Source organism: Pseudomonas asplenii (assembly GCF_900105475.1).
Classification (GTDB): domain Bacteria; phylum Pseudomonadota; class Gammaproteobacteria; order Pseudomonadales; family Pseudomonadaceae; genus Aquipseudomonas; species Aquipseudomonas asplenii.
In genome coordinates this window covers 1027478-1488850 of sequence record NZ_LT629777.1, presented here as the reverse complement: position 1 = coordinate 1488850, position 461373 = coordinate 1027478, and the positions used below count along the sequence as shown (strand labels likewise).

384 protein-coding genes, 5 tRNA genes, 4 rRNA genes, 6 pseudogenes and 1 riboswitch (2 of these 400 only partly in view) are annotated in these 461373 nt (G+C 61.6%); of the genes and pseudogenes, 231 read left to right on the top strand and 168 right to left on the bottom strand.

Annotated elements, in window-relative coordinates; translation table 11 throughout:
- The 6 genes from BLU37_RS06690 to rrf (BLU37_RS06665) form a co-directional block, all read left to right on the top strand.
- A 16S ribosomal RNA gene (locus BLU37_RS06690) occupies nt 1–686 on the top strand (it extends 851 nt beyond the left edge of the window).
- Nucleotides 687–767: 81 nt separating this feature from the next.
- Nucleotides 768–844, top strand: a tRNA-Ile gene (locus BLU37_RS06685).
- A 36-nt stretch (nt 845–880) separates the two neighbouring features.
- Nucleotides 881–956: transfer RNA gene (locus tag BLU37_RS06680), tRNA-Ala, on the top strand.
- A 242-nt stretch (nt 957–1198) separates the two neighbouring features.
- Nucleotides 1199–4089, top strand: a 23S ribosomal RNA gene (locus BLU37_RS06675).
- 148 nt (nt 4090–4237) lie between these two features.
- Nucleotides 4238–4353, top strand: a 5S ribosomal RNA gene (gene rrf / locus BLU37_RS06670).
- A gap of 109 nt (nt 4354–4462) precedes the next feature.
- Nucleotides 4463–4578: ribosomal RNA gene (rrf, locus tag BLU37_RS06665) — 5S ribosomal RNA — on the top strand.
- The 16S, 23S and 5S rRNA genes sit together here with 2 tRNA genes alongside, the layout of an rRNA operon.
- Before the next feature lie 210 nt (nt 4579–4788).
- Here the strand turns inward: rrf (BLU37_RS06665) and BLU37_RS06660 are convergent.
- The 4 genes from BLU37_RS06660 to BLU37_RS06645 all read right to left on the bottom strand — a co-directional run bounded on the left by BLU37_RS06660 (nt 4789) and on the right by BLU37_RS06645 (nt 10151).
- Nucleotides 4789–5994, bottom strand: coding sequence for a PepSY-associated TM helix domain-containing protein (locus BLU37_RS06660; RefSeq protein WP_090203398.1), 1206 nt, complete (start codon nt 5992–5994; stop codon nt 4789–4791).
- A 71-nt stretch (nt 5995–6065) separates the two neighbouring features.
- Entirely contained in the window at nt 6066–8552 is a 2487-nt protein-coding gene (locus BLU37_RS06655; RefSeq protein ID WP_090203396.1) for a TonB-dependent siderophore receptor, read from the bottom strand.
- Nucleotides 8553–8644: 92 nt separating this feature from the next.
- Nucleotides 8645–9646 (bottom strand): FecR domain-containing protein, encoded by a 1002-nt coding sequence (locus tag BLU37_RS06650; protein ID WP_090203393.1) that lies wholly within the window; start codon nt 9644–9646, stop codon nt 8645–8647.
- Between the two features lie 4 nt (nt 9647–9650).
- Nucleotides 9651–10151, bottom strand: coding sequence for a sigma-70 family RNA polymerase sigma factor (locus tag BLU37_RS06645; RefSeq protein WP_010447430.1), 501 nt, complete (start codon nt 10149–10151; stop codon nt 9651–9653).
- A gap of 157 nt (nt 10152–10308) precedes the next feature.
- On the opposite strand from BLU37_RS06645, the pseudogene BLU37_RS29855 reads away from it, so the two are divergent.
- The 6 genes and pseudogenes from BLU37_RS29855 to BLU37_RS06620 all read left to right on the top strand — a co-directional run.
- A pseudogene (locus tag BLU37_RS29855) lies at nt 10309–11445 on the top strand (cache domain-containing protein); the annotation flags it as partial.
- Between the two features lie 69 nt (nt 11446–11514).
- Nucleotides 11515–12300, top strand: coding sequence for a methyl-accepting chemotaxis protein (locus tag BLU37_RS29850; RefSeq protein ID WP_406822883.1), 786 nt, complete (start codon nt 11515–11517; stop codon nt 12298–12300).
- 281 nt (nt 12301–12581) lie between these two features.
- The gene (locus BLU37_RS06635) at nt 12582–13478 is read left to right on the top strand and encodes a TauD/TfdA dioxygenase family protein (protein WP_090203391.1); all 897 of its coding nucleotides are present in this window, start codon (nt 12582–12584) and stop codon (nt 13476–13478) included.
- 26 nt (nt 13479–13504) lie between these two features.
- Nucleotides 13505–14542, top strand: coding sequence for an ABC transporter substrate-binding protein (locus tag BLU37_RS06630; RefSeq protein ID WP_090203389.1), 1038 nt, complete (start codon nt 13505–13507; stop codon nt 14540–14542).
- Nucleotides 14543–14547: 5 nt separating this feature from the next.
- The gene (locus BLU37_RS06625) at nt 14548–15402 is read left to right on the top strand and encodes an ABC transporter ATP-binding protein (protein WP_090203386.1); all 855 of its coding nucleotides are present in this window, start codon (nt 14548–14550) and stop codon (nt 15400–15402) included.
- A gap of 18 nt (nt 15403–15420) precedes the next feature.
- Nucleotides 15421–16287, top strand: a complete 867-nt coding sequence (locus tag BLU37_RS06620) for an ABC transporter permease (protein ID WP_090203384.1) — start codon at nt 15421–15423, stop codon at nt 16285–16287.
- 137 nt (nt 16288–16424) lie between these two features.
- Here BLU37_RS06620 and BLU37_RS06615 read toward each other — a convergent pair whose 3' ends face one another.
- Nucleotides 16425–17129: a DUF3142 domain-containing protein gene (locus BLU37_RS06615; protein ID WP_090203381.1), complete on the bottom strand. Its 705-nt coding sequence runs from the start codon at nt 17127–17129 to the stop codon at nt 16425–16427.
- A 6-nt stretch (nt 17130–17135) separates the two neighbouring features.
- Nucleotides 17136–19310 carry a tol-pal system YbgF family protein gene (locus tag BLU37_RS06610; RefSeq protein ID WP_090203378.1) on the bottom strand — a complete coding sequence of 725 codons (2175 nt, stop codon included), beginning with the start codon at nt 19308–19310 and terminating at the stop codon, nt 17136–17138.
- 212 nt (nt 19311–19522) lie between these two features.
- Here BLU37_RS06610 and BLU37_RS06605 point away from each other — a divergent pair, with 212 nt between their 5' ends.
- The 4 genes from BLU37_RS06605 to BLU37_RS06590 are packed head-to-tail and all read left to right on the top strand — an operon-like array spanning nt 19523 to nt 24241.
- Entirely contained in the window at nt 19523–20302 is a 780-nt protein-coding gene (locus BLU37_RS06605; RefSeq protein ID WP_090203375.1) for an efflux RND transporter periplasmic adaptor subunit, read from the top strand.
- Complete coding sequence (locus tag BLU37_RS06600) at nt 20299–21621, top strand: efflux RND transporter periplasmic adaptor subunit (protein WP_090203372.1); 1323 nt, start codon at nt 20299–20301, stop codon at nt 21619–21621. The genes BLU37_RS06605 and BLU37_RS06600 overlap by 4 nt, the downstream gene beginning before the upstream one ends.
- The gene (locus BLU37_RS06595; protein ID WP_090203369.1) at nt 21621–23717 is read left to right on the top strand and encodes a biotin/lipoyl-binding protein; all 2097 of its coding nucleotides are present in this window, start codon (nt 21621–21623) and stop codon (nt 23715–23717) included. Before BLU37_RS06600 ends, BLU37_RS06595 begins: the two co-directional genes overlap by 1 nt.
- Before the next feature lie 29 nt (nt 23718–23746).
- Complete coding sequence (locus BLU37_RS06590; protein ID WP_019362957.1) at nt 23747–24241, top strand: GNAT family N-acetyltransferase; 495 nt, start codon at nt 23747–23749, stop codon at nt 24239–24241.
- Here the strand turns inward: BLU37_RS06590 and BLU37_RS06585 are convergent.
- On the bottom strand, nt 24234–24545 hold the full coding sequence (locus BLU37_RS06585) for a DUF6916 family protein (protein ID WP_090203366.1): 312 nt from the start codon (nt 24543–24545) through the stop codon (nt 24234–24236). The two genes, BLU37_RS06590 and BLU37_RS06585, sit on opposite strands and share 8 nt — an antisense overlap.
- A gap of 99 nt (nt 24546–24644) precedes the next feature.
- Nucleotides 24645–25238: a phage tail protein gene (locus BLU37_RS06580; protein ID WP_090203363.1), complete on the bottom strand. Its 594-nt coding sequence runs from the start codon at nt 25236–25238 to the stop codon at nt 24645–24647.
- A gap of 221 nt (nt 25239–25459) precedes the next feature.
- Here BLU37_RS06580 and BLU37_RS06575 point away from each other — a divergent pair, with 221 nt between their 5' ends.
- The 34 genes from BLU37_RS06575 (at nt 25460) to BLU37_RS06405 (ending at nt 72008) form a co-directional block, all read left to right on the top strand.
- Nucleotides 25460–27049, top strand: coding sequence for a glycosyltransferase family 39 protein (locus tag BLU37_RS06575; protein WP_090203360.1), 1590 nt, complete (start codon nt 25460–25462; stop codon nt 27047–27049).
- 175 nt (nt 27050–27224) lie between these two features.
- The gene (locus tag BLU37_RS06570) at nt 27225–28061 is read left to right on the top strand and encodes a sulfotransferase family protein (protein WP_090203356.1); all 837 of its coding nucleotides are present in this window, start codon (nt 27225–27227) and stop codon (nt 28059–28061) included.
- Nucleotides 28062–28182: 121 nt separating this feature from the next.
- Complete coding sequence (locus BLU37_RS06565; protein WP_232000475.1) at nt 28183–34143, top strand: Ig-like domain-containing protein; 5961 nt, start codon at nt 28183–28185, stop codon at nt 34141–34143.
- A gap of 75 nt (nt 34144–34218) precedes the next feature.
- Nucleotides 34219–35736 (top strand): TolC family protein, encoded by a 1518-nt coding sequence (locus tag BLU37_RS06560; RefSeq protein WP_090203349.1) that lies wholly within the window; start codon nt 34219–34221, stop codon nt 35734–35736.
- Between the two features lie 84 nt (nt 35737–35820).
- A complete protein-coding gene (locus BLU37_RS06555) occupies nt 35821–36609 on the top strand; it encodes an aspartyl/asparaginyl beta-hydroxylase domain-containing protein (RefSeq protein WP_090210908.1) in 789 nt (262 codons plus the stop codon).
- Nucleotides 36597–37529 (top strand): sulfotransferase family protein, encoded by a 933-nt coding sequence (locus BLU37_RS06550; RefSeq protein WP_090203346.1) that lies wholly within the window; start codon nt 36597–36599, stop codon nt 37527–37529. The genes BLU37_RS06555 and BLU37_RS06550 overlap by 13 nt, the downstream gene beginning before the upstream one ends.
- Nucleotides 37530–37852: 323 nt before the next feature.
- The gene (locus BLU37_RS06545; RefSeq protein ID WP_090203344.1) at nt 37853–38098 is read left to right on the top strand and encodes a DUF2789 domain-containing protein; all 246 of its coding nucleotides are present in this window, start codon (nt 37853–37855) and stop codon (nt 38096–38098) included.
- Nucleotides 38099–38230: 132 nt separating this feature from the next.
- Nucleotides 38231–38644 (top strand): MarR family winged helix-turn-helix transcriptional regulator, encoded by a 414-nt coding sequence (locus BLU37_RS06540; protein WP_036988227.1) that lies wholly within the window; start codon nt 38231–38233, stop codon nt 38642–38644.
- A complete protein-coding gene (locus BLU37_RS06535; protein WP_010447387.1) occupies nt 38641–40725 on the top strand; it encodes an FUSC family protein in 2085 nt (694 codons plus the stop codon). The genes BLU37_RS06540 and BLU37_RS06535 overlap by 4 nt, the downstream gene beginning before the upstream one ends.
- The gene (locus BLU37_RS06530) at nt 40722–40931 is read left to right on the top strand and encodes a DUF1656 domain-containing protein (protein ID WP_010447385.1); all 210 of its coding nucleotides are present in this window, start codon (nt 40722–40724) and stop codon (nt 40929–40931) included. Before BLU37_RS06535 ends, BLU37_RS06530 begins: the two co-directional genes overlap by 4 nt.
- Nucleotides 40928–41839: an efflux RND transporter periplasmic adaptor subunit gene (locus tag BLU37_RS06525; RefSeq protein ID WP_026007900.1), complete on the top strand. Its 912-nt coding sequence runs from the start codon at nt 40928–40930 to the stop codon at nt 41837–41839. Before BLU37_RS06530 ends, BLU37_RS06525 begins: the two co-directional genes overlap by 4 nt.
- Nucleotides 41836–43272 carry an efflux transporter outer membrane subunit gene (locus BLU37_RS06520; protein ID WP_090203342.1) on the top strand — a complete coding sequence of 479 codons (1437 nt, stop codon included), beginning with the start codon at nt 41836–41838 and terminating at the stop codon, nt 43270–43272. The genes BLU37_RS06525 and BLU37_RS06520 overlap by 4 nt, the downstream gene beginning before the upstream one ends.
- 69 nt (nt 43273–43341) lie before the next feature.
- A complete protein-coding gene (locus BLU37_RS06515; protein ID WP_090203339.1) occupies nt 43342–43992 on the top strand; it encodes a hypothetical protein in 651 nt (216 codons plus the stop codon).
- Nucleotides 43993–44155: 163 nt separating this feature from the next.
- Nucleotides 44156–44791, top strand: coding sequence for a hypothetical protein (locus BLU37_RS06510; RefSeq protein WP_029530817.1), 636 nt, complete (start codon nt 44156–44158; stop codon nt 44789–44791).
- 254 nt (nt 44792–45045) lie between these two features.
- Nucleotides 45046–46557 carry a YdgA family protein gene (locus BLU37_RS06505; RefSeq protein WP_090203335.1) on the top strand — a complete coding sequence of 504 codons (1512 nt, stop codon included), beginning with the start codon at nt 45046–45048 and terminating at the stop codon, nt 46555–46557.
- 985 nt (nt 46558–47542) lie between these two features.
- Nucleotides 47543–48553, top strand: coding sequence for a glycosyltransferase family 10 domain-containing protein (locus BLU37_RS06495; protein WP_090203329.1), 1011 nt, complete (start codon nt 47543–47545; stop codon nt 48551–48553).
- Complete coding sequence (locus BLU37_RS06490) at nt 48543–50003, top strand: oligosaccharide flippase family protein (protein ID WP_090203327.1); 1461 nt, start codon at nt 48543–48545, stop codon at nt 50001–50003. Before BLU37_RS06495 ends, BLU37_RS06490 begins: the two co-directional genes overlap by 11 nt.
- Before the next feature lie 173 nt (nt 50004–50176).
- Nucleotides 50177–51409 (top strand): glycosyltransferase family 4 protein, encoded by a 1233-nt coding sequence (locus BLU37_RS06485; RefSeq protein ID WP_232000474.1) that lies wholly within the window; start codon nt 50177–50179, stop codon nt 51407–51409.
- 2 nt (nt 51410–51411) lie between these two features.
- Nucleotides 51412–52641 (top strand): glycosyltransferase family 4 protein, encoded by a 1230-nt coding sequence (locus tag BLU37_RS06480; RefSeq protein ID WP_090203324.1) that lies wholly within the window; start codon nt 51412–51414, stop codon nt 52639–52641.
- Between the two features lies 1 nt (nt 52642).
- A complete protein-coding gene (locus BLU37_RS06475; protein ID WP_090203321.1) occupies nt 52643–53509 on the top strand; it encodes a dTDP-4-dehydrorhamnose reductase family protein in 867 nt (288 codons plus the stop codon).
- 64 nt (nt 53510–53573) lie between these two features.
- A complete protein-coding gene (locus tag BLU37_RS06470) occupies nt 53574–54584 on the top strand; it encodes a polysaccharide biosynthesis protein (RefSeq protein ID WP_090203318.1) in 1011 nt (336 codons plus the stop codon).
- The gene (gene wecB / locus BLU37_RS06465) at nt 54577–55704 is read left to right on the top strand and encodes a non-hydrolyzing UDP-N-acetylglucosamine 2-epimerase (RefSeq protein WP_090203315.1); all 1128 of its coding nucleotides are present in this window, start codon (nt 54577–54579) and stop codon (nt 55702–55704) included. The genes BLU37_RS06470 and wecB overlap by 8 nt, the downstream gene beginning before the upstream one ends.
- Nucleotide 55705: 1 nt before the next feature.
- Nucleotides 55706–56665: a UDP-glucose 4-epimerase family protein gene (locus BLU37_RS06460; protein WP_090203313.1), complete on the top strand. Its 960-nt coding sequence runs from the start codon at nt 55706–55708 to the stop codon at nt 56663–56665.
- 268 nt (nt 56666–56933) lie between these two features.
- Nucleotides 56934–58364 (top strand): mannose-1-phosphate guanylyltransferase/mannose-6-phosphate isomerase, encoded by a 1431-nt coding sequence (locus tag BLU37_RS06455; RefSeq protein WP_090203311.1) that lies wholly within the window; start codon nt 56934–56936, stop codon nt 58362–58364.
- Nucleotides 58357–59442, top strand: a complete 1086-nt coding sequence (gene gmd, locus BLU37_RS06450) for a GDP-mannose 4,6-dehydratase (protein WP_090203308.1) — start codon at nt 58357–58359, stop codon at nt 59440–59442. The genes BLU37_RS06455 and gmd overlap by 8 nt, the downstream gene beginning before the upstream one ends.
- Before the next feature lie 17 nt (nt 59443–59459).
- Nucleotides 59460–60389 (top strand): GDP-L-fucose synthase family protein, encoded by a 930-nt coding sequence (locus BLU37_RS06445; protein WP_090203305.1) that lies wholly within the window; start codon nt 59460–59462, stop codon nt 60387–60389.
- A complete protein-coding gene (locus BLU37_RS06440; RefSeq protein WP_090203303.1) occupies nt 60386–61555 on the top strand; it encodes a DegT/DnrJ/EryC1/StrS family aminotransferase in 1170 nt (389 codons plus the stop codon). Before BLU37_RS06445 ends, BLU37_RS06440 begins: the two co-directional genes overlap by 4 nt.
- Nucleotides 61556–61565: 10 nt before the next feature.
- The gene (locus BLU37_RS06435) at nt 61566–62252 is read left to right on the top strand and encodes an FkbM family methyltransferase (protein ID WP_090203300.1); all 687 of its coding nucleotides are present in this window, start codon (nt 61566–61568) and stop codon (nt 62250–62252) included.
- A 243-nt stretch (nt 62253–62495) separates the two neighbouring features.
- On the top strand, nt 62496–63362 hold the full coding sequence (locus BLU37_RS06430) for an alpha-1,2-fucosyltransferase (protein WP_090203298.1): 867 nt from the start codon (nt 62496–62498) through the stop codon (nt 63360–63362).
- On the top strand, nt 63359–64315 hold the full coding sequence (locus BLU37_RS06425; protein ID WP_090203295.1) for an NAD-dependent epimerase/dehydratase family protein: 957 nt from the start codon (nt 63359–63361) through the stop codon (nt 64313–64315). Before BLU37_RS06430 ends, BLU37_RS06425 begins: the two co-directional genes overlap by 4 nt.
- On the top strand, nt 64305–65384 hold the full coding sequence (locus BLU37_RS06420; RefSeq protein WP_090203292.1) for a glycosyltransferase family 2 protein: 1080 nt from the start codon (nt 64305–64307) through the stop codon (nt 65382–65384). Before BLU37_RS06425 ends, BLU37_RS06420 begins: the two co-directional genes overlap by 11 nt.
- Nucleotides 65385–65532: 148 nt before the next feature.
- Nucleotides 65533–70764, top strand: coding sequence for a dermonecrotic toxin domain-containing protein (locus BLU37_RS06415; protein ID WP_090203289.1), 5232 nt, complete (start codon nt 65533–65535; stop codon nt 70762–70764).
- A 237-nt stretch (nt 70765–71001) separates the two neighbouring features.
- Nucleotides 71002–71346 carry a hypothetical protein gene (locus BLU37_RS06410; RefSeq protein ID WP_090203286.1) on the top strand — a complete coding sequence of 115 codons (345 nt, stop codon included), beginning with the start codon at nt 71002–71004 and terminating at the stop codon, nt 71344–71346.
- 143 nt (nt 71347–71489) lie between these two features.
- The gene (locus BLU37_RS06405; protein WP_019362788.1) at nt 71490–72008 is read left to right on the top strand and encodes a hypothetical protein; all 519 of its coding nucleotides are present in this window, start codon (nt 71490–71492) and stop codon (nt 72006–72008) included.
- Between the two features lie 69 nt (nt 72009–72077).
- On the opposite strand, the gene BLU37_RS06400 is transcribed toward BLU37_RS06405, so the two are convergent.
- A tRNA-Arg gene (locus BLU37_RS06400) sits at nt 72078–72154 on the bottom strand.
- A 488-nt stretch (nt 72155–72642) separates the two neighbouring features.
- Here BLU37_RS06400 and gabD point away from each other — a divergent pair.
- The 3 genes from gabD to BLU37_RS06385 all read left to right on the top strand — a co-directional run bounded on the left by gabD (nt 72643) and on the right by BLU37_RS06385 (nt 76887).
- Complete coding sequence (gabD, locus tag BLU37_RS06395) at nt 72643–74085, top strand: NADP-dependent succinate-semialdehyde dehydrogenase (protein WP_010447367.1); 1443 nt, start codon at nt 72643–72645, stop codon at nt 74083–74085.
- Between the two features lie 176 nt (nt 74086–74261).
- The gene (gene gabT, locus BLU37_RS06390; RefSeq protein ID WP_090203283.1) at nt 74262–75542 is read left to right on the top strand and encodes a 4-aminobutyrate--2-oxoglutarate transaminase; all 1281 of its coding nucleotides are present in this window, start codon (nt 74262–74264) and stop codon (nt 75540–75542) included.
- A gap of 133 nt (nt 75543–75675) precedes the next feature.
- Nucleotides 75676–76887 (top strand): response regulator, encoded by a 1212-nt coding sequence (locus BLU37_RS06385; protein ID WP_090203280.1) that lies wholly within the window; start codon nt 75676–75678, stop codon nt 76885–76887.
- Nucleotides 76888–77031: 144 nt separating this feature from the next.
- On the opposite strand, the gene BLU37_RS06380 is transcribed toward BLU37_RS06385, so the two are convergent.
- Together BLU37_RS06380 and desA are read right to left on the bottom strand one after the other, a co-directional pair.
- Nucleotides 77032–78021: a GGDEF domain-containing protein gene (locus tag BLU37_RS06380; RefSeq protein ID WP_029379447.1), complete on the bottom strand. Its 990-nt coding sequence runs from the start codon at nt 78019–78021 to the stop codon at nt 77032–77034.
- Nucleotides 78022–78170: 149 nt separating this feature from the next.
- Nucleotides 78171–79355, bottom strand: a complete 1185-nt coding sequence (gene desA, locus BLU37_RS06375) for a delta-9 fatty acid desaturase DesA (RefSeq protein ID WP_172833004.1) — start codon at nt 79353–79355, stop codon at nt 78171–78173.
- Between the two features lie 167 nt (nt 79356–79522).
- On the opposite strand from desA, the gene dibA reads away from it, so the two are divergent.
- The 6 genes from dibA to BLU37_RS06345 all read left to right on the top strand — a co-directional run bounded on the left by dibA (nt 79523) and on the right by BLU37_RS06345 (nt 85866).
- Nucleotides 79523–81457 (top strand): phosphodiesterase DibA, encoded by a 1935-nt coding sequence (gene dibA, locus BLU37_RS06370; protein ID WP_090203274.1) that lies wholly within the window; start codon nt 79523–79525, stop codon nt 81455–81457.
- A gap of 277 nt (nt 81458–81734) precedes the next feature.
- The gene (gene oscA / locus BLU37_RS06365) at nt 81735–81917 is read left to right on the top strand and encodes a sulfur starvation response protein OscA (protein ID WP_007945260.1); all 183 of its coding nucleotides are present in this window, start codon (nt 81735–81737) and stop codon (nt 81915–81917) included.
- A 159-nt stretch (nt 81918–82076) separates the two neighbouring features.
- Nucleotides 82077–83087: a sulfate ABC transporter substrate-binding protein gene (locus BLU37_RS06360; protein WP_010447345.1), complete on the top strand. Its 1011-nt coding sequence runs from the start codon at nt 82077–82079 to the stop codon at nt 83085–83087.
- Nucleotides 83088–83169: 82 nt separating this feature from the next.
- Nucleotides 83170–83988 carry a sulfate ABC transporter permease subunit CysT gene (gene cysT, locus BLU37_RS06355; RefSeq protein WP_010447344.1) on the top strand — a complete coding sequence of 273 codons (819 nt, stop codon included), beginning with the start codon at nt 83170–83172 and terminating at the stop codon, nt 83986–83988.
- 12 nt (nt 83989–84000) lie between these two features.
- Entirely contained in the window at nt 84001–84873 is an 873-nt protein-coding gene (gene cysW / locus BLU37_RS06350; RefSeq protein ID WP_010447343.1) for a sulfate ABC transporter permease subunit CysW, read from the top strand.
- Nucleotides 84874–84876: 3 nt separating this feature from the next.
- Nucleotides 84877–85866 carry a sulfate/molybdate ABC transporter ATP-binding protein gene (locus BLU37_RS06345; protein WP_010447342.1) on the top strand — a complete coding sequence of 330 codons (990 nt, stop codon included), beginning with the start codon at nt 84877–84879 and terminating at the stop codon, nt 85864–85866.
- A 147-nt stretch (nt 85867–86013) separates the two neighbouring features.
- Here BLU37_RS06345 and BLU37_RS06340 read toward each other — a convergent pair whose 3' ends face one another.
- A complete protein-coding gene (locus BLU37_RS06340) occupies nt 86014–86538 on the bottom strand; it encodes an Mpo1 family 2-hydroxy fatty acid dioxygenase (protein WP_090203271.1) in 525 nt (174 codons plus the stop codon).
- An 86-nt stretch (nt 86539–86624) separates the two neighbouring features.
- Between BLU37_RS06340 and BLU37_RS06335 the strand changes: the two genes are divergently transcribed.
- Nucleotides 86625–87311, top strand: a complete 687-nt coding sequence (locus BLU37_RS06335; protein ID WP_010447338.1) for a Crp/Fnr family transcriptional regulator — start codon at nt 86625–86627, stop codon at nt 87309–87311.
- A gap of 41 nt (nt 87312–87352) precedes the next feature.
- Here BLU37_RS06335 and BLU37_RS06330 read toward each other — a convergent pair whose 3' ends face one another.
- Entirely contained in the window at nt 87353–88357 is a 1005-nt protein-coding gene (locus BLU37_RS06330) for an AraC family transcriptional regulator (RefSeq protein WP_090203269.1), read from the bottom strand.
- Nucleotides 88358–88454: 97 nt separating this feature from the next.
- Here BLU37_RS06330 and BLU37_RS06325 point away from each other — a divergent pair, with 97 nt between their 5' ends.
- Entirely contained in the window at nt 88455–89543 is a 1089-nt protein-coding gene (locus BLU37_RS06325) for a fatty acid desaturase (protein ID WP_090203266.1), read from the top strand.
- A 104-nt stretch (nt 89544–89647) separates the two neighbouring features.
- On the opposite strand, the gene BLU37_RS06320 is transcribed toward BLU37_RS06325, so the two are convergent.
- Together BLU37_RS06320 and BLU37_RS06315 are read right to left on the bottom strand one after the other, a co-directional pair.
- Entirely contained in the window at nt 89648–90463 is an 816-nt protein-coding gene (locus tag BLU37_RS06320; RefSeq protein WP_090203264.1) for an ABC transporter ATP-binding protein, read from the bottom strand.
- Nucleotides 90460–92017, bottom strand: a pseudogene (locus BLU37_RS06315) (ABC transporter permease); the annotation flags it as partial. The pseudogene BLU37_RS06315 and the gene BLU37_RS06320, both read right to left, overlap by 4 nt.
- Nucleotides 92018–92366: 349 nt before the next feature.
- Between BLU37_RS06315 and BLU37_RS06310 the strand changes: the two are divergent.
- Complete coding sequence (locus BLU37_RS06310; protein ID WP_090203258.1) at nt 92367–93392, top strand: ABC transporter substrate-binding protein; 1026 nt, start codon at nt 92367–92369, stop codon at nt 93390–93392.
- A gap of 52 nt (nt 93393–93444) precedes the next feature.
- Here the strand turns inward: BLU37_RS06310 and BLU37_RS06305 are convergent, their stop codons facing one another.
- Nucleotides 93445–94365: a LysR family transcriptional regulator gene (locus BLU37_RS06305; protein ID WP_029532928.1), complete on the bottom strand. Its 921-nt coding sequence runs from the start codon at nt 94363–94365 to the stop codon at nt 93445–93447.
- A gap of 182 nt (nt 94366–94547) precedes the next feature.
- On the opposite strand from BLU37_RS06305, the gene BLU37_RS06300 reads away from it, so the two are divergent.
- A complete protein-coding gene (locus BLU37_RS06300) occupies nt 94548–95453 on the top strand; it encodes a TauD/TfdA dioxygenase family protein (protein WP_090203253.1) in 906 nt (301 codons plus the stop codon).
- Between the two features lie 112 nt (nt 95454–95565).
- On the opposite strand, the gene BLU37_RS06295 is transcribed toward BLU37_RS06300, so the two are convergent.
- Nucleotides 95566–97170, bottom strand: a complete 1605-nt coding sequence (locus tag BLU37_RS06295; protein ID WP_090203250.1) for an alkaline phosphatase family protein — start codon at nt 97168–97170, stop codon at nt 95566–95568.
- 138 nt (nt 97171–97308) lie between these two features.
- On the bottom strand, nt 97309–98256 hold the full coding sequence (locus BLU37_RS06290) for a LysR family transcriptional regulator (RefSeq protein ID WP_090203246.1): 948 nt from the start codon (nt 98254–98256) through the stop codon (nt 97309–97311).
- Between the two features lie 152 nt (nt 98257–98408).
- Here BLU37_RS06290 and BLU37_RS06285 point away from each other — a divergent pair, with 152 nt between their 5' ends.
- The 7 genes from BLU37_RS06285 (at nt 98409) to BLU37_RS06255 (ending at nt 106096) form a co-directional block, all read left to right on the top strand.
- The gene (locus BLU37_RS06285; protein WP_090203243.1) at nt 98409–100781 is read left to right on the top strand and encodes a TonB-dependent receptor; all 2373 of its coding nucleotides are present in this window, start codon (nt 98409–98411) and stop codon (nt 100779–100781) included.
- A gap of 246 nt (nt 100782–101027) precedes the next feature.
- The gene (locus tag BLU37_RS06280) at nt 101028–101843 is read left to right on the top strand and encodes an energy transducer TonB (RefSeq protein ID WP_090203240.1); all 816 of its coding nucleotides are present in this window, start codon (nt 101028–101030) and stop codon (nt 101841–101843) included.
- A gap of 42 nt (nt 101844–101885) precedes the next feature.
- On the top strand, nt 101886–102611 hold the full coding sequence (locus tag BLU37_RS06275) for a MotA/TolQ/ExbB proton channel family protein (RefSeq protein ID WP_029532925.1): 726 nt from the start codon (nt 101886–101888) through the stop codon (nt 102609–102611).
- 1 nt (nt 102612) lies between these two features.
- Entirely contained in the window at nt 102613–103014 is a 402-nt protein-coding gene (locus tag BLU37_RS06270) for an ExbD/TolR family protein (RefSeq protein ID WP_090203239.1), read from the top strand.
- Between the two features lie 342 nt (nt 103015–103356).
- A complete protein-coding gene (locus BLU37_RS06265; RefSeq protein WP_010447312.1) occupies nt 103357–103938 on the top strand; it encodes an alpha/beta hydrolase in 582 nt (193 codons plus the stop codon).
- Nucleotides 103939–103994: 56 nt separating this feature from the next.
- On the top strand, nt 103995–104891 hold the full coding sequence (locus tag BLU37_RS06260; RefSeq protein WP_090203238.1) for a sigma 54-interacting transcriptional regulator: 897 nt from the start codon (nt 103995–103997) through the stop codon (nt 104889–104891).
- A gap of 422 nt (nt 104892–105313) precedes the next feature.
- Complete coding sequence (locus tag BLU37_RS06255) at nt 105314–106096, top strand: MetQ/NlpA family ABC transporter substrate-binding protein (RefSeq protein ID WP_010447308.1); 783 nt, start codon at nt 105314–105316, stop codon at nt 106094–106096.
- A gap of 312 nt (nt 106097–106408) precedes the next feature.
- Here BLU37_RS06255 and BLU37_RS06250 read toward each other — a convergent pair whose 3' ends face one another.
- The gene (locus BLU37_RS06250; protein WP_090203235.1) at nt 106409–107569 is read right to left on the bottom strand and encodes an AAA family ATPase; all 1161 of its coding nucleotides are present in this window, start codon (nt 107567–107569) and stop codon (nt 106409–106411) included.
- 157 nt (nt 107570–107726) lie between these two features.
- Here BLU37_RS06250 and BLU37_RS06245 point away from each other — a divergent pair, with 157 nt between their 5' ends.
- From BLU37_RS06245 to BLU37_RS06235, 3 genes are read left to right on the top strand one after another with little or no spacing between them, the layout of a single operon-like run.
- Entirely contained in the window at nt 107727–108827 is a 1101-nt protein-coding gene (locus tag BLU37_RS06245; RefSeq protein WP_051026193.1) for an efflux RND transporter periplasmic adaptor subunit, read from the top strand.
- Entirely contained in the window at nt 108824–109894 is a 1071-nt protein-coding gene (locus BLU37_RS06240; RefSeq protein WP_090203233.1) for an efflux RND transporter periplasmic adaptor subunit, read from the top strand. The genes BLU37_RS06245 and BLU37_RS06240 overlap by 4 nt, the downstream gene beginning before the upstream one ends.
- On the top strand, nt 109891–112944 hold the full coding sequence (locus tag BLU37_RS06235; RefSeq protein WP_090203230.1) for an efflux RND transporter permease subunit: 3054 nt from the start codon (nt 109891–109893) through the stop codon (nt 112942–112944). The genes BLU37_RS06240 and BLU37_RS06235 overlap by 4 nt, the downstream gene beginning before the upstream one ends.
- A gap of 74 nt (nt 112945–113018) precedes the next feature.
- On the opposite strand, the gene mgrA is transcribed toward BLU37_RS06235, so the two are convergent.
- The 3 genes from mgrA to BLU37_RS06220 form a co-directional block, all read right to left on the bottom strand.
- Complete coding sequence (gene mgrA / locus BLU37_RS06230) at nt 113019–114056, bottom strand: L-glyceraldehyde 3-phosphate reductase (RefSeq protein ID WP_090203228.1); 1038 nt, start codon at nt 114054–114056, stop codon at nt 113019–113021.
- 395 nt (nt 114057–114451) lie between these two features.
- Nucleotides 114452–115831, bottom strand: a complete 1380-nt coding sequence (locus BLU37_RS06225) for an LLM class flavin-dependent oxidoreductase (protein ID WP_090203225.1) — start codon at nt 115829–115831, stop codon at nt 114452–114454.
- 143 nt (nt 115832–115974) lie between these two features.
- Nucleotides 115975–118224, bottom strand: a complete 2250-nt coding sequence (locus BLU37_RS06220; protein ID WP_090203222.1) for a TonB-dependent receptor — start codon at nt 118222–118224, stop codon at nt 115975–115977.
- Nucleotides 118225–118432: 208 nt separating this feature from the next.
- Here BLU37_RS06220 and BLU37_RS06215 point away from each other — a divergent pair, with 208 nt between their 5' ends.
- A complete protein-coding gene (locus tag BLU37_RS06215; protein ID WP_090203219.1) occupies nt 118433–119476 on the top strand; it encodes a LacI family DNA-binding transcriptional regulator in 1044 nt (347 codons plus the stop codon).
- Between the two features lie 9 nt (nt 119477–119485).
- Here BLU37_RS06215 and BLU37_RS06210 read toward each other — a convergent pair whose 3' ends face one another.
- Nucleotides 119486–120376: a LysR family transcriptional regulator gene (locus BLU37_RS06210; protein ID WP_090203217.1), complete on the bottom strand. Its 891-nt coding sequence runs from the start codon at nt 120374–120376 to the stop codon at nt 119486–119488.
- Between the two features lie 151 nt (nt 120377–120527).
- Here BLU37_RS06210 and BLU37_RS06205 point away from each other — a divergent pair, with 151 nt between their 5' ends.
- Nucleotides 120528–121241 carry an SDR family oxidoreductase gene (locus tag BLU37_RS06205; RefSeq protein ID WP_090203214.1) on the top strand — a complete coding sequence of 238 codons (714 nt, stop codon included), beginning with the start codon at nt 120528–120530 and terminating at the stop codon, nt 121239–121241.
- Nucleotides 121242–121383: 142 nt separating this feature from the next.
- On the opposite strand, the gene betT is transcribed toward BLU37_RS06205, so the two are convergent.
- The 3 genes from betT to epsC all read right to left on the bottom strand — a co-directional run bounded on the left by betT (nt 121384) and on the right by epsC (nt 125596).
- Nucleotides 121384–123357 (bottom strand): choline transporter BetT, encoded by a 1974-nt coding sequence (betT, locus tag BLU37_RS06200; RefSeq protein ID WP_172833091.1) that lies wholly within the window; start codon nt 123355–123357, stop codon nt 121384–121386.
- Nucleotides 123358–123825: 468 nt separating this feature from the next.
- Entirely contained in the window at nt 123826–124452 is a 627-nt protein-coding gene (ycaC, locus tag BLU37_RS06195) for an isochorismate family cysteine hydrolase YcaC (RefSeq protein ID WP_019362430.1), read from the bottom strand.
- A 214-nt stretch (nt 124453–124666) separates the two neighbouring features.
- Nucleotides 124667–125596 (bottom strand): serine O-acetyltransferase EpsC, encoded by a 930-nt coding sequence (gene epsC / locus BLU37_RS06190; RefSeq protein ID WP_029379661.1) that lies wholly within the window; start codon nt 125594–125596, stop codon nt 124667–124669.
- A 190-nt stretch (nt 125597–125786) separates the two neighbouring features.
- Between epsC and BLU37_RS06185 the strand changes: the two genes are divergently transcribed.
- From BLU37_RS06185 to ycaC (BLU37_RS06125), 13 genes are all read left to right on the top strand, one after another.
- Nucleotides 125787–126782 carry a D-cysteine desulfhydrase gene (locus tag BLU37_RS06185; RefSeq protein WP_090203207.1) on the top strand — a complete coding sequence of 332 codons (996 nt, stop codon included), beginning with the start codon at nt 125787–125789 and terminating at the stop codon, nt 126780–126782.
- A gap of 297 nt (nt 126783–127079) precedes the next feature.
- A complete protein-coding gene (gene tcyJ, locus BLU37_RS06180) occupies nt 127080–127874 on the top strand; it encodes a cystine ABC transporter substrate-binding protein (protein WP_090203205.1) in 795 nt (264 codons plus the stop codon).
- Nucleotides 127874–128539: a cystine ABC transporter permease gene (tcyL, locus tag BLU37_RS06175; protein WP_010453275.1), complete on the top strand. Its 666-nt coding sequence runs from the start codon at nt 127874–127876 to the stop codon at nt 128537–128539. Before tcyJ ends, tcyL begins: the two co-directional genes overlap by 1 nt.
- 3 nt (nt 128540–128542) lie before the next feature.
- A complete protein-coding gene (gene tcyN / locus BLU37_RS06170) occupies nt 128543–129292 on the top strand; it encodes an L-cystine ABC transporter ATP-binding protein TcyN (RefSeq protein ID WP_019362434.1) in 750 nt (249 codons plus the stop codon).
- 473 nt (nt 129293–129765) lie between these two features.
- Entirely contained in the window at nt 129766–130521 is a 756-nt protein-coding gene (locus tag BLU37_RS06165) for a hypothetical protein (RefSeq protein WP_090203202.1), read from the top strand.
- Between the two features lie 207 nt (nt 130522–130728).
- Entirely contained in the window at nt 130729–131970 is a 1242-nt protein-coding gene (locus tag BLU37_RS06160; protein ID WP_090203200.1) for an SfnB family sulfur acquisition oxidoreductase, read from the top strand.
- 20 nt (nt 131971–131990) lie between these two features.
- On the top strand, nt 131991–133187 hold the full coding sequence (locus BLU37_RS06155; RefSeq protein ID WP_010453267.1) for an SfnB family sulfur acquisition oxidoreductase: 1197 nt from the start codon (nt 131991–131993) through the stop codon (nt 133185–133187).
- Nucleotides 133187–134608, top strand: coding sequence for an LLM class flavin-dependent oxidoreductase (locus BLU37_RS06150; protein ID WP_090203197.1), 1422 nt, complete (start codon nt 133187–133189; stop codon nt 134606–134608). Before BLU37_RS06155 ends, BLU37_RS06150 begins: the two co-directional genes overlap by 1 nt.
- Nucleotides 134609–134653: 45 nt before the next feature.
- Complete coding sequence (locus BLU37_RS06145) at nt 134654–135463, top strand: MetQ/NlpA family ABC transporter substrate-binding protein (RefSeq protein ID WP_090203195.1); 810 nt, start codon at nt 134654–134656, stop codon at nt 135461–135463.
- A 1-nt stretch (nt 135464) separates the two neighbouring features.
- On the top strand, nt 135465–136586 hold the full coding sequence (locus BLU37_RS06140; RefSeq protein WP_090203192.1) for a methionine ABC transporter ATP-binding protein: 1122 nt from the start codon (nt 135465–135467) through the stop codon (nt 136584–136586).
- The gene (locus tag BLU37_RS06135) at nt 136576–137220 is read left to right on the top strand and encodes a methionine ABC transporter permease (RefSeq protein WP_090203189.1); all 645 of its coding nucleotides are present in this window, start codon (nt 136576–136578) and stop codon (nt 137218–137220) included. Before BLU37_RS06140 ends, BLU37_RS06135 begins: the two co-directional genes overlap by 11 nt.
- Nucleotides 137221–137397: 177 nt before the next feature.
- Complete coding sequence (locus tag BLU37_RS06130) at nt 137398–138027, top strand: class I SAM-dependent methyltransferase (protein WP_090203186.1); 630 nt, start codon at nt 137398–137400, stop codon at nt 138025–138027.
- A gap of 290 nt (nt 138028–138317) precedes the next feature.
- Nucleotides 138318–138944 (top strand): isochorismate family cysteine hydrolase YcaC, encoded by a 627-nt coding sequence (ycaC, locus tag BLU37_RS06125; RefSeq protein ID WP_019362430.1) that lies wholly within the window; start codon nt 138318–138320, stop codon nt 138942–138944.
- A 259-nt stretch (nt 138945–139203) separates the two neighbouring features.
- Here ycaC (BLU37_RS06125) and BLU37_RS06120 read toward each other — a convergent pair whose 3' ends face one another.
- The gene (locus BLU37_RS06120) at nt 139204–139491 is read right to left on the bottom strand and encodes a DUF6124 family protein (RefSeq protein ID WP_090203183.1); all 288 of its coding nucleotides are present in this window, start codon (nt 139489–139491) and stop codon (nt 139204–139206) included.
- 507 nt (nt 139492–139998) lie between these two features.
- On the opposite strand from BLU37_RS06120, the gene BLU37_RS06115 reads away from it, so the two are divergent.
- Entirely contained in the window at nt 139999–140688 is a 690-nt protein-coding gene (locus BLU37_RS06115; RefSeq protein ID WP_090203180.1) for an NYN domain-containing protein, read from the top strand.
- Between the two features lie 65 nt (nt 140689–140753).
- On the opposite strand, the gene BLU37_RS06110 is transcribed toward BLU37_RS06115, so the two are convergent.
- The 8 genes from BLU37_RS06110 to BLU37_RS06070 form a co-directional block, all read right to left on the bottom strand.
- Nucleotides 140754–140969: a TOBE domain-containing protein gene (locus BLU37_RS06110; protein WP_010453296.1), complete on the bottom strand. Its 216-nt coding sequence runs from the start codon at nt 140967–140969 to the stop codon at nt 140754–140756.
- A 40-nt stretch (nt 140970–141009) separates the two neighbouring features.
- On the bottom strand, nt 141010–141816 hold the full coding sequence (gene ssuB, locus BLU37_RS06105; RefSeq protein WP_010453298.1) for an aliphatic sulfonates ABC transporter ATP-binding protein: 807 nt from the start codon (nt 141814–141816) through the stop codon (nt 141010–141012).
- Complete coding sequence (ssuC, locus tag BLU37_RS06100; protein WP_090203177.1) at nt 141813–142601, bottom strand: aliphatic sulfonate ABC transporter permease SsuC; 789 nt, start codon at nt 142599–142601, stop codon at nt 141813–141815. The genes ssuB and ssuC overlap by 4 nt, the downstream gene beginning before the upstream one ends.
- Nucleotides 142602–142610: 9 nt before the next feature.
- The gene (gene ssuD / locus BLU37_RS06095) at nt 142611–143759 is read right to left on the bottom strand and encodes an FMNH2-dependent alkanesulfonate monooxygenase (RefSeq protein WP_090203173.1); all 1149 of its coding nucleotides are present in this window, start codon (nt 143757–143759) and stop codon (nt 142611–142613) included.
- 25 nt (nt 143760–143784) lie between these two features.
- Nucleotides 143785–144750: a sulfonate ABC transporter substrate-binding protein gene (locus tag BLU37_RS06090; RefSeq protein WP_010453304.1), complete on the bottom strand. Its 966-nt coding sequence runs from the start codon at nt 144748–144750 to the stop codon at nt 143785–143787.
- Nucleotides 144751–144843: 93 nt separating this feature from the next.
- A complete protein-coding gene (gene ssuE, locus BLU37_RS06085; protein ID WP_010453306.1) occupies nt 144844–145437 on the bottom strand; it encodes an NADPH-dependent FMN reductase in 594 nt (197 codons plus the stop codon).
- Between the two features lie 387 nt (nt 145438–145824).
- Nucleotides 145825–146463, bottom strand: a complete 639-nt coding sequence (locus tag BLU37_RS06075; protein WP_090203166.1) for a peroxiredoxin — start codon at nt 146461–146463, stop codon at nt 145825–145827.
- Between the two features lie 319 nt (nt 146464–146782).
- Entirely contained in the window at nt 146783–148147 is a 1365-nt protein-coding gene (locus BLU37_RS06070) for an OprD family porin (protein ID WP_090203164.1), read from the bottom strand.
- 683 nt (nt 148148–148830) lie between these two features.
- Here BLU37_RS06070 and tauA point away from each other — a divergent pair.
- From tauA to tauD, 4 genes are read left to right on the top strand one after another with little or no spacing between them, the layout of a single operon-like run.
- The gene (tauA, locus tag BLU37_RS06065; protein ID WP_010453314.1) at nt 148831–149808 is read left to right on the top strand and encodes a taurine ABC transporter substrate-binding protein; all 978 of its coding nucleotides are present in this window, start codon (nt 148831–148833) and stop codon (nt 149806–149808) included.
- Between the two features lie 47 nt (nt 149809–149855).
- On the top strand, nt 149856–150650 hold the full coding sequence (gene tauB, locus BLU37_RS06060; protein WP_029531097.1) for a taurine ABC transporter ATP-binding subunit: 795 nt from the start codon (nt 149856–149858) through the stop codon (nt 150648–150650).
- The gene (gene tauC / locus BLU37_RS06055; protein ID WP_090203162.1) at nt 150647–151477 is read left to right on the top strand and encodes a taurine ABC transporter permease TauC; all 831 of its coding nucleotides are present in this window, start codon (nt 150647–150649) and stop codon (nt 151475–151477) included. Before tauB ends, tauC begins: the two co-directional genes overlap by 4 nt.
- A 49-nt stretch (nt 151478–151526) precedes the next feature.
- Nucleotides 151527–152360: a taurine dioxygenase gene (gene tauD, locus BLU37_RS06050; protein WP_090203160.1), complete on the top strand. Its 834-nt coding sequence runs from the start codon at nt 151527–151529 to the stop codon at nt 152358–152360.
- Nucleotides 152361–152390: 30 nt separating this feature from the next.
- On the opposite strand, the gene BLU37_RS06045 is transcribed toward tauD, so the two are convergent.
- Both BLU37_RS06045 and BLU37_RS06040 read right to left on the bottom strand, forming a co-directional pair.
- A complete protein-coding gene (locus tag BLU37_RS06045) occupies nt 152391–153029 on the bottom strand; it encodes a TetR/AcrR family transcriptional regulator (protein ID WP_090203158.1) in 639 nt (212 codons plus the stop codon).
- Between the two features lie 245 nt (nt 153030–153274).
- Nucleotides 153275–154651, bottom strand: a complete 1377-nt coding sequence (locus BLU37_RS06040; protein ID WP_010453319.1) for a glutamine synthetase family protein — start codon at nt 154649–154651, stop codon at nt 153275–153277.
- A gap of 278 nt (nt 154652–154929) precedes the next feature.
- Here BLU37_RS06040 and BLU37_RS06035 point away from each other — a divergent pair, with 278 nt between their 5' ends.
- From BLU37_RS06035 to BLU37_RS06000, 8 genes are all read left to right on the top strand, one after another.
- A complete protein-coding gene (locus tag BLU37_RS06035; RefSeq protein WP_090203155.1) occupies nt 154930–155325 on the top strand; it encodes a gamma-glutamyl-gamma-aminobutyrate hydrolase family protein in 396 nt (131 codons plus the stop codon).
- 41 nt (nt 155326–155366) lie between these two features.
- Nucleotides 155367–156725, top strand: coding sequence for a glutamine synthetase family protein (locus tag BLU37_RS06030; protein WP_010453321.1), 1359 nt, complete (start codon nt 155367–155369; stop codon nt 156723–156725).
- A gap of 55 nt (nt 156726–156780) precedes the next feature.
- Nucleotides 156781–158145, top strand: coding sequence for an aspartate aminotransferase family protein (locus tag BLU37_RS06025; protein WP_090203152.1), 1365 nt, complete (start codon nt 156781–156783; stop codon nt 158143–158145).
- Between the two features lie 187 nt (nt 158146–158332).
- The gene (locus tag BLU37_RS06020; RefSeq protein ID WP_019361063.1) at nt 158333–159427 is read left to right on the top strand and encodes a polyamine ABC transporter substrate-binding protein; all 1095 of its coding nucleotides are present in this window, start codon (nt 158333–158335) and stop codon (nt 159425–159427) included.
- A gap of 198 nt (nt 159428–159625) precedes the next feature.
- Entirely contained in the window at nt 159626–160720 is a 1095-nt protein-coding gene (locus tag BLU37_RS06015) for a polyamine ABC transporter substrate-binding protein (RefSeq protein WP_010453324.1), read from the top strand.
- Between the two features lie 78 nt (nt 160721–160798).
- A complete protein-coding gene (locus tag BLU37_RS06010; protein ID WP_090203149.1) occupies nt 160799–161941 on the top strand; it encodes an ABC transporter ATP-binding protein in 1143 nt (380 codons plus the stop codon).
- A 35-nt stretch (nt 161942–161976) separates the two neighbouring features.
- On the top strand, nt 161977–162858 hold the full coding sequence (locus tag BLU37_RS06005; RefSeq protein ID WP_172833090.1) for an ABC transporter permease subunit: 882 nt from the start codon (nt 161977–161979) through the stop codon (nt 162856–162858).
- Entirely contained in the window at nt 162855–163748 is an 894-nt protein-coding gene (locus BLU37_RS06000) for an ABC transporter permease subunit (RefSeq protein ID WP_090203146.1), read from the top strand. The genes BLU37_RS06005 and BLU37_RS06000 overlap by 4 nt, the downstream gene beginning before the upstream one ends.
- Before the next feature lie 131 nt (nt 163749–163879).
- Here the strand turns inward: BLU37_RS06000 and BLU37_RS05995 are convergent, their stop codons facing one another.
- The gene (locus tag BLU37_RS05995; RefSeq protein ID WP_010453328.1) at nt 163880–164521 is read right to left on the bottom strand and encodes an HD domain-containing protein; all 642 of its coding nucleotides are present in this window, start codon (nt 164519–164521) and stop codon (nt 163880–163882) included.
- A gap of 212 nt (nt 164522–164733) precedes the next feature.
- Between BLU37_RS05995 and BLU37_RS05990 the strand changes: the two genes are divergently transcribed.
- Nucleotides 164734–165699, top strand: coding sequence for a GlxA family transcriptional regulator (locus BLU37_RS05990; RefSeq protein WP_090203142.1), 966 nt, complete (start codon nt 164734–164736; stop codon nt 165697–165699).
- A 123-nt stretch (nt 165700–165822) separates the two neighbouring features.
- Here BLU37_RS05990 and BLU37_RS05985 read toward each other — a convergent pair whose 3' ends face one another.
- Together BLU37_RS05985 and BLU37_RS05980 are read right to left on the bottom strand one after the other, a co-directional pair.
- Entirely contained in the window at nt 165823–168192 is a 2370-nt protein-coding gene (locus BLU37_RS05985) for a penicillin acylase family protein (RefSeq protein WP_090203139.1), read from the bottom strand.
- Nucleotides 168193–168311: 119 nt separating this feature from the next.
- Complete coding sequence (locus tag BLU37_RS05980; protein WP_090203136.1) at nt 168312–168926, bottom strand: DUF6436 domain-containing protein; 615 nt, start codon at nt 168924–168926, stop codon at nt 168312–168314.
- Nucleotides 168927–169001: 75 nt separating this feature from the next.
- Between BLU37_RS05980 and BLU37_RS05975 the strand changes: the two genes are divergently transcribed.
- Complete coding sequence (locus tag BLU37_RS05975) at nt 169002–169940, top strand: phospholipase BipL (protein ID WP_090203134.1); 939 nt, start codon at nt 169002–169004, stop codon at nt 169938–169940.
- 11 nt (nt 169941–169951) lie between these two features.
- On the top strand, nt 169952–170380 hold the full coding sequence (locus tag BLU37_RS05970) for an acyl-CoA thioesterase (RefSeq protein ID WP_090203131.1): 429 nt from the start codon (nt 169952–169954) through the stop codon (nt 170378–170380).
- Here BLU37_RS05970 and BLU37_RS05965 read toward each other — a convergent pair.
- From BLU37_RS05965 to BLU37_RS05885, 17 genes are all read right to left on the bottom strand, one after another.
- Nucleotides 170365–171021 carry a response regulator transcription factor gene (locus BLU37_RS05965; RefSeq protein WP_090203128.1) on the bottom strand — a complete coding sequence of 219 codons (657 nt, stop codon included), beginning with the start codon at nt 171019–171021 and terminating at the stop codon, nt 170365–170367. The genes BLU37_RS05970 and BLU37_RS05965 overlap by 16 nt on opposite strands.
- A 145-nt stretch (nt 171022–171166) precedes the next feature.
- On the bottom strand, nt 171167–172213 hold the full coding sequence (locus BLU37_RS05960; RefSeq protein WP_090203126.1) for a protein-glutamate methylesterase/protein-glutamine glutaminase: 1047 nt from the start codon (nt 172211–172213) through the stop codon (nt 171167–171169).
- Nucleotides 172210–172701 carry a chemotaxis protein CheD gene (locus BLU37_RS05955; protein ID WP_090203123.1) on the bottom strand — a complete coding sequence of 164 codons (492 nt, stop codon included), beginning with the start codon at nt 172699–172701 and terminating at the stop codon, nt 172210–172212. The genes BLU37_RS05960 and BLU37_RS05955 overlap by 4 nt, the downstream gene beginning before the upstream one ends.
- Nucleotides 172698–173510 (bottom strand): CheR family methyltransferase, encoded by an 813-nt coding sequence (locus BLU37_RS05950; RefSeq protein ID WP_010453344.1) that lies wholly within the window; start codon nt 173508–173510, stop codon nt 172698–172700. Before BLU37_RS05950 ends, BLU37_RS05955 begins: the two co-directional genes overlap by 4 nt.
- A gap of 1 nt (nt 173511) precedes the next feature.
- Nucleotides 173512–174039, bottom strand: coding sequence for a chemotaxis protein CheW (locus BLU37_RS05945; RefSeq protein ID WP_090203120.1), 528 nt, complete (start codon nt 174037–174039; stop codon nt 173512–173514).
- Nucleotides 174040–174049: 10 nt separating this feature from the next.
- Nucleotides 174050–175687: a methyl-accepting chemotaxis protein gene (locus tag BLU37_RS05940; RefSeq protein WP_090203117.1), complete on the bottom strand. Its 1638-nt coding sequence runs from the start codon at nt 175685–175687 to the stop codon at nt 174050–174052.
- Between the two features lie 2 nt (nt 175688–175689).
- A complete protein-coding gene (locus tag BLU37_RS05935; protein WP_090203114.1) occupies nt 175690–177720 on the bottom strand; it encodes a chemotaxis protein CheA in 2031 nt (676 codons plus the stop codon).
- Nucleotides 177721–177724: 4 nt separating this feature from the next.
- On the bottom strand, nt 177725–178042 hold the full coding sequence (locus BLU37_RS05930; RefSeq protein WP_090203112.1) for an STAS domain-containing protein: 318 nt from the start codon (nt 178040–178042) through the stop codon (nt 177725–177727).
- Between the two features lie 6 nt (nt 178043–178048).
- Nucleotides 178049–178414, bottom strand: a complete 366-nt coding sequence (locus BLU37_RS05925) for a response regulator (protein WP_019361076.1) — start codon at nt 178412–178414, stop codon at nt 178049–178051.
- A gap of 36 nt (nt 178415–178450) precedes the next feature.
- Nucleotides 178451–179539 (bottom strand): methyl-accepting chemotaxis protein, encoded by a 1089-nt coding sequence (locus BLU37_RS05920; protein WP_090203110.1) that lies wholly within the window; start codon nt 179537–179539, stop codon nt 178451–178453.
- Nucleotides 179540–180021: 482 nt separating this feature from the next.
- A complete protein-coding gene (locus BLU37_RS05915) occupies nt 180022–180924 on the bottom strand; it encodes a hypothetical protein (protein ID WP_090203107.1) in 903 nt (300 codons plus the stop codon).
- A gap of 227 nt (nt 180925–181151) precedes the next feature.
- Entirely contained in the window at nt 181152–181601 is a 450-nt protein-coding gene (locus BLU37_RS05910; RefSeq protein ID WP_019361079.1) for a glycine zipper domain-containing protein, read from the bottom strand.
- A gap of 177 nt (nt 181602–181778) precedes the next feature.
- Nucleotides 181779–182882 carry a tryptophan 7-halogenase gene (locus tag BLU37_RS05905; protein ID WP_090203104.1) on the bottom strand — a complete coding sequence of 368 codons (1104 nt, stop codon included), beginning with the start codon at nt 182880–182882 and terminating at the stop codon, nt 181779–181781.
- Nucleotides 182883–184898, bottom strand: coding sequence for a LodA/GoxA family CTQ-dependent oxidase (locus tag BLU37_RS05900; protein ID WP_090203101.1), 2016 nt, complete (start codon nt 184896–184898; stop codon nt 182883–182885).
- A gap of 208 nt (nt 184899–185106) precedes the next feature.
- Nucleotides 185107–187455, bottom strand: coding sequence for an FdhF/YdeP family oxidoreductase (locus tag BLU37_RS05895; protein WP_090203097.1), 2349 nt, complete (start codon nt 187453–187455; stop codon nt 185107–185109).
- Entirely contained in the window at nt 187452–188291 is an 840-nt protein-coding gene (fdhD, locus tag BLU37_RS05890; RefSeq protein WP_090203094.1) for a formate dehydrogenase accessory sulfurtransferase FdhD, read from the bottom strand. The genes BLU37_RS05895 and fdhD overlap by 4 nt, the downstream gene beginning before the upstream one ends.
- A 94-nt stretch (nt 188292–188385) precedes the next feature.
- Nucleotides 188386–189273: a LysR family transcriptional regulator gene (locus BLU37_RS05885; RefSeq protein ID WP_010453366.1), complete on the bottom strand. Its 888-nt coding sequence runs from the start codon at nt 189271–189273 to the stop codon at nt 188386–188388.
- Nucleotides 189274–189411: 138 nt separating this feature from the next.
- Between BLU37_RS05885 and lysM the strand changes: the two genes are divergently transcribed.
- The gene (gene lysM, locus BLU37_RS05880; protein ID WP_010453368.1) at nt 189412–189852 is read left to right on the top strand and encodes a peptidoglycan-binding protein LysM; all 441 of its coding nucleotides are present in this window, start codon (nt 189412–189414) and stop codon (nt 189850–189852) included.
- A gap of 95 nt (nt 189853–189947) precedes the next feature.
- On the opposite strand, the gene yrfG is transcribed toward lysM, so the two are convergent.
- Complete coding sequence (gene yrfG / locus BLU37_RS05875) at nt 189948–190610, bottom strand: GMP/IMP nucleotidase (protein ID WP_010453371.1); 663 nt, start codon at nt 190608–190610, stop codon at nt 189948–189950.
- Between the two features lie 88 nt (nt 190611–190698).
- On the opposite strand from yrfG, the gene nudE reads away from it, so the two are divergent.
- Together nudE and cysQ are read left to right on the top strand one after the other, a co-directional pair.
- On the top strand, nt 190699–191265 hold the full coding sequence (nudE, locus tag BLU37_RS05870) for an ADP compounds hydrolase NudE (protein WP_010453373.1): 567 nt from the start codon (nt 190699–190701) through the stop codon (nt 191263–191265).
- A gap of 11 nt (nt 191266–191276) precedes the next feature.
- Entirely contained in the window at nt 191277–192104 is an 828-nt protein-coding gene (gene cysQ, locus BLU37_RS05865; protein ID WP_408003673.1) for a 3'(2'),5'-bisphosphate nucleotidase CysQ, read from the top strand.
- A gap of 19 nt (nt 192105–192123) precedes the next feature.
- On the opposite strand, the gene BLU37_RS05860 is transcribed toward cysQ, so the two are convergent.
- The 7 genes from BLU37_RS05860 to rfbB all read right to left on the bottom strand — a co-directional run bounded on the left by BLU37_RS05860 (nt 192124) and on the right by rfbB (nt 199253).
- Entirely contained in the window at nt 192124–192579 is a 456-nt protein-coding gene (locus tag BLU37_RS05860) for a YiiD C-terminal domain-containing protein (protein ID WP_090203089.1), read from the bottom strand.
- Nucleotides 192580–192601: 22 nt separating this feature from the next.
- On the bottom strand, nt 192602–193990 hold the full coding sequence (locus BLU37_RS05855; RefSeq protein ID WP_010453378.1) for a sigma-54-dependent transcriptional regulator: 1389 nt from the start codon (nt 193988–193990) through the stop codon (nt 192602–192604).
- Nucleotides 193987–195801 carry a sensor histidine kinase gene (locus BLU37_RS05850; protein WP_081354665.1) on the bottom strand — a complete coding sequence of 605 codons (1815 nt, stop codon included), beginning with the start codon at nt 195799–195801 and terminating at the stop codon, nt 193987–193989. The genes BLU37_RS05855 and BLU37_RS05850 overlap by 4 nt, the downstream gene beginning before the upstream one ends.
- Nucleotides 195802–195875: 74 nt before the next feature.
- Entirely contained in the window at nt 195876–196760 is an 885-nt protein-coding gene (gene rfbD, locus BLU37_RS05845) for a dTDP-4-dehydrorhamnose reductase (protein WP_090203087.1), read from the bottom strand.
- On the bottom strand, nt 196757–197302 hold the full coding sequence (rfbC, locus tag BLU37_RS05840; RefSeq protein WP_090203086.1) for a dTDP-4-dehydrorhamnose 3,5-epimerase: 546 nt from the start codon (nt 197300–197302) through the stop codon (nt 196757–196759). The genes rfbD and rfbC overlap by 4 nt, the downstream gene beginning before the upstream one ends.
- A complete protein-coding gene (gene rfbA / locus BLU37_RS05835; protein WP_029379663.1) occupies nt 197299–198174 on the bottom strand; it encodes a glucose-1-phosphate thymidylyltransferase RfbA in 876 nt (291 codons plus the stop codon). Before rfbA ends, rfbC begins: the two co-directional genes overlap by 4 nt.
- Complete coding sequence (rfbB, locus tag BLU37_RS05830; RefSeq protein ID WP_090203083.1) at nt 198171–199253, bottom strand: dTDP-glucose 4,6-dehydratase; 1083 nt, start codon at nt 199251–199253, stop codon at nt 198171–198173. Before rfbB ends, rfbA begins: the two co-directional genes overlap by 4 nt.
- Before the next feature lie 184 nt (nt 199254–199437).
- Here rfbB and BLU37_RS05825 point away from each other — a divergent pair, with 184 nt between their 5' ends.
- From BLU37_RS05825 to BLU37_RS05815, 3 genes are all read left to right on the top strand, one after another.
- Complete coding sequence (locus tag BLU37_RS05825) at nt 199438–202350, top strand: aminotransferase (RefSeq protein WP_090203080.1); 2913 nt, start codon at nt 199438–199440, stop codon at nt 202348–202350.
- Nucleotides 202351–202496: 146 nt separating this feature from the next.
- A complete protein-coding gene (aguA, locus tag BLU37_RS05820) occupies nt 202497–203603 on the top strand; it encodes an agmatine deiminase (RefSeq protein WP_010453393.1) in 1107 nt (368 codons plus the stop codon).
- Nucleotides 203604–203849: 246 nt separating this feature from the next.
- Entirely contained in the window at nt 203850–204050 is a 201-nt protein-coding gene (locus tag BLU37_RS05815) for a hypothetical protein (RefSeq protein ID WP_019361089.1), read from the top strand.
- A gap of 77 nt (nt 204051–204127) precedes the next feature.
- Here BLU37_RS05815 and BLU37_RS05810 read toward each other — a convergent pair whose 3' ends face one another.
- Nucleotides 204128–206218, bottom strand: a complete 2091-nt coding sequence (locus tag BLU37_RS05810) for a TonB-dependent receptor (protein ID WP_090203077.1) — start codon at nt 206216–206218, stop codon at nt 204128–204130.
- A 252-nt stretch (nt 206219–206470) separates the two neighbouring features.
- Between BLU37_RS05810 and BLU37_RS05805 the strand changes: the two genes are divergently transcribed.
- The 4 genes from BLU37_RS05805 to BLU37_RS05790 all read left to right on the top strand — a co-directional run bounded on the left by BLU37_RS05805 (nt 206471) and on the right by BLU37_RS05790 (nt 212037).
- A complete protein-coding gene (locus BLU37_RS05805; protein ID WP_090203074.1) occupies nt 206471–207163 on the top strand; it encodes a DsbA family protein in 693 nt (230 codons plus the stop codon).
- Nucleotides 207164–207452: 289 nt separating this feature from the next.
- Nucleotides 207453–208739 (top strand): OprD family porin, encoded by a 1287-nt coding sequence (locus tag BLU37_RS05800; protein WP_090203071.1) that lies wholly within the window; start codon nt 207453–207455, stop codon nt 208737–208739.
- 142 nt (nt 208740–208881) lie between these two features.
- Complete coding sequence (locus BLU37_RS05795; protein WP_090203067.1) at nt 208882–209817, top strand: alpha/beta hydrolase; 936 nt, start codon at nt 208882–208884, stop codon at nt 209815–209817.
- 141 nt (nt 209818–209958) lie between these two features.
- Nucleotides 209959–212037, top strand: coding sequence for a multicopper oxidase family protein (locus BLU37_RS05790; protein WP_090203064.1), 2079 nt, complete (start codon nt 209959–209961; stop codon nt 212035–212037).
- A 39-nt stretch (nt 212038–212076) separates the two neighbouring features.
- Here BLU37_RS05790 and BLU37_RS05785 read toward each other — a convergent pair whose 3' ends face one another.
- Together BLU37_RS05785 and BLU37_RS05780 are read right to left on the bottom strand one after the other, a co-directional pair.
- On the bottom strand, nt 212077–213585 hold the full coding sequence (locus tag BLU37_RS05785; protein WP_090203061.1) for a hypothetical protein: 1509 nt from the start codon (nt 213583–213585) through the stop codon (nt 212077–212079).
- Nucleotides 213586–213851: 266 nt separating this feature from the next.
- Nucleotides 213852–214820, bottom strand: a complete 969-nt coding sequence (locus BLU37_RS05780) for an OmpA family protein (protein ID WP_090203058.1) — start codon at nt 214818–214820, stop codon at nt 213852–213854.
- Nucleotides 214821–215076: 256 nt separating this feature from the next.
- Between BLU37_RS05780 and BLU37_RS05775 the strand changes: the two genes are divergently transcribed.
- A complete protein-coding gene (locus tag BLU37_RS05775) occupies nt 215077–215787 on the top strand; it encodes a DUF3108 domain-containing protein (RefSeq protein WP_090203055.1) in 711 nt (236 codons plus the stop codon).
- A gap of 230 nt (nt 215788–216017) precedes the next feature.
- A complete protein-coding gene (locus tag BLU37_RS05770; RefSeq protein ID WP_090203051.1) occupies nt 216018–216638 on the top strand; it encodes a LuxR C-terminal-related transcriptional regulator in 621 nt (206 codons plus the stop codon).
- 13 nt (nt 216639–216651) lie between these two features.
- Here the strand turns inward: BLU37_RS05770 and BLU37_RS05765 are convergent, their stop codons facing one another.
- Both BLU37_RS05765 and BLU37_RS05760 read right to left on the bottom strand, forming a co-directional pair.
- Complete coding sequence (locus BLU37_RS05765; RefSeq protein WP_090203048.1) at nt 216652–218262, bottom strand: ATP-binding response regulator; 1611 nt, start codon at nt 218260–218262, stop codon at nt 216652–216654.
- Nucleotides 218263–218396: 134 nt separating this feature from the next.
- Complete coding sequence (locus tag BLU37_RS05760; RefSeq protein WP_090203045.1) at nt 218397–218792, bottom strand: hypothetical protein; 396 nt, start codon at nt 218790–218792, stop codon at nt 218397–218399.
- Between the two features lie 457 nt (nt 218793–219249).
- On the opposite strand from BLU37_RS05760, the gene BLU37_RS05755 reads away from it, so the two are divergent.
- The gene (locus BLU37_RS05755; RefSeq protein ID WP_090203042.1) at nt 219250–219657 is read left to right on the top strand and encodes a hypothetical protein; all 408 of its coding nucleotides are present in this window, start codon (nt 219250–219252) and stop codon (nt 219655–219657) included.
- A 56-nt stretch (nt 219658–219713) separates the two neighbouring features.
- Here BLU37_RS05755 and BLU37_RS05750 read toward each other — a convergent pair whose 3' ends face one another.
- A complete protein-coding gene (locus BLU37_RS05750) occupies nt 219714–220352 on the bottom strand; it encodes a LuxR C-terminal-related transcriptional regulator (protein ID WP_010453419.1) in 639 nt (212 codons plus the stop codon).
- A 97-nt stretch (nt 220353–220449) separates the two neighbouring features.
- On the opposite strand from BLU37_RS05750, the gene BLU37_RS05745 reads away from it, so the two are divergent.
- Nucleotides 220450–222066, top strand: a complete 1617-nt coding sequence (locus tag BLU37_RS05745; RefSeq protein WP_408003657.1) for an ATP-binding response regulator — start codon at nt 220450–220452, stop codon at nt 222064–222066.
- A gap of 349 nt (nt 222067–222415) precedes the next feature.
- A complete protein-coding gene (locus BLU37_RS05740; RefSeq protein WP_029531235.1) occupies nt 222416–222598 on the top strand; it encodes a hypothetical protein in 183 nt (60 codons plus the stop codon).
- Nucleotides 222599–223219: 621 nt separating this feature from the next.
- Here the strand turns inward: BLU37_RS05740 and BLU37_RS05735 are convergent.
- Both BLU37_RS05735 and pdxR read right to left on the bottom strand, forming a co-directional pair.
- Nucleotides 223220–223295: transfer RNA gene (locus BLU37_RS05735), tRNA-Thr, on the bottom strand.
- Nucleotides 223296–223390: 95 nt separating this feature from the next.
- Nucleotides 223391–224794 (bottom strand): MocR-like pyridoxine biosynthesis transcription factor PdxR, encoded by a 1404-nt coding sequence (pdxR, locus tag BLU37_RS05730; RefSeq protein ID WP_090203039.1) that lies wholly within the window; start codon nt 224792–224794, stop codon nt 223391–223393.
- Between the two features lie 160 nt (nt 224795–224954).
- Here pdxR and BLU37_RS05725 point away from each other — a divergent pair, with 160 nt between their 5' ends.
- The 3 genes from BLU37_RS05725 to BLU37_RS05715 are packed head-to-tail and all read left to right on the top strand — an operon-like array spanning nt 224955 to nt 226466.
- Nucleotides 224955–225431 carry a carboxymuconolactone decarboxylase family protein gene (locus BLU37_RS05725; RefSeq protein WP_090203036.1) on the top strand — a complete coding sequence of 159 codons (477 nt, stop codon included), beginning with the start codon at nt 224955–224957 and terminating at the stop codon, nt 225429–225431.
- Nucleotides 225421–225867, top strand: coding sequence for a GNAT family N-acetyltransferase (locus BLU37_RS05720; protein ID WP_029533453.1), 447 nt, complete (start codon nt 225421–225423; stop codon nt 225865–225867). The genes BLU37_RS05725 and BLU37_RS05720 overlap by 11 nt, the downstream gene beginning before the upstream one ends.
- Nucleotides 225864–226466, top strand: coding sequence for an FMN-dependent NADH-azoreductase (locus tag BLU37_RS05715; protein WP_090203033.1), 603 nt, complete (start codon nt 225864–225866; stop codon nt 226464–226466). Before BLU37_RS05720 ends, BLU37_RS05715 begins: the two co-directional genes overlap by 4 nt.
- A 304-nt stretch (nt 226467–226770) precedes the next feature.
- Here the strand turns inward: BLU37_RS05715 and BLU37_RS05710 are convergent, their stop codons facing one another.
- The 5 genes from BLU37_RS05710 to BLU37_RS05690 form a co-directional block, all read right to left on the bottom strand.
- Nucleotides 226771–227982 (bottom strand): methyltransferase, encoded by a 1212-nt coding sequence (locus tag BLU37_RS05710; RefSeq protein WP_090203030.1) that lies wholly within the window; start codon nt 227980–227982, stop codon nt 226771–226773.
- A 186-nt stretch (nt 227983–228168) separates the two neighbouring features.
- On the bottom strand, nt 228169–228858 hold the full coding sequence (locus BLU37_RS05705; protein ID WP_090203027.1) for an ABC transporter permease: 690 nt from the start codon (nt 228856–228858) through the stop codon (nt 228169–228171).
- Nucleotides 228858–229550, bottom strand: a complete 693-nt coding sequence (locus BLU37_RS05700; protein WP_010453459.1) for an ABC transporter permease — start codon at nt 229548–229550, stop codon at nt 228858–228860. The genes BLU37_RS05705 and BLU37_RS05700 overlap by 1 nt, the downstream gene beginning before the upstream one ends.
- Before the next feature lie 80 nt (nt 229551–229630).
- A complete protein-coding gene (locus tag BLU37_RS05695; protein WP_010453461.1) occupies nt 229631–230386 on the bottom strand; it encodes an ABC transporter substrate-binding protein in 756 nt (251 codons plus the stop codon).
- A gap of 13 nt (nt 230387–230399) precedes the next feature.
- The gene (locus tag BLU37_RS05690; protein ID WP_010453463.1) at nt 230400–231173 is read right to left on the bottom strand and encodes an ABC transporter ATP-binding protein; all 774 of its coding nucleotides are present in this window, start codon (nt 231171–231173) and stop codon (nt 230400–230402) included.
- Nucleotides 231174–231706: 533 nt separating this feature from the next.
- On the opposite strand from BLU37_RS05690, the gene gabP reads away from it, so the two are divergent.
- The gene (gene gabP / locus BLU37_RS05685) at nt 231707–233098 is read left to right on the top strand and encodes a GABA permease (RefSeq protein WP_010453465.1); all 1392 of its coding nucleotides are present in this window, start codon (nt 231707–231709) and stop codon (nt 233096–233098) included.
- Nucleotides 233099–233240: 142 nt separating this feature from the next.
- On the opposite strand, the gene BLU37_RS05680 is transcribed toward gabP, so the two are convergent.
- The 7 genes and pseudogenes from BLU37_RS05680 to BLU37_RS05650 all read right to left on the bottom strand — a co-directional run bounded on the left by BLU37_RS05680 (nt 233241) and on the right by BLU37_RS05650 (nt 239110).
- Nucleotides 233241–233648: a hypothetical protein gene (locus BLU37_RS05680; RefSeq protein WP_010453467.1), complete on the bottom strand. Its 408-nt coding sequence runs from the start codon at nt 233646–233648 to the stop codon at nt 233241–233243.
- Nucleotides 233649–233735: 87 nt separating this feature from the next.
- Nucleotides 233736–234794, bottom strand: coding sequence for a PDDEXK nuclease domain-containing protein (locus BLU37_RS05675; protein ID WP_090203024.1), 1059 nt, complete (start codon nt 234792–234794; stop codon nt 233736–233738).
- A 109-nt stretch (nt 234795–234903) separates the two neighbouring features.
- Nucleotides 234904–235288: pseudogene (locus tag BLU37_RS29415) on the bottom strand (hypothetical protein); the annotation flags it as partial.
- A gap of 87 nt (nt 235289–235375) precedes the next feature.
- Nucleotides 235376–235451, bottom strand: a tRNA-Phe gene (locus BLU37_RS05665).
- A 103-nt stretch (nt 235452–235554) separates the two neighbouring features.
- Nucleotides 235555–235827 carry an oxidative damage protection protein gene (locus tag BLU37_RS05660; RefSeq protein ID WP_010453472.1) on the bottom strand — a complete coding sequence of 91 codons (273 nt, stop codon included), beginning with the start codon at nt 235825–235827 and terminating at the stop codon, nt 235555–235557.
- Nucleotides 235824–236891 (bottom strand): A/G-specific adenine glycosylase, encoded by a 1068-nt coding sequence (mutY, locus tag BLU37_RS05655; RefSeq protein ID WP_029530658.1) that lies wholly within the window; start codon nt 236889–236891, stop codon nt 235824–235826. Before mutY ends, BLU37_RS05660 begins: the two co-directional genes overlap by 4 nt.
- Nucleotides 236888–239110, bottom strand: a complete 2223-nt coding sequence (locus BLU37_RS05650) for an AsmA family protein (protein WP_090203018.1) — start codon at nt 239108–239110, stop codon at nt 236888–236890. Before BLU37_RS05650 ends, mutY begins: the two co-directional genes overlap by 4 nt.
- A gap of 371 nt (nt 239111–239481) precedes the next feature.
- On the opposite strand from BLU37_RS05650, the gene BLU37_RS05645 reads away from it, so the two are divergent.
- The 7 genes from BLU37_RS05645 to BLU37_RS05615 all read left to right on the top strand — a co-directional run bounded on the left by BLU37_RS05645 (nt 239482) and on the right by BLU37_RS05615 (nt 245156).
- A complete protein-coding gene (locus tag BLU37_RS05645) occupies nt 239482–241143 on the top strand; it encodes an OFA family MFS transporter (protein ID WP_019360408.1) in 1662 nt (553 codons plus the stop codon).
- A 135-nt stretch (nt 241144–241278) separates the two neighbouring features.
- The gene (gene hisB, locus BLU37_RS05640; protein WP_010453482.1) at nt 241279–241872 is read left to right on the top strand and encodes an imidazoleglycerol-phosphate dehydratase HisB; all 594 of its coding nucleotides are present in this window, start codon (nt 241279–241281) and stop codon (nt 241870–241872) included.
- The gene (gene hisH / locus BLU37_RS05635; RefSeq protein ID WP_029533460.1) at nt 241872–242510 is read left to right on the top strand and encodes an imidazole glycerol phosphate synthase subunit HisH; all 639 of its coding nucleotides are present in this window, start codon (nt 241872–241874) and stop codon (nt 242508–242510) included. Before hisB ends, hisH begins: the two co-directional genes overlap by 1 nt.
- Nucleotides 242510–242770, top strand: coding sequence for a DUF2164 domain-containing protein (locus BLU37_RS05630; RefSeq protein WP_010453485.1), 261 nt, complete (start codon nt 242510–242512; stop codon nt 242768–242770). Before hisH ends, BLU37_RS05630 begins: the two co-directional genes overlap by 1 nt.
- Before the next feature lie 41 nt (nt 242771–242811).
- Entirely contained in the window at nt 242812–243549 is a 738-nt protein-coding gene (gene hisA, locus BLU37_RS05625) for a 1-(5-phosphoribosyl)-5-[(5-phosphoribosylamino)methylideneamino]imidazole-4-carboxamide isomerase (protein ID WP_010453488.1), read from the top strand.
- A gap of 9 nt (nt 243550–243558) precedes the next feature.
- Entirely contained in the window at nt 243559–244329 is a 771-nt protein-coding gene (gene hisF / locus BLU37_RS05620; RefSeq protein ID WP_090203015.1) for an imidazole glycerol phosphate synthase subunit HisF, read from the top strand.
- A 71-nt stretch (nt 244330–244400) separates the two neighbouring features.
- Nucleotides 244401–245156: a substrate-binding periplasmic protein gene (locus tag BLU37_RS05615; RefSeq protein ID WP_090203012.1), complete on the top strand. Its 756-nt coding sequence runs from the start codon at nt 244401–244403 to the stop codon at nt 245154–245156.
- Nucleotides 245157–245185: 29 nt separating this feature from the next.
- On the opposite strand, the gene BLU37_RS05610 is transcribed toward BLU37_RS05615, so the two are convergent.
- From BLU37_RS05610 to gpmI, 4 genes are all read right to left on the bottom strand, one after another.
- Nucleotides 245186–245965: a divergent polysaccharide deacetylase family protein gene (locus BLU37_RS05610; protein WP_090203009.1), complete on the bottom strand. Its 780-nt coding sequence runs from the start codon at nt 245963–245965 to the stop codon at nt 245186–245188.
- A gap of 1 nt (nt 245966) precedes the next feature.
- Nucleotides 245967–247289: a S41 family peptidase gene (locus tag BLU37_RS05605; RefSeq protein WP_010453497.1), complete on the bottom strand. Its 1323-nt coding sequence runs from the start codon at nt 247287–247289 to the stop codon at nt 245967–245969.
- Nucleotides 247290–247320: 31 nt separating this feature from the next.
- Entirely contained in the window at nt 247321–248616 is a 1296-nt protein-coding gene (locus tag BLU37_RS05600) for a murein hydrolase activator EnvC family protein (protein ID WP_090203007.1), read from the bottom strand.
- A 139-nt stretch (nt 248617–248755) separates the two neighbouring features.
- Nucleotides 248756–250291, bottom strand: coding sequence for a 2,3-bisphosphoglycerate-independent phosphoglycerate mutase (gpmI, locus tag BLU37_RS05595; RefSeq protein ID WP_010453500.1), 1536 nt, complete (start codon nt 250289–250291; stop codon nt 248756–248758).
- A 147-nt stretch (nt 250292–250438) separates the two neighbouring features.
- Between gpmI and BLU37_RS05590 the strand changes: the two genes are divergently transcribed.
- Genes BLU37_RS05590 through secB form a run of 3 tightly spaced genes read left to right on the top strand, consistent with a single transcriptional unit; the run spans nt 250439 to nt 251633 of the window.
- On the top strand, nt 250439–250852 hold the full coding sequence (locus BLU37_RS05590) for a rhodanese-like domain-containing protein (RefSeq protein WP_010453503.1): 414 nt from the start codon (nt 250439–250441) through the stop codon (nt 250850–250852).
- Between the two features lies 1 nt (nt 250853).
- The gene (gene grxC / locus BLU37_RS05585; RefSeq protein WP_010453505.1) at nt 250854–251108 is read left to right on the top strand and encodes a glutaredoxin 3; all 255 of its coding nucleotides are present in this window, start codon (nt 250854–250856) and stop codon (nt 251106–251108) included.
- Nucleotides 251109–251150: 42 nt separating this feature from the next.
- The gene (gene secB, locus BLU37_RS05580) at nt 251151–251633 is read left to right on the top strand and encodes a protein-export chaperone SecB (protein ID WP_010453507.1); all 483 of its coding nucleotides are present in this window, start codon (nt 251151–251153) and stop codon (nt 251631–251633) included.
- A 75-nt stretch (nt 251634–251708) separates the two neighbouring features.
- On the opposite strand, the gene BLU37_RS05575 is transcribed toward secB, so the two are convergent.
- Nucleotides 251709–252164 carry a tRNA (cytidine(34)-2'-O)-methyltransferase gene (locus BLU37_RS05575; RefSeq protein WP_010453509.1) on the bottom strand — a complete coding sequence of 152 codons (456 nt, stop codon included), beginning with the start codon at nt 252162–252164 and terminating at the stop codon, nt 251709–251711.
- Here BLU37_RS05575 and BLU37_RS05570 point away from each other — a divergent pair.
- Nucleotides 252163–252612: a hypothetical protein gene (locus BLU37_RS05570; protein ID WP_090203004.1), complete on the top strand. Its 450-nt coding sequence runs from the start codon at nt 252163–252165 to the stop codon at nt 252610–252612. The genes BLU37_RS05575 and BLU37_RS05570 overlap by 2 nt on opposite strands.
- 773 nt (nt 252613–253385) lie before the next feature.
- Here the strand turns inward: BLU37_RS05570 and ntrC are convergent.
- From ntrC to glnA, 6 genes are all read right to left on the bottom strand, one after another.
- Nucleotides 253386–254822: a nitrogen regulation protein NR(I) gene (gene ntrC / locus BLU37_RS05565; protein WP_010453514.1), complete on the bottom strand. Its 1437-nt coding sequence runs from the start codon at nt 254820–254822 to the stop codon at nt 253386–253388.
- Nucleotides 254819–255904 carry a nitrogen regulation protein NR(II) gene (gene glnL, locus BLU37_RS05560; RefSeq protein WP_090203001.1) on the bottom strand — a complete coding sequence of 362 codons (1086 nt, stop codon included), beginning with the start codon at nt 255902–255904 and terminating at the stop codon, nt 254819–254821. Before glnL ends, ntrC begins: the two co-directional genes overlap by 4 nt.
- 246 nt (nt 255905–256150) lie before the next feature.
- Nucleotides 256151–256783 (bottom strand): DUF4124 domain-containing protein, encoded by a 633-nt coding sequence (locus tag BLU37_RS05555; protein ID WP_090202998.1) that lies wholly within the window; start codon nt 256781–256783, stop codon nt 256151–256153.
- 7 nt (nt 256784–256790) lie between these two features.
- Nucleotides 256791–257318 (bottom strand): DUF4124 domain-containing protein, encoded by a 528-nt coding sequence (locus tag BLU37_RS05550; RefSeq protein WP_090202994.1) that lies wholly within the window; start codon nt 257316–257318, stop codon nt 256791–256793.
- 65 nt (nt 257319–257383) lie between these two features.
- Nucleotides 257384–257944 (bottom strand): chorismate mutase, encoded by a 561-nt coding sequence (locus BLU37_RS05545; RefSeq protein WP_090202990.1) that lies wholly within the window; start codon nt 257942–257944, stop codon nt 257384–257386.
- Nucleotides 257945–258136: 192 nt separating this feature from the next.
- A complete protein-coding gene (gene glnA / locus BLU37_RS05540; protein ID WP_010453524.1) occupies nt 258137–259543 on the bottom strand; it encodes a type I glutamate--ammonia ligase in 1407 nt (468 codons plus the stop codon).
- 330 nt (nt 259544–259873) lie between these two features.
- Between glnA and thiI the strand changes: the two genes are divergently transcribed.
- Both thiI and typA read left to right on the top strand, forming a co-directional pair.
- Nucleotides 259874–261328: a tRNA uracil 4-sulfurtransferase ThiI gene (gene thiI, locus BLU37_RS05530; protein WP_029379666.1), complete on the top strand. Its 1455-nt coding sequence runs from the start codon at nt 259874–259876 to the stop codon at nt 261326–261328.
- 139 nt (nt 261329–261467) lie between these two features.
- Nucleotides 261468–263288 (top strand): translational GTPase TypA, encoded by a 1821-nt coding sequence (gene typA, locus BLU37_RS05525; protein ID WP_010453528.1) that lies wholly within the window; start codon nt 261468–261470, stop codon nt 263286–263288.
- 332 nt (nt 263289–263620) lie between these two features.
- Here typA and BLU37_RS05520 read toward each other — a convergent pair whose 3' ends face one another.
- Complete coding sequence (locus BLU37_RS05520) at nt 263621–264055, bottom strand: YkgJ family cysteine cluster protein (RefSeq protein ID WP_010453530.1); 435 nt, start codon at nt 264053–264055, stop codon at nt 263621–263623.
- A 263-nt stretch (nt 264056–264318) separates the two neighbouring features.
- On the opposite strand from BLU37_RS05520, the gene BLU37_RS05515 reads away from it, so the two are divergent.
- The 5 genes and pseudogenes from BLU37_RS05515 to BLU37_RS29410 form a co-directional block, all read left to right on the top strand.
- On the top strand, nt 264319–266769 hold the full coding sequence (locus tag BLU37_RS05515) for a glycogen/starch/alpha-glucan phosphorylase (RefSeq protein WP_010453533.1): 2451 nt from the start codon (nt 264319–264321) through the stop codon (nt 266767–266769).
- 251 nt (nt 266770–267020) lie between these two features.
- Complete coding sequence (locus tag BLU37_RS05510; RefSeq protein WP_090202983.1) at nt 267021–270656, top strand: DUF2339 domain-containing protein; 3636 nt, start codon at nt 267021–267023, stop codon at nt 270654–270656.
- Nucleotides 270653–272017 carry a DUF3999 domain-containing protein gene (locus BLU37_RS05505; protein WP_090202980.1) on the top strand — a complete coding sequence of 455 codons (1365 nt, stop codon included), beginning with the start codon at nt 270653–270655 and terminating at the stop codon, nt 272015–272017. The genes BLU37_RS05510 and BLU37_RS05505 overlap by 4 nt, the downstream gene beginning before the upstream one ends.
- 202 nt (nt 272018–272219) lie before the next feature.
- The gene (locus BLU37_RS05500) at nt 272220–273230 is read left to right on the top strand and encodes a class 1 fructose-bisphosphatase (RefSeq protein WP_010453539.1); all 1011 of its coding nucleotides are present in this window, start codon (nt 272220–272222) and stop codon (nt 273228–273230) included.
- Nucleotides 273231–273234: 4 nt separating this feature from the next.
- Nucleotides 273235–273354: pseudogene (locus BLU37_RS29410) on the top strand (DUF924 family protein); the annotation flags it as partial.
- A gap of 74 nt (nt 273355–273428) precedes the next feature.
- Here BLU37_RS29410 and BLU37_RS29845 read toward each other — a convergent pair.
- Both BLU37_RS29845 and BLU37_RS29840 read right to left on the bottom strand, forming a co-directional pair.
- Nucleotides 273429–274193: a methyl-accepting chemotaxis protein gene (locus BLU37_RS29845; RefSeq protein ID WP_408003672.1), complete on the bottom strand. Its 765-nt coding sequence runs from the start codon at nt 274191–274193 to the stop codon at nt 273429–273431.
- 93 nt (nt 274194–274286) lie between these two features.
- Nucleotides 274287–275321, bottom strand: a pseudogene (locus BLU37_RS29840) (HAMP domain-containing protein); the annotation flags it as partial.
- Between the two features lie 310 nt (nt 275322–275631).
- Between BLU37_RS29840 and BLU37_RS05485 the strand changes: the two are divergent.
- Together BLU37_RS05485 and BLU37_RS05480 are read left to right on the top strand one after the other, a co-directional pair.
- Nucleotides 275632–275886: a hypothetical protein gene (locus BLU37_RS05485; protein WP_010453541.1), complete on the top strand. Its 255-nt coding sequence runs from the start codon at nt 275632–275634 to the stop codon at nt 275884–275886.
- Between the two features lie 30 nt (nt 275887–275916).
- Entirely contained in the window at nt 275917–276474 is a 558-nt protein-coding gene (locus BLU37_RS05480) for a lipocalin family protein (RefSeq protein WP_010453542.1), read from the top strand.
- Nucleotides 276475–276558: 84 nt separating this feature from the next.
- Here BLU37_RS05480 and BLU37_RS05475 read toward each other — a convergent pair whose 3' ends face one another.
- A complete protein-coding gene (locus BLU37_RS05475) occupies nt 276559–277923 on the bottom strand; it encodes a formimidoylglutamate deiminase (protein WP_090202973.1) in 1365 nt (454 codons plus the stop codon).
- 248 nt (nt 277924–278171) lie between these two features.
- Between BLU37_RS05475 and hutC the strand changes: the two genes are divergently transcribed.
- From hutC to hutG, 14 genes are all read left to right on the top strand, one after another.
- Entirely contained in the window at nt 278172–278882 is a 711-nt protein-coding gene (gene hutC, locus BLU37_RS05470) for a histidine utilization repressor (protein ID WP_172833089.1), read from the top strand.
- Complete coding sequence (locus BLU37_RS05465) at nt 278879–279457, top strand: HutD/Ves family protein (RefSeq protein ID WP_090202971.1); 579 nt, start codon at nt 278879–278881, stop codon at nt 279455–279457. The genes hutC and BLU37_RS05465 overlap by 4 nt, the downstream gene beginning before the upstream one ends.
- A 218-nt stretch (nt 279458–279675) precedes the next feature.
- Nucleotides 279676–279963: a hypothetical protein gene (locus BLU37_RS29405; RefSeq protein WP_090202967.1), complete on the top strand. Its 288-nt coding sequence runs from the start codon at nt 279676–279678 to the stop codon at nt 279961–279963.
- A gap of 207 nt (nt 279964–280170) precedes the next feature.
- Nucleotides 280171–281169 (top strand): Abi family protein, encoded by a 999-nt coding sequence (locus tag BLU37_RS05455; protein ID WP_090202964.1) that lies wholly within the window; start codon nt 280171–280173, stop codon nt 281167–281169.
- Nucleotides 281170–281548: 379 nt separating this feature from the next.
- The gene (gene hutU / locus BLU37_RS05450) at nt 281549–283249 is read left to right on the top strand and encodes a urocanate hydratase (protein WP_090202962.1); all 1701 of its coding nucleotides are present in this window, start codon (nt 281549–281551) and stop codon (nt 283247–283249) included.
- 41 nt (nt 283250–283290) lie between these two features.
- Nucleotides 283291–284763 carry a purine-cytosine permease family protein gene (locus BLU37_RS05445; protein WP_090202960.1) on the top strand — a complete coding sequence of 491 codons (1473 nt, stop codon included), beginning with the start codon at nt 283291–283293 and terminating at the stop codon, nt 284761–284763.
- A gap of 104 nt (nt 284764–284867) precedes the next feature.
- Nucleotides 284868–285836: an ABC transporter substrate-binding protein gene (locus BLU37_RS05440; RefSeq protein WP_010453553.1), complete on the top strand. Its 969-nt coding sequence runs from the start codon at nt 284868–284870 to the stop codon at nt 285834–285836.
- A gap of 66 nt (nt 285837–285902) precedes the next feature.
- Entirely contained in the window at nt 285903–286754 is an 852-nt protein-coding gene (locus BLU37_RS05435) for an ABC transporter permease (protein ID WP_010453555.1), read from the top strand.
- Nucleotides 286751–287581, top strand: coding sequence for a quaternary amine ABC transporter ATP-binding protein (locus BLU37_RS05430; protein ID WP_010453557.1), 831 nt, complete (start codon nt 286751–286753; stop codon nt 287579–287581). Before BLU37_RS05435 ends, BLU37_RS05430 begins: the two co-directional genes overlap by 4 nt.
- Nucleotides 287582–287699: 118 nt before the next feature.
- Complete coding sequence (locus tag BLU37_RS05425; protein ID WP_090202957.1) at nt 287700–289223, top strand: HAL/PAL/TAL family ammonia-lyase; 1524 nt, start codon at nt 287700–287702, stop codon at nt 289221–289223.
- Nucleotides 289224–289340: 117 nt separating this feature from the next.
- A complete protein-coding gene (gene hutH / locus BLU37_RS05420) occupies nt 289341–290879 on the top strand; it encodes a histidine ammonia-lyase (RefSeq protein WP_085984935.1) in 1539 nt (512 codons plus the stop codon).
- Between the two features lie 215 nt (nt 290880–291094).
- Nucleotides 291095–292504 carry an amino acid permease gene (locus tag BLU37_RS05415; RefSeq protein WP_090202955.1) on the top strand — a complete coding sequence of 470 codons (1410 nt, stop codon included), beginning with the start codon at nt 291095–291097 and terminating at the stop codon, nt 292502–292504.
- A gap of 16 nt (nt 292505–292520) precedes the next feature.
- On the top strand, nt 292521–293726 hold the full coding sequence (gene hutI / locus BLU37_RS05410) for an imidazolonepropionase (protein ID WP_090202952.1): 1206 nt from the start codon (nt 292521–292523) through the stop codon (nt 293724–293726).
- Nucleotides 293727–293736: 10 nt separating this feature from the next.
- Nucleotides 293737–294540: an N-formylglutamate deformylase gene (hutG, locus tag BLU37_RS05405; protein ID WP_090202949.1), complete on the top strand. Its 804-nt coding sequence runs from the start codon at nt 293737–293739 to the stop codon at nt 294538–294540.
- Between the two features lie 34 nt (nt 294541–294574).
- Here the strand turns inward: hutG and BLU37_RS05400 are convergent, their stop codons facing one another.
- Nucleotides 294575–295495: a M29 family metallopeptidase gene (locus BLU37_RS05400; RefSeq protein WP_090202947.1), complete on the bottom strand. Its 921-nt coding sequence runs from the start codon at nt 295493–295495 to the stop codon at nt 294575–294577.
- A gap of 271 nt (nt 295496–295766) precedes the next feature.
- Here BLU37_RS05400 and pip point away from each other — a divergent pair, with 271 nt between their 5' ends.
- The 5 genes from pip (at nt 295767) to BLU37_RS05375 (ending at nt 302813) form a co-directional block, all read left to right on the top strand.
- Nucleotides 295767–296738, top strand: a complete 972-nt coding sequence (gene pip, locus BLU37_RS05395; protein WP_010453572.1) for a prolyl aminopeptidase — start codon at nt 295767–295769, stop codon at nt 296736–296738.
- Nucleotides 296735–297172 carry a D-aminoacyl-tRNA deacylase gene (gene dtd, locus BLU37_RS05390; protein ID WP_090202945.1) on the top strand — a complete coding sequence of 146 codons (438 nt, stop codon included), beginning with the start codon at nt 296735–296737 and terminating at the stop codon, nt 297170–297172. The genes pip and dtd overlap by 4 nt, the downstream gene beginning before the upstream one ends.
- 323 nt (nt 297173–297495) lie before the next feature.
- Nucleotides 297496–299238 (top strand): glucan biosynthesis protein G, encoded by a 1743-nt coding sequence (locus BLU37_RS05385; protein ID WP_172833088.1) that lies wholly within the window; start codon nt 297496–297498, stop codon nt 299236–299238.
- Complete coding sequence (gene mdoH / locus BLU37_RS05380) at nt 299231–301801, top strand: glucans biosynthesis glucosyltransferase MdoH (protein ID WP_090202942.1); 2571 nt, start codon at nt 299231–299233, stop codon at nt 301799–301801. The genes BLU37_RS05385 and mdoH overlap by 8 nt, the downstream gene beginning before the upstream one ends.
- A gap of 214 nt (nt 301802–302015) precedes the next feature.
- A complete protein-coding gene (locus BLU37_RS05375; RefSeq protein ID WP_090202939.1) occupies nt 302016–302813 on the top strand; it encodes a transporter substrate-binding domain-containing protein in 798 nt (265 codons plus the stop codon).
- 13 nt (nt 302814–302826) lie between these two features.
- Here the strand turns inward: BLU37_RS05375 and BLU37_RS05370 are convergent, their stop codons facing one another.
- The 12 genes and pseudogenes from BLU37_RS05370 to ubiE form a co-directional block, all read right to left on the bottom strand.
- A complete protein-coding gene (locus BLU37_RS05370) occupies nt 302827–304404 on the bottom strand; it encodes a methyl-accepting chemotaxis protein (protein WP_090202935.1) in 1578 nt (525 codons plus the stop codon).
- Between the two features lie 184 nt (nt 304405–304588).
- The gene (locus BLU37_RS29835; RefSeq protein ID WP_397428742.1) at nt 304589–305452 is read right to left on the bottom strand and encodes a methyl-accepting chemotaxis protein; all 864 of its coding nucleotides are present in this window, start codon (nt 305450–305452) and stop codon (nt 304589–304591) included.
- Nucleotides 305447–306505: pseudogene (locus BLU37_RS29830) on the bottom strand (methyl-accepting chemotaxis protein); the annotation flags it as partial. The gene BLU37_RS29835 and the pseudogene BLU37_RS29830, both read right to left, overlap by 6 nt.
- A gap of 156 nt (nt 306506–306661) precedes the next feature.
- Nucleotides 306662–307369, bottom strand: a complete 708-nt coding sequence (locus BLU37_RS05360; RefSeq protein WP_090202930.1) for a 16S rRNA (uracil(1498)-N(3))-methyltransferase — start codon at nt 307367–307369, stop codon at nt 306662–306664.
- On the bottom strand, nt 307366–308157 hold the full coding sequence (tatC, locus tag BLU37_RS05355) for a twin-arginine translocase subunit TatC (protein ID WP_010453587.1): 792 nt from the start codon (nt 308155–308157) through the stop codon (nt 307366–307368). The genes BLU37_RS05360 and tatC overlap by 4 nt, the downstream gene beginning before the upstream one ends.
- Complete coding sequence (tatB, locus tag BLU37_RS05350; protein ID WP_090202927.1) at nt 308154–308630, bottom strand: Sec-independent protein translocase protein TatB; 477 nt, start codon at nt 308628–308630, stop codon at nt 308154–308156. The genes tatC and tatB overlap by 4 nt, the downstream gene beginning before the upstream one ends.
- A 10-nt stretch (nt 308631–308640) precedes the next feature.
- A complete protein-coding gene (locus tag BLU37_RS05345) occupies nt 308641–308910 on the bottom strand; it encodes a twin-arginine translocase TatA/TatE family subunit (protein WP_090202923.1) in 270 nt (89 codons plus the stop codon).
- 25 nt (nt 308911–308935) lie between these two features.
- Nucleotides 308936–309268, bottom strand: a complete 333-nt coding sequence (locus BLU37_RS05340; RefSeq protein ID WP_010453594.1) for a phosphoribosyl-ATP diphosphatase — start codon at nt 309266–309268, stop codon at nt 308936–308938.
- Nucleotides 309269–309270: 2 nt separating this feature from the next.
- Complete coding sequence (hisI, locus tag BLU37_RS05335) at nt 309271–309663, bottom strand: phosphoribosyl-AMP cyclohydrolase (protein WP_010453595.1); 393 nt, start codon at nt 309661–309663, stop codon at nt 309271–309273.
- An 80-nt stretch (nt 309664–309743) separates the two neighbouring features.
- Nucleotides 309744–311348 (bottom strand): ubiquinone biosynthesis regulatory protein kinase UbiB, encoded by a 1605-nt coding sequence (gene ubiB / locus BLU37_RS05330; RefSeq protein ID WP_090202922.1) that lies wholly within the window; start codon nt 311346–311348, stop codon nt 309744–309746.
- A complete protein-coding gene (locus BLU37_RS05325; protein WP_090202918.1) occupies nt 311345–311962 on the bottom strand; it encodes a ubiquinone biosynthesis accessory factor UbiJ in 618 nt (205 codons plus the stop codon). Before BLU37_RS05325 ends, ubiB begins: the two co-directional genes overlap by 4 nt.
- A complete protein-coding gene (gene ubiE, locus BLU37_RS05320) occupies nt 311962–312732 on the bottom strand; it encodes a bifunctional demethylmenaquinone methyltransferase/2-methoxy-6-polyprenyl-1,4-benzoquinol methylase UbiE (protein ID WP_090202915.1) in 771 nt (256 codons plus the stop codon). Before ubiE ends, BLU37_RS05325 begins: the two co-directional genes overlap by 1 nt.
- Before the next feature lie 158 nt (nt 312733–312890).
- On the opposite strand from ubiE, the gene BLU37_RS05315 reads away from it, so the two are divergent.
- The 3 genes from BLU37_RS05315 to BLU37_RS05305 all read left to right on the top strand — a co-directional run bounded on the left by BLU37_RS05315 (nt 312891) and on the right by BLU37_RS05305 (nt 314565).
- Nucleotides 312891–313166: a polyhydroxyalkanoic acid system family protein gene (locus tag BLU37_RS05315; RefSeq protein WP_019360377.1), complete on the top strand. Its 276-nt coding sequence runs from the start codon at nt 312891–312893 to the stop codon at nt 313164–313166.
- A gap of 117 nt (nt 313167–313283) precedes the next feature.
- Nucleotides 313284–313706, top strand: a complete 423-nt coding sequence (locus BLU37_RS05310) for a phasin family protein (protein WP_010453606.1) — start codon at nt 313284–313286, stop codon at nt 313704–313706.
- A 10-nt stretch (nt 313707–313716) separates the two neighbouring features.
- Nucleotides 313717–314565, top strand: a complete 849-nt coding sequence (locus BLU37_RS05305) for a phasin family protein (RefSeq protein ID WP_090202912.1) — start codon at nt 313717–313719, stop codon at nt 314563–314565.
- A 97-nt stretch (nt 314566–314662) separates the two neighbouring features.
- Here the strand turns inward: BLU37_RS05305 and BLU37_RS05300 are convergent, their stop codons facing one another.
- The 12 genes from BLU37_RS05300 to BLU37_RS05245 form a co-directional block, all read right to left on the bottom strand.
- Complete coding sequence (locus BLU37_RS05300; protein WP_090202908.1) at nt 314663–315283, bottom strand: TetR/AcrR family transcriptional regulator; 621 nt, start codon at nt 315281–315283, stop codon at nt 314663–314665.
- A 63-nt stretch (nt 315284–315346) separates the two neighbouring features.
- Nucleotides 315347–317029: a class II poly(R)-hydroxyalkanoic acid synthase gene (gene phaC / locus BLU37_RS05295; protein WP_090202905.1), complete on the bottom strand. Its 1683-nt coding sequence runs from the start codon at nt 317027–317029 to the stop codon at nt 315347–315349.
- A 128-nt stretch (nt 317030–317157) separates the two neighbouring features.
- Nucleotides 317158–318015, bottom strand: coding sequence for a poly(3-hydroxyalkanoate) depolymerase (phaZ, locus tag BLU37_RS05290; protein ID WP_090202902.1), 858 nt, complete (start codon nt 318013–318015; stop codon nt 317158–317160).
- Between the two features lie 114 nt (nt 318016–318129).
- A complete protein-coding gene (gene phaC / locus BLU37_RS05285; RefSeq protein WP_090202900.1) occupies nt 318130–319809 on the bottom strand; it encodes a class II poly(R)-hydroxyalkanoic acid synthase in 1680 nt (559 codons plus the stop codon).
- A gap of 242 nt (nt 319810–320051) precedes the next feature.
- The gene (locus BLU37_RS05280; protein ID WP_019362115.1) at nt 320052–320432 is read right to left on the bottom strand and encodes a gamma-butyrobetaine hydroxylase-like domain-containing protein; all 381 of its coding nucleotides are present in this window, start codon (nt 320430–320432) and stop codon (nt 320052–320054) included.
- Nucleotides 320433–320556: 124 nt separating this feature from the next.
- Nucleotides 320557–321894 (bottom strand): ATP-dependent protease ATPase subunit HslU, encoded by a 1338-nt coding sequence (hslU, locus tag BLU37_RS05275; RefSeq protein WP_010453620.1) that lies wholly within the window; start codon nt 321892–321894, stop codon nt 320557–320559.
- A 54-nt stretch (nt 321895–321948) separates the two neighbouring features.
- Nucleotides 321949–322479, bottom strand: a complete 531-nt coding sequence (hslV, locus tag BLU37_RS05270; protein ID WP_010453621.1) for an ATP-dependent protease subunit HslV — start codon at nt 322477–322479, stop codon at nt 321949–321951.
- A 295-nt stretch (nt 322480–322774) separates the two neighbouring features.
- Complete coding sequence (locus tag BLU37_RS05265) at nt 322775–323545, bottom strand: sulfite exporter TauE/SafE family protein (protein WP_090202897.1); 771 nt, start codon at nt 323543–323545, stop codon at nt 322775–322777.
- A gap of 312 nt (nt 323546–323857) precedes the next feature.
- Nucleotides 323858–324613 carry a hypothetical protein gene (locus tag BLU37_RS05260; protein ID WP_232000471.1) on the bottom strand — a complete coding sequence of 252 codons (756 nt, stop codon included), beginning with the start codon at nt 324611–324613 and terminating at the stop codon, nt 323858–323860.
- A 610-nt stretch (nt 324614–325223) separates the two neighbouring features.
- On the bottom strand, nt 325224–325934 hold the full coding sequence (locus BLU37_RS05255) for an SPOR domain-containing protein (protein ID WP_010453626.1): 711 nt from the start codon (nt 325932–325934) through the stop codon (nt 325224–325226).
- Between the two features lies 1 nt (nt 325935).
- Nucleotides 325936–327672, bottom strand: coding sequence for an arginine--tRNA ligase (gene argS, locus BLU37_RS05250; RefSeq protein WP_090202893.1), 1737 nt, complete (start codon nt 327670–327672; stop codon nt 325936–325938).
- 228 nt (nt 327673–327900) lie between these two features.
- Nucleotides 327901–330120, bottom strand: a complete 2220-nt coding sequence (locus BLU37_RS05245; protein WP_090202890.1) for a primosomal protein N' — start codon at nt 330118–330120, stop codon at nt 327901–327903.
- Between the two features lie 166 nt (nt 330121–330286).
- Here BLU37_RS05245 and rpmE point away from each other — a divergent pair, with 166 nt between their 5' ends.
- The 3 genes from rpmE (at nt 330287) to BLU37_RS05230 (ending at nt 332780) form a co-directional block, all read left to right on the top strand.
- Nucleotides 330287–330505 carry a 50S ribosomal protein L31 gene (gene rpmE, locus BLU37_RS05240; protein ID WP_007925855.1) on the top strand — a complete coding sequence of 73 codons (219 nt, stop codon included), beginning with the start codon at nt 330287–330289 and terminating at the stop codon, nt 330503–330505.
- Nucleotides 330489–331331, top strand: a complete 843-nt coding sequence (locus BLU37_RS05235; protein ID WP_456239032.1) for a thermonuclease family protein — start codon at nt 330489–330491, stop codon at nt 331329–331331. Before rpmE ends, BLU37_RS05235 begins: the two co-directional genes overlap by 17 nt.
- Before the next feature lie 180 nt (nt 331332–331511).
- Nucleotides 331512–332780, top strand: coding sequence for a malic enzyme-like NAD(P)-binding protein (locus tag BLU37_RS05230; protein WP_010453637.1), 1269 nt, complete (start codon nt 331512–331514; stop codon nt 332778–332780).
- Nucleotides 332781–332975: 195 nt separating this feature from the next.
- Here BLU37_RS05230 and BLU37_RS05225 read toward each other — a convergent pair whose 3' ends face one another.
- Nucleotides 332976–335408 carry a penicillin-binding protein 1A gene (locus tag BLU37_RS05225; protein WP_408003671.1) on the bottom strand — a complete coding sequence of 811 codons (2433 nt, stop codon included), beginning with the start codon at nt 335406–335408 and terminating at the stop codon, nt 332976–332978.
- Nucleotides 335409–335613: 205 nt separating this feature from the next.
- Between BLU37_RS05225 and BLU37_RS05220 the strand changes: the two genes are divergently transcribed.
- From BLU37_RS05220 to gspM, 23 genes are all read left to right on the top strand, one after another.
- Nucleotides 335614–336678 carry a pilus assembly protein PilM gene (locus BLU37_RS05220; RefSeq protein WP_090202885.1) on the top strand — a complete coding sequence of 355 codons (1065 nt, stop codon included), beginning with the start codon at nt 335614–335616 and terminating at the stop codon, nt 336676–336678.
- Entirely contained in the window at nt 336678–337244 is a 567-nt protein-coding gene (locus BLU37_RS05215; RefSeq protein ID WP_090202882.1) for a PilN domain-containing protein, read from the top strand. The genes BLU37_RS05220 and BLU37_RS05215 overlap by 1 nt, the downstream gene beginning before the upstream one ends.
- Nucleotides 337241–337864, top strand: a complete 624-nt coding sequence (gene pilO, locus BLU37_RS05210) for a type 4a pilus biogenesis protein PilO (protein WP_010453643.1) — start codon at nt 337241–337243, stop codon at nt 337862–337864. Before BLU37_RS05215 ends, pilO begins: the two co-directional genes overlap by 4 nt.
- Nucleotides 337861–338388 carry a type 4a pilus biogenesis lipoprotein PilP gene (pilP, locus tag BLU37_RS05205; RefSeq protein ID WP_010453644.1) on the top strand — a complete coding sequence of 176 codons (528 nt, stop codon included), beginning with the start codon at nt 337861–337863 and terminating at the stop codon, nt 338386–338388. The genes pilO and pilP overlap by 4 nt, the downstream gene beginning before the upstream one ends.
- Nucleotides 338389–338399: 11 nt before the next feature.
- Nucleotides 338400–340475, top strand: a complete 2076-nt coding sequence (pilQ, locus tag BLU37_RS05200; protein ID WP_090210904.1) for a type IV pilus secretin PilQ family protein — start codon at nt 338400–338402, stop codon at nt 340473–340475.
- Between the two features lie 4 nt (nt 340476–340479).
- Nucleotides 340480–340998, top strand: a complete 519-nt coding sequence (aroK, locus tag BLU37_RS05195) for a shikimate kinase AroK (protein ID WP_010453648.1) — start codon at nt 340480–340482, stop codon at nt 340996–340998.
- A 149-nt stretch (nt 340999–341147) separates the two neighbouring features.
- Complete coding sequence (gene aroB, locus BLU37_RS05190; protein WP_010453651.1) at nt 341148–342248, top strand: 3-dehydroquinate synthase; 1101 nt, start codon at nt 341148–341150, stop codon at nt 342246–342248.
- Between the two features lie 10 nt (nt 342249–342258).
- Entirely contained in the window at nt 342259–343842 is a 1584-nt protein-coding gene (locus tag BLU37_RS05185; protein WP_090202879.1) for an AAA family ATPase, read from the top strand.
- A gap of 348 nt (nt 343843–344190) precedes the next feature.
- Complete coding sequence (gene gltB / locus BLU37_RS05175; RefSeq protein ID WP_090202875.1) at nt 344191–348639, top strand: glutamate synthase large subunit; 4449 nt, start codon at nt 344191–344193, stop codon at nt 348637–348639.
- Nucleotides 348640–348670: 31 nt separating this feature from the next.
- Nucleotides 348671–350089 (top strand): FAD-dependent oxidoreductase, encoded by a 1419-nt coding sequence (locus BLU37_RS05170; RefSeq protein WP_010453656.1) that lies wholly within the window; start codon nt 348671–348673, stop codon nt 350087–350089.
- Nucleotides 350090–350197: 108 nt separating this feature from the next.
- Nucleotides 350198–351265, top strand: a complete 1068-nt coding sequence (gene hemE, locus BLU37_RS05165) for a uroporphyrinogen decarboxylase (RefSeq protein ID WP_019362106.1) — start codon at nt 350198–350200, stop codon at nt 351263–351265.
- 523 nt (nt 351266–351788) lie between these two features.
- On the top strand, nt 351789–353234 hold the full coding sequence (locus BLU37_RS05160) for a lytic polysaccharide monooxygenase (RefSeq protein ID WP_090210903.1): 1446 nt from the start codon (nt 351789–351791) through the stop codon (nt 353232–353234).
- A 358-nt stretch (nt 353235–353592) separates the two neighbouring features.
- Nucleotides 353593–354090, top strand: coding sequence for a type II secretion system protein N (locus BLU37_RS05155; protein WP_090202873.1), 498 nt, complete (start codon nt 353593–353595; stop codon nt 354088–354090).
- Entirely contained in the window at nt 354087–355994 is a 1908-nt protein-coding gene (gene gspD, locus BLU37_RS05150) for a type II secretion system secretin GspD (RefSeq protein WP_090202870.1), read from the top strand. Before BLU37_RS05155 ends, gspD begins: the two co-directional genes overlap by 4 nt.
- Complete coding sequence (gspE, locus tag BLU37_RS05145) at nt 355991–357454, top strand: type II secretion system ATPase GspE (RefSeq protein WP_090202867.1); 1464 nt, start codon at nt 355991–355993, stop codon at nt 357452–357454. The genes gspD and gspE overlap by 4 nt, the downstream gene beginning before the upstream one ends.
- A gap of 2 nt (nt 357455–357456) precedes the next feature.
- Nucleotides 357457–358668: a type II secretion system inner membrane protein GspF gene (gene gspF / locus BLU37_RS05140; RefSeq protein WP_090202865.1), complete on the top strand. Its 1212-nt coding sequence runs from the start codon at nt 357457–357459 to the stop codon at nt 358666–358668.
- A gap of 18 nt (nt 358669–358686) precedes the next feature.
- Nucleotides 358687–359112, top strand: a complete 426-nt coding sequence (gene gspG, locus BLU37_RS05135) for a type II secretion system major pseudopilin GspG (RefSeq protein WP_090202862.1) — start codon at nt 358687–358689, stop codon at nt 359110–359112.
- Between the two features lie 3 nt (nt 359113–359115).
- Complete coding sequence (gene gspH, locus BLU37_RS05130; protein WP_026007465.1) at nt 359116–359586, top strand: type II secretion system minor pseudopilin GspH; 471 nt, start codon at nt 359116–359118, stop codon at nt 359584–359586.
- On the top strand, nt 359576–359956 hold the full coding sequence (gspI, locus tag BLU37_RS05125; RefSeq protein ID WP_090202859.1) for a type II secretion system minor pseudopilin GspI: 381 nt from the start codon (nt 359576–359578) through the stop codon (nt 359954–359956). The genes gspH and gspI overlap by 11 nt, the downstream gene beginning before the upstream one ends.
- Nucleotides 359949–360494, top strand: a complete 546-nt coding sequence (gspJ, locus tag BLU37_RS05120; protein WP_090202856.1) for a type II secretion system minor pseudopilin GspJ — start codon at nt 359949–359951, stop codon at nt 360492–360494. Before gspI ends, gspJ begins: the two co-directional genes overlap by 8 nt.
- A complete protein-coding gene (locus tag BLU37_RS05115) occupies nt 360494–361351 on the top strand; it encodes a type II secretion system protein GspK (protein WP_090202853.1) in 858 nt (285 codons plus the stop codon). The genes gspJ and BLU37_RS05115 overlap by 1 nt, the downstream gene beginning before the upstream one ends.
- Nucleotides 361348–362448 (top strand): type II secretion system protein GspL, encoded by a 1101-nt coding sequence (gspL, locus tag BLU37_RS05110; protein WP_090202850.1) that lies wholly within the window; start codon nt 361348–361350, stop codon nt 362446–362448. Before BLU37_RS05115 ends, gspL begins: the two co-directional genes overlap by 4 nt.
- Complete coding sequence (gene gspM, locus BLU37_RS05105) at nt 362445–362903, top strand: type II secretion system protein GspM (protein ID WP_090202848.1); 459 nt, start codon at nt 362445–362447, stop codon at nt 362901–362903. The genes gspL and gspM overlap by 4 nt, the downstream gene beginning before the upstream one ends.
- A gap of 1 nt (nt 362904) precedes the next feature.
- Here the strand turns inward: gspM and BLU37_RS05100 are convergent, their stop codons facing one another.
- Complete coding sequence (locus BLU37_RS05100; RefSeq protein ID WP_456239031.1) at nt 362905–364149, bottom strand: MFS transporter; 1245 nt, start codon at nt 364147–364149, stop codon at nt 362905–362907.
- 151 nt (nt 364150–364300) lie between these two features.
- Between BLU37_RS05100 and BLU37_RS05095 the strand changes: the two genes are divergently transcribed.
- Nucleotides 364301–365203, top strand: a complete 903-nt coding sequence (locus tag BLU37_RS05095; protein WP_010453688.1) for a LysR family transcriptional regulator — start codon at nt 364301–364303, stop codon at nt 365201–365203.
- Nucleotides 365204–365291: 88 nt separating this feature from the next.
- Here the strand turns inward: BLU37_RS05095 and BLU37_RS05090 are convergent, their stop codons facing one another.
- Genes BLU37_RS05090 through BLU37_RS04985 form a run of 22 tightly spaced genes read right to left on the bottom strand, consistent with a single transcriptional unit; the run spans nt 365292 to nt 384299 of the window.
- A complete protein-coding gene (locus tag BLU37_RS05090) occupies nt 365292–365738 on the bottom strand; it encodes an excinuclease (protein WP_090202841.1) in 447 nt (148 codons plus the stop codon).
- Nucleotides 365739–365776: 38 nt separating this feature from the next.
- Nucleotides 365777–366217, bottom strand: a complete 441-nt coding sequence (locus BLU37_RS05085; RefSeq protein ID WP_090202838.1) for a hypothetical protein — start codon at nt 366215–366217, stop codon at nt 365777–365779.
- Nucleotides 366218–366239: 22 nt separating this feature from the next.
- Nucleotides 366240–367466 (bottom strand): beta-ketoacyl-ACP synthase, encoded by a 1227-nt coding sequence (locus BLU37_RS05080; RefSeq protein WP_090202836.1) that lies wholly within the window; start codon nt 367464–367466, stop codon nt 366240–366242.
- A complete protein-coding gene (gene fabG, locus BLU37_RS05075) occupies nt 367466–368194 on the bottom strand; it encodes a 3-oxoacyl-ACP reductase FabG (RefSeq protein ID WP_090202833.1) in 729 nt (242 codons plus the stop codon). Before fabG ends, BLU37_RS05080 begins: the two co-directional genes overlap by 1 nt.
- Complete coding sequence (locus BLU37_RS05070) at nt 368187–368651, bottom strand: ApeP family dehydratase (RefSeq protein WP_010453699.1); 465 nt, start codon at nt 368649–368651, stop codon at nt 368187–368189. The genes fabG and BLU37_RS05070 overlap by 8 nt, the downstream gene beginning before the upstream one ends.
- On the bottom strand, nt 368648–369844 hold the full coding sequence (locus BLU37_RS05065) for a beta-ketoacyl-[acyl-carrier-protein] synthase family protein (protein WP_090202830.1): 1197 nt from the start codon (nt 369842–369844) through the stop codon (nt 368648–368650). Before BLU37_RS05065 ends, BLU37_RS05070 begins: the two co-directional genes overlap by 4 nt.
- Nucleotides 369841–370323, bottom strand: coding sequence for a hypothetical protein (locus tag BLU37_RS05060; protein ID WP_090202828.1), 483 nt, complete (start codon nt 370321–370323; stop codon nt 369841–369843). The genes BLU37_RS05065 and BLU37_RS05060 overlap by 4 nt, the downstream gene beginning before the upstream one ends.
- Nucleotides 370320–371054 (bottom strand): class I SAM-dependent methyltransferase, encoded by a 735-nt coding sequence (locus BLU37_RS05055; protein WP_090202825.1) that lies wholly within the window; start codon nt 371052–371054, stop codon nt 370320–370322. Before BLU37_RS05055 ends, BLU37_RS05060 begins: the two co-directional genes overlap by 4 nt.
- Nucleotides 371051–372298: an NAD(P)/FAD-dependent oxidoreductase gene (locus BLU37_RS05050; RefSeq protein WP_172833002.1), complete on the bottom strand. Its 1248-nt coding sequence runs from the start codon at nt 372296–372298 to the stop codon at nt 371051–371053. The genes BLU37_RS05055 and BLU37_RS05050 overlap by 4 nt, the downstream gene beginning before the upstream one ends.
- A complete protein-coding gene (locus BLU37_RS05045; protein WP_090202819.1) occupies nt 372289–373446 on the bottom strand; it encodes a cation:proton antiporter in 1158 nt (385 codons plus the stop codon). The genes BLU37_RS05050 and BLU37_RS05045 overlap by 10 nt, the downstream gene beginning before the upstream one ends.
- A complete protein-coding gene (locus BLU37_RS05040; protein ID WP_090202816.1) occupies nt 373443–375782 on the bottom strand; it encodes an MMPL family transporter in 2340 nt (779 codons plus the stop codon). The genes BLU37_RS05045 and BLU37_RS05040 overlap by 4 nt, the downstream gene beginning before the upstream one ends.
- Entirely contained in the window at nt 375766–376470 is a 705-nt protein-coding gene (locus tag BLU37_RS05035; protein WP_090202814.1) for an outer membrane lipoprotein carrier protein LolA, read from the bottom strand. The genes BLU37_RS05040 and BLU37_RS05035 overlap by 17 nt, the downstream gene beginning before the upstream one ends.
- Nucleotides 376467–376892: an acyl-CoA thioesterase gene (locus BLU37_RS05030; protein WP_010453716.1), complete on the bottom strand. Its 426-nt coding sequence runs from the start codon at nt 376890–376892 to the stop codon at nt 376467–376469. Before BLU37_RS05030 ends, BLU37_RS05035 begins: the two co-directional genes overlap by 4 nt.
- A complete protein-coding gene (locus BLU37_RS05025) occupies nt 376885–378429 on the bottom strand; it encodes an HAL/PAL/TAL family ammonia-lyase (protein ID WP_090202811.1) in 1545 nt (514 codons plus the stop codon). Before BLU37_RS05025 ends, BLU37_RS05030 begins: the two co-directional genes overlap by 8 nt.
- Entirely contained in the window at nt 378410–379348 is a 939-nt protein-coding gene (locus BLU37_RS05020; RefSeq protein WP_010453719.1) for an LpxL/LpxP family acyltransferase, read from the bottom strand. Before BLU37_RS05020 ends, BLU37_RS05025 begins: the two co-directional genes overlap by 20 nt.
- On the bottom strand, nt 379345–380079 hold the full coding sequence (locus BLU37_RS05015) for a glycosyltransferase family 2 protein (protein ID WP_090202807.1): 735 nt from the start codon (nt 380077–380079) through the stop codon (nt 379345–379347). Before BLU37_RS05015 ends, BLU37_RS05020 begins: the two co-directional genes overlap by 4 nt.
- A complete protein-coding gene (locus BLU37_RS05010) occupies nt 380072–381742 on the bottom strand; it encodes an AMP-binding protein (RefSeq protein ID WP_090202804.1) in 1671 nt (556 codons plus the stop codon). The genes BLU37_RS05015 and BLU37_RS05010 overlap by 8 nt, the downstream gene beginning before the upstream one ends.
- The gene (locus BLU37_RS05005; protein WP_090202801.1) at nt 381739–382284 is read right to left on the bottom strand and encodes a COG4648 family protein; all 546 of its coding nucleotides are present in this window, start codon (nt 382282–382284) and stop codon (nt 381739–381741) included. The genes BLU37_RS05010 and BLU37_RS05005 overlap by 4 nt, the downstream gene beginning before the upstream one ends.
- On the bottom strand, nt 382281–382535 hold the full coding sequence (locus BLU37_RS05000) for an acyl carrier protein (protein ID WP_010453727.1): 255 nt from the start codon (nt 382533–382535) through the stop codon (nt 382281–382283). The genes BLU37_RS05005 and BLU37_RS05000 overlap by 4 nt, the downstream gene beginning before the upstream one ends.
- A 9-nt stretch (nt 382536–382544) precedes the next feature.
- Entirely contained in the window at nt 382545–382817 is a 273-nt protein-coding gene (locus BLU37_RS04995) for a phosphopantetheine-binding protein (protein ID WP_010453729.1), read from the bottom strand.
- Entirely contained in the window at nt 382786–383604 is an 819-nt protein-coding gene (locus BLU37_RS04990; RefSeq protein WP_090202798.1) for a lysophospholipid acyltransferase family protein, read from the bottom strand. Before BLU37_RS04990 ends, BLU37_RS04995 begins: the two co-directional genes overlap by 32 nt.
- On the bottom strand, nt 383580–384299 hold the full coding sequence (locus BLU37_RS04985) for a beta-ketoacyl synthase chain length factor (RefSeq protein ID WP_010453733.1): 720 nt from the start codon (nt 384297–384299) through the stop codon (nt 383580–383582). Before BLU37_RS04985 ends, BLU37_RS04990 begins: the two co-directional genes overlap by 25 nt.
- A gap of 365 nt (nt 384300–384664) precedes the next feature.
- Here BLU37_RS04985 and BLU37_RS04980 point away from each other — a divergent pair, with 365 nt between their 5' ends.
- Nucleotides 384665–385438, top strand: coding sequence for a ParA family protein (locus BLU37_RS04980; RefSeq protein WP_010453735.1), 774 nt, complete (start codon nt 384665–384667; stop codon nt 385436–385438).
- On the opposite strand, the gene trxC is transcribed toward BLU37_RS04980, so the two are convergent.
- Nucleotides 385435–385875: a thioredoxin TrxC gene (gene trxC, locus BLU37_RS04975; protein WP_090202794.1), complete on the bottom strand. Its 441-nt coding sequence runs from the start codon at nt 385873–385875 to the stop codon at nt 385435–385437. The genes BLU37_RS04980 and trxC overlap by 4 nt on opposite strands.
- Nucleotides 385876–386101: 226 nt before the next feature.
- Here trxC and BLU37_RS04970 point away from each other — a divergent pair, with 226 nt between their 5' ends.
- On the top strand, nt 386102–386398 hold the full coding sequence (locus BLU37_RS04970; protein ID WP_090202791.1) for a type II toxin-antitoxin system HigB family toxin: 297 nt from the start codon (nt 386102–386104) through the stop codon (nt 386396–386398).
- Nucleotides 386395–386796: a helix-turn-helix domain-containing protein gene (locus BLU37_RS04965; RefSeq protein ID WP_090202788.1), complete on the top strand. Its 402-nt coding sequence runs from the start codon at nt 386395–386397 to the stop codon at nt 386794–386796. Before BLU37_RS04970 ends, BLU37_RS04965 begins: the two co-directional genes overlap by 4 nt.
- 21 nt (nt 386797–386817) lie before the next feature.
- Here BLU37_RS04965 and selO read toward each other — a convergent pair whose 3' ends face one another.
- The 4 genes from selO to BLU37_RS04945 form a co-directional block, all read right to left on the bottom strand.
- Nucleotides 386818–388281, bottom strand: a complete 1464-nt coding sequence (gene selO / locus BLU37_RS04960) for a protein adenylyltransferase SelO (RefSeq protein ID WP_090202785.1) — start codon at nt 388279–388281, stop codon at nt 386818–386820.
- 53 nt (nt 388282–388334) lie between these two features.
- On the bottom strand, nt 388335–391676 hold the full coding sequence (gene mscK, locus BLU37_RS04955) for a mechanosensitive channel MscK (protein WP_010453742.1): 3342 nt from the start codon (nt 391674–391676) through the stop codon (nt 388335–388337).
- A 39-nt stretch (nt 391677–391715) separates the two neighbouring features.
- A complete protein-coding gene (locus BLU37_RS04950) occupies nt 391716–393458 on the bottom strand; it encodes a potassium/proton antiporter (RefSeq protein ID WP_010453743.1) in 1743 nt (580 codons plus the stop codon).
- A gap of 101 nt (nt 393459–393559) precedes the next feature.
- On the bottom strand, nt 393560–395362 hold the full coding sequence (locus tag BLU37_RS04945; RefSeq protein ID WP_090202781.1) for an acyl-CoA dehydrogenase: 1803 nt from the start codon (nt 395360–395362) through the stop codon (nt 393560–393562).
- A 75-nt stretch (nt 395363–395437) separates the two neighbouring features.
- Between BLU37_RS04945 and BLU37_RS04940 the strand changes: the two genes are divergently transcribed.
- Nucleotides 395438–396682 (top strand): CyaA/EF/ExoY family adenylyl cyclase toxin, encoded by a 1245-nt coding sequence (locus BLU37_RS04940; protein ID WP_232000464.1) that lies wholly within the window; start codon nt 395438–395440, stop codon nt 396680–396682.
- Nucleotides 396683–396723: 41 nt separating this feature from the next.
- Here BLU37_RS04940 and putA read toward each other — a convergent pair whose 3' ends face one another.
- The gene (gene putA / locus BLU37_RS04935) at nt 396724–400677 is read right to left on the bottom strand and encodes a trifunctional transcriptional regulator/proline dehydrogenase/L-glutamate gamma-semialdehyde dehydrogenase (RefSeq protein WP_090202778.1); all 3954 of its coding nucleotides are present in this window, start codon (nt 400675–400677) and stop codon (nt 396724–396726) included.
- 456 nt (nt 400678–401133) lie between these two features.
- Here putA and putP point away from each other — a divergent pair, with 456 nt between their 5' ends.
- On the top strand, nt 401134–402618 hold the full coding sequence (gene putP, locus BLU37_RS04930; RefSeq protein WP_019360969.1) for a sodium/proline symporter PutP: 1485 nt from the start codon (nt 401134–401136) through the stop codon (nt 402616–402618).
- Between the two features lie 71 nt (nt 402619–402689).
- On the opposite strand, the gene BLU37_RS04925 is transcribed toward putP, so the two are convergent.
- Nucleotides 402690–403958 carry an O-acetylhomoserine aminocarboxypropyltransferase/cysteine synthase family protein gene (locus BLU37_RS04925; RefSeq protein ID WP_090202775.1) on the bottom strand — a complete coding sequence of 423 codons (1269 nt, stop codon included), beginning with the start codon at nt 403956–403958 and terminating at the stop codon, nt 402690–402692.
- Nucleotides 403959–404120: 162 nt separating this feature from the next.
- Nucleotides 404121–404624 (bottom strand): DUF2165 family protein, encoded by a 504-nt coding sequence (locus BLU37_RS04920; protein WP_090202772.1) that lies wholly within the window; start codon nt 404622–404624, stop codon nt 404121–404123.
- 146 nt (nt 404625–404770) lie between these two features.
- Here BLU37_RS04920 and BLU37_RS04915 point away from each other — a divergent pair, with 146 nt between their 5' ends.
- Entirely contained in the window at nt 404771–405607 is an 837-nt protein-coding gene (locus BLU37_RS04915; RefSeq protein ID WP_010453750.1) for a 23S rRNA (adenine(2030)-N(6))-methyltransferase RlmJ, read from the top strand.
- 65 nt (nt 405608–405672) lie between these two features.
- Here the strand turns inward: BLU37_RS04915 and msrA are convergent, their stop codons facing one another.
- The 4 genes from msrA to aceE form a co-directional block, all read right to left on the bottom strand.
- Nucleotides 405673–406320: a peptide-methionine (S)-S-oxide reductase MsrA gene (msrA, locus tag BLU37_RS04910; RefSeq protein WP_010453751.1), complete on the bottom strand. Its 648-nt coding sequence runs from the start codon at nt 406318–406320 to the stop codon at nt 405673–405675.
- Between the two features lie 79 nt (nt 406321–406399).
- Complete coding sequence (locus BLU37_RS04905) at nt 406400–409102, bottom strand: putative bifunctional diguanylate cyclase/phosphodiesterase (RefSeq protein ID WP_090202769.1); 2703 nt, start codon at nt 409100–409102, stop codon at nt 406400–406402.
- 316 nt (nt 409103–409418) lie between these two features.
- The gene (aceF, locus tag BLU37_RS04900) at nt 409419–411371 is read right to left on the bottom strand and encodes a dihydrolipoyllysine-residue acetyltransferase (RefSeq protein WP_090202766.1); all 1953 of its coding nucleotides are present in this window, start codon (nt 411369–411371) and stop codon (nt 409419–409421) included.
- 11 nt (nt 411372–411382) lie between these two features.
- Entirely contained in the window at nt 411383–414028 is a 2646-nt protein-coding gene (gene aceE / locus BLU37_RS04895) for a pyruvate dehydrogenase (acetyl-transferring), homodimeric type (protein ID WP_010450375.1), read from the bottom strand.
- Between the two features lie 383 nt (nt 414029–414411).
- On the opposite strand from aceE, the gene glnE reads away from it, so the two are divergent.
- The 16 genes from glnE to BLU37_RS04815 all read left to right on the top strand — a co-directional run bounded on the left by glnE (nt 414412) and on the right by BLU37_RS04815 (nt 433386).
- Nucleotides 414412–417351, top strand: coding sequence for a bifunctional [glutamate--ammonia ligase]-adenylyl-L-tyrosine phosphorylase/[glutamate--ammonia-ligase] adenylyltransferase (glnE, locus tag BLU37_RS04890; protein WP_090202763.1), 2940 nt, complete (start codon nt 414412–414414; stop codon nt 417349–417351).
- Between the two features lie 106 nt (nt 417352–417457).
- Nucleotides 417458–418492 carry a lipopolysaccharide heptosyltransferase II gene (gene waaF / locus BLU37_RS04885; RefSeq protein ID WP_090202760.1) on the top strand — a complete coding sequence of 345 codons (1035 nt, stop codon included), beginning with the start codon at nt 417458–417460 and terminating at the stop codon, nt 418490–418492.
- A 1-nt stretch (nt 418493) separates the two neighbouring features.
- Entirely contained in the window at nt 418494–419555 is a 1062-nt protein-coding gene (rfaC, locus tag BLU37_RS04880) for a lipopolysaccharide heptosyltransferase RfaC (RefSeq protein WP_090202757.1), read from the top strand.
- Complete coding sequence (locus BLU37_RS04875; protein ID WP_090202754.1) at nt 419555–420679, top strand: glycosyltransferase family 4 protein; 1125 nt, start codon at nt 419555–419557, stop codon at nt 420677–420679. The genes rfaC and BLU37_RS04875 overlap by 1 nt, the downstream gene beginning before the upstream one ends.
- Nucleotides 420676–421482 carry a lipopolysaccharide core heptose(I) kinase RfaP gene (gene rfaP, locus BLU37_RS04870; RefSeq protein WP_090202751.1) on the top strand — a complete coding sequence of 269 codons (807 nt, stop codon included), beginning with the start codon at nt 420676–420678 and terminating at the stop codon, nt 421480–421482. Before BLU37_RS04875 ends, rfaP begins: the two co-directional genes overlap by 4 nt.
- Complete coding sequence (locus tag BLU37_RS04865) at nt 421482–422216, top strand: lipopolysaccharide kinase InaA family protein (protein WP_010450389.1); 735 nt, start codon at nt 421482–421484, stop codon at nt 422214–422216. Before rfaP ends, BLU37_RS04865 begins: the two co-directional genes overlap by 1 nt.
- The gene (locus BLU37_RS04860) at nt 422213–422965 is read left to right on the top strand and encodes a lipopolysaccharide kinase InaA family protein (RefSeq protein WP_090202749.1); all 753 of its coding nucleotides are present in this window, start codon (nt 422213–422215) and stop codon (nt 422963–422965) included. The genes BLU37_RS04865 and BLU37_RS04860 overlap by 4 nt, the downstream gene beginning before the upstream one ends.
- Nucleotides 422965–424419: a lipopolysaccharide kinase InaA family protein gene (locus tag BLU37_RS04855; RefSeq protein WP_090202746.1), complete on the top strand. Its 1455-nt coding sequence runs from the start codon at nt 422965–422967 to the stop codon at nt 424417–424419. Before BLU37_RS04860 ends, BLU37_RS04855 begins: the two co-directional genes overlap by 1 nt.
- Before the next feature lie 170 nt (nt 424420–424589).
- Complete coding sequence (locus tag BLU37_RS04850) at nt 424590–426347, top strand: carbamoyltransferase family protein (RefSeq protein ID WP_019360957.1); 1758 nt, start codon at nt 424590–424592, stop codon at nt 426345–426347.
- Complete coding sequence (locus tag BLU37_RS04845; RefSeq protein ID WP_090202743.1) at nt 426331–427461, top strand: glycosyltransferase; 1131 nt, start codon at nt 426331–426333, stop codon at nt 427459–427461. Before BLU37_RS04850 ends, BLU37_RS04845 begins: the two co-directional genes overlap by 17 nt.
- Complete coding sequence (locus BLU37_RS04840; protein WP_090202739.1) at nt 427461–428357, top strand: antimicrobial resistance protein Mig-14; 897 nt, start codon at nt 427461–427463, stop codon at nt 428355–428357. The genes BLU37_RS04845 and BLU37_RS04840 overlap by 1 nt, the downstream gene beginning before the upstream one ends.
- 10 nt (nt 428358–428367) lie before the next feature.
- Nucleotides 428368–429777: a PIG-L deacetylase family protein gene (locus BLU37_RS04835; protein ID WP_090202736.1), complete on the top strand. Its 1410-nt coding sequence runs from the start codon at nt 428368–428370 to the stop codon at nt 429775–429777.
- 57 nt (nt 429778–429834) lie between these two features.
- Nucleotides 429835–430719, top strand: coding sequence for a DUF6625 family protein (locus BLU37_RS04830; RefSeq protein WP_090202734.1), 885 nt, complete (start codon nt 429835–429837; stop codon nt 430717–430719).
- Nucleotides 430716–431870 (top strand): glycosyltransferase, encoded by a 1155-nt coding sequence (locus BLU37_RS04825; protein ID WP_090202731.1) that lies wholly within the window; start codon nt 430716–430718, stop codon nt 431868–431870. The genes BLU37_RS04830 and BLU37_RS04825 overlap by 4 nt, the downstream gene beginning before the upstream one ends.
- On the top strand, nt 431867–432751 hold the full coding sequence (locus BLU37_RS04820) for a glycosyltransferase (protein ID WP_090202728.1): 885 nt from the start codon (nt 431867–431869) through the stop codon (nt 432749–432751). Before BLU37_RS04825 ends, BLU37_RS04820 begins: the two co-directional genes overlap by 4 nt.
- Nucleotides 432752–432765: 14 nt before the next feature.
- Nucleotides 432766–433386: a CatB-related O-acetyltransferase gene (locus tag BLU37_RS04815; protein WP_090202725.1), complete on the top strand. Its 621-nt coding sequence runs from the start codon at nt 432766–432768 to the stop codon at nt 433384–433386.
- A 49-nt stretch (nt 433387–433435) separates the two neighbouring features.
- Here the strand turns inward: BLU37_RS04815 and BLU37_RS04810 are convergent, their stop codons facing one another.
- Nucleotides 433436–435295 (bottom strand): bifunctional O-antigen ligase/aminoglycoside phosphotransferase family protein, encoded by a 1860-nt coding sequence (locus BLU37_RS04810; protein ID WP_090202722.1) that lies wholly within the window; start codon nt 435293–435295, stop codon nt 433436–433438.
- Nucleotides 435296–435450: 155 nt separating this feature from the next.
- Here BLU37_RS04810 and msbA point away from each other — a divergent pair, with 155 nt between their 5' ends.
- From msbA to hldE, 4 genes are all read left to right on the top strand, one after another.
- The gene (gene msbA, locus BLU37_RS04805) at nt 435451–437256 is read left to right on the top strand and encodes a lipid A export permease/ATP-binding protein MsbA (protein WP_090202719.1); all 1806 of its coding nucleotides are present in this window, start codon (nt 435451–435453) and stop codon (nt 437254–437256) included.
- A 186-nt stretch (nt 437257–437442) separates the two neighbouring features.
- A complete protein-coding gene (locus BLU37_RS04800; RefSeq protein WP_090202716.1) occupies nt 437443–438147 on the top strand; it encodes a sulfotransferase family 2 domain-containing protein in 705 nt (234 codons plus the stop codon).
- Nucleotides 438140–438790, top strand: a complete 651-nt coding sequence (gene cysC, locus BLU37_RS04795; RefSeq protein ID WP_090202713.1) for an adenylyl-sulfate kinase — start codon at nt 438140–438142, stop codon at nt 438788–438790. Before BLU37_RS04800 ends, cysC begins: the two co-directional genes overlap by 8 nt.
- Before the next feature lie 63 nt (nt 438791–438853).
- Nucleotides 438854–440275: a bifunctional D-glycero-beta-D-manno-heptose-7-phosphate kinase/D-glycero-beta-D-manno-heptose 1-phosphate adenylyltransferase HldE gene (hldE, locus tag BLU37_RS04790; protein ID WP_010450406.1), complete on the top strand. Its 1422-nt coding sequence runs from the start codon at nt 438854–438856 to the stop codon at nt 440273–440275.
- 48 nt (nt 440276–440323) lie between these two features.
- On the opposite strand, the gene BLU37_RS04785 is transcribed toward hldE, so the two are convergent.
- The 4 genes from BLU37_RS04785 to BLU37_RS04770 form a co-directional block, all read right to left on the bottom strand.
- Nucleotides 440324–441289, bottom strand: coding sequence for a hypothetical protein (locus BLU37_RS04785; RefSeq protein ID WP_010450407.1), 966 nt, complete (start codon nt 441287–441289; stop codon nt 440324–440326).
- 41 nt (nt 441290–441330) lie between these two features.
- Nucleotides 441331–442143 (bottom strand): aldo/keto reductase, encoded by an 813-nt coding sequence (locus BLU37_RS04780; RefSeq protein WP_090202710.1) that lies wholly within the window; start codon nt 442141–442143, stop codon nt 441331–441333.
- A complete protein-coding gene (locus BLU37_RS04775) occupies nt 442140–443315 on the bottom strand; it encodes an NAD(P)/FAD-dependent oxidoreductase (protein ID WP_090202707.1) in 1176 nt (391 codons plus the stop codon). The genes BLU37_RS04780 and BLU37_RS04775 overlap by 4 nt, the downstream gene beginning before the upstream one ends.
- A 69-nt stretch (nt 443316–443384) precedes the next feature.
- A complete protein-coding gene (locus BLU37_RS04770) occupies nt 443385–443717 on the bottom strand; it encodes a DMT family transporter (RefSeq protein ID WP_090202705.1) in 333 nt (110 codons plus the stop codon).
- Nucleotides 443718–443828: 111 nt separating this feature from the next.
- Here BLU37_RS04770 and BLU37_RS04765 point away from each other — a divergent pair, with 111 nt between their 5' ends.
- Entirely contained in the window at nt 443829–444713 is an 885-nt protein-coding gene (locus tag BLU37_RS04765; protein ID WP_172833001.1) for a LysR family transcriptional regulator, read from the top strand.
- A gap of 22 nt (nt 444714–444735) precedes the next feature.
- Nucleotides 444736–446019, top strand: a complete 1284-nt coding sequence (gene waaA, locus BLU37_RS04760) for a lipid IV(A) 3-deoxy-D-manno-octulosonic acid transferase (RefSeq protein ID WP_090202701.1) — start codon at nt 444736–444738, stop codon at nt 446017–446019.
- Between the two features lie 190 nt (nt 446020–446209).
- Here waaA and BLU37_RS04755 read toward each other — a convergent pair whose 3' ends face one another.
- Nucleotides 446210–447649, bottom strand: a complete 1440-nt coding sequence (locus tag BLU37_RS04755) for a TolC family outer membrane protein (protein ID WP_090202696.1) — start codon at nt 447647–447649, stop codon at nt 446210–446212.
- A 188-nt stretch (nt 447650–447837) separates the two neighbouring features.
- Nucleotides 447838–447943, top strand: a riboswitch (TPP riboswitch).
- Between the two features lie 147 nt (nt 447944–448090).
- On the opposite strand from BLU37_RS04755, the gene thiC reads away from it, so the two are divergent.
- Complete coding sequence (gene thiC, locus BLU37_RS04750; protein ID WP_090202693.1) at nt 448091–449980, top strand: phosphomethylpyrimidine synthase ThiC; 1890 nt, start codon at nt 448091–448093, stop codon at nt 449978–449980.
- 108 nt (nt 449981–450088) lie between these two features.
- Nucleotides 450089–451378, top strand: coding sequence for a putative hydroxymethylpyrimidine transporter CytX (cytX, locus tag BLU37_RS04745; protein WP_090210900.1), 1290 nt, complete (start codon nt 450089–450091; stop codon nt 451376–451378).
- On the opposite strand, the gene BLU37_RS04740 is transcribed toward cytX, so the two are convergent.
- Nucleotides 451347–452087 (bottom strand): RsiV family protein, encoded by a 741-nt coding sequence (locus BLU37_RS04740; protein ID WP_090202690.1) that lies wholly within the window; start codon nt 452085–452087, stop codon nt 451347–451349. The two genes, cytX and BLU37_RS04740, sit on opposite strands and share 32 nt — an antisense overlap.
- 207 nt (nt 452088–452294) lie before the next feature.
- Here BLU37_RS04740 and BLU37_RS04735 point away from each other — a divergent pair, with 207 nt between their 5' ends.
- The 9 genes from BLU37_RS04735 to BLU37_RS04695 all read left to right on the top strand — a co-directional run.
- On the top strand, nt 452295–452912 hold the full coding sequence (locus tag BLU37_RS04735; RefSeq protein WP_010450426.1) for an NUDIX domain-containing protein: 618 nt from the start codon (nt 452295–452297) through the stop codon (nt 452910–452912).
- A complete protein-coding gene (locus BLU37_RS04730; protein ID WP_010450427.1) occupies nt 452903–453355 on the top strand; it encodes a DUF1249 domain-containing protein in 453 nt (150 codons plus the stop codon). The genes BLU37_RS04735 and BLU37_RS04730 overlap by 10 nt, the downstream gene beginning before the upstream one ends.
- A 140-nt stretch (nt 453356–453495) precedes the next feature.
- Nucleotides 453496–454314 carry a 3',5'-cyclic-AMP phosphodiesterase gene (gene cpdA / locus BLU37_RS04725; RefSeq protein WP_026007770.1) on the top strand — a complete coding sequence of 273 codons (819 nt, stop codon included), beginning with the start codon at nt 453496–453498 and terminating at the stop codon, nt 454312–454314.
- 185 nt (nt 454315–454499) lie between these two features.
- Nucleotides 454500–455108 (top strand): YqiA/YcfP family alpha/beta fold hydrolase, encoded by a 609-nt coding sequence (locus BLU37_RS04720; RefSeq protein WP_010450432.1) that lies wholly within the window; start codon nt 454500–454502, stop codon nt 455106–455108.
- A gap of 39 nt (nt 455109–455147) precedes the next feature.
- The gene (gene parE / locus BLU37_RS04715) at nt 455148–457052 is read left to right on the top strand and encodes a DNA topoisomerase IV subunit B (RefSeq protein ID WP_010450434.1); all 1905 of its coding nucleotides are present in this window, start codon (nt 455148–455150) and stop codon (nt 457050–457052) included.
- A complete protein-coding gene (locus BLU37_RS04710; RefSeq protein ID WP_090202687.1) occupies nt 457052–458035 on the top strand; it encodes an esterase-like activity of phytase family protein in 984 nt (327 codons plus the stop codon). Before parE ends, BLU37_RS04710 begins: the two co-directional genes overlap by 1 nt.
- Nucleotides 458032–458553, top strand: a complete 522-nt coding sequence (locus BLU37_RS04705) for a retropepsin-like aspartic protease family protein (RefSeq protein WP_090202684.1) — start codon at nt 458032–458034, stop codon at nt 458551–458553. The genes BLU37_RS04710 and BLU37_RS04705 overlap by 4 nt, the downstream gene beginning before the upstream one ends.
- 10 nt (nt 458554–458563) lie before the next feature.
- Entirely contained in the window at nt 458564–460822 is a 2259-nt protein-coding gene (gene parC, locus BLU37_RS04700; protein WP_010450440.1) for a DNA topoisomerase IV subunit A, read from the top strand.
- A gap of 173 nt (nt 460823–460995) precedes the next feature.
- Nucleotides 460996–461373, top strand: partial view of a PqiC family protein gene (locus tag BLU37_RS04695; protein ID WP_172832999.1) — the 5' portion only. It continues 336 nt past the right edge of the window; the window shows 378 of its 714 coding nt (coding positions 1–378); it begins with the start codon at nt 460996–460998; the stop codon falls past the right edge of the window.

Sequence of the window (461373 nt, the reverse complement as noted above, 5' to 3'; positions counted from 1 at the left end):
GCAGCTAACGCATTAAGTTGACCGCCTGGGGAGTACGGCCGCAAGGTTAAAACTCAAATGAATTGACGGGGGCCCGCACAAGCGGTGGAGCATGTGGTTTAATTCGAAGCAACGCGAAGAACCTTACCAGGCCTTGACATGCAGAGAACTTTCCAGAGATGGATTGGTGCCTTCGGGAACTCTGACACAGGTGCTGCATGGCTGTCGTCAGCTCGTGTCGTGAGATGTTGGGTTAAGTCCCGTAACGAGCGCAACCCTTGTCCTTAGTTACCAGCACGTCATGGTGGGCACTCTAAGGAGACTGCCGGTGACAAACCGGAGGAAGGTGGGGATGACGTCAAGTCATCATGGCCCTTACGGCCTGGGCTACACACGTGCTACAATGGTCGGTACAGAGGGTTGCCAAGCCGCGAGGTGGAGCTAATCCCACAAAACCGATCGTAGTCCGGATCGCAGTCTGCAACTCGACTGCGTGAAGTCGGAATCGCTAGTAATCGCGAATCAGAATGTCGCGGTGAATACGTTCCCGGGCCTTGTACACACCGCCCGTCACACCATGGGAGTGGGTTGCACCAGAAGTAGCTAGTCTAACCTTCGGGAGGACGGTTACCACGGTGTGATTCATGACTGGGGTGAAGTCGTAACAAGGTAGCCGTAGGGGAACCTGCGGCTGGATCACCTCCTTAATCGACGACATCAGCTGCACCATAAGTTCCCACACGAATTGCTTGATTCATTGAAGAAGACGATAGAAGCAGCCCGATATTGGGTCTGTAGCTCAGTTGGTTAGAGCGCACCCCTGATAAGGGTGAGGTCGGCAGTTCGAATCTGCCCAGACCCACCAGTTTAGGTGGGAAGTTGTAGGAACCTGTAGCGATACGGGGCCATAGCTCAGCTGGGAGAGCGCCTGCCTTGCACGCAGGAGGTCAACGGTTCGATCCCGTTTGGCTCCACCATTTACTGCGGTTAACTGTTTCTGTGTTAAAGCTTAGAAATGAGCATTCCATCCTTGTGATGGTGAATGTTGATTTCTAGTCTTTGATTAGATCGTTCTTTAAAAATTTGGGTATGTGATAGAAAGATAGACTGAACGTTACTTTCACTGGTAACGGATCAGGCTAAGGTAAAATTTGTGAGTAATTGCAAATTTTCGGCGAATGTCGTCTTCATAGTATAACCAGATTGCTTGGGGTTATATGGTCAAGTGAAGAAGCGCATACGGTGGATGCCTTGGCAGTCAGAGGCGATGAAAGACGTGGTAGCCTGCGAAAAGCTTCGGGGAGTCGGCAAACAGACTTTGATCCGGAGATGTCTGAATGGGGGAACCCAGCCATCATAAGATGGTTATCTTGTACTGAATACATAGGTGCAAGAGGCGAACCAGGGGAACTGAAACATCTAAGTACCCTGAGGAAAAGAAATCAACCGAGATTCCCTTAGTAGTGGCGAGCGAACGGGGACCAGCCCTTAAGTGGCTTTGAGATTAGCGGAACGCTCTGGAAAGTGCGGCCATAGTGGGTGATAGCCCTGTACGCGAAAGTCTCTTAGTCATGAAATCGAGTAGGACGGGGCACGAGAAACCTTGTCTGAATATGGGGGGACCATCCTCCAAGGCTAAATACTACTGACTGACCGATAGTGAACTAGTACCGTGAGGGAAAGGCGAAAAGAACCCCGGAGAGGGGAGTGAAATAGATCCTGAAACCGTATGCGTACAAGCAGTGGGAGCAGACTTTGTTCTGTGACTGCGTACCTTTTGTATAATGGGTCAGCGACTTATATTCAGTGGCGAGCTTAACCGAATAGGGGAGGCGTAGCGAAAGCGAGTCTTAATAGGGCGTTTAGTCGCTGGGTATAGACCCGAAACCGGGCGATCTATCCATGGGCAGGTTGAAGGTTAGGTAACACTGACTGGAGGACCGAACCGACTACCGTTGAAAAGTTAGCGGATGACCTGTGGATCGGAGTGAAAGGCTAATCAAGCTCGGAGATAGCTGGTTCTCCTCGAAAGCTATTTAGGTAGCGCCTCATGTATCACTGTAGGGGGTAGAGCACTGTTTCGGCTAGGGGGTCATCCCGACTTACCAAACCGATGCAAACTCCGAATACCTACAAGTGCCGAGCATGGGAGACACACGGCGGGTGCTAACGTCCGTCGTGAAAAGGGAAACAACCCAGACCGTCAGCTAAGGTCCCAAAGTCATGGTTAAGTGGGAAACGATGTGGGAAGGCTTAGACAGCTAGGAGGTTGGCTTAGAAGCAGCCACCCTTTAAAGAAAGCGTAATAGCTCACTAGTCGAGTCGGCCTGCGCGGAAGATGTAACGGGGCTCAAACCATGCACCGAAGCTACGGGTATCACGTAAGTGATGCGGTAGAGGAGCGTTCTGTAAGCCTGTGAAGGTGAGTTGAGAAGCTTGCTGGAGGTATCAGAAGTGCGAATGCTGACATGAGTAACGACAATGGGTGTGAAAAACACCCACGCCGAAAGACCAAGGTTTCCTGCGCAACGTTAATCGACGCAGGGTTAGTCGGTCCCTAAGGCGAGGCTGAAAAGCGTAGTCGATGGAAAACAGGTTAATATTCCTGTACTTCTGGTTATTGCGATGGAGGGACGGAGAAGGCTAGGCCAGCTTGGCGTTGGTTGTCCAAGTTTAAGGTGGTAGGCTGAGATCTTAGGTAAATCCGGGATCTTAAGGCCGAGAGCTGATGACGAGTGTCCTTTAGGACGCGAAGTGGTTGATGCCATGCTTCCAAGAAAAGCTTCTAAGCTTCAGATAATCAGGAACCGTACCCCAAACCGACACAGGTGGTTAGGTAGAGAATACCAAGGCGCTTGAGAGAACTCGGGTGAAGGAACTAGGCAAAATGGCACCGTAACTTCGGGAGAAGGTGCGCCGGTGAGGGTGAAGGACTTGCTCCGTAAGCCCATGCCGGTCGAAGATACCAGGCCGCTGCGACTGTTTATTAAAAACACAGCACTCTGCAAACACGAAAGTGGACGTATAGGGTGTGACGCCTGCCCGGTGCCGGAAGGTTAATTGATGGGGTTAGCTAACGCGAAGCTCTTGATCGAAGCCCCGGTAAACGGCGGCCGTAACTATAACGGTCCTAAGGTAGCGAAATTCCTTGTCGGGTAAGTTCCGACCTGCACGAATGGCGTAACGATGGCGGCGCTGTCTCCACCCGAGACTCAGTGAAATTGAAATCGCTGTGAAGATGCAGTGTATCCGCGGCTAGACGGAAAGACCCCGTGAACCTTTACTATAGCTTTGCACTGGACTTTGAATTTGCTTGTGTAGGATAGGTGGGAGGCTTTGAAGCGTGGACGCCAGTCTGCGTGGAGCCATCCTTGAAATACCACCCTGGCAACTTTGAGGTTCTAACTCAGGTCCGTTATCCGGATCGAGGACAGTGTATGGTGGGTAGTTTGACTGGGGCGGTCTCCTCCTAAAGAGTAACGGAGGAGTACGAAGGTGCGCTCAGACCGGTCGGAAATCGGTCGTAGAGTATAAAGGCAAAAGCGCGCTTGACTGCGAGACAGACACGTCGAGCAGGTACGAAAGTAGGTCTTAGTGATCCGGTGGTTCTGTATGGAAGGGCCATCGCTCAACGGATAAAAGGTACTCCGGGGATAACAGGCTGATACCGCCCAAGAGTTCATATCGACGGCGGTGTTTGGCACCTCGATGTCGGCTCATCACATCCTGGGGCTGAAGCCGGTCCCAAGGGTATGGCTGTTCGCCATTTAAAGTGGTACGCGAGCTGGGTTTAGAACGTCGTGAGACAGTTCGGTCCCTATCTGCCGTGGACGTTTGAGATTTGAGAGGGGCTGCTCCTAGTACGAGAGGACCGGAGTGGACGAACCTCTGGTGTTCCGGTTGTCACGCCAGTGGCATTGCCGGGTAGCTATGTTCGGAATAGATAACCGCTGAAAGCATCTAAGCGGGAAACTAGCCTCAAGATGAGATCTCACTGGAACCTTGAGTTCCCTGAAGGGCCGTCGAAGACTACGACGTTGATAGGTGGGGTGTGTAAGCGCTGTGAGGCGTTGAGCTAACCCATACTAATTGCCCGTGAGGCTTGACCATATAACACCCAAGCAATTTGAGTCGAAAGGCCAGATTGCGGTGTATGAAGACGAAGTGAACCGAAAGTTTGCGACTCACCACACCGAAAGCTGTCACATACCCAATTTGCTGAAGCGCGGCCAATGGCCTCGGTTCGGTACCCGAATTTCTTGACGACCATAGAGCATTGGAACCACCTGATCCCATCCCGAACTCAGCAGTGAAACGATGCATCGCCGATGGTAGTGTGGGGTTTCCCCATGTGAGAGTAGGTCATCGTCAAGATTAAATTCCGAAACCCCTATCTGCTTATGCAGGTAGGGGTTTTGTCTTTATGTAGAAGTTCCTCATTTTGCTGGAGCGTTGCACAGGCAACGAACTGGCCACAGAATTTCTTGACGACCATAGAGCATTGGAACCACCTGATCCCATCCCGAACTCAGCAGTGAAACGATGCATCGCCGATGGTAGTGTGGGGTTTCCCCATGTGAGAGTAGGTCATCGTCAAGATTGAATTCCGAAACCCCATCTGCGAAAGCGGATGGGGTTTTGTTTTTGCGCGGTAAAAAGGCCGGAAGCGGTGCGTCCCCAAGGTGGACGCTCCCCACCGGATACCGTGTTGCGGCGCGTACGTGCCCCCAAACGAATACCGAGTTGCCACAACCGCCCCTGTAGGCGCTTGGCTTTCCAGCGAAGGCATCCTCAAGCACGCCTCAAGACTCAGCGGCCAGCCGGCTCCTGCGCTCGGTACCCGTCCGCCCGTCCACCGCCCTTGCGCCGAGCTTCCAGTTTGCGCCACCAGATATAGATCCCGGTGGCCGAAAATCCGGCAATCAGAAGCCCCAGCACCGCGATAATCGATTGCCCTACCACCCCAATGATCCTGCCGCCATGTATCGGTAGCTGCAGGCGATAGAAGCGCTCTCCCAACGTCCCCTGCCCGGCGATCTCCTGACCCAGCAAGCGGCCATCGGTACCATGGAAGAACAACCAGGACTTTCCATGAGCCTCGGTATCGTGCTGGCCGAACCCCGCACCATAGAAATTGTATTCAAAGCTGTAGTACAACTCGCCGATAGGGGCTGTCAGCCCCAGGCGTTGGCCTTCCTGCAAGGCCCGTTCATAGGCCTGCCGGTAGTCCAGGCGAGTCTCGCCCAACTGCTCCGCCGGCATCCTGCCACGGGCCTCGTAGACGCTCGGCTCGATCGTGGAAAACCACGAAACCGCCGGCTTGAATACCTGGCTGGGCAGGTTCATCGCCACACTGCTGACGGCGATCGGCAACAACAACAGCCAGAGCCACAGTCCGCCGGCGCGGTGCAGGTCTATGTTCAATCGATACACATGCCCGCCCTTGATCTTCCAGGCCTTGGCCCACTTCCGCCAGAACGGCCGGCCCCGGGGAAAGGTCAGCCATAGGCCGAAGAAGCAGTCCACCACCCAGAACACCGCAACCAGCCCCATCAGCCATAACCCCCAGTTGCCCGGCAGCGTAAGGTTGTAGTGAAACTCCAGCAGGAAGGGGATCAGGTTCTCCCGCTGGAAACAGCACTCACCCCAATACCGCTGGCCCATGGATGCACCGCTGACCGGATCGACATAGAACACCTGGTTCTTCTCGGCAAAGGGCTTGCCGGTCGCCGGGTCCTTGCGCGGTACGGTCGCCAGCATCGCGTTGTGCCCAGGTTCCTGCGGGTACTCCAGGTACCAGACCTGCAGCTTCGGATGCTCGCTCTGTAAACGCTCCACCAGGCTTGCGGGAGGCAGCCGCGGCCCTTCTGCCCGGGCCTGGTAGAACCCCGGGTTGAGCCATTCGTCCAACTCGTGGTTGAACGCCAGGATGCTGCCGGTCAATCCGGCCAGCAGCAAGAAAAGAGCTGTCGCCAGCCCGATATAACGATGCAGGAAGACCACAATCGGTCGCATGGAAGTTTCCCCTGGAAACGACGAAGCCAGCACCTGTCCGGGCGCTGGCTTCAAGAAGACGTTGCATTGATTCAGAACTGGTAGCTGACCGTTGCGCTGACGTTGCGCTCCTCGCCCAGGTAGCAGAAGCTCAGGCTGGCACAGGAAGCCACGTAGGATTCGTTGGTCAGGTTATTGGCATTGAGGCGCACATCGACGCCCTTGAGGCCGAGCTTGCCCAGGTCATAACCCATGGATGCATCGAACAGCGTGTAGGCCGGCACCTTCAGGGTGTTTTCCGCATCGGCCCAGCTGTAGCCGACGTAACGCACGCCGCCGCCCAGGCGCAGGCCGTCCAGGACGCCACCGGCAAACCTGTAGTCGGCCCACAGCGAAGCCATGTGGCGCGGGGCCTGGGTTGGCGAATTACCCTGGTTCTCGATCAGGTTGCCCGGGGTGCTGAGGGTGCTGACCATCGACTTGGAGTATTTGATATCGGTGAAGGTGTAGCTGCCCAGCACCTTCAATTGCTCAGTCAGTTGCAGGTGGCCTTCAAGCTCCAGGCCCTGGGAACGTACCGCCCCGACGGCACGATAGAAGTTCTCCTGTGGCAGCTTGGAAGCCAGGTTCTCCTGGTCGATGCGGAACACCGACGCGGTGAACAGATTGTCCGTGCCCGGCGGCTGGTACTTGAGCCCCGCTTCCCACTGCGTGCCATCGGTCGGTGGCAATGGATTGCCCGCGGCGTCGGAATACGAGTTCGGGTTGAACGACTCGGAGTAGCTGATGTACGGCGCGATGCCGCTATCGAACAGATACAGCGCACCGGCCCGCCCGGTCAGCTTGGTACGGCGGTCGCTGATTTGCGTGCCCAGCGGGCGGGCGGCCTCGGCGATGCGGTTCTCGTCGGACGTCTCGACCCAGTCCTGGCGCAGGCCCAGGGAGAAGCGCCACTTGTCCATTTCCACCAGGTCCTGCAGGTAGACGCCGGTCTGTTCCAGGCGACGCAGGTAGCTGGTCGGGCTGTAGTAGCTGATGGCCGAGTTGCCGTAGACCGGGTTGAAGGCATTGATCGGCGCCAGCGCACCCTGGCTCCAGTCCACCACGGTTTTGCGCCGTTGGTAGTCGGTGCCCATCAGCACGGTATGCCGGGTTTCGCCGAGCTGGAGCTCGGCCTGCAGCATGTTATCGATGATAAAGGCATGCAGCTGTTCATTGCCGCCGGAGTAGTAGCGGTTGAGTTCGTTGCTGGTCGGGCTGGTCCAGCCATAGGCATAGACCTGGTCGAGCTTCACCTTCGAATCCAGGTAGCGGAAGTTCTGCCGGGCGGTGAAGACATCGTTGAAGCGGTGCTCGAACTGATAGCCGAACGACTGCTGGTTGCGGCTGTAGCCGTCGATGCCGGGTTCGCCTTCGAAGAAATGTTCGGAGATACGCTGGCCATTGCGCTGGTGCAAGGTGCCGTCGGCCGGCATGCCGCCATGATAGCCGCCATCGGGATCGTTCTGCAGATAAGCCTGCAGGGTCAGCGAGGTGTCCTCGCTGAAGTCGATGCTCAGGCTCGGTGCCAGGGCGTAGCGTTTTTCCCGGGTGTGCTCGAACTGGGTGTCCGACTGGTCCGTCAGGCCCGTCAGGCGATAGGCAATATGCTTGTCATCATCGAGCGGGCCGCTGAAGTCGAAACCTACCCCACGCTTGTTCTGGCTGCCCACCGTCGCCTGGATCTCGTGATAGGGCGTGAACAGCGGCTTCTTGCTGGTCAGGGCCACCAGGCCGCCTGGCGAGCTGCGACCATAGAGCACCGAGGACGGCCCCTTGAGAATATCCACGCGTTCGAGGAAGTACGGGTCTACCTGCATGGTGCTGTAGGTACCGCTGTCGCCCATGGACTTGAGGCCGTCGAGGTAGATATTGTCCACCGAGCCGTCGTTGAAGCCACGCATGGCCACGTAGTCATAGCGGTGGGTCGCGCCATAGGGGTTGGTCAGCACGCCGGGGGTGTAGCGCATCGCCTGGGCGACCGTCTGAGAGCCCTGGTCGTCCATCTGTTCACGGGTGACCACCGAGACCGTCTGCGAGGTTTCCAGCAGCGCGGTGCTGGTCTTGGTGGCGATCTGGCTGTGGGTCGCGTTGTAGCCGTCCATGCTCCCCAGCGCGTTGCCCAGGGCGAAGCCCTTGACCTCGGTGCTCGGCAACTCCAGGGCAGCGCCCTCGGCGGCACGTTGCAGGACGTAGCTGCGACCATCCTCGCTGGTCGCCTGCAGGCCGGTGCCGTCCAGCAGCCTGCGCAGCCCTTGCTCGGTGCCGTAGTCGCCCTGTAATCCTGGCGACTGTTTGCCCTGGGTCTGTTCCGGGGTCGTCGCGAGACTGATCCCGGCCTGACGGGCGAACTGGTTGAGGACGTCGCCCAGGGACCCCGGCGCAATCTGGTACACCGTGACCGGCTCGGCGGCCATGCTTGGCAGCGGTAGGGTACTGATGCTCAGGGCGGTGGATAACAGGGTGATGCGCGCGGCCTGGCCAAGGGTGGTTCGGGCCGTGGCGGCAGGAGAGGCTGGAAGCAGGGTGCACCGGGTCATTGCGGGTTTCCGTAAGGGTCGAGTAAGGCTGAATGAAGGGCTTACTGACTAAGCCGGACCCGAACGCAAAACCCGCCAGAAATAATTTCGAATCAGGCCTGGCGCTCCAGCGTGACCCACCAGCCGGTGCGATAACGCACCCGTACCGGCAGGGTGCGTGGCAGCAGCACCAGCAGCTTGTCGGTGTCTTCCAGGCGAAAGACTCCGGACAGGCGCAGGTCGGCGATGTCCGCCGCGCAGCCCAGGTAGCCACGGCGATAACGCCCGACTTCATCGAGAAAGTCGGCCAGGCGCATATTGCGCGTGACGATCAGGCCATCGGCCCAGGCGCCGATATCCATGTCCGGTGGCGCGATACGCTGCGCCCCCCGGGCGCTGACCCGATAGCTCTGGCCGGCCGGGACCTCGATCGTGCTCCCACTGGCCGGCGAGAGGATCAGCACATTGCCGCTGGCCACGCTCAGGCGTGTGCAGCCGGGCTCTTCACGCAGCACGAACCGCGCCTCCCGCCCCTCGAACAGGCCATGGCGACTCTCGACCCGCAACGGTCGCGACACCGGGACTGCGTGCTCGGCGCCGCACGTGACCATGATCTCGCCGCGATTGAGACTGATCAGCCGCTGCCCGGCGTTGAAGTGCAGGTCGACGGCACTGTCGGTATCGAGTTGCAGGCGGGTGCCGTCGGGCAGGTAGAAGCTGCGGCGCTCGCCCGTGGCGGTGGCGAAATCGGCGGTCCATTGCTGCCAGGCCAGACTATCCCTGGCCAGCCACGCGGCCGAGCCCAGCATCAACACGCCGGACAACAGCTTGAGGGCCTGGCGGCGACCCAGTTGGCGACTGCTGTTCTCCAGGGTTTCGAACGCCACCCCGGCACCGGGCACCCGGCTCAACTGGCTGCTCAGCTCCCGTTGCAGGCCATGCACCCGCTGCCAGGCCAGTTCATGATCCTGGTGGGCCGCGCGCCAATGCCGGCATTGTTGCTGCAGGTGCGGGTTGGGCGCTTCGTTACGCAATCGCAACATCCATTGGATCGCCTGCTTGACGACCTGCGGTTGCGGCGCGGGACGAGTGTCCAGGTTAAGCGGGCCGTCCACGGGCTCAGGCCTCATAACGCAGGAGGTAGCAGTGGTAGAGCGCTTCGGCGACATAACGCTCGACGGTACGCAGCGACAGCTCCATGCGTTCGGCAATCTGCTTGTGGGTCAGGCCTTCGCACTGGGCCAGCAGGAACGCCTTGCGCACCTTGGGCTTGAGACCTTCGAGCAGACGCGCGATGTTTTCCAGCAATTCGAGGATCAGTGCCCGTGACTCTTCGCTGGGGGCTTCGGCTTCCGGCAGCAGGGCGAGGGTGTCGCGGTAGGCGCGTTCGATTTCCTCGCGGCGCCAGTGATCGATCACCAGCCCGCGGGCCACCGTGCGCAGGAATGCCCGGGGCGCCTTGAGTTCCAGGCGCTCGGTGCGCTGTAACAGGCGGACGAAGGTGTCCTGGGCCAGGTCGGCGGCATCGGCGGCATTGCCCAGGCGTACACGCAACCAGCCATGCAGCCAGCCGTGATGATTGCTATAAAGGATATGCAGCGCAGTGTCGGGAGAGGACATGAGGCCTGATGGCGGGTAAATGATAATAAGTCGCATTGTCTTGAAGCGAGATTGTTTTTGCAACCACGAATCAGCGCGTGACGATGCTCCTTTCATCAGGTAATCAGGACCTCTCCGAAAACTCGCTAAGTTTTCTTTGCGTGGTGCCGACAAGAAGATGAATCGTGCGTGCTCCAAAATGGAGCATCCATGGAGCGCTGCCTGCGACGCTACAAGGAATGTTGTCTCCCGTACGCACCCCATTTCCGGCATAAAGAAGTCCTATGAAATGAATCTTAAATTCAGCCATAAAATCCTTTTGGCCGCCTCCGGTGTCGTGGTTCTGGCGTTTGCGTTGTTCACTCTCTACAACGACTACCTGCAACGCAGCACCATCCGGCAGAACCTCGAGTCATCAGTCGAGCAAGCGGGCGACCTGACCGCCAGCAGTGTGCAGAACTGGCTGAGTGGGCGAATCCTGGTTCTGGAGAACCTCTCGCAGAACCTCGCGCACCAGGGCAGCAAGGCCGATTACCCAGGCCTGGTGGATCAACCTGCCTTCACCTCGAACTTCCAGTTCACCTATGTCGGCCAGACTGACGGCACCTTCACCCAGCGTCCCGATGCGAAGATGCCGGATGGCTACGACCCACGTCAGCGTCCCTGGTACAAAGCCGCCGTGACGGCGGACAAACCCATGCTCACGCCTCCTTACATGGCCTCGGTCGGTGGTTTGGTGGTGACCATCGCCATGCCGGTGAAGAGCGGCGGGCAACTGCTCGGCGTGGTGGGCGGCGACCTGAGCCTGGAAACCCTGGTGAAAATCATCAACTCGGTGGATTTTGGCGGGATCGGCCATGCCTTCCTGGTCAGCGGTGACGGTCAGGTGATCGTCAGCCCCGACAAGGACCAGGTGATGAAGAACCTCAAGGACATCTACCCGGGGTCGTCGGTGCGTATCGCCAAGGGCATCCAGGAGGTCACCCTGAATGGCCAGCAGCGGATCCTGTCTTTTACCCCGGTAGTGGGGCTGCCATCGGCGGACTGGTATATCGGCCTGTCGATCGACAGGGACAAGGCCTATGCGCCACTGAGCAAGTTCCGCACTTCGGCACTGATTGCGATGGTCATCGCCGTGGTCACCATCGCGGTGCTGCTGACCTTGCTGATCCAGGTGCTGATGCGTCCGTTGCTCACCATGGGCCGTGCCATGCAGGATATCGCCCAGGGCGAGGGTGACCTCACCCGTCGTCTGAACATTGTCCACAAGGACGAATTTGGCGAGCTGGCCGGCTCCTTCAACCAGTTCGTCGAGCGGATTCATGCCTCGATCGCCGAAGTGTCTTCGGCCACGCGTCAGGTACACGATCTGTCCCAGCGGGTGATGAACTCATCGAACGCCTCGATCATCGGTTCCGATGAGCAGAGTGCCCGCACCACCAGTGTTGCGGCTGCGATCAATCAGTTGGGTGCGGCGACACAGGAGATCGCCCGAAATGCCGCCGATACCTCGCAACACGCCAGCGGTGCGAGCGAGCAGGCCGATGACGGTCGTCAGGTGGTGGAGCGCACCATCCAGGCGATGACCGAGTTGTCGCAGAAGATCAGCCAGTCCTGCATCCAGATCGAAACGCTGAACTCCAGCACCGACAACATCGGCCACATCCTCGATGTGATCAAGGGTATTTCCCAGCAGACCAACCTGCTGGCCCTCAACGCCGCCATCGAGGCGGCGCGTGCAGGCGAGGCTGGTCGCGGTTTTGCGGTGGTGGCCGACGAGGTGCGCAACCTGGCCCACCGTACCCAGGAATCGGCGGAGGAGATCCACAAGATGATCACCGCATTGCAGGTCGGCTCCCGTGAGGCAGTGACGACCATGAATGCCAGCCAGACCTCCAGTCAGGAAAGCGTCGAAGTCGCCAACCAGGCCGGTGCCCGGCTGGTCAGCGTGGCTCAGCGGATCGGCGAGATCGATGGCATGAGCCAGTCGGTGGCGGCGGCGACCGAAGAGCAGACGGCGGTGGTGGAGACCCTCAACATCGACATCAGCCAGATCAACCTGCTGAACCAGCAGGGCGTGGCCAACCTCAATGAAACCCTGAAGGATTGCGATGCCCTGGCGAAGCAGGCCGGTCGCCTGAAACAGTTGGTCGATAGCTTCAAGATCTGACCCTGGTCGATACCCTGCTCCTCGCAGTGCCAGGAGCAGGGCGTGTCGGGACGCCGCACGGCAGTCGCCCGTCGCTGCCAGGCCCCGAGCGGGATGGAATCTCTCGGCGGCCTATGTATATTCCCAAATAGTATTTAAAATATTTCTCTTATGACTATATTGTCATTCTCCTGCGTACCCACCGACCAATCGGCGCGCCGCACGAACTGAACCAACACGGGACCACCGTGAGTTTCTGATCGGGGCGCGCTATGGGGCGTGCTCTGCGTGGGAGTGAATATATGTCTTTGGTTTCTGCGGTTTCCCTGGCGCCCGTGGCGGTGCCCCAATCCTTCGAGATCCGCCCTTTCGTCGGCACGACAGGTGCCGAAATCATCGGCCTGGACCTGCGCCAGCCGGTCAATGAGCAGGATTTTGCCCGCATTCATCGTGCGCACCTGGATCACCACGTGCTGGTGTTTCGCGATCAGCGCATCAGCCCGCAGCAGCAGATCGATTTCAGCCGGCGCTTCGGCGTGTTGCAGATTCATGTGCTCAAACAGTTCCTCCTGGCCGGGCACCCGGAAATCCTGATCGTTTCCAACATCATCGAGAACGGTCAAAACATCGGCCTGGGCGATGCCGGTAAATTCTGGCACTCGGACCTTTCCTATAAGGAACTGCCAAGCCTCGGTTCGATGCTGCATGCCCAGGAATTGCCGACCGAAGGTGGCGACACGCTGTTCGCCGATCAGCACAAGGCCTGGGACAGCCTGCCCGAAGCGCTGCGCAAGGCGGTCGAAGGCCGCTCGGCGGCGCATTCCTATACTGCCCGCTACAGCGAAACCAAATTCGAAGGTAACTGGCGTCCGACCCTGACCCCGGAACAATTGGCCCAGGTTGCCGAAGTGGTGCATCCCATCGTCCGTACCCACCCGGAGACCGGACGCAAGGGGCTGTTCGTCAGCGAAGGTTTCACCACCCGGATCGTCGGTCTGCCGGAAGACGAAAGCCGGCAGGTCCTCAGCGAGCTGTACGCCCACAGCGTGCTCGCGGACAACGTCTACCGCCATCAATGGCAGGCCCACGACCTGGTGTTCTGGGATAACCGCTCGCTGATCCACCTGGCTGCCGGTTGCCCGAACCATTTGCGCCGCAAGCTCTACCGCACCACCATCCAGGGCGATGCCCCGTTCTGATTCGATCGCTGGTAAGGAGCATCCTCATGCCTGCACCCTTTGCGCGGTTGCCGAAACTCGGCCGCCTCACCACCACCCTCGGCCTGAGTTTGAGTCTGCTGGCCGGCGCCCTGCTGGCACCGGCGACGGCCCACGCCGAGGGCGAAATCCGCATCGCCGAACAGTTCGGCATCGTCTACCTGCTGCTCAACGTGGTCCGCGACCAGCACCTGATCGAAAAGCACGGCAAGGCCGAAGGCATCGATATCAAGGTCGACTGGACCCAGCTGTCGGGAGGCTCTGCGGTCAACGACGCACTGCTCTCCGGTTCGGTGGACATCGCCGGTGCCGGCGTCGGCCCGCTGCTGACCATCTGGGACCGCACCTACGGTCGGCAGAACGTCAAGGCTGTGGCTTCGCTGGGCAACTTTCCCTACTACCTGGTGAGCAACAATCCGAAGGTCAAGACCATTGCCGACTTCACCGAGCAGGACCGCATTGCCCTGCCGGCAGTGGGCGTCTCGGTGCAGTCGCGCTACCTGCAATACGCAGCGGCCAAGTTATGGGGCGACAAGGAATTCAATCGCCTGGACAAGTACACCGTTGCCGTTCCACACCCGGACGCCACTGCGGCCTTGCTGGCCGGCGGCACGGAACTGAGCGGACACTTCTCCAACCCGCCGTTCCAGGAACAGGCGCTGGAAAATCCCAACGTGCACGTGGTGCTCAACAGCTACGATCTGTTCGGACCGAACTCGCCGACCGTGCTGTTCGCCACCGAGAAATTTCGCAACGACAATCCCAAGACCTACAAGGCCTTTGTCGACGCCCTGGCTGAAGCGGCCGATTTCGCCCAGAAGGATAAGGGCGCAGCGGCGGACACCTACCTGCGGGTGACCAAGGCCAAGATCGACCGTGCGGCGTTGCTGAAGATCATCGACAACCCGCAGTTCGAATTCACCGTGACGCCGAAGAACACCTACCCGCTGGCCGAATTCCTCTATCGTGTGGGCGCCATCAAGCACAAACCCGAGTCGTGGAAGGACTACTTCTTCCAGGACGCCAAGCCGCTGCAAGGGAGCTGATCGTCATGAATGCTGCCTTGCCAGGCCACACGGCCAGCAAACCGATCGCTGCGGCGCCTGCGCTGCTGACGGTCGACCGGGTCAGCCTGGAGTACCGCACCCCGGAGCGGGTGGTGCGGGCCACGCACCGGGTCAGTTTCGACGTCGACCCGCAGGATCGTTTCGTCCTGCTCGGACCCTCGGGTTGCGGCAAGTCGACCTTGCTCAAGGCCGCCGCCGGGTTCATTCGGCCCTGTGAGGGCGAGATCCGCCTGCAGGGCCAGGTGGTCACCGAGCCGGGCCCGGATCGTATCGTGGTATTCCAGGAGTTCGACCAGTTGCCGCCGTGGAAGACGGTCAAGCAGAACGTCATGTTCCCGCTGCTCGCCTCCGGCACCCTCAAGCGTCGCGAAGCCGAGGAACGGGCGCTGCAATATCTGGAGAAGGTTGGCCTGGCGGCTTTTGCCGATGCCTACCCGCACACCTTGTCCGGCGGGATGAAAGCCCGGGTGTCGATCGCCCGGGCCCTGGCGATGCAACCCAAGATCCTGCTGATGGACGAACCGTTCGCCGCCCTCGATGCGCTGACCCGGCGCAAGATGCAGGAAGAGCTGCTGCAACTCTGGGAGGAGGTGCGTTTCACGCTGCTGTTCGTCACCCACTCGATTGAAGAGGCGCTGGTGGTGGGCAACCGCATCCTGTTGCTGTCACCCCATCCGGGGCGGGTACGGGCAGAGATCCACAGCCATCAGTACGACCTGCAGAGCCTGGGCGGCACGGCCTTCCAGGAATCGGCGCGGCGCATCCACCGGCTGCTGTTCGACGAAACCCCGCAGGCCGAAACCGAACTGGATTTCGCCGATATCCGCATTGCCTATTGAGTGGCTGGAGAGTCCCCGATGAGTCTTTCACCTCCCGTGCGGGAAGAATATGAAGTCACCCTGGAGCCGGTGCTCGAAGTACCGCTGGAGCGCGATCTGTCGCTGGCGCAACGGCTGTGGCAACAGGGCTGGCTGCGCAAGAGCCTGATCCTGGTGTTGCTGGCGCTGCTCTGGGAAGCCGTGGCGCGTTACCAGGACAACGACCTGCTGTTGCCGAGCTTTCTGCAGACCGCCAGCGCCTTTTATGACGGTCTGCTCAGTGGTGAACTACTGAGCAAGGTGTGGATTTCCCTGGTGGTGCTGCTCAAGGGCTACGTGGTTGGTGTGCTCCTGGCATTTGCCTTGACCACGCTGGCGGTGTCGAGCCGTTTCGGCCGCGACCTGCTCGGCACCCTGACCTCAATGTTCAACCCGTTGCCGGCCATTGCTCTACTGCCGCTGGCGCTGTTGTGGTTCGGGTTGGGACAGAACAGCCTGATCTTCGTGCTGGTGCACTCGGTGCTCTGGGCATTGGCGCTGAACACCTACGCGGGTTTTCTCGGGGTCTCGGAAACCCTGCGCATGGCGGGGCGCAACTATGGCCTCAAGGGGCTGCGCTTCGTGCTGTTCATCCTGATCCCGGCGGCGCTGCCATCGATCCTCGCCGGGCTGAAGATCGGTTGGGCCTTCGCCTGGCGTACCCTGATCGCGGCAGAACTGGTGTTCGGCGCCACCAGCGGCAAGGGTGGGTTGGGCTGGTACATCTTCCAGAACCGCAACGAGTTGTACACCGACAAGGTGTTTGCCGGCTTGGCAGTGGTGATCCTGATCGGCTTGCTGGTGGAGAACCTGGTCTTCGACAGCCTGGAGCGGGTGACGGTGAAGCGCTGGGGCATGCAGCGGTAATCTCTGTTGTCCGGGCCGACGCCTTCGCGGGCAAGCCCAGCTCCTGCAAGGCGGTGTCGATCACGGACTTTGCGTACGACATGATCCTGTAGGAGCCGGGCTTGCCCGCGAAAGCGTCGACCCAGACACCGCCAGACTCAAGGATTCTGCAAAAACACCACATACCCACGAAACCACTCACTTACCTTCAAATACGCGGGCTCCTGCCATTCCCCACCCTGGATCAGCCCGATCTTGAACGGTAATCCCAGCCGGTTCATCCGTGGCAGGTACGCGGCATAATCGGGAATGCTGTGGCGTCCCTGGTAGGTCTGCACCACCACCTCATCCACCACCCCCTTGAGTTGGGCAATGGCCGCCGGATCGGCGTTGCTGCTCCAGTCCATCAGCCCGGTGATGCTCAGGCGCAGATCCGCCGGCAGTCGTCTGCGCAGGTCGCGCAGGAAATTGGCGTATTCGTCGAGGTAGCGGGTGCGGGCATCGAAGTCGATCTGGATGCCCACCACCGGGTTGCCCGCCTGCTGCCAGCGTTTGACCTGGCCGAGCAGTTGGCGATAGACCGATTCCGGCCAGCGCAGGGTTTGGGCGCGATAGACCACCCAGACCTCGCCTCGGTTCAGGCGCGGAATCGCGATGCCCTGGGCGATGAAGTTGATCGCGCCCTGGCGTGACTGGCTGATCTGCCCCTGCAACACATACAGGCTGCGCGCCTGGGCCAGCACCGGCTGTGGCGCGACACCGCTCCACAGCCAGAACGCGTCATGCTCGCGGGCATCGACCGCTGCCAGCGCGCTGCCGCTGCTCAGCCAACTGGCCAGCAGCAGCCAACACCAACGAGCCATCGGCGCTTACCAGTAGTACTGCAGTGACTCGCCCCATTGGGTGTCGGCATACTTGCTCTTCAACTGCTTGAACCAGGCCTTGCGCTGCGCCGGCTCGACTTCCTTGCCGCCGCAACTGTTGTAGCCCGCCGGGGCGTAGCAGTTGATCGCCCGGAACAGCGCGTAGGCCTTGTCCGTGTGCGCTGCCTTGGGATCGGCCAGGACCTGCTGGTAGCCGTCGAGACGCGAGTACAGCGGCCCCTTGAACAGCGACGGGGTGCCGCCCAGTTCGTCCTTGCTGCGCTGGCTGTCCAGCGGCATGCCGTCCAGGCCATTGCGCAGGATGAACTCGCCCAGGCAGTTCAGCGCGGCCGGGGCCTTGGCGTCGGCCTGCAGGCTGGCGACGGTCTCGGCGATGGCCGGGCACGCGTAGCCGGACTCGGCCTTGGCGCCATTCCAGCGGAACAGCCTGAGCGACTGGCCACCACTGTAGACGTAGCCCAGGCTGGTACCCAGCTTGGTGTCGGCCGGTTCGGCAGGCAGTTGCTTCAAGTCTTCGCTGAAGTCCGGGTAGTGGCCCAGGCGCAGATCCTTGTAGAGCAGCACGAACAGGGCGCTGTCGCGCTCAGTGGCATCCGGGCCCTGCTTGACCTGCTGGCGCAGCAGTTCGGCATCGGCCACGTGGCGCAGCAGGATAGCGCGCACCTGGGCGGTCTTGATCGGCGAGTCGGCGGCGAACACCTTGGCCAGTCGCGCGCTGCGCTCGTAGTTGTTGGCCAGTGCCAGTTCCAGCTGCTCGCGTTGCAGCGGCTGCTTGACCTGGGCCAGCAACTGCAGCCACAGCGTTTCCGCGGCCGGCCAGTCCTGTTTGGCTTCCAGTGCCAGCCCACGCAGCATCTGCTGGCTGAAGGCGAAGTAGTCCAGCTTCGACGGGATCTCGGTCGGCAGGCTCTTGAGCGTCAGGTCCGGGTTCTTCTCGACATACAGGTGGAACGCTGCCAGCAGGTAATCATGCATCGCCGGTTGGGCGGCGAAGATCGACTTGTGGGCTTGCAGGGTTTCCAGGGTCAGTTGTTTCCTCGACTCGTAGTCGCCTATGGTGCGCATCGCCATCAGGTCGTTGACCAGCTGGAACAGTGGCTGGTTGATCTCGCCCACGCCGAACACCAGCTTGCTGTCGATTTCCTGCACCAGGTTGTCCGGGGAGACGTTGCGTGGAGCGTTTTCGGGCAGGTTGAACTGCCAGAGATACTCGGCCGCCTGCTTGTCGACAGCGCCCGCCTGCCAATAGACCCGGCGCAGCAGACCACGGGCGGATACCGCATAAGGACCTTGCGGATAGGCCTTGAGGTAGGCGTTGAAGCCGTCCTCGGCCTGTTTCAGTTGGGCCGGGTCGGCTTCCTTGCCGGTGGGCATGCCATCGCTATCGAAGGTGTTCTGCTGGGCCATATTCAGAGCGGTACGCGCCTGCATGTACAGCGCGGTTTCCTTCAACCAGGGCTGGTTGCTCTGGGCCAGGCTGGCGAAACCGCTGGCGGCTTCGCTGAAGCGGCCGCTGTAGAAATCGCTGGCGGCCCGCAGATAAGTGACAAACGCCTGGCCTGGCGCAGATTGCACGTCGGTGGGCAACAGCGCCGCCTGCTGCGCCGGGTCCCAGTTGCAAGTTCCGAGCATCTGCACCCGCGAGCGGGCCAGCGCCTTGCGCTCGCCCTCGGACAACTCGCCGGTGCCGACCAGCGCCTCGACGAATGCGCCAGCGCTTTCTTCCGAGTTGCTGCGGCAGCGGCTGCCCTCGCCGGAGAGGAACGCGTCGCCGGCCGGGGCTTCGCTGTCGCGCTTGATCCCGAGTTTTTCCAGGGCCTCGTCCAGCTCGACGCTCTCGGCGTTGCTCACTTCGCCGCTGCCATCGGGCGCACTCGATTGCACGCGGGTATTGGCGAACGGCACCGGGCCGTAGCCTTCGGAGAGTTCTTCTTCGTTCAACTCGTTGGGAGCCAGGGGCAGCTTGTCCTGGTCCGCCAGCAGCAGGCGCAGGTTGACCCGGCTGTCGTTGCTCGGGCTGAGGAACGCCAGGTTGCTGCAGCGGTCCAGGCCGTACTGCATCATCGACCAGCGCGGGTAGCAGAAATTATCGGAACTGGCCTGGGCCAGGGACGAGAAGGCAACGCCCAGCGCCAGGGATGTCAGAAGAGCGATACGCATGAATTTTCCTTAATCCTTAAACGTGCGGCGCCGTGGCCGGGAGGGAGCCAATCATACCGAAGCCCGGGATCTACACCTATGCTTGTACCGGGCGAGGCATCGCAGGCTGTGACCTGCCGCACATCGGCGAGCCGGGGGGCGATACTGGCAATTTGCTTGACGCTCACCCTGGCTACCGTAGACTCGCGCTTGTCCGACAAGGAGTCACGGTTATGCAACGTTTTCGCGGTTTGGTTTTCGGGTTGTCCTGTGTGGTGTACGTGGCTCAGAGCCAGGCTGCCGAGACCGATCCGCTGTTGGACACGACCGCACCAGCGGCCCATGCGACCACCGCCAGCGAAGCCCGTGGCGTGTTGCGCGCGCGCGACCAGGCGTTGCTCGCCAGTGAGCTGTCCGGGCGCATCGTCGAGCTGCCGTTCAGCGAGGGCGAGACCTTCAAGCAGGGTGAAACCCTGGCGCGTTTCGACTGCTCGGCCTACCAGGCCCAGCTCAACGCCGCCCAGGCCGCCGGCCGCGGCGCCAACGAAGAACTGGCGCATAACCGCCAGCTCGCCTCACTGAATTCGGTTGGCCGTTTCGAGGTGGCCCGGGCTGAGGCCAAGGTTGCCGAAGCGCAGGCCCAGGCCCAGGTCTACCAGGTTCAGGTCAAGCGTTGCAGCGTGATCGCGCCCTATGACGGGCAGGTCGTACAACGCAAGGTTCAGCGCTACGAAAGCGTCTCGGTCGGTTCGCCGATGCTGGAGATCGTCGACAACCGTACCCTGGAAATCCACCTGCTGGTGCCGTCGCGCTGGATGAGCAAGCTCAAGCCCGGGCAGACCTTCAGTTTCGTCCCGGATGAAACCGGCCAGCCGTTGACCGCCACCATCAAGCGCCTCGGTGCGCGTATCGACGAAGGCAGCCAGACCCTGCTGCTGGTGGCCAGTCTGCCCAAGGCCGACGGCCTGCTGGCGGGCATGAGCGGCACGGCGCATTTCGCGGAGCTGAAATGAACGCACCGGTCGCGGGCGCGGCGGAGCGGGTCTTTGCCCAGTTTCTCGATCTGGAACGGCTGACCCGCGCGGCCCGTACTACCGAACAACTGGCCTACAGCCTGGTCAACGACGGCCAGGCGCTGTTCGGCTTTCGCCATGCCGCGCTGCTGATCGCCGGCAAGGTGCGGGCGGTGACCGGAGTCAGCGCGGTGGAACCGAATGCGCCGTTCGTGGCCTTCGTCGAACACGCGGTGGCGCAGTTGTTCAAGCTGGAGCGGGCCAAGCCTGCCACGGTGGTGCCAATGGAGGCCTTCAGTGCCTCGGTCCGTGAGGACTGGCAAAGCCTGTCGGCATCGCAGGTGTTCTGGCTGCCGCTGCTCGACCATCAGGGCGAGGTGTTCGGCGGCTTGTGGCTGGCTCGCGACAATCCCTGGAGCCCTTCCGAACAAGTCTTGCTGGCGCAACTGGGCGATACCTACAGCCATGCCTGGCTGGCCTTGCAGCCACGTCGGCCGTGGCGCCTGCGGTTGACCCGCAAGCGCCAGGTGCTGCTGGTGGTACTGGCGTTGGCCAGCCTGCTGATTCCGGTGCGCCAGTCGGTGCTGGCGCCGGCCGAGGTCGTGCCACTGGCCGGCCGGGTGGTGGCGGCGCCGCTGGACGGGGTGGTGGCCGAGTTCCTGGTCAAGCCCAACCAGACGGTGAAGAGTGGCGACTTGCTGGTGCGTTTCGAAAGCACCACCCTCAAGGCCCAGGCCGATGTGGCCCAGCGGGCTCTGGGCGTGGCCGAGGCCGAGTTGAAGGCCAACTCCCAACGGGCCTTTGCCGACGCCGAATCGAGTTCGAAGCTTGATCTGCTGGCCGCCCGGGTCGAGCAGAAGCGCGCCGAGCGCGACTACGCCGCCGAATTGCTCAAGCGCAGTGAAGTGCGCGCCGAGCGCGACGGCATCGCGGTGTTCGCCGATGCCGAACGCTGGACCGGCAAGCCGGTGCAGACCGGCGAACGGCTGATGGAAATCGCCGACCCGAGCCAGGCCGAACTGCGCATCGAGCTGGCGGTGGGCGATGCCATCGCCCTGGAACCGGACGCCGAAGTGGCGTTGTTCCTCGACAGCGACCCGTTGCAGCGCCACTCGGCCAAGCTCGAGCGCGTGGCCTATGAGGCGCAGGCGACACCGGCCGGGCAGTTGGCCTATCGCCTCGATGCCGGGTTCACCGACTCGCCGCCACCGCGTATCGGCTTGCGCGGCACGGCGAAGATCTTCGGTCAGCGTGCACCGCTGGCCTTGTACCTGCTGCGCCGGCCACTGGCCGGGCTGCGCCAGAGTGTCGGCCTGTAATGAACCTGCCCAGCCTGCGTGCGGACCTGCAACTGACGCCCGCCTCGACAGCCCTGGACGGTTCGCCACGCTGGACCCTGGCCGACCCGGTGCGCGGGCGTTACTTCAAGCTGGGGGCCCAGGCCATCCGCCTGCTGCAACATTGGTCGCTGGGCGATCCGCAACGGGTGCTGCAGGCGGCGAACCGGGAGCCTGGCTTGCCCCTGGGCGAACCCGAGCTGGAGCAGATGCTGGCCTTCCTGCGCAGCCATGACCTGATCGCCGCGCTCGATCCGCAGCAGCGCGCCAGCTATGCCTGGAAAGCCGCCGCCTCGCGCCAGAGTCTGTGGCAGATGGCGCTGCATCAGTACCTGTTTTTCCGCATTCCGCTGTGGCGGCCGGATGCCTTTCTCAATCGGGCCTGGCCGTGGATGGCGCGCTTCGGGCCACGGCTGTTGCGCTACGGCCTGCCGCTGACCCTGGGCCTCGGCGTGTTCCTGGTCTCGCGGGATTGGCAGCGTTTTCTCGCGACCTTTCCCCACCTGTTCAGCCTCGGCGGGGCGATGGCCTTTGGCGTGGCGCTGTTCTTTGCCAAGCTCTGCCACGAATTCGGCCACGCCTTCATGGCCAAGCGTGCCGGCTGCCGGGTGCAGAGCATGGGCGTGGCGTTCATGGTCATGCTGCCGTTGTTCTATACCGATGTCAGCGATGCCTGGCGGGTCAACGACCGCAAGGCGCGGTTGCTGATCGGTGCCGGCGGGGTGTTGGCCGAGATGCTGCTGGCCTGCATCGCGCTGCTGGCCTGGTCGCTGCTGCCGGATGGCGCCGCGCGCACGGCGGCGTTCATGCTCGCCAGTGCCACCTGGCTGACGACTCTGGCGGTCAACCTCAACCCGTTCATGCGTTTCGATGGCTATTTTCTGCTCAGTGATTTCTGGGAGGTCGACAACCTCCAGGGCCGGGCCTTCGCCCTGTGTCGCTGGCGCCTGCGCGAAGCGCTGTTCGGTTATGGTGAACCGGCCCCGGAGCCCTGGTCGGCGAGCATGCGCCGACGGCTGCTGGGCTGGGGCTTCATGTCCTGGTTGTGGCGGGCGGCGCTGTTCTTCGGTATCGCCCTGGCGGTCTATCACCTGTTCTTCAAGTTACTGGGTATCTTCCTGATGCTGGTGGAATTGGGTTGGTTCATTTTCCTGCCGATTTTCAAGGAAACCCGCGAGTGGTGGGCGCGCCGCGAACAGGCGCACACCCCGCGGGTGCTGCTTAGCGGCCTGGGGTTGCTGGGCCTGCTGTTACTGGTGGCGGTGCCCTGGCGAAGCAGCGTGGAAGTGCCGGCGATGCTTGAGGCCGGGCGGGTCACGGCGATGCATGCGCCGGCGGCGGCGCGGGTCCGCCAGGTCAATGTGCAGGATGGCCAGCGGGTTGAACAGGGCACGGTGTTGGTGGAACTGGAGTCACCGGACATCGACTCGCGCTCGGTCATCGTCCGGCGCGAGATCGATATCCTGCAGTTGCAACTGCGTCGTCAGGCCGGCCGTAGCGAAACCGCCGCGGACGTGGGCATTCTCGAACAGCGGCTGGCCGAGTCGGTGGCCGAGTACCGTGGCCTGCAAGCCCGGCGCGAACGCCTGCTGCTGCGGGCAACCCAGGCCGGCCAGGTGCGTGACCTGATGCCGAACTTGCGCGCCGGACGCTGGGTTTCTACCCATGAGCCGCTGGCACGGATCGTCGAGGAGGGCACGCGTCTGCGCGGCTACCTGGCCGAGGAGGACCTGTGGCGGGTTGCCCCGGGCGCGAGCGGGCGCTTCGTCGCCGATGATCCGATGCGCCCCGCCTGGCCGGTGGAACTGCTGGATATCGACGCCAACGGTGTGTCCGTGATCGACCAGGAAGCGCTGACCTCCGACCACCACGGGCCGATTGCCGTGCGCCGTGACGAGAATCGCCGGCCAGAGCCGGTGCAGGCACAATATGGCGTGCGGCTCAAACTGCTCGAAGAGGTGCCGACGCCGAGCCACCCGCTGCGTGGCGTGGCCGTGTTGCAGGGCCGCAGTGAGTCGCTGCTGGGCATCGCCTGGCGCCGAATCGCGGCGCTGGGCGTGCGTGAAAGCGGTTTTTAGTCATCACCCAAGTACAGGGAGTGCAAGCGATGTTGAACAATTCCTCGGCCGACGGCTTGTCCATGCGGCCGTCACGGCCCGCCGACGGTCCGTTCCTGCAGAGCCTCTACCAGTCGGCGCGACCGGAGTTGCAGTGGATCGATGCCGATCCGGAGGTGATCGAGCAGGTGGTCGCCCAGCAGCTCGAGGTCCAGAACCAGGGGATCGGCGAGCATTTCCCCAATGCCATGCATTACGTGGTGGAGAAGCTCGACACCCCCATCGGCGTGCTCAGTGCCGACTTCGGCCCCAACGAAATCCGCGTGTTGTACCTGGCGTTCGTTCCGGCGGCGCGCGGCAAGGGCTTTGGTCGCAGCGTGCTGCAAGGGGTACAGAGGGCCGCCCAGCAGGTACGCTGCCCGGTGACGACGGTGGTCTGGGCCAGCAACCCCCAGGCTCGCCAGCATTACCTGGCGCTGGGGTTCGGGGTTGAGGAGCGCTCGCCGGGGGCCGAGCGGCTGGTGTGGTATCCGGGCATCAGTTGAAGACGATGTTGAAGTAACCCCGGGCCGGGTCCCGTCCCAGTGACGGCTCGCGCGAGACGAAGATATCCTCCACCCGGCCCATCTGCGGCAGTTCCAGGCCGCACAGGCCATCGATGAAATCCGTCGGTTGCAGGCTGTGCAACTGCACGCTGAAAGGCATGCGCGAGTTCTCCGGCAGCCGCGATTGCGGGTGCAGCGCTACAGCCTCGACCTGGACCGGCAGCACGCTGCCGTCCGGCAGGTGCAGTGGGCAGGTCTGGTCCAGCAGCCACTGGAAGTGTTCGCTTGAAACTTGTTGCAGCATTGATGTTCTCCATATACGCGGTAGGTGGGAGCCCTTGCAGGTACCGGTTTGCGGGCGATGAAGCCCGACAAGCCGGCTTTTGCAGGTTTTGCAGCAGACTCAGTTGCGCGATGGAAAGATCCCTTGCAGGGCGATGCTGAAGTTCACCGCGAGGAACGGGTTCATCAGGCTGATCGGCTGGCCGCCGCCGGGTATTACCAGGTCACTCTTGAGGGTGGTGGTGACGCCGTTGAGAGGCACCGGGGTGCCCGTGCCCAGGGCGTCGGAAAAGATACCGGCCGAGGGCGGTCCGGACGGCGCTGACGCACCGATATAGGAGTTGAGAGTGGTCGGTGCCGTGACCGCATTGCTCGGGGCGCTCGCCAGATTGATGGTGGTGGTGATGGGCAGGCTGCTACTCGGGATCTTCTGCGGGGGCAAGTTGGTGGTCGTGATCAATACGCTCTCGGTGCCGCTGGCCTCGCCCATGACCCGTGGCGTCAGTCCCAGACCTGTGCCCTGGCCGACGGGTAGCCGGCTCTGCAGGTTGGGTATGCCGAAGGTCGTCTGGCCGTTACCGCCAAAGTAGGTGCCCAGCAGTGAGAACAGTGCCGAGTTCTGTGAGACGGACATCATCTGCCCGTTGCACAGTGCCCAGCCCCTTGGGGCAAAGTTGAAGCCGAACATCTGAATGGTGCCGATAAATACTTCCATGGATCCCTTTCCTTTAGTTGTATTGAGTGAGGCGCTTCGCCTGGTTGTCCCAAGTCTGTTGTGCACCGAATGACAGCGTAGTATCAGTCTTTGACAATCAGGTTTTTTTTGTAGGGCAAAGGTCGGAAATGGAACAGCCAGGCAAGTCCATGTCGTTCTAGCCTACAATCAGCACGTCGTGCAGCCCGAGCGGGGGCATCGTTGATTTTCAGAGGGTGGTGATGGGCGTTCCAGGCAGTAACGAGGCGATAAAGCGGCTGTATGATCAGCCGGTCACCCTCCCGCAATCGCTTGCACAACTGCTTCGCGAACCCTGGTTGCTGCCGATCCTGGCCGTGGCCGTGGCCGTACGTCTGTATCAACTGACCGCTGCGGCCATCTGGGGCGACGAAGGTTCCAGCCTGTTGCTGGCGCAGTATCCGCTGGCCGAGCTGTGGACCCATGCGGCCCGCGACGTTCACCCTCCCCTGTACTTCGCGCTGCTGCGTGGCTGGATCGGCCTGTTCGGCGACTCGATTTTCTCGATCCGCCTGGCCAGCGCCCTGCCCGGGATGGTGGTGGTGTTCCTCGGCATCTGGCTGACGCACCTGGTCGGCGCCCGGCGCCGAGTGACGCTGCTGGCTGGTCTGCTGCTGGCGCTGCTGCCCACGGCGGTGCGCTACAGCCAGGAAATCCGCATGTATTCGCTGATGGGCGTGTGGTTGCTGGGGGCAACCCTGGCCCTGGTCTACTGGGTTCACCATCCGCAGCGCAAGCGCTACCTGGTGGTCTACGTGCTGCTGATGGCCGCCGGGTTCTACACCCACTACTTCACCGCGCTGTGCGTGCTGTCGCACTGGTGCTGGCTGCTGTTGCTGCGCCGCCATCCCGACAGCGGACAACGCCCCATCGCCTGCCGGGACTGGTGGTTGGCCAACGTGGCGATTGTGGTGCTGTTCCTGCCCTGGTTGCCGGGTCTGATCGACCTGGTGCTGCACATGGATGAGCTCAAGGTCGGCGGCGATGTCGGCTGGGAGCCGCCGGTGACGCTGCATTCGCTGCCGTCGATGATCTGGCAGGTGTTGGCCCAGGAGGACGGTGAAGGCATGTCAGGGTGGTTGTTCGCCAGCCTGCCGAGCGTTATTGCGCTGGTGATGGTGTTCATCGCCTGGACCGACCGCAGCCGCTTCCACCTGGAAACCCTGCTGGTGATCTACAGCGCCGTGCCGCTGTTGCTGGTGTTCGCCGTGTCGTTCGTTTCGCCGGTTTTCATCGAACGCTACCTGACTGTGCCGGTACTGGGGCTGCCGATCATCCTGGCCCTGGCTATCGACCGCCTGGCGCAACAGCGCAAGGTCCTGGCCGGACTGTTGCTGGCGGTGGTACTGAGCGCCGAAGGCGTGGGCTTGAAGAACAACTACGCGGTGGATGCCGGTGACCAGTTCAACAACCTGGTCGAGTACATGAACCGGCACAAGCAGGCGGGCGACCAGGTGGTCCTGGGTGACATGTTCTGGTACCTGACCTGGGGTTACTACGACCAGAGCGCCACGGCCCCGCGGCTGTATACCCCGCCAACCGCCAAGGGGGTGTCGACCCGACCGAATCGTTACGGTTTCGGGACCCTGACCGATGAAAAGGCCGGGGTCTATCTGGATCATCTGGAGGACTTGCCCCTGGGCAATGGACGGGTCTGGTTGGTGATGAGCCGGGTGGCACCGGATGAATTTCCGTCGATTCCGACCGGCTGGCGGAAAATCGACCAGCATGCGGGGGGGGATACCCAGGCGGTTTTATATGAGACCTGCCATCTTTCATGTAGTGGACACTAACCGCCAAGTCCTTGATATAGAGCGATAGGGCCATTCGCCGAGTCCATGAGTCGCGGTGCCTATGTGTCCGTTCTGATTTAAAATCGCTAAAATTGATATCAAAACACTACTAGTCCGAAACACTTCCTTACGCTACGCTCCGTCCATAGAAGGGACTTATGCTTAGGGTGAAGGGATGCGCCGTTTCCATTTTATTTCCGGTTTACCGCGCTCAGGCTCGACCCTGCTGTCCGCCATTCTCCTGCAGAACCCGCGTTTTCACGCCGGCATGAGCAGCCCGGTCGGCATGCTGTTCAATGGCGTGCTGGAAAACTGCAGTGCCGGCAACGAGTTCGGCGCAATGATCGACACCGATACCCGCCGTCGGCTGTTGCGTGGTCTGTTCGAGTCCTATTACGGCGACAAGACTCCCCAGCCGGTCATCTTCGATACCAATCGCCAATGGTCCGCGCGCCTGCCGGCACTGCAGGATCTGTTTCCGCGCTCCAAGGTCATCGTCTGCGTGCGCAACGTCGCCTGGGTCATGGACAGCCTGGAACGGCTGTACCGCGCCAATCCCTTCGAGAACACCAAGCTGTTCAACGACGACGTCGAGCGCAACACCGTCTACAGCCGTTGCGAAACCCTGGCCCAGCGCAACCGCCTGGTGGGGTATGCCTGGACCGCGCTGAAGGAAGCCTATTACGGCGAACACGCCGAATCCCTGCTGCTGGTCGACTACGACCTGCTGTCCCAGGCCCCGGAGCGGGTGCTGCGGCTGGTCTATGAGTTCGTCGACGAGCCCTGGTTCGAGCACGATTTCGACAACCTGGCGTATGACGCGCCGGCGTTCGACCAGGCTCTGGGTGTTGCCGGCCTGCACAAGGTCAAGCCCAAGGTGGCGCTGGAGTCGCGGCATACCATCCTGCCGCCGGATCTGTTCGAAAAATATGCGCAATTGTCGTTCTGGAATGACGGAACCGCCAGCGCGGCGAATGTCATTCGCATGAAAACCAACACCGCGGTCAGTTGATCGCGGTTTTTAATCACACTAGAAAAATTCTTTGAGCGTCTGTGCGCTCAAGTGCAGGTGAAACATGTGGTGGAGCAAACCGAAAGCGCGGAATGAAGGCGTGAGAACACTGGTTTCACCCATGATCATCCCTCTTGAGCCGCGCATGCTGTTCGATGGTGCCGTGGCGGCGACCGTGGCCGAGGCTGCGCAGCCGACCGATCACGCCAGCGCCGATACGGCGAAGGCGCCGACCAGCGATCATGCGCCGGCCAGCAGCGATACCCACGCGCAGGCCGATGCCACGCCGGCCGCATCGCCGACGGCGGTGCCCGGCCAATCGGTGGTGTTCGTCGACTCGCGGGTCAAGGATTTCGACAGCCTGCTCAAGGGCGTTGCCCCTGGTAGCCAGGTGGTGGTGCTCGATGCCAGCAAGGACGGCCTGCAGCAGATCGCCGACTACCTGGACACCCATCAGGGTGTGAGCACCGTGGAAATCATCGCCCACGGCAACTCCGGCGATCTGTGGCTGGGCAACACCTATCTGTCGGCCGACAACGTTTCGGCGCGGGCCGACGTGCTGGCGCGTATCGGCAACGACATGAACGTCGGCGGCGACATTCTGATCTACGCCTGCAACACCGCCGCCGGCGACAAAGGCCTCAGCTTCGTTGACTCCTTGGCGCAGTACACCGGGCGCGACATCGCCGCGTCCACCAACCGCACCGGCTTGGGCGGCGACTGGACCCTGGAAGTCGCCACCGGCAGTATCGAAAGCCGCAACCTGCTCTCAGCCGACTCCATGGCGGCCTACCAGTACGGCCTGGCGACCATTACCGTAAGCAACAACAACGACGCGGGTGCCGGTTCCCTGCGCCAGGCGCTGCTCGATGCGGTGTCTGGCGATACCGTCACCTTCAACGCCAACATGATAGTGAACCTGAACAGCCAGTTGGTTATCACCAAGAACCTCACCGTCGATGGTGACCTGAACAACGACGGGGTCGCCGACGTGACCCTGAGTGGGCAGTACAAGACCCAGGTGCTCAAGGTGAACGCTGGGGTCACTGCGGCCCTGGATGGCCTGGTCATCACCCAGGGTCTGGCGGCCGGCCAGGGCGCCAACGGCGGTGCGGATGGCACCGCAGCGATGGGGGGTGGTATTACCAACGCCGGTACCCTGACCCTCAACAACGTCACGGTGACCGGCAATGCTGCGTCTGGCGGTGGCGGTGGCGGTGGGGTCTCCGCGGGGGCCGTTGGCGGTGGCGGCGGTGGCGGCGGCGCCCTGGGTGGGCAGGTCGGTGGTCGTGGCGGCAATGCGGGGGGCTACATTGGTACAGCTGGCACGGCCAACACGGGTGGCAATGGCGGTGGCTATACCCCGACCACCATGGGTGGCCGTGGCGGTAGCAGCGTAGGTGGCGCAGGCGGTCAGGGCACCTTTGGTTACAGTAATGGTGGCGATGGGGGCAGGGCGAACAATGGCACCCTTTCCATCGGTGGCGGTGGTGGTGGTTCCGGTTGGGACAAAGTCGGACGTGCCGGCGCTGCGGCCACTGGCGGTATCTTCAACGACACCACGGGTACACTGACCATCATCGGCAACTCGGTCATCTCCAACAACCTCGGGGCCGGCGGCGGCGGCGGCGGTGGCGGCGGTAATGGCCAAGGCGCCTCTGCCGACCCGGGTGGTGCTGGCGGCAAGGGCGTCGGAGCGATCTGGAACAAGGGCACCCTGCTGATCAGTGCGGCCAACATAACCGCGCTGACCAACGGCAACAACAAGGGTGGCAGCGGTCTCGGCGGTAAGGGCGCAGGTGGGACGGGAAGCAGTCCGGCGTCGGTGGACGAGATCTACAACGAAGGTGTCATGAACCCGCCGCCTACCGCGACCATCGTGGTCAGCAATACTTCCCAGCGCATCGGCAGCACCTCGCAGGTGACCATTACCTTCAGCCAGGCGGTGACCGGGTTCACCAACAGCGACCTGACGGTGCCCAATGGCACACTCAGCGCGGTGAGCACCAGCGACGGCGGCGTCACGTGGGTCGCGACGTTCACGCCGAGTGCGAACAGGAACAGCGCCAGCAACGTCATCACGCTGGACAATACCGGTATCAGCAGCACCTTGCTCGGTACGCCGGGCACCGGTACTACCACGTCCAACAACTACAGCGTCGATACCACGCGCCCCACCCTGTCTATCGTGGTCAACAGCTCCACCCTGACCACCAACGGTCCGGCGACGGTTAATTTCACGTTCAGCGAAGCGGTGAGCGGCTTTAGTCTGAGTGGTATTGGCGTGAGTAATGGAACCCTGAGCAACCTGACCACCAGCGACAATATTCACTGGACTGCCGACCTGACCCCGGACGCGGACAAAACCAACAGCGGCAATATCATTGCCGTCAATAATGCGCTCTTCTCCGATGTCGCCGGCAACACTGGCCAGAGTATATCTGTTTCGAACACTTTTTCCGTCGACACCCAGCGGCCGACCGCCACCATCGTGGTCGGTACGCCTTCGCTGAGCATCGGCGGCAGCTCCCAGGTGACCATCACCTTCAGCGAGGCCGTGAGCGGTTTTGCCCTGGGCGACATCGTCGCCCAGGATGGCGTCCTGAGCAACCTGACCACCAGCGACAATATTAACTGGACCGCGACCCTGACCCCGAACAACGGCGTCACCCAGGGCAACGATGTCGTGACGTTGACGAATTCCGGAATCGCCGACCTGGCGGGCAACGCCGGAACCGGCAGCACCCTCTCCAACACCTATTCGGTCGACACTCAGCGGCCCACCGCGACCATCGTGTTCGCCAACCCGACCCTCGGTATCGGCCAGACCTCACAGGTGACCATTACCTTCAGCGAAGCCGTGACCGGTTTCACCAACAATGACCTGACGGTGACCAACGGCAGCCTGAGCGCGGTGAGCAGCGGTGACGGCGGCGTCACCTGGACCGCCACCTTCACGCCGAACGCGGGCATCGTCAGCGCGAGCAACAACATCGTCCTGGACACAAGCCTCGTGATGGACGCTGCGGGCAACGTCGGCAATGGCTCCACTACCTCCAACAACTTTGCCATCGATGGCGTGCGGCCAACCTCCACGGTGGTCATCGACAAGAGTTCGCTGATCGTCGGCGAGACCGCGCAGGTGACCATTACCTTCAGCGAAGCGGTGACCGGTTTCACCAACACTGACCTGACCGTGGCGGGCGGCACCCTGAGCTCGGTGAGTAGCAGTGATGGCGGTATCACCTGGAACGCCACTTTCACCCCGACGTCGAACATCACCAATGCCGGCAACGCCATTACCCTGGACAATACCGGCTACACCGACAGCGCCGGCAATATCGGGACCGGCACCAGCACGTCCAACAACTACGCCATCGACACTCAGCGTCCGACCGCCACCATCGTCCTGGCGCATCCAAACCTCACCGCCGGTGAAACCACGCAAGTGACCATCACCTTCAGCGAAGCAGTGAGTGGTTTCACCCTGGCCGACCTGAGCGCCAGTCACGGGACCCTGAGCAACCTGAGCAGCAGCGACGGCGGTATCACCTGGACCGCCACCTTCGCCCCGGATGGCAATACCAACAGCATCAGCAACGCCATTACCCTGACCAACACCGGTGTGGCCGATCTCGCGGGCAACAGCGGCGCGGGCACGACCCAGTCGGCCAACTTCACCATCGATACCGTACGCCCGACCGCGACTATCGTCGTCGCCAACCCTGCGCTGGCGATCAACGGTACTTCGCAGGTGACCATCACTTTCGATCAGGCGGTGATCGGCTTCAACAACGCCGACCTGACCGTGGTGGGCGGTACGCTGAGTACGGTGAGTAGCTCCGACGGCGGTGTCACCTGGACCGCCACGTTCACCCCGGCCAGCAATATCAGCAGCGCGGTCAACCACATCACCCTGGATAACAGCGGCGTCAAGGCGGCCGCTTCGCAGAACGACGGGGCTGGCATCAGTACATCCAACAACTATCTGATCGACACTCAGCGGCCGACGGCGACCATCGTGGTGGCGAACGATCACCTGGGCATCGGTGGCAGCTCGCAGGTGACCATTACCTTCAGTGAAGCGGTGACCGGTTTTAGCCTGTCCGACCTGTCAGTGGACAACGGCACCCTGACCGGGCTGTCCACCTCCGACAACATCACCTGGACCGCCACCCTGGTTCCGGCGACGGCTATCACGGTGAACAACAACCAGATCACCCTGAATAACAGCGGGGTGTTCGACGTCGTCGGTAACGCGGGTGCCGGCACCACCGCTTCGAACGTCTATGCGGTTGACAGCGTGCGGCCGACGGCGACCATCGTGGTGAACGACCCGGTCCTGGCGGCGGGCGAGAGCAGCCTGGTGACCATCACCTTCAGCGAAGCGGTGATCGGTCTCGACAATGGCGACCTGAGCGTACCCAACGGTGCCTTGAGCGCACTCAGCTCCAGCGATGGCGGGATTACCTGGACGGCGACCTACACCCCGAACGTCAACGTGCGTGATACCAGCAACCTGATCACCCTGGACAACACCGGCTATACCGACCTGGCCGGCAACGTCGGTATCGGGGTGACCAACTCGGCCAACTTCACCATCGACACGGTGCGCCCGACCGCGACAATCGTGGTGTCCAACCCGACGTTGAATGTCGGTTCCAGCTCGCTGGTGACCATCAGCTTCAGCGAGGCGGTGAGCGGTTTCACCAACGCTGACCTTTCGGTAGCCAGCGGCACGCTGAGTACGGTGAGCACCAGCGACGGGGGCGTCACCTGGACCGCCACGTTCACGCCGAACAACAACATTGCCGACACCACCAACATCATCACGCTCGACAACAGCGGCGTGCAGAACGCCTCGGGCAATAGCGGTGCCGGTACCACCACGTCGAACAACTATGCGATCGACACCCAGCGGCCCACCGCGACCATCAGCGTCGATAACAACAACCTGGGCATCGGCCAGACCTCCACCGTGACCATCGCCTTCAGCGAGGTGGTCAGCGGTTTTGATCTATCGGACCTGAGCGTGGCCAATGGCGTCCTGTCCAACCTCGCCACCAGCGACGGTGGCAAGACCTGGACTGCGACCCTGACGCCCACTGCCGCCATCACCGACGCGACCAACCTGATCGTGCTCGACACCGCGCTGGTCAGCGACGGTGCCGGCAACACCGGCTCAGGGGTTTCCATCTCCAACAACTACGTGATCGACGGCGACCGGCCGACCGCGACCATCACAGTCGGCAACTCGAACCTGGCTGCCGGCCAGACCACTACGGTGACCTTCACCTTCAGCGAGAAAGTCAGCGGTTTCGACCTGTCGGACCTGAGCGTGGCCAACGGCGTGCTGTCCAACCTGGCGAGCAGCGACGGTGGCAAGACCTGGACCGCGACCCTGACGCCGACGGCGAACCTTACCGATCCGAGCAACTTCATCACTCTGGATGTCAGCCAGGTCGCCGACCTGGCGGGTAATGCCGGCACAGGATTCGCCAACTCCAACAACTACGCGATTGCCACGTTAGCCACGGGCGGTGACCCGCAGTTCCGCATCAGCGGCCCAACCGGCCCGGTCCTCAGCCAGCCGAACCAACCGTTGCAACCGATCGTCTTCGGGCCGCCTTCGGGCAACCTCGGTTCACCCCTGGGCTTCCCACCCTTGTTCGAACAGCGTGACATGGGCGCGGGGCTGCCGCCGACCGGGAGCATTTTCATCAACAAGGGTGCCCTGGCGCCGAGCTTCATCGCCCAGGTCTTCAGCTCCAGCGATAGCGGTGGCAACGCTAACAGCCAGGGCTTCCTCGGCTTTGGCGGTGGCGATGGCGGGGTCTTCGGCAGCAGCACCGTGGCGGGCCTGTTCAGCCGCGAGTCGTCGAGCAGTGATAACGGTGCTGCCAAGGCATTCGACCGCCAGGGCAGCAAGAGCCTGGGTGATGCCTCCCAGGGTCTGCGTGGCATTTTCGGCGCGCCGACCCTCGGCCAGCAGTTGCAGCAACTCAAGGACAACGAGCAGAAACAACTGCATCAGTTGGCATGGGCGTTGAACGAGGTGGGTATCAGCGAAATACCGGCCTGAAATCTATGGGCAATCTGCGCCGACATGAGTCGGCGCCTATAAAAAAGAAAACAGCAGTCAGGGGCGATGCTAGGGATGAAAAGAAGTCAGAAGTTGTTCAGCGTCAGCCTGCTGGCGCTGGTAATCAGCGGTTGTGCCGTCACCAGCCAACCGATCGATCGTGGTGTCAGCGAGCAACGGGCCAAAACCGATCTGCAGAACATGTACAAGGACCAGGAGCCGCTGCGCGGTCCGCTGACCTTGCACGACGCCATGGCCCGTGCGGTGAAATACAACCTCGAAGGCCGCCTGAAGATTATGGAGGAGGCCCTGGCCAAACGTCAGTTGGACCTCGCCAGCTTCGACATGCTGCCGCGCATGGCGCTGTCGGCCGGCTACGCCGGGCGTAACAACGTCAGTGGTTCGAGCAGCGAGAGTGTGCAAACCCATACCCAGTCTCTGGAGCCATCGACCTCCCAGGATAAAGACCGTCGAGTTGCCGACCTGACCATGGTCTGGAACGTACTCGACTTCGGCGTCAGTTATATCAACGCCAAGCAGCAGGGTGACCAGCGCCTGATTGTCCAGGAGCGCCGGCGCAAGGTGGTCAACACCATCGTCCAGGACGTGCGTTCGGCCTACTGGCGGGCGGTCGCGGCCGAGCGTCTGCTCAAGCAGATCGACAGCCTGATGGCGCGGGTCGATTCGGCGCAGAACAACAGCCAGAAGATGAGCGACCAGCGTATCGGCGACCCAATCCAGGCCCTGGGCTACCAGCGCGCGCTGATCGAGGCGACCCGTCAGTTGGAAGAGCAGCGCAGGGCGCTGACCCTGGCCAAGACCGAACTGGCGACGCTGATCAACCTGCCGCTGGGAACCGAGCTGACCCTGGCGACCCCGGATGACTATGCGATTCCCGAGCTCAAGGTCGACATGGCCAAGCTCGAACAGGAAGCCCTGGCCAGCCGTCCCGAGCTGCGCGAGCAGGACTACCAGACCCGCATCAGCGCCAACGAAACCCGCAAGGCCATGCTGCGGTTGCTGCCTGGGCTGGAGTTCTCGGCCGGTGGGCATTACGACAGCAACTCGTTCCTGGTCAACGACAAGTGGGCCGACTACGGCGTCAAGGTCACCTGGAACCTGTTCAACGTGATCTCTGCCCCGGCTGCCATCGACGTGGCCAAGGCCGGTGAGGAAGTCGCCAGCGCCCGGCGTCAGGCGATGTCCATCGCCGTACTGGCCCAGCTCTATGTGGCCAACGCCAACTACCGCGAAGCGCTGCGCCAGTTCAAGACCAGCCAGAAGCTGTCGGACATCGACGGGCAGATCGTCGGTCAACTGCGTAACCGTCACCAGGCAGCGGGCATCGGCGAACTGGATCTGATCCAGGGTGAGCTGAACAACCTGCAGGCCGACCTGCGTCGTGACCTGGCCTATGCCGATTTGCGCAATGCCTACGGCCAGATCTTCGCCAGTGCGGGCCTGGACCCGTTGCCAGCGGAAGTGGCCTCGACCAAGGTCGAAGCGATTGCCGGGGCCCTGGCAACACGCGAGTCTCAGTGGGCGGCGGGCAACATCAGTGCGTCTGAAAACCATGCCAAACAGCAGCAGTAACCGCTTGGCGAGCAGTGTTCGTACCTGGCATGAGCCATGCCGCCTTGGCCATCGTGCCGGGGCGGTGATCGTCAGGGTGATTTCCTGAGTCTGCCGGTCTTCTCCCGCCTGCCTGTCACGGTGGCCTTGCCCCTGTTGCTGCAGGCGCTTTCGCGTATTCCCGAACAAGCCTGGAAGGCCCACTTCAATACCGGTTACTACGACGGCGACTGGAGTGGGGTGGCGTTGATTTCGCCCGCCGATGCGTTGAGCGAACTGGCCCACGGGAGCAGTGTGGCGGTCGAACGTGATCCGTGGCGGCGGGATGCGGCCTGGGCGAGCGCGCTCGATCTGCCGTGGCTGATTCGTTCGGCGCGGCTGCTGCGTCTTGGGCCGGGCGGGCGTATCCATGAGCATCTCGACTACGATCTGGGCGCGCCGCAGGCGGATCTAAGGCTACATGTTCCCCTGCTCAGCCCGCCGGATGTGGATTTCATGCTCGATGGGCAACGTATTCCCATGAGTGCCGGTGAGTGCTGGTTTCTTGATCTGGCCCGGCCCCACAGTGTCGATAACTGGGGGGAGCGTGAGCGCATTCACCTGGTGCTCGATTGTCGGCCCGATGCCTGGCTGCTGCAGCAGATCGCCGCTGGTCTCCCGACCACGCCGGCCGCCGGTATTGGCCGTGCTGCGGGCGATCTTGCACGGTTTCGTGCCTTGCTGGAGAGCGAGCCGGCGCTGTGTGATGCCTTGCAGAGCCTGCACGACAGCGACGCCTTCATTGCTCGCACGTTGGCCTTGGCGGCCGAGCGCGGTTTGCATTTCGGTCGTGAGGATCTGCGTGCGGCGATGCGCCAGGGGCGCCATGCCTGGAGCCAACAATGGAGCTTTTGAGGAACTGGCTGCCGATCCGCGTCTGGCAGCAGGCCGGCGACTGGCGGGTGGATTGGTGTTGGTTCGGTGAGCGCAAGCTGGTGCAGCCGTTCTTTCGCGATGCGGTCGACGAAGCATTGCGGTTGCCGTTCAACCAGGCGTTTCGCCGGGAAACCCCGTTGGCGGTGCTCAGCGAATGGCGAACGCCGGCGGTCGCACCGACGGCCTTTATCTACCATGCCTCGCGCTGCGGTTCGACCTTGCTCAGCCAGATGCTGGCGCAGCTTGACGATCACATCGTCATCAGCGAACCGCCCGCGCTGGACAGCCTGCTGCGCAGCGGGCTCGCGCCCGAGGAGCGCCGGGCCGCACTACGAGGGCTGCTGGCGGCCTACGGTCAACGCCGGTGTGGCGATGAGCGGGCGCTGGTGATCAAGCTTGATGCCTGGAACATCGGTGAGCTGGTGCTGCTGCGCGAGTGTTTCCCCGAGACGCCGTGGTTGTTCGTGTACCGCGATCCGTTGGAGATCGCCGTTTCCCACTGGCGCCGGGCGGGCATGCACATGGTGCCGGGCATGATTGGCGAAACCTGCCTGGACACACCCGGCCAGGAAGACTCACGGGAAGACTACATCGCCGCGCGCCTGGGGCGGCTGTTCGAGTTGGCGGCGCAGCATTGCCAGGCCTTGGGTGGGCTGCCGGTCAACTACCGGGAACTGCCGCTGGCGTTGGGAGGACACCTGGGTGAGTTCTTCGGGCTTGATGCCCAGGAGCGTCAACAGACGTTTGCCGCGACAGGGCAACATGCCAAGCAGCCTGACCAGGCCTTTGTGCCCGACAGTCAGGACAAGCACCGCGACGCTCCCGAGCGGCTCAAGGTGCGCGTTTCATTCTGGGCCGAGGCCCCGTACCAGGCCTTGGAACATCTGCGTCTGGCTTGATTGCCTGCTTGGCGATGCTCAGTGTCGGGCGGACTTGTCGGGACGCCGCACCGCCGTGCTCGCCATCCACCCAGTTCACTGTTCGCTCCCAGGCAAGACCCATGGAAAGTCCGCGCAAGGGCACAAGCGCGCAAACACCATTCTGGTTTCAGATGCAGCCGATTTCGGACGGCCTGGACGCTTACCCATGGCTGACCACAGTGTCATCGCCCCGGATGCTCCAGGCATGGCGCTGAACCTTTGTGCCTTTGATCCCCTCAACTGAAGGCGCGGGCATACCGGAACGCCGCGCTCCGATCGTTCACTGATAACTGGAGATTTCCATGGATTCCCCGACCCACAGTCTCACCGCTCTGTTCGAACAACTGGGCTTGCCCAGCGACCCGGTGAGCATCGACCAATTCATCGCCACCCATTCCCCGCTCAAACCGGAACTGCATCTGGCTGATGCGTTTTTCTGGAACAGGGCCCAGGCCGACTTCCTGCGCAACGAAACCCTGAAGGACGCCGATTGGGTCGAAGTGATCGACCAACTGAATGTGCTGCTGAGGAAAGGGCGTAGCGGCTGAGATCGCAAATTTGTTTCAAGACTTGACGAAATCCTGATCGATGCGCGATATTGATAGTTAGCAAACTAACATTATGCGAATCCTCCCGTGCCCCAGTATCTCGAACAGCTCCAGCAGAGTATCTGCACCGGCATGGTGCTCGCCTCGCGCCACTGGCGGCGGGTCTGTCAGACCACGCTGGCCAACTATGGCATCTCCGAGGCCTGTGCCATGCCGTTGCTGATCATCGGCCGCATGGGGCCGGGTGTGCGCCAGGTGACGGTGGCGCAGATCGCCGGGATGGAGAGTCCGTCGCTGGTGCGCCTGCTCGATCAACTGTGCAACGCCGGTTATGTGCAGCGCACCGAAGACCCCAGCGATCGCCGGGCCAAGACCCTTGGCCTGACCGAGACCGGCCAGGACCTGTTTCACGACATCGAAAAGCAACTGGTTCACCTGCGCCATGAGGTGCTCGGCGGACTTCCCCTGGCCGACCTGGAAGCTTCGCTGCGGGTGATCCGCGCCTTCGAGGCCGCCGTGCACATGCCGGGAGTGGCGGATTCTTGAAAGGCTTCTGGACAGGCATGCCGCCGGCCCGCGACTGGTTCTATGGGGTGCGGACCTTCGCAGCGTCGATGATCGCGCTGTATATCGCGCTGATCATGGAAATGCCGCGGCCCTATTGGGCGATGGCGACGGTGTACATCGTCTCCAGCCCCTTCGTCGGCCCCACCAGTTCCAAGGCGCTGTACCGCGCGGTCGGCACCTTCCTCGGCGCGGCGGCGGCGGTGCTGTTCGTGCCGCTGTTCGTGCAGACCCCGTTCCTGCTGGCGGTGGTGGTCGCGCTCTGGACCGGCACCCTGCTGTTCCTGTCGTTGCACCTGCGCACCGCCAACAGCTACGCGCTGATGCTGGCCGGCTACACGATGCCGATGATTGCCCTGCCGGTGGTGGACAACCCGCTGAACGTGTTCGATATCGCCGTGTCGCGGACCGAGGAGATCTTTCTCGGCATCGTTGTCGCGGCGGTGGTCGGCAGTCTGTTCTGGCCGCGCCGGTTGGCGCCGGTACTGCTCGATGCCGCCGGCAAATGGTTTGTCTCGGCGTCCAGCTACAGCCAGAAATTCCTTTCGCGCAACGTGCAGACCGATGAAGTGAGCGCCCTGCGCTCGGCCATGGTCGCGACCTTCAACAGCCTGGAACTGATGATCGGCCAATTGAGCCATGAAGGTGCCCGGCCACAGACCGTGCGCAATGCCAAGGAACTGCGCGGGCGGATGATCCACCTGCTGCCGGTGGTCGACGCCCTGGATGATGCGCTTTACGCCCTGGAGCGGCGCACGCCGGAGTTGGTCGCGCGCTTCCAGCCGTTGCTGGCGGCGACCCAGTCCTGGCTGGAAAGCACCGCCCAGAGCGCGCCGCACGAACACTGGCAAGCCCTGCGCGCCCAGATCGACAGCCTGCAGCCAGGCCCCGTCGAACTCGATGACCGCCGGCAACTGCTGTTCTCCAACGCCCTCTATCGCCTCGGCGAGTGGGTCGACCTGTGGCAGGACCTGCGCAGCCTGCAGGAGGCCATCCAGTGCGACAGCCAGGACAGCTGGCGCGCGGTCTATCGCCATTGGCGGCTGGCGCGCCTGTCGCCGTTCATCGACCGTGGCCTGATGCTCTATTCGGCCGGCACCGCGGTGCTGGCCATTGCCGTGGCCTCGGTGCTGTGGATCCTCACCGGCTGGGCTGACGGTGCCAGTGCGGTGATCCTTGCCGCCGTGGCCTGCAGCTTTTTCGCCGCCATGGACGACCCCGCGCCGCAGATCTACCGGTTCTTCTTCTGGACCGCGCTGTCGGTGATCTTCGCCAGCCTTTACCTGTTCGTGGTGCTGCCCAACCTGCACGATTTCCCGATGCTGGTGCTCGCGTTCGCCGTGCCGTTCATCTGCGTCGGTACCCTGACGCTGCAGCCGGCGTTCTACCTCGGCACGTTGCTGACCATCGTCAACACCTCCTCCTTCATCAGCATTTCCAGCGCCTACGACGCGGACTTCCTGAATTTTGCCAACGCCAACCTGGCGGGGCCGGTGGGCCTGCTGTTCGCCTTCGTCTGGACCCTGGTAGTCCGGCCTTTCGGTACCGAACTGGCAGCCAAGCGCCTGACCCGTTTCAGTTGGCGCGACATCGTCCGCCTGACCGAGCCGGCCACCCTGGCCGAACACCGGCAGATGGGGGTGCGGATGCTCGACCGGCTGATGCAGCACCTGCCGCGCCTGGCCATGACCGGCCAGGACACCGGTGCCGCGCTGCGCGAGTTGCGCGTGGCGCTGAACCTGCTTGACCTGCTGGCCTATACCCCACGTGTTTTGGGTGTGGGCAACGTGTTGCTCAAGCAGGTGGTGGAAGAGGTCGGCGAATATTTCCGCGCCTGTCTCAAGGCTCGCGAACGCCTGCCGGCACCCGCGCCCCTGTTGATGACCCTGGACCGCACGCGTCGGGCCCTGAGTTCCCAGGGGCTGGACGACGGCGAGACCCGCCGACACCTGCTGCACGCGCTGAGCGGACTGCGCCTGGCATTGCTGCCCGGCGTGGAGTTCGTCGACAGCGGCGATCAGTCGGACAACGTGCCCTATGGGATCAATGGAGTGCCGTTATGATCGGTGACGTGGATATCAGCGGGGTGTTCCTGCCCACGCTGCTGGTGCTGATGGGCATCACCTATGGCTTGTACCTTGTGGTGCACGGGTTGTTGACGCGCATCCACTTCTATCGCCTGGTCTGGCACCGGGCATTGTTCAACGTCGGTCTCTACGCTTTGTTGCTGGGCGTTGTGGATTCGTTCAGTCGATACCTGATGACATGAAAAAACCTCTATTGACCATTGGCCGCGTGGTCCTGACCTTGCTCGTGGTGGCCTTCGCCTGTCTCGTGATCTGGCGCATGGTGATGTACTACATGTTCGCGCCCTGGACCCGTGACGGGCATATCCGTGCCGATATCGTGCAGATCGCCCCGGACGTCTCGGGCCTGATCCAGCAGGTCCAGGTGCGTGACAACCAGCCGGTCAAGCGTGGCCAGGTGCTGTTCAGCATCGACCAGGACCGCTTCAAGCTGGCGCTGCGCCAAGCCCAGGCGGCGGCCGCCGATCGCCAGGAAACCCTGGCCCAGGCCCAGCGCGAGTACAAGCGCAACCGTGGTTTGGGCAACCTGGTGCCGGGCGAGCAGTTGGAAGAAAGCCAGTCGAAGGTGGCGCGCGCCGAGTCGGCCCTGGCCGAAGCCCGGGTGGCGGTGGACGCTGCGCAACTGAACCTCGATCGTTCGGTGATCCGCAGCCCGGTGGACGGCTATGTCAACGACCGCGCCCCGCGTGATCGGGAATTCGTCACTGCCGGCCGCCCGGTGCTGTCGGTGGTGGACAGCGCCTCGTTCCATATCGACGGCTACTTCGAGGAAACCAAGCTCGACGGCATTCATGTCGGCCAGCGCGTGGATATTCGTGTGATCGGCGACAACGCCCGCTTGCGTGGTCATGTCGAAAGCATCGTTGCCGGTATCGAGGACCGTGACCGCACCAGCGGCTCGAACTTGCTGCCCAACGTCAACCCGGCCTTCAGTTGGGTGCGCCTGGCCCAGCGCATTCCGGTGCGGATTGCCTTCGACGAGGTGCCGGAGAACTTCCGCATGATTGCCGGGCGTACGGCGACCGTCTCGATCATCGACGACGCGAAGGACTCGACCAAGTCGCCAGCCAAGCCTGAGGCCGTGCAATGAAACCGCTGGCGAAAGTCACCACCCTGGGTCTGGGCCTGTTGCTGTCGGCATGCTCGATGGTCGGTCCGGATTATCACCTGCCGAGGGATTCGGCCATGCAGCGCAAGGACCTGCAGGGCTCGATCGCTGGCGAGAGCGATAACGTCGTTTCGGCTCCGGTGCCGGCCGACTGGTGGCGTCTTTACCAGGATCCCCAACTGAATGAACTGGTGCGCCAGGCCCTGGCTTCCAACACCGACCTGCGCGTGGCCGCAGCCAGTCTGGCGCGGGCCCGTGCCCAGGTGGAAGAGGCCGAAGCCGCCGGTGGTTTCAGCGCCGGGATGAAGGCTGGCGCGCAGCGTTTGCAGGAGTCCGGCCAGGCCTTCCTGTTGGCCGAGAAGGTACCGGTGGCGAACGTCGCCGACATCTCGCTTTCCGCGTCCTACCAGTTTGACCTGTGGGGCACCCTGCAGCGGGGCATCGAGGCGGCCAAGGCCAATGCCGATGCTACCCAGGCGGCGGGCGATGTGGCGCGGATCACCCTGGTTGCCGATGTGGTGCGCTCCTACACCCAGGTTTGCGCCGCCAACGAAGAACGTGAGATTGCTGAGCATTCCCTCGACCTGCAAGCCGAGAGCACCGAGCTGACCAAGCGCCTGCGCGATGCCGGGCGTGGCGACGAAACCCAGGTCACCCGCTCGCAAACCCAGTTCAAATCCCTGCGCGCCGAGCTGCCGCGCTACACGGCGGCGCGCCAGGCCGGCCTGTATCGGCTGTCGATGTTGCTGGCCAAGCCGGTCGACCAACTGCCGGCCGGTGTCGCCGATTGCGCGGCGCTGCCGCATATCGCTCAACTGCTGCCAGTGGGCGACGGCGCCGAACTGCTCAAGCGCCGTCCGGATATCCGCCAGGCCGAACGCCGGCTCGCGGCGGCGACTGCCGGGATCGGCGTCGCTACCGGCGAGCTGTACCCGAACATCAGCATCGGCGCGACGGTGGGCACGGTCGGCTTCGCCAAAGACCTCGGCGAGCCGTCGACCAACCGTTGGGGCTTCGGCCCGGCGATCAGTTGGACGGTACCGACCAACGGCGCTCGCGCGCGTATCCGCGAAGCCGAAGCCACCACCCAGGGCGTGCTGGCGCATTTCGACGGCGTGGTGCTCAACGCCATCCGCGAGACCCAGACCAGCCTGGCCCAGTACACCGCGCAACTCGACCGCCGCGATGCCCTGGCCGATGCCGAGCAGTCGGCCAAGTTGGCCGCAGAGCAGACGCACCGCTTCTTCGCCGCCGGCCGAGCCTCGTTCCTCGCCGACCTGCAGGCCACCCGTACCTACACCGATGTGCGGGCGCAGTTGGCTTCGGCCAACACCCAGGTGGCGATGAGCCAGATCGAGCTGTTCCTGGCATTGGGCGGTGGTTGGGAAAGCACGTCCGCAACAGCTGGCAAGTGAATCGGGAACCGGTCAGACGGCAACGTATAATCGTTGCCTTGTCAGCCACTGTCAGGAAATCAGCAGAACATGGATTCCGATACTCTTTCGGTAGTTTGTACGGTCATCAGCATCGTTGCCTCCGGTGTTATCGCCTGGTGCGTCTATGTCGTCCAGAGGCGTGACGCAGAAATGAAGGAGGTGATCTCTGCGCTGGACAGCCAGCGTATCGAGCGGAGCCTGGAACTCCAGGAAATGAACTCTTTGCGCACTGCGTTGCTGAGAAATCAGCAGGACATGCAAACCCGAATGCTCGAAATGCAAGACTGGCTGGGGCATCACATCAAGGAGCAGGTGGAAGACCTGCTGATGACGGAGCGTCATCCAGGATTTTTTGCTTCTGAAAATATGCTGGATCTGACGCCACCACGACCTTCTGTCTCATCGGACATCCCACGGCTGGGCGAGCTACGTCTCGATTCGCGTGTGATCAAGGCCGGCCAGGCAGTTGAAGTGCTGTTCCGAGTCGATGATGACGGGATCAACTTCCCGGTCCCTCACGGAGCGCTTGTCCGGTCGGGTGGGCAGGTAATTCCGGTTGTGCGTACATCTGCCAAGTACATGCGTTGCCAGGTATTGATACCTGCCGATTCCGGTTATGAACATGAACTGGAGTTTGTCATGAAAGACGCGGCGAATAACGAGAATACGCAGAGCGTTCTCATTCCCGTGCGCGGTTGAGCTGCTCCTTGCTGGTCGGCAGAACTTCGGACGAACGAGCTTCGGTCTTACGCCGTCCCCCCAAGTCCATTGCTATGCTCTGAATATCGGCTGGCCGCCGTCGTTTCGGGGCTTCGGGTGAATCTCCCCATGCGGCCTGCGTGGCCTGATGGGGATTCTAATAATGAAAAACCCTTATGCTCCCGGTTTCTGGTGTGCGGTGGTCGTCCTGGTGCTGCTGTCGGCGGCGTACTTCTATGGCGTGATGCTTGCCCACCAGATCGACAAGGCGCTGGTGTTCCTCGACAGCGTCAGTGCGCTGATCGCGGTGATGTCCATCGTGGTGGTGGCCTGGGCCAGTTACCAAAGCCAGCAGATCAAGAAGCGACAGCTGTCACAGAGCAAGACCCTGGTCCTGGTCTGGGACACCAAGGTCGCCCTGCGTCGGGTCGAAACCGTATTTGACCGCTATTTCTGGGGCAGTTACTGGCAGCCCGGGCGGACCTTCCAGGAAGTCATGGGCGAGCTGACCGGCACGCCGCTGGAGAAAAGCCTGGAAACCCTGAAAAGCCAATGTCTGAAACTCGACCGCGAGGTGGCCCGTGACGAGCGCCACTGGCTGAACAATGCCCGTGAGCTGGCCGATGTCGCCAGTGCCATGGCCCGCGAGCGTTATCTGCTGGACGTCTGCGATCCGCGCAACGACTCGGCGGACGGTGTGGTGATCAATCGCGACTTCGAGGTCATGGTGTACACCTGGACCGTGCGGCTGAAGACCTTCGACCACCAGTTGGACGATATGGAAACACAATTCTCCTGAGTGTATACCGGCCTGGAACCGGGGCTTCGGCCTGAGGTCCATCCTACCGCTGCCCGGCGAACCGTTCGGGCGGCGCGTGTCTTTCCGCTTATTTTGCTTTCTGCGTCACAGGCCGGTGCCGGAACGGCAGGTGCACCCGTCTTGGTGCAAATGCTACTCTGCGCGCTTTCGGGGCGCCGTCGAGCCGAACCCGGTCAAGGGTTCAGGGAAGACCAGCACTGTTCAACACAACGGATATCTGATCGGGTCAATTCATGAATAAATCAGCAGGCGTACTGTTAGGGTTTGTCGTCGTGGTCGGTGCCTTGAGCACTGCCGGGGCGTGGTACACCGGCAATCAGCTGGAAGGGGTACTCAATTCCTCGATCCAGGACGCCAACGCCCAGCTCAAGACTTCCATGAGCAGTGGCGGCGCCAGCGCGAGCATCGAGTTGGTATCGCTGGAGCGCAATCTGTTCACCAGCACCGCACATTACCGGCTCAAGCTGCAGAATCTGCAGCTCAGCGAAGGGAACAAGGACGTCGAGCTGCTGTTCGTCGACCATATCGAGCACGGCCCGCTGCCGTGGTCGCGGCTCAAGTCGTTCAAGCTGATGCCTGTGTTGCTCAACAGCAACTATGAGCTGGAAAAGAACGACCTGACCGCCAAGTGGTTTGACGCCGCCAAGGGCGCCGCGCCGCTCAAGGGCACGGTCGCGCTGAGTTACGACCGTTCGATCGATGGCAACCTCGAACTGATCCCACTGGATTTCGCCCCGGACGACAAGAGTTCGGTGAAGTTTTCCGGGCTTAACCTGAACCTGGCCGGCACCGAAAAGGCAGCGAAAATCAAGGTCAATGGCTACATGAACAGCCTGAAGATTTCCGCGCAGTCCGAAGAGAACGGCCCGGTATCGGTCGAATTGGGTGGCCTGACCCTGGCCAGCGACCTGAGCAAGAGCGACTTCGGTTTCTACCTGGGCGGCAACACCCTGGAACTGAGCAACGCCAAGATCACCTACGGTGAGCAACCTGCGGTGGTGACGGTCAAGGACTTCGAACAGAAAGACGCCCTGGAAGCCACCGGTAACGTCCTGGCTGGTCGTCTGGACTACACCGTTGGCGACATCGGCTACAACGGCAAGTCGGTGGGTAGCGCGAAAATGAACCTGAGCGCGAAGAACCTGGATATTCCGGCGATCCGTTCCCTGACTGAAATGTACCAGGCCGAACTGAAGGCCATGCAACACGCCACCGCCGAGGGTGAGGATGTGCCGCCGGTACCTGAGCTGAGCGCCGAGCAGCAGATCAAGGCCCAGGCCGACATCAAGCAACTGCTGGCCGGCAAGCCGCAGATCGCACTGGAAAACTTCTCGTTCAAGACCGCCAATGGCGAGAGCCGTTTCAACCTGCTGGTGAACCTGGACAACCCGTCGTCCACGCAATTGCCGCCACTGGAACTGGGCAAGCAATTGGTGTCGCAACTGGACGCCAAGCTGTCGCTGTCCAAACCGATGATCGCCGACCTGGCCGGTGTGCAGGCGCAGCTCGAAGGCCAGACCGATCCCAAGCAGATCGCCCAGCAGGCGTCGATGGCCAGTGAAATGGCCGGTACCATGGCGGTCTCCACCGAGATGGCAACCATCGAGGGTACGGATATCGTTTCCAAGCTGCACTACGCTGCGGGCCAGGTGGAATTCAACGGGCAGAAAATGCCGGTCGAAGATTTCATCGTCCTGATCATGTCCAAGGCCGGTGGCCTGGGCGGTGCGGAAGCGGCCGAGTAACGCTGCGAACCTGGCATCGGTCGTCCTGACCGGTGCCAGCCCACTTTGGATCTTGATCTGTCTTTTTTCGTCGACCCGCTGAAAGACAGCTGAGCTGGGCGTTGCGCTGTGCAGCCAATTACTGTGGCCGCTCGCCGCCTTCGCCGATACCTCCTACGACTCACTGATCCGCCAGGCTCGTGCCTATCGTAACCTGAAGCGCTGGGACGATGCCGAGCATCTGTACTGTCAGGCGCTGGAGCGCGAGCCGGGCAATATCGACCTGTAGTCGGGCCTGGCGCTCACCTTCGTGTTGTCGATCATCGTCTGTTGCTTGGGCCTGTCCGTCGAACTCCCCGAGGCGATCAACGAGCAACGCATCTTGCCCTCCGGCCTTTACCGGGCTGCTGTTGGCGGTGGTCTGTCTGGACCATTTACCGGGTCGAGCCGTGCGAGTAGCTACCGCCGCTGGCGCCGTCATTGCATCTGCAGGTGATTTTTCTGCTGTCGGAAGCGAATGGTAAACCACAGGATTAGCCGGTTCGGTGGTATATGTGGAGGCAAGCAGTTTGCTGATCTATTAGTCAGAACCATATGCACCAGTACAATTGGATTTTGTCTCATTAACGTCTCAGGCCTCTTGCACCTGCATTGACCGAGTAAAACTTAATGCCTACCACAGTATGTCGGGTTGGTTGGCCCTGTGGCAGGGTGCAGGCCAAGGCACCACAGGTTACAATTTCATCTGCAACGAGCACGGCTGCGTGAGAGGATTGTAAGAAACGCGGGTGGGATGATGCTGAATTGGCTATCAGCGGTATTTACAGAGTGTAATCCTATCCCGTTTCCTCAAGGCCGTGCATGGGGCTTCTCTTCGGTAATGGTTCTGGGGTCATGGTGCGGGATAGGGCTTTTCAGGGCATGGTGTTGAGTCATTGAGCCCATTATTTCATCGGTATGGTTTTTATATTTATTTTATGAAGCTGTATAAAAGTAAGGGTAAGGAATGAAAAAGGCGTCATTCGGTATTGATGGATTTTATCAGCAGAATCGTATTTTCGATCTCGATGACGCTATTGCCAATAGAGATGATTTTCTTCACGCTTTTTTTTCCTTGAAAGCGGAGCTGTTTTCTCTAGGGTATGATTTGGCGACTTCGGATATAAATAAGATCGAGGACTCTGAGTTTGTGATATATCTTGATATGCCTACAGTGCTGCCTGATATTGAGGCGCGCAGTAAATCATATTTGTTGATTTTTGAAAGTGAGATTATACGGCCCGATAACTGGGATTTGGAAAAGCATAAGTATTTTAGCAAAATATTTACCTGGCATGACGAATTTGTCGATGGAATTAAGTATTTCAAGATGAATTTTTCACATAAGTTCCCTGAAGTGATTGGTGGGGGCGGGGGGAACAAAAGGAAACTCTGCGCACTCATCGCAGGCAATAAAAAAGTCTCCCATCCGCTTGAGCTGTATAGTGAGCGAGTCAATGCAATTAACTGGTTTGAGAAGAATCATGTAAATGATTTCGACTTGTATGGGGTCGGTTGGGATCACTATCGATTTTCTGGAGTGAAATTAGTCAGGGCGCTAAATAGGATTAAGCCACTTACGAGATGGCTTGCGCCAAAATTGCGCTCATACCAAGGTATGGTGGTTAGGAAAAAGGATGTTCTGGAGAATTATAGATTTGCCATTTGTTACGAAAATGGACGAGATATCCCTGGGTACATAACCGAAAAGATATTTGACTGTTTCTTTGCCGGGTGTGTTCCTGTATATTGGGGGGCTAACAATGTACGTGAACACATTCCTGGCAGTTGCTTTATCGATAGAACTCAGTTTTCTTCCTATGAAGATCTATATGATTTTATGGTAAATATGTCGGGCGACCAATATTCGGAATATCAGCGTGCTATCGAAAAATTTCTGAAATCTGAAAGCGCCGATCAGTTTCGTAGTGGTACCTTTGCAAGGGTGGTGTCAAGGATTGTTTCAAATGATAGGTAGCCTGGACAGAAACTTTTTTTCTCTTGCGCTGGGACGACTGCTTCAGGTTGCAGTAATGCTCGCAAGTATCAAGGTGTCAACAGCATTTCTCAGTACTTCAGAAATAGGTAATCTTTATATTATTGTGACGCTTACCGGATTTTTTGGGCTTTTTCTAATAAATCCAGTAGGGCAATATATTAACAGGAAGACGCATGAGTGGTATGCCTCAGGTGTTATACTGAATAAGTTAGTTGTTTATTTTATGTATGTATTGCTTGCGACGTTGCTCTCTCTATTCTTGGTTCTCGTGCTACCGTTTTTTGGCGTGGCGCGCTCAATGAATTATATTCTTTTGGCGTTGGCTATTCCGGGCTTTGTTTTTTTTAATACCTGGAATCAAACTGTCATACCAATGATAAATTTATTGGGTAGGCATGTAGTGTTCTCTGTGCTGACGGTGTTGTCATCTTTTTGTGCGTTATTGTTTTCTTCGGCTCTGGTTCTCTTGGGGCATGTGAGTGCAATTTTCTGGTTTTTTGGCCAGGTTTTAGGTGTCGGTCTGCTTGCTATTGTTGGCATGCTTTATTTTTTAAAAAGAATAGAACATCGATTTGATTTTAAGGCGGTCGTGGAATATGTTCGATTCAAGAATATAAAAGCGATTTCGTTGTTTTCCTTTCCGCTGGCCTTGAGCGTTCTTTTTTTGTGGTTGCAGGGGCAATCCTATCGGCTCCTGATCGAGAACTATATAAATCTCGAGTTTCTGGGTTTTTTCGGTGTGGGGATGTCGATAGCGACATCGATATCGAGTTCTTTTGAAAGTATTGTCATGCAGTGGCTGTACCCGGCGCTTTATAGGAATATGAACGATGACAAAATTTTTGAAAATGCCTTGTCGGGTATGATAAGCGTTTTGCTACCGGTATACTTCTTTTTGGCGCTGTTTGTTTCTTTTTTAGCTCTCTATCTGGTCGAGATACTTGTTGGCTCCGAGTATTCGCGCTCATCAATATTTGTCGTTTTTGGGATATGGGTCGAGTTTTTTCGTATGTCTGCAAATCTGCTATCGATGGCAGCACATTCAAAAATGAATACTCGTTCGCTATTCGTTCCCTATGCGATAGGTGGTGTGGGTGTTTTTGTAGGTGTATTTTTTGCGGCCCAATTTGAATGTTATAGAGTTGCTATTCCGCTGGTGCTGTTGATAGTAGGTGGGCTCTCCTGTGCAGTGATGTTCTTCAGAATGAATCGTCTTGTGCGGATTGATTTCAGGCCTCAAGGTTTGTTGTTCCTAGGTGTTTGTAGCGCATTTTTTCCAAGCGCGATGTTTTTTTCTGAGAGCGCAAGTAACAAGATTGTGTCAATGGTGATTTTATTGGCATATGGTATTTTGTTCTTGGCTGGGTTGCTGAAGTTTTTTTTCGTGAAGGGGAATCGTGAGGCTCTTCTGATGGGACAGAGAAATTGATTTTCTTGTGGCTGCTCTGGCTCTATGGCTTGAGTTTTCAGTTTCTTAAAGATGGTACCATTATCAATGTTAATAACCCGATTTCTTGATGTTTGTGACGGATATTGGCTGGAGGCTCATGTTTTCTCCTCTGGCTGTGCGCAGGAGTATTAAATTTCGTACGGTGCCTTTAGTTGCACGTACAGGGTGTATGGGGTGGTGTTGTGAGGGCTGAAACAGGTCGGAAAGTCAAGGTGCTGACTTTTGTTGGGTATTATATACCGGGATATAAGGCTGGCGGTCCGTTGCGGACGCTTTTGAATATGGCCGACAGTCTTCATGAATCAATTGAGTTTTTGATTATAACGCGTGACCGTGATCAGGATGAGCCTGAAAGCTATCCATCTATTGCTGTCAATGTATGGCAAAAAGTTGGCAATGCTCAGGTTTACTATACGACGCCTGATAAGTGTACGATCAAGGATATGGCCAGGGTTGTTTCGTCTACATCACATGATCTCGTATACCTTAATAGTTTCTTTGATCCGATTTTTACTTTGAAGCCATTGCTTGGACGTTTGTTGCTTCGCTCAACAGATAAACCTGTAGTGCTGGCACCCAGAGGGGAATTTTCCAAGGGTGCTTTGGATATAAAAAGACTCAAGAAGAGAGTTTATAAATTTGTTTTTTCTCGTCTGTATCGAGGGCTGAAGTTTCAAGCTTCCAGTGAGTACGAGAAAGAGGATTTTTTAAATAAGCTATCCTGGCTTAAACGAGATGATGTTTCGGTGGCAATGGACTTGCCAAGCCCAGTAGGTGCAAAGCCCTCGCGTGACTCGACAGTGGCTAGCGAAGAAAATTCGAAGAAAGGATCTCTGAGGATAATTTTTCTTTCACGTATTGTTCGTATCAAAAACTTGAGCTATGCATTGGCTGTATTGATGAACGTGAAAGAGAGTGTGGTATTTGATATATATGGCCCCAAGGAAGACCCTGAGTATTGGGCTGAGTGTGAAACGCTCATTGCTCGATTGCCATCGAATATAAAAGTTGATTACTGTGGCAATGTTCTCCCTGAAGATGTAAAAAATAAATTTGCGGCGTACGATTTATTTATTCTTCCGACTCAGGGAGAAAATTACGGTCATGTTATCGCGGAGTCTATCAGTGTGGGCACTCCTGTTCTTATCAGCGATCAGACCCCATGGCGAAACCTTGAGGAGGAAGGGCTGGGGTGGGATTTTCCACTGGAAAAATCTCAGGCATTTTCCGATAAAATTGATCAGCTTGCACGAATGGGGAGTGAGGAACGCAACCATTTTTGTGAGTTAGTGTATGAAAAGGCCGTCGAGAAGCTCACCGATCAGGTTTCTATCGATGCCAACAAGGAGCTATTTTTTTCCGTGTTGAAAAATAAAGAGCTTTAAAGATGCGGATATTAATGCTCAGTCAGTACTTTTATCCGGAAAGTTTCATCATAAATGACATAGTTTCAAAGTTGGTGGAGCAAGGGCATGAGGTCACTGTAGCCACCGGAAAGCCAAACTATCCAGATGGCAAGATTCTGGATGGTTATACCGCTGGTGGGGTACAGCGCGAGAAGTATCTCGGCGTCGTTGATGTCGTACGGGTGCCACTATGGCCGCGCGGTCATGGGGGCGCCAGAAACCTTATTCTCAACTACCTGTCATTTCTGCTCGCTGGCCTTGTGTATTTCCCCTGGCAGCTACGCAAGCACAAGTTCGACGCTATCCTGGTGTTCGCGCCTTCGCCCATCACCCAGGCCATTCCAGCCATTGTGCTCAAATGGCTCAAGGGCGCCAGGCTGGCCTTGTGGGTGCAGGATCTGTGGCCTGAAAGTCTTGCTGCGACAGGGTTCGTCAAGAGTCGGTACGCTCTCGGTGCCGTGGGCTGGATGGTCAAGGCTATCTACCGTTGCTGTGATGTGCTGCTGGTACAGTCACGCGCATTTTTCGAGCCGGTGGCGCGCTATGCCGATAGGCGCAAGATTGTCTATCATCCCAACTCCTACAACGCGGATATCGAAAGCAACACGCCGGTCGAACAAGGATTGCTTGACGTGTTGGATAATCACTTCTGCGTCGTATTCGCGGGTAATCTGGGGATGGCCCAGAGTCTGGATACCCTGGTTCAGGCCGCTATCGAGCTACGCGATGACCCGTCTATTCGCCTGGTGCTCATCGGGAGTGGGAGTCGGTTTCGATGGCTTGAGTCGCAACAGTCATCCCATGGATTGGATAATCTGATATTACCCGGACGTTATCCCATGAGCGCCATGCCGCAGATTTTTGAGCGGGCGTCGGCGTTGCTGGTTTCGCTTACCGATGAGGCTATTTTTGCCCAAACCGTTCCGAGTAAAATTCAGGCTTACCTGGCCTCTGGGCGTCCTGTTATCGCCAGTGTCAGTGGCGAAGGGGCGCGCGTGATCCTGGAGGCCGGAGCAGGGTTTGCATCCGACGCTGAGCAGGTAGAACCACTGGTCGCCAATATTCGACGGATGAAAGCTCTACAGACATCCGAGCGTGAAGCCATGGGTCGTTCGGGGCGTACTTATTTTGACGAGCATTTCGATATGAATCGCCAGGTTGAAGTCCTGGTGCAATTGCTCGGCCATGAATCAAAAGACAGGGCAATCTGAGATGAAAGTGCTGGTACTTGGCGTTACAGGCATGCTGGGTCATGCCGTGTTTCGTGTGTTCGGTGATGATGCCCAGCATGAGGTCTGGGGAACGATGCGTAATGCGTCCGCGCTGCAGCATTTTCCCAAGACTGACCATTCCCGTTTGCTGACGGGGGTCGACGTATTGGATCAGGATGCGCTTGCTGCTGCGCTCTCGACAGTTCGTCCGGATGTCGTGATCAATTGTGTCGGTTTGATCAAGCAATTGGCGGATGCGCAGGATCCTCTGACCGCGCTGCCTATCAATGCGATGCTGCCGCACCGTCTTGCGCGCTTCTGCGAACTGATGGGGGCCCGGTTGATCCATGTCAGCACCGACTGCGTTTTCTCCGGCCGGAAGGGGGCTTACCTGGAGTCAGACGTATCCGATGCCGAGGACTTGTACGGCAAGTCCAAATATATTGGCGAACTCTCTGGTCTGCCTCATGCAATTACCCTGCGTACATCGATCATCGGTCATGAGTTGGGCTCCAATTATGCGTTGATCGACTGGTTCCTCTCCCAGACGGGAAGCGTCAAGGGGTTCTCCAGGGCGATTTTCTCCGGATTGCCCACGGTGGAACTGGCACGCGTGATGAAGGATTATGTCCTGCCCAACCCTGAACTGTACGGGTTGTATCATGTGGCAGCCGAGCCGGTTAACAAGCTGGAGTTGTTGCGCATGGTCGCCAATGAGTACGACAGGAACATCGAGATTCAGCCGGATGACGCGCTGGTGATTGACCGCTCCCTTGATGGTCGGTGTTTTCGTGAAGCGACGGGTTATAGTGCAGATTCCTGGCCGGCGTTGATCAAGCGCATGCATGCCAGCCGTCCGGGCGGTTGAACGGCAGGGGATTTGGTCGATATTTTCCTGACCCTTCGGGGTTGTATACGATTTGGAAGGTTCTATGTTCAACGACAAGGTATTGATGATCACCGGTGGCACCGGCTCATTTGGTCATACGGTGTTGCGGCGGTTTCTCAATACTGATGTGCGTGAAATTCGCATTTTCTCTCGTGATGAGAAGAAGCAGGAGGACATGCGCATCGCCTTGGCCAATGACAAGGTCAAGTTCTACATCGGAGACGTACGTGACTACGATAGCCTGAAGCAGGCCATGGTGGGTGTGGACTATGTCTTCCATGCCGCCGCGCTCAAGCAGGTGCCTTCCTGTGAGTTCTACCCCATGGAAGCGGTGCGAACCAACGTGCAGGGGACCGAGAATGTCATGAATGCCGCTGTCGATCGCGGAGTCAAGCGCGTGGTGGTGCTCAGCACCGACAAGGCGGTGTATCCGATCAATGCCATGGGTATCTCCAAGGCGATGGCGGAAAAGCTGATGGTTGCCAAGTCCCGCATGATTCCTGATGGCGGCACCGTCATCTGTGCTACCCGCTATGGCAACGTAATGGCCTCTCGTGGTTCCGTGATTCCGCTGTTTGTCGACCAGCTTCGGACCAACGAGCCGCTGACGGTCACCGATCCGAACATGACCCGCTTCCTGATGTCGCTGGAAGACTCTGTGGACCTCGTGCTGCATGCCTTTGAGCATGGACAGCAGGGTGACCTTTTTGTCCAGAAAGCGCCGGCTTCGACTGTCGGTGAGCTGGCTCAGGCGCTCAAGGAGCTGTTCGACCGGGAAAACCCTGTCCGGGTGATCGGTACCCGTCATGGCGAAAAACTCTACGAGTCGCTGGTATCACGTGAGGAGATGGCCAAGGCTGAGGACATGGGGCGCTACTACCGTATTCCTGCCGACAACCGTGACCTGAACTACAAGAAATATTTCGTTGAAGGTGAAGAGAAAATCTCCAACTTTGATGACTACACCTCTCACAACACCGAGCGTCTGGATGTTCCGGGCATCAAGCAATTGTTGCTCAAGCTCGATTACATCAAGGAGCAGCTCGATGCTTAAGGTCATGACCCTGCTAGGAACTCGCCCCGAACTGATCAAGATGAGCAGGGTGATTGCGGAGCTGGACAAGCAGGTCAATCACGTTTTGGTGCATTCGGGGCAGAATTACGACTATGAGCTGAACCAGGTGTTTTTCGATGACCTGGAAATCCGCAAACCCGACCATTTCCTGGGGGCCGCAGGCGAGACGCCTGCGCAGACCATAGCCGAAGTGATCGCCAAGGCTGACGCGGTGTTCGAGCAGGAGCAGCCAGATGCCCTGTTGCTGTATGGCGACACCAATACCTGTCTGGCAGTGATTGCAGCCAAACGGCGCAAGATTCCCGTGTTTCATATGGAGGCAGGCAATCGCTGCTTCGATCAGCGGGTGCCTGAAGAACTCAATCGCAAGGTTCTGGATCACCTGTCGGACATCAATATGGTGTTGACCGAGCATGCCCGGCGTTACCTGATTGCCGAGGGCATTCGTCCGGAAACCATCATCAAGACCGGTTCGCACATGCAGGAGGTGCTGGACTACTACATGCCCAAGATTCGTCAGTCCGACGTACTCGAGCGCAGTGGTCTGGAGTCCGGCAAGTTCTTTATCGTCAGTGCCCATCGTGAGGAGAACGTCGACTCTCCCGACAATCTGCGCGATCTGTTGGTGAGTCTGCGGGCATTGGCAGATGAATACGGCTATCCGCTGATCGTCTCGACCCATCCGCGGACACGCAAGCGTCTTGAGGCCTTGGGAGAGTCCCTGGATCATCCGCTGATTCGTTTCGTCAAGCCTTTTGGTCTGCTGGATTACATCAAGCTGCAGATGGAGGCGTTCTGCGTGCTTTCTGACAGTGGAACCATCACCGAAGAGGCTTCGCTGCTCAATCTGCCTGCAGTGACGTTGCGTAATGCCCATGAGCGTCCGGAGGGAATGGACGAAGGCACTCTGATCATGAGTGGGCTGGACAAGGCGTCGATGATGGCGGCAGTAAAGGTCATCACCAGCCAGCATGATCGCCAGCATCGGATGATTCCATTGGTCCCGGATTATCAGGGCGGTCCGGTGTCGATGCAGGTGGTGCGTGTGGTGCTCAGTTACACCGGCTACATCAATCGCACCGTATGGCGCAAAGTCTGATATGAATCTGTTGTTGACGGGGGCCAGTGGTTTTGTCGGGCGGGAATTGCTGGCTCGCTTACTGGCGGATGGCAATCATCGACCCAGGGGGGCTTACCGACGCTTGCCTAATTCGATTGCTCCCGGTGCAGAAGCCTGTGTGGTGAGCGATCTTGGGCCGGGTGTCGATTGGCGGGAAGCTCTGCTCGACATCGATACGATCGTGCATTGCTCTGCCCGAGTGCATGTAATGCAGGAGAAGGCTGGCGATCCTTTGGCTGAGTTTCGGCGCGCCAATGTTGAAGGCACGCTTCATCTGGCTCGCCAGGCAGCTGAAACCGGGGTAAGGCGCTTTGTCTTTCTCAGCTCCATCAAGGTCAATGGCGAGGGGACCGAGCCTGGTAAACCCTATACGGCGGATGATGTGCCTGCGCCATCCGATCCTTACGGCGTTTCCAAACTGGAGGCTGAGCGGGGGTTGTGGTCAATAGCGGCTGAAACCGGGATGGAGATCGTGATCATACGCCCTGTCCTCGTTTATGGGCCGGGAGTGAAAGCCAACTTCCGAAACATGATGAAATGGTTGAGCAAGGGCATTCCTTTGCCGCTTGGCGCAATCCATAACCAGCGCAGCCTGGTTGCATTGGGCACGTTGGTCGATCTGATCGTGACTTGTCTGGAGCATCCCGACGCTGCGGATCAGGTCTTCCTGGTCAGTGATGGAGAGGATCTGTCGACGACCCAATTACTTCGACGGATGGCACGGGCGCTGGGCAAATCTGCATTCCTGTTACCTGTTCCTCAAGCTTGTCTGAGCGGCGTGGCGCGTATGTTGGGCCGTGATGCTCTGGCGCAGCGTCTGTGCGGATCGTTGCAGGTGGATATTCAAAAGACCCGTCAGGTCCTTGGGTGGGAGCCGCCGTTGACGGTTGATGATGCGTTGGGGCTGGCTGCTCGCCACTTCCAGACAAACAGGTCGTGAATATATGGTTTTTGTCTGGTGCAGATAAAAGCTAGATAGATAGCGAACATGCCGCCTGCCTCTCAGGGGGGGGCGGCACCCGGACTGTGCTCGAAATTGCAGCGCATACGAAATCACCGGGAGTGGCCATTAGTCTCGTGCTCACTTTTTTGCGGCCTTCAGAGGACCGGACAAAAGGACATTCTGTTAAAATGGCTCCTTTGTCTTGCGACAACTGACTTGGGGAGCGTCCCCTGGCGAATTATCAAGGTTTTCAAGCAGACCACCCATGACCTTCAACTCAATTACGCCCGTTGTTTTATGCGGTGGTTCGGGATCCCGGCTATGGCCCCTATCGCGCAAAAGCTTTCCCAAGCAGTTTGTTCCGCTGATTGACGGTAAAAGCCTCTTGCAATTGACGCTTGATCGCGTGGCGGGGCTCGCAGACCATGTGATGATGGTGACTGCCGATGAACATCGTTTCCTGGTGTCTGAGTCGCTGCAGTCCGGCAGTGCAAATGGTTCCATACTGCTTGAGCCTTGTGGCCGCAACACTGCCCCGGCGATGGCTCTGGCCGCGCTCCAGTGCGAGCGCGAGGGGCGTAATCTGCTGCTGTTCTGTCCGGCTGATCATCACATACCGGACGCTCGGTATTTTGCAGAAACCGTAGCCACCGGTATCCGCGAGGCTGAGGCGGGCGCTATTGTCACATTTGGAATAGTGCCGAGCTTCCCTTCGACCGCCTATGGTTATATCGAACAAGGTGCCAGCAATTCTGGTCCCGCCAGGAATGTCGAGAAGTTCATCGAAAAGCCCGATCTGGGTAGCGCACAGCGTCTGTTGCTTGCCGGTAATGTGTTGTGGAACGCCGGTATCTTTCTGTGCAAGACCAGCACGCTGATTCAGGCGCTGGAGGACTACGCACCGGACATCCTGGCGCAGTGCCGGACCAGTCTGGAAGCGGCTACAAGTGAAACCATCTCGGGCTCGACGACGTTCATTCGCCCGCAAGCCGATGCATTCTCCGCGTGCCGGGCACAGAGTATCGATTATGCGGTGATGGAGCATCATCACAATGTCTCCGTCATCCCATTCAATAGTCAATGGAGCGATGTTGGCAGCTGGAACTCTCTGGCGGAGCTGACAGAGGCTGATGAGGCCGGTAATCGGGTTCATGGAAAGGGAACCGTGCACAATTCGAGCAACACTTTTGTGCATGCACCCTATCGTCCGGTTGTAGCGCTGGGTACCGATAACCTTTTGATTATCGACACGCCTGATGCCGTGCTGATTACGCATAAAAACAACGTGGAGCAGGTCAAGGACGTTGTTGCGCAGTTGGACAAAGAGAAATGCAGTGAGGCTGTGTCCCATCGCAAGGTACTGCGGCCTTGGGGGTGGTATGACAGCATCGACCGGGGCGAGCGTTTCCAGGTCAAGCGTATTGGTGTGAAACCGGGTGCGTCGTTATCGCTGCAAAAACACCATCATCGTGCAGAGCACTGGATCGTGGTCAAGGGCACTGCCGAAGTCAGTCGAGGTAATGAAACATTCCTCCTGAGTGAAAACCAATCTACTTACATCCCGATCGGGGAGATGCATCGTCTGAAGAATCCCGGCATGGTTGAGCTTGAAATTATCGAAGTTCAGTCAGGCAGTTATTTAGGTGAAGATGATATCGTCCGATTTGAAGACAATTATGGAAGAGCAAATGACTAAAATAGCACTCATAACCGGCGTCACCGGTCAGGACGGAGCCTATCTGGCCGAGCTACTCTTGAACAAAGGTTACGAAGTTCACGGCATCAAGCGCCGTAGTTCGCTCTTCAATACGGCTCGAATCGATCACCTGTTCCACGATGTGCATGAAAAGGGCCTGCCTTTCTTCCTGCACCATGGAGATATGACCGATTCCTCCAGTTTGACGCGCATCATCCAGAAGGTGCAGCCCGACGAGATCTACAACCTGGCAGCACAGAGCCACGTTGCCGTTTCGTTTGAGGAGCCGGAATACACGGCCAACTCTGATGCCTTGGGTGCGTTGCGAATCCTGGAGGCCATCAGAATTCTGGGTCTGGAGAAGAAGACTCGCTTCTATCAGGCTTCTACTTCCGAACTGTACGGTCTGGTTCAGGAAACCCCGCAAAAGGAGACGACTCCTTTCTATCCGCGTAGTCCTTATGCGGTTGCCAAGCTGTATGCCTACTGGATCACGGTCAACTACCGGGAGGCTTATGGAATCTATGCGTGCAACGGGATTCTGTTCAACCACGAAAGCCCGATGCGTGGCGAAACTTTCGTGACCCGGAAAATCACCCGTGCCCTGGCTCGCATAAAGCTGGGACTGCAGGACTGCCTCTACCTTGGCAACATGGACTCGCTACGTGACTGGGGACATGCCAAAGACTATGTCGAGATGCAGTGGCTGATGCTCCAGCAAGAAAACCCTGAAGACTTCGTGATCGCGACGGGTGTTCAGTATAGCGTTCGTGACTTTGTGAATGCTGCTGCTCAGGAACTGGGTATACACATCACTTGGAAGGGCAAGGGCGAAGAAGAGAAGGGCTATGACGACGAGGGCAAGTGCATTGTTGCCGTCGATCCTCGCTACTTCCGTCCGACAGAGGTTGAAACGCTGCTGGGCGATGCCTCGAAAGCGAAAACCAAACTGGGCTGGACTCCGAAAATCAGTTTCAGCGAGCTCGTCAGCGAAATGGTGCGCGAAGATCTGAAGAGTGCTGAGCGTGATGAGCTGATCAAAAAACATGGTTACACCACGTTCAGTTATAACGAATAAGATATGGCCTGCTACCCATGAGCAAAATGCGAATATTGTTGACTGGCGGGGGCGGAATGGTAGGGCGCAATGTGCTCGACCACCCCAGGGTTTGCGCCTTTGAAGTGCTGGCACCGCGTAGCACCGAGCTGGATCTTCGAGATTTTTCAGCAGTACAGGCGTATCTCGAAAAATACAAGCCGGACATGGTTATCCACGCCGCTGGCAAAGTAGGTGGGATCCAGGCGAACATCAGGGAGCCGGTTTCCTTCCTTCTGGATAACCTGGATATGGGGCGAAACATCGTTTGGGCAGCTCGTAAGGCGGGTATCAAGCGCTTGATCAATCTCGGCAGTTCCTGCATGTATCCGCGTAACCATTCGGAGCCATTGGCCGAGGAAATGGTGCTCAAGGGCGAATTGGAACCTACCAACGAAGGGTACGCGCTTGCCAAGGTGGCTACCGCACGCTTGTGCGAGTACATCATGAAAGAAGATGCGGCTTTTCAATACAAGACATTGATTCCCTGCAATATCTACGGCTGTTTTGACAAATTTGACCCACAGCACTCCCATCTTCTGCCGGCCATTATCCACAAGATTCACACTGCAAAATCAAATGGGGATGAGTCGGTAGAAATATGGGGGGATGGCAATGCGCGGCGTGAGTTCATGTATGGCGGTGATCTGGCCGATGCCATTGTTCATGCTGTCGAACACTTCGAATCGCTGCCTGCCTACATGAACGTTGGCCTGGGACATGATTACTCGATTAATGAGTACTATCAGGCCGTGGCGGCAGTCATGGACTATCACGGCCAATTTGAGCATGACCTCAGCAAGCCTGTCGGAATGGCCCGCAAGCTGGTGAGTATCGAGCGTCAGGAGCAGTGGGGATGGCAACCATCCCATAGTTTGCAAGAAGGCGTTGAAAAGACGTATCGCTATTATCTGGAGCACGTTCAATGAGCATCAAGTTTCCGCTGGCCACTTCTTCCTGGGAAAAGGAAGAGCTTGAAGCAATGCAACGTGTCATTGCCTCGGGCATGTTCACCATGGGCGAGCATGTTAAAACCTTTGAGCGTGACTTTGCACAGTATGTAGGGAGTAACCACTGCGTCATGGTGAACTCCGGATCTTCAGCCAACCTGCTGATGGTCGCTGCGTTGTTTTATACAAAAAATGCCTCTCTCAAGCTCAAGCGCGGTGATGAAGTTATCGTCCCGGCTGTATCCTGGAGCACCACCTACTATCCACTGTATCAATACGGCTTGAAGATCAAGTTTGTTGATATCGATCTTGAAACGCTGAACTACGATCTGGATGCGTTGGAATCTGCGGTCACTGACAAGACTCGGGCCATCATGGCGGTGAATTTGTTGGGTAACCCGAATGACTTTGGGCGTATACAGCAGATTATCGGTGAGCGCAGCATCGTCCTGATCGAGGATAACTGCGAATCCATGGGCGCGACCTACGAGGGCAAACAGGCGGGCACCTTTGGCGTGATGGGCAGCTTCAGTTCCTTCTTCAGCCATCACATCTCCACTATGGAAGGTGGGCTTATCGTCACTGATGATGAAGAGCTTTATCAGATTCTGCTTTCGTTGCGTGCTCACGGCTGGACCCGTAATTTGCCCAAGGAGAATCTGGTCTGTAGCGAGAAGAGTGACGACCCATTTGAAGAGTCGTTTCGCTTCGTGTTACCGGGCTACAACGTTCGTCCCCTGGAGTTGGAGGGGGTGTTGGGTATTGAGCAGGTCAAACGCTTGCCAAGTATTATCGACGAGCGTCGTAAGAATGGTGCGCTTTTACAAAATGTCTTGAAAGATCATCCCGACGTTCTTATCCAGCGAGAGATCGGTGCGTCGAGCTGGTTCGGTTTTAGTCTGGTTATTCGTCCTGGGAGCAAGCTGACTCGCAAGGTGCTTGTTTCGAAGCTGACTGCGTTTGGTTTTGAGTGCCGTCCTATTGTTGCCGGAAACTTTGCCAAGAATGAAGTGGTTAAATATTTTGACTCTGAAGTTCATGGGGTTTTGAAGAACTCGGAGCACATTGATCAATTTGGGCTTTTTATTGGTAATCATCATTACGCCACCCCGGAAGCTTTTGAAATCCTGGCAAAAAATCTATAATGAGGAAGAAATGAGTTTTCTTAAGAAAGTAGTTGCAAGGCTCATCCTTCTTTATAAAGTTCATATTAAGAAGGATAGTTTTCTCCTGGAAGCGAAAAGATGGTTCAGGGATGAAGGTGATAAAACCCTCAGACTGAATTACCCGCTTGATGAAAATAGCGTTGTTTTTGATCTGGGTGGGTACCAGGGAGATTTTGCCGCCGATATTTATGAAAAATATAATTGCAATATCTATATTTTTGAACCGGTCAAGGCGTTTTACGATAAATGTGTCTTGCGTTTCTCAGATATCCCCAAGGTGAAATGCTTTAACTATGGCCTTTCTTCGTCCGATGGTTGGCTTGATATTTCCCTTGCGGAAAACGCCTCAAGCTTTTCATCGCCACTGGCCAAGGGTAATACAGAACGTGTTGAGGTTCGCTCTATTGCTCCGTGCATCAAAGCATTGGATGTAGATAAAATCAACCTCATCAAAATAAATATTGAAGGGGGTGAGTATGATGTGTTACCAGCACTTATTGCCTCTGGTGATATTAGTAAAATCGAAAATATTCAAGTCCAGTTTCATAACTTCGTTGCGGGTGCTGAGAGTAAGAGGGAAACCCTGCGTGAGGCTTTAGAAGAAACTCATGATGAAACATGGTGCTATGAGTTTGTTTGGGAAAATTGGAAGAAAAAAAATAAATCGGTTGTCTAAGAATTCTTCTTTGCGTAGCAGTGCTGGCGGTTTGATCTAGCCAGTGTCAGTAATGTAATGATTGCTCCTGAAAACTACCGCTCAGGCGGTAGTCATGAAATTGGAATTTAAGCGTAATTTTTGGGTGGCCTATTAAGGGTGGTTGATTCAGGTTTGCATGATAATACACACAACTTATTCAAGGTTGACATTTTTTGCCGCTGGTTTCAAGGGTGCTCGATGTGAAAAAAAGGAAAAGCTAACATGATTATTTCCAATATCATTGGCGGCCTTGGGAACCAAATGTTCCAATATGCCATGGCTCGTTCCCTGTCTCTTGAACTTAAGTCCGACTTGTTGCTCGATATTTCATCATATGACTCCTACCCTCTGCATCAGGGATATGAACTGGATCGGGTATTCAAAGTTAGAAGCTCCTTGGCAAAAGTTGAAGATGTAAAAAGTGTGTTGGGTTGGCAACAAAATCTTTTTATCCATCGAGTCTTGAGGCGACCACAATTTTCCTGGTTGCGAAAAAAAAGCCTGGCCATTGAGCCTTTTTTTCAGTACTGGGAGGGTGTTAATTTTCTTCCGAAGAATTGTTATCTGTTTGGTTATTGGCAGAGCGAAAAATATTTCAATAAATTTTCTGAAGTTATTCGTCAAGACTTTTCCTTCGACTCGAATATGTCAGAAGAGAACTCCTTCTATTCTGAAAGAATTCGTAAGTCGAATTCTGTAAGTGTCCACATAAGGCGCGGGGATTATTTAAATAATTCTGTTTATGCCTCTTGCTCTTTGGAGTATTACAGGTCGGCGATTGCACATGTCTCGGCGAGGTCTGGTAATCCTGTATTTTTTGTCTTCTCTGATGATATCGAGTGGGTGAAAGATAATTTGGAGTTTGAGGCAGAGTCTTATTTTGTTGCTCATAATAAAGCTGGCGAAAGCTATAATGACATGCGCCTCATGAGTTACTGTAAACACCATGTCATTGCCAACAGTTCATTTAGCTGGTGGGGCGCCTGGCTAAACCCCTCTCCTGAAAAAATAGTGATCGCTCCCAAGCAGTGGTTTACTGACGGTACTAATACCAAAGATCTGATCCCCTCCGAGTGGATGGTTTTATGAGCACTCGAAATGCCTCTGAAAAAAGCACCCTGGTGATCGGTGGAGGAGGCTATATCGGCGCCTACCTCGTTCCTCAGCTTCTGGCCACGGGCAGGCGAGTCACTGTTCTCGGGAGAAGTGCTTCGCCACGATTTGCGCTTCCGGAAGAGGCTGTCTACGTGTGTGGTGACTTTGGTCAGCCAGCTCTGATAGGCGACCTGCTCGATGCCCACCAGGAAGTCATACACTTGGCATATGCCACGGTGCCAAACACATCTTTTGAAAATCCTCTGGCGGATCTTCTGCAGAATTTGCCACCGACCGTACAACTCTTTGCCGAGGCGGCAAGGCGCTCCATCAAGCTTGTGCTGATTTCATCGGGAGGGACGGTATACGGAGAGGCGCAGTCTGTTCCGATTATGGAGGGACATCCGGCCAACCCGATTTCACCCTATGGCGTGACAAAGCTGACACTGGAAAACTACGCTTATCTGTACGCGAAGACGCATGGTCTGCAGTTTATTTGTGTTCGCCCCGCCAATGCCTATGGTGTGGGGCAACGGCCGTTCATTGGCCAAGGTTTTATTTCTACTGCAATAGCTTCCGCGATCAAGGGGTTACCAATAAAGGTATTTGGTGATACAGGCTCTGTCCGAGATTACTTGTACATCTCCGATGCTGCTTCAGGCATAGTAAGTGCCCTTGAGTTTGGAAAGGTTTCAGAGTGCTATAATCTGGGCTCTTCTATTGGCTCGACTAATATGGACATTGTCAATCATATCCGACCCTTGATGCGGCAACTTAACTGCGAGGTTGATGTTGAGCACCAGGCCGAGCGTGTCTTTGATGTGAAAAAAAATGTGCTTGATAGTTCTAAGTTGACACGCGATACCGGCTGGAAGGCAAAGATAGATCTTCTTGACGGCCTTGTTGCTACACGTGATTGGTTGTGGAGTGGTAGAAATGGATTCTAGCTTTCAGGCGGACGTCCTGAGCGGCAGGATAAAGCCTCTGATTTCTGTAGTGCTTCCAGTTTACAACGGGCAGCCTTTTCTTGTTGAGGCTATCGATTCCATACTGGCTCAATCAGTCACGGATTTTGAGCTCATTGTCATCGACGATGGTTCCAGCGATGGTTCACTGGGAATACTCAGGGAGTATGAGCGAAAAGATCCCAGGGTCAGAGTTTTTACTCAGAAAAACCAGGGGTTGACCAGTACCCTGAATAAGGCACTGGAGCTCGCAGAAGGTCAATGGGTTGCGAGAATGGATCAGGATGATATTGCGCTACCCTTCAGGTTCGAAAGACAACTCGACTACTTGGTGCATTCCAATGTTGATCTTGTCGGTAGCTGGGTGAAGCGCTTCGGTTCTTCTGATCAACGTACGGTCAGACTGCCGGAGTCGGAGGCAGCAATAAAAATGGAAATGCTATTTGGCTCCCCGTTCGCACACCCAACCGTCATGATGTCCGCAGATTTGGCAAGACAGCTTCGCTATGATCCTTCCTGTGACAAGGCCGAGGACTATGATCTGTGGGTTCGGGCAGCTATCGCGGGATGGAAGATGGCTAATGTCCCAGAGGTGCTACTACTGTACAGGGTCCATCCTGCGCAAATTTCCACAGCGGCTTCGAACCGTCAGGCGCTCCTGTCACAGGGAATAAAGCAGCGATATTGGGAGCACGTATTTGAGCGCTTGGGTAAGGATAAATCCTGTATCCAGTCGATAGTTGCAGTACGCAGTCCTGGCTCGAAGGTTGACATCGAGGCAATAGACACAGCTCTGAGAGAGGTATTGCAGAGCTGCGATGAGGATGCGAGGTCTATTGTGCTCAGTCACGCATTGCGCATTTACTTCAGGGTCGCGGCTGATTGCCCTGATATCGTTTCTCGCTGGAAAAACCTGAGTAACGACCCTCTAAACAAGGCCTCATTCAGAACTTTGTTGACCTTACGCTTGCTGCGCCTGTTCAGAGTGCGACCGGATGGTAGGCTTTTCAACAGTTTGAGACATTGGCTGATAGCGTTGTTTTATCGCTAAACGACAATTGCTTTCCAGAGCAGGTTCAAACCTCAATCATTATCCTCTGGTAGTCTGATTTCGCTTGGCAGGGCTAACTATCTAACGCCTGCACCCGGCGGGTCGCGCTTTAGGCTTTTACCTTTTTCCATGGAAAGAGGGAAAGCTCATGGAGCGTGTTCCGCAGGGTACGGCCAGTGCCGATCGAGCGGCGATTTTGCCCGCGCCCGACGCCGTGCTGCTCAAGCATTTCGACGAGAAACTGCTCGCCTATCTCGCTGCATCGCCGCATCCCAGCCTGTCGCTCAATCGGCTGCAGGCGGCACTGGCGCGTGGCCTCGACAGCCAGCGCCAACTCAGCAAGCTGCTGGAGCGTGCGCCACGGATCGCCGTGGTCCTCGAGCAGATCCTCAACGAAACCTTCGGGCATGATCCGCATCGGCTGCTGTTCACCCCACCGCCAGGCGACACTCGCCAGGGGCCGCGCACCTTGGTGCAGGTCGCCCTGTCGCTGTTGCGCAATCCGTTCCTGGTCCTGGAAACGGGCGTGGAACTGAGCCTGTCCGATGTGTCGGACAGCCCGCTGGCCTGGACCTCAGCCCAGCTGTTGCAGCGCCTCAAGCGCTTGGGGCTGGCTTCCCGGATCGCGATGGCCCTGGATGACTACTGGCAACTGCCGGCCGATGGCAGCCACCTCTCGCGCCGCGATCGCCTGGTCGAACTGCACAGGTTGCTGTTTCACGACAAGGTCTTGCTGGCCCACGGCCTCGGTGTGTTGTCTTCTGCGGCGAGCGGAATGCTGATGGGGCTACTGGAGGCGCCGACGGCCCAGGCCCGGGCGTGGGCCGGTGGGCGCTGGGCCCAGTTGGCGGTGTCCGGGCTGGTCTGGCCCGGGCTCGGTCAGGTCGCGCCGGTGGTCAGTGGTGCCCTGCATGTGTGGCGCGCCGACAATGACACGCGGGGCCGCCAGGTGGTTTTTGTGCCGGGATTTGCCGAGGAATTCTTCGAGTTCGCCAGCCTGGCCGAATTGCAACGCGAACTGCCACGGCACCTCAATGCGCCGGGAAACTATCGACTCTGGCAACTGCTGCCGTTGCAGGAGCGTCATCACCTGTTCGGTCAGACCGACACGGCGGCCCTGGCCTACGGCTTCCAGGCATGCGCGAGCCTCACCGACGACGCCCTGGCCCACAGCGCCCTCGGCCGGCTGGATACGCAACTGGCCAATGAATGGGCCGGCGCCTTGCTGCTCAATGCGGCGTACATGCTGCCGGAACGCTTGACCGACGCCGAGCGCCTGACCCCATCGCAGGCAGTGGAGGCGATGCAGGCCGGGCGCTCCGCGTTGACCTACCTGCCGGCCCTCAAGCCGCTGCTCGCGCGATGGTTGCGTCGCGATGAGCAGTATCGGATGTTGGAGATCACCTTTGGCAGCCTGGCCGCCGATATTCCCCAGCGCATGCGTCAGAGCAAGGTTCGGCGTCAGGAGCGGGGGTTGCTCAAGCTGCTCGAACAACGGACGGCGCAGGTCGGGGCGTCGCAGCAGAGCGTCCTGCTGGATGATCATGAACCGTGGCTGAAGCAGGCGGCCCTCGTCCGTGAAATGCTTCAGGGCCGCGACGACTATTCCCGAGCGGACTTCTGGAGCACCCAGGACGAGCAGGGCTTCGAGCTTGCCGAGCGGTTGTTCAAGGGGCGCTGCCAGGCCCTGCTGTACGAGGCGCGCATGCAACGTCAGCTCGGGTTGATCGAGCAGCCCGAGCTGGAGCGTCTGCTCGAGGTATTGCCGGCGCCGTCGTCGGTGGCACCACGCCGCGCGCCCGATACCCGCATAGCCAGCCTCTGCGTCGGGCCAGAGGCGTCGTCCTGGACGCTGACCGGCGCCTGTGTCATCACCACTCGCCAGGCGCTGGTGGATCGAACGTTGAATACCCCGGCTTTGCTGTTCGTGCCGGGACGGCTGGGTGGCCTTGAGGCGTTCAGCAACCTCGAAAGCCTGTCGCAGCAGGTGGGCTTTACCTTGCTCGCCCCGGAAGGCGAAACCCTCTGGCCGCTGGTGGCCCGCGATCAGCGTGCTGCACTGCGCGACTGGCTGCGCCAGTTACCGGCGGAGGGGCGAGTGGCGGTGCATTATCGGCCCGTCACGGCCGATGCTCTGCGAGAGGGAGTGCAACAGCAGATTCAGCAGCACCTGCGCATCTGTCGGGCGATCGAGGGCGGCTTGCGACCTTTCTCGGAGATCGCCGATGTCCGTGGTTCCCTGCAAATGCTCGCCCATGAGTTGGAGCAGAGCCTGGTCGTCCCCGGGCACGATGCCCGCGAGCAGGCGTTGGACAACCTCGCGGCCCTGCAATTCGCTACCGCGCAGGCCCGCGAACTGCCTGCTTGGTTATCCGACGCGGCGCTGGCGGTGCGTCGGCAGTATGCGCGTCTGCTCGGTCGCCACCAGCAAAGCCTGCAGGCCCTGGAGCGTCGGCTGGAGCGGCAGTTGCCGGACCTGGACGATTTCGCCCGGGGAAAAATCATCGAGCGGCTCAAGCAGGACGGCCTTTATCCGGGACTGGATGTCGATAGCCCGCTGTTCGACCTGCCCGACAGCGTCGAGCGGGTATGGAGCCCGCACCCCGAGCAGCCGGTGGGCGGCTCGGGGCCGAAGACGGTGGTCAGCGAACGGCACCGGAACTACAGCTTCCTGCAACTGGCCCTGGAGAACCTCGACCCGCAACTCCCGGGAACCCGTCGCCGGTTGGAATATGGGCGGATCCTGGACAGCACCTGGGAGTCGCGCCTGACGCCCGATTATCTGATCTCGACGATTTTCGCGTTGGACCTGGGCGGGCAGTACGACACGCTGATTCAGCGAGCCTTCTACGGCGTCGACGATCCCCGACGCGAAGCGCTGCCGCTTCTGGAACGGGCGCTGCTGTATCGATTGGTCCGGCAACGTGCCCGGTTGGAGTTGTTCAGCGCCCGGCAACAGGGGCTCGGCGAGCGGGCGGCGCAGCTGTTCGAGCGGGCCCTGGGTGGCGAGTCCGCCACGCTGTCGCCTGGTGAGCGCATGGCGATCGAACTGTACTTCGTCACTTTCGCCGGTCGGGCCTTCGCCCGCGCCCGGCATGTGGGCAATGCGGTGGCGATCCACGACAAGGTCTCCGGGCTGACGCTGCTCTATCTGCCTGGTGCGCCCCATGCCCAGGTCCTGACGCAATACCCGGACCTGCAGGCGGCGCAGCGGGCGCTGGTCGATCGCGAACGGGCGTCGCAGCGGGTGACGGATATCGTGCAGCGGTTGGCGGCGGGCTGGGCCGAGGAGGTCATCGAGGAGTACCCCGCCGAACTGTCATCGGCGCAGGACTGCCCGCAGTCAGGCCATGTTGCGACAGCGGTTTCCTCGTCGATGAGTCCGCTGTTGGCGGTCAGCTCCGGCTGGCTGTTCAAGGTGGTCAGAAGCTGGTGGACCAGCGAACCGGAGCAGGCCGTGCCAAGTCCGCAGGCATTGGAAAAGGAAGTCCGCCGCGAGATCGCGCAGAACCCCGAGCAGTGGCTGCACCTGGAAAAGACCACGCGCACGGACCTGTCGCTGATCCTCGCTCATGCCTTTGTGCTGCGGGCGCAACTGCGGGCCAGGGCTGTCTCGAATTCCGCGCGACAGTTGTCGCAACAGCGCGAGGTCCTCGCGCGGGAACAACGTACCGCCTTCTGGCTGAGGGTGCTGTCGGTGGTGCCGGTCGCCAGTATTGGTGTCAATGTCCATGAAACGGCGGTGGCCTTGCGTCAGTTCCATCGCAGCGGCGATCTGCGTGATGCGTTCGAACTGTTCAAGGCCGCGCACATGACCCTGGCCGACATCGCCCTGACCCTCTACCCGGCGGGCTGGGCCGCGCGGCCGGCACGAGTGGCCAGTGGTGCCGGGGCGCGTGCGGTGCTCAGGAGCATCAGCCGACGACGCACGCTGTATCACAAGGGCGCGGCGGCGTTGAAAAAGCGCGATCCGCCAACCCGGCCCGAGCCCTTGCTGCAGGGGTACGCAACGACCCTCGCCGACGACGACGCGGTGGCCCTGCGTGGGCCGATCAACGCCGGCAGTCAGGTGAAAAACGGCGTGCAGTTCATCAGCGATGGTCGCCAGCACTACGAGGTCTATCGGCCAAAGGGCGAAAGCGCCTTGCGCCTGAAGAAAACCGCCGAGCAGGAGAATGAACTGATCCTGCATATTCGCGAGCCTGGCGAGCACCTGTTGCGTGCCGATGCACCCGAGCCGCAGCCCGGCCCCAGTCGTGCGGCCTATCACCGTCCCTGGGTGCAGGCTGCCGAGCCGGCGCCCACGGTGGCTCCGGTATCAAGGTTGGCGTGGATGAGCCGCCGACCGGCAACGGCGCGTACGCACTGGAAGGCCTGGGGCCTGGCTCTGGAGGACAGCGACGTTATCGAGTTGTCGGCGGACAAGGGCCTGTATCGCTACCGCGACAGCGACGTTCGTCTGCTGAAACTCGATGGGCATTATTTCGAACTGCTTGCCGAGGGTTCCGACATCGATCCCGAGATCGTGTTCATCCGGCGTCCCGGTGCCTTGGCCGAGCTGGCGCTGAGTGATTTCGAGCGCTGGTGGTCGCACCTGGACCAGCAACCGCTGCCGGCCACCTTCGACCCGCAGACTCGGCTGTGGACGCCGCGCGAGCCGTTGTTCGATGTGCCCGCGGAGCGCTCGCTCGCCGCGATTGCACCGGGAATGACCGCTGACAGCCGGACACTCACGCTCAATCGGCTGGTCGAGCGTGCCGACACAGCAGGCACCGCCACCACCGCCAGCCGCATGGTCGCGCTCAGGCGCACGCTGGAAACCTGGGAAACCCGAGGCCTGGACCTGCACGTGCTGTTCCGGGAACTCGACGACCGGCCCATTCGGAATCCGTTTCGCATCGGTGCCCCGGGCAGCGCGGGCTTTTCCCGACTGGATTTCGACCCTGGCCACGTGATCAATCCGCGCTTCTTCGACATCGAGGGGCGGCACCGTATCCAGGACCTGTCGCTGCATACCGAGCGTGCCGTCAAAGACATCCTGCGGCGTCACGGTTTTGTCGTGACCGAGATCCCCAAGGCCCGCTCCTACCTCTCGGTCAACCTCGACTGCGTGCATCCGGGGTCCGAGCATCACTACTTCATCCATCTCAAGTGGACCAAGGGCAACTCGGTGGTGCTGTTCAGCTCCCCGCGAGCGCCGTTGCAACTGACGGATGACTGGCTGCGGCGGTTGGTCGATACCCGCTCGACCAGCCACAGCGCGCTGCTGCAACCGGCCAGGGTGGCGCTCGAAGAGGGGCGATTGGTGAAGTTGGTGGCGGGCCTGCAGCGGGTGCCGGGGTCGCAGCGGATCGTGGTGTTTTTTATCCGTGTAGCGTGAGTGTCGGTCGCCCTGGTCCGGTTGCTCGATTGTGCGCAGCAGTGGATCAAGGCGGCTGCGCCCCTCTCGATGGAGCGCGATACCGTGAACAGACTGATGCGGTGCTCACGCGTTTCTACTGCATGAAGGACTCCGGGTTTTCTTGCCAGTTAACAGGGAACTCTGCAAGGTTGGCCGTATCAATGAGTCAGCGGTTTGCGAAGGTCGTCGATAAAAACTCAGGGATGGAGAACAGCAATGAACAACCGGAACAACGTCAATCAGGCACGTCATGGCCATCGGGTTGCGACCGCACTGTTCGCGACCCTGGGGCTTGGTGGCTGTGCCTCGTCAATGTCCACCACCGGCGAGCCGGGGGTGAAGATGGGCGATAGTTATCCACAGGTGCTCGCGGTGGTGAGCCGTAACACTACCGTGACCAAGGAGGTCAAGGGGGAGGGGTTCAGGGCCGAGGGCTATTCGCCGACGTTCAAGGATTGTCGCATCAAGTACTTCATCTTTCAGGGCGCCAATGGCTTGCAGCGCGTGAGCTTCGAACCGGCACCGCAACTGTCCGTCACCCAGAACTGCCGTCAGCCCTGACAGGCCTGTCTTTCTCAAGCCTGTTCACGAGCTGAAGAGTGACGCTCGGCGATCTTTCACGCCCTATGGGCTGAGCGCCACAGGCCATGAACAGGCTCTCAGCGAGTCGATTGCCCATGAAAATTCTACGTGTTGCCCCTGCCATGCTCCTGGTGCTGCTCGGCGGTTGTGGTCAGGTATCCAATATCCGTTCGTTCTCGACCGCCTATACCTCGCCGCAAGCGGGGGAAACGGCCCGGCTACGTGTCGTCAGTGACGGTATGGTGCGTGCGGTGCCTGGACGCAACTGCCTGGACTGGACGAGCCCTGGTGCCGGTGTGATGGTTTCGGCGCAGTCAGGCTTTACTGATCGCAACGGTGAGCGTCTGGGGATGCCAGGAATGGCACCACGCTCGGCGGATGTCGTCTCGTCGGAGCTGGTTATCCCGGCGAACAAGCCCATTGCGTTTCATTACCTGGCGCAACAGCGTTATGCCCGGCAGTGCTTCAATACCCTGAGCTTCGTGCCCCGTCCCGGCGTGGATTACCAGCTGCAGGCAACCATGGCCGGCGGCTGCCGGATTGAACTGGATGAACGGCGCGCAGGTGAGGAGTGGTTGCAGATCGTCGATGCGACGCAGACGGCGAAGGCGTCGATGTGCAATGTGATGGATAATTTCTAGAGGCGGGGTTTACGAATCCTGAAAACAAAAATGCCCCGGATCGACGATCCAGGGCATTCTTGTTAAAGATGGCGCACTCGGCGGGATTCGAACCCACGACCCCTGCCTTCGGAGGGCAGTACTCTATCCAGCTGAGCTACGAGTGCTTGTGCGGGCGCCATCATACCTATCTCGACCCTAGGCGTCCACGGTGGTTTTCAGCCGGAGACTTTACGCCGTCCCCGTGGTGCATTTTCCTGCCTCTGCCACTCCTTGCGCCCGGCTAGAGCGTCTTCTGGCGCTTTGGCGCAACGGATCCATGGTTTTTCTGCTGCGCATTGGCCTGGGTTTTCCGGGTTGGCGCCGCCTTCCGATGCACCATCAGACCCGAAGGGACGCTGATCAGAAAATCCCTGCCAAGTGTCGGTTCTCGTTCTTTTTTTCGAACAGACTATTGTCCTTTAACCCCATTGATCCTAGGATTCGTTTGAGATTTCAAACGCTCCTGTCTGGGTGCTGAACCGCACGGCTCTCTTCTGTGCGCTATTTATGTGCTTCGGCCCGGTGAATGAACTTCCTGACGGCAGCCCCCAAGGCGCCTTTCTACAATCAATAAAACGCTGCGCGCACGCGCGGTGCTGTTAAGGAAAGCCACATGCAGCTCAAAGATAGCCAGTTGTTCCGCCAGCAAGCCTTCATCAACGGGGCCTGGGCCGACGCGGACAATGGTCAGACGATCAAGGTCAACAACCCGGCCACCGGCGAAATCCTGGGTACCGTGCCGAAGATGGGCGCTGCCGAAACCCGCCGTGCCATCGAAGCCGCCGACAAGGCGCTGCCGGCCTGGCGCGCGCTGACCGCCAAGGAGCGTTCGAACAAACTGCGTCGCTGGTTCGAACTGATGATCGAGAACCAGGACGACCTGGCACGGCTGATGACCCTCGAGCAGGGCAAGCCGCTGGCCGAAGCCAAGGGCGAAATCACCTACGCCGCGTCCTTCATCGAGTGGTTCGCCGAAGAAGCCAAGCGCGTCTATGGCGACGTGATTCCCGGCCACCAGCCCGACAAGCGCCTGATCGTGATCAAGCAGCCGATCGGTGTGACCGCAGCGATCACCCCGTGGAACTTCCCTGCCGCGATGATCACCCGTAAAGCCGGCCCAGCTCTGGCCGCCGGTTGCACCATGGTGCTCAAGCCCGCTTCGCAGACCCCGTTCTCGGCTCTGGCCCTGGCCGAGCTGGCCCAGCGTGCCGGCATTCCGCAAGGCGTGTTCAGCGTGGTCACCGGCAGCGCCGGCGAAGTCGGCGGCGAGCTGACCAGCAACCCGATCGTGCGCAAGCTGTCCTTCACCGGCTCGACCGAAATCGGTCGCCAACTGATGGCCGAATGTGCCAAGGACATTAAAAAGGTTTCCCTGGAGCTGGGCGGCAACGCGCCGTTCATCGTGTTCGACGACGCCGACCTGGATAAGGCCGTCGAGGGCGCGATCATCTCCAAGTACCGCAACAACGGCCAGACCTGCGTCTGCGCCAACCGCCTGTACGTGCAGGAAGGTGTCTACGATGCCTTTGCCGAGAAACTCAAGGCGGCGGTCGCCAAACTGAAGATCGGCAACGGCCTGGAAGAGGGCACCACCACCGGTCCCTTGATCGACGAGAAAGCCGTGGCCAAGGTCAAGGAGCACATCGCCGATGCCCTGAGCAAAGGCGCCACCGTGCTGACCGGCGGCAACGCGATGGAAGGCAACTTCTTCGAACCGACCGTACTGGTCAACGTGCCGAACAACGCTGCCGTGGCCAAGGAAGAAACCTTCGGGCCGCTGGCGCCGCTGTTCCGTTTCAAGGATGAAGCCGACGTCATCGCGATGTCCAACGACACCGAGTTCGGCCTGGCTTCCTACTTCTACGCCCGTGACCTGGGCCGCGTGTTCCGCGTGGCCGAGGCTCTGGAATACGGCATGGTCGGCGTCAACACCGGGCTGATCTCCAACGAAGTCGCGCCGTTTGGTGGCATCAAGGCTTCGGGCCTGGGCCGTGAAGGTTCCAAGTACGGCATCGAAGACTACCTGGAAATCAAATATCTCTGCCTGGGCGTCTGACCCGGTCGGATGGTTCGGCGACAGGGGCACGAGAGCGTTGTCCCTGTCGCGTTTCAAACGTCACTCCCCATGTGGCCGGAACGCTGTGCCAGTCGATCATCGTATGCTGGTGCAGTGCTTTCTCTGCCGCGTCATCCTTGAACCACGCCGCCCGATGAGCGGTGAATGAGGACAATATGAGCAAGACCAACGAATCCTTGATGCAACGCCGCCAGGCTGCCGTTCCACGCGGCGTCGGCCAGATCCACCCGATCTTCGCCGAGTCGGCGAAGAACGCCACCGTGACCGACGTCGAAGGTCGCGAGTTCATCGACTTCGCCGGCGGTATCGCCGTGCTGAACACTGGCCACGTGCACCCGAAAATCATCGCCGCAGTGACCGAGCAGTTGAACAAGCTGACCCACACCTGCTTCCAGGTCCTGGCCTACGAACCTTACGTAGAGCTGTGCGAGAAAGTGAACGCCAAGGTTCCGGGTGATTTCGCCAAGAAAACCCTGCTGGTCACCACCGGTTCCGAAGCGGTGGAAAACGCCGTGAAGATCGCCCGTGCCGCCACTGGCCGCGCCGGTGTGATCGCCTTCACCGGCGCCTACCACGGCCGCACCATGATGACCCTGGGCCTGACCGGCAAAGTCGTGCCTTACTCGGCCGGCATGGGCCTGATGCCCGGCGGTATCTTCCGCGCGCTGTACCCGAACGAACTGCACGGCGTGAGCATCGACGACTCCATCGCCAGCATCGAGCGCATCTTCAAGAACGACGCCGAGCCCCGTGACATCGCCGCGATCATCATCGAGCCGGTCCAGGGCGAAGGTGGTTTCTACGTCGCGCCCAAAGAGTTCATGAAGCGCCTGCGTGCCCTGTGCGACCAGCATGGCATCCTGCTGATCGCCGACGAAGTACAAACCGGCGCCGGTCGTACCGGTACCTTCTTCGCCATGGAACAGATGGGAGTCGCTCCGGACCTGACCACTTTCGCCAAGTCCATCGCCGGTGGCTTCCCGCTGGCCGGTGTGTGCGGCAAGGCCGAATACATGGACGCCATCGCTCCGGGCGGCCTGGGCGGCACCTACGCCGGTAGCCCGATTGCCTGCGCTGCGGCCCTGGCCGTGATGGAAGTGTTCGAGGAAGAGCACCTGCTGGACCGCTGCAAGGCTGTTGGCGAGCGTCTGGTCAGTGGCCTGAAGAAGATCCAGGCCAAGCACCCGGTGATCGGTGAAGTGCGTGCCCTGGGCGCGATGATCGCGCTCGAGCTGTTCGAAGACGGCGACAGCCACAAGCCGAACGCGGCAGCCGTGGCGCAGATCGTCGCCAAGGCCCGTGACAAGGGCTTGATCCTGCTGTCTTGCGGCACCTACGGCAACGTCCTGCGCGTGCTGGTCCCGCTGACCTCGCCGGATGAGCAGTTGGACAAGGGCCTGGCGATCATCGAAGAGTGCTTCGCCGAACTCGCCTGAGTCGTGATGCGTTAGACAAAAAGACCCGCTTCGGCGGGTTTTTTTTGTTTCAGGATCCGCCAATCGGGGGGCCCGGTTGTATCTGGGCGGCTGTTTTGACTAATGTGTCAGGACTGCTCTCGGAGAGTGCAAGATGACTGCTTTGGATTTGCCCGCTGTACCCCGTGTATTGATTGCCGAGGCGGACCCTTGGGCACGGGACCTGTTGAAACAGGTGCTGCTGACGGTGCGTTGTGATGCGCGGCTGGAACTCTGTGCCAATGGCCAGGATGCCTTGCAGCAACTCAACGAGCAGCCCTTCGATCTGGTGATTGCCGACCGCGAGTTGCCAGGCGTCGATGGCTTGAGTCTGCTCTACAACATTCGCCAGAAAAAACGTCATCCACTGTTGCCGTTCATCCTGATCAGTTCGCGCAGCGACATCGCCAGCGTCCGCGAAGCCCTGCCGCTGCAACCGACGGCCTATCTGACCAAACCCCTCAACATGGATGGCCTGACCCAGCGCCTGCAGGATCTGCTGCTCGATGCCGGGCAGAGCGTATCCTGCGAGATTCCGGCCCTGGCGCCGGGTATGGACCTCAAGACTTTCCTCGAACGGCGACGCGAACAGTCGGATGGCGCGCCGCTGATGGCCGATGTGCAGGTTGCGGTGAAACGCAGCCTCAATCCTGCCGGCCTCGATCTCAAGCTGCTGGAGCAGGAAATCTCCACCGACCCGCAGATCACTGCGGTGCTGATCTCCGCCGCCAACAGTGCGGCGCAGCATCATGGCAGCGCGGTACAGACCTTGGCCCAGGCCCTGATGCGCCTGGGCTCGGCCCAAAGCATGAACCTGATCCTCGGCCTGAGCCTCAAGCGCAGTGCCAAGCTCAGCGACGCCGCTCTGGCCGATTACGCCGAGCGCTATTGGGGGTTGTCGCTGCACACGGCCGAGTACGGACGCACGTTGGCACGGATGTTCGATCTGGATCAGGAGCGTTGTTATTGCGCGGGGCTGTTGCACCGTCTGGGCGACCTGGCGTTGTTGCGCTGTCTGCAGGAATGGCGGCAGGCGGGTGGCGAGCTGGATGATGAGCAGATTGGTGAGTCGCTGTTTGCGCTGGGCGCCAGTTATGGTTCCGCGCTGCGTACCCGCTGGCGCTTGCCGCTGGAACTGCGGGAGTTGATCGCGGCGATCTATCAGCTCGGTGGCGGGGTGTATTCCCGTGAAGCGCTGGCGATGAACCTGGCGGCACAACTGGCGCACCTGACGCCCAGGGAGGGCATCGAGGACGTCGCCAAGAGCCGTGCCGCGCGACTGCTCAAGATCGGCCTGGCGGACCTGACGCGACTGCGCAAGAACTGACCCTCTTTCCCTTGTGGGAGCCGGCTTGCTGGCGATAGCGATCCGAGCGTCGACCCTTTCGGTGGCTGCTACACCGCTATCGCCAGCAAGCCGGCTCCTACAGGTGCTGTGTCGCCTGTGGAGTCGGGGCTACGCCAGTACGATCTACGCCAGCACGATCTGATTCTTGCCCTGGCGCTTGGCCTGATACATCGCCCCGTCTGCTCGGGCGAACAGACTGTCGAGTAACTCATCCTCTGCTGTCAGGTTGGTCAGGCCCTGGCTGACGGTGGTGCCGAAGTTTTCCCCTTCCTGGTTGAACGCCAGGCGCTGAATTTCCCGCTGCAGGCGCTCGGCGATCATCAGCGCCATGTCCGGGGCACAGCCGGGCAGCAGGGCGGCGAACTCCTCGCCGCCGATACGTCCGAACAGGTCGCCGCTGCGCAGTGCCGAGCGGCCGGTTTCGGCGATCCGTTGCAGCACCTGGTCGCCTGCCGGATGACCGTAGGTGTCGTTGATCTGCTTGAAATCATCGATATCCAGCAGCAGGAACGCCAGCGGCGACCCCTGCAATCGCGCCTGTTCGAACTCGCGGTGGGCACATTCGAAGAAATGCCGACGGTTGCTGCTGCCGGTCAGTACATCGGTGGTTGCCAGGCGCTGCAGTTCGTCTTCCAGCAGCTTCTTTTCGGTGATGTCCTCGGCGATCCCGACCACGATCACCCGCTGGTCCGGCTCGGCCTGGCGGCTGATGAAGCATTTGTCGCTGAGCCAGCGGATTTCCCCATCGGCACTGATGATGCGGTACTCGCGGTCTTCCACCGCGCCCTTTTCCAGCACCTCGGCCAGGCTGCGCTCGGCGTAGTCGAGATCGTCCGGGTAGATGCTGTTGCGCCACTCGTCGTAGTCGGCCAGCAACAGCCCGGCCGAGCGCCCGAAGATGCGCTCGTAGGCCGGGCTGACATAGAGCATCTGCCGGGCCTCCCAGTCGAAGGCCCAGAGTACGGCATTGACGCTGACCAGCAGGGAACTGAACAGTTGTTCGCGCTCGCTCAGGCGCGCGACCTCGCCCTGTGCATGCACCAGCGCAAGCAGGGTTTCAGCGGCTTCCGGCCACTGTTTGAGCAAAGACGGTTTGGGTTTTTTTATTACCATCGACACACATCTCACTGGGTGGGCCGCGCCGATACCTGGCACGACGACACTGACAAACCGCCGGGATGGCGAAGTGCATTTGAGATAGATGAATGGACGCTAAGTTCCGAACGGCGCGCCTCGTAACGAGGCGCGCCGATCAGCGGTGTTCAGGCGGCGCTGGGGCGCAGGGAGTAGGTTTTCAGCTGATTGGCGAACTCGCGCAGCGAATGAATACCGCTGGCCTCGGCTTCATGGACCCAGTCCTTGATCGCCGCGAGCATGTCGTGGCCATTCGAACTGGTCTTGACCCAGATCTGTTGTAGCGCCAGGCGTTTCTCGTAAATTACTTTCAGCGCCTGGCTGTGCTCCAGCATGCCTTCGATATGCAATTGGTGCTTGTCGTTGAGCAGGCTGGTCTCGCGCGACAGCAGGCGCTTGGCCCGGCGGAATTTCTGGCGCACGGAATGATCGACCTTGGCCAGTTCCTGTTTCACCAGCGGAGCGATCACCAGCTTGCGGTACTGGGCCATGATCTGGAAGCGGTTGTTGAGAATCGCCATCGCGGTGTCCATGTCCAGGTGGCCCTTGCCCTCGACCCGGTGGGCGATCGGCGCGACACGCTGTACCCTGGCCAGACGCAGGAAGCTGAAGACCTTGATCCAGGCCCAACCCAGGTCGAACTCCCATGCCTTCACCGAGAGCTTGGCCGAGTTGGGATAGGTGTGATGGTTGTTGTGCAACTCTTCGCCGCCGATCAGGATGCCCCAGGGCACCAGGTTGGTGGCGGCGTCGCGGCACTCGAAGTTGCGATAGCCGATGGCATGGCCCAGGCCGTTGATCACGCCGGCGGCCCAGAACGGAATCCACATCATCTGGATCGCCCAGATGGTGATGCCGATGGCGCCGAACAACAGCAGGTCGATAATACCCATCAGCGCCACGCCCAGCATCTTGTAGCGGCTGTAGAGGTTGCGCTCCAGCCAGTCGTCCGGGCAGTTCTTGCCGTAGATGCGCAGGGTCTCGGCGTTGCGTGCCTCGGCCCGGTACAGTTCGGCCCCGGTGCGCAGCACGGTCGAGAGGCCGAGGACCACCGGACTGTGGGGATCATCGACAGTTTCGCATTTTGCGTGATGTTTACGGTGGATTGCGGTCCACTCGCGGGTATTCTGTGCCGTGGTCAGCCACAGCCAGAAACGGAAGAAGTGCTTGAGACCGCCGTTCAGCTCCAGGGAGCGGTGGGCGGAATAGCGGTGCAGATAAACCGTGACGCCGACGATGGTCACGTGGGTCATCAACAGGGTGACCGCCACCAGTTGCCAGGCTGACAGGTCAAGGAAACCGTTGTACCACATAGGCTGTATGGCCCTCGATAAAGTGAAGAACAGCAGATGCATTATCACTGAGCCACCAGAGAAAACCAGTCGCCGTTTCAGATAAGAGTGCCGGGATGTTTCTTACTCTATAATTCCGGTCGTTTTGTAGGGCAATTTGGCATTTCTAGAGGGAATTAGTACCGCTTATGGCAAGTTCATACCGCAGTGCCTTGAAGGCGGGAGTGTTGTACCTGTTGTTGTCGGTCCTCTGGATCCAGCTCAGCCAGCACGTGTTGAACCGTTTTTTCGATGAACCCGAGCAACTGGTGCATTGGCAGATCGTTCGCGGCTACCTGTGGATAAGCGTCAGTGCGGTGCTGATTTTCCTGATCCATGCGCGCTACCAGCGGTTTGCCCAGGCCGCGCGGGAGCAGCAATCCGCAGTGGCGGTCGAGGATCGCGAGCGCCTGCGTCGGGCCGCAGCGGTGTTCGACTGCACCCGCGAAGGGGTGTTGGTCACCAACCGCGATGGCTTGATCGTCCACGTCAACCGGGCGTTCGTCGCCATTACCGGTTATCAGGAGGCCGAGGTGCTGGGCAAGCGGCCGAGCCTGTTCAAGTCCGGGCGCCATTCGGCCGAGTTCTACCAGAAGGTCTATCAGGCCCTGGAGGCGAGTGGCGAGTGGAATGGCGAGATCTGGAACCGGCGCAAGAGTGGCGAAATCTACCCGCAGTGGCAGACGATCCGGGCGGTTCGCGATGATCAGGGCCAGCTCAGCCAGTATGTCGCAGTGTTTTCCGATATCACCGCGATCAAGAACTCGCAGCACGAGTTGAGCCAACTGGCGCACTACGATCCCCTGACCGGCCTGCCCAATCGCCTGTTGTTTTCCGACCGAACCTCCCAGGCCCTGGCTTCGGCGCAGGTGCACAAGCGCGGCTGCTCCCTGCTGCTGATCGACCTCGACCATTTCAAGATCATCAACGACAGCCTTGGCCACAATATCGGCGACCAGTTGCTCAAGGCGGTGGGCGAGCGCCTGCAGGGCCTGTTCGGCATCGGGATCAGCCTGGCGCGGCTGGGTGGCGACGAGTTTGCCGTGCTGGCCGAGAACTGTCCGCAGGTAGTCCAGGCGGCCGCCCTCGCCCAACGGGTGATCGAAGGGCTGAAGGAGCCGTTCCTGCTTGACGGCCACCAGCTGTTTATCAATGCCAGCATCGGCATCAGCCTGTTCCCCAGCGATGCGCTGAATGCCGAGCAATTGCTGCGCAACGCCGACTCGGCGCTGTTCAAGGCCAAGAGCGCCGGCCGCGAGGGGTACGCGCTGTACACCGAGGAGCTGACGGCCCATGCCCAACATCGGGTGGAAATGGCCGGTGAGCTGCGCCGGGCGCTGGAGCAGCATGAATTGCGGGTGTACTACCAGCCGGTGCATGAACTGCGGGGCAGTCGCCTGGTCGGGGTCGAGGCTCTGGTGCGCTGGGAGCATCCGCAGCGTGGCCTGGTTTCGCCCGGTGAATTCATTCCGATTGCCGAGCGCACCGGATTGATCGCCGAGATCGATGCCTGGGTCATGGAACAGGCCTGCCGGCAGATGTGCCAGTGGCAGCAGGACGGCCTGGCGCTGTCGTTCATTGCGGTGAATGTCTCCAGCCGGCTGTTTGCCCGGCGCGAGCTGTACCAGCAGGTGGCCAAGGTCCTGGACGACACGGGCCTGGACCCGGCACTGCTCGAACTGGAAGTGACCGAAAGCGCGGTAATGGACGATCCCGAAGTCGCGCTGGAGCAGTTGCATCGTCTGCGTGAGCTGGGAGTGAGCCTGGCGATCGACGACTTCGGTACCGGCTATTCCTCGCTGTTGCGGCTCAAGCGTTTGCCGGTGCAGAAGCTCAAGATCGACCAGGGCTTCGTCGCCGGCCTGCCTTGGGACGAAGACGACGCGGCGATCGTGCGCGTGGTGATCGCTCTGGCGCAGAGCATGGGCATGCAGGTGCATGCCGAGGGTATCGAGCAGCAGGAACAGGCGGGTTTCCTGCTGGAGCAGGGGTGCGACCTGGGCCAGGGTTACTGGTTCGGTCGGCCGGTGCCGGCGCCCAGGCTGGATTGGCAGCATGCCCCGCAGATCTGCGCAACGGTCTGATGCAGGTGGCGCCTGTCCGGACGTTATCGCCAGCAAGCCGGCTCCCACAGGTCTTTCAGTGCCCACAAGCTCTGTCTCTGGCACAACACCCTGTAGGAGCCGGCGTGCTGGCGATCCGCCGCTATGCGGTGACCATCTTTCTCAATTGTTCTCATTTTAGTTATATCAAAATTCTTAAATAGTATTTTTAAGAATAACCGTGCCTGACTAAGATTGCCTCAACGCCAAAAAGCAGTGCCGCCACTGCCGCGGCAACTCTCATTTCAGGAGCACGACCATGAGCGCATCTCTGCGTAGCGTTGACGGCCAGGACGAAGCAACCATTCTGCGTGAGATCCAGAGCGCCTTGCGCGACCTGCGTTTTGGTGCGGTCGAGATCACCGTGCACAACGCCCAGGTGGTACAGATCGAGCGCAAGGAAAAATTCCGCCTGCAAAACCCCAGTAACAAACCCAGCTGAATCTCGCTCAGCCCTCTGAGCCGTCAGAGGTCCGACGGGTCACCGGAGGGCACATTCACCCGTGCCTTTCCAGGAATACAGCAGCGTTCAGGCGCGAATGCAGACCTGATGTGCCATAAGAAAAAAGCCAATACCTCACATTTTTTCGGGAGCTTCACCATGTCGTCGATTCGCCGTTACGCCCTGGCTGCGCTCGCCAGCGCCATGTTTGCCGGTTCCGCCGTTGCCAAGGATTACGAACTGCTCAATGTGTCGTATGACCCGACCCGTGAGCTGTACCAGGACTACAACGCCGAATTCACCAGCTTCTGGAAACAGGCGCACCCTGGCGACAACGTGAAGATCCAGCAATCCCATGGTGGCTCCGGCAAACAGGGCCGTGCGGTGATCGACGGCCTGCGCGCCGACGTGGTGACCCTGGCTCTGGCCGGCGACATCGACGAAATCGCCAAGCTCGGCAAGACCCTGCCCGTGGATTGGCAGAAGCGTCTGCCGGACGCCAGCACGCCATACACCTCGACCATCGTGTTTCTGGTGCGCAAGGGCAATCCCAAGGGCATCAAGGACTGGGGCGACCTGATCAAGAAAGACGTGTCGGTCATCACCCCGAACCCGAAAACCTCCGGTGGTGCCCGCTGGAACTTCCTCGCCGCCTGGGCCTATGGCCTCAAGGCCGGTGGCAGCGAAGCCAAGGCCCAGGAATATGTGAAAGAGCTGTTCAAGCACGTGCCGGTCCTGGACACCGGTGCTCGCGGCTCGACCATCACCTTCGTCAACAACGGCCAGGGCGACGTCCTGCTGGCCTGGGAAAACGAAGCCTTCCTGGCCCTGAAGGAAGATGGCGGCGCCGACAAGTTCGATATCGTCGTGCCTTCGCTGTCGATTCTCGCCGAACCGCCGGTTGCGGTGGTCGACAAGAACGCCGAGAAGAAAGGCAACACCGAGATCGCCACCGAATACCTCAAGCACCTGTACAGCCCGGCTGGCCAGGAAATTGCGGCGAAGAACTTCTACCGTCCACGGGACGAGAAGGTCGCCGCCAAGTACGAGAAGCAATTCCCGAAACTGCAACTGGTGACTATCGACAAGGACTTCGGCGGCTGGAAAACTGCCCAACCGAAATTCTTCAATGACGGTGGCGTGTTCGACCAGATCTACCAGGCCCAGTGACCGGAATCGGTAACCTGAAATAAGCCAAGCCCAGGGCCCCGATAGCATTCGGGGCTTTTGTGCGTCAAAACCAAGGACTTTTATGTCGCGTCGTATCTCCCCCGTCATACCCGGCTTCGGGCTGACGCTGGGCTACACCTTGGTGTACCTCAGCCTGATTGTGCTCATACCGCTGGCGGCGATGTTCGTGCATGCCGCCCAGCTCACCTGGGACCAGTTCTGGAACATCATTTCGGCCCCGCGGGTGATTGCGGCGTTGAAGCTGAGCTTCGGTACCGCCCTGTACGCAGCCATCATCAACGGCATCATCGGCACGCTGCTGGCCTGGGTGCTGGTGCGCTACACCTTCCCCGGCCGCAAGATCATCGATGCGATGGTCGACCTGCCGTTCGCACTGCCCACCGCAGTGGCCGGTATCGCGCTGACCGCGCTGTACACCCCGACCGGGCTGGTCGGGCAGTTCGCCGCCGACCTCGGTTTCAAGATCGCCTACAGCCCGCTGGGCATCACCCTGGCGCTGACCTTCGTGACCCTGCCGTTCGTGGTCCGTACGGTGCAGCCGGTGCTCGCCGACATTCCCCGTGAAGTCGAAGAGGCCGCCGCCTGCCTGGGCGCCCGGCCGCTGCAGGTGTTCCGCCATATCCTGGTACCGGCGCTGCTGCCGGCCTGGCTGACCGGCTTTGCCCTGGCCTTTGCCCGTGGCGTCGGCGAGTACGGCTCGGTGATCTTCATCGCCGGCAACATGCCGATGAAGACCGAGATCCTGCCGCTGCTGATCATGGTCAAGCTCGACCAGTACGACTACACCGGCGCGACTTCCATTGGCGTGCTGATGCTGGTGGTTTCCTTTGTCCTGTTGCTGCTGATCAACTTGCTGCAGCGGCGTATCGAAACCCCATAAGGAAGCGCGAACATGTCCCAATCGTCCATTGCCGCCGCGTCCTCGGCCAATGCCGCCCGGCGTGGCAGTGCCACTTCGCGGCGGATCCTGATCGGCCTTGGCTGGCTGGTCTTTGCCCTGTTCCTGCTGCTGCCGCTGTTCATCGTGGTGTCCCAGGGCCTGAAGAACGGCCTGGGGGCGTTTTTCACCGCGATCTTCGAACCCGACGCCCTGTCGGCGTTGAAACTGACGGTGATCGCCGTGCTGATCTCGGTGCCGCTGAACCTGGTGTTCGGCGTCAGCGCCGCCTGGTGCGTGAGCAAGTACAGCTTTCGCGGCAAAAGCATCCTGGTGACCCTGATCGACCTGCCGTTTTCGGTGTCGCCAGTGATCGCCGGCCTGGTTTACGTGCTGATGTTCGGCGCCCAGGGCCTGTTCGGCCCGTGGCTGTCCGACCATGACATCCAGATCGTCTTCGCGCTGCCGGGCATCGTCCTGGCGACCATCTTCGTCACCGTGCCCTTCGTCGCCCGTGAACTGATCCCGCTGATGCAGGAGCAGGGCACCCAGGAAGAAGAGGCCGCCCGGTTGCTGGGCGCCAACGGCTGGCAGATGTTCTGGCATGTCACCGTGCCGAACATCAAGTGGGGCCTGATCTACGGCGTGGTGCTCTGCACGGCGCGGGCGATGGGTGAATTCGGCGCGGTATCGGTGGTTTCCGGGCACATTCGCGGGGTGACCAACACCCTGCCGCTGCACGTCGAGATCCTCTACAACGAATACAACCACGTGGCCGCGTTCGCCGTGGCGAGCCTGTTGCTGATCCTGGCGCTCTTCATCCTGCTGCTCAAGCAGTGGAGCGAAAACCGAATCAACCGCCTGCGCGCCAGCGCCGCGGAGGAATAAGTCATGTCGATCGAAGTCCGTAACGTCAGCAAGAACTTCAATGCCTTCAAGGCCCTGAACAGCATCAACCTGGATATCAACAGCGGCGAGTTGGTGGCCCTGCTCGGCCCGTCCGGCTGCGGCAAGACCACCCTGCTGCGGATCATCGCCGGGTTGGAAACCCCGGATGCCGGCAACATCGTGTTCCATGGCGAAGACGTGTCCGGCCATGACGTGCGTGATCGCAACGTCGGGTTCGTGTTCCAGCATTACGCGCTGTTCCGCCACATGACGGTATTCGACAACGTCGCCTTCGGCCTGCGCATGAAACCGAAGAACCAGCGGCCGAACGAAAGCCAGATCGCCACCAAGGTCCATGAGTTGTTGAACATGGTGCAACTGGACTGGCTGGCCGACCGTTACCCGGAGCAACTGTCCGGTGGCCAGCGCCAGCGCATCGCCCTGGCCCGTGCCCTGGCGGTGGAGCCCAAGGTGCTGCTGCTGGACGAGCCGTTCGGCGCGCTGGACGCCAAGGTCCGCAAGGAACTGCGCCGCTGGCTGGCGCGGCTGCACGAAGACATCAACCTGACCTCGGTGTTCGTGACCCACGACCAGGAAGAGGCGATGGAAGTGGCCGACCGCATCGTGGTGATGAACAAGGGCGTGATCGAGCAGATCGGCTCGCCGGGCGAGGTCTACGAGAACCCGGCCAGCGATTTCGTCTACCACTTCCTCGGTGACTCCAACCGCCTGTACCTGGGCGAGGACAACCACGTGCTGTTCCGTCCGCACGAAGTGTCGCTGTCACGGCATGAGCTGGAGGATCACCATGCCGCCGAAGTGCGCGACATCCGTCCGCTGGGCGCGACCACCCGGGTCACGCTGAAGGTCGAGGGCCAGAGCGAATTGATCGAGGCCGAAGTGGTCAAGGACCACGACAGCCTGATCGGTTTGGCGCGGGGCGAGACGCTGTTCTTCAAGCCGAAGGTCTGGCAGAAGCTGGCGAGCGTCTGATCCTCAAGGCGTGTTGGGCTTGCTGGCCTCTTCGCGGGCAAGCCCTGCTCCTACAGGTTATCGGTTGTACGCAACACTGATGTACGACCCCGAACGGTAGGAGCCGGGCTTGCCCGCGAAGAGGCCCTACCCAACACTACAAAACCATCAGACCGCCGCGCGCTTCTCGCGCAACCGCACCACTCCCGTCCGCGCCTCGATTGCCTGCTTGAGCGCCTTGCGCAAACCCAGCAGAAAGGCCAATTCGGCCACCACGAACAACGGCCCGACGATCAACCCGCTCAGGTCGTCGACGAATGCCGGCTTGCGTCCCTCGTAGTAATGCCCGACGAACTGGATGATCCAGCCGACCACGAACAGGCCGATCCCGGTGCTCAACCAGACCATCGTGCTCTGCGCCGCAATGATCTGGCCTAGCCAAACGGATAGGCCGAGCAGTACGGTCATCAGCACTCCCAAGGCCACTTCCAGGCGCAGATAGAACCAGGCCGAGGCCACCGTCAGCAGCACCGCCGGAGTCAGCCAGAGCCCGGCCACCGGCCATCCCGGGCGTGACAGCAGTGTCGCGACAGCGATCACGATCAGCGGAATACCGATGAAGTGGCTGGCGATGTTTCGCGGATCACGGTGGTACTCCGCGTATTGACTGAGATGCTCGACGAGGTTTTTCATTGTTATTCCTCCTGTAGGGTGATGGGATCATGCCCTGCTCGAAAACTTTGCGCTGTCGGCTAGCCGACAATCGTCTCGGAGTTCCCATGGAAGTATCTGCCTGGCGCTCGCGCCTGCTGACGGGTCACTGGTTCAGCAATCTGCCGGCTCATTTACAGGATAGCCTGCTGGCTGCGGCCAAGGGCCGGCGCCTGACGCCAGGCCAACGACTATTCAAGCGCGGTGATCCGCCCTGTGGCCTGTATGCGGTGCTCGAAGGCTCGGTGCGGGTCGGTTCGGTCAGCGAAAAGGGCAAGGAGGCCCTGCTGAGCGTGATCGAGTTGCCGTACTGGTTCGGTGAGATTTCCCTGTTCGACGGCTTGCCGCGTACCCACGATGCCTATGCGGCCAGCCACACCATCCTGCTGCAGGTGCCGCAGGGGGCCTTGCTGCAGCTGTTGGAAGAGCATCCCGAATACTGGCGGCATTTCGCCTTGCTGATGAGTCAGAAACTGCGCCTGACCTTTATCGGCCTGGAGCAGTTGAGCCTGCTGCCCGCCCGGGCGCGGCTGGTGCATCGGCTGCTGCAGATCGCCGAGGGGTATGGCGAACTCAATCACTCGCGCCAACTGATCCCGCTGGCCCAGGAGCAGTTGGCGGCGATGCTGTCGCTGTCGCGTCAGACCACCAATCAGATCCTTCAGGGGTTGCAGGACGAGGGCATCCTGCACCTGAACTATGGCGAGATCGAAATCACCGATTTGGCGCGCTTGCGGGCTGCGGCCGAGGACTGAGCGGTAGTCTGTGCAGTGGGGCCCTTCGCGGGCCCTGCCATTCAGCGCATGCCATCGCGAAACTGCCCCGGCGTGATCCCGGTCCAGCGCTTGAACGCGCGGCTGAAGCTGCTGGTATCGGCAAAGCCGAGCAGGTAGCTGATTTCACTCAGCGAACATTGCGGGTCACGCAGGTGCTGCAGCGCCAGGTTTTCCCGACATTGATTGAGCAGCGTGTCGTAGCGGCAACCCTCGTCGGCCAGGTGCCGTTGCAGGCTGCGCAGGCTCAGGTGCAGGGCCTGGGCGATGCGTTCGGCCGAGGGCTCGCCCTCGGGTAATTGCGCCTCGATGGTCTCGCGCACCCGGCGCTCCCAGGTTAACGGCTTGAGCTGCGCCAGCGTGCGGTCGAGTACCGCTTCGTTGTGTTCGGCCAGCTCCGGGTTGGCGTCGTCCAGGTGGCTGTCGAAATCGCTGCAGGCAAACTCCAGGCGATCCTCTTCGGCACCAAAGAACACCGGTGCGCGAAACACCGTGTGCCAGGGTTTGGGATCGGCCGGCTCGGCGCGCCGCAGGTGCACCGCCAAAGGCGCGTAGTCGCGGCCCAGGCGGTTGCGGCAGGTCCGTACGTAGATCGCGGCGAAGGCGTCGATGGCTTCCTGGGCCGGCTCCGGGCTGCCCTTGGGCACCCGCAGGCTGAAACGGTAGTGCTCGCCTTCACGGCTCAGTTCCAGTTCCAGGGCATCGCTGATCACGGTGTGATAACGCACGATGCGCTCGAACACTTCGCGCAGGCTGCCGCTGGCGACCAGTGCATAACCGAGGGCGTGAAAGGTGGTCGGGCTGACGAACCGCGACACCCGCAGGCCGATCGCCGGGTCGCCGCTGGCCGTCACCGCCAGTTGCCACAGACGGGTGGTGGCCGACAACGGGTAGCGGGCGTTGGGATCGTCCATCAGTTGCGGGTCGATCCCGGCCTCGCGGCACAGGGCGGCGCTGTCGAGGCCGAGGGCGTCGAGCTGCTTGCGCAGGGCGCGGGTCCAGCTGGAAAGCGAGGTCGGTTCAGGCATGTTGGCGCGTCCGGTCAACGGGTTGGCGTTCGCGGCTACGGCCTTCAGGTGATGCTACGGCGCAAGATACGAACATCAATGACCAGAGGATGGAATCATGGAAGGTGTTTGCGCAAGTCCCCAGGCCGCGAATGGTCATCTGCTGGACGATCAGCAGCGTTCGGCGCGCATTCGTGAAGTGGTACTGGCCAGGGGCGTCGAGCTGCGTCGGCGCTACCCGCTGCTCAACCATCAGGACGCCATTGGCGCCAGCATCCTGGCCTTTGCCCTGGCCGGCATGATCGTTTCGGCGGCGCTCTATATCGAGGGTTACCTGGCTTGGTGGGGGTGCCTGCTGGTCAACGCCTTCCTCGCCTCGCTGACCCACGAGCTGGAGCACGACCTGATCCACAGCCTGTATTTCCGCAAACAACGCCTGGCGCACAACCTGATGTTGGCGCTGGTCTGGCTGGCGCGGCCGAGCACCATCAATCCGTGGGTGCGCCGCCACCTGCACCTCAACCACCACAAGGTCTCCGGCAGTGAGGCTGACATGGAGGAGCGGGCGATCACCAATGGCGAACCCTGGGGGCTGGCGCGGCTACTGATGGTCGGCGATAACCTGATGTCGGCGCTGATCCGCGTGGGCCGGGCGAAAACCTGGGCGCACCGGCGCAGCATTCTCAAGCGCGTGGTACTGGTTTATGCGCCGCTGGCCCTGCTGCACTGGGGCGCCTGGTATGTATTCCTGGGTTTCCATGGCGCCAACGGCGTCGCTGCGCTGCTGGGCACGTCGATCGACTGGTCGGCCGGGACCCTGGCGATGATGCGGGTGATCGATATGGCGGCGGTGGTGATCATAGGGCCGAACGTGCTGCGCACTTTCTGCCTGCACTTCATCAGTTCGAACATGCATTACTACGGCGATGTCGAGCCGGGCAACGTCATCCAGCAGACCCAGGTACTCAATCCTTGGTGGCTGTGGCCACTGCAGGCGTTCTGCTTCAACTTCGGCAGCACCCACGGGATTCACCATTTCGTGGTCAAGGATCCGTTCTATATCCGCCAGATGACCGCGCCGGTGGCGCACAGGGTGATGGCCGAGATGGGTGTGCGCTTCAATGATTTCGGCACGTTCGGCCGGGCGAACCGCTTTGTTCGGCGCGAGCGCAACCGTGTCCAAGAGGTGAGCAGCGCTCGAGTCTGAGGCGTTTTGGTTTGGCTGGACAGGGGCCGCCAAGGTCGGAAAAGCCGAGGTCGTCGGCCCGGCTCACCAGGCAGTTCGGGCGTTGCGCCATGTCGGGGTGCCTCTCAGCAGGCGATGAAGGTCAGGGGCAGGTCGCGGATCTGTTCGGGCAGCGGCGGCTGGTAGTGATCGTCGCTGGTGAGTTCGTGCAGCAGTTCCTCGCGCAAGCGGTGGAAGTCGAAGCCACTGCGCTGGCGTGGATGGGGCAGGGCGATCTCGACCACCTGCTTGATCCGCCCGGGGCGCGGCTCCATCACCACCACCCGGTCGGCGAGAAAAATCGCTTCGTCGACATCGTGGGTGACCAGCAACGTGGTGATCTGTGCGCGCTCGCGGATCGCCAGCAGTTCGTCCTGCATCTGTTGGCGAGTCAGCGCATCGAGGGCGCCGAACGGTTCGTCCAGCAGCAGGATGCGCGGGCTGGTCACCAGCCCCCGGGCAATCGCCACGCGCTGGGCCATGCCACCGGAGAGCTGGTGCGGGTAGGCACGGGCAAAGTCGGTGAGCCCTACCAACTGAATGAAATCCTTGATGCGCTGCTGGCGTTCGTTATTGCCCAGTGTCTCGTTGACCAGGCCCAGGCCGATGTTTTCCTCGACCGTCAGCCAGGGAAACAGCCGGTGCTCCTGAAACACGATGCCGCGCTCGCTGCCGATGCCGTCGATGGCCCGGCCGTCGACGCGGATCTCGCCCTGAAAGGTGGTGTCCAGGCCGATCAGAAGGCGCAGCAGGGTCGACTTGCCGCAACCGCTGGAACCGACGATGGCGACGAATTCGCCTTCGGCGATGTCCAGGCTGAAATTGTCGATGGCCTGCAGTTCGGCGCCGTCGACGTCGAAGGACTTGCCGACCTGGTTGAAGCTGACCAGTGGTGCGTTCATGCGTTTCTCCAGCGGGTGGCGCGGGTTTCGAGGCGTTGACCGAGCAGGTTGATCAGCGCGCCGGTGGCACCGACCAGCAGCATGCCGGCCATGATCACGTCCATTTGCAGCAGTTGCTGGGCGCCGATCATCAGCGAACCGATGCCGCCGTTGGACGGCATGAAATATTCGGCGCCGAGGGTGCCCAGCCAGGCGTAGATCAGGCTCAGGCGCAGCCCGGCGAAAATCCCCGGTGCGGCGCCGGGCAGTACCAGCTTGCGCAACCGTTGCCAGAGGCTCAGACGCAACACCTGGGCTGCTTCGGTCAGTTGTGGCGAGAGCGTGGCGACGCTGCGCTGGGTGGCGATGAACAGCGGAAAGAACGCCGCAAGGGCAACGAACACCGCCTTGGCCCATTCACCCAGGCCGAACCAGGCGGTGATCAGCGGCACCCAGGCGAAAATCGCGATCTGGCGCAGCGCCGACAGGCTCGGGCCGAGCAGACGTTCGCAGGTCGTCGACAACCCCAGCAGCAAGCCCAGGCCCAGGCCCAGCGAGCCGCCGAGCAGCAGCCCGGCCAGGGTACGTTTCAGGCTCAGGCCGAGGCTGCGCGGCAGGCTGCCGTCGAGCAGGCCGTTCCAGGTGCTATGCAGCACCGCAAGGGGGCTGGCGAGGATGCTGCCGTCGACCCACTGCAGCTCGCTCGCCAGTTGCCAGAGCACCAGCAGCGTCAGCGGCAACAGCCACGGTTGCAGGCGTTGCCAGCCCTGGTAACGCGGGCCGCGAGGAATCTGCGCGGTGGCCGGATGCGGCCAGTGCACCAGGCGCTGGTCGAGCAGGGCGATACCGCGATCCATCAGCACGCCGATCACACCGATGACCAGGATGCAGACGAAGACGATATCGAGCATGAACAGCTGCCGGGCATAGACCATCAGGTAGCCGATGCCCTCGCTGGAGGCCAGCAGTTCCACCGCCAGCAGCGAGGTCCAGCCGGCGGCCAGAGCCAGGCGCAGGCCGGCCATGAACGCTGGCAGTGCGGCTGGCAGGATCAGCCGGCGCACCAGCAGAGACGGTGGCAGCCGCAGCACCGCAGCGGCTTCGCGCAGGCGCGGTTGAGCGTCGCGTACACCGACCAGGGTGTGCAGCGTCACCGGCACCACGATGGCCTTGATCAACACCACCAGCTTGAGCAGTTCACCAATGCCGAAAAACACCATGAACAGCGGGATCCAGGCCAGGGTCGGGATTTGTGCCAGGGCGCTGAAGGTGGGGAACACCAGGCGCTCGGCGCGGCGACTGAAACCGAGGCTGGCGCCAAGCAGGGCGCCGAGGCCGACGCCGGCGAGCAGGCCGTACAGCAGCCGTTGCAGGCTGATCCACAGATGGCTCCACAGCTCGCCACTGCCCAGTTCCACGGCGCTTTGCCCCACCAGCACGGGCGATGGCAGGATCTGCTCGCTCATCCAGTGCTGGCGGCTGGCGGTCCACCACAGGGCGGCCAGGGCCAGTGGCAGCAGCCAGGGCAGCAGGCGTTGGCCGAGATCGGGCCAGCGTCGCGGATGGCGGGCGGGCGGCAGCGCCAGCGGCAGGCTGAGCAGGGAAATGCGGGCCATGGCAGACCTCCGTTGTCGGTTTTCCGGGCGATACACGGCGTCGGTGATGAATATGCTTTTTGGATCTGTAAAAAATCGTATCAATGCTATTGAGGCATAATAAAAGGCCATTTAAGGCCGATGGAGGGCCGGCATCCAATGCATTTGGGGAATATTTTCCATGCGTTTTGTGCATGACCCCGGCAGGGTTGAGTTTCGCTGCCTATATTTCTTAAAGTTACTAAAATGTGAATTATTAGTATTTTATGGGTGGTCAAAACTGTGCCTACCTTCTGCGCCTCGAAGCCTGTCGCATAGGAGCACCACCGATGAAAACCCTCTTCCAAGGCCGCCTCAGCCGGCTGTTCGTTACTCCCTTGCTGGCCGGCGTGCTGGGCTGTCTGTCGCTGTCCGTTGATGCGGCCGAGGTCAAGGAGATCCGCATCGCGGTGCCTGACCTGAGCGCCGGTACTCAACACAGTGGCGGTGGTGTGGTCGATGTGCTGCGCAGTCAGCAGATCCTGGAAAAGGCCTTTGCCGACCAGGGCATCAAGATCCAATGGAATTTCTTCAAGGGCGCCGGTCCGGTGATCAACGAGGCCATTGCCAACGGCCAGGTGGATTTCGCCTACCTGGGCGACCTGGCGGCAATCATCGGCAAGTCCAATGGCCTCGATACCCGCCTGCTGAGCGCCAGTGCGCGAGGGGTCAAGCAGTACCTGGGCGTGGTACCCGGTTCGGGCATCAACTCCCTGCAGGACCTCAAGGGCAAGCGCGTGGCGGTGTTTCGTGGCACCGCCTGCCAGTTGTCCTTTGATGCCGCGTTGGCCAGCCAGGGCCTGAGCGAGAAGGACATCAAGGTCATCAACCTGGACTTCAGCGCAGCGGTGGCGGCACTGGCGGCGAAACAGGTCGATGCCTCCTGGGGCGGGTCGAACCTGGCGGCGCTGAAAGCCAAGGGCCTGGCAGAGTTGCCGGTGACCACCAAGACCCTGGGTGGGGCGGGCAGCATCCAGAGCGTGCTGCTGGGCTCGGGAGCCTTTGTCGATGCCCATCCGGAGGTGGTCGCCACGTTGCTCAAGGCGCAGCAGCAGGCGGTGGACTGGCTGACCCAGGATGACAACAAACAGGCCTACGTCGAGCTGGTGTCGGGGCTGGCGAATTATCCACAGCTGATTCTGCAGCAGGACCTCAAGGACGAGAAACTGAGCGAGATCTTCCCTTCGCAACTGGACCCGGTTTTTCTCGGCAAACTGCAGGATTCGGTGGACCTGGCGGTGCAGCAGAAACTGATTCGCCGGTCGTTCAAGGTGACGGACTGGGTGGCGCCGAATCTGGCGGCGGCGGGGTTGTGATGCTGGCTGTCCTTTAAGGCCTCTTCGCGCCGAACCGCCGCGAAGAGGCCAGTCAGACCGCCACGCGTTCTTCCTGGTTATCCACAGTCACTAGCGTCTCGATCATTGCCCGCGCCGCCGGTGACAAGCGGAACCCGGTGCGGCTGACGATGCCGCAGCGTGCACTCAGGTGCTCGATGTTCTGCGGCAGGTTGCGCCAGTGCAGTTGCACCAGCGCACCCTTCTCCACGTCTTCCTCGAACGCCTCCCGACTGCCCAGGCCGATCGCATTGGATCGACGCACGATCTTCACCAGCGCCGGAAAATGCTCGGTCTCGATGTTCGGCGAAAAGTCCGTGCGTCCGCTGAGGTTTGCCAGCAGCTTGCGAATGCCCGGTGGAATCAGCGTGGCCGCCAGCGGGTAATCGAACATGTCGTTGGTCGACAGGCTGTCCTTGGCCAGCAGCGGATGCCCTGGTCGGCAGAAGAACACCCCACCGCGTGGCCGCAGCGGCTGGGTCTGGAAGTTCGGGTCGGCCTCGAAGTGGCGGATGTCGGCGATGAAAAACTCGATCTCTTCGCGACTCAGGCTGCGGCTGAGTCGTTCCCAGTTATCCACCCGGAAACGGGTATGGATTTTCGGGTGGGCGTTGAGGAACCGGGCCACCGCTTCCGGCACCAGCTTCACCGCCGGTGCCGGTCCGCAACCGAAGCGCAGTTCGCCGGCGTCGAGCTTGGTCATCTGCGTCACTTCGGCATTGAGCAAGGCCGCGCCCTGCACCAGGCTCAGGGCGTGCTGTAACACCACCTGGCCTTCGGGCGTGGGGCGCAGGTCCTTGTTGCCGCGGTCCACCAGCACGCAGCCGAACTCCTGCTCCAGCCCCTGGATGCTGCGGCTGAAGGCCGGCTGGGTGATGCCCATGGCGTCCGCCGCACGGACAAAACTGCGGTGTTCGTTGAGGGCGATGAAGTAACGCAACTGGCGAAGATCCATATGCTTTCCCGGCATCCGAAAAATAGCTCGAAGGTATTGGCGACGAGCAAGGCTTGAGGTTTTAAATGCAAGCTCTTATTCCGTCAACGAAGCATGTAGATATCTATTAGACGTAAATTGAATATAGATAGAGCATTGTTTCGCGGCGGCTCAAACCGTAAGCAGTCGACGAGGGGTTATCCATGAGCAATGCCGCACGTGCTGTAAAACCCGCTGTACACGCCCTGGGCATTCATCCGGTGGCCGGTCGGATCGGCGCCGAGATTCGTGGCGTCGCGTTGTCCGGCGAGCTGGACGCCAGCGTTATCGAGGCGATCCAGCAGGCGCTGTTGCAGTACAAGGTGATCTTCTTCCGGGGGCAGACTCACCTCGACGACCAGAGCCAGGAGGCCTTTGCCCAGTTGCTCGGCGAGCCGGTGGCGCATCCGACGGTACCGGTGCGCGATGGCACCCACTATCTGATGGAGCTGGACGGCACCAAGGGCCAGCGGGCCAACTCCTGGCATACCGACGTGACCTTCGTCGATGCCTATCCGAAAGCCTCGATCCTGCGTTCGGTGCTGGCGCCAGCTGCCGGTGGCGACACGGTGTGGGCGAACGCGGCGGCGGCCTACGACGAACTGCCGACGGAACTGCGTGAGCTGGCGGACAAGCTCTGGGCGGTGCACAGCAATGAGTACGACTACGTCGGCTTGCGGCCGAACGTCTCGGCGCAGGTGCAGGAGCGTTATCGCCAGGTGTTCACCTCGACCGTGTACGAGACCGAGCACCCGGTGGTGCGTGTGCATCCGATCAGCGGCGAGCGCAGTCTGTTGCTGGGGCACTTCGTCAAGCGCATCAAGGGCTACCTGCCGGCGGATTCGGCGCATCTGTTCAGCGTGCTGCAGGGTCACGTGACCCGCCTGGAAAACACCGTGCGCTGGCGCTGGCAGACCGGTGACGTGGCGATCTGGGACAACCGCGCGACCCAGCATTACGCGGTGGACGACTACGGCACCCAGGAACGCATCGTGCGCCGGGTGACGCTCAAGGGCGAGGTGCCGGTGGGCGTGCAGGGGCAGCGGAGCCAGACCATCCGCGGGGCTTGAGCCACTGCGGTGTAGGGCTTATGGGTCCCTTCGCGGGCAAGCCCTGTTTCTACAAGAGGTGTGCGAAACCTGTAGGAGCAGGGCTTGCCCGCGAAGGGGCCATCAGGGAATTTCACCACACCCCGATCTGCACCACTTTTTCCGCCTCCGGCTCGCCGTAACGGAAGCGCTGCCCGCGCAGGTCGATCTCTTCATGGCTGATGGTGGTCCGACGTTTCAGGCCGCGCAGCCAGTCGAACAGATACCCCAGGTGTTCCTCGCGCACCGCCGCGAACGCCGGGTCGGCGCCCAGGTCATGCAGTTCCTGCGGATCGTTCTGCAGGTCGAACAACTGCGGGCGGAAGCCATCGTAGGCCAGGTACTTCCAGTGTTCGCTGCGCACCATGGTCATCCGGCAACGATCGATCGGCTGGCTCAAGCGCTCCCGCGCGGGGGCCTGGAAGGCGTAGTCGTATTCGGCGATGGCGTAGCGGCGCCAGTCCGGTTGTTCGCCATGCAGCAGCGGCACCAGCGAACGGCCTTCCAGCCGATGTTCCGCCCCCGGCAGCCCCAGCGCGTCGAGAAAGGTCGGCAGCGCGTCAATGGTTTCCACCAGCCGCTCGTCCACCGTACCCCGGGTGCTGTTCGCCGCTGTGCGCGGGTCACGCACGATCAGCGGCACACCGACTGCCGGTTCCAGCAGGAACTCCTTCTCACCAAGAAAATGATCGCCGAGGAAGTCGCCGTGGTCGCTGGTGAAGACGATCAATGTGTCGTCCCAGCGCCCGCTCGACTGCAGTACGTCGAACAGCCGTCCGAGCTGGTCGTCGATTTGTTTGATCAGGCCCATGTAGGTCGGCACGACGTTCAGGCGCACTTCGTCGCGGGAGAAGTTCTGACTCTCCTCGTGCTGGCGAAAGGCGTTGTACACCGGGTGGTCGCTGGCTGCGCCAGGCTGCGGGCGGATCGGCGCCAGTACCTGCTCGTGCCCGTACAGCGCGTGATACGGCGCCGGCGCGAGGTAGGGCCAGTGCGGCTTGATGTACGACAGGTGCAGGCACCACGGCTGCTCGCCCTGTTCGCTGATGAAGTCGATGGCGCGGTCGGTGGTGTAGACGGTTTCCGAGTGCTGTTCGGGAATGCGTGCGGGCCGGTGGGCGTTGCGCATTTTCCAGCCGCTGAGGATTTCACCGTCGGCGCCTTCGGCGGCGTTGGCCCAGTCGTGCCAGGGGTTCCGGCCGCTGTAGCCGAGTTCGCGCAGGTAGTGGGTATAGGGCGCCGACTCACGCTTGTCGGCGAACAGCGGGCTGTCCGGGTAGATGCCGTCGTGGCGCATCCAGGGTTCGAAGCCGACCTCGTTCAGCGGCTCGGCCTGCGGGCTGTCGGGGTCGATGGCCAGCCGTTGCAGGGCGTCGAGATTGGGCGTTGCATGGGTCTTGCCGACCAGTGCGGTGCGGATGCCATGGGGCCGCAGGTAATCGCCGAGGGTCAGCTCTTCCAGCGGTAGCGGTACGGCATTCCAGGCCACCTGGTGGCTGCTGACGTAGCGTCCGGTGTAGGCCGACATCCGCGACGGGCCGCAGATGGTGCCCTGGGTGTAGGCACGGCTGAAACGCACGCCGGCAGCGGCCAGGCGGTCGATGTTCGGCGTGTGCAGGTGAGGGTGGCCGTAGCAGGACAGATAGTCGCGACGCAGTTGGTCGCACATGATGTAGAGCACGTTGCGCACGTGGGGCATGGGAGTTCACCGCAGTGGAAGACAGGTAGGCGATTTCGCGTTCCGTGGTCGGTTTCGGCAAGTGCATTCGGTGACTGTTTTTCATGCAGGGGCTGCATCATGCGCTGAGCATGAGGGCCTCTTCGCGGGCAAGCCCGCTCAGACAGCCACCTGCTCCAGATTGCACACCTCATTCACCTCCACCGCATCCTCGTTCTTGATCTGCTCGATCATCGCCTCCGCCAGCGGCGACAGCCGATAGCCGGCGCGGCTGACGATGCCATAGCGGGTGTACAGCTCCTCCCGCTCATCGGCCAGGCCGTCGACCTTCAACCGCACCAGATCACCCCGGGCATATTCCCAGGCATCGCTGTTGTCGCCACAGATGCCGATGGCATCCGAGCGCAGCACCACGCCGAGCAGGCTGAAAGCACTTTCGCACTCCACCTGCGGGGTGAAGTCCGGGCGCCCGCTGAGGTCGGCGATCACCTTGCGCAGGTTTGGCGGGCGAATCGTCGAGGCCAGGGGATAACTCAGCAATTGTTCGGCCGTCACGCTCTCGGGCGCCGCCAGCGGGTGTCCGGCGCGGCAGCAGAAATGCCAGCGGCGGGGGCGCAGGCGCTGGGTCTGGTAGTCCGGATTGGCCTCGAAGCTCCGGGTGTCGGCGACGAAAAACTCGAACTCATCGTTGAGCAGGCGTTTGCTCAGACTTTGCCAGTCATCGACCTGGAACTGCACCCGGGCCTTGGGATAGCGGCCGATGAAATGGCCGATGGCCCTTGGGATCAGCCCCGAAGCTGGCGCCGGGCCGCAACCGAAGCGCAGCTCACCCGCCTCCAGACCGTTGAACTGGCTGATCTCATTGGCCAGTTGCTGGGCTCCACTGACCAGCCGCCGGGCGTGTTCGAGCAAGACCTGGCCCTGTTTGGTCGGCGCCAGGTCCTTGCGTCCGCGGTCCACCAACTGGCAGCCGGCGCTGTTTTCCAGGGCCTGGATACTGCGGCTGAAAGCCGACTGCGACAGGTTCACCGCCAGTGCGGCGGCGACGAAGCTGCGTTGCTCGGCGAGGGCGATGAAATGGCGAAGTTGGCGCAAATCGATATGCATTTTTCACATAAAAAATATCGGGGAAATGCATTGGCTATGCATCCGCTCAACTCCTTATAAAGGCAATCTCTTATGCAGTAAATCTTCATATAAACATAAATAAATAACTTTAAGGAATATGCGGTTGTGTATTTCTTGACCAGGAGCCGCCCATGACGTCGCCCCATCTTGCCGTGCCTCATCCTTCGCGACGGCTCAAGCGCCTGCCTCTGGCGCTGTTGCTGGCAGGCAGTGCCAGTTGCTCGCTGGGCCAGGCTGCCGAGAGCGATCCCGCGCAGGACAGTGTCCCGCTTGCCAGCACCAGCAAGACCAAGGCCGACAGCGGCCGGCTGGAAACCGTGACCGTCACTGCCCGCCGTCGCGAGGAAAGTTCGCAGAGCGTGCCCACGCCCATCAGCGTGGTCAGCGGCCAGGCCCTGGAAAGCCAGCGCGTCTATCGCATCCAGGACCTGCAGCAACTGGTGCCCAGCGTCAACGTCGCCTACATGCATGCACGCCAGTCCAGCGTGTCGATTCGCGGCCTGGGCAACAACCCGGCCAGCGATGGCCTGGAGGGCAGCGTCGGGTTGTACATCGACAACGTCTACCTCGGGCGGCCGGGCATGGCGGTGTTCGACCTGATGGACATCGAGCAACTGGAAGTGCTGCGCGGTCCCCAGGGCACGCTGTTCGGCAAGAACACCACCGCCGGGGTGATCAACATCAACACCCGTGCGCCGACCTTCACCCCGGAGCGCAGCATCGAGAGTTCGGTGGGCGAGGACGGCTACTTCCAGACCAAGGGCAGCATTTCCGGACCGATCAACGACCAGTTGGCCGGACGCCTGTCGGCCTACCGCACCCGCAGCGACGGCGACATCAAGAACGAGTACGACGGCCATGACCTCAACGGCGGCTCGCGGGACGGCTTTCGCGCGCAACTGCTGTTCAAGCCCAACGAGAACTTCAACCTGCGCTGGATCGGCGACTACAACGAGGAAGACTCAAGCGCGGGCACCCGCGTGCTGTACAGCACCGGGCCGACCATCAATGGCGTCAATCTCTACCAGTCGCGGGCCAGTGCCGCCGGCGCAACCCTGGCCAACGGCGCGCATCGCGAGGTGAATCTCAATGGTCAGCAGCGGGTCACGGTGTTCCAGGGCGGCAGCTCGCTGGAGGCCAACTGGACCCTGCCCAACGACTTCACCCTGACCTCGATCAGTGCCTACCGCTGGTGGAACTTCACCCCGCGCAACGACGATGGCCTCAACACCACCGCGTACTACAACGCCGGAGTCTCGGTAGAAGACAAGCAATGGTCCCAGGAAATCCGCCTGGCATCGCCTACCGGCGGCGCCTTCGACTATGTGCTGGGGGCGTACTACTTCGGCTCCAAGCTCGATAACAAGAGCTTCAACTACTATGGGCCCCAGGCCGATATCTGGAATGGCACCGCCAGCGGCGCGCTGAACAACGTCACCAGCATCGGCAACGGGCATATCGATACCGACAGCTTCGCGCTGTTCGCCCAGGGCACCTGGCACCTGACCGAGCGCCTGGACTTCACCGCCGGCCTGCGCGGCAGCTACGAGGAAAAAAGCGCCTGGGTGACCCGCGACGCACCGCTCGGCGGCGCTGCGGTGAGCGGTGCTGCCGCCACCGCCCGACTTGCCCGTGCCGGTGCCTACGACTCTGGCAATCTGAGCCAGTACAGCACCAGCCCGTCCGGCCTGCTCAACCTCAGTTATCGCTTCAGCGATGAACTGCTCGGCTATGCGACCCTGTCCCATGGCGAGAAATCCGGCGGGGTGAACCTCGTGGTGGGCTCGGCCCCGACTGCGGGCGCCGACTCGCTGCTGATCGGCACCGAGCGGGCGAACAATGCCGAGCTGGGCTTCAAGAGCACGCTGTGGGACAAGCGCCTGCAGCTCAACGCCAACCTGTTCTGGACTCAGGTCAACGGCTACCAGACCAACGCCTATGACTACGCCAACCGCGTGCAGTACCTGACCAACGCCGGTTCGGTGCGCTCACGGGGTGTGGAAGTGGAAAGCACGCTGATTCCGGTGCGGGGGCTGACGCTCAACCTCAATGGCTCCTACAACGATGTGCGGTACCTGTCCTATAAGGATGCGCCATGCCCACCGGAAGTCAGCTTGCGTCCGGGAGCGCCAGCGTCCTGCGATCTCAGCGGGCACCAGGTGGTCGGCGCCTCGAAATGGATCGCCAATGCCAACGGCGAGTACAAGTGGAACCTGGACAACGGCCTGGAACCCTACGTCACGGCCAGCTATGCGTTCCGTTCCCGGGCGGTTGGCACGGTCGAGGACTCCACCTACGGGCAGATCCCCAGCTACGCGGTGGTCAACCTGTCCACCGGTCTGCGCGGCGACTTCAACCAGGGCCAGTGGGATGTCTCGCTGTGGCTGAAGAACGCTTTCGACAAGACCTACTACACCACCCTCTGGACCGCCAGCAACGGCGGCTATGAAGGCCTGCTCGGTACCCCAAGAACCTTGGGTGTCACCGGTCGCTATGACTTCTAGGTGCTCAATCCCATGCCTTGGGGGAATATTTTTCATGCCCGGAAAGCATCGATTTTTCGTCGATTGACTGCAGCCCTTCATACGCGTGGCTTTACGAAGGTCGTCAGAAACTCATATTCACTTTTGGAATATTCATAACTTTAAAGATTACTTTCAGGACTAAACAGCCTGCGAGGATCATCGCCACCTCGACGCGGCCCAATGCAGCCGCGACGATTTTCAGCTGAAGACCGCAGGAGTGATTCAATGGGCAATGTCCAGACCGCTGCCAGTGCACACGAGGTGCTCTGGCGCCAGGCACCGGGTGGCGAGTTGGTCGATCTCGGCCGGCCCCACCGTGCGCCGCTGGGGCAACTGCGCTTGCAGAAAACCCCCAAGGGCATTCTCAGCCGGCGCGAGGCGTTATTGCTCGGGGTGTTTGCCCTGGTGCTGCATGGCGCGGTGATCTACTGGCTGAGTCAGCAGCAGACCCCGGTGCTGCCGGTGGTACCGCCGGAAATTCCGCCGATGACCATCGAGTTTTCCCAGCCGGCACCGCCCGTGGTCGAACCGCCGCCGCCGGTCCAACCGCCACCGCCGCCGCCCGTCGTGGAGCCGCCGCCCCCGGTGGTCGACGAACTGGCGGCGAAGCCGGCACCGCCCAAGCCGAAACCCGTGCCCAAGCCGAAACCGGTACCCAAGCCCGAGCCGAAGCCTGTGCCCAAGTCGGTCGAGCAGCCGCCCGCACCGCCGCAACCTGCCGTGCCGCCCGCCCCACCGGCGCCACCGGCCCCGACACCCGTGACACCGGCCTCGGCCAACGCCGCGTACCTGAAGAACCCGGCGCCGGAATACCCGTCGTTGGCCCAGCGTCGTGGTTGGGAAGGCACGGTCGTACTGCGGGTGCAGGTCCTGGCCAGCGGTAAGCCGGGCGAGATCCAGATTCAGAAAAGCAGTGGTCGCCAGCAACTCGACGACGCTGCGCTGGCAGCGGTGAAGCGTTGGAGCTTTGTCCCTGCCAAACAGGGCGATGTCGCCCAGGTCGGCTGGGTCAGCGTACCCATCGACTTCAAGATCCACTGACCGGCCGCCCACGCGCTAAACGCTTTCAAGAGGAAACACATCATGAGTTTACTGGCATCTCCACTCCAATCCATCGAAAGCGCGGTGATCTGGCTGCTGGTGGTCTTCTCCGTCGCCACCTGGGGCCTGGCTCTGCTCAAGGCGGTGCAGTTCGGCCGCCTGAAGGGCCAGGATCGGCGTTTCCACAAACAGTTCTGGGCCGCCTCCAGCCTTGATTCGGCTGCCGAACTGAGCGAAACCCAGCCCGGCGCCGCGGCTCGCGTGGCCCAGGCCGGTTACGCTGCGATCCAGGTCGGTGATGGCAGCCCGGCCGCCGACCTGAGCCAGGCGATCAACCATCAGGACCGCCTGGAGCGCGCCCTGCGCCAGCAGATCGTACGGGAGCGTCGCTCGCTGGAAACCGGCCTGGCGGTGGTCGCCAGTATCGGCAGTACCTCGCCGTTCATTGGTCTGTTCGGTACCGTGTGGGGGATCATGGAAGCCCTGAAAGGCATCAGCGCCGCCGGTTCCGCCAGCCTCGAAACGGTGGCCGGGCCGATCGGTGCCGCGTTGGTGGCGACCGGTGTCGGTATCGCCGTCGCCGTACCGGCGGTACTGGTCTACAACTACTTCCTGCGCCGCCTGAAGCTGACCGCTGCCGACCTCGATGATTTTGCCCACGACTTCTACAGCCTGGCGCAGAAGAGTTCATTCCGTGTGCTGGTGCACCCGACCGTGAACAAGGGCCAGGCCCAAGGTGCCACGCAGAAAGTGAAGGAGGCGTCCTGACATGGCCTTTTCCACTCAAGACAGTGATGAGGTACTGAGCGAAATCAACGTCACGCCGCTGGTGGACGTGATGCTGGTACTGCTGGTGGTGTTCATCGTCACCGCGCCGTTGTTGACCAATTCGATCCCGATCAACCTGCCCAAGACCGAAGCCGTGGCGCCGGTGGAGCAGAAGGACCCGTTTGTGGTGAGCATCGACGGCAACGGCAAATTCTTCCTCAACAAGGACGAGATCCAGCCCGACCTGCTGCAAGCCAACCTGCAGGCGGCGAAGCTCAAGGACCCCGAGCTGCGGGTCCAGTTGCAGGCCGACAACGGCGTGAACTACGGCGAAGTGGCGCGGGCTATGGCCTCCATCGAGCGGGCGGGCATCACCAAACTGTCGGTGATCACCGCACGCTGAACGCAACACATTCTTCGCGTTTTTCGGGCCGTCTCCTTGGCAGGGTGCGGCCCTTTTTTATTTCCGCGAAAACAACCTCTGGGCTGCCCCCAGGAAGTTGGACACTAATCCCCCCTGTGGGAGCCGGCTTGCTGACGATCCGCCGCAGGCGGCCATTCTTCACCTCTTCGGCGAGCATCGCGACGCCATCGCCAGCAAGCCGGCTCCCACAGGGACTGACGGTCACCCTGACTACCTGGTTTATATTTCTTTGTGATCTTAATAAATAGCTTCTTATTCCTTAACGAATATATCTCTCGTCCCTATACTCGACCAGGAACGCAAACGCTGGAGGAGTACCCCATGCGCAACGAGTCGATTCGTTATCTGATCGTGCCGGGCTGGCAAGGATCGCCAGAAGATCATTGGCAAACCCACTGGCAGAACAGCCTGCCCAACGCTGCGCGGGTGGAGCAGGCCGACTGGCTGACGCCGCGCCGCGAAGACTGGGTGGCGGCCCTGGCCGAAGCCATCGCTGCCGACAGCACGCCGGTGATCCTGATCGCCCATAGCCTGGGTTGCATCACCGTGGCCCATTGGGCCCGCACCGCGCCGACCCACCTGCTGCACCAGGTCCACGGTGCGCTGCTGGTGGCTCCGGCCGATGTCGAGCGGCCCGCTTGCGCGCCAGCGTTGCGCAATTTTGCGCCGATCCCCAGCGACCTGCTGCCGTTCCCGAGCCAGATCGTCGCCTCGGACAACGATCCTGCGGTCAGTGCCCCCAGGGCCCTGGAGTTGGCCCGTCAATGGGGCGCCGAAGCCGGCATCATCAGTGGTGCCGGGCATATCAACGTCAAGTCCGGCCACCAGCGTTGGGAGCAGGGATTCGCCTACCTGTATCGCCTGCAAACCCGCATGGAACAGCATTCCCTGCGCCGCGCCTGAATTCTTTTCTTCGTTCAACGCCCCCGCCTTCAGGCGGAACCGGGCGGGAGTCTGTCATGAGCCTGCATGAAACCTTCGGTCAGCCGTTGCTGACCTTTCCCGATGCGGAAAAAAGTCCGCTGAGCATCCGCGCCAAGGCGCTGGTATTTGTCGACCCGCGTTCGCGCCAATTGCGTGAAGAGCTTGAAGAACTGGCGCCGAAGGCCTTGCCGGTGCTGATCCGCGGCGAGACCGGCAGCGGCAAGGAGCTGTTGGCCCGGCATATCCACCGTGCCAGCGATCGTGGCGGCTTGTTCGTTTCGGTGAACTGCGGCGCCATCAGCCCCACCTATGCCGACGCCGAGTTGTTCGGCCATGCGGTCGGTGCCCACAGCGGCTCGGTGAGCAGTCGCGCCGGTTGGTTCGGTTCGGCCAACGGTGGCACCCTCTACCTGGACGAGATCGGCGACCTGCCGCTGCCCATCCAGGTCAAGCTGCTGGCGGCGCTTGAGAACCATGAAGTCACCCGCGTCGGAGCACACCATCCGAGCCCGGTGGATGTACGACTGGTCGCGGCGAGCAGCATCGACCTGGCCCAGGCGGTCGCGGTGGGCAAGTTTCACGAGCGGCTCTACCACTACCTCCGCGAAGGTCACCTGGAGTTGCCGGCGCTGCGCGAGCGGGTCGGTGACATCCTGTCTCTGGCCGAATACTTCATCGGTATCTACAGTCAGCGCCTGAGCCTGCCGCTGCCGCTGATCAGCGAAAGCGCCCAGCGTGCCCTGGAGCGTCACAGTTGGCCGGGCAATACCCGTGAGCTGGAAAACGTCATCCACTTCGCCCTGCTGGTCAGCAGCGGCGACGAGATTCTGCCGGAGCACCTGAACCTGCCACAGCCGCTGGCGGTGATCGAGCATCTGCTGGCGGGCAGCACAGCGCAGGAGCGGGCGGCGCTCAAGCGTCTGCTGGACTGATCGAACGTCTACGCTGTGGAGTGTTCATTCCTCCTGCGGCGTGCGTGTTTCCTGTGGCCTGTACATTCCTGCGGCGTGCCCGTTCCCTGTGGCCTGTACATTCCCTGCGGCGTACGCGCTCCCTGGGGCATGCACATCCCTGTAGGAGCCGGGCTTGCCCGCGAACCGCCATCGGCGGCCATTCAAAACAGTTTCGGATGGCCGCCTGCGGCGGTTCGCGGGCAAGCCACGCTCCTACAGGGGCGGGTCGGGGCGGGGAAATCTTTATATGAGTAAAATGAATATGAAGATGAATAAAAGGTATTGTTCGGGAATAAAAAATCCCGGTATCTTCCACTCCATGCAAGCGATATCAAATTGCTTGCACCTCTCTTCTCCAGGCTGTCGTCGGTGACGACCGTGATTTTCGATAAGGACACTGCATGAAAAAGGTTCTGTTGTTTACCGCATTGGCGGCTGCTTTGACCGCTGGCCTGGCCCAGGCTGGGGAAAAACTGGTAGTAGCGGCCACGCCGATCCCGCACGCGGAAATCCTTGAACTGATCAAACCGACCCTCGCCAAAGAAGGCGTGGATCTGGAAGTGAAAGTCTTCACCGACTACGTACAGCCCAACACCCAGGTCGCCGAGAAGCACCTGGACGCCAACTACTTCCAGACCAAGCCTTACCTGGATGGCTTCAACAAGGGCAAGGGCACCAACCTGGTCACCGTGATCGGTGTGCACGTCGAACCTTTCGGCGGCTACTCGAAGAAGGTCAAGAGCCTGTCCGAGCTGAAGGATGGTGCGACCATCGCCATTCCTAACGAGGGTAGCAACGCCGGCCGCGCCCTGTTGCTGCTGCAGAGCAAGGGCCTGATCGAACTCAAGGACCCGAAAAACGCCCTGTCGACGCCCAAGGACATTGCCAAGAACCCGCACCACTTCAAGTTCAAGGAACTGGAATCGGCCCTGCTGCCGCGCGTCCTGGACCAGGTCGATCTGGACCTGATCAACACCAACTACGCGCTGGAAGCCGGCCTGAACCCGGCCAAGGATGCCCTGCTGATCGAAGGTGCCGACTCGCCTTACGTGAACTTCCTGGTGGCCCGTCCTGACAACCAGAACAGCGACGCCATCCAGAAGCTGGCCAAGGCGCTGACCAGCCCTGAAGTGAAGGCTTTCATCGAATCGAAGTACAAGGGCGCGGTCCTGCCGGCGTTCTGATTCACCGACAACCTCTTCAAGGTTTGAACGCCGACGAGCGACCAGCGTCGGCGTTTTTTTATGCCTGTTGGAAAGGGCTGGATGGCGCCGCGTTCAGCGCCCTGCGCAACGCCACCAGCAGTTTCACGATGTCCTGTGGGTCGAGTTTTTGCGGCGCTTGTACCGGGGGCATGGTGTCTTCCTTGTTATGAAACGGCCAGCGAGCAGGCCGTTCTTGCCCCTGCTTGGAGCGTCCTCGGGGAGAAAAGATCCGTACCCGAGGCAAGGAAAACAGCGGTCCGGCGACCCTGCGGAAAATCCAGTACCGCTCAGTCAGTCCGGCCATTTCCAGGCCGGCTCGTCGAGCATGCCCTGGCCGACGAGCCGCGTTTGACCGAGTACCTTTTCCAGCACGATGCAATTGCACGCCGGGTCCTGCTGCAAGGCCGCGATCAGCCGGCTGGCATGGGACACCACCCACACCTGGCAGTGCTGCGAGGCACGGATGATCAGCCGTGCCAGCGCCGGCAGCAGGTCGGGATGCAGGCTGGTTTCCGGTTCGTTCAACACCATCAGCGTCGGTGGCCTGGGCGTCAGCAGGGCTGCCACCAGCAGCAGGTAGCGCAGCGTACCGTCCGACAGCTCGGCGGCGGACAACGGTCGCAGCAGGCCGTCCTGGTGGAACTCGATGGAAAAGCGTGCGCCCGCCGATACCTCGATGCCGAGTCGAGAGCCAGGAAAGGCGTCGCTGATCGCTTCCTGCAGCGCCTGCGGGTCACCGATTTCGATAATGGTGCGCAGTGCCGCCGCCAGGTCGCGCCCGTCGTGGTGCAGCACCGGGGTGCGGGTGCCCAGTTGGGGCTGGCGCATCGGGGCGTCGGCATCGCTGCGAAAGTGATCGTAGAAGCGCCAACCGCGAATGTGTTCGCGCAGCAACAACACTTCCGGCGAACTGCGCAGGTTGCCGACCTGGTCGAACAGGCTGTCGAAGCTCGGCGTGTGTTGTGCCAGCACTGCCCAGTTGCGCCCCTCGCGTACCCTGACCATGGGTCCCGAGCGATCCACCAGCAGGCTGGCCGGGCGGTACACGGTGCTTGCCCAGATGCATTCGCGCTTGATCTCGGGGTCGAGGGAGAACCATGAACTGCTGGGCTCCGGCAGTCCCAGGGAAATGGCGTAGCTGAAGTCCTCGCCGGCAAAACCCAGGCGCAGGCGCTTGGCCCCTTGGCGCACCGTGCCTTGTACGTCGACCTCGCCATTGTGCATGCGCCGGCTGATCGTCTCCGGCCCGGCCCAGAACGTCGAGTCCAGCCCTCCCTCGCGGGCCAGTGCATTGACCACGCCGCCCTGGGCGGTTTCCGCCAGCAGACGCAACGCGCGGTACAGGTTGGACTTGCCGCTGCCGTTGGGACCGGTGATCAGGTTCAGGCGGTCCAGCGGCACCACCAGTCTGTTGATCGAGCGATAGTTGGCCACGGCGAGGGTCTTGAGCATGGGGCGGATCCTGGCGGTTTGACCCACAGTGTGCCCGATTGCCTGGGTCGATACATGGCTGGTTTGTGGTGAAATCACTGTCATGCAGAGACGGAACCCTGTTCTACGCTAACAGTCGTAACGACACGGTGGTCAGGTATTACGCGAAGGAGCGTGGATGAACGGGCGTCGAATGAAATGGCAAGCCGCCTGGGTGCTTCTGGCGCTATTGAGCGGTTGCGGTCATGAAAAGCCGCCGGAGCAACTGCGTACCCGCGTCTTCGTCGAACAGGTTCAGCGCAAGGATTTCGGTGCGTCCGTGACGCTCACCGGTGATATTCAGGCCCGGGTACAGACCGATCTGTCGTTCCGGGTCGGCGGCAAGATCATCCAGCGCAATGTCGATGTCGGGGCGCGAATCTCCGCTCGGCAGGTGCTCGCCAAACTCGACCCCAAGGACCTGCAGACCAACGTCGACAGTGCTCAGGCCGAGGTCAGCGCCCAGCAGGCGCGGGTTCAGCAGACCAGCGCGGCGTTCGTCCGCCAGCAGAAACTCCTGCCCAAGGGGTATACCAGCCGCAGTGAATACGATGCCGCCCAGGCCGGGCTGCTCAGCGCCAAGAGCGCCCTGAGCGCGGCCCAGGCACAACTGGCCAATGCCCGCGAACAGCTGGGCTACACCGCGCTGATTGCCGAGGCGCCCGGGGTGATCACCGCGCGCCAGGCCGAAGTCGGCCAGGTGGTACAGGCGACCATGCCGATCTTCAGCCTGGCCCGGGACGGTGAGCGCGATGCGGTGTTCAATGTCTACGAGTCGTTGCTGGCCGAGCCGCCGCAGGAGCAGCCGATCACCGTGACCCTGCTCGACAACCCGGCGATCAAGGCCGTGGGCAAGGTCCGTGAGGTGACTCCGGCCGTTTCGGCCCAGAGCGGCACGGTGCAGGTCAAGGTGGCCCTGGACGCGTTGCCGGCCGGCATGGACCTGGGTTCGGTGGTGAGCGCCACCGTGACCGCGCCAGCCAAGGCCAGTATCGAGCTGCCCTGGTCGGCGCTGACCAAGGACGTCAGCGAGCCTGCCGTGTGGCTGGTGGACGATGCCGGCAAGGTCAGCCTGCGCCGGGTCAAGGTTGCGCGCTACCTGACCGGCCACGTGATGATCGGCGAAGGCCTGCAGGGCGGCGAAAAGGTCGTGGTTGCCGGTGGGCAGTTGTTGCATCCCGGCATGTTGGTGGAGATCGCCAGGCCACCGTCCCAGGTCGCCGGAGGGAGTCCGCCATGAAGCGTCTGTCGCTGCTGTTGCTCGGCGGCCTGCTGGTTGCCGCCTGTTCGAAGCAGGAACCGCCGCCAGAGCCGGTGCGGCCGGTGCTGTTTATCGAGGTCCAGCCGGAGTCGGTGCAGAGCCTTGGGCGCTTTGCCGGCAGTATCCAGGCTCGTTACGAGAGCACCCTGGGCTTTCGGGTTTCAGGGCGGATCGCCCGGCGCCACGTCGATGTCGGCAGTGAAGTGGCCCAGGGCGCACTGCTGGCCAGCCTCGACCCGACCGACCAGCAGAACCAGTTGCGTGCGGCCCAGGGCGACCTGTCGCGGATCGAGGCGCAGTGGATCAACGCCCAGGCCAATGCCCGTCGACAGCAGGAACTGTTCGACCGTGGCGTCGGCGCGCAGGCGCAGTTGGACGTGGCCCAGACTGATCTGAAAACCACCGGTGCTTCCCTCGAACAGGCCCGTGCCTCGGTCGGCCAGGCCAAGGACCAGTTGGGCTACACCGAACTGCGCAGCGACCATGCCGCCGTGGTCACCGACTGGAAGGTCGAGGCCGGCCAGGTGGTCAGCGCCGGCCAGGAAGTGGTGACGCTGGCGCGCCCGGATATCAAGGAGGCGGTGATCGACCTGCCGGCCAGCTTGGCTGACCAGTTGCGCGAAGGGGTTGAATTTCGCGTCGCCAGCCAGCTCGACCCGAGCGTCAACACCACCGCTCACCTGCGGGAAATCGAGCCCCAGGCCGACAGCGCCACCCGCACTCGCCGGGCCCGGTTGAGCCTGGTCGATACCCCGGCGGCGTTTCGCCTGGGCACCTCCATCAGCGTGACCCTGAGTTCGGCCATCGAGCCGCGCATCCAATTGCCGCTGTCGGCGTTGTGGGAGAACCAGGGCAAGACGCAGATCTGGACCATCGATCCGCAGACCTCGACCGTCTCGCCCCGTGAAGTGAAGGTTGTCAGCCGCGATGGCGAGACGATGCTGCTGGGCTCGGGGGTCAAGGCTGGCGAGAAGGTGGTGAGCGCCGGGGTGAACAGTCTCAAGCCTGGACAGAAAGTCAGAATCGACGAGGAAAACCCACGATGAAAGGGAGTTTCAACCTGTCCGAGTGGGCGCTCAAGCACCAGTCGTTCGTCTGGTATCTGATGTTCGTCGCGCTGTTGATGGGGGTGTTCTCCTACATCAACCTGGGGCGCGAGGAAGACCCGTCCTTCACCATCAAGACCATGATCATCCAGACCCAGTGGCCCGGCGCGACAGTGGACGAGACGCTGGAGCAGGTCACCGACCGCATCGAGAAGAAGCTCGAAGAACTCGACTCCCTCGACTACGTGAAGAGCTACACCCGGCCGGGCGAGTCGACGGTGTTCGTTTACCTGCGCGACACCACCGGCGGCAAGGACATCCCGCAGATCTGGTACCAGGTGCGCAAGAAGATCGACGATATCCGTGGCGATTTCCCCCAGGGCATCCAGGGCCCCGGCTTCAACGACGAGTTCGGCGATGTGTTCGGTTCGGTCTATGCCTTCACCAGCGACGGCCTGAGCATGCGCCAGTTGCGCGACTATGTGGAGCAGGTCCGCGCGCAGATCCGCGATGTACCGGGCCTGGGCAAGATCGAGATGATCGGTGAGCAGAACGAAGTGCTCTACCTGAACTTCTCCACCCGCAAGCTGGCCGCCCTGGGCATCGATCAGCGCCAGGTGGTACAGAGCCTGCAATCGCAGAACGCGGTGACTCCGGCCGGGGTGATCGAGGCTGGTCCCGAGCGCATCTCGGTGCGGGCTTCCGGACAGTACGCCTCGGAAAAAGATCTGCAGGCGGTCAACCTCAAGCTCAACGATCGTTTCTACCGGCTGGCGGACATCGCCGATATCAGCCGCGGTTATGTCGATCCGCCGACTCCGCTGTTTCGCTACAACGGCCAGACGGCCATCGGCCTGGCGATAGCGATGAAGAAGGGTGGCAATATCCAGGACTTCGGCAAGGCCCTGCACGAGCGCATGGACAGCCTCACCGCCGACCTGCCGGTGGGTGTGGGTGTGCACAAGGTTTCCGACCAGGCCGAAGTGGTGGAGAAGGCCGTCGGCGGCTTCACCAGCGCGCTGTTCGAGGCGGTGATCATCGTCCTGGTGGTGAGCTTCGTCGCTCTCGGCCTGCGCGCCGGGCTGGTGGTGGCCTGCTCGATTCCGCTGGTGCTGGCGATGGTCTTCGTGTTCATGGAGTACAGCGGCATCACCATGCAGCGCATCTCCCTCGGCGCGCTGATCATCGCCCTCGGCCTGCTGGTGGACGATGCGATGATCACCGTGGAAATGATGGTCACCCGCCTGGAGAAGGGCGACAGCAAGGAGCAGGCCGCGACCTTCGCCTACACCTCCACGGCCTTTCCGATGCTCACCGGGACCCTGGTGACCGTCGCCGGTTTCGTGCCTATCGGCCTCAATGCCAGCTCGGCCGGCGAGTACACCTTCACCCTGTTCGCGGTGATCGCCGTGGCGATGCTGGTGTCGTGGATCGTCGCCGTGCTGTTCGCGCCGGTCATCGGCGTGCACATCCTCAGTGAGAAGGTGAAGGCCCATGACAATGGCAACGGGCGGGTGGCCCGGGTCTTCAATGCCGGGCTGCTGTGGTCGTTGCGCAACCGCTGGTGGGCCATCGGCCTGACGGTGCTGATCTTCGCCTTGTCGGTGTTCGGCATGGGGTTCGTGCAGAACCAGTTCTTCCCGTCCTCGGACCGCCCGGAAGTCCTCGTCGACCTCGACCTGCCGCAGAACGCCTCGATCAACGAGACCCGCAAGGTGGTGGACCGACTGGAGGCCAGCCTCAAGGACGATCCGGACATCCTGCGCTGGAGCACCTACATCGGTGAAGGGGCGATCCGTTTCTACCTGCCTCTCGACCAGCAGTTGCAGAATCCCTACTACGCGCAGTTGATCATCGTCAGCAAGGGCCTGGAGCAGCGCGCGGCCCTGATGGATCGGCTGAACAAGCGCCTGCGCGATGACTTCGTCGGCATCGGCAGCTTCGTCCAGACCCTGGAAATGGGCCCGCCAGTGGGGCGGCCGTTGCAGTACCGGGTCAGCGGCAAGGACATCGACCAGGTACGCAAGCATGCCATCGAGCTGGCGACCCTCCTCGACAAGAACCCCAACGTCGGCGAAACCATCTACGACTGGAACGAGCCGGGCAAGGTCCTGCGCATCGATATCGCCCAGGACAAGGCGCGACAGTTCGGCCTGTCGTCCGAGGATGTGGCGAAGCTGATGAACACCATCGTCAGTGGCGCGCCGGTGACCCAGGTGAAGGACGATATCTACCTGATCAACGTGGTCGGGCGTGCAGTGGACAGTGAGCGCGGTACGCCGGAAACCTTGCAGAACCTGCAGATCGTCACGCCCAACGGCACCTCGATCCCGCTGCTGGCATTTGCCACGGTGCGCTACGAACTGGAGCAGCCGCTGGTCTGGCGCCGTGATCGGCTGCCGACCATCACCCTCAAGGCTGGCGTGCGCGGCGGGATCCAGCCAACCGACCTGGTGCGGCAGTTGAAGCCGGATGTCGATCAGTTCGCCGCCGGCTTGCCGGCGGGCTACAAGGTGGTCACCGGCGGTACGGTGGAAGAGAGCGGCAAGGCCCAGGGACCGATTGCCCAGGTGGTGCCGCTGATGCTCTTCCTCATGGCGACTTTCCTGATGATCCAGCTGCACAGCGTGCAGAAGATGTTCCTGGTGGCCAGCGTTGCGCCGCTGGGGCTGATCGGCGTGGTGCTGGCGCTGGTGCCGACGGGGACGCCGATGGGCTTCGTGGCGATTCTCGGGATTCTCGCGCTGATCGGCATCATCATCCGCAACTCGGTAATCCTGGTGACCCAGATCGATGAGTACGAGCGCAATGGCTACGAGCCGTGGGATGCGGTGGTGGAAGCGACCGAACACCGGCGCCGGCCGATCCTGCTGACGGCAGCGGCGGCGAGTCTGGGGATGATCCCGATTGCCCGGGAAGTGTTCTGGGGGCCGATGGCCTACGCGATGATCGGCGGGATCATCGTCGCAACGGTACTGACGCTGATGTTCCTGCCGGCGCTGTATGTGGCGTGGTACAGGATTCGCGAGCCGAAACGCGACGCGGCCTGAGGCCTGCTCCTACAAGTAGGCTGGCAAACGCAGAGGTTGCGTTTGCCAGCGAAGATTGTGGGAGCGGGTGTCGATCACTCTGCCGTCGACGGCTTTTCCCACAAGTTGATCCCGCCTTCCTGAGCGAAACGGTCGATCTCCGCCAGCTCTTCCTGGCTGAACGCCAGGTTCTTCAGCGCCCCGACGTTCTCGACGATCTGCTCCGGGCGGCTTGCGCCGATCAGGGCCGAGGTTACCCGTGGATCACGCAGGGCCCAGGCCAGGGCCAGTTGCGCCAGGCTCTGGCCGCGGCGCTTGGCGATCTCGTTGAGGGCCCGCACATGGGCGATGTTTGCCTCGGACAAATGCGATTCGCGCAGTGAGCCACCGCCCGGGCGGTTGACCCGTGCGTCCTGCGGAATGCCGTTGAGGTATTTGTCGGTCAGCAGGCCCTGGGCCAGCGGGGTGAAAGCGATCACGCCAGTACCGAGTTCCTCGACGGTGTCCAGCAGGTCCTTTTCCACCCAGCGGTTGAGCAGGTTGTAGGCCGGTTGGTGGATCAGCAGCGGAACTTTCCATTCCTTGAGCAGCGCTGCGATCTCGCGGGTTTTCACTCCGGAATAGGACGAGATGCCAATGTACAGCGCCTTGCCCTGCTGCACGGCGGTAGCCAATGCGCTGGCGGTTTCTTCCAGCGGGGTGTCCGGGTCGAAGCGGTGCGAGTAGAAGATATCCACATAGTCCAGGCCCAGGCGCTGCAGGCTCTGGTCGAGGCTGGCGAGCACGTACTTGCGCGAGCCGCCGCCCTGGCCGTAGGGGCCGGGCCACATGTCCCAGCCGGCCTTGCTGGAGATGATCAGTTCGTCGCGGTACGCCTTGAAGTCCTCGCGCAGCAGGCGGCCGAAGTTGATCTCGGCGCTGCCGTAGGGCGGACCATAGTTGTTCGCCAGGTCGAAGTGGTTGATGCCCAGGTCGAAGGCGGTGCGCAGCAGGGCGCGCTGGGTGTCGATCGGCGTGCTGTCGCCAAAGTTGTGCCACAGGCCCAGCGACAGTGCTGGCAACACCAGGCCACTGCGGCCGACGCGGCGGTAGGGGATGGAGTCGTAGCGGTTTTCGGCAGCTTGATAAGTCATCGAATCCTCTCTTGTTGCGCGAGAAATTTCACAGGGCAGCGCCCACTTCATTACGGTCTGGATCAATCAGCATACGCTTGAGACAGACCACACTAGCCTCGGATTCGATCCGTGACTGAAACGTTTCATGTTTTCCGAATTCCGTTCCGGGCTTGCTGTCGCTCGCGCAAATTTCCCGGCAGGTACATTTCTGCCGACTCCGAAAATTTACGCTTGACTTTCAATTTCCCATAAAAAGATCTTTTTGGATCAGTACAAATTAGTACATACCTGCGTACTTTTGACCCTGTACAAGAAATTGTGTTTTCCCAAGCAATTACTAGGAAATTCAAAAGTTTAGATGCGGTACACGTACTGCGTATTACGATAAAGTACGATTTGATGACTCGGGTTGGTTAAAAAGCGATCAATTTGTCACCGAAAGTCGTCTCCCGGGCCTGCAAGGGCTGTGCGAGGCGGTTTACCGGCCGCTCAAGCCCGAGGTGTTCGCGTAGCGTGGTGCCCTCGTACTCGGTTCGGAACAGCCCGCGCCGCTGCAGTTCTGGCACCACCGAGGCGGCGAACTCCTCCAGCCCGCCTGGCAGGTGCGGCACCAGTACGTTGAAGCCATCCGCTGCGCCTTGTTCGAACCAGACCTGCAACTCGTCGGCGATCCGTGTCGGTGTACCGACCAGGCTGTAGTGCCCGCGGCCTCCGGCAATGCGTCGGCCCAGCTGCGCCAGGGTCAGGTTTTCCGTGCCGGCCAGTTCGGTCAGCAGCTTCTGCCGGCTCTGTTGGCCACTGTCGGTCAGTGGCAGTTCGGGCAGCGGACCGTCCAGTGGATAACCCGACAGGTCGAAGTTGCCGAGCATGCGTCCGAGCAGGGCGACGCCGACCTCGGGCTCGACCAGTTGCTGGAACGCTTCATGTTTCTCCCGGGCCTCGCTTTCGCTCTGGCCGACCACGACAAACACCCCCGGCATGATCTTCAGGTCGTCGGCCGAGCGCCCGAAGCGCCTCAGGCGGCCCTTGAGGTCGGCGTAGAACGTTTGCGCCCTGGCCAGGGAGGATTGCGCGGTGAACACCACTTCGGCGGTCTGTGCGGCCAGTTCCAGGCCGCTCTGCGATGAGCCGGCCTGGACGACCACCGGCCGGCCCTGGGGCGAACGGGCGACGTTCAGCGGGCCGCGGACCTTGAAGTGTTTGCCCTGATGATCGAGCACGTGCAGCTTGGCCGGGTCGTAGTACTGGCCGCTGGACTTGTCACGGCTGAAGGCGTCGTCTTCCCAGCTGTCCCACAGGCCGGTGACCACCTGGTGGAATTCGCGCGCCCGCTCATAGCGTTCGGCGTGACTGATGTGCTCGGTGCGGCCGAAGTTCAGGGCTTCGGCAGCGGCATCCGAGGTCACCAGGTTCCAGCCGGCGCGGCCGCCGGACAGGTGGTCCAGCGAGGCGAACTTGCGGGCCACGTGGTACGGCTCGTTGTAGCTGGTGGTGGCGGTGGCGATCAGGCCGATGCGTTCGGTCACCGCGCTCAGCGCAGAAAGCAGGGTCAGCGGCTCGAAGTGGTCCGAGCGGGCCATGCGACTGGCGATTTCACCTTCGGCAGCGGCAACGCTGTCGGCCACGAACAGCGCGTCGAATTTCGCCGCCTCGGCGATGCGCGCCAAATGCTTGTAGTGGGCGAAGTCCAGGCCGGCGGTGGCCGGGACTTCCGGGTGACGCCACGCCGCGACGTGGTGCCCGGTGGCCATTAGAAACGCGCCCAGCTTGAGCTGGCGAGGAGCAGGGGGCATGGGTCATTCCTTGAGTTTGCGGTTGGGGTTGAAAAGCTTCGTGGGCAGGCCCGCTCCCACAAGAGGCTTTGTTCAGCCCGGGAGCTGTGGGAGATGACCAGATGGCGCTGCACTTGCCGGCAAGTAGTGTCTATGCGCCGCAATCAGAAATCCTTGCGCACCTGAATGCCGAAGTAGCGTTCGTCATCCCGTGGTACGGCCCGATAGATGTAGTTGCCACCGCTGGCCAGCAACGGCGAGTAGGACTTGTCGCCGAGGTTTTTCCCCAGCAGCGCCACGCGCCAGCCCTGGTTGTAGTCGGCCAGGGCGATGCTCGCGTTCCAGATGCCGTAGGCGCCCTGTTTGGTGTCGACGTTCTGGGCAATGTCGTACTGCACTTCGCTCTGCCAACTGAAGTCGGTGCCCAGTTCCAGGTCCAGGCCGTTGTTCAACGGCATGCTGTAGTCGGCGCGCACGTAGCTTTTCCAGTCGGGGCTGAACGGCAGCGGCTTGCCATTGACATTGCAACTGGCCGCTGCACCTGGCGGGCAGGAGAACTCGTCGATCCGCGCACGGGTATAGGCCAGGGCACCGGACAGTTTGAGGCGGGTCGTAGCCTGCAAGGCGTAGTCGGCTTCCACGCCTTCGGTGCTGACGCTGCCGGCGTTGATCAGGCGGGTCACCACTTGCCCGGCTACGGTGTCGAAGAAGTTCGCCTGGTAGTTGTCGTAGTCACTGTGGAACACCGCCAGGTTGGTGGTCAGACGGTTGTTCCAGCTGGTGGCCTTGATCCCGGCTTCCCAGGTGTTGGAGGTTTCCGGTTTCAGCGCGTCGGTGTCGCGCGGCTGCATGTTGAAGAACACGTTGTAGGCCGGACCCTTGTAGCCGCGCGAGTAGGTCAGGTAGCTGGTGACGCTGTCGCTGAGGTCGTACTGCACGCCGAGGCGCCCGGACCAGCCGTCTTCGTCCACTGAACCATGGCTGCTGGTGTTTGGCTGGATGCCGCTGACGGTGGTGGCGGAAGTCGAGACGCGGCGGTGATCGTAGGACAGGTCGTCGTGGGTGTAGCGCAGTCCGGCGATACCGCGAAAGGTCGGGGTGAAATTCAGCGTGCTTTCGCCGAACACCGCGTAGCTGTCGCTGGTGGTGCTGTAGTCGGCAACGCCGCGGTTGACGCTGGTGGTGGTGGTCAGGGTGCGCTGGTAGGTCTCTTCGTCCTTGCCGTGCATGTAGAACAGGCCACCGACGTACTCCAGGAACTGGCCCTTGGGCGAGGCCAGGCGAATTTCCTGGGAGTACTGGTTGAAGTCCAGCGCGCCACGGTCGGCGGTGCCGGGGAAGGCGGCGGTGACGCTGCCGAGGCGGTCGCCGTCCTGGTACTGTTGGTTGCTCCAGCCACGCCAGGCGGTGATCGAAGTCAGGGTGTAGTCACCGAGGTTCCAGTCGAGCTGACCGGACAGGCCCTTGTTGATGTCGTCGACGTAGCTGCGGGTATCGGCGTTGATGTCGCGGTTGTCGGAGGACGGCCGTACCGGGCTCAGGGCATTGGTGAAGGCCGGGCTCAGCGACTTGCTGACCACGCCGTTGGGGGCGTCGTCATGGGACTGCATGTAGTCGGCGGCGAGGGTGAATTTCACGTCCTCGTTGGGGGTGAACTCCAGCTTGCCGCGCACGCCCTTGTGGTTGTAGCCGTTGACTTCCTGGCCGTTGGCCTTGTTGTCGACGTTGCCGTCATAGCTGCCGAACAGGGTGGTCAGCGAGCCTTTGAGGGTGTCCGGAATCAGGCTGCCGCCGATGCCGAAACGGGTGCGGCTTTCGTTGCCGCTGAAGTACGACTGGTCGATGTAGCCATGGGTCTCGGCGGTCGGCGCCCTGGTCACGATGTTCAGCACGCCGGCCGAGGCGTTCTTGCCGAACAGCGTGCCCTGCGGGCCGCGCAGCACTTCGATGCGGTCGAGGTCGAGCAGGTCGAGGGTGGCCTGGCCGGGACGGCTGTAGACCACGCCGTCGATCACCGTCGCCACGGTCGGCTCGACCCCTGGCGAGGTGGAAATGGTGCCCACGCCACGGACGAACAGCGAGGTGTCCTTGTTCGAGGCACCGGTGCGGAAGTTCAGCGTCGGTACTTGCTGGACGATGCTGGCGACGCCGTTGCGACTGTCCCGCTCCAGTTGCTCGCCATCGACCACTGAGACTGCCACCGGAACTTTCTGCAGCGATTCCTCGCGGCGCGTGGCAGTGACGGTGACCGCCTTGAGGGTCGGCTCCTGATCGCTGACTGCATCGGCGGCGAATACCGCAGACGACGGCAGGGCGCTCAGCCCGGCCAGCAGCCAGGCCACGTGTGGACGTCGTGGCGTGGCGGCACGGATCGCCCGCGCCAGTGTGTGTTGCTCCCCGAATGTGTTGTGCATGTGTTGCCCGCTCGAAAAATGACCCTGAACCGCCGTCGCTCTGCGTCGACAGCGCCTGATTTGTCTTGGGGCATTCGCTCGAGCGAGTAGCAGGCAGACAAAGCCTTTTGTTAGCGCTAACATCGCCAGTATCGGAAAGGTCGATATAGATCGTCAAATACTGAAAAATTACTTTTATATTCCTTTTGGTTTCAATAAGGATCGGACTTTGACTGCTGACAAAGCGCCAGGCCGCAAGCGCCGTGGAGCCGGACGTGTCACCTTGAGCACGGTTGCCCAGGCGGCCGGGGTCTCGGCGATCACCGTGTCGCGGTATTTCAACAACCCCGAGCAGGTCTCGCCCGAGCGCCGCGAGCGGATCGCGGCGGCGGTCGAGGAGCTGGGCTACGTGCCGAACCTGGTGGCGGGTGGGCTGGCGTCGGCCCGGGGGCGGATCGTCGCGATGGTGATCCCGAACATCTCCGGCCCGATCTTCGCCAACACCATCCAGGGCTTCAGTGACACCCTGGGTCGGCATGGCTACCAACCGCTGTTGGCGTCGAGCTACTTCTCGGCGGAGCAGGAGGAAAGTGCGGTGCGCGCGTTTCTCGGCTGGTCGCCGGCGGCGCTGGTACTGACCAGCCGGTTCCACAGTGTGGGCACCGAAAAGATGATCGCCGAAGCGGACATTCCGGTGATCGAGATCTGGGACCATCAGCCGCAGCGCGCGCCGTTGCAGATCGGTTTTTCCCACCATGAAGTCGGGGTCAGCGCCGCCCGTTACCTGCATGGCAAGGGCTATCGGCGGATCGCCTTCGTGCAGAACAGCGCACCGGGGGACTTCAGTGCGCTGGAGCGCCGTGATGGTTACGCGGCGACCCTGGGCGAGCTGGGGCTGGAGCCCTGGGTATTTGCCCCGGATGCCGGCCTGGCGCCGTTCGAGGCCGGCAAGCAGGCGATGCAGGCGCTGATGAGCGTCGCCACCCGGCCCGACGCGATCATCTTCGCCAACGACAACCTGGCGGCCGGCGGCCTGCTGGCCGGGCAGCGTGCCGGGCTGAAGATTCCTGAGGACTGCGCGGTGCTGGGTTTCGGCGATTACCCGTTCGCCGAAATGCTCCTGCCGAGTCTGAGTACCCTCAAGCCGCCGGCCCTGGAGATCGGTGTGCTGGCGGCGACGCGGATACTGGAAAGTCTCGGCGTGCTGCCGACGGATGAGGTGCAACGCCTGAACCTGCTGACCTGCCAACTGATCGAGCGTGAGAGCGCCTGATCCTGCGCCTCAGACGGCATTGGCGAACACTTCGCTGATCCAGTCGACGAACACCCGTACCCGTGGCGACATGTGCCGGTTCTGCGGGTACAGCACCGAGACCGGCATCGGCGGCGGCGGATGGTTCGACAGGACTTCGCGCAGCAGGCCCTGGTCGATCTGTTCCGCTACCCGGTAGTGCGGCACCTGGATCAGTCCGAGTCCGGCCACTGCCGAGGCGGCATAGATTTCTGCGCCGAACACCGACACCCGGCCGGCCAGTGGGATTTCCCGCAACTCGCCCTGCTCGATGAATTCGAACGGATAGAGCTTGCCGGTGGCCCGCGATACGTAGTTCACCCCCTGGTGCCGGCTGAGGTCGGCGAGGCTGCGCGGTTCACCGTATTTGCGCAGGTAGGCCGGACTGGCACAGGTCACCTGGCGCAGGGTGGCCACCCGTTTGCCGATCAACGACGAGTCGCCGAGATTGCCCGAGCGCAACACACAGTCGACGCCTTCGGCGATCAGGTCGATGAAGTGGTTGGCTTCGCTGATGGACACGTCGATGTCCGGGTAGCGCTCAAGGAAGGCCGGTAGCGCCGGGATCACGAAATAGCGCGCCAGGGTGCCCTGCAGGTCGACGCGCAGGCGGCCCTTGGGCGCCACCGTACGGAACGCCAGTTCGGCTTCTTCCAGCTGCGCCAGCAACTGCACGCAACGCGAGTAGTAGGCCTCGCCGTCGAGGGTCGGGCGTACGCGGCGGGTGCTGCGTTCCAGCAGTCGGGTGCCGAGCCAGGCTTCGAACTGGTTGAGGGTGTGGGTCAGGGTCGCGCGGGGCAGGTTCAGGTCTTCGGCGGCCAGGGTGAAGCTGCTGCGCTCGTAGATCCGCACGAACACCTTCATCGCCTTGACCTGGTCCATGGCTGCTCCGCTGTGTTTGATTGTTGGTGATTATTGAATATTCAGGTCAACTATCGCCCATTTATCGCCTGGGATAAACCTGTGAAATTGGCGCCATCCCAACGCACACTCCAGGAGATTCGACATGACCCAGCACTCCTGAAAAGTCGCCATCGTCACCGGCGCCTCGCGTGGTATCGGCGCGGTGATCGCCCGCCAACTGGCGGCGCAGGGCTTTGCCGTGGCGATCAACTATGCGAGCAGTACCGAGGAGGCCTCGGCACTGGTAGTGGAACTGCGCCAGGCCGGCCACCCGGCCATAGCGATCAAGGCTGACGTCGGCAACTCCAGCGATGTTGCGCGGCTGTTCGAGGAAACCGAACTGCAACTGGGCAAGGTCGATGTGCTGATCAACAACGCCGGAATCCTCAAGGTGTTGCCGCTGGCCGAGCACAGTGACGAGCTGTTCGACCAGACGTTCGCCATCAATACCCGGGGTACCTTCAATACCCTGCGTGAGGCGGCGAAGCGGATGAATGACGATGGGCGCATCGTCAACTTCTCCAGCAGCACCGTGGGCTTGAACCTGCCGGGTTACTCGGTGTACATCGCCAGCAAGGCGGCGGTGGAGTCCCTTACCCAGGTGTTTGCCAAGGAGCTGCGTGGCCGGCGCATCACCGTCAATGCCGTGGCCCCGGGGCCGGTGGCGACCGAACTGTTCCTGCACGGCAAGAGCGAGGAGCAGGTCCAGACCTTTGCCCGTATGCCACCGCTGGAGCGCCTGGGGCAGCCGGAGGATATCGCCGAGATCGTATCGTTCCTGGTGAGCCCGGCGGCGGGCTGGGTCAATGGCCAGGTGTTGCGGGCCAATGGTGGGTTGGTCTGATCTTTGAGGTAGGCACCCTCCCAGTGGCAGGACTTATCCGCGAAGCTTTTAGCGGTCTCATGGGCCTCTTCGCGGATGAATCCTGCTCCCACAGGTTGGTGTTGTTCCCACGGGTGCGATGGGATGCCTGGTCCTTATTGGATCAACGCACCAGGTGCAGGAACTGCATGTGCCGTTCGTACTGGTCGAGGATGTCGTTGATGATCTGCTCCTTGCTGTAGCCCATCAGGTCGTAGTCCTGGCTGCCTTCGCTCAGGTGCACCTCGGCGCGGTAGTAGCGGCGGTTGCGCATGTCCCTTGAGCCCAACCCGCCGAGGGCGAAGGAGGGCGTGAAGTAGCCGCGCATCTGCACCTGGTAGACGAACGGGTGCAGGTCGCCATGGCCGATTTCCAGGCTGACGTTGTCGTTGGCCGGGTCGGGCTGGGTGACCACGTTCAGACCCTTCTCGACGAACACCGCAGTGACTTCCTCGATGGCCGGCCGCACGGTCTGGTCGAGGAACCGATAGACCTCGTCCCGCGACGGGAAGTGCACCGCCTGGCTCAGACGCTGGCGCCAGCCACCCCGGCCACGGCGTGCAGGCGACACCGGCGCCAGGGAGTGCAACTGGGCGATGCGTTTCTGCGACTCCAGATAGAACGCCTTGTGCAGCCCCCACATCATCAACAGCAGAATCAGCGAGAACGGCAGCGAGGTCAGCACCACCGCCGATTTCAGTGCATCGATACTGCCGGAGAACAGCAGCGCGCTGGTGATCAGGGCGGTCATCGCGCCCCAGAATACCCGCAGCCATTTCGGCCCGTCCTCGTCGGCATTGCCGCCACGCGCGGAGAGCGTCGACAGCACCACGGTGCCGGAGTCGGCCGACGTGACGAAGAACACGAAGCTGATGAACACCGTCACTGCGATCACCGTGCGGCTCCACGGGTAGGTTTCCAGCAGCAGGTACAGAGTGCGCGACGGGTCGTCGATGGCCGACTGGCCGAGGGCGCTCATGCCGTGGTTGAGCACCTGCTCGATGGCGCTGTTGCCGAAGATCGACATCCACGCCAGGGTGAAACCCAGCGGAATCAACAGCACGCCGAAGACGAATTCGCGGATGGTCCGGCCGCGGGAAATCCGCGCGATGAACAGGCCCACGAATGGCGCCCAGGCAATCCACCAGGCCCAGTAGAACACCGTCCAGCCGCCGAGCCAGTCACTGGGCTGGTCGTAGGCGTAGAGGTCGAAACTTTTGGTCGGCAACGCGCCGAGGTAGTCACCGAGGTTCTGTATCAGGGTGTTGAGCAGGTGCTGGGTGGGCCCGGCGAACAACACGAACAGCAGCAGCGCACAGGCCAGCAGCATGTTGATGTCGGACATCACCCGCACGCCCTTGTCGACACCGGCCACCGCGACGGCGATGGCCGCGCCCATCATCAGCACGATCAGCCCGACCTGGATCCACTGGGTATGGGGAATGCCGAACAGATAGTCCAGCCCCGAGTTGAGGTGCAGCACGCCGAAGCCCATGTCGGCACCGAGGCCGAACACCGTGGCGATGATGCCGAAACCGTCGACTGCGTAGCCGATGGGGCCGTTGATGCGTTTGCCGATCAGCGGGTACAGCGCCGAACGCAAGGCCAGCGGCAGGTTGTGCCGGTAGGCGAAGTAGGCCAGGGCCATGCCGACGAAGGCGAACACGCCCCAGCCGTGCAGGCCCCAGTGCAGGAACAGGATCTGCATCGCCTGTCGCGCGGCAGCGTTTGTACCTGCGAGGGGCCCGGTGTCGCCCTGGGGCGGCACGAGCATGTGGGTCAGCGGTTCGGAGACGCAGAAGAAGAACAGGGTGATGCTGATCCCGGCGGCGAACAGCATGCCGGCCCAGGACAGGTAGCTGAACTCGGGTTCGTCGTGGTCGGCACCGAGCTTGATCCTGCCGTAGCCGGACAAGGCGGTGACCACCACGAAGACCAGGTACAGGGTCATCGCCAGCAGGTAATACCAGCCGACTGTGTTGGCTGCCCAGTTCTGCGCGGCCAGCAACCATTGGCCGGCGGCTTCGGGCTGGCTGATGACCAGCAGACCGAACAGCAGGATGAAGGTCGCAGCGAAGTAGAACACGGGCGGGTTCATGCGGATCAGGCCGCTGGGTGCGTTGGTGGAGGTACTCATGGAGTGGGTACCTCGAAGGGGTGGAACATGGCTGGATCTTTCGGACTCAGCAAAGACAGGCCTCCTGTTGTGAGCGGGCAGCGAACCGCCGGTTTAACTTGAACGAACAGTCAAGTTAAACACGGATCGGCGTTTGGGACTAATCGCAGGGTTGAGCGGTAAGGTTCCGACAGCCTCTTTCCGCAGGAGTTGCAGGGTGAGCGGGTGGGGCCTGGGCCAGCAGCATTGAAGCACCGGGCACACCGCAGCCCCTGTGGGAGCTGGCTTGCCTGCGAAGGCGTCCCTGAGGCCGCTAAAAGCTTCGCGGGCAAGCCCGGCTCCTACAGGGCTATTTCCACAAGGAGATAATAGCGGTCTGTTCTGAGACGCTGTCTGGCCGCCCAAAAACAGAAGGCCCGCTCGAAGGCGGGCTTTGTGGTTCAGGGAAACTCAGCGGGCCGTCAGCGCCGCGTAGCTGTTCATCAGGTTGCGGTAGTTGGGGATACGCTGCGACAGCAGGTTGCCCAAACCTTCGATATCGTTGCGCCAGTCGCGGTGCAGCTCACAGGCCACCGAGAACCAGTTCATCATCTGCGCACCAGCCTGGGTCATGCGGTTCCATGCGGCCTGCTGCACGGTGGTGTTGAAGGTGCCGGAAGCATCGGTCACCACGAACACGTCGAAGCCTTCAGCCAGGGCCGACAGGGTCGGGAATGCTACGCAAACGTCGGTCACCACACCGGCGATGATCAGTTGCTTGCGGCCGGTCGCCTTGATCGCCTTGACGAAGTCTTCGTTGTCCCAGGCGTTGATCTGGCCTGGGCGGGCGATGTAGGGCGCGTCCGGGAACATCTCTTTCAGTTCTGGAACCAGCGGGCCGTTGGGACCTTGCTCGAAGCTGGTGGTCAGGATGGTCGGCAGTTCGAAGAATTTGGCCAGGTCAGCCAACGCCAACACGTTGTTCTTGAACTCGTTCGGCGAGAAGTCCTGGACCAGGGAAATCAGACCGGTCTGGTGGTCGACCAGCAGGACTACGGCGTCGTCTTTGTTCAGGCGGTTGTAGGTTGGCTTGCTCATGTGGGAATCCTTTTTCGATTAAGTGGTTGGAAGCTGTGTCGTTCAACTTGTGACCAGATTAATAACTCACCGAAAAAGGAAAAAGCGGCTGAAATCGGTTTGACTGTCTCCCCAAGATGGACAATCCCGCGCCGAACCTTGGAGCGGGCTTGCCCGCGAAGCTTTTGACGGCCTCAAGGACGCCTTCGCCGGCAGCCAACCCCCACAATGATCTTCAGCGCTGAATCTCGTTCTCATGCTGCTGCAGATTGGCCTGGGTCAGGTTGCAGCCGGCCGGCACGCTGCGGGTCAGCCAGACGTTGCCGCCGATGGTGGCGCCCTTGCCGATGGTGATGCGTCCCAGGATGGTCGCGCCGGCATAGATCACCACGTCGTCCTCGACAATCGGATGCCGTGGGTGGCCTTTCTGCAACTGACCGTCCTCGTCCGCCGGGAAGCGCTTGGCGCCCAGGGTCACCGCCTGGTAGATCCTCACCCGTTCGCCGATGATCGCCGTCTCGCCGATCACCACACCGGTACCGTGGTCGATGAAGAAGCTGGGGCCGATCTGTGCACCCGGATGGATATCGATGCCGGTGGCCGAGTGAGCGATTTCCGCACTGATCCGCGCCAGCAGCGGCAACCCGGCACGGTACAGGTGGTGTGCCAGGCGGTGGTGGATCACCGCGAGAATGCCCGGGTAGCACAGCAGCACTTCGTCGACGCTGCGCGCCGCCGGGTCGCCGTGGTAGGCCGCCAGGACATCGGTGTCGAGCAGCCGGCGCAGTTGCGGCAGGGCCATGGCGAAGTCCTGGATCAGCCGCAGGGCCTTGGCCTGCACCTCGGCATCGGCCTGTCCGTCATGCCGGGCGGCATAGCGCAGCTCCAGGCGGGCCTGGGCCAGCAGGGCGTTGAGGGCAGCGTCCAGGGTGTGGCCGACATAGAAGTCCTCGCTTTCCTCGCGCAGGTCCACCGGCCCCAGGCGCATCGGGAACAGCGCCCCACACAGGGCCTCGAGAATGTCTGCCATGGCCTGGCGTGAGGGCAGCTCGCGTCCACCCTGTTCATCACTGACCCGCCCGTTGCGGCTGCGCCACTCATCCCGGGCGCTGCGCAACTGGCTGACAATGGTCTGTAATTGCCAATGGCTGGAACGCTCGCTCACGATCAAATCTCCGACCTGGCGGCCGGACAGTCGGGCCACCTGAATGTCATTCACTTTACGGCACCGTCCTGAGGGGGAATTAAGAACGAATAGTGCTTTGCTCAGAACTTTCCGGCATAAGTGCGTGACGGTTGCCTGGGGAAAAGTGCCTGCCTATAGTCGAGGCATTTCCTACTATCAGTTCGGACTCATGATCAAACAACAGCTCGCTCGCTTCGACCGCCTGCCCCTCCTCGAGCAGGCCACGCCCCTGGAAAAACTGGAACGCCTGTCGGCGTGGGTGGGCCGCGAGATCTACATCAAGCGCGATGACCTGACACCCCTGGCGCTGGGTGGCAACAAGCTGCGCAAACTCGAATACCTGGCGGCCGATGCGCTGGCGACGGGAGCCGATACGCTGGTCACCGCCGGGGCGATCCAGTCCAATCATGTCCGCCAGACCGCCGCCCTGGCAGCCCGCCTGGGCCTGGGTTGCGTGGCCCTGCTGGAAAACCCGACCGGCACCGAGGACGGCAATTACCTGGGCAACGGCAACCGCCTGCTGCTGGAGCTGTTCGATGCGCGGGTCGAGTTGGTGGACAACCTGGACAACGCCGATGAGCAGTTGCAGGCCCTGGCCGAACGCCTGCGCAGCAACGGCAAGAAGCCTTATCTGGTGCCGATCGGGGGCTCCAATGCCCTGGGCGCGTTGGGTTATGTGCGTGCGGGTCTGGAGCTGGCCGCGCAGATCGAAGCGACCGGGCTGGAGTTTGCCGCCGTGGTGCTGGCCTCGGGCAGCGCTGGCACCCACAGTGGCCTGGCCTTGGGCCTGAGCGAAACCTTGCCGCAGTTGCCGGTGATCGGCGTGACAGTCTCGCGCAGCGACGAGGCGCAACGGCCGAAGGTGCAGGGGCTGGCCGAACGCACTGCCGAGTTGCTGGGCGTGCCGCTGCCGGAAAGCTTCAAGGTGCAGTTGTGGGACGAATATTTTGCCCCGCGCTACGGCGAGCCGAATGCCGGGACCTTGGCAGCGGTCAGGCTGCTGGCGAGCCAGGAAGGCATCCTGCTCGACCCGGTGTATACCGGCAAGGCGATGGCCGGGCTGCTTGATGGCATCGGCCTGCAGCGTTTCGACGAGGGGCCGATCATTTTCCTGCATACCGGCGGGGCGCCGGCGCTGTTTGCCTATGACGCGTCGTTTGCCTGAGTGGGATCAGGATCGCCCGCTCCCACAGGGAAAAATCCCACAAGACGCGATGCCTTGTGGGTGCCGGCGGTCCGGTTTATCCGCGAATCAGGCGGCGCCGAACCCCCTCACTGATCTATATAAGAGTTCTAAATAGATTCTTTTATATTATTTAAAATTATAAAAAGATCCGTTTATAGTTTCGCCCCAGGCGAATTTGCCACGAGACGCCAATACTGCTTTGAGGCAGGATGGGCGTTTGCAATCTAAGTGTCAGATTTGCCTTCCTTCTCCCATAAAAAACACACGGGGCTCTTCATGAATATTTCCGCATTTCGCAAGCGTCTGCTGGTTGGCAGCCTGGGTCTGGTGCTCGGCGCCGGTCTGCTGGGCCAGGCCGTGGCCGGTGAACAACTGAACCAGATCAAGAAAGCCGGCGAGATCAAGATCGGCCTGGAAGGCACCTATCCGCCGTTCAGCTTTGTCGATGAAAGCGGCAAGCTCAGCGGCTTCGAAGTCGAGTTGTCCGAGGCGCTTGCCAAGGAACTGGGCGTCAAGGTCAAGCTGCAGGCCACCCCGTGGGATGGCATTCTCGCGGCCCTGGAGTCCAAGCGTCTGGACGCGGTGGTCAATCAGGTCACCATCTCCGAAGAACGCAAGAAGAAGTACGATTTCTCTAAGCCTTACACCGTCTCCGGCATCCAGGCACTGGTCCTGAAAAAGAACGTCGATGCGATCAAGAGCGCCGACGACCTGGCTGGCAAGAAAGTCGGTGTGGGCCTGGGCACCAACTACGAACAATGGCTCAAGGACAACCAGCCCAAAGCCATCATCAAGACCTACAACGATGACCCGACCAAGTTCCAGGACCTGCGCATCGGCCGTATCGACGCGATCCTGATCGACCGCCTGGCCGCCCTGGAATACGCCAAGAAAGCCCCGGACACCGCCGCTGCCGGCGATGCCTTCTCCCGTCAGGAAGCCGGTATTGCCCTGCGCAAGGGCGAGCCTGAACTGCTCGACGCCGTGAACAAGGCCCTCGACAAGCTGCGTGCTGACGGCACCCTGAAGAAGCTGTCCGAAAAATACTTCAACGCTGACGTCACTCAATAATGGAAGCAGGTTTGCAACTCGCGCTGGACTCCGCACCCTTTCTGCTCAAGGGTGCGTACTACACGGTGATTCTCAGCCTCGGCGGGATGTTTTTCGGCTTGCTGCTGGGCTTCGGCCTGGCCTTGATGCGTCTGTCGCGCTTCAAGCTGCTCAGCGGGATCGCCCGGGTCTACGTGTCGTTCTTTCGCGGCACGCCGCTACTGGTGCAACTGTTCTTGATCTACTACGGTTTGCCACAAGTGGGCATCGAGCTGGATCCGATCCCGGCGGCCATGATCGGCTTTTCGCTGAACATGGCCGCTTACGCCTGTGAAATCCTGCGTGCTGCCATCGCTTCCATCGAGCGCGGTCAGTGGGAAGCTGCAGCCAGTATCGGCATGACCCGTGCGCAAACCCTGCGTCGGGCCATCCTGCCCCAGGCGATGCGTACCGCCTTGCCACCCTTGGGCAACAGCTTCATTTCATTGGTCAAGGACACGGCGCTGGCGGCTACGATCCAGGTGCCCGAATTGTTCCGTCAGGCGCAACTGGTGTCGGCACGTACATTTGAAATTTTCACCATGTATCTGTCCGCGGCCCTGATTTACTGGGTATTGGCAAGCATCCTGGCGTATTTTCAGAATCGCCTGGAAGTCCGGGTCAACCGGCATGACCTGGAGTCCTGAAGCATGATCGTGGTTGAACAACTGACCAAGCAATTCAATGGCCAGAGCGTGCTCAAGGGCATCGACCTCAAGGTCGAGGCCGGCGAGGTGGTGGCGATCATCGGCCCCAGTGGTTCCGGCAAGACCACCTTTCTGCGTTGCCTGAACTTTCTCGAAGAACCGTCCAGCGGCCGGATCCAGGTCGGTGAGATCAAGATCGACGGCAGTCGTCCGCTGAGCCAGCAACAGAGCCTGATCCGCAAGCTGCGCCAGCAGGTGGGTTTCGTGTTCCAGAACTTCAACCTGTTCCCCCACCGCACGGCGCTGGAGAACGTCATCGAAGGCCCGATCGTGGTCAAGAAGACCCCGCGCGACCAGGCCGTGGCCCTGGGCCGCAAGCTGTTGGCCAAGGTCGGCCTGGCGGGCAAGGAAGAGTCCTATCCACGGCGTCTGTCCGGTGGGCAGCAGCAGCGCGTGGCGATTGCCCGGGCGTTGGCGATGGAGCCGCAGGTGATCCTGTTCGATGAGCCGACGTCGGCCCTAGATCCGGAACTGGTGGGGGAAGTGCTGGCGACCATTCGCGGCCTGGCGGAAGAAAAGCGCACCATGGTCATCGTCACCCACGAAATGAGTTTTGCTCGTGACGTGGCCAATCGGGTGGTCTTTTTCGACAAGGGCGTGATTGTCGAGCAAGGTGAAGCCAAGGCGCTGTTTGCCAACCCGAAAGAAGAACGTACTCGGCAATTTCTCAGTAAGTTTCTGGGTGATGCGTAGGAGTGTTCTTTTTATTTAAATAACGTACTCAGGGAGCGAGTACGCTGTTTCAGAATTCACTGTTTTTATCCTCCCGGCTTATCTCCTCTTATTACCGGACATCGCTCCGGTTAATGTCCTTGCGCAAGATTATCGTCAATCGGTAGCTCTCCGAATATGTCGGTCCCGGACCGTGCCCAGCCTTCCCGTGCGCCACGGAAATGGGTCGCTCAGGTAGGACGAATCCGAATAATTCCGCGACAGACATCGTTGCCGATCAGCACCTTGACAGGTGTCGGTTGAAACTTTTAGCTGGCGGCTTAATGGTTTGGCGTTATCCGGATAACACTTCTTCGAGTGCACGATCCCGATATGCTCGCGCCATCAACTTTCGGCTGTAAGGATGCGGCGAAAGAGTCCGTGGGCGGGTTTCCAGAGGAACCGGCCGGCTCTTTCAAGTTGAACTCTTCGGCAACTGATAAAAGGACGATTTCATGAACGATTTCCTCGAGCACTCCCGACTCGCACTGCCCGTCGTGCCCCAGGCGCACCGGCGTGGCATTGGCCGCCTGGCCGCCGAGCAGTTGTCGATCTGCATCCCGGCCTATCCCGGCATGGACGAAGGTGATCTGCTCGAGCTGTTCTGGGACGGTTGTTACGTTACCTCCCGGCAGGTTCTGGCGGGCGAGCAGGGTCAGCCGGTCAGTCTGCGGGTGCCGCAAAGCTTCATCCTCGACGGTGTGGCGCGGATTCACTATCGCGTCATGCGGGTCGGCAGTGCCGCGTTGACCTCGCCGCAACTGAAGCTGCCGGTCAAGTTGAACTGCCCCGGCGGCCTGCCGATCGGCGAGGAAAATCAGGGCCTGGCGCCGCCGGTGATCCCGTTGCCAATCTGCCGCTACGGGGTCAACCCGAACCAGATGAGGCGCGGTGTGCCGCTTGCCCTGGAGCCCTATCCGAATATGGCCGCCGAGGATGAAATCACCTTGCTCTGGGGTGATGTGCGCTTCGACCTGCCCAAGTTGGCGCCTGCGGATGTCGGCAAGCCGGTCACGGTGTTCGTGCCAGCTGCGGTGATCCTTGAAGCCGGCGAGGACCGTGGGCTGGACATCACCTACTGCGTGATCGACCGCGTCGGCAACAACTCCCGCTGGGCGCCGCCACGGCGCTTGCGCGTGGGCACTTCCAGGCACTTTATCAGGACCCGGACACCGGGCTTTTCCCGCGCCGCCCAACGCTGCCGGGAGTGAGCGACAGACCTTCTATGCATATTCCTAAAGGTTAGTTCATTTAATTTTTATGAGCGTTTAGGGTATATGAACCGGACCACCGGACCCGTTTGATTTCGTCGGCATCGACTTCTCGATGCTTCCAGAGAGATGAGGTAGGTATGGTCCGGAACACAATCACCCTTGTGCAGATCGCCGGGGCATTGCGCACGCCACGGAGTGGCGCTGATGTCTAACTTGAACGATGCACAGGTCCACAGCGACCAGGATATCGCGCCGCTGCTGTTGCCAGCGCAGGTGTTGCGCAACGACGCCGAAGCCCTGCAGGCCGCCCGTGAGCTGGCCGAGGCTGCCCGGCTGCACGCCGCCCGGCGCGACCAGCAACGCAAACTGCCCTGGGCCGAAATCGAGCAGTTCACCCGCAGCGGCCTGGGCAGTATCACCATTCCCCGTGAATACGGCGGCCCGCAGGTGTCTTTCGTGACCGTGGCCGAGGTGTTCGCGATCATTTCCGCCGCTGACCCGGCCCTGGGGCAGATCCCGCAGAACCAGTTCGGCATTCTCCAGGTACTGCTCGGCACGGCGACTGACCGGCAGAAGAAACAGCTGTTCCAGAGCGTGCTCGACGGCTGGCGGATAGGCAATGCCGGCCCTGAGCGCGGTACCCGCAACACCCTGGAGATCAAGACCCGGATTACCGCCGACGGTGATGGTTTTGTCATCAGCGGCCAGAAGTTCTATTCCACCGGCGCGTTGTTCGCCCACTGGGTGGCGGTCAAGGCCATCAACGACGAGGGGCGCCAGGTCATGGCCTTCGTCCGTCGCGGCACACCTGGCCTACGGGTGGTCGACGACTGGTCCGGCTTTGGCCAGCGCACCACCGCCAGCGGCACCGTGCTGTTGAACAATGTGCGGGTCGAGGCAGAGAACGTCGTCGAGAACTGGCGCCAGGGCACCACCCCGAATATCCAGGGCGCCGTCTCGCAACTGATCCAGGCGGCCATCGACGCCGGGATCGCCCGCGCTGCCATCGACGACAGTATCGCCTTCGTCCGCGAGCGTTCGCGGCCGTGGGTCGATGCCAAGGTCGAGCGGGCCAGCGATGACCTGTATGTGATCGCCGATATCGGCAAATTGAAAATCGAACTGCACGCCGCCGAGGCGCTGCTGCGCAAGGCCGGGCAGGTGCTGGACCAGATCAATGCGGCGCCGGTGGACGCCGCTGCCGCCGCCCGCGCCTCGATTGTCGTGGCCGAGGCCAAGGTGCTCACCACCGAAATCTCGCTGTTGGCCAGTGAAAAGCTCTTCGAGCTGGCTGGCAGCCGCGCCACCCTGGCCGAGTTCAACCTCGACCGGCACTGGCGCAACGCCCGGGTGCACACCCTGCACGACCCGGTGCGCTGGAAGTATCACGCGGTAGGCGCCTATCGCCTCAACGGTACCTTGCCCGCCCGCCATTCCTGGATCTGACCCGACCTCTGGAGACCCCCATGTCACAGTTTTCCCCACGCGTCGCGGTCATATCCAGCGACGAGCAAGCCCTGATCGTCGCCAACGACCTGGCCGAGGATTTCAAGCGCGACAGTCAACTGCGCGATCGTGAACGGCGCCTGCCGCTGCCCGAGCTGGAGGTGTTTTCCCGCTCCGGCCTGTGGGGCATCAGCGTGCCGAAAGAGTACGGCGGCGCCGGTGTGTCGAACGTCACCCTGGCCAAGGTCACGCAACTGATTGCCGAGGCCGATGCCTCCCTCGGGCAGATTCCGCAGAACCATTTCTATGCACTGGAAGTGCTGCGGGTGAACGGCAGCGAGGCGCAGAAACGCCGGCTGTATGCCGAAGTCCTGGCCGGGCGTCGCTTCGGCAATGCGCTGGCCGAGCTGGGCACCAGGACCGCCCATGACCGGGTCACCCAACTGCGCCGCGACGGCGAGGGTTATCGCATCAACGGGCGCAAGTTCTATTCAACCGGTTCGCTGTATGCACAGCGCATTCCCACTTCGGTAGTGGACGAGCAGGGCGTGCAGCAACTGGCCTTTGTCCCGCGTGACAGTGTCGGGCTGACGGTGATCGACGACTGGACCGGTTTCGGCCAGCGCACCACCGGCAGTGGTTCGGTGGTGTTCGAGGATGTGTTCGTCGCCGCCGAGGACGTGATCCCGTTCCAGAGCGCCTTCGAGCGCCCGACCCCGGTCGGGCCGCTGGCGCAGATTCTTCATGCGGCTATCGATACCGGCATTGCCCGGGCGGCCTATGAGGATACCCTGCATTTCGTCCGGACCCGTACCCGGCCGTGGATCGATTCGGGCATCGAAAAAGCCGTCGACGACCCGCTGACGCTGAAAAGCATCGGCCACCTGAGCATCCGTCTGAGCGCGACCGAAGCGCTGCTGGAGCGCGCCGGCGAATTGCTCGATCGCGCCCAGGCTGACACCCATGCCGACAGCGTCGCGGCCGCGTCCATCGCCGTTGCCGAGGCTCGGGCGATCAGCACGGAAATCTCCCTGGCCGCCGGCAGCACCCTGTTCGAACTGGCGGGCAGCCAGGCGACCCTGGCCGAGCACGGCCTCGACCGTCACTGGCGCAACGCGCGGGTACACACCCTGCACGACCCGGTGCGCTGGAAGTATCACGCAGTGGGCAACTACTACCTCAACGATGAAAACCCGCCGCTGCGGGGGACCATCTGATGGGTAAGAAAAAGATCCTGCTCAATGCCTTCAACATGAACTGCATCGGGCATATCAACCACGGCCTGTGGACCCATCCACGGGACACCTCGACCCGCTACAAGACCCTCGAATACTGGACCGAACTGGCGCAGTTGCTTGAGCGCGGGCTGTTCGACGGGCTGTTCATCGCCGATATCGTCGGGGTCTACGACGTCTACCAGCAGTCGGTGGCGGTGCCGCTGCGCGAGTCGATCCAGTTGCCGGTCAACGACCCGCTGCTGCTGGTCTCGGCCATGGCCGCAGTGACGAAAAACCTCGGCTTTGGCCTGACCGCCAATCTGACCTATGAAACGCCGTACCTGTTCGCCCGCCGGCTATCGACGCTCGACCATCTGAGCCGCGGTCGGGTCGGCTGGAACATCGTTACCGGCTACCTCGACAGCGCCGCCAAGGCCATGGGCCTGGAAGCCCAGGCTGAGCACGACCGTCGCTATGACCAGGCCGACGAGTACCTGCAAGTGCTCTACAAACTGCTGGAAGGTAGCTGGGAGAGTGACGCGGTGGTCAACGATCCGGTGCGACGGGTCTATGCCGACCCGGACAAGGTCCACAAGGTGCGGCATCAGGGTGAGTTCTATCAGGTCGAGGGTTATCACCTTTGCGAGCCATCGCCGCAGCGCACGCCGGTGCTGTTCCAGGCCGGCAGCTCCGAGCGTGGCCTGCTGTTCGCCGGGCGGCATGCCGAGTGCGTGTTCATCAGCGGGCAGCACAAGGCGGCGACCCGGGCCCAGGTGGACAAGGTCCGCGCCAGTGCCGAGGCGGCGGGGCGCGATGGACAGGCGATCAAGGTGTTCATGGGGATCAACGTGATCGTCGGCGAGACCGAAGAGGCGGCCTGGGCCAAGCATGCCGAATACCTGAGCTACGCCAGCGCGGAAGCCGGGGTGGCGCATTTCGCGGCGTCCACCGGGATCGATTTTTCCGAGTACGAACTGGACGAGCCGATCCAGTACGTAAAGAGCAACGCGATCCAGTCGGCGACCCGCAGCCTGCAGAACAACGACTGGACCCGGCGCAAGCTGCTGGAGCAGCACGCCCTGGGAGGGCGCTATGTGACCGTGGTCGGTTCGCCGACCCAGGTCGCCGACGAACTGGAATCGTGGATCGCCGAGACCGGCCTGGACGGTTTCAACCTGACCCGCATCGTCACCCCGGAAAGTTACGAAGACTTCATCGACCTGGTGATTCCCGAGTTGCAGCGGCGCGGTTCGTACAAGACCGCGTACGAGCAGGGGACGTTGCGCGAAAAACTGTTCGGTGAGGCGGCGTATCTGCCGCCAGAGCATACCGGCGCGGCTTATCGCCAGGCCTCAATTTCAGCAACACCACAGGCTCCGTCGTCGCCTGACGTAAACGAAAAACAAACGCTGGCCCTGTAGGAGCCGGTGCAGCCTCTACATACGATTACCGACTGGAAACCCATCATGAAAACAAGATGCTTCACTCAACCAGTCAAGGCACTGGCCCTCGCCCTCGGCCTGTTCAGCGCCGTCGCCCATGCCGCCGACGCACCGCTCAAGGTCGGCACCACTGCCGCCTTCGCCATCCCGCTGGAGGCTGCCGTGGAAGAGGCCGGCAAGCAGGGCCTGAAGGTCGAACTGGTGGAGTTCACCGACTGGATCGCGCCCAACGTCAGCCTGGCCGCCGGCGATATCGACGTGAACTACTTCCAGCACATCCCGTTCCTCGAAAACGCCAAGGCCGCCGCCGGCTTCGACCTGGTGCCATTCGCTCCGGGGATCATCAACAATGTCGGCCTTTACTCGAAGCGGTACAAGAGCTTCGCCGAACTGCCTGAGGGCGCGACCGTGGCCATCGCCAACGACCCGATCAACAGCGGTCGCGGCCTGCAGCTGCTGGCCAAGGCCGGCCTGATCACCCTCAAGCCCGGCGTCGGCTACAAGGCCACCGAAGACGACATCGTCACCAACCCGAAGAAGATCAAGATCCTCCAGGTCGAGGCCGTGCAACTGGTGCGAGCCTACGATGACGCCGACCTGGTGCAGGGCTACCCGGCCTACATCCGCCTGGCGAAGACCTTCGATGCTGGCTCGGCACTGCTGTTCGACGGCCTCGATCACAAGGAGTACGTGATCCAGTTCGTCATCCAGCCGAAGGAGAAGAACGACCCGCGGTTGATCAAGTTCGTCGATATCTACCAACATTCGCCCGCCGTACGCGCCGCCCTGGATAAAGCCCATGGCAAGCTGTATCAGGCCGGCTGGGAAGGCTGACATGAGTGTCGCCAGCCTTCAGCGTCCGCAGGACGAAGCCCCTCGCGAGGCCGAACAGACCGAGCTGCATCCCGAACTCAACCGGGCCCACGTGCGCTTTATCGGCGTGGGCAAGACCTACGACGGCCACCATGGCCCGGTGAACGCTCTGCAGGGCATCGACCTGGCGATCCAGCGCGGCGAGGTGTTCGGCATCATCGGTCGCAGCGGCGCCGGCAAGTCGTCGCTGATTCGCACCATCAACCGCCTGGAACAGCCCACGTCGGGACGGGTGCTGATCGATCAGGTCGACATCGGCCAGTTCGATGAGGACCGCCTGGTGGAACTGCGGCGGCGGATCGGCATGATCTTCCAGCACTTCAACCTGATGTCGGCCAAGACCGTCTGGCAGAACGTCGAGCTGCCGCTGAAGGTCGCCGGGGTGCCCAAGCTTGCGCGCGAGCAGAAGGTCCGCGAGCTGCTCGAACTGGTGGGCCTGAAGGACAAGCACAAGGCCTATCCGGCGCAGTTGTCCGGCGGGCAGAAGCAGCGGGTGGGGATTGCCCGGGCGCTGGTGCATGACCCGGCGATTCTGTTGTGTGATGAAGCGACGTCGGCGCTCGACCCGGAAACCACCCAGTCGATCCTCGGCCTGCTGCGCGAGATCAACCGGCGACTGGGACTGACCGTGGTGCTGATCACCCACGAGATGGCGGTGATCCGCGAAATCTGCGACCGCGTGGTGGTGCTGGAACACGGTCGGGTGGTCGAGCAGGGGCCGGTGTGGCAGGTGTTTGGCGATCCGCAGCATGAGGTCAGCCGGACCTTGCTCGCGCCGTTGCAGCACACGCTGCCGGAGGAGTTGCAGGGGCGCTTGCGGGCGCGGCCGGAATCGACGGAGGTGGCGGTGTTGCTGCGCCTGCAGTTCACCGGCAGTGCCAGCGACGAGCCGGACCTGGCGGCGTTGTTCAGTGCCCTCGGCGGGCGCGTGCGGTTGTTGCAGGGTGGCGTCGAACGGATTCAGGGGCATGCCCTGGGACAGTTGCTGCTGTCGGTGAGCGGCTCGCCGATGGATGCCCAAACGCTGCAACAGCGCGCGGGTTGCTGGGCACAACAGGTGGAGGTGCTGGGTTATGTGGCTTGATCGGTTGTGGCAGGGGGTGATCGACACCTTCCTGATGGTCGGTGTGTCTTCGCTGATCGCCTTGTTGCTGGGCATTCCGCTGGCGGTGATCCTGGTCACCAGCCACAAGGGCGGGATCTACGAGGCGCCGGCGGTGAACCGGGTGCTGGGGGCGTTCGTCAATCTGTTCCGCTCGATCCCGTTCCTGATCCTGATGGTGGCGCTGATCCCGTTTACCCGGCTGATCGTCGGTACCACCTATGGCGTGTGGGCGGCCGTGGTGCCGCTGACCATCGCCGCCACGCCGTTCTTTGCGCGGATCGCCGAGGTCAGCCTGCGTGAGGTCGATCATGGTTTGGTCGAGGCGGCCCAGGCCATGGGTTGCCGGCGTTGGTATATCGTCTGGCACGTGCTGCTGCCCGAGGCGTTGCCGGGGATCGTCGGGGGGTTCACCATCACCCTCGTAACCATGATCAACTCCTCGGCGATGGCCGGCGCAATTGGTGCGGGTGGCCTGGGGGACATCGCCTATCGCTATGGCTACCAGCGCTTCGACAGCCAGGTGATGCTGACGGTGATCGTGTTGCTGGTGATCCTGGTGGCGGCGATCCAGTTCGGCGGCGACCGGTTGGCGCGGGTGCTCAACAAGCGCTGAGGTATTTGTCGTCTGGGAGGGCCCATTCGCGGGCAAGCCCGGCTCCTACAGGTCACCGCCGTCCCTGTGGAGCAGGCGGTGCGGCGATCCGACTTGCCCGCGAATGGGGCCCCCAGACACAGCAAAAATCCGCAGGATGATATATTCCGATCATCCACCCCAACGCGCAGATCCCCGATGAAAACCCTCGGCCCCGACGACCTCAACCAGATTGCCTCCACCACCCTCGGTCACTACAACCGCACCGCCGAAGGCTTTCGCGAAGGCACCCGCGACCACGACGTGAGCCAGAACATCGACGCCTTGCTGCGGCATATCCAGGGTCCGGCGCCGTTCACTGTCCTCGACTTCGGCTGCGGTCCCGGCCGGGACCTCAAGACCTTCACCCAACTGGGCCACATCGCTGTTGGCCTCGACGGCTCCGAGCGCTTCGCGCAGATGGCCCGCGAGGACAGCGGTTGCGAGGTGCTGCAACAGAACTTCCTTGAGCTGGATCTGCCTGCGCAACGTTTCGACGGCATCTTTGCCAATGCCGTGCTGTTCCATATCCCGCGGCAAGAGTTGCCACGCGTCCTCGGGCAGTTGCATGCCACCCTCAAGCCGGGCGGTGTGTTGTTCAGCTCCAACCCGCGCGGGCAAAACCGGGAGGGCTGGAATGGCGAGCGTTATGGCTCGTACCACGACCTTGAGGCCTGGCGCGCATTGCTGAAGGCAGCGGGCTTCGTCGAACTGGAGCATTACTACCGCCCCGCCGGACTACCGCGTGAGCAGCAGCCGTGGTTGGCGAGTGTCTGGCGCAAGTCCTAGGGTCTGTAGGACATGTTTTCGAGCGAAGCTCAGGCAAGGCGAAAAACGGCGAGGAAGTGCAGTTACTGGAGTAAATGAGCCTTCCGAGCCGGTTTTCAACGCCGCCTGAGCGAGCGCAGATACATTTCGCACAGAGCCTAGAGCCTAGAGGATGTAGGGATTTGGATTGTCCATTTGGGGGAGACAGTCAAACCGATTCCAGCCGCTTTTTCCTTTTTCGGTGAGTCATTAATCTGGTCACAAGTTGAACGACACAGCTTCCAACCACTTAACCGAAAAAGGATTCCCACATGAGCAAGCCAACCTACAACCGCCTGAACAAAGACGACGCCGTAGTCCTGCTGGTCGACCACCAGACCGGTCTGATTTCCCTGGTGCAGGACTTCTCGCCGAACGAGTTCAAGAACAACGTGTTGGCGTTGGCTGACCTGGCCAAGTTCTTCGAACTGCCGACCATCCTGACCACCAGCTTCGAACAAGGTCCCAACGGTCCGCTGGTTCCAGAACTGAAAGAGATGTTCCCGGACGCGCCCTACATCGCCCGCCCAGGCCAGATCAACGCCTGGGACAACGAAGACTTCGTCAAGGCGATCAAGGCCACTGGCCGCAAGCAATTGATCATCGCCGGTGTAGTGACCGACGTTTGTGTCGCGTTCCCGACCCTGTCGGCCCTGGCTGAAGGCTTCGACGTGTTCGTGGTGACTGATGCTTCCGGCACCTTCAACACCACTGTGCAGCAGGCCGCGTGGAACCGCATGACCCAGGCCGGTGCGCAGATGATGAACTGGTTCTCGGTGGCCTGTGAGCTGCACCGCGACTGGCGCAACGACATCGAAGGTTTGGGCAACCTGCTGTCGCAGCGTATCCCCAACTACCGCAACCTGATGAACAGCTACGCGGCGCTGACGGCCCGCTGAGTCTCCAGGAACCACAAGGCCCGCCTTCGAGCGGGCCTTTTGTCATGGTCGGCTGAACTCAGCAGGCTGCCAGGTTTTTTCGCAAGATTTGAGGGCCTCTTCGCGGGCAAGCCACGCTCCTACAGATTTGCGTCGTGCGCTCGTTTTGAGTACGGCACTGGCCCGTAGGAGCTGGGCTTGCCCGCGAAGCTTTTGACAGTCTCAGGGACGCCTTCGCAGGCAAGCCAGCTCCCACTGGGACTGTGGTGTGCCCGATGTTTCAGTGCTGCTGGCCCAGCAACCCGTCCACCTGGCTTTGCGCCAACTCGATCAGATGCACCGAAGCCATCGCCAAGTGACGCGGCATACCGCTCAACTGCTCGGCGGACTCATACGCGGTGGCGGCTGCCGAGCGCAGGATCGAGTCAAGGTTGTTCAGGGTGTCTTCAAAATGAGGTGTCTTGCTGATGGGCTCTGCTGGTAGCTCATAGCGGACGAAGGCACGCTCAGCGGCTTCGGCATCCATGGATGTTTTTTGCATCGGCGGATCAGGAACGATGGTTTTCATGGCAACTCCTTGATTGATGGAGCCGACACTGATCGCTACCAAACGATATGGGTGGCGGCTATGCGCAGGTTGGTAGACCGGGAATCAAGGAACCCAGCGCACTCGAAAGTGCCCTGCGCACAGCCACCATGGACGAGAGCCGTGGGCAAAAATGCCAACGAAAAATCGACTTGAGTGGCGTCATGCGCCTTGATTGATCTCGGGCTACCAAACCCGATCACCGCGTATTCGCAGTGACAGGTCCAAGCCTAGGTCCCGAAGATCGGCAGGCGCAAGCCGAAAGGATTTTCTAGGAAAGTTCACGCGAGGGAAAGGGAATCGTCTTGCTGGTGGGTCTTGGCGCCTGCAACAAGAATGTATCCAACGGTCGTAGTGAGTTGACATCAACGTCATCTGTGGCATTCTTAAAAAACTACTCAGCCCCGTACGCAGCGATTCAGTTCGCTGGCCGTTGGGGTGAAAAAACCGGCCTTGTGCCGGTTTTTTCGTTTCAAGGAACTGATATTTGTGCGCACAGCCTGCTTTGTGGACGGATACAACCTGTTTTACGGGCTATTGGCAGGATCTCCGTACAAGTGGCTGGATCTGCCAAAACTACTGGCCCATATTCTGCGGACTGAGCGGCCGGGTAATGAGCTGACATCTGTCGATTTTTTCACCTCTGGCGTCAAGCCTGACCTCGCCACCCGTGGCCGGGTATCCAAGGAAGCGCAGGATACTTATCTACGTGCACTGATAGAAAAGGGTGTTCAGGTACACCACGGTCGCCATCAGCTCGAATCTGGGCTTGCGCCTCGATTCGTTGATAAGAAGACTCGCCCTTCCAGGTTTGATCAGGTTCCTATCTGGAAAATCGAGGAAAAGGAAACGGATGTACACATTGCTATAAGCATGTACCGGCTTGCGGCCAGGCAGGCCTTCTTAACGGCCGACGAGCGCGTGGAGCAGATAGTGCTGGTGTCCGCCGATACAGATATGACCCCAGCACTCAGGGCACTGCGCGAGGATTATCCGGAGCTGCAGATTGGCGTAATCCTGCCGCATCGCGAAGATATCAAGCGTAATGCACCTGGCTCATTGAAAAGTCATTCGAACTGGATGCGCCATACCGTAACAAGGGAGGAGCTGGCTGCATGTCAGCTGCCTGCCCGGGTACCTACCCGGAAGAAACCGGCCATAAAGCCTGACTACTGGTAGATCTTCCCCCAAAAAAGAAAACCCCGGAGGCCCTTGGCCTTCCGGGGTCGTGTGATGCCACTGGCTTACAGCTTGGCGATCGAGACCTCGGTGGATTTCACGAAGGCGATCACTTCGCTGCCGACTTCCAGCTCCAGTTCCTTGACGGAACGGGTGGTGATCACCGAGGTGACGATGCCGGAAGCGGTCTGGACGTCGATTTCCGACAATACGTCGCCGGTGACGATTTCCTTGACGGTGCCCTTGAACTGGTTACGCACGTTGATGGCTTTGATGGTCATGGCGTTGATTCCTGTCTTTGATTGAGTAGGCAAGGCTTGATTACAGCGCCCAGCGCAATTGCGTGGGCAAGGGTGAAACCGGTTCCGGCTCGGGTGGTACACCAGGCAGCGACAGCACCCTGTTCAACACTTCGGTCTCCAGCGCCGCCAGACGATGGGAGCCGCGCACCCGCGGGCGTGGCAGTTCGACGTGCAGGTCGAGGCCGACCTGGCCGTCTTCGATCAGGATCACCCGATCGGCAATCGCCACGGCTTCGCTGACGTCGTGGGTCACCAGCAACACGGTGAAGCCATGCTGCTGCCAAAGGCGCTCGATCAGCTGCTGCATTTCGATCCGGGTCAGGGCATCCAGCGCGCCCAGCGGTTCGTCGAGCAGCAGCAGTCGAGGGCGGTGAATCAGGGCGCGGGCCAGGGCCACGCGCTGTTTCTGGCCACCGGACAGGCCCGCTGGCCATTCATTGGCGCGATCTGCCAGGCCAACCGCTTCCAGGGCCTGCAAGGCCTGTGGCCGCCAGTTGCCCTTGAGGCCGAGGCCGACGTTGTCGATGACTTTTTTCCACGGCAGCAGGCGCGCTTCCTGGAACATCAGCCGGGTGTCGTCGCGGGCATCGCTCAGCGGCGCCGAGCCGGCCAGCAGCTCACCGCCGGTGGGCTGGTCGAGACCGGCCAGCAGGCGCAGCAGGGTGCTCTTGCCGCAGCCACTGCGGCCAACCACGGCGACGAATTGGCCGGCCGGGATATGCAGGTCGATTTCGCGCAGTACCTGACGGTCGCCGAAGGTTTTCTGCAGTTTGCGCGCCGCCAGCGGAATGCCTTGTAGCAGGCGTGGAGGTTGTTGAGCGGTCATGCTGCACCGCCTTTGGTCTGGTAAGCCGGATGCCAGCGCAGCCAGACCCGTTCCAGGCCCCGTGCCGCCAGGTCGGCGAGCTTGCCGAGTACCGCGTAGAGAAGGATCGCCAGCACCACCACATCGGTTTGCAGGAACTCCCGGGCGTTCATCGCCAGGTAGCCGATGCCGGAACTGGCCGAGATGGTTTCGGCGACGATCAGCGTCAGCCACATGAAGCCGAGGGCGAAGCGCACACCCACCAGGATCGATGGCAGTGCGCCCGGCAGGATCACCTGGCTGAACAGGCTGAAGCCGGACAGGCCGTAGCTGCGCGACATTTCCACCAGTGCCGGGTCGACGTTGCGGATGCCGTGGTAGGTGTTGAGGTAGATCGGGAACAGGGTGCCGAGGGCGACCAGGAAGATCTTCGCCGATTCATCAATGCCGAACCACAGGATGACCAGTGGGATCAGCGCCAGGTGCGGCACGTTGCGGATCATCTGCATCGAGCTGTCGAGCAGGCGTTCGCCCCATTTCGACAGGCCGGTGATGAAGCCCAGGACCAGGCCGATGCTGCCGCCGATGACGAAGCCGAGACCGGCGCGCCAGCCGCTGATGGCCAGGTGGGTCCAGAGCTCGCCGCTTCGCACCAGGGCGACGCCGGCTTCGACCACGGCGCTCGGTGCGGGCAGGATCCGCGTCGACAGCCAGCCGGCCGAGACCGACAGTTGCCACACCGCCAGTAACAGCACCGGCAGCGCCCAGGGCGCCAGCCGGTGGGTGATTCGGGTAAGGGTCGTCATGGTCCGGCCTCAGCTCTGGGAGACGGCTTTGGGCAGGATGTCGTTGGCGACCATCTCACCGAAGGGGCTGACGTAACCGGCGCTTTGCGGCCGTTCCGGGCGCTCGATGTCCAGGTGCGGGAACAGCAGTTCGGCCACCCGGTAGGACTCTTCCAGGTGCGGGTAGCCGGAGAAGATGAAGGTGTCGATGCCCAGGTCAGCGTATTCCTTGACCCGCGCCGCGACAGTCGGACCATCGCCCACCAGCGCGGTGCCGGCACCGCCACGCACCAGGCCGACGCCGGCCCACAGGTTGGGGCTGACTTCCAGCTTGTCGCGGCTGCCGCCGTGCAGTGCGGCCATGCGCTGCTGGCCGACGGAGTCGAAGCGCGCCAGGGATTTCTGCGCGCGGGCGATGGTCTCGTCGTCCAGGTGCGAGATGAGTTTTTCCGCCGCCTTCCAGGCCTCGGCATTGGTTTCGCGAACGATCACGTGCAGGCGGATGCCGAAGCGCACGGTGCGCCCCTGCCTGGCAGCCTTGGCCCGCACCTGTTCGATCTTCTCGGCGACGGCGGCCGGCGGTTCACCCCAGGTCAGGACCATATCGACCTGCTCGGCGGCCAGATCCTGCGCGGCTTCCGACGAGCCGCCGAAGTACAGCGGTGGACGCGGTTGTTGCAGGGGTGGGTAGAGCAGCTTGGCGCCTTTCACGCTGATGTGCTGGCCGTCGTAGTTGACGGTCTCGCCTTCCAGTACCCGCCGCCAGATGCGGGTGAACTCCACCGAGGCCTGGTAACGCTCTTCGTGGTTGAGGAACAGGCCGTCGCCGGCCAGTTCGTCGGGGTCACCGCCGGTCACCAGGTTGAACAGCGCGCGGCCACCGGAGAGTCGGTCTAGGGTCGCAGCCTGGCGCGCCGCCACGGTCGGGGAAATGATTCCCGGGCGCAGGGCCACGAGGAATTTCAAGCGTTGGGTCACCGGAATCAGCGAGGCGGCCACCAGCCAGGAGTCCTCGCAGGAACGCCCGGTGGGGATCAGTACGCCGCCGAAGCCAAGACGGTCGGCGGCCTGGGCCACCTGCTGCAGATAACCGTGGTCGACGGCGCGGGCGCCTTCGGCGGTGCCAAGGTAATGGCCGTCGCCGTGGGTAGGCAGGAACCAGAAAATGTTGAGGCTCATGGAGTTGTCTCCTAAGGAATACGGTTCAAGGTGCGGTGGCAACGGCGGCCGGTGGTGTCCAGATCACGTCCTTGATGCTCAGCGGCTTGGGAATCAGCTTGAGCTGGTAGAAGCTGTCGGCGATTTTCTGTTGTGCGGCGACCACCTCGGGAGTGAGGAACTGCGCGCCGTAACCCTGGCGTTTCACCGAGGTCAGGGTGATGTCGGCGGGCAGGCCGAGCAGCGGGGCGACCTGGGCGGTGACTTCCTCGGGGTTGGCCTTGGACCATTCGCCGACGCCACGGACTTCCTCGACCAGAGCCTTGATCACCTCAGGGTGTTTCTCGGCGTAGGGGCGGGTCGCCAGGTAGAACTGGTTGTTGTCCACCAGGCCCTTGCCGTCACGCAGGGTGCGGGCCTGGAGCTGTTGCTCGGCGGCGGCCTGGTAGGGGTCCCAGATCACCCAGGCGTCGACGCTGCCACGCTCGAAGGCGGCGCGGGCATCGGCGGGCGGCAGGAAGACGGTCTGGATGTCGCTGTACTTGAGGCCGGCGTCTTCGAGGGCGCGGACCAGCAGGTAGTGAACGTTGGAGCCCTTGTTGAGCACGACTTTCTTGCCCTTGAGTTCCTGCACCGATTTGATCGGCGAGTCCTTGGGCACCAGGATCGCCTCGCTGGTCGGCGCTGGTGGTTCGGAGGCAACGTAGAGCAGATCGGCACCGGCGGCCTGGGCAAAGACGGGCGGTGTCTCGCCGGTGACGCCGAAGTCGATCGAGCCGACGTTCAGACCTTCGAGCAACTGCGGGCCGCCGGGGAATTCGGTCCATTGCACCTGTACGCCTTGGGCGGCGAGGCGTTTTTCCAGGCTGCCCTTGGCCTTGAGCAGGACCAGGGTGCCGTATTTCTGGTAACCGATCCGCAGGGATTCGGCCTGGGCTTGAGTGATGGCGCCGAAGGTGACAGCCGCTGCAAACAGAGCGACCAGACCGCGACGCAAAACGATAGTGCGCATGGCGCTCTCCTTTTTGCAGTTAGGGTTTTGGCTGCACCTGCTTGCCCGTTGGCGGGCGAGTAAGGCCAGTACATCGTTAGCGGTTGAAACGGGCTAGATGCTCCAGCGAGCACTCAGCAGACGATCATTCAGCAGGGCCGGGTCCAGTGGCTTGGGCCGGCGCGCCAGGGCGCTATGGAACTGGGCCAGGGCTTCGTCGAGGCGTTGCTCCAGTGCCGGGGCCAGTTGAGCCTGGGCACTGCCTTCGCCGTAGGCGATCTGGCTGTCCTCGGCGAAGATGCCGTGGAGCATTTCCTGGGCCTTGAGTGCGGCGAGTACCGGCTTGAGCGCGTAGTCCACGGCGAGCATGTGGGCGATGCTGCCGCCGGTGGCCATGGGCAGCACCACCTTGTGGCTCAGGGCGCGCTCGGGCAACAGGTCCAGCACGGTCTTCAGCGCGCCGGAAAACGAGGCCTTGTACACCGGCGTGGCGATCACCAGGCCGTCGGCCTGTTCGATGTGTTGCAGCAGGGCGACCACCTGCGGGCTGCCGAAGCGCGCATGGAGCAGGTCTTCGGCATTGAAATCGCGGATCTGGTAGCTCACCACTTCGATGCCTTGCTGGTTGAGCCAGCGTTTGGCGTGGTCCAGCAGCACCCCGGAGCGTGATCGCTGGCTGGGGCTTCCTCCGAGTGTCACGACCAGCATGAAGGTCTTTCCTCAAACGTAGGACAGCGATTCGCGGGTTGCGATCTCGCTTGGGTTGGACAGACCTTACCAGTGATTTTATATATCCATAAATCTCATTTATTCATTTGTTTATTCTTAAAATGAATATATGGGTGGCTTTGTTGCAGGCAAAAAAATAGGCCGTTGAAACGGCCTGAAAACCCCTGCTTTGTGAATCTCTGGAAACTGAAAACTTGCGACCCCTGTGGGAGCGTGGCTTGCCCGCGATCGGCTGCGAAGCAGTCGTAGAATCGCCTCATGCGGTGTTCCTGAAGAAACGGGTTCTCAGGATTTGCGAGTGCTTCGCACTCGATCGCGGGCAAGCCACGCTCCTACAGGGGGCGCGGCAAGCCGGCGAGACGGACATCAGCGGTTGGGCTGCGGTGTCAGGCGCAGGTACGGTTTCACCGCGCGGTAGCCTTTCGGGAAGCGTTTCTTGATTTCCTCTTCGTCCTTGAGTGACGGCACGATCACCACATCATCACCGTCCTGCCAGTTGGCCGGGGTCGCGACCTTGTGGTTGTCGGTCAGTTGCAGCGAGTCGATCACCCGCAGGATCTCGTGGAAGTTGCGACCGGTGCTCGCCGGGTAGGTGATGGTCAACCGGATCTTCTTGTTCGGGTCGATCATGAACAGCGAGCGCACGGTGAGGGTGTCGCTGGCGTTGGGGTGGATCAGGTCGTACAGGTCAGACACTTTGCGGTCGGCGTCAGCCAGGATCGGAAAGTTGACGATCGTGTGCTGGGTTTCGTTGATGTCTTCGATCCACTTGTGGTGCGAATCCACCGGGTCTACGGACAGGGCGATGGCCTTGACGCCGCGTTTGGCGAACTCGTCCTTGAGCTTGGCGGTGAAGCCCAGTTCGGTGGTGCACACCGGAGTGAAGTCCGCCGGGTGGGAAAACAGCACGCCCCAGCTGTCGCCCAGCCACTCGTGGAAACGAATCTTGCCGGCGCTGGAATCCTGTTCGAAATCGGGGGCGATGTCGCCCAGTCTGAGGCTCATGTGCTGCTCCTTGGGTGAAGGTTGATGAGCCCTAATGTGCCTGTAGTACGGATTATTTAAAAAGAATAAATATCGATTTATTTAGACGATATGGAAATATTAAAAAGTTCTTCATTGGACGGGGAGAACGGCCAGGCGCACTCTTGTATCTAGCTTGTGAGAGGGCTAAGGGGATGTAAATCAGTGGAGTACCGAACGTCGTGATGTCGAGGTTTGGCGGGAGGTCGAAGCTGAAGGTAGTGCTGTATGCAAGACGTGAAGCACTCGGCCCGGCATTGCGCCGGGCCGAGTGTGGATCTTGAACTAGACGATTACGCGCTTACAGCAGCGGGATCGAGTAGCTGACGATCAGGCGGTTTTCGTCCTGCGAACGGGTGTTCGGCAGGTCGGTGCGCCACATAGCGTTTTTCCAGGCGAAGCCCAGGTTCTTGAAGGTGCCTTCCGGTACGACGTAAGCAACGCTGATATCGCGTTCCCACTCGCTGGCACCGTCGGCACGTACGTTCGAAACGATGGTGTCGATGTTGCTGCCACGCAGGTAGGTCACGCCGGCGGTCAGGCCAGGTACGCCAACCTTGGCGAAGTCATAGGCGTAGCGAGCCTGCCAGGTACGCTCGCCGGAACGGGCGAACTTCTGGATCTGCACGTCGGTTGGGATGCTGGCCGACGAGCCGTCACCCTGGTTCAGCCAAGGGAAGTCACTGTCGCCCTTGCTGTACTGATAGCCAGCACCGAAGGTGTGGCCTTCAATGGTGTACAGGGCCAGGTAGCTGTACAGGTCGTTGTCGACCTTGCCCTTGACCTTGGTCGCGTTGGTTGTGTGGTCGGAGTAGTAGCCAGTGGTGAAGTAGTTGGCGTCGTGACCGTTGGCACCGTCATCGCGGCTGCGGTAGTAGCGCAGGTCGCTTTTCAGCACGCCAGGACCGATTGCCCAGTTGTGCACCAGACCCAGGAAGTTCTGCGAGTAGAAATCCTTCAACTCGCCGTAGTAGTACGAAGCAGTCAGATCCTTGGTGATCTTGTAGTCCGCACCACCGTAGTAGAACTTGTTGCTGTCACGAGCAGAAGAAGTGGTGCCGTTGGCGCCAGCGATCGACAGGCTCTGATCGTTAGTGGAGTTACGGCCTTTGGCCGAGTTGATCAGACCACCAGTCAGGGTCAGGTCTTTGATCTCGTTCGACTTGATCTCGCCACCGGTGAAGGTTTGTGGCAACAGGCGACCGTCGTTGGTTTTGATGACCGGGTTGTTCGGTTGCAGGGTACCGATCTTCAGTTCGGTCTGGGAAATCTTGACCTTACCGGTCAGGCCCAGGCTAGCGAAGTCTGGAACTGCACCACTCTGGCCGTTGGTTGGGAACACTGTGCCGCCGGTTGCAGCACCGCTGGCGTTACCGCTCTTATCGCGGGTGGAGTCCAGACGGACACCGTACAGACCGATTGCATCAACACCGAACTGGACGGTGCCTTGGGTGTAGCCCGAGATGAAGCGCAGGTCGAAGCCTTGGCCCCATTCTTCGTTCTTGTTCCGGCTGGTAGCGGTGTTGGCGCCATCGCGGTTATCGGTATTGATGTAGAAGTTACGCAGACCCAGTGTGGCCTTGCTGTCTTCGATGAAACCTGCGGCGCCTGCCTGCTGCGCCAGAACCCCTACGGCCACAGCCAGGGCCAAAGTGGACTTCTTCATGGGTGGTGCTCCTCTCATTTCTAATTTTTGTATTTCTAGGCTCGGGATCTACGTCCCTCTGGCGCCACAGATTGCGCGATTAGCGCCAGATCGTGACTGGTAAGTCAATCGTAACAAACCATGTCTACGACTTTGGTCTAACCGCTGTGATTTGGTCCGTGCAGAGTAATGACTTTGTCATAAACCCAAAAAGAATCATTTCATCCTTTTTCAGACGATTCTGGAATATCGTGCGGTATAAAGCACTGTCGCCAAGGGGTTTTATCGACCGCTGGACACATTCCTGAAAAGTATTTTTATGCCTCTTTTTTAGAACCGCCGACCTACGGAATCGTCTCCGAACGTCATGGGCGATCAAAAAGGCGACGCAATCATGGCGAAACGCTGCCACTCCCGTCAATTTATTACAGCATTTGTCACATGAAGATTGCCATGTAGTTGTCACATTCCGACGTTCGGTTCTACGGACGGCCTACGAGGCAAAGTAATAACCCTAGATCATGAAAGGCCGAGTCGCCAATTCGATTGTGTCGCAGGTGAAACATTGGCCCCGGTTTCCGGGGACGGGCAGGTTCCATTTACCCTCATAAGCTAATTCGAATAAGTTATTTATTTTAAGATTCTTAGATCATTTAGTCTCCTCAGCACGCCGAGTCCCGGTCATCCGTTGAGGAGCTTCTCCCATGAAATCGCATTCCCCGCTCCGCCTGTTGGCGGCTCTGTCCCTGGCCGGGGCTAGCCTGTTTGCACAGGCCGCCGACTTCACCGTGGCCTACCAGACCACTGTCGATCCGGCCAAGGTCGCGCAGGCCGACGGCACCTATGAAAAAGTCACCCAGGCCAAGATCGACTGGCGCAAGTTCGAGAATGGCGCGGACGTCATCGCGGCTATCGCCTCGGGTGATGTGCAGATCGGTTACCTCGGCTCCAGCCCGCTGACAGCGGCGATTACCCGCAAGGTGCCGGTGGAAACGTTCCTGGTCGCGACCCAGATCGGCGCAGCCGAAGCCCTGGTTGCCCGTGATGGCTCCGGGATCAACTCGCCCCAGGATCTGGTGGGCAAGAAAGTCGCCGTGCCGTTCGTCTCCACTGGCCACTACAGCCTGCTGGCGGCCCTGAAGCACTGGAACATTGATCCTGCAAAAGTACAGATTCTCAACCTCGCGCCGCCGGCCATCGTCTCCGCCTGGAAACGCGGCGATATCGATGCCACCTACGTCTGGGATCCGGCTCTGGGTGTCGCCAAGGAAAACGGCAAGGTGCTGATCACCTCTGGCGAACTGGCGAAATTCGGTGCGCCGACGTTCGACGCCTGGATCGTGCGCAAGGACTTTGCCGAGAAGCACCCGGAAATCGTCAAGGCATTCGCCAAGGTGACGCTGGATGCCTACGCCCAATACCGTAAAGACCCACAGGCCTGGCTGGCCGAGAAAGGCAACGTCGACAAACTGGTCAAGCTCTCCGGCGCCAAGGCCACTGATATCCCGCTGCTGCTGCAAGGCAACGTCTACCCGCTGGCGGCCGATCAGGTCAGCCTCCTCGGCAAACCGACGGTCCAGGCGATCACCGATACCGCGACGTTCCTGAAGGAGCAGGGCAAGGTCGAAGCGGTCCTGCCGGACTACGCCCCCTACGTCAGCAGCCAATTCATCACCCAGTGATTCAGCGAGCCTGATTGCTCAAGCCCAGGACTGAGGAGCCCATCGCCATGGCCTTGTTACAACTGGAGCGCATCAGCGCACAGTACCCCGGTGCGGCCGAGCCGGTGTTGTCGGATATTTCCCTCAGTCTGGGGCCTCAGCAGTTGCTGGTGGCCCTCGGGCCGTCGGGCAGCGGCAAGACCTCGCTGTTGAATCTGATCGCCGGGTTCGTCGAGCCGAGCGCCGGTCGCATCACCCTGGATGGGGTGCCGGTCAAGGGGCCGAGTGCCGAGCGCGGCGTGGTGTTCCAGGACGATGCCCTGCTGCCTTGGCAGAACGTGCTGGCCAACGTCGGCTTCGGTCTGGAACTGGCGGGTGTGCCGCGTGAGCAGCGCGAAGCCCGTGCCCGGGAAATGCTCGCGCTGGTCGATCTGGCGGATTTCGATCAGCGTCGTGTCTGGCAACTGTCCGGCGGTCAGAAACAACGCGTCGGCCTGGCCCGCGCCTTGGCGGCGGACCCGCGGGTGTTGTTGATGGACGAACCGTTCGGTGCTCTCGATGCCTTCACGCGTGAACAGATGCAGGAGCTGTTGCTGCAAGTCTGGCAGCGCACCGCCAAACCGGTGTTCCTCATCACGCACGATATTGAAGAAGCGGTGTTTCTGGCCACCGACCTGATCCTGTTGGCACCCAACCCCGGAAGAGTGGTGGAGCATCTGCGCCTGGATTTCGGCCAGCGCTACAGCGCCGGCGAATCGGCTCGCTCGATCAAGTCCGATCCCCGTTTTATCGAAACCCGCGAGCATGTATTGGCCCGTGTGTTCTCCCAGCGCAGCGCCGGTCCACGGCAGGAGTTCGTATGAGCAGTTATGAATGGCCGGCGACCACCACGGCCCAGTCGATTGCCCCGGTGGCACGGCGCAGCCTGAGCACGCGCTGGATCAGCGGGCTGACGCTGCTGAGCCTGATTGCACTGTGGTGGGCCGTTACCGCGTTCGGCATGATCGAGCCGCTGTTCCTGCCGCCGCCTTCGGCGGTGCTGGAAAAAGGTTGGCTGCTGGCGACCAAGGGCTATATGGATTCGACCCTGTGGCAGCACCTCGGGGCCAGCCTCGGGCGTATTGGCCTGGCTCTGGGCATTGCAGTGCTGACCGCGATCCCGGTTGGCATCGCCATCGGCCACAACCGGATCGCCCGGGGCATCCTCGATCCGCTGATCGAGTTCTACCGACCGATTCCGCCGCTGGCCTACCTGCCGTTGATCGTGATCTGGTGCGGTATCGGCGAGTTGTCGAAAGTGCTGCTGATCTACCTGGCGATCTTCGCCCCGATCGCCATCGCGACTGCCACCGGCGTGCGCACCGTCGATCCGACCAAGCTGCGTGCGGCGTTGTCGCTGGGGGCGACCCGGGCCCAACTGATCCGCCATGTGATCTTGCCCAGTGCCTTGCCGGACATTCTCACGGGCGTACGTATCGGGTTGGGGGTTGGCTGGTCGACGCTGGTCGCCGCCGAACTGATCGCGGCCACCAGCGGCCTGGGATTCATGGTCCAGTCGGCGGCGCAGTTCCTGGTCACCGATGTGGTGGTGCTGGGGATTCTGGTGATCGCGCTGATCGCCTTTGCCATGGAAATGGGCCTGCGCGCCCTGCAACGCAAGCTGGTGCCGTGGCACGGCCAGGCTCACTGACAGACTTGATCTTGCCGACCGTTCGGCACGTATTTGAAGAGAACCGACCATGAGCCTGACCCTCACTCCCTTGAGCGCTGCCCTGGGTGCCCAGATCGAAGGTGTCACCTTGAGCGAGCCGCTCAGCATCGAGCAGCGTGATGCCATCGAGCAGGCGCTGCTTGAGTACCAGGTGCTGTTCTTTCGCAACCAGCCGCTGAATCCGCAGCAGCAGGCGGCGTTCGCGGCGAATTTCGGCGACCTGCATATCCATCCGATCTACCCGAATGTGCCGGAGCAGCCGCAGGTGCTGGTTCTCGATACGGCGGTCACCGATGTGCGTGACAACGCCATCTGGCACACCGACGTGACCTTCCTGCCAACCCCGGCACTTGGTGCGGTGTTGGCGGCCAAGCAGTTGCCGGCCTTTGGCGGCGACACCTTGTGGGCCAGTGGCATTGCCGCGTTCGAGGCCTTGTCGGCGCCGTTGCAGCGTTTGCTGGACGGGCTGACGGCCACTCACAACTTTATCAAGTCGTTCCCGGTCGAGCGCTTTGGCAGCACGCCTGAAGACCTGGCGCGTTGGGAAGAAACCCGCAGGAACAACCCGCCATTGTCCCACCCGGTGATTCGCACGCATCCGGTAAGTGGGCGCAAGGCGCTGTTCGTCAACGAGGGCTTCACCACCCGGATCAACGAGCTGGAAGAAACCGAGAGCGAAGCGATCCTCAAGCTGCTGTTCGCCCATGCGACCCGGCCGGAGTTCACCATTCGCTGGCGCTGGCAGGAGCACGACGTGGCGTTCTGGGACAACCGTGTGACCCAGCACTATGCGGTCGACGACTACCGGCCGAACCGGCGGGTGATGCACCGCGCGACCATCCTCGGTGACGCGCCGTTCTGACCTTGCAGGAGCCGGCGGTGGTGTTGTGCTTTAGAGCGGGGTGTCGCGCTTGGGCAGGTACGGCGGCAGGTACAGCCCCAGGTACGCGTCGAACACCCGCATGCCTTCCTCGGCCATGCGCGGGGTGATCTGTTCATGCAACTGCATCGACCGCGCATAAACGCGGTCTCCCAACTCCATTGCCAGGGCAAACACATCGACATCCGTCGGCAACGTCGGCAGTTCGAAATGGCGGATGAACAGTTTGTGCATCAGGTTGCCCAGTTCGATATCGTGCTGGCGGTCGGCCTGGGTGACTTCGGTCAGACCGTGCTGGGCGAGGATCAACTGGCGCGCGGCGGCGTCTTCGCTGTAGATCACCAGCATCCGTTGCTCCACCAGCCGTGACAGGTCATGCCAACTGTTGAGGCTGGCATGCTCGATCGGTGCCTGCAGGCAGGCGCGGAAGGCCGCGTGGACATCGGCGGTGAGCGCTTCGAGCAGGGCCGGGACGCTGGCAAAGAAGTGATAGACCGACGACGGCGGGATCTGCGCGCGCTCGGCGACGTTGTAGATCGACAGACTGGTCACGCCCTTGGCGGCCAGCAGGGTACGGGCGGCGTCGAGGATCGAATCGATCCGCGCCTGGCTGCGTGCTCGGGGTTTGCGGGCGGTGACGGGGCGCGGCATGGGACTCTCCTGCAGGGACTGCGAGGATTGTACGCGAGGACTGTGGCGAGCGGGCTTGCCCGCGGTGAGGCGCGAAGCGGCCCTGAAATCGGAGATCACGATGTGTCAGATCGCGCGAGGTGGCTGGTTTCACCACGGCTTTGCAGCCGAGCGCGGCGTCCCGACAAGCCCGCTCGCCACAACGGCATAAAAAAACGCCGCAGGCCCAAGGCCGGCGGCGTTCTTCTTTCTACTACCGTCAGCGCTTACACGGTATGCAGGTACCAGTTGTACTCGAGGTCGGAGATGGAGTGTTCGAACTCCTCCAGCTCGCTCTCCTTGCAGGCGACGAAGATGTCGATGTACTTCGGATCGATGTACTTGGCCATGACTTCGCTGTCGTCCAGCTCGCGCAGGGCATCGCGCAGGTTGTTCGGCAGGCTCTGCTCGTTCTGCTCGTAGCTGTTGCCTTCGACCGGGGCGTTTGGCTCGATCTTGTTGATCAGGCCGTGGTGCACACCCGCCAGGACTGAAGCCATCAGCAGGTAAGGGTTGGCATCGGCACCCGCGACGCGGTGTTCGATACGCACGGCATCGGCCGAACCGGTCGGCACGCGAATCGCAACGGTGCGGTTGTCCAGACCCCAGCAGGGCGAGTTCGGCACGTAGAACTGTGCGCCGAAACGCCGGTAGGAGTTGACGTTCGGGCAGAGGAAGGCCATCTGCGCCGGTAGGGTCTCGAGCACACCGCCGATCGCGTGACGCAGCGCGGCGTTCTGCTCGGGATCCTCGCTGGCAAAGATGTTTTTGCCGTCTTTGTCGAGTATCGAGATATGGACGTGCAGACCATTGCCCGCCTGGCCCGGGTAGGGCTTGGCCATGAAGGTGGTGTCCATCTCATGGTCGTAGGCGATGTTCTTGATCAGGCGCTTGAGCAGCACCGCGTAGTCGCAGGCCTTGATCGGGTCGGCCACGTGATGCAGGTTGACCTCGAACTGGGCCGGGGCGCTTTCCTTGACGATGGCGTCGGCGGGAATCCCTTGCTCCTTGGCACCCTCGAGGATGTCCTGGAGACAGTCGACGTATTCGTCGAGGTCGTCGATCAGGTAGACCTGTGTCGAGTGCGGGCGTTTGCCGGAGATCGGCGAGCGGGGCGGTTGCGGGCGGCCATTCACGTTCTCCTGGTCGATCAGGTAGAACTCGAGTTCGAAGGCGGCGCAGATGGTCAGACCGAGGTCGTCAAACTTGCTTACAACTTGGCGGAGCACTTCACGAGGGTCGGCGAAGAAAGGTGCGCCTTCGAGTTCGTGCATGGTCATCAGCAGTTGCGCGGTGGGGCGCTTTTGCCAGGGCTCGTTGCACAGGGTGTCGGGAATCGGATAACAGATCCGGTCGGCGTCGCCGATGTCCAGGCCCAGGCCGGTGCTTTCCACCGTAGAACCGTTGATGTCGAGGGCAAAAAGTGAGGCCGGCAGGTTGATGCCTTTCTCGTAAACCTTGTGGAGGCTGGTGCGTTCGATGCGCTTGCCTCGCACCACACCATTCATATCCGCAATCAGAAGGTCAACGTACAGAACCTCAGGATGTTCCTTAAGGAACACGTTCGCTTCGTTAAGCTGAACGGCACGCGGGGGTACCGACATGATGCAACACCTTTGTTGTTAAAAATATCAATCATTGATCTTTTCTGGTTTCAGTCAACCCGAACCGCATGCCGAAGTCAAGCGAGGCAATTTGCGCCCTGAAAAAGCGCCCGAGTGGCTTTTTTGGGGCTTTTTGGGGCATTTCTTCCCTGGAAAAAACCAGAGGCACCGCAGGCTTGAGCGGGCGATATCGTATTTTTTAGGGGGGTGTTGTGTAAAAAAATGAACGAGGCTAAGCTCGATTGAAACCCATAACAGCAATAATACCGGGGTGCTGCATGTCTCGCCTGCCGTTGATCGGCCTCACCGCCTGCTCTGATCAGGTGGGTTTGCAGGGTTGTCACACCCGGGGTGATCCGTTTGTTCGCGCAGTCGAAAGCACTGCCCAGAGCGTGCCGCTGATCATCTTCTCGCTGGCGCAACGGTTCGAACCGTCCGTTATTCTGGACAGTACCGACGGCCTTCTTTTCACCGGCGCTCCCTCTCATGCCGAACAGCCTGTACATGGCGGTCCGGCCAGTGCGCCGGGCACTGCGCATGATTGCGAACGCTACCTTATTACCCTGCGGCGGACCCGCACCTGCTGCCGGTGGACCCGGGTGACGTTCTGGCGGGCCTTGTCCCGCCGAAAACGGGCAAAACAACGCGATAGTGATGCGTTAATCAACACCTGACTTCTATTATGTAGCTCAGGAAACCCAGCCCAGAGGCATTTATGAGTAACAACCTCGACCAGCTCACCGATTGGTTGAAAAACCACAAGATCACAGAAGTCGAATGCATGATTGGCGACCTCACCGGGATCACCCGGGGCAAGATCTCGCCGACCAACAAGTTCATCGCCGAAAAGGGCATGCGTCTGCCCGAAAGCGTCCTGTTGCAGACCGTGACCGGCGACTATGTCGAAGACGACATTTATTACGAGTTGCTGGACCCGGCGGACATCGACATGATCTGCCGCCCCGACGGCAACGCCGTGTACCTGGTGCCCTGGGCCATCGAACCCACCGCCCAGGTGATCCACGATACCTACGACAAGCAGGGCAATCCGATCGAGCTGTCGCCGCGCAACGTGCTCAAGAAGGTCCTGAAACTCTATGCCGACCACGGCTGGCAGCCGATCGTGGCGCCGGAGATGGAGTTCTACCTGACCAAGCGCTGCGAAGACCCGGACTTCCCGCTGCAGCCGCCGATCGGCCGTTCCGGTCGCCCGGAAACCGGTCGTCAGTCGTTCTCCATCGAAGCGGCCAACGAATTCGATCCGCTGTTCGAAGATGTCTACGACTGGTGTGAGCTGCAGGAGCTGGACCTCGACACCCTGATCCACGAAGACGGCACGGCGCAGATGGAGATCAACTTCCGTCACGGTGACGCCCTGTCCCTGGCCGACCAGATTCTGGTGTTCAAGCGCACCATGCGTGAGGCGGCGCTCAAGCACAATGTGGCGGCGACCTTCATGGCCAAGCCGATGACCGGCGAGCCGGGCAGCGCCATGCACCTGCACCAGAGCATCATCGACATCCAGACCGGCAAGAACATCTTCTCCAATGAAGACGGGACCAAGAGCGAGCTGTTCCTCAACCACATCGGTGGCCTGCAGAAGCTGATCCCCGAGCTGTTGCCGCTGTTCGCGCCGAACGTCAACTCGTTCCGCCGCTTCCTGCCGGACACCTCGGCGCCGGTGAACGTGGAGTGGGGTGAAGAGAACCGTACCGTGGGCCTGCGCGTGCCGGATGCCGGCCCGCAGAACCGTCGGGTGGAAAACCGCTTGCCGGGTGCCGACGCCAACCCCTACCTGGCGATCGCCGCGAGCCTGCTGTGTGGCTATATCGGCATGCTCGAAGGCATGACGCCGAGCGCACCGGTGGTCGGTCGTGGCTACGAACGGCGCAACCTGCGCCTGCCGCTGACCATCGAGGATGCGCTGGAACGCATGGAAAACAGCAAGACCATCGAGAAATACCTGGGCAAGAAATTCATCACGGGCTACGTCGCGGTCAAGCGGGCCGAGCATGAAAACTTCAAGCGCGTCATTAGTTCGTGGGAGCGGGAATTCCTGCTCTTCGCCGTCTGATGCGTCGGGCGCGGTGCTCGCAGGCCGCGCCTTCACTGGAATCTAGGAGATCCGTATGACCAGCAGCAACCCGCAAACCCGTGAGTGGCAGACCCTCAGCAGTGATCATCACCTGGCCCCCTTCAGTGACTTCAAGCAGTTGAAGGAAAAAGGCCCGCGCATCATCACCAACGCCAAGGGTGTCTACCTGTGGGACAGCGAGGGTAACCAGATCCTCGACGGCATGGCCGGTCTGTGGTGCGTCGCGGTCGGATACGGGCGCGACGAACTGGCCGAGGCCGCCAGCCGGCAGATGCGCGAGCTGCCGTATTACAACCTGTTCTTCCAGACCGCCCACCCGCCGGTGCTGGAACTGGCGAAGGTAATCTCCGAAATTGCGCCCGAGGGCATGAACCATGTGTTCTTCACCGGTTCCGGTTCCGAAGGCAACGACACCATGCTGCGCATGGTCCGCCACTACTGGGCGATCAAGGGCCAGCCGCAGAAGAAAACCATCATCAGCCGCAAGAACGGTTATCACGGCTCTACCGTGGCCGGTGCCAGTCTCGGCGGCATGACCTACATGCATGAGCAGGGCGACCTGCCGATCCCGGGCATCGTTCATATCGCCCAGCCCTACTGGTTTGGCGAAGGCGGCGACATGAGCCCGGAGGAATTCGGTATCTGGGCGGCCAACCAGCTGGAAGAAAAGATCCTCGAACTGGGTGTGGACAACGTCGGTGCGTTCATTGCCGAGCCGATCCAGGGCGCCGGCGGGGTGATCGTGCCGCCGGACAGCTACTGGCCGCGGATCAGGGAAATCCTTGCCAAGTACGACATCCTGTTCGTCGCCGACGAGGTGATCTGCGGTTTCGGGCGTACGGGTGAGTGGTTCGGTAGCGATTTCTACGGCCTCAAGCCGCACATGATGACCATCGCCAAGGGCCTGACTTCCGGCTACATCCCCATGGGTGGCCTGATCGTACGCGACGACGTGGTCGCGGTGCTCAACGAAGGTGGCGACTTCAACCACGGTTTCACCTACTCCGGGCACCCGGTGGCGGCGGCGGTGGCGCTGGAAAACATCCGCATCCTGCGCGACGAGAAAATTATCGAGCGGGTCCATGCCGAAACGGCACCCTATTTGCAAAAGCGTCTACGGGAGCTGAACGATCACCCGCTGGTGGGTGAGGTTCGGGGTGTGGGTCTGCTGGGGGCCATCGAACTGGTCAAGGACAAGGCCACCCGTGCGCGTTACGAGGGTAAGGGCGTCGGCATGATCTGCCGGCAGTTCTGCTTCGACAACGGCCTGATCATGCGTGCCGTCGGCGACACCATGATCATTGCCCCGCCACTGGTGATCAGCAAGGCCGAGATCGACGAGTTGGTGACCAAGGCGCGTCAATGCCTGGATCTGACCCTGAGTGCGGTGCAGGGCTAGGTGCTAGGCTCTGAGCGCAAGCGAGTTGTCAGCGCTTTCGCTCGGAGTGATCAGAAAGGCTGGTCTTTTCTTGAAAGCCGGCCCTGGATCTTGCCAGACTACCCCACGGTTCCGAGTTGCCCGGAATCGGCCGCCGAACAGCTGGTTTAAAAGAAAAATTGGAGCATGACGCATGAAGGCATTAGGTTTGAAGAACGCTGGCAAGACTCTCCTGGCCCTGTCCATGGCCGGAGCGATAGCCGGTGCCGCTCACGCGGACGATAAAGTGCTGCACGTTTACAACTGGTCCGACTACATCGCACCGGACACCATCGCGAACTTTGAAAAAGAGTCCGGGATCAAGGTTGTCTACGACGTATTCGACAGCAACGAAACCCTGGAAGCCAAGCTGCTGGCCGGCAAGTCCGGTTATGACATCGTGGTGCCGTCCAACAACTTCCTGGCCAAGCAGATCAAGGCCGGCGTCTATCAGACATTGGACAAGTCCAAGCTGTCGAACTACGACAACCTGAACAAGTCGCTGCTCAAGGCGGTTTCGGTCAGCGACCCGGGCAACCAGCACGCCTTCCCGTACATGTGGGGCTCGATCGGCATCGGCTACAACCCGGAGAAGGTCAAGGCCGCGCTGGGCGTGGACAAGATCGATTCCTGGGACACCCTGTTCAAGCCGGAAAACATCGCCAAGCTCAAGAGCTGCGGCGTGAGCTTCCTCGATTCGCCGACCGAGATGATCCCGGTGGCGCTGCACTACCTGGGTCTGCCGACCGACAGCCAGAAGAAGGAAGACATCAAGAAGGCCGAGGATCTGTACCTGAAGATTCGTCCTTCGATCACCTACTTCCACTCGTCCAAGTACATCTCGGACCTGGCCAACGGCAACATCTGCGTGGCCGTCGGCTACTCGGGTGACATCCAGCAGGCCAAATCCCGTGCTGCCGAAGCCGGTGACAAGGTGAAAGTCAGCTACGTCATTCCCAAGGAAGGCGCTGGCAGCTTCTACGACATGGTCGCCATTCCGAAAGACGCCGAAAACGTCGATGGTGCCTACAAGTTCATGAACTACCTGCTCAAGCCGGAAGTCATGGCGGCGATCACCGACAGCGTGCGTTTCCCGAACGGTAACGAGAAGGCCACGGCACTGGTCGACAAGAGCATCACCAGCGATCCGGGCATCTACCCACCTGCCGACGTGCAGGCCAAGCTCTACGCCATCGCCGACCTGCCGGCCGCGACCCAGCGTGAGCTGACCCGCAGCTGGACCAAGATCAAGTCGGGCAAGTAAGCGGCCTGAGATAACACCGTTCCACCTGCAGGAGCCGGGCTTATCCGGGCATCGGTTCCTGCAGGATAAATATCAATCAAAGAAAACTTTTGCTGGATCGGCTTATCGAGGGTAAGTTGCGCGCCGGTTTTGTCATCGGGCGGTTATCGCGCCATAGGGCCCGGGCAACTCAGGCCCAACTATTGAGAGGACCTCAAAGTGTCTATTTCTTTGTTTCGCAAGACTTTGCTGGTTGGCGCAGGCCTGACGCTGGCGGTCAGTGCCCAGGCTGCACCGACTGTGCATATTTATAACTGGTCCGATTATATCGGCGAGAACACCCTGGCCAATTTCGAGAAGGCCACCGGCATCAAACCGGTGTATGACGTCTTCGATTCCAACGAAACCCTGGAAGGCAAGTTGCTGGCCGGCCATACCGGGTATGACGTGGTGGTGCCGTCCAACCACTTCCTCGGCAAGCAGATCAAGGCCGGCGCCTTTCAGAAACTCGATAAATCGCTGCTGCCCAACTACGCCAACCTCGACCCGGCGCTGATGAAGCGCCTGGAGAAGAACGACCCGGGCAACCAGTACGCGGTACCGTACCTGTGGGGCACCAACGGTATCGGTTACAACGTCGAGAAGGTCAAGGCGGTGCTGGGCGTCGACAAGATCGACTCCTGGGCGATGCTGTTCGAGCCGGAAAACATCAAGAAGCTCTCCAGTTGTGGCGTGGCATTCCTCGATTCCGCCGACGAGATGCTTCCGGCGGTGCTGAACTACATGGGCCTGAGCCCCAACAGCACCAACGAGAAGGATTACAAGCTGGCCGAGGAAAAGCTGCTCAAGGTTCGCCCCTACGTCACCTACTTCAACTCCTCCAAGTACATTTCGGACCTGGCCAACGGCGAGATCTGCGTGGCGGCCGGTTTCTCCGGCGATATCTTCCAGGCCAAGAAGCGCGCCGAAGAGGCGAAGAAAGGCGTCGATATCGCCTACGTGATTCCCAAGGAAGGCGGCAACCTCTGGTTCGACATGCTGGCGATCCCCAAGGATGCCGGCAACGTCAAGGAGGCCCACGCTTTCATCAACTATCTGCTGCAACCTGAGGCGATTGCCGAGGTCAGCGATTATGTCGGCTATGCCAACCCGAACCCAAAGGCTGGCGAACTGATGGATCAGTCCGTGCGTACCGATGAAGCGGTTTACCCACCGCAGGCTGTAGTGGACAAGCTGTACGTCAACTCGGAACTACCCCCGAAAATCCAACGTGTGATGACTCGTAGCTGGACCCGGATCAAGTCGGGCAAATAGTCCGTGGGCCCTCGGGTCAAACCATTCAATGCTGGGCCGTCAGGGCCTTGCGGTTAAATTTTGTTGGGAGTTTTGCACATGGCTGTTGCCTCCGGCGCCTACAAGAAAGCCCTCGAAGGCGACCAATCACCCAAGCAGGTGTTGGTCAAGATCGACCGGGTTACGAAGAAGTTCGATGAGACGATCGCCGTGGACGATGTGTCCCTGGAAATCAGGAAAGGCGAGATCTTCGCCCTGCTTGGTGGCTCGGGCTCGGGTAAATCCACCTTGCTGCGCATGCTCGCCGGTTTCGAGCGGCCGACCGAAGGCCGGATCTACCTGGATGGCGTGGACATCACCGACATGCCGCCCTACGAGCGGCCGATCAACATGATGTTCCAGTCCTATGCCCTGTTCCCACACATGACCGTGGCCCAGAACATTGCCTTTGGCTTGCAGCAGGACAAGATTCCGAAAGCCGAAATCGACGCCCGTGTGGCCGAGATGCTCAAGCTGGTGCAGATGAGCCAGTACGCCAAGCGCAAGCCGCACCAGTTGTCCGGTGGCCAGCGCCAGCGTGTGGCCCTGGCCCGTTCCCTGGCCAAGCGGCCGAAACTGTTGCTGCTCGACGAGCCCATGGGTGCTCTGGACAAGAAGCTGCGTTCGCAGATGCAGCTTGAGCTTGTCGAGATCATCGAGCGCGTCGGCGTGACCTGCGTCATGGTGACCCACGATCAGGAAGAGGCCATGACCATGGCCGAGCGGATCGCCATCATGCACCTGGGCTGGATTGCCCAGATCGGCAGCCCGATCGACGTCTACGAGACCCCGACCAGCCGTCTGGTCTGTGAGTTCATCGGTAACGTCAACCTGTTCGACGGTGAAGTGGTCGATGACGCCGAAGGTTATGCGCGCATCGCCTGCCCGGAGTTGGAGCGCAATATTTACGTCGGGCACGGCGTGAGTACGTCGGTCCAGGACAAGCACGTGACCTACGCGATCCGCCCGGAGAAGCTGCTGGTCACCACCACCCAGCCGCAGTGCGAGCACAACTGGTCGCGCGGCAAGGTTCACGATATCGCCTACCTGGGCGGTCACTCGGTGTTCTACGTCGAGTTGCCGAGCGGCAAGCTGGTGCAATCCTTCGTCGCCAACGCCGAACGCCAGGGCACCCGGCCGACCTGGGGCGATGAAGTGTTCGTCTGGTGGGAAGACGACAGCGGCGTGGTACTGCGCTCATGAACATGCGAAAGTTCAAGCGCCGGCTGCACCGTATAATCCCTTCCGGCCGTCATGTGGTCATCGGGATTCCTTTTCTCTGGCTGTTTCTGTTCTTCATGCTGCCGTTCTTCATCGTCCTGAAGATCAGCTTCGCAGAAGCGGACGTGGCGATTCCGCCCTACACCGAGATCTATACCTTCGTCGAACAGAAGCTGCAGCTGATTCTGAACCTCGGCAACTATGCGATGCTGGGCGACGACGACCTGTACCTGGCAGCCTACCTGGGTTCGTTGAAGATGGCCTTCATCAGCACGCTGTTGTGCCTGCTGATCGGCTATCCGATGGCCTATGCCATCGCCAGTGCGCGCAAGGAAGTGCAGACCGTGCTGGTGCTTCTGATCATGATGCCGACCTGGACCGCGATCCTGATCCGCGTCTATGCCTGGATGGGCATCCTCAGCAACAACGGGCTGCTCAATGGCTTCCTGATGTGGACCGGGCTGATCAGCGAACCGCTGCAGATCCTCAACACCAACCTGGCGGTGTACATCGGCGTGGTCTATTCGTACCTGCCGTTCATGATCCTGCCGCTCTACGCCAACCTGGTGAAGCACGATGCCAGCTTGCTGGAGGCCGCCTCGGACCTGGGGTCGAGCACCTTCAACAGCTTCTGGAAGATCACTGTACCGCTGTCGAAGAACGGCATCATCGCCGGCTGCATGCTGGTGTTCATCCCGGTGGTCGGCGAATTCGTGATCCCCGAGCTGCTCGGCGGTCCGGAAACCCTGATGATCGGCAAGGTGCTGTGGCAAGAGTTCTTCAACAACCGTGACTGGCCGGTGGCTTCCGCCCTTGCCGTGGTGATGCTGGCGATCCTGATCGTGCCGATCATCCTGTTCAACCGCAGTCAGGCCAAGGAAATGGAGGGCAGGGCATGAAGCGCTTCGGTTTCTCGAAACTGATGCTGGTGGTGGGTCTGCTGTTCATCTACCTGCCGATGCTGATTCTGGTGATCTACTCGTTCAACGCCTCCAAGCTGGTGACGGTGTGGGGCGGCTGGTCGGTGAAGTGGTACGTCGGCCTGCTCGACAACACGCAACTGATGGGCTCGGTCGCCCGCTCGCTGGAAATCGCCTGCTACACCGCTATTGCGGCGGTGGCACTGGGCACCCTGGCGGCGTTCGTGCTGACCCGGATCACCCGCTTCAAGGGCCGCACGCTGTTTGGTGGCCTGGTCACCGCGCCGTTGGTGATGCCGGAAGTGATCACCGGCCTGTCGCTGTTGCTGCTGTTCGTGGCCATGGCGCAGATGATCGGCTGGCCCCAGGAGCGTGGCATCGTCACGATCTGGATCGCCCACACGACCTTCTGCTCGGCCTACGTGGCGGTGGTGGTGTCGGCGCGTCTGCGCGAGTTGGACCTGTCCATCGAAGAGGCGGCCATGGACCTGGGCGCGCGGCCGTGGAAGGTATTCTTCCTGATCACCATTCCGATGATCGCGCCGTCGCTGGCGGCGGGCGGCATGATGTCGTTTGCCCTGTCGCTGGATGACCTGGTGCTGGCCAGCTTCGTGTCCGGGCCGGGTTCGACCACCCTGCCGATGGAAGTGTTCTCGGCGGTGCGCCTGGGCGTGAAGCCGGAGATCAACGCGGTGGCGAGTCTGATCCTGCTGGCAGTGTCGCTGGTGACCTTCCTGGTCTGGTACTTCAGCCGCCAGGCCGAAGAACGTCGGCGCAAGGCGATCCAGCAGGCCATCGAGGAGAGTGCGGCGGATTCCTGGAAGCAGCCGGACGTGCGGCGGCCATCGGCGGCAGCGCAAGCTTCGTAACTTTCCTATCGGTACGTGTTGTGTCGATTGTGGAAACCGGCTTGCTGGCGATAGCGATTTCGCCATCGCCGCCGAAGGCGCTGAATGGCCGCCTTCGGCGGATCGCCAGCAAGCCGGCTCCCACAGAGGTTTCATTCAGCCCACGGTGAACGCCGGATCACTTCGACGAAATTCATCGGCTTGAAACTCGTATCCTTGTCTTTCAAGACGTCGGTCTTGACGTTGCCGAAGGTGGTCTGCGGACGATGGCGCAAACCATCGGCAAACGCGCAGATAATGCACTCCTTGAACCCTTCACCCCGTGGATGCGCATGCACCACCGCTTCACGCTGCGCGGTGGGAAACGCCGCGTAGTCCATGCCCAGCACATCCATCTCCACCCCTGCGGTCACCAGGGCCACGGTCGGCCGCAGATATTGGGGCACGCCCGGCGTGGTGTGCAGGGCAATCGACAGCCAGACCTGCTCGATATCGTCATCCGACAACCCATAGGGCTGCATGAAGGCCTTGGCCGCGTTGGCTCCGTCGACTTCGAAGCGGTCATTGTCGCTGCGCAGGCCCTCGACCAGGCCCAGGTCGTGGAACATCGCGCCGATGTAAAGCAGCTCCGGGTTGTACGCCAGTTGCTTGCGCTCGCCGCTCAGGGCGCCGAACAGGAATACTCGGCGCGAGTGGTGGTAGAGCAGGTCGCTCTCCACATCGCGGATGTATTCGGTGGCCGCCCTGGCCAGCGCGCTGTCGGGTATCTGGATGCCGGCGATGGTGTTGCTCATGGTGGTGACTCCTGTGGCGAGCGCCGCAGTGGCGCCGATGGAATCAGTCTGGCGTTGTGTGGGTTTGGCTGCTATCGATACAGGGTGACGATTCCAGCCATTCGCGGCAGGTTTCGCGCCAGCGGCCGGATGTGCCTCGTATCCCGGCGGGGCTTTGGTTACCGTAGGCCCGGTTCGGCGATTTCTCGTTTGATCTGAAAGAGGCTTGTTCCATGACCCGCACCGTCGCTGTCATCGTGTTTTCCGGCGTCCAGTCCCTGGATGTCAGCGGGCCGATGGACGTGTTCGCCGAGGCCAACCGCTTCCTGCCGCCCGAGGCCGGATATCGCCTGGAGGTGATTGGCGTCGAGCGCGGTTGGGTTCCTTGCTCGAATGGCTTGGCGATCCAGGCGCACCGACATTTCAGCGAAGCGCCGGGACGCTATGACCTGCTGTTGTGTGCCGGCGGGCCGAGCTTGCCGGGGTTGGACTTCGGTGCCGAGTTCCATGCCTGGCTACGGTCCGCCGTTGCCCGTGCCGGACTGTTCGGCTCGATCTGCAATGGTGCGTTCATGCTGGCGCGGGCCGGGCTGCTGGAGGGGCGCACGGTGACCACCCACTGGAGCGACGCCCAGGCATTGGCCGAGCTGTGCCCGACGGCGCGGGTTGAGGCCGATCGCCTGTATGTGCAGGATGGCGAGCTGTTCACCTCGGCGGGGGTAACGGCGGGTATCGACCTGTCGCTGTACCTGCTGTCCCGGGAGCAGGGCAGCGAGATCGCCTTGAGCGTGGCCCGGCGGCTGCTGGTGTTCACCCAACGCTCGGGCGGGCAGTCGCAGTTCAGTCCCTACCTGACGCCCCATGCCGAACCGGGCTCGCTGGTTGCCCAGGTGCAGGTGTATGTACTGACGCATCTGGCTGCGGACCTGAGCATTGCCGAGCTGGCGAAGGTGGCGAACATGAGTGCACGGAACTTTTCCCGGGTGTTCGTCCGGGAAAGCGGGGCGACCCCGGCGGAGTTCGTCGAAAGCGCGCGTGTGGATGCGGCGCGGGTGCTGCTGGAAGGCGGCGGGGCGCCATTGAAGACCATTGCCTACGAGTGCGGGTTTCGTGATGCGCACCATATGCGCAGTGTGTTCCAGCGACGGCTGGGGGTGAGTGCGCAGCAGTTTCGGCAGAACTTTGCGGGGTTGGCTTGAGGTGCTGTGGTGGGCTTGAGGGCCTCTTCGCGGGCAAGTCGGATCGCCGCACCGCCTGCTCCTGCCTGAAAGCTTGTTGAGCCATTCGCACTTGGGCTTGAGCGATATTGCACCACAGTCTGACTACTTGTTGCCTGGCACCAGCCTCAGCACACCGCGGGTGTTGGCCGATACCTCGACCTCGTTCATGCGCACCTGCTCGTAGCCACCCTCGACGTAGGTTTCGGCCTGGTCGCTGTAGTGCTTGTCGAACAACACGCCGCTCTGGCCTACCGGGTTGATGGTCAGGCCGTGGTCCGGGTCGGCGAAGTCGATCAGGCGTCGGGTCGAGGGGCCGTAGGTCACCGGCCACGGTGCCGGGCCGATTTTTGCCGAGAGGTTGTTCGGCACTTCGTGGGTGCCCGGCGCATCGAACGGGCCGACGTTGAACAGCGTGTCCAGCGGCTTCTGCCGGCCCAGCGGATGGCCGTGGGTCAAGGTGTGCGCCTTGCCCCAGACCCAGCCGCCGCTGTTGTCACCGTAGGTTTGCCTGAGATGGGCCAGGGTTGCCTGCCAGGCCTGTTTCACGACCTCATTGCGATTGCCGTTCCACCACGGTGAGTGCTCGTCGGCCGCCAGGCGTGGCAGCGCGGCATCTACCACACGGGTGCTGGTCAGGGTGCTGAAGTAGGCATCGCCCAGCTTGTCATACATGGCGGCGCGGGCCAGCTCGTAGAGGAACTGGTTGAACAGCGTGGCGCTGGTGGAACTCATCGGGTAGTCGCCCTTCCAGGTCGCCAGTTGCTCCACCAGCTTGAGTTCGGCCGGGTCCTTCGTTGCTGCGCGCAACGCTGGCAGCAGCGGCTTGAGCAACCGTGGGCCGTAGTCGGTGGTGGTGCCCAGTTGTAGTTTCTGGCTGTTCTCCAGGCTCCAGCGCACGCTGGTGTCGGCCAATTGCCGGTTCAACTGCTGGCCGCGATCGGCCAGGTTGTAGTAGCCGGGAATCACCATGCCGGTGGGTGAGGCCGGCTGGCTGTTGGCCGACACGATGTAGCCGCGCGGCGGGTTTTCTTCCTGCGGATTGGCGCTGAAGGGATAGAAACCGCCCTTGTCCGCCTCGGCGGTGCTGCCGTCGAGGATGAACGCCGGATTGACCCCCTCCGGCCGCTTGGGCAGCAGTGCAGCGGCCCACCAGCCGATATCACCCTTGGCGTTGGCCCACATCAGGTTCAGGCCGGGTGCATGGATTCGGCTGGCGGCTTCGCGGGCTTTATCCAGGGTGTCGGCGCGGTTGAGTTCGTAGAAACCCTGCAGGATCGGGTTGGGGGTTTCGAGAAACGCCCACCACATGGCGATCGGCTTCGTCCCGGCATTGGCGCCGATCACATCGTTGACGATCGGACCATGGGGCGAGCGCAGCAGTGTGATAGTCACCGGCGCCTGGCCCTTGACCGCGATCTGCTCTTCGCTGCGGGTCATCTCGACCCACTGGCCGTGGTACCAGACCTGGTTGGGGTGGTCGGGATTGGTCTTTTCGGCGATCAGGTCCAGGTCGTCGTTCTGGAACATGGTCAGGCTCCAGCCGAAGGCCGCGTTGTTGCCGAGGAAGGCGAACGGCACCAGCGCCTGGTGATAGCCATACAACTCGAAGTTCGGTGCCGAGAGTTGCGCCTCGTACCACACGGCGGGGGTCGAGAAGGCGATATGTGGGTCGCCGGCCAGCAGTGGCTTGCCACTCTTGGTCCGGCTGCCGGACACCGCCCAGGCGTTGCTGCCCTCGAACTGCGGCACGCCGGCATCGCGCAGCGCCTGCTCGCTGACCCGTGCCAGTGCGCCGAGGCTTTTCCAGTCGGCATCGGTCAGCGGCGTTGCTGAACCGAGCATGCCCTGGGGACGCCATTCCAGGTCGAACACCTTGAGGTAGTCGGCCCCGAGCTTGTCGCGTACATAGGTCAGCAGCGGCTCGGTGCGGAACGCGGCAGCGAAGCTGTAGGACATGTAGCCGGCGATGCTGATGGTGTCTTCGGCGGTGAAGGGCCGCGGCTGGATCCCCAGCAGGTCGAACTCGATCGGTCTGGCATGGCTGGCCTGGTACTGGTTGATGCCGTCCAGATAGGCTTGCAGGGCCTTCCAGGCCGGCGATTGCGGGTCCAGCCGGGCGACGTATTGGGCGGCATGCTCGCGAATGCGCAGGCTGCGGAACAGCTTGTCGGTTTCCAGGGTCTTGGGCCCGAGGACTTCGGACAACTCGCCACGGGCCAGGCGCCGGACGATCTCCATCTGGAACAGACGGTCCTGGGCATGTACATAACCCAGGGCGCGATACAGATCGGTCTCCGACTCGGCACGGATATGCGGCACGCCGCGCTCGTCGTAGCGCACGGTGACCGGCCCCTGCAGGTTGCCCAGCGTGACCTGGCCCTGGCGTGTCGGCAGTTTGCTCTGGACGTACCAGGTGCCGCCGGCGGTCACGGCGGCGATCAGGACGGCGAGAACGGTCATGCTGCGTTTCATGCGGGGTTCCTTGTGACGGTCGGGGCTGCCGAGGCTCAGCCGCTAAGGTGTAGCACAGCCCGGCAGGCAGGTGCATCGCACCGCGTGGCGATGACGCTAAAAAGTTTGGTTCGCCATGATCATGGGCCGGGCGCTTGCCAGGCGCAGTAACAGCCTACCGCCATGTTGTGGGTGGCGTTCACTGAACGGCCCTCGCTGAGCGCCTGCAGGATCGGTTCGATGAAACTGTTGCCGGAGTTGCAGGTGGCGCCCTGGCTGTAGGGACCGAAGTAGGCCAGTTGGCCGTTGCGGTCCCAGATGGCCACTGCCGGGCTGACGCTCAGGTGTTCGGCGCCGGGCAGGCCCGGCAGTGGCCGGATTGCCTGCAGTGTACTCGGCAACTGGCCTTGGCTGCCGGGCTTCTGCACACCATAGAAATCCACGCCCAAGGGTGCAAAGCGCTCGATCAGTTCGGCCAGGTGTTGCTGGTTGCCGACATTGCACGGGCAGGCCGGGTCCCAGAAATGCACCAGGCGGATTTTCCCCGGGCCGGCCAGTTCGGCCGGCAAGCTCAGGCGGTCGCCGGAGAACAGCGCTGTCTGGTCGCTGAAGGCGCGAATATAACGCCCCTGGAACCAGTCGTAGGCGAACCACAGGCCCACCGCGCACATCACGACGAGCAGGCCGGCGAACAGGGTGTTGTGACGCGTCTGGGACATGGCGATCGGGTCCTTGAAGGTCACGTAGCTTGCCATGCCTGCCCTGACAGAAGAATATCGTAGATCAGTAAAACGCCTCGGCGTTACCGTACCTTTGCCTGGAGGCTGTTCATGCCCGCCACCTTCGACCCCGATTCCCTGCGTGCCAGTTTGCGCCCGCTGGCCGATGCACAGCCGTTGTCACCGGCGGCGCAGGCCTATCAGCGTTTCTACGGTCTGGACCTGCCCCAGCGCAGCACACCGTTCACCAGTCGCCTCGGCGGTTTCAGCAGCGGCGCCTTCGCATTGGTCAGCCAGCTCTGGCTGCCACCGGAGCCGGTGGCGACGCTGTTCCTGTTCCACGGTTTCTATGACCACATGGGGCTGTACCGCAATGTCATCGACTGGGCCCTGGACCGCGGCTTCGCGGTGATTTCCTGCGACCTGCCGGGCCACGGCCTGTCCAGTGGCGAGCGGGCCAGCATCGAGGACTTCGCCGAGTACCAGCGGGCCTTGCAGGGGCTGTTCGAGGAAGCCCGGTCGCTTGATCTGCCGCAACCCTGGCATCTGTTCGGCCAGAGCACGGGCGGCGCGATCGTGGTCGACCACCTGCTCAAACATGGCCTGGACAGCCCAGCCCAAGGCCAGGTGGTGCTGCTCTCGCCACTGGTGCGGCCAAGGGCCTGGGGATGGTCGAAGCTCAGTTATCACCTGCTCCGGCCCTTCGTCAAAGGCATTGCCCGGCGCTTCAGCGAGAACACCCATGACCCGGCGTTCATGCCCTTTCTGCAGGCCGATCCGCTGCAACCGCAACGTCTGCCGACCGCCTGGGTCGGCGCCCTGGCCCGCTGGATTCCGGGTATTGAAGGCGCCACGGCGAGCCCTCGGCGGCCTCTGATCGTCCAGGGCGACGGTGACATGACCGTCGATTGGCAACACAACCTGGCGGTGCTGCGCAGCAAGTTCGACCAGCCCGAGGTGTTCATGCTGGAACAGGCCCGGCATCACCTGGCCAATGAGCTTCCCGAATACCGCGAACGCTATTTCAGCTTTCTCGGCGCCCACTTCTGATCGAGGTCCCCATGACCGAACGCCTGCCACACCGTGGTGATTACCGTCACTTCCAGCCGATCACCACGCGCTGGCACGACAATGACGTCTACGGTCACGTGAACAACGTCACCTACTACAGCTTTTTCGATACGGCGGTGAATACCTTCCTGATCGAACAGGGTGGCCTGGACATCCACGACGGCGAGGTGGTCGGTTTCGTGGTCAGTTCCGCCTGCGACTATTTCGCTTCGGTTGCCTTCCCCGAGCGCATCGAGATCGGCCTGCGGGTCGGCAAGCTGGGCAACAGCTCGGTGCAATACGAGTTGGCGGTGTTCAAGGCTGGCGAGGACGAGGCCTGTGCCGCCGGGCGCTTTGTCCACGTGTTCGTCGAGCGCACGAGCAACCGCCCGGCCTCGATCCCCGACGGCTTGCGCGGCGCTCTTCAATCGTTGATCTGAATGATTCCCTCGCGTACCGCGAATAGCACCAGCCCGGCAATGTCGTGAATCCGCAGCCGGTGCATGATCTGCGAACGGTGCGCCTCCACGGTCTTGATGCTCAGGCCGAGGCCCACGGCGATGGAGCGGGTGGTCTCGCCCCGGGCGATCAGCCGGAGGATCTCCAGTTGGCGCGCGGTCAAGGCAACATGGCTGGCCTTGGTGGCCGGCTCGTGGCTCTGCCTGACCGCCTGGTTGACCACCAGCGGTACCACCGCCGATGACAGGTACTGACCGCCATGGCGCAAGGCCTTGAGGGCCAGCTCCAGCTCCAGGACCGTCGCGGTCTTCAGCAGGTAGCCGTGGGCACCCAACTGCAGGCACTTCATCACGAAATGCGTGTCGGTGTGCATCGACAGCATCAGCACCTTGCTGTGCGGTGCACGCAACGACAGCTCCTTGAGCGCGGTGACGCTGTTCATGCGCTCCATCGACATGTCCAGCAGCACGATGTCCGGCTTGAGTCTGGAGGCCAGTTCGATGGCGGCCTGACCATCGCCCGCTTCGCCGACGACTTCGTATTCTTGTTGTTTTTCCAGCAAAGCCCGGATACCCGCACGAAACAGCGGGTAGTCGTCGGCAAGCAGTATTCGACAAAGCATAAGCTCTAGCCCATGGCGCAATAGATAGGGCACAACAGCCGAATGCGGCTGCCGCGGTTGTTCGTGTCTGGATGCCAACCCGGGATGCAATTTGCTTCAGGTATCGACCCATGGCGTCCACGGGCCGGCTCTTGTAAGGCTCGGCTCAGCCGTGGCGGTGGCTATCGCCAAAGTGCTGGATCAGTTTCGGCAGTTTCGCCAGGGGTTCGACGGCTTGTGCCGCGCCCATGCGGATCGCTTCCTTGGGCATGCCGAACACCACGCAACTGGCTTCGTCCTGGGCGACGGTACAGGCTCCGCTGTCACGCATGGCCAACAGGCCACGCGCACCATCGTCGCCCATGCCGGTCATGATGATGCCTAACGTATTGGCTCCGGCCTGGCGCGCCACCGAGCGGAACAGTACGTCCACCGAAGGCTTGTGCCGGTTGACGGGCGGACCGTCGAGCACTTCTACCTGATAGTGGGCGCCACTGCGTTTGAGCTGCATGTGCAAACCTCCGGGAGCGAGCAGCGCCAGGCCACTGTGGACGCGATCCAGATGCCTGGCCTCGCGCACTTCGATCTGGCACAGCTTGTCCAGGCGCCGGGCAAAGTCGGCGGTGAACTTCTCGGGCATGTGTTGAACGATGACAATCCCCGGGCAGTCACGTGGCAGTTGCCTGAGGATGAATTCCAGTGCCTGGGTGCCTCCGGTGGAACAGCCCAGGGCGACCACGCGGTCCGTGGTCCTGAGCACCGTCGGCAATGTGGGGGCTGATTCTGCGGGAGGGGGGCTGTGGCGAAGGGCCATAGGCCGTGCCCGGGCACTTTCCTCGACCTTGCGGATCAACTCGGTGGAGAGTTGTTCCAGGCTCTGGCGCAGGCCCAGCCGGGCCTTGGTGAACACCCCGACCGCACCGGCGGCGAGCGCCTCGACGCCGACCGCCGAGCCCTGCTCGGTGAGGGTCGAGCAGATCAGCGTGGGTGTCGGCCGTTCGGCCATGATCTGGCGCAGGAAGGTCAGGCCGTCCATGCGTGGCATCTCGACATCCAGGATCAACACATCCGGCCAGTCGCGGCGCATCTTGTCGATGGCGTACAGCGGGTCGGCCGCCTGGCCGATCACCTTGATGTTCGGATGGCTTTCCAGGCACTGGGTCAGTACCTGGCGGACCAGGGCCGAGTCGTCGACGATAAACACCCGGATCATCGTGATCTTGCCCCCAACTGCAGCGGCTGCACTTTGTTGCGTTGGCAGTCGATCACGCCGTTGCGGCCGTCGATATGCAGGCGGCGATAGTGCTGGCCGTCGAGGTCGCAATCATCGACCGCCCAGTTGCGCCGGTTGAACTGCTCGCGGGCGAAGGTGCTGTTGCTGTGGCCGACCCGGCGGCCCCGGGGGCCTTCGAAGCGCACCAGGCTGCCACCGCCGAAAATGCCCTTGCGGTATTCGCCGGGGTGAGTGCCGTGGCGTTGCATGTCGGCCTGGATACGCCGGAAGACGCCTTCGCCGTAGCGGGTGTCGAGGCCGCCGCGGGCCATTGGGTCAGTCGGCAGCAGGTAATGCGAGACCGCCAGCAGGCGCCAACGCGGATGCCAGAGCGTGATCGCCACGCAACTGCCGAGCAGGGTGGTGACCCCGCCTTCGTGCTGGCCGAAGAAGTAGTCGCCGGGGCGCAGGAAAAGCGTTGAATTCATAGGCGTTCGTAGACCGACGGATTGAGCAGCCGCACCGGCAGGTCGAAGCCGTGGATGCTTTCCGCATGACCGATGAACAGCAGGCCACCGGGTCGCAACTGGTGGACCAGACGCTGGACGATGCGCTGCTTTTCTTCGTTGTTGAAATAGATCAGTACGTTGCGCAGGAAGATCACGTCGAACGGTCCGAGCCCTTCCGGCAGCGGCTGGACAATATTGATCTCGCGCAGGCTGACCCGCTCGCGCAGGGCCGCCTGGACCCGGAAGCGCCCGCGCATGTCAGCGACGCCGTTCAGGCAGTGGCGTTGCAGCCAGCCCTGGGGGAAGTACTTGGCCTGGGCCATGTCGTAGATGCCTTCGGCGGCTTTCTCCAGCATGCTCAGGCTGAGGTCGCTGGCCAGGATCGACCAGTCGCCACTGCGCAGGTGTTCCTGGATCACCATGGCCAGGCTATAGGGTTCTTCACCAGACGAACAGGCGGCGCTCCAGAACCTCAACGGGCCCTTGCGGGTGCTGAGCCAGTTGCCGAGAAAATCGAAGTGCGGCTGCTCGCGGAAGAAGTAGGTTTCGTTGGTGGTCAGCAGGTCGACCACCAACCGGCGCTCCTTGAGGTATGCCGGCTGGTCGAGCAGTTGCAGGTAGTCGGCATAGTTGTCGAGGCGGTAATGCCGCAGACGCTTCATCAGCCGGCCGGCCACCAGTGGGCGCTTGTTCGGCGCCATGACGATGCCCGAGGCCTGGGCCATCAGCGTCTGCAGGCGGCGGAACTCGCCGTCGCCCAGGGTCGGCAACTTGAGCTGACTGGACATTTCAGCTGCCCTGGACCACCGCCAGGCTGAGCTGGCGGATGTCATCCATGGACAGCACTTGCGGGATGTTCAGGATGATGGTGAAACCCTGTTCGTCACGGGCCATGCCGGCGATGAAGTCGGTGCGGATGCCGGCGCCGAAGGTCGGTGCGGCGACCACTTGCCGTGGGTCGATATCGAGCACCGCGTCCACCGCATCGACCACCAGGCCGATACGCTGGCTGAAATCTTCCAGTTCCAGCTCGATGATGACGATGCAGGTACGCTTGCCGACGGTGGTCGGTTCGAAACCGAAGCGCGTCGCCAGGTCGAGCACCGGCACCACGTTGCCGCGCAGGTTGATCACACCATGGATGAACGCCGGCATCATCGGTACGGCAGTGACGTCGCCGTATTCGATGATCTCGCGCACCAGATCGATGGGCACTGCGTAGGCGGCCTGGCGCACCCGGAACGACAGGTGCTGGATGCTCGACGCCAGGGCGGCGTCGGGCAGGCTTTCGAGTTCGCGGCTCGGGCTTGCAGTCATGATCCGGCCCTCAATTGAAACTCACGAACTGGCCTTCATCGACCGTCGAGCGGCCCTTGAAGCCGTCCCGTGGGCCATTGAGCGCGTAGCCGTCATTGCTGCGTGGGGTGGGCCGATAGCTGCTGGCAGACTCTTCCTCGAAACGGAAGAAACCGATCAGTTCCTGCAGTTGCCCGGCCTGGGCGTTCATTTCCTCGGCGGTGGCCGCCAGTTCCTCGGAGGCCGAGGCGTTCTGCTGGGTGATCTGGTTCATCTGGCCCATGGCGATATTGATCTGCCCGGCGGCGCCGCTCTGCTCCTGGGAGGCGGCGGTGATTTCCTGGACCAGATCGGAGGTCTTCTGGATGTTCGGCACGATCTCGTTGAGCAGGTGACCGGCCTGTTCGGCCAGTTGCACGCTGCTGGAGGCGACCTGGCCGATTTCCTGAGCCGCAACCTGGCTGCGTTCGGCCAGTTTGCGCACCTCGGCGGCGACCACCGCGAAGCCCTTGCCATGGTCGCCCGCGCGGGCGGCCTCGATGGCGGCGTTGAGCGCCAGCAGGTTGGTCTGGTAGGCGATGTCGTCGATGATGCTGATCTTGTCGGCGATCTGTTTCATCGCCAGCACCGTGTCGCCCACCGCGCCGCCGCCTTGCACGGCGTCATTGGCAGCCTTGCCGGCGATGCCGTCGGTGATCTTCGCACTTTCGGTGTTCTGCGCGATGGAGGCGGACATCTGCTCCACCGAGGCGCTGGTCTGTTCGACGCTGGCGGCCTGTTCGTTGGCGGCCTGGCTCAGCGACTGCGAGGTCGAACTGACCTGTTCCGACGCCGAGGACAGCGAGTCGGCGGCGCTGCGCACATCGCCGAGGATGCTGCGCAGGCGCAAGGTCATGTTCTGCATGGCGCCCAGCAACTGGCCGGTCTCGTCCTTGCTGGTGATCTCCAGGTCCTGGCTCAGGTCGCCGGCGGCCATGCGGTTGGCGGCGTCCACGGCACCGTTGAGCGGCCGGGTGATGCTGCGGGTCACCAGTACACCGATCAGCAGGCCGAGCAGGGTTGCGGCGATGACGAGGATGATCATCTGGGTCTGGGAGTTGGCGGCGATGTCGCTGATCTGCTGGTTGGCTTCGGCGGCACGCGCCTGTTTGCCGCGCGTCACCTCGCCCATCAGCCGGTCCACCACCTCGCTGGTGCTGACGGCCTTGGGCAGCAGATCGGTGATCTCGCTGCTTTCCTGCAACTGGCCGGATTGCTGGTGAGTGCTCAGGAGTTGATTGACCACACTTTCGTATTCCTTGAGCGGTACTTCGATTTTGTCGATCTGGGCCAGACCTTCCTTGGTGATAAAGGCCTTGCGGGCGTCGGCGATCAGTTTGCGGGTCTGATCAAGCGCGGCGCGGGCCTGCTTGGCAGCCTGCTCACGGTCAGCATGGCTGGTGGCGAGCAGGCTGTGACGCATCGCGCGGCCGACACTCACCAACTGGATATTGGCTTCCTGCATCTGGCTCAGCCCAGTGACATCAAGTTCGTACATGCGGTCCGACAAGTCATTGACCTGGGACAGGTTGCGGATGCCGATCACACCGATGACCCCGGTCAGCACCACTACCAGCAGGAAGCCCGCTGTCAGTCGGATGCCTATCTTCATGTTGCGGATGAACTGCATGGTTACTCTCCTGAAAGGCTAGGCAAAGGGGTATTGAGCGAATTGGTCGTGGGCTCGCCCGACGTCTGCAGGTGTCGGAACAGGCTGGCGATATCGAGGATCAGCGCGACCTGGCCGGAGCCGAGGATGGTGGAGCCGCTGATGCCGCGCAGGTGCTGGAACATCTGGCCGAGGGGCTTGATCACGGTCTGCAGTTCGCCCAGCAGTTGGTCGACAATCAGCCCGGCCTGCTGCCGGCCCTGGCTGACCACGACGATATTGCGCCGCCGGGCGGTGCTGGGCGTCAGACCGAAATGCCGGTCGAGGGCGATGCAGGGCAGGGGCTTGCCACGCAGGTTGAGGTAGCCCTGGCCCAGGCGTAGCCATTCGGGACTGGCCTCCATGCACTCGGTGACCATGTCCAGCGGAATGACGAAGTTGTCCTGGCCGACCCCGACCTGGAAGCCATCGATGATCGCCAGGGTCAGTGGCAGGCGAATGCGGAACGTGCAACCTGCGCCTGCGACCGAATCGATCTCGATCACCCCGCGCAACTGGTCGATGGCGCTGCGCACCACGTCCATGCCGACCCCTCGTCCGGAGAGGTTGGAGACCTGTTCGGCGGTGGAAAAGCCGGCCTCGAAGATCAGCAGGTGTATATCCGGATCGCTGAGCTGGGCATCCGGGTCGACCAGCCCCTTGTCGATGGCCTTGGTGAGAATCCGCGCGGTGTTCAGGCCGCGCCCGTCGTCGCTGACTTCGAGCACGATCATGCCTGAGTCGTGATAGGCATTGAGGCGCAGGTTGCCCTCGGCCGGCTTGCCGACGGCAAGGCGTTCGGCGGCCGACTCGATGCCGTGGTCGATGGCGTTGCGCACCAGGTGGGTCAGCGGGTCGGCGATCTTGTCGATCACCGACTTGTCCAGTTCGGTTTCCCCGCCGACCAGGCTCAACTGGATATTCTTACCCAGTTCCTGGCTGACATCGCGCACCACCCGGTAGAAGCGATTGAAGGTCTCGCCGACTTCCACCATGCGCAGTTTCAACGCCGCTTCGCGGATCTGCTCGACATGCTGGTGCACCGCCTGTGTGGCCTCCATGCAGCCGCTGTCAGTGCTGCGGCGAGCCTGCATCTGGGCACTGGCGGTGCTGATCACCAGTTCGCCGACCAGATTGATCAATTCGTCGAGTTTGTGTGCGGCGACCTTGAGCAGCGTCATGTCGAGGGTGCGGCGCTCGCGCGGGGTGGTGGTTCTGGGCACGGGCGTCAGGGCCGCCGGGACAGGCTCGGCGCCGGGTGCGCTCGCCACCGGCAGAACGGGTTCGAGGACGCTCAGGCGCAGTTCGCAGAAATCCTGGATGAACTCGAAAACGTCTTCGATCTCGGCCTGGCTGGCTGTCGTGAGCAACTGGAATTCGAATCCCAGGTGGCAGGTTTCCGGGTCCATCCGTTCCAGGGCCGGTATCGCGTCGGTGCGGGTCCGCAGTGCGACGACTTCGCCCAACCGCTTGAGATAGCGCAGGAAGGCCGCCGGGTCGAAGCCGTTGCGGAACAGCTCCTCGGAGAAGCTGATCGAGACCTGCCAGGTACGCTGATCCGCCAGCGTGGCGGGAGCGTCCAGCGCCACGGTCTGCTCCGATTCCTCTGCAGTACTGCCCTGAGCCTCGAACAGGGCGGCCAGCAACGGCGCCTGCCGGGTTTCGTCGGCATCGAGCAGGCCGCTGTCGGGATCGACGCGCTCGATCATCGCGTTCAACTCATCCATGCAGTTGAGCATCAGCGAGGTGAGTGCCGGGGTCAGCGCACGCTGGCCGTCGCGCACCGACATCAGCAGGCTTTCCAGGTGATGGGTGAGGTTGACCAGAGGTGTCAGCGAGAAGATCCCGGCCGAGCCCTTGAGCGTATGCACGGCACGAAACAGACCGTTGATCGCTTCCTGGTCATCGGGGCAGGTTTCCAGGCGCAGCAGACTGTCCTCGGCTTCCTTGAGCAGGTCGCGGCCTTCGCTGAGAAAGCCCAGCAGCAACTGGTTCCATTGTTCGCCACTGAGCATGGGTTCAGTCCTCGGTCGGGATGGCGGGGTACAGCGATTCCAGGTTCAGCAACGTCAGTAGTTCCTGGGCGGTGTCCGAGACCTGGCTGACGGTGGTGGGGTAGTCGATGGATGACAGCGCCCGCTGGATCGCCAGGAGCAATTGCGCCCCGGCGCTGTCCAGTTCGCTCAGGCCTCCCAGGTCCAGCTGCCACGGTCCCGGGGGCAGAGGCAGCAGGCCGAGCAACTGCTCGCGCGCCAGGCTGACTTCGTAGAGGGTCAGGTCGCCTTGCAGGTGCAGTTGTGCGGGCTTGCCGTCGGCAGCGGGAGTCAGCGAGAACATGGCGGGTTATCCCAGCAGTTTTTCGACGGCCGCCAGCAGTTGCTGCGGCTGGAATGGCTTGACGATCCAGGCCTTGGCCCCGGCGGCCTGGCCCTCGGCCTTCTTCGATTGCTCGCTTTCGGTGGTGAGCATGATGATCGGCGTGAAGCGGTACTCGTTGCGCGCCTTGACCTCTTTCACCAGGCCGATGCCGTCGAGGTTGGGCATGTTCACGTCACTGATGATCAGGTGGATTTTCTGCCCGGTCAGTTTGTTCAGGGCATCGCGGCCGTCGCAGGCCTCGATGACCTGGTGACCGGCACCGGTCAGGCTCATCTTCACCAGTTGGCGCATGGACAGGGAGTCGTCGACGATCAGGATGGTCTTGGCCATGTTCATCACTCTTGCAAAAGGGAAAACGGAGATACGCTAGAAGAAGGTCACATCGTCACCGGTTGCCACCTGGGTGCGACCTTGTCGCTCCTCGTCGGTGGTGAAGCGCTGGTGCTGGCGTTCGAGCCAGGCGGACGGATCATTGAGGCTGCGATCCTGGTCACGGATGGCGTCGAGCAGATGGGCCAGGTCGACCTGGACATGGTCGAGCATCTGGTCGGCCCGGTCCTGGAACTGCAGGTTGACCATGATCGCCTGGATGTCGGCCTGGGTGTCCCGGGCGTCACGTTGCAGGACGCGGGAGGCATCGGTCAGTTCGGTGAGGTTGTCGCCCAGGCGGGTCATGACCTGAGTCACCGCATGATTGAGGAAGTCCAGGTTGGCCTGTTCGCTGGTGCCCAGTTCGGCGGCGGCGGTGATGGTGGTCTGGATCGCGTGGTTGATCTCGCCGACCTTGGTGTCCATGCCCTGGCCGGTTTCGGCGGAGAGTGTCGAGAGCTTGCGCACTTCGTCGGCGACCACCGAGAAACCACGGCCGTACTCACCGGCACGCGCGGCCTCGATGGCGGCGTTGAGCGCCAGCAGGTTGGTCTGGTTGGCGATTTCCTGGACACGCTTGGCCATCTGCTGCAACTGGCTGGCGTAGTCGCCCAGGTGGCTGATGGTATCGAGCAGCTCGTGCTGGCGCTGGCTGCTGGCTTCGAAGGATTGGGTAACTTCGCGCAGGCGCTCATTGGCATCGCGCAGGCTTTCACCGACCCCGCCATTGCCCAGGATATTCTCGGAGCCATGCAGGCCGCCTTCCAGGCGTGTGGCGATGCTGGCGAAGCGTTCGAACAACTCGCTGATGTTGGCTTGCAGCAGTTGCCGACTCTGGCCGATGCCATCATTCCAGGCCGGTGCGATCACCGGCAGCAATGCCTGCAATTCGGCCGGCGCAGGGGTGGTATCGGGTGCTGGCGTAAGGGGAGGAGTGGCTGGATTGTTCGAGGATTTGACAATCTGCTGGGCCAGGGCACTGATGGCAATCAGTGCCAGACCGGCACCATTGAGCAGGGGTTGGGCGAGGATAAGCCCGATAACACTCAGCGCGATCCCTAACCAGACTCCAAGATAGATCCGCATGCATTGCTTCCATTGCATAGCTCAAGGTCGGCGGATCATATCGGTAGCATATTGATATCAGTATCGGGATAACCCTTAATCCTGTTGGCTCACGGTATCGTTTGCGCATTTTCATGACGATTTTAATTTGACCATTCGGGCAGGTAATTCTGGCTTTATCCCGTTATGTCGATGCCTTCTGGCGTTATGACAAAATCCTTTGCTCCGAGCTTTCTAGGAGTTAGCCCTAAGGTTTTTTGAGTGGTTTGGATGTAATCGAATATTACAAAGCGCGGCAGAATGGCCGACTGGGGTGTCCAGGGAAGCCGGCTCGCGGCCGGTTTCCCGCTGGATTAAGCGTAGTGCTTAGAGGAGAGCAGTGACCCCGCAATGGGGACACTGCGCGCAGGGGTCAGTGCACGAACAGGGCGATAAGGATGATCACCGGGATCGGTACACCCAGAAAGAACAGTAGAAGTGAGCGCATTTTCATTCTCCTCGGATTAGTGCAGGGGCGCAGTGCCGGTCTGATATTCGGGACTTTTCAGGTAGGCCACGCCATCGCGTTGGCGACCACCGAACGTTGCAGCCAGACTGGCGAAGAACGCGCCGATCAGCAGGGCGATGAACATCCACAGAGTTGACCAGGCCGCGACCTTGGCGGCCTGATCGGCAGCCAGCTTCGCGTTATCGAGCGCCTGGCGGGCCTGGGCATATACCAGGTCGACCCGTTGTTCGGCCTGGACCCGACTGAGGTTGGTGCGCTGGCTGACCAGTTGGGCGAGGTAGGTGCGGTCCTCGGGGCTCAGTTGGCCGTTACCCAGGCTGTGGACAAAGATTCGTGTGGCCAGGCCGTGGGCGGCGTCCTCACTCACTGCTGCCGGACGATCGTCACGAAACAGCAGGTCGATGAAGTAATCGGAACTGTTGTTCTGGCTGGCGTGGCCACCCAGGCTGCTCGCGGCGCCGGCGGTCACGGTGGCTCCTGCCTTGACCCCGCCGCCGACGATGCCGCTGACGGAGCCGGCCACCAGCGTGGCCATCAGCAGGGTCGCCACGGCCCAGGCAAGAAAGCCGTGGGCGGTGTCACGGAAATAAACCTCGTCGCCGTGCAGGTTGGCCCATTTGACCCGCAATCGTCCGGCGAGATAGCCGCCCATGCCCGAGGCGAGGATCTGCGTCAGGGCCAGCCAGATGATCGCCCAGACACCCAGCCCCTTGGCGCTGAGACCTTCGCCCGACCAGGGCGAGATGGCAGAAAAGCCCAGCCCTGAACCGAGCATGAGCAGCAGCAGAGACAGTGCGGTGGCGGCGGCCGCGCCAGCGAAGATCGCCGCCCAGGCAACGCCTGAGTGGTTCGACGAGTCTTGCAGGGGGCCAGGATGGATTTCGGCATTCCCGATCATTGTTATCGTGCTCCATGAGTGAGAGACGTACAGCCTTCACTGAGGAGATAGCAGCGGCCATGCCAATCCAGCGGATGCCGAATCGCCTGCTATTTCAATAAGTTGGGAAATGTTTGTGGTCTTAGGCCCATGCAATCTGCATGGTCGGGCATTTTTACGACGGGTTTTCTGCACTGGCCGACGGTGATACGGGGAATGCCGTTGCGGCATTCCCCGTGGGGGGCGCATCAGTCGCGCCAGTGGCGGCCGTGCTTGCGATGGCCATAGGCGTGACCACGGCCACGGTGGCCCTCGCGGTAATTGCGATCCTCGCGGTCGCTGGAGTTGCCCATGTAGTTGCCCAGCGCACCGCCGGCGCCACCGCCAGCCGCCGCGCCGATCAGGCTGCCGGTGCTGCCGCCCATGCTGCGGCCGACCACGTTGCCGCCCGCTGCGCCCAGCGCGCCGCCGATCGCCGCTTCGCCGCGGCTGCGCTTGTCGGCACCGACCGCACTGCCACCCGCGCCGCCGAGGGCCGCACCAATGGTCGAGCCGGTGTTGCCGCCCAGCGACTGGCCGACTGCCGAACCGAGTACACCACCCAATGCACCGCCGATACCGGCTTCGGTGGTACCGCCGGCGCAGGCCAGGCCACTGGCCAGGCTCAGGGACAACAAGAGAATCGACGAGAACTTCATGTGAGAGGAGCCTCCTAGGGATGACGGCGCGATCCTGAGGCTTGTAAGGGCGTGGTTACAATGGAAATCCGACGAATAGCACGACATGTATACAAAATCATAACTTGCTGATTTTGCACGGGAACTTAGTCGATTTCAGAGAGTCTGAGGCTACTTGAATCCTGCCATTTCGCGCCCTCATGCGCTCACTGGAAGAGGCTGGCGCCGCTTCCAGAACGTCGATTCGCCCCAGCGTTTTTCCATCCCGTAGAACTGCCGCCGATTATTCAGGTAGGCACTGTAGATCCTGTTCAACAAGTCTGCATAGGCGGCCAATGCGGTGTCGTCGCCTTGCAGCGTGGCATGCACGGCCCTCGCGCAATATTGGCCGCAGTACAGCGCGGTGGCGATCCCTTGAGACGACAACGGATCGAAAGACAACGCCGCATCGCCAACGGTCGCCCAGCCTTCGCCGTGAAAGCGTGACAGTCGCCCGCTGGCGGCATCCATCCCCTGCACGGCAGAGCCGGACTGGTAGCCGTGCTCGCGGCACAAGGCCGACAGCAGGCGGGTGTGCGCCAACTGCTGCCAGAGGCCGTCGCTGTCCAACAGCTGCTGGCGGTCGAGCAGGTCCAGGTCACCGAGGAAGGCCACCAGGCGCTCACCCGAAGGCAGCAGCACGCTGTACCACCAACCATCCTCCACCGCTTCGACCAGGGTTCGGCCGTCTTGGTCAGAGGCCTGCGTGCTGTGCAGTAACAGGTAGAAGGCGGTCAGCCGGTCTTCCACCATGCGCTGCGCACCCAGCTTGCGGGCGAGCACTGCCGGGCGGCCGCCGGCGTCGATCAGCCAACTGCTGTGGGCGGTCTGTTCGTCGGCGCAGTCGCTCAGGCACAGGTTGAAGCCGTCAGTATCCGGGGTGGCGGCCAGGCGGGTAGCTTCGTGGACTGTGACGCCGAACTGGCGCGCCGCCTTGCGCAACTGGGCGTCGAAGGCGCAGCGGTCCAGCTGATAGCCACGGCCTTGGGTCTGGAAGATGAAATCGTCCATATGTGGCTCGTCCGAGCCCCACAGGGAAAGATTGCCGTAGCTGGGACGGTGCCCGGCGGCGAGAAAGTCGTCGAGCACTCCCAGGTCGGCGAGCAGCGAACGGGCTGCGGGCGGAAAGCCCTCGCCCACCCGGAAACGTCCGGCGGGCGCCGAGTCGGCGAGCAGCACCCGCCGGCCCAGGCGCGCCAGGGTGATGGCGGTCGCCGAACCGGCCGGGCCGCCACCGATGATGGCAACGTCGTAGTGCGCCATTTACAGCGGGCGTTTTTCGGAGCGGGTACCGCGTGGCGCCTGCTCGGCTTCTTCCTGGCTGCTGAAGTTGGCACCGCGTGGTGGCCGTGGTGCAGCAACCGCATCTGCCGTCGGCGTACCTTCGGCGACAAAGTCGGCGGCCAGTAACGGGCTGGCGATTGTCTGGGTCGTGGGAATCTGTGGCCCGTAGCTAGCAACCATCATGGTGTTCGGATAGGCCGGATCATCGGAAGTATGCGTGCGTACTTCCAGCAAACCCATGGAACCGAAGATATCCACCATGGTCGTCATCTGCTTGGCGGTTGGGGTTCGCGGGCCTTCTACCAGCAGCGGGGCGTTCCAGTTGCTGCGATCGGAGAAGGCGTCTAGACGCTCCTCGGGTTTGGCCACAGGGTCGATGACCCGATCGTAGTCCACGTCACTGAGCACTTGGTTGGGTACTCGTGCTGGCCAGAAGGTTGCGACGAACGGGCTGTAGGTCGGATCATAGCCACCCCGGCAGTAGGCGGTGTCAGCTTGCCAGGGCAAGCCCATCCAGCGGTTCAGATCGCCGGGGCCTTGTCCATACAGCGGGCCACCGACGGCCAGAGTCTGGGTCTGGTTCAGGGTCGGACCGTAGTCGGGCTGCGGACTGCCGGCCGGCCGTTGACGAATGCGCCAGGGTTTGGCGTACAACGACAGGTGGCGCATCGGCCAGGTCAATTCGCAGCCGGGATGGAAGGCATCGGCGAGGCAAAAGTCCAAGGCTGCACGGTCGAGCATGGCCGGCTGATCTGCCAGGTCAACCGAGTCCAGAGTGTCCGGGAGTGGTTCGCTGGACCAGTCGGACTCGAATTGGCCGTCAGCCCAGCTTTTCAATGCCTGATACTGAGTCTGGGTGATGGACGAGTACTGCTGCAGGCTCGGCGCGTCCATGTAGTCGCCATAGATCCATGGCCAGGGTAGCGGATTGCTGTCGGTGGGTTGGGGCAGGCGGAAACTGTTGAGAATTTCCCGGCGGGTTTCCTGGTTCACGTCGTAGCTGCCCGGGGCCGGTTTGCTCGCCAGCCTGGCGATAAAGGCCGGATCTTCGAAGTTGTAGCGACCGTTGTGGCCGAACTGGGTGGCGAAGCCCTGATTGACCCATTGCAGGCCCGACAGTCGTTGCAGGGTCGGATACACATCGTGCCGGAAGGATACAGAGGTGCTGGGTTTGAGCCAGGCGGCCTGGATGAACAGATCGTAGGTCAGGTCGTAGAGCGTGCGTACGGACTTGACCTGCGGAGCGTAGTTCGGTGGTGCGGTCACCACCCAGGCCGACTCGACCGGAATCGAACGTTCGCCAATGCTGACCAAAGCACTGATCGGACCGTCCGAGGTATCGTCATACCAGCCATCGGCGTTGATGAAGCTGTTGTTGTCCTTCGGGTTGAAGATCGGCGTGTTCTTCGGCGATGCCGACACGCCACGACCGCCAAGGAACTGAAGTCGGCCATGAGCATCGGTGCGCAGTTCTCCCAGATACACCGGGGTACCTTCGTATTGTCCGTTGAACTCGACACCACTTTGGTTTGGCCCGCTGATGCTATGCAGGCCGCCATCGATGGTCAGTGCTGTACGGGCTTCAGGGTCCTTGATCTGGGCATTACGCAGAGGCAGCACCTTGCTGGCGGCTTCGGGAATGTCCATCGCCAGTTGCCACTGGTACCACTGCGCCTTGCTGTTGGCGACATGGGCAGACCAGGTGATATCGGCGTTCTCGGTAGTCAGCTCGGCCACCACTTCGCCAGCCAGGTTGTAACCATAGATGCGGAACTCGGCGGCCTGGCGTTTCAGCGCGCCTTGGGCGTCGCGATAGAACCCGAGTGGTTCCGGCCGTGGCTCGGTGACCTGGGGACCCAGGAAATATTCCGCCTCGCTATTACCGACCCGAGCCACGCCGATGGCGGGGTGGATCGCAGCGCTGACGATGCGGTTGTCCTTGGGAGGGGTATGGTCGCCGTGGTGATGCGGGGTATGGCCGGGGGTGATCGACATGAGTTCTCTCCGCGTTCCGTGCTAAAGAGGATTTGCCCGACCTGTGGGCAGGATCCCTGGGCGGGTGCCGGTCATCGCGATCGAACGAGGGGATGAGGAGCACCGCCGGAAGACTCTAGTAAAGTGCCATCAGCTTGTCGAGTGGCCTTTTGCTATCGTCTTGGCGGTGCTCCAAGGCGCCTTCTATGGTGCGCCCCTGCAAGCTGGGTCAGCTTGCCTGAGCGAGGATCAGGCCGTTCTCGCTGGCCGTCTCCAGGCAGATCGCGACGAACTTGGAGGTGGGGGTGTGGCTGTCGTCTCCGACGCTTTCCAACGGCACCAGCGGGTTCACTTCCGGGTAGTAGGCCGCCGCCTGGCCGGCGGGAATGTCGAAGGCCAGCAGGGTGAAACCCTTGACCCGACGCTCGCGACCGTCTTCCCACAGCGACACGATGTCGACCTTCTGCCCCGGTTTGAAGCCCAGGCGGATGATGTCCGCTTCGTTGACGAACAGCACCTCGCGTTGGCCCTTGACCCCACGATAACGGTCATCGAGACCGTAGATGGTGGTGTTGTACTGGTCGTGGGAGCGCATCGACTGCAGGATCAGGTCCGGTTTTTTGCCCGTGGCATGGGTGCGCTCGTGGATCAGGTCGGTCGGCAGGCGGTTGGCGCGGAAGTTCGCCCGCGCCGAGGCGGTGTTCCAGCGCCGCATGCCGGCCGAGTTGCCCAGGTGGAAACCGCCCGGGTGTTCAAGGCGCTGGTTGAAATCCTTGAAGCCGGGAATGGTGTCGGCGATCAGGTCGCGGATGCGGTTGTAGTCGCCCACCAGCCAGCTCCAGTCCACCGGCTGCGCGCCGAGGGTCGCGGCGGCGATGCCGGCGATGATCGATGGTTCCGAACGCATGTGTCTGGACAGTGGCTGCAACTGGCCGTTGGAGGCGTGAACCATGCTGAACGAGTCTTCCACGGTCACCGCCTGAGGGCCTTCGGCCTGCAGGTCGATGTCGGTGCGGCCCAGGCACGGCAGAATCAGTGCTTCCTTGCCGTGGGTCAGGTGGCTGCGGTTGAGCTTGGTGCTGATTTGCACGGTCAGGTCGCAGTTGCGCAGGGCTTCGAAGGTCCGTGGGCTGTCCGGGGTGGCTTGGGCGAAGTTGCCGCCCAGGCCGATGAACACTTTGGCGCGGCCTTCGAGCATGGCATGGATGGCTTCGACCACGTTGTGACCGTTGCTGCGCGGGACCTTGAACTGGAAGCGCCGCTCCAGGGCGTCGAGCAGCGCCACCGGTGGGCGCTCGTTGATACCCATGGTGCGGTCGCCCTGCACGTTGCTGTGGCCACGTACCGGGCACAGGCCGGCGCCTGGGCGGCCGATGTTGCCGCGCAGCAGCATCAGGTTGGTGATTTCCTGGATGGTCGCCACCGAGTGACGGTGCTGGGTGATGCCCATGGCCCAGCACATGATGACGTTCTTGCCCTTAAGGTACATCCGCGCCGCCTGTTCGATCTCCACCAGGGGCAGGCCCGATTGCGCGACGATCTGTTCCCAGGAGGTATCGTCGATGGACGCCAGGTAGTCGAGGACGTCGGCGGTGTGTTCGTTGAGGAAGTCATGATCGAACACCGACGGTGCGTCTGCCGCCTGGGCCTCGCGCTCCCATTGCAGCAGGAACTTGGCCATGCCGCGCAGCACGGCCATGTCGCCGCCCAGGGCCGGACGGAAGTAGGCGGTATTGGTCGGCTTGTTGCCGTTGGTGAGCATTTCCAGCGGGTGCTGCGGATGCTGGAAGCGCTCCAGGCCACGCTCCTTGAGCGGGTTGATGCAGACTACCTGGGCGCCGCGCTTGACCGCTTCACGCAGTGGTTCGAGCATCCGCGGGTGGTTGGTGCCGGGGTTCTGGCCCCAGACGAAAATCGCGTCGGCGTGTTCGAAGTCGTCGAAGGTCACGGTGCCTTTGCCAACCCCGACGCTTTGCGCCAGGGCCACGCCGCTGGCTTCATGGCACATGTTCGAGCAATCGGGAAAGTTGTTGGTGCCGAACGCCCGGACGAACAGCTGATAGAGGTACGCCGCCTCGTTGCTGGCCCGGCCCGAGGTGTAGAACTCGGCCTGGTCGGGACTGGAGAGGTTCAGCAGGTGTTTGGCGATCAGCGTATAGGCGGCATCCCAACTGATGGGCTGGTAGCGGTCGGTGGTCGGGTCATAGCTCATCGGTTCGGTCAGGCGGCCCTGGTACTCGAGCCAGTAGTCGGACTGTTCGAGCAGCGAGCTGACGCTGTGCTTGGCGAAGAACGCTGCATCCACCCGGCGCTTGGTCGCTTCCCAGTTGACCGCCTTGGCGCCGTTTTCGCAGAACTTGACCATGCCACTTTCCGGCGAGTCGCCCCAGGCGCAGCCCGGGCAGTCGAAGCCGCCGTTCTGGTTGGTCTTGAGCATCATGCGGATATTCTTCAGCGCGTTATCGCTGGTCAACCAGGCCTGGGCGACACTGATCAGTGCGCCCCAGCCGCCTGCCGCGCCCTTGTAGGGCTTGTAGCGTGGGGTCGGGGTCTGGTTGGCTTGTTGATGATTGCTCACGCGGGATTCTCCATCGCAGGGCTGTAGACCCGCGGCGCACTTTTTTGCGGCAGGTGGATAAGATTGAGGTTGTGCCGGCGCGCCCATTGCAGGGCCAGGCCGGTGGGGGACGACAGGCTGACCAGGGTCTGGATGCCGGCGCGCAGTACCTTCTGGATCAATTCGAGACTGCAGCGGCTGGTGACGATCGCCAGGCCACCGGCAGTCGGGATCTGTTGGCGGATCAGTGCGCCGATCAACTTGTCGAGGGCGTTGTGCCGACCGATGTCTTCGCGGCCCAGCAGCAGTTCGCCCTGGCCGTTCATGAACACCGCGGCATGCACCGCCCCGCAGTGCTGGCCCAGGGGCTGGAAGGCACTGATGCGCTGACGCAGGTCGACGAGCCATTCGGCGGGCGGTAACGGCGCGCCGGGCAACACCTTCAGTTCGGGTAGTGCCTGCTCCACCGCTTCCACGCCACACAGGCCGCAGCCGCTGGTACCGGCCAACTGGCGACGCTGTTCCTTGAGGTTCCAGAACGCGCGGCTGGAGATTTCCACCTCGGCCTGCTGTGCCGAGCCGCTGCCGCTGAGCTTCAGGTCATAGAGTTCGCTGGCGTCGTGGATAATCCCGCTGCCGATGCTGAAACCGACGATAAAGTCTTCAAGGTCGGTAGGTGTGACCAGCATCACGGCCTGGCTGATGCCGTTGTAGGCAATGGCCAGCGCCACCTCTTCGGCCAGCGCGGTTTCGGCGGCGGCGCTGTGATCGAGGTTGCAGTACTGGTAGCTCTGGCTAGCGGCGGGCGCGGGTGCTGCTGAAACAGAAATCGCGCAGGCCTCGGGCTTGGCGTTCATGGGGCATTACCGGTGGTGTATCCAGTACCAAGACTAAGCGCGGCAAATGGTCGCGTCTAATCGCTAGTACTGATTCACCGATAGATGCCCTCGATCAATACTCGTTCGGCGATTGCTGATAGAGCGCGAAACAGGCTTCCGCCAGCGCTGAACGGGGCGCCCCATGGCGCATGATCAAGCCCAGGCGGGCCAGGGTCCGGGCGTTTTCGATCGGTTGCAGGCCCAGGTTGTCGGTCAGCGTCTCAAGGCCGCTGTGCAGCGGCATGATTGCGCAGCACAGGCCGCCGTTCACGGCTTGCAACAACTGATGAACGGCATCGGTCTGCAGCAGCGGTTGTGGGCTCAGGCCACGGCTGTGGAAGTTGTGGTCGATGGACTGGCGAAAGTGCATGCCGCTGGTGAGCATGCCCAGTGGCAGTTCGATCAGCGCCTCCCAGCTCAGCGGTTGTTCACCGAACTGGAAATAGCGTTGGTCGTAGAGCAGGCCCATGGCGGTTTCGCTCAGCGGCAGGGCGTCGAAACGCTCGGTGTCCAGGCGATCCAGGTAGGACACGCCGAGATCGAGGCGATTGCTCGCCAGGTGTTCGAGGATCTGTTCGGAGCTGAGGGACGACAGCTCGAAGCGCAGGTTCGGATGTTCGGCGTGCAGGCGTTGCATCAGGTGCAGCGGATCGAAGTTCGACAGCGGTACCACGCCCAGGCGCAGGGTGCCGATCAGGTTGCCGCGACAGGCGGCGGCCTCGGCCTGCAGGCCGTCGTAGGCGGCCAGCACGGTTCTGGCCCAGGCCAGCACCCGTTCGCCGGGGGCGGTGAAACCTTCGAAGCGCTGGCCACGGTTGACCAACTGCAGGTCGAGTTCTTCCTCCAGGTTGCGCAGGCGCATGGACAGGGTCGGCTGGGTGATGTGGCAGCGCGCCGCCGCCTGGCCGAAGTGGCGTGTCTCGTCCAGGGCAATCAGGAATTTCAGCTGTTTGATGTCCATCGTCGCTCCAGGCGCGGTTCAGGCCGGGATTCTAGCGCGGTTGGGCTACGCTGAGTCATGGGTCTGTCCGGAACCTGTCGCAGACGTGCCCGGTCGAGTGGTTCGCGTCTGGATATCACCCATCGAGGAGAAACAACCATGAGTATCTTGAGCTTCGTGAAAGAGGCGGGAGAGAAACTGCTGGGCTTGCTGACCCCGGGTAATGCCAACGCCGGTGAGCAACTCAAGGAGCATATCGCCAAGGTCGGGTTGGGCAACCCGAATGTCCAGGCCACCGTGGAGGGCGACAAGGTCACGGTGACGGGCACGGTGGCCAGCCAGGAGGAGAAGGAAAAGGTCCTGTTGGCCCTGGGCAATATCGCCGGTATCGGCAGCGTCGACGACCAGATCACGTTCAGCGGGCCGGCGCCTGAGCCTGCGCGGTTTGTCGTGGTGAAGCCGGGCGACACCCTGAGTGCGATTGCCAAGGCGGTCTATGGCAATGCCGACCTGTACGACAAGATCTTCAAGGCCAACCAACCCATGTTGTCGAGCCCGGATCGGATCTATCCGGGGCAGACGCTGCGTATTCCCGAGTAGTGCACGGCGGCCTGTAGGAGCTGGCTTGCCCGCGAAGCTTTTTGCGCCCTTGAGAGCGCCTTCGCGGGCAAGTCGGATCGCCGCACCGCAAGCTCCTACAAGTCAGCGATCAATTCGCGGTAGTCACCCACCGCAGCAAACTCCTCTGTGTCCTTGGGCCCCTTGCGGCTGTCCGGCTCGCTCACCGCCAGCAGGTGTGCCACGCCAAAGCGTGCGGCACTGCGCAGGATTGGCAGGGTGTCATCGATGAACAGGCTGCGCGCCGGATCGAAGCCGATATCGGCTTGCAAAGCGTCCCAGAACTGTGGGGATTCCTTGGGGAAGCCATAGTCATGGGAACTGATCAGGCGTTCGAAGTAGGGAGCCAGCTCGATTCGTTCCAGTTTCAGCGACAATGAATCGCGGTGGGCGTTGGTGATCATGATCACCCGCTTGCCCGCCTGCCGGATCGCCGCCAGGAAGGTATCGGCATCCGGGCGCAGGGCGATCAGATGCGCGGTCTCCAGTTTCAGCTCGCGCACTGGCAGCTTGAGCTCCTGGCTCCAGAAGTCCAGGCAATACCATTGCAACTGGCCGGCGTTGTCCTGGAACAACGCACCCAGCTCCGCTTCGGCCAGGGCCAGGCTGACGCCGTGCAGTTCGGCATAGCGCCGGGGCAGATGCTCCATCCAGAAGTGGTTGTCGTAATGCAGGTCGAGCAGGGTACCGTCCATGTCCAGCAGAACGGTATCGATGTCGCGCCAGGGTAATGAAGGCATGGAAAACTTCTCGACCGGGAAAAGGATATCCGACACAGACAATCGGAAAAGCCACGGTATAGTAACCCGTTAATGCCCAGGAGCCGCCATGCGCCAGAAACCGACCATCCTTGCCCGTGAAATCGTCGCCAGCAGCCGTCTGTTCCGGGTCGAACAACTTCAATTGCGGTTCTCCAATGGTGTCGAGCGCACCTATGAGCGGCTGGTGGGCAAGGGCGCAGGCTATGGCGCGGTGATGATCGTGGCGATGCTCGACGCCGAGCATGCCGTGCTGGTCGAGGAATATTGCGGTGGCACCGACGAATACGAGTGGTCGTTGCCCAAGGGCCTGATCGAGCCCGGTGAGGATGTACTGGCGGCCGCCGAGCGTGAGCTGAAGGAAGAGGCCGGTTTCGGTGCCCGGCAGTTGGAACACCTGACCGAGTTGTCGTTGTCGCCGGGTTACATGAGCCAGAAGATCCAGGTGGTCCTGGCCAGCGATTTATATGAAGAACGTCTTGAAGGCGACGAGCCCGAGCCGATGCAGGTCGACCGGGTGAACCTGCGCGAGTTGTCCGCTCTGGCACAGAACCCGCAGTTCACCGAAGGTCGTGCGCTGGCGGCGTTGTACCTGGCCCGTGACCTGTTGACCCAGCGTGGAGTGTTTCAACCATGAGTGATCCGTTTATGAGTCTGCCGCACCCCTTCCTGGCCCCGGTGATTGAACTGGCGCACCAGGCCGGTGAGGCGATCCTGCCGTTCTGGCGCGCTGATGTCGAAGTGATGGACAAGGCCGATGCCTCGCCGGTAACGGCGGCGGACCTGGCCGCTCATCACCTGATCGTTGCCGGCCTGACCGCGCTGGCCCCGGATATTCCGGTGTTGTCCGAGGAGGATGCCGACATTCCCCTTGAGGTCCGCGCCGCTTGGCAGCGCTGGTGGCTGGTGGACCCTCTGGATGGCACCAAGGAGTTCATTTGCGGCAGTGAAGAGTTCACCGTGAATATCGCGCTGATCGAACAGGGGCGTGTGGTCTTTGGTGTGGTGTCGATGCCGACCAGTGGCCGCAGTTATTTCGGCGGTGCCGGCCTGGGTGCCTGGCGTGCGGATGCCGGTTTGCCGCCTGAGCCGATCCGGGTTCGTCAACAACCGCCGGCGGGTTCCGCGTTCACGGTGGTAGCCAGCCGGCGGCATTCCAGTCCTGAGCAGGAACAATTGTTGTCCGGGCTGAGCGCCAGCCTGGGCGATCTGGAACTGGCGAATATCGGCAGCTCGCTGAAGTTCTGTCTGCTGGCTGAAGGGGCGGCGGACTTCTATCCGCGCCTGGCGCCGACTTCGCAGTGGGACACGGCGGCGGCCCAGGGGGTGCTGGAAGGTGCGGGCGGCGAAGTGCTGGAGCTGAGCGGTGAACGCTTCAGCTATCCGGCGCGGGAATCGTTGCTCAATCCGTTCTTCCTGGCCTTGCCCGAGCAGGCGCCGTGGCGGGCCCAGTTACCGACGCTGCCGCAGGCCTGACCTTTAGTAGCCGGGGGTTTCAGCGGTGCAGTACGTACTGGCCGCTGAAGCGCACGGCTTCGTCGTCGCTGCCGACGTTCATCACCTGGGTTTCCAGCGTCAGTCGCGCCCGGCCGTAACGCTGGTAGGTGGCCAGGAATTTCTTCCAGACTTTCTCCTCCGGTGCCGCACAGTGCGCCTCGGCATCGCCAGTGACCGGCAGCGGATAGCTGATCTGGCCTTCCTGGATGACGATATGTCCGTCCTCGATCCCCGCTTCGCGCAGGCTCAGGTGCAGCCAGCCCCAGCCAGCCAGCACCGCGCCGCAGTACAGGCTGCCGCCGAACATGGTGCTCTTGTGGTTGACGTTGGGCTCCAGCGGTAGCCACAGGCGCAGTTGCCCGGCGTCCCAGCCGGCGACCTTGAGTCCCATCTCGCGTGTCAGGGGGATGTCGTGGTGCAGGATGGATTCCAGGTAATGGCTGTCGCGGTTCATGCAGTGACCTCTGTTGCGTGATTCATTCGAGCTCTTCGCCGCCGCTGTGGCTGGCGCTGTCAAAGCTCAGCCCGTGTTTGCGCAGCTTGTCGTGCAGGGTCTTGCGGGGAATACCCAGCGCTTCGGCCAGGCTGCGCAAGGAGTTGTGCGAGCGCGCCAGTTCGGCCGCGATCAGCGATTTTTCGAAATGCTCGACCTGTTCGCTCAGCCCGCCGCTGCCACTGGCGATCTGCGCATCGAGGTTTTCCGAGGTACCGTTGTCCAGCGCCAGTTCCAGCCCGAGGGCGAAGCGTTCGGCGGCGTTTTGCAGCTCGCGCACGTTGCCTGGCCAGTCGTGGCGCAACAACAACGCCCGATGCGCCGGTTGCAGGCTGTGGGCTGGCAGGCCGTGGCGGCTGCTGGCTTCGTCGGCGAAATGCTGGAACAGGATCAGCGCATCTTCACCCCGTTCGCGCAGTGGCGGAATGCGCAGCGGTGCGACATTCAGTCGGTAGTACAAGTCGGCGCGGAAGCGGCCCTGGTCGGCGGACTGACGCAGGTCTTCCTTGGTCGCGGCGATGATGCGGATATCCAGCGGGATCAACTGGTTGCCGCCCAGGCGCTCGACCACCCGCTCCTGCAACAGGCGCAGCAGCTTGACCTGCACATCCAGGCTCATGCTTTCGATTTCATCGAGGAACAGGGTGCCGCCGTTGGCAAATTCGAACTTGCCGATCCGGCGCTTCTGCGCGCCGGTAAAGGCGCCTGGCTCGTGGCCGAACAGTTCGCTTTCCACCACCGACTCGGCCAGCGCGCCGGCGTTGATCGCCACGAACGGACCGTTGCGGCGGCTCGACAGATCGTGCAGGGCGCGGGCGACCACTTCTTTGCCGGCACCGGTTTCGCCGAGGATCAGCACGTCGGCCTTGGTCGCCGCGAGGGCACCGATCTGTTCGCGCAGGCGCTGCATCTGTGGCGAATGGCCGAGCAGACGGGTTGCCAGTTGCTGGCGGTCGCTCAGGGCCAGGCGCAGGCTGCGGTTGTCCAGGACCAGGCGGCGTACCGCCAGGGCCCGGCGGACGCTGTCGAGCAGCGCGTCGCTGGCGAAGGGTTTCTCCAGGAAGTCGTAGGCGCCAGCGCGCATCGCCTGGACCGCCAGCGGCACGTCACCGTGGCCGGTGATCAGCAAGACGGGCAGTTCCGGGTCCTGGGCATGCAGTTCGTTGAGCAGCTCGAGGCCGTCCATGCCGGGCATGCGGATATCGCTGACGATCACGCCCGGCCAGTCGCGCTCGATCCGGCCGGCGAGGCCGCGGGCTTCGGCCAGCGGCAGGATCTTCAGACCGGCGAGGTCGAGTGTCTGGCTCAGGGCCTGGCGCAAGTGGGGATCGTCGTCGATCAGCACCACCTGGATCTGGTGGTCGATATTCATACCATCGAGTCCTCGGCCGGTTGCAGGGCAACCCCGGGCGCGCCGGCGCGCATCCGCAGGGTGATCAGGGCACCGCCTTCGCGGTGGTTGGCAAACAGCAGCTCGCCGCCAAAGGCGCGCATCAGCGAGTCGCAGATCGCCAGGCCCAGGCCCAGGCCCTGGGTGCGCGTCTTGGTGGTGTAGAACGGCTCGCCGGCGCGGCCCAGTGCTTCGAGGCAGAAGCCCGGGCCGTTGTCGCGAATCGTCAGGGTCACGCCTTCCGGCGAAGTCTGGGCACTCAGCCAGAGTTTGCGCGGCGAGGCTTTTTCGGTGAGGGCGTCGAGGGCGTTCGCCAGCAGGTTGCCGAGCACCTGGCGCAGCCGGGTTTCGCCGGCTTCGACCCACAGCGCGGCGGCCGGCAGGTCGCGGATCAGCTCGACGTCCATTGCCCGCCGTCGCTTGGCCAGCAGCGCCAATGCGTCATCGAGTGCCGGCTGCAGGGCCACGCTTTCCGGGGCATGCCGGTCGCGGCGGGCGAAGGCACGCAGGTGGGCGATGATCGAGGCCATTCGCCCGGTCAGTTCGCTGATCAGCTTGAGGTTGCCCCGGGCGTCTTCGGTGCGCTGGTGGTCGAGCAGCACTTCGGCGTTTTCCGCGTAGCTGCGGATCGCCGCCAGGGGCTGGTTGAGCTCGTGACTGATGCTCGCCGACATGGTGCCCAGGGCCGAGAGCTTGCCGGCCTGGACCAGATCGTCCTGGGCCCGGACCAGTTCCTGTTGAGCGTGCTCGCGCTCCAGCACTTCCTGCTTGAGCCGGCGGTTGAGGCCTTCCAGGTCGCTGGTCCGTTCGGCGACACGCATTTCCAGCTCACGACGGGCCTTGGCCTCGAAGGCGATCCGCTCCAGATAATGGCGTCGGCGCTGCATCATCAGGCCGAGCAGCAGCATCAGTACCAGCAGGGTTGCGCCACCGATCGCGACCACGGTCCGCACCGGGCGGTCGATCAGTGTCCGTGGGGCGAGAATGCTGACGCTCCAGCCGGTCTCGTCAATCTGCTGGGTCTGGGTCAGCCAGGCCTTGGGATTGATCTCCAGCGGCTGGGGATTGCGCGTCGGGTAGGGTTGGACGGCGGTGATGGCGTCGCGTTCGGTGCCGTTCAGCGCACGGGTGGCACGAAAGCGCCAGTCCGCCCGCGAGGTCAGGATCACCACGCCGTTATGGTCGGTCACCAACAGTTGCTCGGGGGTTTTGCCCCAGAGGCTTTCGGTGTGGTCCAGGTCGACCTTGATCACCAGCACGCCGACGACGTTTTCACCGTCGCGCACCGCTGCGGCGAAGAAGTAGCCGCGTTTGCCCGAGGTGGTGCCGAGGCCGAAGAAGCGGCCCAGGCGCCCGGCCATGGCTTCGCTGAAATACGGCCGGAAGGCGAAATTGCGCCCGAGGAAACTGTCGTGCTTGTCCCAGTTGGACGCCGCGAGTGTCTTGCCGCGGGTGTCCATCAGGTACATGACCTCGGCACCGGTCTGGTTGCAGATATCGCGCAGCAGGCTGTTGGCGCTTTCCTGGCGCAGGCTCTGCCCGGGTTCGGCGAGTACGTCGCGCAGGGCCGGCAGGTCCCCGAGGATCTGTGGCAGGACTTCGTAGCGGTGCAGGGTGCCGAGCAGGTTGGCGACGTAGAGGTCGAGCGTCTGGCGGTTCTGGCTCACCAGTTCGCTGCGGTAATACCGCTCGGCGAGGTGTTCCAGTGGCCACAGCAGCGGGGCCAGGCAGAGGAACAGCAGCGCCAGGCTGCGCCAGCGGGGTCTGCGGGGAATCGGTGGAGTTGTGATCATCGAGAGCATGCGCCGGTGGAGTCCGACGCATTATGGGGGAGGGCGCGCCATCAATAAATGACGTTTCGCCGGTCTCAGCCCTGCTCGGCCAGGCATTCACGCAATGCGGTGTGCCAATCCGGCTGGCTCACCAGCCATTCGCGTGACAGGCGGCTGCAGTCCAGGCGCGAGTTCAGTGGCCGGGTGGCCGGCGTCGGGTAGGCACTCGAGGGGATGGCCTCGAGGATTGCGCAGGGCTTGTTCAGGGCCAGCAGTTGTTCGCCGATGGCCTGGGCAAAACCGAACCACGAGGTTTCGCCGCTGGCGGTCAGGTGATAGGTGCCCCAGGCACCGGCCTGGCCGGCCTGCCAGCGCTCGATCAGGGCCCGGGTGCTGTTGGCGATGGTGCCGGCCCAGGTGGGCGCGCCGACCTGGTCGGCGACGATGCGCAGTTCCGGTTTTTCCTGCAGCAGCCGTTGCATGGTCAGCAGGAAGTTGCGCCCATGGTTGGAGTAGACCCAACTGGTGCGCAGGATCAGGTGTTGGCTGTGCGCGGTGGCGATGGCCCGCTCGCCTGTCAGCTTGCTACGGCCGTAGACGCTCAGCGGGTTGGTTTCATCGTCCTCGGTGTAGGGCTCGGCCTTGCTGCCGTCGAACACGTAGTCGGTGGAGTAGTGAATCAACGGGATGCCCAGGTCGGCGGCTTCCTGGGCGAGGATGCCCGGCGCCGTGGCGTTGATCGCGAAGGCCAGGTCCGGCTCGGATTCGGCCTGGTCGACGGCAGTGTGGGCGGCGGCGTTGATGATCAGGTCCGGGCGATGGGCGCGGACCTGCTGGCGGATCTGTTCAGGGTTCGCCAGGTCGAGCTGGTCGCGGCCCAGTACGAACAGTTGCCCCAGATCGGCCAGGCGTTTCTGCAGTTCCCGGGAGACCTGGCCGTGCTGGCCGTTGATGAGAATTTTCAGGGAGGAGGTGTTCATTCGAACAGATCGGCCTCATGCAGGGATTTACCGTTCTGATCCTTGGCCGAAAGCTGCGGAACCCCGTCGAATTCCCAATCGATGGCCAGGGTCGGGTCATCCCAGCGAATGGTACGTTCAGCGCTGGGGGTGTAGTAGTCGGTGGTCTTGTAGAGGAACTCGGCGTAGTCGCTGAGCACCACGAAACCATGGGCGAAGCCTTCGGGCACCCACAACTGGCGATGGTTCTCGGCAGAGAGACGTACGCCGACCCACTGGCCGAAATGCGCCGAGCTGCGGCGGATGTCGACCGCCACGTCGAGAACCTCTCCGGCGATCACCCGCACCAGTTTCCCCTGGGTGTTTTCCCTCTGATAGTGCAGGCCGCGCAGGACGCCTTTCTGTGAGCGCGAGTGGTTGTCCTGTACAAAATCGAGGTCCAGTCCCGTGGCCTCCTGAAAGGCCCGCGCGTTGAAACTTTCGTAGAAAAAACCGCGTTCGTCGCCAAACACCTTGGGTTCGAGGATCAGCACGCCCGGTAGCCGCGTTGGCGTGGCTTTCATCGTTTTTCTCCGGCGAGGGTGAACAGGTACTGGCCATAGCCGGTCTTGCCGAAGTATTTGGCGCGTTCGAGCAGATGCTCGCGATCGATCCAGCCATTCTGGTAGGCGATTTCCTCCAGGCAGGCAACCTTCAAGCCCTGGCGATGTTCGATGGTCTGCACGTACTGCGAGGCCTCCAGCAGACTGTCGTGGGTGCCGGTATCGAGCCAGGCAAAACCACGGCCAAAACGCTCGACGTGCAGATCGCCGCGCTTGAGGTAGGCGTTGTTGATGTCGGTAATTTCCAGTTCGCCGCGTGGCGACGGCTTGACCGCCTTGGCGATTTCAATGACGTCGTTGTCGTAGAAATACAGGCCGGTGACCGCATAGCTGGATTTCGGTTTGGCGGGCTTTTCCTCGATGGACAGCGCCCGACCTTCGTCGTCGAAGTCGATCACACCGAAGCGCTCCGGGTCCTTGACCCAGTAGCCGAACACCGTTGCACCTTTTGCCTGGCGCGAAGCCTTTTGCAATTGGGTGCTGAAAGACTGCCCATGGAAGATGTTATCGCCCAGGATCAGGCAGACCGGGTCATTGCCGATGAACGCTTCGCCGATCAGGAATGCCTGGGCCAAGCCGTCCGGAGAGGGTTGTTCGGCATAGCTCAAGCTCACTCCGAACTGGCTGCCGTCGCCGAGCAGGTTGCGGTATTGCGGCAGGTCCTGGGGGGTGGAGATGATCAGGATTTCGCGAATGCCGGCCAGCATCAGCACCGAGATCGGGTAGTAGATCATCGGCTTGTCGTAGATCGGCAGCAGTTGCTTGGAGACGCCCAGGGTGATCGGGTGCAGGCGGGTGCCGGAACCCCCGGCCAATACGATTCCTTTCATCATGCCAACAACTCCTTGTGATCGAGGGCGCCCAGGCGTTCGCCCTGATAGCTGCCGTCCTGGACACGACGGCACCACTCCAGATTGTCCAGATACCACTGCACGGTCTTGCGCAGGCCGCTTTCGAAGGTTTCCTCCGGGGTCCAGCCCAGTTCGCGTTCGATCTTGCCGGCGTCGATGGCGTAGCGCAGGTCGTGGCCTGGACGGTCCTTGACGAAGGTGATCAGGTCGGCGAACTGTGCAACACCAGCCGGGCGGGTCGGAGCCAGTTCTTCCAGCAGGGCGCAGATACCGCGCACCACCTCGATGTTCTTCTGTTCGTTATGACCACCGATATTGTAGGTCTCGCCGACCACGCCGTCGGTCACCACCTTGAACAGGGCGCGGGCGTGGTCCTCGACGAACAGCCAGTCGCGAACCTGCTGGCCGTCGCCGTACACCGGCAGCGGTTTACCGGCCAGGGCGTTGAGGATCACCAGCGGGATCAGCTTTTCCGGGAAGTGGAACGGGCCGTAGTTGTTCGAACAGTTGGTCAGCAGCACCGGCAGGCCGTAGGTGCGGTGCCAGGCGCGGACCAGGTGGTCGGACGCGGCCTTGCTCGCCGAGTAGGGCGAACTCGGGGCATAGGGCGTGGTTTCGGTGAACAGGTCATCGACACCATGCAGGTCGCCGTACACTTCATCGGTGGAGATGTGATGGAAGCGGAAGACGCTTTTCTCAGGCTCGGCGAGCTTCGACCAGTAGCCACGGGCGGCCTCCAGCAGGCTGTAGGTGCCGACGATATTGGTCTGGATAAAGTCCGAAGGCCCGTCGATGGAGCGGTCGACATGGGACTCGGCGGCCAGGTGCATGATCGCGTGGGGCTGGAAGCGCGCGAGCACCGCACTGACGGTGGCCTGATCGACGATGTCGGCCTTGACGAATTCGTAGCGGGTATCGGTCGCGATGCTGGTCAGCGACTCGAGGTTACCGGCATAGGTCAGTTTGTCGAGGTTGAGCACTTCATGCTCGGTGTTGCGGATCAGGTGCCGAATCAGGGCGGAACCGATAAAGCCGGCGCCGCCGGTGACTAAAATACGCATGTCGGTATGCCTTTTCCTTAGACGGACATTCAATTGATGCAGCATAGCTTGTGGGTAGGCCGGCACTGGTGCAAGTGCGATTGCTCCTGTATCGGTGCGTATTCTCCTATTTTTCTGCGGGCTTGCGTATTGGCGGCGCCAATGGCGATATAGATAGCCGATAAAAACTTCAGGGAGTCGTTACATGTTACTCGCCACGTTGATCCGCCGTGCCAGTCTGCCGAGCCCGAATGTCTCGATGCCGCAGGCGCTGCAACTGCTCGAGGAGCACTACGGACTCTCTGGAACCCTGAAGGCGCTGGGCAGCCAGCAGGACCTCAATTACAGGGTCGACAGTGACCAGGGCCGATTTGTACTGAAAGTCTGCCATGGTGACTACGCCAGCCAGGAACTGCAGGCCCAGCACGCAGGCTTGGCCCACCTCGCCGGCCGCGATGGCCTGCGGGTACCGCGGGTGATTGCCGCGAAAAATGGTCAGGACCTGCTGTCCCTCGAACTGGCCGGCCAGCCGCTGCACGTGCGGTTACTGGAATACATCGAGGGTCAGTCGCTGACCCATCTCAAACATCTCGGCCGCGAACTGGTGGTCGGCCTGGGCCGCCTCTGTGGGGAGATGGACCGGGCCCTGGCGGACTTCCAGCATCCTGGCCTGGAGCGCACCCTGCAGTGGGACCCCCGACATGCCGATGTGTTGATCGAACACCTGCTGCCAGTGATCCGCGATGCGCAACAGCAAGCGCTGATCCGCGAGGCGGCGGCCCAGGCCGCTCAACGCCTGCAACCGCTGGTGGACAAGCTGCCGGTCCAGGCCATCCATCTGGATATCACCGATGACAACGTGGTCTGGCGTCGCGATGCGCAGCGGCACTGGCAGTTGCAGGGGGTGATCGATTTCGGCGACCTGAGCCGCACCTGGCGGATCGCCGACCTGTCGGTGACCTGCGCAGCCTTGCTGCATCACGCTGAAGCGGATCCCTTCGCGATTCTGCCGGCGATCCAGGCCTATCACGCGGTCAACCCGCTGCAACGCGAAGAGTTGCTCGCGTTGTGGCCGCTGATCGTTGCCCGGGCGGCAGTGCTGGTGCTCAGTGGTGAGCAGCAGGTCAGTATCGACCCGGACAATCACTACAGCCGTGACAACCTGGCCCATGAGTGGGAAATCTTCGCGGTGGCGACCTCGCTGCCGTTCGAGTTGATGGAGGCGGCGATCCTCACCGCGCTCGACCTGCCGGTGGACCCGATCGCCAGCGAGGGTTTTGCGCCGCTGTTGCCGGGGCTGGTCGGGCGTGAGTTCGCACTGATCGACCTGGGGGTGCTCAGCCCGCACTTCGAGGCCGGTAACTGGGAGCAGGAGGGTATCGACCAGCGTCTGTTGGTAGAAGCCGCGACGGTGCATGGCTTGGCGGCCAGCCGTTACGGGCAATACCGGCTGTCGCGCACACGCCCCGACAGCGCCGTGGAGCCCGATACCTGCCCGCTGCATGTCGAGCTGCAAGTTCCGGTCGGTACGACCGTGGACGCGCCGTTCGCCGGCACCCTGCATGCTCTGGCCGACGGTGCCTTGCAGTTGGTGGGCGAGCCGCTGTGTTTACGACTGTGGGGTGTCGAGGCTTCCCTCAAGCCAGGTGCGGCAATGGTCAAGGGGCAGGTGCTGGGCGAAGTGAAAGGTGCGTTGCGGGTCCAGTTGTGCCGGCAGGCCGAGCTGGATGCGCCACTGTTCTGCACGCCCTCGCGGGCTGCCGCCTGGCAGGCGCTCTGCCCGTCGCCGGCGGCGCTGCTGGGACTTGCGTGCGACGCCGAGCCGGAGCTGGATGCCAGCGAGTTGCTGGCCCGTCGCGATGCCAGCTTTGCCCGCACGCAGAAGCACTACTACGTCGATCCGCCGCGTATCGAGCGTGGCTGGCGCAACCACTTGATCGACATGCAGGGCCGCTCCTATCTGGACATGCTCAACAACGTCGCGGTGCTCGGCCATGGCCATCCACGCATGGCCGCCGAAGCCGCGCGGCAATGGTCGCTGCTCAATACCAATTCGCGTTTCCACTACTCCGCCGTGACCGAGTTTTCCGAACGCTTGCTGGCCCTGGCGCCGGACTCCATGGACCGGGTGTTCCTGGTCAACAGCGGTACCGAGGCCAACGACCTGGCGATCCGCCTGGCCTGGGCCTATAGCGGCGGGCGCGACATGCTCAGCGTACTGGAGGCCTATCATGGCTGGTCAGTGGCGGCCGACGCGGTATCCACTTCCATCGCCGACAATCCCAAGGCTCTGGAAAGCCGCCCGGACTGGGTCCATCCGGTGGTTGCGCCCAATACCTATCGCGGGGCGTTCCGTGGCGCCGACAGTGCGCCGGACTATGTGCGCAGCGTCGATCAGCAACTGACCAAACTGGCCGAGCAGAACCGTCAGTTGGCGGGGTTCATCTGTGAGCCGGTGTATGGCAACGCCGGTGGCATCGCGCTGCCGCCGGGCTATCTGCAACAGGTCTATGCGCGGGTGCGGGCCCAGGGTGGTGTGTGTATCGCCGATGAGGTGCAGGTGGGCTACGGGCGCATGGGCAAATTCTTCTGGGGTTTCGAGGAGCAAGGGGTGGTGCCGGACATCATCACCATGGCCAAGGGCATGGGCAATGGTCAGCCGTTGGGTGCGGTCATCACCCGTCGGGAGATCGCCGAGGCGCTGGAGGCCGAGGGCTATTTCTTCTCCTCGTCGGGCGGCAGCCCGGTCAGTTGCCGGATTGGCATGGCGGTACTGGATGTGATGGCCGAGGAGAAGCTCTGGGAGAATGCCCAGATCGTCGGCGGCTATTTCAAGGAGCGCCTGGAGGCGCTGATCGACCGGTATCCACTGGTCGGAGCGGTGCATGGCTCCGGCTTCTACCTCGGGGCGGAACTGATCCGTGATCGCGAGACCCTGGAGCCTGCGACCGAGGAAACGGCCCTGTTGTGTGATCGGTTACGTGAACTGGGAATCTTCATGCAGCCAACTGGCGACCATCTCAACATCCTCAAGATCAAGCCGCCGATGTGTACCTCGCGTCGCAGTGTGGATTTCTTCGTCGACATGCTGTCGAAGGTCCTGGAAGAGGGACTTTGAGCTATAAAGCCGATTGTTATCGGCAAATTTTGCTTTTAAAAAGAGCTTAAATGAATCGCTGGCTTTAAAAGCCGATTTTTATCGGCTATAAGGTCGGCATTACGTGCATTGAACACCTTCGACGGTTCCCTGGAGTCCTGACCCCCATGAGCATCCTGCACAGCACCCCTCGCGCCGACGGCTTCCACATGCCTGCCGAATGGGCTCCCCAGACTCAGGTCTGGATGATCTGGCCCGAGCGTCCGGACAACTGGCGCCTGGGCGGCAAGCCGGCACAGGCCGCTCATGCTGCGGTAGCCAAGGCCATCGCCCGGTTCGAGCCGGTGACGGTCGCGGTTTCCGCCGGCCAGTATGAGAATGCGCGGGCGCGCCTGGATGTGCCGAATATCCGCGTGGTGGAAATGTCCAGCGACGACGCCTGGGTGCGTGATAGCGGGCCGACCTTCGTCATCAATGACCGGGGTGAAGTCCGTGGCGTGCATTGGGGTTTCAACGCCTGGGGCGGTTTCGACGGCGGCCTGTACTTCCCATGGAACCGTGACGAACAGGTCGGTGGCAAGATCCTCGAGATCGAGCGCTGCCAGGAATACCGCACTGAAGGTTTCGTACTGGAGGGTGGCTCGATCCATGTCGATGGCGAGGGCACGGTGATCACCACCGAGGAATGCCTGCTCAATCGCAACCGTAACCCGCACTTGACCCGCGAGGAGATCGAGAAGGTCCTTGGCGAGCAGCTGGCGGTGGAAAAGGTGATCTGGCTGCCGGACGGCCTGTTCAACGACGAAACTGATGGCCATGTGGATAACTTCTGCTGCTATGTGCGGCCGGGCGAAGTGCTGCTGGCCTGGACTGACGATCAGCAGGATCCGAACTATCCGCGTTGTCAGGCGGCCATGAAAGTTCTGGAAAACGCCCGTGATGCCAAGGGCCGCGCCTTCGTGGTGCACAAGATGCCGATTCCGGGTCCGCTGTACGCCACCGAGGAAGAATGCGCGGGCGTCGACGCCGTCGCCGGCAGCCAGGAGCGCAATCCGTCGGTGCGTCTGGCGGGTTCCTATGTGAACTTCCTGATCGTCAACGGCGGGATCATTGCACCGAGCTTTGACGACCCCCAGGACGCCGTCGCTCGGGAGATCCTGCAGAAGCTGTTTCCGCAGCATGAAGTGGTGATGGTACCCGGGCGGGAGTTGTTACTGGGTGGCGGAAATATTCACTGCCTTACCCAACAGCAACCGGCGCCGCACCAGGGTTGAGTGGGGCTGTAACATCATGGGTCACTACTACAAATAGTGGCATTTTTGCATCATTGTGAAATTTTCTTCATCTAACCCGCGCCCTTTAAGGAACGCGGGTTTTTTTATGGGCGCTGGCTGAGAGAACTGGCACTTTGGCATAGCTCTTGTATCTGCCTTGAGTACAGGCGAAGGGGTCTTCGGACTACGACGTTTTGTCATAAATTTTGAGTAGGTTAGCCGCTCATGAATCAGGAGAGCGCCGAGATGAACGTAGCCAGCGAGCGAGTTTCGCATCCCCTGTCGGTGACGAGCGAGTCGCTTCACATTCTGGCTCAGTGGTTGAAAAGCAATGGAACGCGTGCAACTCGTGCCCAGGATCCTCGTCGGATGATTATTGAGCGCTACCCTGCGGGCCTGTTCAGCGAGGCTGAACTGGAGGCCTTGCTCGGGGTTTTGCAGGGCTGAATGGATTTGAATGAAAACGCCGCTGCCCGGAGTGATCCGGCCAGCGGCGTTTTTCATTGGGTGGTGAAACGGATGCCTCAGAAACTGTAGGTGCCTGTGACCACCAGGCTGCGCGGAGCCCCCGGCTGGATCTGGAAGGCACTGGTGGCCGAGGCGTAGTAGGTGCGGTCGCTGATGTTGTTCAAGGCGGCGCGCAGGTCCCAGTCACGGGTGCGGAACCCGGCCAGCGCATCCCAGGTGCCATAGCCCGGCAGAACCACGGTGTTGGCATTGTCGGCGTAACGGTCGCCGACCAGGGTCAGGCCGGTTTCGGCGTACCAGCCCATTTCCGGTTTCCAGGTCAGGAACAGGCTGGCGTTGCGCTTGGCGACGTTGCTGACGCGCTTGCCCTCGAAGCCGTTGTTGTCCTTGACGATGGTGGCGTCCTGGAGACCGAGGCCACCGCGCAGGTACCAGTTGCCGACGATCCGCCCGGTACCGGTCAGCTCGACACCACGTGAACGCTGCAAGCCGCTGAGCAGGGTGATCCCGGGGTTCTGCGGATCGCTGGTGCGGCGGTTGTAGAGTTCCAGTTCATACACCGCCAGGGTGGTGCTCAGGTTTTCACCGAGCCAGTCACTTTTCACCCCGACTTCCTTCTGACGAGTCTGCTCCGGGCTCAGGTCATTGCCGTTACCGGCAGCGTTCGGGGTGATGCCGATCACGCCGCCGCCCACTGGCGAGAAGCTCTTGCTCCAGGAGGCGTAGAAGGAGTGATCCTGCAATGGCGTCCAGACCACACCGAGGCGCGGGCTGGTGCTGTGGCTGTCGCGGCTGTCCTTGATGTGGGTCAGGTTGTTGGTGGTCTCGACCTCGAAGCGGTCGTGGCGCAGGCCGGCGAGCAGTTGCCATTGGTCGTTCAGGCGCAACTGGTCCTGGACGTAGATCGCGCGGCTTTCGACTTCGGTGTGGTTGTCGCTGGACGGCACCATGGCACCGGTGTGGCTGAGGTTGCGGTTCGGGTTGAACAGATCGAGTGCCGGTACCGCCTGGCCGCCCCGGTTGGCGGCGAGCGAGGTGTAGAGCTTCGGATCGCGGCGCTGGCTGCCCAGCTCCAGGCCGGTCAGCAGACGGTGTTCGAGGCCGAAGGTGTCGACGCTGCCTTCGGCTTCCAGGTTGCTGTAGAGATTGCGGGTGTTGAGGTCCTGCTGCCAGCGTTGGCGCGTGACCTTGCCGGTGGCGGGGGTGTAGCCGGCGAGGTAGGTGTTGTCGAAGTCGCTGTTGAGCTTGAACACGCCGAGGGTATGGCGCAATTGCCAGTTGTCGTCCAGGGCGTAGGTGAGTTTGGAGCGTAGCGACTGCGCCTTGTCGTCGATGTAGTCGCGTGGGTCGCCGTAGCTGGTATCGCGGCCGACATCGGCTGGGCGACCATTGATCCCCGGTATGCCGCGGTCCGGCGTGCGGTTGTAGCGGCTGTACTCGTATTGCACCAGCCAGTTCAGTTCCGGAGTCAATTGCCAGCTCATCGACGGCGCGAACAACTGGCGATTGCCGCTGACGCCGTCGCGGAAGCTGTTGCTGTCCTGATTGCCCATGTTCAGCCGCAGGCTGAGGTCCTGCGTGGGGTCGACGCTGAGGTCGGTGTAGAGGCTGCGCAGGTCGTCGCTACCACCCTGCACCTCGACGGTGGAGCGGCGGCCGAACTGCGGCAGTTTGCTGACCCGGTTGACGATTCCGCCCTGGCTACCGCGACCGTACAGCACCGCCGCCGGCCCCTTGAGCACCTCGATGCGCTCGATGTTGTGCAGATCGCGAATGTACTGGCTGTCATCGCGGATGCCGTCCAGATAGAAATCGTTGCTGGCGTCGAAACCGCGGATGCGCAAGCTGTCGAAACGGGTGTCGGCGCCGCTGCTGACGTTGGGAATGCCGCTCAGTGCCTTGCCCAGGTCATGGGTGCCGTAGTCGAGCACATTCGCGGCCTTCAGCGAGTCGATGGCCTGGGGAACATAACGCACGGGCGTGTCGGTGCGGGTTGCGGTGCTGACGTCCTTGACGCGCGGGTCGTCCGGGTCGGCATCGGCATTGATCGACAATTCCGGCAGGGTGGTCGTGGCTTGGGTGAATCCGGCGGACAGCAGAACGCAAAGCCCGAAAGTAGCGGGCGCCAGGCGATAAGGGGCAGGCATGACGGGGATGTATCCGTGAGGGGGTATGAGGGTTGGGAAAAACGCGCGAATGTTATCGAGTATTATTAATGATTGATAATAGTTACCAACAACGCGCTTCACTGGTATGTATCAAAATATGTCATTGCTGTTACAGGCGTCGTGATATGACCGATTTACACAACAAACCCGCCGTCATATCGGCATTTTTCGAACAGTTTTCCCGCGCTAACCTGTGGACATAGCCTGTTGACGACTTTTCTGGAGACCGCCATGACCGCTCCCGCCACCCTTCATTACATCTACGATCCCCTGTGCGGCTGGTGCTATGGCGCCAAGCCACTGGTGCAGGCCGCCAGCCAGGTATTGCCGGTGAGCCTGCACGGGGGCGGCATGATGGCTGGGAACAACCGGCAGTTCGTCAGCCCGAACCTGCGGGACTACGTCATGCCCCATGACCGGCGTATTGCCGAGTACACCGGCCAGCCGTTCGGCCAGGCGTATTTCGAGGGGTTGTTGCGCGACAGCACGGCGGTATTCGATTCCGCACCGCCGACGAGCGCTGTGCTGGCGGCCGAAGAACTGGCCGGACGCGGGCTGGAGTTGCTCGGCAGGTTGCAGACCGCGCATTACCTTGAGGGGCGACGCATCGCCGATGCCGACGTGTTGCTGGCCTTGGCAACCGAGCTGGGTTTCGAGCCGCAGGCCTTCGAAGCGGCTTTCGCGCGCCACACTGGCGCGGTGGCGGACGAGCACTTCAAGCGCAGCCGGGCATTGTTGTCCCGTGTCGGTGGGCAGGGGTTTCCGACCCTGGTGCTGGAGCGCGAGGGGCGCTTCAGCCTGATCGACATCGGTCCCTATCTGGGCAAGCCCGATGCGTTCGCGCAGTGGCTGCGTGAGTCGACCGTGCCCGCAGCAGGAGCACCTTCGGGCCCGGCTTGTGGACTTGCGGGTTGCGCCGACTGAGTCGCTGAGGGGGGAGTGCAAACGATCGTGACGTTGGCTGATATGTCCTTTTGCGAGGTTGACCAAAAAATCTTGTCTAATTGCCGATGATTCACGAAATTGACACTTTAGTCGTGTCGCGGATAGGATTCGCGCCACGCCTGTGGCTAAAAGCCATATACCCAAAATAATAAGAGGCCCGCTGCATTCACCTGCAGGCGGGCCTTCTTTTTTCTGCGTGAAAGTACCAACACACACAGGTTCAGCTCGGGGGCTGTAGGGCGTTTCATCCAGCAATAAGGAAAACAACATGTTGAACAAACGGATCGGTCTGCTTGCACTGGGGATTCTCAGCGCCACCCAGGTCATGGCAAGTGATCAATCGGACGCCAAGGGTTTCGTCGAAGACAGCCACTTGAACGTGCTGCTGCGTAACGCCTACATCAACCGTGATTTCAAAGACGGCAACCACGACAAGATCGAGTGGGGCCAGTCGGTTATCGGTACCTTCAAGTCCGGCTTCACCCAAGGCACCGTCGGTGTCGGCGTTGACGCTTTCGGCCTGTACGCCCTGCGCCTGGACGGCGGCAAAGGCACGACCGGTGCACAAGGCATCGACTTCTTCGCCAAGGACAACAATGGCTCGCCTGAGCGTGACATTGCCAAGGGCGGTGCCGCAGTGAAGTTCCGTCTGTCCAACACCGTGCTGACCTACGGCGACCAGATGCCAGCCCTGCCGGTGCTGAGCTATGACAACGGCCGCCTGCTGCCGGAAAGCTACACCGGCACCCTGATCACCTCGAAGGAGATCAAGGGCCTGGAGCTGAATGCCGGTCATTTCAATGAAGAGTCGCGCAAGAGCGACGAAGGTCGTGACAGCGGTGGCCTGAAAAGCATCAACGTGCTGGGCGGCAGCTATCAGTTCACCGACAACTTCAAGGCCGCTCTGTACGCTTCCGACGTCGAAGACGTGCTGAAGAAGCAATACGTGAACCTGAACTACGTGTTCCCGGTTGCCCAGGATCAGTCCCTGACCCTGGACTTCAACGGCTACCGTACCCAGCTGGACAATGACTACGCGGCCAAAAACAACGCTGGCGGCGACGACAACAAGATCTGGAGCCTGGCGGCCACCTACGCCCTGGGTGCCCACTCCTTCACCATCGCACACCAGCGCAGCACCGGCGACAGCCTGCTGGGCTACCCGTACGGCGGCTACCAGCGTGGCCAGGGACGCGTGGGTGATGGCGGCAACTCCATCTACCTGGCCAACTCCTACTGGTCGGACTTCAACGCCTCGGATGAGCGTTCCTGGCAGTTGGGCTACGGCCTGGACTTCAGCACCTTCGGCGTGCCTGGCCTGAGCTACAACGTGGCTTACGTCCGTGGTGACAACATCACCACCTCCACCAGCACCGGTGGTACCGAGCGCGAGATCTTCAACCAGGTCAAATACGTGGTCCAGAGCGGCCCGGCCAAAGACCTGAGCGTGAAAGTGCGCAGCTCGATCCTGCGCGTATCGCAGAAGTCCAGCGAGTACAACGTGGGCGGCAACGAAGTGCGTGTGTTCGTCGACTACCCGATCAACGTGTTCTGATCGTGGCGACAACGCTGTAGCAACCTGATAGCAGGTTGAACAAACGCCCCGACTGGTTCGGGGCGTTTTTGTTTGTGTCGGTTGCGGGTAATCTGTGGGCCTTGTGAGCCGATGCCTTTCCTGAGACCGAGAACCGGGCGCCATGACCGTCAGAACCTTTATCGCCCGTCGCCGTTGGCTGTCCCTGGGATTGTTGGCGCTGTTCCTCGCCGTTGGCCTGCCCTATGGCTGTTCGCGGTTGGCCTACAAGGAGCGCGAGCTGTTGTTCAATATCCAGCCGGGTACCGCTGGCTGGTTCAACGGCCTGCCGAGTGGTGTGCGGGAAATGCAGATTCCGCTCAGCGATGGTCTGGCGGGCCGCGATTACCTGCATGCCTGGTGGTGGCCGTCGAGCCGCGCCGATGCGCCGACCATTCTCTACCTGCACGGTACCCGCTGGAACCTGACGGCCCAGGTCGGACGGATCACCCAATTGCGCGAGCTGGGCTTCTCGGTGCTGGCCATCGACTATCGCGGTTTTGGCGACAGCCCCGGCGGCTTGCCGTCCGAACGCAGCGTCTACCAGGACGCCGGCAATGCCTGGAAACGCCTGGTGCAACTGCAGCCGGATGCGCGCAAACGCTATATCTACGGTCACTCGCTGGGTGGTGCGGTAGCGGTCGATCTGGCCGAGCGCCTGGCGGGGGACAAACAATCTGCCAAGGCGGCCGGGCTGATCATCGAGTCGACCTTTACCGACCTGGGCGACGCGGCGCGGGCGGCGATTCCGACTTCCTTGCCGGTGCGCTGGATTCTCTCGGAAAAGTTCGACTCCATCGACAAGATCAACCAGATCGGCATCCCCGTGCTGATCGTCCACGGTACCGACGATCCCTACGTACCATCGCGCTTCAGCAAGGCGTTGTACGAAGCCGCCGCGCAGCCCAAGCACCTGCTGCTGATCAAGGGCGGCAACCACATCAACAGCATGACTCTCGGCAGCCGCGAATACGCCAAGGCATTGCGCCAGGCCTTTGCGGGTTTTCCCGCGCCGATTGCCACTGGCTTTGCCGGCCAAAACACTGTCAACGCCCAATAAACATTGCGCTATGCCGATAACGAGCTAGCTTTATGCCAGCACGGATTGCTGCTATCGAAAACGGACCTTGCACGTCTGCGTTTCCTCATCACTCCTGTGCCAACCCCTGACCTTCCCGGTTGATTTGCAGGAGCAGTAGCCATGACAGGATTGCACAACGACAAGGTGCGCTGCGCGCTGGGCCTGATCGCCCTCGCAGTGGCGAGCCAGGCGCTGGCGGTGGAGCCTTCCCGGCTGTTCAACAACCCGCCGGCGCTGCAATTGGAAGCGCCCAAGCCGAAGACGGGCACCTTGCTGCTCAAGAGTTCCCCGGCTGTCGAAACAACCCTGGGTCACGCCGGCCGCGAGCGGCGCCTGGACCTGGTGATCAAGTACACCGATAACCATATCTTCAACCCGGCGACCGGCGAGAATGTCCCGGTGTCGCTGCGCAGCTACACCGGCCCGGATGTCGACCCGGCGGCGCCGTTCATTGCGCCGACCATCGACGTCACGCCTGGCGACACGGTGCGCATCACCCTCGACAACCAGTTGAAGCCGGACCCGAGCTGTACCCAGCCGCCGGCGAACCCCGACCAGCCGCACTGCTTCAACGGCACCAACCTGCATTCCCATGGGCTGTGGGTGAGCCCGTCGGGCAACAGCGACAACGTGCTGCTGTCGATCAATCCCGGGGTCAAGTTCCAGTACGAATACAACATTCCTGCCGACCACCCGGCGGGTACCTTCTGGTACCACCCACACCGCCACGGCTCCACCGCACTCCAGGTCGCCAGCGGCATGGCCGGTGCGCTGATCATCCATGGCGATCGCCTGCCCGGCAAAGACGTCAACGGTGATATCGACACCTTGCTCAAGGACGCCCAGGGCAAGGCGTTTCCCGAGCGGCTGCTGGTGTTCCAGCAGATTCCCTATGCGTGCAAGGGGGCGGATGGCAATTTCCGTTACAAGGAGAAGAAGGACAAGGACGGCAACGTCGTCAAGGACAAGAAAGGTAACGTCGTGATGCTCATCGACTGGACCTGCAACAAGGGCGAAGTCGGGGTTGTCGAGTCGTTCGATCAGATGGGGTTCGGTACTTGGGGCCCCTCCGGGCGCTACACCAGCGTCAACGGCCTGGTGCAGCCGATCTTCGATGGTGCCAAGCCGGGGCAGGTCGAGCGTTGGCGGTTGGTCCATGCGGGCATCCGCGACACCATCAAGCTGCAGTTCCGACGCATGGAAGACAGTGCCAAGGCCACCAGCAACCTGGGAGTCGCTGCCGATAAGGCCGAGCAGTTCATCAATCAGCAATGCACCGGAAAACCGGTCGAGTACCACGTCATCGCCTCCGATGGTCTGACCATGAAGCAGGCACAGACGCACAACCTGGTGACCCTGCAGCCGGGCTATCGCAACGACCTGCTGCTGACCTTCCCCGAGTCTGGACGCTATTGCGTGATCGACGAGGCGGCGAGCAAGGCGGGTAACGTCGACCAGGCTCCGAGCGGTCGGCAAGTGCTGGGTTTTGTCGACGTTGGCCCAGGCGAGAAGGTCCCGGACATCACCGCGCATCTGACCAAGGTGCTGGTCGCGGCGGCCGAACGGCAGATGCTGCCTGAGGTGCGTGACACGGTGGTCGCCGACCTGAAGAAGGGCCTGCACCTGGACAAGTTCATCCCCCATGCGGACATCGCCGACAGTGAGCTCAAGGGGGACGGCCAGACGTTGGTGTTCCTGATCGATACCTCCGATCCGGACAACACCAGGTTTGCCGTGGGCAACACCCTGGGGGACGCCGAGCCGTTCAAGCCGGGTGTGGTCAACCGTCATCTCCAGTTAGGCACCGCGGAGCAGTGGAAGCTGCAATCGGCCTTGGCCAGCCATCCGTTCCATATCCACGTGAACCCATTCCAGATCGACCGGATCATTGGCCCAGATGGCACTGACCTGAGTTTGCCCGGAGCCGTGGATCAAACCGACAAGGACGACAATGAATACGCGGGCCTGAAAGGTGTGTGGAAAGACACGCTGTTCGTGAAAAGCCGCTCCAGCCCCGATGTGTTCCCCAAGGGAGAAGGGGTCTATACGTTGTACGTGCGCACCCGCTACGAGCGCTACATCGGCGAGTTCGTGCTGCACTGCCACATCCTCGATCACGAGGACCAGGGCATGATGCAGAGCGTGAAGATCGAACTGCCGGATGGTAACGGCGGTGTGGTGCAGGGCGCGCATCACTGAGGTCGCGCTGACAGAGGTTCGCCGGATAGCGGGCCTCTGTCAGTGCAAACCATACGAGTAAATCCCCAGGTCATTGCTGTTGTACCAATTGCCCTTGGCCCAGAACACCCGGTCCTGTGCCGGCTGAAAACCGAGGATGCCCAGGTAACCGTCAACCGCCAGTTGTTGCCAGGAACGTCCCCAGTCCGTTGAGTAGAACACGCCGTCTGCGGAAATGGTCGCTTTCGACCACCAGTACAGCCAGCGTGGCGGATAATGTTTGCTGGAGGTATTGATCAGCAGGCTGTTCTGGCCCATCCAGAAATGCTCCTCGCGCAATTGAGTATCAGAGCCCAACTGGCCGAACACACTGGGCAGTTCGCCGACGACGTGCCAGCTCAGCTTGGCGCTGTCCAGTTCGCCAACCCTGTCCTGCCCCTGGTCGCCCTGGTCGATCAGGCCCATGATGCGTCCGCTGCCGTTATCCAACAGGGCATCGATGAACAGTCCGTCATCACGTTGCACGGACTCCACCTGCCACCGGCCTGCGTCCCGCTTGAGCTGCGCGCGGGTTGTCACGCTGGCCGCCAGGTTGTGACCGTCAACGCTCGGATCACTTCCCCAGAAACGTTGCGACACCCAGATAAATGCGTGCTGTGCGTCCAGTTGCGTGACGTGGGTGCGGACCTCCCCATTGTCGCTGGAGTCTGAATGCCATTGGGTGATGTCCGGTCGTTTGCCCTGGGCATATGCCAGCGATACCAGCAGCGACTCGGAAGCGAATATTTCGCTGTTGGTCGCGCCGCCATCGGCCGAATAGAACACCCCGGTAGAGATCGCTTCGGGGGGAGCTTCGTCTTCACTGGAACTGGCGCTCGGAGAGCTCCAGGCCCAGACATCATTCTCGCCATGGAAGTACGGCTTCAGGTTCCAGGCGACATGATCGGCCTCGGAGAAAAAGCCCTTGGGCAGCCAGCTCCAGTGCTTGCCCCGGTCGTCCGTGCGAAACACCGCGCGCTGCGTTCCGGCAAACAGCACCTGCGGTTTGTCATCGACGGCTGGCGTGTCGGTCTCGGGGCGATCAAGGCCGCTCAACAGGAAGACCCGGTTGCCATCCGGGCTGGCGACCAGGCAGGCGGGATCGCTGATATGGGCCACCAATTCGAATTGGCCCTGGGCGTTCAGCCGCGAGATGAAGGTGGTTTCCTTCTGGCGCGGAGAGAGGAAGCTTGAGAAGGTGCCGGACTCTTCCGGGTCTTGGTCCTTGTTCTCTTGCGGTTTGCCGTAAAGCACCGCATCCAGATCCACCACGTTGGCGGAAGGTTGCAGGTCTTTGGCGTCTGTCTCCACGCGACCCACCAGCCAGGTGCCTTGCGGAGTCACGACGACGCCGGTGCAGAACTGGGTCATCGCGCGTTGGCGGATATCCTTCACCGCGCCCAGTGTCTGCCGATCCGGGCTGCCGCCGCCCAATTCGAGTTTGGCGCTGAGAAGGATCCACACGTACCACAGCGCGGCGGCAGCGATCAGCGCGACGAACAATTTGATGAACAGCTTCAGGCGAGACATGGGGGATCCGTATCCATGGGAAAGGCTGGATAGCTTTTCTCATCTTCGCGAGCGGGAGTAAATTGCTGGCACGGGTGAACAGTCAGATATGTGAAGTGGATCCTGTGGGAAAGCGGTTCTCGGTGGAGGTGAAAGACCTCGAGTCGGTGGATTGACCGTTTTCCAGCGACATTGCGGCTTCATGTCGCTCCGGCAGGTGATTCTGTAAATGAGACCGCCGGCTGCTTTGGGCGCTCATTCTTACAGGTCGGCGTTGGAGCGCCGGCTTAGTCCTGTCTGACCAGCTCGACCCTGCGGTTTTTCGCTTTACCTGCCTCGGTGGCGTTGTCGGCCACCGGTTCAGCATCGCCAAAGCCGGCAGCAGATAGCCTTGCCGCATCGACGCCCTTGGCGGTGAGGGTATCGGCGACGGCCTTGGCGCGACCGTAAGAGAGTGTCTTGTTGTGGGCGGGATCACCGGTGTTATCGGTGTAGCCATTAATGGCCAGTCTCAACGATGTATTTTGCTTGAGTAGCATCACCACTTGCTCGATCTGTGGCTGCGAATCAGGAAGTATGCGGGTCTGGTCAGTAGCAAAATTGACATGCAATGCCACCTTGCCGGTTTTATCCAGCTGTGTTTTCAGCTCACTGGCCGGTAACAGGCTGGCCGTTATTTGGAGCGGTTTGGTTTCGGCAATCAGTAGGCCGCCGCCAAAAGGGTAAGTGCACAGATGAATCCAGATTTCGCGGTCTGCGCGATGGATAACAAACACTTGCGCGGCGTTGTTCCATATGTCGCCCAAGCCACTGTTGTATTTGAGCGCGAAGTCCCGAGGCCATTCTTTGATTTTCTGGCCTGCATCTTCCGGAATCTTGCCGTCGAAGATTTTATTGCCACCCAAGGAGGACACCACTGCTTCAAGGTTGCGCTGTAATTCCAGGTCGGAGAATGCCTTGCCCTGCACGGCGTCGATATGTGTCGACCAGACCTTGCCTTCCACTACCTCAAGATGATCGCCGGTCCAGAAAGGGACCTGATCGAAGTCGGAGACATCGGGCGTCGTTGCGATGACATAGCCGTCTGGAAGCGCGATGTAGGGGAAGGCTCCCAACGGCACATCTGACACGGGCAGGCGGGATGCCTCGAATATCGGGTTCTCTGCTGCCTGTACGGGTTGCAGGACTTGAATGCCCAGACTCAGAGTGATGGCTAGCGCCAAGGTCGCCGTTGCTGTTTTTTTCAATAAAGTCATTGTTCTTCCGCAATGTCTCTTGCAGCCAGGATGTCAGTGCCGAACCGATAAATAACACTGCCGTGATCAGCATCTTATAAAACCGGCGCTCTCAAGATAACGCAATAGCACAGCTGCCCTATTGCCTAGCGCTTTAGCGTTGGACCACAGTTGCTGCGCTGTTAATCCTCCCTCTGCGTTCAGCGCGACGTTATTAATCCTCCCTCATCAAACTTGAACAAGGATGTGTTTTTTGAAACGTATAACCACTGGAAAAATGGTCTTGAGCTCTTTGACTCTCGCGGGTTCTACCTGGGCCGCTGCGGCGCTGGGCGCTACGGTCTCCTCTGCGGCGTGCATCAATGAAGCGGATTTCCAGGCCGGCACCGTGGTGGAGTATGAGAGTCGTGACAACGTGTCGCCGGTAACCAGTCGCAATAAAACTGAAACGCTTGGCCGTGAAGACTTTGCAGGGACCAGTCCGGTGGCGTCGTTGCACACGACGTTCATGAACAATTCGCCGATGTATCTCACGACTACCTTTGCGCAAATCAAGGACGGTCAGTTGATTCGCTATGGTGATCGGCACGGCGCTGGCGCTTCACTGACCACGACCCTCTACAATCCTCCTCCCGCCACGCCTCTGGATTTGCAACCGGGGCAGACAGTCACCGTGAGTTACAAGAGCCAGGTCGTCAGCAGCGGCGTCAAGCTTGAGTTCGAGGTAACAGAAAAGCTGACCTACAACGGCCGCGAAACGATCAAGACGCCACTCGGGACCTTCGAGACCTGTCGCTTCACCAATGAAATTTCCACGGGGCCTGCATCCGCTAAGGAACCGAAACAGAAGGTCATGGTGCAGAACTGGTTTGCGGCCGAGGGGCCCTACCGGGGGCAGTCAATCAAGTCAGTCAGTCCTTCCGGCAGGGATGGGCAGGATCGAGTGGTTGAGGTGGTCAAGATGCGCTATGAGACTCGGACCAACTAGGCATCTTTGTCGTCAGGCGGGGAGAAGGAGGATAGCCCTGTTCTCCCGAGTAACAGATGCACTAACGCCGGGTGTGGCAGCGTTGTATTGAGCAGATACTGGTTAATGCTCCGGTGCATTTAAGTTCGTAGTACAGATGTACTAGTTCAGGTGTTCTATATCATAACTTGCATGACTCGGACATGATCTGCGCTTGTTTTCATTGATCTGAACGGGTTGTGCTTCCTGATATGAGTTGCCGAATTATCGTGGCAGACGAGCACCCGCTTTATCGAGAGGGAATGATAGGGCTGCTGGAATATTTAATACCTGAAGCACAGATAAAGCAGGCGGGAAATTTTGAAGAAGTCGGAATTATCCTAGAGTGCTGGCAGCCTGTCACCCTGTTGTTTATAGAAGTACGATTGCCGGGACTATGCTCCCTGGAATCGCTTGCGCAACTGTGTAGGGAAAGAGGCTCTACTGCAATCATTGTTGTCTCGGCCATCGATGATGGCATGGTGATTGCGCGTGTGATGGATGCTGGCGTCAACGGATTTATTGGCAAGAATATTCCAGCCGAGGAGGTACGTGACGCTATCAACGATATTCTTGATGGCCAAGTAGTAATCAAGTACGAGCCTGCCGAATCACCTGCATTCGAAGGTGATGACGCGGTGAGTAAACTGACATCGAGGCAGAGGGAGGTCTGGCGCCTGATAGCGCAAGGTAAAACCAACAAGGAAATTGCCGCTGAACTGGAAATATCTCCCTATACGGTGCGGGTTCATGTCTCTTCGCTGATACGTGTGTTGAACGTACCGAATAGAGCGGTCGCCGCTGCGCGCTTCGCAGGGCGTTACACCTTCTAGGTCAGTGAATGATCTATGAGTTCACACTGCGCTCGATGGACTTTACCTGTTCAAACAATACGGTACGCAGTTCCGGCGCCCGCACGGGTTTTGCCAGCACCGAGATATTGAGTGTGTGCAGTGATTGGCGGATACGCTCGATTTCGTGTCCGGTGATGACCAAGGCCGGGACTTCCAGGCCACGGCGCTCGCGTATTGCCGCGATACACTCAGACCCCGAGACCTTGGTACCCAGGTCGAAGTCGGCAATGATGATGTCGCAATCACTGGACAGGTCATCCCCATCACCGTGAGTCTCAACGACGCAGCCCCATTTCTCCAGCAGGGCCTTGGTGGCCATCAACACATTGGCGTCGTCTTCTATCAGGCATATCCTCAAGCCGTTCAGGCGCTCCTGGCTGCTTTTCATCTGCGGAGGCATGACCTTGGGGGCTGCGTGTTTCAAGCCGGTGATTGCCGCCTGGGTGCCGCGGTTGGGAGTGGAGCGGATATGCACATCGACATTGATCAACTGACTGATGCGCTTGACGATGGACAGGCCAAGCCCCAGACCCTCAACATCTTTGTCCCGAGCGTGTCGCACCCGGTAGAACTCCTTGAACACCTGCGGCAAGTGCTCGGCGGCGATGCCACGCCCCTTGTCGTAGATAACAATGGCCAAGTCCATGCCTCTGGGACGCACTCCGATCAGTACCGGCTGGCCGGGCGCGTATTTGAGTGTATTGGACACCAGGTTCTGCACCATGGTGGTCAATAGCCCGGCATTGACGTCAACCCAATGCCGACAAGGGCGCAGGCGCAGTTCAACCCCGGCCCATCGCGCCGCTTCGGTGTTCTGTTTGACGACATCCCGCAGCAGCGCGCCCAGATTCACCGGTTCCGATTGCGGTTCCAGCTTTCCGTTGTCGAGGGTGTAGATATCCAGAATCGAACGAAACAGCTGGGAGACGGTATGCAGCGAGCGATCGATGTTGTCCACCAGCCGCAGTTCTTCACTGCCCAGGTTCGCGTCGCGCAGGCACGCGGTGAACAGACCGATGGAGTGAATCGGCTGGCGCAGGTCATGGCTGGCCTGGGCCAGAAAGCGTGACTTTTCCTGGTTGGCGGCGATCGTTTCTTCCGACGCGATGCGCGTACGTTTGAGCAGGATATGCGCGTAGGCCGGTACCACGATGGTGGTCACGATCAGCATGAGGAACATATAGGGCTGCGCGCGCCAAAACGGATTGAGCAGGAAGATGACGACAAGGGTGGACAACGCGATCACGGTTGCCAGGGCCAGATAGTGTGAGCCGAAGCGCATGCCATTTCCCAGCGTGACCCAGAGCAGCGCTGCGTAAATGGGCAATGCCCCTTCGCCTCCCATTACCATGGCGAAAGCGATACCGGTGTAGTCATGAAGCATGGAAAACAGGCGCCGCCAAAAGAAGTGCCCCGGCCAGCGCTTGATTGCCATGCGCAGGAATATCGACGCAATGATGAACGTCGATATATACGCAATGATCTGCATGTAGGTCGCGGTATCGCCAGGGCGTAAGGCGGTGAGTACGAGGATATACAGCAACGCACAGGTGCTGACGGTCAGGCGCAGGCTTGCCTGGTTGAGTTCGCTGTTCTTTTCCACACTATCAACCTCATGGAACGTGGGGGCGGCATCGCTGGATGCCGCCCCCTTGAGATCGAAAAGCGCACCGTTCGGCGTACGTTGGTGTGTTCAGGCAGCAAACGACACTGCGGTCTTATCAGAAGTGGAGTACGTCAGTAAAGCCTGTAGTAGTCCACTACGTCATTCACAAAGTAAATGATCAGTCGCGAGCCCTTGGTTTGGCTTTGAGCTTTTTTAGTGCCGGTCACACTGCCGACATCATTGGCGACGCCTTGGGCCTTGGACACCTGCGATGACGCGTCGTACATCTTGAGGCTTGTCTCGGTCGAGACATATTTGTGGGCCAGGGTCATGTATTTTTCCAGACCTTCTTCGTTTTTATCATAGGTCCAGTTGGATCCGTTACTTTTACTCGTGGCATCCAGTTGCTCTTCCGCCGGAGCGCCGAACAATTGCTGTACCTGACTCTTCGTGGTTTTACCCGGAATGATGGTTTTCTTCAGGTAAGCGACATCGTATTTTTGTGCCCCGGGGTTCAAGGAGGTCATCAAGTCTCCAGTATTTGCGCAGCCTCCCAAGACGCCGGTCAGCAGGCAAAGTGTGAATCCGATGCTAAGTATTTTTCCATATTTTAAGCACATAGACTTACCTTGAGTTATGTTCAGGACTGTTCCATTCCGACCGGCTGCACGAAAAGTTGACCAGCGTAGTGTGATTGGCCGACCCATTGAAGTTCATGGCAGATAAATGCGTGGTGCACTTCGGCTTAAAACTGGAGTCGGTTTCGGTGTACGCTCTGACTCGCTGTTTTCAAGACTTTGTCGAGCGTGTACAGCTTAGGGGGCAGTCTGAATCGATGCTATAGCACAAATGTGCTATAGGCGGCTAATACCCACTCGTCTAGCATGGTGTGATACCCGGTAGTGGCTTGAGTGATTGTAATGAGTTGCTCGTGTGATTGTATTAAGCATGCATGATTGAGGCCGTATGAATGGAGTCGAAAACATGAAGTTATGGTTCGCCGGTTTATCTGTTTTGATGCTGTGTGGGTGTGCAGGTTCGCCCCTGAGCAATCTGGTCATGAATCAGCGTTATCAAACGACATCGGACATTACTGCGTCGTGGGTAGGCGCCTCGGAAGATGAGTTGGTGACATCATGGGGCGCGCCCAAAAACAGCCATGCGCTAAGTGATGGCAACTCGAAAATCATCGGTTATGACTACGTGTGGCTTACAAACGGCAGCCACTCCATGGAATGGGGCTACGTACCTGATTATGCTCGCTGCGAACAGCGATTCATGATTGAAAAGGGCGTGGTGACCCGCTGGTACTCATCCGGCGATTGTCCGAAGCGGCCCAAGGGCGCCAAGTTGATCCCTGGTAACACCCCCGTGCCTCAACCCACGCTGTAACGTAGGTGCTGCGCAGCAAGAGCCTGCTCCCCTTGATAATTGCACCGTGGCGTGACTCAAGTATCGAATTTTCCCGGCCACCCGCTGATGCCGGGAAAATTACTGAATTGAGCCGCTGCGGCCGCACGGGTGGGCACGCCCAAGGATTTAAGCACTGTGGAAACATGGATGCGTACGGTGAAAGGAGAGATGTCCAGTTGCTTGGCTATCTCCTTGTTGGTCTTGCCGGCTGCGATCAGGCCGAGCACTTGCTTTTGGCGGGCGGTGAGCGAGGAAAGTCTGGGGTCAAGGAGCGGATTTTCAGGATTGTATCTGACCACCACTTCGCCTTCACGAATCGCCATGATGGCTTCGGCAATGCCTGTCGGGTCAACATTTTTGCCGATGAATCCATCAGCGCCTTGTGCGATGACCTGAGAAATAACGTCGAGGTCGTCGACCATCGACACGACAATGATCGAAGTCCGTTTGAACTCATTGCGCAGTTGCCCGATGACTTGCACGGACGTGATGCCAGGAAAGCGCAGATCCAGAATCAACGAATCGACTTCTGCGCCGGATCGCGCCAATGTCAGCACTTCATCCAGGTTGCCCGCCTGCTCTACCATTGCTGTCGGTATCAGCCGCTCAATGGTTCTCAGCATACCTTCGCGAAACAGAGGGTGGTCATCTGCCACTATTATTCTGTGCGTCATGCTCAAGGTCCATCTCACCTCCAGATTGGGGCATCGTAACGCAAACTGTAACGCCTGGTTTCAAATTTGAAGCAGCTTTTCACGCTGGAGAATCGTGATGAACATGACGGAAAAGAACAGCGAACTGGATCAGGCGACGTTGCGGTTGACCGTCAGCACCTGTGCTTCGTTGTACATTTTTGTGGTGGCCTTGCTTCCTTCCAGTGACTTCGCCACCTATGTGCCGATCATGTGGTACATGGCGTTTTTCATCAGCGTGGCAGTGCCTCTACGTATGGCGATAAAACGCTGGCCAGGGCACTTTTTCTGGCGCCGATTGTTCGCCATGGCCCATGACTACAGTGGTATCGCTTTCGCCATGGTCGTTGGCGGAGAAGGTGCGTTACCGGTTTACGCCGCCTTGCTCTGGGTTACGTTGGGAAATGGCATGCGCTTCGGCTCGCGCTATCTGGCCGCCGCGACCCTCATCGCGCTGAGCATGCTGGTGATGATTTTCGTGATGACACCTTTCTGGCGTGGTCAGCCCTATATGTTCCTCATGCTGATCGTGACTACCATCGTGGTGCCGGCCTACGCCCATATTCTGCTCAAACGTACGCGCATCGCGTCGGAAGAAGCGATCGCCGCCAACCAGGAGAAATCACGCTTTCTGGCCCAGGCCAGCCATGACCTGCGCCAGCCGATCCACTCCATTGGCCTGTTCACCGCGTGCCTGCGTGATGCGAATCTGGACGGTGAAGAACTGCGGCTGGTGGACAACATCGATCGCTCGCTGCATACCGTCTCCCAGCTGTTCCGTTCGATTCTGGATATCTACACCCTCGACAACGGAAAGCTGGAACCGCAATCGGAGCCGGTGAACCTGGACGCGCTGCTGCAGGATGTCGTCAAACAGAACACCGAAGCGGCACGATGGGCCGGGGTTGAACTGCGCCTGCGCCCTTGTCGGCATTGGGTTGACGTCAATGCCGGGCTATTGACCACCATGGTGCAGAACCTGGTGTCCAATACGCTCAAATACGCGTCCGGCGAGCGGGTATTGATCGGTGTGCGTCCCAGAGGCAAAAGCCTGGCCATTGTTATCTACGACAAGGGACGTGGGATTTCCGCCGAACATTTGCCGAATGTGTTCAAAGAGTTCTATCGGGTACGCCATGCACGTGACAAGGATGTCGAGGGCCTGGGGTTGGGCTTGTCCATCGTCAAGCGTATCAGCCAGTTGATCAATCTGGATATCCAGTTGGACTCCCGACTCGGCAAGGGCACTCGCGCCACGATCCAGGGGCTGGAGCGCATCATGCCACGCACCGAGACCCAACGGCCGGCGGCCACTCAAAGCCGCCTGCAGGGCCTGCGAGTGTGTCTGGTGGAGGACGATTCCAATGTGCTTATGGCGACCTCGGCCTTGCTGGAAAAATGGGGATGTGAGGTAGAAAGTCACAGCGATGGACTGAACGTGACGACGGAGTGCGACATCATTATTGCCGACTACGATCTGGGCCCGAAGATTTCAGGCTCCGAGTGTATCGCCGCAATTCGCGAACAGCGTGGCTGGGAAGTCCCGGCGATGATCATGACCGGTCATGAAATCGAGCGTATCCGCAGTACCTTGACCCATATGAATATCTCGATCCTCTCCAAACCCGTGCGTCCGCCCGAATTACGAGTGACCTTGCTCGAACTGACCAAGCATTTCACCCGAGAGATTGGTTAGCAGAAGGACATCCGTGCCCAGATATATCTGAATACGAGGGTATGTGCGGTGCACTTATATCATTAGCGCACGGACCTATCGTCTTGTGATTTACCTGGCTCTTTACGGCGAGGTGATAGGTCACTTGTCGTATTGATGTTGTTGGCTGCCTATCATCCAATGGGCGTGAGGGGTGTGCTTCGCTGGGTCAATATTGTTTCAGTGTTACTCGGCCCTCCGCTGTCTTGATTTAGATGCAGTTCAATTAAGCATAAGAGGGTCCACAGTCACAGGACCGATGGTTGGCTTTGACAACCGCGCCCTTGACCTGCTCGGACCGAACAGCGATCAAGTGATAGAAGGAGTTTCTATGAAAAGCAACATGAGGAAATTAGGCTCGACCATTGGAGTTGCGCTGGCTCTTTCAATGGGCCTTGCGTTCAGCAGCACGGCCAGTGCCTTCACTTTTGAACATGGATGGAGTTGCCAGAATAAGTGGTATCAAATGGGGCTTATTGAGCTGATTGCTTGCGGGGGCGGAGGCGATGGTTGATTTGTCCAGGTCCTTTTTGCGCTTGTGAAGGAACATTTTAGCCACTCCATCGCAAGCCAAATCGCCGGGCCGTTGCAGGTGACGTCAGGCAACGTCCCGGCGAGTTCATAAGCGATAGGGTAAATATCGCCAGGACTCTTCGAGTCAGTGTTCTTGTACTTGCCATGATATGGCTTATTTCATGGCAAGCATCTGTATGCACAAAACTGATAAATATTTCCGCTGAAATGCAAAGTGGTGTAATAGTCACCACAAATAACTGGGATACCTCCGTCCGGAAAGGTACCTGCGTGATCACCCTTTACGTTCGATAATAATGAGGCAGTGACTGATTTTGACGCCAATGATGGTAATAACCAGATCACGCACACCTGTGTTAACAAAAGCTCCTACTGATTCGGGCCTGACGATATTGCCGAGCTGGTGCACGAATCAGGTCGTCCCGAAGACTTTTTGGCGTCAGGCATGGTGGGGGAAGGCTCTCAGTTCGGTGCCTGAGAATGGCCTGGCTGACGAATGCCTAAGACTGGCGTGGACAAAATGTGGACATTTTCAGCGTTCTGAAAGCACAAAAATAAAGCCCCAGAAACTGCAAAGCCCCGCATTGCGGGGCTTTGAACATGGTGCCGGCACCAGGAGTCGAACCCGGGACCTACTGATTACAAGTCAGTTGCTCTACCATCTGAGCTATACCGGCGTGTTAGGCCGACGATTATAGCGATTGGCAGGTTTCTGTAAACCCCTGATATTTGACTATTTTTGCGTAGCCTGCTGGCGATGGGCCGCAAGCGATCAATCGCCCGACTGCACCTCGAGTATCACCGCCAACAACCTGCCGGCCACCTCGCTCGCCTGTTCCGCCGAGGCGACGTTGGTAAAGCTCATCAACAAGCCGCCGTCCGCTCCGGTTTTCAGTTGCCAGCGCGACAGCGCTTCGATGGCTAGGCCCTTCGCTCGCGCGTGTTCTGCCACGCGGGTGTCCGGAACATCAATCAGCAAACGCACCAGCAGGTTGATACCACCGGCCTGCTGATCCGCCTTGAGAATGGCCCCGCATACGGCTTCCAGCGCCTCGACCAGTAATGCACGGCGCGCGCTGTACAGCTGGCGCATTTTTTTCAGGTGGCGGGTGAAGTGGCCTTGGCCGAGGAAGTCGCTGACGGTCGCCTGCAGCAGTTCCGGGCAGCGGTTGCGTAACAGCCGCGCGCGCTGTTCGAAGTGCTCGACCTGGGCCTGTGGCACCACCAGATACGCCAGGCGCAGGCCGGGGAACAGCATCTTGCTGAAGGTGCCGGCGTACAGCACGCGGTCGTGCTGGTCCTGGCTCTTCAGGGCGGGCAGGGGGCGGCCGCGGTAGCGGAATTCGCTGTCGTAGTCATCCTCAAGCACCCAGCTCGACTGTTTCTGTGCCCAGTCGAGCAGTGCCTGTCGGCGCACCGGGCTCAGGGCCACGCCCAGCGGGCTCTGGTGGGCCGGGGTGACTATTGCCAGGCGGGCTGTCGGTGCCTGTTGGATTCCTTGCTGCACGTGCAGGCCGTCGCTATCGACCGCTACCGGAACCAGCCTCACGCCGCGATTGAGCAGCATCTGCCGGGCATGCAGGTAGCCGGGGTCTTCGAACCAGCAATCCTGGCCGGTCATTTCCAGGCTCTCGCAGACCCGTTCGAGCACGGCGTTGTAGCTGCTGCAAATGAATACCTGGTCCGGCGTGCAATGCACGCCCCTATAGAGTCCCAGGTACTGGGAGATGGCTGCGCGTAGGGGCGCGTAGCCGCGTGGATCGCTGAAGCCGAGGCTGGCGATATCGGTCTGGCGGGCGCGTTGGGTGACCAGTCGGGCCCAGAGCTTGCGCGGAAAGGCATCCAGCGCCGGCAGGCCCAGTTGGAGCGGCAGCGGCTGGTCCTGTTCGGTCGTCTGGTGGTTGGCGGGCGGTGTGGTGGGCGCCGCTGGCAGGTCCAGGGCGATGAGGGTGCCGGCTTGGCCGCGAGCCGTCAGGTAGCCCTCGCTGACCAGCAGCGCATAGGCGGCTTCGACCGTGCCCCTTGCCAGGTTGAGTTCGGCGGCCAGGGCGCGTACCGACGGTACGCGATCGCCAGGTCGCAACTGACCCTCATCGATGGCGCCGCGCAGGCGTCGATAGACCACCAGGTATTTCGGAATACCGGGTTCGGCGGCAGCGGGTCGGGCTGGGGGCATGGGGTTTTCCCAGGGCAGGCAAGGCGCTCCAGTCTAACCAAACCGGTTGCCGTGGTGGGACATGTCCCAAGCGGCTTGCCCGATCTTGGCCCTGTTGGCGCAGGTCTGTGGCCAGCAGACTGGGGACCCGCTCTTCAATGACCCCACAAGGAAACCGAGCATGACGCAACGTCTCGATTATTTCGCCGCCGCACCCCAGGGCTACAAGGCGCTGGGGGGGGTGAAAAGTTATCTACAGGGCTGCGGACTGGCTGCGCAGTTGGTCGATCTGGTGTACCTGCGGGTTTCGCAGATCAATGGCTGCGCCTACTGCATCAACCAGCATTCTCGCGATCTGCTCGGTCTGGGCGTCAGTGCCGACAAGGTGCAGTTGGTGCCGGTGTGGCGCGAGGCCGAGTCGCTGTTCGATGCCCGCGAGCGTGCTGCGTTGGCGTGGGCCGAGACGGTCACCCTGGTGCACCAGACCGCGATTCCGGATGCGGACTATCAGGCCGTTGCGGCGGTATTTGGTGAGAAGGAGTTGGCCGACCTGACCCTGGCGATCGGCCTGATGAACGCGCTCAACCGCGTGGGTGTGGGGTTCCGACTGGTGCCGCCCGGTGTCCGGGAGCATGAGGAGGCGTCCCGTGGGCAGTGATCTGGAATATTTGCTGATCGACAACGAGGCCAGGTGCCGCGAGTGTTTTGCGCTGATGCGCGAACTGCGTCCGCGACTGGATGACGAACAGTCCTTCGTCGAGCAGGTGTTCCGCCAAGGCGAGCAGGGTTATCGCCTGCTGGCGTTGCGCGAGCACGGGCAGGTCATCGGGCTGGCCGGCTTTCGGGTGACGGAGAACTTTCTCTATGGGCGCTTCGTTTATGTCGACGATCTGCTGGTGACTGCCTCGCAGCAGCGGCGCGAGTTGGGGGCCGGATTGCTGGAGGAGGTACGGCGCTATACGCAGGCGTTGGGTTATCGATATCTGGTGCTCGATACCGGGCTGCATATGCCGCTGGCGCAGCGCTTCTATTTCCGGCAGGGGCTGTTGGCCAAGGGGATGCACTTCTGTCAGGACCTGGAGCGTACGGTATGAGTCGAGCGTTGTTGCTGAATTTCAGTCCCCATGGCGAGGCGGCTCGCAGCTATCGGCTGGCCGCCGAGGTGTTGCAGTGTGTGCCGGGTATCACGGCGGTTATCGAGCGGCAGTTGGGGAGTGCGCCGTTGCCGGCCTTGACCCGTGATTACGCGACGGCCGTGACGGCGCAGGATGGCCAGGCGGCGGCCGTCGAGGTGTCCGAGCAGCAGATTGTCGAGCTGGAGAGCAGCGACCTGCTGGTGCTGTGTACGCCGCTTCATAACTTCACGCTGCCTGCTGCGCTGAAGTTGTGGGTCGATCATGTGGTACGGATTCAGCGTAGTTTCGGCAGCAATGGGACGGGGAGAAAGGTGGGGCTGCTGAGGGATCGGCCCACCTTTGTACTGGTCAGTTCCGGTGGTTTCATCCAGGGGGAGAACGCCAACCAGCCGGATTTTCTGACGCCTTGCCTGACGGCGCAGCTTGATTGCATTGGCATCCGGCAGGTGAGGTTCATCTATCTGCAGGGCTCTGTGCGGGGGGATGAGGCGGTGCGTCGGGCGTTGATTGAGGCCCAGGGGGTATTGCTTGAGGGGTTGCGGAAGGTGATGGATTGAGGTGAATAGCTACTAACGGCGGATCGCCAGCAAGCCAGATCCTACAGTGGGCTGAGGTGCTTTCAGACGGGAGTTATTTCCGTTGGCTCGCACGTTTATGCACAAGAGCAGGATCGTTGGCCTCCTGAACGGGCGGATTTGTGAACCTGTTCTCAGTCTGTTGCAACTGCCTGTTTTTCCGTTGATTTATGTTGTGAACAAAAAATGACCAATTGCCTATCGGTGGTGCAGGCGCTGTTTTCAGAGGCCACTGGCTAAAAGCATCAACAGAGTTATCCACAGGCGCTATATGGCAATGTGACAGTTAGTCGCGCTCTGCCAGCAGCATCAGGTTGCGTGGGGTCAGCGGGCTTTCGCAGAACTGTCCGAGGCGTACACGGTAGCCCTGTTCTTCCAGGTACAGCGCGCGGTCGAGCACCAGCCACAGCTCCAGTGGACGGCGGAACAGGCCGCGCAGCAGTTCCAGGTTGCGCACCTCGGCCAGGCGTTGCCAGCCGGCGGCTTCCAGTTGTGCCCAATCCTGCTCGCCGACTGTGGATAACCCCTTGAGTGCCGCCAGGTCGCGGCAGTAGTCGGCGAAGGGTTTGTCGAGCCAGGCACTGGGCAGTGACGGGGTGGGCAGGTAGTCGTCGCTCTGGCGCAGTTGGCGTTGCAGCAGGTCGAAGGCCAGGCGGCGGGCCATGGAACGGTCGCGCTGGCGGCGTACGCGGGCCCCGGCGGTGACGGTTTCGCTCAGAGGCAGGGCGAGGTCGTCCTGGGACAGTTGCAGGCTGGAGGCCTGGGCGGCGGCGGACAGGGGCTGGTAGTACTCGGTGCCGATGCGGTTGTAGCAGCATGGGGCGATGGCCAGTTGTCCACAGCCTGCCTGGCTGGCGAGTTGCATCAGGCGTACATGCAGGTCGCCGCAGGCGTGCAGGGCTACAGGTGTGTGTGTGGCGTCCAGGTGTCGGGCGGCTTCGGCAGTCATGACGTCCTGCTGGACATGGCTGGCGGGCAGGTGGTGATGCTGGCTCAGTTGGGCGCCACTGGCGACCAGTGCCGGGTCGTATTCCAGGCAGGTCAGTTGCTGGCCCGGTTGCAGCAGGCGACGGCCGAGGTGGCCCTTGCCGGAGCACCAGTCGAGCCAGTGCTCGGGCGAGCGGCTGAAGGCGAGGCGGGCGGCGAAGGCTTCGATCTGCTGCCACTTGCGTCCGGGCACGTCGACGTTGAGGCGTTGGCTGGCGGGCGGCAACGCGGTTTCGTCGAGGGTTCCGGTCGCGCCCAGTGTTCTGGATTCAGCCGCGAGCGCAGGAAATGGCGCCGGGGCGGCAAGCTGCTCCGGGTGGTTGTGGCTGGTTTCGGCCTCTTCGAGGCTGCGTTGGCGCAACCAGATGGCGAGTTCCGGGTGTTGGCTTTCCCATGGCAGGTGCCGATGGGTGAAGGGACGCGGGCGCCAAAGCGCTTGGTGGACCGCCAGGAACGTATCCAGGGCCTGGAAGCGGGTGTGCAGGGCGGGGCCCTGGAGGATGATAGACATGCTGGGGATCCGGGTTGTCAGGGCTGGCCTCTTCGCGGATAAATCCGGCTTCCACAATGGGGGCGTGCTTGGGCCCAGCGTACCGCACGCAACCTGTGGAAGGCGGATTTATCCACGAAGGGCCCCGCACAATCGACAGACATTTTCTCTCGCGCAGGGGATTTTAAGTCCCCTGCGTCAGGCACGTCACCGTCCCTGGCAGGCGTCGACCCGCATCCAGCGCTCCAGCAGCTTGAACGCCTGTACCAGCAGGAACGAGATCACCAGGTAGAACACCCCGGCAGTGAAGAACATATCCACCGTCAGGTAGTTGCGCGCGATGATGGTCCGGGTCATGCCGGTCAGTTCCAGCAGGGTCACGGTGCTCGCCAGCGAGCTGGCCTTGAGCATCAGGATCACTTCGTTGCTGTAGGCCGGCAGGCCGATGCGTGCCGCCCGTGGCAGGATGATGTAGAACAGCGCCTTGGGCCGCGACATGCCCAGCGCCCGCGCCGCTTCGATCTCGCCCGGTGGGATGGCCTGGATGGCGCCCCGCAGGATCTCGGCGATGTAGGCGGTGGTGTGCAGGGTCATGGTCGCCGCCGCGCACCAGAACGGATCGCGCAGGTACGGCCACATGAAGCTGTCACGGATGGATTCGAACTGCGCCAGGCCGTAGTACACCAGGAACAGTTGCACCAGCAGTGGCGTCCCCCGGAAGAAGAAAATGTAGCCATAAGGCAACGCTTGCACATACCAGAGCTTCGAGGCGCGGGCGATGCCCAGCGGTATGGCGAGGATCAGCCCCAGCACCACGGCGATGCCCAGCAGTTCCAGAGTCAGTGTCGCGCCCTGGAAGAACTTCGGCAGCCATTTGATGATGACTTCCCATTCCATTATGTGGTCCTCACAAAACCGCGAGCGGCGCGTTTTTCCAGGAAGTGCATGCCGATCATCGAGAGGATGGTCAGGCCCAGGTACATGAACGCTGCCACCAGGTAGAAGGTGAAGGGCAGCTTGGTGAACTGCACGGCGTTCTGCGCCTGGCGCATGATTTCTTCCAGGCTGATGACCGAGACCAGTGCGGTGTCCTTCATCAGGATCATGAACAGGTTGCCCAGGCCGGGCAGGGCGATGCGCCACATCTGCGGCAGGATCAGCCGGGTGAAGATCCGCGGTCGGGACATGCCCAGTGCCACGCCGGCTTCACGATGTCCCTTGGGTATCGCCAGGATTGCCCCGCGAAACACTTCCGTGGCGTAGGCGCCGAAGCACAGGCCGAGGGCGATGACGCCGGCGGCGAATGGGCTCAGGGCCAGGTCGGGGTTGCTGAAGAGGTCGCCCAGGGCGCTCATCAGGTTGACGGTGCCGTAGTAGATCAGCAGCACCCAGAGCAGTTCCGGTACGCCACGGACCAGGGTCGAATAGGTGCCCCCCACCCAGCGCAGCGGTTTGTAGGGGGAGGTCTTGGCCAATGCCCCGAGCAGCCCGAGCACCAGTCCCAGGCACAGGGCACAGAGCGCGAGCTTGACGGTCATCAGCGCGCCAGCGGCAAGCGCCGGGCCGAATCCGAAGAGATCAATATTCATGAGCAAGGCAGGCTTTGCTTGGGGACGCCCGGCACCCGCCGGGCGCTATGGCCCATCGGGATGCCGGCCATCGGGGCAGGTCAGAGGATGCTGAACGGGAAGTACTTGTCGTTGATTTTCTTGTAAGTACCGTCGGCGATGATTTCCTTCAGCGCGGCGTTCAGGCGCTCACGCAGGGCGTCGTCCTTCTTGCGCACGGCGATGCCGATCTTGTCGCTTTCTTCCACCGGGTCGCCCTTGAATTCGTAGGCTTTGCCGGCGTCGCTTTTCAGCCACTCGTAGTTGACGTACTTGTCCGCCAGGATGGCATCCAGGCGACCGGCCAGCAGGTCGAGGTAGGCGTTTTCCTGGGTGTCATAGAGCTTGATGGTGATATCGCTGCCCAGGTGATCTTCCAGCCAGCTGCCGGCCAGGGTCGAGCGCTGCGCGCCGATGATCTTACCCTTGAGCGAGGCCTTGTCGGTCTTGAAGTCGGTGTCTTTCTTGGCGGCGATGAACTGCAGTTTGTTGGAGTAGTACGGGTCGGTGAAGCTGACGGCCTGCTTGCGCTCCTCGGTGATCGACATGGAGGAAATCAGGAAATCGAATTTCTTGGTCTGCAGGGCCGGGATGATGCCGTCCCAGTCGGATGTGACGACGCTGCACTCGACTTTCATCTTGGCGCACAGGGCGTCGCCGATGTCCTTGTCGAAGCCTACGACCTGCCCGCTGGCGTCCTTGTTGTTGAACGGTGGGTAGGCGGCCTCGATGCCCATTTTCAGGGTCTCGGCCAGGGCGCTGGCGCTGAAGGCCATGGAGACGGCAGCGGCCAGGAGGATTTTTTTGTAGGTCTGCATGCGGGTTGCTCCGTTAGCGGTTGCTGGACATGAATTGTTTGCAGCGCGCCGACAGCGGGTTCTCGAAAACCTGCTGTGGCGTGCCTTGTTCTTCCACCAGGCCCTGGTGCAGGAACACCACTTCACTGGAAACCTGGCGGGCGAAGCCCATTTCATGGGTGACCAGCAGCATGGTACGGCCTTCTTCGGCCAGGGCGCGAATCACGTTGAGGACTTCCTGGACCATCTCGGGATCGAGGGCCGAAGTCGGCTCGTCGAACAGGATGACCTTGGGTTGCATGGCCAGCGTGCGGGCGATGGCTGCGCGCTGTTGCTGGCCGCCGGAAAGCTGCGCAGGGTAGGCATGGCGTTTGTCGGCGATGCCGACCTTGGCCAGCAGCGCTTCGGCGACCTCGATGGCTTCGGCCTTGCTCTGGCCGAGCACCCGGCGTGGGGCCTCGATGATGTTGTCGAGGATGCTCATGTGCGGCCAGAGGTTGAAGTTCTGGAACACGAAACCGATTTCGCTGCGCAGGCGGTTGATCTGCCGGCCATCGGCGGCGATCAGTTCACCGTTCTTCGCGGCCTTGAGCTTGAGTTCTTCGCCGTTGACCAGGATCTGGCCCTGGTGCGGATTTTCCAGCAGGTTGATGCAGCGCAGGAACGTGGACTTGCCGGAGCCGGAGGAACCGAGGATCGAGATCACATCACCGTCACGGGCGGTCAGCGAGATGCCCTTGAGGACCTCCAGCTCACCATAGCGTTTGTGCAAGTTGCGGATTTCAAGCGCGGGCGTGGCCTCAGCCATGTGCGTTCCTCATTGTTCAGTGCGCTCCTGCTGTTGGCTGCCTTCCTGGCGAGCGCCAAGCTAGCATAGGGTTCGAGCGGGGTAGGTCGGTGCCGTGGCAGGTTGTCGCATCGGCACAGCAGTCTGTCGCCCCATCAACAACCGAACACCTGTTTGATCCGTCTTGACCCTGACCGTCGCGTCAAAAAGGGCGCGATGTTGCCAGCTTTGGCCGAGTGTTGGAAGGGTAAACCGGCTCAACGGGCATTGCTCTGCTCTTAAATGGGGCGATCGGTTTGTTTTCGCCTGTTTCTGGTGCGCTTGATGAGTCGACATTTGGGTGACTCGGTAACGTTTTGGCTAATAGCCAGCTATCTCAATGACTTGCGATGAGCCCTCAAAAGGGTGTCCAGGCCACGGAAGCCGTGGGTTTGTAACATTTTGGCGCAAAATTTGCGTAAAAAATAAAACACGCCCCCGTTGAGTTCCTTTTACAGGGTTGCCGGTAACGCGGGGCGGAGTGAATAGCTCTTCATTGCACAGGTAATCTCTCAATGGGCGATACGCATAATTCCAACAATCTGGAGCAAGGGCTCAAACCTCGGCATGTGACGATGTTGTCGATCGCCGGGGTCATCGGTGCCGGGCTGTTCGTCGGTTCCGGGCATGCGATTGCCGCGGCGGGTCCGGCGGTACTGCTGGCTTATGCTGCGGCAGGTACGCTGGTGGTGCTGGTGATGCGCATGTTGGCCGAAATGGCCGTGGCCTCGCCCGATACCGGTTCCTTCTCGACTTACGCCGACCGTGCCATCGGGCACTGGGCCGGCTTCACCATCGGCTGGTTGTACTGGTGGTTCTGGGTACTGGTGATCCCGTTGGAGGCCAACGCCGCGGCGACGATCCTCCATGCCTGGTTCCCCAACGTGGCGATCTGGGTCTTCACCCTGGTCATTACATTGCTGCTGACGGTGACCAACCTGTTCAGTGTGAAGAACTACGGTGAGTTCGAGTTCTGGTTCGCGCTGATCAAGGTGGTGGCGATCATCGGTTTTGTCGTGCTGGGTCTGCTGGCGATCTTCGGTCTGCTGCCAACCAGCCAGGTCAGCGGCGTGTCGCACCTGGTCGATACCGTCGGCTTCATGCCGAACGGTCTGGGCGCGGTGTTGGCAGCCATTCTGACCACGATGTTCTCGTTCATGGGAACTGAAATCGTGACCATCGCTGCCGCCGAGTCGAAAGATCCGGGCAAGCAGATTTCCAAGGCCACCAACTCGGTGATCTGGCGGATCGGCCTGTTCTATCTGGTGTCGATCTTCATTGTGGTTTCGCTGGTGCCCTGGAATGACCCGAGCCTGGCCGCTGTGGGTTCCTACCAGACCGTTCTGGACCGCATGGGTATTCCGAACGCCAAGCTGATCGTCGACCTGGTGGTGCTCGTGGCGGTAACCAGTTGCCTGAACTCGGCGCTGTATACCGCTTCGCGGATGCTGTTCTCCCTGGGCAAGCGTGGCGATGCACCGGCTGTCTCCAAGCGCACCAATGCCAGCGGCACGCCTTACTGGGCGGTGATGCTGTCGACGGGCGCGGCATTCCTGACGGTGTTCGCCAACTATGTGGCCCCGGCAGCGGTGTTCGAGTTCCTGCTCGCCAGTTCGGGTGCTATCGCGTTGCTGGTGTACCTGGTGATTGCGGCGTCGCAACTGCGTATGCGTCGTCAGCGTATCGCGAAGGGCGAGACGATCGACTTCAAGATGTGGCTCTTCCCGGGCCTCACCTGGGCAGTGATCGTGTTCATCGTTGCGGTGTTGACGGTGATGCTGTTCCAGGATGCCCATCGCGTGGAGATTCTGGCTACCGGGCTGTTGAGCGTGCTGGTGGTGGCAGCGGGTCTGCTGGTGTCGCGCCGGCGTCGGCTGGAGAAGGCTGGGCGTGTGGTGCTGAACTAAGCGTCCGGTCCTGGGGCCCTTGGTGTGATCAAGGGCCCTATCGCCAGCAAGCCGGCTCCCACGAGGTCTGTGTCCGACTATGACGGCTGGCCGGAGCCGGGTTGCCGGTGATACGTTCAGCGCCCCGCAGGGCGCCTTTTCCCTAGCTTGCAGTTTTCTGCAGCGCATTTGAGGCCGCGACATAGTCGGCCTGGAAGGTCGGGCTCTCGATCCAGGCCAGCGCGGCCTCCTCGGTGGCTTCGGTAGCCCACTGGCGGTACTCGATCAGCGCGGACAGGATGAAGTCCGTTGCGTTCTCCTCACCCTCTTGTTCAAGCACGATTTCCAGTAGCGGGTCTTCCAGGAAGACGCTGCACATCGCCTGCTGGCTGGTGGTTTCGGCATCACGCATTCTGATGAACAGGTCGGTCAGGTCGACCGACTCGAGATCGATCCGGTCGTCGTCCACCGGCAGCGCCTCAGATGGCTCGCTGGTACGACGGACGCGGTTCTGCTTGGCCTTGGCTTTCGCCCGTTGTGCGCGTTTGTGTTGCTTGTTCTGGGATGCCATGGGCTGCGGTGCTTTGAAAGGGGACAGGGGGGAATTATCCCTGTGAACCGAGGGAATGCCAAAGGGCATTTTGTCGAGGCGCCGAGGTCACTGGTGTTTCTGGCGCAGCAGCTTTTGCGTGGCTATCGCTCGTTCGCGATCCAGTTCCGCGCGCAGCTCTTCTTCTGTTGGCAGTACCAGCTTGTACTTGCTGGCGAATAGTTGCTCATGGCCATGGAGCACCGAATAGCGCACCAGTGACTCGTCTTTTTTCGAGCACAGGATGATGCCGACCGTGGGGCCGTCATCCGGACCGCGCTTGAGGTCGTCATACATGCGTACATACATGTCCATTTGGCCGATGTCCTGATGGCTCAGTTCGCCACGCTTGAGATCGAAGATCACGAAACACTTGAGCAGGTAGTTGTAGAACACCAGGTCGACATAGAAGTCCTTGCTGTCGGTGCTCAAGCGTTGCTGGCGGGCCACGAAGGCAAAGCCCTTACCCAGTTCCAGGAAAAAATCCTGCAGTTGGTCGATCAAGGCCTGCTCCAGATCGCTTTCCAGCAGGATGCCGCTGTTTGGCAAGCCAAGGAACTCCAGCAGCACCGGGTCGCGAATGAATTCCCTCGGTTTTGTATTAGCTGTGTCGATGTGGGCAGCGGCTTCATGCTGCACGGCCTCGCGGTCGCGACTGGTTAGCAGGCGCTCGTAGTACAGGGTGCCGATCTGTCGCTCCAGCGAGCGGGTGGTCCAGTTCTGGGTGGCCGCCTCATGCATGTACCAATGGCGTGCAGCTTCGTCTTCTACTCGCAGGAGATGGCGGTAGTGGGTCCAGCTCAATTCGGTACGCACTGCGTTCCAAATTGGAAAGCTTTGATAAAACCCACGCATGTGGCGCAGGTTGCGTTCGTCGAATCCTTTGCCGAATTCTCGGCTCAGGGTTTTGGCAAGGGCTGGCAGCAAGCGTTTTCCGTAAGCGGCGCGAGTTGCGCCTGCCTGCTCGAACTCGACGATATGCCGGCCGATCTGCCAGCAGGTCTGTACCTGAATCGTATCCACTGCACGCAAGGCCCGTTGTCGGGCTTGGCGAATCAGGTCGCCCAGGTTGTCGAGTAGCGGGGCAAGTCGAGTGTCCGGTTCGTTGGGGGTGATGGCGGGGTTCATGAGGGCCTCTTGTGTGAATGGCTTGCACGCAAGAGGATGGCAGTAATCAGATCATCAGGTTTTGCGGTGGAAAAACCGGATTCTCCCTGCTCTGTAGGATATTTCTACTTTATCTGAAGGCCGCCTTGGGGTTGATGAGCTGTCCGGGCACCTCGTCTGCCAGCTTCGCTTTTCTGAGCCATTCCAGCGCAATCGGCCAACGCTTTTCCTGGTATCGGCTATGGAAAAATGCGAAATACCCTACTTCGGTTTCGCCGCTGTCTTCAGGTTTGATGCGCAGATGGTTGCGCTTGCTGCCGGTGAAGTAGCTGTACAGGCGGGTCGGGAGTGTTATCAGCAAGTGCCACTTGGGGAACATCTTCTAGCGCGCAGCCGGAGCGTAGTCGTGCCAGTAGGCGAATTGTGCGCCGAACGTCACCAAGTGACGGATCAGGTCTCCCGAACTCTCCCAGCCCTACTGCGCAGCCGCCCAAGCTGTGGGCGATCACGTCGAGGCCACTAGCAAACTCCAGGCAATAAAAAACCCACACTAGGCGGGTTTTTTATTTTCAGATGATTTTGACACCACCTGAATCAATTAGTGGTGCCCAGAGACGGAATCGAACCGCCGACACGGGGATTTTCAATCCCCTGCTCTACCGACTGAGCTATCTGGGCAACGGGGCGCATTAAAAGCGTTTTTCGAGGATGCGTCAAGCAAGATTTCAAAAAAATTTTAATTATTACCGTCGCTTACGACTCAAGCCTCGAAAACACGGGATCATTCGGTCGGTGGAACGTAGCCTTCGGCCTTGGCGTATTCCTCACCGGAAAAGAACTTGTCCATCTCGCCCTGGATGTATTTGCGATCTTCGCCATTCATCATGTTCAGGCGCTTTTCATTGATCAGCAGGGTCTGGTGCTTCAGCCAGTCGCCCCAGGCTTGCTGGGAGACGTGCTCGAAGATGTCCTGGCCCTTTGCGCCCGGATACGGTGGACGATCCAGGCCTGGCAGTTCTTGGTGGTACTTGCGGCACATTACGGTGCGGGTCATGACGACTCTCCTGCATTCAAAACGTCGGCTGCGCGTTTGAGCAGCTTTTTCACCGGGGCAGCAAGGCCCAGGCGCGGCGGGGTGGCGAGGTTATACCAGAGCCAATCGGCCTCGGCCACGTGGTGGGCGGACTCTTCGACGCGGACCAGCCAGGGTTCGATCGCCAGCTGGAAGTGGCTGAAGGTGTGGGTCAGGCCCGGCAGTTCCTGCTGCCGGACCAATTCCAGCGAGTGCTGCATGGCCAGGTGTTGCAGGTCGTCCAGGTCATCGAGTTCCGGCAGGCTCCACAAACCGCCCCAGAGGCCGCTGGAGGGCCTGCGATAAAGCAGGATGGCGCCTTCGCGGTTGGCCAGCAGGGGCATCAACGTGCGCTTCTGTGGCACGCTCTTGCGCGGCTTGGGGATCGGGTAGCGTGTTTCGAGACTGTACTTGTGCGCTTCGCAGCCGCGCTCCAGCGGGCACAGCAGGCAACTGGGCTTGCTGCGGGTGCAGAGGGTCGCACCGAGGTCCATCATCGCCTGGGTGTAGTGATTGACTCGCGTCTTGGGCGTGAACAGCTCTGCGTTGGCCCACAGCTGCTTCGCCACCTTCGGCTCGCCCGGATAGCCTTCCTGGGCGGTATAGCGGGCCAGCACGCGCTTGACGTTGCCATCGAGGATCGGCGCGCGCAGGCCCATGCTGATACTGGCGATGGCACCAGCGGTCGAGCGGCCGATACCTGGCAACTCGGTAAGTTTCTCGACATCCCGCGGGAATTCGCCGCCATGCTCGGCGACGACGATCTTCGCGGTCTTCTGCAGGTTACGCGCCCGGGTGTAGTAACCCAGGCCCGTCCACAGGTGCAGCACTTCGTCTTCGGGCGCGGCGGCCAGGGCTTCGACGGTTGGCAGCGAGGCCATGAACCGGTCGAAGTAGTTCAGCACGGTGCTGACCTGGGTCTGCTGCAGCATGATTTCCGACACCCATACCCGATACGGGTTGATGTCCTGTTGCCAGGGCAGATCGTGACGCCCGTGGCGGTCGTACCAGTCCAGCACGGCCGTTGAAAATTGCTCGGGTCTCATCGTTTGAACAGCCCCTTGAGCGCATTTTTCAGTTCCGGGCTGACCTTGTCGCCCAGCTTCTCGTCGATCTTCTCGCTCAGCTTGTTGCCGGCCGCCCGCGCGGCAACCTGGCCGAGACCGTCCTTGTCGATACGGCAGGCCTTGGCGCCCAGCTCCAGCGGGCCACGGCAGCGCAGCGGCCATTCGATGTCGGCAAAGTGCTCACCCACCTGGCAGGCCGGGTCCGGCATGTCACTCTTGTCGCCTTCGACGGTGATACCGACGCGATAGTCCATGCCCAGCACACGCAGGTCGATGTCGCCGTTGCCGTTGACAGCCAGGCCCGGGATACGCACTTTCAGGTCGGGGTTGCTGGCAACGCCGTTGCGAATGCTCAGGCTGCCCTTGAGTTCCTGGAAGGGAGTGTCCTTGCCACGTGGCTCGCTGCTCAGGGTCTTGCGGTTGAGCAGGGCGATGCCGGTGCAGAGCTGCTGCTCCAGGTTGGCATTGAGTAGTACACCGTTGCTGAGGACAAAGCTGGCGGTGCCGTTGAGGCTGTCGATCAGGGTCTTTTCGCTGTTGCCGATGCCGCTCAGGTTGCTGTCGAGGGTGATCGCGCCCGTGACCGGAGATTTCTGTCCCTGGGCTTGCAGCACGCGTTCGACCGGCACCCTGTTCAACCGTGTCTGCAGGTTCAGGCGTGGCTGTTCGTTGCGCACGTCGAGGCTGCCCTTGCTGTCGAAACTGCCGTTGTAGAGGTTGCCGCGCAGGCTGGCGAGGGTCAGCAGGCCGCCTTGACCATTGGCCTTGAGCGCGGCGTTGTCGATGGGCAGTTTCTTCAGGATCAACTGATCGAAGTCCAGTTCGGCGTCCACGTCGAGACTGCGCAGGCGCTCGATCGGCAGCAACCGGTCGTTGCTCCAGGCACCTCGGGTGGGGGCCTCAGGCAGCGGCGTGGTGCCGGCGACGGCATCCGCTTCGCTGCTCAGGACTTCGGCCTGGCGCACTTTCGAGGCGCTTTCGGCCTCGGCCGACTTGGGCGGCAGGTAGCGATCGGCGTCGAACTTGTCGCCCTTGAGCTGCACGCGCAGGGCCTGTTTGGCGAAGTCTTCGACGGCAATGCGCCCGCTGAAGCTGCTGTCGTCGAGTTTCAGGTTGATGTTGTTCAGTGCCAGGCTGGTCGGCGTACCGCTCAAGCGGGTCACCAACTCGACCTTGGTCAGGCTGCCGTCGGACACGGGTGGCAGTGGCTGACCGATGCTGTCGAGGAACTTCATCAGGTCGAACTGGGCAATCGACAGGCCGCCGGAGAGTTGCGCGGTCTTGTCGAGGTCACGGGCCTTGAGTTCGCCGATGGCCCGCAACTGGTTGGCCGAGAGCTTGAGGCTGGTCCATTCGGCGATGTTGGCCGCCATGTCTATCAGCAACTGGCCCTGCACCGAGAAGGTCAGGCTCTTGCCCTGCAACGGATCGCCAGACGCTTCGCCGGTCAGGCGCATGTCTTCGAACTGGTAGCGTTTGAGGGCGCGATCAAAGCGCAGGTTGCCGCCCAGTTCGGTTCTGGCGCGCAGTACCGGCTGGTTGGTGCCGAAAAAGGCAGTCAGCTTGACCGCGATTTCCTTGCCTTCGTGTACCGGGCCGGTGCTCAACTGGATGCTTTCCGAGGTGATCTGGCGCCCACTCTTTTCATCGTTGAATTCGACCCGGGCGTTGTTCACCGTCAGGCTGTCGATATCCAGGCGCAGAGGCTGCGAAGGTTTTTCCGCCTCGGCAGGGCGGCTGTCCGGTGGTGTGCCGGCGGCCTGTTCCGGGGTGCCGGCGGCTGTCGTGCCTGGCAGCGGCCGGCCGATATCTTCCCAGTTGCCATGGCCGTCCTTGTCGCGGTTGAGCATCAGGTTCAGGCCTTCGACGCGCACGTCGCTCATCTGTACCTGGCGACGCAGCAGGGGCAGCACGCGAACCGACAGACCGAGCATCTGCAGGTCGGCGAATGGTTTGGTCGGATTGCTCAGGGTCGCCACGCTGGCATCGTGCAGCTCAAGACCCAGCCAGGGAAACAGGCTCCAGCCAATGTCACCCTTGAGGGTCAGCTCGATGTGGGCCTTGTCGCGGGCCATCTGGCGAATCTCGTCCTTGTAGTCGTTGGGATCGAACCAGTGGGTGAGGGCGAAGCCCAGTGCCACGATGATCAGCAACAGCCCGAGAAGCACCAGACCCAGGATTTTGCCGAACGCTTTCATGGGCGAGTCCTTGTAGTCAGTCGAATATGAAGTGAGCTGGCGAGTATAACGCTACGAAGGCAGTCGGTTGGCGCTAGGTTGTTGGCGATTGTGAATAGGCCGGGGCCTCTTCGTGCCCAAGCGGATGTCATCGCCAGCAGGCCGACCCTCACCAGGAGAATGCGGAGCGGTGGTGCAGTTTGATTACAAAAGACGATATCAGTTTGCTTCATCTGTCACGAGCAAGTGGTAATCTCTCTCAGTTCGCCAGTCTTTCTGCGGCCTATTGCCGCGTCTCGGAGCTACATTCAATAAAACGACCATGCCTGCGTGCACAAAGGTTGGGAATGAAGTGTGTCCGGCGAACCATAATTCCAATGGGGGAAACACCAATGAGCACTAGCACCACGGCCGGCGGCCTTGCCGCCGAGCCTGCGTTCCTGTCCAAGGAACGCATCATCGCCAAGCCCGGTTTCAACCGCTGGCTGGTTCCACCGGCTGCCCTGGCCATCCATTTGTGCATCGGCATGGCCTATGGCTTCTCGGTATTCTGGTTGCCGCTGTCCAAGGCGCTGGGGATCTCCGCGCCGGTGGCCTGTGCGCCGGATATCGGCTTTTTCGAACAGGTGTTCTCGTCGCAATGCGACTGGCCGATCTCGATGCTCGGCTGGATCTACACCCTGTTCTTCATCTTCCTGGGCTGCTCTGCGGCAATCTGGGGTGGCTGGCTGGAGCATGCCGGTCCGCGCAAGGCCGGTGTGGTTTCGGCACTGTGCTGGTGCGGCGGTCTGCTGATTTCCGCACTGGGGATTCATACCCACCAGATCTGGCTGATGTGGCTCGGTTCGGGGGTGATCGGCGGTATCGGGCTGGGGCTGGGTTACATCTCGCCGGTCTCGACCCTGATCAAGTGGTTCCCGGACAAGCGTGGCATGGCCACGGGCATGGCGATCATGGGCTTCGGCGGCGGCGCGATGGTCGGTGCACCACTGGCGACGGCACTGATGGGCCATTTCGCTTCGCCGACCAGCGTCGGTGTGTGGCAGAGCTTCGTCGCGATGGCGGCGATCTACTTCGTCTTCATGATCGGTGGGGCATTGGCCTACCGCGTCCCACCGACTGGCTGGAAGCCCGAGGGTTGGACCGCGCCGGTGAAGAAAACCAGTAACGCGATGATCACCCACCGTCACGTGCACGTGAACGTGGCCTGGAAAACCCCGCAATTCCGCCTGGTATGGCTGGTGCTGTGCCTGAACGTATCGGCGGGTATCGGCATTCTCGGCATGGCTTCGCCACTGCTGCAGGAAGTGTTCGGCGGCAAGCTGCTGGGTAACGACCTGACCTTCAGCCAGCTGGACGCCGCGCAACTGGCGCAGATCGCCGCGATCGCCGCCGGTTTCACCGGCCTGTTGAGCCTGTTCAACATCGGTGGCCGGTTCTTCTGGGCCTCGTTCTCGGACTACATCGGCCGCAAGGCGACCTACTTCGTGTTCTTCGCCCTGGGCTTCGCGCTCTATGCGTCGGTCCCGAGCCTCGGTCACCTGGGCAACGTCGCGCTGTTCGTGGCTGCGTTCTGTGTGGTGCTGTCGATGTACGGCGGTGGTTTCGCCACGGTTCCAGCCTACCTGGCGGACCTGTTCGGCACCCAGATGGTCGGTGCGATCCACGGTCGTCTGCTGACCGCCTGGGCCGCTGCTGGCGTGCTCGGCCCGGTGTTGGTGAACTACCTGCGCGAGTACCAGCTGAGCATTGGTGTGCCGCGCGCGGCTGCCTACGACATCACCTTGTACATCCTCGCTGGCCTGCTGGTGCTGGGTTTCATCTGCAACCTGCTGGTGCGTCCGGTGGCCGACAAGTACTTCATGACCGATGCCGAACTGGCTGCCGAGCAGGCGCTGGGTCATGACAAGGGCGCGGACGGCAGCACCGTGCTGGAGTGGAAAGCCGCGCCGGGCAGCAAGCCTCTGGCGATCGCCGCCTGGCTGGCGGTGGGCATTCCACTGGCCTGGGGTGTCTGGATCACCCTGCAAAAGACCGCCGTGCTGTTCCACTAAGCGGTTGTCCTGACAGGTATAGCCCTGACGGTGCTGGTTCCAGCCCGTCAGGGAACTCACCTTCCGTGTTTCTGTTTGCCGTGCGCACGCCTATAATGATCGCCTTTTTCGCCCAATGATTTTGCGGAGCTGGTGATGGCCGAACGTAAGGCGTCCGTCGAGCGCGACACTCTGGAAACCCAGATCAAAGCCTCGATCAACCTGGATGGCACCGGAAAGGCCCGATTTGATATCGGTGTGCCTTTTCTTGAACACATGCTCGACCAGATCGCCCGTCACGGGCTGATCGACCTGGATATCGAAAGCAAGGGCGACCTGCATATCGACGACCACCACACCGTGGAAGACGTCGGTATCACCCTCGGCCAGGCTTTCAGCAAGGCCATCGGCGACAAGAAGGGCATTCGCCGCTACGGCCATGCCTATGTGCCGCTGGACGAAGCGCTGTCGCGCGTGGTCATCGACTTCTCCGGCCGTCCCGGCCTGCAGATGCACGTGCCGTTCACCCGCGCCACCGTGGGCGGTTTCGACGTCGATCTGTTCCAGGAATTCTTCCAGGGCTTCGTCAACCACGCCAACGTCACCCTGCACATCGACACCCTGCGCGGGCACAACACCCATCACCAGATCGAGACCGTCTTCAAGGCCTTCGGCCGCGCCCTGCGCATGGCCGTCGAGCTGGATGAGCGCATGGCCGGGCAGATGCCTTCCACCAAGGGCGTGCTCTGATGCAGACAGTTGCGGTTATCGACTACGGCATGGGCAACCTGCACTCTGTGGGCAAGGCCCTCGAGCACGTGGGGGCCGGCAAGGTGATGATCACCAGCGACGCTGCCGTGATTCGCGAAGCGGACCGGGTGGTATTTCCTGGTGTCGGCGCGATTCGCGACTGCATGGCGGAGATCCGTCGCCTGGGCTTCGACTCGCTGGTGCGCGAGGTCAGCCAGGACCGTCCGTTCCTCGGTATCTGCGTGGGCATGCAAGCCTTGCTCGAGCGCAGTGAAGAGAACGGTGGGGTCGATTGCATCGGCCTGTTTCCCGGCCAGGTGAAGTTCTTCGGCAAGGACCTGCAGGAAGATGGCGCGCACCTGAAGGTCCCGCACATGGGCTGGAACGAAGTGAAACAGGCGGTGGACCATCCCCTGTGGCACAACATCCCGGACCTGGCGCGGTTCTATTTCGTGCACAGCTACTACATCGCCGCCGGTAATCCTCGGCAGGTGGTTGGCAGCGGTCACTACGGCGTCGACTTCGCTGCGGCGCTGGCCGAGGGTTCGCGTTTCGCCGTGCAGTTCCACCCGGAGAAGAGCCATACCCACGGCCTGCAGCTGCTGCAGAATTTCGTCGCCTGGGACGGGCGCTGGTAGTGGCCGCGAAGAAGGGCAAGCCGCCGCTCCTGACGCTTTCTCCCCAGGAGGAGAGCGAGGCTTGCCACAAGATCAAGCGTTTCATGGAGGACCGTTTCGAACTGGCACTGGGTTCGTTCGAAGCGGCAGAAATCCTTGATCTGTTTACCCGCGAAATTGCTCCGCACTATTACAACAGGGCGATTTTCGATGTGCAGACGCACCTTAAGGAAAGGTTCGAGAGCATCGAAAGCGACTTGTGGGCGCTCGAGAAAAACTGATTTCCGAGTGAAGCTGAAAAAACGACTTTAAGGTTTTCCAGATGCTGATTATCCCCGCTATCGATCTCAAAGACGGTGCCTGCGTACGTCTGCGCCAGGGCCGCATGGAAGATTCCACGGTGTTCTCCGATGACCCGGTGAGCATGGCTGCCAAGTGGGTGGAGGGCGGTTGCCGTCGTCTGCATCTGGTCGATCTGAACGGCGCCTTCGAAGGCCAGCCGGTCAATGGCGAGGTGGTCACCGCCATCGCCAGACGCTATCCGAACCTGCCGATCCAGATCGGCGGCGGCATCCGCTCGCTGGAGACCATCGAGCACTACGTGAAGGCCGGCGTGAGCTACGTGATCATCGGCACCAAGGCGGTCAAGCAGCCCGAGTTCGTCGCCGAAGCCTGCCGTGCGTTCCCCGGCAAGGTGATCGTTGGCCTGGATGCCAAGGACGGTTTTGTCGCCACCGATGGCTGGGCTGAAGTCAGCTCGGTGCAGGTGATCGACCTGGCCAAGCGTTTCGAAGCCGATGGCGTGTCTGCGATCGTCTACACCGACATCGCCAAGGACGGCATGATGCAGGGCTGCAACGTGCCCTTCACCGCCGCCCTGGCCGCCGCGACGAAGATCCCGGTGATCGCTTCCGGCGGTATCCACAACCTGGGCGATATCAAGACCCTGCTGGACGCCAAGGCCCCGGGCATCATCGGTGCAATCACCGGCCGGGCGATCTACGAAGGCACTCTCGATGTCGCCGAGGCGCAAGCCTTCTGCGATTCCTACACAGGCTGAGGACTGACCATGGCGCTGGCCAAACGCATCATCCCTTGCCTGGACGTCGACAACGGTCGCGTGGTCAAGGGCGTCAAGTTCGAGAACATCCGCGATGCCGGTGACCCGGTGGAAATCGCTCGTCGTTACGACGAACAGGGCGCGGACGAGATCACCTTCCTCGACATCACCGCCAGCGTCGATGGCCGTGACACCACGCTGCACACGGTCGAGCGCATGGCCAGCCAGGTGTTCATTCCGCTGACCGTGGGCGGCGGCGTGCGTACCGTGCAGGATATCCGCAACCTGCTCAACGCTGGTGCCGACAAGGTCTCGATCAACACCGCAGCGGTGTTCAATCCCGAGTTTGTCGGTGAGGCGGCTGACCGCTTCGGCTCGCAGTGCATCGTCGTTGCCATCGACGCCAAGAAGGTCTCGTTGCCGGGCGAAACCCCGCGCTGGGAGATTTTCACCCACGGCGGTCGCAAGCCCACCGGGCTGGACGCGGTGGAGTGGGCGAAGAAGATGGAAGGCCTGGGCGCCGGTGAGATCCTGCTCACCAGCATGGACCAGGACGGCATGAAAAGCGGTTTCGACCTGGGCGTGACCCGCGCCATCAGCGATGCCCTGGGCATTCCGGTGATCGCCTCCGGCGGCGTCGGCAACCTCCAGCATCTGGCCGACGGCATCCTCGAAGGCCATGCCAGCGCGGTACTGGCGGCGAGTATCTTCCACTTCGGCGAGTACACCGTGCCCGAAGCCAAGGCCTACATGGCGCAACACGGTATCGTGGTCCGCTGAACCCGGGACCACTGGACAGCATGGCGAGCCCAGGCCACTCTTGGGCACGCCATGGACTTTGGTATTACAGCATGCTCAAACGTCTTCTCCTGGCCGTCGCCAGCACCTCACTGCTGCTGACCGGCGCCGCTTTCGCGCAGGAAGGTGCCGGTACTTCGTTGGTCCTGCTGACCGAGAACTTCCCGCCCTACAACATGGCGAAGAACGGCAAGAACTTCGCCCAGGACGAGAATATCGAAGGCATCGCCGTGGATATCGTCCGCGAAACCTTCAAGCGTGCCGATATCCGATACAGCCTGACTCTGCGGTTCCCCTGGGAGCGGGTCTACAAGCTCGCCCTGGAAAACCCTGGTTACGGCGTGTTCGTGATGGCGCGCCTGCCGGAGCGTGAAACCCTGTTCAAATGGGTCGGCCCGATCGGCCCCGATGACTGGGTGATGCTTGCCCGGGCCGACAGTCAGTTGGCGCTGACGGCCCTGGTGCAGGCGCGCAAGTACAAGGTGGGCGCCTACAAGGGCGATGCCATCGCGCAGAGTCTGGCCCGCCAGGGGCTGCAGCCGGTGCTGGTGCTGCGAGACCAGGACAATGCCAGGAAGCTGGTGGATGGAAAGATCGACCTGTGGGCCACCGGTGATCCGGCCGGACGCTTCCTGGCGCGCCAGGAGGGTATCACCGGGCTCAAGACCGTGCTGCGCTTCAACAGCGCCGAGTTGTACCTGGCCTTGAACAAGGAAGTGCCGGACGCGGTGGTCGCCCGGTTGCAGGCGGCGCTGGATCAGTTGCGCAAGGAAGGCAAGATCGACGAGATCATGGCGCGTTACCTGTAGACCCCAGCACAGGGTTCACTCTCTGCCACTCAGCGATAAACCCCGTCTTTGCCATGCCCTGAAGTGGCCTGATTACCCCGCAGGGCAATCATCGAGCGGATGTCGATCCACTCGATCCCCTGCTCCTTGAGCCTGGGCAGTTCGCGTTCCAGCACTGCCAGCGTCTGCGGGTACGGATGGCCGATGACCACCGCCGTGCCCTGCTTGCGTGCCAGCCTGATCGCGGTCTGCAACTGGGCAGTGATCGCCGTCTCCGTGCGTTCATTATCCAGAAAAACATCCCGCGACACGCTGGCCAGGCCGATTTTCTGCGCTTCGGATGCCGCGACCGTCTTGGCGCTGGTGCGGCTGTCGACGAAGAATTTGTTGCGCCGTTGCAACTCGCCCATCAACCAGGCCATGGCCGCCGGCTCCGCAGTCATGCGGCTGCCTTCGTGGTTGTTGATGCCGCTGGTATAGGGCACGGCCTCGAAGGCGGCCGCCAGGCGCTTCTGCAGTTCTTCCAGGGGCAGGTCGGGGTGCCAGGCGAACGGTCCGGTTGCCGGGTCCATCGGCATGTGCAGCATGACGATCTTGCCGGCCTGGTGCGCCTCGCGAGCCAGTTCGGCAGCGTGGGGCGTATCGGGCATGATCGAGGGCGTGATCGGTCCGGGCAAGGCGAGCACACGACGATCCCGGGGCAGATTCTGCCCCAGGTCATCGATGATCAGTGTCAGGTAGGCTTTGGCGGGGGCCGGCGTTTGCGTCGGCGTTGCCTGGGCAACGCCGATCAGGCAACCGAACAGCGCCAGTAGGGTCCAGCGCAGCATCTCAATTGCCGCGCGTGACGCTCAGACCCTTGAGCAGGCTCAGGGCTTGTCCCAACTGGTAGTCGTCGTCCTGCAGACGCGCCTTGCCCTTGGTCGCCTTGACGCTCGGCTTGTCGGCACCGCCGTTGCCGTTGCCCAGGTGACCTTGCAGATCGGCTTCCTTGAAGGTTTCGTCGTCCTGGGCACCGGTGACCTTGGCCTGGCGCACTTCGATGTCCGGGATGATGCCCTGGGCCTGGATCGAGCGGCCGTTTGGCGTGAAGTACAGCGCCGTTGTGAGTTTCAGCGCGCGGTCGTTGCTCAGCGGCAACACGGTCTGTACCGAGCCCTTGCCGAAGCTGGTGGTGCCCATCAGTACCGCGCGTTTCTGGTCCTGCAGGGCGCCGGCGACGATTTCCGACGCCGAGGCACTGCCACCGTTGATCAGTACGACCATCGGCGAGGCATCGCTTTCGTCGTGGCCGGTGGCCGAGAAGCGCAGTTCGGAGTTGGCGATGCGACCCTTGGTGTAGACGATCAGGCCCTTGGTGATGAAATGGTCGACCACTTCCACCGCCGCCTGCAGCACGCCGCCAGGGTTGTTGCGCAGGTCGAGGACGATGCCGTTGAGTTTCTTGTTGCCGTTTTCCTTGCGCAGCGCGGCCAGGGCCTTGGAGACCTCTTCGCCGGTCTTGACCTGGAACTGGGTGATGCGGATGTAGCCGTAGCCGTTCTCCAGCATCTGGCTGCGCACGCTCTTGGTGCGGATGATCGCCCGGGTCAGGGTCACATCGAACGGCGTGCCGCCGTTGCGAACCAGGGTCAGGGTGATCTTCTGGCCGACCTTGCCGCGCATCTTGTCGACGGCTTCGGTCATGGTCTGGCCACGGGTTGGCTGACCGTTGATCTTGACGATCAGGTCGCCAGCCTCGATGCCAGCCTTGGAAGCGGGGGTGTCGTCGATGGGCGAGACGACCTTGACGAAGTTGTCTTCCATGCCGACTTCGATGCCCAGGCCGCCGAACTCGCCGCTGGTGTCTTCCTGCAATTGGGCGAAGTCTTCCGGCCCCAGGTACGCGGAGTGCGGGTCAAGGTTGCTGAGCATGCCCTTGATGGCGTTTTCCAGCAGGGTCTTGTCGTCCACGGGTTCAACGTAGGCGGCCTTGATCCGGTCCATGACCTCGGCGAAGGTGCGCAACTCATCGAGCGGCAGCGGAGCCTTGGCGGTAACCGCAGGAGCGGCGGCCGGGGCGGGCTGAGCGGGTTGCGCAGCGAACGCGTGGGGCGCACCGATCACAAGGGCGATCGTCAGGGCCAACGAGGTGAGGCGGGACAAATGCAGCATGTCGAACGAACTCCTAAATAAGGTACGGCGCCTATCCTTGCGCGCGACACCATTGGGCCGGATCACTCGGGTGACCCTGCTGACGTATAGCGAAATACAACGCCGGTGTCTCCTGACCGCCACTGTTGCCTACAGTAGAGATCGACTCACCGGCTTTTACCACATCCCCGGCCGATTTAAGCAGGGTCTGGTTGTGGCCATACAGGCTCAGGTAGCCGTTGCCGTGGTCGAGAATCACCAGCAGGCCGGCACCGCGCAACCAGTCGGCGAACACCACGCGCCCGCCGTGTACGGCATGGACCTGGCTGCCGGCGGCGGCCCCGATCATCACACCGTCCCACTTGCTGCGCACGTCGTCACCACGGGTTTCTCCAAAGCGCGCCAACAATCGACCATTAACAGGCCATGGAAGTTTGCCGCGCGCTGCGGAAAAAGGGCCGCCGAATGATTCTCCTGCGCTGGAAACCAGTGGGCCTGGCGTCGAATGCTGCGGTTTTCGCGGGCTGTCGTCGCCCCGATCGGCCAGTGCCTGGGCTTCCTGCTGACGCTTTTTTTCCGCTTCCTGCTGGGCGAGCAGCGCTTTCTGACGCGCTTCCTCCGCCTCACGGGCCTGACGGGCCAGGGTTTCTTCGATGGTTTTCAGTACTTTCGACAGATCGGCCTGATCCTGCTCGCGGGCGGCGAGCTTCTGGTCGCGGTCCTTGACGTCCTGGTTGAGCTTGGCCAGTGCGGTCTGGCGCTCCTTGCGGACCTTGTCGAGTTCCTCACGCTGGCTGTCGAGATCGCTCTTCTGCACCAGCAATTGGGCCTGCTGCAGATTGATGTCTTTTTCGACGTTGGCCAACTGGCGCAGGGTCTCGTTGAAGTTCTTCAACTGCTCCAGGCGGGCCTTGCTCAAGTAGTCGTAATAGGTGAGGGTGCGGGCGAATTTTTCCGGGTTCTGCTGGTTGAGCAGCAGCTTGAGGTATTCCTGGCGGCCGCTCTGGTAGGCGGCGCGGGCCTGGATGGCGATCAGTCGTTGCTGTTCAGTGCGCGCGCTCTGGAGTTTTTTTTTCTCTCCATCGAGCCGCTGCAGTTCGCTCTCGCTCTTCTTCAGATCTTTCTGCAGTGCATCGACCTGCTTTTCCAGCTTGCCCATCTCGGTTTCTGTGCCGCGCAGATCTTTCTGCACGCCGGATTTTTCTTCCTGCAGCTTGCCCAGGAGTTTCTTCAGTTCGGCGATGTCCTGACGCGTGGCGTCCAACTGTTGTTGGGTTTGTGCGCGCTCGTCGGCAAAGGCCGGTTGGAGCAGGCAGATCAGGGCTAGGGCGATAAGGGCGCGAAGCATGGGGCGGGCGACACCTGGAAACGAGACGGCCTAGTATGCCCGCCACGCGTTGCAAAAAAAACGTCCAAAAGCGGTTGCTTTCAGGCGTTTCCGATAAAGAGGTAGGCCGACAGCACGCTGTCGGCCGGATTTTCAGCTTTTAACGGTCCGTCAGGATCGAAGTACCGGTCATCTCTTCGGGCTGTTTAAGGCCCAGAAGCTTGAGCATGGTCGGTGCGACATCCGCCAGCACGCCGCCTTCACGGACCTTCAGGTCACGTTTGCCGACGTAGATGAACGGCACCGGCTCGGTGGTGTGGGCGGTGTGGGCCTGGCCGGTACTCTCGTCTTCCATCTGTTCGACGTTGCCGTGGTCGGCGGTGATCAGCGCTTCGCCGCCGACCTTTTCCAGGGCATCGACGATTCGTCCTACGCACAAATCCAGGCATTCCACGGCCTTGACGGCCGCCTCGAATACGCCGCTGTGGCCGACCATGTCGCCGTTGGCGTAGTTGACCACGATCACGTCATAACGTTGGTTTTCGATGGCATCGACGATCCGGTCGGTGACTTCCGGGGCGCTCATCTCCGGTTGCAGGTCGTAGGTGGCGACTTTCGGCGACGGGATCAGGATGCGTTCCTCGCCCGGGAACGGCTCTTCGCGACCGCCGGAGAAGAAGAAGGTCACGTGGGCGTACTTTTCAGTCTCGGCGATACGCAACTGGGTCTTGCCGTTTTTCGCCAGGTAGTCGCCGAGCACGTTCTCCAGGCTGCCCGGCGCGAAAGCCGAGGGCGCAGGAATGCTTGCGGCGTACTGGGTGAGCATGACGAAGCCGGCCAGCTTGGGCTGACGGGCGCGCTCGAAGTCCTTGAAGTCGTCTTCGACGAACACGCGGGTCAGCTCGCGGGCGCGGTCGGCGCGGAAGTTCATGAAGACCACGGCGTCGCCGTCCTCGACCCGCACGGGCTCGCCAATGCACGTGGCTTTGACGAATTCGTCGCTTTCGCCGCGCTCGTAGGCGGCCTGCAGGCCTTCCTGGGCGGTGGCGGACTGGAATTCGGCCTGGCCGTCGACGATCAGGTTGTAGGCCTGTGCGACGCGGTCCCAGCGGTTGTCGCGGTCCATGGCGAAGTAGCGGCCGATCAGGCTGGCGATGCGGCCCTTGCCCAGGGTGCGGAAAGTTTCATCCAGCAGCTCGATGGACGACTGGGCGCTCTTGGGCGGCGTGTCGCGACCGTCGAGGAAGGCGTGCAGGTAGATCTTCTGCGCGCCGCGCTTGAACGCCAGTTCGGCCATGGCGACCAGGTGGTCCTGGTGGCTGTGTACGCCGCCATCGGACAGCAGGCCTAGAATGTGCACGGCCTTGTCGGCGGCCACGGCCTGGTCCACGGCCTTGCCGATGGTTGGGTTGTCGAAGAACTCGCCGTCACGGATGGCCTTGGTGACGCGAGTGAAATCCTGGTACACCACCCGGCCGGCGCCGAGGTTCATGTGGCCGACTTCCGAGTTGCCCATTTGCCCGTCCGGCAGGCCGACATCCATGCCGGAGCCCGAGATCAGGCCGTTGGGCATGCTCGCGGTGAGTCGATCGAGTACCGGTTTCTTCGCCGAGTAGACAGCGTTGTAGTCCTGGCTCTCACTGTGACCGAAGCCATCCAGGATGATCAGGACCAAAGGTTTAGGCGTGGCAGTCATAGATCCCACTCGCGGCTGGATTGAAAGAACATGGAAAAAGAGTCGCAGTTTAAAGGCAAGTTCAAACGTAGTCACCGCCAGGCGGGGTTTGGCCGACCTTGACGGCTGTGTATACTGGCCGACATTTTAACGCCCTGGAACCTCCTGATGGTCGATCACCTGATTGCATTTGCCACTAACCACTACCTGCTGACCGGTGCCTTCGTACTGCTGCTGGCCCTGCTGATCGCCCATGAAATGAGCCGTGGCGGCGCAAGCCTCAGTACCGGCCAGCTGACCGCGCTGGTCAACAAGGACCAGGCCGTGGTGATCGACCTGCGCCCTAGCAAGGATTTTGCTGCCGGCCATATCGTCGGTGCGCTGAACATTCCCCAGGACAAGCTGATGGCGCGCGTCGGTGAATTGGAAAAGTACAAGGCCAAGACCCTGATTCTAGTCGACGCCCAGGGCCAGCATTCGGGGACTCACGCCCGCGAACTGCTCAAGTCCGGTTTTACCGCAGCCAAGCTGTCCGGCGGCATTTCCAGCTGGAAAGCCGACAATCTGCCATTGGTGAAGTGATATGACCCAGGTTGTCGTCTACTCCAGCGATTATTGCCCTTATTGCTCGCGCGCCAAGCAACTGCTGGCGAGCAAGCAGGTTGCCTTCGAAGAGATCAAGGTCGATGGCAAACCGCAGTTGCGTGCCGAAATGGCGCACAAGGCCGGGCGTACGTCCGTGCCGCAGATCTGGATCGGCAACCAGCATATCGGTGGTTGCGACGACCTGTTCGCTCTCGAGCGCGGCGGTAAACTCGACGCATTGCTCAACGTCTGACTCTGAACCCCTTAAAGACCTCTAGATCAAGAAGGATCTGCCATGACTGACCAACAGAACACTGCTGCCGCTGACGAAGAAAGCCAACCGCAATTCTCCCTGCAGCGCATCTACGTGCGTGACCTGTCCTTCGAAGCGCCGAAGAGCCCGGCGATCTTCCGCCAGCAGTGGGAGCCGAGTGTCGGCCTGGATCTGAACACCCGGCAGAAAGCCCTGGAAGACGACTTCCACGAAGTGGTGCTGACGCTCTCGGTTACCGTCAAGAATGGTGAAGAAGTTGCCTTCATTGCTGAAGTCCAGCAGGCGGGTATCTTCCTGATCAAGAACCTTGACCCGGCGTCGATGAACCACACTCTGGGCGCGTTCTGCCCGAACATCCTGTTCCCGTACGCTCGCGAAGCCCTGGACAGCCTGGTGACCCGTGGTTCGTTCCCGGCGCTGATGCTGGCTCCGGTGAACTTCGATGCCCTGTATGCGCAGGAACTGCAGCGTCTGCAGCAGGAAGGTTCGCCGACTGTCCAGTAAGGACTGTAGGAGCCGGCTTGGATGTGTGCTCGATACACATGAAAAAAGCGCCTGAAGGCGCTTTTTTTATACCGCTCAGGCAAAGCCCAGTTGGCGCCAACCCTCGTAGACCGCCACGGCCACGGTATTGGACAGGTTCAGGCTGCGACAGCCTTCGCGCATCGGCAGCCGCAGGCGTTGATCGCCAGGCAGGCTGTCGAGCACTTCGGCAGGCAGGCCACGGCTTTCCGGACCGAAGAGAAAGGCGTCGCCCTCGGCGAAGCGGGCATCGTGGAACAACCGCGAGCCCTTGGTGGTGAAGGCGAACAGTCGTGGGTGTCCGAGGCTTTCCAGGCAACTGGCCAGGTCCGGGTGAACCTTGAGCGTGGCATATTCGTGGTAGTCCAGGCCGGCCCGACGCAGGCGCTTGTCATCCATTTCAAACCCGATGGGTTCGATCAAATGCAGATGGCAGCCGCTATTGGCGCATAGCCTGATAACGTTGCCGGTATTCGGCGGAATTTCTGGTTGGAAAAGGATGACGTGAAACATGCACGGCTCCGAAGATGAAGATGGACAGCATTCTACCCCCGAAGAGGGCTCGCGGCCGAAGCTAATGCTGCGGGTGATGGGGTCCCTGGCGATTTTCGGGGTGATGGTGGGGTTGATGATCGGCCGCCTGACCAATCCCGAACCGGCGCAGTTGCAGCAGGTCGACGCGGCGGACGATCGCTTGGTGGTGTGGTTTACCAGCGAGCCGAAGGTGCATGGCGAACAGGTGGATGGCACCGTGGCGCTGTTGTTCGATACCGAAGGCAAGGCCCAGGGGGCTCAGGGCGGTCGCCTGAAGATTGCCGGCAAGGACGCCAACTGGCGCTTGCGCCTGACCGACAAGGGGGTGTTGTTGACGGTGGTGGCCGCACGGCCCTTGCAGGGCAATTGGGCCGGAGCCAAGGTCGATGGGCGCTGGAGATTGGCGATCAATCTCCGTGAGGAATAAAAGAGGGAATCTCCGGCCTGCCTGTACCAAAGCTCCCTGAACGGTTCGGGACGCGTCGCGCTGGGCGCTGCGAATCCCGGCTGTTAAAGAGGGAATCCCTGGCCTGCCTGTACCAGGGTTCCCGAAACGGTGGGGCTCGTCGCTCACAGCGGTGTGAGCCCCGGGTGTAAAGAAGGGATTCTCGGCCTGCCTGTACCAAGGTCCCCAAAACGGCTGGGATCGATCACTCTGGGAGGAGTGAATCCCGGATTAAAGATGAGGATTCCCGGCCTGCCTGTACCGGGGTCCCCAAAGCTTGTAGGACTCGTCGCTCTGAGCGGTATGAGTCCCGAGTGTAAAGAAGGGGAATCCCCGGCCTGCCTGTACCAAGGTCCCCAAAACTGGGTAGTACAGTAGCTATTGCAGAGGACGTGCCAGCTTTGGAAAAGTACTCAAGATTGTGTGCGAAATTTTTCTGAAGTGGCTGGAGGCCCCGAAATCCGGGACTTTTCGCTTTTGAGTGGAAAAAGGGCTGGAGGCGGCGAGTCGGTGTGAGCTGCTCGATGGCGGGTCGGGGTGCATTGTCATGGTGCGTTGCCGGATGGCCGCCTGCGGCGGATCGCTGGCAAGCCAGCTCAAGGTCGGTGCCGTGGGCAGAATGTGTGTGTGACACAGCTTCTGTGGGAGCGGGCTTGCCCGCGAAGAGGCCTGCAAGCCTTGCACCTGCTCCCCTTGGGTAATAAAAAACCCTCTGCAGCCTGGCTGCAGAGGGTTTTGTTCGATGCGACGAGGGCTCAGGCTTCTTCGCTGTCGTCGTCATCCCCGCCATCGACCTTCATGCCCAACTCCTTGATCTTGCGGGTCAAGGTGTTGCGGCCCCAGCCCAGCAGCACGGCGGCGTCGCGGCGGCGGCCGGCGGTGTGCTTGAGCGCGGTCTCGATCATGATCCGCTCGAAGCTCGGCACGGCGCTGTCGAGCAGGCTCGACTGGCCCCGGGCAAGGGCCTGGTCCGCCCATTGGCGCAGGGCCTGTTCCCAGTTGGTCACCGGCGCCGAATCCTGTGGCAGGTTCAGCAGTTCCGGCGGCAGGTCGCTGATATGGACTTCGCGACCGGAAGCCATCACGGTGATCCAGCGGCAGGTGTTTTCCAACTGACGCACGTTGCCCGGCCACGGCAGGTTCTTCAGGTATTCCTCGGTTTCCGTCTTCAGCAGTTTGGGCTCCACCGACAGTTCCTGCGCCGCCCGTCCGAGGAAGTGCTTGGCCAGGGTCGGAATATCCTCGCGACGATCCGACAGCCGCGGGATGTGGATACGGATCACGTTCAGACGGTGGAACAGGTCTTCGCGGAACTTGCCAGCGTGCACCAGGGTTTCCAGGTTCTGGTGGGTTGCGGCGATGATGCGTACGTCGACCTTGACCGGCGTATGACCGCCGACCCGATAGAATTCGCCGTCCGCCAGTACCCGCAACAGACGGGTCTGGGTGTCGGCCGGCATATCGCCGATCTCGTCGAGGAACAGTGTGCCGCCGTCGGCCTGTTCGAAGCGTCCACGGCGCAGATTGGCAGCGCCGGTGAAGGCGCCTTTTTCATGGCCGAACAGTTCCGACTCCATCAGGTCCTTGGGAATCGCCGCCATGTTCAGCGCAATGAATGGCGATGTGGCCCGTGGGCTGTGACGGTGCAGGGCATGGGCGACCAGTTCCTTGCCGGTACCGGACTCGCCGTTGATCAGTACGGTGATGTTGGAGTGGCTCAGGCGCCCGATGGCGCGAAACACTTCCTGCATCGCCGGCGCTTCACCGATGATTTCCGGGGTGCGGGTCAGCGTCGGCGGCGTATCCAGGCCCTGTTGTTCCTGGGCATGCTGGTTGGCGCGCTTGACCAGCGAGACCGCTTCGTCGACATCGAACGGTTTGGGCAGGTATTCGAAGGCACCGCCCTGGTACGAAGCCACGGCGCTGTCCAGGTCGGAATGGGCGGTCATGATGATCACCGGCAGGCGCGGATGCTGCTCGCGAATTCGCGCCAGCAGGTCCAGGCCACTGGCACCGGGCATGCGGATGTCGGAGATGATCACGTCCGGCTGCTGGCGGGCCAGGCGGCTCATCACGCCATCGGCACTGTCGAAGCTCTGGGTGGTCATGCCTTCCTGTTGCAAGGCTTTTTCCAGAACCCAACGGATAGAACGGTCGTCATCGACGATCCACACGGTTTCACTACGGCTCATGTCGATGTGGCTCCTTGTTCCAGGGGCAGGAAGATCGAAAACGTGGTGTGGCCAGGATGGCTTTCGCACTCGATCAGGCCCTGATGCTGGCTGATGATGTTCTGGGTAATGGCCAGGCCTAGCCCGGTACCGTCGGGGCGACCGCTGACCATTGGATAGAAGATGGTTTCCTGAAGTTCGGCAGGAATGCCCGGGCCGTTGTCGATGATTTCGATCTTGGTCACCAGGCGGTGGCGGATGTGGCCGATGGTGAACTGGCGAATGGCCCGGGTGCGCAGGCTGATGCGGCCCAGGCGCAGCTCGTTCTGGCTGCTGATGGCCTGCATGGCGTTGCGCACGATATTGAGCACGGCCTGGATCATCTGTTCGCGGTCGATCAGCAGGTCGGGGATGCTCGGGTCGTAGTCACGCACCAGCGTGATGCAACCCTGGCTCTCGGCTTCCACCAGGCTGCTGACCCGTTCCAGCACTTCGTGGACATTGGTCATGGCCAGCGAGGGCAGCTTGTTCGAGCCGAGCATGCGATCCACCAGGTTTCGCAGGCGGTCGGCTTCCTCGATGATGACGTTGGTGTAGTCCTTGAGGCTTTCTTCCGGCAACTCGCGGGCCAGCAATTGGGCCGCGCCGCGAATCCCGCCGAGGGGGTTCTTGATCTCGTGGGCCAGGCCGCGCACCAGCATCTTGGTGGTTTCCTGCTTGGACAGCTGGGCCTCTTCCTTGGTGATGCGCAGCAGCCGGTCGCGGGGATGGACTTCCAGCAGCAGCAGGGTTTCGCCCTGGCTGAGGATCGGAGTCACGGCATAGTCGACGGTCAGGGTATTGCCGGTCAGGGCGGTCAGCATGGCTTCGCGCTTGGTGAACGGGTGCGCCTGCTCGACCGCCTGGCGCAGGGAGTTCAGCGCTTCGCTCGATTCGGTGAACAACTCGCTGATGAACTGACCATGGCTGCGCTGGCCGCTGATGGCGAGCAACATTTCGGCCGCAGGGTTCATGTACTCAAGGCGCAGTTCGGCATTGAGCAGGATGGTTGCGGTGGTCAGGTTGTCGAGTAACAGTCTGTGCAGGGCGTCGCTGATGGTCATGGGACCTCTTTTGGAGCATGTCAAACGGGATGGGGCCCGTTGGTGCGCGAACAAGGCGCCGATATGGGGAAAATGCAAAAAACAAACCAAGGCTCCGAAAAGAAGCGTGAATCGCCTGGAATGGGCGTTTCAGGCTCGATTGGGTGGCGTTCTCCCGGGCGCGGCGGGTATTTTCGAACCAAAATGGGATCGTGTTCGGATGAATGTGTAGTTTATTGCACTGCTTTGGTGCTTTTGTGGCGCGCGCTACAGAAAGGGCAGGAGGCTGCTTTTTTCTTCTGCGGGTTTGTCCGCCAATGGACATTCCGGGCGCTGGCCGTAATCGGCAATTTGGCAGGGCTGTGCCTGGCGTTTCTGGCTGAGGGACATGCGCACCATGTGGAAGGGCTGGTTGGCGGTGCGTTCGGCGATGCGGCCTTGTTCGTCGAGGATTTCCACGGCGAGCTGGTGAGTGCCACGGTCGATGTTTTCCAGGGCGAACACCGGGCTGGTGCCAGCGGCCCCGGTGGGTTTGCCGTCCAGCAGCAGGCGATAGCCATGGCCGGTCTGCAGGCCGGGATCGCTGGTGACGCTGACGATCAGATTACCCTCGGCGCTGCGCACCGTGGCATCGGGATCGGGTACCAGGATGCGGACCATCTGGTAGTGGAAGATGGGGGCGGTGTGGGCCTGGCTGGTGGCAGGCTTGGCTGTCGGGCGGTGGGGGTTGGCCGACATGCGGTTGCTGGGTGCCAGTGGTACGCGGGTCGCACCTTTATGGGGCTGGTCGGTAAAGACCCGGTTGCCCTGGCTGTCGATGTAGGTGTAGACCTCGGCCACCGCCGGCAGGGCGATGAGCGTTGAGGCCAGGCCCAGTGCCCGAAGGAATGCTCTGCTCATGGGCTGATCAAGGTTTGTGCACCCGCTGCACGCTGAACGTGACGGCAGGGCTTTGCTGCACAACCTGCTCGCCGTCCAGGGCCTGCACGGCGAGTGTGTGTTCGCCGCGGTCGACGTTCACCAGTTGCAGGCGCGGGACGTTGCTCGACTGACCGTAGGGCGCGCCATCAAGCACCAATCGTAGCTGGTGCTGGCGTTGCAGGCGCGGCTCGATCTTCACGCCGACGGTGAAGGTACCGTTGTTGGCGCGCAGGGCCTCCTCGGTCGGGATATCCGTCAGTTCGAACGCGCTGTAGGGCGCCGCGCTCTGCAGGGCGTTGGCCGGCTGTGCGGTTATCGGTTGGGCGGGCGCGGCCACGCCTGGCTTCTGCGTCTCGACGCTGTTGAGCGGCGGCAGCTCCAGGGTCTTGGCGGCGATGCCGTCGGGCGGCTGACTGCTGTAGGCCGTGTTGCCGTTGGCATCGGTGTACTTGTAGATCTGCGCTGACACGGGCAGGGCCAAGGCCAACAGCAGATAGAGCAGGGTTCGACCCATGGCGGCTCCCGGTGAGCGTCCTGATCCTGACAAACCGTCAGCATAGAGCAGAACTACCGGTTCTTTCACTGTGGGCGCAGACACAATTCGCCCACGGCGCGCACCAGGGCGAGGTCGTGGATGCTGTCCGTGGCCAGGTCTTGGCGCGCCTGAGCCAGCCAGACCGGGCACTGCGGGTCTTGCCGGTGCGGGGCGAACGCGGCGTATTGCTGCAGCAGCTTGATCTGCAGTTGATCCAGCACCGGGCGGATCTGCTTGACCAGGTCGGGTCTGGCGATCACCGGGGCCTTGCCCGCATCCCGCCATTTGGCCAGCAGTGCGTACTGCACCAGCTTGTTGGCTTCGATCTGTGCCGAGATGAACGGGCTGATTTCTTCAGGCTTGAGTTGATAGTTCTGCGCCTTCTCCCCGGCGTTGGCGATCACCTGCTGTTCGCGCAGGCTGTCCTCGACGGGCTTGCCGCTGTCCCATTTGGTCAGGGCGACCTGGTCGGCGATGGTCAGGCGTTCACTGATGGTCTGCAGCAGCGGGGCCAGGCTTTCGGGGGCGGGCGGGGGGGCGGCCAGCGCGCTGGTGCTGACGATAGTGGCAAACAGCAGGCTGGCAATGCGGTTGTGCGGTGACATCGTGGGCTCCGAGTTTTCCGTGGGCGAGGGCAGGGGCCAGAGTTAACGTCACAAGGCCCTGTCAGCGCCAGCGCATTTTTATCGAATACCGCTGTCGGCGTCCGGTTTTTCCAGCGCCCATGAAAAATGCCCCGCATCTTTCGATGCGGGGCATTTTCTCAAGCTGCGCCCGCTTGCACGGGCGCCACCGGATTAGCAGCTGTAGTACAGCTCGTATTCCAGTGGGTGTACGAAGGTACGCACCTTGATTTCTTCTTCGCTCTTCAGTTCGATGTAGGCATCGATGAAGTCGTCGCTGAAAACGCCGCCTTTGGTCAGGAACGCACGACCTTTGTCCAGCTCTTCCAGGGCTTCTTTCAGGCTACCGCAAACCTGTGGGATTTCCTTGGCCTCTTCAGGCGGCAGGTCGTACAGGTTCTTGTCGGCGGCATCGCCTGGGTGGATCTTGTTCTGGATGCCGTCCAGGCCGGCCATCATCAGAGCAGCGAAGGCCAGGTATGGGTTGGCAGCCGGGTCCGGGAAGCGTGCTTCGATACGACGAGCCTTGGGGCTGTTGACGTAAGGAATACGGATCGAGGCGGAGCGGTTACGAGCCGAGTAGGCCAGCATCACTGGAGCTTCGAAGCCTGGGACCAGACGCTTGTAGGAGTTGGTCGAAGGGTTGGTGAAGCCGTTCAGGGCCTTGCCGTGCTTGATGATGCCGCCGATGAAGTACAGAGCGGTATCGGACAGGCCGGCATAACCTTCGCCGGAGAAGGTGTTCTTGCCATCTTTGGAGATGGACATGTGAACGTGCATACCCGAGCCGTTGTCGCCGTACAGCGGTTTTGGCATGAAGGTAGCGGTACGGCCGTAGGCATCAGCCACGTTGTGTACGCAGTACTTCAGGGTCTGAACTTCGTCAGCCTTGGCAACCAGGGTGTTGAACTTCACGCCGATTTCGTTCTGGCCGGCAGTCGCCACTTCGTGGTGGTGAACTTCGACGGTCTGACCCATCTCTTCCAGTGCGTTGCACATGGAGGTACGGATTTCGTGGTCGTGGTCGAACGGTGGAACCGGGAAGTAGCCGCCTTTGATACCTGGACGGTGGCCCTTGTTGCCGCCTTCCACGTCCTGGTCGGACATCCAGGAACCTTGTTCCGAGAAGATCTTGAACATGGAGCCGGAGATGTCGGACTTGAACTTGACCGAATCGAAGATGAAGAACTCAGGCTCTGGACCGAAGAAGGCGGTGTCGCCGATACCGGTCGATTTCAGGTATTCCTCGGCACGACGGGCGATTGCACGTGGGTCGCGATCGTAGCCTTGCATGGTCGACGGCTCGATGACGTCGCAGACCAGGATCAGGGTTGGCTCTTCGGTGAACGGGTCGAGCACGGCAGTGCTGTCGTCCGGCATCAGGATCATGTCGGAGGCTTCGATGCCTTTCCAGCCAGCAATGGAGGAACCGTCGAACATCTTGCCGATTTCGAAGAATTCGTCGTCCAGCGCATCACGGGCCGGCATGGTCACGTGGTGCTGAGTACCTTTGGTGTCCGTGAAGCGCAGATCAATCCATTTAACGTCATGATCTTTGATGAGTTGAACCGACTTCGACATGGTGTCCTCCGGGTGGCTTCGGGCTGGTAGTGGATGAGCCCTGAAATAGTAGTGATGCCGGCGCGAATAGTCGGCCAAGGCAACCTGCCTCACAAGGGAGCAAATTGCATGCCAGTGCCCCGTCATGGGTTTTTTGCCCCAATCTCAAGCGTTCCAGCCAGCATAGGGGAATTTCCGGGCATAGATTGCACCTTTGTAGTGCCAAAAAATGTCGAAACGACCTTTTTTGGTGCGACGAAAACCGTCCGTACAATAACTGGTCAAACCTTGAGCAATTTCCGCTATAATCCGCGCCCCACTTTTTCGGCCAGCCCGGCGCGCGCTGTTTTCATGAAACTAATCGTAAAAGTCTTCCCCGAAATCACCATCAAGAGTCGCCCTGTCCGGATGCGTTTCATCCGCCAGTTGGCGAAGAACATCCGTGCCGTGCTCAAAGATCTGGACCCGGCCGTGGTGGTGAATGGCGTGTGGGACAACCTCGAGCTGGAAACTGCGCTGACCGAGCCCAGGGCCTTGCAGGAGCTCAAGGAGCGCCTGTGCTGTACGCCGGGTATCGCGCACCTGCTGCAGGTCGACGAGTACCCGCTGGGCGACTTCGACGACATCACCGCCAAGTGCCTGCTGCACTATGCCGACGTGCTGCCGGGCACGATCTTTTCGGTGCGTTGCAAGCGTGGCGGCAAGCACAGTTTCAGCTCCATGGACGTCGAGAAATACGTCGGCAGCCGGCTGCGGCGTGAATGTGGTGCGGCGGGGATCTCCCTGAAAGACCCGCAGGTCGAGGTGCGAATCGAGATTCGCGACAAGCGGTTGTTCGTCATCCACGGCCAGCATGAAGGCCTCGGCGGCTTCCCGCTGGGCTCGGTGGAGCAGACCCTGACGCTGATGTCCGGTGGCTTCGATTCCACCGTCGCCGCCTATCAGATGATGCGTCGCGGTCTGATGACCCATTTCTGCTTCTTCAACCTGGGCGGCCGCGCCCATGAGCTGGGGGTGATGGAAGTCGCCCACTACCTGTGGAAGAAGTACGGCAGCTCCCATCGCGTGCTGTTCATCAGCGTACCGTTCGAGGAAGTGCTGGGAGAAATTCTCGGCAAAGTCGATAACGGTCATATGGGCGTCGTATTGAAGCGTATGATGTTGCGCGCGGCATCGTCGATGGCCGAACGGCTGCACATCGACGCGCTGGTGACCGGCGAGGCGATTTCCCAGGTGTCCAGCCAGACGCTGCCGAATCTGTCGGTGATCGACTGCGTGACCGAGAAGCTGGTGATCCGCCCGCTGATCGCCAGTCACAAGCAGGACATCATCGATCTGGCCGACCAGATCGGTAGCGGCAACTTCGCCCGGCACATGCCTGAATACTGCGGGGTGATTTCGGTCAACCCCAAGACCCACGCCAAGCGTTACCGCGTGGAGCACGAAGAGAAAGCGTTCGACATGGCGATCCTCGAGCGTGCGCTCGAGCGCGCCAAGCTGGTCTCGATCGATCATGTGATCGACGAACTGGGCCAGGATTTGCAGATCGAAGAGGTCAGCGAGGCGCTGGCGGGGCATATCGTGATCGACATCCGGCACCCGGATGCCGTTGACGATGAACCGCTGGGTCTGGCTGGCATCGAGGTACAAACGATGCCGTTCTATGCACTGAATGCTCGTTTCAAGGAACTGGACCCTACTCGCCAGTACCTGCTGTATTGCGACAAAGGCGTGATGAGTCGCCTGCATGCCCACCATCTGCTCAGTGAGGGGCATGCCAATGTGCGCGTTTATCGACCGAGCTAAGTGCCCGGGGCTGTTTGCCTGTGGCCTGCGTCACCGGCCACCCGACGCCGCCGTCAAGCTGTAACGGCCACGCCAGACACTACCGTCAATCGCTGCCAAGACTTGTCAGCACACCGAATCCTCTGATCGAGATACACAAGTGATCGAAAATCTACGCAACATCGCCATCATCGCCCACGTTGACCATGGTAAAACCACCCTGGTAGACAAACTCCTGCGTCAATCCGGCACCCTGGAGCGCAACGAGCTCAACGACGAGCGCGTGATGGACTCCAACGACCAGGAAAAAGAGCGCGGCATTACCATTCTGGCGAAAAACACCGCCATCAACTGGAACGGCTACCACATCAACATCGTCGACACCCCCGGCCACGCCGACTTCGGTGGCGAGGTTGAGCGTGTCATGTCGATGGTCGACTCCGTGCTGCTGCTGGTCGACGCCCAGGACGGCCCTATGCCGCAAACCCGTTTCGTGACCAAGAAGGCGTTCGAAGCCGGTCTGAAACCGATCGTCGTGATCAACAAGGTCGACCGTCCGGGCGCGCGTCCTGACTGGGTTCTGGACCAGATCTTCGACCTGTTCGACAACCTCGGTGCTACCGACGAACAGCTGGACTTCAAAGTCGTCTACGCCTCGGCCATCAACGGCATCGCCGGTCTGGATCACACCGACATGGCCGAAGACATGACCCCGCTGTACCAGGCGGTCGTCGACCACGTCCCTGCGCCGAACGTTGACCGTGAAGGTCCGTTCCAGATGCAAATCTCGGCACTGGACTACAACAGCTTCCTGGGCGTCATCGGTGTTGGCCGTATCGCTCGTGGCCGCGTCAAGCCCAATACCCCGGTTGTAGCGATCAGTGCTGACGGCAAGCGTCGCAACGGTCGTATCCTCAAGCTGATGGGTCACCACGGTCTGCACCGCGTCGACGTCGAAGAAGCAGCTGCCGGCGACATCGTCTGCATCAGCGGCTTCGAAGAGCTGTTCATCTCCGACACCCTGTGCGACCCACTGACCGTCGAGGCGATGAAGCCGCTGACCGTTGACGAGCCAACCGTTTCCATGACCTTCCAGGTAAACGACTCGCCATTCTGCGGTAAGGAAGGCAAGTTCGTGACCTCCCGGAACATCAAGGACCGTCTGGACAAAGAGCTGCTGTACAACGTTGCACTGCGCGTTGAAGAAGGCGACTCGGCTGACAAGTTCAAGGTTTCCGGCCGTGGTGAGCTGCACCTCTCGGTACTGATCGAAACCATGCGTCGCGAAGGCTTCGAACTGGCCCTGGGCCGTCCGGAAGTGATCATTCGTGAAGTCGACGGCGTCAAGCAGGAACCGTACGAGAACGTCACCATCGACATCCCTGAAGAAGCTCAGGGCAAGGTCATGGAAGAGATGGGCCTGCGTAAGGGCGACCTGAGCAACATGGTTCCGGATGGCAAGGGCCGTGTACGTCTTGAGTACAACATCCCTGCTCGCGGTCTGATCGGTTTCCGTAACCAGTTCCTGACCCTGACCAACGGTGCTGGCATCCTGACCTCGATCTTCGACCGTTACGACACCGTCAAGTCGGGCCACATGTCCGGCCGTCAGAACGGCGTACTGGTTTCGGTTGAAACCGGCAAGGCGCTGACCTACTCGCTCGAAACCCTGCAGGCTCGCGGCAAGCTGTTCGTAGAACACGGCCAGGAGATCTACAACGGTCAGATCGTTGGTCAGAACAGCCGCGACAACGACCTGGGCGTCAACCCTACCAAGGGCAAGAAGCTCGACAACATGCGTGCTTCGGGTAAAGACGAAACCATCGCTCTGGTCCCACCTGTTCGCTTCACCCTGGAACAGGCTCTGGAATACATCCAGGAAGACGAGCTGTGCGAAGTCACGCCCAAGTCCATCCGTCTTCGCAAGAAGATCCTGGACGAAAGCGAGCGTACCCGCGCTGCCAAGAAAGCCAAGGCTTGATCTTCTAGCCCCGGCTGAATGAAAAACGCCCCCGGTCGAAAGGCCGGGGGCGTTTTTTTATGTCTGTGAGAAGTGAGCCGGGCTGTGCAACTGTGCTGGGCTCTGTCAGTGAGCCTGGCCCTGCAAGTGAACGGGACCTTTGTAGCGGCGCCGCATTCTGTGGCGAGTAGGCTTGCCTGCGCTCGGCTGCAGTGCAGCCGTAGACCCGGTGGGCGCGTTGTGCCTGATACACCGTGGTGGCAGGTCTTGGGGTCGCTGCGCGGCCCCGGCGCTTGCAAGCCCGCTCACCACAGGGGCGGAGCCATGAGCGGGTTACAGGCTGCGTGTCAGGATCAGAAGCGTTCCAGGTTCCGGCTTGGCGCCTGGCGCTCCTGCGGCTTGGGCTTGTAGGCGCAATACCCTGGACGTGGCCCGATTTTTGGATGGTTACGGCAGGTGTCCGGGCGTTTTTCGTAAATGGTGCACAGCCGTGTCTTGCGATCCAGGTACAGGCAGTCGTTGTTGCTCATGCGCTGCAGGGTGAAGATCTCGGACTTCTGGTTGTAACGCTCGACGATGCCTTCCTTCTGCAGGCGCTTGGCGATGTTTTTCGCCGGCTCACCGCGCTCGAACTCATCGACGATGCCGATGCGGATCAGGTCCTTGATCTTCACTTCCACAGGCAGCGTGCAGCAGCTGGACATGCAGCCCCCGCACATGTGGCTGGAGTACTTCTGCCAGGTTTCGAGGCGGTCGAGTTCCGCGGCAGCGATCAGGGTCGGTTTCATCAGGTGGCGTCCAGGGGTGTATCGGGCGCGCGATCATACCGGGGCTTGTGGATTTGTGAACAACCTTTTGGCGGTTTTTCGCACAATCACGACTTTGCCGGAAAATTTTTCGCGGATCCCGGGTTTGCGCATCCCCCCGGATTTACCGGCCTTTGTCGCGCCATTCGGAAAAAACCCCGAACCAGAGCCATCGCCTTGTGTCGAACCGACTAGGCTCAGACAACTCGGCTTTCAAATCGTCCATCTCGCTAGAGGTCGCATCGATGTCTCAGGAAACGCTTGTCCGTGAAACTGAGGTGGCTGCCTTTCGTGCCGCCGTCCTTGCCAAACTTACCTACGCCGTGGGTAAGGATCCCGACCATGCCTTCGATCACGACTGGTTCGAGGCCATTGCCCTGGCCGCCCGCGACCATATTGTCGAGCACTGGATGGATCACACGCGACAGATCTATCGCAAGGGACAGAAGCGGGTCTATTACCTTTCCCTGGAATTCCTCATCGGCCGCTTGCTCTACGACAGCCTGAGCAACCTCGGCCTGCTGGATATCGCCCGTGAGGCGCTGGTGGACCTCGGTGTCGACTTGGAGCGCATCCGCCTGCTCGAACCCGACGCGGCACTCGGCAACGGCGGTCTGGGGCGGCTGGCGGCCTGTTTCATGGAGAGCATGTCGACCCTCGGCATCGCCGGCCACGGTTATGGCATCCGCTATGAGCACGGGCTGTTCCGTCAGGCCATCGTCGACGGCTGGCAGCAGGAACAGACCGAGAACTGGCTGGACTTCGGCAACCCCTGGGAGTTCGAGCGGGCCGAGGTGATCTACCCGGTGGGCTTTGGCGGCAGTGTCGAAACCGTACATGACGAAACCGGCCAGGCCCGGCAGGTCTGGTGGCCGGCGGAAACCGTGCGGGCGGTCGCCTACGATACGCCGGTGGTCGGTTGGCGCGGCGCCAGCGTGAATACCTTGCGCCTATGGCGGGCCCGGGCGACGGAAGAACTGCACCTGGAGCGTTTCAACGCCGGTGATCACCTCGGCGCGGTGGCCGAGGTTGCCCGGGCGGAAAGCATCTCTCGCGTGCTCTACCCGGCGGACAGCACCGAGGCCGGCCAGGAACTGCGTTTGCGCCAGGAATACTTCTTCGTCTCGGCGTCGTTGCAGGACTTGCTGCGGCGGCACAAGAACATGCATGACTCGGTGCTCAGCCTTGGCGAACATGCGGCCATCCAACTCAACGATACGCACCCCTCGATTGCGGTCGCCGAACTGATGCGGCAACTGGTGGACCTGCATGGGGTCACCTGGGATGCGGCCTGGCAGGTCACCGTCGAGACGCTTTCCTATACCAATCACACCCTGTTGCCGGAAGCCCTGGAAACCTGGCCGGTGGGATTGATGGAGCGCATGTTGCCGCGCCACATGCAGATCATCTACCTGATCAACGCCCAGCATATCGACTCGCTGCGGGCCAAGGGCATTCACGATTTCGACGTGCTGCGCTCGGTGTCGCTGATCGAGGAGGACAACGGCCGCCGGGTGCGCATGGGCAACCTGGCGTTTCTCGGCTCCCACAGTGTCAACGGCGTGTCCGGGCTGCACACGCAGTTGATGCGCAGCACGGTGTTCTCCGAACTGCACAAGCTCTACCCGGACCGGATCAACAACAAGACCAACGGCATCACCTTCCGCCGTTGGCTGTACCAGGCCAACCCGCGGCTGACCGAGATGATGGTCGATGCCCTGGGCCCCGAAGTGCTCGATCATCCCGAAGATCTGCTGCAGGGGCTGGAGCCGTTCGCCGAGAAGGCCGGTTTTCGCAAGCAGTTCGCCGAGCAGCGCCTGCACAGCAAGCGCGCCCTGGCGGCGTTGATCCAGGATCGCCTGGGTATCGCGGTCAACCCGGCGGCGATGTTCGATGTGCAGGTCAAGCGTATCCACGAGTACAAGCGCCAGTTGCTCAACCTGCTGCACACCGTGGCGCTGTACCAGGCGATTCGCGCCGAGCCGGAAACCGATTGGGTGCCTCGGGTGAAGATCTTCGCCGGCAAGGCTGCGGCGAGTTATCACCAGGCCAAGCTGATCATCAAGCTGACCAATGACATCGCCCGCACGGTCAACAATGACCCGACCGTGCGTGGCCTGCTCAAGGTGGTGTTCCTGCCCAACTACAACGTCAGCCTGGCGGAAAGCATCATCCCGGCGGCGGACCTGTCGGAGCAGATTTCCACGGCCGGGTTCGAGGCCTCGGGCACCAGCAACATGAAATTCGGCCTCAATGGCGCGCTGACCATCGGCACCCTGGACGGTGCCAACGTGGAAATGTGCGAGCGGGTCGGCCAGGAACACATGTTCATCTTCGGCCTCAGTGCCCAGCAGGTCGAATCGCGCAAGCGCAACGGCGAGTTCAGTGCGGCGCAGGACGTGGCCGCGTCCCATCGCCTCAATGACGTGCTGCAGGCCATTCGGGGCGGGGTGTTTTCCCCGGACGATCCGGGGCGTTACGTTGGCCTGGTCGACTCGCTGGTCGACTACGATCGTTTCCTGGTCTGTGCCGACTTCGATACTTACTGGGCTGCCCAGGGCAAGGTCGAGGCGCACTGGCACGACAGCAAGGAGTGGTGGCGTTCTGCCGTACTTAACAGTGCACGGATGGGCTGGTTCTCGTCGGACCGGACCATTCGCGAATACGCGACCGAAATCTGGAAGGCACTTGAGTAATCTTTTGCAATAAGTTGTGAGGCCGGCCCCACTCTGGCGGGGCCGGATCGATATACTACGCGGCAGATTGGCCGGGGGCGCAACACCTTGCCGGACAGCACATCGGTCCCGTTTCTGCAGGAGCAGGGCTTGCCCGCGAAGAGGCCATCAAGGCCGCCAAAAGCTTCGCGGGCAAGCCCTGCTCCTACGGTATCGGCGGGGGCGGGGCTGTCCGGGCCCGATCCGGCTTAAGCCGCTGAGGGATATCGTGCATGCAATGGATTCTGATGCTGGTCGGGTTGGTGTTGGGCTGGATGATCGACGAGATCATCCTCGACGCCCTGATCGGTGCATTGATGGGCCTGGTGATTGGCCAGGCGTTCCGCCTCAGGAGTCTGGGTCGTCAGGCTTCCAGCCAGGAAGCCCGCTTACAGCAAACGCAACAGGCCTTGGCCACTGTCGAGCAGCGAGTGCGTGAACTGGAGGTTACTGGCGTCAGCCGAGCCGAGTCGCCTGTTTCCGCTGCCGTCGAGCCCACCCCCATCGTTGTCGATGAAACACCTGCCGCCGCGCCGGCCCAGGCGGCCGAACCGGCTGTCGAAGAAATTGCCCAAGCGCTGCGTGCCGTCCCCGAACTGATCTGGGAACTGCCCCAAGACCTGCAGGAACCGGCGAGGCGCAACGAGCCCCAGGCCGTGCGCCCCGAAATCGATGCCTGGGCGCCGGAGCCGGTCGAACTCCGCGAGCCGGTCGCGCCAGTTGCTCCGCGCGCACCGCGTGAACCGAATCTGATCGAACGTGCCGTGGCTGGCGCGCGCAACTGGCTGTTCGGTGGTAACACTGTGCTGCGGGTCGGCGTGCTGCTGCTGTTCCTCGGTCTGGCGTTCCTGCTGCGTTATGCCACTGAAGGCATGGTGGTGCCTGTCGAACTGCGTTACGCCGGGGTCGCCGGTTGTGCCCTCGGTCTGCTCGGCCTGGGCTGGTGGCTGCGGCTGCGCAACAGCAACTACGGCCTGATGTTGCAGGGCACCGGGATCGCGGTGTTGTACCTGACGGTCTTCGCCGCGATGCGCCTGCATCCATTGCTCGACCCTTCGGCTGCTCTCGGCCTGCTGGTCGCGGTCACGGTGTTCTCGGCGATTCTCGCCGTGACCCAGGACGCCGTCGGGCTGGCCGCCGCTGCGGCGCTGGGTGGTTTTGCCGCACCGATCCTGACCTCCACCGGTTCCGGCAACCATGTCGCCCTGTTCAGCTACTTCATCTTGTTGAACAGCGGCATTCTGGCGATCGCCTGGTTCAAGGCCTGGCGCCTGCTGAACCTGATCGGTTTTGTCGGCACCTTCGGTATCGGCTTCGCCTGGGGCCTGCGCTCCTATCAGCCCGAGCTGCTGTGGAGTACCGAGCCGTTCCTGGTGCTGTTCTTCCTGATGTACCTGGCTATCGGCCTGCTGTTCGCCCGGCGCAAGCTGCGCGAGATGGCCGGTGGGCCGCAAGACGACAGTCGTGAGGGGTTGCTGCGCTGGTCGGCGCGCCAGGGCGACTATGTCGACGGTACGATGCTGTTCGGCCCGCCGCTGGTGGGCTTCGGGCTGCAGTTCGCACTGGTCCAGCACCTGGAATTCGCCGCCGCGTTCAGTGCGCTGGCGCTGGGTATCATCTACATGGGCCTGGCCCGCCTGCTGATGGGCGGCCGGGCGCTGCTGCTGGCCGAGACCTGCCTGGCGCTGGGCGTGATCTTCGCCAGCCTGGCGATTCCGCTGGGCCTCGATGCGCGCTGGACGGCGGCCGCCTGGGCCGTGGAAGGGGCAGGTATGTTCTGGCTGGGCCTGCGCCAGCAGCGGCCGTTCGCGCGGATCTTCGCACTGTTGCTGCAATTGGGCTCGGCGTTGGCGTTCCTCGATACCTTGCAGATCGGCGAGCACAGCCTGCTCGATGCGGCGCCGCTGGGTGCATTGCTGCTGGGATTGGCCTTGCTGTTCAGCTTCTGGCAACTGCGCCAGGCCGCCCCCGGGCAGGCGGCGCACTGGGAGCGGCGTGGGGTACCGGTGCTGGCTTGCCTGGGGCTGGGGTTCCTCTATCTGTTGGCCCCGTTGTTCTTCTTCAGCCAGGGCACCGCCATCTGTTGGGCGCTGGCCGGCCTGGCGACGTTGTTCGTCGGTCTGCGCCTGCAATCGCGGGCGTTCCTGTTCAGCGCATTTGCCGTGCAACTGCTCGGCGGGGCGTTGTTTCTGGCACGGCTGCAGGGCGCCGAAGGCGAATCGACGGCGGTGTTCAGCGCCGGTTGGGGCGGCTTGATGAGTGCTTCGTTGATCGGCCTGTCGCTGATCGGCGGGATGCTGCTGGCCGCGCGTGACGAGATGGTGCGTAACGATGCCCGGCTGTTGCGTGGGCTGTCGGTGGTGCTGCTGGCCGGATTGGTGCTGATCAACCTGGCGGTTCTGTTCGTGCTGCCGTGGGCGACGGCCAGTGGTGTCTGGGCCGCCAGCGGCCTGCTGATCATCTGGCTGAGCCTGTATCTGCGCCAGCGCCTGAGTTTCCTGTTCGGCCTGCTGCTGCAACTGATCGGTGGCGGCGCATTCCTGCTCGAAGGGTTGGGGCAATTCGGCTACTTCAATAACGAGGGCCTACGCCTGCTCGCCCACAGTGGTTTCTGGACGCCGATGGTGCTTGGGCTGGCCGCTTTCGTCGGCGCCTGGCGCCTGCAGCGCGACAGCCAGCCGACGGTGTTCGATGCCTTGAGCCTGCGGCGCCTGTCCCGGGTGTTGCTGATCTGGGGCACGGGCTGGTGGGTATTGGCATGGGCGGCTGAAATCATGCTGTTCGCCGCATCGGCGACCTGGGCGTCCTGGATGCTGGCCATGACCGCCGCCAGCGTGGCGCTGTGGACGTTGCTGGCCCTGCGCCTGCGCTGGTCGGACCTGGCGCTGCTGTGCACCCTGCTGGTGCCGGTGGCCGGGTTGATACTGCTGCTGGACTGGGTGCGAATCTACAACCCGGCGGCGCACTTCGGCTGGCTGGTGTGGCCGGCGCTGTTTGCCGTGCACCTGCTGTCATTGCGCAAGCTGGCGCCGCAGTTGCCGGCGCGGCTACTCAGTTGCGCCCATGTGTTGGGCTGCTGGCTGATCATCAGTGTATTGGCGCTGGAGCTGCGCTACGGCCTGCTGCTGTTGTCGGAGCATTACAATGCCTGGCGCTGGCTGGGTTACGCGATCCTGCCGAGCCTGTACCTGCTACTGATGGCCGCGCCGCGCGAGTGGCCATGGCCGATCGCCGCCCATGCGCGCGAGTACCGTCTGTACGCTGCCGCACCGCTGGCGTTGTTGATGCTCGGCTGGTTCTGGCTGGCCAACAGCTTCAGTGACGGTCACGCCGAGCCGCTGCCGTATGTGCCGCTGCTCAACCCGCTGGAACTGGGGCTGTTGTTCGCTCTGGGGAGTGTCTATATCTGGTCGCGCAGTTCCGTGCCCCAGTTGGGCGTTCGTGCCGCCCATGCCGAGTTGGCCGCCCAGGCGGTTTCTGGCCTGTCGCTGTTCGCTTTTGTCACGGCGCTGGTGATGCGTGCAGCCCACCATTGGGGTGGTGTGGCGTTCGAACTCGATGCACTGCTGGCATCGATGCTGGTTCAGGCGGGTCTGTCGATCGCCTGGAGCCTGATTGCCCTGAGCCTTATGATTGGCGGCCATCTGCGCCATCGGCGCGAAGTCTGGCTGATCGGTGCCGCGTTGATCGCGGTGGTGGTTGCCAAACTGTTTTTCGTCGAACTGAGCAACCGTGGCGGGCTGGCGCGAATTGTCTCGTTCATCGGCGTTGGTGTATTGATGCTGGTGGTGGGCTATTTCGCGCCGCTGCCGCCCAAGCGCGCGGAGGTTGAATTGTCCGAGGCACCAACTGAAGGAGTGTCGTCTTGATTCGCACGTTGAGCCCGGGTTGCCTGGGCGTGCTGCTGTTGTGCCTGAGCGCGCCATTGCTGGCCCAGGAAAAACCCTTGGATTACGCCACTCTGGTGCCCTTGACCGTGAGCGGTGAAGGCCCCTGGTACCGACTGGAGCTGCCGCTGGCTTTGCAGGCGCAGGCCCGTCAGGCCGACTTGAACGACGTTCGGGTATTCAACGCGGCAGGCGAGCCCCAGGCCTATGCCCTGGTCAAGGAGCAGGCGCAGTCGACGCAACAGCGCAGCCAGACCGATGTGAAGTGGTTCCCGCTCTTCAGCTCGGCCGATGCGCCCCAGGCGGCACCCAGCGTGCGTGTCCAGGCGACGACCAGCGGTACGCTGGTCGAGGTGAGCCCTACCAGCCAACTGGAGGCCGGTGAGGAAGTGCTGCGTGGCTGGTTGCTCGATGCCAGTGCGATCAAGGCGCCGTTGCAGCAGTTGGTGCTTGATTGGACCAGTGAGCGCGAGGGTTTCCAGCGTTTCAGTATCGAGGCCAGCGACGATCTGCAACATTGGCAGTCCTGGGGCGATGGCCAGGTGGCGCGACTGTCCTTTGCCGACGAACGCATCGAGCAGCGTGAAGTGAACCTGCCCGGTCAGTCGGCGCGCTACCTGCGTTTGTTGTGGCAGTCGCCGCAGTCGGCACCGGTGTTGAGTGCGGCGCAGTTGGTGAGCAGCACCAGCAGCCTGTCGGTGTCGCCGCTGGTCTGGTCGCAGCCGTTGGCTGGCAGCACCACCCAGGCAGGCGAGTACACCTGGACGTTACCCACCGGGCTGGATCTGGAACAGGTCCGGGTCCAGCTGGCCCAGCCCAACAGCCTGGCGCCGGTGCGTCTGTACGGTCGGCGTACGGGCAATCAGGCATGGCAGGCCCTGACCAGCGGCTTGCTCTATCGGCTGACGCAGGGTGGCGAGGAGGTGCAGCAGGACACGCTGGAGCTTTCCGGTGACACCGTTGCGCAATTGAAACTGGTGGTCGATGAGCGTGGTGGTGGGCTTGGCGCGACCGCTCCGGCCTTGAGTTATGCCGTGCACCCGACACAACTGGTGTTCCTGGCACGGGGTAACGGGCCGTATTCCCTGGCGTTGGGGAATGCGACGGTCAATGCGGCGAACCTGCCGCTGTCGACGTTGATCCCCGACTACAGTCCGCAGCGTCTGGCCGGGATCGGCAAGGCCACTGCGGGCACGGCGCAGGCGGTGGCGCCGCAAGTTCCGCAGACCGTGACGCCGCCGGCGACCGACTGGAAGAAGATCGGCTTGTGGGCGGTGCTGCTGTTGGGCGTGGCGGCGCTGGGTGGCATGGCGTTCAGCATGCTGCGCAAGCCGCAGGCCTGATGGTGGGGCGACAGAGAGAGGTCGCAGTCTGGGGAAGCCATGATTCGGGCCTCTACGGACGCGGCCTGGCAGCGCTTTTGGACTACGCTGAAGCCGACCTGTGAACTCTCTGTGCGTCATCTGTGTCTGAGCATGAGGATTTGCAGCGCGACTCGCGTTAAACTGCGCGGGTTTTCAAGCCCCCCTTTCTCCGGAGTCATCCATGTCCCGCGTTACCCTGAGTCGCTATTTGATTGAGCAGACCCGCAGCAACAATACGCCTGCCGATCTGCGTTTCCTGATCGAAGTGGTCGCGCGCGCCTGTAAGGAAATCAGCCATGCCGTCTCCAAGGGCGCGCTGGGTGGTGTCCTGGGCAGCATGGGCACCGAGAACGTGCAGGGCGAAGTACAGAAGAAACTCGACGTGCTGTCCAACGAAATCCTGCTCGAAGCCAACGAGTGGGGCGGCCACCTGGCCGGCATGGCGTCCGAGGAAATGGACAACGCCTACCAGATTCCCGGCAAGTACCCGAAAGGCGCCTACCTGCTGGTATTCGACCCACTGGACGGCTCGTCGAACATCGATATCAACGCGCCGGTCGGTACCATTTTCTCGGTGTTGCGTTGCCCGAACGAATACCTGAGCCAGAACGAAGCCCTGAACGAAAAGGCTTTCCTGCAGCCGGGTACCCAACAGGTCGCTGCCGGCTACGCGATCTACGGCCCACAGACCATGCTGATCCTGACCCTGGGCGATGGCGTCAAGGGCTTCACCCTGGACCGTGAAATGGGCAGCTTCGTGCTGACTCACGAAGACATCACCATCCCGGCTTCCACCCAGGAATTCGCGATCAACATGTCCAACCAGCGCCACTGGGAAGCCCCGGTACAGCGTTACGTCGACGAGTTGCTGGCCGGTGAAGAAGGTCCGCTGAAAAAGAACTACAACATGCGCTGGGTTGCCGCCATGGTGGCCGACGTGCATCGCATCCTGACCCGTGGTGGCCTGTTCATGTACCCACGCGACAGCCGTGAGCCATCCAAGCCGGGCAAGCTGCGCCTGATGTACGAAGCCAACCCGATGTCCTTCCTGATCGAGCAGGCGGGCGGTGCTTCCACCGACGGCCACCAGCGTATCCTCGACATCCAGCCCGAAGGTCTGCACCAGCGCGTGGCGGTGTTCCTCGGTTCGAAGGAAGAAGTGGAGCGGGTCACCGCTTACCACAAGGCATAAACCCCTGCCCGCGCCTTGGCAGCCGCTGCTCGAAGGGTGGTTCGGTTCAGCCGACCAGCCCAGCGAGATCGGGGCTGACAAGCGCACGCTGTGGTTTGGCAAGCGTATCAGCAGAGACCGCGAGCCGAGCCCTGCTGTCTGTTGAATGGCCTCTTGTGGCGAGCGGGCAAGCCAGCTCGCCCCAAAGGTGGCTCGCCGTCAGATCCGGAAACTTCCCACCAGTTGCTTCAGGCGTGCCGCCTGCTGTTGCAGGTCGGCACAGGCGCGCAAGGTGGCCTGCAGGTTCTCCACGCCTTCCTGGTTGAGGGTGTTGATCTCGGTGATATCGACGTTGATCGATTCCACCACGGCAGTCTGTTCCTCGGTGGCGGTCGCCACCGATTGGTTCATACCATCGATTTCGCCGATTCGCTGGGTCACGCTGCCCAGTCGTTCGCCTGCCTGGTTGGCGATGCCGACGCTGTTTTCGCTCTGGCGCTGGCTGTCGGTCATGATGGTGACCGCCTCGCGGGCGCCGACCTGCAACGCCTCGATCATCTTCTGCACCTGCTGCGCCGAATCCTGGGTGCGATGGGCGAGGTTGCGCACTTCGTCGGCAACCACGGCAAATCCGCGCCCGGCTTCACCGGCCCGCGCCGCTTCGATGGCCGCGTTGAGCGCCAGCAGGTTGGTCTGCTGGGAAATGCTGGTGATCACTTCGAGGATCTGGCCGATGTTCACCGTGTTGCTGTTCAGGGTCTCGATATTGCCGCAGGAGTCACTGATCTGTGCCGACAGTTGCTGGATCGCGCCGATGGTCTTGTCTACCACGTGCTGACCGTCTTCGGCGAGGTTGCGTGCTTCGCTCGAATGCTGCGAGGCAAGGGCGGCGTTCTGGGCGATTTCCTGGGCTGCGGCGCCGAGCTGGTTGATGGCCGCCGCCACGCTGCTGGTGCGGTTGGCCTGCTGGTCGGAGTTGAGCATCGATGAGTTGGAGGCACTGACCACCCGCAAGGCGACCTCGTTGACCTGGCCGGTGGCCGAGGCCACTTCGCGGATCGAGGTGTGGATACGCTCGACGAAACGGTTGAACGATATACCCAGGGTGCCGAATTCGTCATGGGCGTGGATGGTCAGGCGTTTGGTCAGGTCGCCTTCGCCTTCGGCGATATCGTGCATGGCCCGGCCCATCAGGTGCAGTGGCTGCATCAGGACGCGAATCAGCATGCCCAGCAGGGCGATGATGATGATCACGGCGATCACCATGGCAACGATCGCCGAGGTGCGGAATTCGCTGAGCATCGAGAAGGCGGTGTCCTTGTCCAGTACCAGGGCCACGTACCAGTCGGTCGATGGCACGCCGTTGACGTGGGTGAAGGAAATGAACTGGGGTTTGCCGTCCAGCGTGACCTGTTTCAGTCCGGAACTGATCTTCGGGGTGTCGTCGGGATAGGCTTCGGCGAGATTCTTGAGGATCAGTTTGCTGTCTGGGTGAATCAGGATCTTGCCATCGGCGCTGACGATGAAGGCGTGGCCGTGGCCGCCGAAGTTCAGCGAGTTGATGATGGTGCTGACGCTGCCCAGATCGATGTCCGCGCCGCTGACGCCAATGAACTTGTCCTGATGCTTTACCGGGGTGGCCACGGTGATCACCAGCTTGCCCGACGAGGCGGCGATGTAGGGGTCGGTGACGATGGTCTGCTGGGCCGCGTTGGCCGCCTTGTACCAGCCACGGGCGCGTGGGTCGTAGTCGGCGGGACGGCTGGCGGCCGGCACCGAGAACATCACGCCTTCCTGGCTGCCGAAATAGCTCAACTGGAAGTTGCTGCTGTAGGCGGGCAGGCCGACGGCGCGCTTGAGGCTGCCGGCGGAGCTGCCGTCGACGGCAATCTGCTGCGATAGCGATTGCAGCAGTTGGATGCGGCTTTCCAGCCAGGTCTGGACGTTGCTGCTGGTCAGACTACCCAGCTCCTGCATCGAAGTCTGGGTACTGTTGTATAGCGCCTGGCGCTGACGATAGTCGTTGAACAGGATGAAGCAGGCGAATGCCACGGCGACCACGAGGGCCGCAGCCAGGAGAATCTTGTGGCTGAATTTGAAATTTCTGGTCATGAAATAGCTGTCGCAGGGGGGAGTTCAACGAGGGGGCGACAATCTGCCATGTTTTAGCGGATCTTGCCTCTCTATCTCGACGAACTGGAGAGGGCGTGTCCCGCAAACTGGTGTAGCTCGATCAGGGCTCTGTCGTTTGACTGATGGCTGTCGACAGCATGGCTTGTGGCGGCCTGCTTGCAAAAGAACTGATCTGCAAAGGAAAGTCCTGTAAGAAAAGCTCGTAGGCTCGGGAACCAGATGGCGGTTTTCTCTTCTAAGCTTGCGGTAGGCCCCGCGTCGACCTTTTCGTCCCCAGGAGTTTCTCCCCATGTCGTTGCGTTCTCTTGCTCTGTTGTCGTTCTGCGTGCTGCTGGCCGCGTGCAGCAAGGTCACCCAGGCAAACTATTCGAAGCTGTCCACGGGCATGCCCAAGGCTGAGGTCGAGGCGTTGCTCGGTTCTCCTTCCGATTGTTCTGGCGCGCTGGGCATGTCCAGTTGCACCTGGGGTGACAAAAACAGCTTTATCAGCGTGCAGTACGCCGGTGACAAAGTCCTGATGTTTTCCGGGCAAGGCCTGAAGTAAACCGGGGAGCAGTCCCTCGGGAGAAGAAGAATGTTGCGTTTAGTGGTTACTCTTTTGGCTGGCTTGTTGCTGGCCGGTTGCGCCACGTCTGGTGACGATCTGGCGCCCAAGACCGCAGGTCATGTCGACCTCAAGCGTTACCAGGGCACCTGGTACGAAATGGCGCGGATGCCGATGTATTTCCAGCGCAACTGTGCGCAGTCCGAGGCCCGCTACAGTCTGATGCCCGACGGAAAGATGGCGGTGTTCAACCGCTGCCTGACCGAGCAGTGGACATGGGAGGAGGCCAAGGGCACGGCGACGCCGCAGATCGAAGGGCAGACCGACAAGCTCTGGGTGCGTTTTGACAACTGGTTCACCGCTTTGCTGCCCGGCGTGGCAAAGGGTAACTACTGGATTCTCTATGTCAGCGATGACTATCACAACGCGATTGTCGGCGACCCGAGCCGGCGTTACCTGTGGTTGTTGTCGCGCAGCCCCAAGATCAATGTTGACACCCGCGAGGACCTGCTGAGCAGGGCGCGGCAGCAGGGCTATGACACCACCCGGCTGATCTGGCGTACGCCGGATTCGAAGATGCCCAACTGATCTGACCGGTAGGCAAAATCCATCGTAGGAGTGGCCGGCCGACGCTCGGTTGCTGGCCACTCCCGCAGAACAGCGCGTTTGGCGTCAGCTCAGCAATTCACGCAACACCTGGGCAAACGCCCGCGCACTTTCCTGTTCGCCCGCATGCCGGCCCCCGCGTACCGCCCACTGGCCGTTGACCATCACGTCACGCACCTGACGATCACCGCCAGCGAACAGCCAGCGATTGAGAATGCCGTCGTCCTCGGCTGTCGCCAGGTACGGGTCGTTGCCGTCGAGCACCAGCCAGTCGGCGCGCTTGCCCACTGCCAGGCCGCCGATGGCCTGGCCGAGCGCCTGGGCACCGCCGTCCAGTGCCGCGTCAAACAGCGTGCGCCCGACCATCGGCTGATCGGCACGGTACAGACGGTTGCGGCGCTGGTCGCGCAGGCGCTGGCCATATTCCAGCCAACGCAGTTCCTCGACCACGCTCAATGACACATGGCTGTCGGAACCAATACCCAGCCGTCCACCCTGGGCGAGGAAGTCCACCGCCGGGAAAATCCCGTCACCGAGGTTGGCTTCGGTGGTCAGGCACAGCCCGGCAATCGCCCGGCTGCGGGCCATGCGGCTGACTTCCTCGGTATCGGCATGGGTGGCGTGCACCAGGCACCAGCGCTGGTCCACCTCGACATTGTCGTAGAGCCATTGCAACGGCCGCTTGCCGCTCCAGCTCAGGCAGTCGTCGACTTCCTTCTGCTGCTCGGCGATGTGGATGTGCACCGGGCATTGCCGGTCGCTGGCGGCCAGCACTTCGCTGATCTGCTGTGGGGTCACCGCCCGCAGCGAATGGAAGCACAAGCCCAGGGCCTGGGCCGGGGTTTTTGCCAGCAACGGCTGTAGACGTGTCTGCAGTTTCAGGTAATTTTCGGTGCTGTTGATAAAGCGCCGCTGGCCTTCGTTGGGGGCCTGGCCGCCGAACCCGGAGTGGCTGTAGAGCACCGGCAACAGCGTCAGGCCGATCCCGGCGTCCGTGGCGGCCTGGCTGATGCGCAAGGCGAGTTCCGCCGGATCAGCGTAGGGTTGACCGTTGGTATCGTGGTGCACATAGTGAAACTCGGCGACCGAGGTGTAGCCGGCCTTGAGCATCTCGATATAGAGCTGGCGGGCGATGATGCCCATCTGCTCGGGGCTGATCTTGCCCACCAGACGGTACATCAGGTCGCGCCAGGTCCAGAAACTGTCGTTCGGGTTGCCGGCCACTTCCGCCAGCCCGGCCATTGCGCTCTGAAAAGCGTGGGAGTGCAGGTTCGGCATGCCCGGCAGCAGCGGGCCGCCCAGCCGTTCAGCGTCTTCTGCATGGGAGTCGGCCTGGACCCGGGCCAGTACGCCTGCGGCATCGACCTCAAGACGTACGTTTTTGGCCCATCCACTAGGCAGCAGCGCGCGTTCGGCAAAGAAGGCGGACATGGTTCAGCACCCTATCGTGTGTTATTTGTATATACATATACAGACGTTTGCGTGCCCGGTAAACTCCGGCAAGCTAGTATCCTGTCCGGCAAATACGTTCGGTTCCTTGCCTGCGGCCCCGGTCCGGATTGCGCAACAGGCGCTCCCGAGGACGAACAGCCATTTGCGCGACAGGAACCTGCCACCCTTAAATCGAACAAGGATTTCCCGTGCCGACTCCGCCTGCCAACAACCCGCTGGCTGCCCAAATGGGCGAAAGTCCGGCGCCGTTATATGCCCGTGTCAAACAGATGATCACCCAGCAGATCGACAGCGGAAACTGGCCGCCGCATTACCGCGTGCCGTCCGAGAGCGAGTTGGTGGAGCAGTTGGGCTACAGCCGCATGACCATCAACCGCGCCCTGCGGGAAATGACCGCCGAAGGCTTGCTGGTGCGTATGCAGGGTGTCGGCACTTTCGTCGCCGAGCCCAAGACCCAGTCGGCGCTGTTCGAGGTGCATAACATCGCCGACGAGATCGCCTCGCGCGGTCATCGCCACAGCTGCAAGATCATCACCCTCGGTGAAGAGGCTGCCGGCTCCGAGCGGGCTGTGGCCCTGGACATGCGCGAAGGGCAGAAGGTCTTTCACTCGCTGATCGTGCATTTCGAGAACGACATCCCGGTGCAGATCGAGGATCGTTTCGTCAACGCGTTGGTGGCGCCGGACTACCTCAAGCAGGATTTCACCCTGCAAACGCCCTACGCCTATCTGTCCCAGGTCGCACCGCTGACCGAGGGCGAGCACGTGGTCGAAGCCATTCTCGCCGATGCCACCGAATGCGAGTTGCTGCAGATCGAGCCGGGCGAGCCGTGCCTGATGATTCGTCGGCGGACCTGGTCCGGTCGCCAGCCGGTGACGGCCGCTCGCCTGATCCACCCCGGTTCCCGTCATCGTCTGGAAGGACGTTTTACCAAATGAGTTCATTGAAAGTCTTGCGTGCGGCGGACTACCCGCGCATGCCGTGGAAAAACGGCGGTGGCAGCACCGAAGAGATCACCCGCGACGTAGGCGACGGGCTGGAAGGGTTCGGGTGGCGGCTGTCGATTGCCGATATCGGTGAGTCGGGCGGCTTCTCCAGCTTTGCCGGCTACGAGCGGATCATCACCGTGCTGCAGGGCGCGGGCATGACCCTGCAGGTCGACGGTCAGCGCACCCGGGCGCTGCTGCCACTGGACCCGTTTGCCTTCAATGGCGCGAGCCAGGTCAACTGCACGCTGCTCGACGGCGCGATCCGTGACTTCAACCTCATCTACGCCCCGGACCGCTACAGTGCCCGTCTGCAGTGGCTGGAGGCCGCGCAGCCCAAGCGCTTTTTCACTTCGGCGGCGGTGCTGCTGATCTTCAGTGTCTGCGACCAGTTGCATGTCGGCTTGGCCGACAATGCTTATGAAGTGCTCGGGCGGCATGACTGCCTGCGGCTGGACGGTAGCGTCGGGCTTCAGGAAGTGGCGGTGACGGGGCGTTGCTGCGTGATCGAATTGATCCCTGTCTGATTCCGCTGTGCCCAACTTGACGGTTGATGATCGTTAGCAATTCCTGGCAGATAACCTTGAGTTACAATAACTCACTACACCCTTCCTGCCGTTGCGCCTAGACTCGGGGTTCGCGATGCATGTCGCAAACGACCTTGGCCGGTTGGTTGTATAGACGCACAAGCGTCCATGACATCAGTGTTGACGCTTGTTTTGCAACGGCGATTCTGGTGCCTTCAATGACTAGCTCAACATCCTCTCGTTTCACCCCGGTTGACACTTACGATGGTGGAAACCCTGTCCTGTTCATTAGCCGTGATGCTTCATTTCACGATTTGGCGATATGTGCAGCTCATCGTTTTACTGTGGTTCGCGACTTGATGGACACGTTGTCCACGATTCCTTTGCGTCAAACAGATGATTGCGACTTGCTGCGTGTAACCCGTGTTGCACATTTGTTGATGCGTGAAGGGTGTGCTGTGCTGGACGTGATTCAGACGCGTGCTGCACAGGTGGGTTGCCAATAGCGGATTGCGGTGAAAGGAGGTCAGCTGCATCCGGTTTTGATCGTGTGCAGCTTTCCAGGTTTTTGCGTTTATCAGCAGGGTGCCAAATATCTTGCAAAAGCGAGTGGCTCTACTTAACCTTTCGCATAACACACCCGCCATGCCTATGGTTACTTCGGTAACTATGCACAAATTGAGCGGGTTTTTTTTACCCCGGCGTTTTTCCTGATGAGGTGTTTTGGTAAGCCTGCTATCGGCGTTCCCGAGCAGTTGGCTTTGCTGAAGCAGCGCGGCCTGAGCATTCAGGATGAAAGCAAGGCACATTGTTTTCTGGAGGCCGTCAGCTTCTTTCGTCTGACGCCCTATATGCGCCCTTTTCAGCTGGCCGACGATGTGGACCACGGGTTCCGGCCCGGAGCCAGTCTGCGCCTCTTGACTCGTCTGTACGATTTTGATCGCAGACTACGCTTGCTGGTGATCGATGCCATTGAGCGCGTTGAAGTCGCCGCCCGTGCCGCTATCAGCAATCACATGGGGCCACGTTATGGCTCTCATTGGTACCTTGAGAGCCACATTTTCCAGGAAAGCTATCGTCATCAGGCGCTGCTCGAAACCATTGCTCGCAAGCAGGAAGAAGCTCGCCGCGACTATGAGAGAGAGTGTCGCCGTATCGATGCCTCCAAGGCCTCTGATCAGCGCAAGGAGCAATTGAAGACGCTGCGTTCCAGAGAAAGCTATGCGCGACACTATGCCCTGAATTACAGCAGCCCGACCCTGATGCCAGCATGGGCTGCGATGGAGGAAATCACGCTGGGTGATCTCTCGCATTTGTTCAAAGGGCTAGCTCGCGATGCTGACAAAAAAGCGATTGCTCGTAGTTTCGCTCTGCCTGGGCCGCTCCTGCAGTCATGGTTGCACTGCCTGACGACCATTCGAAACATTTGTGCCCACCATGCGCGGCTCTGGAATCGTGAGCTGGGAATCCGTCCGGAGCTACCCAGGACGGTCAGCTTTCCATGGCCACAACATTTGCAGCGGTCTGGTCAGCATTCACGTGTGTTTGTCGTTTTGTGCATCCTGAATCTATTGATGCGGCAAGTGGCTCCTCATACTCGTTGGGATAGGCGCATGCATGAGTTGCTGGGCGAGTTTCCAGAGATCAATCTTGCTGCAATGGGTTTTCCTCCTGATTGGCAATGCGACCCTTACTGGCTTGTTCTAGGCTGAGCCCAGTGGGGAGTATTTCCTTGCTCACCAGCGCTCTGAGTAGAAGCACCATTTTGTTACCGAACGCCCCAGCTTGGCGCAAAAGCCCCTCCAGGTAACAGGATCCTAGATACAACCCCGCTTCGTCTCACATATTAATTTTCTGCTCAAAGCCACGTCCCACGGCCATCGCCGACTATTCTGGGCAATTCTTCAGCGTTCGATTTACGAGTTGGCCGCTTGATTGCATATGCTTGTATGTACAAGTAAATATGTGTGCGTATGAGTCCCCCGAAACAGTAACGCACCCACCTAATTTCAGCTTGTGGCGGGAGTATCCGGCACCAGCTCGCTTGCCCACTGCCTGGGCGGGTTCGGACGATCGCAGAGGAGTTTTTTCGTGACTGAGAATACCCAGAAACCTACCGCCACCTTTACCAAGCGCCGTGACGTCGAGATCCGTGCCGCCCGTGGCAACAAGCTGACCGCCAAAAGCTGGCTGACCGAAGCGCCGCTGCGGATGCTGATGAACAACCTCGACCCGCAAGTGGCCGAGAACCCCAAGGAACTGGTGGTCTACGGTGGTATCGGTCGTGCTGCGCGCAACTGGGAGTGCTATGACAAGATCGTCGAGAGCCTGACCAACCTCAATGACGACGAGACTCTGCTGGTGCAATCCGGCAAACCGGTCGGCGTGTTCAAGACCCACAGCAACGCCCCCCGCGTACTGATCGCCAACTCCAACCTGGTGCCACATTGGGCCACCTGGGAGCACTTCAACGAACTGGATGCCAAGGGCCTGGCCATGTACGGCCAGATGACTGCCGGCAGCTGGATCTACATCGGCAGCCAGGGCATCGTCCAGGGCACCTATGAAACCTTCGTCGAAGCTGGTCGCCAGCACTACGACAACAACCTCAAGGGCCGCTGGGTCCTGACCGCCGGCCTGGGCGGCATGGGCGGGGCCCAGCCGCTGGCCGCGACCCTGGCCGGTGCCTGCTCGCTGAACATCGAATGCCAGCAGATCAGCATCGATTTCCGTCTCAAGACCCGCTACGTCGACGAGCAGGCCAAAGACCTCGATGACGCCCTGGCCCGCATCGCCAAGTACACCGCCGAAGGCAAGGCGATTTCCATCGCCCTGTGCGGCAACGCCGCCGAAATCCTCCCGGAACTGGTTCGTCGCGGCGTGCGCCCGGACATGGTCACCGACCAGACCAGCGCCCATGACCCGCTCAACGGTTACCTGCCGGCTGGCTGGACCTGGGAAGAGTACCGTGCCCGTGCGCTGACCGAGCCGGCGGCGGTGGTCAAGGCGGCCAAGCAATCGATGGCGGTACACGTCAAGGCGATGCTGGCGTTCCAGCAGCAGGGCATCCCGACCTTCGACTATGGCAACAACATTCGCCAGATGGCTCAGGAAGAAGGCGTCGAAAACGCGTTCGACTTCCCAGGTTTCGTTCCGGCCTACATCCGTCCGCTGTTCTGCCGGGGTATCGGCCCGTTCCGCTGGGCCGCGCTGTCGGGCGATCCGCAGGACATCTACAAGACCGACGCCAAGGTCAAGGAACTGATCCCCGACGACGCCCACCTGCACAACTGGCTGGACATGGCGCGCGAGCGCATCAGCTTCCAGGGCCTGCCGGCGCGGATCTGCTGGGTGGGTCTGGGCCTGCGCGCCAAGCTCGGCCTGGCGTTCAACGAAATGGTGCGCAGCGGCGAGCTGTCGGCGCCGGTCGTGATTGGTCGCGATCACCTCGACTCCGGTTCGGTTGCAAGCCCCAACCGTGAAACCGAGTCGATGCAGGACGGTTCCGACGCCGTGTCCGACTGGCCGCTGCTCAACGCCCTGCTCAATACCGCCAGCGGCGCGACCTGGGTTTCCCTGCACCACGGTGGTGGCGTTGGCATGGGCTTCTCGCAGCACTCGGGCATGGTGATCGTCTGTGACGGTACTGACGAGGCGGCCGAGCGTATCGCCCGCGTGCTGCACAACGACCCGGCCACGGGTGTCATGCGTCACGCCGATGCCGGTTACCAGATCGCCATCGATTGCGCGAAGGAGCAGGGCCTGAACCTGCCGATGATCACCGGCAAGTAATGCGTAGACACCGAAAAACAATCCACAGAGGTTGAACATAAATGGCTGTTTCGAATGATCGTGCAAGCAACACACCGTTGATCGAAAGGCGTTCGATCGACTACATCCCGCAAGCGGAAAGACACGGTCGTCTACTCAGTCAGTTCACCCTGTGGTTGGGTGCCAACCTGCAGATCACAGCCATCGTCACCGGCGCGCTGGCGGTGGTGCTCGGCGGCGATGTGTACTGGTCGCTGGTCGGCCTGCTGCTCGGGCAACTGCTCGGCGGCGGGGTGATGGCGTTGCATGCCGCGCAAGGGCCGCAACTCGGCCTGCCGCAGATGATCTCCAGTCGCGTGCAGTTCGGTGTCTATGGCGCGGTGATCCCGTTGGTGCTGGTGTGCCTGATGTACATCGGTTTCTCGGCCAGTGGTTCGCTACTGGCCGGGCAGGCGGTAGCGCAGTTGCTGCACGTCGAGGACTGGGTCGGCATCGTGCTGTTCGCGGCCTCGATCCTGGTCTTCACCATCTTCGGCTACCGGGTGATCCACGGTATCGGCCGGGTTGCCAGCGTGCTGGGGGTGATCGCCTTCGTCTATCTGTTCTACAAACTGCTGGCCGGCAACGACGTTTCGGCGTTGCTGGACAACAAGCATTTCTCCCTGGCGAGCTTCCTGCTGGCGGTGTCGTTGTCGGCATCCTGGCAGATCGCTTTCGGGCCCTACGTGGCGGACTACTCACGTTACCTGCCGCGCAGCACCTCGGCGTCGAAAACCTTCTGGGCCGTAGGCCTGGGCTCGGTGATCGGTTCCCAGGCGTCGATGGTCTTCGGCGTGTTCGCCGCCGCCCTGGCCGGTTCGCAATTCGCCCACCACGAGGTCTCGTTCATCGTCAGCCTCGGCGGCACCGGCATGGTCGCGGCGGCGCTGTATTTCGCCGTGGCCTTCGGCAAAGTCACCGTGACCACGCTCAACGCCTACGGCAGCTTCATGTCGATCGCCACCATCATCAGTGGCTTTCGAGGCAGTCGGCACATCGGCAGCGGCGTGCGCCTGCTGTACATCTTCATCATGGTCAGCATCGCGGCGGCCCTGGCCTTGCTCGGCAAAGACTCGTTCCTCAAGGAATTCTCCGCGTTCATCCTGTTCCTGCTGGCGTTCTTCACGCCCTGGAGCGCGATCAATCTGGTGGACTTCTACTGCATCACCAAGGAGCGTTACGACATTCCCGCGTTGTCCGATCCCAACGGCCGCTACGGTCGCTGGAACATCCTGGGCATCAGCATCTATGTGTTCGGCGTGCTGATCCAGATGCCGTTCATCTCCACGCATTTCTACACCGGTCCCCTGGTGGCGAGCCTGGGCGATACCGATATCTCCTGGATCATCGGCCTGGTGGTTCCGGCAGCGCTGTACTACTTCGCCGCCAGGCATTGGCACGGCGCAGTTCCTGATCGTTTGATCCTGCCGCCAGAGCAGGACGAGGTCGCAGCACCCAAGGCCAATGGTCGGGTCCAGCCGTCATCGGCGACCTGACTCCCGCGCCTGAGCGACATGTGGACAGGGCCCGCTTGCGGGCCAACCCAGGCCGGATGCCTCTTGACTGCCGTTAACCCCTTCATGATTAGGAGCGTCAAAGAATGAAAATGAAAAAGACCCTGCTGACCACGGCGTTATCTCTCGGCCTGTTGACCGCTGCCGGCGCAAGCCAGGCCGCCGGTTGGTGCGAGTCTGGCAAGCCGGTGAAGTTCGCGGGCCTGAATTGGGAAAGCGGCATGTTGCTGACCGACGTCCTGCAGTTCGTCCTGGAAAAGGGCTATGACTGCAAGACCGACAGCATACCGGGCAACTCCATCACCATGGAGAACGCCCTGAGCACCAACGATATCCAGGTGTTCGCCGAGGAGTGGGTCGGTCGCAGCGAGGTCTGGAACAAGGCCGAGAAAGCCGGCAAGGTCGTTGGCGTCGGCGCGCCGGTGGTAGGTGCCATCGAAGGCTGGTACGTACCGCGTTATGTGGTCGAGGGTGATGCCAAGCGCAAGCTCGAAGCCAAGGCGCCGAACCTGAAGAACATCGCCGACCTGGCGCAGTACGCCTCCGTGTTCAAGGATCCGGAAGAACCCGGCAAGGGTCGTTTCTACAATTGCCCGGCCGGCTGGACCTGCGAGCTGGACAACAGCGAGATGCTCAAGAGCTACGGTCTGGAAAGTTCCTACACCAACTTCCGTCCTGGTACCGGGCCGGCTCTGGATGCCGCCGTGCTGTCGAGCTACAAGCGTGGCGAGCCGATCCTGTTCTACTACTGGTCGCCGACGCCGCTGATGGGCCAGGTCGATCTGATCAAACTGGGCGAGAAGCCAGGTGTCGACAAAAGTGTGAGCATCAAGGTCGGCCTGTCCAAGACGTTCCATGACCAAGCGCCGGAACTGGTTGCCGTGCTGGAGAAGGCCAACCTGCCGATCGACCTGCTGAACCAGAACCTGGGACGCATGAGCAAGGAGCGGATCGAGTCGCCGAAACTGGCGAAAATCTTCCTCAAGGAACACCCTGAGGTCTGGCAGGCTTGGGTCAGCGCTGACGCTGCCAAGAAAATCAACGCGGCTCTGTAGGTCGACTCCTCCCGGCTAATCGAGAGGTTGGCCGGGACGCTACATCCACTTGATCGAGAGTTTCCAATGTTTCCCGAGAATTTCACGTTTTCCATCGCCGATTGGGTCAACGGTTGGGTCGATTCGCTGGTGACCAACTATGGCGATGTGTTCCGGCACATCTCCGACACACTGCTGTGGGCCATCGTCAACCTGGAGGGCCTGTTGCGCATGGCACCGTGGTGGCTGATGCTGGCTATCGTCGGCGGTATCGCCTGGCATGCCACCCGCAAGGTGGTGACGACGGTGGTGATCGTCGGCCTGCTGTTCCTGGTGGGTGCGGTTGGCCTGTGGGACAAACTGATGCAGACCCTGGCGCTGATGCTGGTGGCGACGCTGATCTCGGTCTTGATCGGGATTCCGCTGGGCATCCTGTCGGCGCGCAGCAACCGCCTGCGCTCGGTGCTGATGCCATTGTTGGACATCATGCAGACCATGCCCAGCTTCGTGTACCTGATCCCGGTGCTGATGCTGTTCGGCCTGGGCAAGGTCCCGGCGATTTTCGCCACGGTGATCTACGCCGCTCCGCCGCTGATCCGCCTGACCGATCTGGGCATACGCCAGGTGGACGGCGAGGTGATGGAGGCGATCAACGCCTTCGGTGCCAACCGCTGGCAACAACTGTTCGGCGTGCAATTGCCGTTGGCCCTGCCGAGCATCATGGCCGGGATCAACCAGACCACCATGATGGCCCTGTCGATGGTGGTGATCGCCTCGATGATCGGTGCCCGTGGCCTGGGCGAAGACGTGCTGGTGGGCATCCAGACCCTCAATGTCGGGCGTGGCCTCGAAGCGGGTCTGGCCATCGTGATTCTCGCCGTGGTCATCGACCGCATTACCCAGGCCTACGGTCGTCCGCGCCATGAGGTGAGCAAATGACTGATTCCATCGTCAGCAAGATCGAAGTCAAGAACGTCTTCAAGATTTTCGGCTCGCGCTCCAATGATGCGCTGAACCTGATCCGCCAGGGCAAGACCAAGGACCAGGTGCTGGCCGAGACCGGTTGCGTGGTCGGGGTCAACGACCTGTCGCTGAGCATCGGCACCGGCGAGATCTTCGTGATCATGGGGCTGTCGGGTTCCGGCAAGTCGACGCTGGTGCGGCACTTCAATCGGCTGATCGATCCCACCAGTGGCGCGATCCTGGTCGATGGCGTGGACATCCTGCAGCACGACATGGACGCCCTGCGTGAATTCCGTCGGCACAAGATCAGCATGGTGTTCCAGAGCTTTGGCCTGTTGCCCCACAAGAATGTGCAGGACAACGTCGCCTATGGCCTCAAGGTGCGCGGTGAGAGCAAGCCACTGTGCGTCGAGCGCGCGTTGCACTGGATCAATACCGTGGGCCTCAAGGGCTACGAGAAAAAGTACCCGCACCAGCTTTCCGGTGGCATGCGCCAGCGTGTCGGCCTGGCTCGCGCCCTGGCGGCGGACACCGACATCATCCTGATGGACGAGGCGTTCAGTGCCCTTGACCCGCTGATTCGCGCCGAGATGCAGGACCAACTGCTGGAACTGCAGAAGACCCTGCACAAGACCATCGTGTTCATTACCCACGACCTGGATGAAGCGGTACGCATCGGCAACCGGATTGCGATTCTCAAGGATGGCCGGCTGATCCAGGTCGGTACGCCCCGGGAGATTCTGCATTCGCCGGCGGATGAGTATGTGGACCGGTTCGTCCAGCGGCGGGCGGCGACGGTTTAAGCCGGTTGGTTCTGTGTTGTCAGGGCAGGCCTCTTCGCGGGCTTGTCGGAACGCCGCACCGCCGCGAAGAGGCCGGTAAAGCTGCATCAATATTCAGGTTGTACGGATGAGGTTGAAGATGTCCCAGGCTGAAAAAGTCGTTATCGCCGATGCGCCGTTGCGCTGGCAGGATGTGGTCGCCGTCGCCCGCCACGGTGCGCGGCTGGAACTGGCGCCGCAGACCTGGGCGCGAATCGACAACGCCCAGGCGATCGTCCAGCGCATCGTCGTCAGTGGCGAGCGCGCCTATGGCATCAATACCGGTCTGGGGGCTCTGTCCAATGTCTCGCTGTCTGGCGAGCAACTGAGTCAACTGTCGCGCAATACCCTGCTCAGCCATGCCTGCGGCGTCGGCGCGCCACTGGCCGACGAACAGACCCGGGCGATCATCTGCGCGGCGATCATCAACTACAGCCAGGGCAAGTCCGGCCTGCATCGCCAGGTGGTCGAAGCCCTGCTGGCGTTGCTCAACCATGGCATCACCCCGCAGGTGCCGTCCCAGGGATCGGTCGGCTACCTGACCCATATGGCCCATGTCGGTGTCGCCCTGCTCGGGGTCGGTCAGGTCAGCTATCGCGGTCGGGTCGTATCGGCACAGCAGGCGCTGGCCGGAGAAGGTCTGCAGCCGGTGCAACTGGGCGCCAAGGACGGCCTGTGCCTGGTCAACGGCACACCGTGCATGACCGGCCTGAGCTGCCTGGCCCTGGCGGACGCGTACCGTCTGCTGCAATGGGCCGACGTGACTTCGGCGATGAGTTTCGAGGCTCAGCGTGGCCAGATCGCCGCGTTCGATGCCGAGATCATCGCGCTCAAACCGCACCCGGGCATGCAGCAGGTCGGCAGCAACCTGCGCGGCCTGCTCGACGGCAGCGAGGTGATCGCCGCGAGCAAGGGCATCCGTACTCAGGATGCCTTGAGCATCCGTTCGATCCCGCAGGTGCACGGCGCGGCCCGCGACCAACTGGCCCATGCGACCCGGCAGATCGAAATCGAACTCAACGGTTGCACCGACAACCCGCTGCTGCTGGGTACACCAGAGCACTTCCGGGTGATGTCCCAGGCCAACCCCCATGGGCAGTCGGTCGCCCATGCGGCGGACCTGCTGGCGATTGCCATGGCGGAAATCGGCTCGATCGCCGAACGGCGCCTCGACCGTCTGATCAACCCGCATGTCAGCGGCCTGCCGGCGTTCCTGGTCAGCCAGCCAGGGGTCAACTCGGGAATGATGATCGTGCAGTACGTCGCTGCGTCGCTCTGTGCGCAGAACCGCCAGTTGGCGCAACCGGCGGTACTCGACAACTACGTCACCTCAGGCTTGCAGGAAGACCACCTGAGCCTGGGCACCAACGCCGCGCTCAAGTTGCACCAGGTGCTGGAGAACTGCACGCAGATCCTCGCCATCGAGTATCTGCTGGCGGCCCAGGCCTTCGAATTTCTCAAGGTGCAGCGCTTCGGCGTCGGCACTGATATCGCCTGGAAACTCTTGCGCGAGCATGTGCCGGCCTATGACCAGGATCGCTGGCTGGCGCCGGATATCGCCACAACGGCGGCTTTGCTGCGGGACCCGAGGCTATTGCTCGACAGATTACCGAACCTGAACTGATTTGATTCAAACAAAGATAGCCAGCGTGCCAAGGCGCCATCCGCTCAAAAAGCGGACAGCGACGGATAACGGAAGCTTCCGGAGCGACTGGCAGTTGATAACACTCTCAAAAGGAGCATGAATGTGACTGCATTGAACCTTATTCCCGGCCAACTGACCCTGGCGCAACTGCGTGCCGTGTACCAACAGCCGGTGCAATTGAGCCTGGACCCCAGCGCTTCGGCACAGATCGACGCCAGCGTCGCCTGTGTCGAGCAGATCCTCGCCGAGAACCGTACCGCCTACGGCATTAACACCGGTTTCGGGCTGCTGGCCTCGACCCGTATCGCCAGCGCCGACCTGGAAAACCTCCAGCGTTCGCTGGTGTTGTCCCACGCGGCCGGTGTCGGCCAGCCGATCAGCGATGATCTGGTGCGGCTGATCATGGTGCTCAAGGTCAACAGCCTGAGCCGCGGTTTCTCCGGGATTCGTCGGCAGGTGATCGATGCGCTGATCGCCTTGATCAATGCCGAGGTCTATCCGCACATTCCGCTCAAGGGATCGGTCGGCGCTTCCGGTGACCTGGCGCCCTTGGCCCATATGTCGCTGGTGCTGCTCGGCGAAGGCAAGGCCCGCTACAAGGGGCAGTGGCTGGACGCGCCGGCCGCGCTGAAACAGGCCGGTCTGCAACCGCTGACCCTGGCGGCGAAGGAAGGCCTGGCGCTGCTCAACGGCACCCAGGTGTCCACCGCGTATGCCCTGCGTGGCCTGTTCGAAGGTGAGGACCTGTTCGCCGGTGCACTGGTCGCCGGTGGCCTGACAGTCGAGGCGGTGCTGGGTTCGCGTTCGCCATTCGACGCGCGCATCCATGAAGCTCGCGGCCAGCGTGGCCAGATCGACGCGGCGGCGAGTTATCGCCATCTGCTCGGCGAGCGCAGCGAAGTGTCCGACTCCCACCAGAACTGCGAGAAGGTCCAGGATCCGTATTCCCTGCGCTGCCAGCCACAAGTCATGGGCGCCTGCCTGACCCAGCTGCGTCAGGCCGCCGAAGTGCTGGTGGTCGAGGCCAACGCCGTGTCGGACAACCCGCTGGTGTTCGCCGCCGAGGGTGACGTGATTTCCGGTGGCAACTTCCACGCCGAGCCGGTGGCCATGGCTGCCGACAACATGGCCCTGGCGATTGCCGAGATCGGTTCCCTGAGTGAGCGGCGTATCTCGCTGATGATGGACAAGCACATGTCGCAGTTGCCGCCGTTCCTGGTGGCCAACGGTGGCGTCAACTCCGGCTTCATGATCGCCCAGGTGACCGCTGCGGCGTTGGCCAGCGACAACAAGGCCCTGGCGCATCCACACAGTGTCGACAGCCTGCCGACCTCGGCGAACCAGGAAGACCACGTGTCGATGGCACCGGCTGCCGGTAAACGCCTGTGGGAGATGGCTGAAAACACCCGTGGGATTCTCGCGGTCGAGTGGCTGGCCGCCTGCCAGGGCCTGGACCTGCGCAACGGTCTGAAAACCTCGCCGACCCTGGAAACCGCCCGCGCGACCCTGCGCGAAAAAGTCGCCTACTACGACAAGGACCGTTTCTTCGCCCCGGACATCGAGGCCGCCACCGATCTGTTGGCATCGCGCTGCCTGACCGCGCTGGTACCGGCGAAGTTGCTGCCCAGCCTGTAAGCGTTACCCAGGAACAGACTTGGGAAGGGCACAGACCTGTAGGTGCAGGTGGGTGGCAGAGTGGTTTCCGGCTGCCACCGGGCAGATGCTTTTTGCCTGAGCGGGTCGGGTTGGGTACTCTGCGACCCCTTTTTGCGGCCAGGTGGCCGCAAGACCTTCGCCCCCAAGTCTGATTCTTGTCGATCCGTACCGATAAGAATAATTAAGGACGAGTCATGCAACAGCCAGTCAACGGTTTGAAACGCGGGCTTTCCGCCCGACACATTCGCTTCATGGCCCTGGGTTCCGCCATCGGTACAGGGCTTTTCTATGGTTCCGCCTCGGCCATCCAGATGGCCGGCCCGGCCGTACTGCTGGCCTATCTGATCGGTGGTGCCGCGGTGTTCATGGTGATGCGCGCCCTCGGCGAGATGGCGGTGCATAACCCGGTGTCCGGCTCGTTCGGCCAGTACGCCAGCACCTACGTCGGTCCGATGTCGGGCTTTATCCTCGGCTGGACCTACGCCTTCGAGATGGTCATCGTCGGCCTCGCCGACGTCACCGCCTTCGGTATCTACATGGGCTTCTGGTTCCCCGAAGTCGACCGCTGGATCTGGGTCCTGGGCATTGTGTTCTTCATCGGTGCGCTGAACCTGTGCGCGGTGAAGGTCTTCGGTGAAATGGAGTTCTGGCTGTCACTGCTCAAGGTCGGGGCGATTATCGCGATGATTCTTGGCGGCCTCGGCATCATGTTCTTCGGCATCAGCACGGCGACGCCGGCGGCCGAGATCGGTGTCGGCAATTTGTGGAACCATGGCGGCTTCATGCCCAATGGCGCAGCCGGAATGATCGCCTCGTTCGCGGTGGTGATGTTCGCCTTTGGCGGCATCGAGATCATCGGCGTCACCGCCGGTGAAGCCCGTGACCCGCAACGGGTCATTCCCAAGGCGATCAATGCGGTGCCGGTTCGTATCCTGCTGTTCTACGTGCTGACCCTGTTCGTCCTGATGTCCATCTACCCCTGGCCGCAGATCGGCAGCCAGGGCAGCCCGTTCGTGCAGATCTTCCAGAACCTGGGGATCGGCTCGGCGGCGACCTTGCTCAATATCGTGGTGATCTCGGCGGCGGTGTCGGCGATCAACAGCGATATCTTCGGCGCTGGCCGCATGATGTACGGCCTGGCCCAGCAAGGCCAGGCGCCCAAGGCCTTTGCCAAGTTGTCGCGCGTCGGCGTGCCGTGGATGACCGTGGTGGTGATGGGCGCGGCGCTGCTCGGCGGCGTGCTGCTCAACTACCTGATCCCGGAAAACGTGTTCCTGCTGATCGCCTCGATCGCCACCTTCGCCACGGTCTGGGTGTGGATCATGATCCTGATCACCCAGGTCGCGATGCGTCGTTCGATGAGCCGTGAGGAAGCCGCGCAGCTCAAGTTCCCCGTACCGTTCTGGCCCTATGCGCCGATCGCCGCCATTACCTTCATGGTCTTCATTTTCGGCGTGCTGGGCTGGTTCCCCGACAGCCGTCCGGCGCTGATCGTCGGTGCGGTGTGGATCGGCCTGCTGGTGTTGGCGTACCTGATCTGGGTCAAGCCGGTGGCGGCCCAGGCGGCACAGCTCGCAGAAGAACCTTCCCTGTCTCATCGATAGCCCACGGAGGCCCCGGATGAAAACGCTCTGGCAGAACTGTCACGTCGCAAGCATGGCCCAAGGCACCTACTCGATCATCGAGGATGCCGCCATCGTGACCGTGGCATCGAAGATCGACTGGATCGGCCCACGCGCCGAGTTGCCGGCTGCGGATTATCCACAGGTCAACGATCTGGGCGGGGCCTGGGTGACGCCGGGGCTGATCGACTGCCACACCCACACGGTGTTCGGCGGCAACCGCAGCGGTGAATTCGAACAGCGCCTGCAGGGTGTCAGCTACGCCGAGATCGCCGCCGCCGGCGGCGGCATCGCCAGCACGGTGCGGGCGACCCGCGCGGCCAGCGAGGAGCAACTGTTCACCAGTGCCCGGCAGCGTCTGACCTGCCTGCTGCGCGATGGCGTGACCAGCGTCGAGATCAAGTCCGGCTACGGTCTGGATCTGGAAAACGAACGCAAGATGCTCAAGGTGGCTCGCCGCCTGGGTACCGAGCTGCCGGTCAGCGTGCGCACCACCTGCCTGGCTGCCCACGCGTTGCCCCCGGAATACAAGGATCGCGGCGACGACTATATCGAGCATATCTGCAACGACATGCTCCCGGCCCTGGCGGCCGAGGAGCTGGTGGATGCAGTGGATGCGTTCTGCGAGTACCTGGCGTTCTCCCCGGCCCAGGTCGAGCGGCTGTTCAAGGTTGCGCAGCGCCTGGGCCTGCCGGTGAAACTGCATGCCGAGCAGTTGTCCTCGTTGCACGGCTCGAGCCTGGCGGCGCGCTACCAGGCGCTGTCGGCCGATCACCTGGAGTTCATGACCGAGGAAGATGTCATCGCCATGGCGGCGGCGGGCACGGTGGCGGTATTACTGCCCGGTGCTTTCTATTTCCTGCGTGAGACCCAGTTGCCGCCGATGGATGCCTTGCGCAAGCACGGGGTGAAGATTGCCATCGCCACTGACCTCAACCCCGGGACCTCGCCGGGCCTGTCGCTGCGGCTGATGTTGAACATGGCCTGCACGCTGTTTCGCATGACGCCGGAGGAGGCCCTGGCCGGGGTCACCCTGCACGCCGCCACGGCGCTGGGCATGGGCGCCACCCATGGCTCGCTGGAGGTCGGCAAGGTCGCCGATTTTGTCGCCTGGCAGATCGACCGGCCGGCGGACCTGGCCTACTGGCTGGGCGGCGACCTGGAAAAACGCGTGGTCCGCCACGGTATCGAAGTACTGATCTAGGAGAGTGGTTATGGATAACGTCCTGAGTTTCAAGAAAGGCCGCGTGCCGCTGCTGATCAGCATGCCCCACGCCGGGCTGAAAACCACTCCGGCGGTCCGCGATGGGCTGATCCCCGAGGCCCGCAGCCTGCCGGACACCGACTGGCATATCCCCAGACTCTATGACTTTGCCGAGGAGCTGGGCGCCAGCACCCTGGCGGCCGAATACTCGCGCTTTGTCATCGACCTCAACCGCCCGTCCGACGACAAGCCGCTGTATGCCGGCGCCACCACCGGGCTCTATCCGGCGACGCTGTTCGACGGCGTACCGCTGTTCCTGGAGGGCCGTGAGCCGTCCGCCGAGGAACGGGCCAGCTACCTGGAGCAGGTGTGGATGCCGTATCACCGCACGTTGCAGGAGGAACTGGCGCGGCTCAAGGCCGAGTTCGGTTATGCACTGCTGTTCGATGCCCATTCGATCCGTTCGGTGATTCCACACCTGTTCGACGGCAAGTTGCCGGACTTCAATCTCGGCACCTTCAACGGTGCCAGTTGCGATGCGCAGTTGGCGTCGCGCCTGGAAGCCATCTGTGCCGGGTATCCCGCCTACAGCCACGTGCTGAACGGCCGTTTCAAAGGCGGCCATATCACCCGTCACTACGGTAATCCGGCCGGCGATATCCATGCCGTGCAGTTGGAGCTGGGACAGTGCAACTACATGGACGAGTTCGAGCCGTTCAACTACCGCAGCGATCTGGCCGAGCCGACCCGCGTGGTGCTCAAGGAACTGTTGCAGGGCCTCTTGGCCTGGGGGCGTGAGCATTACGGGCGTTGAATGAAACGAGCCGGCTATCTTGTGTTGCGCTCGGTCAACCGGGTAGTACATCGATTCCCGGGCAGAGGAAGTCGATGTGATAACCGTTGACCCCATCTCCCAGGGCCACATGCACGCCCTTGATACCTTCGTTCATCGGCGAATTGTGGCTGTAGTTGATGTTCGGCCCGATGGCGTCATTCACCCCGATGGCGAACTCGCTCAGATACAGGCCGCGCTGTCCGGCGGCCTGGTCGAGCAAGGCGAGGTATTCCTCCCCCGCGACCTTGAACGAGCGGACCCGGTTATGTTCGATCCGCAACCAGGCGTCATGATGGCCGACCTGCTCGGCCAGTCTGCGCATGTCGTTCCTTATTCCGTCCGGCAAGGGGCGTGCTCGGCTGGCCCGTGACAGCAGCAGACCACTGACGTGCAGCACACCGCTGACCTGGAAGATATCCGGACTGTCGGGCTTCATGTGGGCGTAGTGCACTTCGAACAGTTCGGTGACCGAGAGCACGAAGCTGTCGCCGATTTCTTCCCGGGTCAGGGCATAGGGGGCGCACTTGTCGTTGAGCCGGACTTCGCCCCGGCTACTGGCACTGGTCAGGTGCACGCGACGCAGGCCGTCGAGTTGTGCCAGATAATGCTGCTGGCGCTCTAGGCAGTCGCAGAAGTCGCAGCGCAGTAACAGCATCAGGCTGTAGAGCGCGTTTTCCAGCCGGGTATCGAAGGCATGCAGCGGACACAACAGAGTCTGCTTGTAGCGGGTGCGCGCCGCTTGCAGATAGAGCTGTCGGGCTCCCTGGGGAGTGAAGGAAAACGCCAGGCTCTGTTCGGGCAGCCTGTGCAGGCTGCCCAGGTAGCTGGCTTCCAGTCCCAGTTCGCGCAGAGCCCGGATGAACATTTCGTTGTCGGCGACGATAACGGCTTTTTCCGGGTAGCGAAGCAGGTCGGGCAAACGGTACTGGCTCATTCGGAACTCCCTGTCTTTTCTGGCTCTGGCAGCCGGTGGGAAGCGGCTCCTGCCGCTCGGTTCTACTTTTCTTATTGAAACGTTTATTGAACCGAATTGAACACTGACCGAACGGTTAGTTGCCAGCAGCGCGCGGGCGGCAACCTTACTGTTGACAAGGACATGCCGTTTGCATGATTCGGGTTTATGATGCCGGACGGCAGAATCAAAGAAGTCCCCCTGGTGGCCACACTCGCCACTAAGGATGACCCCGACCCTTACGGAGCGCGTGATGCAGACTTTGTACCCGCAGATCAAACCCTACGCCCGGCACGATCTGGCCGTGGATCAGCCGCATGTGCTGTACGTCGATGAAAGTGGTTCGCCCGAGGGCTTGCCGGTGGTGTTCATCCATGGCGGCCCGGGTGCCGGCTGTGATGCCCAGAGTCGTTGTTATTTCGACCCCAACCTTTATCGCATCGTGACGTTCGATCAGCGTGGCTGCGGTCGCTCGACACCCCATGCGAGTCTTGAAAACAACACCACCTGGGACCTGGTGGCAGACCTGGAGCGGATTCGTGAGCACCTGGGTATCGACAAATGGGTGCTGTTCGGCGGCTCCTGGGGTTCGACCCTGGCGCTGGCCTACGCGCAGACTCATCCCGAGCGGGTCCATGGGCTGATCCTGCGGGGGATCTTCCTGGCGCGTACGCAGGATGTCCAATGGCTCTACCAGAGTGGTGCCAGCCGTCTGTTTCCGGACTATTGGCAGGATTATGTGGCGCCCGTCCCGCCGGAGGAGCGCGATGACCTGCTCACGGCCTTCCACAAGCGCCTGACCGGCAACGACCAGATCGCCCAGATGCACGCGGCCAAGGCGTGGTCGCTGTGGGAAGGGCGGACCGCGACCTTGCGGCCCAACCCGCTGGTGGTCGATCGCTTCTCCGAGCCGCAGCGGGCCTTGTCGATTGCCCGGATCGAGTGTCACTACTTCACCAACAACTCGTTCCTCGAGCCCGATCAGCTGATTCGCGACATGGATCGGATCGCCCATCTGCCTGGCGTGATCGTCCACGGTCGCTACGATGCCATCTGCCCGCTGGACAACGCCTGGGCGTTGCACCAGGCCTGGCCGAACAGCGAACTGCAGGTGATTCGCGATGCCGGCCACGCGGCTTCGGAACCGGGGATCACCGATGCGCTGGTGCGTGCCGCGGACCAGATGGCGCGACGCCTGCTCGACCTGCCCCCAGAAGAAGCATGAGGGGCCTGTTGCAGCGTGTCAGTGGCGCGAGGGTCGAGGTGGATGGGGCGGTGGTCGGGGCCATCGATCAGGGTTTGCTGGTGCTGTTGGCGGTCGAGCCTGAAGATACCCGCACCAATGCCGACAAACTTCTGCATAAGCTGCTTAACTATCGGGTGTTCAGCGATCTCCAGGGCAAGATGAATCTGTCCCTGGCGGATACCGGCGGCGGGTTGCTGCTGGTGTCGCAGTTCACCCTGGCCGCCGATACCCGCAGCGGACTACGCCCGAGTTTTTCCACGGCAGCGCCACCGGCGCTGGCCGAGGAGCTTTTCGGCTACGTGGTGGCACAGGCGCAGAGGTTGCATGGTCAGGTGGCGACGGGATGTTTCGGGGCGGATATGAAGGTTCATCTGGTCAATGATGGCCCGGTAACCTTCCTGTTACAGACCTGAAAGTGAAAAAAACCACGTATCGGGCTGAAAACAGAGTGTTTTGTCGATAAATACTTTGCTTCGCCTGATGCGTTGTAACGCCGCCTACTAGATAATCGCGCGCTACGGGGATCAGCGTTCGTTGGCCCATTTTGAATTAGGTAGAGACTTGTCCGACATCGTTTGGGGAATCATTTCGCCCCAGTGGAGTCGGAACAATGCTCGCCAACCTGGCGAATAGATAGCTAGCCGTTGGTTTTTTGATCTGTTTTCGGCGAGGGTTGCTCGTGATTGTTAGTCCCTGTAATGCACCAAAATTGACTGCCAAAGGGTTGAAGAAAGCACTGGTGACGGGTTCTGCACTGTTTTGTCTGCTCAGTGCCGGCCAACTCTTTGCATTCAACCTGGACGATGTGGCGGCCAAGGCGAAGACCCTGGCCGGGCAGAAGTACGAAGCTCCGCGCAGCAATCTGCCGAATGAATTTCGTGAGATGAAGTTCGCGGACTACCAGAAAATCCGTTTCCTGACCGACAAGGCCGAGTGGGCCGATCAGAAAACGCCGTTCAAGCTGTCGTTCTATCACCAGGGCATGCATTTCGACACACCGGTGAAAATCAACGAAATCACCGCCAACGAAGTCTCGGAGATCAAGTACGACCCGAACCGTTTCGATTTCGGCGACCTGAAGTTCGATCCGAAAACCACCGAACAGCTGGGTTATGCGGGCTTTCGCGTGCTTTATCCGATCAACAAGGCCGACAAGCAGGACGAGATCATGACCATGCTCGGCGCGAGTTACTTCCGCGTCGTCGGCAAGGGCCAGGCCTACGGCTTGTCCGCCCGTGGCATGGCGATCGATACCGCTTTGCCGTCCGGTGAGGAATTCCCGCGTTTCACCGAGTTCTGGATCCAGCAGCCCAAGCCGACCGACAAGCATCTGGTGATCTTCGCCCTGCTTGATTCGCCACGTGCTACGGGTGCCTACCGTCTGACCCTGCGTCCGGGCGCCGATACCATCGTCGACGTGAAGGCGCAGATGTTCCTGCGCGACAAGGTCGGCAAGCTGGGCGTGGCCCCGCTGACCAGCATGTTCCTGTTCGGCGCCAACCAGCCGTCGAAAGTTCTCAACTACCGTCGCGAACTGCACGACTCCAGTGGCCTGTCGATCCATGCCGGTAACGGCGAGTGGCTGTGGCGTCCGCTGAACAACCCGAAACACCTGTCGGTGAGCAACTTCTCCGTGGAGAACCCGCGTGGTTTCGGCCTGCTGCAGCGCGGTCGTGACTTCAGCCACTATGAAGACCTCGACGATCGTTACGACAAACGTCCGAGCGCCTGGATCGAGCCCAAGGGCGATTGGGGCAAGGGCACCGTCGACCTGGTAGAGATTCCGACCGCCGACGAAACCAACGACAACATCGTGGCTTTCTGGAACCCGGAAAAGCTCCCTCAGCCGGGTGAGGCGATGAACTTCGCCTATCGCATGCACTGGACCCTGGACGAAGCGGCCCTGCATTCGCCGGACAGCGCCTGGGTCAAGCAGACCCTGAAATCCACCGGCGACGTCAAACAATCGAACCTGATCCGCCAGCCGGACGGCAGTGTGGCCTATCTGGTGGACTTCGAGGGCCCGTCCCTCAAGGCGCTGCCGGAAGATGCGCCGGTGCGTAGCCAGGTCAGTGTCGGCGACAACGCCGAACTGGTCGAAAACAGCCTGCGTTACAACCCGGAAACCCAGGGCTGGCGCCTGACCCTGCGTCTGAAGATCAAGGATCCGGGCAAGTCCACCGAACTGCGCGCTGCGCTGGTCAAGGACATTGTCACCGCCGAGCCGGCCAAGGCTTCGTCCCAGGTGGTCAAGGCCGACAAGGTCGCTGCCAGGACTCATGAGAAGCATGAGAAGGAAGTCGCCAAGGCTCAGGAAAAAGACGCGGCCAAGTCCTCGGAGAAAGACAAGTCCAAGGACAAGAAAGAACCAGACGCCCCGGCGCCTGCTGCCGAGGCTGCCTCAACCACCCCGGAACCGGCCAAGACCGAACAAGTCCTGACCGAGACCTGGAGCTACCAGTTGCCTGCCGATGAGTAATTCAATCGCCCAGCCAGAGTCTCTTTCCGAGTACCTGGCGCACCTGCCGCTCAGTACCGAGCAACGCGCCGAGCTGGCGAGCTGCAAGTCGTTCGCCGAGCTGCATGAGCGTCTTGGTGCACAACCGACCGTCGACTCCGCCGAGGCTGCGCAAGCCTCGGTGGGTCGCCGCCTGACCCTCGACAGCGCCGCCGAACTGGAAGAGGCCGAGATGCTCTCGGTCGATGCCAGCGGTCGGGTACGCCTCAAGGCCACGCCACCGATCCGGCGGACCCGGGTTGTGCCGGAACCTTGGCGGACCAACATCCTGGTGCGCGGCTGGCGCCGTCTGACCGGGCGCAGCAACCCGCCTGCACCCAAGGATGACAAGCGCGAGCTGCCTCATGCCCGTTGGCGTACGGTAGGTTCGATCCGACGCTACATCCTGCTGATTCTGATGCTTGGCCAGACTATCGTTGCCGGCTGGTATATGAAGGGCATCATGCCGTACCAGGGCTGGTCGTTCGTCGACCTCAACGAAGTCCTGCACCAGCCGATCCTGCAGACCGCCAAGCAAGTGCTGCCCTATGCCCTGCAGACCAGCATTCTGGTGATGTTCGGCATTCTGTTCTGCTGGGTCTCGGCCGGTTTCTGGACGGCCCTGATGGGCTTCCTCGAATTGCTCACCGGGCATGACAAGTACCGTATCTCCGGCGCCAGCGCCGGCAGCGAGCCGATTCCGGCCGATGCGCGTACCGCTATCGTCATGCCGATCTGCAACGAAGATGTCCCCCGGGTGTTCGCCGGCCTGCGGGCGACGTTCGAGTCGGTCGCGGCCACTGGTGACCTGGATCGTTTCGACTTCTTCGTCCTGAGCGACAGTAACGACACCGATATCTGCGTTGCCGAGCAGCAGGCCTGGCTGGACGTCTGCCGTGAAGCCTCGGGCTTCGGCAAGATCTTCTATCGTCGCCGTCGCCGTCGTGTGAAGCGCAAGAGCGGCAACCTCGACGACTTCTGCCGTCGCTGGGGCAGCGACTACAAGTACATGGTAGTGCTCGACGCCGACAGCGTCATGAGTGGCGAATGCCTGACCAGCCTGGTCCGCCTCATGGAAGCCACGCCGGACGCCGGGATCATCCAGACCGCGCCACGTGCGTCGGGCATGGACACCCTGTATGCGCGCATGCAGCAGTTCGCCACCCGCGTCTATGGTCCGCTGTTCACCGCCGGCCTGCACTTCTGGCAGTTGGGCGAGTCCCATTACTGGGGTCACAACGCGATCATCCGCATGAAGCCCTTCATCGAGCACTGTGCCCTGGCGCCATTGCCAGGCAAGGGCGCGTTCGCCGGTGCGATCCTGTCCCACGACTTCGTCGAAGCGGCGCTGATGCGTCGTGCCGGCTGGGGTGTGTGGATTGCCTACGACCTGCCCGGCAGCTACGAGGAATTGCCTCCGAACCTGCTCGACGAACTCAAGCGTGACCGTCGCTGGTGTCACGGCAACCTGATGAACTTCCGCCTGTTCCTGGTCAAGGGCATGCACCCGGTACACCGTGCCGTGTTCCTCACTGGCGTGATGTCCTATCTGTCGGCACCGCTGTGGTTCTTCTTCCTGGTGCTGTCGACCGCGCTGCTGGCGGTCAATACGCTGATGGAGCCGCAGTACTTCATGGAGCCGCGCCAGCTTTATCCGCTGTGGCCGCAATGGCATCCGGACAAGGCAGTGGCGTTGTTCTCCACCACCATCGTGTTGCTGTTCCTGCCCAAGCTGCTGAGCGTCATCCTGATCTGGGCCAAGGGCGCGAAAGAGTTCGGTGGCAAGTTCAAGGTGACCGTGTCGATGCTGCTGGAGATGCTGTTCTCCATGCTGCTGGCGCCGGTGCGGATGATTTTCCACACCCGTTTCGTTCTCGCCGCGTTTCTCGGCTGGGCCGCGACCTGGAACTCGCCGAAGCGTGACGACGACTCCACATCCTGGAGCGAAGCCGTGCGCCGTCATGGTCCGCAGACCCTGTTGGGCGCGCTCTGGGCCTTGCTGGTGATCTGGCTGAACCCGAGCTTCCTGTGGTGGCTGGTGCCGATCGTCGGTTCGCTGATGCTGTCGATCCCGGTGTCGGTGATCTCCAGCCGGGTCAACCTGGGCTTGCGTTCCAGGGACGAGCAGTTGTTCCTCATCCCTGAGGAATACAACCCGCCCCAGGCACTGCAGGCGACCGATGAGTACACCCACGAAAACCGCTGGCATGCGCTGAACGACGGTTTCATCCGTGCAGTGGTCGATCCGCGGCAGAACGCCCTGGCCTGCGCCCTGGCAACTTCCCGGCACGGTCAGGCCGAGCCGATCGAGTGGCTGCGGGTGGAGCGTGTGCGGCATGCGCTGAAAGTCGGTCCGGCGGCGTTGGACAACCATTCCCGCCTGCAACTGCTCAGCGACCCGGTCGCCCTGGCGCGTCTGCATGCGCAGGTCTGGAGCGAAGGCCACGGCGAGTGGCTGGATGCCTGGCGTGCATCGGTCAAGGCCGATCCCCACGCGCCGCTGCTGCCGCTGCAACCGGCTGTCGCGGTAGCTCAGCCCGCCTGATTCGATCCCCCTGGAGCGCGTGCTCCAGGGGGATTCGACCCTTCTTGTAAGACGTTTCCTCCTCTCTCGTATCCGTTGTCATTTGGTAACAAAAGACCCACTCGACCGCACGGGCGGGTGCGTTAGGATCGCGCCCCGAAATCGTGCCGGCCTGGGCTGACGCTGCATTGCCGAGGCAGGTCGATCCCACCGGGCAATGGATCGAGGAGTTTTCATGACGAAAAGGTACCTGGCGTTACTGCTGGGCGTTGCTGTATTGCTGCAGGCCGGCGGTCTCCAGGCGGGCGCCATCGATGAGGCGGTCAGGCGCGGCAGCCTCAAGGTGGGCACCAACCCCACCTACATGCCATTTCAGATGACCGACAAGCAGGGCCGGGTCGTGGGTTTTGAAATCGATCTGCTGCATGAAATGAGCAAGGCTCTTGGTGTCCGGCTGGAGTTGCTGCCCAGCGCCTACCCGGAATTGATCCCCGACCTGCTGGCCGGCAAGACCGACCTGATCGCCAGCGGTATGACCCTGACCCCGGAGCGCAATCTGCGCCTGAACTTCAGCGACCCGTTTATCGTGGTTGGGCAGACGATGCTGATTACTCAGGCGTTGTCGGGCAAGGTCCAGGGTTTCGAGGACTTGAACGATGCCGCCTTCCGCATCCGGGTCAAGGCCGGTACCACGGGCGAGATTGTTGCGAAAAAGCTGATCGGCAATGCCCAACTGGTCAGCTATGCCACCGAGGAGGAGGGCGTACGCGATGTGCTCGACGGCAAGGCCGACGCCTTTATTCACGACGCGCCCTACAACCTGGTGGCGGCAAACAGGTTGGGTGCGGGCAAGCTGGTGTGTCTGGATCAGCCCTTTACCTACGAGCGCCTGGCATTCGGGCTGAAGAAGGGCGATCACGACAGCCTGAACTGGATCAACCACTTCCTCAACCAGATCGCCGAAGACGGCACCTATGATCGGATCCATGACAAGTGGTTCAAGGAAACCGCCTGGTTGGCCGAAATCGACTGAACAAAGGCGTGTTTCAGGCGCGCAAATGCCCCACCAGTCCTTGCAGGCGCGATCCCTGGCAGGCCAGTTCGGCACTGGCGGTCGCGGTTTTTTCGCTGGTCGCCGCCGTCCGTTGCGCAATGTCTCGTACTTGCAGCAGGCTGCGGCTGACCTGTTCGGCCACCACACTCTGTTCTTCTCCCGCTGCCGCTATCTGTTCGTTCATCGCCTGGATCCGTGAAACGCTACGACTGATACCTTCCAGCTTGCTGCCGCAGTGCTGGCTTGCTTCGACGCTGCTGCGGGTCAGGTTGCGGCTCTTGTCCAGGCGTTGCGCGACCCTTGCCGTATCGTGCTGCAGGGCGGCGACCAGGGCTTCGATCTCCTCGGCCGAGTCCTGGGTGTGTTGGGCCAGGCAACGCACCTCATCGGCGACCACCGCGAAGCCGCGTCCGGCCTCTCCGGCCCGGGCGGCTTCGATCGTGGCATTGAGGGCCAGCAGGTTGGTCTGCAACGATACCGACTTGATCACATCGAGTACCCCACCGATCTTGTCGCTTTCCTGCTGCAGAGAGGCCATTGCTTCGGTGCATTGCTGCATTTCCTGCTCCAGATGCTCGATCTGGGTGATGGCCTCGGCCACCGCGCGATCGCCTTCACGGGACTGTTGTTCGGCCAGGCTGGTGGCCTGGGCGGTTGCCTCGGCATTCAGGGCAACCTCCCGGACACTGCTGCTCATCTGTTTCATGGCGGTGGCGACCTGGTCGATTTCGTCATGCTGATGGCCGATGCTGAGGTGGGTCTGAGCGGCGTTGTCGGAGAGTTCCCGGGCAGCACTGGCCATCCGTGTCGTCTCCTGGCTGATCCCGACGACCAACTCGCGCAGGCCCAGGCTCATACGTTGCAGGGCCTGCTGCAACTGCCCCAGTTCATCGCCGCGCTCTACCCGGATGTTACGGCTCAGATCGCCCGCAGCGATGTATTCGGCGATCTTGAGGCTACGTCTGAGCGGGATCAGGATCTGTGCGCTGATCACCCACGCGGACAGCGTGCCGATGATCAGGGCCAGGCTGGCGACGATGATCAGCATCCGCTTTGACAGATTGGCGTCCTGATCGCGTTTTTGTGTCTGGGCCTGGCTCAGTGCGTCGATGCCGTCGAGCAGAGCCTGGCCGAGATTTTCCAGGCGCTCGTGAAGTCGATCGGCCTCGTCTGGATTGCCATGGATCGGATCGAGGTCGCCGAGGGTGCTGCGCAAGGCGCGCAGGTGGTCGCCCTGCTGCGCCAGTCGTTGCTGGTAGAGCGGCTCCCGGATGCGCCCGTGCAGCGTTTCCAGATGCCGTTCGATTTCGGCCAGTTGAGGTTCCAGCTCGGCATGGCTCTGCGGGTCGTCAAGCTGCCGCCAGGCCATGCGCTGGCTGCGCACGTTACGGGTGATCTGGCCGAGTCGGGCCATGAGTGAGAGTTGCTCGGAATGATCGATGCTGCGTTGCAGGGCGTACCAGCCGGTTGCGGCAATGACCAGGGTCAGTTGCAGGACCAGGCCGAAGCCCAGAACCAGTTTGAAGCGGATGCTGCGGTTGACTAAAACGTGGGACAACCATGGGAACATGGTGGATCTCCTGCCTGGCGAATGAGTGAAGATGCCCCTGTGCTGACTTGCGTGGGGCATGGCTTTCTCATCGGCTTTGCAGCGGGAGACGCGACCTGAACCGGGCGTAGGGAATTTCCGTTATCTATGAACGATGGGGACTGGCCTGCGCCGCCTGCAGCGACGCGGCCGTTTCCCGTCGGGCCTACAGCCGGAAATGGCTGACCAGAACCTGCAAGTGATTGCCCAGTCGCGCCAGCTCAATGCTCGACGCGGCGGTTTCCTCACTGGCCGAGGCGGTCTGTTCGGACACGTCACGCACGTTCAGCACGCTGCGGTTGATCTCATCGGCCACGGCGCTCTGCTGTTCGGCGGCCGCGGCAATCTGCTGGTTCATGCTCTGGATTGCCGACACGGTGCGGGTGATGTTTTCCAGCGAGCTGCCAGCGCGGCGGGTCAGCTCGACGCTGCTGTCGGTCAGGCTGCGGCTGTTGTCCATGATGCTCGCCACCTGCTGGGTACCGCCTTGCAGTCCGACGATCAATTCCTCGATTTCTTCGGTGGACTTCTGGGTACGTTGGGCCAGGCTGCGGACTTCGTCGGCGACCACCGCGAAACCGCGCCCGGCCTCGCCGGCGCGAGCGGCTTCGATGGCGGCGTTGAGGGCCAGCAGGTTGGTTTGTTGGGCCACCGATTTGATCACGTCGAGTACGCTGCCGATCTTGTCGCTCTCGGTCTTGAGATGGGCCATGGCTTCGGTGGAGTGGCCGACTTCGGCGGCCAGGCGTTCGATCTGGGCAATGGCTTCGCCGACCACCTTGTCACCTTCGCGGGCCTGTTGGTCTGCGGCACCCGCAGCTTCCGAGGCTTCTTCGGCGTTACGCGCCACTTCCTGCACGGTGGCGGTCATCTGGTGCATGGCTGTGGCCACCTGGTCGGTCTCGGCCTTCTGGCTGTTGACCCCGGCGCTGGTCTGTTCGGTCACGGCCGACAACTGCTCGGCGGCGCTGGCGATCTGGGTCACGCCGTCGCTGATACCGCCGATCAGTTTGCGCAGGCTGACGGTCATGCTCTGCATGGCCCGTTGCAGTTGACCGAGTTCGTCGCTGCGATCGATTTTCAGATCCTGGCTGAGGTCGCCGGAGGCCACACGCTCGACCACCGTGAGGGTCTGCTGCAGAGGCGTGACGATCTGCCGGGTGATAACCCAGGCGGCGATGATACCGAACAGCAGAGCCAGTGCGGCGGAGATGCCCAGCAGGTTTCTCGCCTGCGCCACATCGCTGTCGCGGCGAGCGGTCTGCAGATCGGTCAACTTGTTGCTCAGACTCAGCAAATGGTCACCTTGCTCCTGCATGTTCTTGAGCGCTTGGGCGTTGGCGATCTGCGAGTCACGGAAGTCGCTGACGGCGGCACGGTAGGCTTTGAGGGATTCACTGGCCTGCTGCAAGTTGGTCAGATGCTGCTCAGGCAGTTTGGCCGGCAGGCTTTCGAGGTTCTTCAGCGCATTGTCGACGGCGTCCAGGGCCGGTTGTTCGGCATCGCTACGGCCACTGTAGGTGTAGCCACGGACCTGATAGCGGGCTTGCTGGATCAGCTTGCTGAGTTCGATCACGCTGTTGAACTGGATGAGGCTGTCGCCTTGCAGCATCGACTTCTCGACTTCGGCGACCTTGGCGACAGCATTGTCGGCGCTGGCGCCGAGCTTGCTACGCGCGGCTTCGCGGTTTTGCGTCGCCTGGCTCATGTCGGCGAACGCGCGTTTGTATTGGGTGATGGATGCCAGTTGTTGGTCGATCAGTTCGAGACTTTGCGCGATTTTCAGCTGCTGGCGGGCTGTCTTCAGACCGTTCTCCACTTGGTCCAGCAAACCGTTGACGACGCCCGGGCCCTGTTCGCCCTTGCGCATCTCATAATCCAGGCGGGCGATGCGCAGGTCTTTGGTCAGCATGTTCAGGGATGAGATGGCGCCCAGCTTGTCACCACGCTCGATCACTGAACTCAGGCCACTCCAGCCGGTGAAGGTGATGAGCAGCGTCAGAAGCAGCACCAGGCCGAAGCCGATACCGAGTTTCAGATTGATGCTCACATTGCCCAGGCTCTGGGTTAGCCAACGGTACATGGGACGGACTCCTGACAGCGTTTGCCCGCCTGGCGGCGGACTGATTTCCAATATTGCCGTGCTATCGGCGGCGGAGGGGGATTCTGTAGTGCCGGGATTTTTTGGTTTCCCCAGGCCCACTCGTGTAGGCCAGGGACGATTGTTCAGATGATGGGGTCAGAACAGCCGGGCGAGCAGGGCGGTGACGGCGGTCTCGACCCGCAGGATGCGTTCGCCGAGTTGCACCGGTTGCAGGCCGGATTTGCCCAGCAGATCGATTTCATAGGGAATCCAGCCGCCCTCTGGACCGATGGCCAGGGTCACGGGTGCATCCACGGCACGGGGGCAGGCCGGATAGCTGCCGGGATGGCCGACCAGTCCCAGGGTGTCGGCGCTGATGGTCGGCAGGCGGTCTTCGACGAAAGGTTTGAAGCGTTTCTCGATGATGACTTCCGGCAGCACGGTGTCACGGGTCTGTTCGAGGCCCAGGATCAGTTGCTCGCGGATCGCCTCGGGTTCGAGGAACGGCGTCTGCCAGAAGCTCTTTTCCACCCGATAACTGTTGACCAGCACCAGCTTGGGCACGCCCATGGTCGCAATGGTCTGGAGTACCCGGCGGAGCATCTTTGGGCGTGGCAGGGCGAGGATCAGGGTCAGCGGTAGTTTGGTCGGCGGCGGCTGGTCGAGACTGACCTGCAACTGGGCTTCGCCGGCTTCCAGGTGCAGGACTTCGGCACGGCCCATCAGCCCGCCGATACGCCCGACCCGCAAGCTGTCGCCCACCGCGACCCGATGGACTTCCTGCATGTGGGTCAGGCGTCTATCGCGCAACACCACGCGGTCGGCCGCGATGAAGTCGGCCTCCTCCAGAAGCAGCAGGTTCACGCGAGTGGCGCTGGTGGCTGCGGGCCGTTGTCGGCTGGGGTTTCTTCCGGTTTGTCGCCACGCTTGCTGACCAGACCGCCGAACAGCACGCCGATCTCGAACAACAGCCACATCGGAACGGCCAGCAGTGTCTGCGAGAACACGTCCGGTGGTGTCAGGATCATGCCGACCACGAAGCAGCCGATGATCACGTACGGGCGGATCTTTTTCAGGTATTTGACGTCGACCACGCCGATCCACACCAGCAGCACCACGGCCACCGGAATTTCGAACGCCACGCCGAAGGCGAAGAACAGCGTCATGACGAAATCGAGGTAGCTGGTGATGTCGGTCATCATCTCGACGCCGGCCGGTGTAGCGGCGGCGAAGAACTTGAAGATCAACGGGAACACCAGGTAATAGGCGAACGCCATGCCGGTGTAGAACAGCAGAATGCTCGACACCAGCAGCGGTACGGCGACGCGCTTTTCATGCTTGTACAGCCCCGGTGCGATGAAGCCCCAGATCTGGTGCAGAATCACCGGGATCGCCAGGAACAGCGAAACCATCATGGTCAGCTTGAGTGGCGTCAGGAACGGCGAGGACACGTCGGTGGCGATCATCGTCGCGCCGGCCGGCAGGTACTGGCGCAGTGGCGTGGAGACGAAGGTGTAGATCTGCTGGGTGAAGGCGAACAGCCCGGCAAAGATCAGGAAGATCGCTGCGACACAACGCAGCAGGCGGGTGCGCAACTCGGTCAGATGCGAAACCAGCGGCATGTGCTGGTCGTTTTCCGGGAAATCGCTCATGGGGCTCGCGGCGGCAAAGTAGGGTCTTGAGAGGCTGGCGCACTTGGCGTCGGCGCGGGTACGGCTTCGGTCGTGGTCGGCAGGTTTGGGGCCGGCTCGACGGCGCCGAGCACCGGCACGGCATCGCCGGGCGCAACGGTGACGGGTGGCAGATCACTCGGCAGTGGCGCGCCAGCCGGAGCAGTGGCCGCTTCGGCGACCGGTTGGGCCTGGACAACGGGTTCCTGGACTGGCGAGAGGATCTTGCGAGCCTCTTGTTCCAGAGACAGGATGTGTTCGTTGTGCAGTTGCCGACGGATTTCGTCGGCCCCGATTTCCCGTTCCACTTCCTGCTTGATCGCGTTGAAGCTGCGTTTCAGCCGTCCGACCCACAGGCCTGCCGTCCGCGCAGCGCCCGGCAGGCGCTCGGGACCGAGGACCAGTAGCGCCACCAGGCCGACGAGCAGCAGTTCGCTGAAGCTGATACCGAACATGGGTCAGTACTCAAGAATGATTGCGGGGCTCTTCTACTTTTTGCGCCTGCACATCGATGGTGTGTGGCGCGTTCTGTTGTGCGCCGGGCTGCGGCTGGGCCGGTTGCACGGTCGGTGGGACCACCGGCTCGGCCGGCTTCTCGTCGTCGTTCATGGCCTTGCGAAAGCCCTTGATCGATTCACCGACGTCGGTGCCGAGGTTCTTCAGTTTCTTGGTACCAAACACCAGCACGACGACAACCAGGATGACGATCCAGTGTTTCCAGTCAAAAATGCCCATGGTGTTGCTCCTCTCTAAAAGTTGTTCAGGCAGAAGGACGCGAGGCTTTCTCGGCGTGTCCGGACAGTCCGAAGCGACGGTCCAGTTCATCCAGTACGGCCTGTGGATGCTGGCCCAGTTGGGCGAGCATGACCAGGCTGTGGAACCACAGGTCAGCGGTTTCGTAGATCACGTCGCTGCAATCGCCGCTGATGGCGGCGTCCTTGGCCGCGATGATGGTTTCGACCGACTCTTCGCCGACCTTCTCCAGGATCTTGTTCAAACCCTTGTGATACAGGCTGGCGACATAGGAGCTGTCGGCGGCGGCGCCTTTGCGCTCCTCCAGCACCTGTGCCAGGCGGGTCAGGGTGTCCGTCATGTTCAGTGTCCTGCTGCGTAGATGCTGTGCGGGTCCTTGAGGACCGGATCGACCGTCGTCCAGCCGTCGTTTTCGTAAACGCGGTAGAAGCAGCTTTGGCGGCCGGTATGGCAGGCGATACCACCGACCTGTTCGACCATCAGGATAATCACGTCGGCGTCGCAATCCAGGCGTATTTCATGCAGATGCTGCACGTGGCCGGATTCTTCACCCTTGCGCCACAGCTTGTCACGCGAGCGTGACCAGTAGATAGCGCGGTTTTCGCGGGCGGTCAGTTGCAATGCCTCGCGGTTCATCCAGGCCATCATCAGCACGCGCCCGGTCTTGTGATCCTGGGCAATGGCCGGTACCAGGCCGTTTTCGTCCCACTTGATCTCGTCCAGCCAGTCTTTCATCTTCGACTCCGACAACCGGACACAACCTGCGTGGCTGGGCCTCGGCGAATGAACAGTTTGCCAGCCGCGAGCCCTGCTGGCTATCGGCGCACGACCAGATACAGACCGATTGCCATCATGACGCCCGCAGGCCAGTGACCCAGGTCCTGCAACGGCCCGCCAGCGGCGAGGAACGCGCCGCTGCCCAGATGCAGTGAACCGAGCAGGCGCAGCAGCCAGTCGTCCTTGCGCTTTTTGTAGGGCGGCTCGGGGTTGGCAGCATGCGGTTGCGACAGACGCTCAAGCAGGTCGCGGGTCATGTTGGCCAGGTGCGGCAGTTGCTCGACCTGGCTTTGCAGGTTGCCCAACAGCGTCTTGGGGCTGACGCGCTCGCGCATCCAGCGCTCGAGGAACGGCTGCGCGGTGCTCCACAGGTCCAGTTCCGGGTACAACTGGCGACCCAGGCCTTCGATGTTGAGCAGGGTCTTCTGCAACAGTACCAGTTGTGGCTGGACCTCCATGTTGAAGCGTCGGGCGGTCTGGAACAGGCGCATCAGTACCTGGCCGAAGGAAATGTCCTTCAGCGGTTTCTCGAAGATCGGTTCGCAGACGGTACGGATCGCCGCCTCGAACTCGTTGAGCCGGGTGTCCGCCGGAACCCAGCCCGAGTCGATGTGCAACTGGGCGACGCGGCGGTAGTCACGCTTGAAGAAGGCGAACAGGTTGCGCGCCAGGTAGTCCTGGTCCTGTGGCGTCAGGCTGCCGACGATACCGCAGTCGATGGCGATGTACTGCGGGCTCCACGGGTTGACGGTGCTGACGAAGATATTGCCGGGGTGCATGTCGGCATGGAAAAAACTGTCGCGAAAGACCTGGGTGAAGAAGATTTCCACGCCGCGCTCGGCGAGCATCTTCATGTCGGTGCGCTGGTCGGCGAGGGTCGCCAGGTCAGTGACCTGGATGCCGTAGATGCGCTCCATCACCAGCACTTTCGGGCGGCACCAGTCCCAGTAGACCTGGGGCACGTACATCATGTCCGAGCCTTCGAAGTTGCGCCGCAGTTGGCTGGCGTTGGCCGCCTCGCGCAGCAGGTCGAGTTCGTCGTAGATGGTTTTCTCGTAGTCGCTGACCACGTCCACCGGGTGCAGCAGGCGGGCATCGGCGGAGAGCCGCTCGGCGGTGCGGGCGAGGATGAACAGCCAGGCCAGGTCCTGGGCGATGACCGGCTTGAGGCCCGGCCGGATGACCTTCACCACCACCTCCTCGCCGCTCTTGAGTTGTGCGGCGTGGACCTGGGCTACCGAGGCCGAGGCCAGCGGTTCGATGTCGAAGCGGCTGAAGACTTCGCCGATCTTGCGGCCCAATTGCGACTCGATCAGGGCCACGGCCTTTTGCGAATCGAACGGCGGCACGCGGTCCTGCAACAGCATCAGCTCGTCGGCGATGTCCTCGGGCAGCAGGTCGCGGCGGGTCGAGAGGATCTGGCCGAACTTGATGAAAATCGGTCCCAGGTCCTGCAGTGCCAGGCGCAACCGTGCGCCACGGCTCAGTTCCAGCGGCTTGCGCGGGAACCAGCGCCAAGGCAGGGCAAAACGCAAGGCCAGGAGAAACCAGGGCAGGGGCAGGTCGAACAGCAGGTCATCGAGACGGTAGCGGATCACGACGCGCTGGATGCGCAACAGACGGCGGACGGCAATCAGCTTCATGCGTTATCGCTGGAATTGAGGGATCGGGAAAGGCGTTCGAAACGCGCCTCGAGTCGTTCTAGATCGAGCTTGAGTCGGTCGAGTTCAGCAAAACGGGCTTCGGCCTCGTGTTTGCCGACCAGTGCCCGCGACTCTTCGCTGAGGTATTCGGCCAGGTTCTGGTTGAGGCTGGCGAAGCCCTGCCGGTACCAGTCGGCACGGCTGCGCAGGTGGCCGCTGATCAACTGCGTGGCCACCGGGCCAAGCCAGCGCGACAGCTCGTACTCCCAGTCCAGCTCCAGATCCTGCAGCACGGCGGCCAGGTCCAGCAGCACTGCGCTGTCGCCTTCCAGATGCACGTCCGGGCCGTGCAGGACGGCGCTCTTGTCCCTGCTCAGGGCCAGGTTGAGCAGGCTGGAGGTCGGTGCACGGAGGATACAATCGGCCTCGGCGGCCCAGTGGGCCGCCAGTAGCAAGCCTTCGTCGCTGGGCAGGATGAACAGCTTCAAGGCCGGGCTGTCGACCTCGATGACCTTGCCCGTCAGGTGCGCGAGGCGAGCCAGGGCAGTGCCATCCAGGCGCAGAACCCGGTTGATACCGTGCTCGACACCGGCGAGAAGGCCGCTGAGCAGCATCAGGGCTTGATGCCGCGATGCAGGGCGACGATGCCCGAGGTCATGTTGTGGTAGGTCACACGGTCGAAACCGGCGTCCACCATCATCGACTTGAGGGTTTCCTGGTTCGGGTGCATGCGGATCGATTCGGCCAGGTAGCGATAGCTTTCCGAGTCGTTGGTGATCAGCTTGCCGGCCAGCGGCATGAAGGCGAACGAATAGGCGTCGTAGACCTTGGACATCAGGGTGTTGGTCGGTTTGGAGAACTCCAGCACCAGCAGCCGGCCGCCGGGCTTGAGCACCCGCAGCATGGAGCGCAGGGCGTCTTCCTTGTGGGTGACGTTACGCAGGCCGAAGGCGATGGTCACGCAGTCGAAGTGGTTGTCCGGGAACGGCAGCTTTTCCGCATCGGCCTGGACGAATTCGATGTTGCCGGCCACGCCTCGGTCCAGCAGGCGATCGCGACCGACCTTGAGCATGGACGCATTGATATCGGCCAGCACGACCTGGCCGGTCGGGCCTACCAGATGCGAGAACTTCGCCGCCAGATCACCCGTGCCACCGGCGATGTCCAGGACCCGGTTACCCGTGCGCACGCCCGACAGCTCGATGGTGAAACGCTTCCACAGGCGGTGCATGCCAACGGAAAGGACGTCGTTCATCAGGTCGTACTTGGCGGCCACCGAGTGAAAGACCTCGGCGACTTTGCCGGCCTTTTCGCTTTCCGGCACATTCTTGTAGCCGAAGTGAGTGGTGGGTTCGGCATCGCTGCCTTTGCGCTGATCAGTCATATCGCTGTCACCAGAAGAGAATGCGGGCCATTCTAATCCCGGTAGCCGGCTTTGTCTTGGCAAAGGCGGAATGTAAGTATAGTGGGCGACCGGGGCGGATTGACGCAGCGCAGTTCAAGGCCGTTCCGGCCTACCTTATAGAGAACAGGAGTCAATCGATGGCCCGGATTAGTGTCGAACGTGCCCATCATCTGGGTCTGGCAGGTGCCCGTGAGAAAGCCGAGGCGCTGGTGCAGAAACTGGCCGACCAGTATGGCCTGGCGCCGCGTTGGTCGGGCGATACCGTGAGCCTGAAGCGTTCTGGCGTCACCGGTGAAGTGACGATCGCCGCAGACCGGATCAGGGTGGATGTCGAGCTGGGTATGCTGATGTCGGCCATGAGCGGCACCATCAAGAGCGAAATCGAGAGGGCGCTGGACAAGGCCCTGGCCTGAAGCCGTGGGCGCCCACTCCAACGGTTAGGGTGCTCATTCTAAAATTTCTGATTACCGTATGCTCAAGTCCCCGTTCTCTCGGGCAGTTCCTCCAACCGTTCACGTGTGAGGTGCACCATGGCCAAAGTCAGTCTGAAGAAAAAATCCGACGTTCAGCCCACCGCCCTGGCTGAAGTGAAACTCTATGCCCGCAAGATCTGGCTGGCGGGCCTGGGCGCCTACGCCAAGGTTGGCAAGGAAGGCAGCGAGTACTTCCAGGAACTCGTAAAGGCCGGTCAAGCTGCTGAAAAGGAAGGAAAAAAAGCTGTCGATGCGACGCTTGAAGCCGCCAACAGCCAGATCGATAACGTGAAGAGCGACGTCAGCAGCCTCAAGGGTCGAGTCGAAGTGCAGCTGGACAAGGTCGAGAAAGCTTTCGACAACCGTGTCGCCAGTGCCTTGAATCGCATCGGGATTCCGTCTAAACATGACGTTGAGGCACTCTCTGCTAAGCTCGATGAGTTGACGGCATTGCTCGAACGTGTAGCGCGTAAACATTAAGGAGAACGGGATGGCTGGCAAAAAGAATACTCAGAAAGAAGGCAGCTCGTGGATCGGGAAGGTTGAGGAGTACTCCCGCAAGATCTGGCTGGCCGGTTTGGGCGTTTACTCGAAAATCGACAGTGACGGCAGCAAGCTTTTCGAGAGCCTGGTCAAGGACGGCGAAAAAGCCGAGAAACTGACCAAGAGCGCTGTGGACAAGACTGTCGAGGCGGCCAAGGATTCCGCCGGTTCCGCCAAGTCGCGTATCAGCGGCGTCAAGGAGCGCGCCCTGGGCAAGTGGGACGAACTGGAAGAGGCTTTCGACAAGCGCCTGAACAGTGCCATCTCGCGTCTGGGCGTTCCCAGCCGCAATGAAGTGAAGGCGCTCAATAGCAAGGTCGATACCCTGACCCGGCAGATCGAGCAGCTCACCGGCCAGAAAGTGGCGCCCGTTGCAGCGAAGACGGCAGCAGCCAAACCAGCGGCGAAAACTGCAGCCAAGCCACTGGCGAAGCCGGCAGCGAAAACCGCGGCGGCCAAACCTGCTGCGAAAGCGGCGGCCAAGCCAGCGGCGAAGACGGCGGCCGCCAAGCCCGCAGCCAAGCCTGTAGCGGCTAAGCCTGCTGCGAAGCCTGCCGCTGCAAAACCGGCGGCCAAGCCTGCTGCGAAACCTGCCGCTGCAAAACCGGCGGCCAAACCCGCCGCGAAGCCTGCCGCCGCGAAAAAACCGGCAGCGGCGAAGCCAGCAGCCAAGCCAGCAGCACCTGCCGCGGCGAAGCCAGCTGTTGCACCGACCACCACCAACTCGGTGTCCCCGGCTGCTCCAGCCGCTCCGGCTGCGGCCCCGGCTCCGTCGGCGCCGTCCTCCCAGTCCTGAGTGGTACTTTGCGCAGTGAAAACGCCCGGCCTGTGAAGGTCGGGCGTTTTCGTTTGGGTTGGCTGTCGTCAGGTTCGGCCTCCGCAGCGCCGGTCGCCTACTCGGGCTCTTCGAGATAACGCAAGGCCATCCGCTCCGTCGCCAACCGGGCCGGCGGCAGCAGGTGCGGGGCCACCAGCATCATGATCTGGTACACCACCAACCGCACTTCACCCTCGCGGCCCAGAATCCGTTGGTAGTCCAGTGAGAACAGCAGGGTCAGGGTGATCTGCTCCACCAACTGCCCCAATGCCTGGGTTTCGCTGACGATAAACCCTTGTGCCTTCAGTTGCGCGAGCAGCGAGGCAAGGGTGCGCTTGAGTGCGTTGAGCAGGTTGCGAATGCCCCTGGCGAGCTTGGGCAGACGGCCGGCCAGGTTGGACAGGTCCTGGAACAGAAAGCGGTACTGGGACAGGCGCTCGACGATCAGGTGCAGAAAAAACCAATAGTCTTCGGGCGCCAGTTCAACATTCGCCGGAGGGTCCAGCAGCGGTGTCAGCTCGGCCTGGAATCGCTCGAACAACTCCAGTACCAGCGGCTCCTTGCCATGGAAGTGGTAGTAGAGATTGCCTGGGCTGATCCCCAGTTCATTGGCGATCTCCATGGTCGAAACATTGGGCTCGCCCTTGTTGTTGAACAATTGCAGCGTGCATTCAAGAATCCGGTCGCGGGTTTTCATCCAGTCTTCTTAGGTCTGGCCAGTCGTTCTTCACGGCTGCGGGGCAGCCGTGTTCGATGATATTCAACGCACCCGGACATAAATGCCGGGTGCAGCTTCCATGGGCGGGTACTTGGCGTCGCCGAGGGTCAGCCGGGTTTCTTTCAGGGCGCCTGAGCGGGCCTGGACCCACTCCAGCCATTGCGGCCACCAACTGCCCTCGACCCGCTGGCCATCGTAGTACCAGGCGCGAGGGTCGCTGCTCAGCTTGAGGTTCTCGAGGTAGTTGGCCTTGGGGTTGCCCGGCGGGTTGAGGATGCTCTGGATATGGCCGCTATTGCACAACACGAATCGGCGTTCGCCACCCAGCAGCAGCGTCGAGCGATAGACCGCGTCCCAGGGGGTGATGTGGTCGTTGATGCCGCCGACGCTGAAGCTGTCGACCGTGACTTTCTGCAGATCGATGGGCGTGCCGCAGACCTCCAGGCCGCCGGGGTGACGGAGTGGGTTGTGCTTGAAAAAGTCCAGCAGATCGCCGTGCAGCGCCGCCGGCAGGCGGGTGTGGTCGTTGTTCCAGTAGAGGATGTCGAAGGCCGGCGGCTCCTTGCCCATCAGGTAGTTGTTGACCCAATAGTTCCAGATCAGATCGTTGGGCCGCATCCAGGCGAATACCTTGGCCATGTCCCGGCCATCCAGCACGCCTTGCTGATAGGAACGGCGCTTGGCCGCTTCAAGGGTCTGCTCGTCGACGAACAGGGTTGCGGGGCTTTCCAGGCGGCTGTCGAGCAGGCTGACCAGGTAAGTGGCACTCGCGACCCGGCGCAACTGACGCTTGGCCTGCAGGTGGCCTTGCAGCGCGGCGATGGTCAGGCCGCCGGCACAGGCGCCGACCAGGTTGACCTCGCGGCTGGTGGTGATGCTGCGGCAGACATCCATGGCCTGCTCCACCGCTTCGACATAGCTCGACAGGCCCCACTCGCGATGGCGTACGTCAGGGTTGCGCCAACTGATGATGAACACCTGCAAGCTGTTTTTCAGGGCGTACTGCACGAGGCTGTTGGCCGGACTGAGGTCGAAGATGTAGTACTTGTTGATTTGCGGCGGCACGATCAACAGCGGCTTGGCGTACTGTTTTTCGCTCATTGGCCGGTACTGGATCAGTTCCAGCAGTTCGTTGCGAAACACCACCGAGCCCTGGGTGGTGGCCACGGTCTTGCCGACCTCGAAGGAATGCTTGCTGACCTGGCTGGGCAGGCCATTGTTGTGCAGCATGTCGTTCACCAGGTGGCTGACGCCGCGCACGATACTGTTGCCGCCGGAGTTGAACAGTTCCTTGATCGCCAGGGGGTTGAGCAAGGTATTGGAGGGTGCCACGGCATCGTTGAGCAGGCTGAAGACGAAGTGCGCCCGGGCCCGGTCGTCATCGCTCAACTGGATGTCGTCGATCCAGTGCCGGACCTGGGTCTGCCACGCCAGGTAGGCTTGCAGGCCGCGCCGGTAAAAGGGGTTCAGGCTCCAGGTCGGGTCGCTGAATCGCTGGTCCCGCGGGCACGGTTGGTGCGGCGTGTCGCCGAGCAGCACCTTGCCCAACTGGTTGCCCAGGGCCAGTGCATGCCGGGCCGTGTGCAACGGATTGCGCAGGCCCTGGGTAGCGACGCTGCGCAGGGTGGAAAACAGATCCTGGCCGCGCAGGCCGGTCATCGCACTTTGTGCGTTGAGGCGTGCGGCGGGGGTGGAAAGCGAGCCCGTCGCGGGTTTGTCTGGCATGAATCAACACTCCTTCGTCATCAAGCTGATCAACCGATACATCGCGCCAGGCCGCAGCCGTTCACGGCTACGTCTCTGTTGCGCCCTGCCGACGTCCTGGCAGCGGGCACGTTGCGAATGGGGCCGCCTCAGGGGCTTTTGAATGGCGCCGGTTGCGGGTGCATGACGGCCCGCTGCCGTTCTTCCTGGAGGAACTTCATGATGATGGGCGCCACGGCTTCGGCCCGGGTGATCAGGAACAAATGGCCGTCATCGATTATGTGTAGCTGGGCATTGGGAATACGCCAGGCCAGCAGGCGCATATTGATCAGCGGAATCAACGGGTCATCGTCTCCGGCCAGTACCAGGGTGGGTTGGCGGATCTTGTGCAGCCAGTGGATGCTGGTCCAGCCGAGACCGGCGAACAGTTGCCAGTAATAGCCCAGCTTGCCTGCCGAACGCACCTTGGCCGCGTGTTCGGCGGCCAGATGCGGATCGCGGCGGAAGGCGCCGCCGTAGATGGTCGGGGCGATGCGGATAACGTGGGAGGGCTGGATGTAGCGGCGCGGACTGGCCATGTTCCACAGCACCTTGGGCTTGCCCGGGACCATGATCGCGCCGGCGGCGGTGGCCGCGAGGATCAGCTTCTTGCAGCGTTCCGGGTAGTCGTGGGCGAACTGTTGGGCCAGGGCCCCGCCCCAGGACACCCCAACCGCATTGACCTGGCCATAGTCCAGATAATCGAGCATCCGGGCGCTGAGCTTGGCCAGGCCGGGAAAGCGGTAGGGGCGGCTGGGCGTGGACGAGCCGCCGACGCCGGGGACGTCGAAAGCGATGACCTCCAGGTCCGGGTCGAGTGCCTGAACGAACGGAAAGACCAACTCCAGGTTGGCGCCGATGCCATTGAAAACCAGCAGCGGCGTCAGGTGAGGCTTGCCGGGGCGAACCGCGGTACGGATGGTCTGACCGTCCAGCTCGATGGTTCTGAAAATGAACGGTTGCGGCATGCTGCGAGCCCTGTGTTGAATCCTGTTTCCCTGCGCACGTGATCCCTCATGTGCACGTTATCCCTGCAGGAGCGGGCGGGTCGCCGCACCGCCGGCTCCTGCAAGCGGCGCTGTCTAGCGCTCGTGCACGTAGGTGCCCGGTGCCGCCTCAGCCGGTGGATAGGCCTTGCTGCCCAGGCTGGTCGGCGATTTCTTCAGCTTGCCTGCGCGCGCTGCCAGCCAGGCCTGCCAGTGTAGCCACCAGGAGTCGGTATGCTTGGTGGAGTTTTCCTGCCAGTCCTCGGCCTTGGCCGGCATCTCCTCGTTGGTCATGTAGCGCGACTTGGGATTGCCCGGCGGGTTGAGGATGCTCTGGATATGCCCACTGCTCGACAGCACGAACTCGACCTTGCCGCCGAACAACTGCGCCGACTTGTAGCAGGACTTCCAGGGGGTGATGTGATCGTTGGTGCCGGCCAGGGCGAAGATGTCGGCGTCGACTTGCTTCAGGTCGATCGGCGTGCCGCACACTTCCAGGGCACCGGCGCGCACCAGCGGGTTGTTCTTGAACATCTCGATCAGGTCGCCGTGGAATGCGGCGGGCAGGCGAGTGGTGTCGTTGTTCCAGAACAGGATGTCGAACACCGGCGGCTCATTGCCCAGCAGGTAGTTGTTGACCCAGTAGTTCCAGATCAGGTCGTTGGGCCGCATCCAGGCGAACACCTTGGCCATGTCGCTGCCCTCCAGCACGCCCTGCTGGTAGGAGTGGCGCTTGGCGGCTTCGAGGGTCTGTTCGTCGACGAACAGCGCGACCTGGGTGTCCAGGGTGGTATCGAGCACGCTGACCAGCAGGGTCAGGGCGTTGACCTTCTTCTCGCCGCTGGCCGCGTAGTGACCGAGCAGGGCAGTGCAGGTGATGCCGCCGGAGCAGGCACCGAGCATGTTGATGTCCTTGCTGCCGGTGATTGCACAGACCACGTCGACGGCTTCCTTGAGCGCCTCGATGTAGGTCGACAGGCCCCATTCACGCTGGGCCTTGGTCGGATTGCGCCAACTGATGATGAAAGTCTGCTGGTGGCTGCGCAGGCAGAAGCGCGCCAGGCTCTTGTCCGGGCTGAGGTCGAAGACATAGAACTTGTTGATCTGCGGTGGCACTACCAGCAGAGGGCGCTCGTGCACCTGCTCGGTGGTCGGCCCGTACTGGATCAGTTCCAGCACGTCGTTGCGAAAGACCACCGCGCCTTCGCTGGTGCCAAGGTTCTTGCCGACCTCGAAGGCGCTCATGTTGACCTGGCTGGGCATGCCGCCGTTGTGCACCAGGTCCTTGGCCAGGTTCGACAGGCCATCGAGCAGGCTCTTGCCGCCGGTTTCGAAGAAACGCTTGACCGCCGCCGGGTTGGCCGCGCTGTTGGTCGGCGCCATGGCCTCGGTCAACAGGTTGATGACGAAATGTCCGCGGCTGATGTCCTGGGCCGAGAGTGAGCTGTCGCCGATCCAGTCGTGGAGCTCCTTGCGCCAGGCCAGATAGGTTTGCAGGTAACGTTTGTAGAGGGGGTTCTGGCTCCAGGCCGGATCAGAGAAGCGCCGGTCGTCCTGGTCCGGTTGCAGCTCGGATTTGCCGAACAGCACGTTCTTGAGTTCGATGCCGAAATGGGCGACGTGTCGGGCGCTGTGGATGGGTTGCCGGATGGTCTGGGCCAGTACCATTCGGGCTGAAGTCAGAAGATCCTTTCTACGCAAGCCGACGACGGGGTTCAGGCCCAGGGTGTTCTCCGAGGCCTGACGCTTGAGGTCATCGCTGTTCTTGTCACTCATCTACGACGCTCCATTGTCCTGAGACGAGTACCGGGTAACGCTGTGCGACCAGGCACAACGAATGCCAAGTACTGCTGCTCGGGTGACCGGTTGATTGCGCATCGTTAAATGCACGGGACTTGCCAAGGCCATTGGTTACCCGAGTTTAATTTTTTTCGCAAGCGGACCGAACGTCAGCTTTGCCTCCGGGTATTGGATCAGAATAGATTAGAAAATACGCCCCAAATGGCAAGATGCCTGTTCTAGAGCATCAGACGCACGATCGACTCGGAGGGGTCGCGGGATTTTCCGGCGGCCTTGAGTTCGGCAAGATAATCGGCCCACAAGTCATCTTGACGACGGGCGAGCTGGTAGAGGTAATCCCAGGTGAACAGGCCGCTGTCGTGGCCGTCGTCGAAGGTCAATTTCAGTGCGTACTGGCCGGCGGGTTCGATCTTGCTCAGGCCGACATTGAGTTTGCCGAACTGCAGGATGGGTTGCCCATGGCCCTGGACCTCGGCAGAGGGGGAGTGGACTCGCAGGAATTCAGCGGGCAGATGGTATTCCTCGTCCGGACCGTACTTGAGGGTCAGGGTCTTCGAGGCCTTGTGCAGGTTGATGGCGGAGGGGATGCGGGTTGTCATGACGAGCGCGGACCTGTCGAGTGGGAACCTCCTCCTGTAGGAGCAGGGCTTGCCCGCGAAGCTTTTGATGGCCTTGAGGCCGCATTCGCGGGCAAGCCCGCTCCTACAGGGGGAGCGGTGTTTCTTACAGGATATACCGCGACAGGTCTTCGTTCTGCGCCAATTCGCCGAGGTGGCTGTTGACGTAGTCGGCGTCGATGCGGATCGGCTCGGCACCCTGGGCTCCGGCGAGATCGCCGGCACTGAACGAGACTTCCTCCAGCAACCGCTCCAGCAGCGTGTGCAGGCGGCGTGCACCGATGTTCTCGGTCTTCTCGTTGACCTGCCAGGCGATCTCCGCCAGGCGCTTGATGCCCTCCGGCTGGAATTCGATGTTCAGGCCCTCGGTCTTCAGCAGTTCGCGATATTGTTCGGTCAGCGAGGCATGCGGTTCGCTGAGGATACGTTCGAAGTCTTCCGGGCTCAGCGCCTTGAGTTCGACACGAATCGGCAGACGGCCCTGCAGCTCGGGGACCAGGTCGCTCGGCTTGCTCAGGTGGAACGCGCCGGAGGCGATGAACAGGATGTGGTCGGTCTTGACCATACCCAGCTTGGTGTTGACGGTGCAGCCTTCGATCAACGGCAGCAGGTCGCGCTGCACGCCTTCACGGGAGACGTCGGCGCCGCCGACATTGCCGCGCTTGGCGACCTTGTCGATTTCGTCGATGAACACGATGCCGTGCTGCTCGACCGCCTCAAGGGCCTTGGCCTTGAGTTCCTCGTCGTTGACCAGGCGCCCGGCTTCCTCGTCGCGCACCAGCTTGAGCGCTTCCTTGACCTTGAGCTTGCGGCTCTTGCGCTTGCCCTTGCCCATGTTGGCGAACAGGCTCTGCAACTGGTTGGTCATCTCTTCCATGCCCGGTGGCGCGGAGATATCGACGCCGGTGTGCTCGGCGACCTCGATTTCGATCTCCTTGTCATCCAGCTGGCCTTCACGCAGGCGCTTGCGGAACAGTTGGCGGGTGTTGGTGTCCTGGGCGGGCGCTGCCTCTTCGTTGAACCCGGAGCGGGCCGGCGGCAGCAGGGCGTCGAGGATGCGTTCCTCGGCAGCGTCTTCGGCACGGTGACGGACCTTGACCATCTCCTGCTCGCGCAGCAGTTTGATCGCGGCGTCCGCCAGGTCGCGGATGATCGACTCGACGTCGCGGCCGACATAACCGACTTCGGTGAACTTGGTCGCTTCGACCTTGATGAACGGGGCGTTGGCCAGTTTGGCCAGGCGGCGGGCGATTTCGGTCTTGCCGACACCGGTCGGGCCGATCATCAGGATGTTCTTGGGGGTTACTTCGACGCGCAGCTCTTCAGGGAGCTGCATCCGGCGCCAGCGGTTGCGCAGGGCAATGGCTACAGCGCGCTTGGCATCGTCCTGGCCGATGATGTGGCGATTGAGTTCGTGGACGATCTCGCGGGGAGTCATGGACATGATATGTGGGGCCTCAAGCGGTAGGAGTCAGTATCGATACAGGTCTGGCACTCCTTATTCCGCGAGGTCCTGCTCCTCAATAGTGAATTGGTGATTGGTAAATACGCAAATGTCGCCGGCGATCCCGAGAGCGGTCTCGACGATTTCGCGGGCCGACAGGTCGGTCTTCTTCAGCAGGGCGCTGGCTGCGGCCTGGGCATAGTTGCCACCGGAGCCCATGGCGATCAGGCCGTGTTCCGGTTCGACCACATCGCCATTGCCGGTGATGATCAGCGAGGCGTCCTTGTTGGCGACGGCCAGCATGGCTTCCAGGCGGCTCAGGGAACGGTCGGTACGCCATTCCTTGGCCAGTTCGACGGCGGCACGGACCAAGTGGCCTTGATGTTTTTCGAGCTGGCCTTCGAAGCGTTCGAACAGGGTGAAGGCGTCGGCGGTGGCACCGGCGAAGCCGGCGAGGACCTGGCCGTGATAGAGGCGGCGGACTTTCTTGGCGTTGCCCTTCATGACGGTATTGCCGAGGGAAACCTGGCCGTCGCCACCCATGACGACTTTGCCGTGGCGGCGAACTGAAACGATGGTGGTCAAGGGAGTGTCTCCACGCAGCGGGGCGAAAATGCCTGATGGAAACTCATATGGGGTTGGTGCAGGGTTTTTCAACTGCGGGTAGGGTTTGGGGATGAGTGGTGTGGGAAGGGGGGTTAGCTGTTGTAGGCGTTTACCCCGCCAGCGGTGGGCTGAACGCTCCTGTTTCTCCCACGCCGGGCCGTTGCATTTGTCTGTAACTGCAAGGGGAAAGTCTCGACGGATCAGGAACCCAATGCGCTGCCGGTGGAGCAGGAGATTACGGAGCGTGTCGAGGTTGACGGATTCAGAAAATGATTCACTGTGCGTATAGGGACATACCCATCCTTGCGATGAGGAGCACAAGTAAAATCAAAAAGAATATTCGAATAAAGCCACTCCCATAACGCAGTGCTAAGAAAGCCCCGGCAATAGAGCCTGTAATATTGCATGCGGCCACGACTCCTCCGATTGCCCATAAAACATTCCCCGAGGGAATGAAGAACATTAGCGCTGCACTAAATGTTCCTAAATTTACCAGTTTTGCTGAAGCGGATGCGTTTAGAAAATCAAATCCAAAAAATCTTACGAAGACAAAAAGTAGAAGGCTGCCGCTGCCGGGGCCGAAAACACCATCATAAAATCCAATTAATCCGCCGAAGAGAATTCCCAGTAAAATCTCTCTATTGCCGATTTTAATATTTGAGCTGAGTCTGCCCAAATCTTTTTTTATAAAAGTATAGATGGCCATCGCTATCAAAATGAAGAGCGTAATGTACTCCATCAATCTCCTTGGGATGAGTGAAATAGAGAGGGCGCCCATGAAGGAAAATATAAAGGCTGAGAACATGGTGGGAAGCATAAGCTTCCAGATGATTTTTATTTTTTTGAGGTAAGTGAATATGGAGGAGAGGTTGCCCGCTAAAACCGATAGCTTGTTGGTTCCAAAAACTGTAGTCAAACTATATTGGGGTAAGGCGTGTAAAAGTGCTGGTAACTGTACCAGTCCACCTCCGCCAACCGCAGCATCAATCAAGCCACCGCAAAAAGCAAAAAAGCCCAGCGTAATTAAGTAGTATTCAAAATTCATCAAAATGGTCAGCCGGGATTGAAATTACATAAGAAAGCTCTGGGGCTTGGGTATATGGAAATCCAAAATGTATGTCATTGGCGTCTTAGGTGGTCGAGGCCAAGGCTGCATTCAGGAAATAAAATGCTTTCCCGACGCGCTGATTGTAATCAAGCATTATTTCTTTTAGGCGATCAACCTCAAATTTTAGGCCTACCGTTCGACCATAAATTTGTGCCGCAGCCAAAGCATGCAGTCCGTGCTTGTTTTCTACCTCTCCAGCATGGCCCAGTACATATCCTTTTGCATTTTGCAGGCTTTGAACGTTGCTGCTTAATAGAGGATTGAAAGAAATAAGCTTTTCTCTATATGTTGAGCGATGAAGTTATATTCTCGTCCATTCCAAAGCTCTGAAGCAATCGCGGTCATCATGGCATCCATGATGGATTGCTTATGCTCAGTAGAGTCCATGGGTAATGTATGCTTCGCTACACCAGTAGCGTAGAGAAATGCCGCGAACTCTTCGCATGCATCGACTTTATACTGATTTTCTACCCAGTCAGGCGCACCGAAAGCCGCCGTCATATAATTGTACATGCCATCATGTCCTTTATGCCCGAGGCCAAAATCATCTTTCGCGACTTCATGCATGTGTGCCATTGCATTATGGTATCCAGCTCGATTTTCGGCAGGTACGGATAGAGCGTCCGCAGATAAACGCATGATAATTTTAGCGGAGACTAAGCTGGTTGTTTTGTGGGTTTCATTCCAGCCATTGAAGAACTTCAATATGCCAGCATCTGTGTTGCTTTTTTTGAGGAAGGATCTAAATGTTTTTTCGGCGTTGGCCTGAGCTTCTTGAGTGGTCGGGTGGCAAAGTACTTCGTGCATTGAATTCTGAATTGTAATTATTTGATCGATCTGCGCGAGTAAGGGAGGCCTCCGAAAATTTTCAGATATAGGTCGGCTTGGTATTTTTATATTCCCGAGATGGCGGGTTAGCGCCTCAATAAAAATCTCTCCAAACTGTTGCATTGACTTTTTTTGTTCAAGTATTCCGAGGTGACTTTGCAATGATGCTGGATTCATGATTCTGCCTATGCTGTTTTTCTCGATCGAGTGCTGAATGATTCAAATCTAGATAAGTGTCCTCAATTCTGTCAATTATTTAGCGTGGGCAGGAGCGCGCAAAGTTTATTTGGCTCACTCTGGGAGAGTCGATATGTAGGATAATTCACGCAGCATTTATGGCGCTCCGTTGAGAGTGGTAGCTCTAAATAGCGATTTTCTTGTAGGACTTGCTGTCATCCAGAAATATTTCATCTGAAATAAATTGCAGCAATTGAATGGCCGTTTTCTCTCAGACACAATCATCACCCCCTCGGCACTTCGGCACTTCGGCAGTGTTGCAGTCAGATGATCAAAAAAGGCTGCTCACCGTGTATCGAGTCGATCTATCAGAGAGATCTTGAGGTTCGCACCCATATATTTGAGATGTGGGCTGACGGCAATTATGCAAATCGGCGGGTGGGTTTTCCTGGTCTACGACGCACCACTTTCCAGCTATCGATCTGTTCGCGCTGCCGCACCTTGAGAGGGAGTGCCCCAGCCGGTTGACGATCAACAGGTGGGGCAACAGGGTGCCAAGTTTGTCATTGGCCTGCGCTTGCAGGCCTGAATCCTTAGGATTTCGGGGGTATCAGCGACTCTGGCGTTGTTGTAACAACAGGTTGCTGAAGCCGCTGCCGGCCAGTTGTTTCTGTGCCGTGGTCAGTTGTTCGCGGTTGCTGAACGGGCCGACCAGCACTCGGTACCAGGTCTCGTCCTTCACCGTGCCGGACTCCACCGAAACTGCCTGGCCGAGCAGGATGATCTGCGCCCGGACCTTGTCCGCGTCGGCTTCCTTGCGGAACGAACCGGCCTGCAGGAAGAACTTCGTTACCGCTGCCGGTTCCGCCTTGGCCACCGGTGGCGGCGGTGGCGGGGTGATCCCGGACAGCGCCGCCTGGGCCCGGGCGGTATCGATCTTCGCCGCTTCGGCCGGGGTCACCGGAGTCTGCGGAGTGGGTACTGTCTGCGGCGTCGGCAGGGTTTTTTCCGGCACGGCTTCCGGCGGCACGATGACTTCCGATTCCGGCAGCAAGGTGTAGAAGTCGTACTTGGGCTTCACCGGCTGAGTCGGGCTCGGCGGGGTCTTGTTGGCCTCGGCGATCTTGGTAGCTTTCTGCTGTTCCTGCCGAACGCGCTTGACGTCATCGCCCCTGCCCGGTTCCAGCTTCATCAGGAACACGACAAAGGCGCCGACGCCGAGGCCGATGGCCAGCCACAGCCAGCCCGGGATCGGCTTTTTCTCGGGAGCCTGGTAGCGGCTGGCGCCGCGTTTGGGGGCGGGTTTTTTCTTCGCGGCCAACTTACATGCGCTCCAGGGTTTCCAGGCCCAGCAGTTCCAGGCCTTGCTTGAGGGTGCGTCCGCTCAGCGCCGCCAGACGCAGACGGCTCTGCATGCGGGCTGGGGTGTCGGCGCTGAGGATCGGGCAGTTCTCATAGAAGCTGGAGAACAGGCCGGCGACATCGTACAGGTAGGTGCAGAGGATGTGTGGCGTACCCTTTTCGGCAACGCTATTGAGCACTTCGGAGAACTGCGCCAGTTTTGCCGCCAACTCCTGCTCGTGTGCGGCTTCCAGCACGATCTGCCCGTCGATTTCGCTGAAGTCCTTGCCCAGCTTGCGGAACACGCCGGATACCCGGGTGTAGGCGTACAGCAGATAGGGTGCTGTGTTGCCTTCGAAGTTGAGCATCAGGTCGAAGTTGAAGCTGTAGTCGCTGGTACGGTGCTTGGACAGGTCGGCGTATTTCACTGCGCCAATACCCACGACCCGGGCGATTTCGCGCAGTTCGGTTTCGGCCAGGTCCGGGTTCTTTTCCTTGACCAGGTTGTAGGCGCGCTCCTGGGCTTCGGTCAGCAGGTCGATCAGCTTGACCGTGCCACCGTCGCGGGTCTTGAACGGACGGCCGTCGGCACCGTTCATGGTACCGAAGCCCATGTGCTCCATTTCCATCGGGTGGGTCACGAAGCCGGCCTTGCGTGCGACGGCGAATACCTGCTGGAAGTGCAGGGCCTGACGCTGGTCGACGAAATACAGCGCGCGGTCAGCCTTGAGCTGACCACTGCGGTAGCGCACCGCTGCCAGGTCGGTGGTGGCGTAGAGGTAGCCGCCGTCGGCCTTGACGATGATCACCGGCAGTGGCTCGCCTTCGGCGTTTTTGAACTCGTCTAGGAACACGCACTGGGCACCGTTGCTCTCGACCAGCATGCCGGCAGCCTTGAGGTCGTTGACCACGTTGATCAGGTCGTCGTTGTAGGCGCTTTCGCCCATGACGTCGGCCATGGTCAGCTTGACGTTGAGCAGCTCGTAGATCTTCTGGCAGTGGGACAGCGAGATGTCCTTGAAGCGAGTCCACAGCGCCAGGCACTCCGCGTCGCCGGCCTGCAGCTTGACCACCAGGCCACGGGCGCGGTCGGCGAACTCGGTCGACTCGTCGAAGCGTTGCTTGGCGGCGCGGTAGAAGTTTTCCAGGTCCGACAGCTCGTCGCTGGTAATCGGGTTTTCCTGCAGGTAGGCCATCAGCATGCCGAACTGGGTGCCCCAGTCGCCGACATGGTTCTGGCGGATCACGGTGTCGCCGAGGAACTCCAGGACCCGCGCGACGCCGTCGCCGATGATGGTCGAGCGCAGGTGGCCGACGTGCATTTCCTTGGCCAGGTTTGGTGCCGACAGGTCGACCACGGTGCGCTGGGCTGTGCCGGCCTTGCGCACGCCGATGCGGGCGTCGGCCAGGGCGGCGTCCAGGCGTGAGGCCAGGGCCTGGGTGTTCTGGAAGAAGTTGATGAAGCCGGGGCCGGCGATTTCCGCCTTGCTGACGTTTTCATCGGCCGGCAGGGCGGCGATCAGCTTTTCCGCCAGGTCGCGGGGCTTCAGCCCGGCAGGCTTGGCCAGCATCATGGCGATGTTGCTGGCAAAGTCGCCGTGGGTCTTGTCGCGGGTGTTCTCGACCTGGATCGCCGGCGTCAGGCCTTCAGGCAACACACCTTCGTTGACGAGTTGGGTGAGGGCTTGCTGGATCAGCTGGCGAATGGTGTCTTTCATGGTCTTCTCTTTCGACCGCGAGCGCGGCGGCGCCCAAGGCGCAGGTGGAAAAACTGGGTATTATCCGTTGCCGGGGCGAGCTTGCCAACCGGTTGCGGACTTGTGGTGTTGCTGGAGGTGGCCCTTTTGCGGGCAAGCCCTGCTCCTGCAAGTTCGGTGTTGCGCGCAGGACTTGAGTTCGGCCCTGCCCTGTAGGAGCAGGGCTTGCCCGCGAAGGGGCCGTCCCGATCAGTACAGATCCACCGGATCGACATCCAGCGACCATCTGACCTGCCGCCCGCCCGGCATCTGTTCCAGCACCAGCAGCCAATGACTCAACAGGCGATGCAATGGCGCCCGGGCGTTGGCCTGCAGCAGCAATTGCGCACGGAAGCGTCCGGCGCGACGTTCCATCGGTGCCGGTACCGGCCCCAGTAACTCGATGCCGCCCAGCTCCATTTCCCCCAGCAGGCGCTCGGCCTCGCTGCAGGCTTCGTCGAGAAAGCCTTCGGCCTGTCCCGGCTTGTGAGCCTCGGCGCGCAGCAGGGCCAGGTGGGCGAAAGGCGGCAGGCCGGCCGCGCGGCGCTCGCTCAGGGCCTGTTCGGCAAAGGCGAAATAGCCCTGTTCAGTCAGTTGCACCAGCAGCGGATGGTCCGCCAGGTGAGTCTGGATGATCACCTTGCCCGGCTCCTCCGCCCGCCCGGCCCGGCCTGCGACCTGAACGATCAACTGGGCCATGCGCTCGCTGGCGCGGAAGTCGCCGGAAAACAGACCACCGTCGGCATCCAGGATCGAGACCAGGGTCACCCGGGGAAAGTGGTGGCCCTTGGCGAGCATCTGCGTGCCGACCAGGATGCACGGCTGGCCTTTCTGGATGGTGGCGAACAACTGGTTCATCGCGTCCTTGCGTGACGTGCTGTCGCGGTCGACCCGTAGCACCGGGTAGTCGGGGAACAGGATGGACAGGCGTTCCTCGGCCCGTTCGGTCCCGGCTCCGACCGGCCGCAGGTCGACCTTGGCGCATTGTGGGCAATTGCGTGGCACCGGCTCGACGTTGCCGCAGTGATGGCAGCGCAGTTCGCCGTAACGTTGATGCACGGTCATGCGCGCATCGCAGCGCGAGCATTCGGACATCCAGCCGCAGTCGTGACAGAGCAGTGTCGGTGCGAAGCCCCGACGGTTGAGAAACACCAGCACTTGCTGGCCGGCCGCGAGCGTCTGGCCGATGGCTTGTTGCATCGGTCCGGAGATGCCGCTGTCCAGAGGGCGGCTTTTCACATCCAGGCGCAGGAAGCGCGGTTGTTTGGCGCCGCCGGCTCGCTGGTTCAGGCGCAGCAGGCCATAGCGGCCGATATAGGCGTTGTGCAGGCTCTCCAGGGACGGCGTGGCGGAACCCAGCACGATCGGAATGTTTTCCTGGCGGGCGCGCACCAGTGCCAGGTCGCGAGCGTGATAGCGCAAGCCTTCCTGCTGTTTATAGGAGCCGTCGTGTTCTTCATCGATGATGATCAGCCCGGGGTTCTTCATGGGCGTGAACAGCGCCGAGCGGGTGCCGATGATGATGTCGGCCTCGCCGTCCCGTGCGGCGAGCCAGGCGTCCAGGCGTTCGCGATCGTTGACGGCCGAGTGCAGCAGGGCGATCCGCGCATTGAAGCGCTGCTCGAAGCGCGCCAGGGTCTGTGGGCCGAGGTTGATCTCGGGGATCAGGACCAGGGCCTGCTTGCCGGCTTCGAGGGTTTCGCGGATCAACTGCAGGTAGACTTCGGTCTTGCCGCTGCCGGTGACGCCGGCCAGCAGGAAGGCGTGAAAACTGTCGAAGCCGGCCCGGATCGCCGTGCAGGCGGCGCGCTGTTCATCGTTGAGCGGCAGTTCCGGTTGCGCCAGCCAGTGTTCGTGACGCTCGCTGGGGGCGTGGCGACGGATTTCCACCTGCACCAGTTCCTTGGCCAACAGCAGGTCGAGGCTGTCCTTGCTCAGTTGCAGCTTACCCAGCAGTTGGTGTGCCACGCCGTGGGGATGCTGGGCCAGGGTGGCCAGGGCTTCGCGCTGGCGAGGCGCGCGGGCGATGCGCGGGTCGTCGAGGCGCGCGCCGGGGGCCATCGACCAGAACCGCTCCTGGCGGGCCTCGGCCGGTTCGCCTTGGCGCAACAGTACCGGTAAGGCCCAGCTCAAGGTGTCCCCGAGGCTGTGCTGGTAGTATTGGGCGGTCCACAGGCACAGCTTGAACAACTCCGGCGGCAAGGGCGGTGTGGCGTCGAGCAGGGCCAGTGCCGGCTTGAGCTTGTCCGCCGGGACTTCGCTGTGCTCGGCGACTTCCACCAGAATGCCGATCATTTCCCGTCGCCCGAAGGGCACCCGCAGGCGCATGCCGGGTTGTAGCGCATGGCGCGGCACGCCCTTGGGTGCCCGGTAATCGAACAGGCGGCGCAAGGGCGAAGGCAGGGCGAGGCGCAGAATGGCGTCGGGCACGCGGTTATCTCGGGTAATGACGATGAATAAGGGCGCGAGCCTAGCAGACGACTGGTGCAGGGGGACAGCTTGCTTCATTTTGCAAGGGTGGTATTATCACCGGCTAAATTACGTGCGGTGTTCAACAATAGTGTTGGGCGGCGGCACGCTAGCCGAGGAAGTCACCATGAAAGCAGATATTCATCCAGAATACCCAGCAGTTGCCGTTACCTGCAGCTGCGGCAACAAGTTCGAAACCCGTTCGACCTTCGCCAAGCCTCTGGCAATCGACGTGTGCAACGAGTGCCACCCGTTCTACACCGGTAAGCAGAAGACTCTGGACACCGGCGGCCGCGTTCAGAAGTTCGCCGATCGTTTCGGTGCATTCGGTGCGAAGAAGGCCTAAGGCTTTTTTCCTGGGCGGCCTGAAGGGCTGTTCCTCGCTGAATAAGAAGGCGCTCCTTGTGAGCGCCTTTTTTGTGGGCGCGATTTATCAGGCGCAGGTGCTGGCGTTCTGTCCGGTAGTGTCTTCGGCGACGCGTGTCGAGGTGCAGCGAGTGGTCGATGGCGACACCGTTCGCCTGAAGGATGGTCGCAGCGTCCGGTTGATCGGTATCAATACCCCGGAACTGGCACGTCAGGGGCGGGCTGCCGAGCCCTTGGCTGAAGCAGCCCGCCAGCGTCTTCAGGCGCTGGTGGCTGCAAGCGGTGGCCAGGTCGGTTGGGTCCCCGGTCGGGAGCGTCATGACCGCCATGGTCGCGAGTTGGCTCATCTGTATGGGGCGGATGGGCAGAATCTCGGCAGTCGTCTGCTCGCCGAGGGGCTGGCTCATCAAATCGTCATGCCGCCCAATAGCGTTTTGTCCGATTGCCAGCAGGCAGCCGAGCAGCGAGCCAGGCAGGCCGGGCTTGGACTTTGGGGGCAGGCTTCTGTGCTGAAGGCGGATCAGATCGATCGGTCCGGTTTTGTGCTGTTGAGCGGGCGTGTGAGCAATGTTCTGCGCAATCGTCGCGGATTGTGGATTGAATTGCAGGGGAAAGTGGTGCTGCACGTCGCGCCTGAGCGGTTGAATCTGTTCGATTCTGCTGCATTGGATGGGCTAAAGGGCCGACAGGTCGAGGCTCGGGGTTGGTTGGTGAGGCGTTCCGGTCGGGGTGGTGCGAGTGATCGTCGGGCACTTTGGCTACTGCCTTTGAGTCATCCGGCCATGTTAAAGGTGACACGCCGATAAAAATTGTAGACATTTTAACTTGTCGATTGTGATCAGTTTTGGCCTTGTATTTCACGGCTCTTGGGCCAAAGTCGTAGGATACGTCCCTTGACACCGGTGACTGGTCAGTCTTGTTAGGATTTTGCGACACGCGTATCCTCGGCGGTCCGTCTGTCCCACAGTAAAAAGCGGAATGCCCACATGTCAGATTTGAAAACTGCCGCTCTCGAGTATCATGCCAAACCTCGCCCGGGGAAGCTGAGCGTCGAGCTTACCAAAGCCACTGCCACCGCCCGCGACCTGTCGCTGGCCTACAGCCCTGGTGTTGCCGAGCCCGTACGTGAAATCGGCCGGGATCCCGAGCTGGCCTACAAGTACACTGGCAAAGGCAACCTGGTTGCGGTCATTTCTGATGGCACCGCGATCCTTGGTCTGGGTAACCTGGGCCCCCTGGCCTCCAAGCCGGTCATGGAAGGCAAGGGCGTGCTGTTCAAGCGTTTCGCCGGTATTGATGTCTTCGACATCGAAGTCGATTCGGAAAGCCCACAGGCCTTCATCGACACCGTCAAGCGTATCTCCATCACCTTCGGTGGCATCAACCTGGAAGACATCAAGGCACCTGAGTGCTTCGAGATCGAGCGCGCGCTGATCGAACAGTGCGACATCCCGGTATTCCACGATGACCAGCACGGCACCGCGATCGTCACCGCGGCCGGCATGATCAACGCCCTGGAAATCGCCGGCAAGACCCTGCCTGAAGCGAAGATCGTCTGCCTGGGCGCCGGTGCTGCCGCCATCTCCTGCATGAAGCTGCTGGTGAGCATGGGTGCGAAGATCGAGAACATCTTCATGATCGACCGCAGTGGCGTGATCCACTCCGGCCGTGACGACCTGAACCAGTACAAGGCGGTCTTCGCCCACACGACCGACAAGCGCACCCTGGCTGATGCCCTGGAAGGCGCCGACGTGTTCGTTGGTCTGTCCGGTCCGAATCTGCTGAGCGCTGAAGGCCTGAAGTCCATGGCGGCCAACCCGATCGTATTCGCCTGCTCGAACCCGGATCCGGAAATCGCTCCGGCGCTGGCTCACGCCACCCGTAACGACGTGATCATGGCCACCGGTCGTTCGGACTTCCCGAACCAGGTCAACAACGTTCTGGGCTTCCCGTTCATTTTCCGTGGCGCCCTGGACGTTCGCGCCAAGCGCATCAACGAGGAAATGAAGATCGCTGCGGCCAACGCCCTGAAGGATCTGGCCAAGCTGCCGGTGCCGAAGGAAGTGTGCGAGGCCTATGGCGTTGACTCGCTGGAGTTCGGTCGTGAGTACATCATTCCGAAGCCACTGGATGCCCGTCTGATCACCGTGATCTCCGATGCCGTGGCCAAGGCCGCGATCGAGACCGGCGTGGCGACCCTGCCGTATCCGAAGCACTACCCGCTGAAAAGCGTGGATGACGTGTTCAACGGCTAAGCCCTTGTAGCGTCAAATGAAAAGCCCCGGCTCGGATGAGTCGGGGCTTTTTTGTTCGTGGCCGGGTAGGCGTTGCGCAGATCATTCGCGGGCAAGCCACGCTCCTGCAACCTGTGCTGCACACGGGGAGTGTACGGCACGAAAGGGTAGGAGCCGGGCTTGCCCGCGAAGGCAGCGATGCGGTTTTGTCCTCGGTCAGAACAGGTCGATCGGCGCCGATTCGTCCGCTGGCAGCGGGCTGCCCGGGGCGCTACCGCCAGTGCCCAGTTCGTTGACCGACGGCGGCGTGTCCTCGCTCTTGAACAGCTCGAAGTAGGCATTTGGCGTGCCCGGCACTGCGGCGCGCCCGCTGACCGGGTCGACCCGCAAGCTGAGGATGCCTTCCGGCTCGGCCTGGGTATGCGCAGGCTTGTCCTTGAGCGCGGCGCCCATGTAGTCCATCCAGATCGGCAGCGCCACCGTGCCGCCGAACTCGCGCCGACCGAGGCTTTCAGGCTGGTCGAAGCCGGTCCAGACAGTAGTCACGTAGTCGGCGTTGTAGCCGCTGAACCAGGCATCCTTGGATTCGTTGGTGGTACCGGTCTTGCCGGCCAGGTCGCTGCGGCCCAGGGCCAGGGCGCGACGGCCGGTACCGAGCTTGATCACGTCCTCGAGCATGCTGTTGAGGATGTAGGTAGTGCGTCCGTCGACGATCCGCTCGGCGACAGCCGGTGCCTGGGCGGCCGGCGCCGGTACTTCACTGCTGCTGTTGATGGTGAAGGTCGTATGGCTTGGGGCCGCGATGCCGCTGCTGGCTGCGGTGCCGGTCGGTACGCTTGGCGGGTTGGCGACGAACAGGGTCTCGCCATTACGGCTTTCGATCTTGTCGATCAGGTACGGCGTGATCTTGTAGCCGCCGTTGGCGAAGGTGCTCCAGCCGGTGGCGATTTCCATTGGCGTCAGCGTCGCGGTACCCAGCGCCAGGGACAGGTTGCGCGGCAGGTCCTGCTTGTTGAAGCCGAACCGGGCGATGTAGTCGATGGTCTTGTCGACGCCGAGGCTTTGCAGCAGGCGGATCGAAACCAGGTTGCGCGACTTGTACAGCGCTTCGCGCAGGCGGATCGGGCCGAGGAAGGTGTTGGTGTCGTTCTTCGGCCGCCAGACCTTGTCCAGGTACTCGTCGACGAACACGATCGGCGCATCGTTGACCAGGCTGGCTGCGGTGTAGCCGTTGTCCAGGGCTGCACTATAAATGAACGGCTTGAAGCTCGAACCCGGCTGGCGCTTGGCCTGCATGGCGCGGTTGTAGTTGCTCTGCTCGAAGGCGAAGCCGCCGACCAGTGCGCGAATGGCGCCGTTCTGCGGATCGAGCGAAACCAGCGCGCTCTGGGCGGACGGAATCTGGCTGAACTTGAGGCTGTTGTCGGTCTGGCGCTGGACGCGGATCAGGTCACCGACCTGGGCGACGTCCGCCGGCTGTTTCGGCGCGGCCCCGAGGCTGTTGGTGTTCAGGTAGGGGCGGGCCCACTTCATGGTGTCCCAGGCCACGGTTTCGATGCCGTTGCGGGTCAGTACATGCAGGGCATTTTTGTCCACCTGGGTGACGATCGCCGGCTCGAGCCCGCTGATGGGACGCTGCTTGCTCAGTTCAAGGTTCCAGGCATCCTGGGTCTTGCCCGGCAGGCGCGACTCTGGGCCACGGTAGCCATGGCGCTGGTCATAGTTGATCAGACCTTCCTGGACCGCGTGGTTGGCCATTTCCTGCAGGTTGCTCGGTACCGTGGTGGTGACGCGGAAACCTTCGGTATAGGCCTCGCTGCCATAACGGCCGACCATTTCGGCACGGGCCATTTCGGCGATATAGGGTGCGTTCACTTCCGGCGTCGGCACGTGATAGCTGGCGTTGATCGGTTCGGCGAGGGCGGTCTGGTAGGCGCTTTCGTCGATTTTGCCGAGCTTGTACATGCGGCCCAGGATCCAGTCACGGCGTTCCTTGGCGCGTACCGGGTTGGCCAGCGGGTTGAAGCGCGACGGAGCCTTGGGCAGGCCGGCGATCATGGCCATCTGGGCCAGGCTGATATCGCGGATCGACTTGCCGTAATAAACCTGCGATGCGGCTTCGATACCATAGGCGCGGTTGCCCAGGTAGATCTTGTTCACGTACAGCTCGAGGATTTCATCCTTGGTCAGCTGACGTTCGATCTGCAGGGCCAGGAGAATTTCATTGGTCTTGCGCGAAAAGCTGCGCTCGCTGGACAGGAAGAAGTTCTTCGCCACCTGCATGGTGATGGTGCTGCCCCCGGACTGGATGTGTCCGCTCTTGACCAGTTGGGTCGCGGCGCGCATCAGGCTGCTGGGGTCGACGCCGTAGTGGTTGGCGAAGTTGTCGTCTTCGGCGCTCAGCAGGGCGTTGATGAAGTTCGGCGGAATGTCGGCGAAACGGATAGGGGAACGGCGCATTTCGCCAAATTCTGCTATCAGTTTGCCATCGCTGGTGTAGACCCGCAGCGGAATCTGCAACTGGATGCTTCTCAGAGCCTCCACGGATGGCAGGCCCGGACTAAGATAGAGGAAGGCACCGCTCAGGACGAGCAGCAGCCCGCAGAACACGGCGACGAAAGACCACCCGAAAAACTTCAGCAGACGAATCAAGGCTTGTGGATTTCCAGATAAAAGAATGAGTTAGGCGTCAGGCTAGATTCAAGGCAAGCGCTGGTTCGACGACTCGGAGAAAAACGTGGGGCATTATAAGCATTTTTGGCCTTGAGCGTCATTTGCGCTTATGTCAAGACTGCTATTAAATGCCTTCATCATAAAGGGTCCGTAAGTCGCGGATAGTAATAGGGAATCGGTAGTGCTTGGACTCTTCGGCAAAAAAGCGCATTCGCTCCTGGGCATAGACATCAGCTCCACCTCCGTGAAACTCCTCGAATTGAGCCGCTCAGGCAATCGATATCGGGTCGAGTCCTACGCGGTGGAGCCGCTGCCGCCCAATGCCGTGATCGAGAAAAACATCGCCGAACTCGAGGGGGTTGGCCAGGCCCTGACGCGCGTGCTGCTAAAGGCCCGGACCAGTGCGCGCGAAGCCGCGGTGGCGGTGGCAGGTTCGGCGGTCATTACCAAGACCATCGAGATGGATGCCGGGCTCTCCGACGATGATATGGAGAACCAGCTCAAGATAGAGGCCGACCAGTACATTCCCTATCCGCTGGAGGAGGTCGCCATCGACTTCGAGGTCCAGGGGTATTCGGCGCGCAATCCCGAGCGGGTCGAAGTGCTCTTGGCCGCCTGTCGGAAAGAAAACGTCGAAGTGCGCGAAGCAGCCCTTGGCCTGGCCGGACTCGATGCCCGCGTAGTCGATGTCGAAGCGTATGCGCTGGAGCGCTCCTTTGGCCTGCTGGCTGCCCAGTTGGCTACCGATCACGACAAGTTGACGGTCGCTGTGGTCGATATCGGCGCCACCATGACCACCCTGAGTGTCCTGCATAACGGACGGATCATCTATACCCGCGAACAGTTGTTCGGTGGACGTCAGCTCACCGAGGAAATCCAGCGGCGCTATGGACTCTCCAACGAAGAGGCCGGGTTGGCGAAGAAGCAGGGCGGTTTGCCCGACGACTATGTCATGGAGGTCCTGCAGCCATTCAAGGATGCTCTGGTGCAACAGGTGTCGCGCTCCCTGCAGTTCTTCTTCGCCTCCGGCCAGTACAACGATGTCGACTACATCCTGCTGGCCGGCGGTACCGCTTCGATTGCCGGCCTCGATCACCTGATCCAGCAACGCCTGGGTACGCCGACCATGGTCGCCAACCCGTTCGCCGACATGGCATTGAGCAGCAAGGTCAATGCCGGGGCGCTGGCCAGTGATGCGCCAGCCCTGATGATTGCCTGTGGTCTGGCGTTGAGGAGTTTTGACTGATGGCGCGGATCAACCTTCTGCCCTGGCGCGAACAACTGCGCGAAGAGCGGCGCAAACGCTTTCTGACTGCGCTGGTTGGGGTGCTGGTGGTTTCGGTCGGTATTGTCCTGATCACCGACCAGTACATCAGCCGCTCGATCGATCACCAGGTGGCGCGCAATGCCTACGTCAACAAGGAAATCGCCCAGCTCGACTCGCGGATCAAGCAGATCAGCGACTTGAAAGCCCGTCGCCAACAGTTGATCGAGCGGATGAAAATCATCCAGGACCTGCAAGGCAACCGGCCGATCAGCGGGCGGATTTTCGATCAACTGGCACGAACCCTGCCCGACGGCGTGTATTTCACGCAGGTGAAGATGACCGGCAAGGTCATCGCGATCACCGGCACGGCGGAGTCCAATAACCGGGTTTCGGACCTGATGCGTAACCTCGATGCTTCCGAATGGCTTGAAGCTCCCAGTCTGACCGAGGTCAAGGCGACCACCAGCGGCATGACGGATCAAGCCAACGTGTTCCAGTTGAGCGTGCGCCAGACCCAGCCTGCGGTGGCGGGGGCTGCCAAATGAATGTCTCGGAATGGCTGGAAAACCTGCGCAAGATCGACCTTGCCGATCTCGATATGCAGAACATCGGTTCCTGGCCGGCAGCGGTCAAGGGTGCCTGTGGTTTCATCGTCGCGGTGTTGGTGCTGGCGCTGGGCTACAACTTCTACATCAAGGACCTGACCGATCAACTCGATCAGCAGCGAGCCACCGAGGTCACCCTGAAGGAGCAATTCGCGACCAAGGCCCACCTGGCGGCGAACCTGGAGGCCTACACCCAGCAGATGCTCGACATGGAGGCTTCGTTCGGCGCCTTGCTCAAGCAACTGCCCAGCGATACCGAGGTGCCCGGGCTGCTTGAAGACATCACGCGCACCGGGCTCGGCAGCGGGCTGGAGTTCGAGGAAATCAAGCTGTTGCCCGAAGTGGCGCAGCAGTTCTATATCGAGCTGCCGATCCAGATCACCGTCACCGGTGCCTATCACGACCTCGCCACCTTTGTCAGTGGCGTGGCCAGCCTGCCGCGGATCGTCACCCTGCATGACTTCGAGATCAATCCGGTGACCCCCGGCAACGGCAACAAGCTGCGCATGAGCATTCTCGCCAAGACCTATCGCTACAACGACAAGGGGCTGCAGAAATGACCGGCTTGCGCGGGTGGTGCGTGGGCCTGCTGGTTGCGCTGCTGGCCGGTTGTGGCGGTGGCAATGACTTTGGCGACCTGGATGCCTATATGCGTGAGGTGCGCGAGCGGCCGGCCGGCAACATCGAACCGACGCCGAAGTTTCAATCCTACGAGGCGTTCACCTACAGCGCCTCGTCCTTGCGTAGTCCGTTCCAGCCGCCGGTCAAGATCGATCTGGTCAATCGCCAGAAGGGTTCACGCGAGGTCAAGCCGGACCCGAATCGGACCAGGCAATTTCTCGAAGGCTTCAATATCGAGCAGTTCGAGATGGTCGGCACGCTTTCCAATGCCAGCGGCATCTACGCCTTGTTGCGTGGTGGCGGTGGCGTTCATCGATTGAAGGTGGGCGATTACCTGGGGCGTAACGAAGGCCATATCGTGGCTATCACCGACTCCCAGGTCGAAGTGGTCGAGATCGTTCCGGACGGCGAAGGTGGCTGGCTGGAACGACCTCGCACTATCCCCTTGAAAGAGCACTCATAGTGGAATTCGACATGAACAGGATCCTTTCCGCCCTCGGCATTTCGCTATGGATGGCGCTGGTGTCGCCGATGGTGTTCGCGGCCAATCTCAAGACCCTCGACGTGGCGGCACTGCCGGGCGATCGGGTCGAGATCAAGCTGGCTTTCGACAGCCCGCCTGCGGCCCCGCACGGCTATACCACCGAGCAGCCGGCGCGGATTGCGCTGGACCTGACCGGGGTGGCCAGCCAACTGGCTACCAAGACTAGCGATCTGGGTGTCGGTAACGCGCGTAGCGTGACCGTGGTGGAGGCCAAGGATCGGACCCGGCTGATCATCAACCTGACCAAGCTGGCGCCCTACAGCACGCGGATCGAGGGCAACAACCTGTTCGTGGTGGTCGGTCAGGGCGCTGCACCCGCCGTTGCGACTCCGGTCGCCAGTACACGGCCGGTAGCTACCGCTGCGCAGCCGGCGCGTGTGGCGCCCAAACCCTACGTGCCTGTTGGCAAGGCCATTCGCAGCGTTGACTTCCAGCGCGGCGAGCAGGGCGAAGGCGATGTGGTGATCGAGCTTTCCGATCCCTCCATCAGTCCGGATGTGCAGGAAAAGGGCGGCAAGATCAGCGTGGAGTTTCCGCGTACCCAGCTGCCGGAATCCCTGCGCGTGCGCCTGGATGTGAAGGATTTCGCCACGCCGGTGCAATACGTCAACGCCACGGCGTCTGCCGACCGGGCAAGCATCTCCATCGAGCCGAGTGGTGCCTTCGATTATTCGACCTACCAGACCGACAACAAACTGACCATCAGTGTCCGTCCGCTGACCGTCGATGACCTGCAGCGACGTAACGCCGAGCGCTTTGTCTACACCGGTGAAAAACTCTCGCTGAACTTCCAGGACATCGATGTGCGTTCGGTTCTGCAACTGATCGCCGATTTTACCAACCTGAACCTGGTGGCCAGCGACACGGTGCAAGGCGGGATCACCCTGCGCCTGCAAAACGTGCCGTGGGACCAGGCATTGGACCTGGTGCTCAAGACCAAGGGCCTGGACAAGCGCAAGATCGGCAACGTGCTGTTGGTGGCGCCGGCGGACGAGATCGCTGCGCGTGAGCGCCAGGAACTGGAGTCGCAGAAGCAGATCGCAGAGCTTGCGCCACTGCGTCGTGAGCTGCTGCAGGTCAACTACGCCAAGGCCGCCGATATCGCCAAGCTGTTCCAGTCGGTGACCAGCGCCGAGAGCAAGGGCGACGAGCGTGGTTCGATCACCGTGGACGAACGCACCAACAACATCATTGCCTACCAGACCCAGGAGCGTCTCGACGAACTGCGACGGATCGTTGCGCAACTGGATATCCCGGTGCGCCAGGTGATGATCGAGGCGCGTATCGTCGAGGCCAACGTCGGTTATGACAAACAACTGGGTGCCCGATGGGGCGGCAGTATCTCCGGTGGCAACTGGAAGACCAATGGCGGCTCGCGAACGCTGTCGAGTTCGACCGGCCAGAGCACCAGTACACCGTTCGTCGATCTGGGAGCAACCTCGGCGACCTCCGGCATCGGTATCGGCTTCGTCACCGACAACACCATCCTCGACCTGGAACTGAGTGCGATGGAGAAGACCGGTAACGGTGAGGTCGTGTCGCAGCCCAAGGTGGTCACTTCCGACAAGGAAACCGCGAAGATCCTCAAGGGCACCGAGATCCCGTACCAGGAGTCCAGCTCCAGCGGTGCCACCTCGGTGTCCTTCAAGGAGGCGTCGCTGTCGCTTGAGGTCACGCCGCAGATCACCCCTGACAATCGGATCATCATGGAGGTGAAGGTCACCAAGGATGAGCCGGACTACCAGAACGTGCTCAACAACGTACCGCCGATCAAGAAAAACGAAGTCAACGCCAAGGTCCTGGTCAATGACGGTGAAACCGTGGTGATTGGCGGTGTGTTCTCCAATACTCAGAGCAAAACCGAAGAGAAGGTGCCATTTCTCGGCGATGTGCCGTATGTTGGGCGCCTTTTCCGTCGGGACATCGTTTCGGAAGCAAAATCCGAGCTGCTGGTATTCCTGACTCCGCGTATCATGAATAACCAGGCGATTGCTGTGAGTCGTTGATTCTGTGCGAAATTTGATTCTTGTTGGGCCTATGGGGGCTGGAAAGAGCACCATCGGTCGTTTGCTGGCCAAAGAGCTGCGCCTGCCTTTCAAAGATTCCGATAAGGAAATTGAATTGCGCACCGGCGCGAATATCCCATGGATTTTCGACAGGGAAGGCGAGCCCGGCTTTCGTGATCGCGAGCAGGCGATGATTGCCGAGCTGTGTGCCAGCGACGGTGTGGTCCTGGCCACGGGCGGTGGTGCGGTGATGCGCGATGAAAATCGTCGGGCGTTGCATGCCGGTGGTCGGGTGGTCTACCTGCATGCCTCGGTGGAGCAGCAGGTGGGGCGTACCGCCCGTGATCGCAACCGGCCATTACTGCGCACTGCCGACCCGGCCAAGACCCTGCGCGACCTGCTGTCGCTCCGTGATCCGCTTTATCGGGAAATCGCCGATCTGGTGGTGGAAACCGATGAACGGCCGCCGCGTATGGTCGTGTTGGACATCCTTGAACGCTTGCAGCAACTACCTCCCCGTTAAAGCACGAAGGGAAATGCGCTATCCTCGACGCCCGCCATGCCTGCTTGCGGTCATGGCTCAAGGCCATCGGGCCGCGCCGGAAACGGACGCCGGCAACAATCGTTAATCCTGGGACGGGACGTGCGCGTCCATCTTCACAGTGGGGACACATGCAGACACTTAAGGTCGATCTTGGCGAGCGCAGCTACCCGATTCACATTGGTGAAGGGTTGCTGGACCAGCTCGAGCTGCTGGCGCCGCATATTGCCGGTCGGCAAGTCGCCATCGTCTCCAACGAAACCGTTGCCCCGCTCTATCTTGAGCGTCTGAGCCGCAGCCTGGCGGCCTACTCGGTCATTTCCGTGGTGTTGCCCGATGGTGAGGCCTTCAAGAACTGGCAGACCCTGCAACTGATTTTCGACGGTCTGCTGCAAGCCCGTCATGATCGCCGCACCACCATCATCGCCCTGGGGGGCGGGGTTGTTGGCGACATGGCCGGTTTCGCCGCCGCCTGTTACCAGCGCGGGGTGGATTTTATCCAGGTACCGACTACCTTGTTGTCCCAGGTCGATTCGTCGGTGGGTGGCAAGACCGGTATCAACCACCCGTTGGGCAAGAATATGGTCGGTGCGTTCTACCAGCCGAACGTGGTGCTGATCGATACTGCGACGCTCAAGACCTTGCCGGCCCGCGAGTTGTCGGCGGGGCTTGCCGAGGTCATCAAGTACGGGCTCATCTGCGATGAGCCATTCCTGACCTGGCTGGAGGAGCATGTCGATGCCTTGCGTGGCCTCGACCAGGCTGCCCTGACCGTGGCCATCGAGCGTTCCTGCGCGGCCAAGGCTGCGGTGGTTGGTGCCGATGAGCGCGAGTCCGGCGTGCGTGCCACGCTCAATCTCGGGCACACCTTCGGCCATGCCATCGAAACCCACATGGGCTATGGCGTCTGGCTGCATGGTGAGGCCGTGGCCACTGGCACCGTAATGGCGCTGGAGATGTCCGCGCGCCTGGGCTGGATCAGCGAGGCCGAGCGTGATCGCGGTATTCGCCTGTTCCAGCGCGCGGGTTTGCCGGTTATTCCTCCCGAGGAAATGACCGAAGCCGATTTTCTCGAACACATGGCAGTTGACAAGAAAGTGCTCGACGGTCGCATGCGCCTGGTGCTGTTGCGCCGCATGGGCGAAGCCGTGGTGACCGACGATTATCCGAAAGAAGTTCTACAGGCCACGCTGAGGGCGGACTACCGCGCCTTGGCTCAGCTTAAAGGTTGATGAGATTCCGATGACTAGTTTGCATGCCGACGAGGCTTTCCTCGGCCATTATCAGTTGAGTCACGATCCTTTCGCTCCACGGGTGCCTGGCTTCAAGTTTTTCCCGGCTCAGCGCAAACCGGTGCTGGGGCAGTTGCATCATCTGGCCCGTTACAGCCAGTTGCTGCTGGTGGTCACCGGCCCGCTGGGCAGTGGCAAGACCCTGCTGCGCCAGGCACTGGTGGCGAGCACCAACAAGCAGTCAGTGCAGAGCGTGGTGGTTTCCGCTCGCGGCGCCGGTGATGCGGCCGGTGTGCTGTACCAGATCGCTCAGGCCCTGGGCGTGATCGAGACCGATGTGCCTTCGATTCTGGCGCAGGTGGTACAGCTGGCGCTGACCGGGCAGGAAGTCTACCTGCTGGTCGATGATGCCGAGCAATTGGACGATTCGGCGATCGAGGCCTTGCTGGCCCTGGCCGCAGGCGCTCCGGAAGGTCGACCGCATGTCTTCCTGTTCGGCGAGTCTTCGCTGATCGCCGCTCTGGAGCCGCACAGCACGCAGGAAGAACGTTTCCACGTAATCGAGCTGCAGCCCTACACGGAAGAGGAAACACGCGAGTATCTGGCCCAGCGTCTGGAAGGCGCGGGGCAGGGAGTCGAACTTTTTACCGCTGAGCAGATCACTGAGATTCACGAAAGCGCCGAGGGTTGGCCTGGCAATATCAACCAGGTTGCCCGCGATGCGATGATCGAAGCCATGATTGCCAGCCGCTCCGCGGTCAAGCGACCAAGTATGGGGTTCAAGATGTCGAAGAAATACGTGTTGGCGTTGTCCGGCGTGGTGGTGGTTGCGATCGCTGCGGCCTGGATGAGTTCTGGTCGCAGCAAGGCGCCGGTGACTGCCGGTGCGCCGAGTGAGCAGGCCCAACTGCCGCTGGGGCAGGCGCCGAAGCCGGGTAGTGGACCGGCGGTCGAGTTCGCCGGTAATTCGCAGCCGATGCCGCTGCCGCTGGTCGGTCAGTCGCAGCCGGTGATGCGTGGCCCGTTGGCCGAAGCGGCCGGTGGCATGCCGGAAGGCGATGACGGTGGCGCTCCTGCGGTTGACGGCGGTGTGGCCCAGCCGCCAACCGTCACCACCACCGCTCCGCCCCTGGGCGTTCCAGCAGGTCCGACACCCACTCATCCGACCCCGGCTCCAGCCCAGGTGGCCACGGCCAAGCCGGCCGCCAAGCCTGCGCAAACGCCAGTGCCGGTGCCAACGGCCAAACCGGTGGCCAAGGCCGAGAAACCGGCCGAGAAGCCGGTGGCGACCGCCAAGCCGGCCGCCGGTAGCAGTTGGTATGCGGGTCAGGCTCCTGGTCACTATGTGGTGCAGATCCTGGGCACCAGTTCCGAAACCACGGCCCAGAACTTCATCAAGGAACAGGGCGGCGAGTATCGTTATTTCAAGAAAGTGCTCAATGGCAAGCCGCTATATGTGATCACTTATGGTAGCTTCGCCAGCCGCGATGCAGCGGTCAGCGCTATCAAAGCCTTGCCAGCGAAGGTTCAGGCTGGTAAACCTTGGCCTCGCACTGTCGCCAGCGTCCAACAGGACCTCGCCACAACTCGCTGATGATTTGGCGGCCTTACCCAGGCCGCCTTTCCAGCACCTCAAAATTTCCACTTGAGCACACCGCCCGTGAAGCGGCGTGCCTTGTGGTGTCTGCGTCACGGTAGATTTGAGTTGTCCCGGTCAAAATTCAAAAAAGTTTTGACTAGCACGAAATATCCATTTAAACCTTTCATAAATGCGACGCGGATTTGCGACATTTCGCCGCTAAATTTGTGGGTGCTTGTGTCGGTGTGTACAATGACCTCCCTTTTGCCCCTGCAAAGCCGGCGTACGTTCGGCGTGGATGGTAAGTGGTTGAATTGAAAAGAAATTTGCCTCTTTTAGAGGCAGCCTGGTGAGAAAGTGTCTATGAAAGCAGGTCTGTACCAACCAGATGAATTCAAGGATAACTGCGGTTTCGGCCTGATTGCACACATGCAAGGCGAGCCCAGTCATCACCTGTTGCAGACGGCCATCGAGGCCCTGACCTGCATGACCCACCGTGGTGGGATCAACGCCGACGGAAAGACCGGTGACGGTTGTGGCCTTCTGATCCAGAAGCCCGACCAGTTCCTGCGCGCTGTCGCAAAAGCGCAATTCGGTAACGATCTGCCCAAGCAATATGCGGTGGGCATGGTGTTCTTCAACCAGGACCCGGTCAAAGCTGAAGCGGCACGTGAACACATGAATCGTGAAATCCTCGCGGCCGGCCTGCAACTGGTGGGCTGGCGCAAGGTGCCGATCGATACCAGCGTCCTCGGCCGCCTGGCCCTGGAGCGCCTGCCGCAGATCGAGCAGGTATTCATCGGCGGTGAAGGCCTGAGCGACCAGGCGTTCGCCATCAAGCTGTTCAGCGCCCGTCGTCGTTCGTCGGTGGCCAACGCCGCCGATACCGATCACTACATCTGCAGCTTTTCGCACAAGACCATCATCTATAAAGGTCTGATGATGCCGGCGGATCTCACCGCCTTCTATCCGGACCTCAACGACCCGACGCTCAAGACCGCAATCTGCGTGTTCCACCAGCGTTTCTCCACCAACACCCTGCCGAAATGGCCGTTGGCGCAACCGTTCCGCTTCCTGGCGCACAACGGCGAGATCAACACCATCACCGGCAACCGCAACTGGGCCCTGGCCCGTCGCACCAAATTTGCCAACGACCTGATCCCCGATCTCGACGAACTGGGGCCGCTGGTCAACCGTGTCGGTTCCGACTCCTCGAGCATGGACAACATGCTCGAACTGATGGTCACCGGCGGCATCGACCTGTTCCGTGGCGTGCGTATGCTGATTCCGCCAGCGTGGCAGAACGTCGATACCATGGACGCCGACCTGCGTGCGTTCTACGAATTCAACTCCATGCACATGGAGCCTTGGGACGGTCCGGCGGGCGTCGTGATGACCGAAGGTCGCCACGCGGTCTGCCTGCTCGACCGTAACGGCCTGCGCCCGGCGCGCTGGGTGACCACCAGGAACGGCTACATCACCCTGGCGTCGGAAATCGGCGTGTGGAACTACCAGCCTGAAGACGTCATCGCCAAGGGCCGTGTCGGCCCGGGGCAGATCTTTGCCGTGGACACCGAGACCGGGCAGATCCTCGACACCGATTCCATCGACAATCGTCTGAAGTCGCGCCATCCGTACAAGCAGTGGCTGCGCAAGCACGCCCTGCGTATCCAGGCGACCATGGAAGACAACGACCATGGTTCGGCGTTCTACAACGTCGAGCAGCTCAAGCAATACATGAAGATGTACCAGGTCACCTTCGAGGAGCGCGACCAGGTGCTGCGCCCACTGGGTGAGCAGGGCTACGAAGCGGTCGGCTCGATGGGCGATGACACGCCGATGGCCGTACTTTCCCAGCGCGTGCGTACGCCGTACGACTACTTCCGCCAGCAGTTCGCCCAGGTGACCAACCCGCCGATCGACCCGCTGCGCGAAGCGATCGTCATGTCGCTGGAGATCTGCCTCGGTGCCGAGCGCAACATCTTCGAAGAGTCGCCGGAGCACGCCTCGCGAGTGATCCTCAGTTCGCCGGTGATCTCGCCGGCCAAGTGGCGCTCGCTGATGAACCTGGAGCGTCCGGGCTTCGAACGCCAGATCATCGACCTGAACTACGACGAGAGCGTCGGCCTGGAAGCGGCCGTGCGCAACATCGCCGACCAGGCCGAGGAAGCTGTGCGCGCCGGTCGTACCCAGATCGTCCTCAGCGACCGCCATATCGCCCCGGGCAAGCTGCCGGTGCATGCGTCCCTGGCGACCGGTGCCGTGCACCACCGCCTGACCGAAAAAGGCCTGCGCTGCGACAGCAACATCCTGGTCGAAACCGCGACCGCCCGTGACCCGCACCACTTCGCGGTGCTGATCGGTTTCGGCGCATCGGCGGTCTATCCGTTCCTGGCCTATGAAGTGCTGGGCGACCTGATCCGTACCGGCGAAGTGCTGGGCGACCTGTACGAAGTCTTCAAGAACTACCGCAAGGGCATCACCAAGGGCCTGTTGAAGATCCTTTCGAAGATGGGCATTTCGACCATCGCCTCGTACCGCGGCGCGCAACTGTTCGAAGCCATCGGCCTGTCCGAGGAAGTGGTCAACCTGAGCTTCCGTGGCGTTCCGAGCCGGATCAAGGGTGCCCGTTTCGTCGACCTCGAAGCCGAACAGAAACTGCTGGCGACCGAAGCCTGGAGCGCGCGCAAGCCGATCCAGCAGGGCGGCCTGCTGAAGTTCGTCTACGGTGGCGAATACCACGCCTACAACCCGGACGTGGTCAACACCCTGCAAGCCGCCGTGCAGCAGGGCGACTATGCCAAGTTCAAGGAATACACCGCGCTGGTGGACAACCGTCCGGTGTCGATGATCCGCGACCTGCTCAAGGTCAAGACTCTGGAGCAGCCGCTGGACCTGGGGGAAATCGAACCACTGGAGTCGATCCTCAAGCGTTTCGACTCGGCGGGTATCTCTCTCGGTGCCCTGTCGCCTGAGGCCCACGAAGCTCTGGCCGAGGCTATGAACCGCCTGGGCGCACGCTCCAACTCCGGTGAAGGCGGCGAAGATCCTGCGCGTTATGGCACTGTCCGTAGCTCGAAAATCAAGCAGGTCGCGACCGGCCGTTTCGGTGTGACGCCGGAATACCTGGTCAATGCCGAAGTGCTGCAGATCAAGGTGGCTCAGGGCGCCAAGCCCGGTGAAGGCGGTCAACTGCCGGGCGGCAAGGTCAACGGCCTGATCGCCAAGCTGCGTTATGCCGTACCGGGTGTGACCCTGATCTCGCCTCCGCCGCACCACGACATCTACTCGATCGAAGACCTGTCGCAGCTGATTTTCGACCTCAAGCAGGTCAACCCGCAGGCCCTGGTCTCGGTGAAACTGGTGGCGGAAGCCGGTGTCGGCACCATTGCCGCCGGCGTGGCCAAGGCCTATGCCGACCTGATCACCATTTCCGGTTATGACGGCGGTACCGGTGCATCGCCACTGACCTCGATCAAGTACGCCGGTGCACCGTGGGAACTCGGCCTGGCCGAAACCCACCAGACCCTGCGCGGCAACGACCTGCGCGGCAAGGTTCGGGTACAGACCGACGGCGGTCTGAAAACCGGCCTCGACGTGATCAAGGCGGCTATCCTCGGCGCTGAAAGCTTCGGCTTCGGCACCGCGCCGATGATCGCCCTGGGTTGCAAATACCTGCGTATCTGCCACCTGAACAACTGCGCCACCGGCGTCGCGACCCAGAACGACAAGCTGCGCAAGGATCACTACATCGGTACCGTCGACATGGTGGTGAACTTCTTCACCTACGTCGCCGAGGAAACCCGCGAGTGGCTGGCGAAGCTGGGCGTGCGCAGCCTCGAAGAACTGATCGGGCGTACCGACCTGCTGGACATCATCCAGGGTGAGACCGCCAAGCAGCATCATCTGGACCTGACCCCCTTGCTGGGCAGCGATCATATTCCGGCGGACAAGCCGCAGTTCTGCCATGTCGATCGCAACCCGCCTTTCGACAAGGGCCTGCTGGCCGAGAAAATGGTCGAAATGGCCCTGCCGGCGATCAAGGACCTGAGCGGTGCCGAGTTTGCCCTGGATATCTGCAACTGCGACCGTTCCATCGGTGCGCGGATCTCCGGCGAAATCGCCCGGGTCCATGGCAACCAGGGGATGGCCAATGCGCCGATCACCTTCCGTTTCAAGGGCACGGCCGGGCAGAGCTTCGGCGTATGGAACGCCGGTGGCCTGAACCTGTACCTCGAAGGCGATGCCAACGATTACGTGGGCAAGGGCATGACCGGCGGCAAGCTGGTGATCGTTCCGCCCAAGGGCAGCATCTTCAAGAGCCAGGACAGCGCCATCGTCGGTAACACCTGCCTGTACGGTGCCACTGGCGGCAAACTGTTCGCCGCCGGGACTGCCGGCGAGCGTTTCGCGGTGCGTAACTCCGGCGCTCACGCTATTGTCGAAGGCACCGGCGATCACTGCTGCGAATACATGACCGGTGGTTTCGTCTGTGTCCTGGGCAAGACCGGCTACAACTTCGGCTCGGGCATGACCGGCGGTTTCGCCTACGTGCTGGATCAGGACAACACCTTCGTCGACAAGGTGAACCACGAGTTGGTGGAAATCCAGCGGATCAGCGGTGAAGCGATGGAGGCCTATCGCAGCCACCTGCAGAATGTGCTGGACGAGTACGTCGAGGAGACCGACAGCGAATGGGGTCGCAACCTCGCCGAGAACCTGGATGACTATCTGCGGCGCTTCTGGCTGGTCAAGCCGAAGGCAGCCAGCTTGAAGTCGCTGTTGTCCAGCACCCGTGCCAACCCGCAGTGATGCGCCTGAAGAGTTTGATGAGGTTTTTGTAATGGCTGAACGTCTGAGTAACGACTTCCAGTTCATCGATGTCGGGCGCAAGGATCCGAAGAAGAAACTGTTGCGTCAACGCAAGAAAGAGTTCGTGGAAATCTACGAGCCCTTCAAACCCCAGCAGTCGGCCGACCAGGCCCACCGCTGCCTGGGGTGCGGGAACCCGTATTGCGAATGGAAATGCCCGGTCCACAACTTCATCCCCAACTGGCTGAAGCTGGTGGCCGAAGGCAATATCCTCGCCGCCGCCGAGTTGTCCCACCAGACCAACACCCTGCCGGAAGTCTGCGGCCGGGTCTGCCCGCAGGATCGCCTGTGCGAGGGTGCCTGTACCCTCAACGACGGTTTTGGCGCGGTGACCATCGGCTCGGTGGAGAAATACATCACCGATACCGCCTTCGCCATGGGCTGGCGTCCGGACATGTCCAAGGTCAAACCGACCGGCAAGCGTGTTGCGATCATTGGCGCAGGTCCGGCGGGCCTGGGCTGTGCCGACGTGCTGGTGCGCGGCGGGGTGACCCCGGTGGTGTTCGACAAGAATCCGGAAATCGGTGGTCTGCTGACCTTCGGTATTCCCGAGTTCAAGCTGGAAAAGACCGTGCTGAGCAATCGTCGCGAAGTCTTCAGCGGCATGGGCATCGAGTTCCGCCTCAACACCGAGGTGGGCAAGGACGTGACCATGGAGCAACTGCTCGCCGAGTACGATGCAGTGTTCATGGGCATGGGCACCTACACCTACATGAAGGGCGGCTTTGCCGGCGAGGACCTGCCGGGGGTGTATGACGCCCTGGATTTCCTGATTGCCAACGTCAACCGCAACCTGGGCTTTGAAAAGTCGCCGGAAGATTTCATCGACATGAAGGGCAAGAAGGTTGTGGTGCTTGGCGGTGGCGACACTGCGATGGACTGCAACCGCACCTCGATTCGCCAGGGCGCCAAGGCTGTGACCTGTGCCTATCGTCGTGACGAGGCGAACATGCCCGGCTCGCGCAAAGAGGTGAAGAACGCCAAGGAAGAAGGCGTCAAGTTCCTCTACAACCGCCAGCCGATCGCGATCGTCGGTGAAGACAAGGTCGAAGGCGTGAAGGTGGTCGAGACCCGTCTCGGCGAACCGGATGCCCGTGGCCGTCGCAGCCCCGAGCCGATTCCGGGCTCCGAAGAGATCATCCCGGCCGACGCCGTGGTCATCGCTTTCGGTTTCCGTCCGAGCCCGGCGCCATGGTTCGAGCAGTTCGCTATCCAGACCGACAGCCAGGGCCGTGTCGTGGCACCGGAGCAGGGGCAGTTCAAGCACCAGACCAGCAACCCGAAAATCTTCGCCGGTGGCGACATGGTGCGCGGGTCCGACCTGGTGGTCACGGCGATCTTCGAAGGGCGCAATGCCGCTGAGGGTATCCTCGATTACCTGGGCGTCTGACCTGCTGACCCGCGACAAATTGACCCGATAGATAAAAGGCACGGCTCTCGCCGTGCCTTTTGCGTCTGGCTCTGAGAAAATGCCCGTACTTTTTTTCCGGATGCCGACATGACTGCCCTGAAGAACGACCGTTTCCTGCGTGCCCTGCTCAAGCAACCCGTTGACGTCACCCCTGTGTGGATGATGCGTCAGGCCGGGCGCTACCTGCCGGAGTACCGCGCCAGTCGCGCCAAGGCCGGCGACTTCATGAGCCTGTGCATGAATCCGGCGTTCGCCTGTGAAGTGACCCTGCAACCCCTCGATCGCTACCCGGGCCTGGATGCCGCGATTCTGTTCTCCGACATCCTGACCATCCCCGATGCCATGGGCCAAGGCCTGTATTTCGAGACCGGCGAAGGTCCGCGCTTCAAGAAGGTCATCAACAACCTGGCCGATATCGAGGCACTGCCGATCCCCGATCCGCAGAAGGATCTGGGTTACGTGATGGACGCAGTCAGTACCATCCGTCGTGAACTCAATGGCCGCGTGCCGCTGATCGGCTTCTCGGGCAGCCCCTGGACCCTGGCGACGTACATGGTCGAAGGCGGTTCCTCGAAAGACTTCCGCAAGACCAAGGCGATGCTCTACGACAACCCGCAGGCCCTGCACCTGTTGCTGGACAAGCTGGCCCAGTCGGTGATCGCCTACCTCAATGGGCAGATCCTGGCCGGTGCCCAGGCGGTGCAGATCTTCGATACCTGGGGCGGCAACCTGTCGGCCGCGGCTTATCAGGAGTTCTCCCTGGCCTACATGCGCAAGATCGTCAGTGGCCTGATCCGCGAGCACGAAGGCCGCAAGGTGCCGGTGATCCTGTTCACCAAGAATGGCGGCCTGTGGCTGGAAAGCATTGCCGACGCCGGCGCCGATGCTCTGGGCCTGGACTGGACCTGCGACCTGGGCGATGCCCGTCGTCGGGTCGGTCACCAGGTGGCCCTGCAAGGCAACATGGACCCGACCGTGCTGTATGCCAAGCCCGAAGCCATTCGTGCTGAAGTCGCACGTATTCTTGCCAGTTACGGTGAAGGATCGGGCCATGTGTTCAACCTGGGCCACGGGATCACTCCGGAAGTCGATCCGGAACACGCCGGTGCCTTTATCAACGCCGTGCACGAGTTTTCCGCGCAGTATCACCGCTGAGTCTTCGGCGTCGACCGCGGCCCCTCTGATGGGGCCGTTGGCCTTTCTCCCCCGCATTGCGCTGTTCTCCTATCCGCCTGACGATCCCCGAGCTATTGCTGGGCGCGCGCTGTCAGGACCGTCGCCGCCCCCGGCGGATCGATTCGGTTATCTCTCGTCCTGTGTAATAACCCCGCGGCTTTTGAACATTTGTCTTGATGGTTTTCTGAAGTTTCCTTCAAAAATTAATGTGAACTCTGTCTTCAAAGGTAAAGCTTCTCAAGCAAATTTACTCTTGCTGATGATTCCCTCTGCCTGATCGGAATTACCTTACAGCTAAAAAATTGAATGTTCGTAAAATGCAAATCCGAATTCTTACTATTGAAGTTCGGATGGTGAGTTTTCGATTTTTGCCCTGCTATTTAACTGGCTGTCCATTGGGGTTTTTCTCAGGGAGAGGTGTGTCCATATTAAAAATATTTCGAATGTTCGAGTTGAACGGATGCAAGTACTTCAATCATTCATGCCGGGATTAGAAACTATGATGAAAAAACGTTCGGGTTCGATCGTCGCAGGTGCGTCCGCTCTGACCATGATGACGGCCCTGGTTGCTTCGCAACAGGCGGCGGCTCATGGTTATCTGAGCAATCCGCCCTCGCGGGCGTATGCCTGCCAGTTGGGTTTGAGCAAGGATTGTGGCGGCGCGCAGTATGAGCCGCAGAGTGTGGGCGAGACCTTCAAGGGGTTTCCGGCCGGGAGTGGTGGAGGCCCGCTGCAGGGGCCCATGGATGGCAAGATCGCCAGCGGCGGCTCGGCCAATTTCTCCGCGATGGATGCCCAGAGTGCAACGCGCTGGCACCTGACTGAAATCAAGGAGCGTGACGTCGAGTTCACCTGGCAGTACACCGCCGCACATCCGGCTACCAAGCATGAGTATTTCATTACCCGCTCCGGCTGGAACCCCAACCAGCCGCTGACCCGCGCTGCGTTCGACAGCGTGCCTTTCTGTGAGGTCGACGGGCAGAACGTGCTGCCGGTTTCCGGCGCCAGGCACGCCTGTACGATCCCCGCCGACAAGAGCGGCCAGCACGTCATCCTCGCGGTCTGGACCGTCGGTGACACTGCGGCGGCCTTCTACAACGTGGCAGATGTGAACATCCTCGCCGAAGCGGTCGCGCCGGATGGCTGGCAGGCGGTCGGCACGATCACGCCGGCGCCCAACGCCCTGCTGGTGGGCGACAAGATCAAGGCCCGGGGCTTTGGCGCCGATGGCGAGATCGCCGCGCGGCGGGTCGAGATCAGCATCGATACGGAGCAGGAAGGCCGGCCCGAGAACTGGTCGTTCAAACTGGCCGAGCAGATCAACCGGAGCCAGGAGCTGGTGCGTGCCGGTGTCCGTGACGAAGAGGGCCGGATCAACCCGATCAAGGGGGCGAACAAGGTCTTTGCCAAGGCCGAGAGCGGCGTCAAGCGCTATGAGCTGCAACTGGACCTGCAGGAAGACGCCGCTGCTGAATTGCGCCTCTCGACGATGAACAATGACCTGGCGTTGGACAAGGGCCGTCTTGCCCTGCCGGTGCCCGTGCTGGGCAACCGCCCGATGAATGTCGAGGTCACGGTCTTCGAGGCTGGCAACAAGGCGGTGGGCTCCACCACGCAACAGATCGAAGCCGGTGCCGCCTGGCTGAACGTGGATGTGCGCAGCGCACCGGGCACTCATCAGGTCAAGCTGGTCGGGGTAACGGTCGACGGGCGCACCACCCGCCAGGACCTGGTGTCCATCGAGCTGGGTGGCGAAGGCGGTGGCCTGGAATACGACAAGGTGTATCCGGACGGCATTGCCGATTACCAGCCGGGGACCACGGTACTCCAGGGTGACACGGTCTACGAGTGCAAACCGTTCCCGGACGGTGCCTGGTGCAAGATCAATAGCCATCACTATGTCCCAGGTCACGGCTCGAATTGGCAGGATGCCTGGATCGCCAAGTAAGTCAGCCTGATGAATCCGGGACAATGCAGGAAAGTTGTCCCGGATCTTTCCTGGACGTATTGACTGTCAATCCGGTGAGTACTCTTTTCGGATTTTAGAGTGGCCGGTTTTATTACTCTGAATGTTGCATGGCATATCGAGTTTTGTTACTCCTGAATGTTTTCCGTAATTGTTATCAAGCGGTATTGGAAGTGCCTGTCGTATATAGGAGAAATATCGGCGTGTTCAAGGATTTTGTGGGGACTCTGATCATTGTTGTTTTCAGGGTACGAACTGCGTTCTGTTTTGCTCATGAATATGGGCATTACCGGCGGATGTTTTGCCGCCCGTGTTGGTGAGGTGGCCGGTGCGATTTCTTTTGCGCGCGCTGCTGTGCCTGCTGCCGTTGGTTCATGGTGCCTGCCTGGCCTGGGATGAGTGGGTGTTTCGTCGCGACCTGCCCGTCGCCCCGGTTGCCGTCACGACCGGCGCGACAGTCGCGCCGCCGTTGCCGCTCAATCATGGCGCAGTGGCCACGGTGCTCGGCCTGCAGGGCCATGGCGTCCCGGCGCGTAGCAGCGAACCCTTGCAGTTGCGTGCCAGTTTTGTCGCCAGTTCCGGTGCGTCGCGGGCGCTGCTGGCGGGAGCCCAGGGCCAGCGGATCTATCGGGTCGGCGACAGCCTGCCGGGCGGCAGTGTCCTGCGGCGGGTCGAGGCCGGGCGGGTGGTGCTCTGGCGTAACGGACGCGAGGAGTCGCTGGGGCTGGAGCCGCCTGGGCGCAGGTCATTGTCAGTGCATCCGGGTGCGGTCCCGGTTGCCGTGCCTGCGACGTCTTATCTGCGGCCAGTGACCCCGGCTATCGGGGTGAAACCATGAGCTGGTCCGCCGTGCCCGTCGGCTGGCGTCCACTGCTCTGTGGCCTGCTGTGGTCGGTGGCGTTCGCACCGGCGTCGGCCGAAGAGCCGCGTTGGCAACTGGCGATGAACGATGCCGAACTGCGCGATGTGGTCCGTGAGATGTCGTCGATACTCGACACCACGGTGGTTCTCGATCCCCGTGTCCAGGGGCGTATCACGGTGCTCTCGGAACAGGAACTGGATCGCGAAGGGGTGCGGCGGCTGTTCTACTCGGTGCTCGATGCCCACAATTTCACGGTGATCGACGAGGGCGACCGGATTCTCATCGCGCCCGTGACGGATGCGCGTACCCGTGCCAGCGATGCCACCAGCGGCAGTGCCTCGACCGGGCAGTTCGTCACCCAGGTGGTGGCGCTCAACCAGAGCACGGCCGGCGATATTGCGGCCCTGGTGCGTCCGCTGGTCTCGGTCAACGGTTATGTCGGGCCTTCGACATCGGCCAATGCCCTGGTGGTGACTGACAGCGCCAGCAATGTCCGGCGCATCGCCCGGATCATTCGGGAACTGGATACCGGGCACAAACACGCTCATGAAGTGTTGCAGTTGCGCCATGGTCTGGCGGCCGAGCTGGCCCGGCTGCTGGAGCAGTCTCTGGGCAAGCAGGGCGCCGAGTCGGGCAGCCAGGTGATTGCCGATACGCGCGGCAACCGTCTGTTGCTGATCGGACCCAAGGCGGTGCGCCAGCGTCTCGGTCAACTGGCCCGCTCGCTCGACACTCCGGCCCCGGTGGTCGCGGACAATGCCCGGGTGATCCGCCTGCGCTACAGCGATGCCAAGCAGTTGGCCGAGGTCCTGGACGCCATGGGCCAGGGAGTGGGCCAGGACAGTGCGGGCGCCGCCAGTCGGGACAGCACGGTGTCCAAGGCGGTGGTCAAGGCCGATGAGAGCCAGAACGCCCTGGTGCTGATCGCCGAGCCGAGCCAGGTACGCACCCTGGAAGGGATTGTGCGCCAGCTTGATCAGCCGCGCTCGCAGGTGCTGATCCATGCGGCGATCGTCGAGGTCTCCGGCGACATCAAGGACGTTCTCGGCGTGCAGTGGGGCAGCCATTCCGGCGCGCTCCAGGGCACAGTGACCTTTACCGATGCGCCAATCACCCTCGCAGGTTTCGGCAAACCCGAAACCACGTTGCCCGATGGCGCCGTGTTGCGTGTGGGTAACGACCGTTTTGGCCTGCTGGTGTCGGCCCTGGCGCGCAATGTGCGCAACAACGTGCTGTCCACGCCGAGCCTGCTGACCCTGGATAACCAGGAGGCGGAAATTCTGGTGGGTCAGAACGTGCCGTTCAAGAGTGGCTCCTACCAGACTTCCGGTATCGGCAACGACAAGCCCTACACCACGATCAGCCGCGAAGACATCGGTCTCAAGCTGAAGATCCGGCCGCATATCAACGAAGGTTCGACCCTGCGTCTGCGGGTCGAGCAGGAAAACTCCGAGCTGGCATCAAGCACCCTGGTGTCCGATGACTTCATCACCAACAAGCGTGTGCTCAAGAGCACCATCCTGGTCGATGACGGCGAGATCATCGTCATCGGTGGCCTGATCAAGGACAGTATCCGCAGCCAGGAAAGCGGCGTGCCGCTGCTGCGCGACATTCCCTACCTGGGGGCGCTGTTCCGTTGGAACAGCGAGACGCGTGACAAGACCAACCTCATGGTGTTCCTGCGCCCGACCATCGTGCGTGGCAAGGAAGACATGATCGAAGCCAGCTCGACCGGCTACAACCGGCTGCGCGAACTCAGCCGACCGGCAGCCCGTCAGGGCAATTCGCTGTTGCTGCCGAGCGATCCGCAACAACTGTTCGATGGTCAGGACGATGACGCCGCGGTGATCGACCTGCGTCGACAGCAGGCGACGCCATGACCCATCGGTTGCCTTTCGGTTTCGCCCGGCGTTTCGGTGTGTTGTGGCAGGAGCAGGGCGAGACGGCCGTGCTGCTGATCCGTCCGGATACACCGTTGAGCGCATTGTCCGAGGCCCGGCGTCAGCTCGGGCGGGGCTGCCCCGTGCATGAAGTCGACGCGGCCGAGTTCGCCGCACGCCTGGCGGCCTGCTACAGCGACGGTCAGAGCGCCGCCGAGCAGGTCGCCCAGGGCCTGGACGACGAACTCGACCTGATGAGCCTGGCCGAACGGCTACCGCCGACCGCCGACCTGCTGGAGCAGGAGGGCGATGCGCCGATCATCCGGCTGATCAATGCCCTGCTCAGCGAAGCCGTGCGGGAAAAGGCCTCGGATGTGCATCTGGAAACCTTCGAGCACAGTGTCTCGGTGCGCTTGCGGGTGGACGGCCAGTTGCGTGAAGTGCTGCAGCCCCGGCGCGAGTTGGCGACATTGCTGGTATCACGGATCAAGGTCATGGCGCGGCTGGACATCGCCGAGAAGCGCTTGCCACAGGATGGCCGGATCGCCCTGCGGCTGGCCGGGCATGAGGTCGATGTGCGGGTCTCGACCCTGCCTTCGGCCCATGGTGAACGGGTGGTGCTGCGCCTGCTGGACAAGCAGGCCGGGCGCCTCGAACTGGAGCGGCTGGGCATGCCGGCGACGACCCTGGAGCGTTTCCGGCGGATACTCGGCAAACCCCATGGCATCCTCCTGGTCACCGGGCCGACCGGCTCGGGCAAGACCACCAGTCTGTACGCGGCGCTGAACCACCTCAACGACCGCACCCGCAATATCCTCACGGTCGAGGACCCGATCGAATACCACCTGCCCGGAATCGGCCAGACGCCGGTCAATCCCAAGGTCGAGATGACCTTTGCCCGTGGCTTGCGGGCGATCCTGCGTCAGGACCCGGACGTGGTGATGGTCGGCGAGATCCGCGACCGGGAAACCGCCGCCATCGCCGTGCAGGCTTCGCTCACCGGGCACCTGGTGCTCTCGACCCTGCACACCAACAGCGCGGCGGGTGCGGTGACGCGCCTGCTGGACATGGGCGTCGATGCTTATCTGCTGGCCTCATCGCTGGTCGGCGTGCTGGCCCAGCGTCTGGTCCGCACTCTGTGCCCTGTATGCAAGCTTGCGCAGGCTGCGGACGCCGCGGCTCTTCAGCGACTCGGGCTGACGCCGCAGGCCACGGTCACGCTGTTCAAGGCGGTGGGCTGTCCGCGTTGTCAGCAGGGGTATCGCGGTCGCACCGGTCTCTACGAACTGATGGACATCAGCCCGGCCCTGGCGCAAATGATCCACGACGGTGTCGGCGAAGCCGAGCTGGCCCGCCAGGCCCGATCTATCGGTCCCAGTCTGTTCCAGGACGGGCAGCGGTTGGTGCTGGAAGGTCGTACCAGTCTCGATGAACTGCTGCGCGTCACACAGGAGGACTGAGGATGCCGACCTTCGAATATCGCGCCCAGGACACTCATGGCCGCCACTGCCGGGGACAGCAGCAGGCCGAAAGTGCGCGCCATGCCCGGCAATTGTTGCGCGAGCGCGGGTTGTTGCCGACGGCCTTGCGGGCGGTCGTGGAGCGTCCCGGGCTGTTTGCCGTGCGGCGCTCCGACAGTGGGTTGGGCGCTGGCGCCCTGGCGTTGCTGACGCTGCAATTGTCGACGTTGATCCAGGCCGGACTGCCACTTGAAGAGGCCTTGCGGGCGCTGGTGGCGCAGCATCACGGACGGCGTTCCGCCAGCGTGCTGGCGGCGGTACGCGACCGGGTTCTGGAGGGCTATGAGTTGTCCTCGGCGCTGGCAAGCTTCCCGCGTATCTTCCCCGAGCTGTTTCGCGCGAGCATCGCTGCCGCAGAGCGCTCCGGGCATCTGGGACAGGTACTGGAGCAGTTGGCGCATTACACCGAAGCGCGCCAGCAGGCACGGCAGAAAATCCAGCTGGCGCTGGTCTATCCGCTGGTTCTGCTGCTGGCCTCGCTGGGCATTGTCGGTTTCCTGCTGGGCTACGTGGTGCCCGATGTGGTGAGGATTTTCATCGACAGTGGCCGTGAACTGCCCTTGCTGACACGCGGCCTGATCCGTCTCAGCGCCGCGCTGCGCGAGTACGGTTGGTTGCTGGCATCCGGGCTGGTCGGTCTGGGGGGACTGCTGCATGGCGCCTGGCGGCGTCCAGCCATGCGCCGCCGCTGGCACGCCGCTTTGCTGCGCGCACCGCTGGTGTCGGATGTGCTGCGGGCTGTGGAGGCGGCGCGGTTTGCCAGCACCTTGGCGATTCTCGGCAAGAGTGCCGTGCCCCTGGTGGAGGCCCTGGAAATCTCTGCCGCAGTGATCGGCAACCTGGCGATCCGCGCCCGCATGCTCGAGGTCGCACGTTCGGTGCGTGAGGGCGGCAGCCTGAGCCGGGCGCTGGAGCACAGTGGCGATATCCCCCCGCTGATGTTGCACATGATCGCCAGCGGTGAGCGTGCCGGCGAGCTGGACAGCATGCTCGCGCGCGCCGCCGAGCAACAGGAAAAACACCTCGCGGCCCGCATCGCGCTGGTCGTCAGTCTCTTCGAGCCGGCAATGCTGGTGGCGATGGGCGGCATCGTGCTGCTGATCGTCATGGCGATCCTGTTGCCGACCCTCAGTCTCAACCAAACGGTGAATTGATCCATGAAAATTTCTGCAATGCGGGCGCAACGCGGCTTCACCCTGATCGAGATCATGGTCGTGGTGGTGATTATCGGCGTGCTGGGCGCACTGGTGGTGCCGCAGTTCATGGGGCGCACGGACCAGGCCAAGGTCACGGCGGCGCGCACCGACATCCAGGCCATCGGTACGGCCCTGGAAATGTACCGCCTCGACAACTTCCACTATCCCTCGACGCAGCAGGGGCTCGAAGCCCTGGTGAGCCAGCCGTTGGGGGCGCCGGCCGCGAAGAACTGGAATCCCCAGGGCTACCTGAAACGCTTGCCGGTCGACCCCTGGGGCACGCCTTACCAGTACCTGAATCCTGGCACCCGTGGCAGCGGCTACGACCTTTACTCGTTCGGCGCCGATGGTCTGTCCGGCGGTACGGAGTTGGGTGGTGACATCGGTAATTGGGACAACTGAGTGATGCCGGGGCGTTCGCGTGGTTTTACCCTGCTGGAGTTGCTGGTGGCGATGGTGGTCATCGGCCTGCTGGCCGGCCTGGTCGGTTTTTCCATGCAGCCGAGCCCGGCCCGTCTGGCTCGGCAGGAGGCCGGCGCGCTGGTGCAGTTGCTGCAACATCTGCGTGAGCAGGCGGTGCTCGGTGGGCAGGAGTTCGGCCTGCGTCTGGACGCCGAGGGTTATCAGGTGGTGGTATTCGAACGGCCCGAGTGGCGCGCGGCCGGTGCGTCCTATCGTTTGCCTGATGGCCTGTATTTTCGTCTGGAGCTTGAGGGGCGGCCGCTGAAACTGGGCAATCGGCCGAACCAGCCGCAATTGCTGCTCCTGAGCAGCGATGAAATGAGCGCCTTCACCCTGCATTACGAAACCTCGCAGCAGCGCTGGCTGAGCGTCTCGGGAGACGGTCTTGGTGACCCGGCCATCGATGAAAACTGAGGGTGGTTTCACCTTGCTGGAAGTCATGGTGGCCTTGGCGATATTCGCCTTGCTGGCGGCGGCCGTACTGTCGGCGAGCGACTATGTGCTGCGCCAGGGCGGCACGCTGCAACAGCGGTTGTTTGCGGTGTGGCTGGCGGACAATCAGTTGAGTGAGCTGCGCTTGCAGACGGTCGTTGAGCCGGGCCGGCAACAACTGACCCGGCATTTCGACCGGCGTGAATGGCGCCTGAATCAGCATCTGCTGCCGGCGTTCGACTCGCGTCTGATGCAGGTCGAGCTGGAGGTGCGTCTGGGCAACGATCCGCAACCGCTGCATCGTCTGACAGGGTGGTTGCCGATGGCCGAGGAGGGGAGTCGACATGACTAGGCAGGCGGGTTTTACCTTGCTCGAACTGGTCATCGCCCTGGCGCTCTTCAGTCTGCTGAGCCTGGGTTGCTGGCGACTCTACGACAGCCTGCTACGGGTCCAGGCTCACGTCTCGGCCCACGAGCAGGCGTTGCGCAATCTGCAGCGGGTGATCGCGGTGATAGAGCGGGACTTCCTGCAAGTGGCCGCTCCTGGAAACCTCCCGGCGCTACGCTGGCGCCAGGAAGAGCTGCACTTGCATCGCGGCAACTGGCGCAATCCGCTGGACCAGCCGCGCAGCGAACGACTGGACGTCAGCTACCGCGTCGAGGAGCGCCGACTGCTGCGCTACAGCCGCAGCCCCGAGTTGGCGACGATGCAGCGGCAGGTGCTGCTAGGGGATGTGCGTGAGCTGCGTTGGCGTTTCTACGACCGACAAGCCGGCTGGCGTAGCGGCTGGCCGGCTTCTGGCGGGCTGCCGCGAGCGGTCGAGATCAGCCTGTCCGCCGGGCGTTTCGACGACATTCGTCGGGTCATCCTGTTGCCGGAGGGAGCGTGATGGCGTCCCGGCAACGAGGTATCGCGATGATCACCGTGCTGCTGGTCATGGCTCTGGCGCTGCTGCTGACCGCCAGTCTGTTGCGCAGCCACCGGCTGACCTTGCAGGGAAGCACCCAGCATATTCATCAGGTGCAGTTACGCCAGTGGGCGATCACGGCGGAGGGCTGGGCCGTTCGACTGCTGCAGGGCATCGGGCATACGCCCCCGCAGAACGTCAATCTGGCCCAGGAGTGGGCGCAGAGGCCTGTGGCATTTGCGCTGCCGGATACCGAGATTCGCTTGAGCATCGAAGACCTTGCCGGACGTTTCAACCTGACGCCGCTGCTCGGCCCCGGCAAGGCCGATGAAATCATTCTGGCGCGCTGGGCCCGGCTGCTGGAACGGTTGGAGATCGCCGCCATCGATCTGGCACCGTTGCGCGGTAGCGATGTACGCGACCCGAGCCAGCTACGGCTGCTGCCGGGCGTGGACGAATCGACCCTGCGGCGTCTGGAACCGTGGATCGCCCTGCTACCGGGCAATGCCCCACTGAACATCAACACCACCAGCGCGTTGCTGTTGTCGACCCTGGAAGGCATGAGCGACAGCGACGCGCAGCTGCTTATCCAGCAACGCCCTGCCGAGGGTTATCCGGATGCCGGTACCTTCGCCCTGGTCGCCGGCCTCAAGGGGCGTGGCATTTCCGCGCATGGCCTGGGCGTCGGCAGCCGCTGGTTTCGGGTCACGGTCGAGGTTGCCGCCGGGCGCAGCCGTCTGCGGCTTGTCAGCGACCTCGAGCGCGATCCGAAAAGCCAACGTCTGCGTGTGGTGCAGCGCCGTTTCCTGGCCCCGATCCAGAGTGAATCGTCCTTATGACTTCGTGGCTCTACCTTTACCCTGACGGACTCGCTGCGCCCGACGAACATTGGCCGGTCGCCTGCTGGCAAGGCGCTGAAGAACCGCTCGACATGACCCTGGCCGAGGCCGCTCGACAATTGGCGGGGCAGGCCGTGCAAGTGATGCTGCCGATGGAGGCGTGCAGTTGGTTGCGTAGCGACACGTGGCCGGGGCGCCGCCGCCCGAGTCTCCAGGCGTTGGCTTACTCCGTGGAAGAGCAATTGGCGGATGACCTCGACAACCTGCATCTGGCGCCGGGCAGCCCCGACGATGCCCACCGCTATCCGTTGTTGGTGATCGACAAGGCGTATTTCTCCAGCATCGTCGAGTTGTTACGCGCTGCGGGTGTGCGGCTTGCCAGTGTGCAGGTCGACGCGGATCTGCTGCCGAGCGAACGCGCCTATGGCGTCTGGTGGGGCGGGCGTTGGCTATTGGGTGGCGCACTGTCGGCGCGGTTGGCAGTCTCGGAGTCGGAGCTGCTCAGCCTGCTGGCGCGGTTGCCGGACGATCTCTGCCGGCTGGATCGTGCGCAGTCGGCACAGGTGCGAACGCTGCTGGCGAGCGGGCAGGGTACGGACCTGCTCCAGGGTGCATTCCGCCGTACAGAGGACCGGCGCCCTTGGGCGTGGTGGCTGGTGGGCTCGTTGCTCATGTTGTTCGTCTTGTCCTGGAGCTTCAGCCTGGCCCGCAGCCACTACCTTGAGGACACTGCCGCGCGCTTGTACGAACAGAGTGTCCGGCATTTCCAGACGCTCTATCCGCAGCAGACCCGTATTGTCGATCTGTCGGCCCAACTCCGGCAGCTCGGGGCTGGCGATGCACAGCGCCCCCGACAGATGGCGCGCCTGGTGCGGCTGGTCGAGCAGGTGATCGGTGGCAGTGGTGTCGAGGTCCAGCGTATCGACTATCAGGCAGGCGCGGGCTGGACCCTGGCGCTGACGGCCAATGACTTCGCCGAGTTGGAACAACTGCGCGAGCGCGGTCGGCAAAACGGCCTGCCGGTCCGGCTGGGCAGTGCCAGCAAGGAGCGCAATCGTGTACGCGCCACATTGACCCTGGAGGAGCCGAGCGAATGATCAAGCGCCTGCCGACCCTATTGATCGAACGCTGGCAGCGCCTTGCCCGACGGGAGCGCCAGTGGTTGATCGGGCTGGGGCTGTTCCTGCTGTCGGTAGCGATGTTCAGCGGCCTTTGGCTGCCGGCACAACAACGTCTGGAGCGGGCTCACCATCTGTATCAGCAACGTTGGGCGCTGGCGGGCGAAGTGCACAACGTTCGGCCAACGCAGGTGCGAACGGCGCCGACGCAACCCCTGTCGACCCGCCTGGACGACAGTGTCCGGGCGGCCGGGTTGGAACTGCAGCAACTGGACCAGGATGGGCAAACGCTGCGGCTGACACTCGTGGGTGACGCCCTGGCCCTGCTCGGCTGGCTGGAGCGCGTCGAGCAGGACGGAGCGCAGTTGCAGAGCCTGGGCCTGGAACCGCGCGACAAGCGACTGGAGGCCCGTGTGGTGTGGCAGGCGCCTTGACTCAGGCCACCTGGTTGCTCGCCAGCACCGGCAACCGCGCGAGTTTCAGCGCGACCATGAACGCTACCAGCAGCAGGCCACCGATGAACATCCCGATGCCGTTCCAGCCTGCGTAGTGCCAGGCCACGCCGCCCAGGGTGCCGGCGACGCTGGAGCCTGCGTAGTAGCAGAACAGGTACAACGACGAGGCCTGGCCCTTGGCTTTCAGCGCCCGGCGCCCGATCCAGCTGCTGGCCACCGAGTGCGCGCCGAAGAAGCCGAAGGTGAACAGCAGCACCCCGCCGATCACCACCGGCAGCGGCGTCACCAGCGTCAGGGCGATGCCCAGCAGCATGGTCAGGATCATCGACCAGAGTACCTTGCGCCGGCCCAGTTTGTCGGCCAGGGCACCGATCTGCGCCGAGCTGTAGATGCCCGACAGGTAGACGATCGACAGCAGGCCGACGAACGCCTGGCTCAGCCCGTAGGGCTCGGCCAGCAGGCGATAGCCGATGTAGTTGAACAGGGTCACGAAGGCCCCCATCAGCAGGAACGCTTCGAGGAACAGCCACGGTAGGCCTGCATCCCGGAAATGGACGGTGAAGCCGTTGAGCAGGTTGCGGGTATTGAGCGTGCTCGGGCGGAAGTTGCGTGACTCCGGCAGGATCTTCCAGAACAACGCTGCGGCGATCAGCGCCAGGCCACCGATGACCAGCAAGGCGTTGTGCCAGCTGATGAAGTCGATCAGCACGCCGACGATCAGGCGCCCGCTCATCCCGCCGATGGCATTGCCGCTGATATACAGGCCCATGGCGAAGCCGATGTGCTGGGGATGGATCTCTTCACTCAGGTAGGTCATGCCGACCGCAGCCAGGCCGCTCAGCGACAGGCCCACCAGCGTGCGCATGATCAGGACCCCCTGCCAGTTGGGCATGAAGGCGCCGAGGAGAGTGAACAGCGCGGCACTGAACAACGCCACGACCATGACCGGCTTGCGTCCGAGGCTGTCGGAAATCGGCCCGGTGATCAGCAGACCGATGGCCAGCATTCCCGTAGCGACCGAGAGGATCAGGCTGCTTTGTGCAGCGTTGATCCCGTACTCCTTCGAGAGCATCGGCATCATCGGTTGTACGCAGTACAGCAGGGCGAAGGTCGCGAAGCCGCCACTGAACAACGCCAGCACGGTGCGCATGAACGCCGGGGTGCCTTTTTCGATATAGGTGTCGCTGGGGCGAGGGGCAGTATCGTTCGATACGGCGGGGGAAATTTCGTGGGTGAGAGGAGCAACAGCAGTTTTCACGGTGGACCTCGGAAGGTGCATTCGGCCAGGCAGTGAAAAAATCATATAGCTGGCTAAATATTCTTTCCAATATATTGTTCGACCTGTTTGATAGGTTTTACGACTCAATGAGGTGTCCATGGAATTGCGTCATCTGCGCTACTTCATCGCCGTGGCCGAGGAACTGCACTTTGGCCGCGCGGCAGAGGTGTTGGGTATCTCCCAGCCGCCGCTGAGCCAGCAGATTCAGGCGCTGGAGCAGGAGCTGGGGGCTCGGCTGTTCGAGCGGACCAATCGTCGGGTCGAACTCAGTGAGGCCGGTCGGCTGTTCCTGGAAGAGGCTCGGCTGGTGCTGGCGCAGGTCGACAAGGCAGCGGATGTGGCCCGGCGGGCGCAGTTGGGTGAATTGGGTGAACTGAAGATCGGCTTCACCTCGTCGGCGCCGTTCAACTCGACGATTCCTCAGGTGATTTTCTCGTTCCGCCAGTCCTTTCCGGCGGTGCACCTGAACCTGCAGGAAATGAGCAGCAAGATGGTGGCCGATGCGCTGATGGACGAGTCGATCGAGGTTGGTCTGATGCGTCCGCTGGCGTTGCCCGATGCCCTGCACGTCGTCGAGTTGATGCGTGAACCGCTGGTGGCGGTGCTCAGCGCGGAACACCCGCTGGCGAGTGGCAGTGAGGCGGGGCTGCACCTGTCGGAGCTGGCGCTGGAGCCTTTCGTGTTCTTCCCGCGTAGCTACGGCAGCGGGCTGTATGCGCAACTGATGAGCCTGGCGCGGCAGGCAGGCTTCAGCCCGCATTTCGCCCAGGAGGCGGGCGAGGCGATGACCATCATCGGACTGGTGGCGGCGGGGTTGGGGGTCTCGGTATTGCCGGCGTCCTACCAACGTATTCGTATCGATGGCGTGGTCTATCGGCCGTTGCTGGACCCCGAGGCGGTGTCGTCGGTATGGCTGGTGCAACGCAAGGACCAGAAGTCGCCAATGGCCAGGGCGTTTGTCGAGTTGCTGACGCAGCGGGCGGTTTCACAACACGTTTGATAGCCGGGCAATCCCGCTCGCCAGCAACGGAGAATCCTCACCTCCAGAAAGCTTTCTGGTGCTTCCAGAGAGGCGGCACTCCAGAGGGTTACTGCACCTTCGACAGGTCGCCCTTGAGCGCCACGCCGCCGATGAACGCGCCAGCATGGCATTCGTAGGTGGTCGGGCTCTTGGTTTCGTTACGCTTGTAGTAGCTGACGATGTTGGTCACCGCGTTCGCCCCGACCTTTTTTGCCGCGTCGTGCAGGGTGATCAATGCCGACTGCAGAGCCCAGGCACAGGCTTCCTCGTCGCTCTTGTTGAAGGCGTTGGTCTTCTTGTTGGTCACCGCGTCCGGGCTGACCACGGTGATCTTGCCCTTGGGCGTGTTGCCCGCCAGGTAGAACTTGACGCTGCCATCGATCTTGCCAGTACTGATCGCTTCGGCCACCACCTTGTCGAACGGCAGATTCAGCGTGGTATCGCGGGCCTGGCTCAGGCCCGGCAGGCTGCATAACATCAACGCGGTCACGGCGGCCCAGGTTTTCGTCTTCATGGTCTACTCCTTGTTTTCGATGTACGGAAAAAACGTGGTTACTGGCTGATCGGCTGCGGTTCGCCCACACCGATGGCGTGAGCGGTGCTCTCGGCATCGTGGTCGCGCAGCTCACGCAGGATGCCCTTGTCCAGCAGGCGCACCCAACGGATGTAGTTCTTGTGGATCTTGCCGTCCTTGTAGTCCATGCCGCTGCTGTCGCGATAGGCGATGGTGTAGCCGCTGGCGCTGTAGTTGATATCGATCTCGACGTGGAATTTCTCCCGCACGGTGATCTCGGCCTGGATCTGCGACGGGTTGACCCGCTGTACGCTCCACTTGCGCTTGACCAGGGTGGTGAGGATCGCCTGTTTCATCTGCTCCTGGCTGGCCTGGATCTGCGGCGTGACGGTGCGGGTCGGGGTGACGATTTTCTTGCTGGTGCAGCCGGCAGTCGTCAGCAGTGCCAGGGCGATCAGTGCAACGCGAAACAGGGACATTCCATTTCTCCAGTAGGGCAAATCAGGACCAGCGACGGAACACCAGCGAGGTGTTCACACCACCGAAGGCGAAGTTGTTGTTCATCACATACTCGTTGCTCATCTGCCGGAATTCGCCGCGCAGGTAGTCCAGATCCGCGCATTGCGGGTCGATCTGGTCGAGGTTGAGGGTTGGCACGTAGCGGTCGCGGTTCATCATCTCGATGCTGAACCAGGACTCCAGCGCGCCACAGGCGCCCAGGGTGTGGCCGAAGAAACTCTTCTGCGAACTGATCGGCATGCGGCTGCCGAACAGGCTTTGGGTCGCCAGGGTTTCGGCGATGTCGCCTTGTTCGGTGGCGGTGCCGTGGCCATTCACATAGCCGATGGCCTCGGGCGCCAGGCCCGCGTCCTCGAGTGCCAGTTCCATGGCTCGGCGCATGGTCGTCTGTTCCGGGCGGGTCGCATGCTGGCCATCGGCATTGCTGCCGAAACCGACAATTTCCGCGTGGATATGCGCGCCACGGGCCAGAGCGTGTTCAAGCTCCTCAAGCACCAGCATGCCGGCGCCTTCGCCGATCACCAGACCATCGCGGCCACTGTCGTAGGGGCGTGGGCTGGTGTGCGGGGCATCGTTTTTCAGGCTGGTGGCGTAGAGCGCATCGAACACCATGGCTTCGGTGGGGCACAGTTCTTCCGCGCCGCCGGCCAGCATCATCGGCAAGCGACCGAACTTGATTGCCTCGTAGGCATAGCCGATGCCCTGGCTGCCGCTGGTGCAGGCGCTGGAGGTGGGGATCAGGCGCCCGGTCAGGCCGAAGAAGATGCTGATGTTGGCCGCGGTGGTGTGGGGCATCATGCGCACGTAGGAGTTGGCATTCAGCCCCTCGGCCACCGAGTTGATCAGCATCATGCCGAAAGCCTTGATCTCGTCGGTGCTGCCGGTGGACGAACCACAGGCCACGCCCATGCGCCCGTCGCGGATGATTTCGTTACCCAGCAGGCCGGCGTCGGCCAGGGCCATTTCGGCAGCGCCAACGGAAAACCGCGAGACCCGGCCCATGCTGCGCAGTTGCTTGCGGGTCCAGTGGGCGGGCACCACATAGTCATCGATGGGGCCGGCCAGACGGGTGTTCAGCTCGGTGAAACGGTTCCATTCGTCCATGCGCCGGATGCCGCTGCGGTTGGCGCGGAAGTTGGCTTCGATACTGTTCCAGTCGCTGCCCAGCGAGGTGATGCCGGCCATGCCGGTGACGACGACGCGCTTCATCAGCACAGGCCTCCGTTGACGGCCAGAACCTGCCGGGTGATATAGGCCGCTTCGGCGGACATCAGAAAGTTCACCGCACCGGCGACTTCTTCCGGGGTGCCCATGCGCTGTGCGGGGATCATTTTCAGCAGTTCTTCCACCGGGACGTTTTCGTCGAGCATGGCCGTGTCGATCAGCCCCGGGGCCACGCAGTTGACGGTGATCTTGCGCTTGCCCAGCTCGATCGCCAGGGCCTTGGCCGCGCCGATCAGGCCGGCCTTCGAGGCGCTGTAGTTGACCTGGCCACGGTTACCGATCAGCCCGGATACCGAGGTGATGCACACCACTCGCCCCGGCGCGCGGCGGCGGATCATCGGCATCATCAGCGGATGCAACACATTGTAGAAACCATCGAGGTTGGTGCGCAGCACCTGGTCCCAGTCGTCGTCCGAGAGGGCCGGGAAGGCACCGTCGCGGGTCAGCCCGGCGTTGAGCACCACACCGTAGTAGGCACCGTGGGTCTCGACGTCGGCTTCGAGAATCGTCCGGCAGGCTTCCCGCTCGGACACGTCGAATTGCAGCACCCGGGCGTTGCGGCCCAGTGCCTGGATCTCGGTTTGCACCGCGTCGGCTTCGGCCCGGCCACTGCGACAGTGCAGTACCAGGTCATACCCGGCCTGGGCCAGGCGCAGGGCGATAGCACGGCCGATGCCACGGCTGGAGCCGGTAACCAGAATGGATTCAGTCATGGCTGGATTCCTGTGATTCGTTGAGATAAGCGGCGGCCTGGGGCGGACGGAACACGTTCAGGCGAGCCGAGGCCTGGATCGACGGACCGCTCAGGTGGCATTCGAATACCCCCATGCCGTTGTCGTCTTCCAGGGAGCGTTTGGCGTGGATGGTCAGCTCGGTGCCTTGCGCAAAATGTTCGACGTTGCATTCGAACTTGCGGGTACCGAGCAGGAACCCCAGCTCCACCGGCCGGCCTTCGTTGCGGGCGCGGCAGCCGGCGTAGGCGGCCACGCTCTGGGCCATCAGCTCGATGCCGAGCCAGGCTGGCAGGCTGCCGTCTTCGCGGTTGAACAGGCCGCCGGGACGTACGGTGAGACGGGTCTGGATCTGCTCTTCATCGAAGGACAGGACCTGATCGATCAGTATCATGTCACCCGCGTGGGGGAGCAATTCGGCGAGCGGCCAATCGATCATGGGGCGTCTCCGATAATCAGGCTGACGTTGTTGCCGCCGAAGGCAAACGAATTGCTCATCAGGCGACGTGGGGGCTTGGGGGCGAGCCGGTCATCCGGCCCGGCCCAGTGCAGCGCCGGCAACGCCGGGTCGGGCTGGCCGTCCCAAAGGTGCGGCGGCAGGTTGCCATGGGGGTTTTCGGCGCTCAGGCTCAACCAGCAGAACGCCGCCTCCAGCGCCCCGGCAGCGCCGAGGGTATGGCCGGTCATGGGCTTGGTCGAGGAGCAGGGCAGATGGGCCGGGAACAGGCCCGCCACTGCCACGCTCTCCATGGCATCGTTGTGCTGGGTCGCAGTGCCGTGCAGGTTCAGATAGTCAATCTGCGCAGGTTGCAGACCCGCCTGGCGCAGGGCCTTGCTCATGGCCTGGGTGGCACCCTTGCCGCCGGGCTCCGGTGCGGAAATATGGTAGGCATCGCAACTGGCGCCGGAGCCGAGCAAGGCGATCGGCTGTGCATCACCGGCCTTGCGTGTCATCAGGAACAGCACGGCAGCCTCGCCGATGTTGATGCCGTTGCGGTTCACCGAGAACGGGTTGCAGCGTTGTTCGGAGACCGCTTCCAGTGAGCTGAAGCCGTTGAGGGTCAGTTTGCACAGGCTGTCGACCCCACCGCACAACACCGCATCGCACAGGCCCAGGTCGAGCAGGCGCTGGGCGCTCATCAGGGCGCGGGCGCTGGAGGTGCAGGCGGTGGAAATCACGTAGGCCGGGCCATCCAGTTGTAGCCAGTCGGCCAGGAAGCTGGCCGGGGCTCCGAGTTCCTGTTGCCGATAGTCGTACTCGGCGGGGAACTGCTGGTCGCGCAGATAAGCGGCGATACCACGACTGGCTTCGTCGATGCCCGAGGTGCTGGTACCCAGGACGATGCCGATGCGTTGGCGACCATAGGTGTCGATGGCCTGCCGGATCGGCTCGGCGATCTGCAGGGTCGCTTCCATCAGCAACTGGTTGTTGCGGCTGTGCTGGGTGCTCAGTTCGTCTGGCAAGGCCACCAGTTCTCCGCGTACCGCCGCGACCGGCAGCGCCCGTTCCGGGACCCATCCGGCTTCGGCGCGAACGCCCGAGCAGTCGCCGGCGAACAGCTTGCGCGCGACTTCCTGCTTGTCGCGACCCAGGGCGCAGACCAGTCCGAGGGCGTTCAGGTAGGCGGTCATGGCGCGCTCTCGTTCAACGGGCTGATGTTGTAATGCAGGCCTTGCGGCAGGTCGAGACGGAAAAACAGCGGCTGGCGATAGCTGACGTGCCACTGTTCGCCCAGTTCCCGTTGCCCGGCTTGCTGATGTGCCGTGGGGTAGTTGCCCGCCAACTCGGCCTGCGGCGTCAATGCGAAGAGCAGGGCGGCGAACAGTTCGCGGGCCTGTGGGTTGGGGGGCAGCAGGCCGTCGGCACGCCAATCGCCGTTTTGCAGAAGCTGGCGTGCCAGCGGGATGCCCAACGGGTCCATCAACGACCAGCGCAAGCCATCGGCTTCGCGCTGGATCACCAGCAGCCAGTCCTGGCGTACGCCATCTTGCTCGCGCTCGACCAGCAATTGCAGGGGCAGGGCCAGGGTCGGGGTGTGCACGGGCAGCGGCAGGCGGCTGGCGCAGGCGCCCAGCAGCAGGAAGCAGCCCAGCAACAGTGCTCGTATCATTCGCTGTGACCTGCCAGGGGTTTGCGGGCGACCACGTTGATCAGGGTCTCTTCCCGCTGGCCGACTGGCGGCGGGTTTTTCAGGCGCAGGCGTTCAAGCAGGCCGAAGTCCTTGGCGCGGCTCCACCACAGGTAGGGATAGGAGACATTCTGTGCTTCGAACTCGAAGCCCTGGTCGCGAATCATCTCCAGGTACTGCCCGGCGCTTTTCTGTACGTGCATCGGGTGGCGGAACAGCCAGCGGATCACCCAGGTGTCGATATAGGCCTCGGTGGATTCGGCGAACAGCAGGTAGCCGCCGGGCTTGAGCACCCGGTAGAACTCGGCCAGGGCCCGGTCTTGCTGGACCAGGTGATGGAAGGTCTGGTGACAGAACAGGAGATCGACACTCTCGGAGGCGACGTCCAGGGTCGCGCAATCGCTACCGATCAGTTCTATATCGATATGGCGCCGCTGCGCTTCTTCGGCGGCCAGTTCCAGGCTGTGCGGGTCGGCATCGAGGCCGATCAGTCGCTCTGGCGCGAACACCTGCTGCAGGTACTGGAAGGATTTTCCCTGGCCGCAGCCGGCATCGAGCAGCACCGGGTTTTTCGGCAACTCTGTGCTGAACAGGCGGCGCAGATCGTTGACCGCCACACGTAGCACGTGGTGTTGCCAGGCATGGCTGCGCAGGAACCAGAGGCCGAAGCGGGTTTCTTCGACGTACGTATCGCTCAGGTATTGATTGCTCATTGCGGTGTGCTCGCACAGATTTCCGAGAGCATTCGCAGGCGACGCTTGGGCTCACTGACAAAGGGGTTGCGCTCGTCCCAGGCATAGCCGGCGAGGATCGAGCTGATCATGGCGCGGATATCTTGTGAACTGCCGGGATGGTAGATCACATCCTGGAAGGTCCCGGCGTACCAGCCTTCGACGTAGCAGCGGAAGGTGTCGACACCACGCTTCAGCGGTTCGGCGAACTGGCTCTGCCAGTCGACGCTTTCACCCTGCAACTGCCGGTGCAGCAGGCCTGCGGCCATACTGGCCGAACGCATGGCGATGGTCACGCCGGAGGAGAACACCGGGTCGAGGAACTCCGCTGCGTTACCGAGCAGGGCGTAACCTGGACCGTGCAGACTTTTGACGTTGGCCGAGTAGCCACCGATGGCTCGGGCCGGGGTGTCCCACACGGCGTTTGCCAGGACGTTTTGCAGGCTCGGGGTTTCGGCAACGAAATCCTTCAGGCAGACATCCAGGTCCTCACTGCGCCCGGCGAAATGGCTGGCGTCGGCGACCACGCCGAGGGAACAGCGGCCATTGCTGAACGGGATGGTCCAGAACCAGATGTCGCGGTTTTCCGGATGGGTGGTGATAAGGATCTTTTCGCGATCGAAAGCAGGGTGGTCAATACGATCCTCGATGTGGGTGAACACCGCCTGGCGCACCGGGAAACCCGACGGTGCCTCCAGGTCCAGCAGGCGCGGTAGCACGCGGCCGTAGCCGCTGGCGTCGAGGACGAAGCGGGCTTGGAGCGGGTACTCGCTGCCGTCTTCGCGACGGACCTGCAACTGCGGCTGCGAGCGTGCGAAATCGGCGGCGACGATTTCCTCGCCGTAACGGATTTCCACGCCTTGCAGGGCGGCCTGGTCGGCCAGCAGCTTGTCGAACTCGGCACGCTGGACCTGGAAGGTGGTGGGCTTGCCATTGCTGAAGGTCTTGCCGAAGTCGAAGGCGCTGTAGCGCTCGCCCCAGGCGAAGGCCGCACCGTTTTTCAACTGGAAGCCCGCGGCGTTGACGGCGTCGAGCATCCCGGCTTCCTCGACGAAATCCAGGCAGTGGGACAGCAGACTTTCACCGATGGAAAAACGCGGGAAGTGCTGGCGCTCGACGATCAGCACGTCATGGCCCTTGCGCTTGAGCAGGGCGGCGGCAATCGCACCGGAAGGACCGGCGCCTATCACCAGTACTTCACGGCGTTCCATTTCAGTCATTGGCACACGGGCTCCTTGCCGGTCTCGGCGCTATTCAAAGGGATTCGATGCAGGCCCGCCAACGCCGGCAGCAGGGTGGCGAGCAGGCCCATCAGCATCAGCGCGAAGTACAGCGCCGGGCTGATCAACTGTTGTTGCAGCAGCAGGTTGAGGAAGACGATTTCGCTCAAACCACGAATGTTGAGCAGCAGGCTTTCCTTCCAGCGGCTGGCGCCGGGGAACGAGCGGCCGGCCCAACCCAGGCCCAGCCAGTTGCCCAGCAGCTTGCTGGCGACCGGTATCACCAGCAGCGCGATGAACTGCACCAGGCTCAGGCTGCTCAGGGCGCTGTTCACGTTGATCTGCACGATGCCGAAGGTGAGGATCAAGGGAATCGCCAGGCCGGTCTGCAGACGGTTCATCCACGCGGTTTTTAACGGCGGCACCAGCGCTACCTTGAGCCAGGCCATGCAGGACAGGTAGCCGATACCGAAGATCAGCGCGTTGAGCTTGTAGTGCTCGGCTACCACCAGCAGGCCGAAGAAGCTCAGGCTATAAGCCAGTGGTCGGCGTATCCGGCAGGCATAAAAGAGCAGGGGCAGTAACGCTCCAGACAATGGCAGCACCAGGCTGCTCAGGTGCAGGCTGCCCTGGGCCAGGCCGAACACGGTCCAGCAGGCCAGGTCGATCAGGATCGCGGTCTGTACCAGGCGCCGGGTGGCGGCGAGTGGATAACCGATATGCTTGAGGTAGAGGTACAGCACCGGGATCGCGGTGATGGCGAATACCAGTCCGATGGCCAGGGCGTTCAGCCAGTGCTGTTCCGGCAGCACCCAGGCGGCGCAGGCCAACCCGCAGACGAATGGAATGCAGAAGCTCGGCAGGGCGATCTTCAGGCTTTCGCGATCCATCTTCAGTTCGATCACGTCGCTGAGGATATTCCCCAGCACCAGCGCGAAAGCGAAACCATAGAGCGTCTTCAGCCATTCGGGTGCGATCAGTGCGGCGCCGCTCAATTGCCAGTGCGGTTCGATCCAGAACAGCATCAGCAGCGGCAGACCGAAGGTCGCCAGCAGCAACTGGCTGACGATCGGCACCAGGCCGAACTGTCGGCCGATACGGGTCGCCACGGCGAAAGCGACCAGTACCATGGCCCAGAACAGCAGGACCATCATGATACGGGCTCCTTGTCCCTGGATGCCTGGGATTGGTCTGCGGCCCAAGGTGCGAGGAGGAAACTGAAGGCCAGGCCGAGGCTGACCGACAGACCGAAATTGCTCACCGCCGGTGTGCTGGAAATTGCCAGCAGACCGAACGACAGCCAGGTGGTCAGTGCGGCCAGCAGGGTGCCAAGCAGACTGACGGCGGCGCCGCCGATCCGTTCACGCATCAGGATCGCGTAGTCGACGCTGATGGCTGTGACCAGCAACAGCCCGAACAGGCTGAACAGGGTCAGCGGTTGGCCCAGCCAGCCAAGGCTGGCCAGGCTGCACAATGCCGCCAGCAGTGGCAGGGCGACGATGCGCAAGGCCCCGCCAAGGCCGAACGGCAGGATCAGCAACAGGACGATCAGCACGCAGGAGGCGAGCTTCAGTTCCGCCGCGCTGATCTGCGTGGCGGCGAACACCTTGTTCAGGTCGCCGAGACGATCCACCAGTTGCACGCCTGGCAGGTCCATTGCCTGGACGCGCAGCAACTCTGCATTGTTCAGGCCCTGGAGGCTGACCATACCGGCGACGCCGTCAGCGGAGGGGCCGAGCCAGAGCCCGCGCCACGCTTCACCCAGGGGGCCGGCGAGGGCGCTGTCGATATCTTCGATCGGCAGGGCCTGGAGTTCGGCCAACTCCTTTTGCAAGGCCGCCAGCGGTACGCCGAGGTCGAGCAGCGGTTGCCAGTAGTGCGGCAGTTGCTGGAGCGAATCACGCAGGCGCTGTTGTTCGCTGGGCAGGCTGACCAGTTGGTTCAGCGACAGGAAACCTTGCAGCTTGTTCAGGTTCACCAGTTGTTCGAGGCGGCTGCCCAGTGCGCTTTGGCGCTCCAGCAACTGCTGCTGGTCGGCGGCGCGAACCAGGAAAAACTGGCTGGTCGGCTGATAGCCGGTGATCCGTGCAATTGCCTGGGCCTCGGCCTGCAACTGCGGCGGCGCGCCGACCCACTGGCGGATATCGTTCTTGCTATTCAGTTGCCACAGGCCCCCGGCGCAGAACAGCATCAACAGGCCCAGCAGCAACGGGCTGGCGATCTTTTGCAGCAGTTTTTCGCGCAGTGCCAGCAACGCTTCGCAGACCTTGAGCGGCCATTGGGCCGGGCGCAGATCGGCGCCCTTGAGCAGCGCTGGCAACAGGCATACGGCGCTCAGGTAGGCGCCGAGCAGGCCGGCGGCGGAGAACACGGCGATCTGGGTCAGCGCCGGGAACGGCGTCCAGGCCAGCGCCAGGTAACCGATGCAACTGGTGGCCAGGCTCAGGCTGAGACCGGACAAGGTCAGACGCAGGGCTGGCCAACTGTGCCAGGGTTTGAGGCTCCAGCTCTTGGACAGGTAGTGCAGCGGGTAATCCACCGCCACACCGATCAGGCTGGAACCGAGCACCAGCGTCATCACGTGCATATGGCCGAAGAACGCCACGCAGGCCACGGCGCCGAACAGCATGCCGACCAGTACCGGCACGAATGCCAGCAACGCGCGCCAGCGGCGGAATGCCAGCAGCAATAACAGGAGAATGCCCAGGGTGGCACCACCGCCGACCCAGGTGATTTCCCGGGTGGCCTGTTGCTGGCCGTTGGCGGCGTATAGCAGGCCGCTGGCGGCCAGCAGTTGTACATGGGCCTGGCTCGCCTGCTCGCGGCTCTGTTTGAGCAGTTCGGCCACTTGCAGCGGCAGCTTCATGTCGAAGGCGTTGCCGGTGGTGCGGGCGCGCAGCAGCACCCAGCTCTTGCCGTCGGCATCGGCCACCAGGGCGCCGCTGCCGATGTCCAGTTGCACCGCGCCGCGCTTCGGCTGGCTGTTCTGGATGCGCCCGGTGAGGCCGAGCCAGTCGTCCTGGCTCGGCACCAGGCTGAAACCGGCGAATGGATCGAACAGCGTTTGTACCCGCTGCTGGATGTACGCCGCCGGGTCATCGATCAACTGTTGGCGATCTTTCGCCGAGAGCATCGCCAGGCGGCCCAGCAGCAGTTGTTGGCGCAGGGCGGGCAAGTCGGCCTGCAGATCCCACTGGACCTTTTCGAACAATCCGCTGGCCTGCCAGCGCTCACCCAACTGGCGGGCCATGGCGATGGCTTGCTGCCGATCGGCCTGACCGACCAGCACCAGGATTTCCCGGTTCAGCGGTTCCTGCATGCGCTGTTCTGCCTTGAGGTCCAGGGCATCGGGCGATGAGCCCGGCACCAGTTCCATCAGGTTCGCCGACAGCGGCGCGCCATGCCGCCATTGCCAGCCCGCGAGGGCGAGCACCGCCAGCAGCAGGATCAGGAACAGGCGCGGCAGCAGGCGTTCACTCGGCAAAGTCATGCTGCTCCGCATCACTCAGGGGCTGGTTCGCGGTGCTGTCCAGCATGCGCAGGACGGTGCTGTCACCCTGGGTTTCGAGCAGTTCGATGCGTTGTACCAACGCGCCGCCATCGATGTTGATGCGGGTGAAGATCTGCTTGAGCAGCACCGAACGTGGCGTCAGGGTCAGCTTCCAGTCGTTGGCCTCGCCTTGCAGTTGCAGTTCGAAGTCCCGTTGCAGGCCACTGCTGTCGCCTTGCAGCACGGCGATGAACAGGCGGTTCTGCTCGGCCCCGGCGCTCTTGTTCGGGACCATCTGCCAGCCGCTGGCGTCGCGCCGGGCGATGCCCTTGGCGGTGATGCGGTAGTCCTGTTGCAGCGGGGTCTTGAGCAGCCAGAGCAGGCCGTGGTCCTTGGCGAGGACAAAAGTACCCTTGCTGGTCAGCGGCTGTGGCAGGGCCCGCAGGTGTTTTTCCTGGATGAAACCGCCGTGGATCACTGACGGTTTGGCCAACTGCTCGCTCAACTGTTGCAGGTCGAAGGCCGCTGCCTTCCCCGAAAGGCCCAAGCACAACACTAGCAGCAGGCCACGCAGCCCCCCTGTAGGAGCCGGCTTGCTGGCGATGAGGCCCTTGAGCCTTGCAGCGATCTTGCGGACGCTATCGCCAGCAAGCCGGCTCCCACAGAGACCGTGTTTCAAGATATTCATGCAAGCACCTTTTCGACGGCGTCGACGAAGACCTTTGGCGAAGCCAGCTGCATCTCGTGGCTTGCGATGTTCACCGCGACCTGCACCGTGCTGGCACGGGTCAGGCGTTCGCCGCTGGCGAGGTCGGTGATCAGGTAGTTCACCTTCAAGCGGTTTTCCCACTCCACCAGGTTGGCCCGGACGTTGATCCTCTGGCCGAACACCGCACCGCGCACATAACGCAGCTGCAGGTCGATCACCGGCCAGGCATAGCCGGATTCACGCATCTGCACATAGTTATGGCCGATATGGTCCAGCAGCGCGCAACGGGCCACTTCCAGGTACTTCACGTAGTGGCCATGCCAGACCACGTGCAGGGTGTCGACGTCGAAGAACGGTACGAGGATCTCCGTATCGACATGCAGTACGCCACGGCTACGCATGCAGCCTCCAGTGTTGTTCAGCGATACGTTGCAGGCACAGGCGCAGTTCGCTTTCCAAGGCGCGATCCTCGATCAGGGGTGGGAAGTCCCGGGCCAGTTCTTCCTGCATGACAGCCAGTGCCGGCGGCAAGGTCCGGGCATCGGCTTCCCGGCTACGCAACCAGACACCCTGGTTGGCGGCCAGCAGGGTGGCGGCGGCGACCTGCTCGGTCAGCTCCAGCACGCGGATTGCGTCGCGGGCGGCGATAGTGCCCATGCTGACCTTATCCTGGTTGTGGCATTCGGTTGAACGGGAAAACACGCTCGCCGGCATGGTGTTTTTCAGTGCCTCGGCGGTCCAGGCGCTGGCACCGATCTGCACGGCCTTGAAGCCGTGGTTGAGCATGGCGCGCTCGCTGCTGGAACCGGACAGGTTGCTGGGCAGGCCGTGGTTGTAGCGTACGTCCACCAGCAGCGCGAGCTGGCGGTCCAGCAGGTCGGCGACGTTCGCTACCAGGTTTTTCAGGCTGTCCATGGCGAAGGCGATATGCCCGCCGTAGAAGTGCCCGCCATGCAGGACGCGCTCTTCCTCGGCGTCGATGATCGGGTTGTCGTTGGCGCTGTTCAGCTCGGTCTCGATGAAGCCGCGCAGCCAGCCCAGGCTGTCGGCCAGCACGCCGAGCACATGCGGCGCGCAGCGCAACGAGTAGCGATCCTGCAGGCGATGCAGTGGCGCCGTCGGCGCATCGATAGCCAGGTCCTGGCGGAGCCAGACAGCGACCTGCATCTGCCCCGGGTGCGGCTTGGCGGCGAACAGGCGCTCATCGAAGTGTTCCGGGTTGCCCTGCAAGGCAACGACGTTCAGCGCGGTGATACGGGTCGCCAGGCGCAGCAGGTAGTCGGCGCGGGCGAAGGCCAGGCAGGCCAGGCCGGTCATCACCGCGGTGCCATTCATCAGCGCCAGGGCTTCCTTGGGCCGCAGGACCAGCGGGTCCCAGCCCAGTTCGCGGTGTACGTCGCTGGCCTGGCGGCGCTCGCCACGGAACAACACCTCGCGCTCGCCAGACAAGGTCGCGGCCACGTAGGACAACGGCGTCAGGTCGCCACTGGCGCCCACCGAGCCCTCTTCGGGAATCAGCGGCAGGATGTCCTGGTCGAGAAACGCCTGCAGGCGCTCCAGCAGTTCCACGCGCACCCCGGAAACCCCGTGGCACAGCGACTGCAAGCGGGCGGCGAGCACGGCGCGGGTGGCCTGCGGGTCGAGCAGCTTGCCCAGGCCGCAACCGTGGAAGGTGTAGAGATGACGTGGCAGCGCCTCGACATGCTGCAGCGGCACCGCGACCACGCAGGAGTCGCCGTAGCCGGTGGTGACGCCATAGATCACGCCTTCCTTGTCCAGCAGCGAATCAAGGAACTGCGCGCCCTTGGCGATGCGCTGGCGATAGGCCGGGTCGTTTTGCAGTTGTGTCGGCACCTGACGGTTGGCCAGGGCCAGCACGTCTTCGATGCGCAGCGGGAGTTCGCCGAAGGTTACCGGCTCAAGCGGATGCGTCGTCATCGGTCTTCCAGAAAGGGTAGAAGTTGAACCATTGTTGGGGCGCTTGCAGGCAGTACTGGCCCAGGCGTTCGGCATAGCGGGCGGTCCAGTGGGCGATGACCTGCTCGCGGTCGCCGCGCTTCCATTGCACCGCTTCGGTGAAGGGCTCGAGGGTGACGTGGTAGCGGCCTTGCAGCTTCAGGCAGAACAGCAGGTTGACCGGGCATTTCAGCAGCCCGGCCAGCAACCAGGGCCCTTGCGGGAACGCCGCTGCGTGGCCGAGGAAATCCACCCGTACGTTACGCCCGCCATGCAGCGGCACCCGGTCGCCGGCGATCGCCAGCCATTCGCCACGATCCAGGCGCTGGCTCAGTTGCAGCATGATCGCCGGGTCCAGCTCGCTGACCTGAATCAGTCGCAGGTTGGTCGCGCCGGCCTCGCCCAACAGGCGATTGAACCGTTCGGCGTGCTTGGTGTGCACCAGCACGTTCATGGTGACCTTTTCGCCCAGCTCGGCCAGGGCGCGGCAGACTTCCAGGTTGCCCAGGTGGGCGCCCACCAGCATCTGCCCGCGTTCGCCGCGCAGTTGATCGCGCAGCAGGGCCGGGTCGATGATCTTGATCTGGTCGATGCTCAGCTTGCCGTTCCAGACGTCGAGCTTGTCCAGCAGGGCATCGGCGAAGGCCATGAACTGACGGAAGACTTTCATCCGCGTCGGCAGCAGGGCGTCCTGCCCGCTCCATGCCGCCAGCCGCTGCTGATATTGCCAGGCGCTTTGTCGGGCGCTGCGGCCGAACAGGAAGAAGTACAGGACGATGCCGTGCAACACCGGGCTGAGCACTCGCCGACCGAGCACGCGGACGCCAAAGGCGGTGAGTTTCATCAGCCAGAAACTGCCGCGCTCCTGATGGTCGGCCCAGTGTTTGTGCGAATCGCTCATGCTCGCCACCGTCGCCAGAGAATGCTTGGCAGGCGCAGCAACATGCCGAAGAACAGCCGGGTGTGCATGCCGGAAATCAACGCGTTGTCGTGGAACAGGCGGAAGTGTGACAAGCCGTCCTGCGGATAATGCACCCGGGTCGGCAGCCAGCGCATGGGCTGGTTGCGCCAGGACAGGCGCACGAGAATTTCCGGGTCGAAGTCCATGCGCTTGCCGATTCGTGCGCTGTCGATCAGTGCCAGCACCGGTGGCAGCGGGTAGACCCGGAAACCGCACATGGAGTCGGGGATCTGCAGCGACAGGCTGTTGATCCACACCCACACGTGAGTCAGGTAGCGGGCGTAGAGGCGGCCCTTGGGCACGCTTTCATCGTATTGCGGGTAGCCGCAGATCAAGGCTTCGGGATGGCTACGGGAGGCGTCGAGGAAGGTCGCCACATCCTGCAGGTCGTGCTGACCATCGGCGTCCACCTGCAGGGCATGGCTGAAGCCGCGCCGCGAAGCCTCGCGCAGGCCGGCCATGACCGCACCGCCCTTGCCCTGGTTGACCGGCAGCTTGACCAGGAAGATGTTCTCGCCTTCGGCCAACTGTTCCAGCACCGCGGCGCAGGCCGGGCTGCTGGCATCGTCCACCAGCACGCAGGGCAGACCGGCCGCCTGCAATGCCTCGACCACTGCCGGTACGGCGGTTTCGTGGTTGTATACCGGAATCACCGCACAGGGCTTATGCATGCGCGGGCTCCAGCACGATGCGTCCACTGGAACAGGCTGCCTCGCCGTTGCGGAAGGCAAAATAGAGTTTGCTGCGCTCCTGGTCGAAGCGCAGGCTCAGTTCAATCCGGTCGCCCGGGCGGACCAGTTGCTGGAACTTCAGCACTTCCATACCAGCGAATTTCTCCGGCAGTTCAAGCCGCTCGCGGCCCAGTTCAAGCGCCCAGTCCACCTGCACCACGCCAGGCAGCACCGGCGTGACCGGGAAGTGTCCGCTGAAGTAGGCCAGGTCCGGTGGGACGGCCAGTTGCAGCAGCCATTCGCCGTCGGTCTCGCGTTGTTCCAGCACTTGTGGTGCTTTCGGCCGCGGGGCCTGCAACAGTGCCTGAACCTCGGCCTGTGGCAGCTTGCCCTGGGCGTTGAACGGCAACTGCTGCAGCAAACGCCAGCGCCGTGGCAAGGCCATGGCTTCGCAGTGCTTGAGCAGGTGTTGGCGCAGGGCTTCGGTCAGTGCGCGTCGGCCCTGGTTGCGCAGGGTATGCAGGCCCTGGCCGGAAAGCACCAGCAAGGCGCCGAGGTAGGCGCGGTTTTCCTGCACCACCCCCAGCCGCGCTTCGGCGACCCAGGGATGTTCCTGCAAGGCCTGTTCGAGCATCGGCAGGGAAATGCGTTTCTCTTCCAGCTTGACGATGCGATCGAGTCGGCCGAGCAGTTCGAAGCGGCCATCGGCCTCGAAGCGTGCCGCATCTGCGGTTTGCTCGACGTGGCCAACTGGCAGATAGGGCGAAGCGACCTGCAAGGCGCCGTCGGCATCCTGAGTCAGTTGCACCTCGGCGAACGGACGCCACAGCCGGTCGCCCTGGCGCCAGGCGATACCGCCGGTTTCCGAGCTGCCGAGGATTTCCGTCGGCCATTGTCCCAAGCGCTGCTGCAGGCTGCTGGCGGCTTCTTCCGGCAGTGCGCCGCCCGAGGAGAACACCCGACGTACTGCGCTCAGCGCCGGCCAGTCGAGGTTGTCACCCATGCGCTTGAGCAGCGCCGGGCTCGCGACCCAGGCGAACTGCGGGTGCTCCCGGCTGCTGCGCTGCAGGTCTTCGGAGAACGCCAGTTGCCGGCGTACGAAGGTACGCCCGGCGCACAGCGGCCACAGCACGCGGAACAGCAGGCCATAGATATGCTGGGCTGCAACGCTGCCGATGATGCACGCCTGACCGAGGTCGGCGCCCCACAACTGTTCCAGCGCGAGCACTTCGTTGGCCAACTGGCGCAGGCTCTTTTCGATGAGCTTGGGCTCGCCGCTGGAGCCGGAAGTGCACAGGCTCAGGCGGCATTGTTCGAGATCGAGCGCCGCCGGGGCCAGGGGCGCGGCAGGCAGGTCGTCGAGGTCGGCACTGGCGGTCAGCCAGAGGTCGACCTGTTGCGCCCAGCGTTGGCGGGTCTGGTCCTGCAGATCGGGCAGCAGCAGAACGGCCACGCCGGCACGCCAGGCAGCGAGCAGGGCGATTGCCAGTTCTGCGGCATCCTCCAGGTGCAGCGCCAGGCATTGCACGTTCCGCGCGCGCAGTCCTGCGGCCAGGCTCAGGACGCGCTGGCACAACTGAGCGTGGTCCAATGGTGGATCGATGGTCACGACACGCCCAGCGTGCGACTTGAGCAGCAGTTGCTCAAGGTTTATCCAATTCATGCTCGGCCTCTTACGTGTTGTCGTATCAGCCATTCAATGGCAAACAGCAGACCCATCAAGCCGTAGGCAATCAGGCCGTTGTACAACGTCCACCAGCTCAGCGGTGCCCAGAGGGTCAGGGCGGCGGCGAGCAGGCCGTTACAGAGAAAAAACAGACTCCAGGCCTGGGTTACCCGGCGTGTGTAGCGAATCGCCACTTGCGGCAGTTCCGGCTCGCTCAGCCGTGCCAGCCGTTCGACCACCGGCGGGCCGAATTTCAGGCTCAGCCCGAACAGCCCAAGCATGAAACTGCTGATCAGCACCGGATACCAGCGCAGCAGCGCCGGGCTGTTCAGCCAGCCCAGCAAGCAGCAGAAGGCGATGGCGCATAGCGCCATCCACAAACTGCCGGGCTTGCGTTCGCGGCTCAAGGCACGGGCCAGCCACAGGCTGCCGAGCAACAGCCCGAACTGCCAGGGGGCGAAATGCTCCATGCCGAAATACACCGCGAAGGGGTACAGCAGGCCCGCCAGCAGCAGGCCCAGGCCGATCAGTCGGCTCATGCGGCCGGCTGGACCAGCCGGAACACGGCCTCGACCACGTCATTGACGGTGCGTACCGATTTGAATTCCTCGGCGGCGATCTTCTTGCCGGTCTGGCGCTTGATGTGGTCGATCAGGTCCACGGCATCGATGCTGTCGATTTCCAGGTCCTGGTACAGGTTGCTGTCCAGGGTGACGCGCTCGGGTTCGAGTTCGAACAGTTCGACCAGGGCATCGCGCAGGGTATTGAAGATGTCTTCACGGGTTTGCATGGTGGTGTCTCACGCTGCCTGTTTTGCCGTGACGAAAGCCGCAAGGCTGGCCACGCTGGAAAAATGATCACGGGTGTCCTTGGCGTCGGCGTCGATCTTGATGCCATAACGCTTCTGGATCGCCAGGCCGAGTTCGAGGGCGTCTACCGAGTCCAGGCCCAGGCCTTCGCCGAACAGCGTTTGCTCGTTGCCAATGTCCTGGGCACTGATGTCTTCGAGGCCGAGGGCGTCGATGATCAGCTCCTTGATTTCAAGGTGCAGGGCGCTTGTTGGATCGCTCATCTGTGGCGAGCTCCTTAATGAAGTAATGGTGCAGAAAATCGTTGAGCTTGCGCGAAGCCTGGGGCGCGGGGCCCTGGCTGGCGAAGGTCTGTGGGTCTATATCGGCCCCGACACGAAAACTGAAGTGTACCCGGCGGCTGGGGATGCGATACCAGGGTTCGGCCTTGGTCAGGGTGGTGGGGCTGACCTCGATCACCACCGGGGTGATGATTCTCGCACCGCGCAGGGCGATTGCGGCGGCGCCGCGATGAAAGGCCGGCGCCGTGCCGGGCGAGGTGCGGGTGCCCTCGGGGAAAATGATCAGGGTCTGGCCGTCCTGCAGCGCCCCGACGGCGGCATCGAGCATGTCCATGCTGCCGTCGTTGCTGATGTATTCGGTGGTCCGTACCGGCCCGCGGGTGAACGGGTTCTGCCACAGGCTGCGCTTGACCACGCAGTTGGTGTTGCGCACCAGCCCGATCAGGAACACCACGTCGATCAGCGACGGGTGGTTGGCGATGATCATCTGGCCCGGGCGCCCGAGTTTTTCCGTGCCTTCGACCGAGTAGGTCAGTACGCCACTGCGGGCCATGAACCGGATGAACAGCCAGAACAGCCGGCTCACCGTCCGTCGGGCGCGTTCGCGCTGGCGCTGTGCGTCGCCGGGCAGGCAGGCGAGCAGGGGGAAGATCACCAGGCGTAGGCACAGCCCGCCGAGGCCGAACAGGGCAAAACTGATGGCAGTGGCCAGCAGGCGCCAGTAATAGGCATCGCGCAGTCTGGTCATGCTCGACGTTGCCAGTTCCATGCGCGGGTCTTCCAGGTGTGTTGGCAGGCGGTGTGTGGCCCGAGCAGGGTGCGTACCAGGTTCAGGGCATGGGGCCATTCGGTCCGGGTGCCGTGATCTGCGCAGCGCGCGAGGGACAGTTGCCAGTCATCACCCGGCGTCAGTAACAGGCCGACGGCGTAGGGGAAGGGCACGTCGTCGATCCAGCGGCTATAGGCTTCGGGCGGCTGCTCTTCGGTGATCACCAGCAGCACTGCCGGCGCGCCTTCGGCCAACAGCGCGGCGGCTTCGAGCATGCCATGTTCGAGACCGTCGCCATTGGCGGCCAGGGCGGTCATTTCGCTGGTTTCACCGCGCATGATCGACCACAGGCCGATAATGGCGTTGTGCACCGAGAGGCTGAACTGGGTGGGCGAAAGAGGCTGGTCGGCGGCCAGGTCGCTGAGTATTTCCAGGGTCCGCGGGGTTTCGCCGTGACGGGAGATGAACACCAGCGGCAAGGCCTCGTGCCCGTGGGCCAGCGGCCAACCGACGCTGAACGCCATGCGCGCCAGACGACTGAGGCGACGGCGCTGCATGGCGGGCAGAAACGACACATCGGGAGCCGCATCGCTCGGTGCGAGAACCGTCGGCTGGTTGCTCCACGTCTGCCAGTCGGACACGCTTTCCAGGCCCGGGGCCCAGGCGCGCCATTGAGCGATATTGAAGTTGATCACTGAACATCTTCCCGCCCCTGCGGGCTTCCTTGAAACGCTGCGGCAGGATCGCTGAGAGCGATACCCACCGTGGCGTGGCGCTGTGGCCAAGTGGCGCGCATTATCCCGGTGTGACGGGCTTGTAGCAAACAATTGGCTACAATTTGCACGATAAAAATGACAGGCAGGCAAACGGATGCATGTCACATAGCCATTATTCATGTTTTCGTCGATATATCTGTCGGTCATTTCCTCGGCTTGAATTGAATCTTCCTTCGTTTTTCGAGTTATCGGTGATCGCGAGGTAGTTCTTGTCTCTTCGAGGTGGCAAAGCGGCGGCCAAGCCCTCTACACTCGATCATTCATTGATACGCGGAGGTCTTGTCATGCGGCGTGTGGTGTTCAATCAGAAAGGTGGGGTCGGCAAGTCGAGCATTGCCTGCAACCTGGCGGCGGTCAGCGCCAGCGAGGGCTATCGGACCCTGTTGGTGGACCTCGATGCCCAGGCCAACTCCACGCAGTACCTGACCGGTCTCACCGGGGCGGACATCCCCATGGGCATCGCCGACTTCTTCAAGCAGACCCTGTCGTCAGGGCCGTTTTCGAAGAAGAACCAGGTGGATATCTATGAGACGCCCTTCGACAACCTGCATGTGATCACCGCCACCGCCGAGTTGGCCGATCTGCAGCCAAAGCTTGAGGCCAAGCACAAGATCAACAAGCTGCGAAAGCTCCTCGAAGAACTGGCCGAGGATTACGATCGGATTTACCTGGATACTCCGCCCGCCTTGAACTTCTATGCAGTTTCAGCGTTGATCGCTGCTGATCGCGTTCTGATTCCCTTTGACTGCGACAGTTTTTCGCGTCAGGCACTGTACGGCCTGCTGGCGGAAATCGAAGAATTGAAGGAAGACCACAACGAAGATCTGCAAGTGGAGGGGATCGTGGTCAACCAGTTCCAGGCCAGGGCCAGCCTGCCGCAGCAGATGCTCGACGGCCTGATCGCCGATGGGCTGCCGGTGCTACCGGTGTACCTGGCCAGTTCGGTGAAGATGCGCGAGTCCCATGAGGCCAACAAACCGCTGATTCATTTCGACCCGCGCCACAAGCTGACCCTGCAGTTCGTCGAGCTGCACAACCTGCTGGAAGATAACGCTTAAACGGCAATACCCTGGCTACGTAGCCAGGCCAGCAATTGCGGCAATGGAAACGCCCCGCTCTGACGCGCGACTTCCCGGCCATCCCTGAACAGGATCAGGCTGGGAATCGAGCGAATCCCCAGTTGTGCCGACAACTGCTGATTGGCCTCGCTGTCGAGCTTGGCCAGACGGCATTTGCCTGCCAGTTGCTTTGCGGCCTGCTCGAACACCGGTGCAAAGAATTTGCACGGCCCGCACCAATCCGCCCAGACATCCAGCAGCAACGGCAGGTCGCCCTTGATCTGGCTGGCGTAGTCGCCCTGGTTCAACTCGAAAGGTTTGTTCAACACCACTTCGCTCTTGCAGCGCCCGCATTTCGGCTGATCGCCGAGGCGTTCGGCGGGCAGGCGGTTGAGGCCGTTGCAGTGGGGGCAGGGGACGAGTAGAGGTTCGGACATGGGGATGGGCTCCGCGCAATTTGGCCAATGTTGTTGATTTGGAGGCTGTAGCGCGCTTTATCAAGGTGCTGCGCCGATGTCGCATGTCCTCACATTTTCAAGTGATGAGTCTGAGGTTGAGCGCCTAGCCTGAAAAGGCGCGCCGTCGGTCAGGTTGCTCAATAGCAAATTGCGATAATTTGAAACGATGGCTAATCTCCATAGCAAGATGCGATAAGGATGTTGCATGCGTGTGATTACCGAGAAGCGGATCCGGGAGGCCAAGGCGAAATGGCCTGCGGCTGCCAGTGCATTGGATGCCTGGTGCCGGCGGATCAAGGGGAGCAGTCCGGGAAATTTTTCGGCGCTCAAGGCGATATTCCCGGCCACAGACAAGGTTGGCAGTCTGCATGTGTTTGATATCGGTGGTAACAAGCTGCGCCTGATCGCGGGAGTGCATTACGCTGCCCAGCAGTTGTACATCAAGCATGTGCTGGACCACCGCGAATATGACAAGGGTAAATGGAAGGAGACATGTGGATGAGTGCTGTCATCAAGCAGGCTTCCGAGCACTGGCCGTTTGTAGAGCCACTGCTGCGCAAACCAAAAAACGAGGCTGATTACGATGCCCTGGTCGCGGCGCTCGACGAGTTGCTGGGTATCGTCGGTGAAGACGAATCGAACCCGCTCATGAGTTTGGTGAATATCATCAGTGACTACATCGAGGCTTATGACAAGGAGCACTGGCCAATGCCCGTAGCCAGCGGGGCCGAGGTGTTACGAGAGATGATGCGTGAGCATGGCCTGACCCAGAGCGACCTGCCTGGAGTGGGGCCGCAGTCGGTGGTTTCCGAGATTCTCAGCGGCAAGCGCCAGCTCAACCTGCGCCAGATTCGCTGGCTGGCTGAACGCTTCGGGGTGCGGGAGCAGATTTTTATCTAAAGAGGGTGTCCCTCTTGTACTTCAAGACGAGCAACTGATCTCCAGGTGCTTGCCCCACTCCGGTGGCCGTTCTGCGTAGGCTTCCATACCTGGCTGTTCCTGGAACGGTCGGCTCAGCACCGCATGTAGCTGCCGCACTTCGGCGTAATCGCCCTTTTCCGCTGCCTCGATGGCCCGCTGCGCCAGATAGTTGCGCAGGATGTACAACGGATTGACTGCGTGCATCCGCGTCGTGCGCCGTGCTTCGTCCTGATCCGGCTCGCGGGCGACGCGGGCCGTGTAGCGTTCGGCCCAGGCATCGAAGCCCTTGAGGTCGACGAAGTCGTCGCGCAGGCGCGCCACCGCGAGGTGGGCCGGCTGCTCGCCCAGGCGGCGGAAGAACAGCGTGTAGTCGACACCGCCGACCTGCATCCGCTGCAACAACTCCTCCACCAGTTGCTGGTCGCCATCCTCCGCCGTGGTCAGGCCGAGGCGGCGGCGCATCAGGTCCAGGTAATGGGCCTGGTACAGTGGCAGGAATAACCCCAGAGCTTCGCGCAGGGCCTCGACACTGATGAACGGCGTCAGTGCCTGGGCCAGCGCGCTGAGGTTCCACTGGCCGATTGGCACCTGGTTGCTGAACGAGTAGCGGCCCTGGTCGTCGGAGTGGTTGCAGATGAAGTGGGCGTCGAAGTCGTCGAGGAAGGCGAAGGGGCCGAAGTCGAAGGTGATGCCCAGGATCGACATGTTGTCGGTGTTCATCACGCCATGGCAGAAACCATAGGCCTGCCACTTGGCGATCAGCTCGGCGTTGCGCTCGACGATCTCGCGGAACATCGCCAGGTACGGCTCCGGTTGCTCCAGGCATTCGGGGAAATGCTGCGCCAGTACGTGTTCGCCGAGCTGTTTGTGCTGTTCGCTCTGCTGGGTGTAGTAGAAATACTCGAAGTGGCCGAAGCGGATATGGCTCGGCGCCAGGCGCAAGACCATCGCCGCACGCTCCTGCCGTTCGCGCCACACCGGCGTATCCGAACCGATCACGCACAGCGCGCGGCTGCTGGGAATACCCAGGGCATGCAGGGCTTCGGAGGCGAGAAACTCACGGATCGACGAGCGCAGCACAGCGCGACCATCGCCCATGCGCGAATAGGGCGTCTGGCCAGCACCCTTGAGGTGCAAGTCCCAGTGTTCGCCGGCCTGGTTGTAGACTTCGCCGAGCAGCAATCCTCGTCCATCTCCCAGGCGCGGGTTGTAGGACCCGAACTGATGCCCCGAATAGACCATCGCCCGTGGTTCGGCCTCGGCCCACAGCTTGTGGCCGCCGAACAGTTGCGCAAACACGGCGTCTTCAGCGCTCGCCGGGTCCAGGTCGAGCAACGCCATGGCCGCTGGGCTGGCTGCCACCAGGCGCGGGTTGTCGATGGGCTCGGGCAGCACATGGGTGGAAAAGGCATCGCCCAGGCGGGCGAAGCGGTTGTCGAAGGTCAGTTCGTCGAGGGCTTTCAACGGCCATCTCCAGCAGAATGTCCGAGTATTCTGCTGGGATTAGCCGGCTTGCGCTAGTCGAGCTTGGCCTCGGGAGGGGTTTGAGCCGGTTGGGCGGGTGCCAGGGTGGGCGCCTCGTCTTCCACCGGCACCAGCTTGTATTCCTGGCCGTGCAGGTTCTTGAGATACACCTCCATCTGCCGGAAGGAGATGTTGATGTGCTCTTTCTTGAACTCGCGGTTGATGAAGCGGTTGACCTCGTCGATGACCGGGTTGCGGTCGCCCAGATCGCGTACGTGCATGCGCAGCTCATGATCCAGCGTGCTTTCGCCGAAATTGAGGAAATACACGTGAGGCTCTGGCTCCTTGAGCACGCGCGGGTTGTCGCGAGCGGCCTTGAGCAGCAGTTCCTTGACCCGATCCAGGTCGGAGCCGTAGTCCACGCCGAGCTTGAGGGTCACGCGGGTAACGGTGTCGGTCAGCGACCAGTTGATCAACTGCCCGGTGATGAAAGTCTTGTTCGGGACGATGATGTCCTTGCGGTCGAAGTCGGTGATCGTCGTGGCACGGATACGAATCTTGCTGACCGTGCCCGACAGGCTGCCGATGGTGATGGTGTCGCCGATCCGCACCGGGCGCTCGAACAGGATCATGATGCCGGAGATGAAGTTGGCGAAGATTTCCTGCATGCCGAAACCCAGGCCGACCGAGAGTGCCGCCACCAGCCACTGCAGCTTGTCCCAGCTCACGCCCAGGGTCGACAGGGTGGAGACGAAGCCGATGCCGGCGATTACGTAGGACAGCAGCGTGGTGGTGGCGTAGGCGCTGCCCTGGGCCAGTTCGAGTTTGGACAGCACCAGCACTTCCAGCAGGCCGGGCAGGTTGCGCGCCAGCGCGAAGGTGATACCGACGATCGCCAGGGCCCCGATCAGGTTGCCGATGGTAATCGGCACCATGCTCATCGCCGCGCCGGTGCCGCTGGTGTATTCGTAGAGGGTGATATTGTCGAGGTAGGAGAACACCGTGATCAGGTCCGACCAGACCCAATACAGGGCCGCGACGAAGCCGCCCAGCAGGGTCAGGCGTATCAGGCGCAGCGACTGCTGGTTGACCTGCTCGATATCCAGGGTCGGCTCCTCGACCACTGTCTCGCCGTCACCGGCTTCCTTGGCGGCCTGGCGTTTGCTCAAGGCGCGCTGGTAGGCCAGGCGGCGTGCGGCTACTGACAGCCCACGGACGAAGGTGGCTTCGATCACCAGCCAGAGCATCAGCAGGTACAGCGTATCGATCAGCCGGTCGCTGAGTTTCAGCGCCGTGTAGTAGTAGCCGAAGCCGACCGCCACGAACAGGGCGATCGGCAGGGCGGTGAACAGCATGCCGATCAGTTTGCGAAACAGTGAGGCACTGCTGTGGTTCGGGCTGCGTAGCAACAGGCGGCTGAGCAGCCAGGCCATCAGCCCATAGCAGGTCAGGACCACACCGATGCCGAGCACGTCATCGGCCAGCGAGGCCGGTTGCAGTTCGGCCACGGACACCACCGCCACCAGCGCCAGGACCACGAAGCCAAGGCGTCGTACCCAGCCCTGGAGAAACTCGACCTGGGGCTTTTCCCAGTGAAAATGCAGCTCGGCGACACCACCCGGCGCCAGCACCCGGTAGGCGGTGTAGAACACCAGCCAGGCCTGGGAGATCTGTAGCAGCGCGGCGCCAAGGTTGGCGTTCTGGCCGCGGGCGTCGATCTGCAGGGCGTAGCCGCACAAGGCCAGCGCCAGGGTGACCGGCATCGCCAGCAGGATGTTGACCAGGATTGCCAGCGGCGTATGCCACTGACTGTCGCGCTTGAAGTGGCCGATGTCCTTGTGGACCTTGCTCAACCGACCGTACAGATAATTGCGCTTCCACAAGAGTCCGCCAATCACCAGCAGCAGCGGCAGGAACAGCAGTGGGCGTTGCAGCAGGCCATCGGCCAGTTCACTGAGGCTGGACAGCCAAGGCAGCGTGGTGATCTGTTTTTGCAGGCGGTTGGGGACGCCTTCCATCCATTCCAGATCGAGCGGCTTGTTGCTGGGAATCCAGAACATCTGCTCGTCGAGGGTCGCGCGCAGGTTCTGGGCGGTGCTGAGCAACTGCTTCTGGTTCAGTTGCAGGGTGATGCATTCATTGAGCAGTGCGCTCAGCTCGCGGTTCAGGCGCTCCAGCAGATCGCTGCGGGTGAGGGCAAGGTCGAGCAGGGTGCGGCGCAGTTGCGGGTTGACCTGCTCTGGCGGTTGGGTGGCCAGCAGGTTTTCCACATAACTGGAGGGGCTGCTGAGCAGTTCGCGTTGCTGGTTGACCTCGAACTGGTACAGGCGGATGTCGGCAATCTCGTCCGCCAGGTTCTTGTCGACTTTCAGGCGCGGCAAGGCCTGTTTCTGCTTGTAGAGAATCTTCGACAGCAGCAGGCTGCCCTTGAGTACGTTGATCTGCTCGTCCAGGGCCTGGTCGCTCTGGGTCAGGGTGTCGAGCTGCTGCTTGGTCTGCAGGTTCTGTTGAGTCAGTTCGTTGAGGCGGTCGGTGCTCTTGAGCAGGTAATCGGAGAGCCTGAGGTTGTTCGCGCTCTCGGTCCCCAGCAGGCTGCTGTCGCCGGCTTTCTGGGCTTCGATGGATTGCTGGGTGACGGTCTGCTGGGACTGGGCCAGGCGCTTCTGGTTGATCAGCGTCTGCATGTCCTGGATTTCCTGCTCCAGGCGTGCAGTCTTTTCCATCAACAGGTCGTGCTGGCTGTTACCCAGGTCTTGCAGTTGGCTGTTGCCTGCCAGTTCCTGGCGGCGCAGCGGAATCAGCGCATTGATCGCTGCCAGCTCGGCGTTCAGCTGGTTGCGCTGGTCGTTGCTGAGGGTCTTGCCGTTGTCCTTGCCCAGCTTGAGGATGTTGTTGATCTGCTGGATGCGGGTCTGGCTGTTGCTGATTTCCGACTGGGCCCGTTCAGGACGGGTCTGGGCAGTGATGATCAGGCTGTTGGCGTCGGCCAGGGCTTTTTGCAGTTCGCCTTGCTGGGTGGTGCGTTCGGCCAGCAGTTGCTCCAGCTGTGGCACGGACAGGTTGGCATAACGCTGGGCGATCGGTACCACCCGGGTGGCTTTCAGGCGGGCCAGCTCGCGCTGGTTTTCGGCGGTCTGGCGCGGGGCATCGGCCACCTGCTGCTTGGTCGCTGCCAGGCGCTTGGTGTAGTCGTCGGCACTGGAAAGCCAGCTCAGGGTCTGCTGCAGCACCTGCTGCAGGGCCTTCTGGTCGACGTCGGACAGCTTGCGATCGGCAATCTTGTCCAGGCTCTGTTGAACCGACTCGCTGGTGGGCGGTTCGGCGGCCTGCAGCACACCGACGGAAAGACTCAGGCCCAACAGGGCCGCAAGGGAAACAGAGCGCAAGAAGGACATAGGTACCGATCGAGCAAGGTGAGTCGGAAAGTGGGCAGTTTAGAGGAAGAGTCCCGGCCCTGGGCGACTTCCTTCGGGGAATCTGACGCCCACTTTGCCGATCTTGTTCCCGTCCATGACTGCAACGGTCCAAATGGTGTTGTTCCACTCGACCTGGTCGCCGACGATCGGCGCGCCACCGACCTTGTGGGTGATGAAACTGCCCAATGGCGTGTTCGGATCGTCGCCTTCGAGTTTCAGCCCATAGAGCGCTGCGACCGCGCCCAGTTGAGCGTCGCCTTCGAGAACGAAGTCACCGAAGAAGCGCAGGTCGAGGCCGCGCTGCGGTGCCTGGCTGAACAGCTTGCCGAGGGCCGGCAGGTTGTGTTCGTGGCCGATCACGCAGAGCAGGTCGTCGACTTCCAGGGTGGTGCTACCCGACGGGTGGAGCAGTTGCTGACCGCGGAACAGTGCGGCGATCCGTGTGCCTTCGGGCATCTTCAGTTCGCGCAGGGCGGCGCCGATGCACCATTTTTCCGCACCGAGGCGGTAGACGAACAGCTCCCACTCGCTGGTGACGTGGACTTCCAGGGCCGCCCGGGAAATTGGTGCCGGCTCCGGTGGTACGGTGACCTTGAGCAGCTTGGCTACCCACGGCAGGCTGGTGCCCTGCACCAGCAGCGAAACCAGGACGATGAAGAACGCCAGGTTGAAGTACAGCTGCGCATGGGGTAGGCCGGCCATCAGCGGGAACACCGCGAGAATGATCGGTACCGCGCCACGCAGGCCCACCCAGGAAATGAAGGCTTTCTCGCGCCCATGGAAAGCGCGGAACGGCAGCAGACCGACCACCACCGACAGCGGGCGGGCGAACAGGATCATCCACAGCGCCAGGCCCAGGGCTGGAATGGCGATCGGCAGCAGGTCGTGGGGCGTGACCAGCAGGCCCAGTACCAGGAACATGCCGATCTGTGCCAGCCAGGCCATGCCGTCGAGCATGTGCAGGATGCCGTGGCGGCTGCGTACCGGGCGATTGCCGATCACCAGGCCGCAGAGGTAGACGGCGAGGAAGCCGCTGCCGTGCAGGGCGTTGGTCAGGGCGAAGACCACCAGACCGCCGGCGATCACCAGGATCGGATAAAGGCCGTTGGCCAGGTTGATGCGGTTGACCAGTTGCAGCATCAGCCAGCCGCCGCCAAGGCCGATGAAACCGCCAATGCCGAATTCGCGAACCAGGTGGCCGAGCAGGTTCCAGTGCAGGCCGGTCTGGCCGCTGGCGAGCATGTCGATCAGGGTGACGGTGAGAAACACTGCCATCGGGTCGTTGCTGCCCGACTCGATCTCCAGGCTGGCGGTTACCCGTTCGTTCAGGCCCTTGCCGCCGAGCAGGGAAAACACTGCGGCGGCATCGGTCGAGCCGACGATGGCGCCGATCAGCAGGCCCTGGATGATGTTCAGGTCGAACAGCCAGGCGGCGGCCATGCCGGTCAGCCCGGTGGTAATCAGCACGCCCACCGTTGCCAGCGACAACGCCGGCCAGAGCGCCACGCGAAAGCTCGACACCCGCGTGCGCAGGCCGCCGTCGAGCAGAATCACGGCGAGGGCGAGGTTGCCCACCAGGTAAGCGGTCGGGTAGTTGTCAAAAATGATGCCGCCGCCGTCGACGCCTGCGGTCATGCCCACGGCGAGGATGATCACCAGGATCGGGATGCCCAGGCGTGAGGACAGTGAGCTGACCAGGATGCTTGCGCCTACCAGCAACGCGCCGATCAAGAACAGGCTGTTGATGGTTGTCGCATTCAAAGGCAGTACTCCAGGAAACTAGAAAGGCTGGGCGCGGACTGCTCCATGCAGTCTGCGTGCCAGTGATTCTAACCTGTTGAAATGTACCGCTGTCAAAAGCTTTAGAACCACTCCTCGCGCATCGACAGGCAGGTATCGTCCCGCGCCTGCAGAATTGCCAGCTCATGATGGCAGCCAGGCACTTCCCAGGTCAGGAAGTAGCGTGCCGCCTGCAGCTTGCCTTTATAGAATGCCAGGTCGGCGGCATTGCCCCTTGCCAGGCCTTCTTCGGCCCGCACCGCCTGTTCCAGCCAGCGCCAGCCGATGACCGTATGACCAAAGGCCTTGAGGTACAGCGCCGAGTTGGCCAGGCTGTCGACGACCTTGCCCCGGGCCAGGTCGCCCAGCAGGCCGAGGGTCACCTCCTGCAGGCGGTCGACCAGTTGCTCCAGCGGCTCACGCAAGGCATCCAGCGAGGTGTGTGCGGCGGCGCGCTGGCCGGTGTCGGCGATCAGACGGATCAGTTGCTTGAGGCCAGCTCCGCCGTTCTGCGCCAGCTTGCGCCCCAGCAGGTCGAGCGACTGGATGCCGTGGGTGCCTTCGTGGATCGGGTTCAGGCGGTTGTCGCGATAGTATTGCTCCACCGGATATTCACGGGTGTAGCCGTGACCGCCGAGAATCTGGATCGCCAGCTCGTTGGCCTTGAGGCAGAACTCCGAGGGCCAGGATTTGACGATCGGGGTCAGCAGGTCGAGCAATTCATGGGCTTGCTGTCGTTCGGCTACCGACTCCAGGGTGGTGGTGTCGTCGAACAGGCGGGCGGCGTACAAGCCCAGGTCGAAGGCACCTTCGACATAGGCCTTCTGGGTCAGCAGCATGCGCTTGACGTCGGCGTGCTGGATGATCGCCACCGGCGCGGTGCTCGGGTCCTTGCTGTCGGGCAGGCGCCCCTGCGGACGCTCGCGGGCATACTCCAGGGAATACAGGTAGCCGGCGTAACCGAGCATGACCGCGCCCATGCCGACGCCAATGCGCGCCTCGTTCATCATCTGGAACATGTAGCTGAGGCCATGGTGGGGTTTACCTACCAGATAGCCGACGCAATTCCCGTTATCGCCGAAGTTCAGTGCCGTCGAGGTGGTGCCACGCCAGCCCATCTTGTGGAACAGTCCGGCCAGCAAGACGTCGTTGCGCGGACCGAGGCTGCCGTCGTCGTTGACCAGGAACTTGGGCACGATGAACAGCGAGATGCCCTTCACGCCGGGCGGTGCGTCCGGCAGTTTGGCCAGAACCATGTGCACGATGTTTTCCGACAGCGGGTGATCGCCGCCGGAAATGAAGATCTTGTTGCCCTTGAGGCGATAGCTGCCGTCGGCTGCCGGTTCGGCGCGGGTACGGATATCGGCCAGCGACGAGCCGGCGTGGGGTTCGGTCAGGGCCATGGTGCCGAAGAAACGCCCATCGATCATCGGTTGCAGGAAACGCCGCTTCTGTTCGTCGCTGCCGAAACTCTCGATCAGGTTGGCCGCGCCCATGGTCAGGAAGGGATAAGAGGTCGAGGCGGCGTTGGCCGACTGAAAGTGCGCGAAGCAGGCCTGCGACAGCAGCGTGGGCAGTTGCATGCCGCCGTCATCGAAGCTGCGGGCGGCATTGAGAAAGCCGGCTTCGAGAAAGGCGTCGACCGCCGGTTTGACTTCCGGGATCAGGATGGCTTCGCCGTTTTCATAACGCGGCTCGTTTTCATCGTTCTTGCGGTTGTGGGGGGCGAAGAATTTTTCGGCAATGGTACGGGCAGTGCCCAAGGCGGCATCGAAGGTTTCCCGCGAATGCTCGGCAAACCGCTCGCGGCGGGTCAGGCCTTCGGCATCGAGCACTTCGTAAAGCTCGAAAGCCAGATTGCGGGAACTGAGCAGCGTCTCGGACATGGCGGCCTACCTTTGATGGGATGGATCGAGTCTAGGTGGCTGAATAGGCAATGCCTAGCAAGATTGATCTGGGTGATGGAGGGCCAAAGCGGCGACATGATCGGCGGTTCATATCTGTCGGACCTGCTCGGGTATGTGTGGGTTTTTTCTGATATTCGAGGCGGATGGTTTGCCGCCAAGGTCTCCCTTCGAACTTCAGTGTGGGAGGTGTTCATGCAACTGACGGCCGCCGGAGGGCTTGGGGTGGAGGTCTCGCTCCTCAATGCAGGGCCCGAGAAGAATGTCCAGCAGTCCGAACTGGCTGACTCTTTGAGTTCGGTTGCGAATGTACCGGGCAGAGATTCAACGGCCCCCGCGCGGGCACTTTTTCCCTCGGTCGAGGGGGTGAAGAGTGGGCTGCTGTATGGCGAAGCCATTCAGTCCGTGGCTGACCGTTATGGCGTGGTGCTCGCGTTTCGCTCGCCCAATCCGCTGGGTGCGAGCCTGCTCAATGAGGGCGTTGCCTCGAAGAATTTTCACGTCAAGGCCAAATCCAGCGGGACCGGCCCGACGGCGGGTTTCATTGCATTGAATCCTGCCTATTCGAAGGTGGGCGCGACACAACTGAGCGACCAGCAGCGCAGCCTGGATCGTGCGCTGGCCTGCGGCGCCCGGCCGGTGAATCTGGTCCTGTCGTGCGCGCGGATTGCCGAGTTGCTGGAGACCGGGCATATGAAGCAGGTCGATTCAGCGTACCGGGCGGAGTATCCCTCGGGGGTGTCCGCGCTGTTCCGCATCGATGAGCAAGGGCGGGTTTTTGATGAGGGCGGGCCGGTTCAGGTGCTGAGCAATCCGGGCGATGATCGGGCGATCACTGCGGATTACGATCTGTTCGCGATTTATCCGCGCCAGGCGCAAGCCGACAATCAGCGGCCATTGCACGTACCTGCAAGGCTGGTAGGAAATGTTTCCGAGATACAGCGGCGTCGTGCCATGCCGTGGATCACCCCGCGTCCCGCTTTCGAGGGCGCACGCGAGCATGAGGACATGGGTAATATCCATGGCTTCGGTACGACGATCGTCAAGGCGCTGAACGAGCAGATTCGCAGCGCAGGCTATGCCGGTGGCAATCTGGTCTGGCACAACGACGAGACCGGCAATCCATTTTCGGCCGGTTTCGATCCGCAGGATGAGCCGGTCTTCTTTTTTCCCGGCAATCGCCTGACCGGGCAAACGCCCGAGCCTCGACAGGTGTCATCCAGGGAGGAATTGCTGGCGCTGCAGGGATGGTTGAGAGGCGAGGGCTTTCATGTCGAATACAGCCCCCGGTTCGGTTTCTAAAAGGCTTGGCGCCCGTTGCGGGCGCCAGGCCTTGCGGTCGATCAGCCGATGGTCATCAGGCTGGCGTTACCGCCGGCTGCGGCGGTGTTGACGCTCAGTGCCCGTTCGATCACCAGGCGCTCCAGGGCAATGCCCGTTTCACCCTGGGACAGGCCTTGTACGCCGACGATCGCGCCGCTGCGCTTGGCTACCTGCTGGCACACGGCGCGCAGTTGATCGGAGTGACCGTGATGCAGGACCGCATCGTAGATCACTTCGTCCTTGCGCCAGTCGGCGACCCGCTGGATACGCGCCTGCACTTCTTTTGGCAGGCGTGCGTAGAGGGCCTTGCCCGGTTCGCCTTCCGGCCACAGTGCGGAGCTGCCCACTGCCAGCACCGCAGCGAGTTGGGTCAGCAGGTCGGCTTCGAGTTCCGCCAGGCACAACACATGTTCGCGTGGCAGGATCGCATAGCTGTTGCGCTCTCCGGTCGGGCCGACCAGCGTGCGGGTGATGCCGCTTTGCGATTGCGTGGCGAAGCGGGCGCAGAGCTCGGCCAGGTCTTCCTGCTGGTTGGCGGTCGCCCAGGTTTGCAGGGCGGTCAGTGGTTTGCCCATGGCGGCACGCAGGCGTACGTCCGGCGCATTGGCTGCATCGCTGCGGGCAAAGGACTGCTCGATGGCATCGGCAGGCCGGGTCGACAGCAGGCGGTACAGGTACAGCGGGCCGCCAGCTTTCGGGCCGGTCCCTGACAGCCCCTCGCCGCCGAACGGTTGGACGCCGACCACCGCACCGACGATGTTGCGGTTGACGTAGACGTTGCCGGCATTGACGTTGTCGATCACCTTGGCGATGGTTTCGTCGATCCGGGTGTGGACGCCCAGGGTCAGGCCGTAGCCGCTGGCATTGATCTGACTGATCAGCTTGTCGATGTCCTTGCGCTTGTAGCGCACCACATGCAGTACCGGGCCGAAGATTTCGCGCTTGAGTTCATCGAAGCTTTCCAGCTCGATCAAGGTCGGCATCACGAAGGTGCCGCGCTTGCATTCCTCGCCATCGGCAATCGCCATCTGGTAGACGCTGCGACCTTTTTCACGCATGGCCTGGATGTGTTTCTCGATGCCGGCCTTGGCTTCGGCATCGATCACCGGGCCGATATCCACCGACAGGCGTTCCGGGTTGCCCAGGCGCGATTCGGCCATGGCGCCCTTGAGCATTTCGATCACGCGGTCGGCAGAGTCTTCCTGCAGGCACAGCACACGTAGCGCCGAGCAGCGTTGGCCGGCACTGTCGAAGGCCGATGAGACCACATCGATCACCACCTGCTCGGTCAGTGCCGAGGAGTCGACGATCATCGCGTTTTGCCCGCCGGTTTCGGCGATCAGCGGGATCGGCCGGCCCTGGTTGTCCAGGCGCCCGGCGACATTGCGTTGCAGCAGGCGCGCCACTTCGGTGGAGCCGGTGAACATCACCCCCTTGACCCGCTCGTCACCGACCAGGCGCGCGCCAACGGTTTCGCCGCGGCCCGGCAGCAGTTGCACCACGCCTTCCGGAATGCCGGCTTCGAGCAGCAGACGCACGGCCTGGGCGGCGATCAGCGGGGTCTGTTCGGCCGGCTTGGCCAGTACCGGGTTACCGGCGGCCAGGGCAGCGGCGACCTGGCCGCTGAAGATCGCCAGCGGGAAGTTCCACGGGCTGATGCAGACCACCGGGCCCAGCGGACGGTGAGCGTCGTTGGTGAAGTCATTGCGCGCCTGCACCGCGTAGTAGCGCAGGAAGTCCACCGCTTCACGGACTTCGGCGATGGCGTTGGCGTAGGTCTTGCCGGCTTCGCGGACCAGCAGCCCCATTAGCGGCTGGATTTCGCTTTCCATCAGATCGGCGGCACGCTCCAGAATCGCTGCGCGCTCGGCAGGCGGCGTGGCCTGCCAGATCGGCGCGGCGTTGAGTGCGCATTGGATAGCGTTATCGACGTCTTCGCTGTTGGCTTCCTGAACGTGGCCGACCACATCGCGCTGATCCGACGGGTTCAGCAGCGGCGCCGGGGTTTCGTTACTGGGGACGCAGCCGAGCATCGGTGCGGCTTTCCATGGGTTGTTGGCGGTGGCCAGCAAGGCGCAGGACAGCGAAGCCAGGCGGTGTTCGTTGGCCATGTCGATGCCTGCCGAGTTGGCGCGCTCGGCGCCATACAGCTCGCGCGGCAGCGGAATGCGCGGGTGTGGCAGGCCGAAGCCGCCTTCCTGCAGGGCCATCTGCTCGATGCTGGCGACTGGGTCGGCCACCAGTTCCTGAATGGACACGGACTGGTCGGCGATGCGGTTGACGAACGAGGTGTTGGCGCCGTTTTCCAGCAGGCGGCGTACCAGGTAGGCCAGCAAGGTTTCGTGGGTGCCGACCGGCGCATAGACGCGGCACGGACGGTTCAGCTTGCCCTCGGCGACCTTGCCCACCACCTGCTCGTAGAGCGGTTCGCCCATGCCGTGCAGGCACTGGAACTCGTATTGGCCGGGGTAATAGTTCTGCCCGGCGATATGGTAGATCGCCGACAAGGTGTGGGCGTTGTGGGTAGCGAACTGCGGGTAGATGACTTCCGGTACCGAGAGCAGTTTGCGTGCGCAGGCGATGTAGGACACGTCGGTGTACACCTTGCGGGTATACACCGGATAGCCTTCCAGGCCCTCGACCTGGGCGCGCTTGATCTCGCTGTCCCAGTAGGCGCCCTTGACCAGGCGGATCATCAGGCGGTGACGGCTGCGGCGGGCCAGGTCGATGACGTAGTCGATCACGTACGGGCAGCGCTTCTGGTAGGCCTGGATCACGAAGCCGATGCCGTTCCAGCCGCTCAGTTGCGGTTCGAAGCACAGGCGTTCGAGCAGGTCCAGGGACAGCTCCAGGCGGTCGGCTTCCTCGGCGTCGATGTTCAGGCCGATGTCGTACTGCTTGGCCAACAGGGTCAGTGACAGCAGGCGCGGGTACAGTTCGTCCATGACGCGTTCGTACTGGGCGCGGCTGTAGCGCGGGTGCAGGGCCGAGAGCTTGATGGAGATGCCCGGGCCTTCATAGATGCCGCGGCCGTGGGAAGCTTTGCCGATCGCGTGGATCGCCTGTTCGTAGGACGCCAGGTACTTCTGCGCGTCGTGTTCGGTCAGTGCGGCTTCGCCGAGCATGTCGTAGGAGTAGCGGAAACCCTTGGACTCGAACTTGCTGGCGTTGGCCAGGGCTTCGGCGATGGTCTCGCCGGTGACGAACTGCTCGCCCATCAGGCGCATGGCCATGTCGACGCCCTTGCGGATCATCGGTTCGCCACTCTTGCCGATTATGCGGCTCAGGGACGAGGTCAGGCCGGCTTCGTTGTGGGTGGCGACCAGTTTACCGGTCAGCAGCAGGCCCCAGGTGGCGGCGTTGACGAACAGCGACGGGCTGTTGCCCAGGTGTGGTTGCCAATTGCCAGTGCTGATCTTGTCGCGGATCAGTGCGTCGCGGGTGCCCTTGTCGGGAATGCGCAGCAGGGCTTCGGCCAGGCACATCAGGGCCACGCCTTCCTGGGACGACAGAGAGAATTCCTGCAGCAGACCCTGGACGATACCTGCACGACCGCCAGCGCTTTTCTGGTTGCGCAGTTTCTCGGCGATGCTCGCCGCCAGTTTGTTGGTGGCTTCGGCCGTGGCTGCCGGCAGGCGGGCCTGCTCCAGCAGCATGGGTACCACTTCCGGCTCGGGGCGACGGTAGGCGGCGGTGATGGCGGCCCGCAGAACCGACTGCGGCAGTATGCTCTCGGCGAATTCGAGGAAGCATTGGTGGCTGTGCTCGGCCTGAACGTCGCCAGCGTCGTCGGCTTCGCCACGGGGCAGGCCGCTGAGTTCAGTCAGGGTTGCACCGCTTTCGAGTTTTTCCAGGTAATTGAAAATGGCCTGCTTGATCAGCCAGTGCGGGGTGCGGTCAATCGAGTGGGCCGCAGCCTTCAGGCGCTCGCGGGTTGTGTCGTCGAGTTTGACCCCAAGGGTGGTGGTAGCCATTTTTCTTGTCCTCATGGTTGCCACTACCGCGTGGCGTCAGGTGGCCGAGAGATTAGCGCTGGGCTGGGATAGGTGCAACCAGGTGCAACCTATTTTCATCGGAAATAAACAGGTTTCGACGCGGAAATGTTTTGAATCGCATTCGATGCTGATTGGGTCTTAAGATTTTTCCTGCAAAGTCAGTGGGTTACGGTGTAGGTGAAAGTAAACGCGTGTGGGAACAATTGGAAAGGCGTTCAGGTGCAACTTATGGGGGTAAAACAGGTTGCGCCTCGCTCGTATTGTTGAATAGCATGTTCGGCCAAGGTGCAACCGCCTGCGAGCAGAGGCACCCGCTGGTGATTTTCCTGGGAAAACACCGGTCATGAATGCTCGATCCGTTTAACCGTCTGACAGACATGGTCGTTTTGTCGGTCGCGGGTCGCCGCTTAATAAAAACAATGCCAGGGCTTTTTGATGAGCGTAAGTAACCCAACCCTGATCACTTTCGTGATCTACATCGCTGCGATGGTCCTGATCGGACTGATGGCCTATCGCTCCACCAATAACCTTTCCGACTACATTCTGGGTGGTCGTAGCCTGGGCAGTGTGGTGACTGCCCTTTCGGCGGGGGCTTCCGACATGAGCGGCTGGCTGCTGATGGGGCTGCCGGGAGCGATCTACATGTCCGGCCTGTCGGAGAGCTGGATCGCCATCGGGCTGATTGTCGGTGCCTATCTGAACTGGCTGTTCGTCGCCGGCCGCCTGCGTGTGCAGACCGAGCACAACGGTGACGCGCTGACCCTGCCGGACTATTTCTCCAGCCGTTTCGAGGACCGCAGTGGCCTGCTGCGGGTGATTGCGGCCATCGTGATCCTGGTGTTCTTCACTATCTACTGCGCTTCGGGCATCGTCGCCGGTGCCCGCCTGTTTGAAAGCACCTTTGGCATGTCCTACAGCACGGCGCTGTGGGCTGGTGCGGCAGCGACCATTGCCTACACCTTCGTCGGTGGTTTCCTGGCGGTAAGCTGGACGGATACCGTGCAGGCGACGCTGATGATCTTCGCTTTGATTCTCACGCCGATCATCGTGCTGCTGGCCACGGGCGGTGTCGATACCACCTTCCTGGCGATCGAGGCCAAGGATCCTGGGCATTTCGACATGCTGCGCAACACCACCTTTGTCGGCATCATTTCGCTGATGGGCTGGGGGCTGGGTTACTTCGGCCAGCCGCATATCCTGGCGCGTTTCATGGCGGCGGATTCGGTCAAGTCGATCGCCAATGCCCGACGCATCTCCATGACCTGGATGATCCTGTGCCTGGGCGGCACGGTGGCGGTGGGCTTCTTCGGTATTGCCTACTTCTCTGCGCACCCCGAGGTGGCGGGCCCGGTCAGCGAAAACCATGAGCGGGTGTTCATCGAGCTGGCGAAGATCCTGTTCAACCCCTGGCTGGCTGGTGTCTTGCTGTCGGCGATCCTGGCGGCGGTGATGAGTACCCTGAGCTGTCAGTTGCTGGTGTGTTCCAGTGCGCTGACCGAGGACTTCTACAAGGCCTTCCTGCGCAAGTCCGCTTCGCAACTGGAGCTGGTGTGGGTTGGCCGGGCCATGGTGCTGCTGGTTGCGGTGATCGCTATTGCCCTGGCCGCCAATCCGGAAAACCGGGTGCTGGGGCTGGTAAGTTATGCCTGGGCCGGTTTCGGTGCCGCCTTCGGTCCGGTGGTGCTGATCTCGGTGATCTGGAAGGACATGACTCGCAACGGCGCCTTGGCCGGCATCCTGGTCGGGGCGATTACCGTGATCGTCTGGAAACACTTCAATCTGTTGGGGCTGTACGAAATCATCCCTGGCTTTATCTTCGCCAGTATCGCGGTCTATGTGGTCAGCAAGATGGGCAAGCCTTCGGCGCAGATGCTCCAGCGTTTCGAGGCCGCAGAGAAGCAGTTCCGCCTGGAACACTGATCCGTGAGACAGGGCGGCAAGCCCTGTAGCTGACCAGGCGGCCCGTCTCCCAGGAGACGGGCCGCTGCGTTTCAGGCCTGCAGCGCCTGTTGCAGGTCTTCGAGCAGGTCCTCGATGGCCTCGATGCCGACCGACAGGCGGATCATCTCCGGTTTCACGCCGGCCTTGGCCTGCTCCTCCTCGGTCATTTGTCGATGGGTGGTGGAGGCGGGGTGGCAAGCCAGCGACTTGGCATCGCCGATATTCACCAGACGCTTGAATATCTGCAGCGCATCGTAGAAGCGTACCCCGGCTTCGTAGCCGCCCTTGAGACCGAACGAGAGGATCGCCGACGGCTTGCCCTTCATGTATTTGTGCGCCAGCTCATGATGCGGGTGGTCCGGCAGGCCGGCATAGCTGACCCAGGCGACTTGTTCGTGGGCCTTGAGAAACTTCGCCACCTCAAGTGCATTTTCGGTGTGGCGTTCCATGCGCAGGGCGAGGGTTTCCAGGCCTTGCAGCAGCAGGAAGGCATTCATCGGTGCGAGTGCTGCGCCGGTGTTGCGCAGTGGCACGGTCCGGGCGCGGGCGATGAAGGCCGCAGGGCCGAATTTCTCCGTGTAGACCACGCCGTGGTAAGCGGCCTCGGGAGTATTGAGGCAGGCAAACTTCTGCGGATGATCCGCCCAGGGGAAGGTCCCGGCATCGACGATCACTCCGCCCAGGGCATTGCCGTGGCCGCCGACATACTTGGTGACCGAGTGCACGACGATGTCGGCACCGAACAGGATCGGCTTGCACAGAATCGGTGTCGCCACGGTGTTGTCGACCATCAGCGGTATGCCATGGGCATGGGCGACCTGGGCAAAGCTCTCGATATCGACGATGTTGCCCGCCGGGTTGCCGATACTTTCGCAATAAACCAGTCGGGTATTTTCGTCGATCAGTTCGGCGACCGCCTCGGGGGAGTCGTCGCGGGCAAATCGCACGTCGACGCCGAAACTCGGCAGCAGATGGGCAAACAGGGTATAGGTGCCGCCGTAGAGCTGTGGCGTGGAAACGATATTGTCGCCGGCGCGGGTCAGGGTCTGGATCGCGTAATGGATCGCTGCGCTGCCGGCCGATACGGCCAATGCGGCGATACCGCCTTCCAGTGCGGCCAGGCGCTGTTCGAGGACGTCGTTGGTGGGGTTCATGATCCGGGTGTAGATGTTGCCCGGAACATCGAGGTTGAACAGGTCGGCGCCGTGCTGGGCGTTGTCGAATTCGAAGGCGACGTTCTGGTAGATGGGCACGGCCACGGCCTTGGTGGTCGGGTCCGATTTGAAACCGTGATGGAGCGCAATCGTTGCGTCTTTCATAAAGTCTCGACTCAGTGAGATGCCATTAATTGAGCACTGCCGGGCAGTTGCGGTCGCCTGATGGTCTCGTGTGTCTGAGTCGCCAATGACATCGGGTGTGATGCCCGAACCCGGACCGCAAACCGGTGCGCCAGTGTCCGCTACTGGCGCACGGTCGGCAAGTCACTCGGGTTGGGCCGGCTCGTTGTCAGCCTGATTGACGAAGATCAGCACGCCGAGCAGGGCCATGTAGAACCGGAAGGCGGCCTCCTGACCGTTCCAGATCTTCGATTGCCACATCAGGAACCATTCGCCGCCGACCACCATGAAGCCGAAGAACCACACCAGCAGCCCCAGGGTTGCCCCGGCGATGACGCCTTTCTTCGCCCGGGCGAAGCTGCTGGCATCGGCCTTGCGCGCGCGCCACAGCGATAGCGCGCCATAGGCCAGCAGCACGCCGGTCAGTCCCTCGCCGAGGATGATCAGCCAGTAGGCGGCGTGCCACAGGCTTGGCGTGGTGATCGCGCGGTACATCGCGGTGTTGCTCGCGAAGGTGGTGTCCATGCTCAGAACGTGGCTGACAAAGGCGAAGTTGGAACCGTAGTCGCTGATATTGTTGAAGGTGACCATGACGGCGAAGGCAGCGAGCGCCAGGCTCAGGAGGATTTTGGCGTAGCGGGTGGTCATCTTGTCGGCTCCTTCGATTGAGAGAGCGCGACGTTATCACGCCGCCTCTTGGCGAGTCTGTCGGAGCTGGCCCCTGCCGCTTGTACGTTGCGACCTGACGGCGGCGGGAGCACAAGGTAAACTTCGCCTCCTTCGCAGGAGTTGCCATGAACTACCGTCACGCCTTCCACGCCGGCAACCATGCCGACGTTCTGAAACACCTGGTCCTGACCCGCCTGATTGCCCTGATGGCGCGCAAGGAGCAGCCGTTCGCCTACCTCGACAGCCATGCCGGTATCGGCCTGTACGATCTCAAGGGCGATCAGGCCAGTCGCACTGGCGAATACCTTGAGGGGATTGCCCGTCTGTGGGGCGAGCCGGACCTGCCCGCCGTGACCGCCGATTACCTGCGGGTATTGCACGAGATGAACCCTGATGGCGAGTTGCGCTACTACCCGGGTTCGCCGGAGCTGGCGCGGCGCCTGACGCGTGAGCAGGACCGCGTGCTGATCAACGAGAAGCACCCGGAAGACGGCAAGCTGCTCAAGGACAACATGAAGGGTGACCGGCGCGTGGCGGTGCACCTGGGGGAGGGCTGGCACCTGGCGCGGGCCTTGCTGCCGGTGGCGGAAAAGCGCGCGGTGATGCTGATCGATCCGCCGTTCGAGCAATTGGATGAGATGCAGCGCTGTGCTGCCTCGCTCAAGGAAACCATCGGGCGTATGCGCCAGACGGTGGCGGCGATCTGGTATCCGATCAAGGACCAGCGGGCGTTGAAGCGTTTCTACCAGGACCTTGCCGGTACCGGCGCACCGAAGTTGCTGCGGGTGGAGTTGCTGGTGCATCCGCTGGACACGCCGGCGAGCCTGAACGGTTCGGGGCTGGCGATTGCCAATCCGCCATGGGGACTGGAAGAGGAGTTGCGCGAATTGCTGCCGTGGTTGGCGCAGAAGCTGGCGCAGACCCAGGGTGACTGGCGGATGGATTGGCTGATTGCCGAGTGAACGCCAGGAGCGGGGTCTGAGTTGCTGACAGGCCCACTCCTGGGGCGAGTGGGCCGGCCGGCTCCTCAGATCGGGCAGCTGACGCCAGTGCCACGGATCCCGCAGTAACCTTCCGGGTTCTTCGCCAGGTACTGCTGGTGATAGGCCTCGGCGTAGTAGTAGGTCGGTGCTTCGGCGATTTCCGTAGTGATGGTGCCCAGTCCGGCCTTGGTCAGTTCCGCCTGGAACACCTGGGCGCTCTTGCGCGCCGCTTCCAGTTGTTCCGGCTTGGTGGCATAGATCACCGAGCGGTACTGAGTGCCGATGTCGTTACCCTGGCGCATGCCCTGGGTCGGATCGTGCAACTCCCAGAATTGCGCCAGCAATTGCTCGTAGCTGACGATTTCCGGTTCGTAGACCACCAGCACCACTTCGCTGTGGCCGGTCAGGCCAGAGCAGACTTCTTCGTAGGTGGGGTTCGGGGTGAGGCCGCCAGCGTATCCGACCGAGGTGCTGTACACGCCCTCGCGCTGCCAGAAGCGTCGCTCTGCGCCCCAGAAGCAACCCAGGCCAAAGATCGCGAATTCCACATTGCCGGGGAATGGGCCCAGCAGCGGGTGGCCGTTGACGAAATGTTTGTCCGGAACCGTCATCGGGGTTTCACGGCCAGGCAGAGCTTGTTCTTTGGTGGGAAGCACGTTTTTGTTCACCAGTATTTCCGAGCGCAAGACCATGTCGCAGTCCTCTCAGTCAGGTTGAAGTGAGCTGTAGCGATTGAGTAGACCGACAGTTTGCCCGAGTGTTACGGCGATGTCAGGCCAAAGGTCCACGCGGATAGCGCTTGAGCTGCTGGATCAGCTCGGCTCCCGGGATCGGGCGGTCGAACAGGTAGCCTTGGCCGACGTCGCAGCGGTGGCGGCGCAGGAAGGTCAATTGTTCGGAGGTTTCGATGCCTTCGGCCACGACCTTGAGTTTCAGGTTGTGGGCCATGGCAATGACCGCAGAGGTGATTTCCATGTCGTCCTGGTTGTCCGGGATTTCATGAATGAAGCTGCGGTCGATCTTGATGATGTCGATCGGGAATTTCTTCAGGTAGCTCAGGGACGAGTAGCCGGTACCGAAGTCGTCCATGGCCAGGGTCAGGCCGATTTTTTTCAACTGGTCGAGCTGCAGGCGGGTGTCGTCGGTGGCTTCCAGCAGCAGGCCCTCGGTCAGCTCGAGTTCCAGCAGCGAAGGTGGCAACTGTTCTTCCTTGAGGATACTGGCGAGGGAGGCGACCAGATCCGGGTCGGAGAACTGTTTGGGCGACAGATTGATCGCCACCTGCAATTTGCCCAGGCCGTGTGCGGTCAGGGCCTTGCTCATGCGGCAGGCCTGGCGGGCGATCCACTTGCCGATCGGAATGATCAGGCCGGTTTCCTCGGCGACGCTGATGAACTGGTCCGGGCGGATCATGCCCTTTTCCGGGTGATTCCAGCGCAGCAGCGCTTCCATCCCCAGCAGGCGGCCGCTGCGCAGGCACAGCTTGGGCTGGTAGAACACGTCCAGCTCGTTCTGGGTCAGGGCACGGCGCAGGTTGTTCTCGACGAACAGCTTGTAGCTGGCCTCGGCGTTCAGCGCCTCGGTGAAGACCTGGACCTGGTGCTTGCCGTTGGCCTTGGCCTTGTGCAGGGCCAGGCCGGCGTTGCGCATCAGGGTCTGTGGATCGCGACCGTGCAACGGGGCGCTGGCCAGGCCCACGGAACCGGTGACACTGATCAGCTGGTTGTCGACGAACATGGGTTTGTCGAGGGTGGTCAGCAATTGGCTGGCGATCTGTTGACCGGCTTCCAGATTGGTATCGTCCAGCAGCACGGCGAACTCGTTACTGGCAAAGCGCGCCAGGCTGCCGCTCGTACTCAGGCTGTTTCGCAGGCGCCGGGCCAGGCTGATCAGCAGTTTGTCGCCGGTCTGGTGGCCGAGGCTGTCGTTGATCCGCTTGAAATTGTCGATATCCACCAGCAGCAGGCTGATGGGCGAGTCGCTGTCGCGGGCGAAACGCTCGTCTAGGTTGCGGATGAACGCCGGGCGGTTGCCCAGGTTGGTCAGGTTGTCGGTGTAGGCCAGGCGCTCGATGCGCTGCTGCGCGAGCTTGGTCTGGGTGATGTCTTCGTAGATGCCGATGTAGTGGGTCAGCTCGCGGTTGTCACCATAGACCTTGGAGATCGACAACTGCCCCCAGTAGGGTTCGAGGTTTTTGCGGCGGCTCTTGAATTCGCCTTGCCAGCTGTTGCTCTGGGCCAGGCTCGACGGCGCATCGAACAGCAGTTCGCTGAGGTTCTCCAGGGCTGGCAGCTCGGAGAGCTTCTGTCCGTGGACTTCTTCGGCGCTGTATTGGGTGATGGCGGCGAAGCTTGGGTTGACGTATTCCACCACACCGTCGCAGTTGACCAGCAGGAAGGCGTTGGCGCTCTGCTCGACCGCTCGCTGGAACAGGTGCAGGGCGCTGGTGGCGATGCGTCGGTTGTGGTTGTTGATGACCTGGGCGAACTGATCGGCCAGTTCGCCGGCAAAGGCGATTTCGTCCGACTGCCAGGCGCGGGTCTGGCCGGTCTGTTCCAGGCAGAGCACGCCCACCACCTGGCCATCGATACGGATACTGGCATCGAGCATGGCGTTGACGTCGCGCGGCCGCAGGATTTCGGCCATCTCGCGGGTGCGCGGGTCGCGAATGGCGTTATGGGCATCGATGGCGCGGCTGGTGTGCAAGGCTTCCAGATAGTCGGGGAACTTGCTGGCGTCGATCACGTCCGGCAGTACGTATTCCTGGCTGGCGCGATGGTAGGCGGAGATCGGCACCAGACGCTGCCCCTCCAGGTTCCAGATGCTGGCGCTGTCGATCTGGTAGATGTCACAGGCGCTGCGGGTGATCAGTTCGGCCGCTTCCTGCAAGGAGTTGTTCGCGCTATAGCGTTGGCGGGCCAGGCGCAGGATCAGGTCCTGCTGGGAGCGCACCCGGTCCAGGTGCTGCAGTTGCTCCAGCTGGGCGCGCTGGTTGAGTTCCAGGGCGATCTGCAGGCGACTGTTCTGGGTGGCCAGATCGGTGAGCGGCGGTTGCGGCGGTTGCGGCTCCAGGCCGAACAGGCCTTCGACGACCAGCAGGTAACCGCGCAACAGGTGACGATTGTGCTGCTTGTAGGCTTCACCCATCTCCAGCAGGGTCAATGGGCCCTGGGCGGTGTGCAGGGTGTAGCGCACCAGATAATGCGGGTTCTCGGCCAGTTGTAACTGGATCGCGTCATGCAGCAGGTAGCGCGCCTCGGGCTCCATCAGGCTGGCATAGGGCGAGCCGACCAGGGCGCAAAGCTCGATGGCTGGGAGGCCGAACTGGCGCTCGCAGTTGGGATCGAGGAACAACAAGGCCCAGCTTGCTTCATTAAGCCGCTCGAAACGCAGCATACCGAGGCGCGACGGCACCGGTAACTGAGTCACTACCTCGGCCGCCAATCTATTGGCGACATCGGGTTGGCTTTTCATGGAGAGCTCGCTTCAAGAGTACTGATCACGCACAGGGGAGGGGCCCTTTTCTGGCGCGTTGGGCAAGGTTGCATTAAGCGGGTCGGGCTGACAAGCAGAACAGTGGCTCTGTGCCTTCAATGTATCGGCCGCCGGTGTGAAATCTTCAATCGGGGGCGATGGACGGACAGCGATTAACGCTCTGTATCGGGCGTTTGCGCGCATCAGCGGGGGCGCAAAAAAAAGCCCCGCCATCGGGCGGGGTTGAGGTACGAGCGTGGCTCGGAAAACGGTACGACGGCTCCGGCCTCCTGGGTGAAGGAGGCCGGAGGGTCGATTACAGCAGGATGGTACGGATATCCGCCAGCAGGTCGCTCAGGCGCTTGGTGAAGCGCGCAGCCGCGGCACCGTTGATCACGCGGTGATCGTAGGACAGCGACAGCGGCAGCATCAGCTTCGGCTGGAAAGCCTTGCCATCCCAGACCGGCTGGATGGTTGCCTTGGACACGCCGAGGATCGCCACTTCCGGCGCATTGACGATCGGCGTGAAGCCGGTGCCGCCAATGTGGCCGAGGCTGGAGATGGTGAAGCAGGCACCTTGCATGTCATCAGCGGAGAGCTTCTTGGTCCGGGCCTTCTCGGCCAGGGAAGCTGCTTCGGCGGCGAGTTGCAGCAGACTCTTCTGGTCGACGTTCTTGATCACCGGCACCAGCAGGCCATCCGGGGTGTCGACGGCAAAGCCGATGTTGACGTACTTCTTGCGAATGATCGCCTTGCCGCTCGGAGCCAGCGAGCTGTTGAAGTCCGGCAGTTCCTTGAGCAGGTGTGCGCAGGACTTGAGCAGCAGTGGCAGGATAGTCAGCTTGACGCCGGCCTTCTCGGCCACGGCTTTCTGTGCGACGCGGAACGCTTCCAGCTCGGTGATATCCGCCGAGTCGAATTGGGTCACGTGCGGCACGTTCAGCCAGCTGCGGTGCAGGTTGGCGGCGCCAGCCTGCATCAGGCGGGTCATCGGCACTTCTTCGATTTCGCCGAAACGGCTGAAGTCCACGACCGGGATCGGCGGAATACCGGCACCGCCGGTTGCGCCTGCAGCTGGCGCTTCCTTGGCTTTCTGCATCATCGCCTTGACGTAGACCTGCACGTCTTCCTTGAGGATGCGACCGTGCGGACCGCTTGGGCTGACCGCGCTCAGCTCGACGCCGAATTCGCGGGCCAGTTGGCGTACTGCCGGGCCGGCGTGAACCTTGGCACCCGCAGCGGCCGGAGCGGCTGCCGGGGCAGCGACAGGCGCAGGCGCGGCAGCGGGTGCTGCCTCAGTCTTGGCCGGCGCAGCCGGAGCAGCAGCCGGGGCTGGAGCGGCAGCCGGTGCAGCGCCCTTGACCTTGAGTTTCAGGATCAGGTCACCGGTACCGACTTCGTCGTCCAGCTTGATGGAAATGCTTTCCACCACGCCAGCGGCTGGCGATGGAATTTCCATGCTGGCCTTGTCCGATTCCAGGGTGATCAGCGACTGGTCGACTTCGACGGTGTCACCGGCCTTGACCGAGACTTCGATGATCTTGGCCTTGCCCGACGAACCGATATCCGGCACGTGGATGTCTTGCACGCTGTCGGCCACCGGAGCAGCCGGGGCTGCTGCTGGCGCTGGAGCGGCGGCAGGCGCGGCGGCCTGGGCCGGAGCTGGTGCTGAAGCAGCGGCAGGCGCAGCGCCTGCGACCTTTAGGACCAGGATCAGGTCGCCGGTGCCGACTTCATCGTTGAGCTTGACGTTGATGCTTTCCACCACGCCGGCAGCCGGCGACGGGATTTCCATACTGGCTTTGTCGGACTCGAGGGTGATCAGCGACTGATCGGCCTCGATGGTGTCGCCGACCTTGACCGAGATCTCGATGATCTGGGCCTTGCCTGACGATCCGATGTCCGGCACGTGCACCTGTTGCGCCGAGGCAGCAGCAGGGGCAGCGCTTGGAGCGGCCGCCGGTGCTGGTGCGGCCGCTGCGGTAGCTGGTGCAGCAGCAGGAGCGGGAGCCGCCGCAGGGGCCGCAGCAGCGGCGCCCTCGACTTCCAGTTCCAGCAGCTCGTCGCCTTCTTTCAGGCGATCGCCCAGTTTCACTTTCAGGCTCTTGATGACGCCGGCTTTCGGTGCAGGCACTTCCATGCTCGCCTTGTCCGATTCCAGAGTCAGGATGCTCTGGTCGGCTTCGATACGATCGCCGACTTTCACAAACAGTTCGATTACTTCACCTTCACCGCTGCCGATGTCAGGTACGCGAATGAGTTCGCTCACAGGGGGTCTCCTCAGCAGTCCAATGGGTTGCGTTTTTCCGGGTCGATACCGAACTTGGTAATGGCCTCGGCCACCACTTTAGGTTCGATGTCGCCACGGTCAGCCAAGGCTTCCAGGGCTGCCAACACCACGAAATGACGGTCGACTTCGAAGAAGTGACGCAGCTTCTTGCGGCTGTCACTGCGGCCGAAGCCGTCGGTACCCAGGACCTTGAACTCCTTGGAAGGAACCCACTGGCGGATCTGTTCAGCAAACAGCTTCATGTAGTCGGTGGAGGCAATCACCGGACCCTTGCGGCCGGTCAGGCATTGTTCGACATAGCTCTGCTTCGGCTTCTGGCCAGGATGCAGACGGTTGCTGCGTTCCACGGCCAGGCCATCGCGACGCAGTTCGTTGAAGCTGGTGACGCTCCATACGTCGGCGCCGACGTTGAACTGCTCGCGCAGGATCTTCGCCGCTTCACGCACTTCGCGCAGGATGGTGCCGGAGCCCATCAGTTGCACGTGGTGAGCCGCTTCCTTGGTGTCTTCCTCGAGCAGGTACATGCCCTTGATGATGCCGTCCTCTACACCGGCCGGCATGGCTGGCTGCTGGTAGGATTCGTTCATCACGGTGATGTAGTAGAAGATGTCCTGTTGTTCTTCGGTCATCTTCTTCATGCCGTCCTGGATGATCACCGCCAGCTCGTAGCCGTAGGTGGGATCGAAGGTGCGGCAGTTCGGGATGGTGGCGGCCAGGATGTGGCTGTGACCGTCTTCGTGTTGCAGGCCTTCGCCGTTCAGCGTGGTGCGGCCGGCGGTACCGCCGATCAGGAAACCACGGGTACGGCTGTCGCCGGCAGCCCAGGCCAGGTCGCCGATACGCTGGAAGCCGAACATCGAGTAGAAGATGTAGAACGGCAGCATCGGCTGGTTGTGGCTGGAGTACGAAGTACCGGCAGCGATGAAGGAGCTCATGGCGCCCGCTTCGTTGATGCCTTCTTCGAGGATCTGGCCCTTCTTGTCTTCCTTGTAGAACATCACCTGGTCTTTATCGACTGGCTCGTAGAGCTGGCCGACTGAGGAGTAGATGCCCAACTGACGGAACATGCCTTCCATACCGAAGGTACGGGCTTCGTCCGGGATGATCGGGACAATGCGCGGGCCGATTTCCTTGTCCTTGACCAGTTGCGCGAGGATCCGCACGAAGGCCATGGTGGTGGAGATTTCACGGTCGCCCGAGCCGTCGAGGATCGCCTTGAGGGTATCGAGCGACGGGGTCGGTACGCTGAAGCTCTGGGCGCGGCGCTGTGGCACGAAACCACCCAGTGCGGCACGGCGCTCGCTCAGGTAGCGGGCTTCGGCACTGTTCGGCTCAGGCTTGAAGAACGGCAGGTTCTCCAGGTCTTCGTCCTTGACCGGAATGTCGAAACGATCGCGGAACAGCTTCAGGCTGTCGACATCGACTTTCTTGGTGTTGTGCGCGGTGTTTTTCGCTTCGCCGGCACCGGTACCGTAACCCTTGATGGTCTTGGCCAGGATGACGGTCGGTTGTTCCTTGTGGTTGACCGCTTCGTGGTACGCCGCGTAGACCTTGTACGGGTCGTGGCCGCCACGGTTGAGTTTCCAGATCTCGTCGTCGGACAGATCGGCAACCATCGCCTTGAGTTCAGGCGTGTTGAAGAAGTGCTCACGGACGAACGCGCCGTCCTTGGCCTTGTAGTTCTGGTATTCGCCGTCGATGACTTCGTCCATGCGACGTTGCAGGATACCGTCGACGTCCTTGGCCAGCAGTGGGTCCCAGAAACGGCCCCAGATGACTTTGGTCACGTTCCACTGGGCGCCACGGAACACGCCTTCGAGTTCCTGGATGATCTTGCCGTTGCCGCGAACCGGGCCGTCGAGGCGCTGCAGGTTGCAGTTGATGACGAAGATCAGGTTGTCCAGCTTCTCGCGGCCGGCCAGGGAAATGGCACCGAGGGATTCCGGCTCGTCGCACTCGCCGTCGCCCAGGAAGCACCAGACTTTCTGCTTGCCTTGCGGAATGAAACCACGGGCTTCCAGGTACTTCATGAAGCGTGCCTGGTAGATCGCCTGGATGGGGCCCAGCCCCATGGATACGGTCGGGAACTGCCAGAAATCAGGCATCAGCCAAGGGTGCGGGTAGGACGACAGGCCCTGACCGTCGACTTCCTGGCGGAAGTTGTTCATGTGTTCTTCGGTAATGCGGCCTTCCATGAACGCGCGGGCGTAGACGCCTGGCGAGGTGTGGCCCTGGAAGTAGATGAGGTCGCCGCCGTGTTCGTCGGTCGGGGCCTGGAAGAAGTAGTTGAAGCCGATGTCGTACAGGGTTGCGCTGGAGGCGAAGCTGGAGATGTGACCGCCCAGGTCAGAATCTTTCAGGTTCGTGCGCATGACCATGGCCATTGCGTTCCAACGTACCAACGAGCGAATGCGGCGTTCCATGAACAGGTCGCCAGGCATGCGTGCTTCGTGGGTGACGGGAATCGTGTTGCGATATGGCGTGGTGATGGCGTAGGGCAGTTGCGAGCCGCTGCGGGTCGCGAGTTCACCCATACGGGTCATCAGGTAGTGAGCACGGTCTTCGCCTTCTTTGTCGAGAACCGATTCCAGGGCGTCCAGCCATTCCTGGGTTTCGACGGGATCGAGGTCTTGCATGGCTTGCTCCAGGGCGGAAAGGCTTCCAGAATCGGTTGCCTGAGTTTGCGACTGGCCTTGTGGGCAGACGACATAAATTCTTGGATGTTCCGGAGGTTGTTCCGGGGTCCTGTAGTTTTACTACAAATCGCCAGTCATTTCAGCCTTTCGAATGTATAGACGAGTAGTAAAACTACAGAGCAGCGTATGAAAACTTTCTGTTTCAGTGTGAGAATAATCGATATTGTTGGTCGAAAATAAACCTTTTCGGGTGCTCGCTTGATGTTGGCTGCCAAAAAAAACCGATTATCAGCTATTTCCAACTTTTGTTCGACACTCCTTTCCGGGACGTATCTCTCCTCCTCACCGTTAGCGGCTGCTCGTTCGCCGATCAAGGATAGACCATGAGCCTACCTGCACTGGCCGTTTTGCCGGCTATTCTCCAGCCTTTTGCCAGCAGGGCCGAGCAGTCGTTCCGCGCCGCCGTTGCCGCGCTGGATGACGACCATGGTCTGGCCGGCTGGTCAGCCGAGCGCTGGGCCGATTTCGCCCGGGTCAGCGCCGCCAGCGACTTTTTTATTGAACAGGCGGTTCGTGACCCTTTGATGTTGCTGGAACTGGCGCAGTTCGGCGACCTGGACCGGGCCTTTGCGCCTGGGGAACTGTGTGGACAGATCGCTGCGGTGGTCCAGCAGGCCGAAAGCGAGGATGAGCTGGGACGGGTATTGCGCCGTCAGCGCAATCGCCAGCAGGTGCGAATCATCTGGCGCGACCTGACTCGCCAGGCAGATTTGGTGCAGACCTGTCGCGATCTTTCCGACATGGCCGATGCGAGTATCGACCAGGCCTATCAATGGCTGTACCAGCGGCACTGCCAGCAGTTCGGCACACCGACCGGTCGGCGCAGTGGCGAGCCGCAGCAGATGGTCATCCTCGGCATGGGCAAGCTCGGTGCCGTGGAGTTGAACCTGTCCTCCGACATCGACCTGATCTTCGCCTACCCGGAAGGTGGCGAGACCGTCGGGGTGAAGCGGCCGCTGGATAACCAGGAGTTCTTCATCCGCCTGGGGCAGCGGCTGATCAAGGCGCTGGATCCGATCACCGTCGATGGTTTCGTCTTCCGGGTCGACATGCGCCTGCGCCCCTATGGTTCGGCGGGGGCGCTGGTGCTGAGTTTCAACGCGCTGGAACAGTATTATCAGGACCAGGGGCGCGACTGGGAGCGCTACGCGATGATCAAGGCACGGGTGGTGGCCGGCGATCAGGTGGCCGGCGCGCAGTTGCTGGACATGCTGCGGCCGTTCGTCTACCGGCGTTACCTGGATTTTTCCGCGATTGAAGCGCTGCGCACCATGAAGCAGTTGATCCAGCAGGAAGTACGCCGCAAGGGCATGGCGGAGAATATCAAGCTGGGTTCCGGTGGTATCCGCGAGGTCGAGTTCATCGCCCAGGCGTTCCAGCTGATTCACGGTGGACGCGACCTGAGCCTGCAGCAGCGGCCGTTGCTGAAGGTTTTGGGAACGCTTGATGGCCAGGGCTATCTGCCCTCGGCGGTGGTTGCCGAGTTGCGCGCGGGCTATGAATTCCTGCGTTATACCGAACACGCGATCCAGGCAATTGCTGATCGCCAGACCCAGATGCTGCCTGATGGCGAAAAGGATCAGGCGCGTATCGCCTTCATGCTCGGCTTCGACAACTGGGCGGACTTTCATGGGCAACTGATGCACTGGCGTGGCCGGGTCGACTGGCATTTCCGCCAGGTCATCGCCGATCCGGACGAGGATGAGAGCGAGCAATGCCAGGTCGCAGTGGGGGGAGAGTGGTTACCCTTGTGGGAAGATGCCCAGGACGAGGAGGCGGCCAGTCGCCAGTTGCACGAAGCCGGTTTCAAGGACGCGCCCAAGGCGCTGAAGCAATTGGCGGTATTGCGTGCCAGCCCGCAGTTGCGGGCGATGCAGCGGCTCGGTCGTGAGCGTCTCGATGCCTTTATCCCGCGGCTGCTGGCCCAGGCGGTCGAGCATGCCGATCCGGACCTGGTGCTGGAGCGTGTGTTGCCGCTGGTCGAAGCGGTCGCCCGGCGTTCGGCCTACCTGGTGTTGCTCACGGAAAACCCCAGTGCCCTGCGCCAGTTGCTGACGTTATGCGCGGCCAGCCCGTGGATTGCCGAACAGATCACCCGCTTCCCGATGCTGCTCGACGAATTGCTCAACGAAGGTCGTTTGTTCAAGCCGCCGCTGGCGCCGGAGCTGGCGGCCGAGTTGCGCGAGCGCCTGACGCGGATTCCCGAGGACGATCTCGAGCAGCAGATGGAGGCCTTGCGCAATTTCAAGTTGGCGCACCGGCTGCGTGTCGCGGCTTCGGAAATCTCCGGCAGCCTGCCGCTGATGAAGGTCAGCGACTACCTGACCTGGCTCGCCGAGGCGATCCTGGAGCAGGTGCTGGCCCTGGCCTGGCGTCAGACCGTGAGTAAATACGGTTCGCCGCAGCGGGCCGACGGCACCTTGTGCGATCCCGGCTTCATTATTGTCGGTTATGGCAAGGTGGGCGGGATCGAATTGGGGCACGGTTCGGACCTGGACCTGGTGTTCATCCATGATGGCGACCCGCATGCCGAGACCGATGGGGCCAAGCCTATCGATACGGCGCAGTTCTTCACCCGCCTGGGGCAGCGGATCATTCACCTGCTGACCACCCAGACCAACTCCGGCCAGCTCTATGAGGTGGACATGCGCCTGCGGCCGTCCGGTGCTTCCGGGCTGTTGGTGAGTTCCCTCGGTGCCTTCGAGCGTTATCAGCAGAGCGAGGCCTGGACCTGGGAGCATCAGGCGCTGATCCGTGCCCGGGTGCTGGTGGGTTGCCAGGACGTCGGGACGGCGTTCGAGAGGGTTCGGGCGGCGGTGCTGGGGCGCGAGCGGGATCTGCCAACGCTGCGTCAGGAGGTCAGCGAGATGCGCGCGAAGATGCGCGACAACCTCGGCAGCAAGGCGACCGCAGCCGGTAAAGCGGCCAATGCTTTCGACACGACGGCGCCGTTCGACCTCAAGCAGGATGCCGGAGGTATCGTCGATATCGAATTTATGGTGCAATACGCGACCTTGGCCTGGTCGAAAGAGCACCCGGCGTTACTGCGTTACACGGATAACATCCGCATTCTAGAGGGGCTGGAACAGGCCGGGTTGATCCCCGCGACCGACGCCGGCCTGCTTCGCGAGGCCTATAAGGCCTACCGTTCCGCTGCCCATCGCCAGGCCCTGCAGAAAGAGGCCGGCGTCATCGGTGGCGACCAGTTCCTGGTGGAACGGCGCGACGTGATGCGGATCTGGGCTGAGCTGGGACTAAGCTAGGGTCTGAACGAAGCCCGTTGCAAGGGCAGTTTCGTACAGAACCTGGGACAGCCATGAGCAAAGACCGGGGAGGCTACAGGCCTCCCTGATCGTTTCCGGAATATTTATGAAAATTCTCATCGTTGGGCCCAGCTGGGTCGGTGACATGGTGATGGCTCAGACACTGTTCCAGTGCCTGAAACAACGCCACCCGCAGTGCGAGATCGATGTGCTGGCTCCCGAGTGGAGCCGCCCGATTCTCGAACGCATGCCCGAAGTTCGTGCGGCCTTGAGCTTTCCACTCGGTCACGGCGTACTCGACCTGGCGACCCGGCGCAGGATCGGTAAATCCCTGAGTGGCCAGTACGATCAGGCGATTCTCTTGCCCAACTCGCTGAAGTCGGCACTGGTGCCGTTTTTTGCCGGCATCCCCAAGCGTACCGGCTGGCGCGGCGAGTTCCGCTACGGTCTGCTCAATGACGTGCGCAAGTTGGACAAGGAACGTTATCCACTGATGATCGAGCGGTTCATGGCCCTGGCCTACGAGCCGGGTGCCGAATTGCCGACGCCTTATCCGCGTCCGCGCCTGCAGATTGAACCGGCCAGTCGTGAGGCGGCATTGAGCAAGTTCGAGCTGGCGCTCGATCGCCCCGTGCTGGCCCTGTGCCCAGGGGCCGAATTCGGCGAGTCCAAGCGCTGGCCATCGGAGCATTACGCGAAAGTCGCCGAGATGAAGATCCGCGAGGGCTGGCAGGTCTGGCTGTTCGGTTCGAAGAATGATCATGCGGTAGGCGAGGATATCCGTCAGCGGCTGATTCCCGGGCTGCGCGAAGAGGCGGTGAACCTCAGTGGCGCCACGTCGCTGGCCGAGGCGATCGATCTGCTGTCCTGTGCCGACTCGGTGGTGTCCAACGACTCGGGGCTGATGCATGTGGCTGCGGCCTTGAATCGCCCGCTGGTGGCGGTCTATGGCTCGACATCGCCGGGTTTCACGCCGCCGCTGGCTGACCAGGTGGAAATCGTCCGCCTGGGCCTGGAGTGCAGTCCCTGCTTTGAGCGCACCTGCCGTTTCGGTCACTACAACTGTCTGCGCCAACTGTTGCCGACGCCTGTGAGTGAAGCCTTGCAGCGCCTGCAGGGCGCTCCGGTCGAGGTCCAGTAACTTGCGCGTATTGCTGGTCAAGACATCCTCCCTGGGGGACGTGATTCATGCCCTGCCGGCGCTGACCGATGCGGCCCGGGCGATTCCCGGCATCCGTTTCGACTGGGTGGTCGAGGAAGGTTTTGCCGAGATCCCGAGCTGGCACCCGGTAGTGGACAAGGTGATTCCGGTGGCGGTCCGCCGCTGGCGCAAGAACCTCTGGCAGACTTTCAAGAGTGGTGAGTGGAAACGCTTCAAGCAAAGCCTGCGCGCGAACCAATACGACCTGGTGATCGATGCGCAGGGTCTGGTGAAAAGCGCGTTCCTGACCCGTTATGCGAAAGGACCGATTGCCGGCCTGGACAAGCATTCGGCCCGTGAGCCGCTGGCCAGCCGTTTCTATTCCCGGCGTCTGGCCGTTGCCCGGGGTCAGCATGCGGTCGAGCGGGTGCGCCAGTTGTTCGCGGTTGCCCTGGGCTACGATCTGCCCAAGGGGCTGGGCGATTATGGGCTCGACGTCGAGCGCCTGGTGGAGTTGCCACGCAAAAATCCGTTCGTGCTGTTTCTCCACGGTACCACCTGGGACACCAAGCACTGGCCGGAAAGCTATTGGCGGGAGCTGGCCCAGCGTATGGGACAGTTGGGTGTCGAGGTGCGCCTGCCCTGGGGCAATCCGGTCGAAAAGGCGCGCGCCGAGCGTATCGCCCGTGGTCTGAGAAATGCAGTGGTGCTACCCAAGCTGAATCTGGCCGGTGTGGCGAAGGTGCTCGCCGGGGCCAGTGCCTGTGTCGCCGTGGATACGGGGCTCGGCCACCTTGCTGCAGCACTGGATGTGCCGACCGTATCGCTGTTTGGCCCGACCAACCCTGGGCTCACCGGTGCCTATGGCAAGTCGCAGATTCACCTGGCGAGCAACTTCCCTTGCGCACCCTGTCTGCAAAAGAAATGCACGTATGTGCCGACCACCGAAGACCAGCAGCGCTTCGACCTCAAGCGTGAATGGCCATTGTGCTTCACGCGCCTCAACCCCGAACGTGTCGCCAGTCGGCTGAGCGCGTTGTTACTGGCCGAGGAGCGGCATTGATGCAACTGGCTTTTGTCCTGTACAAATATTTTCCGTTCGGCGGCCTGCAGCGCGACTTCATGCGTATCGCTCTGGAGTGCCAGCGGCGCGGCCACCAGATCCGTGTCTACACGTTGATCTGGGAGGGCGATATTCCTCCGGACTTCGAAGTGTTGGTGGTGCCGGTCAAGGCGCTGTCCAACCATCGCCGCAACGAGAAACTCAGCGCCTGGATGGAGGCCGATCTGGCCAGGCGTCCGGTCGACCGGCTGATCGGCTTCAACAAGATGCCGGGGCTGGACGTGTACTACGCCGCCGACGGCTGCTTCGAGGACAAGGCGCAAAACCTGCGTCATTCGCTGTACCGTTTCTGGGGGCGCTACAAGCACTTCGCCGAGTACGAGCGGGCGGTGTTTGCCCGGGATGCGAAGACCGAGATCCTGATGATCTCCGAGGTCCAGCAGCCGCTGTTCATCAAGCATTACGACACGCCGCTGGAGCGCTTCCATCTGCTGCCTCCTGGGATCGCCCAGGATCGGCGCGCGCCGGCCAATGCGGCCGAGATCCGCGCCGAGTTCCGCCGTGAGTTCAAGCTGGCGGACGACGATTATCTGCTGGTGCAGATCGGTTCCGGGTTCAAGACCAAGGGGGTCGATCGTAGCCTCAAGGCCTTGGCGGCATTGCCTGCGGAACTGAAAAAACGCACCCGGCTATTTGTAATCGGCCAGGACGACCCCAAAGTATTCCAGGTGCAGAGTGCTGCGCTGGGGTTGGGCGAGCACGTGCAGTTTCTCAAGGGGCGTAGCGATATCCCGCGCTTCCTGTTGGGCGCCGACCTGCTGATTCACCCGGCCTATAACGAAAATACCGGTACCGTGCTGCTGGAAGCCCTGGTGTCCGGCTTGCCGGTGCTGGTCAGTGCGGTCTGCGGTTATGCCCATTACATTGCCGAGGCCGATGGCGGCCTGGTGCTGGACGAGCCGTTCGAGCAGAACCAGCTCAATCAATATCTGAACCGGATGCTGTCCGATGGGGCGGCGCGCACGGCATGGAGCCGCAACGGTCTGGCCTTCGCCGAGACGGCCGACCTCTATAGCATGCCGCAGCACGCTGCGGATGTGATTCTGGCGGAGCAGCATCGATGAAGTTGATCCTTGCCGAACCCTTCAAGAGCCTCTGGGCCGGACGCGACGCGTTCGCCGAGGTCGAGCGCTTGCAGGGCGAGGTTTACCGTGAGCTGGAGGCGCGTCGGACCTTGCGTACCGAGGTCGCCGGTCATGGCTTTTTCGTGAAGATTCATCGTGGCATCGGCTGGGGCGAGATCTTCAAGAACCTGCTCACCGCCAAATTGCCGGTGTTGGGCGCGGGGCAGGAGTGGCGGGCGATTCAGCGCCTGCAGGCAGCTGGCGTGCCGACGATGACCGCTGTTGCCTATGGTGAGCGCGGCAGTAATCCTGCGGGTCAGCACTCGTTTATCGTCACCGAGGAACTGGCGCCGACGATCAGCCTCGAAGACTTCAGTATCGACTGGGTCCGGCAGCCGCCGGAGCCGCGACTCAAGCGCGCGCTGATCGCCGAAGTGGCGCGCATGACCGGCATGATGCACCGCGCCGGAGTCAATCATCGCGACTGCTACATCTGTCACTTCCTGCTGCATACCGACAAGCCGGTCACGGCCGATGATTTCAAGCTCTCGGTGATCGACCTGCACCGGGCACAGACCCGCTCGGTCATCACCCGGCGCTGGCGTAACAAGGATCTGGCGGCGCTGTACTTCTCGGCGCTGGAGATCGGCCTGACGCGTCGCGACAAGCTGCGTTTCCTGCGTGATTATTTCCAGCAGCCGCTGCGACAGATCCTGCGTGATGAAGCCCCTCTGCTGGCCTGGCTGGAAGGCAAGGCCGAGCGGCTTTACCAGCGCAAACAGCGCTATGGGGATGCGCTCTGATGTCGGGTTGGAAACTGGAACCCGAATACGCTGCGTTGGCGGATGATTTCGGCAGCCTGGAGGCGGTGTTCGCCCTCGAAGGCGAGCGCCTGACGCGTGACCCGTTGTCCGAGGTCATCCGGGTCAAGCGCGAGGGGGTCAATTATTACGTCAAGCGTTACAGCGGTGCAGGCAAGGGCATGCGCCGTTATGTCGGCAAGCCACGGGTCAAGTCCGAGTGGCAGAACCTCAAGCGTTTCGCCAAGTGGGGCATCCCGACCGCCGATGTCGTCGGTTGGGGGCTGGAGCGTCGTGGTGCGGCCTATCATCGCGGGGCCATGATTACCCGCGAGTTGCCCAATACCGAGGATATGTCTGCTCTGGCCAACCGCAACGACCCATTGTTGCGCGATCGTGCCTGGGTCGATGGCGTCAGCCGGCAGTTGGCGCATTACACGCGTATCATGCACGATCAGCGTTTTACCCATAACGATCTGAAGTGGCGCAACCTGCTGGTCGATGACCAGGCTCGGCTGTTCCTGATCGATTGCCCCAATGGTGAGTTCTGGCGCGGTTTCTGGCTGCGCTATCGGATCACCAAGGACCTGGCCTGTCTGGACAAGGTTGCCAAGTATCACTTGTCGGCTACCCAGCGGCTGCGGTTTTACCTGCAGTATCGCCAACGTACACGCCTGAATGCTGCAGACAAGAGGCGCATTCGCCACGTGTTGAGATTTTTCGAGGGACGGGAATGACCGACTTCCTGGCGGCTGTCGACCGCCCATTGCTCGAGCGCCACGGGCTCGGCAATTTCGATGCGCTGTGGAACAAGGCGCTGGATGCGGTGGATGAGCCCAACACCAGCGGTGGTGGCTGGAGCAGCGTGTACCGACTGGAGTTGGAAGGGCATGGGTATTACCTCAAGCGCCAGAGCAATTATCTGACGCGCTCCCTGCACCGTCCCCTCGGAGAGCCGACCTTCTCTCGCGAGTTCCGTAATATCAACCGCTACCAGCAGTTGGAGATTCCAGCGTTGCAGGCGGTGTTCTTCGGTGAACGTGTGGTGAAAGGCGAGCGTCGGGCCATGTTGTTGACCCGGGCGCTGGATGGCTGGAACGATCTGGATTCTTTGCTGGAGCAGTGGTCGCAGTTGGCGCCGGCACAGCGCCAGGCAATCCTGCGTTGCTGTGGCCTGCTGGCCCGGCGTCTGCACGGGGTACGGCAGATCCACGGCTGTTTCTATCCCAAGCACATTTTCCTGCAAGAGGCGGCGGACGGTTACCAGGCGCAGTTGATCGACCTGGAAAAGACCCGGCCATTGCTGTTCGGTCAACGTGATCGGGTTAAGGATCTGGAGCCTCTACTGCGTCGGGCGCCGGTCTGGAGTGAGGCCGATGTGCGCTCCTTGCTGGCAGCCTATCTCGATCAGCCGGTGGACAGTTCGTTGGTGGATGCCTGGCTGCAGCGTCTGGGCGCACGGCGTAGCAAGAAGGGGAGTCGTTGATGCATCTCTCCGAGTTGAAGTCTGCCGGGCGTACGCCGGTCCTGCCGTTGAGCATCGAACTGGCGGATGCCGCCGGTCCCGCGCAATTGCAATTGCTCAGTCTGTTGCGGGTGTTGCCTGGCCAGCGTTATGTCGGTGCCGGGGTCTGGCGGGGCCGCACAGTGTTGGCCAAGTTGCTGGTAGGCGGCAAGGCCGCTCGGCATTTCCAGCGGGAGCTGCAAGGTGTGCGTCTGCTCGCTGAACAGGGACTGACCACGCCGCTGTTGCTGGCTGACGGCCTGAAGGAAGGCGAGGGCGGCTGGCTGCTCTTCGAATTCCTGGAGGGTGCCGAAAGCCTGGCTGACGCCTGGAAACAGGTCGAGGCGCTACCGGTCCTGGCTGATGAGCAGCAGCAGGTGTTGGGAGAGGCCCTGAGCGCAATTGCGCAGATGCACGGCAAGGGTTTGTGGCAGGAAGACCTGCACCTGGACAACCTGCTGCGTCATGACGGCAAACTGCACCTGATCGATGGCGCGGGGATTCGTGCCGAAGAAGCGGGCAAGCCGTTGTCCCGGCAGAAAGTGCTGGAAAACCTCGGGGTGTTTTTTGCTCAGTTGCCCCGGCACTTTGAACCCTTCATCGAAGAATTGCTGGTGCACTACCTGCTGAGCAACGCCGAGCATGCCTTGCCGTTGGAAGCCTTGCTCAAGCAGGTCGAAAGAATCCGTGGCTGGCGCCTGAAGGACTTTCTCGGCAAGGTCGGGCGTGAATGCACCTTGTTCAGTGTGCAGCGCGGAGCGTTCGCCTTGCGCGCGGTGCGTCGCGAGGAAGAGGCGGCCATGCTGCCGGTATTGGCCCAGGCCGATCGCCTGCTCGACCAGGGTCACCTGTACAAGACGGGCGGCGCGGCCAGTGTCGGTCGAATCGAGACAGACACTGGCCGCACGCTGCTGCTCAAACGCTACAACATCAAGGGTTTTGTCCACTGGCTCAAGCGTTTCTGGCGCCCCAGTCGTGCCTGGCATTCGTGGCGCGAAGGCAATCGCCTGGCGTTTCTGGGAATTGCCACGCCCAGACCGTTGGCGGTGTTGGAAAAGCGTTTTTGCGGGTTGCGGCGCCAGGCCTATCTGGTCACCGAGTATCTGCCGGGGCCGGATATCATTGAGCGCTTTGCACCCTATGTCGATAACGGCGCTGTGCCCGAGGCAGAGTTGCAGGCGCTGGATCAACTGTTTGCCGATCTGATTCGCGAGCGCATCAGCCATGGCGATTTCAAGGGGCATAACCTGTTCTGGCACGAGGGGCGCTGGACGCTGATCGATCTGGACTCGCTGCGCCAGCATCATTCTGCAAGCAGCTTTGCCCCGGCTTATGCCCGTGATCGTGCGCGGTTCATGCGCAACTGGCCTGAGAGCAGTGCGTTGTATCAGGTCATAGACGGGCGGCTGCCCAAGACTCCCGAACCGGCCAATTGACCGTGTGATCGCCGCGAGCCCTTGCTGCGCGGCGATCGGCTTGCCGCTAGAGGCTTGTCGCCACTTTTACGCTATAATCCCGCCCTTTAGCTGTTTCTCGCCCCTTGCGAGGACACATTTTCTCAAGGCGCATCGCCGCCTGCATGCAGACTTAAAGAGGCTAGACCCCTGTGGCATTGACGATTCTTGGCCTGTCCGGCGCCCTTAGCCATGATCCTTCCGCAGCCCTTTACATCGACGGCAAGCTGATTGCGGCCGCCGAAGAAGAGCGCTTCGTACGCGATAAACATGCAAAGAACCGCATGCCCTATGAATCGGCGAAGTTCTGCCTGGAGCAGGCAGGCATCAAGCCGTCCGATGTCGATGTGGTGGCGATCCCGTTTGCCCCGATCAGCCTGTTCGGCAAGGCTCGCTGGCACTACGCCAAGCGTTACTGGTACGCCCCGGATCGCGCCCTCGATGCGATCCTGATGGGCAACCGTCGCTACAAGCGCTATCGCAATAAAATCGTCTGGTGCCTGGAGCAACTGGGCTTCGATCCGAAAAAGATCAAGATCGAGCCGGTCGAGCACCACCTGGCCCACGCGTCCAGCGCCTATCACTGCTCCGGTTTCAAGGAGAAGACCGCGATCCTCGGGATCGACGGCAAGGGTGAATACGCCACGACCTTCTTCGGCTACGGTGAAAACGGCAAGATCCACAAGATCAAGGAGTTCTTCGATCCGGACTCCCTGGGCGGCCTGTATGGCGCGATCACCGAATTCCTCGGCTTCGAAATGCTCGATGGCGAGTTCAAGGTGATGGGCATGGCGCCTTACGGCGATGCCAGCAAGTACGACTTTTCGCGTCTGGCCTCTTTCGAAAATGGCGAACTGGTGATCAACACCGACTACGCCAACGTCATCGGTCTGCGCCGCTACAAGGAAAAGGGCAAGGGTTTCTACTTCTCGCCGAAGCTGATCGAGTGGCTGGGGCCCAAGCGTGAAGGCGATATCGCCGATGAGCCATACATCCACTATGCGGCCAGCATGCAGGCGCTGTTCGAGAAGCTCGCGCTGCAGATGATCGACTACTATCTGGGCGACGTCCTCAAGGAAACCGGCAAGCTGGCCTTCGCTGGCGGCTGTGCGCTGAACGTCAAGTTGAACCAGAAGATCATCGCCCGTGATGACCTCAAGGAGCTGTTCGTCCAGCCGGCGTCCGGCGATGCCGGTACGGCGGTCGGCGCGGCAGCCTACGTGTCCCACGCCCGCGGTGTGCCGGTGGAGAAGATGGAGCACGTCTACCTCGGCCCCGCCTACAGCAACGAAGATGTGATCGCGGCCTGTGCCCGGCACCCGAATGCGCCGAAGTGGCGCAAGCTGGACAATATGCCGGAGCAGATCGCCAGGATCATGGTCGACGGCAATCCGGTAGCCTGGTTCCAGGGCCGTATGGAGTTCGGTCCGCGTGCCCTGGGCGGTCGCTCGATCATCGGTTGCCCGAGCGTCGCCGGTGTGGCGGACCGGATCAACCACCAGATCAAGTTCCGCGAGCGCTGGAGGCCTTTCTGCCCGTCGATGCTCGACACCGTTGCGCCGCAGATGATCAAGATCGATCACCCGGCGCCGTTCATGACCTTCACCTTCGAAGTGGCCGAGGAGTGGAAAACCCGTGTGCCGGAAGTCGTCCACGAAGACGGCACTTCCCGTGCCCAGGTGCTCAAGCGCGAATACAACCCGCGCTACTACGACATGATGAAGGCCCTGGAAACACTGACCGGCAACGGCGTGTCCCTGAACACCTCGCTGAACCGTCGTGGTGAGCCGATGATCTGCTCGCCGACCGATGCGCTGAACATGTTCTTCGGCTCCGACCTGCAGTACCTGATCATGGAAGATATCCTTGTGGTCAAAGACGGCGCGGATGCTTATGACACGCTCGGCTGAGCGCCATGTGCTGCAGTTCTGTCATGGGTATGACGGGCCGTTTCTCGATTGTGCCCGTCAGTACGCCAGCCTGTTCCGGGGTACCGGCTACCGCGTGACCACGGTGTTTCTCACCGGGGTCGCCGATGCGGAGGTCGCCGCTGGCTGTGCTTCGGATGAAGTGCTGTTCATGGAGTACAGTTCCAAGGCGATTCGTGGTCTCAAACTCGGCGCTATCGGCGATCTGCGCAAGATTGCTACCTCGCGCGACTTCAGCTTCTGCATCGCCCATCGTTTCAAACCGATCTATATCGCCTTGCTCGGAACGGCGCTGCCGGTTATCGGTGTGCACCATGCGTTTGGTGATTATGCTCGTGGTAGTCGTAAGCTGTTCGCTCATCTATTTCGCAAGCGCCTGAGCTTGCTCGGTGTCTCCGATGCCGTGCGTGACGACATGCGCCAGTGTTTGCCGAAGTGGCCAACCGAGCGGATTCGTACACTCTATAACCGCATCGACATCGATGCGCTGCAAGCCTCGCAGCTCTCGACGACTGAAGCACGTGCGGCCCTTGGCTTGCCGGCCGATGCCTGGATTGTCGGCAATGTCGGCCGACTGCATCCGGACAAGGACCAGGCAACCCTGATTCGTGGATTTGCCCAGGCGCTGGAACGTCTGCCGAACAACAGCCGGTTGGCGATTCTCGGGACGGGACGCCTGGAGCAGAACTTGAAGGCATTGGCCGTTGAACTTGGGATTGCCGAGCATGTGTTGTTCCTCGGCCAGGTCCCGGACGCGCGACGTTATTTTCGTGGCTTCGACGTGTTTGCGCTGAGTTCCGATCACGAGCCGTTCGGTATGGTACTGCTCGAAGCCATGGCTGCCGGTCGACCGTTGTTGGCTACCGCCTGTGGTGGCGCAAAGGAAGTAGTCGAAGGCGTGGGGATCCTTTTCCCGCTCGGCGATGTCGAGCATCTGGCCCAAGGGCTTCAACACCTGGCTGCGCTGGACGACGAGCAGCGTGCGTCCTGCGCTGAACGGATGCTGGCGCGGCTGCATGAGCGGTTCTCGGACGAAGCGGTCCGCGAGAACTTCTGGCACCTGCCGCATGTCACCGACCTGGTAGCGGAGGCCTGATGCTCAACCTATTCCAGGGTTGGCGCGAGCGTGGCTGGTCGGTGGTGGATGCCGCGACCTACAACGAAGCCTGGCAGCGTTTCGGCGGCAGCGTTGCGACGCACCCGTTGGTAGTCGAGCGTTTGGCTGGCTTGGCCGGCATTGCGGTGCGCTACCTGGCTTTCGAGCAGGGCGGTGAACTTAAAGCCGCGATCCCGACTTGGGGGCGTGATCTGGCGCTGTCCAAGGACGTGCTCAAGCGTCAGGGCAAGAAGGGCCTGTTTGATCTGGGCAATGCCGAGCTGATTCTGCCTGCGGCGGTAGGCGCGCTGGCGCCTCTGCGCCATCGGGGTCGTTATCTGTCCGAGTTGAACGCTAGCCGTTTCAGCGGCCTGCATGCGCAAGCCGAACAGTTGGCAATGGCTCGCTCGCCAGAAGATCTGTCGAAGAAGTTCCGCTATAACCAGCGCCGTGAACTGCGTCTGCTTGAAGAGGCAGGAGGTGCGGTACGGCCGGTGACCGAGTTTTCCAGTGCCGAACTGGCGGCGATCTATTGCGACCTTTTTCAGCGCCGCTGGGGTTTCGCCGCGACCGGCGCTGCACGCATGGCCGAGGTCGTCGAGCTGCTGCGCGAGTTTCTGATCGGCTCGGTGATCTTCCTCAATGATGCGCCGATCGCCGTGCAGTTGATCTACCGCGTCGAGGCGCCCGAGTGGATCAGCATCGAGTACATCAATGGCGGTGTCGATCCCGAAACTCGTGCATTCAGCCCCGGCAGCGTGCTGAGCTTCCTTAATACTCAGAGTGCCTGGGAAGATGCTCGGGCGCTGGGCAAGGCGCTGCGCTTTTCGTTCGGACGCGCGGACCGTGAGTACAAGGATCGTTGGTGCAACCCCGTGCCAGTATTCAAGGTATGAGCCTCAAGGTATGAGTCGTAAACAGCAGTTGCTAAAGCGTCACCGACGTAACAAGCGCCTGGCGCTGTTGATGGGTCTGGTTCTGCTGGTCGCAGTCGGCGTGCTGCTGGCCTGGTGGTTGCCGCCGGTACTCGCTCTGTTGGCCTGGGTTGCCCATGAAGCCTGGTTTGCCGATCACCTGTTCTACGCGCCGGGCGACGACTATCAATATGCCTTTCCCGAGGGCAGTGAACAGATCGCGGCTCGTTTGGAAGGTGGCTTGTTGAAGCTGGACGGGCTTGTGGAGCTGGCCGGCGATGAAACCCTGATCCTGGCGATCAGACTCAAGAGCCGTTGGCTGGGACGTTTCCTCGATCCGGTCATTGAAATCCAGGGGGCGCAATCGACCGACCGCCAGACCTTCGAGCGCGGCGTCAATGGTTTGCGTTACCTCAACCTCGGCGGCTTCGCCCCGGCATTGGTCGCGGGTTCATTGCGCTTGCGCGGGCGTTTCTGTCGCTGGCTCGGTGAGCCGGTCCTGTGGGTGTTCCGTCAACCGGACCTGCGTCGACAGCGAGTGATGGTGATTGCTCCCCATGCCGACGATGCCGAGCTGGCCGCCTACGGTTTGTACAGTCAAGCCGACGAAACCTGGATCGTGACCCTGACCGCAGGTGAAATCGAGGCCAAGCACTACCAGGCGATGGGGCTGCCCCGTGCCGAGGCTGCGCGGCTCAAGGGCCGGCTGCGGGCCTGGGACAGCATCGCGGTGCCGCGCTGGGCCGGTGTGTCGCAGGCTCATTGCGTGCAGCTCGGTTACTTCTGCCTGCAACTGCCAGCCATGCAGGCTGCGCCAGACCAGCCAGTGGCGTCCCGCGAGGCCGAGCTGGAGGATATCCGCCTGTTTCGCCAATTCAATCCGTTCGCCTTGCCGGCCGACCGGGATGGCGTGCCCAGTTGGAACAATCTGCTGGCCGACCTGCGCGAACTGCTGAGTCGTGCTCGACCGCAGATGATTGTGTTGCCGCATGCCTCTCTCGATCCGCACCCGGATCATATCTGTGCCCAGGCTGCGGTGATGGAGGCTTTGGAGGGGCTGGAATGGCAGCCGACGACGTTGTTGGGGTATGCCAACCACCTGCATGACAACGACCGCTGGCCCATGGGCGATTCGGGAGCAGGTGTCGCCCTGCCGCCGGTCTTCGATGCGCAACCAATGCAACCCTACTGCTTGTCACTGTCTCTGGAGCAACAACGCGACAAGGCCATGGCGTTGGGCATGATGCATGACCTGCAGCCGCGTGCGCCGTTAAAGCGTCGGCTGCGCCGTTCGATACAGTGGCTTCTGGCTCGTAGGGTACAATCCCCCTACGGCGAGAACGAGTTCTTTCGCAAGGCAGTCAGGCGGCATGAGCTGTTCTGGTTGCTCAAGCGTTGGTAGCTCCGTCCCCAGGCATAGTATTGCCCTGGCGTTACAGAAACCTACAGTGAGTTATCAATGGCTGATCCAATCCCGCGTATTCTTTTCATTATTCCGTACTTTGGGTCCTGGCCATTCTGGATGCCGTTCTTTCTGGAAAGCTGCCGGCACAATCCGGACATCGACTGGCTGCTGTTCAGCGATTGCGGGATACCGGAGAACACGCCGCCCAATGTCACTATCGAGAGTATGAGTTTTGGCGATTATTGCCAGCATGTTTCACGTCGACTCGAGATCGATTTTGCACCCAAGGCGGCCTACAAACTCTGTGATATCAAACCAGCTCTGGGTTATATCCATGCTGACCGGCTGGAAGGCTATGACTTCTGGGCGTTTGGCGACATTGACCTGGTATACGGCAACTTGCGCGAGTATTTCACCGCCGAGCGCCTGGCCGGTTACGATTTGTTTTCCACTCACGAAAGGCGGGTCGCGGGACATTTATGCCTGATGCGTAATACCAAGCGCAAACGTGAGGTCTTCATGCGGATCAAGAGCTGGCGCGAACGTTTTACCGATCACGAGCATCATGCGCTGGATGAGGGTGCATTCAGTCGTATTTTCCTGTGGCGAAAGAACTTCCCCAAGCCGCTGTTCAATCTGGTGGGTAAATTCAATCCCTGGCGGCGGCGCAGTGAATTCACCGAGTGCTTCAGCACGCCTGGTGGCGTGATCAAATGGCACGATGGGACTTGTGATTTTCCGCATCGCTGGCACTGGCGTAACGGTCGCCTGACCAACGATCGAGATGGTGATCGCTCCTTTCCATATTTTCACTTTGTGTGCTGGAAGCGCAATGAGTGGTCCAGGCTACCTGAAACCGATCCCGGGCAACTCCAGTTGCTGGCTCGGGAGTTGGCGTGGACCATTGATGCGACAGGGTTTCAGCGGGGAGATTTATGAGTCAACGTTTCAAGGTCCTGCAACTGCAGCCGGACTATAACGTCAAGTCGCACGATTTTGCCGACTTGGCAGAACAGATCGTCAAGGCCCTGCCTGTCGAGCGCTTCGAGGTTACGGCGGCGTTCCTGCGTGGACGCCCCGGTCAGGGCGAGGCCGTGAGCCGGGCTGATCACTCCGTCTACTTCGAGTTCTCCGACAGCTCCCTTAAAGGCATGCGCCTCAGGGCCATGTGGCAATTGTACAAATTCTGCCGTCGGGAGCAATTTGATGTAGTGGTGTGCAATCGCTTCAAGCCGGTCAACATGTTGTTGCAACTCAACCGCTGGTTGAAGATTCCCCTGTGTATCGGTATCTCCCACGGTTTTGGCGAGTATGACCGGTTCTATCGGCGTCGGCAGGCCCAGAGTCTGATCGACAAGAGTTGGCGTTTCGTTGGTGTTTCGCCTGCAGTGAAGCAGTATCTGCTGGACTGCCGCTGTGGTTTCACCGACGCCAACACCTATGCGATCACCAACGCAATCGATATCCAGCAGGCCGAGGGTCTGCAGCATTCGCGCGAACGGGCCCGCGAGTTATTGGGGCTGTCACCGTCGGCGCGTCTGGTCGGTGCGCTGGGGCGCCTGGTGCCGGTCAAGGGGCACACTTACCTGCTGCAGGCCTTTGCCGCTCTCAAGGACAAATATCCCGACACCCAGTTGGTGATTATCGGTGCCGGTCGCGAGGAGGCACGTTTGCGAGAGGAGATCGACCGCCTCGGTCTTGAGGGACGCGCCCACCTGCTCGGTTTTCGTGAGAACGCCTTGCAGTATGTACGTGCCTTCGATGTCTGGACCATGCCTTCCCTCGCCGAGGGCCTTGGCTTGGCACTGCTGGAGGGGATGAGCGGGCACTTGCCGGTCATCGCATCCAGTGTTCCGGCCATGTTGCCACTGATTCAGGGCGCCGATGGCCTGGCGGTGGAGCCGGCCAATGTACCGGCCCTGAAGGCAGCCCTGGACAACTACCTCGGTCTGTCGGACGAGGCTCTGCGGGCCAAGGGCGAACAGAGCTATCGCTATCTGCAGGATCAACACGATATCGAGGTATTCCGTCAGCAATACCTGGAGTTGATTGAATCAGGCCTGGCTCAGGCTGGTAAGGAATATCCATGACAGACGCCCAGCCCCTGGTGACGGTGATTATCGCCTCGTACAACCACGGTCCCTACATTGAGCAGAGTATTCTCAGTGTGCTCAACCAGACTTATCCGAACATCGAGTTGCTGGTGGTCGATGACGGCTCCACCGATGACAGCGTCGAACGTATTCGTCGTCTGCAGGCGGAGCATGGTTTCGATTTTCAGGTCCAGAAGAACCAGGGCCTGACCAACACGCTCAACGGTGCGATTGCGCGTTCCCATGGCAGTCTGATTGCGCCATTTGGTTCCGATGACATCATGCTGCCCGAGCGCATCGCCATTCAGGTCGCCCACATGGATGGCAAGCCCGAGGTGGGGATCTGTGCGGGCAACATCGAATTGATCGACTCCGAGGGCAATCTCTTCCCGGAGAAGCGCCAGCGTCGTGACGTGCCGTTTCGCCGTCTGGATTTCGACGATATGTTCCTTGAGCGCAAGCCTTATCCGCCAGCGCCCACCTTGCTCATCCGTCGCGAGGCGCTGAATAAGGTCGGCGGGTTCGACCCGCAGATCCGGCTTGAGGACTTGCTGATCGAGCTGAAGATCACCCGTGCCGGTTACTTTATCGATGGGCTTGGTGTGCTGATGGCGCGTTATCGCAAGCACGCGACCAACTCCTACAAGAATCACCGTTTCATGATCGACAGTATCCTGCGCACCTATGCGTTGTTCAGCGATCATCCACTGTATGAACAAGTACGTTACAAGTTCCTCAACTCGATGTTCCTGAAAACCTCCAACCGTGATCGCAAGCTGGCTCGCGAGCTGTTGGCGCAGATCCCGTTCAGGGCCTGGACGGGGAAAACCTGGAAGGCTCTGGCACGGTTGTACTTTTCCCCGCTGGAAAAAAATTGAGCGGAGCTTGAGGTATGGGCTGGATTCAGCGGTTTTTCGAAAAGCGGGCCAAGCGGGCGATCCGCAAGTTGCCGAAGATCGAGCGTGGAGCTGTTCGTTTCAAGCAGCGTTATCCCGATTATGGCTTTGGTCAGGGAAGTTATGGCTTGCCTCAGGTCCATGACTGGCAGGAAGGTTCGACCCTGAATATAGGTGCCTATTGCTCTATTGCCGAAGGGGTGCAGATCTTTCTCGGAGGTCATCATCGCGCCGACTGGGTGACAACCTTTCCGTTCCCTGCCATGGTTTCGCAGGCCTCGCATATCAGCGGCTACAGCGGCACTCATGGGGACGTGACGATTGGCAACGATGTGTGGTTGTGCTCCAACTGCACGCTGTTGTCCGGCGTCACAGTGGGAACCGGAGCGATCATTGCGGCGGGTGCCCTGGTGACCCGTGACGTGGAGCCTTATGCGGTGGTGGGGGGGAATCCGGCTCGCTTCCTGCGCTGGCGTTTTCCCGAGGAGCAGCGTCAGGCCTTGCTGGCCAGTGCCTGGTGGGATTGGCCGCAAGAAGAGCTGTACGGTTTGGCCGACAAGCTGTGCAGCGAAGATATCGAAGGATTTCTGGCGTACGCCCGGCAACGCCAGTGCTGATTTGCGCAAGCAGTCGCAGCACCCTGGGCGGTGCTGCGTCGAGAGCCCATCAGGCCTTGGTGGCCAGTGTCAGGAGTTGTGCCTCCTTGCGCAGGCAGGTGGCTGAATGATCGGAGGCTGTCGAAGCATAACCCTTGAGTAGCGCTGGTAGCTGCTCTTCAAAGAGCCATCCACGATCCTCGCGGTAACGCTGCATATGACGCAGGTTCCGCTGGCGCAGTGCTTGCCTCAGAGGTGAGGGGTAGACTCGCATGTCAGCCAGGTCGATCAGGCCGAACTCACCATCCTCCAGCAGCAGGACGTTGCCCAGGTGCAGCGAGCGGAAATAGACCCCGCGCTCGTGCAGTTGCCCCAGAAAGCTGCCGAAACGCTCAATCAGTGCTTCACGTACTGCTCCAGATCCTACCGATTGAAGCACCTGGCGTAGCGTCTGGCCTGGTAGCGGCTGGTAGTGCACGGCGGTGCTGCCACCGTTGAGGTGATAAAGGTCGAGAATCTCCGGGGTCGGAATGCCGATAGCACGCAAACGGTCGCTGTTGACCGCGAAGCGTTCCGACTGTGGATAGAAACTGCCGGAACTGTAGAACCGGCGCGAGCGAAAGAGCTTCAGGTATTCTCCGTTCTGCAGGCACAAAACCTTGGGACCCAAGCCGTCCTCTTCGATGATTCGAGAGTCGCGGGTCAGTTCCGCAAAGGTGGCCGCATCCAGCGCCCGTACGTGCCTGTCCAGCAGACGCCAGGTGCGGCGAGCTACGGTCAGGGCGAGAATCAGCGCCAGAGGTACCCAGAGCAGATACCAGTGTTCTTTAGGACGTGACAGCGTGCCGCCGCCCTCGGTAAGTCCGGCGCCTATGCCGAATACCAGCCAGCTGGAGGCCAGGATGAATAGTGGTTGTGCGCGTTGTCGCCAACTGCTCAAGAGACCCCAGCCAAGCATGAAGGCCCAAGGCAGGAAGCCGATTATCCCCGCATAGAAGAACACACCGAGGGCAAAGTTGTGGGGTTCGCTCAGGTTGTAGCCGGTTCCGGGATCGATGCTCAACTCGGCGTTGTAGCCGTGTCCGATCCAGGGGTGGAGGACGATCTGCTCCAGGGTCATGCGCCACAGTTCGAAGCGGAACGAGTTGCCACGTTCGAAAAGCATTTCGGAAAAAAAGCTGAAGACTACGATGCCACATGCCAGCATCGTTCCCAGAACCAGCAGTGAACGACGGTTCCAGCAGATGAAGCTCAACCACAGGGCTGCGAGGGTAAGCGCGACGAGAGGGGTTCGCGAACCGGTGGCGACAACAGCGCAGAACATGATCAGCAGCGCCGGCAGGCTCAGCAATAGCGTCTGCGGGCGTTTGCAGAGCATGCTCAGACTCATCCAGTAAACGCAGAAAAAGCCGAATACATGGGAACTGAGCAGCGGGTTGTCGAAAGCGCCGGCACCGACCATGCGTAGTTCCGGCGTGTGGGTTCGCCAGAATATGTAGAGATTGTACAGGGTGGCGCCCAGGCCGATGAGGGCCGCGCAGAACAGCAGCGGTTGCAGGCTGTCCGGTCGGTAGCGCACCAGCAGGGTGCAACCGATGAACAGCATCAGAGTATGTAGCGGCGGCTTGGTGTCGCTCCAGGCATCCGGTACTGGCGGGCTCCATAGCAGACTCAGGATCGTCCACACGACGAACGCCAGGATGGCGATGAACAGCGGTTCGCGTATTAGCTCCTTGAGCTCTCGTGGCCGTATGAGCAGGGCGATCAGGGCCGGTGCGCTGAACAGCGCGTAGTAGATCTTGTGATGCATGCTGCGACCCGGCAGAAAGAACATGTCGCTTAACAGCAGCAGGTAACCCAAGGGCAGCAGCCACAGGCAGATGAAATCGAACACTCGATTGGAGGCGTTATTCAAGCCACTGAAATGCATGCTAAAAATCATTCCGAAAGATGAAAGGCCATACTAACTTACTGGCTATTTAATGTCGTCTACCGGGTCGGCAGGGGCTTGGAGCCAAGTGGTACTCAGTACAACAGAGAAGCTGTGCTAAAGTCAGCCTCCTTTTTCAATTACCGCCGCGTGACATGACCGAATCCAGTCTCTCCGCAAGCCCGTCTAGCTTGAAAGTCTACTTCCGCCTGCTGGGCTATGTGCGACCTTACATAGGTCTGTTCTCGCTCAGCATCGTCGGGTTCCTGATTTTCGCTTCGACGCAGCCCATGCTGGGTTACATCCTCAAGTATTTTGTCGATGGCCTGTCCAATCCCGAAGCCGCGCTGTTCCCCAACGTGCCTTATCTACGTGACCTGCAATTGCTGCAGGCCGTGCCGCTACTGATCATCCTGATTGCCGCATGGCAGGGGTTGGGCTCATACCTGGGGAACTACCTGCTGGCCAAGGTCTCCCTCGGTCTGGTTCACGACTTGCGGGTTCAGTTGTTCAACAACCTGCTGACACTGCCAAACCGTTACTTCGACCAACATAACTCTGGCCATCTGATTTCACGTATCACCTTCAACGTCACCATGGTCACCGGGGCGGCCACGGATGCGATCAAGGTCGTGTTTCGTGAAGGCATGACGGTGATTTTCCTTTTCGTCTCGCTGTTGTTCATGAACTGGCGTCTGACACTGGTCATGATTGCCATCCTGCCGCTGATCGCGGTAATGGTGCGTACGGCAAGCAAGAAATTTCGCAAGCAGAGCAAGAAAATCCAAGTGGCGATGGGGGATGTGACCCATGTAGCCTCCGAAACCATCCAGGGTTATCGCGTTGTTCGCAGTTTTGGTGGAGAAACCTACGAGCAAAAACGTTTCCTGAATGCCAGCCAGAGCAATACCGATAAGCAACTGCGCATGACCCGTACTGGCGCTATTTATACGCCGATGCTGCAGTTGGTGATCTACATTGCGATGGCAGTACTGATGTTCCTGGTGCTCTATCTGCGCGGTGACGCCTCGGCGGGCGACATGGTCGCCTACATCACGCTGGCGGGTCTGCTGCCAAAACCAATCCGCCAGTTGTCTGAGGTCAGTTCGACCATCCAGAAAGGTGTAGCGGGTGCCGAGAGCATCTTCGAACAATTGGATGTGGCCCCGGAAGTGGATCACGGCACCGTCGAGCGGGATGTGATCGAGGGGCGGTTGGATGTCCGTAACCTGAGTTTTACCTATCCGGGGACCGAGCGCCTGGTGCTGGACGACATATCGTTCAGCGTCGAGCCGGGTCAGATGGTCGCGTTGGTAGGGCGCTCCGGTAGTGGCAAGTCGACCCTGGCCAGCCTCATTCCACGCTTCTATCACCATGAGCAGGGCGAAATCCTGCTGGATGGGTTGGAGATTGAAGAGTACCGCCTGCTGAATCTGCGTAGACATATCGCCCAGGTGACCCAGCACGTCACGTTGTTCAGCGATACGGTTACCAACAACATCGCCTATGGCGATCTGGCGGGTGCGCCTCGCGAGGAAATCGAGAAGGCTGTTCGCGACGCCTACGCGAAGGATTTCATTGATCAGTTGCCCAAGGGGCTGGATACCCAGGTCGGCGAGAACGGCGTCCTGCTGTCTGGTGGTCAGCGCCAGCGTCTGGCCATTGCCCGTGCCCTGCTCAAGAACGCGCCACTGTTGATTCTCGATGAGGCTACATCGGCACTCGACACCGAATCCGAGCGGCACATCCAGGCCGCGCTGGACAAGGTCATGAAGGGGCGCACCACCCTGGTGATTGCCCACCGTTTGTCGACCATCGAGAAGGCCGACCTGATTCTGGTCATGGATCAGGGACGTATAGTCGAGCGGGGTAGCCATTCCCAGTTACTGGAAAAGAACGGCTACTACTCACGCCTGCATGCCATGGGACTGGATGAGTCGACTTCAGCCGGGATCGCGTGAGTCATACGCCCGGGAGTGAGATATCACTCTCGGGTCGGGTCGGCGTGCAATGTGTCGGAATTTTGTATCTAAATATTTACACAGCTTGACCATCGTTAAATATTTCCTGGTGCCTGCGATTGTTATGGTTCGGCAACGAATCATCGACATCGACGGAAGGGCTGTTCCTTCTGCACAGGTACTGGAATGTTTCAACGCTACCTATGGAAGCTGATACCCAAGACTCAACGAGAATTCCTGCTGGGACGTCTATCGGTCGTCGATCGGCAGGTCGTGAACAAGGTCATGTCGGGCGACGTTCAGTTCCCGGAGTTCTTCACTGAGCGCGCCTGTCTGTTCATCCATGTGCCCAAATGCGCTGGCAGCAGTGTGTGTGGAGCATTGTTTGGTGGTCGGCATCCCGGCCATCTGCCGCTGCACTGGTATGAGCATCATTTTCCTGGACAGTATGTCAGCAGCTTCAAATTCGCCTTTGTGCGTGAGCCACTGGAGCGTGCCTACTCGGCCTTTGCCTTTCTCAAAGGTAATGAACCATGCCGTCGGGACGCATCGGCACACAATCTGGTAAGTGCGTACCGCGATTTCGACGATTTTGTCTATCGTTGGCTACATCCGGAGAACGTCAGGAAACAACTGCATTTTGCCCCTCAGACGGACTTTCTCGTCGACTCGCTGGGTCAACTGGCCCTGGATTTCATCGGTCGCCAAGAGCATCTGGAGCAGGATTTCCAATCCGTCTGCGAGCGAATTGGCATTGTGTCGACTCTGCCTCACCTCAATCATTCTCGGCAGCGACGCGTGGAGCCAGTAAAAGATTTTTGTTCAGTCAGAACCCGTCGACTGGTTCGGCGCGTCTATCAACGAGACTATGAGCTACTGGGCTATGAATAGACTGGCAACGATTCCTCTGGAAAAACCGCAGATCCGTCCTTACACCCTGGCACTTTCCACGGCCGAGCGGGCTGCGATCAAGCACCAGCGCCCCTCCTGCATCTGGCTCACCGGGTTGTCGGGAGCCGGCAAGTCGACCTTGGCCAATGCCCTTGAGCTGCGGCTCAATCAGCTTGGCCTGCATACCTTTCTGCTCGACGGCGATAACGTGCGCAACGGCCTGTGCAGCGACTTGGGCATGTCCGCCAGGGCACGCAAGGAAAATATCCGGCGGGTGTCCGAGGTGGCACGCCTGATGGTCGATGCCGGGTTGATCGTTATTGTCTCGGCGATTTCGCCGTTTCGCGCCGACCGCGACCTGGCCCGCTCGCTGTTCAAACCCGAGGAGTTCTCCTGCGTGTATGTCAGTACGCCTTTCGATGTCTGCTCCCAGCGCGATCCCAAGGGCTTGTACAAGGCGGCCCTGGCCGGGCGGATCAAGGACTTCACCGGGCTCGACAGCCCTTACGAAGTGCCGCTCGATGCTGACTGCGAAATCGACACGACGTCGATGACGCTGGAGGCTTCGACCCAGCATCTGTTGGCGTTTCTGGTCAAGAAGCGTTCAATCGCCACGGGCGAAGCCACTCACTTGAAGCCATAGGCTAGCCTGCGGCAACCCTGTGTTAATATCGCGCCCCTGTTCATTTTGTATGTGGGTTGCTCCATGAAGTTGTCCATGCCGCGATTCGATCAAGCCCCTGTCTTGGTGGTCGGCGATGTCATGCTCGACCGTTACTGGCATGGTGGTACCTCACGGATTTCCCCTGAGGCGCCGGTGCCGGTGGTCAAGGTCGAGCAGATCGAAGACCGCCCGGGCGGTGCTGCCAACGTTGCCCTGAACATTGCCGCGCTGGGGGCGCCAGCCTCCCTGGTGGGTGTCACCGGCGACGACGAGGCGGCCAACAGCCTGGCCAACAGCCTCAAGGGCGCTGGCGTGCGGGCGTTGTTTCAGCGTATCGCGCACCAGCCAACCATCGTCAAGCTGCGGGTCATGAGTCGTCACCAGCAGTTGCTGCGTATCGATTTCGAAGAACCTTTCTCCACTGACGCCCTGGCCCTGGGTGCCGAGGTGGATGGTTTGCTTGAAGGCATCAAGGTGCTGGTGCTGTCCGATTACGGCAAGGGCGCGCTGAAAAACCACCAGGCGCTGATCCAGGCGGCACGTGCGCGGGGTATCCCGGTGCTGGCCGACCCCAAGGGCAAGAACTTCTCGATCTATCGGGGCGCCAGCCTGATCACGCCGAACCTCAGCGAGTTCGAAACCATCGTCGGCGGTTGTGCCGATGAGCATGAGCTGGTCGCCAAGGGCGCGCAACTCATGCAGGACCTCGATCTGGGTGCCTTGCTGGTGACCCGTGGCGAGCACGGCATGACCTTGCTGCGCCCCGATCATCCGGCCCTGCACCTGCCAGCCCGGGCCCGCGAAGTGTTTGATGTGACCGGTGCCGGTGATACGGTGATTTCGACGCTGGCGGCGGCGATTGCCGCAGGCGAGGACCTGCCTCATGCGGTGGCCCTGGCCAATCTGGCGGCGGGCATCGTGGTGGGCAAACTGGGGACGGCGGCCATCAGTGCGCCGGAGCTGCGTCGTGCCATCCAGCGTGAAGAAGGCTCCGAGCGCGGTGTGCTGGGGCTCGAGCAACTGCTGCTGGCGGTGGATGATGCGCGTGCGCACAACGAGAAGATCGTCTTCACCAATGGTTGTTTCGATATTCTCCACGCCGGCCATGTGACCTATCTGGAGCAGGCTCGTGCCCAGGGGGATCGGCTGATCGTCGCGATCAACGATGATGCCTCGGTCAGTCGCCTGAAAGGCCCAGGTCGGCCGATCAACAGCGTCGATCGGCGCATGGCGGTGTTGGCCGGTCTCGGTGCGGTGGACTGGGTGATCAGTTTTTCGGAGGGGACTCCGGAAAACCTGCTGAGCCAGGTCAAGCCCGATGTTCTGGTCAAGGGCGGTGATTACGGTATCGACCAGGTGGTCGGCGCCGATATCGTCAAGGCCTATGGCGGTACGGTGAAAGTGTTGGGGCTGGTGGAAAACAGCTCGACCACGGCGATCGTCGAGAAGATCCGCAGCCGCTGAGGGTGACCGGCGTCTACCGTCTGATTCGGTAGACGCCGGCCCTGTCTGTCAGTGCCCGGCCTTGACTGGCACGATCTTGCGCAGGATCTGCCGGGCCTTGCCCGTCAGGCGCTTGAGCTTCGAGACCTTTTCCGGTTCCTCCAGGCCTTGCTGGCGAACCCAGTCCTTCCAGCGAATCCGCTCATCGCGCACCAGCCAGCCGTCCTGGCGGGCGAAGCTTTCCGCCAGGTACAGGCCGCGTGTGCTGGCTGCAATCAATTGATCCTTCTTCAGGGTATACAGCTCGGCACAGGGCTGGCCGTCCTTGAGTGGCATCAGGTACAGATCGGGGCGGGAGCGGTTCAGGCGTGCCACCAGTTCATCGTTCTCCAGCCGCTCATCGACATGGAACAGGCTCAGGGATTTGGCCTCGCGGGGCACATCCAGGCGCAGGTCATAAATCAACTGCAGCGATGCCGTCGGCAGGTGTACGTAGGCCCGTGGCCGTTCCATCAGTGGTTGCGCACCGCAGCGCACGGGGAGTGCCGATCCCGACAGCGGTGTCAGGCGAAACGGCAGTGCCTCGCGATAATGCAGCGCGGCGGCGTAGGGCGCCGGCAGCCAGGTGTCGTTGAAGCGTCCGCCCAGCCAGCCTTCCGGCGTCTCCAGCAGGCACTCCTCGGCGATCTCTTGAATGGCGGTGTGCAGCGGCAGGTTCAATTCCTGGGCCGGGACGTAACCGGAAATCAGCTTGAGCACCACGTCGCCACGGTCCTGTCGGCGTTGGCGCACCAGCACCCAGTAGTCACGGTTCTGCCAGTGCAGGGTGAGCCGTACCGAAACGCCGAGATTGGCCAGCTCCAGGGCAAAGCGTCCGGCATCGGCGACGTTCACCGGCTTGCGCCTGTGCAGGATCTGCGCAAAGTTCAGCGGCATCCCGACGCTCTGGTAGCTCAGGCCCTCGGGAGTCGCTTCGACGAACAGGGGCAGTGTCTTGAAGTTGCTGGGGTTCTTTCTTATCAGCGTTCGCGGCATGTCGGCTCCTTCTTGCGTCGGGGTCGGCCGCATGGGCGGCATCAGTTCTGGCGGATAACCCGTGCCACGGTTGCCGCGTTGTGGGCCAGGTGCAGCGGATTGATGGTACCGACGATCGCACTGGCGACGCCTGGGTGTTCAAATAGCAACTCGAAGCTGGCGCGTACCGGATCGACACCTGGGTTCAGGCAGACATGCCCGCTGGCCAAGGCTTTTTTTACCAGAATCGCCTTGCCATGGGCAGTCGCATAATCAATGACCGGTCGCTCGCCCTGTTCGTTCAGATTGTAGGTGATCATGGCGCAATCGCCGTGCTCCAGAGCCTTCAGGCCGCCTTCGACGGTTTTCCCGGAAAAGCCGAAAGCGCGGATCTTGCCCTCGCGCTTGAGTTCGGCAAGCGTCTGGTAGACGTCGGTCTGTTCGAGGATGGTCAGGTCGTTGCCGTCAGAGTGCACCAGTACCAGATCGATGAAGTCGGTTTCCAGGCGCTGCAGGCTGCGCTCCACGGAAAGGCGTGTGTGTCCGGCGCTGAAGTCGTGGCGCGATTGGCCGGCTTCGAACTCCTCGCCGACCTTGCTGACGATCACCCACTCATGGCGTTGCCCGCGTAGCAGCGGGCCAAGGCGCTCCTCACTCCGACCGTAGGCGGGGGCGGTGTCGATCAGGTTGATGCCCAGGTCGCGGGTCAACTTGAGCAACTGGCGGGCCTCGTCGTCGTCGGGAATCTGGAAGCCGTTGGGGTATTTGACGCCCTGGTCGCGGCCCAGCTTGACGGTGCCCAGGCCCAACGGCGAAACACTCAGACCGGTGCTGCCCAGCGGGCGATGCAGTTCGTGCAGGGTGGGCAGGCTCATGGCAGCAGTTGCTCCCAGGCGGTTTGGGTGATGGCCGGGCGCGGCAGTTCGGGCAGCGCGGGCGGATGGCCGGGCTGGATGCCGTCGCGCAGCAGGTTGGCGATCACCCGGTCGGCGAAGTCCGGCGCCAGCGCCAGTTTGGTCGGCCAGCCGACCAGCAGGCGTCCGTCTTCGGCGAGAAAGGCGTTATCCGGACGGGTCAGGCCCGATTGCTGAGGTTCGGCGCGATCGACCCGCAAGGTGGCCCAGCGGCTCTGGCTCAGGTCGATCCACGGCAGCAGGTTGCCGAGCTCCTTGCGCGCCTCGGCAATCTGCTGCTCGCTGTCACGCGCGACCCCTTCGGCCTCGGCGATATCGCCGCCAAGGTACCAGACCCACTGGCCATCGGCTGCCGGATGGGTGGTCACGGTGATCCGTGGCTTGGGACCGCCGCCCAGGCAGTGGGCGTACAGTGGCTTGAGGCTCGGGCCCTTGACCAGCACCATGTGCAGCGGCCGGGTCTGCATGGCCGGTTGGCTCAGACCGAGGGCCTGGAGCAGCTCGGCGTTGCCGGCACCGGCACTGAGGACGATGCGCTGGGCGCGGATCTCGCGGTCATCGACGCGCAGGCCGACCAGTTGCCCGTTTTCCCGCAACGGTTCGATTTTCGTCCCGGCCAGCAAACCGTCGCCGGCCAGTGCGGCCAGGCGTTCGATGAGGCTGGGAACGTCGACTACCAGTTCGGCCAGTCGATAGACCTTGCCCTTGAAGCGTGGGTGCTGCAGGGCCGGCGGCAACTGATCGCCCTTGACCTGGTCGACCCTGCCACGCACGGCCTTGCTGGCGAAGAAACTGGTGAGGTTGCCGGCCAGGGTGCCGGGAGACCAGAGGTAATGCGCATCCGACAGCCGACGTACCTCGGACAGGTCGAGTTCGCCATGGCCGGCCAGGGCCTCGCGCCAGCGGCGCGGCATGTCGGCGATGGCTTCCGACGCGCCGGTGAGGGCGCCGTGCAGCGCATACTTGGCGCCACCATGGATGATGCCCTGGGACTTCACGCTCTGGCCGCCGCCGAGGCTGGCACTCTCCACCAACACCGTCGAAAAACCCTGGCGGCGCAGGCGCGCGTTCAGCCAGAGGCCGGCGACGCCAGCGCCGACAATCAGGACATCGGTGGAAATAGCGGATGGCATGCAGCGACCTCGGTTGTTCTGACTAAGGCCGCAGTATACAGGTTCGGGGAGGTGTCGATTGACCCGCCATCAATGCCCGGCGGTTTTCGAGAACAACTGGATCACCACCACGCCGAGGACGATCAGGGCCATGCCGAGCATGGCTGGCATGTCCAGTTTCTGGCCATAGAGGAACAGCGCGGCGACGCTGACCATCACGATGCCCATGCCGGCCCAGACCGCGTAGGCCACACCCACCGGCACCGTACGCACCACCAGCGTCAGCATCCAGAAAGCGATGGCATAACCGACGATGATCAGGACCAGGGGTAGTGGCGTGCTCAGGCCCTTGACCGCTTTCATCGAAACGGTGGCGATGACTTCGGCGCAAATGGCGATGGCGAGGTAGTAGTAGGCGTTCATGAAGTGGTCTCCCCTGTCTTTCTTTGGCCTTCTGATGAGGTGGCATTTTAGACATTGAGCAGATGGGGTAAAGTCATTACCTATCTGTAATAAAGATAGGTTGATGGTCATATGCAGTGGAATCTGGAACAGATGCGTCTGTTTGTCAGCGTTGCCGAGCAGCGTTCGTTCTCTGCGGTGGCCCGCCATCAGCGCAAGGCACAATCGGCGATCAGTTCGGCAATTGCCCTGCTCGAGGAAGACCTTGGCGTTGTCCTGTTCGAGCGCAGCAGCGGACGCCAGCCCCGGTTGACGGAGGCGGGCGAGTCGCTGCTGGAGGAGGCGCGCGAGGTCCTGCGCCAATGCGAACGGCTCAATGGCCGGGCGCTGGCGCTGGTACGGGGCCAGGAGGCCTGCCTGCGTCTGGCACAGGATGAGGCGATGCCCTACCAGCCGGTGATCGACAGCCTGGAGGCCTTGGCCAATCGCTTCCCCAGCCTCGAGGTGCAACTGACCAGTGCGGCCCAGGGCGATGTCGCGCGCAAGTTGGTGGAACGGCGTGCCGACCTCGGGCTGCTGTTCTACCACGACCAGATTCCCGAGGCCCTGGAGCGGCGGGTGCTGGGCAGTATCGAAATGGTCACGGTCTGCGGCGTCGGCCATCCGATGGCGGATTGGACGCGGGTGAATTGCCAGCAACTGGCGCAGCATCGGCAGTTACTGATGTCCACGCAATCGAGTGCCTACCCCGGCAGCGAGGCGGCCAGCCCGCAGGTCTGGCGCGCCGACAGTTTCTATGTCATGGCCGAATGGCTGATCCGTGGCCTCGGCTGGGCCTGGTTGCCGCGTCATGTGGTGCAGTATCCGACGTATCAGGGACAGATGGTCGAGTTGATCAGTGAGTGGACGCCGCCGGCGCTGGTGGTCGAACTGGTCTGGCGCCGCGATGAACCGTTGGGACCGGCAGGGCGCTGGCTGGCGGAGCGTTTTGCCGAACACTTGCAGGCGATCGGCTGAAAACACAGTAAACTCCGCCGCCATGAATAGAACTCTCTATACCTTGCTGTTTCACCTGGGGCTGCCGCTGGTGGCAGTGCGTCTGTGGCTGCGGGCGCGCAAGGCGCCGGCCTATGCACGACGGATCGCCGAGCGTTTTGCGTGTGGCTTGCCACCGATGCGGCCGCACGGGATCTGGGTGCATGCGGTCTCGCTGGGCGAGAGCATCGCCGCCGCACCGATGATCCGGGCGCTGCTGGCGCAGTATCCCGAATTGCCGATCACCGTGACTTGCATGACGCCCACCGGCTCGGAGCGGATCCAGGCGCTGTTCGCCAACGAGCCGCGCATCCAGCATTGCTACCTGCCTTACGACCTGCCCTGGGCGGCGGCGCGTTTTCTTGACCGCGTGCAGCCGCGTCTCGCGGTGATCATGGAAACCGAGTTGTGGCCCAACCATATTCATCAATGCGCCCGGCGCGGGATTCCGGTGGCCTTGGCCAATGCGCGGCTGTCGGCGCGCTCGGCCAAGGGGTATGCGCGGTTTGCCCGGCTGACGCGGCCAATGCTGGAAGAAATGAGCCTGATCGCAGTGCAGACCGAAGCCGAGGCCGAGCGTTTCCGGCAATTGGGTGCACGGCCCGAGACCGTCGAGGTCACCGGCTCGATCAAGTTCGACCTGAGTATCGACCCGCAACTGTTGGCCCGGGCCGCCGCGCTGCGCGAGCAGTGGCAGGCGCAGCAACGCCCGGTGTGGATTGCCGCGAGTACCCACGAAGGCGAGGACGAGGTAGTCCTGGCGGCGCATCGGCAATTGCTGGGCAATTACCCGGATGCGTTGCTGATCCTGGTGCCGCGTCACCCCGAACGGTTCAACAGTGTCTTCGAACTCTGCCGTCAGCAAGGTTTCACCACAGTCCGACGCTCGACCGCTGAGCCGGTTGGGGCGAAGGATTCGGTGTTGCTCGGCGACACCATGGGCGAGTTGCTGTTCCTCTATGCCCTGGCCGACAGTGCCTTCGTCGGCGGCAGCCTGGTACCCAATGGCGGGCACAACGTGCTGGAACCGGCGGCCCTGTGCAAACCGGTCCTGAGTGGTCCGCACCTGTTCAATTTCCTCGAGATCGCCGCGTTGATGCGCGAGGCTGGCGCGTTGCAGGAAGTCGACGATGCCGAGGGGCTGGCGGTGGCGGTTCAGCGCCTGTTCGAGCTGCCCCAGGATGCGCGCAGGATGGGCGAGGCGGGGCTGAAGGTGATGCAGGCCAACCAGGGCGCCTTGCAGCGACTGCTGGATGGGTTGGGGCGTTTGCTGTCAGAGGCACGCTGACGGCTCTTTGCTTTGGGAGCCAACGGTCTTTGATTCTGGGCCGATGAGGGGGCAGATCAGCTCACCAGTTCTGTGAGCGGTGCCGCCCCCTGTGGGCGCCGGATTCATCCGCGAAAGGGCCCTCAAGGCCGCTGAAAAGCTTCGCGGATACATCCGGCTCCAGTCTGTGCTGCCTCAGTCGCAATCTCTATCAGCGTTGCGAAGGCGTCTTGAGGTTGGCCGCTGCGGCCTTCGCCAGGTCCGGTGGCAGGAAGTCCTTGTCCGGGTTGTAGTCGGCCTTCAAGTAGCGTGACAGGGCGCTCAGGTCTTCCGGGCTCAGGGTCCCCGCCGCCTGTTTCAGCCGCAGGTTGTCGAGAATGTAGTCGTAGCGGGTGTTGTTGTAGTCGCGCACCGAGGTGTACAGCTGGCGCTGGGCATCAAGCACATCGACGATATTGCGCGTGCCCACCTGATAGCCGATCTCGGTCGCCTCCAGCGCACTCTGGTTGGAGATGATCGACTGCTTGCGGGCCTGGACCTGTTCGACATCGGTGTTCACCGCACGATGCAGGTTGCGGGTGTTTTCCACCACCTGTCGACGCAGGGCCTCACGCTGCTGTTCGGTCTGGCTCAGGCGCGAATAGGATTCGCGTACCTGCGAGCTGGTCAGGCCACCGCTGTACAGCGGGATATTCAATTGCAGGCCGACGGTGGTCTGTTTCACCGGGCCGCCATAGTTCTGCCCCAGATTATTGGGGTTGGTCAGGCCGAAACCATCATTGTCGCCGGTCTGGTACTGGGCGACGGCATCAAGGGTCGGGGCATGGCCGGCCTTGCGCTGCTTGAGGGTTTCCTCGGCGGCGCTGACCGCATAGTTGCTGGCCAGCAGGTTCAGGTTCTGCCGGGCGGCAGTATCAACCCAGGCCTTGGCGTCATTGGGCGTCGGGGCCAGTACTGGCAGGCTGTGGACGATGCCCTGGATCGAGTTGTACTGACGGTTGGTCAGGGTGATCAGCGCTTCGAACGCGTCCTCGACCTGGCGCTGCGCGGCGATGCGGTTGGCCCGCGAGGTGTCGTAGCTGGCCTGGGATTGCAGGACGTCGGTCTTGTCCGAGAGGCCGACATCGAAGCGCTCGTTGGACTGGTCGAGCTGGCGTTTGAACGCCGCTTCTTCGGCCTTGGTCGAGGCCAGGGTGTCCTGGGCGCGCAGCACCGCGAAGTAGCTTTCGGCACTTTGCAGGATCAGGTTCTGTTCGGTGGCCGAGAGTTGCAGGGCCGCCTGTTCGTTGACGTCCTTGGCGGCCTGGAACTGGAACCAGCGGTCGGCGCGGAAGATGGGCTGGCTCAGGGTCGCCTGGTAGACGTTGGCGCTGCGGCTCGTGGTGACCGAAGGCCGGTCGATCGAGGTGTGGACGTTGTTGCTGCTGGCGCCGGCCGAAAGATTCGGCAGCAGCCCGGCGCGGGCCTGGGGCACGACTTCCTTGCGCGCGTCGTAATCGGCGCGGGCGGCGGCCAGATCGGCATTGTTGTCCAGGGCTTCCTGGTAGACGCTGACCAGGTCGGTTTTGGTCGACAAGGGCGCTTCAGCTGCCCAGACCAGTCCGTTGGTCGCACAAGACACGGCCAGGGCCAGTGATAATTTGCGCAGCATGAGGCGATCCTTCGAATAAATATTACGGTTGTAATTTGTGGGCCGAGGCTAATGTGCAGGGTGCGCAGCGTCAAGCCGTAGGCGAGTGTAGTGGTCGCCGGGGTTCGCAACAATCCTGCATATCGGCCATTCATCCAGACAGATACGAGGGCGGTGGCGTTATGCCGCAGTCTTGGTCTACACTCGGCTCGTTCTTGTCGGGGTGCCTTGCTGTGAGGCTGAGATCGGATAATTCCGGATCCCGTTGAACCTGATCAGGTTAGCGCCTGCGTAGGGAACAAGATTGCTCGTCTCCCGGCGAGTCCTCTTGTGCTTGGTCCGGGGTGTTGTTCGACTATCGAACAGCGTTCTTTCGGGCAGGGCACAGCATCGTTCATGGTGCGTCCGTGCAATTCAGGTTCGTCCCGACAATCCACCTGGATGCAGTCTGGAGAGCCCGTGATGAGTACAAAATTAAAAGACGCCGCGAACCTCAGCGATTCGGCCAAGGTCGACGAGCAGTCGGTACAGCCCTTTCCCCGCTCGCAAAAAATCTACGTCCAGGGTTCGCGCCCGGACATCCGCGTGCCCATGCGTGAAATCAGCCTGGACGTGACCCCGACCGATTTCGGCGGCGAGATCAATGCGCCGGTGCTGGTCTACGATACTTCCGGTCCGTACACCGATCCGAGCGTGACCATCGACGTGCGCCAGGGCCTGGCCGATGTCCGCTCGCCGTGGATCGACAGCCGTGGCGACACCGAGCGCCTGGCCGGTCTGAGTTCCAACTTCGGCCAGCAGCGCCTGGCGGACCCGGAACTGACCAAACTGCGCTTCGCCCACGTCAACAACCCACGCCGGGCCAAGGCCGGGGCGAATGTCACCCAGATGCACTATGCCCGCCAGGGCATCATCACCGCCGAGATGGAATACGTCGCCATCCGTGAGAACCTCAAGTTGCAGGAAGCCCGTGCTGCGGGTCTGCTCAAGCAACAGCACGCGGGTCACAGTTTTGGCGCGAGCATCCCGAAAGAGATCACGCCGGAATTCGTCCGCGAGGAAATCGCCCGCGGCCGGGCGATCATCCCGGCGAACATCAACCACGTGGAGCTGGAGCCGATGATCATCGGCCGCAACTTCCTGGTGAAGATCAACGGCAACATCGGCAACAGCGCCCTCGGATCCTCCATCGAGGAAGAAGTGGCCAAGCTGACGTGGGGCATTCGCTGGGGTTCGGACACGGTCATGGACCTGTCCACCGGCAAGCACATCCATGAAACCCGCGAGTGGATCATCCGCAACTCGCCGGTACCGATCGGCACCGTGCCGATCTACCAGGCCCTGGAGAAGGTCAACGGCGTGGCCGAGGACCTGACGTGGGAGCTGTTCCGCGACACCCTGATCGAACAGGCCGAGCAGGGCGTCGATTACTTCACTATCCATGCCGGCGTGCTGCTGCGTTATGTGCCGCTGACTGCCAAGCGGGTCACCGGGATCGTCTCCCGTGGCGGTTCGATCATGGCCAAGTGGTGCCTGGCGCACCACAAGGAAAACTTCCTCTACACCCATTTCGATGAAATCTGCGAAATCATGAAGGCCTACGACGTCAGCTTCTCGCTGGGCGACGGCCTGCGTCCGGGCTCGATTGCCGACGCCAACGACGAAGCGCAGTTCGGCGAACTGGAAACCCTCGGCGAACTGACCAAGATCGCCTGGAAGCATGATGTGCAGTGCATGATCGAAGGCCCGGGCCACGTGCCGATGCAGTTGATCAAGGAGAACATGGACAAGCAGCTGGAATGCTGCGACGAGGCGCCGTTCTACACCCTCGGCCCGCTGACCACCGACATCGCCCCGGGTTACGACCACATCACTTCCGGCATCGGCGCGGCGATGATCGGCTGGTTCGGTTGCGCCATGCTCTGCTACGTCACGCCCAAGGAACACCTGGGCCTGCCGAACAAGGATGACGTGAAGACCGGGATCATCACCTACAAGATCGCCGCCCATGCGGCTGACCTCGCCAAGGGCCATCCGGGCGCACAGATCCGTGACAACGCCTTGAGCAAGGCGCGCTTCGAGTTCCGTTGGGAGGACCAGTTCAACCTGGGCCTGGACCCGGACACCGCGCGGGCGTTCCACGATGAGACCCTGCCCAAGGACTCGGCCAAGGTCGCGCATTTCTGCTCCATGTGCGGACCGAAGTTCTGCTCGATGAAGATCACCCAGGAAGTCCGCGACTATGCCGCCAACCAGCGGATCGCGGCGGTCGACGCGGAGGCGGCCCAGGGCATGGCGGAGCAGGCCGAGCGCTTCAAGCGCGAAGGCAGCCAGTTGTACCAGAAAGTCTGACCCTGCCGGCTCCACGGAACGGAGCCAAACCCCTGTGGCGAGCGGCGTCCCGACGAGCCTGCTCGCCACAGGTCCGTTTACATTCCTGCTTTTCCTGAGATGACGCTCTTGAATACTCCTGGCACCTATTCTCCCGATCTCGCCGTTCCGCTCGACAAACGGGTGTTCGGCGCGCGCGATCTGTTTTCCCTGTGGTTCTCCCTCGGTATCGGCCTGATGGTGCTGCAGACCGGCGCCCTGCTGGCGCCGGGCCTGGGGCTGTCCGGCGCATTGCTGGCAATCCTGCTCGGCACGGCGGTTGGCGTGCTGTTGCTGGCGGCGGTCGGCGTGATTGGCAGCGACACCGGTCTCGCCGCCATGGCTGCGCTGAAGCTGAGCCTCGGCCAGTACGGCGCAAGCCTTCCGGCCATCCTCAATCTGCTGCAGTTGGTGGGCTGGGGCGCGTTCGAAATCATCGTCATGCGCGATGCTGCGAGCCTGCTCGGCAGTCGGGCGTTCGGTGAGGGCAGTCTGCTTGCCAATCCACTGCTCTGGACCCTGTTGTTCGGGGCACTGGCGACCTTGCTGGCGATCAGCGGGCCGCTGACCTTCGTGCGCCAGATACTGCGCAAGTGGGGCATCTGGCTGTTGCTGGCAGCGTGTTTGTGGTTGACCTGGAACCTGTTCGCCAAGGCCGATCTGGCAGCACTCTGGAACAAGGCTGGCGATGGCTCGATGACGTTCGCGGTGGGCTTCGACATCGCGATTGCCATGCCGCTGTCCTGGCTGCCGCTGATCGCCGACTACTCGCGATTCGGCAAGCGGGCGCAGAGCGTGTTCGGCGGCACCGCACTGGGTTTCTTTATCGGCAACCTGTGGCTGATGAGCCTCGGTGTGGCCTATACCCTGGCCTTTGCACCGAGTGGCGAGGTCAACGCCTTGCTGCTGGCCCTGGCGGGGGCCGGGTTGGGGATCCCGTTGCTGCTGATCCTGCTCGACGAGTCGGAAAACGCCTTCGCCGACATCCATTCGGCGGCGGTCTCCAGCGGGATTCTGCTGCCGCTGAAAGTCGAGCGGTTGGCCCTCGCTATCGGCGTGCTTTGCACCCTGATCGCCTGCTTCTCGCCCCTGGCGCAGTACCAGAACTTTCTACTGCTGATCGGTTCGGTCTTCGCGCCGCTGTTCGGCGTGGTGCTGGTCGACCATTTCATCCTGCGCCGGCGTCGTGCGCAGGTGACCTTGTCAGCCTTGCGCTGGTCGGCGCTGCTGGCCTGGCTGGGCGGCGTTGCTACCTATCACCTGCTGGCCAACTTACAGCCGGAACTCGGTGCGACCCTGCCGTCGCTGCTGCTGGCAGGGTTGCTGCAACTGCTGTTGGGCAAGGTGTTCACTTGCGCGCGGGAAACAGCTCGGGCTTGAGGATGCCGTTGAGGCGCGAGTAGTCGACTTTCAGCTCGATCGTGCCCAAGGCGTACGGGGCGATGGTCAGCACATTGTACTTGAGCAGCACGCCGTCGCTGGTCAGGGCAATGTTCGGCGTTTTCTGGAAAGGCCAGGTACGGATGAAGTCCTGGTCGGCGCGGTTGCTGATCTGCCAACTGTTGTGGGCGACCTTGACCCGTTTCCAGAAAGCCTCCTCCTGGCCCGGCAGCAGCATGTCCTGCAGGCTCAGGGCCTTGTGGTCCTGGCGCGACCAGTTGATGAAGCCGCGCCCTGGCATGCCCTGGGGGCCGCCTTGATCCAGGTAGCTGATCAGCTCGATGATCACCAAGCCGTCATGCTGCTCGAGTACCTTGGCTTGCAGATAGCTGCCCTGGCGGCTGGCGGAGGTGGCGAGGAACTGATCCTGGTAGGCCTTGAGCGAGGCCGGCAACGGCGTATCGGGCGAGGTCCGGGTCATTTGCAGCAGGCTGCGTTCGATCAGGGCGTCCAGTTGCGGCTCGCTCGGCGCGTGCACCGTGTCAATGTTCACCAGTGGGCAGTCGGGGTCGTTGCAGCCTGGCTTGACCTGTTCCCAGGCATCGCGCTTGAACTCCAGCGGCTTCTGTGTGGCCGGTTGGAACAGGCTCTGGCAAGCGCCCAGGGTCAGGGCGATGCAGGTCAGCGAGGTGATTTTTAAAAACGACATGTACGTCCTTCGTTTGCGAAAGGTAGGCCAGGGAGATCGAGCTTTGACTGTCAGCGGCGTAGTCGGTTCGCCACTACGCTAATTAGAGTAGGTTTCGGTGGCTGCCGTCCATCCCGGCGATGGGAAAGGGGCTGCATCGGTGGTGGTTGACGCGTAGGATGGCGCGAAGTCGGGGGCAACCCCGCCGCTATTGCAGAGAGGATCAGCATGACAGATACCCGTAAATCCAGCCCGACGAACGTCGAGATCATTCGACGGGAGAACTGCTTCAAGGGGTTCTACCGGCTCGATCGTCTGCACCTGCGCCATGAGCTTTTCGCCGGTGGCATGGGCAAGGAGATCAATCGCGAACTGTTCGTGCGTCATGACGCGGTGTGTGTCCTGCCCTACGATGCCCGGCGCGATGAAGTGGTCCTGCTGGAGCAGTTTCGGGTCGGCGCCATGGGCAAGACCGACAACCCCTGGATGATCGAACTGGTCGCCGGTCTGATCGACAAGGATGAGCAGCCGGAAGAGGTTGCTCATCGCGAGGCGCAGGAGGAAGCTGATCTGAACCTGCAGGCGTTGTGGCCGATCACTCGGTACTTCCCGTCGCCGGGTGGCAGCAACGAGTTCGTCCACCTGTATCTGGGACGTTGCCAGACCGAGGGGGCCGGTGGCCTGTACGGGCTGGTGGAGGAAAGCGAAGATATCCGCGCGACGGTCTGGGCGTTCGAGGATGCCCTGCAGGCGGTGCGTGATGGACGGATTATCAATGCGGCGTCGATCATCGCCTTGCAATGGCTGGCGTTGAATCGTGCCGAAGTGAGGGGCTTATGGTCGTAAGTCTGCTGCGCGAGCGTTATCGGGTCGATCTGGTCGGGTTGCAGGCCGCTTGTGAGGCGAACTATGCCCGTCTGATGCGATTGTTGCCCGAGATGCGCGACCAGCAGCGAGCCCGTCGGATCGCGGTGACCCAGGGCGAGCAGATGCTCGGCGTGCTGGCCCTGGAGGTCCTGCAGGACTGTCCTTACACCACCACCTTGCTGGTCCGCCAGGAGCACAGTCTGCCATGGCTGCCGGTGCCGGAGTTGCAGGTGCAGGTCTACCATGATGCACGGATGGCCGAGGTGATCAGCGCCGAGCATGCCCGGCGTTTTCGCAGCATCTACCCGTACCCGAACGAGGCCATGCACCAGCCGGATGAAAAAGCCCAGCTCAATGTGTTCCTCGGCGAGTGGCTGAGCCACTGTCTGGCCTGCGGTCACGAATTCGAGGCGGTACGTTAGGTTTTGTATCCGGCTAAATGTGAACTGTGCCCGTTTTCAGCCATTTCCTCTTTGCAAATTCCCTGACCATAATTGCGCGCAACGCGGTTTTGAACGAATTGGTTGAAAACTGTACCGCCAGTCATTTCGGGGAGAGCGCCTTGTCGAGCGTATCCACTCAATCGACCACCACGGATTCGGTGCTGCTGGTCCAACTGTCCGATAGCCATCTATTTGCCGAAGCGGACGGTACGCTGCTGGGCATGAATACCTGCGACAGCCTGCAACGGGTGATCGATTGTGTCCTGGCCGAACAGCCGCATATCGACCTGGTGCTGGCCAGCGGTGATCTGTCCCAGGACGGCACGCTGGAGTCCTACCGGCGCTTTCGCCAGATGAGCGCGTGCATTCCGGCGCCGGCCCGCTGGTTTCCCGGCAATCATGACGAGTTGCGCGAAATGGCCGAGGTGGCTGCTGACAGCGATCTGCTGGAGCCGGTGGTGGATATCGGCAACTGGCGCGTGACGCTGCTCGACTCCGCGGTGCCAGGCTCGGTGCCGGGGTATCTGCAGGAGGAGCAGTTGCAGTTGCTGGCCAGCGCCCTGAGCGAAGCGCCGGACCGTCATCACCTGGTCTGTTTCCATCACCACCCGGTGTCCATCCAGTGCGCCTGGATGGAGCCGATCGGCTTGCGTAATCCACAGGCGCTGTTTGCCGTGCTGGAGCGCTTTCCGCAGGTCCGGGCGCTGCTCTGGGGGCATATCCATCAGGAGTTCGACCAGCAGCACCAGGGGCTGCGCCTGCTGGCCTCGCCTTCGACCTGCATCCAGTTCGCGCCGGGCAGCGAAGATTTCAAGCTCGACGACAAGGCCCCCGGCTACCGCTGGCTGCGCCTGCACCCGGATGGTCGGCTTGAAACGGGGGTGTCGCGGGTGCAGGGCTTCGAGTTCAGCGTCGACTATGGCGGCACCGGTTACTGAATTTCCCCAATCACGGTAAGAAAACTCTCAGAATGAGTCATGGTCCAGGACTCAGGCTAAACTGCGTGTCTTTGCCTGCGCGGTAGCTGGTGGCCTGTGTGGCTGATTCGCCTACTCAACCCCTGTACCCAACGTTGAGTATTCGGATTAACCGTACAGGTCACTAGCGTCTGGAGAGCGATGACATGTCCGGTTCGATCCTGTATATCCACGGTTTCAACAGCTCGCCCGAGTCGAAGAAAGCCACTCAACTGATGGCGGTAATGGCGGGCCTGGGGCTGAGCGGGCAACTGCGGGTCCCGGCTCTGCACCACCATCCGCACCCGGCGATGGCCCAGCTTGAGGCCGCGATTGCCGAACTCGGTCGTCCGCTGCTGGTCGGCAGCTCGCTCGGCGGCTACTATGCCACTCACTTGGCCGAGCGCCATGGTCTGAAGGCCCTGCTGGTCAACCCGGCGGTCAGCCCGCACCGGATGTTCGACGGACATCTCGGCCCGCAGCAGAACCTCTACAGCGGCGAAACCTGGGAGCTGACCCTTGACCACGTGACGGCCCTGGCCGCATTGGAAGTACCACCGCCCCAGGATCCGCAACGTTTTCAGGTATGGTTGCAAACGGCCGACGAAACCCTTGATTATCGCGCCGCGCAGCAGTATTACCGGGCATGCGCCTTGCGTATCCAGGCAGGCGGCGACCATGGTTTCCAGGGCTTTGCCCGACAATTGCCAGCGTTGCTCAGTTTTGCCGGCATCGGTGCCGATAAGTATCAAACGATCGATTTCTCTGCACTTTGAGAATGACCCCTATTCATAGACGACTGATGACGAGACCCCATGGCCACTCCCAGCGCTAGCTCCTATAACGCAGACGCCATCGAAGTCCTCTCGGGCCTCGACCCGGTGCGTAAACGTCCGGGCATGTACACCGACACCAGTCGGCCGAACCACCTCGCCCAGGAAGTCATCGACAACAGTGTCGACGAGGCCCTGGCCGGCCACGCGAAGTCGGTGCAGGTCATCCTGCATGCCGACCACTCCCTGGAAGTCAGCGACGACGGCCGCGGCATGCCGGTGGACATTCACCCGGAAGAGGGCGTCTCCGGTGTCGAACTGATCCTGACCAAGCTGCACGCCGGCGGCAAGTTCTCCAACAAGAACTACCAGTTCTCCGGCGGCCTGCATGGCGTGGGGATCTCCGTGGTCAACGCCTTGTCGACCCAGGTGCGGGTCAAGGTCAAGCGTGATGGCAACGAATATCAGATGACCTTCGCCGACGGCTTCAAGGCCACCGAGCTGGAGGTGGTCGGCAGCGTCGGCAAGCGCAATACCGGTACCAGCGTGTATTTCGCGCCGGACCCGAAGTATTTCGACTCGCCGAAATTCTCCATCAGCCGCCTCAAGCATGTGCTCAAGGCCAAGGCGGTGCTGTGTCCGGGGCTGTTGGTCAGCTTCGAGGACAAGGGCACGGGCGAGAAGGTCGAGTGGCATTACGAGGATGGCCTGCGTTCCTACCTGGTGGACTCGGTCAGCGAATTCGAGCGCCTGCCGGACGAACCGTTCTGCGGCAGCCTGGCCGGTAACAAGGAGGCGGTCGACTGGGCCTTGCTGTGGCTGCCCGAAGGTGGCGACAGCATCCAGGAAAGCTACGTCAACCTGATCCCGACCGCCCAGGGCGGTACGCATGTCAACGGTCTGCGCCAGGGGCTGCTCGATGCCATGCGCGAATTCTGCGAATTCCGCAGCCTGCTGCCACGTGGCGTGAAGTTGGCACCGGAGGACGTCTGGGAGCGGATTGCCTTCGTCCTGTCGATGAAGATGCAGGAGCCGCAATTCTCCGGCCAGACCAAGGAGCGCCTGTCGTCCCGCGAAGCGGCCGCGTTCGTTTCCGGGGTGGTCAAGGACGCCTTCAGCCTGTGGCTCAATGCCAACCCCGAGTTGGGCATGCAACTGGCTGAGCTGGCGATCAGCAACGCCGGTCGTCGCTTGAAGGCGAGCAAGAAAGTCGAGCGCAAGCGCATCACCCAAGGCCCGGCGTTGCCGGGCAAGCTGGCCGATTGTGCCGGGCAGGACCCGATGCGCTCCGAGCTGTTCCTGGTCGAAGGTGATTCCGCCGGCGGTTCGGCCAAGCAGGCGCGGGACAAGGAGTTCCAGGCGATCCTGCCGCTGCGCGGGAAGATCCTCAACACCTGGGAAGTCGATGGCGGCGAAGTGCTCGCCAGCCAGGAGGTGCACAACATCGCCGTGGCCATTGGCGTCGACCCGGGTGCGGCGGACCTGAGTCAGTTGCGCTACGGCAAGATCTGTATTCTCGCCGACGCCGACTCCGACGGCCTGCACATTGCGACCTTGTTGTGCGCGCTGTTCGTCCAGCACTTCCGCCCGCTGGTGGATGCCGGCCACGTCTATGTGGCGATGCCGCCGCTGTACCGGATCGACCTCGGCAAGGAGATTTTCTACGCCCTCGATGAAGCCGAACGTGATGGCATTCTCGATCGCCTGGTCGCCGAGAAGAAGCGCGGCAAGCCGCAGGTCACCCGATTCAAGGGCCTGGGTGAAATGAACCCGCCGCAACTGCGTGAAACCACCATGGACCCCAATACCCGGCGCCTGGTGCAGTTGACCCTGGACGATTTCGAGGCGACCGCGGAAATCATGGACATGCTGCTGGCGAAAAAGCGCGCCGGCGACCGCAAGAGCTGGCTGGAGTCCAAGGGCGACCTGGCCGAGGTGCTGGTCTGATGCGCAGAGCCCTCGCGGCGCTGTGGCTGTTGGTCGCCTGGCCGGCGTTCGCCGATACGGTGCCGGAGCTCAAGCTGGTCTCCGAGCATCCGGTCGATGGCATGCGCGGCGGCAACCTGTCCGGGTTGGCGTTGTGCGGTGGGGAACTGTGGACCGTCTCGGATCGCGACGATGACCTGCTCTATCGGCTGGACACCTCGAACCGGGTCTGGAAGGCCGAGGGTGTGGGGCTGCAGGTGCCTGCTGTGCCGGACAGTGGTCTGCCCTGGAGCTTGCGCTTGAAAACCTGGGTCGCCTCGTTCATTCGCGGTGGCGATTTGGACTTCGAGGGTGTGAGCTGCGACGACGCGGGTAACCGCTATATCGTCAGCGAAGCCCATGCAGCGGTGCTGAAGGTTCCGCCAAACGGCGCACCGCAGTGGCTGGCGATTGCTCCCCAACTGGTCAGCGAGGCACGGGACCGTGGGATGCTGCTGCACTTCAATGCCCTGTTCGAAGGCCTGGCCGTCAGCCCGCAAGGTGATCGTCTGTGGCTGGCAGCCGAGCGTGAACAACGTGGATTGTTACTGCTCGAGCGGCAACCGACGCAGTGGGGTTGCGTGGGGCCCTGCGTGCTGATGACTGAAGGTGGCAGCGAGATGCAGCCCCCGCAGTTCCCGAATGCCAAGGCGGTGACTCGGGATTTTGCCGATCTGTCGCTGTTCGACGGCAAGCTGTTCACCCTGGAGCGCAATGCCTATCGGGTCTGTCGACGCGATGCGCACAGTGGCGAAGTCGAGCGTTGCTGGTCGTTCGCCGCCGAAGCGTTGACCGAGCCGCGGCGTTATCCACAGAACTACGGCTTGGCCGAAGCCCTGGTGGTCGACGCCGACGGGGCCTGGATCGGCCTGGACAACAACGATGGGGCTCGCGCCGATGGCGAGGCCCGGCCGATCGTCTGGCGCTTTGCCGCGCCACAAGGCGGCTGGAGCGACCGGCAATGAGTCAAGCGCCGCCCGGCCAGCGTGCCGGTCGTGTCTTGATGATCATGGCCTGGTGTGCCGGGTTGTTTCTTGCCACGCGCTTTTTCGGCCAGTGGGAGGAACGCCAGGAAAACCCCAACAGCGTCGTCACCTCGCAACAGGGCGAGGGGTATATAGAAGTGCGCCTGGCCGGTAACGGCCACGGGCATTTTGTCGCCAATGGCTTGATCAATGGTGCGCCAGTGCAGTTCATGCTCGACACTGGCGCCACCGATGTGGCGATTCCGACCCAGGTGGCTGATCGCCTGGGATTGGAAAGAGGTTCGCCAGTCACCCTGAGTACCGCCAACGGGCGTGCCGAGGGCTATCGCACCCGGCTCGACAGCGTGCAACTGGGCGATATCCTTCTTCGGGATGTGCGCGCCCTGGTCGCACCGGGCCTGGATGGCGAGCAGGTATTGTTGGGCATGAGCGCTTTGAAACAACTTGAATTCACCCAGCGTGGCGGCACTTTGCTGCTGCGCCAGACTACGAACTGATGAGGCCCGCATGAGCGACTCCCTTGATCTCAGCCTGGATGGCGTGGAACGCCGGTCATTGGCTGACTTCACCGAACAGGCCTACCTCAACTACTCCATGTACGTGATCATGGACCGTGCACTGCCGCACATCGGCGATGGCCTCAAGCCAGTGCAGCGACGGATCGTCTACGCCATGAGTGAGCTGGGGCTGGATGCCGATGCCAAGCACAAGAAGTCCGCACGGACCGTCGGTGACGTGCTCGGTAAGTTCCATCCCCATGGCGACTCGGCCTGCTACGAAGCCATGGTGCTGATGGCGCAACCGTTCAGCTACCGCTACACGCTGGTGGACGGCCAGGGGAACTGGGGGGCGCCGGATGATCCGAAATCCTTCGCGGCCATGCGCTACACCGAGTCGCGCCTGTCGCGTTACTCCGAGGTGTTGCTCAGCGAGCTGGGCCAGGGGACTGCGGACTGGGTACCGAACTTCGACGGTACCCTTGAGGAACCTGCGGTGTTGCCGGCGCGTTTGCCGAATATCCTGCTCAATGGTACCACCGGCATCGCCGTGGGCATGGCCACCGATGTACCGCCGCATAACCTGCGGGAAGTTGCCAACGCTTGCGTGCACCTGCTCGATGAGCCCAAGGCCACGGTCGAGGACCTGTGCAAGTTCGTCCCGGGCCCGGATTATCCGACCGAAGCGGAAATCATCACGCCACAGGCCGATCTGCTGAAAATCTACGAGACCGGACGGGGTTCGGTCCGCATGCGCGCGGTCTATCGCGTCGAAGACGGCGATATTGTCGTCCATGCCTTGCCTCACCAGGTTTCCGGGGCCAAGGTGCTCGAGCAGATCGCTGCGCAGATGCAGGCCAAGAAGCTGCCGATGGTCGCCGACCTGCGCGATGAGTCCGATCATGAGCATCCGTGCCGGATCGTCATCATCCCGCGCTCGAACCGGGTCGATCCCGAAGAGCTGATGCAGCATCTGTTCGCAACCACCGACCTTGAATCCAGCTACCGGGTCAACGTCAATATCATTGGCCTCGATGGCAAGCCGCAGTTGAAAAACCTGCGTTCGCTGCTGGTGGAGTGGCTGGAGTTCCGCGTCAACACCGTTCGGCGTCGCCTGAAATTCCGCCTGGACAAGGTCGAGAGGCGCCTGCACCTGTTGGACGGCTTGCTGATCGCCTACCTCAACCTGGATGAAGTGATCCACATCATCCGTACCGAGGAGCATCCCCGCGCGAAGCTGATCGAGCGTTTTGCCCTCAGTGAGATCCAGGCCGACTACATTCTCGACACCCGTCTGCGTCAACTGGCGCGGCTGGAAGAGATGAAGCTGCGTAACGAGCAGGACGAACTGCTCAAGGAGCAGGCCAAGCTGCAAGCGCTGCTGGCCAGCGAAGCCAAGCTGAAGAAACTGGTGCGCAGCGAGCTGCTCGCCGATGCGCAAACCTATGGTGATGACCGCCGTTCGCCGATCGTTGCCCGCGCCGAAGCCAAGGCTCTGTCGGAAAACGAACTGATGCCCACTGAGCCGGTAACGGTCGTTCTGTCGGAAAAAGGTTGGGTTCGCTGTGCAAAGGGGCATGATATTGATGCCACAGGCCTGTCCTATAAGGCGGGTGATGGCTTCAAGACCGCAGCGCCGGGGCGTTCCAACCAGTTTGCGGTATTCATCGATTCCACAGGCCGCAGTTATTCGGTGGCGGCCCACACGTTGCCATCGGCACGTGGCCAGGGCGAACCGCTGACCGGTCGTCTGGCACCGCCGCCGGGCGCCAGTTTCGAATGCGTGCTGTTGCCCGAGGACGAAGCGCTGTATGTGATCGCCTCCGATGCGGGTTACGGGTTTGTGGTCAAGGGTGAAGACCTGCAAGCCAAGAACAAGGCAGGCAAGACATTGTTGAGCCTGCCCAATGGTTCCAAGGTGATGCCGCCGCGGCCGGTGGCCGATCGTGAGCAGAACTGGCTGGCGGCGGTGACCACCGAAGGTAGGCTGTTGATTTTCAAGGTCAGCGACCTGCCACAGTTGGGCAAGGGCAAGGGCAACAAGATCATCGGGGTTCCCGGCGAGCGGGTGGCCAGCCGTGAAGAGTACGTCACCGACCTGGCGGTGCTGCCGGAAGGTGCGACGCTGGTGTTGCAGGCTGGCAAGCGGACCCTGTCGCTCAAGGCTGACGACCTGGAGCACTACAAGGGCGAGCGCGGTCGTCGGGGTAATAAGTTGCCGCGCGGCTTCCAGCGTGTCGACGCGTTGTTGGTAGAGATTGGCAGTTAGTCCGGTTCAGGGCGTCTATCCTGGTTTTTTAGCGCAGGATCGACGCTACAAGACTGGAGTCACGGCGCATATTCACGGATGATATGCGCCTCTTGGGCGGCCGTATGGCGGAACGCCCAAACGAATTTTCTGGATCAGACTGTGGCCTACCGTGTGGTGGCCACCTGGATGGGATGATGACTGTTCTGCGCCTTCCTTTAATGTTGCTGCTCACCGGCGTGCTCGGTTTGGCCGGCTGCAGCGTTCACCAACCGGTTTCCTTGTATCAGCTTGACAGTGGCACGCCGGGCCAACCTCAACAAAGCGCGGGCATGTTCGTGGTACTGGGCCCTGTTTCCCTGGCCGATTACCTGCAACGCGAAACCCTGCTGCAACGCCAGCCGGATGGCAGCCTGACAGCAGCGACCGATGGTCGCTGGGCCGGCAGCCTGTCTTCGGACATCAATCAGTTGCTGGTACGGCAACTGGCCTGGCGCCTGGACAGTCAGCGGGTCGTGCTGTCGCCGGCAACGGCCGGGGCGACACCGGACGTTCAGGTGCTGCTGTCGATC

What these genes read in the sequence shown, in the direction of transcription:
- BLU37_RS06660 (WP_090203398.1), bottom strand. Translation starts at nt 5,994, where the DNA reads ATGCGACCGATTGTGGTCTTCCTGCATCGTTATATCGGGCTGGCGACA.
- BLU37_RS06655 (WP_090203396.1), bottom strand. Translation starts at nt 8,552, where the DNA reads ATGACCCGGTGCACCCTGCTTCCAGCCTCTCCTGCCGCCACGGCCCGA.
- BLU37_RS06645 (WP_010447430.1), bottom strand. Translation starts at nt 10,151, where the DNA reads ATGTCCTCTCCCGACACTGCGCTGCATATCCTTTATAGCAATCATCAC.
- BLU37_RS29850 (WP_406822883.1), top strand. Translation starts at nt 11,515, where the DNA reads ATGAACTCATCGAACGCCTCGATCATCGGTTCCGATGAGCAGAGTGCC.
- BLU37_RS06635 (WP_090203391.1), top strand. Translation starts at nt 12,582, where the DNA reads ATGTCTTTGGTTTCTGCGGTTTCCCTGGCGCCCGTGGCGGTGCCCCAA.
- BLU37_RS06630 (WP_090203389.1), top strand. Translation starts at nt 13,505, where the DNA reads ATGCCTGCACCCTTTGCGCGGTTGCCGAAACTCGGCCGCCTCACCACC.
- BLU37_RS06625 (WP_090203386.1), top strand. Translation starts at nt 14,548, where the DNA reads ATGAATGCTGCCTTGCCAGGCCACACGGCCAGCAAACCGATCGCTGCG.
- BLU37_RS06620 (WP_090203384.1), top strand. Translation starts at nt 15,421, where the DNA reads ATGAGTCTTTCACCTCCCGTGCGGGAAGAATATGAAGTCACCCTGGAG.
- BLU37_RS06615 (WP_090203381.1), bottom strand. Translation starts at nt 17,129, where the DNA reads ATGGCTCGTTGGTGTTGGCTGCTGCTGGCCAGTTGGCTGAGCAGCGGC.
- BLU37_RS06610 (WP_090203378.1), bottom strand. Translation starts at nt 19,310, where the DNA reads ATGCGTATCGCTCTTCTGACATCCCTGGCGCTGGGCGTTGCCTTCTCG.
- BLU37_RS06605 (WP_090203375.1), top strand. Translation starts at nt 19,523, where the DNA reads ATGCAACGTTTTCGCGGTTTGGTTTTCGGGTTGTCCTGTGTGGTGTAC.
- BLU37_RS06600 (WP_090203372.1), top strand. Translation starts at nt 20,299, where the DNA reads ATGAACGCACCGGTCGCGGGCGCGGCGGAGCGGGTCTTTGCCCAGTTT.
- BLU37_RS06595 (WP_090203369.1), top strand. Translation starts at nt 21,621, where the DNA reads ATGAACCTGCCCAGCCTGCGTGCGGACCTGCAACTGACGCCCGCCTCG.
- BLU37_RS06590 (WP_019362957.1), top strand. Translation starts at nt 23,747, where the DNA reads ATGTTGAACAATTCCTCGGCCGACGGCTTGTCCATGCGGCCGTCACGG.
- BLU37_RS06585 (WP_090203366.1), bottom strand. Translation starts at nt 24,545, where the DNA reads ATGCTGCAACAAGTTTCAAGCGAACACTTCCAGTGGCTGCTGGACCAG.
- BLU37_RS06580 (WP_090203363.1), bottom strand. Translation starts at nt 25,238, where the DNA reads ATGGAAGTATTTATCGGCACCATTCAGATGTTCGGCTTCAACTTTGCC.
- BLU37_RS06575 (WP_090203360.1), top strand. Translation starts at nt 25,460, where the DNA reads ATGGGCGTTCCAGGCAGTAACGAGGCGATAAAGCGGCTGTATGATCAG.
- BLU37_RS06570 (WP_090203356.1), top strand. Translation starts at nt 27,225, where the DNA reads ATGCGCCGTTTCCATTTTATTTCCGGTTTACCGCGCTCAGGCTCGACC.
- BLU37_RS06565 (WP_232000475.1), top strand. Translation starts at nt 28,183, where the DNA reads ATGATCATCCCTCTTGAGCCGCGCATGCTGTTCGATGGTGCCGTGGCG.
- BLU37_RS06560 (WP_090203349.1), top strand. Translation starts at nt 34,219, where the DNA reads ATGAAAAGAAGTCAGAAGTTGTTCAGCGTCAGCCTGCTGGCGCTGGTA.
- BLU37_RS06550 (WP_090203346.1), top strand. Translation starts at nt 36,597, where the DNA reads ATGGAGCTTTTGAGGAACTGGCTGCCGATCCGCGTCTGGCAGCAGGCC.
- BLU37_RS06545 (WP_090203344.1), top strand. Translation starts at nt 37,853, where the DNA reads ATGGATTCCCCGACCCACAGTCTCACCGCTCTGTTCGAACAACTGGGC.
- BLU37_RS06540 (WP_036988227.1), top strand. Translation starts at nt 38,231, where the DNA reads ATGGTGCTCGCCTCGCGCCACTGGCGGCGGGTCTGTCAGACCACGCTG.
- BLU37_RS06530 (WP_010447385.1), top strand. Translation starts at nt 40,722, where the DNA reads ATGATCGGTGACGTGGATATCAGCGGGGTGTTCCTGCCCACGCTGCTG.
- BLU37_RS06525 (WP_026007900.1), top strand. Translation starts at nt 40,928, where the DNA reads ATGAAAAAACCTCTATTGACCATTGGCCGCGTGGTCCTGACCTTGCTC.
- BLU37_RS06520 (WP_090203342.1), top strand. Translation starts at nt 41,836, where the DNA reads ATGAAACCGCTGGCGAAAGTCACCACCCTGGGTCTGGGCCTGTTGCTG.
- BLU37_RS06515 (WP_090203339.1), top strand. Translation starts at nt 43,342, where the DNA reads ATGGATTCCGATACTCTTTCGGTAGTTTGTACGGTCATCAGCATCGTT.
- BLU37_RS06510 (WP_029530817.1), top strand. Translation starts at nt 44,156, where the DNA reads ATGAAAAACCCTTATGCTCCCGGTTTCTGGTGTGCGGTGGTCGTCCTG.
- BLU37_RS06505 (WP_090203335.1), top strand. Translation starts at nt 45,046, where the DNA reads ATGAATAAATCAGCAGGCGTACTGTTAGGGTTTGTCGTCGTGGTCGGT.
- BLU37_RS06495 (WP_090203329.1), top strand. Translation starts at nt 47,543, where the DNA reads ATGAAAAAGGCGTCATTCGGTATTGATGGATTTTATCAGCAGAATCGT.
- BLU37_RS06490 (WP_090203327.1), top strand. Translation starts at nt 48,543, where the DNA reads ATGATAGGTAGCCTGGACAGAAACTTTTTTTCTCTTGCGCTGGGACGA.
- BLU37_RS06480 (WP_090203324.1), top strand. Translation starts at nt 51,412, where the DNA reads ATGCGGATATTAATGCTCAGTCAGTACTTTTATCCGGAAAGTTTCATC.
- BLU37_RS06475 (WP_090203321.1), top strand. Translation starts at nt 52,643, where the DNA reads ATGAAAGTGCTGGTACTTGGCGTTACAGGCATGCTGGGTCATGCCGTG.
- BLU37_RS06470 (WP_090203318.1), top strand. Translation starts at nt 53,574, where the DNA reads ATGTTCAACGACAAGGTATTGATGATCACCGGTGGCACCGGCTCATTT.
- wecB (WP_090203315.1), top strand. Translation starts at nt 54,577, where the DNA reads ATGCTTAAGGTCATGACCCTGCTAGGAACTCGCCCCGAACTGATCAAG.
- BLU37_RS06460 (WP_090203313.1), top strand. Translation starts at nt 55,706, where the DNA reads ATGAATCTGTTGTTGACGGGGGCCAGTGGTTTTGTCGGGCGGGAATTG.
- BLU37_RS06455 (WP_090203311.1), top strand. Translation starts at nt 56,934, where the DNA reads ATGACCTTCAACTCAATTACGCCCGTTGTTTTATGCGGTGGTTCGGGA.
- gmd (WP_090203308.1), top strand. Translation starts at nt 58,357, where the DNA reads ATGACTAAAATAGCACTCATAACCGGCGTCACCGGTCAGGACGGAGCC.
- BLU37_RS06445 (WP_090203305.1), top strand. Translation starts at nt 59,460, where the DNA reads ATGAGCAAAATGCGAATATTGTTGACTGGCGGGGGCGGAATGGTAGGG.
- BLU37_RS06440 (WP_090203303.1), top strand. Translation starts at nt 60,386, where the DNA reads ATGAGCATCAAGTTTCCGCTGGCCACTTCTTCCTGGGAAAAGGAAGAG.
- BLU37_RS06435 (WP_090203300.1), top strand. Translation starts at nt 61,566, where the DNA reads ATGAGTTTTCTTAAGAAAGTAGTTGCAAGGCTCATCCTTCTTTATAAA.
- BLU37_RS06430 (WP_090203298.1), top strand. Translation starts at nt 62,496, where the DNA reads ATGATTATTTCCAATATCATTGGCGGCCTTGGGAACCAAATGTTCCAA.
- BLU37_RS06425 (WP_090203295.1), top strand. Translation starts at nt 63,359, where the DNA reads ATGAGCACTCGAAATGCCTCTGAAAAAAGCACCCTGGTGATCGGTGGA.
- BLU37_RS06420 (WP_090203292.1), top strand. Translation starts at nt 64,305, where the DNA reads ATGGATTCTAGCTTTCAGGCGGACGTCCTGAGCGGCAGGATAAAGCCT.
- BLU37_RS06415 (WP_090203289.1), top strand. Translation starts at nt 65,533, where the DNA reads ATGGAGCGTGTTCCGCAGGGTACGGCCAGTGCCGATCGAGCGGCGATT.
- BLU37_RS06410 (WP_090203286.1), top strand. Translation starts at nt 71,002, where the DNA reads ATGAACAACCGGAACAACGTCAATCAGGCACGTCATGGCCATCGGGTT.
- BLU37_RS06405 (WP_019362788.1), top strand. Translation starts at nt 71,490, where the DNA reads ATGCTCCTGGTGCTGCTCGGCGGTTGTGGTCAGGTATCCAATATCCGT.
- gabD (WP_010447367.1), top strand. Translation starts at nt 72,643, where the DNA reads ATGCAGCTCAAAGATAGCCAGTTGTTCCGCCAGCAAGCCTTCATCAAC.
- gabT (WP_090203283.1), top strand. Translation starts at nt 74,262, where the DNA reads ATGAGCAAGACCAACGAATCCTTGATGCAACGCCGCCAGGCTGCCGTT.
- BLU37_RS06385 (WP_090203280.1), top strand. Translation starts at nt 75,676, where the DNA reads ATGACTGCTTTGGATTTGCCCGCTGTACCCCGTGTATTGATTGCCGAG.
- BLU37_RS06380 (WP_029379447.1), bottom strand. Translation starts at nt 78,021, where the DNA reads ATGGTAATAAAAAAACCCAAACCGTCTTTGCTCAAACAGTGGCCGGAA.
- desA (WP_172833004.1), bottom strand. Translation starts at nt 79,355, where the DNA reads ATGTGGTACAACGGTTTCCTTGACCTGTCAGCCTGGCAACTGGTGGCG.
- dibA (WP_090203274.1), top strand. Translation starts at nt 79,523, where the DNA reads ATGGCAAGTTCATACCGCAGTGCCTTGAAGGCGGGAGTGTTGTACCTG.
- oscA (WP_007945260.1), top strand. Translation starts at nt 81,735, where the DNA reads ATGAGCGCATCTCTGCGTAGCGTTGACGGCCAGGACGAAGCAACCATT.
- BLU37_RS06360 (WP_010447345.1), top strand. Translation starts at nt 82,077, where the DNA reads ATGTCGTCGATTCGCCGTTACGCCCTGGCTGCGCTCGCCAGCGCCATG.
- cysT (WP_010447344.1), top strand. Translation starts at nt 83,170, where the DNA reads ATGTCGCGTCGTATCTCCCCCGTCATACCCGGCTTCGGGCTGACGCTG.
- cysW (WP_010447343.1), top strand. Translation starts at nt 84,001, where the DNA reads ATGTCCCAATCGTCCATTGCCGCCGCGTCCTCGGCCAATGCCGCCCGG.
- BLU37_RS06345 (WP_010447342.1), top strand. Translation starts at nt 84,877, where the DNA reads ATGTCGATCGAAGTCCGTAACGTCAGCAAGAACTTCAATGCCTTCAAG.
- BLU37_RS06340 (WP_090203271.1), bottom strand. Translation starts at nt 86,538, where the DNA reads ATGAAAAACCTCGTCGAGCATCTCAGTCAATACGCGGAGTACCACCGT.
- BLU37_RS06335 (WP_010447338.1), top strand. Translation starts at nt 86,625, where the DNA reads ATGGAAGTATCTGCCTGGCGCTCGCGCCTGCTGACGGGTCACTGGTTC.
- BLU37_RS06330 (WP_090203269.1), bottom strand. Translation starts at nt 88,357, where the DNA reads ATGCCTGAACCGACCTCGCTTTCCAGCTGGACCCGCGCCCTGCGCAAG.
- BLU37_RS06325 (WP_090203266.1), top strand. Translation starts at nt 88,455, where the DNA reads ATGGAAGGTGTTTGCGCAAGTCCCCAGGCCGCGAATGGTCATCTGCTG.
- BLU37_RS06320 (WP_090203264.1), bottom strand. Translation starts at nt 90,463, where the DNA reads ATGAACGCACCACTGGTCAGCTTCAACCAGGTCGGCAAGTCCTTCGAC.
- BLU37_RS06310 (WP_090203258.1), top strand. Translation starts at nt 92,367, where the DNA reads ATGAAAACCCTCTTCCAAGGCCGCCTCAGCCGGCTGTTCGTTACTCCC.
- BLU37_RS06305 (WP_029532928.1), bottom strand. Translation starts at nt 94,365, where the DNA reads ATGGATCTTCGCCAGTTGCGTTACTTCATCGCCCTCAACGAACACCGC.
- BLU37_RS06300 (WP_090203253.1), top strand. Translation starts at nt 94,548, where the DNA reads ATGAGCAATGCCGCACGTGCTGTAAAACCCGCTGTACACGCCCTGGGC.
- BLU37_RS06295 (WP_090203250.1), bottom strand. Translation starts at nt 97,170, where the DNA reads ATGCCCCACGTGCGCAACGTGCTCTACATCATGTGCGACCAACTGCGT.
- BLU37_RS06290 (WP_090203246.1), bottom strand. Translation starts at nt 98,256, where the DNA reads ATGCATATCGATTTGCGCCAACTTCGCCATTTCATCGCCCTCGCCGAG.
- BLU37_RS06285 (WP_090203243.1), top strand. Translation starts at nt 98,409, where the DNA reads ATGACGTCGCCCCATCTTGCCGTGCCTCATCCTTCGCGACGGCTCAAG.
- BLU37_RS06280 (WP_090203240.1), top strand. Translation starts at nt 101,028, where the DNA reads ATGGGCAATGTCCAGACCGCTGCCAGTGCACACGAGGTGCTCTGGCGC.
- BLU37_RS06275 (WP_029532925.1), top strand. Translation starts at nt 101,886, where the DNA reads ATGAGTTTACTGGCATCTCCACTCCAATCCATCGAAAGCGCGGTGATC.
- BLU37_RS06270 (WP_090203239.1), top strand. Translation starts at nt 102,613, where the DNA reads ATGGCCTTTTCCACTCAAGACAGTGATGAGGTACTGAGCGAAATCAAC.
- BLU37_RS06265 (WP_010447312.1), top strand. Translation starts at nt 103,357, where the DNA reads ATGCGCAACGAGTCGATTCGTTATCTGATCGTGCCGGGCTGGCAAGGA.
- BLU37_RS06260 (WP_090203238.1), top strand. Translation starts at nt 103,995, where the DNA reads ATGAGCCTGCATGAAACCTTCGGTCAGCCGTTGCTGACCTTTCCCGAT.
- BLU37_RS06255 (WP_010447308.1), top strand. Translation starts at nt 105,314, where the DNA reads ATGAAAAAGGTTCTGTTGTTTACCGCATTGGCGGCTGCTTTGACCGCT.
- BLU37_RS06250 (WP_090203235.1), bottom strand. Translation starts at nt 107,569, where the DNA reads ATGCTCAAGACCCTCGCCGTGGCCAACTATCGCTCGATCAACAGACTG.
- BLU37_RS06245 (WP_051026193.1), top strand. Translation starts at nt 107,727, where the DNA reads ATGAACGGGCGTCGAATGAAATGGCAAGCCGCCTGGGTGCTTCTGGCG.
- BLU37_RS06240 (WP_090203233.1), top strand. Translation starts at nt 108,824, where the DNA reads ATGAAGCGTCTGTCGCTGCTGTTGCTCGGCGGCCTGCTGGTTGCCGCC.
- BLU37_RS06235 (WP_090203230.1), top strand. Translation starts at nt 109,891, where the DNA reads ATGAAAGGGAGTTTCAACCTGTCCGAGTGGGCGCTCAAGCACCAGTCG.
- mgrA (WP_090203228.1), bottom strand. Translation starts at nt 114,056, where the DNA reads ATGACTTATCAAGCTGCCGAAAACCGCTACGACTCCATCCCCTACCGC.
- BLU37_RS06225 (WP_090203225.1), bottom strand. Translation starts at nt 115,831, where the DNA reads ATGCCCCCTGCTCCTCGCCAGCTCAAGCTGGGCGCGTTTCTAATGGCC.
- BLU37_RS06220 (WP_090203222.1), bottom strand. Translation starts at nt 118,224, where the DNA reads ATGCACAACACATTCGGGGAGCAACACACACTGGCGCGGGCGATCCGT.
- BLU37_RS06210 (WP_090203217.1), bottom strand. Translation starts at nt 120,376, where the DNA reads ATGGACCAGGTCAAGGCGATGAAGGTGTTCGTGCGGATCTACGAGCGC.
- betT (WP_172833091.1), bottom strand. Translation starts at nt 123,357, where the DNA reads ATGAACCCGCCCGTGTTCTACTTCGCTGCGACCTTCATCCTGCTGTTC.
- ycaC (WP_019362430.1), bottom strand. Translation starts at nt 124,452, where the DNA reads ATGAGCAAGCCAACCTACAACCGCCTGAACAAAGACGACGCCGTAGTC.
- BLU37_RS06185 (WP_090203207.1), top strand. Translation starts at nt 125,787, where the DNA reads ATGATCAAACAACAGCTCGCTCGCTTCGACCGCCTGCCCCTCCTCGAG.
- tcyJ (WP_090203205.1), top strand. Translation starts at nt 127,080, where the DNA reads ATGAATATTTCCGCATTTCGCAAGCGTCTGCTGGTTGGCAGCCTGGGT.
- tcyL (WP_010453275.1), top strand. Translation starts at nt 127,874, where the DNA reads ATGGAAGCAGGTTTGCAACTCGCGCTGGACTCCGCACCCTTTCTGCTC.
- tcyN (WP_019362434.1), top strand. Translation starts at nt 128,543, where the DNA reads ATGATCGTGGTTGAACAACTGACCAAGCAATTCAATGGCCAGAGCGTG.
- BLU37_RS06165 (WP_090203202.1), top strand. Translation starts at nt 129,766, where the DNA reads ATGAACGATTTCCTCGAGCACTCCCGACTCGCACTGCCCGTCGTGCCC.
- BLU37_RS06160 (WP_090203200.1), top strand. Translation starts at nt 130,729, where the DNA reads ATGTCTAACTTGAACGATGCACAGGTCCACAGCGACCAGGATATCGCG.
- BLU37_RS06155 (WP_010453267.1), top strand. Translation starts at nt 131,991, where the DNA reads ATGTCACAGTTTTCCCCACGCGTCGCGGTCATATCCAGCGACGAGCAA.
- BLU37_RS06150 (WP_090203197.1), top strand. Translation starts at nt 133,187, where the DNA reads ATGGGTAAGAAAAAGATCCTGCTCAATGCCTTCAACATGAACTGCATC.
- BLU37_RS06145 (WP_090203195.1), top strand. Translation starts at nt 134,654, where the DNA reads ATGAAAACAAGATGCTTCACTCAACCAGTCAAGGCACTGGCCCTCGCC.
- BLU37_RS06140 (WP_090203192.1), top strand. Translation starts at nt 135,465, where the DNA reads ATGAGTGTCGCCAGCCTTCAGCGTCCGCAGGACGAAGCCCCTCGCGAG.
- BLU37_RS06135 (WP_090203189.1), top strand. Translation starts at nt 136,576, where the DNA reads ATGTGGCTTGATCGGTTGTGGCAGGGGGTGATCGACACCTTCCTGATG.
- BLU37_RS06130 (WP_090203186.1), top strand. Translation starts at nt 137,398, where the DNA reads ATGAAAACCCTCGGCCCCGACGACCTCAACCAGATTGCCTCCACCACC.
- ycaC (WP_019362430.1), top strand. Translation starts at nt 138,318, where the DNA reads ATGAGCAAGCCAACCTACAACCGCCTGAACAAAGACGACGCCGTAGTC.
- BLU37_RS06120 (WP_090203183.1), bottom strand. Translation starts at nt 139,491, where the DNA reads ATGAAAACCATCGTTCCTGATCCGCCGATGCAAAAAACATCCATGGAT.
- BLU37_RS06110 (WP_010453296.1), bottom strand. Translation starts at nt 140,969, where the DNA reads ATGACCATCAAAGCCATCAACGTGCGTAACCAGTTCAAGGGCACCGTC.
- ssuB (WP_010453298.1), bottom strand. Translation starts at nt 141,816, where the DNA reads ATGACCGCTCAACAACCTCCACGCCTGCTACAAGGCATTCCGCTGGCG.
- ssuC (WP_090203177.1), bottom strand. Translation starts at nt 142,601, where the DNA reads ATGACGACCCTTACCCGAATCACCCACCGGCTGGCGCCCTGGGCGCTG.
- ssuD (WP_090203173.1), bottom strand. Translation starts at nt 143,759, where the DNA reads ATGAGCCTCAACATTTTCTGGTTCCTGCCTACCCACGGCGACGGCCAT.
- BLU37_RS06090 (WP_010453304.1), bottom strand. Translation starts at nt 144,750, where the DNA reads ATGCGCACTATCGTTTTGCGTCGCGGTCTGGTCGCTCTGTTTGCAGCG.
- ssuE (WP_010453306.1), bottom strand. Translation starts at nt 145,437, where the DNA reads ATGCTGGTCGTGACACTCGGAGGAAGCCCCAGCCAGCGATCACGCTCC.
- BLU37_RS06075 (WP_090203166.1), bottom strand. Translation starts at nt 146,463, where the DNA reads ATGAGCCTCAGACTGGGCGACATCGCCCCCGATTTCGAACAGGATTCC.
- BLU37_RS06070 (WP_090203164.1), bottom strand. Translation starts at nt 148,147, where the DNA reads ATGAAGAAGTCCACTTTGGCCCTGGCTGTGGCCGTAGGGGTTCTGGCG.
- tauA (WP_010453314.1), top strand. Translation starts at nt 148,831, where the DNA reads ATGAAATCGCATTCCCCGCTCCGCCTGTTGGCGGCTCTGTCCCTGGCC.
- tauB (WP_029531097.1), top strand. Translation starts at nt 149,856, where the DNA reads ATGGCCTTGTTACAACTGGAGCGCATCAGCGCACAGTACCCCGGTGCG.
- tauC (WP_090203162.1), top strand. Translation starts at nt 150,647, where the DNA reads ATGAGCAGTTATGAATGGCCGGCGACCACCACGGCCCAGTCGATTGCC.
- tauD (WP_090203160.1), top strand. Translation starts at nt 151,527, where the DNA reads ATGAGCCTGACCCTCACTCCCTTGAGCGCTGCCCTGGGTGCCCAGATC.
- BLU37_RS06045 (WP_090203158.1), bottom strand. Translation starts at nt 153,029, where the DNA reads ATGCCGCGCCCCGTCACCGCCCGCAAACCCCGAGCACGCAGCCAGGCG.
- BLU37_RS06040 (WP_010453319.1), bottom strand. Translation starts at nt 154,651, where the DNA reads ATGTCGGTACCCCCGCGTGCCGTTCAGCTTAACGAAGCGAACGTGTTC.
- BLU37_RS06035 (WP_090203155.1), top strand. Translation starts at nt 154,930, where the DNA reads ATGTCTCGCCTGCCGTTGATCGGCCTCACCGCCTGCTCTGATCAGGTG.
- BLU37_RS06030 (WP_010453321.1), top strand. Translation starts at nt 155,367, where the DNA reads ATGAGTAACAACCTCGACCAGCTCACCGATTGGTTGAAAAACCACAAG.
- BLU37_RS06025 (WP_090203152.1), top strand. Translation starts at nt 156,781, where the DNA reads ATGACCAGCAGCAACCCGCAAACCCGTGAGTGGCAGACCCTCAGCAGT.
- BLU37_RS06010 (WP_090203149.1), top strand. Translation starts at nt 160,799, where the DNA reads ATGGCTGTTGCCTCCGGCGCCTACAAGAAAGCCCTCGAAGGCGACCAA.
- BLU37_RS06000 (WP_090203146.1), top strand. Translation starts at nt 162,855, where the DNA reads ATGAAGCGCTTCGGTTTCTCGAAACTGATGCTGGTGGTGGGTCTGCTG.
- BLU37_RS05995 (WP_010453328.1), bottom strand. Translation starts at nt 164,521, where the DNA reads ATGAGCAACACCATCGCCGGCATCCAGATACCCGACAGCGCGCTGGCC.
- BLU37_RS05990 (WP_090203142.1), top strand. Translation starts at nt 164,734, where the DNA reads ATGACCCGCACCGTCGCTGTCATCGTGTTTTCCGGCGTCCAGTCCCTG.
- BLU37_RS05985 (WP_090203139.1), bottom strand. Translation starts at nt 168,192, where the DNA reads ATGAAACGCAGCATGACCGTTCTCGCCGTCCTGATCGCCGCCGTGACC.
- BLU37_RS05980 (WP_090203136.1), bottom strand. Translation starts at nt 168,926, where the DNA reads ATGGCAAGCTACGTGACCTTCAAGGACCCGATCGCCATGTCCCAGACG.
- BLU37_RS05975 (WP_090203134.1), top strand. Translation starts at nt 169,002, where the DNA reads ATGCCCGCCACCTTCGACCCCGATTCCCTGCGTGCCAGTTTGCGCCCG.
- BLU37_RS05970 (WP_090203131.1), top strand. Translation starts at nt 169,952, where the DNA reads ATGACCGAACGCCTGCCACACCGTGGTGATTACCGTCACTTCCAGCCG.
- BLU37_RS05965 (WP_090203128.1), bottom strand. Translation starts at nt 171,021, where the DNA reads ATGCTTTGTCGAATACTGCTTGCCGACGACTACCCGCTGTTTCGTGCG.
- BLU37_RS05960 (WP_090203126.1), bottom strand. Translation starts at nt 172,213, where the DNA reads ATGATCCGGGTGTTTATCGTCGACGACTCGGCCCTGGTCCGCCAGGTA.
- BLU37_RS05955 (WP_090203123.1), bottom strand. Translation starts at nt 172,701, where the DNA reads ATGAATTCAACGCTTTTCCTGCGCCCCGGCGACTACTTCTTCGGCCAG.
- BLU37_RS05950 (WP_010453344.1), bottom strand. Translation starts at nt 173,510, where the DNA reads ATGTCCAGTCAGCTCAAGTTGCCGACCCTGGGCGACGGCGAGTTCCGC.
- BLU37_RS05945 (WP_090203120.1), bottom strand. Translation starts at nt 174,039, where the DNA reads ATGACTGCAAGCCCGAGCCGCGAACTCGAAAGCCTGCCCGACGCCGCC.
- BLU37_RS05940 (WP_090203117.1), bottom strand. Translation starts at nt 175,687, where the DNA reads ATGCAGTTCATCCGCAACATGAAGATAGGCATCCGACTGACAGCGGGC.
- BLU37_RS05935 (WP_090203114.1), bottom strand. Translation starts at nt 177,720, where the DNA reads ATGCTCAGTGGCGAACAATGGAACCAGTTGCTGCTGGGCTTTCTCAGC.
- BLU37_RS05930 (WP_090203112.1), bottom strand. Translation starts at nt 178,042, where the DNA reads ATGTTCTCGCTGACTCCCGCTGCCGACGGCAAGCCCGCACAACTGCAC.
- BLU37_RS05925 (WP_019361076.1), bottom strand. Translation starts at nt 178,414, where the DNA reads ATGGCCAAGACCATCCTGATCGTCGACGACTCCCTGTCCATGCGCCAA.
- BLU37_RS05920 (WP_090203110.1), bottom strand. Translation starts at nt 179,539, where the DNA reads ATGCGGATCTATCTTGGAGTCTGGTTAGGGATCGCGCTGAGTGTTATC.
- BLU37_RS05915 (WP_090203107.1), bottom strand. Translation starts at nt 180,924, where the DNA reads ATGATCGGGAATGCCGAAATCCATCCTGGCCCCCTGCAAGACTCGTCG.
- BLU37_RS05910 (WP_019361079.1), bottom strand. Translation starts at nt 181,601, where the DNA reads ATGAAGTTCTCGTCGATTCTCTTGTTGTCCCTGAGCCTGGCCAGTGGC.
- BLU37_RS05905 (WP_090203104.1), bottom strand. Translation starts at nt 182,882, where the DNA reads ATGGCGCACTACGACGTTGCCATCATCGGTGGCGGCCCGGCCGGTTCG.
- BLU37_RS05900 (WP_090203101.1), bottom strand. Translation starts at nt 184,898, where the DNA reads ATGTCGATCACCCCCGGCCATACCCCGCATCACCACGGCGACCATACC.
- fdhD (WP_090203094.1), bottom strand. Translation starts at nt 188,291, where the DNA reads ATGAACGCCAAGCCCGAGGCCTGCGCGATTTCTGTTTCAGCAGCACCC.
- BLU37_RS05885 (WP_010453366.1), bottom strand. Translation starts at nt 189,273, where the DNA reads ATGGACATCAAACAGCTGAAATTCCTGATTGCCCTGGACGAGACACGC.
- lysM (WP_010453368.1), top strand. Translation starts at nt 189,412, where the DNA reads ATGAGTATCTTGAGCTTCGTGAAAGAGGCGGGAGAGAAACTGCTGGGC.
- yrfG (WP_010453371.1), bottom strand. Translation starts at nt 190,610, where the DNA reads ATGCCTTCATTACCCTGGCGCGACATCGATACCGTTCTGCTGGACATG.
- nudE (WP_010453373.1), top strand. Translation starts at nt 190,699, where the DNA reads ATGCGCCAGAAACCGACCATCCTTGCCCGTGAAATCGTCGCCAGCAGC.
- cysQ (WP_408003673.1), top strand. Translation starts at nt 191,277, where the DNA reads ATGAGTCTGCCGCACCCCTTCCTGGCCCCGGTGATTGAACTGGCGCAC.
- BLU37_RS05860 (WP_090203089.1), bottom strand. Translation starts at nt 192,579, where the DNA reads ATGAACCGCGACAGCCATTACCTGGAATCCATCCTGCACCACGACATC.
- BLU37_RS05855 (WP_010453378.1), bottom strand. Translation starts at nt 193,990, where the DNA reads ATGAATATCGACCACCAGATCCAGGTGGTGCTGATCGACGACGATCCC.
- BLU37_RS05850 (WP_081354665.1), bottom strand. Translation starts at nt 195,801, where the DNA reads ATGATCACAACTCCACCGATTCCCCGCAGACCCCGCTGGCGCAGCCTG.
- rfbD (WP_090203087.1), bottom strand. Translation starts at nt 196,760, where the DNA reads ATGAACACCTCCTCCCTGAAAATTCTCATCAACGGCCAGCACGGCCAG.
- rfbC (WP_090203086.1), bottom strand. Translation starts at nt 197,302, where the DNA reads ATGAAAGCCACGCCAACGCGGCTACCGGGCGTGCTGATCCTCGAACCC.
- rfbA (WP_029379663.1), bottom strand. Translation starts at nt 198,174, where the DNA reads ATGATGAAAGGAATCGTATTGGCCGGGGGTTCCGGCACCCGCCTGCAC.
- rfbB (WP_090203083.1), bottom strand. Translation starts at nt 199,253, where the DNA reads ATGCGTATTTTAGTCACCGGCGGCGCCGGCTTTATCGGTTCCGCCCTG.
- BLU37_RS05825 (WP_090203080.1), top strand. Translation starts at nt 199,438, where the DNA reads ATGTTACTCGCCACGTTGATCCGCCGTGCCAGTCTGCCGAGCCCGAAT.
- aguA (WP_010453393.1), top strand. Translation starts at nt 202,497, where the DNA reads ATGAGCATCCTGCACAGCACCCCTCGCGCCGACGGCTTCCACATGCCT.
- BLU37_RS05815 (WP_019361089.1), top strand. Translation starts at nt 203,850, where the DNA reads ATGAACGTAGCCAGCGAGCGAGTTTCGCATCCCCTGTCGGTGACGAGC.
- BLU37_RS05810 (WP_090203077.1), bottom strand. Translation starts at nt 206,218, where the DNA reads ATGCCTGCCCCTTATCGCCTGGCGCCCGCTACTTTCGGGCTTTGCGTT.
- BLU37_RS05805 (WP_090203074.1), top strand. Translation starts at nt 206,471, where the DNA reads ATGACCGCTCCCGCCACCCTTCATTACATCTACGATCCCCTGTGCGGC.
- BLU37_RS05800 (WP_090203071.1), top strand. Translation starts at nt 207,453, where the DNA reads ATGTTGAACAAACGGATCGGTCTGCTTGCACTGGGGATTCTCAGCGCC.
- BLU37_RS05795 (WP_090203067.1), top strand. Translation starts at nt 208,882, where the DNA reads ATGACCGTCAGAACCTTTATCGCCCGTCGCCGTTGGCTGTCCCTGGGA.
- BLU37_RS05790 (WP_090203064.1), top strand. Translation starts at nt 209,959, where the DNA reads ATGACAGGATTGCACAACGACAAGGTGCGCTGCGCGCTGGGCCTGATC.
- BLU37_RS05785 (WP_090203061.1), bottom strand. Translation starts at nt 213,585, where the DNA reads ATGTCTCGCCTGAAGCTGTTCATCAAATTGTTCGTCGCGCTGATCGCT.
- BLU37_RS05780 (WP_090203058.1), bottom strand. Translation starts at nt 214,820, where the DNA reads ATGACTTTATTGAAAAAAACAGCAACGGCGACCTTGGCGCTAGCCATC.
- BLU37_RS05775 (WP_090203055.1), top strand. Translation starts at nt 215,077, where the DNA reads ATGGTCTTGAGCTCTTTGACTCTCGCGGGTTCTACCTGGGCCGCTGCG.
- BLU37_RS05770 (WP_090203051.1), top strand. Translation starts at nt 216,018, where the DNA reads ATGAGTTGCCGAATTATCGTGGCAGACGAGCACCCGCTTTATCGAGAG.
- BLU37_RS05760 (WP_090203045.1), bottom strand. Translation starts at nt 218,792, where the DNA reads ATGACCTCCTTGAACCCCGGGGCACAAAAATACGATGTCGCTTACCTG.
- BLU37_RS05755 (WP_090203042.1), top strand. Translation starts at nt 219,250, where the DNA reads ATGAAGTTATGGTTCGCCGGTTTATCTGTTTTGATGCTGTGTGGGTGT.
- BLU37_RS05750 (WP_010453419.1), bottom strand. Translation starts at nt 220,352, where the DNA reads ATGACGCACAGAATAATAGTGGCAGATGACCACCCTCTGTTTCGCGAA.
- BLU37_RS05745 (WP_408003657.1), top strand. Translation starts at nt 220,450, where the DNA reads ATGAACATGACGGAAAAGAACAGCGAACTGGATCAGGCGACGTTGCGG.
- BLU37_RS05740 (WP_029531235.1), top strand. Translation starts at nt 222,416, where the DNA reads ATGAAAAGCAACATGAGGAAATTAGGCTCGACCATTGGAGTTGCGCTG.
- pdxR (WP_090203039.1), bottom strand. Translation starts at nt 224,794, where the DNA reads ATGCCCCCAGCCCGACCCGCTGCCGCCGAACCCGGTATTCCGAAATAC.
- BLU37_RS05725 (WP_090203036.1), top strand. Translation starts at nt 224,955, where the DNA reads ATGACGCAACGTCTCGATTATTTCGCCGCCGCACCCCAGGGCTACAAG.
- BLU37_RS05715 (WP_090203033.1), top strand. Translation starts at nt 225,864, where the DNA reads ATGAGTCGAGCGTTGTTGCTGAATTTCAGTCCCCATGGCGAGGCGGCT.
- BLU37_RS05710 (WP_090203030.1), bottom strand. Translation starts at nt 227,982, where the DNA reads ATGTCTATCATCCTCCAGGGCCCCGCCCTGCACACCCGCTTCCAGGCC.
- BLU37_RS05705 (WP_090203027.1), bottom strand. Translation starts at nt 228,858, where the DNA reads ATGGAATGGGAAGTCATCATCAAATGGCTGCCGAAGTTCTTCCAGGGC.
- BLU37_RS05700 (WP_010453459.1), bottom strand. Translation starts at nt 229,550, where the DNA reads ATGAATATTGATCTCTTCGGATTCGGCCCGGCGCTTGCCGCTGGCGCG.
- BLU37_RS05695 (WP_010453461.1), bottom strand. Translation starts at nt 230,386, where the DNA reads ATGCAGACCTACAAAAAAATCCTCCTGGCCGCTGCCGTCTCCATGGCC.
- BLU37_RS05690 (WP_010453463.1), bottom strand. Translation starts at nt 231,173, where the DNA reads ATGGCTGAGGCCACGCCCGCGCTTGAAATCCGCAACTTGCACAAACGC.
- gabP (WP_010453465.1), top strand. Translation starts at nt 231,707, where the DNA reads ATGGGCGATACGCATAATTCCAACAATCTGGAGCAAGGGCTCAAACCT.
- BLU37_RS05680 (WP_010453467.1), bottom strand. Translation starts at nt 233,648, where the DNA reads ATGGCATCCCAGAACAAGCAACACAAACGCGCACAACGGGCGAAAGCC.
- BLU37_RS05675 (WP_090203024.1), bottom strand. Translation starts at nt 234,794, where the DNA reads ATGAACCCCGCCATCACCCCCAACGAACCGGACACTCGACTTGCCCCG.
- BLU37_RS05660 (WP_010453472.1), bottom strand. Translation starts at nt 235,827, where the DNA reads ATGACCCGCACCGTAATGTGCCGCAAGTACCACCAAGAACTGCCAGGC.
- mutY (WP_029530658.1), bottom strand. Translation starts at nt 236,891, where the DNA reads ATGAGACCCGAGCAATTTTCAACGGCCGTGCTGGACTGGTACGACCGC.
- BLU37_RS05650 (WP_090203018.1), bottom strand. Translation starts at nt 239,110, where the DNA reads ATGAAAGCGTTCGGCAAAATCCTGGGTCTGGTGCTTCTCGGGCTGTTG.
- BLU37_RS05645 (WP_019360408.1), top strand. Translation starts at nt 239,482, where the DNA reads ATGAGCACTAGCACCACGGCCGGCGGCCTTGCCGCCGAGCCTGCGTTC.
- hisB (WP_010453482.1), top strand. Translation starts at nt 241,279, where the DNA reads ATGGCCGAACGTAAGGCGTCCGTCGAGCGCGACACTCTGGAAACCCAG.
- hisH (WP_029533460.1), top strand. Translation starts at nt 241,872, where the DNA reads ATGCAGACAGTTGCGGTTATCGACTACGGCATGGGCAACCTGCACTCT.
- hisA (WP_010453488.1), top strand. Translation starts at nt 242,812, where the DNA reads ATGCTGATTATCCCCGCTATCGATCTCAAAGACGGTGCCTGCGTACGT.
- hisF (WP_090203015.1), top strand. Translation starts at nt 243,559, where the DNA reads ATGGCGCTGGCCAAACGCATCATCCCTTGCCTGGACGTCGACAACGGT.
- BLU37_RS05615 (WP_090203012.1), top strand. Translation starts at nt 244,401, where the DNA reads ATGCTCAAACGTCTTCTCCTGGCCGTCGCCAGCACCTCACTGCTGCTG.
- BLU37_RS05610 (WP_090203009.1), bottom strand. Translation starts at nt 245,965, where the DNA reads ATGCTGCGCTGGACCCTACTGGCGCTGTTCGGTTGCCTGATCGGCGTT.
- BLU37_RS05605 (WP_010453497.1), bottom strand. Translation starts at nt 247,289, where the DNA reads ATGCTGCATTTGTCCCGCCTCACCTCGTTGGCCCTGACGATCGCCCTT.
- BLU37_RS05600 (WP_090203007.1), bottom strand. Translation starts at nt 248,616, where the DNA reads ATGCTTCGCGCCCTTATCGCCCTAGCCCTGATCTGCCTGCTCCAACCG.
- gpmI (WP_010453500.1), bottom strand. Translation starts at nt 250,291, where the DNA reads ATGACTGCCACGCCTAAACCTTTGGTCCTGATCATCCTGGATGGCTTC.
- BLU37_RS05590 (WP_010453503.1), top strand. Translation starts at nt 250,439, where the DNA reads ATGGTCGATCACCTGATTGCATTTGCCACTAACCACTACCTGCTGACC.
- grxC (WP_010453505.1), top strand. Translation starts at nt 250,854, where the DNA reads ATGACCCAGGTTGTCGTCTACTCCAGCGATTATTGCCCTTATTGCTCG.
- secB (WP_010453507.1), top strand. Translation starts at nt 251,151, where the DNA reads ATGACTGACCAACAGAACACTGCTGCCGCTGACGAAGAAAGCCAACCG.
- BLU37_RS05570 (WP_090203004.1), top strand. Translation starts at nt 252,163, where the DNA reads ATGCACGGCTCCGAAGATGAAGATGGACAGCATTCTACCCCCGAAGAG.
- BLU37_RS05575 (WP_010453509.1), bottom strand. Translation starts at nt 252,164, where the DNA reads ATGTTTCACGTCATCCTTTTCCAACCAGAAATTCCGCCGAATACCGGC.
- ntrC (WP_010453514.1), bottom strand. Translation starts at nt 254,822, where the DNA reads ATGAGCCGTAGTGAAACCGTGTGGATCGTCGATGACGACCGTTCTATC.
- glnL (WP_090203001.1), bottom strand. Translation starts at nt 255,904, where the DNA reads ATGACCATCAGCGACGCCCTGCACAGACTGTTACTCGACAACCTGACC.
- BLU37_RS05555 (WP_090202998.1), bottom strand. Translation starts at nt 256,783, where the DNA reads ATGAGCAGAGCATTCCTTCGGGCACTGGGCCTGGCCTCAACGCTCATC.
- BLU37_RS05550 (WP_090202994.1), bottom strand. Translation starts at nt 257,318, where the DNA reads ATGGGTCGAACCCTGCTCTATCTGCTGTTGGCCTTGGCCCTGCCCGTG.
- BLU37_RS05545 (WP_090202990.1), bottom strand. Translation starts at nt 257,944, where the DNA reads ATGTCACCGCACAACCGCATTGCCAGCCTGCTGTTTGCCACTATCGTC.
- glnA (WP_010453524.1), bottom strand. Translation starts at nt 259,543, where the DNA reads ATGTCGAAGTCGGTTCAACTCATCAAAGATCATGACGTTAAATGGATT.
- thiI (WP_029379666.1), top strand. Translation starts at nt 259,874, where the DNA reads ATGAAACTAATCGTAAAAGTCTTCCCCGAAATCACCATCAAGAGTCGC.
- BLU37_RS05520 (WP_010453530.1), bottom strand. Translation starts at nt 264,055, where the DNA reads ATGAAACCGACCCTGATCGCTGCCGCGGAACTCGACCGCCTCGAAACC.
- BLU37_RS05515 (WP_010453533.1), top strand. Translation starts at nt 264,319, where the DNA reads ATGTCTCAGGAAACGCTTGTCCGTGAAACTGAGGTGGCTGCCTTTCGT.
- BLU37_RS05510 (WP_090202983.1), top strand. Translation starts at nt 267,021, where the DNA reads ATGCAATGGATTCTGATGCTGGTCGGGTTGGTGTTGGGCTGGATGATC.
- BLU37_RS05500 (WP_010453539.1), top strand. Translation starts at nt 272,220, where the DNA reads ATGTCCCGCGTTACCCTGAGTCGCTATTTGATTGAGCAGACCCGCAGC.
- BLU37_RS29845 (WP_408003672.1), bottom strand. Translation starts at nt 274,193, where the DNA reads ATGCTCAACTCCGACCAGCAGGCCAACCGCACCAGCAGCGTGGCGGCG.
- BLU37_RS05485 (WP_010453541.1), top strand. Translation starts at nt 275,632, where the DNA reads ATGTCGTTGCGTTCTCTTGCTCTGTTGTCGTTCTGCGTGCTGCTGGCC.
- BLU37_RS05480 (WP_010453542.1), top strand. Translation starts at nt 275,917, where the DNA reads ATGTTGCGTTTAGTGGTTACTCTTTTGGCTGGCTTGTTGCTGGCCGGT.
- BLU37_RS05475 (WP_090202973.1), bottom strand. Translation starts at nt 277,923, where the DNA reads ATGTCCGCCTTCTTTGCCGAACGCGCGCTGCTGCCTAGTGGATGGGCC.
- hutC (WP_172833089.1), top strand. Translation starts at nt 278,172, where the DNA reads ATGGGCGAAAGTCCGGCGCCGTTATATGCCCGTGTCAAACAGATGATC.
- BLU37_RS05465 (WP_090202971.1), top strand. Translation starts at nt 278,879, where the DNA reads ATGAGTTCATTGAAAGTCTTGCGTGCGGCGGACTACCCGCGCATGCCG.
- BLU37_RS29405 (WP_090202967.1), top strand. Translation starts at nt 279,676, where the DNA reads ATGACTAGCTCAACATCCTCTCGTTTCACCCCGGTTGACACTTACGAT.
- BLU37_RS05455 (WP_090202964.1), top strand. Translation starts at nt 280,171, where the DNA reads ATGAGGTGTTTTGGTAAGCCTGCTATCGGCGTTCCCGAGCAGTTGGCT.
- BLU37_RS05445 (WP_090202960.1), top strand. Translation starts at nt 283,291, where the DNA reads ATGGCTGTTTCGAATGATCGTGCAAGCAACACACCGTTGATCGAAAGG.
- BLU37_RS05440 (WP_010453553.1), top strand. Translation starts at nt 284,868, where the DNA reads ATGAAAATGAAAAAGACCCTGCTGACCACGGCGTTATCTCTCGGCCTG.
- BLU37_RS05435 (WP_010453555.1), top strand. Translation starts at nt 285,903, where the DNA reads ATGTTTCCCGAGAATTTCACGTTTTCCATCGCCGATTGGGTCAACGGT.
- BLU37_RS05430 (WP_010453557.1), top strand. Translation starts at nt 286,751, where the DNA reads ATGACTGATTCCATCGTCAGCAAGATCGAAGTCAAGAACGTCTTCAAG.
- BLU37_RS05425 (WP_090202957.1), top strand. Translation starts at nt 287,700, where the DNA reads ATGTCCCAGGCTGAAAAAGTCGTTATCGCCGATGCGCCGTTGCGCTGG.
- hutH (WP_085984935.1), top strand. Translation starts at nt 289,341, where the DNA reads ATGAATGTGACTGCATTGAACCTTATTCCCGGCCAACTGACCCTGGCG.
- BLU37_RS05415 (WP_090202955.1), top strand. Translation starts at nt 291,095, where the DNA reads ATGCAACAGCCAGTCAACGGTTTGAAACGCGGGCTTTCCGCCCGACAC.
- hutI (WP_090202952.1), top strand. Translation starts at nt 292,521, where the DNA reads ATGAAAACGCTCTGGCAGAACTGTCACGTCGCAAGCATGGCCCAAGGC.
- hutG (WP_090202949.1), top strand. Translation starts at nt 293,737, where the DNA reads ATGGATAACGTCCTGAGTTTCAAGAAAGGCCGCGTGCCGCTGCTGATC.
- BLU37_RS05400 (WP_090202947.1), bottom strand. Translation starts at nt 295,495, where the DNA reads ATGAGCCAGTACCGTTTGCCCGACCTGCTTCGCTACCCGGAAAAAGCC.
- pip (WP_010453572.1), top strand. Translation starts at nt 295,767, where the DNA reads ATGCAGACTTTGTACCCGCAGATCAAACCCTACGCCCGGCACGATCTG.
- dtd (WP_090202945.1), top strand. Translation starts at nt 296,735, where the DNA reads ATGAGGGGCCTGTTGCAGCGTGTCAGTGGCGCGAGGGTCGAGGTGGAT.
- mdoH (WP_090202942.1), top strand. Translation starts at nt 299,231, where the DNA reads ATGAGTAATTCAATCGCCCAGCCAGAGTCTCTTTCCGAGTACCTGGCG.
- BLU37_RS05375 (WP_090202939.1), top strand. Translation starts at nt 302,016, where the DNA reads ATGACGAAAAGGTACCTGGCGTTACTGCTGGGCGTTGCTGTATTGCTG.
- BLU37_RS05370 (WP_090202935.1), bottom strand. Translation starts at nt 304,404, where the DNA reads ATGTTCCCATGGTTGTCCCACGTTTTAGTCAACCGCAGCATCCGCTTC.
- BLU37_RS29835 (WP_397428742.1), bottom strand. Translation starts at nt 305,452, where the DNA reads ATGACCGTCAGCCTGCGCAAACTGATCGGCGGTATCAGCGACGGCGTG.
- tatC (WP_010453587.1), bottom strand. Translation starts at nt 308,157, where the DNA reads ATGAGCGATTTCCCGGAAAACGACCAGCACATGCCGCTGGTTTCGCAT.
- tatB (WP_090202927.1), bottom strand. Translation starts at nt 308,630, where the DNA reads ATGTTCGGTATCAGCTTCAGCGAACTGCTGCTCGTCGGCCTGGTGGCG.
- BLU37_RS05345 (WP_090202923.1), bottom strand. Translation starts at nt 308,910, where the DNA reads ATGGGCATTTTTGACTGGAAACACTGGATCGTCATCCTGGTTGTCGTC.
- BLU37_RS05340 (WP_010453594.1), bottom strand. Translation starts at nt 309,268, where the DNA reads ATGACGGACACCCTGACCCGCCTGGCACAGGTGCTGGAGGAGCGCAAA.
- hisI (WP_010453595.1), bottom strand. Translation starts at nt 309,663, where the DNA reads ATGAAAGACTGGCTGGACGAGATCAAGTGGGACGAAAACGGCCTGGTA.
- ubiB (WP_090202922.1), bottom strand. Translation starts at nt 311,348, where the DNA reads ATGAAGCTGATTGCCGTCCGCCGTCTGTTGCGCATCCAGCGCGTCGTG.
- BLU37_RS05325 (WP_090202918.1), bottom strand. Translation starts at nt 311,962, where the DNA reads ATGCTGCTCAGCGGCCTTCTCGCCGGTGTCGAGCACGGTATCAACCGG.
- ubiE (WP_090202915.1), bottom strand. Translation starts at nt 312,732, where the DNA reads ATGACTGATCAGCGCAAAGGCAGCGATGCCGAACCCACCACTCACTTC.
- BLU37_RS05315 (WP_019360377.1), top strand. Translation starts at nt 312,891, where the DNA reads ATGGCCCGGATTAGTGTCGAACGTGCCCATCATCTGGGTCTGGCAGGT.
- BLU37_RS05310 (WP_010453606.1), top strand. Translation starts at nt 313,284, where the DNA reads ATGGCCAAAGTCAGTCTGAAGAAAAAATCCGACGTTCAGCCCACCGCC.
- BLU37_RS05305 (WP_090202912.1), top strand. Translation starts at nt 313,717, where the DNA reads ATGGCTGGCAAAAAGAATACTCAGAAAGAAGGCAGCTCGTGGATCGGG.
- BLU37_RS05300 (WP_090202908.1), bottom strand. Translation starts at nt 315,283, where the DNA reads ATGAAAACCCGCGACCGGATTCTTGAATGCACGCTGCAATTGTTCAAC.
- phaC (WP_090202905.1), bottom strand. Translation starts at nt 317,029, where the DNA reads ATGCCAGACAAACCCGCGACGGGCTCGCTTTCCACCCCCGCCGCACGC.
- phaZ (WP_090202902.1), bottom strand. Translation starts at nt 318,015, where the DNA reads ATGCCGCAACCGTTCATTTTCAGAACCATCGAGCTGGACGGTCAGACC.
- phaC (WP_090202900.1), bottom strand. Translation starts at nt 319,809, where the DNA reads ATGAGTGACAAGAACAGCGATGACCTCAAGCGTCAGGCCTCGGAGAAC.
- BLU37_RS05280 (WP_019362115.1), bottom strand. Translation starts at nt 320,432, where the DNA reads ATGACAACCCGCATCCCCTCCGCCATCAACCTGCACAAGGCCTCGAAG.
- hslU (WP_010453620.1), bottom strand. Translation starts at nt 321,894, where the DNA reads ATGTCCATGACTCCCCGCGAGATCGTCCACGAACTCAATCGCCACATC.
- BLU37_RS05265 (WP_090202897.1), bottom strand. Translation starts at nt 323,545, where the DNA reads ATGAATTTTGAATACTACTTAATTACGCTGGGCTTTTTTGCTTTTTGC.
- BLU37_RS05260 (WP_232000471.1), bottom strand. Translation starts at nt 324,613, where the DNA reads ATGAATCCAGCATCATTGCAAAGTCACCTCGGAATACTTGAACAAAAA.
- argS (WP_090202893.1), bottom strand. Translation starts at nt 327,672, where the DNA reads ATGAAAGACACCATTCGCCAGCTGATCCAGCAAGCCCTCACCCAACTC.
- rpmE (WP_007925855.1), top strand. Translation starts at nt 330,287, where the DNA reads ATGAAAGCAGATATTCATCCAGAATACCCAGCAGTTGCCGTTACCTGC.
- BLU37_RS05230 (WP_010453637.1), top strand. Translation starts at nt 331,512, where the DNA reads ATGTCAGATTTGAAAACTGCCGCTCTCGAGTATCATGCCAAACCTCGC.
- BLU37_RS05215 (WP_090202882.1), top strand. Translation starts at nt 336,678, where the DNA reads ATGGCGCGGATCAACCTTCTGCCCTGGCGCGAACAACTGCGCGAAGAG.
- pilO (WP_010453643.1), top strand. Translation starts at nt 337,241, where the DNA reads ATGAATGTCTCGGAATGGCTGGAAAACCTGCGCAAGATCGACCTTGCC.
- pilP (WP_010453644.1), top strand. Translation starts at nt 337,861, where the DNA reads ATGACCGGCTTGCGCGGGTGGTGCGTGGGCCTGCTGGTTGCGCTGCTG.
- pilQ (WP_090210904.1), top strand. Translation starts at nt 338,400, where the DNA reads ATGAACAGGATCCTTTCCGCCCTCGGCATTTCGCTATGGATGGCGCTG.
- aroB (WP_010453651.1), top strand. Translation starts at nt 341,148, where the DNA reads ATGCAGACACTTAAGGTCGATCTTGGCGAGCGCAGCTACCCGATTCAC.
- BLU37_RS05185 (WP_090202879.1), top strand. Translation starts at nt 342,259, where the DNA reads ATGACTAGTTTGCATGCCGACGAGGCTTTCCTCGGCCATTATCAGTTG.
- gltB (WP_090202875.1), top strand. Translation starts at nt 344,191, where the DNA reads ATGAAAGCAGGTCTGTACCAACCAGATGAATTCAAGGATAACTGCGGT.
- BLU37_RS05170 (WP_010453656.1), top strand. Translation starts at nt 348,671, where the DNA reads ATGGCTGAACGTCTGAGTAACGACTTCCAGTTCATCGATGTCGGGCGC.
- hemE (WP_019362106.1), top strand. Translation starts at nt 350,198, where the DNA reads ATGACTGCCCTGAAGAACGACCGTTTCCTGCGTGCCCTGCTCAAGCAA.
- BLU37_RS05160 (WP_090210903.1), top strand. Translation starts at nt 351,789, where the DNA reads ATGAAAAAACGTTCGGGTTCGATCGTCGCAGGTGCGTCCGCTCTGACC.
- gspD (WP_090202870.1), top strand. Translation starts at nt 354,087, where the DNA reads ATGAGCTGGTCCGCCGTGCCCGTCGGCTGGCGTCCACTGCTCTGTGGC.
- gspE (WP_090202867.1), top strand. Translation starts at nt 355,991, where the DNA reads ATGACCCATCGGTTGCCTTTCGGTTTCGCCCGGCGTTTCGGTGTGTTG.
- gspF (WP_090202865.1), top strand. Translation starts at nt 357,457, where the DNA reads ATGCCGACCTTCGAATATCGCGCCCAGGACACTCATGGCCGCCACTGC.
- gspG (WP_090202862.1), top strand. Translation starts at nt 358,687, where the DNA reads ATGCGGGCGCAACGCGGCTTCACCCTGATCGAGATCATGGTCGTGGTG.
- gspH (WP_026007465.1), top strand. Translation starts at nt 359,116, where the DNA reads ATGCCGGGGCGTTCGCGTGGTTTTACCCTGCTGGAGTTGCTGGTGGCG.
- gspI (WP_090202859.1), top strand. Translation starts at nt 359,576, where the DNA reads ATGAAAACTGAGGGTGGTTTCACCTTGCTGGAAGTCATGGTGGCCTTG.
- gspJ (WP_090202856.1), top strand. Translation starts at nt 359,949, where the DNA reads ATGACTAGGCAGGCGGGTTTTACCTTGCTCGAACTGGTCATCGCCCTG.
- BLU37_RS05115 (WP_090202853.1), top strand. Translation starts at nt 360,494, where the DNA reads ATGGCGTCCCGGCAACGAGGTATCGCGATGATCACCGTGCTGCTGGTC.
- gspL (WP_090202850.1), top strand. Translation starts at nt 361,348, where the DNA reads ATGACTTCGTGGCTCTACCTTTACCCTGACGGACTCGCTGCGCCCGAC.
- gspM (WP_090202848.1), top strand. Translation starts at nt 362,445, where the DNA reads ATGATCAAGCGCCTGCCGACCCTATTGATCGAACGCTGGCAGCGCCTT.
- BLU37_RS05095 (WP_010453688.1), top strand. Translation starts at nt 364,301, where the DNA reads ATGGAATTGCGTCATCTGCGCTACTTCATCGCCGTGGCCGAGGAACTG.
- BLU37_RS05090 (WP_090202841.1), bottom strand. Translation starts at nt 365,738, where the DNA reads ATGAAGACGAAAACCTGGGCCGCCGTGACCGCGTTGATGTTATGCAGC.
- BLU37_RS05085 (WP_090202838.1), bottom strand. Translation starts at nt 366,217, where the DNA reads ATGTCCCTGTTTCGCGTTGCACTGATCGCCCTGGCACTGCTGACGACT.
- BLU37_RS05080 (WP_090202836.1), bottom strand. Translation starts at nt 367,466, where the DNA reads ATGAAGCGCGTCGTCGTCACCGGCATGGCCGGCATCACCTCGCTGGGC.
- fabG (WP_090202833.1), bottom strand. Translation starts at nt 368,194, where the DNA reads ATGACTGAATCCATTCTGGTTACCGGCTCCAGCCGTGGCATCGGCCGT.
- BLU37_RS05070 (WP_010453699.1), bottom strand. Translation starts at nt 368,651, where the DNA reads ATGATCGATTGGCCGCTCGCCGAATTGCTCCCCCACGCGGGTGACATG.
- BLU37_RS05065 (WP_090202830.1), bottom strand. Translation starts at nt 369,844, where the DNA reads ATGACCGCCTACCTGAACGCCCTCGGACTGGTCTGCGCCCTGGGTCGC.
- BLU37_RS05060 (WP_090202828.1), bottom strand. Translation starts at nt 370,323, where the DNA reads ATGATACGAGCACTGTTGCTGGGCTGCTTCCTGCTGCTGGGCGCCTGC.
- BLU37_RS05055 (WP_090202825.1), bottom strand. Translation starts at nt 371,054, where the DNA reads ATGAGCAATCAATACCTGAGCGATACGTACGTCGAAGAAACCCGCTTC.
- BLU37_RS05045 (WP_090202819.1), bottom strand. Translation starts at nt 373,446, where the DNA reads ATGATGGTCCTGCTGTTCTGGGCCATGGTACTGGTCGCTTTCGCCGTG.
- BLU37_RS05040 (WP_090202816.1), bottom strand. Translation starts at nt 375,782, where the DNA reads ATGACTTTGCCGAGTGAACGCCTGCTGCCGCGCCTGTTCCTGATCCTG.
- BLU37_RS05035 (WP_090202814.1), bottom strand. Translation starts at nt 376,470, where the DNA reads ATGAATATCTTGAAACACGGTCTCTGTGGGAGCCGGCTTGCTGGCGAT.
- BLU37_RS05030 (WP_010453716.1), bottom strand. Translation starts at nt 376,892, where the DNA reads ATGCGTAGCCGTGGCGTACTGCATGTCGATACGGAGATCCTCGTACCG.
- BLU37_RS05025 (WP_090202811.1), bottom strand. Translation starts at nt 378,429, where the DNA reads ATGACGACGCATCCGCTTGAGCCGGTAACCTTCGGCGAACTCCCGCTG.
- BLU37_RS05020 (WP_010453719.1), bottom strand. Translation starts at nt 379,348, where the DNA reads ATGAGCGATTCGCACAAACACTGGGCCGACCATCAGGAGCGCGGCAGT.
- BLU37_RS05015 (WP_090202807.1), bottom strand. Translation starts at nt 380,079, where the DNA reads ATGCATAAGCCCTGTGCGGTGATTCCGGTATACAACCACGAAACCGCC.
- BLU37_RS05010 (WP_090202804.1), bottom strand. Translation starts at nt 381,742, where the DNA reads ATGAATTGGATAAACCTTGAGCAACTGCTGCTCAAGTCGCACGCTGGG.
- BLU37_RS05005 (WP_090202801.1), bottom strand. Translation starts at nt 382,284, where the DNA reads ATGAGCCGACTGATCGGCCTGGGCCTGCTGCTGGCGGGCCTGCTGTAC.
- BLU37_RS05000 (WP_010453727.1), bottom strand. Translation starts at nt 382,535, where the DNA reads ATGCAAACCCGTGAAGACATCTTCAATACCCTGCGCGATGCCCTGGTC.
- BLU37_RS04995 (WP_010453729.1), bottom strand. Translation starts at nt 382,817, where the DNA reads ATGAGCGATCCAACAAGCGCCCTGCACCTTGAAATCAAGGAGCTGATC.
- BLU37_RS04990 (WP_090202798.1), bottom strand. Translation starts at nt 383,604, where the DNA reads ATGGAACTGGCAACGTCGAGCATGACCAGACTGCGCGATGCCTATTAC.
- BLU37_RS04980 (WP_010453735.1), top strand. Translation starts at nt 384,665, where the DNA reads ATGCGGCGTGTGGTGTTCAATCAGAAAGGTGGGGTCGGCAAGTCGAGC.
- trxC (WP_090202794.1), bottom strand. Translation starts at nt 385,875, where the DNA reads ATGTCCGAACCTCTACTCGTCCCCTGCCCCCACTGCAACGGCCTCAAC.
- BLU37_RS04970 (WP_090202791.1), top strand. Translation starts at nt 386,102, where the DNA reads ATGCGTGTGATTACCGAGAAGCGGATCCGGGAGGCCAAGGCGAAATGG.
- BLU37_RS04965 (WP_090202788.1), top strand. Translation starts at nt 386,395, where the DNA reads ATGAGTGCTGTCATCAAGCAGGCTTCCGAGCACTGGCCGTTTGTAGAG.
- mscK (WP_010453742.1), bottom strand. Translation starts at nt 391,676, where the DNA reads ATGTCCTTCTTGCGCTCTGTTTCCCTTGCGGCCCTGTTGGGCCTGAGT.
- BLU37_RS04945 (WP_090202781.1), bottom strand. Translation starts at nt 395,362, where the DNA reads ATGTCCGAGACGCTGCTCAGTTCCCGCAATCTGGCTTTCGAGCTTTAC.
- BLU37_RS04940 (WP_232000464.1), top strand. Translation starts at nt 395,438, where the DNA reads ATGGAGGGCCAAAGCGGCGACATGATCGGCGGTTCATATCTGTCGGAC.
- putA (WP_090202778.1), bottom strand. Translation starts at nt 400,677, where the DNA reads ATGGCTACCACCACCCTTGGGGTCAAACTCGACGACACAACCCGCGAG.
- putP (WP_019360969.1), top strand. Translation starts at nt 401,134, where the DNA reads ATGAGCGTAAGTAACCCAACCCTGATCACTTTCGTGATCTACATCGCT.
- BLU37_RS04925 (WP_090202775.1), bottom strand. Translation starts at nt 403,958, where the DNA reads ATGAAAGACGCAACGATTGCGCTCCATCACGGTTTCAAATCGGACCCG.
- BLU37_RS04920 (WP_090202772.1), bottom strand. Translation starts at nt 404,624, where the DNA reads ATGACCACCCGCTACGCCAAAATCCTCCTGAGCCTGGCGCTCGCTGCC.
- BLU37_RS04915 (WP_010453750.1), top strand. Translation starts at nt 404,771, where the DNA reads ATGAACTACCGTCACGCCTTCCACGCCGGCAACCATGCCGACGTTCTG.
- msrA (WP_010453751.1), bottom strand. Translation starts at nt 406,320, where the DNA reads ATGGTCTTGCGCTCGGAAATACTGGTGAACAAAAACGTGCTTCCCACC.
- BLU37_RS04905 (WP_090202769.1), bottom strand. Translation starts at nt 409,102, where the DNA reads ATGAAAAGCCAACCCGATGTCGCCAATAGATTGGCGGCCGAGGTAGTG.
- aceE (WP_010450375.1), bottom strand. Translation starts at nt 414,028, where the DNA reads ATGCAAGACCTCGATCCCGTCGAAACCCAGGAATGGCTGGACGCCCTG.
- glnE (WP_090202763.1), top strand. Translation starts at nt 414,412, where the DNA reads ATGAGCCTACCTGCACTGGCCGTTTTGCCGGCTATTCTCCAGCCTTTT.
- waaF (WP_090202760.1), top strand. Translation starts at nt 417,458, where the DNA reads ATGAAAATTCTCATCGTTGGGCCCAGCTGGGTCGGTGACATGGTGATG.
- BLU37_RS04875 (WP_090202754.1), top strand. Translation starts at nt 419,555, where the DNA reads ATGCAACTGGCTTTTGTCCTGTACAAATATTTTCCGTTCGGCGGCCTG.
- rfaP (WP_090202751.1), top strand. Translation starts at nt 420,676, where the DNA reads ATGAAGTTGATCCTTGCCGAACCCTTCAAGAGCCTCTGGGCCGGACGC.
- BLU37_RS04865 (WP_010450389.1), top strand. Translation starts at nt 421,482, where the DNA reads ATGTCGGGTTGGAAACTGGAACCCGAATACGCTGCGTTGGCGGATGAT.
- BLU37_RS04860 (WP_090202749.1), top strand. Translation starts at nt 422,213, where the DNA reads ATGACCGACTTCCTGGCGGCTGTCGACCGCCCATTGCTCGAGCGCCAC.
- BLU37_RS04855 (WP_090202746.1), top strand. Translation starts at nt 422,965, where the DNA reads ATGCATCTCTCCGAGTTGAAGTCTGCCGGGCGTACGCCGGTCCTGCCG.
- BLU37_RS04845 (WP_090202743.1), top strand. Translation starts at nt 426,331, where the DNA reads ATGACACGCTCGGCTGAGCGCCATGTGCTGCAGTTCTGTCATGGGTAT.
- BLU37_RS04840 (WP_090202739.1), top strand. Translation starts at nt 427,461, where the DNA reads ATGCTCAACCTATTCCAGGGTTGGCGCGAGCGTGGCTGGTCGGTGGTG.
- BLU37_RS04835 (WP_090202736.1), top strand. Translation starts at nt 428,368, where the DNA reads ATGAGTCGTAAACAGCAGTTGCTAAAGCGTCACCGACGTAACAAGCGC.
- BLU37_RS04830 (WP_090202734.1), top strand. Translation starts at nt 429,835, where the DNA reads ATGGCTGATCCAATCCCGCGTATTCTTTTCATTATTCCGTACTTTGGG.
- BLU37_RS04825 (WP_090202731.1), top strand. Translation starts at nt 430,716, where the DNA reads ATGAGTCAACGTTTCAAGGTCCTGCAACTGCAGCCGGACTATAACGTC.
- BLU37_RS04820 (WP_090202728.1), top strand. Translation starts at nt 431,867, where the DNA reads ATGACAGACGCCCAGCCCCTGGTGACGGTGATTATCGCCTCGTACAAC.
- BLU37_RS04815 (WP_090202725.1), top strand. Translation starts at nt 432,766, where the DNA reads ATGGGCTGGATTCAGCGGTTTTTCGAAAAGCGGGCCAAGCGGGCGATC.
- BLU37_RS04810 (WP_090202722.1), bottom strand. Translation starts at nt 435,295, where the DNA reads ATGCATTTCAGTGGCTTGAATAACGCCTCCAATCGAGTGTTCGATTTC.
- msbA (WP_090202719.1), top strand. Translation starts at nt 435,451, where the DNA reads ATGACCGAATCCAGTCTCTCCGCAAGCCCGTCTAGCTTGAAAGTCTAC.
- BLU37_RS04800 (WP_090202716.1), top strand. Translation starts at nt 437,443, where the DNA reads ATGTTTCAACGCTACCTATGGAAGCTGATACCCAAGACTCAACGAGAA.
- cysC (WP_090202713.1), top strand. Translation starts at nt 438,140, where the DNA reads ATGAATAGACTGGCAACGATTCCTCTGGAAAAACCGCAGATCCGTCCT.
- hldE (WP_010450406.1), top strand. Translation starts at nt 438,854, where the DNA reads ATGAAGTTGTCCATGCCGCGATTCGATCAAGCCCCTGTCTTGGTGGTC.
- BLU37_RS04785 (WP_010450407.1), bottom strand. Translation starts at nt 441,289, where the DNA reads ATGCCGCGAACGCTGATAAGAAAGAACCCCAGCAACTTCAAGACACTG.
- BLU37_RS04780 (WP_090202710.1), bottom strand. Translation starts at nt 442,143, where the DNA reads ATGAGCCTGCCCACCCTGCACGAACTGCATCGCCCGCTGGGCAGCACC.
- BLU37_RS04775 (WP_090202707.1), bottom strand. Translation starts at nt 443,315, where the DNA reads ATGCCATCCGCTATTTCCACCGATGTCCTGATTGTCGGCGCTGGCGTC.
- BLU37_RS04770 (WP_090202705.1), bottom strand. Translation starts at nt 443,717, where the DNA reads ATGAACGCCTACTACTACCTCGCCATCGCCATTTGCGCCGAAGTCATC.
- BLU37_RS04765 (WP_172833001.1), top strand. Translation starts at nt 443,829, where the DNA reads ATGCAGTGGAATCTGGAACAGATGCGTCTGTTTGTCAGCGTTGCCGAG.
- waaA (WP_090202701.1), top strand. Translation starts at nt 444,736, where the DNA reads ATGAATAGAACTCTCTATACCTTGCTGTTTCACCTGGGGCTGCCGCTG.
- BLU37_RS04755 (WP_090202696.1), bottom strand. Translation starts at nt 447,649, where the DNA reads ATGCTGCGCAAATTATCACTGGCCCTGGCCGTGTCTTGTGCGACCAAC.
- thiC (WP_090202693.1), top strand. Translation starts at nt 448,091, where the DNA reads ATGAGTACAAAATTAAAAGACGCCGCGAACCTCAGCGATTCGGCCAAG.
- BLU37_RS04740 (WP_090202690.1), bottom strand. Translation starts at nt 452,087, where the DNA reads ATGTCGTTTTTAAAAATCACCTCGCTGACCTGCATCGCCCTGACCCTG.
- BLU37_RS04735 (WP_010450426.1), top strand. Translation starts at nt 452,295, where the DNA reads ATGACAGATACCCGTAAATCCAGCCCGACGAACGTCGAGATCATTCGA.
- BLU37_RS04730 (WP_010450427.1), top strand. Translation starts at nt 452,903, where the DNA reads ATGGTCGTAAGTCTGCTGCGCGAGCGTTATCGGGTCGATCTGGTCGGG.
- BLU37_RS04720 (WP_010450432.1), top strand. Translation starts at nt 454,500, where the DNA reads ATGTCCGGTTCGATCCTGTATATCCACGGTTTCAACAGCTCGCCCGAG.
- parE (WP_010450434.1), top strand. Translation starts at nt 455,148, where the DNA reads ATGGCCACTCCCAGCGCTAGCTCCTATAACGCAGACGCCATCGAAGTC.
- BLU37_RS04710 (WP_090202687.1), top strand. Translation starts at nt 457,052, where the DNA reads ATGCGCAGAGCCCTCGCGGCGCTGTGGCTGTTGGTCGCCTGGCCGGCG.
- BLU37_RS04705 (WP_090202684.1), top strand. Translation starts at nt 458,032, where the DNA reads ATGAGTCAAGCGCCGCCCGGCCAGCGTGCCGGTCGTGTCTTGATGATC.
- parC (WP_010450440.1), top strand. Translation starts at nt 458,564, where the DNA reads ATGAGCGACTCCCTTGATCTCAGCCTGGATGGCGTGGAACGCCGGTCA.